This window comes from Vibrio sp. STUT-A16 (assembly GCF_026000495.1).
GTDB lineage: Bacteria > Pseudomonadota > Gammaproteobacteria > Enterobacterales > Vibrionaceae > Vibrio > Vibrio diabolicus.
Genome location: NZ_AP026765.1, coordinates 2,941,097 through 3,402,469, shown reverse-complemented (window position 1 = coordinate 3,402,469; position 461,373 = coordinate 2,941,097). Strand labels below are relative to the sequence as shown.

414 protein-coding genes, 1 tRNA gene, 1 other RNA gene, 4 pseudogenes, 1 riboswitch and 1 other annotated feature (2 of these 422 only partly in view) are annotated in these 461,373 nt (G+C 44.7%); of the genes and pseudogenes, 254 read left to right on the top strand and 166 right to left on the bottom strand.

Annotation, left to right across the window (positions count from 1 at the left end; translation table 11 throughout):
• Positions 1-27: the start of a DUF2383 domain-containing protein gene (locus OO778_RS16055; protein WP_005394423.1), read on the bottom strand. Its footprint begins 411 nt before the window's first position; the window shows 27 of its 438 coding nt (coding positions 1-27); its start codon is at positions 25-27; the stop codon falls past the left edge of the window.
• Positions 28-390: 363 nt separating this feature from the next.
• Between OO778_RS16055 and OO778_RS16050 the strand changes: the two genes are divergently transcribed.
• The 4 genes from OO778_RS16050 to OO778_RS16035 are packed head-to-tail and all read left to right on the top strand — an operon-like array spanning position 391 to position 2,652.
• The gene (locus OO778_RS16050; protein WP_005394426.1) at positions 391-639 is read left to right on the top strand and encodes a hypothetical protein; all 249 of its coding nucleotides are present in this window, start codon (positions 391-393) and stop codon (positions 637-639) included.
• 46 nt (positions 640-685) lie between these two features.
• Complete coding sequence (locus OO778_RS16045; RefSeq protein WP_065646517.1) at positions 686-1,198, top strand: hypothetical protein; 513 nt, start codon at positions 686-688, stop codon at positions 1,196-1,198.
• The gene (locus OO778_RS16040) at positions 1,143-1,538 is read left to right on the top strand and encodes a hypothetical protein (RefSeq protein WP_264910376.1); all 396 of its coding nucleotides are present in this window, start codon (positions 1,143-1,145) and stop codon (positions 1,536-1,538) included. The genes OO778_RS16045 and OO778_RS16040 overlap by 56 nt, the downstream gene beginning before the upstream one ends.
• A 43-nt stretch (positions 1,539-1,581) precedes the next feature.
• The gene (locus OO778_RS16035; RefSeq protein ID WP_005394430.1) at positions 1,582-2,652 is read left to right on the top strand and encodes an AI-2E family transporter; all 1,071 of its coding nucleotides are present in this window, start codon (positions 1,582-1,584) and stop codon (positions 2,650-2,652) included.
• An 18-nt stretch (positions 2,653-2,670) separates the two neighbouring features.
• On the opposite strand, the gene OO778_RS16030 is transcribed toward OO778_RS16035, so the two are convergent.
• Together OO778_RS16030 and OO778_RS16025 are read right to left on the bottom strand one after the other, a co-directional pair.
• Positions 2,671-5,118 (bottom strand): bifunctional diguanylate cyclase/phosphodiesterase, encoded by a 2,448-nt coding sequence (locus OO778_RS16030; protein WP_264910374.1) that lies wholly within the window; start codon positions 5,116-5,118, stop codon positions 2,671-2,673.
• 191 nt (positions 5,119-5,309) lie between these two features.
• A complete protein-coding gene (locus OO778_RS16025) occupies positions 5,310-6,218 on the bottom strand; it encodes a DMT family transporter (RefSeq protein ID WP_258614001.1) in 909 nt (302 codons plus the stop codon).
• A gap of 168 nt (positions 6,219-6,386) precedes the next feature.
• Between OO778_RS16025 and rmuC the strand changes: the two genes are divergently transcribed.
• The 7 genes from rmuC (at position 6,387) to tatC (ending at position 12,576) form a co-directional block, all read left to right on the top strand.
• Positions 6,387-7,919 carry a DNA recombination protein RmuC gene (gene rmuC, locus OO778_RS16020; RefSeq protein WP_005394435.1) on the top strand — a complete coding sequence of 511 codons (1,533 nt, stop codon included), beginning with the start codon at positions 6,387-6,389 and terminating at the stop codon, positions 7,917-7,919.
• Between the two features lie 78 nt (positions 7,920-7,997).
• Complete coding sequence (ubiE, locus tag OO778_RS16015) at positions 7,998-8,777, top strand: bifunctional demethylmenaquinone methyltransferase/2-methoxy-6-polyprenyl-1,4-benzoquinol methylase UbiE (protein WP_005379210.1); 780 nt, start codon at positions 7,998-8,000, stop codon at positions 8,775-8,777.
• A gap of 11 nt (positions 8,778-8,788) precedes the next feature.
• Positions 8,789-9,424, top strand: a complete 636-nt coding sequence (locus OO778_RS16010) for an SCP2 domain-containing protein (RefSeq protein ID WP_264910370.1) — start codon at positions 8,789-8,791, stop codon at positions 9,422-9,424.
• Positions 9,421-11,055 carry a ubiquinone biosynthesis regulatory protein kinase UbiB gene (gene ubiB, locus OO778_RS16005; protein ID WP_006741774.1) on the top strand — a complete coding sequence of 545 codons (1,635 nt, stop codon included), beginning with the start codon at positions 9,421-9,423 and terminating at the stop codon, positions 11,053-11,055. Before OO778_RS16010 ends, ubiB begins: the two co-directional genes overlap by 4 nt.
• Before the next feature lie 52 nt (positions 11,056-11,107).
• Positions 11,108-11,353: a Sec-independent protein translocase subunit TatA gene (gene tatA / locus OO778_RS16000; RefSeq protein ID WP_005382958.1), complete on the top strand. Its 246-nt coding sequence runs from the start codon at positions 11,108-11,110 to the stop codon at positions 11,351-11,353.
• A gap of 3 nt (positions 11,354-11,356) precedes the next feature.
• On the top strand, positions 11,357-11,755 hold the full coding sequence (tatB, locus tag OO778_RS15995) for a Sec-independent protein translocase protein TatB (RefSeq protein ID WP_074191881.1): 399 nt from the start codon (positions 11,357-11,359) through the stop codon (positions 11,753-11,755).
• Positions 11,756-11,823: 68 nt separating this feature from the next.
• A complete protein-coding gene (gene tatC / locus OO778_RS15990; RefSeq protein WP_005394442.1) occupies positions 11,824-12,576 on the top strand; it encodes a twin-arginine translocase subunit TatC in 753 nt (250 codons plus the stop codon).
• Between the two features lie 460 nt (positions 12,577-13,036).
• On the opposite strand, the gene OO778_RS15985 is transcribed toward tatC, so the two are convergent.
• Complete coding sequence (locus OO778_RS15985; protein WP_074191882.1) at positions 13,037-13,798, bottom strand: TatD family hydrolase; 762 nt, start codon at positions 13,796-13,798, stop codon at positions 13,037-13,039.
• A gap of 184 nt (positions 13,799-13,982) precedes the next feature.
• On the opposite strand from OO778_RS15985, the gene hemB reads away from it, so the two are divergent.
• From hemB to polA, 3 genes are all read left to right on the top strand, one after another.
• Entirely contained in the window at positions 13,983-15,044 is a 1,062-nt protein-coding gene (hemB, locus tag OO778_RS15980) for a porphobilinogen synthase (protein ID WP_031777176.1), read from the top strand.
• A gap of 127 nt (positions 15,045-15,171) precedes the next feature.
• Complete coding sequence (locus OO778_RS15975) at positions 15,172-15,606, top strand: GNAT family N-acetyltransferase (RefSeq protein ID WP_012841227.1); 435 nt, start codon at positions 15,172-15,174, stop codon at positions 15,604-15,606.
• A 620-nt stretch (positions 15,607-16,226) separates the two neighbouring features.
• Positions 16,227-19,013, top strand: a complete 2,787-nt coding sequence (gene polA / locus OO778_RS15970) for a DNA polymerase I (RefSeq protein ID WP_074191883.1) — start codon at positions 16,227-16,229, stop codon at positions 19,011-19,013.
• Between the two features lie 748 nt (positions 19,014-19,761).
• Here polA and yihA read toward each other — a convergent pair.
• Complete coding sequence (gene yihA, locus OO778_RS15965; RefSeq protein WP_005394452.1) at positions 19,762-20,421, bottom strand: ribosome biogenesis GTP-binding protein YihA/YsxC; 660 nt, start codon at positions 20,419-20,421, stop codon at positions 19,762-19,764.
• 159 nt (positions 20,422-20,580) lie between these two features.
• Between yihA and OO778_RS15960 the strand changes: the two genes are divergently transcribed.
• The 5 genes from OO778_RS15960 to hemN all read left to right on the top strand — a co-directional run bounded on the left by OO778_RS15960 (position 20,581) and on the right by hemN (position 25,290).
• Complete coding sequence (locus OO778_RS15960) at positions 20,581-21,198, top strand: c-type cytochrome (protein WP_005379248.1); 618 nt, start codon at positions 20,581-20,583, stop codon at positions 21,196-21,198.
• An 839-nt stretch (positions 21,199-22,037) separates the two neighbouring features.
• Positions 22,038-22,676, top strand: coding sequence for a class I SAM-dependent methyltransferase (locus OO778_RS15955; RefSeq protein ID WP_005394454.1), 639 nt, complete (start codon positions 22,038-22,040; stop codon positions 22,674-22,676).
• Complete coding sequence (gene yihI / locus OO778_RS15950; protein ID WP_005379252.1) at positions 22,676-23,218, top strand: Der GTPase-activating protein YihI; 543 nt, start codon at positions 22,676-22,678, stop codon at positions 23,216-23,218. Before OO778_RS15955 ends, yihI begins: the two co-directional genes overlap by 1 nt.
• A 7-nt stretch (positions 23,219-23,225) precedes the next feature.
• Positions 23,226-23,714, top strand: a complete 489-nt coding sequence (locus OO778_RS15945; RefSeq protein WP_005379254.1) for a DUF2489 domain-containing protein — start codon at positions 23,226-23,228, stop codon at positions 23,712-23,714.
• Between the two features lie 184 nt (positions 23,715-23,898).
• Positions 23,899-25,290 carry an oxygen-independent coproporphyrinogen III oxidase gene (gene hemN, locus OO778_RS15940; protein ID WP_074191884.1) on the top strand — a complete coding sequence of 464 codons (1,392 nt, stop codon included), beginning with the start codon at positions 23,899-23,901 and terminating at the stop codon, positions 25,288-25,290.
• 68 nt (positions 25,291-25,358) lie between these two features.
• Here hemN and add read toward each other — a convergent pair whose 3' ends face one another.
• The 6 genes from add to glnA all read right to left on the bottom strand — a co-directional run bounded on the left by add (position 25,359) and on the right by glnA (position 33,988).
• A complete protein-coding gene (gene add, locus OO778_RS15935) occupies positions 25,359-26,363 on the bottom strand; it encodes an adenosine deaminase (protein ID WP_005395038.1) in 1,005 nt (334 codons plus the stop codon).
• 147 nt (positions 26,364-26,510) lie between these two features.
• Entirely contained in the window at positions 26,511-29,057 is a 2,547-nt protein-coding gene (locus OO778_RS15930; protein WP_264910361.1) for an EAL domain-containing protein, read from the bottom strand.
• A gap of 102 nt (positions 29,058-29,159) precedes the next feature.
• A complete protein-coding gene (gene glnG / locus OO778_RS15925; protein ID WP_074191886.1) occupies positions 29,160-30,563 on the bottom strand; it encodes a nitrogen regulation protein NR(I) in 1,404 nt (467 codons plus the stop codon).
• Positions 30,564-30,620: 57 nt separating this feature from the next.
• A complete protein-coding gene (glnL, locus tag OO778_RS15920) occupies positions 30,621-31,631 on the bottom strand; it encodes a nitrogen regulation protein NR(II) (RefSeq protein ID WP_234702571.1) in 1,011 nt (336 codons plus the stop codon).
• 169 nt (positions 31,632-31,800) lie between these two features.
• Positions 31,801-32,382, bottom strand: a complete 582-nt coding sequence (locus tag OO778_RS15915; protein WP_074191887.1) for a DUF4124 domain-containing protein — start codon at positions 32,380-32,382, stop codon at positions 31,801-31,803.
• 196 nt (positions 32,383-32,578) lie between these two features.
• Entirely contained in the window at positions 32,579-33,988 is a 1,410-nt protein-coding gene (gene glnA, locus OO778_RS15910) for a glutamate--ammonia ligase (protein WP_005395023.1), read from the bottom strand.
• A gap of 530 nt (positions 33,989-34,518) precedes the next feature.
• Here glnA and typA point away from each other — a divergent pair.
• Complete coding sequence (gene typA / locus OO778_RS15905) at positions 34,519-36,348, top strand: translational GTPase TypA (RefSeq protein WP_046874152.1); 1,830 nt, start codon at positions 34,519-34,521, stop codon at positions 36,346-36,348.
• A gap of 80 nt (positions 36,349-36,428) precedes the next feature.
• The gene (locus tag OO778_RS15900) at positions 36,429-36,971 is read left to right on the top strand and encodes an AAA family ATPase (RefSeq protein WP_012841224.1); all 543 of its coding nucleotides are present in this window, start codon (positions 36,429-36,431) and stop codon (positions 36,969-36,971) included.
• Positions 36,972-37,002: 31 nt separating this feature from the next.
• Here OO778_RS15900 and OO778_RS15895 read toward each other — a convergent pair whose 3' ends face one another.
• On the bottom strand, positions 37,003-37,644 hold the full coding sequence (locus OO778_RS15895; RefSeq protein WP_031780441.1) for a DUF2959 domain-containing protein: 642 nt from the start codon (positions 37,642-37,644) through the stop codon (positions 37,003-37,005).
• Positions 37,645-37,945: 301 nt separating this feature from the next.
• Between OO778_RS15895 and OO778_RS15890 the strand changes: the two genes are divergently transcribed.
• The 3 genes from OO778_RS15890 to OO778_RS15880 all read left to right on the top strand — a co-directional run bounded on the left by OO778_RS15890 (position 37,946) and on the right by OO778_RS15880 (position 40,320).
• Positions 37,946-38,890, top strand: a complete 945-nt coding sequence (locus tag OO778_RS15890; RefSeq protein ID WP_139060257.1) for a virulence factor BrkB family protein — start codon at positions 37,946-37,948, stop codon at positions 38,888-38,890.
• Entirely contained in the window at positions 38,862-39,296 is a 435-nt protein-coding gene (dtd, locus tag OO778_RS15885) for a D-aminoacyl-tRNA deacylase (RefSeq protein ID WP_012841223.1), read from the top strand. Before OO778_RS15890 ends, dtd begins: the two co-directional genes overlap by 29 nt.
• A 106-nt stretch (positions 39,297-39,402) precedes the next feature.
• The gene (locus OO778_RS15880) at positions 39,403-40,320 is read left to right on the top strand and encodes a bifunctional GNAT family N-acetyltransferase/hotdog fold thioesterase (protein WP_005395003.1); all 918 of its coding nucleotides are present in this window, start codon (positions 39,403-39,405) and stop codon (positions 40,318-40,320) included.
• A 13-nt stretch (positions 40,321-40,333) separates the two neighbouring features.
• Here OO778_RS15880 and OO778_RS15875 read toward each other — a convergent pair whose 3' ends face one another.
• The 4 genes from OO778_RS15875 to hslR form a co-directional block, all read right to left on the bottom strand.
• Entirely contained in the window at positions 40,334-42,427 is a 2,094-nt protein-coding gene (locus OO778_RS15875) for an AsmA family protein (protein WP_074191888.1), read from the bottom strand.
• Between the two features lie 192 nt (positions 42,428-42,619).
• Positions 42,620-44,248 carry a phosphoenolpyruvate carboxykinase (ATP) gene (gene pckA / locus OO778_RS15870; RefSeq protein ID WP_264910355.1) on the bottom strand — a complete coding sequence of 543 codons (1,629 nt, stop codon included), beginning with the start codon at positions 44,246-44,248 and terminating at the stop codon, positions 42,620-42,622.
• A 337-nt stretch (positions 44,249-44,585) separates the two neighbouring features.
• A complete protein-coding gene (hslO, locus tag OO778_RS15865; protein WP_264910353.1) occupies positions 44,586-45,461 on the bottom strand; it encodes an Hsp33 family molecular chaperone HslO in 876 nt (291 codons plus the stop codon).
• 31 nt (positions 45,462-45,492) lie between these two features.
• Positions 45,493-45,879: a ribosome-associated heat shock protein Hsp15 gene (gene hslR, locus OO778_RS15860; protein WP_031780440.1), complete on the bottom strand. Its 387-nt coding sequence runs from the start codon at positions 45,877-45,879 to the stop codon at positions 45,493-45,495.
• A gap of 253 nt (positions 45,880-46,132) precedes the next feature.
• On the opposite strand from hslR, the gene gspC reads away from it, so the two are divergent.
• From gspC to OO778_RS15800, 12 genes are read left to right on the top strand one after another with little or no spacing between them, the layout of a single operon-like run.
• Entirely contained in the window at positions 46,133-47,056 is a 924-nt protein-coding gene (gspC, locus tag OO778_RS15855; protein ID WP_048624610.1) for a type II secretion system protein GspC, read from the top strand.
• Positions 47,057-47,092: 36 nt separating this feature from the next.
• Complete coding sequence (gene gspD, locus OO778_RS15850; protein WP_005394995.1) at positions 47,093-49,111, top strand: type II secretion system secretin GspD; 2,019 nt, start codon at positions 47,093-47,095, stop codon at positions 49,109-49,111.
• Positions 49,111-50,613, top strand: a complete 1,503-nt coding sequence (gene gspE / locus OO778_RS15845; protein ID WP_005394994.1) for a type II secretion system ATPase GspE — start codon at positions 49,111-49,113, stop codon at positions 50,611-50,613. Before gspD ends, gspE begins: the two co-directional genes overlap by 1 nt.
• Positions 50,613-51,830: a type II secretion system inner membrane protein GspF gene (gene gspF, locus OO778_RS15840; protein ID WP_005394987.1), complete on the top strand. Its 1,218-nt coding sequence runs from the start codon at positions 50,613-50,615 to the stop codon at positions 51,828-51,830. The genes gspE and gspF overlap by 1 nt, the downstream gene beginning before the upstream one ends.
• Before the next feature lie 59 nt (positions 51,831-51,889).
• Positions 51,890-52,333 (top strand): type II secretion system major pseudopilin GspG, encoded by a 444-nt coding sequence (gene gspG / locus OO778_RS15835; RefSeq protein WP_005394985.1) that lies wholly within the window; start codon positions 51,890-51,892, stop codon positions 52,331-52,333.
• A 30-nt stretch (positions 52,334-52,363) separates the two neighbouring features.
• Positions 52,364-52,963: a type II secretion system minor pseudopilin GspH gene (gspH, locus tag OO778_RS15830; protein ID WP_139060256.1), complete on the top strand. Its 600-nt coding sequence runs from the start codon at positions 52,364-52,366 to the stop codon at positions 52,961-52,963.
• Positions 52,950-53,339, top strand: coding sequence for a type II secretion system minor pseudopilin GspI (gene gspI / locus OO778_RS15825; RefSeq protein ID WP_162860657.1), 390 nt, complete (start codon positions 52,950-52,952; stop codon positions 53,337-53,339). The genes gspH and gspI overlap by 14 nt, the downstream gene beginning before the upstream one ends.
• Positions 53,326-54,003 carry a type II secretion system minor pseudopilin GspJ gene (gspJ, locus tag OO778_RS15820; protein ID WP_257082801.1) on the top strand — a complete coding sequence of 226 codons (678 nt, stop codon included), beginning with the start codon at positions 53,326-53,328 and terminating at the stop codon, positions 54,001-54,003. Before gspI ends, gspJ begins: the two co-directional genes overlap by 14 nt.
• Positions 53,996-55,006, top strand: a complete 1,011-nt coding sequence (gene gspK, locus OO778_RS15815) for a type II secretion system minor pseudopilin GspK (RefSeq protein ID WP_139060255.1) — start codon at positions 53,996-53,998, stop codon at positions 55,004-55,006. The genes gspJ and gspK overlap by 8 nt, the downstream gene beginning before the upstream one ends.
• Positions 54,975-56,177: a type II secretion system protein GspL gene (gene gspL, locus OO778_RS15810; protein WP_005394975.1), complete on the top strand. Its 1,203-nt coding sequence runs from the start codon at positions 54,975-54,977 to the stop codon at positions 56,175-56,177. The genes gspK and gspL overlap by 32 nt, the downstream gene beginning before the upstream one ends.
• A 7-nt stretch (positions 56,178-56,184) precedes the next feature.
• Positions 56,185-56,676, top strand: a complete 492-nt coding sequence (locus tag OO778_RS15805; protein WP_012841219.1) for a type II secretion system protein M — start codon at positions 56,185-56,187, stop codon at positions 56,674-56,676.
• 1 nt (position 56,677) lies between these two features.
• Positions 56,678-57,439, top strand: a complete 762-nt coding sequence (locus OO778_RS15800) for a type II secretion system protein N (protein ID WP_065646531.1) — start codon at positions 56,678-56,680, stop codon at positions 57,437-57,439.
• Positions 57,440-57,739: 300 nt separating this feature from the next.
• On the opposite strand, the gene cysQ is transcribed toward OO778_RS15800, so the two are convergent.
• The 4 genes from cysQ to OO778_RS15780 form a co-directional block, all read right to left on the bottom strand.
• Positions 57,740-58,567, bottom strand: a complete 828-nt coding sequence (gene cysQ / locus OO778_RS15795) for a 3'(2'),5'-bisphosphate nucleotidase CysQ (protein WP_005394972.1) — start codon at positions 58,565-58,567, stop codon at positions 57,740-57,742.
• A gap of 44 nt (positions 58,568-58,611) precedes the next feature.
• Positions 58,612-59,181 (bottom strand): ADP compounds hydrolase NudE, encoded by a 570-nt coding sequence (gene nudE / locus OO778_RS15790; RefSeq protein WP_005394971.1) that lies wholly within the window; start codon positions 59,179-59,181, stop codon positions 58,612-58,614.
• Between the two features lie 176 nt (positions 59,182-59,357).
• Positions 59,358-59,942 carry a Fe-S biogenesis protein NfuA gene (nfuA, locus tag OO778_RS15785; protein ID WP_005394968.1) on the bottom strand — a complete coding sequence of 195 codons (585 nt, stop codon included), beginning with the start codon at positions 59,940-59,942 and terminating at the stop codon, positions 59,358-59,360.
• Between the two features lie 97 nt (positions 59,943-60,039).
• Complete coding sequence (locus tag OO778_RS15780) at positions 60,040-60,765, bottom strand: ComF family protein (protein ID WP_258623593.1); 726 nt, start codon at positions 60,763-60,765, stop codon at positions 60,040-60,042.
• A gap of 84 nt (positions 60,766-60,849) precedes the next feature.
• Here OO778_RS15780 and bioH point away from each other — a divergent pair, with 84 nt between their 5' ends.
• Together bioH and OO778_RS15770 are read left to right on the top strand one after the other, a co-directional pair.
• Complete coding sequence (bioH, locus tag OO778_RS15775; RefSeq protein WP_006741796.1) at positions 60,850-61,617, top strand: pimeloyl-ACP methyl ester esterase BioH; 768 nt, start codon at positions 60,850-60,852, stop codon at positions 61,615-61,617.
• 124 nt (positions 61,618-61,741) lie between these two features.
• Positions 61,742-62,206: a hypothetical protein gene (locus tag OO778_RS15770; protein WP_005379316.1), complete on the top strand. Its 465-nt coding sequence runs from the start codon at positions 61,742-61,744 to the stop codon at positions 62,204-62,206.
• A gap of 88 nt (positions 62,207-62,294) precedes the next feature.
• On the opposite strand, the gene OO778_RS15765 is transcribed toward OO778_RS15770, so the two are convergent.
• A complete protein-coding gene (locus OO778_RS15765) occupies positions 62,295-64,616 on the bottom strand; it encodes a Tex family protein (protein ID WP_264910343.1) in 2,322 nt (773 codons plus the stop codon).
• Between the two features lie 229 nt (positions 64,617-64,845).
• Between OO778_RS15765 and OO778_RS15760 the strand changes: the two genes are divergently transcribed.
• The 5 genes from OO778_RS15760 to envZ all read left to right on the top strand — a co-directional run bounded on the left by OO778_RS15760 (position 64,846) and on the right by envZ (position 70,080).
• Positions 64,846-66,726: a RimK/LysX family protein gene (locus OO778_RS15760; protein ID WP_264910341.1), complete on the top strand. Its 1,881-nt coding sequence runs from the start codon at positions 64,846-64,848 to the stop codon at positions 66,724-66,726.
• A 117-nt stretch (positions 66,727-66,843) separates the two neighbouring features.
• The gene (gene greB / locus OO778_RS15755; RefSeq protein ID WP_005394962.1) at positions 66,844-67,335 is read left to right on the top strand and encodes a transcription elongation factor GreB; all 492 of its coding nucleotides are present in this window, start codon (positions 66,844-66,846) and stop codon (positions 67,333-67,335) included.
• Between the two features lie 105 nt (positions 67,336-67,440).
• Positions 67,441-67,836 carry a DUF1090 domain-containing protein gene (locus OO778_RS15750; protein ID WP_085343388.1) on the top strand — a complete coding sequence of 132 codons (396 nt, stop codon included), beginning with the start codon at positions 67,441-67,443 and terminating at the stop codon, positions 67,834-67,836.
• Between the two features lie 129 nt (positions 67,837-67,965).
• Positions 67,966-68,685, top strand: coding sequence for a two-component system response regulator OmpR (gene ompR / locus OO778_RS15745; protein ID WP_005394960.1), 720 nt, complete (start codon positions 67,966-67,968; stop codon positions 68,683-68,685).
• A 102-nt stretch (positions 68,686-68,787) separates the two neighbouring features.
• Positions 68,788-70,080 (top strand): two-component system sensor histidine kinase EnvZ, encoded by a 1,293-nt coding sequence (gene envZ, locus OO778_RS15740; protein WP_017635003.1) that lies wholly within the window; start codon positions 68,788-68,790, stop codon positions 70,078-70,080.
• A gap of 71 nt (positions 70,081-70,151) precedes the next feature.
• On the opposite strand, the gene OO778_RS15735 is transcribed toward envZ, so the two are convergent.
• From OO778_RS15735 to OO778_RS15675, 13 genes are all read right to left on the bottom strand, one after another.
• The gene (locus OO778_RS15735) at positions 70,152-71,540 is read right to left on the bottom strand and encodes a uracil-xanthine permease family protein (RefSeq protein ID WP_256899802.1); all 1,389 of its coding nucleotides are present in this window, start codon (positions 71,538-71,540) and stop codon (positions 70,152-70,154) included.
• A gap of 234 nt (positions 71,541-71,774) precedes the next feature.
• Positions 71,775-73,856, bottom strand: coding sequence for an ATP-dependent DNA helicase RecG (gene recG, locus OO778_RS15730; RefSeq protein ID WP_074191902.1), 2,082 nt, complete (start codon positions 73,854-73,856; stop codon positions 71,775-71,777).
• A 252-nt stretch (positions 73,857-74,108) separates the two neighbouring features.
• A complete protein-coding gene (trmH, locus tag OO778_RS15725; RefSeq protein ID WP_074191903.1) occupies positions 74,109-74,792 on the bottom strand; it encodes a tRNA (guanosine(18)-2'-O)-methyltransferase TrmH in 684 nt (227 codons plus the stop codon).
• 52 nt (positions 74,793-74,844) lie between these two features.
• Positions 74,845-76,965 (bottom strand): bifunctional GTP diphosphokinase/guanosine-3',5'-bis pyrophosphate 3'-pyrophosphohydrolase, encoded by a 2,121-nt coding sequence (spoT, locus tag OO778_RS15720; RefSeq protein ID WP_005394948.1) that lies wholly within the window; start codon positions 76,963-76,965, stop codon positions 74,845-74,847.
• Positions 76,966-77,004: 39 nt separating this feature from the next.
• Positions 77,005-77,277: a DNA-directed RNA polymerase subunit omega gene (gene rpoZ, locus OO778_RS15715; RefSeq protein ID WP_005379346.1), complete on the bottom strand. Its 273-nt coding sequence runs from the start codon at positions 77,275-77,277 to the stop codon at positions 77,005-77,007.
• A gap of 181 nt (positions 77,278-77,458) precedes the next feature.
• Entirely contained in the window at positions 77,459-78,082 is a 624-nt protein-coding gene (gene gmk, locus OO778_RS15710) for a guanylate kinase (RefSeq protein ID WP_005394946.1), read from the bottom strand.
• 285 nt (positions 78,083-78,367) lie between these two features.
• Positions 78,368-79,582, bottom strand: coding sequence for a hypothetical protein (locus tag OO778_RS15705; RefSeq protein ID WP_074191904.1), 1,215 nt, complete (start codon positions 79,580-79,582; stop codon positions 78,368-78,370).
• Positions 79,583-79,593: 11 nt separating this feature from the next.
• A complete protein-coding gene (locus OO778_RS15700; protein ID WP_005394943.1) occupies positions 79,594-80,226 on the bottom strand; it encodes an energy transducer TonB in 633 nt (210 codons plus the stop codon).
• Positions 80,227-80,230: 4 nt separating this feature from the next.
• Positions 80,231-80,638, bottom strand: coding sequence for a biopolymer transporter ExbD (locus tag OO778_RS15695; protein WP_005379359.1), 408 nt, complete (start codon positions 80,636-80,638; stop codon positions 80,231-80,233).
• A gap of 25 nt (positions 80,639-80,663) precedes the next feature.
• On the bottom strand, positions 80,664-81,191 hold the full coding sequence (locus OO778_RS15690; RefSeq protein ID WP_005379363.1) for a MotA/TolQ/ExbB proton channel family protein: 528 nt from the start codon (positions 81,189-81,191) through the stop codon (positions 80,664-80,666).
• A gap of 9 nt (positions 81,192-81,200) precedes the next feature.
• Positions 81,201-82,562, bottom strand: coding sequence for a MotA/TolQ/ExbB proton channel family protein (locus OO778_RS15685; protein ID WP_005394940.1), 1,362 nt, complete (start codon positions 82,560-82,562; stop codon positions 81,201-81,203).
• Between the two features lie 3 nt (positions 82,563-82,565).
• Positions 82,566-83,330: a DUF3450 domain-containing protein gene (locus OO778_RS15680; RefSeq protein WP_074191905.1), complete on the bottom strand. Its 765-nt coding sequence runs from the start codon at positions 83,328-83,330 to the stop codon at positions 82,566-82,568.
• 72 nt (positions 83,331-83,402) lie between these two features.
• Positions 83,403-86,006 (bottom strand): TonB-dependent receptor, encoded by a 2,604-nt coding sequence (locus tag OO778_RS15675; protein ID WP_074191906.1) that lies wholly within the window; start codon positions 86,004-86,006, stop codon positions 83,403-83,405.
• A gap of 820 nt (positions 86,007-86,826) precedes the next feature.
• Here OO778_RS15675 and OO778_RS15670 point away from each other — a divergent pair.
• The 7 genes and pseudogenes from OO778_RS15670 to OO778_RS15640 form a co-directional block, all read left to right on the top strand.
• Positions 86,827-87,852, top strand: coding sequence for an ABC transporter permease subunit (locus OO778_RS15670; RefSeq protein WP_264910333.1), 1,026 nt, complete (start codon positions 86,827-86,829; stop codon positions 87,850-87,852).
• A 1-nt stretch (position 87,853) separates the two neighbouring features.
• A complete protein-coding gene (locus tag OO778_RS15665) occupies positions 87,854-88,897 on the top strand; it encodes an ABC transporter permease subunit (protein WP_006741815.1) in 1,044 nt (347 codons plus the stop codon).
• A 38-nt stretch (positions 88,898-88,935) separates the two neighbouring features.
• Positions 88,936-90,762, top strand: coding sequence for an extracellular solute-binding protein (locus tag OO778_RS15660; RefSeq protein ID WP_264910330.1), 1,827 nt, complete (start codon positions 88,936-88,938; stop codon positions 90,760-90,762).
• A 9-nt stretch (positions 90,763-90,771) separates the two neighbouring features.
• Entirely contained in the window at positions 90,772-91,629 is an 858-nt protein-coding gene (locus OO778_RS15655) for an ABC transporter ATP-binding protein (RefSeq protein WP_005394932.1), read from the top strand.
• A 35-nt stretch (positions 91,630-91,664) separates the two neighbouring features.
• A complete protein-coding gene (locus OO778_RS15650; RefSeq protein WP_005394930.1) occupies positions 91,665-92,504 on the top strand; it encodes an ABC transporter ATP-binding protein in 840 nt (279 codons plus the stop codon).
• 166 nt (positions 92,505-92,670) lie between these two features.
• Complete coding sequence (locus tag OO778_RS15645) at positions 92,671-93,096, top strand: phosphate-starvation-inducible PsiE family protein (RefSeq protein ID WP_264910327.1); 426 nt, start codon at positions 92,671-92,673, stop codon at positions 93,094-93,096.
• A 240-nt stretch (positions 93,097-93,336) separates the two neighbouring features.
• Positions 93,337-93,423 (top strand): annotated as a pseudogene (locus OO778_RS15640) (transcription elongation factor GreB); the annotation flags it as partial.
• Between the two features lie 31 nt (positions 93,424-93,454).
• Here OO778_RS15640 and OO778_RS15635 read toward each other — a convergent pair.
• Positions 93,455-94,237, bottom strand: a complete 783-nt coding sequence (locus tag OO778_RS15635) for an AraC family transcriptional regulator (protein WP_074191910.1) — start codon at positions 94,235-94,237, stop codon at positions 93,455-93,457.
• A gap of 168 nt (positions 94,238-94,405) precedes the next feature.
• On the opposite strand from OO778_RS15635, the gene OO778_RS15630 reads away from it, so the two are divergent.
• The 3 genes from OO778_RS15630 (at position 94,406) to OO778_RS15620 (ending at position 98,310) form a co-directional block, all read left to right on the top strand.
• Positions 94,406-95,365, top strand: a complete 960-nt coding sequence (locus OO778_RS15630; protein ID WP_074191911.1) for an ornithine cyclodeaminase family protein — start codon at positions 94,406-94,408, stop codon at positions 95,363-95,365.
• 134 nt (positions 95,366-95,499) lie between these two features.
• A complete protein-coding gene (gene nhaC / locus OO778_RS15625) occupies positions 95,500-96,984 on the top strand; it encodes a Na+/H+ antiporter NhaC (RefSeq protein ID WP_104968961.1) in 1,485 nt (494 codons plus the stop codon).
• 42 nt (positions 96,985-97,026) lie between these two features.
• Complete coding sequence (locus OO778_RS15620; protein ID WP_264910323.1) at positions 97,027-98,310, top strand: FAD-dependent oxidoreductase; 1,284 nt, start codon at positions 97,027-97,029, stop codon at positions 98,308-98,310.
• 468 nt (positions 98,311-98,778) lie between these two features.
• Here the strand turns inward: OO778_RS15620 and OO778_RS15615 are convergent.
• The 3 genes and pseudogenes from OO778_RS15615 to OO778_RS15605 all read right to left on the bottom strand — a co-directional run bounded on the left by OO778_RS15615 (position 98,779) and on the right by OO778_RS15605 (position 102,811).
• Positions 98,779-100,301 (bottom strand): annotated as a pseudogene (locus OO778_RS15615) (ISNCY family transposase).
• A gap of 571 nt (positions 100,302-100,872) precedes the next feature.
• Entirely contained in the window at positions 100,873-101,982 is a 1,110-nt protein-coding gene (locus OO778_RS15610) for an acyltransferase (protein WP_264910322.1), read from the bottom strand.
• 4 nt (positions 101,983-101,986) lie between these two features.
• Complete coding sequence (locus OO778_RS15605) at positions 101,987-102,811, bottom strand: polysaccharide deacetylase family protein (RefSeq protein WP_264910320.1); 825 nt, start codon at positions 102,809-102,811, stop codon at positions 101,987-101,989.
• 203 nt (positions 102,812-103,014) lie between these two features.
• On the opposite strand from OO778_RS15605, the pseudogene OO778_RS15600 reads away from it, so the two are divergent.
• Both OO778_RS15600 and OO778_RS15595 read left to right on the top strand, forming a co-directional pair.
• Positions 103,015-103,829, top strand: a pseudogene (locus OO778_RS15600) (IS5 family transposase).
• Between the two features lie 162 nt (positions 103,830-103,991).
• Positions 103,992-105,038: a hypothetical protein gene (locus tag OO778_RS15595; RefSeq protein WP_264910318.1), complete on the top strand. Its 1,047-nt coding sequence runs from the start codon at positions 103,992-103,994 to the stop codon at positions 105,036-105,038.
• A gap of 834 nt (positions 105,039-105,872) precedes the next feature.
• On the opposite strand, the gene OO778_RS15590 is transcribed toward OO778_RS15595, so the two are convergent.
• The 10 genes from OO778_RS15590 to OO778_RS15545 form a co-directional block, all read right to left on the bottom strand.
• The gene (locus tag OO778_RS15590; RefSeq protein ID WP_264910316.1) at positions 105,873-106,487 is read right to left on the bottom strand and encodes a hypothetical protein; all 615 of its coding nucleotides are present in this window, start codon (positions 106,485-106,487) and stop codon (positions 105,873-105,875) included.
• Positions 106,488-106,595: 108 nt separating this feature from the next.
• Positions 106,596-107,318 (bottom strand): hypothetical protein, encoded by a 723-nt coding sequence (locus OO778_RS15585; RefSeq protein WP_264910315.1) that lies wholly within the window; start codon positions 107,316-107,318, stop codon positions 106,596-106,598.
• 619 nt (positions 107,319-107,937) lie between these two features.
• The gene (gene ltrA, locus OO778_RS15580) at positions 107,938-109,410 is read right to left on the bottom strand and encodes a group II intron reverse transcriptase/maturase (RefSeq protein ID WP_264909311.1); all 1,473 of its coding nucleotides are present in this window, start codon (positions 109,408-109,410) and stop codon (positions 107,938-107,940) included.
• A gap of 1,193 nt (positions 109,411-110,603) precedes the next feature.
• A complete protein-coding gene (locus OO778_RS15575) occupies positions 110,604-111,182 on the bottom strand; it encodes a hypothetical protein (RefSeq protein ID WP_264910313.1) in 579 nt (192 codons plus the stop codon).
• Positions 111,172-114,087 (bottom strand): immunoglobulin-like domain-containing protein, encoded by a 2,916-nt coding sequence (locus tag OO778_RS15570; protein WP_264910311.1) that lies wholly within the window; start codon positions 114,085-114,087, stop codon positions 111,172-111,174. The genes OO778_RS15575 and OO778_RS15570 overlap by 11 nt, the downstream gene beginning before the upstream one ends.
• An 845-nt stretch (positions 114,088-114,932) precedes the next feature.
• Positions 114,933-117,194, bottom strand: a complete 2,262-nt coding sequence (locus tag OO778_RS15565) for a tetratricopeptide repeat protein (RefSeq protein WP_264910309.1) — start codon at positions 117,192-117,194, stop codon at positions 114,933-114,935.
• Between the two features lie 1,117 nt (positions 117,195-118,311).
• Complete coding sequence (locus OO778_RS15560; protein WP_258512551.1) at positions 118,312-118,935, bottom strand: inovirus Gp2 family protein; 624 nt, start codon at positions 118,933-118,935, stop codon at positions 118,312-118,314.
• 376 nt (positions 118,936-119,311) lie between these two features.
• Positions 119,312-119,527 (bottom strand): AlpA family phage regulatory protein, encoded by a 216-nt coding sequence (locus tag OO778_RS15555; protein ID WP_104968970.1) that lies wholly within the window; start codon positions 119,525-119,527, stop codon positions 119,312-119,314.
• A 179-nt stretch (positions 119,528-119,706) separates the two neighbouring features.
• On the bottom strand, positions 119,707-121,020 hold the full coding sequence (locus tag OO778_RS15550) for a site-specific integrase (protein ID WP_264910306.1): 1,314 nt from the start codon (positions 121,018-121,020) through the stop codon (positions 119,707-119,709).
• A 189-nt stretch (positions 121,021-121,209) separates the two neighbouring features.
• Complete coding sequence (locus OO778_RS15545) at positions 121,210-122,076, bottom strand: YicC/YloC family endoribonuclease (RefSeq protein WP_005379378.1); 867 nt, start codon at positions 122,074-122,076, stop codon at positions 121,210-121,212.
• A 184-nt stretch (positions 122,077-122,260) separates the two neighbouring features.
• Here OO778_RS15545 and rph point away from each other — a divergent pair, with 184 nt between their 5' ends.
• Positions 122,261-122,977 carry a ribonuclease PH gene (gene rph, locus OO778_RS15540; RefSeq protein ID WP_046874111.1) on the top strand — a complete coding sequence of 239 codons (717 nt, stop codon included), beginning with the start codon at positions 122,261-122,263 and terminating at the stop codon, positions 122,975-122,977.
• A gap of 100 nt (positions 122,978-123,077) precedes the next feature.
• A complete protein-coding gene (gene pyrE / locus OO778_RS15535) occupies positions 123,078-123,719 on the top strand; it encodes an orotate phosphoribosyltransferase (RefSeq protein ID WP_005395770.1) in 642 nt (213 codons plus the stop codon).
• Positions 123,720-123,804: 85 nt separating this feature from the next.
• Here the strand turns inward: pyrE and OO778_RS15530 are convergent, their stop codons facing one another.
• The 3 genes from OO778_RS15530 to coaBC all read right to left on the bottom strand — a co-directional run bounded on the left by OO778_RS15530 (position 123,805) and on the right by coaBC (position 126,723).
• Complete coding sequence (locus tag OO778_RS15530; protein WP_012841196.1) at positions 123,805-124,755, bottom strand: Kdo(2)-lipid IV(A) acyltransferase; 951 nt, start codon at positions 124,753-124,755, stop codon at positions 123,805-123,807.
• 6 nt (positions 124,756-124,761) lie between these two features.
• Positions 124,762-125,352, bottom strand: a complete 591-nt coding sequence (slmA, locus tag OO778_RS15525; RefSeq protein WP_005395778.1) for a nucleoid occlusion factor SlmA — start codon at positions 125,350-125,352, stop codon at positions 124,762-124,764.
• Between the two features lie 171 nt (positions 125,353-125,523).
• The gene (gene coaBC / locus OO778_RS15520) at positions 125,524-126,723 is read right to left on the bottom strand and encodes a bifunctional phosphopantothenoylcysteine decarboxylase/phosphopantothenate--cysteine ligase CoaBC (RefSeq protein WP_074191914.1); all 1,200 of its coding nucleotides are present in this window, start codon (positions 126,721-126,723) and stop codon (positions 125,524-125,526) included.
• 193 nt (positions 126,724-126,916) lie between these two features.
• Here coaBC and OO778_RS15515 point away from each other — a divergent pair, with 193 nt between their 5' ends.
• The 6 genes from OO778_RS15515 (at position 126,917) to mutM (ending at position 131,766) form a co-directional block, all read left to right on the top strand.
• On the top strand, positions 126,917-128,590 hold the full coding sequence (locus OO778_RS15515) for a methyl-accepting chemotaxis protein (protein WP_074191915.1): 1,674 nt from the start codon (positions 126,917-126,919) through the stop codon (positions 128,588-128,590).
• A 114-nt stretch (positions 128,591-128,704) separates the two neighbouring features.
• Positions 128,705-129,379 carry a DNA repair protein RadC gene (gene radC, locus OO778_RS15510; RefSeq protein ID WP_046874107.1) on the top strand — a complete coding sequence of 225 codons (675 nt, stop codon included), beginning with the start codon at positions 128,705-128,707 and terminating at the stop codon, positions 129,377-129,379.
• A gap of 302 nt (positions 129,380-129,681) precedes the next feature.
• Positions 129,682-129,918, top strand: coding sequence for a 50S ribosomal protein L28 (gene rpmB, locus OO778_RS15505; RefSeq protein WP_005384783.1), 237 nt, complete (start codon positions 129,682-129,684; stop codon positions 129,916-129,918).
• 13 nt (positions 129,919-129,931) lie between these two features.
• Entirely contained in the window at positions 129,932-130,102 is a 171-nt protein-coding gene (gene rpmG, locus OO778_RS15500; RefSeq protein WP_004410866.1) for a 50S ribosomal protein L33, read from the top strand.
• Between the two features lie 275 nt (positions 130,103-130,377).
• Positions 130,378-130,854, top strand: a complete 477-nt coding sequence (locus tag OO778_RS15495; RefSeq protein ID WP_164666573.1) for a hypothetical protein — start codon at positions 130,378-130,380, stop codon at positions 130,852-130,854.
• 102 nt (positions 130,855-130,956) lie between these two features.
• Entirely contained in the window at positions 130,957-131,766 is an 810-nt protein-coding gene (mutM, locus tag OO778_RS15490; protein WP_074191916.1) for a bifunctional DNA-formamidopyrimidine glycosylase/DNA-(apurinic or apyrimidinic site) lyase, read from the top strand.
• Between the two features lie 18 nt (positions 131,767-131,784).
• Here the strand turns inward: mutM and OO778_RS15485 are convergent, their stop codons facing one another.
• Genes OO778_RS15485 through OO778_RS15465 form a run of 5 tightly spaced genes read right to left on the bottom strand, consistent with a single transcriptional unit; the run spans position 131,785 to position 136,087 of the window.
• Positions 131,785-132,708, bottom strand: a complete 924-nt coding sequence (locus tag OO778_RS15485; RefSeq protein WP_074191917.1) for a glycosyl transferase family 90 — start codon at positions 132,706-132,708, stop codon at positions 131,785-131,787.
• Complete coding sequence (coaD, locus tag OO778_RS15480) at positions 132,705-133,184, bottom strand: pantetheine-phosphate adenylyltransferase (RefSeq protein WP_074191918.1); 480 nt, start codon at positions 133,182-133,184, stop codon at positions 132,705-132,707. Before coaD ends, OO778_RS15485 begins: the two co-directional genes overlap by 4 nt.
• Positions 133,181-134,212: a glycosyltransferase family 4 protein gene (locus OO778_RS15475; protein WP_074191919.1), complete on the bottom strand. Its 1,032-nt coding sequence runs from the start codon at positions 134,210-134,212 to the stop codon at positions 133,181-133,183. The genes coaD and OO778_RS15475 overlap by 4 nt, the downstream gene beginning before the upstream one ends.
• A 1-nt stretch (position 134,213) precedes the next feature.
• Complete coding sequence (locus tag OO778_RS15470) at positions 134,214-134,996, bottom strand: glycosyltransferase family 2 protein (RefSeq protein ID WP_104216647.1); 783 nt, start codon at positions 134,994-134,996, stop codon at positions 134,214-134,216.
• A 35-nt stretch (positions 134,997-135,031) separates the two neighbouring features.
• Entirely contained in the window at positions 135,032-136,087 is a 1,056-nt protein-coding gene (locus OO778_RS15465; protein WP_258614024.1) for a glycosyltransferase family 9 protein, read from the bottom strand.
• A gap of 107 nt (positions 136,088-136,194) precedes the next feature.
• Between OO778_RS15465 and OO778_RS15460 the strand changes: the two genes are divergently transcribed.
• The 8 genes from OO778_RS15460 to OO778_RS15425 all read left to right on the top strand — a co-directional run bounded on the left by OO778_RS15460 (position 136,195) and on the right by OO778_RS15425 (position 142,885).
• Positions 136,195-136,602 (top strand): diacylglycerol kinase, encoded by a 408-nt coding sequence (locus tag OO778_RS15460; protein ID WP_258614025.1) that lies wholly within the window; start codon positions 136,195-136,197, stop codon positions 136,600-136,602.
• Between the two features lie 11 nt (positions 136,603-136,613).
• The gene (locus OO778_RS15455; RefSeq protein ID WP_258614026.1) at positions 136,614-137,324 is read left to right on the top strand and encodes a 3-deoxy-D-manno-octulosonic acid kinase; all 711 of its coding nucleotides are present in this window, start codon (positions 136,614-136,616) and stop codon (positions 137,322-137,324) included.
• A 144-nt stretch (positions 137,325-137,468) separates the two neighbouring features.
• Positions 137,469-138,533 carry a dTDP-glucose 4,6-dehydratase gene (rfbB, locus tag OO778_RS15450; protein WP_258614027.1) on the top strand — a complete coding sequence of 355 codons (1,065 nt, stop codon included), beginning with the start codon at positions 137,469-137,471 and terminating at the stop codon, positions 138,531-138,533.
• Positions 138,533-139,417, top strand: a complete 885-nt coding sequence (gene rfbA, locus OO778_RS15445) for a glucose-1-phosphate thymidylyltransferase RfbA (RefSeq protein WP_074191925.1) — start codon at positions 138,533-138,535, stop codon at positions 139,415-139,417. Before rfbB ends, rfbA begins: the two co-directional genes overlap by 1 nt.
• Positions 139,407-140,489, top strand: a complete 1,083-nt coding sequence (locus OO778_RS15440; protein ID WP_074191926.1) for a DegT/DnrJ/EryC1/StrS family aminotransferase — start codon at positions 139,407-139,409, stop codon at positions 140,487-140,489. Before rfbA ends, OO778_RS15440 begins: the two co-directional genes overlap by 11 nt.
• A 21-nt stretch (positions 140,490-140,510) precedes the next feature.
• Positions 140,511-141,200, top strand: a complete 690-nt coding sequence (locus OO778_RS15435) for a WbqC family protein (protein WP_074191927.1) — start codon at positions 140,511-140,513, stop codon at positions 141,198-141,200.
• A complete protein-coding gene (locus tag OO778_RS15430) occupies positions 141,197-141,997 on the top strand; it encodes a sulfotransferase (RefSeq protein ID WP_074191928.1) in 801 nt (266 codons plus the stop codon). The genes OO778_RS15435 and OO778_RS15430 overlap by 4 nt, the downstream gene beginning before the upstream one ends.
• 12 nt (positions 141,998-142,009) lie before the next feature.
• Positions 142,010-142,885 (top strand): glycosyltransferase, encoded by an 876-nt coding sequence (locus tag OO778_RS15425; protein ID WP_074191929.1) that lies wholly within the window; start codon positions 142,010-142,012, stop codon positions 142,883-142,885.
• Positions 142,886-142,922: 37 nt separating this feature from the next.
• On the opposite strand, the gene cysN (OO778_RS15420) is transcribed toward OO778_RS15425, so the two are convergent.
• The 14 genes from cysN (OO778_RS15420) to OO778_RS15355 form a co-directional block, all read right to left on the bottom strand.
• Positions 142,923-144,338 carry a sulfate adenylyltransferase subunit CysN gene (gene cysN, locus OO778_RS15420; protein ID WP_074191930.1) on the bottom strand — a complete coding sequence of 472 codons (1,416 nt, stop codon included), beginning with the start codon at positions 144,336-144,338 and terminating at the stop codon, positions 142,923-142,925.
• A gap of 12 nt (positions 144,339-144,350) precedes the next feature.
• A complete protein-coding gene (cysC, locus tag OO778_RS15415; protein WP_053808652.1) occupies positions 144,351-144,980 on the bottom strand; it encodes an adenylyl-sulfate kinase in 630 nt (209 codons plus the stop codon).
• 2 nt (positions 144,981-144,982) lie between these two features.
• The gene (cysD, locus tag OO778_RS15410; protein ID WP_049534422.1) at positions 144,983-145,897 is read right to left on the bottom strand and encodes a sulfate adenylyltransferase subunit CysD; all 915 of its coding nucleotides are present in this window, start codon (positions 145,895-145,897) and stop codon (positions 144,983-144,985) included.
• A gap of 29 nt (positions 145,898-145,926) precedes the next feature.
• A complete protein-coding gene (locus OO778_RS15405) occupies positions 145,927-147,663 on the bottom strand; it encodes an SLC13 family permease (RefSeq protein WP_264910289.1) in 1,737 nt (578 codons plus the stop codon).
• A complete protein-coding gene (waaA, locus tag OO778_RS15400; RefSeq protein WP_074191932.1) occupies positions 147,663-148,907 on the bottom strand; it encodes a lipid IV(A) 3-deoxy-D-manno-octulosonic acid transferase in 1,245 nt (414 codons plus the stop codon). The genes OO778_RS15405 and waaA overlap by 1 nt, the downstream gene beginning before the upstream one ends.
• On the bottom strand, positions 148,901-149,956 hold the full coding sequence (waaF, locus tag OO778_RS15395) for a lipopolysaccharide heptosyltransferase II (protein ID WP_074191933.1): 1,056 nt from the start codon (positions 149,954-149,956) through the stop codon (positions 148,901-148,903). The genes waaA and waaF overlap by 7 nt, the downstream gene beginning before the upstream one ends.
• Positions 149,953-150,675 carry a glycosyltransferase family 25 protein gene (locus OO778_RS15390; RefSeq protein ID WP_074191934.1) on the bottom strand — a complete coding sequence of 241 codons (723 nt, stop codon included), beginning with the start codon at positions 150,673-150,675 and terminating at the stop codon, positions 149,953-149,955. The genes waaF and OO778_RS15390 overlap by 4 nt, the downstream gene beginning before the upstream one ends.
• Positions 150,672-151,658 (bottom strand): lauroyl-Kdo(2)-lipid IV(A) myristoyltransferase, encoded by a 987-nt coding sequence (lpxM, locus tag OO778_RS15385; RefSeq protein ID WP_074191935.1) that lies wholly within the window; start codon positions 151,656-151,658, stop codon positions 150,672-150,674. Before lpxM ends, OO778_RS15390 begins: the two co-directional genes overlap by 4 nt.
• Before the next feature lie 127 nt (positions 151,659-151,785).
• Complete coding sequence (gene rfaD / locus OO778_RS15380; RefSeq protein ID WP_264910286.1) at positions 151,786-152,727, bottom strand: ADP-glyceromanno-heptose 6-epimerase; 942 nt, start codon at positions 152,725-152,727, stop codon at positions 151,786-151,788.
• A gap of 148 nt (positions 152,728-152,875) precedes the next feature.
• Complete coding sequence (locus OO778_RS15375) at positions 152,876-155,071, bottom strand: YjbH domain-containing protein (protein ID WP_264910284.1); 2,196 nt, start codon at positions 155,069-155,071, stop codon at positions 152,876-152,878.
• Positions 155,068-155,799, bottom strand: coding sequence for a capsule biosynthesis GfcC D2 domain-containing protein (locus OO778_RS15370; protein ID WP_074191938.1), 732 nt, complete (start codon positions 155,797-155,799; stop codon positions 155,068-155,070). The genes OO778_RS15375 and OO778_RS15370 overlap by 4 nt, the downstream gene beginning before the upstream one ends.
• Positions 155,799-156,488, bottom strand: a complete 690-nt coding sequence (locus tag OO778_RS15365) for a YjbF family lipoprotein (protein WP_074191939.1) — start codon at positions 156,486-156,488, stop codon at positions 155,799-155,801. The genes OO778_RS15370 and OO778_RS15365 overlap by 1 nt, the downstream gene beginning before the upstream one ends.
• Positions 156,489-156,570: 82 nt before the next feature.
• Complete coding sequence (locus OO778_RS15360) at positions 156,571-156,804, bottom strand: hypothetical protein (RefSeq protein WP_258459862.1); 234 nt, start codon at positions 156,802-156,804, stop codon at positions 156,571-156,573.
• Positions 156,805-156,965: 161 nt separating this feature from the next.
• On the bottom strand, positions 156,966-158,303 hold the full coding sequence (locus OO778_RS15355) for a hypothetical protein (protein WP_074191941.1): 1,338 nt from the start codon (positions 158,301-158,303) through the stop codon (positions 156,966-156,968).
• A gap of 571 nt (positions 158,304-158,874) precedes the next feature.
• On the opposite strand from OO778_RS15355, the gene gspG (OO778_RS15350) reads away from it, so the two are divergent.
• The 21 genes from gspG (OO778_RS15350) to OO778_RS15250 all read left to right on the top strand — a co-directional run bounded on the left by gspG (OO778_RS15350) (position 158,875) and on the right by OO778_RS15250 (position 180,844).
• On the top strand, positions 158,875-159,288 hold the full coding sequence (gspG, locus tag OO778_RS15350; RefSeq protein ID WP_242657444.1) for a type II secretion system major pseudopilin GspG: 414 nt from the start codon (positions 158,875-158,877) through the stop codon (positions 159,286-159,288).
• Positions 159,285-160,949 (top strand): GspE/PulE family protein, encoded by a 1,665-nt coding sequence (locus OO778_RS15345; RefSeq protein ID WP_083612684.1) that lies wholly within the window; start codon positions 159,285-159,287, stop codon positions 160,947-160,949. The genes gspG (OO778_RS15350) and OO778_RS15345 overlap by 4 nt, the downstream gene beginning before the upstream one ends.
• On the top strand, positions 160,949-162,145 hold the full coding sequence (locus OO778_RS15340; protein ID WP_074191942.1) for a type II secretion system F family protein: 1,197 nt from the start codon (positions 160,949-160,951) through the stop codon (positions 162,143-162,145). Before OO778_RS15345 ends, OO778_RS15340 begins: the two co-directional genes overlap by 1 nt.
• Positions 162,146-162,550 carry a prepilin-type N-terminal cleavage/methylation domain-containing protein gene (locus OO778_RS15335; protein WP_074191943.1) on the top strand — a complete coding sequence of 135 codons (405 nt, stop codon included), beginning with the start codon at positions 162,146-162,148 and terminating at the stop codon, positions 162,548-162,550. It abuts the gene before it with no gap.
• 37 nt (positions 162,551-162,587) lie between these two features.
• Positions 162,588-164,636, top strand: a complete 2,049-nt coding sequence (locus OO778_RS15330) for a secretin N-terminal domain-containing protein (RefSeq protein WP_074191944.1) — start codon at positions 162,588-162,590, stop codon at positions 164,634-164,636.
• A gap of 89 nt (positions 164,637-164,725) precedes the next feature.
• Positions 164,726-165,115: a prepilin-type N-terminal cleavage/methylation domain-containing protein gene (locus tag OO778_RS15325; RefSeq protein WP_074191945.1), complete on the top strand. Its 390-nt coding sequence runs from the start codon at positions 164,726-164,728 to the stop codon at positions 165,113-165,115.
• Positions 165,112-165,783 (top strand): prepilin-type N-terminal cleavage/methylation domain-containing protein, encoded by a 672-nt coding sequence (locus OO778_RS15320; protein WP_074191946.1) that lies wholly within the window; start codon positions 165,112-165,114, stop codon positions 165,781-165,783. The genes OO778_RS15325 and OO778_RS15320 overlap by 4 nt, the downstream gene beginning before the upstream one ends.
• A complete protein-coding gene (locus OO778_RS15315; RefSeq protein ID WP_074191947.1) occupies positions 165,783-166,637 on the top strand; it encodes a hypothetical protein in 855 nt (284 codons plus the stop codon). Before OO778_RS15320 ends, OO778_RS15315 begins: the two co-directional genes overlap by 1 nt.
• Positions 166,637-167,710, top strand: coding sequence for a hypothetical protein (locus OO778_RS15310; RefSeq protein WP_104968995.1), 1,074 nt, complete (start codon positions 166,637-166,639; stop codon positions 167,708-167,710). Before OO778_RS15315 ends, OO778_RS15310 begins: the two co-directional genes overlap by 1 nt.
• Positions 167,707-168,261: a hypothetical protein gene (locus OO778_RS15305; protein ID WP_074191949.1), complete on the top strand. Its 555-nt coding sequence runs from the start codon at positions 167,707-167,709 to the stop codon at positions 168,259-168,261. Before OO778_RS15310 ends, OO778_RS15305 begins: the two co-directional genes overlap by 4 nt.
• Complete coding sequence (locus OO778_RS15300; protein WP_074191950.1) at positions 168,258-168,782, top strand: hypothetical protein; 525 nt, start codon at positions 168,258-168,260, stop codon at positions 168,780-168,782. The genes OO778_RS15305 and OO778_RS15300 overlap by 4 nt, the downstream gene beginning before the upstream one ends.
• 387 nt (positions 168,783-169,169) lie before the next feature.
• On the top strand, positions 169,170-169,682 hold the full coding sequence (locus OO778_RS15295) for a porin family protein (RefSeq protein ID WP_074191951.1): 513 nt from the start codon (positions 169,170-169,172) through the stop codon (positions 169,680-169,682).
• A 97-nt stretch (positions 169,683-169,779) separates the two neighbouring features.
• Entirely contained in the window at positions 169,780-172,512 is a 2,733-nt protein-coding gene (locus tag OO778_RS15290) for an SLBB domain-containing protein (protein WP_074191952.1), read from the top strand.
• 61 nt (positions 172,513-172,573) lie between these two features.
• Positions 172,574-173,476, top strand: coding sequence for a Wzz/FepE/Etk N-terminal domain-containing protein (locus OO778_RS15285; protein ID WP_074191953.1), 903 nt, complete (start codon positions 172,574-172,576; stop codon positions 173,474-173,476).
• On the top strand, positions 173,469-174,776 hold the full coding sequence (locus tag OO778_RS15280; RefSeq protein WP_104969000.1) for a hypothetical protein: 1,308 nt from the start codon (positions 173,469-173,471) through the stop codon (positions 174,774-174,776). The genes OO778_RS15285 and OO778_RS15280 overlap by 8 nt, the downstream gene beginning before the upstream one ends.
• A gap of 11 nt (positions 174,777-174,787) precedes the next feature.
• Positions 174,788-175,624 carry a glycosyltransferase gene (locus tag OO778_RS15275; protein WP_074191955.1) on the top strand — a complete coding sequence of 279 codons (837 nt, stop codon included), beginning with the start codon at positions 174,788-174,790 and terminating at the stop codon, positions 175,622-175,624.
• Between the two features lie 2 nt (positions 175,625-175,626).
• A complete protein-coding gene (locus OO778_RS15270) occupies positions 175,627-176,439 on the top strand; it encodes a glycosyltransferase family 2 protein (RefSeq protein ID WP_074191956.1) in 813 nt (270 codons plus the stop codon).
• Between the two features lie 13 nt (positions 176,440-176,452).
• Positions 176,453-177,763 (top strand): flippase, encoded by a 1,311-nt coding sequence (locus OO778_RS15265; protein ID WP_074191957.1) that lies wholly within the window; start codon positions 176,453-176,455, stop codon positions 177,761-177,763.
• Between the two features lie 266 nt (positions 177,764-178,029).
• Positions 178,030-178,836 (top strand): nitroreductase family protein, encoded by an 807-nt coding sequence (locus OO778_RS15260; protein WP_165616009.1) that lies wholly within the window; start codon positions 178,030-178,032, stop codon positions 178,834-178,836.
• Positions 178,836-179,978 carry a polysaccharide pyruvyl transferase family protein gene (locus tag OO778_RS15255; protein WP_074191959.1) on the top strand — a complete coding sequence of 381 codons (1,143 nt, stop codon included), beginning with the start codon at positions 178,836-178,838 and terminating at the stop codon, positions 179,976-179,978. The genes OO778_RS15260 and OO778_RS15255 overlap by 1 nt, the downstream gene beginning before the upstream one ends.
• A 101-nt stretch (positions 179,979-180,079) precedes the next feature.
• Positions 180,080-180,844 carry a glycosyltransferase family 2 protein gene (locus OO778_RS15250; protein ID WP_074191960.1) on the top strand — a complete coding sequence of 255 codons (765 nt, stop codon included), beginning with the start codon at positions 180,080-180,082 and terminating at the stop codon, positions 180,842-180,844.
• Between the two features lie 115 nt (positions 180,845-180,959).
• Here OO778_RS15250 and OO778_RS25045 read toward each other — a convergent pair whose 3' ends face one another.
• Together OO778_RS25045 and OO778_RS15240 are read right to left on the bottom strand one after the other, a co-directional pair.
• A complete protein-coding gene (locus tag OO778_RS25045; protein WP_074191961.1) occupies positions 180,960-181,967 on the bottom strand; it encodes a sugar transferase in 1,008 nt (335 codons plus the stop codon).
• A gap of 224 nt (positions 181,968-182,191) precedes the next feature.
• Positions 182,192-183,508, bottom strand: coding sequence for an MBL fold metallo-hydrolase (locus tag OO778_RS15240; RefSeq protein WP_264910271.1), 1,317 nt, complete (start codon positions 183,506-183,508; stop codon positions 182,192-182,194).
• 1,166 nt (positions 183,509-184,674) lie between these two features.
• On the opposite strand from OO778_RS15240, the gene wecA reads away from it, so the two are divergent.
• The 13 genes from wecA (at position 184,675) to galU (ending at position 201,872) form a co-directional block, all read left to right on the top strand.
• Positions 184,675-185,799 carry a UDP-N-acetylglucosamine--undecaprenyl-phosphate N-acetylglucosaminephosphotransferase gene (gene wecA, locus OO778_RS15235; RefSeq protein ID WP_264910270.1) on the top strand — a complete coding sequence of 375 codons (1,125 nt, stop codon included), beginning with the start codon at positions 184,675-184,677 and terminating at the stop codon, positions 185,797-185,799.
• A gap of 940 nt (positions 185,800-186,739) precedes the next feature.
• Positions 186,740-188,194: a hypothetical protein gene (locus tag OO778_RS15230; RefSeq protein ID WP_264910268.1), complete on the top strand. Its 1,455-nt coding sequence runs from the start codon at positions 186,740-186,742 to the stop codon at positions 188,192-188,194.
• A 2-nt stretch (positions 188,195-188,196) separates the two neighbouring features.
• Complete coding sequence (locus tag OO778_RS15225; RefSeq protein WP_264910266.1) at positions 188,197-189,243, top strand: polysaccharide pyruvyl transferase family protein; 1,047 nt, start codon at positions 188,197-188,199, stop codon at positions 189,241-189,243.
• A 3-nt stretch (positions 189,244-189,246) separates the two neighbouring features.
• Entirely contained in the window at positions 189,247-190,158 is a 912-nt protein-coding gene (locus OO778_RS15220) for a beta-1,6-N-acetylglucosaminyltransferase (RefSeq protein ID WP_264910264.1), read from the top strand.
• Between the two features lies 1 nt (position 190,159).
• Positions 190,160-191,212 carry an EpsG family protein gene (locus OO778_RS15215; RefSeq protein ID WP_264910262.1) on the top strand — a complete coding sequence of 351 codons (1,053 nt, stop codon included), beginning with the start codon at positions 190,160-190,162 and terminating at the stop codon, positions 191,210-191,212.
• 722 nt (positions 191,213-191,934) lie between these two features.
• Positions 191,935-193,062, top strand: a complete 1,128-nt coding sequence (locus OO778_RS15210) for a glycosyltransferase family 4 protein (protein ID WP_264910260.1) — start codon at positions 191,935-191,937, stop codon at positions 193,060-193,062.
• Positions 193,055-193,849, top strand: coding sequence for a glycosyltransferase (locus tag OO778_RS15205; RefSeq protein ID WP_264910258.1), 795 nt, complete (start codon positions 193,055-193,057; stop codon positions 193,847-193,849). Before OO778_RS15210 ends, OO778_RS15205 begins: the two co-directional genes overlap by 8 nt.
• A 574-nt stretch (positions 193,850-194,423) precedes the next feature.
• A complete protein-coding gene (locus OO778_RS15200; protein WP_264910256.1) occupies positions 194,424-195,299 on the top strand; it encodes an ATP-grasp fold amidoligase family protein in 876 nt (291 codons plus the stop codon).
• A 65-nt stretch (positions 195,300-195,364) separates the two neighbouring features.
• Positions 195,365-196,372, top strand: coding sequence for an NAD-dependent epimerase (locus OO778_RS15195; RefSeq protein WP_169609522.1), 1,008 nt, complete (start codon positions 195,365-195,367; stop codon positions 196,370-196,372).
• Between the two features lie 8 nt (positions 196,373-196,380).
• Positions 196,381-197,532 carry a glycosyltransferase family 4 protein gene (locus OO778_RS15190; RefSeq protein ID WP_264910252.1) on the top strand — a complete coding sequence of 384 codons (1,152 nt, stop codon included), beginning with the start codon at positions 196,381-196,383 and terminating at the stop codon, positions 197,530-197,532.
• Between the two features lie 24 nt (positions 197,533-197,556).
• Entirely contained in the window at positions 197,557-199,662 is a 2,106-nt protein-coding gene (locus tag OO778_RS15185; RefSeq protein WP_264910250.1) for a YjbH domain-containing protein, read from the top strand.
• A 97-nt stretch (positions 199,663-199,759) separates the two neighbouring features.
• On the top strand, positions 199,760-200,926 hold the full coding sequence (locus tag OO778_RS15180) for a nucleotide sugar dehydrogenase (RefSeq protein ID WP_264910248.1): 1,167 nt from the start codon (positions 199,760-199,762) through the stop codon (positions 200,924-200,926).
• 67 nt (positions 200,927-200,993) lie between these two features.
• Positions 200,994-201,872 (top strand): UTP--glucose-1-phosphate uridylyltransferase GalU, encoded by an 879-nt coding sequence (gene galU, locus OO778_RS15175; protein ID WP_264910247.1) that lies wholly within the window; start codon positions 200,994-200,996, stop codon positions 201,870-201,872.
• A gap of 100 nt (positions 201,873-201,972) precedes the next feature.
• On the opposite strand, the gene tpiA is transcribed toward galU, so the two are convergent.
• Positions 201,973-202,743 carry a triose-phosphate isomerase gene (gene tpiA / locus OO778_RS15170; protein ID WP_005384863.1) on the bottom strand — a complete coding sequence of 257 codons (771 nt, stop codon included), beginning with the start codon at positions 202,741-202,743 and terminating at the stop codon, positions 201,973-201,975.
• Between the two features lie 269 nt (positions 202,744-203,012).
• Here tpiA and OO778_RS15165 point away from each other — a divergent pair, with 269 nt between their 5' ends.
• From OO778_RS15165 to OO778_RS15155, 3 genes are all read left to right on the top strand, one after another.
• Positions 203,013-203,360, top strand: a complete 348-nt coding sequence (locus OO778_RS15165) for a 5-carboxymethyl-2-hydroxymuconate Delta-isomerase (protein WP_256964520.1) — start codon at positions 203,013-203,015, stop codon at positions 203,358-203,360.
• A gap of 217 nt (positions 203,361-203,577) precedes the next feature.
• A complete protein-coding gene (locus tag OO778_RS15160) occupies positions 203,578-204,000 on the top strand; it encodes a DUF805 domain-containing protein (RefSeq protein WP_047009013.1) in 423 nt (140 codons plus the stop codon).
• A gap of 720 nt (positions 204,001-204,720) precedes the next feature.
• Positions 204,721-205,011 (top strand): GIY-YIG nuclease family protein, encoded by a 291-nt coding sequence (locus OO778_RS15155; protein WP_086046481.1) that lies wholly within the window; start codon positions 204,721-204,723, stop codon positions 205,009-205,011.
• Here the strand turns inward: OO778_RS15155 and OO778_RS15150 are convergent.
• The 3 genes from OO778_RS15150 to glpX all read right to left on the bottom strand — a co-directional run bounded on the left by OO778_RS15150 (position 205,005) and on the right by glpX (position 207,530).
• Positions 205,005-205,355: a DUF3135 domain-containing protein gene (locus OO778_RS15150; RefSeq protein WP_086046482.1), complete on the bottom strand. Its 351-nt coding sequence runs from the start codon at positions 205,353-205,355 to the stop codon at positions 205,005-205,007. The genes OO778_RS15155 and OO778_RS15150 overlap by 7 nt on opposite strands.
• 160 nt (positions 205,356-205,515) lie before the next feature.
• Positions 205,516-206,136 (bottom strand): metalloregulator ArsR/SmtB family transcription factor, encoded by a 621-nt coding sequence (locus OO778_RS15145; protein WP_182019200.1) that lies wholly within the window; start codon positions 206,134-206,136, stop codon positions 205,516-205,518.
• Positions 206,137-206,522: 386 nt separating this feature from the next.
• On the bottom strand, positions 206,523-207,530 hold the full coding sequence (glpX, locus tag OO778_RS15140) for a class II fructose-bisphosphatase (protein WP_005383180.1): 1,008 nt from the start codon (positions 207,528-207,530) through the stop codon (positions 206,523-206,525).
• A 348-nt stretch (positions 207,531-207,878) separates the two neighbouring features.
• On the opposite strand from glpX, the gene zapB reads away from it, so the two are divergent.
• Positions 207,879-208,121, top strand: coding sequence for a cell division protein ZapB (zapB, locus tag OO778_RS15135; protein ID WP_005379536.1), 243 nt, complete (start codon positions 207,879-207,881; stop codon positions 208,119-208,121).
• A 135-nt stretch (positions 208,122-208,256) separates the two neighbouring features.
• On the opposite strand, the gene rraA is transcribed toward zapB, so the two are convergent.
• The 7 genes from rraA to priA all read right to left on the bottom strand — a co-directional run bounded on the left by rraA (position 208,257) and on the right by priA (position 217,060).
• Positions 208,257-208,763 carry a ribonuclease E activity regulator RraA gene (rraA, locus tag OO778_RS15130; protein WP_005397954.1) on the bottom strand — a complete coding sequence of 169 codons (507 nt, stop codon included), beginning with the start codon at positions 208,761-208,763 and terminating at the stop codon, positions 208,257-208,259.
• A 76-nt stretch (positions 208,764-208,839) separates the two neighbouring features.
• Complete coding sequence (locus OO778_RS15125) at positions 208,840-209,757, bottom strand: 1,4-dihydroxy-2-naphthoate polyprenyltransferase (protein WP_005397953.1); 918 nt, start codon at positions 209,755-209,757, stop codon at positions 208,840-208,842.
• Positions 209,758-210,731: 974 nt separating this feature from the next.
• Complete coding sequence (gene hslU / locus OO778_RS15120) at positions 210,732-212,063, bottom strand: HslU--HslV peptidase ATPase subunit (RefSeq protein WP_006742475.1); 1,332 nt, start codon at positions 212,061-212,063, stop codon at positions 210,732-210,734.
• A 23-nt stretch (positions 212,064-212,086) separates the two neighbouring features.
• Positions 212,087-212,638: an ATP-dependent protease subunit HslV gene (hslV, locus tag OO778_RS15115; protein ID WP_005383176.1), complete on the bottom strand. Its 552-nt coding sequence runs from the start codon at positions 212,636-212,638 to the stop codon at positions 212,087-212,089.
• Between the two features lie 115 nt (positions 212,639-212,753).
• Complete coding sequence (ftsN, locus tag OO778_RS15110; protein ID WP_053809480.1) at positions 212,754-213,302, bottom strand: cell division protein FtsN; 549 nt, start codon at positions 213,300-213,302, stop codon at positions 212,754-212,756.
• A gap of 224 nt (positions 213,303-213,526) precedes the next feature.
• Entirely contained in the window at positions 213,527-214,555 is a 1,029-nt protein-coding gene (gene cytR, locus OO778_RS15105; protein WP_254901949.1) for a DNA-binding transcriptional regulator CytR, read from the bottom strand.
• Between the two features lie 303 nt (positions 214,556-214,858).
• Positions 214,859-217,060, bottom strand: coding sequence for a primosomal protein N' (gene priA, locus OO778_RS15100; protein WP_258615842.1), 2,202 nt, complete (start codon positions 217,058-217,060; stop codon positions 214,859-214,861).
• A gap of 295 nt (positions 217,061-217,355) precedes the next feature.
• Between priA and rpmE the strand changes: the two genes are divergently transcribed.
• The 29 genes from rpmE to rplQ all read left to right on the top strand — a co-directional run bounded on the left by rpmE (position 217,356) and on the right by rplQ (position 231,692).
• The gene (gene rpmE, locus OO778_RS15095; protein WP_005379546.1) at positions 217,356-217,577 is read left to right on the top strand and encodes a 50S ribosomal protein L31; all 222 of its coding nucleotides are present in this window, start codon (positions 217,356-217,358) and stop codon (positions 217,575-217,577) included.
• 455 nt (positions 217,578-218,032) lie between these two features.
• Positions 218,033-218,344: a 30S ribosomal protein S10 gene (gene rpsJ / locus OO778_RS15090; protein WP_004410492.1), complete on the top strand. Its 312-nt coding sequence runs from the start codon at positions 218,033-218,035 to the stop codon at positions 218,342-218,344.
• 14 nt (positions 218,345-218,358) lie between these two features.
• Positions 218,359-218,988, top strand: coding sequence for a 50S ribosomal protein L3 (rplC, locus tag OO778_RS15085; RefSeq protein ID WP_005379555.1), 630 nt, complete (start codon positions 218,359-218,361; stop codon positions 218,986-218,988).
• Positions 218,989-219,005: 17 nt separating this feature from the next.
• Positions 219,006-219,608, top strand: a complete 603-nt coding sequence (gene rplD, locus OO778_RS15080; protein ID WP_005379556.1) for a 50S ribosomal protein L4 — start codon at positions 219,006-219,008, stop codon at positions 219,606-219,608.
• Positions 219,605-219,907: a 50S ribosomal protein L23 gene (gene rplW, locus OO778_RS15075; RefSeq protein WP_004398471.1), complete on the top strand. Its 303-nt coding sequence runs from the start codon at positions 219,605-219,607 to the stop codon at positions 219,905-219,907. Before rplD ends, rplW begins: the two co-directional genes overlap by 4 nt.
• A 15-nt stretch (positions 219,908-219,922) precedes the next feature.
• Positions 219,923-220,747 carry a 50S ribosomal protein L2 gene (gene rplB / locus OO778_RS15070; protein ID WP_005383168.1) on the top strand — a complete coding sequence of 275 codons (825 nt, stop codon included), beginning with the start codon at positions 219,923-219,925 and terminating at the stop codon, positions 220,745-220,747.
• Between the two features lie 21 nt (positions 220,748-220,768).
• Positions 220,769-221,047, top strand: a complete 279-nt coding sequence (gene rpsS / locus OO778_RS15065) for a 30S ribosomal protein S19 (protein ID WP_004394525.1) — start codon at positions 220,769-220,771, stop codon at positions 221,045-221,047.
• Positions 221,048-221,057: 10 nt separating this feature from the next.
• Entirely contained in the window at positions 221,058-221,390 is a 333-nt protein-coding gene (rplV, locus tag OO778_RS15060; RefSeq protein ID WP_005383164.1) for a 50S ribosomal protein L22, read from the top strand.
• Between the two features lie 18 nt (positions 221,391-221,408).
• A complete protein-coding gene (gene rpsC / locus OO778_RS15055; protein WP_005383161.1) occupies positions 221,409-222,107 on the top strand; it encodes a 30S ribosomal protein S3 in 699 nt (232 codons plus the stop codon).
• 11 nt (positions 222,108-222,118) lie between these two features.
• Positions 222,119-222,529, top strand: coding sequence for a 50S ribosomal protein L16 (rplP, locus tag OO778_RS15050; RefSeq protein ID WP_005379577.1), 411 nt, complete (start codon positions 222,119-222,121; stop codon positions 222,527-222,529).
• Entirely contained in the window at positions 222,529-222,720 is a 192-nt protein-coding gene (gene rpmC / locus OO778_RS15045; protein WP_005379576.1) for a 50S ribosomal protein L29, read from the top strand. Before rplP ends, rpmC begins: the two co-directional genes overlap by 1 nt.
• The gene (rpsQ, locus tag OO778_RS15040; RefSeq protein WP_005379575.1) at positions 222,720-222,974 is read left to right on the top strand and encodes a 30S ribosomal protein S17; all 255 of its coding nucleotides are present in this window, start codon (positions 222,720-222,722) and stop codon (positions 222,972-222,974) included. The genes rpmC and rpsQ overlap by 1 nt, the downstream gene beginning before the upstream one ends.
• Positions 222,975-223,136: 162 nt before the next feature.
• Entirely contained in the window at positions 223,137-223,508 is a 372-nt protein-coding gene (gene rplN / locus OO778_RS15035) for a 50S ribosomal protein L14 (protein WP_004410450.1), read from the top strand.
• 13 nt (positions 223,509-223,521) lie between these two features.
• The gene (rplX, locus tag OO778_RS15030) at positions 223,522-223,839 is read left to right on the top strand and encodes a 50S ribosomal protein L24 (RefSeq protein ID WP_005379574.1); all 318 of its coding nucleotides are present in this window, start codon (positions 223,522-223,524) and stop codon (positions 223,837-223,839) included.
• Between the two features lie 23 nt (positions 223,840-223,862).
• Positions 223,863-224,402, top strand: coding sequence for a 50S ribosomal protein L5 (gene rplE, locus OO778_RS15025; protein WP_005379573.1), 540 nt, complete (start codon positions 223,863-223,865; stop codon positions 224,400-224,402).
• 17 nt (positions 224,403-224,419) lie between these two features.
• The gene (gene rpsN / locus OO778_RS15020; protein ID WP_012841173.1) at positions 224,420-224,725 is read left to right on the top strand and encodes a 30S ribosomal protein S14; all 306 of its coding nucleotides are present in this window, start codon (positions 224,420-224,422) and stop codon (positions 224,723-224,725) included.
• 29 nt (positions 224,726-224,754) lie between these two features.
• The gene (gene rpsH, locus OO778_RS15015) at positions 224,755-225,147 is read left to right on the top strand and encodes a 30S ribosomal protein S8 (protein WP_005379572.1); all 393 of its coding nucleotides are present in this window, start codon (positions 224,755-224,757) and stop codon (positions 225,145-225,147) included.
• A gap of 13 nt (positions 225,148-225,160) precedes the next feature.
• Positions 225,161-225,694 carry a 50S ribosomal protein L6 gene (gene rplF / locus OO778_RS15010; RefSeq protein WP_005392377.1) on the top strand — a complete coding sequence of 178 codons (534 nt, stop codon included), beginning with the start codon at positions 225,161-225,163 and terminating at the stop codon, positions 225,692-225,694.
• Positions 225,695-225,703: 9 nt separating this feature from the next.
• On the top strand, positions 225,704-226,057 hold the full coding sequence (gene rplR / locus OO778_RS15005) for a 50S ribosomal protein L18 (protein ID WP_005379568.1): 354 nt from the start codon (positions 225,704-225,706) through the stop codon (positions 226,055-226,057).
• Positions 226,058-226,071: 14 nt separating this feature from the next.
• Positions 226,072-226,575, top strand: a complete 504-nt coding sequence (rpsE, locus tag OO778_RS15000; protein WP_004745894.1) for a 30S ribosomal protein S5 — start codon at positions 226,072-226,074, stop codon at positions 226,573-226,575.
• A gap of 7 nt (positions 226,576-226,582) precedes the next feature.
• Complete coding sequence (gene rpmD / locus OO778_RS14995; protein ID WP_005379565.1) at positions 226,583-226,759, top strand: 50S ribosomal protein L30; 177 nt, start codon at positions 226,583-226,585, stop codon at positions 226,757-226,759.
• A gap of 5 nt (positions 226,760-226,764) precedes the next feature.
• Positions 226,765-227,199 (top strand): 50S ribosomal protein L15, encoded by a 435-nt coding sequence (gene rplO, locus OO778_RS14990; RefSeq protein ID WP_005383155.1) that lies wholly within the window; start codon positions 226,765-226,767, stop codon positions 227,197-227,199.
• Positions 227,200-227,219: 20 nt separating this feature from the next.
• A complete protein-coding gene (secY, locus tag OO778_RS14985) occupies positions 227,220-228,554 on the top strand; it encodes a preprotein translocase subunit SecY (protein ID WP_005379562.1) in 1,335 nt (444 codons plus the stop codon).
• A 38-nt stretch (positions 228,555-228,592) separates the two neighbouring features.
• Entirely contained in the window at positions 228,593-228,706 is a 114-nt protein-coding gene (gene rpmJ / locus OO778_RS14980; protein WP_000868186.1) for a 50S ribosomal protein L36, read from the top strand.
• A gap of 149 nt (positions 228,707-228,855) precedes the next feature.
• Entirely contained in the window at positions 228,856-229,212 is a 357-nt protein-coding gene (gene rpsM, locus OO778_RS14975; protein WP_005383154.1) for a 30S ribosomal protein S13, read from the top strand.
• A gap of 18 nt (positions 229,213-229,230) precedes the next feature.
• Positions 229,231-229,620, top strand: coding sequence for a 30S ribosomal protein S11 (gene rpsK / locus OO778_RS14970; protein ID WP_001118870.1), 390 nt, complete (start codon positions 229,231-229,233; stop codon positions 229,618-229,620).
• A 27-nt stretch (positions 229,621-229,647) separates the two neighbouring features.
• The gene (rpsD, locus tag OO778_RS14965; RefSeq protein ID WP_005383146.1) at positions 229,648-230,268 is read left to right on the top strand and encodes a 30S ribosomal protein S4; all 621 of its coding nucleotides are present in this window, start codon (positions 229,648-229,650) and stop codon (positions 230,266-230,268) included.
• A gap of 24 nt (positions 230,269-230,292) precedes the next feature.
• Positions 230,293-231,285, top strand: coding sequence for a DNA-directed RNA polymerase subunit alpha (rpoA, locus tag OO778_RS14960; protein ID WP_005383143.1), 993 nt, complete (start codon positions 230,293-230,295; stop codon positions 231,283-231,285).
• Positions 231,286-231,311: 26 nt separating this feature from the next.
• Positions 231,312-231,692 (top strand): 50S ribosomal protein L17, encoded by a 381-nt coding sequence (gene rplQ, locus OO778_RS14955; protein WP_005383141.1) that lies wholly within the window; start codon positions 231,312-231,314, stop codon positions 231,690-231,692.
• 135 nt (positions 231,693-231,827) lie between these two features.
• On the opposite strand, the gene OO778_RS14950 is transcribed toward rplQ, so the two are convergent.
• Together OO778_RS14950 and OO778_RS14945 are read right to left on the bottom strand one after the other, a co-directional pair.
• Positions 231,828-232,307 (bottom strand): DUF2780 domain-containing protein, encoded by a 480-nt coding sequence (locus OO778_RS14950; RefSeq protein WP_048626581.1) that lies wholly within the window; start codon positions 232,305-232,307, stop codon positions 231,828-231,830.
• Between the two features lie 154 nt (positions 232,308-232,461).
• Positions 232,462-233,082, bottom strand: coding sequence for an FKBP-type peptidyl-prolyl cis-trans isomerase (locus OO778_RS14945; RefSeq protein ID WP_005392370.1), 621 nt, complete (start codon positions 233,080-233,082; stop codon positions 232,462-232,464).
• 232 nt (positions 233,083-233,314) lie between these two features.
• Between OO778_RS14945 and OO778_RS14940 the strand changes: the two genes are divergently transcribed.
• Positions 233,315-233,911, top strand: coding sequence for a LysM-like peptidoglycan-binding domain-containing protein (locus OO778_RS14940; protein WP_065644939.1), 597 nt, complete (start codon positions 233,315-233,317; stop codon positions 233,909-233,911).
• A gap of 85 nt (positions 233,912-233,996) precedes the next feature.
• On the opposite strand, the gene OO778_RS14935 is transcribed toward OO778_RS14940, so the two are convergent.
• Positions 233,997-234,458: a GNAT family N-acetyltransferase gene (locus OO778_RS14935; RefSeq protein ID WP_264911389.1), complete on the bottom strand. Its 462-nt coding sequence runs from the start codon at positions 234,456-234,458 to the stop codon at positions 233,997-233,999.
• A 142-nt stretch (positions 234,459-234,600) separates the two neighbouring features.
• Between OO778_RS14935 and dbpA the strand changes: the two genes are divergently transcribed.
• Positions 234,601-235,980, top strand: coding sequence for an ATP-dependent RNA helicase DbpA (gene dbpA, locus OO778_RS14930; RefSeq protein ID WP_047009023.1), 1,380 nt, complete (start codon positions 234,601-234,603; stop codon positions 235,978-235,980).
• A gap of 52 nt (positions 235,981-236,032) precedes the next feature.
• Here dbpA and OO778_RS14925 read toward each other — a convergent pair whose 3' ends face one another.
• A complete protein-coding gene (locus tag OO778_RS14925; protein WP_012841168.1) occupies positions 236,033-236,611 on the bottom strand; it encodes a cyclic nucleotide-binding domain-containing protein in 579 nt (192 codons plus the stop codon).
• Positions 236,612-236,708: 97 nt separating this feature from the next.
• The gene (gene cpdB, locus OO778_RS14920; protein ID WP_264910215.1) at positions 236,709-238,670 is read right to left on the bottom strand and encodes a 2',3'-cyclic-nucleotide 2'-phosphodiesterase; all 1,962 of its coding nucleotides are present in this window, start codon (positions 238,668-238,670) and stop codon (positions 236,709-236,711) included.
• A gap of 275 nt (positions 238,671-238,945) precedes the next feature.
• On the opposite strand from cpdB, the gene cobA reads away from it, so the two are divergent.
• The 5 genes from cobA (at position 238,946) to cysC (OO778_RS14895) (ending at position 244,857) form a co-directional block, all read left to right on the top strand.
• Positions 238,946-239,821, top strand: a complete 876-nt coding sequence (gene cobA, locus OO778_RS14915; RefSeq protein ID WP_031780800.1) for a uroporphyrinogen-III C-methyltransferase — start codon at positions 238,946-238,948, stop codon at positions 239,819-239,821.
• A 59-nt stretch (positions 239,822-239,880) separates the two neighbouring features.
• On the top strand, positions 239,881-240,789 hold the full coding sequence (gene cysD, locus OO778_RS14910; protein ID WP_005379592.1) for a sulfate adenylyltransferase subunit CysD: 909 nt from the start codon (positions 239,881-239,883) through the stop codon (positions 240,787-240,789).
• Between the two features lie 18 nt (positions 240,790-240,807).
• Positions 240,808-242,238 carry a sulfate adenylyltransferase subunit CysN gene (gene cysN, locus OO778_RS14905; protein WP_046874053.1) on the top strand — a complete coding sequence of 477 codons (1,431 nt, stop codon included), beginning with the start codon at positions 240,808-240,810 and terminating at the stop codon, positions 242,236-242,238.
• 252 nt (positions 242,239-242,490) lie between these two features.
• A complete protein-coding gene (locus OO778_RS14900; protein WP_005392351.1) occupies positions 242,491-244,215 on the top strand; it encodes an SLC13 family permease in 1,725 nt (574 codons plus the stop codon).
• Between the two features lie 24 nt (positions 244,216-244,239).
• Positions 244,240-244,857, top strand: coding sequence for an adenylyl-sulfate kinase (cysC, locus tag OO778_RS14895; protein WP_256951357.1), 618 nt, complete (start codon positions 244,240-244,242; stop codon positions 244,855-244,857).
• A gap of 89 nt (positions 244,858-244,946) precedes the next feature.
• On the opposite strand, the gene OO778_RS14890 is transcribed toward cysC (OO778_RS14895), so the two are convergent.
• The 7 genes from OO778_RS14890 to OO778_RS14860 form a co-directional block, all read right to left on the bottom strand.
• The gene (locus OO778_RS14890) at positions 244,947-245,852 is read right to left on the bottom strand and encodes a TIGR03899 family protein (protein ID WP_264910210.1); all 906 of its coding nucleotides are present in this window, start codon (positions 245,850-245,852) and stop codon (positions 244,947-244,949) included.
• Between the two features lie 322 nt (positions 245,853-246,174).
• Positions 246,175-246,669 carry a DUF3299 domain-containing protein gene (locus tag OO778_RS14885; protein ID WP_047009028.1) on the bottom strand — a complete coding sequence of 165 codons (495 nt, stop codon included), beginning with the start codon at positions 246,667-246,669 and terminating at the stop codon, positions 246,175-246,177.
• A 4-nt stretch (positions 246,670-246,673) separates the two neighbouring features.
• The gene (locus OO778_RS14880; protein ID WP_264910207.1) at positions 246,674-247,933 is read right to left on the bottom strand and encodes an ABC transporter permease; all 1,260 of its coding nucleotides are present in this window, start codon (positions 247,931-247,933) and stop codon (positions 246,674-246,676) included.
• Entirely contained in the window at positions 247,930-248,658 is a 729-nt protein-coding gene (locus OO778_RS14875) for an ABC transporter ATP-binding protein (RefSeq protein ID WP_006742969.1), read from the bottom strand. The genes OO778_RS14880 and OO778_RS14875 overlap by 4 nt, the downstream gene beginning before the upstream one ends.
• A 52-nt stretch (positions 248,659-248,710) precedes the next feature.
• Positions 248,711-249,376 (bottom strand): DUF2796 domain-containing protein, encoded by a 666-nt coding sequence (locus OO778_RS14870; protein ID WP_264910205.1) that lies wholly within the window; start codon positions 249,374-249,376, stop codon positions 248,711-248,713.
• A 134-nt stretch (positions 249,377-249,510) separates the two neighbouring features.
• Entirely contained in the window at positions 249,511-249,810 is a 300-nt protein-coding gene (locus OO778_RS14865; protein WP_005392338.1) for a DUF2607 family protein, read from the bottom strand.
• Positions 249,811-250,046: 236 nt separating this feature from the next.
• Entirely contained in the window at positions 250,047-250,598 is a 552-nt protein-coding gene (locus tag OO778_RS14860) for a YtfJ family protein (RefSeq protein ID WP_005392336.1), read from the bottom strand.
• Between the two features lie 214 nt (positions 250,599-250,812).
• Between OO778_RS14860 and OO778_RS14855 the strand changes: the two genes are divergently transcribed.
• Positions 250,813-251,013, top strand: a complete 201-nt coding sequence (locus tag OO778_RS14855; RefSeq protein WP_012841164.1) for a DUF1107 domain-containing protein — start codon at positions 250,813-250,815, stop codon at positions 251,011-251,013.
• An 86-nt stretch (positions 251,014-251,099) separates the two neighbouring features.
• On the opposite strand, the gene msrA is transcribed toward OO778_RS14855, so the two are convergent.
• A complete protein-coding gene (gene msrA, locus OO778_RS14850; RefSeq protein WP_109168741.1) occupies positions 251,100-251,738 on the bottom strand; it encodes a peptide-methionine (S)-S-oxide reductase MsrA in 639 nt (212 codons plus the stop codon).
• A gap of 167 nt (positions 251,739-251,905) precedes the next feature.
• On the opposite strand from msrA, the gene OO778_RS14845 reads away from it, so the two are divergent.
• From OO778_RS14845 to OO778_RS14830, 4 genes are read left to right on the top strand one after another with little or no spacing between them, the layout of a single operon-like run.
• Positions 251,906-253,618, top strand: a complete 1,713-nt coding sequence (locus OO778_RS14845; protein WP_264910202.1) for an autotransporter assembly complex family protein — start codon at positions 251,906-251,908, stop codon at positions 253,616-253,618.
• Positions 253,615-257,379: a translocation/assembly module TamB domain-containing protein gene (locus tag OO778_RS14840; RefSeq protein WP_264910201.1), complete on the top strand. Its 3,765-nt coding sequence runs from the start codon at positions 253,615-253,617 to the stop codon at positions 257,377-257,379. Before OO778_RS14845 ends, OO778_RS14840 begins: the two co-directional genes overlap by 4 nt.
• A gap of 45 nt (positions 257,380-257,424) precedes the next feature.
• The gene (locus OO778_RS14835) at positions 257,425-257,772 is read left to right on the top strand and encodes a gamma-glutamylcyclotransferase (protein WP_012841162.1); all 348 of its coding nucleotides are present in this window, start codon (positions 257,425-257,427) and stop codon (positions 257,770-257,772) included.
• A 49-nt stretch (positions 257,773-257,821) separates the two neighbouring features.
• Positions 257,822-258,184: a DUF2799 domain-containing protein gene (locus OO778_RS14830; RefSeq protein WP_074191999.1), complete on the top strand. Its 363-nt coding sequence runs from the start codon at positions 257,822-257,824 to the stop codon at positions 258,182-258,184.
• A gap of 74 nt (positions 258,185-258,258) precedes the next feature.
• Here the strand turns inward: OO778_RS14830 and ppa are convergent, their stop codons facing one another.
• Positions 258,259-258,789: an inorganic diphosphatase gene (gene ppa / locus OO778_RS14825; protein WP_012841160.1), complete on the bottom strand. Its 531-nt coding sequence runs from the start codon at positions 258,787-258,789 to the stop codon at positions 258,259-258,261.
• Between the two features lie 127 nt (positions 258,790-258,916).
• A complete protein-coding gene (gene fbp / locus OO778_RS14820; protein ID WP_005392321.1) occupies positions 258,917-259,933 on the bottom strand; it encodes a class 1 fructose-bisphosphatase in 1,017 nt (338 codons plus the stop codon).
• Between the two features lie 312 nt (positions 259,934-260,245).
• Here fbp and mpl point away from each other — a divergent pair, with 312 nt between their 5' ends.
• The 5 genes from mpl (at position 260,246) to thiQ (ending at position 265,814) form a co-directional block, all read left to right on the top strand.
• The gene (gene mpl, locus OO778_RS14815) at positions 260,246-261,604 is read left to right on the top strand and encodes a UDP-N-acetylmuramate:L-alanyl-gamma-D-glutamyl-meso-diaminopimelate ligase (protein ID WP_074192000.1); all 1,359 of its coding nucleotides are present in this window, start codon (positions 260,246-260,248) and stop codon (positions 261,602-261,604) included.
• Positions 261,605-261,608: 4 nt separating this feature from the next.
• Positions 261,609-262,244, top strand: coding sequence for a flavin prenyltransferase UbiX (locus OO778_RS14810; protein ID WP_006742964.1), 636 nt, complete (start codon positions 261,609-261,611; stop codon positions 262,242-262,244).
• A 37-nt stretch (positions 262,245-262,281) separates the two neighbouring features.
• A riboswitch (TPP riboswitch) is annotated at positions 262,282-262,418 on the top strand.
• Positions 262,419-262,489: 71 nt separating this feature from the next.
• Positions 262,490-263,482, top strand: a complete 993-nt coding sequence (thiB, locus tag OO778_RS14805) for a thiamine ABC transporter substrate binding subunit (RefSeq protein WP_104969028.1) — start codon at positions 262,490-262,492, stop codon at positions 263,480-263,482.
• A 41-nt stretch (positions 263,483-263,523) separates the two neighbouring features.
• A complete protein-coding gene (gene thiP, locus OO778_RS14800) occupies positions 263,524-265,110 on the top strand; it encodes a thiamine/thiamine pyrophosphate ABC transporter permease ThiP (RefSeq protein ID WP_074192002.1) in 1,587 nt (528 codons plus the stop codon).
• Positions 265,110-265,814, top strand: coding sequence for a thiamine ABC transporter ATP-binding protein (thiQ, locus tag OO778_RS14795; RefSeq protein ID WP_047009041.1), 705 nt, complete (start codon positions 265,110-265,112; stop codon positions 265,812-265,814). The genes thiP and thiQ overlap by 1 nt, the downstream gene beginning before the upstream one ends.
• A gap of 18 nt (positions 265,815-265,832) precedes the next feature.
• On the opposite strand, the gene OO778_RS14790 is transcribed toward thiQ, so the two are convergent.
• Positions 265,833-266,780 carry a LysR family transcriptional regulator gene (locus tag OO778_RS14790; RefSeq protein WP_074192003.1) on the bottom strand — a complete coding sequence of 316 codons (948 nt, stop codon included), beginning with the start codon at positions 266,778-266,780 and terminating at the stop codon, positions 265,833-265,835.
• Between the two features lie 92 nt (positions 266,781-266,872).
• Here OO778_RS14790 and OO778_RS14785 point away from each other — a divergent pair, with 92 nt between their 5' ends.
• On the top strand, positions 266,873-267,949 hold the full coding sequence (locus OO778_RS14785) for an alkene reductase (RefSeq protein WP_005392308.1): 1,077 nt from the start codon (positions 266,873-266,875) through the stop codon (positions 267,947-267,949).
• A gap of 63 nt (positions 267,950-268,012) precedes the next feature.
• On the opposite strand, the gene OO778_RS14780 is transcribed toward OO778_RS14785, so the two are convergent.
• The 4 genes from OO778_RS14780 to argR all read right to left on the bottom strand — a co-directional run bounded on the left by OO778_RS14780 (position 268,013) and on the right by argR (position 273,212).
• On the bottom strand, positions 268,013-268,450 hold the full coding sequence (locus tag OO778_RS14780) for a universal stress protein (RefSeq protein ID WP_005392306.1): 438 nt from the start codon (positions 268,448-268,450) through the stop codon (positions 268,013-268,015).
• A gap of 42 nt (positions 268,451-268,492) precedes the next feature.
• On the bottom strand, positions 268,493-271,072 hold the full coding sequence (locus OO778_RS14775; RefSeq protein WP_074192004.1) for a TRAP transporter permease: 2,580 nt from the start codon (positions 271,070-271,072) through the stop codon (positions 268,493-268,495).
• A 295-nt stretch (positions 271,073-271,367) separates the two neighbouring features.
• Entirely contained in the window at positions 271,368-272,336 is a 969-nt protein-coding gene (locus OO778_RS14770; protein ID WP_074192005.1) for a TAXI family TRAP transporter solute-binding subunit, read from the bottom strand.
• A 405-nt stretch (positions 272,337-272,741) separates the two neighbouring features.
• The gene (gene argR / locus OO778_RS14765) at positions 272,742-273,212 is read right to left on the bottom strand and encodes a transcriptional regulator ArgR (protein ID WP_031780246.1); all 471 of its coding nucleotides are present in this window, start codon (positions 273,210-273,212) and stop codon (positions 272,742-272,744) included.
• A 359-nt stretch (positions 273,213-273,571) separates the two neighbouring features.
• On the opposite strand from argR, the gene mdh reads away from it, so the two are divergent.
• Together mdh and OO778_RS14755 are read left to right on the top strand one after the other, a co-directional pair.
• A complete protein-coding gene (mdh, locus tag OO778_RS14760) occupies positions 273,572-274,507 on the top strand; it encodes a malate dehydrogenase (protein WP_046874036.1) in 936 nt (311 codons plus the stop codon).
• Between the two features lie 113 nt (positions 274,508-274,620).
• The gene (locus OO778_RS14755; protein ID WP_005392299.1) at positions 274,621-274,812 is read left to right on the top strand and encodes a hypothetical protein; all 192 of its coding nucleotides are present in this window, start codon (positions 274,621-274,623) and stop codon (positions 274,810-274,812) included.
• Positions 274,813-274,901: 89 nt separating this feature from the next.
• Here OO778_RS14755 and ispB read toward each other — a convergent pair whose 3' ends face one another.
• Positions 274,902-275,873, bottom strand: a complete 972-nt coding sequence (ispB, locus tag OO778_RS14750; RefSeq protein WP_005392297.1) for an octaprenyl diphosphate synthase — start codon at positions 275,871-275,873, stop codon at positions 274,902-274,904.
• Positions 275,874-276,129: 256 nt separating this feature from the next.
• Here ispB and rplU point away from each other — a divergent pair, with 256 nt between their 5' ends.
• From rplU to folA, 6 genes are all read left to right on the top strand, one after another.
• The gene (gene rplU / locus OO778_RS14745; RefSeq protein WP_005383096.1) at positions 276,130-276,441 is read left to right on the top strand and encodes a 50S ribosomal protein L21; all 312 of its coding nucleotides are present in this window, start codon (positions 276,130-276,132) and stop codon (positions 276,439-276,441) included.
• Positions 276,442-276,461: 20 nt separating this feature from the next.
• The gene (rpmA, locus tag OO778_RS14740; RefSeq protein WP_005383095.1) at positions 276,462-276,719 is read left to right on the top strand and encodes a 50S ribosomal protein L27; all 258 of its coding nucleotides are present in this window, start codon (positions 276,462-276,464) and stop codon (positions 276,717-276,719) included.
• Positions 276,720-276,925: 206 nt separating this feature from the next.
• Positions 276,926-278,101: an Obg family GTPase CgtA gene (gene cgtA / locus OO778_RS14735; RefSeq protein WP_074192006.1), complete on the top strand. Its 1,176-nt coding sequence runs from the start codon at positions 276,926-276,928 to the stop codon at positions 278,099-278,101.
• A gap of 195 nt (positions 278,102-278,296) precedes the next feature.
• Positions 278,297-279,097 (top strand): threonine/serine exporter family protein, encoded by an 801-nt coding sequence (locus OO778_RS14730; protein ID WP_005392296.1) that lies wholly within the window; start codon positions 278,297-278,299, stop codon positions 279,095-279,097.
• Positions 279,097-279,570 (top strand): threonine/serine exporter family protein, encoded by a 474-nt coding sequence (locus OO778_RS14725; RefSeq protein ID WP_005392295.1) that lies wholly within the window; start codon positions 279,097-279,099, stop codon positions 279,568-279,570. The genes OO778_RS14730 and OO778_RS14725 overlap by 1 nt, the downstream gene beginning before the upstream one ends.
• 9 nt (positions 279,571-279,579) lie before the next feature.
• Positions 279,580-280,059 (top strand): type 3 dihydrofolate reductase, encoded by a 480-nt coding sequence (folA, locus tag OO778_RS14720; protein WP_074192007.1) that lies wholly within the window; start codon positions 279,580-279,582, stop codon positions 280,057-280,059.
• Positions 280,060-280,327: 268 nt separating this feature from the next.
• On the opposite strand, the gene OO778_RS14715 is transcribed toward folA, so the two are convergent.
• The 6 genes from OO778_RS14715 to lptD form a co-directional block, all read right to left on the bottom strand.
• Positions 280,328-281,134 (bottom strand): symmetrical bis(5'-nucleosyl)-tetraphosphatase, encoded by an 807-nt coding sequence (locus tag OO778_RS14715; protein ID WP_074192008.1) that lies wholly within the window; start codon positions 281,132-281,134, stop codon positions 280,328-280,330.
• A gap of 15 nt (positions 281,135-281,149) precedes the next feature.
• Positions 281,150-281,530 carry a Co2+/Mg2+ efflux protein ApaG gene (apaG, locus tag OO778_RS14710; RefSeq protein WP_005379668.1) on the bottom strand — a complete coding sequence of 127 codons (381 nt, stop codon included), beginning with the start codon at positions 281,528-281,530 and terminating at the stop codon, positions 281,150-281,152.
• A 75-nt stretch (positions 281,531-281,605) separates the two neighbouring features.
• Positions 281,606-282,415 carry a 16S rRNA (adenine(1518)-N(6)/adenine(1519)-N(6))-dimethyltransferase RsmA gene (rsmA, locus tag OO778_RS14705; protein WP_074192009.1) on the bottom strand — a complete coding sequence of 270 codons (810 nt, stop codon included), beginning with the start codon at positions 282,413-282,415 and terminating at the stop codon, positions 281,606-281,608.
• On the bottom strand, positions 282,412-283,410 hold the full coding sequence (gene pdxA, locus OO778_RS14700) for a 4-hydroxythreonine-4-phosphate dehydrogenase PdxA (protein ID WP_005392286.1): 999 nt from the start codon (positions 283,408-283,410) through the stop codon (positions 282,412-282,414). The genes rsmA and pdxA overlap by 4 nt, the downstream gene beginning before the upstream one ends.
• Positions 283,400-284,683 carry a peptidylprolyl isomerase SurA gene (gene surA / locus OO778_RS14695; RefSeq protein WP_005392284.1) on the bottom strand — a complete coding sequence of 428 codons (1,284 nt, stop codon included), beginning with the start codon at positions 284,681-284,683 and terminating at the stop codon, positions 283,400-283,402. The genes pdxA and surA overlap by 11 nt, the downstream gene beginning before the upstream one ends.
• A 60-nt stretch (positions 284,684-284,743) precedes the next feature.
• On the bottom strand, positions 284,744-287,089 hold the full coding sequence (lptD, locus tag OO778_RS14690; protein ID WP_005392282.1) for an LPS assembly protein LptD: 2,346 nt from the start codon (positions 287,087-287,089) through the stop codon (positions 284,744-284,746).
• 266 nt (positions 287,090-287,355) lie between these two features.
• Between lptD and djlA the strand changes: the two genes are divergently transcribed.
• The gene (gene djlA / locus OO778_RS14685; RefSeq protein ID WP_005383076.1) at positions 287,356-288,210 is read left to right on the top strand and encodes a co-chaperone DjlA; all 855 of its coding nucleotides are present in this window, start codon (positions 287,356-287,358) and stop codon (positions 288,208-288,210) included.
• Between the two features lie 99 nt (positions 288,211-288,309).
• Here the strand turns inward: djlA and OO778_RS14680 are convergent, their stop codons facing one another.
• From OO778_RS14680 to leuA, 5 genes are all read right to left on the bottom strand, one after another.
• Positions 288,310-289,092, bottom strand: coding sequence for a DUF547 domain-containing protein (locus tag OO778_RS14680; protein ID WP_264910186.1), 783 nt, complete (start codon positions 289,090-289,092; stop codon positions 288,310-288,312).
• 134 nt (positions 289,093-289,226) lie between these two features.
• A complete protein-coding gene (leuD, locus tag OO778_RS14675; protein WP_005392273.1) occupies positions 289,227-289,829 on the bottom strand; it encodes a 3-isopropylmalate dehydratase small subunit in 603 nt (200 codons plus the stop codon).
• An 11-nt stretch (positions 289,830-289,840) separates the two neighbouring features.
• Positions 289,841-291,241 carry a 3-isopropylmalate dehydratase large subunit gene (leuC, locus tag OO778_RS14670; protein ID WP_005392271.1) on the bottom strand — a complete coding sequence of 467 codons (1,401 nt, stop codon included), beginning with the start codon at positions 291,239-291,241 and terminating at the stop codon, positions 289,841-289,843.
• Between the two features lie 81 nt (positions 291,242-291,322).
• Positions 291,323-292,414 (bottom strand): 3-isopropylmalate dehydrogenase, encoded by a 1,092-nt coding sequence (gene leuB, locus OO778_RS14665; protein WP_164666519.1) that lies wholly within the window; start codon positions 292,412-292,414, stop codon positions 291,323-291,325.
• An 82-nt stretch (positions 292,415-292,496) separates the two neighbouring features.
• Positions 292,497-294,044 carry a 2-isopropylmalate synthase gene (gene leuA / locus OO778_RS14660; RefSeq protein ID WP_006742733.1) on the bottom strand — a complete coding sequence of 516 codons (1,548 nt, stop codon included), beginning with the start codon at positions 294,042-294,044 and terminating at the stop codon, positions 292,497-292,499.
• Positions 294,045-294,558: 514 nt separating this feature from the next.
• Here leuA and OO778_RS14655 point away from each other — a divergent pair.
• The 8 genes from OO778_RS14655 to OO778_RS14620 all read left to right on the top strand — a co-directional run bounded on the left by OO778_RS14655 (position 294,559) and on the right by OO778_RS14620 (position 305,386).
• Positions 294,559-295,356 carry an SH3 domain-containing protein gene (locus tag OO778_RS14655; RefSeq protein WP_264910182.1) on the top strand — a complete coding sequence of 266 codons (798 nt, stop codon included), beginning with the start codon at positions 294,559-294,561 and terminating at the stop codon, positions 295,354-295,356.
• Between the two features lie 152 nt (positions 295,357-295,508).
• Entirely contained in the window at positions 295,509-296,057 is a 549-nt protein-coding gene (locus OO778_RS14650) for a phosphatase PAP2 family protein (RefSeq protein WP_005392260.1), read from the top strand.
• 3 nt (positions 296,058-296,060) lie between these two features.
• Complete coding sequence (locus OO778_RS14645; RefSeq protein ID WP_005392259.1) at positions 296,061-297,107, top strand: MJ1255/VC2487 family glycosyltransferase; 1,047 nt, start codon at positions 296,061-296,063, stop codon at positions 297,105-297,107.
• A gap of 556 nt (positions 297,108-297,663) precedes the next feature.
• A complete protein-coding gene (gene calR / locus OO778_RS14640) occupies positions 297,664-298,623 on the top strand; it encodes a LysR family transcriptional regulator CalR (RefSeq protein ID WP_005379693.1) in 960 nt (319 codons plus the stop codon).
• A gap of 294 nt (positions 298,624-298,917) precedes the next feature.
• Positions 298,918-300,726 carry a long-chain fatty acid--CoA ligase gene (locus OO778_RS14635; protein ID WP_258615883.1) on the top strand — a complete coding sequence of 603 codons (1,809 nt, stop codon included), beginning with the start codon at positions 298,918-298,920 and terminating at the stop codon, positions 300,724-300,726.
• Between the two features lie 449 nt (positions 300,727-301,175).
• Entirely contained in the window at positions 301,176-302,900 is a 1,725-nt protein-coding gene (locus OO778_RS14630; protein ID WP_053809447.1) for an acetolactate synthase 3 large subunit, read from the top strand.
• Between the two features lies 1 nt (position 302,901).
• On the top strand, positions 302,902-303,396 hold the full coding sequence (gene ilvN / locus OO778_RS14625; protein WP_005392253.1) for an acetolactate synthase small subunit: 495 nt from the start codon (positions 302,902-302,904) through the stop codon (positions 303,394-303,396).
• A gap of 109 nt (positions 303,397-303,505) precedes the next feature.
• Entirely contained in the window at positions 303,506-305,386 is a 1,881-nt protein-coding gene (locus tag OO778_RS14620) for a diguanylate cyclase (RefSeq protein WP_005392251.1), read from the top strand.
• 64 nt (positions 305,387-305,450) lie between these two features.
• On the opposite strand, the gene OO778_RS14615 is transcribed toward OO778_RS14620, so the two are convergent.
• Both OO778_RS14615 and pykF read right to left on the bottom strand, forming a co-directional pair.
• Complete coding sequence (locus tag OO778_RS14615; RefSeq protein ID WP_005392249.1) at positions 305,451-306,095, bottom strand: GntR family transcriptional regulator; 645 nt, start codon at positions 306,093-306,095, stop codon at positions 305,451-305,453.
• Between the two features lie 199 nt (positions 306,096-306,294).
• Positions 306,295-307,707 (bottom strand): pyruvate kinase PykF, encoded by a 1,413-nt coding sequence (gene pykF / locus OO778_RS14610; RefSeq protein WP_264910176.1) that lies wholly within the window; start codon positions 307,705-307,707, stop codon positions 306,295-306,297.
• A gap of 433 nt (positions 307,708-308,140) precedes the next feature.
• Between pykF and OO778_RS14605 the strand changes: the two genes are divergently transcribed.
• The 5 genes from OO778_RS14605 (at position 308,141) to OO778_RS14585 (ending at position 313,603) form a co-directional block, all read left to right on the top strand.
• A complete protein-coding gene (locus OO778_RS14605) occupies positions 308,141-308,902 on the top strand; it encodes a DeoR family transcriptional regulator (RefSeq protein ID WP_258615887.1) in 762 nt (253 codons plus the stop codon).
• Between the two features lie 114 nt (positions 308,903-309,016).
• Positions 309,017-310,849: a glutamine--fructose-6-phosphate transaminase (isomerizing) gene (gene glmS, locus OO778_RS14600; protein WP_005392238.1), complete on the top strand. Its 1,833-nt coding sequence runs from the start codon at positions 309,017-309,019 to the stop codon at positions 310,847-310,849.
• A gap of 203 nt (positions 310,850-311,052) precedes the next feature.
• Entirely contained in the window at positions 311,053-311,430 is a 378-nt protein-coding gene (locus OO778_RS14595) for a DUF3316 domain-containing protein (protein ID WP_031815906.1), read from the top strand.
• A 102-nt stretch (positions 311,431-311,532) separates the two neighbouring features.
• Complete coding sequence (locus tag OO778_RS14590) at positions 311,533-312,225, top strand: heavy metal response regulator transcription factor (protein WP_258615889.1); 693 nt, start codon at positions 311,533-311,535, stop codon at positions 312,223-312,225.
• Positions 312,218-313,603 (top strand): heavy metal sensor histidine kinase, encoded by a 1,386-nt coding sequence (locus OO778_RS14585; protein WP_258507028.1) that lies wholly within the window; start codon positions 312,218-312,220, stop codon positions 313,601-313,603. Before OO778_RS14590 ends, OO778_RS14585 begins: the two co-directional genes overlap by 8 nt.
• Before the next feature lie 54 nt (positions 313,604-313,657).
• On the opposite strand, the gene OO778_RS14580 is transcribed toward OO778_RS14585, so the two are convergent.
• Positions 313,658-314,740, bottom strand: coding sequence for a glycerol dehydrogenase (locus OO778_RS14580; RefSeq protein ID WP_005487429.1), 1,083 nt, complete (start codon positions 314,738-314,740; stop codon positions 313,658-313,660).
• A gap of 353 nt (positions 314,741-315,093) precedes the next feature.
• On the opposite strand from OO778_RS14580, the gene dhaK reads away from it, so the two are divergent.
• The 3 genes from dhaK to ptsP are packed head-to-tail and all read left to right on the top strand — an operon-like array spanning position 315,094 to position 319,204.
• Complete coding sequence (gene dhaK, locus OO778_RS14575) at positions 315,094-316,152, top strand: dihydroxyacetone kinase subunit DhaK (protein WP_074192016.1); 1,059 nt, start codon at positions 315,094-315,096, stop codon at positions 316,150-316,152.
• Positions 316,153-316,167: 15 nt separating this feature from the next.
• Positions 316,168-316,803, top strand: a complete 636-nt coding sequence (dhaL, locus tag OO778_RS14570) for a dihydroxyacetone kinase subunit DhaL (RefSeq protein WP_005379705.1) — start codon at positions 316,168-316,170, stop codon at positions 316,801-316,803.
• Between the two features lies 1 nt (position 316,804).
• Positions 316,805-319,204, top strand: coding sequence for a phosphoenolpyruvate--protein phosphotransferase (gene ptsP, locus OO778_RS14565; protein WP_264910167.1), 2,400 nt, complete (start codon positions 316,805-316,807; stop codon positions 319,202-319,204).
• Between the two features lie 80 nt (positions 319,205-319,284).
• On the opposite strand, the gene dhaR is transcribed toward ptsP, so the two are convergent.
• The 6 genes from dhaR to OO778_RS14535 form a co-directional block, all read right to left on the bottom strand.
• On the bottom strand, positions 319,285-321,210 hold the full coding sequence (dhaR, locus tag OO778_RS14560; protein WP_264910166.1) for a dihydroxyacetone kinase operon transcriptional regulator DhaR: 1,926 nt from the start codon (positions 321,208-321,210) through the stop codon (positions 319,285-319,287).
• A 148-nt stretch (positions 321,211-321,358) separates the two neighbouring features.
• A complete protein-coding gene (locus OO778_RS14555; protein WP_012841150.1) occupies positions 321,359-321,889 on the bottom strand; it encodes an MltR family transcriptional regulator in 531 nt (176 codons plus the stop codon).
• A 57-nt stretch (positions 321,890-321,946) separates the two neighbouring features.
• Entirely contained in the window at positions 321,947-323,095 is a 1,149-nt protein-coding gene (locus OO778_RS14550; protein ID WP_264910163.1) for a mannitol-1-phosphate 5-dehydrogenase, read from the bottom strand.
• Between the two features lie 112 nt (positions 323,096-323,207).
• Positions 323,208-325,160, bottom strand: a complete 1,953-nt coding sequence (locus OO778_RS14545) for a PTS mannitol transporter subunit IICBA (RefSeq protein WP_264910162.1) — start codon at positions 325,158-325,160, stop codon at positions 323,208-323,210.
• A 603-nt stretch (positions 325,161-325,763) separates the two neighbouring features.
• On the bottom strand, positions 325,764-327,512 hold the full coding sequence (locus tag OO778_RS14540) for a lysophospholipid acyltransferase family protein (protein WP_264910160.1): 1,749 nt from the start codon (positions 327,510-327,512) through the stop codon (positions 325,764-325,766).
• Between the two features lie 137 nt (positions 327,513-327,649).
• Entirely contained in the window at positions 327,650-327,916 is a 267-nt protein-coding gene (locus OO778_RS14535; RefSeq protein WP_264910159.1) for a hypothetical protein, read from the bottom strand.
• A 163-nt stretch (positions 327,917-328,079) separates the two neighbouring features.
• On the opposite strand from OO778_RS14535, the gene OO778_RS14530 reads away from it, so the two are divergent.
• On the top strand, positions 328,080-328,799 hold the full coding sequence (locus tag OO778_RS14530; protein ID WP_006742751.1) for an SIMPL domain-containing protein: 720 nt from the start codon (positions 328,080-328,082) through the stop codon (positions 328,797-328,799).
• 53 nt (positions 328,800-328,852) lie between these two features.
• Here OO778_RS14530 and OO778_RS14525 read toward each other — a convergent pair whose 3' ends face one another.
• Positions 328,853-329,902, bottom strand: coding sequence for a DUF4382 domain-containing protein (locus tag OO778_RS14525; protein WP_065644976.1), 1,050 nt, complete (start codon positions 329,900-329,902; stop codon positions 328,853-328,855).
• 229 nt (positions 329,903-330,131) lie between these two features.
• On the opposite strand from OO778_RS14525, the gene OO778_RS14520 reads away from it, so the two are divergent.
• Positions 330,132-330,407, top strand: a complete 276-nt coding sequence (locus OO778_RS14520; RefSeq protein WP_005383040.1) for a hypothetical protein — start codon at positions 330,132-330,134, stop codon at positions 330,405-330,407.
• A 94-nt stretch (positions 330,408-330,501) separates the two neighbouring features.
• Here OO778_RS14520 and OO778_RS14515 read toward each other — a convergent pair whose 3' ends face one another.
• The 6 genes from OO778_RS14515 to rpsU all read right to left on the bottom strand — a co-directional run bounded on the left by OO778_RS14515 (position 330,502) and on the right by rpsU (position 336,384).
• A complete protein-coding gene (locus tag OO778_RS14515) occupies positions 330,502-331,305 on the bottom strand; it encodes a MetQ/NlpA family ABC transporter substrate-binding protein (RefSeq protein WP_074192022.1) in 804 nt (267 codons plus the stop codon).
• Positions 331,306-331,588: 283 nt separating this feature from the next.
• A tRNA-Ile gene (locus OO778_RS14510) sits at positions 331,589-331,664 on the bottom strand.
• Positions 331,665-331,819: 155 nt separating this feature from the next.
• The gene (gene rpoD / locus OO778_RS14505) at positions 331,820-333,682 is read right to left on the bottom strand and encodes an RNA polymerase sigma factor RpoD (RefSeq protein WP_005395986.1); all 1,863 of its coding nucleotides are present in this window, start codon (positions 333,680-333,682) and stop codon (positions 331,820-331,822) included.
• Positions 333,683-333,781: 99 nt separating this feature from the next.
• On the bottom strand, positions 333,782-335,548 hold the full coding sequence (gene dnaG / locus OO778_RS14500) for a DNA primase (protein ID WP_005379719.1): 1,767 nt from the start codon (positions 335,546-335,548) through the stop codon (positions 333,782-333,784).
• A gap of 149 nt (positions 335,549-335,697) precedes the next feature.
• A complete protein-coding gene (locus tag OO778_RS14495) occupies positions 335,698-336,141 on the bottom strand; it encodes a GatB/YqeY domain-containing protein (protein WP_005395984.1) in 444 nt (147 codons plus the stop codon).
• 27 nt (positions 336,142-336,168) lie between these two features.
• Positions 336,169-336,384: a 30S ribosomal protein S21 gene (rpsU, locus tag OO778_RS14490; RefSeq protein WP_001145625.1), complete on the bottom strand. Its 216-nt coding sequence runs from the start codon at positions 336,382-336,384 to the stop codon at positions 336,169-336,171.
• 230 nt (positions 336,385-336,614) lie between these two features.
• On the opposite strand from rpsU, the gene tsaD reads away from it, so the two are divergent.
• Positions 336,615-337,631 carry a tRNA (adenosine(37)-N6)-threonylcarbamoyltransferase complex transferase subunit TsaD gene (gene tsaD / locus OO778_RS14485; RefSeq protein WP_046874179.1) on the top strand — a complete coding sequence of 339 codons (1,017 nt, stop codon included), beginning with the start codon at positions 336,615-336,617 and terminating at the stop codon, positions 337,629-337,631.
• A 175-nt stretch (positions 337,632-337,806) separates the two neighbouring features.
• Positions 337,807-338,622: an alpha/beta hydrolase gene (locus OO778_RS14480; RefSeq protein ID WP_264910153.1), complete on the top strand. Its 816-nt coding sequence runs from the start codon at positions 337,807-337,809 to the stop codon at positions 338,620-338,622.
• Positions 338,623-338,659: 37 nt separating this feature from the next.
• On the opposite strand, the gene plsY is transcribed toward OO778_RS14480, so the two are convergent.
• On the bottom strand, positions 338,660-339,271 hold the full coding sequence (gene plsY / locus OO778_RS14475) for a glycerol-3-phosphate 1-O-acyltransferase PlsY (protein WP_005379857.1): 612 nt from the start codon (positions 339,269-339,271) through the stop codon (positions 338,660-338,662).
• A gap of 250 nt (positions 339,272-339,521) precedes the next feature.
• Between plsY and folB the strand changes: the two genes are divergently transcribed.
• Genes folB through OO778_RS14460 form a run of 3 tightly spaced genes read left to right on the top strand, consistent with a single transcriptional unit; the run spans position 339,522 to position 341,179 of the window.
• The gene (folB, locus tag OO778_RS14470) at positions 339,522-339,881 is read left to right on the top strand and encodes a bifunctional dihydroneopterin aldolase/7,8-dihydroneopterin epimerase (RefSeq protein WP_005436044.1); all 360 of its coding nucleotides are present in this window, start codon (positions 339,522-339,524) and stop codon (positions 339,879-339,881) included.
• Positions 339,878-340,366: a 2-amino-4-hydroxy-6-hydroxymethyldihydropteridine diphosphokinase gene (folK, locus tag OO778_RS14465; RefSeq protein ID WP_012841141.1), complete on the top strand. Its 489-nt coding sequence runs from the start codon at positions 339,878-339,880 to the stop codon at positions 340,364-340,366. Before folB ends, folK begins: the two co-directional genes overlap by 4 nt.
• Positions 340,367-340,375: 9 nt before the next feature.
• On the top strand, positions 340,376-341,179 hold the full coding sequence (locus tag OO778_RS14460; RefSeq protein ID WP_074192025.1) for an undecaprenyl-diphosphate phosphatase: 804 nt from the start codon (positions 340,376-340,378) through the stop codon (positions 341,177-341,179).
• A 228-nt stretch (positions 341,180-341,407) separates the two neighbouring features.
• On the opposite strand, the gene OO778_RS14455 is transcribed toward OO778_RS14460, so the two are convergent.
• A complete protein-coding gene (locus OO778_RS14455) occupies positions 341,408-342,628 on the bottom strand; it encodes a multifunctional CCA addition/repair protein (protein ID WP_074192026.1) in 1,221 nt (406 codons plus the stop codon).
• A 138-nt stretch (positions 342,629-342,766) separates the two neighbouring features.
• Between OO778_RS14455 and OO778_RS14450 the strand changes: the two genes are divergently transcribed.
• From OO778_RS14450 to ggt, 3 genes are all read left to right on the top strand, one after another.
• Positions 342,767-344,383, top strand: coding sequence for an ExeA family protein (locus OO778_RS14450; protein WP_124008973.1), 1,617 nt, complete (start codon positions 342,767-342,769; stop codon positions 344,381-344,383).
• Positions 344,383-345,066: a general secretion pathway protein GspB gene (locus OO778_RS14445; RefSeq protein ID WP_005395951.1), complete on the top strand. Its 684-nt coding sequence runs from the start codon at positions 344,383-344,385 to the stop codon at positions 345,064-345,066. The genes OO778_RS14450 and OO778_RS14445 overlap by 1 nt, the downstream gene beginning before the upstream one ends.
• Positions 345,067-345,340: 274 nt before the next feature.
• Entirely contained in the window at positions 345,341-347,071 is a 1,731-nt protein-coding gene (ggt, locus tag OO778_RS14440; RefSeq protein WP_074192028.1) for a gamma-glutamyltransferase, read from the top strand.
• Between the two features lie 92 nt (positions 347,072-347,163).
• Here the strand turns inward: ggt and OO778_RS14435 are convergent, their stop codons facing one another.
• The 3 genes from OO778_RS14435 to OO778_RS14425 all read right to left on the bottom strand — a co-directional run bounded on the left by OO778_RS14435 (position 347,164) and on the right by OO778_RS14425 (position 350,025).
• Positions 347,164-347,775, bottom strand: coding sequence for a TIGR04211 family SH3 domain-containing protein (locus OO778_RS14435; RefSeq protein WP_031780509.1), 612 nt, complete (start codon positions 347,773-347,775; stop codon positions 347,164-347,166).
• 178 nt (positions 347,776-347,953) lie between these two features.
• Positions 347,954-349,213, bottom strand: a complete 1,260-nt coding sequence (locus OO778_RS14430) for an inorganic phosphate transporter (protein WP_005395948.1) — start codon at positions 349,211-349,213, stop codon at positions 347,954-347,956.
• A gap of 131 nt (positions 349,214-349,344) precedes the next feature.
• A complete protein-coding gene (locus tag OO778_RS14425; protein ID WP_031780508.1) occupies positions 349,345-350,025 on the bottom strand; it encodes a TIGR00153 family protein in 681 nt (226 codons plus the stop codon).
• 212 nt (positions 350,026-350,237) lie between these two features.
• Between OO778_RS14425 and OO778_RS14420 the strand changes: the two genes are divergently transcribed.
• Entirely contained in the window at positions 350,238-351,770 is a 1,533-nt protein-coding gene (locus OO778_RS14420) for an inorganic triphosphatase (RefSeq protein ID WP_264910146.1), read from the top strand.
• A 40-nt stretch (positions 351,771-351,810) separates the two neighbouring features.
• Here OO778_RS14420 and OO778_RS14415 read toward each other — a convergent pair whose 3' ends face one another.
• Positions 351,811-352,584 (bottom strand): potassium channel family protein, encoded by a 774-nt coding sequence (locus OO778_RS14415; protein WP_114323134.1) that lies wholly within the window; start codon positions 352,582-352,584, stop codon positions 351,811-351,813.
• Between the two features lie 105 nt (positions 352,585-352,689).
• On the opposite strand from OO778_RS14415, the gene OO778_RS14410 reads away from it, so the two are divergent.
• From OO778_RS14410 to hldE, 3 genes are all read left to right on the top strand, one after another.
• Complete coding sequence (locus tag OO778_RS14410; protein WP_005395942.1) at positions 352,690-353,946, top strand: methyl-accepting chemotaxis protein; 1,257 nt, start codon at positions 352,690-352,692, stop codon at positions 353,944-353,946.
• A gap of 113 nt (positions 353,947-354,059) precedes the next feature.
• On the top strand, positions 354,060-356,903 hold the full coding sequence (glnE, locus tag OO778_RS14405) for a bifunctional [glutamate--ammonia ligase]-adenylyl-L-tyrosine phosphorylase/[glutamate--ammonia-ligase] adenylyltransferase (RefSeq protein ID WP_264910143.1): 2,844 nt from the start codon (positions 354,060-354,062) through the stop codon (positions 356,901-356,903).
• Between the two features lie 67 nt (positions 356,904-356,970).
• Positions 356,971-358,401 carry a bifunctional D-glycero-beta-D-manno-heptose-7-phosphate kinase/D-glycero-beta-D-manno-heptose 1-phosphate adenylyltransferase HldE gene (gene hldE, locus OO778_RS14400; protein WP_264910141.1) on the top strand — a complete coding sequence of 477 codons (1,431 nt, stop codon included), beginning with the start codon at positions 356,971-356,973 and terminating at the stop codon, positions 358,399-358,401.
• 178 nt (positions 358,402-358,579) lie between these two features.
• Here hldE and tolC read toward each other — a convergent pair whose 3' ends face one another.
• Positions 358,580-359,908 (bottom strand): outer membrane channel protein TolC, encoded by a 1,329-nt coding sequence (gene tolC / locus OO778_RS14395; protein WP_012842165.1) that lies wholly within the window; start codon positions 359,906-359,908, stop codon positions 358,580-358,582.
• A gap of 229 nt (positions 359,909-360,137) precedes the next feature.
• On the opposite strand from tolC, the gene nudF reads away from it, so the two are divergent.
• The 6 genes from nudF to parC all read left to right on the top strand — a co-directional run bounded on the left by nudF (position 360,138) and on the right by parC (position 367,150).
• Positions 360,138-360,788 carry an ADP-ribose diphosphatase gene (gene nudF / locus OO778_RS14390; RefSeq protein ID WP_264910139.1) on the top strand — a complete coding sequence of 217 codons (651 nt, stop codon included), beginning with the start codon at positions 360,138-360,140 and terminating at the stop codon, positions 360,786-360,788.
• Positions 360,788-361,231, top strand: coding sequence for a DUF1249 family protein (locus OO778_RS14385; protein ID WP_005395930.1), 444 nt, complete (start codon positions 360,788-360,790; stop codon positions 361,229-361,231). The genes nudF and OO778_RS14385 overlap by 1 nt, the downstream gene beginning before the upstream one ends.
• Positions 361,232-361,292: 61 nt before the next feature.
• The gene (gene cpdA, locus OO778_RS14380; protein ID WP_005395929.1) at positions 361,293-362,099 is read left to right on the top strand and encodes a 3',5'-cyclic-AMP phosphodiesterase; all 807 of its coding nucleotides are present in this window, start codon (positions 361,293-361,295) and stop codon (positions 362,097-362,099) included.
• A gap of 47 nt (positions 362,100-362,146) precedes the next feature.
• Positions 362,147-362,731, top strand: a complete 585-nt coding sequence (gene yqiA / locus OO778_RS14375; RefSeq protein WP_031780506.1) for an esterase YqiA — start codon at positions 362,147-362,149, stop codon at positions 362,729-362,731.
• Positions 362,732-362,980: 249 nt separating this feature from the next.
• Positions 362,981-364,861 carry a DNA topoisomerase IV subunit B gene (parE, locus tag OO778_RS14370; RefSeq protein WP_005395924.1) on the top strand — a complete coding sequence of 627 codons (1,881 nt, stop codon included), beginning with the start codon at positions 362,981-362,983 and terminating at the stop codon, positions 364,859-364,861.
• A 3-nt stretch (positions 364,862-364,864) separates the two neighbouring features.
• Positions 364,865-367,150, top strand: coding sequence for a DNA topoisomerase IV subunit A (gene parC, locus OO778_RS14365; RefSeq protein ID WP_005395922.1), 2,286 nt, complete (start codon positions 364,865-364,867; stop codon positions 367,148-367,150).
• Positions 367,151-367,187: 37 nt separating this feature from the next.
• Here parC and degS read toward each other — a convergent pair whose 3' ends face one another.
• The 3 genes from degS to zapG form a co-directional block, all read right to left on the bottom strand.
• The gene (gene degS / locus OO778_RS14360) at positions 367,188-368,252 is read right to left on the bottom strand and encodes an outer membrane-stress sensor serine endopeptidase DegS (protein WP_005395921.1); all 1,065 of its coding nucleotides are present in this window, start codon (positions 368,250-368,252) and stop codon (positions 367,188-367,190) included.
• A gap of 190 nt (positions 368,253-368,442) precedes the next feature.
• Positions 368,443-369,810, bottom strand: a complete 1,368-nt coding sequence (locus OO778_RS14355) for a Do family serine endopeptidase (RefSeq protein ID WP_005395920.1) — start codon at positions 369,808-369,810, stop codon at positions 368,443-368,445.
• A gap of 203 nt (positions 369,811-370,013) precedes the next feature.
• Complete coding sequence (gene zapG, locus OO778_RS14350) at positions 370,014-370,457, bottom strand: Z-ring associated protein ZapG (RefSeq protein ID WP_005395919.1); 444 nt, start codon at positions 370,455-370,457, stop codon at positions 370,014-370,016.
• A 195-nt stretch (positions 370,458-370,652) separates the two neighbouring features.
• Between zapG and zapE the strand changes: the two genes are divergently transcribed.
• The 8 genes from zapE to sspB all read left to right on the top strand — a co-directional run bounded on the left by zapE (position 370,653) and on the right by sspB (position 377,284).
• A complete protein-coding gene (zapE, locus tag OO778_RS14345; RefSeq protein ID WP_264910133.1) occupies positions 370,653-371,756 on the top strand; it encodes a cell division protein ZapE in 1,104 nt (367 codons plus the stop codon).
• Positions 371,757-372,006: 250 nt separating this feature from the next.
• Positions 372,007-372,435 carry a 50S ribosomal protein L13 gene (gene rplM, locus OO778_RS14340; protein WP_012842158.1) on the top strand — a complete coding sequence of 143 codons (429 nt, stop codon included), beginning with the start codon at positions 372,007-372,009 and terminating at the stop codon, positions 372,433-372,435.
• A gap of 15 nt (positions 372,436-372,450) precedes the next feature.
• Entirely contained in the window at positions 372,451-372,843 is a 393-nt protein-coding gene (rpsI, locus tag OO778_RS14335) for a 30S ribosomal protein S9 (protein WP_005372876.1), read from the top strand.
• A 616-nt stretch (positions 372,844-373,459) separates the two neighbouring features.
• Positions 373,460-374,050 (top strand): ubiquinol-cytochrome c reductase iron-sulfur subunit, encoded by a 591-nt coding sequence (gene petA / locus OO778_RS14330; RefSeq protein ID WP_005396462.1) that lies wholly within the window; start codon positions 373,460-373,462, stop codon positions 374,048-374,050.
• Positions 374,050-375,315, top strand: a complete 1,266-nt coding sequence (locus tag OO778_RS14325; RefSeq protein WP_005372880.1) for a cytochrome bc complex cytochrome b subunit — start codon at positions 374,050-374,052, stop codon at positions 375,313-375,315. The genes petA and OO778_RS14325 overlap by 1 nt, the downstream gene beginning before the upstream one ends.
• A complete protein-coding gene (locus OO778_RS14320) occupies positions 375,312-376,049 on the top strand; it encodes a cytochrome c1 (protein WP_005372881.1) in 738 nt (245 codons plus the stop codon). The genes OO778_RS14325 and OO778_RS14320 overlap by 4 nt, the downstream gene beginning before the upstream one ends.
• Positions 376,050-376,145: 96 nt before the next feature.
• Positions 376,146-376,781 (top strand): stringent starvation protein SspA, encoded by a 636-nt coding sequence (gene sspA, locus OO778_RS14315; protein WP_005372897.1) that lies wholly within the window; start codon positions 376,146-376,148, stop codon positions 376,779-376,781.
• A 17-nt stretch (positions 376,782-376,798) separates the two neighbouring features.
• Complete coding sequence (sspB, locus tag OO778_RS14310) at positions 376,799-377,284, top strand: ClpXP protease specificity-enhancing factor (RefSeq protein WP_264910129.1); 486 nt, start codon at positions 376,799-376,801, stop codon at positions 377,282-377,284.
• Between the two features lie 70 nt (positions 377,285-377,354).
• On the opposite strand, the gene OO778_RS14305 is transcribed toward sspB, so the two are convergent.
• The 4 genes from OO778_RS14305 to OO778_RS14290 are packed head-to-tail and all read right to left on the bottom strand — an operon-like array spanning position 377,355 to position 380,802.
• Entirely contained in the window at positions 377,355-378,020 is a 666-nt protein-coding gene (locus OO778_RS14305) for a BON domain-containing protein (RefSeq protein WP_005396458.1), read from the bottom strand.
• Positions 378,021-378,041: 21 nt separating this feature from the next.
• Positions 378,042-378,632, bottom strand: a complete 591-nt coding sequence (locus OO778_RS14300) for a phosphoheptose isomerase (RefSeq protein WP_005372901.1) — start codon at positions 378,630-378,632, stop codon at positions 378,042-378,044.
• Positions 378,633-378,635: 3 nt separating this feature from the next.
• Entirely contained in the window at positions 378,636-379,004 is a 369-nt protein-coding gene (locus OO778_RS14295) for a YraN family protein (protein ID WP_046873997.1), read from the bottom strand.
• Complete coding sequence (locus OO778_RS14290; RefSeq protein ID WP_047009071.1) at positions 378,991-380,802, bottom strand: penicillin-binding protein activator; 1,812 nt, start codon at positions 380,800-380,802, stop codon at positions 378,991-378,993. The genes OO778_RS14295 and OO778_RS14290 overlap by 14 nt, the downstream gene beginning before the upstream one ends.
• 68 nt (positions 380,803-380,870) lie before the next feature.
• On the opposite strand from OO778_RS14290, the gene rsmI reads away from it, so the two are divergent.
• From rsmI to lpxC, 16 genes are all read left to right on the top strand, one after another.
• Positions 380,871-381,734, top strand: coding sequence for a 16S rRNA (cytidine(1402)-2'-O)-methyltransferase (gene rsmI / locus OO778_RS14285; protein ID WP_047009072.1), 864 nt, complete (start codon positions 380,871-380,873; stop codon positions 381,732-381,734).
• A 167-nt stretch (positions 381,735-381,901) separates the two neighbouring features.
• An RNA gene (gene rnpB / locus OO778_RS14280) (RNase P RNA component class A) lies at positions 381,902-382,329 on the top strand.
• A gap of 229 nt (positions 382,330-382,558) precedes the next feature.
• Positions 382,559-383,509, top strand: a complete 951-nt coding sequence (gene rsmH / locus OO778_RS14275) for a 16S rRNA (cytosine(1402)-N(4))-methyltransferase RsmH (protein WP_006743238.1) — start codon at positions 382,559-382,561, stop codon at positions 383,507-383,509.
• A 5-nt stretch (positions 383,510-383,514) separates the two neighbouring features.
• On the top strand, positions 383,515-383,832 hold the full coding sequence (gene ftsL / locus OO778_RS14270; RefSeq protein ID WP_226421556.1) for a cell division protein FtsL: 318 nt from the start codon (positions 383,515-383,517) through the stop codon (positions 383,830-383,832).
• A 95-nt stretch (positions 383,833-383,927) separates the two neighbouring features.
• Complete coding sequence (locus tag OO778_RS14265; RefSeq protein WP_031780549.1) at positions 383,928-385,622, top strand: penicillin-binding transpeptidase domain-containing protein; 1,695 nt, start codon at positions 383,928-383,930, stop codon at positions 385,620-385,622.
• 62 nt (positions 385,623-385,684) lie between these two features.
• Positions 385,685-387,166 carry a UDP-N-acetylmuramoyl-L-alanyl-D-glutamate--2,6-diaminopimelate ligase gene (gene murE / locus OO778_RS14260; protein WP_005396448.1) on the top strand — a complete coding sequence of 494 codons (1,482 nt, stop codon included), beginning with the start codon at positions 385,685-385,687 and terminating at the stop codon, positions 387,164-387,166.
• Positions 387,163-388,527, top strand: a complete 1,365-nt coding sequence (murF, locus tag OO778_RS14255) for a UDP-N-acetylmuramoyl-tripeptide--D-alanyl-D-alanine ligase (RefSeq protein WP_005396447.1) — start codon at positions 387,163-387,165, stop codon at positions 388,525-388,527. Before murE ends, murF begins: the two co-directional genes overlap by 4 nt.
• Positions 388,527-389,609 carry a phospho-N-acetylmuramoyl-pentapeptide-transferase gene (mraY, locus tag OO778_RS14250; RefSeq protein ID WP_005372931.1) on the top strand — a complete coding sequence of 361 codons (1,083 nt, stop codon included), beginning with the start codon at positions 388,527-388,529 and terminating at the stop codon, positions 389,607-389,609. Before murF ends, mraY begins: the two co-directional genes overlap by 1 nt.
• A gap of 39 nt (positions 389,610-389,648) precedes the next feature.
• Positions 389,649-390,962: a UDP-N-acetylmuramoyl-L-alanine--D-glutamate ligase gene (gene murD / locus OO778_RS14245; RefSeq protein WP_005396445.1), complete on the top strand. Its 1,314-nt coding sequence runs from the start codon at positions 389,649-389,651 to the stop codon at positions 390,960-390,962.
• An 18-nt stretch (positions 390,963-390,980) separates the two neighbouring features.
• The gene (gene ftsW / locus OO778_RS14240; RefSeq protein ID WP_005396444.1) at positions 390,981-392,177 is read left to right on the top strand and encodes a cell division protein FtsW; all 1,197 of its coding nucleotides are present in this window, start codon (positions 390,981-390,983) and stop codon (positions 392,175-392,177) included.
• Positions 392,164-393,231 carry an undecaprenyldiphospho-muramoylpentapeptide beta-N-acetylglucosaminyltransferase gene (gene murG, locus OO778_RS14235; RefSeq protein ID WP_005396443.1) on the top strand — a complete coding sequence of 356 codons (1,068 nt, stop codon included), beginning with the start codon at positions 392,164-392,166 and terminating at the stop codon, positions 393,229-393,231. The genes ftsW and murG overlap by 14 nt, the downstream gene beginning before the upstream one ends.
• A gap of 22 nt (positions 393,232-393,253) precedes the next feature.
• Entirely contained in the window at positions 393,254-394,711 is a 1,458-nt protein-coding gene (gene murC, locus OO778_RS14230; RefSeq protein WP_005396442.1) for a UDP-N-acetylmuramate--L-alanine ligase, read from the top strand.
• Between the two features lie 192 nt (positions 394,712-394,903).
• Positions 394,904-395,686 (top strand): cell division protein FtsQ/DivIB, encoded by a 783-nt coding sequence (locus tag OO778_RS14225; protein ID WP_005396441.1) that lies wholly within the window; start codon positions 394,904-394,906, stop codon positions 395,684-395,686.
• A complete protein-coding gene (gene ftsA, locus OO778_RS14220) occupies positions 395,679-396,941 on the top strand; it encodes a cell division protein FtsA (protein WP_005396440.1) in 1,263 nt (420 codons plus the stop codon). Before OO778_RS14225 ends, ftsA begins: the two co-directional genes overlap by 8 nt.
• A gap of 30 nt (positions 396,942-396,971) precedes the next feature.
• Positions 396,972-398,210, top strand: a complete 1,239-nt coding sequence (gene ftsZ, locus OO778_RS14215) for a cell division protein FtsZ (protein WP_005396438.1) — start codon at positions 396,972-396,974, stop codon at positions 398,208-398,210.
• A gap of 101 nt (positions 398,211-398,311) precedes the next feature.
• A complete protein-coding gene (gene lpxC / locus OO778_RS14210; protein WP_005396437.1) occupies positions 398,312-399,229 on the top strand; it encodes a UDP-3-O-acyl-N-acetylglucosamine deacetylase in 918 nt (305 codons plus the stop codon).
• A gap of 114 nt (positions 399,230-399,343) precedes the next feature.
• Here the strand turns inward: lpxC and OO778_RS14205 are convergent, their stop codons facing one another.
• Positions 399,344-399,802 (bottom strand): DciA family protein, encoded by a 459-nt coding sequence (locus tag OO778_RS14205; protein ID WP_005396436.1) that lies wholly within the window; start codon positions 399,800-399,802, stop codon positions 399,344-399,346.
• A gap of 408 nt (positions 399,803-400,210) precedes the next feature.
• On the opposite strand from OO778_RS14205, the gene secA reads away from it, so the two are divergent.
• From secA to dapB, 3 genes are all read left to right on the top strand, one after another.
• On the top strand, positions 400,211-402,940 hold the full coding sequence (secA, locus tag OO778_RS14200) for a preprotein translocase subunit SecA (protein ID WP_005396435.1): 2,730 nt from the start codon (positions 400,211-400,213) through the stop codon (positions 402,938-402,940).
• Positions 402,941-403,106: 166 nt separating this feature from the next.
• Positions 403,107-403,505, top strand: a complete 399-nt coding sequence (mutT, locus tag OO778_RS14195) for an 8-oxo-dGTP diphosphatase MutT (protein ID WP_005396433.1) — start codon at positions 403,107-403,109, stop codon at positions 403,503-403,505.
• A gap of 110 nt (positions 403,506-403,615) precedes the next feature.
• The gene (gene dapB / locus OO778_RS14190; RefSeq protein WP_005396431.1) at positions 403,616-404,425 is read left to right on the top strand and encodes a 4-hydroxy-tetrahydrodipicolinate reductase; all 810 of its coding nucleotides are present in this window, start codon (positions 403,616-403,618) and stop codon (positions 404,423-404,425) included.
• Positions 404,426-404,433: 8 nt separating this feature from the next.
• Here the strand turns inward: dapB and OO778_RS14185 are convergent, their stop codons facing one another.
• On the bottom strand, positions 404,434-404,661 hold the full coding sequence (locus tag OO778_RS14185; RefSeq protein WP_031780548.1) for a hypothetical protein: 228 nt from the start codon (positions 404,659-404,661) through the stop codon (positions 404,434-404,436).
• Positions 404,662-404,906: 245 nt separating this feature from the next.
• Here OO778_RS14185 and carA point away from each other — a divergent pair, with 245 nt between their 5' ends.
• Both carA and carB read left to right on the top strand, forming a co-directional pair.
• Entirely contained in the window at positions 404,907-406,046 is a 1,140-nt protein-coding gene (gene carA / locus OO778_RS14180; protein ID WP_005396428.1) for a glutamine-hydrolyzing carbamoyl-phosphate synthase small subunit, read from the top strand.
• A gap of 16 nt (positions 406,047-406,062) precedes the next feature.
• Complete coding sequence (gene carB, locus OO778_RS14175) at positions 406,063-409,296, top strand: carbamoyl-phosphate synthase large subunit (protein WP_005396427.1); 3,234 nt, start codon at positions 406,063-406,065, stop codon at positions 409,294-409,296.
• A gap of 529 nt (positions 409,297-409,825) precedes the next feature.
• Here the strand turns inward: carB and OO778_RS14170 are convergent.
• Together OO778_RS14170 and OO778_RS14165 are read right to left on the bottom strand one after the other, a co-directional pair.
• A complete protein-coding gene (locus OO778_RS14170) occupies positions 409,826-410,248 on the bottom strand; it encodes a hypothetical protein (RefSeq protein ID WP_074192040.1) in 423 nt (140 codons plus the stop codon).
• Positions 410,245-411,036, bottom strand: a complete 792-nt coding sequence (locus tag OO778_RS14165; RefSeq protein WP_074192041.1) for a hypothetical protein — start codon at positions 411,034-411,036, stop codon at positions 410,245-410,247. The genes OO778_RS14170 and OO778_RS14165 overlap by 4 nt, the downstream gene beginning before the upstream one ends.
• A gap of 237 nt (positions 411,037-411,273) precedes the next feature.
• Between OO778_RS14165 and OO778_RS14160 the strand changes: the two genes are divergently transcribed.
• The 3 genes from OO778_RS14160 (at position 411,274) to OO778_RS14150 (ending at position 413,423) form a co-directional block, all read left to right on the top strand.
• The gene (locus tag OO778_RS14160) at positions 411,274-412,053 is read left to right on the top strand and encodes a TSUP family transporter (RefSeq protein ID WP_005396424.1); all 780 of its coding nucleotides are present in this window, start codon (positions 411,274-411,276) and stop codon (positions 412,051-412,053) included.
• A 136-nt stretch (positions 412,054-412,189) separates the two neighbouring features.
• Positions 412,190-412,945, top strand: a complete 756-nt coding sequence (locus OO778_RS14155; RefSeq protein WP_264910110.1) for a hypothetical protein — start codon at positions 412,190-412,192, stop codon at positions 412,943-412,945.
• 58 nt (positions 412,946-413,003) lie between these two features.
• Positions 413,004-413,423, top strand: coding sequence for a hypothetical protein (locus tag OO778_RS14150; RefSeq protein ID WP_131815256.1), 420 nt, complete (start codon positions 413,004-413,006; stop codon positions 413,421-413,423).
• 32 nt (positions 413,424-413,455) lie between these two features.
• On the opposite strand, the gene OO778_RS14145 is transcribed toward OO778_RS14150, so the two are convergent.
• The 10 genes from OO778_RS14145 to gltB (OO778_RS14100) form a co-directional block, all read right to left on the bottom strand.
• The gene (locus OO778_RS14145; protein WP_074192043.1) at positions 413,456-414,340 is read right to left on the bottom strand and encodes a LysR family transcriptional regulator; all 885 of its coding nucleotides are present in this window, start codon (positions 414,338-414,340) and stop codon (positions 413,456-413,458) included.
• 129 nt (positions 414,341-414,469) lie between these two features.
• Complete coding sequence (locus tag OO778_RS14140; RefSeq protein WP_054867265.1) at positions 414,470-415,090, bottom strand: TRIC cation channel family protein; 621 nt, start codon at positions 415,088-415,090, stop codon at positions 414,470-414,472.
• 69 nt (positions 415,091-415,159) lie between these two features.
• Positions 415,160-415,984 carry a vitamin B12 ABC transporter substrate-binding protein BtuF gene (gene btuF / locus OO778_RS14135; RefSeq protein WP_054867296.1) on the bottom strand — a complete coding sequence of 275 codons (825 nt, stop codon included), beginning with the start codon at positions 415,982-415,984 and terminating at the stop codon, positions 415,160-415,162.
• Positions 415,984-416,937: a cobalamin biosynthesis family protein gene (locus OO778_RS14130; protein ID WP_074192044.1), complete on the bottom strand. Its 954-nt coding sequence runs from the start codon at positions 416,935-416,937 to the stop codon at positions 415,984-415,986. Before OO778_RS14130 ends, btuF begins: the two co-directional genes overlap by 1 nt.
• Before the next feature lie 11 nt (positions 416,938-416,948).
• Positions 416,949-417,644 carry a 5'-methylthioadenosine/S-adenosylhomocysteine nucleosidase gene (gene mtnN, locus OO778_RS14125; protein WP_005396324.1) on the bottom strand — a complete coding sequence of 232 codons (696 nt, stop codon included), beginning with the start codon at positions 417,642-417,644 and terminating at the stop codon, positions 416,949-416,951.
• Between the two features lie 63 nt (positions 417,645-417,707).
• A complete protein-coding gene (locus OO778_RS14120) occupies positions 417,708-418,136 on the bottom strand; it encodes a DUF1499 domain-containing protein (RefSeq protein ID WP_074192045.1) in 429 nt (142 codons plus the stop codon).
• A 91-nt stretch (positions 418,137-418,227) separates the two neighbouring features.
• Positions 418,228-419,640: an FAD-dependent oxidoreductase gene (locus tag OO778_RS14115; protein ID WP_074192046.1), complete on the bottom strand. Its 1,413-nt coding sequence runs from the start codon at positions 419,638-419,640 to the stop codon at positions 418,228-418,230.
• 20 nt (positions 419,641-419,660) lie between these two features.
• Positions 419,661-424,124 (bottom strand): glutamate synthase large subunit, encoded by a 4,464-nt coding sequence (gene gltB, locus OO778_RS14110; protein ID WP_074192047.1) that lies wholly within the window; start codon positions 424,122-424,124, stop codon positions 419,661-419,663.
• 451 nt (positions 424,125-424,575) lie between these two features.
• Positions 424,576-426,045, bottom strand: coding sequence for a glutamate synthase subunit beta (locus tag OO778_RS14105; RefSeq protein WP_006742690.1), 1,470 nt, complete (start codon positions 426,043-426,045; stop codon positions 424,576-424,578).
• Positions 426,045-430,595: a glutamate synthase large subunit gene (gene gltB / locus OO778_RS14100; RefSeq protein ID WP_264910106.1), complete on the bottom strand. Its 4,551-nt coding sequence runs from the start codon at positions 430,593-430,595 to the stop codon at positions 426,045-426,047. The genes OO778_RS14105 and gltB (OO778_RS14100) overlap by 1 nt, the downstream gene beginning before the upstream one ends.
• 552 nt (positions 430,596-431,147) lie before the next feature.
• Here gltB (OO778_RS14100) and OO778_RS14095 point away from each other — a divergent pair.
• The 4 genes from OO778_RS14095 to OO778_RS14080 all read left to right on the top strand — a co-directional run bounded on the left by OO778_RS14095 (position 431,148) and on the right by OO778_RS14080 (position 436,938).
• A complete protein-coding gene (locus OO778_RS14095) occupies positions 431,148-432,107 on the top strand; it encodes a TIGR01212 family radical SAM protein (protein ID WP_047009093.1) in 960 nt (319 codons plus the stop codon).
• A gap of 35 nt (positions 432,108-432,142) precedes the next feature.
• Positions 432,143-433,891 (top strand): sensor domain-containing diguanylate cyclase, encoded by a 1,749-nt coding sequence (locus tag OO778_RS14090; RefSeq protein ID WP_074192049.1) that lies wholly within the window; start codon positions 432,143-432,145, stop codon positions 433,889-433,891.
• Positions 433,892-434,132: 241 nt separating this feature from the next.
• Positions 434,133-436,487: an aerobic respiration two-component sensor histidine kinase ArcB gene (gene arcB / locus OO778_RS14085; RefSeq protein WP_005396314.1), complete on the top strand. Its 2,355-nt coding sequence runs from the start codon at positions 434,133-434,135 to the stop codon at positions 436,485-436,487.
• Between the two features lies 1 nt (position 436,488).
• The gene (locus OO778_RS14080) at positions 436,489-436,938 is read left to right on the top strand and encodes a hypothetical protein (protein WP_005396313.1); all 450 of its coding nucleotides are present in this window, start codon (positions 436,489-436,491) and stop codon (positions 436,936-436,938) included.
• 83 nt (positions 436,939-437,021) lie between these two features.
• Here the strand turns inward: OO778_RS14080 and arcA are convergent, their stop codons facing one another.
• A complete protein-coding gene (arcA, locus tag OO778_RS14075) occupies positions 437,022-437,738 on the bottom strand; it encodes a two-component system response regulator ArcA (protein ID WP_005381824.1) in 717 nt (238 codons plus the stop codon).
• A gap of 361 nt (positions 437,739-438,099) precedes the next feature.
• Between arcA and OO778_RS14070 the strand changes: the two are divergent.
• Positions 438,100-438,508, top strand: a pseudogene (locus tag OO778_RS14070) (DUF3293 domain-containing protein).
• A gap of 55 nt (positions 438,509-438,563) precedes the next feature.
• Positions 438,564-439,046, top strand: coding sequence for a putative 4-hydroxy-4-methyl-2-oxoglutarate aldolase (locus OO778_RS14065; RefSeq protein ID WP_065645162.1), 483 nt, complete (start codon positions 438,564-438,566; stop codon positions 439,044-439,046).
• On the opposite strand, the gene OO778_RS14060 is transcribed toward OO778_RS14065, so the two are convergent.
• On the bottom strand, positions 439,043-439,513 hold the full coding sequence (locus tag OO778_RS14060) for a hypothetical protein (RefSeq protein ID WP_047009097.1): 471 nt from the start codon (positions 439,511-439,513) through the stop codon (positions 439,043-439,045). The two genes, OO778_RS14065 and OO778_RS14060, sit on opposite strands and share 4 nt — an antisense overlap.
• A 424-nt stretch (positions 439,514-439,937) precedes the next feature.
• Between OO778_RS14060 and thrL the strand changes: the two genes are divergently transcribed.
• The 5 genes from thrL (at position 439,938) to OO778_RS14035 (ending at position 445,612) form a co-directional block, all read left to right on the top strand.
• Entirely contained in the window at positions 439,938-440,015 is a 78-nt protein-coding gene (gene thrL, locus OO778_RS14055; protein WP_074192076.1) for a thr operon leader peptide, read from the top strand.
• Positions 439,951-440,070: a sequence feature (Thr leader region), on the top strand. Its footprint overlaps the gene before it by 65 nt.
• Positions 440,071-440,123: 53 nt before the next feature.
• Complete coding sequence (gene thrA / locus OO778_RS14050) at positions 440,124-442,583, top strand: bifunctional aspartate kinase/homoserine dehydrogenase I (protein WP_074192050.1); 2,460 nt, start codon at positions 440,124-440,126, stop codon at positions 442,581-442,583.
• 20 nt (positions 442,584-442,603) lie between these two features.
• Positions 442,604-443,560: a homoserine kinase gene (gene thrB, locus OO778_RS14045; protein ID WP_047009099.1), complete on the top strand. Its 957-nt coding sequence runs from the start codon at positions 442,604-442,606 to the stop codon at positions 443,558-443,560.
• Positions 443,557-444,837, top strand: coding sequence for a threonine synthase (gene thrC / locus OO778_RS14040; RefSeq protein ID WP_074192051.1), 1,281 nt, complete (start codon positions 443,557-443,559; stop codon positions 444,835-444,837). The genes thrB and thrC overlap by 4 nt, the downstream gene beginning before the upstream one ends.
• 115 nt (positions 444,838-444,952) lie before the next feature.
• Positions 444,953-445,612, top strand: coding sequence for an NAD(P)H-dependent oxidoreductase (locus OO778_RS14035; RefSeq protein ID WP_005396301.1), 660 nt, complete (start codon positions 444,953-444,955; stop codon positions 445,610-445,612).
• A 92-nt stretch (positions 445,613-445,704) separates the two neighbouring features.
• Here the strand turns inward: OO778_RS14035 and grcA are convergent, their stop codons facing one another.
• Positions 445,705-446,082 carry an autonomous glycyl radical cofactor GrcA gene (gene grcA, locus OO778_RS14030; RefSeq protein WP_005381814.1) on the bottom strand — a complete coding sequence of 126 codons (378 nt, stop codon included), beginning with the start codon at positions 446,080-446,082 and terminating at the stop codon, positions 445,705-445,707.
• 326 nt (positions 446,083-446,408) lie between these two features.
• Between grcA and nfo the strand changes: the two genes are divergently transcribed.
• The 3 genes from nfo (at position 446,409) to OO778_RS14015 (ending at position 448,924) form a co-directional block, all read left to right on the top strand.
• The gene (gene nfo, locus OO778_RS14025; RefSeq protein WP_264910097.1) at positions 446,409-447,296 is read left to right on the top strand and encodes a deoxyribonuclease IV; all 888 of its coding nucleotides are present in this window, start codon (positions 446,409-446,411) and stop codon (positions 447,294-447,296) included.
• A gap of 283 nt (positions 447,297-447,579) precedes the next feature.
• Entirely contained in the window at positions 447,580-448,260 is a 681-nt protein-coding gene (gene ung, locus OO778_RS14020; protein WP_005396298.1) for a uracil-DNA glycosylase, read from the top strand.
• A gap of 112 nt (positions 448,261-448,372) precedes the next feature.
• Positions 448,373-448,924, top strand: a complete 552-nt coding sequence (locus OO778_RS14015) for a hemerythrin domain-containing protein (protein ID WP_005396296.1) — start codon at positions 448,373-448,375, stop codon at positions 448,922-448,924.
• 234 nt (positions 448,925-449,158) lie between these two features.
• On the opposite strand, the gene OO778_RS14010 is transcribed toward OO778_RS14015, so the two are convergent.
• A complete protein-coding gene (locus tag OO778_RS14010; RefSeq protein ID WP_005396294.1) occupies positions 449,159-449,344 on the bottom strand; it encodes a DUF3545 family protein in 186 nt (61 codons plus the stop codon).
• Positions 449,345-450,065: 721 nt separating this feature from the next.
• Between OO778_RS14010 and OO778_RS14005 the strand changes: the two genes are divergently transcribed.
• On the top strand, positions 450,066-451,499 hold the full coding sequence (locus OO778_RS14005; RefSeq protein WP_264910094.1) for a sodium:alanine symporter family protein: 1,434 nt from the start codon (positions 450,066-450,068) through the stop codon (positions 451,497-451,499).
• A gap of 111 nt (positions 451,500-451,610) precedes the next feature.
• On the top strand, positions 451,611-452,387 hold the full coding sequence (gene yaaA, locus OO778_RS14000) for a peroxide stress protein YaaA (RefSeq protein ID WP_005396292.1): 777 nt from the start codon (positions 451,611-451,613) through the stop codon (positions 452,385-452,387).
• A 109-nt stretch (positions 452,388-452,496) separates the two neighbouring features.
• Here yaaA and srmB read toward each other — a convergent pair whose 3' ends face one another.
• The gene (gene srmB / locus OO778_RS13995; RefSeq protein WP_005396291.1) at positions 452,497-453,720 is read right to left on the bottom strand and encodes an ATP-dependent RNA helicase SrmB; all 1,224 of its coding nucleotides are present in this window, start codon (positions 453,718-453,720) and stop codon (positions 452,497-452,499) included.
• A gap of 107 nt (positions 453,721-453,827) precedes the next feature.
• Positions 453,828-454,547 carry a tRNA1(Val) (adenine(37)-N6)-methyltransferase gene (locus OO778_RS13990; protein WP_005396289.1) on the bottom strand — a complete coding sequence of 240 codons (720 nt, stop codon included), beginning with the start codon at positions 454,545-454,547 and terminating at the stop codon, positions 453,828-453,830.
• A 330-nt stretch (positions 454,548-454,877) separates the two neighbouring features.
• On the opposite strand from OO778_RS13990, the gene brnQ reads away from it, so the two are divergent.
• Positions 454,878-456,188: a branched-chain amino acid transport system II carrier protein gene (gene brnQ / locus OO778_RS13985; protein WP_006742676.1), complete on the top strand. Its 1,311-nt coding sequence runs from the start codon at positions 454,878-454,880 to the stop codon at positions 456,186-456,188.
• Between the two features lie 85 nt (positions 456,189-456,273).
• Here the strand turns inward: brnQ and fldB are convergent, their stop codons facing one another.
• Positions 456,274-456,792 carry a flavodoxin FldB gene (gene fldB / locus OO778_RS13980; protein WP_005397338.1) on the bottom strand — a complete coding sequence of 173 codons (519 nt, stop codon included), beginning with the start codon at positions 456,790-456,792 and terminating at the stop codon, positions 456,274-456,276.
• A 158-nt stretch (positions 456,793-456,950) separates the two neighbouring features.
• On the opposite strand from fldB, the gene xerD reads away from it, so the two are divergent.
• From xerD to prfB, 4 genes are all read left to right on the top strand, one after another.
• Positions 456,951-457,868, top strand: a complete 918-nt coding sequence (xerD, locus tag OO778_RS13975; RefSeq protein ID WP_005397336.1) for a site-specific tyrosine recombinase XerD — start codon at positions 456,951-456,953, stop codon at positions 457,866-457,868.
• A 59-nt stretch (positions 457,869-457,927) separates the two neighbouring features.
• A complete protein-coding gene (dsbC, locus tag OO778_RS13970) occupies positions 457,928-458,716 on the top strand; it encodes a bifunctional protein-disulfide isomerase/oxidoreductase DsbC (RefSeq protein WP_074192054.1) in 789 nt (262 codons plus the stop codon).
• A gap of 44 nt (positions 458,717-458,760) precedes the next feature.
• Entirely contained in the window at positions 458,761-460,500 is a 1,740-nt protein-coding gene (recJ, locus tag OO778_RS13965) for a single-stranded-DNA-specific exonuclease RecJ (RefSeq protein WP_005397332.1), read from the top strand.
• A 173-nt stretch (positions 460,501-460,673) separates the two neighbouring features.
• Positions 460,674-461,373 (top strand): peptide chain release factor 2 gene (prfB, locus tag OO778_RS13960; RefSeq protein WP_100068604.1). Its coding sequence is split into 2 segments (ribosomal slippage): positions 460,674-460,748 and positions 460,750-461,373, totalling 1,098 coding nucleotides (it continues 399 nt past the right edge of the window); the frame shifts between segments, so codons are not numbered across the junction.

Below are 461,373 nucleotides of genomic sequence, written 5' to 3'. Positions count from 1 at the left end.
GATTGAGGCGATATTTTCATTTTTCATATCTCACTCCTGATTTGGTTGGTGATGGGAGTGTTTGTACGTATGGGGAACAAACACAGATGTTTCATCTTTAGTTGCAGGTTGTATGCCAATGAATGTTATTTTTCTATTAATCAATTGGTTATGAGTTTATTGCGCAAGAATTGGAGGGTTGCAGACGAGGCGCTAAGAAAAAATTACAAGAATGTTGGGGAAGTCTGGAAAGAATTACACGTACAGATAAGGATTTGTCGTGAAACAAAATAAAAACCAAATAAAAACAATTGCTTATATTTTTGGCACGGATATGGCTTTGTAGTGAGTAAGTGAGTTCAAAAGTTGTTTCACTTGATTTACTACTCAACTCATCAACGGAGGCTAGTTATGGCTACAACAAAAGAAAGCACAGTAAAACCTCAAGAGCAGTTAGAAGAAGCATATCACTTAGCGGAGCAAGCCACGACGGAAGCCGTCGGCGCAATGAAAGACCAAGCTAAAGAGAAATTTGATGTGGGCGCGGAACACGTTCAGCAGGCGACCAAGTCGGCAGAGAACGTTATCAAGGAGCGTCCATTGCTGAGCATTGGTTGTGCCTTCCTTGCGGGTTGGGCGGTTTCGAAGCTGATCAAATAATCACGGTCCAACGGATTAAGCCACATAACAGAAGGCGAGGGTTCCAATGAATAACTCCGGACAAGTCACCAACCAGCAACCAGGCTCGGCCGCAGCAGACAGCGGTCGAGCCCCAAGTGGGGCAGAAGAGCAGGATATCCAACAAACCATCAATGGTTTGAGCAGTATTCTTTCACAACTGGACCAATTGACTCAATCGCTGAAAGCGTGGTCGGGTTCAACGTTGGATTTGTTCCTCTTGGAGGTGAAAGTTAATGCGTCCGCAGCGCGACAGATTTTGCTGTGCACCATTGTTTTTACCTTATTGTCGGTATTGTTCGTGTTCAGTTTGTGCCTTGCTTCTGGTGTGGTGGCTTATCAGCTGACCGCTAACGTGTATGTTGCAGTGGGCGTATTTATTGCGTCCTTAGGTTTGGCATTATTGTCTTTAGCTTGGTGGCAGAAGCGTTTAGTTGGTTTCCTTGGATTCAAAAATACGACAGAACAGTTGCAGGAGGGGTGGGATGCGCTCGCTACAAAAGCTCAATCGAGCCATGCGAATCAAGCGGATGGAAGGTAAGGCATCTTTAGATCAATGCTGCTTGTCGATGGAAATGTTCACGTTTACCACTAAGAAGTTTGTGAAAGAAAATCCTTGGACGACGCTAGGTATTAGTGCTGTCGTTGCCGTTACCGCTGCCAAAGCGGGTCGATTGTCTCGACTGACTTCCTCTATCTCTTCCATGGGGCTATTGGCGAGTAGTGTCTCCGAACTAACGGATTCGCTTGCCAAGCCAGTTATGGCAGCGTCTTCTAACCAGTCGGGCGTAGAACAAGGTCAAAATGCTGAACCACAAGCAAGCAATACTGCTTCGACAGAAGAGACCGCGACAGAAACAGAAGCCGAGCAATCCCAATAACGGCTTTCGCCGATAATTATTCCTACCGACCTTGAGCCTTTTTATGACAGCGAAATTGAACATTCCTGCCAACACCGCGATTGGTGCAACCCTTCTTGTCTTATTGCTCGTTCCTGGGCTGTATTTTGCTAAGCCAATCTTGTTACCTATTGTGCTTAGTACCTTTATTTCGCTGTTATGCAGTCCTTTCATTAACTATCTTGAAGACAAAGGTTTACCGCGCGCGATTACCGTCGTGGTGACTCTGTCATTCTTGGTTGGTGCTTCAATTATTGGCCTTGCTGCCATGTCGGAGCCTGCCAAGCAGTGGTGGTCTGAACTACCCAGTATCGTGAAAAATGTGTCGCAAGAAGTGAGCGAAGTGACTCAAGCCTCGGCGGATCACCTTAATACGCCGCTGAATATTGCCAGCGATATGGGTATGGATGAAGTCGGGAACAATACCGTATTTTCTTTGGTGAAGACACTCGCGACCACGACGCCGACCATTTTGACACAAGCGATGATCGTGCTGTTTATGGTTTATTTTATGCTCAATCACGGACGCAGCTTATTTCGAAAGTCAGTGTCGTACTTGCATGGGTTTGCCAAGCAGCGCCAAGCGATTGAACTGGTCAAAGCACTACAGAAAGACCTATCTCGATACATTGGTACTATCACGTTGGTGAATGCGGGACTTGGGTTGAGTGTTGGGGCGGTGTTTTTTGTTTTAGGCCTTGAGGACCCGTTCTTGTGGGGCGCGTTTGCTGGCGTGATGAATTTTGCGCCGTATCTTGGCCCAGTCATCTCCATGGTGAGTTTCGGTTTTGTGGCTTATCTGCAGTTGGAGTCGGTCAGTTTTATGCTCACTGTGGTGTCTATCTATTTGTTGATCAACTTGATTGAAAGTCAGTTTGTCACGCCAACGTTATTAGGGAAAAGATTCAATTTAAATCCGTTAGTGATCTTCGTTTGGCTCGTGTTCTGGGGTTGGCTTTGGGGCGGTATGGGGCTCTTAATCGGTGTACCGCTATTGGTCTGCATTAATATTTTGGTTGAGCGTCTGGAGCTGTGTCAATCAACTCAAAGTCAACCAAGCCAAACCATCCCCGAGGATGTGGCTCCACGAGAATGACTTGGGCGACAAGCTGGCTCAACGAAAAAGTTTTTCCGAACTTACTGGTCGGCTAAAAAGATACCCTTGACCGTAAACACAGCCTTTTTCGAACAAGTAATCGGCTTGCTCCTGAGTTTCTATTCCTTCCGCTACGACTTTCAACGACAGTGTTTTGCCCATGGCGATAATCGCATTTACAATCGCATTGCTATCGCTGTTGCTGGGTACATCACTGACAAACGAACGATCAATTTTCAGCTTATTGATGGGTAAACCTTTCAAATAAGACAAAGACGAATAGCCTGTGCCGAAATCATCCAGAGAAATCTCGATGCCTAACCCTCTTAGTTGATTTAACGACGCAATGGCTTGTTGAGGGTCGATCAGTAAAAAGCTCTCGGTGATCTCCAAATCCAGCCGTTGAGCAGGAAAACCGGTTTGATTGAGGATATCGCTCAATCTCTGAATGAAATTCGATTGCTGAAGCTGTAATGCCGACACATTAACCGCAATTCTGCCAAACTCAACGCCTTGTTCCAGCCAAGCATTTCCTTGCTGACAAGCGTGTAGCAAGACCCACTCGCCAATGCTTTGGATAAGCCCCGTTTTTTCTGCAATTGGAATAAAGTCGGCTGGTGGTACAAGGCCAAATTCGGGGTGCTGCCAGCGTAATAAGGTTTCAACGCCAACAATCGCATGTTGCTCCAAGTTATATTGTGGCTGGAACTCTAATCGAAGTTGCTGCTTTTCTATCGCTTGATGTAAAGCAGATTGAATGCGCACATGGGATACCGATTTATCGGTTAAATCTGGTGAGTAAAATGCGTAGCCGTTGCGCCCATTTTTCTTCGCTAAGTACATCGCCGTATCTGCGTTTTTGAGTAAGGTTTCGCTGTCTTGGCCGTCTCTTGGGTATAAGGCTATGCCAATACTGGTCGAGACGCGCAGTGAGTCGTGATTTGCCAAGTCGAATGGTTGTTGGAAAACGCTGAGAATATCGCCGACGGTTTCCAGCAAAGCCACATCACTGTGGACGTCCGGCAAAATGATCACGAACTCATCGCCGCCAATGCGAGCCACATGCGCATTTAAGTGAAGAATATCTTGCAGACGGATAGCCAACTTAGACAGCAACTGATCACCACAAAAGTGACCCATGCTATCGTTGATGTGTTTGAAATGGTCGATATCTAGAAATAGGGTGGCAAACGTCTGTTGGTTCTTGTGCCCGGTTTCAATGTGTTGCTCAAGCAAGCTAAGTAAATGGGTGCGATTAGGCAGATTCGTTAACGGATCATAAAAGGCCATGCGCTGCAGTTTTTCTTCGTGCGCTTTACGCACGGAAATATCTTCAAATACACAGATGTAGTTAATGAGATGATTTTTATCGTCCATTACGGCACTAATGGTCGCTAACTGCGGGTAAATGCTGCCATCTTTCTTTCGGTTGATGAACTCGCCTTTCCATTGACCTTTGGTTTCGAGTTGATGCCACAACTGTTTATAGAAGCCTTGGTCATGATGACCTGAGCGCAGAATTCTGGGGTTCTTTCCAATCACCTCTTCAGAGCGATAGCCGGTGATTTGAGTAAAGGCTGTGTTTACATCAATGATGTTGGCATTGCGATCAGTAATGACCATGCCTTCTTGTGAATTATTAAAAATTTTGGACGCCAATGAGAGTTGCGTTTCGACCATTTTCCGGCGTGTGATGTTGCGCGTCATGCCCAGAATACCAATTAAGTTTCCGTCATTATCACGAACAGGAGACTTAATGGTTTCTAGCCAAGTTGGGTTATTGTTTTCATCAATTTGGCGGCATTCTTCGACGATGTTCAGCGTGCCTGTCGCCACGACCAAGTTATCGGCCTCAATGAACTTCTCTGCTCGCTCGTGGCTAAATAGTGCGAAATCATCTTTGCCGATGATCTCACTGTTGGTCTTTTGCCACGCATTTTCTACGCTTCGGTTGGTCATCGAATAAAGACCATCCATGCCTTTTATCCAAATATGGTCTTCAAGACAGTCGATAAACTCTTGCAGCGTCGGTAATGGTGTGGTCGCTGCAGTTTGATGGCGTGTTCGTTCTTGCTGGTAGTGTGAGCTGACATCAAAGCTCATTCGCCCCACTAATGCACTCAGCCAAGCAGACACTACCGTGATTTGATCGTCAGGGTGAGTTAGCGCTAATACGGCAAACAGATCGCCATTTGGTAGCCAGATTGGACCTATGCTCAAGGTTTGCTGTCCAAAGGATGTGTGGCTTATCGTCAAGTCTGTCGGTTTAAATTGATCGGCAACTTGCACTACCACTTCGACGATAGCGCAATGATTTTGAACCGAGGTGGACACCTCAGTTGATAGCCACTGCTGGGTATCGCTCAGAGTATAAAGTTGTCCCTGAGCTTGAGTAGCATCACAGCATTGTTGCAGAGCCTGTTGCCAGTCTGCCATCAAAGGCGAAGGAATAGCGAAGCGAAACATAATTAATAACGTGTCCTGAAGCGCCCAAAGATAGTGGTATTAGAATCTAGCTTAAGCTATTGGGCCGTGTTGGTATCGTATCCAACGCTTAGGTAATTCCCAGCAGCGTAAGGCGCTTTCTATCATTAAACTGTTAGCTATATCTCTTTTTTATCCAACTCATTGCATCGTTTATTGAGGTTTTTTGTTCATCATTGAGAAGTGCTCATGGCTTTGGTTTTTTTACCCCACGATACTTGTTGGACCACTAATCCACTGATGATTAGTATTAAACCAATCAAGGTTGATGGATGAATTTCTTCACCAATGATGGTTGCCAATAGCATCAGTGAGATGAATGGCGAAGCAAAGATCAGATTACTGATGCGGGCTGTGTTTTGCGTCGATTTGAGGGCGCTTAGCCATAGGACGAAAGTAATCCCCATTTCAAATAGCCCGACATACGTCACCGCTGCCCAGCCTTTAATTGAGATTGCCTGCCAGCTCGCACCTTCATAAATACTTAAACCAATGGTAAATGGAATAGCGACCAAAAAACCAAGTAATACACCAACCACAGGGTCGGCCTTATTTTTGGTGTTTAAAATCCAGTAACCAGCCCACAACAGTGTCGATAGCAGCGCCAGTCCCACGCCCAACGGGCTCTCGAATTGCATGCCGAGAACATTGCCCTGCGTGGCAATCACAATCACGCCTACATAGCTAAAACCGCAAGCGAGCCAATCTTTAGCACGGATCTTCTGCCCTAAGAAAACAGCAGCCATTAGCGTCAAGGTAATGGCCCAGCTGTAGTTGATCGCTTGGGCTTGGGATGCAGGCAGCAAGTCATACGCTTTAAAGAGAATGACGTAATACGCCAAGGGGTTAATCAACCCAAGCAGTAGGTAATACCAAGGATTTGAGAGGAAGGTGGCACTTAACTGGCCCAACTTGCCTTGCACACCACAGATTATCGTCAGCGCAATCGCAGAGACGATACTGGCAATGCACAGCATTTGGATTGGCGTAAATTCTGCCAACGTGAGTTTAAATGCGGTTGCAACGGTAGACCAAAGTAATACTGCTGAGAGCCCAAATCCTAGGGCGCGACGCTCGTTCATGATGCCTCTGCGTGATGATGTGCCGCTCGGTCTGGTTCATTTGAGCGGAAGAAAGAATATTATAGGAAGGCCTAGTGTATGCGAGGATTTTTCATCCAACAAACTGGACATTTATCCAGTGTCTAAATACCATTGTTATAGATACAAAACACAGGCTAACTCGCTATTATGCAATGGATTCTTGAGTACCAATCTCTCATTCTCTCTTCTCTTTGCGCTGCCACGCTTAGTGGTGTCGCCGTCGGTTGGTGGGTGAAACAGCGTTTTATCACCCAAACTCAGCTTCTCGAACAACAACTTGTTTCAGAAAAGCAGCTTCACCAACAGCAGCTTGAACAGGTTAAACAAAGCCTTGCTGATGCCCAGCAAGAGTTGGATGAATTAGATGATGAGCGCGATAAAGCTGCGTTTGAAGTACGCCAAACACACGGAAAGCTGATGGCCGCAATGGAAAAACTGCGTTACTTCGAGGCTGTAAAGCAAGAGCGCCAGCAATACTTTGATGAGCTTGGCCAGATGCGTGAGCACAAATCACGTTTAGAAACGCAACTACGTGAGCAGCAAGCACGTCATGAGCAAATCAACCAAGCCAATGCCGAAAAACTGCAAATTCTAGAGCAAGCGGAAGCGCGCCTGAAACAGCAATTTGAGCACTTGGCCAACCAACTGTTTGAAGAAAAAACCGCGAAGGTCGACTTGCAAAACCGTCAGAGTTTGGAAGGTTTGTTGTCACCGCTCCGAGAGCAGCTAGAAGGATTCAAAAAGCACGTTAATGACAGCTTTAGCCAAGAAGCTAAAGAGCGCCATACCTTAGTGCATGAGCTCAAAAACCTGCAACGTTTGAATGAGCAAATGACGCGAGAAGCGGTTAATTTGACCCAAGCGTTGAAAGGGGACAACAAGCAGCAAGGTAATTGGGGGGAAGTGGTGCTCGCGAGGGTGCTTGCCGAGTCGGGACTGCGTGAAGGGCACGAATATCAGACTCAGGTGAATTTGCAAAATGAAGCAGGCAAGCGCTACCAACCTGATGTGATTGTTCATCTCCCACAAAACAAACAAGTGGTTGTGGATTCCAAAATGGCGCTGGTCGCCTATGAGCGCTATTTCAACGCCGAAACTGATGCCGAGCGAGACCAAGCTTTGAGTGCGCACTTAGCCGCACTGCGTGCGCACATTAAGGGTTTAAGCATGAAGGACTACCACAAACTCAAAGGTATTCAGAGTTTGGACTATGTGCTGATGTTTATTCCGGTTGAGCCTGCGTTCCAAGTTGCGATTCAAGCCGATCCAAGTTTGATCAAAGACGCGATGGAGCAAAACATCATTTTGGTGAGCCCAACAACGTTGCTGGTGGCACTGCGCACCATTGATAATCTATGGCGCAATGAACGGCAGAATGAAAACGCCAAAATGATTGCGCAGCGCGCGACAAAACTCTACGACAAATTACGATTGTTTGTGGACGACATGGAAGGGCTCGGCGGTGCGCTGGATAAGGCGAATCAAAGCTATCAAGGCGCAATGAACAAGCTTGCCACAGGGCGTGGGAATGTGATTCGTCAAGCCGAAAGCTTTAAGCACCTTGGGGTTGAAATCAAACGACCAATTTCTTCTGACCTCGCACAGTTAGCGCAGAGTGATTCATTTTCAGAAAATGACCCGTTAGTAGAAAGACATCCGGCTGAGGATAAAGTAAACTAATCGCCCGCAGTGCAGTGGGCGATTTTATTTGTCAGCAAACGCCCCGCAGAGAAAAAGCGCTGCCTAAGAGGAATTAGAATGACGGACACAAGTTTGCAATCCAATACAGCGTTAGAGAATGAAACCACCCACTTTGGTTTCTCTACAGTGGCAAAAGACGAAAAAGTGACTAAGGTTGCCGAAGTATTCCACTCCGTGGCAACAAAATACGACATCATGAATGACCTGATGTCTGGTGGTATTCACCGCCTTTGGAAGCGCTTCACTATCGATTGTAGTGGTGCTCGCCCTGGCCAACGTATTCTTGACCTAGGTGGTGGTACGGGTGATTTAACGGCGAAATTCTCGCGCATTGTTGGCGATGAAGGCCATGTCATCCTCGCTGATATCAATAATTCAATGCTTAACGTTGGCCGCGATAAACTGCGCGATAACGGAATTGTGGGTAACGTGCATTACGTTCAAGCCAACGCAGAAGAACTGCCGTTCCCAGATGATTATTTTGATGTCATCACCATCAGTTTTTGTTTGCGTAATGTGACTGACAAAGACAAAGCGCTTCGTTCAATGTTCCGCGTACTGAAGCCAGGCGGCCGTCTATTGGTGTTGGAATTTTCAAAACCAGTGCTAGAGCCGTTATCGAAAGTATACGACGCATATTCATTCCACTTATTGCCGAGAATCGGTGAGCTAGTTGCGAATGACTCAGAGAGTTACCGCTACCTAGCGGAGTCAATCCGTATGCATCCAGACCAAGAAACGCTGGAAGGCATGATGCAAGACGCAGGTTTTGAAAACACCAAATACTACAACTTAACTGGTGGTATTGTGGCTTTGCATCGCGGTTATAAATTCTAAGGGTTAACGGCATGCCATTTGAACCACTTATCACCGCTGTGATTGAAACGTCACTGAATACTCTGATCAAAGACGACCCTGCATTGGGCCGTCGTTTAGCGCGTCTAAAAGGTCAAGTTATTCAAGTTCACCTGAAAGAGATCAATAAAACACTGACGTTCGTTTTTAGTCAGCAAATTGATGTGCTCGGTCATTATGAAGGACAGCCAAACTGCTACTTATCGCTCAACTTGAGCGTGTTGCCAGAGCTGCGTGACCAGGCCAACATCACTCGCCTTATTAAACAAGATAAACTCGAGCTTGAAGGCGATATTCAATTGGCGCAGAAATTCTCTCAGTTGATGGTGGATTGCAAGCCAGATGTTGAAGAGTGGTTGTCTCGCGTAACTGGCGATGTCGCCGCACATACCTTTGTGCAAGGTTCAAAAAACATAGGCAACTTCCTCGTATCTCAAGCAGAGAAACACCAGCGTCATCTTGCTCAAGTAGTGACTGAAGAGTGGAAGTTGGCACCTGCTCCTCTAGAAGTGGTGTATTTTTGCGACCAGGTTGATGAGGTTCGCAGCCAGGCTTCTCGCGTTGAAGCTCGCTTGACTGCTTTGCTGAATAAGCTGGATGCAGATAAGCCGGCATTGGAGAAACCATGACGCCAGCAGAACTAAAGCGTTTATACCACATCGCCAAAGTACAACTGGAATACGGCTTAGATGAGCTGCTTCCCGATCACCAACTGACTAAAGCTCCGTTATTACTGCGCAAAAGCCTGTTCTGGATTAAGAACAAGCATCCAGAAAAACCACTCGGTGAGCGCCTGCGTTTAGCGTTGCAAGAGCTGGGACCAGTTTGGATTAAGTTCGGTCAGATGATGTCAACGCGCCGTGACTTATTTCCTCCGCACATTGCTGATCCCCTGGCTTTGCTTCAAGACCAAGTGGCGCCATTTGATGGTGAGCTAGCAAAAAAGCAGATGGAGCAGGCATTAGGTGGCCCGTTAGAAAACTGGTTTACCGAGTTTGATATCAAACCACTGGCGTCTGCGTCGATTGCTCAGGTGCATACTGCGCGTTTAAAAGACTCTAACCAAGAAGTGGTATTAAAGGTTATCCGCCCAGATATTCGCCCGGTCATTGATTCAGATCTAAAACTGATGCACCGAATGGCGCGTATAGTCGCCGGAGCGATGCCTGAAGCACGTCGTTTGAAACCGGTTGAAGTTGTACGTGAGTACGAGAAAACATTGCTTGATGAACTCGACTTACGACGTGAAGCGGCGAATGCCATTCAGTTGCGCCGCAACTTTGAAGGCAGCGAAGAATTGTATGTTCCTGAAGTTTTTCCTGACTTCAGTAATGAAACTGTCATGGTTTCTGAGCGAATATACGGCATTCAAGTCTCTGATATTGATGGCTTGAAAGCAAATGGCACCAATATGAAATTGCTCGCGGAGCGCGGCGTGAGTGTGTTCTTCACTCAGGTGTTCCGAGACAGCTTCTTCCATGCCGATATGCATCCGGGGAACGTGTTCGTCAAACCCGAACATCCAGAGAACCCAATGTGGATCGGGCTAGATTGCGGAATCGTTGGTACACTTAATAGTGAAGACAAGCGTTATCTGGCGGAAAACTTCCTGGCGTTTTTCAATCGAGACTACCGCCGAGTGGCGGAGTTACATGTGGACTCAGGATGGGTGCCTGCCGATACCAATGTCGATGAGTTTGAGTTCGCGATTCGCATTGTGTGTGAGCCTATTTTTGCTAAGCCACTGTGCGAAATCTCCTTTGGTCATGTGCTGTTGAATTTGTTCAACACGGCACGTCGATTCAATATGGAGGTTCAGCCACAGCTTGTATTGCTGCAAAAAACGCTGCTGTACGTGGAAGGTCTTGGTAGGCAGCTGTACCCTCAGCTTGATTTGTGGGAGACCGCAAAACCATTCCTTGAAGAATGGATGATGAATCAAGTTGGGCCGCAAGCTTTGGTGAATGCGATTAAAGATCGCGCACCATTTTGGGCGGAGAAGTTACCGGAACTGCCAGAGCTGCTTTACGATAGCCTGAAACAAGGTAAAGCGATGAACCAACGCATGGATCAGCTTTACCAAGGGTATCGTCAGAGCAAGCGCCAGCAGGCGACAGGAAAGTTTTTATTTGGCGTTGGCGCCACTTTAGTCGTATGCTCGGCAATATTGGTGAACAATGCTTTTGAGCAGCTTTCGTTGGCCAGCGGTATCGCAGGTGTCACATTTTGGCTGCTTAGTTGGCGAGCTTATCGTCAATAGACGTTAAACTCTTGAAATATTTTTGTTTATTTAAAGACCCGAGGTAAAGAGAATGGGTGGTATCAGTGTTTGGCAACTTCTAATCATTGCTGTAATTGTTGTATTGCTATTCGGAACTAAGAAACTACGCGGTATCGGTGGCGATCTGGGTGGTGCCGTTAAGGGCTTCAAAAAAGCGATGAGCGAAGATGAACCTGCGAAAAATGACAAAGACGCAGACTTCGAACCAAAAAGTTTAGAAGAGCAGCAGAAAAAAGAAGCTGCTCCTGAAACGAAAAAAGATAAAGAGCAGGCATAAAACGTGTTTGATATCGGTTTTTGGGAACTGGTATTAATATCTGTTGTTGGTCTGGTCGTTCTTGGGCCGGAGCGTTTGCCTCATGCTATTCGCAGCGTGTCTCGCTTTATCGGTGCCGCTAAGAGTATGGCAAATAGCGTCAAAGACGAATTGTCACACGAGCTGAAAGTCCAAGAGCTGCAAGAAAACTTGCGCAAAGCAGAGCAAATGGGGATGGATGATTTGTCCCCTGAGTTGAAATCTTCAGTCGAAGAATTGAAGAAAGCAGCGCAATCTGTAAATCGTCCTTACGCAAAGAACACCGATTCAGAGGCTGAGCCTGTAAAAACAGAGCCAGCAGCAGAAAAGGTAGAGAAAGCGGAAGAGAGGAAGGTTACAGCGGCAGATAAGAAAGCCGAATAGTCTCATTAGGAGGAGCTACTAGTGATTGGTAGCTCCTTTTTGATCTGGTTTTTAATAAGAGGTTTGCCATGTCTACCGTCGAGCAGACACAACCTTTAATTAGTCATTTGTTGGAGCTTCGCAACCGACTACTGCGCTCAATTTTGGCAGTGTTGGTCGTGTTTGTCGGACTAATTTATTTCTCTAACCATATTTACGAGTTTGTTTCCGCACCTTTAGTAGAGCGTCTACCTGAAGGCGCGACCATGATTGCTACGGATGTGGCTTCACCCTTTTTCACGCCACTGAAGTTGACGTTAATCGCTTCGGTATTTATTGCGGTGCCGTTTATTTTGTATCAAGTTTGGGCCTTTGTTGCTCCTGGCTTATACAAACATGAGCGTCGTTTGATTATGCCGTTGCTGTTTTCCAGCTCACTGCTGTTTTATTGCGGTGTGGCATTTGCGTATTTTGTGGTGTTTCCACTAGTGTTTGGCTTCTTTACTGCTATCTCATTGGGTGGTGTAGAGTTTGCGACCGACATTTCTAGCTATCTCGATTTTGTCCTAGCACTATTTATGGCGTTTGGTATCGCGTTTGAGGTGCCTGTTGCGATCATTTTGTTGTGTTGGACTGGTGCCACCACTCCAGAAGATCTAAGACAGAAACGGCCTTATATCATTGTGGCGGCGTTTGTCGTAGGCATGGTGTTAACGCCACCAGACATGATCTCGCAAACCTTACTCGCTATTCCGATGTGTTTACTGTTTGAAGTCGGTTTGTTCTTTGCGCGTTTTTATACGCGTCGAGGCGAAGAGGCAGAAGCGGAAACCGAAGAATAAGTTTACTGTAGATGTAAAAAGCGGCTCAATTGAGCCGCTTTTTTTGCGGTTGGTTTGTTTCTTGGGCTAACTACTTAACTTTCATGACGTAACCACACTTTGTGCATACGTATACTTCCTTGATGCCCAGCAGCTTTTGAAAAAAACTGCGCGGTACGCGTTGTAAGTAAGCACCATGTGTACACACTTCAACTTCCATATTCATGCTGTTTTACATTTGTGCTAATTAATGGGCATAAAGCAGTATAGAAAAAGAATATGTCTAATTGTCGACAGTTTTGCAAAACAGACGAAGTAAAGTGGCGATATGAGAGGTAAGTAGAGTTGCTAGTTAATTATTATGTTTATCAATAACTTTGTGTGGGTTGTTCTATTATTTCAATAGGTTGAATCATTCATTCAATAGTTTAGGTAATAAAAAAGCGACGTTGATTTCGTCGCTTTTTTCAATTTTCGTGAATTAAATATTAAACAGATTTTTGGCATTTTCAGTCGTTATTGCATCGATAGTTGCGACATCGACATCACGCAAGTCGGCAACACGTTGTGCAACGAGAGAAGTGTAGGCTGGTTCATTACGCTTACCACGGTGCGGTACAGGCGCTAAGTATGGACAATCGGTTTCTAAAATGACCCACTGCATATCCAAATGTGGAATGACTTGATCCATCCCGCCATTCTTAAAGGTCGATACGCCACCCAAGCCTAAGTGGAAGCCTAGCTCATTGATTGCTTGCGCTTCTTCTAAACTGCCTCCAAAACAGTGGAATACACCACGCAGACGACCATCTTGCTCTTGTCTTAGCAAAGTGAGTGTTTCTTCAATCGAATCACGAGTGTGGATCACGACCGGTAAATCCATCTCTTTTGCCCAGTTAAGTTGAGCTACGAACGCCATCTCTTGCTCGGCGCGATAGGTTTTGTCCCAATACAGGTCGATACCAATTTCGCCCACCGCAATAAACTTGTGTTTCTCAAACCAGCCGCGGATGACTTCCAACGTTTGCTCAACGTTGTTATCCACATAGCAAGGATGGAGTCCCATCATTGAGTGGCACACGTCAGGATACGCCGCTTCGGTTTGTAGCATGGGCTCAATAGAGTCCAGATCGATGTTTGGCAACAGGATCTTATTAATGCCTTGCGCTAAGGCGCGTTGTACTACTTCATCGCGGTCATTATCAAATTCGCTGGCATAGATGTGCGCGTGGGTATCGATCATCGTTACTCTCTGTGCTTCATGGTTGGTTTCGTATTCGAAGTATACTTGAGTGTGAGTGCTGGGTCATTTTCAGTTTTTTTCATTACCTTTTTCCAGATTGTCACTCGCAACATGCATCAAGAGTGATATGATTTTGTTCACCAGATGATTTGATCATCATAACCGTCCAGACAAGGAGAAAATGGTGTCTGTATCAATTCAAGGTCCATTCCCTGCACGCCGTATGCGTCGTTTACGTAAGCACGATTTTAGTCGTCGTTTGATGGCTGAGAACCAACTTTCTGTTAATGATCTGATTTACCCAATGTTCATCCTAATGGGTAAAGATCGTCGTGAGAGCGTGGAGTCCATGCCGGGTGTAGAGCGTTTGTCGATTGATTTAATGCTAGAAGAAGCGCAATACCTTGCAAATCTAGGTGTTCCAGCAATCGCGCTTTTCCCTGTCGTAAACCAAGACGCTAAAAGCTTATGTGCTACTGAAGCCTACAACCCAGAAGGTTTGGTTCAGCGAGCAGTACGTGCGCTTAAAGAACATATTCCTCAAATCGGTGTGATCACAGATGTGGCACTTGACCCATTCACGACGCACGGCCAAGACGGCATCATCGATGAAGATGGTTACGTAATGAATGATGAAACCACGGAAGTACTGGTTAAGCAGGCTTTGTCTCACGCTGAAGCGGGTGCTGACGTCGTCGCGCCTTCAGACATGATGGATGGCCGTATTGGTAAGATCCGCGAAGCATTAGAAAATGCGGGCTACATTCATACACAAATCATGGCTTACTCGGCTAAGTACGCGTCGAACTACTACGGACCATTCCGTGATGCGGTTGGCTCTTCTTCAAATCTAAAAGGCGGCAACAAGAAAAACTACCAAATGGACCCAGCAAACATTGACGAAGCGATCCATGAAGTGGCGCTAGACATCAATGAAGGTGCGGACATGGTGATGGTTAAACCTGGTATGCCATACTTAGATGTAGTTCGCCGAGTAAAAACCGAACTTCAGGTACCGACGTTTGCTTATCAAGTATCTGGCGAGTACGCGATGCATAAAGCGGCGATCATGAATGGCTGGCTCAAAGAGCGCGAAATTGTGATGGAATCACTACTGTGCTTCAAACGTGCAGGTGCTGACGGCATCTTAACGTACTTTGCGAAAGATGTGGCTGAGTGGTTGGCAGAAGAGAATGCACAAACTGCTCAACACCTAAATCGTACTCCGGAAGCGACTGAAGAGTAATTATCGCTCAGTGAGAAACACCAGACCAACAAGAGTTGTTCGTCTGTATATACCCAAGTAACCTCAGGCGGATTACAACAGTAACAATCCAAGGTGCTTGGGTATTTTTATTTTGGAGAAGAGAACAATGACAATGCTGATTCGTGAAGGCACATTGGAAGAAGCACTTCAAGTTGTGGCACGTGTTACCGAATTTTCGAAAGGAGAAACGGTAGACTCCATGACTCAACGTTTAGAAGAGAAAAACAGTTTAATCCTCGTTGCAGAAAAAAATGGCACGATTGTCGGCTTCAAAATAGGTTACGAATTAGAGGATGGTGTTTTCTATAGCTGGTTGGGTGGTGTCGTTCCTGAGGCTCGAAATGAAGGCGTGGCACAATTACTTTTGGAAGCACAAGAAGATTGGGCGGCTGAGCAAGGCTATAACACGTTAAAAGTGAAATCTCGAAATCAGTTTCCTGCTATGCTTCGATTGTTATTGAGGAATGGCTATATCATTGAAAAATTTGAAGAAAAAATTAATCTTCGTGAATCTCGAGTTCATTTCATTAAAGCGATGTGAAAATAAATGAGATTTTTTCTCATTTAACTGTTGACTACGAAATGAGAATCATTATTATTAAACCTGTCTTAGGGAATGAGGAAGAGTTCATAAGGACGTTGAATGACTTATTAACAGAAGTTGATTAACTGAAAGTTGAGAAGTGATGAAACATTTTTCCGAGAACTTGCACGAATTCTTTTTGACACGACATTGCTCACATTGCTTCCAGTGTAATTTATAGCTTCTTGGTTAAGCTGCTCTATTTACAGAATTTGCTTTACCACTTCTGCTAGGCGACCCCATTCGGGTCGCTTTTTTCTTTTCTACGATTTCTATTTGACGTCACTATTCGTATTTTTTCCACACACGATGATCATTTAAGGATCGTTGATCTTCTCGCCGTTTTATGAAATAAACATTTAAAAACAATAACTTAACGCGCGTGTTTTTTGTGTTTTCTATCATTGGATAACCAGTGGATAATTTCTATAAACAGAGTTATCCACAGGGTGAGGTTATCTTCGTGAATAAAATCGAAAAATTTACGCGACCTAGATCGAGCGAACAAGATAGATTCGGATCAGCAGTCATGGCATCCTAGACAGATCTCTCAAGTACTGAATTGGATACAGACAATTATGGCAAGTATTCCTGAAAATCCGTTGATCCTTATCGACGGCTCTTCTTACCTATATCGCGCTTTTCACGCCTACCCGGGCACCATGAGTAATGGTGAAATTCCAACTAATGCCGTTTACGGTGTCGTGAACATGTTACGCAGCATGATGCGTCAGTTTGCGTCTGAGCGCATCGCGGTGGTTTTCGATGCGAAAGGAAAAACCTTCCGTGATGATATGTATGCAGAATACAAAGCTAATCGTCCGCCAATGCCGGATGATCTGCGTTGCCAAATTGAACCATTGCACAATGTTATTCGCGCGATGGGTTTACCACTGATCTGTGTTCCTGGTGTCGAAGCGGATGACGTCATTGGTACGTTGGCGCATCAAGCATCACAAAAGGGCATGCCTGTATTGATCAGTACTGGTGATAAAGACATGGCGCAGTTGGTGGATGATAATATTACCCTGATCAACACCATGACGAACGTCGTGATGGATCGTGAAGGTGTGGTTGAAAAGTTTGGCATTCCACCTGAGTTAATCATCGACTACCTAGCGCTGATGGGCGATAAAGTAGATAACATCCCTGGTGTACCAGGCGTGGGTGACAAAACAGCGACCGCACTACTGCAAGGTATTGGCGGTCTGACTAAGCTGTATGAAAATCTCGATGACATTGCTGCGCTTGGCTTCCGTGGTTCTAAAACCATGGCGAAGAAGCTCATCGATAACAAAGAAAATGCCATGCTGTCGTACGAGCTCGCGACCATTAAATTGGATGTTGAACTTGAAGAAACGCCAGAATCACTGCTGAAAGCGGAACCAAATAAAGACGAACTAGTGAAGTTGTATGGTCAACTGACGTTTAAATCTTGGTTGAACGAGCTACTTGAAGGTGGTTCTGGGTCGGTAGAAGCTGTTGAGCTTGCTGGCTCTGCTCAAATGTCTTCTTCTCATGCTGAGATGGAAACTTCCGCAGTGACAATCGACCGTAGCCAATATGAAACGATTCTGGATGAAGAAACCTTCAATGCGTGGCTAGACAAACTTCAAACGGCCGAGTTGTTTGCGTTTGATACGGAAACCGACAACCTAGATTACATGCTAGCGAACCTGGTTGGTTTGTCATTCGCTGTCGATGAAGGCATTGCCGCTTATGTGCCTGTTGCACATGACTACCTAGATGCACCTGAACAGCTTGATCGTGATTGGGTTCTAGGACAGCTGAAGCCAATTCTTGAAGATGCAGCGAAAGCAAAAGTTGGTCAAAACTTAAAGTATGATGCGTCTGTATTGGCTCGTTATGATATTGAGCTAAAAGGTATCAAGCACGACACGATGTTGGAATCGTACATTTACAACAGTGTCGGCGGTAAACACGATATGGACAGCTTGGCGCTTCGCTTCCTACAACACAGCTGCATTTCTTTTGAGCAAATTGCAGGTAAAGGCAAAAATCAGCTGACGTTTAACCAAATCGAGTTGGAACAAGCATCGCCATACGCGGCAGAAGATGCGGATGTGACCCTTCGTCTGCACAATCGCTTGTTTGCGAATATCGAGCAGGATGAAAGCCTGAAGACAGTGTACGAAGAGATTGAAATGCCGTTGGTGCCAGTTCTTTCGCGCATTGAACGCACCGGGGTCTTTATTGACGAAATGAAGCTGAGTGCGCAGTCGGTAGAGATTACCGCTCGCCTTGATGAGCTTGAAAAGAAAGCGTATGAAATTGCAGAGCAAGAGTTCAACATGAACTCGCCAAAGCAATTACAAGCCATCCTATTTGAAAAAATGGGTTTACCGGTGGTGAAGAAAACGCCATCAGGTACACCATCGACGAATGAAGAAGTGCTACAAGAGCTTGCCTTAGATTACCCACTGCCAAAATTGATTTTGGAATATCGCGGTTTGGCGAAGCTTAAATCGACGTACACGGACAAGCTGCCGAAGATGATCAACCCAACAACAGGGCGTGTGCATACTTCTTACCATCAAGCAGTAACCGCAACAGGTCGTCTATCTTCTACCGATCCGAACTTACAAAACATTCCAATTCGTAACGAAGCCGGCCGTCGTATTCGCCAAGCGTTTGTCGCACCATCTGGGCATAAGATCTTAGCGGTCGACTACTCGCAAATCGAACTGCGCATCATGGCTCACCTTTCTGGCGACCAAGCGTTATTAGATGCCTTCCGTGATGGTAAAGACATTCACGCGGCAACTGCGGCAGAAATTATGGGTCTGGATATTGAACAAGTATCGAGCGAGCAGCGTCGTCGTGCTAAAGCCGTTAACTTCGGGCTTATCTATGGCATGAGTGCATTTGGTTTGGCGAAGCAGCTTGGTATCCCTCGCGGCGAAGCACAAGCCTACATGGATAAATACTTTGAGCGTTACCCTGGCGTTATGCAGTACATGGAAGACACGCGCAGCACGGCTGCAGATAAGGGCTATGTTGAAACGATTTTTGGTCGACGTTTGCATTTACCAGAAATCAAATCGCGCAACGGGATGCGTCGTAAAGCTGCTGAACGTGCGGCAATCAACGCACCGATGCAAGGTACAGCTGCGGACATCATTAAGAAAGCGATGCTGTTGGTTGATCAGTGGATTCAGGAAGAAGGCAATGGCCGTGTGAAGTTGTTAATGCAAGTACACGATGAATTGGTCTTTGAAGTTGAAGAGTCATCATTGTCCGAAATTGAAAGTAAAGTACAGAAATTGATGGAATCTGCAGCAGAGCTAAAAGTACCATTGGTTGCAGAGGCAGGGCACGGTGACAACTGGGATCAAGCTCATTAGTCACTTTTAGACCAAAATAACCAATTAATTATGAGCCAGCGCACAAACGCTGGCTTTTTTTTGCGATTAAAAAAGCTAGCGTAAAGTTAACTTTGATGTTGCTTAATAAAAATTTCATGAAAAAAAACTACAAAAATTCTTTGCAATTCTGACCAATTGTTGTACATTAATACTCGTAGGGTACAGAGGTAAGATGTTCTATCTTTCAGACCTTTTGTTTCACGTTATTGGATTAGGCTGATTCAGCCGCCCCAGTCAGCTTTTGACTGGGGCGTTTTTTATTGGGCGAAAGAAAATTTTTCTTTTTGCTCAATGTGTTGGGTTGGTAACGACTTATCTTTATATTTCTCCCACCTTTAACCTATTGTCTAAACTCCAATTTTCTTCAAAAACTCACAAACTATTCAGTCTGTAAATTTATGCCAATCACACTATGATTTTTTCTCGAAGGAAACTAAGTTGACGTGGAAGTGGGTAGATTTCTGTCTAACTTGTTGAATTGTATTTTCTTTATTGGTTATGGTTGTGAGTTGATTAAGCGAAAGCTAAAGTTAGGCGGCTTTTTAAGCTATTGAAATCATCCGATAGTTCAGCAATGCTTCGTCACATAACAATAATTACCAATTTTTCTCTCCCGTTATCCCTGCCAGGAAGGTGGGGATTTTTATTGCCTGTTATTTAGCTCAGATAAACAAAAGCCCCACCAAATGGTAGGGCCGTGTCGAAAAAATTTAACAAATATTGTTAATTATTCTTCGTCGCTTGCTGGGGTATCCAGTTCGCCTTCTTCTATCAGGTGTGCGAGCGCCGGTGCAAACCAGGTATCCAGTTTTGCGCGCAGCTGATCAACGCCTAACCCTTTAAGGGAAGAGAACACATCAACGGAAACGTCGCCACCGAAAGTTTCCACTTGTTTGCGAACTTTCAGCAGGGTTTGTTTGCGTGCGCCACTTTTTAGTTTATCTGCTTTGGTTAGCAAAACTTGCACAGGAATGTGGCTGTCGATGGCCCAGAAAATCATTTGCTGGTCGAGATCTTTCATTGGATGACGAATATCCATCAGAACCACTAAGCCTTTTAGGCACTCGCGTTTCTGTAAGTATTCACCCAAAGATTTCTGCCATTTGTTTTTCATCTCTACCGGTACTTGAGCAAAACCGTATCCAGGTAGATCGACAATGTGACAACCTTCTTCTACTTTGAAAAGGTTGATTAATTGCGTACGACCAGGTGTCTTTGATGTCTTGGCTAAGCTTTTTTGATTAGTTAGACGGTTAAGTGCACTCGATTTACCAGCGTTTGAGCGTCCTGCAAACGCAATTTCGACACCTTCGTCTTCCGGTAGGTGACGAATATCGGGTGCGCTGGTGATGAAATGCGTATTTTGGTAATGAATTTTTACGCTCACTGTTAACTCCATCTCGACTTTGTGTAGTCGATTGATTACTTTTTTGTGAAAATGTGTAAAATAACCGTGCTCGGCATAAGGTCGCCTATTGTACCATGAGTGTACGCGGTATGTTCACATTCCGTGGTACTGGAAGCTTGATAATTATAATGGAATGTCATGAAGAAATTAGCGCTAATTTTGAGTCTTTTAGCCAGTTGCTCAGTATGGGCCCAAGGTAATATTGAGGCTGGTAAAGCAAAATCACAAACCTGTGTCGCCTGTCACGGAGCAGATGGCAACAGTGCAATAACAACGTACCCGAAACTCGCAGGCCAACACGCTAAGTATCTTGAGAAGCAGTTAAAAGAACTTAAGCTAGGCATGACAAGTGGTGGTAAACAAGGTCGTTACGATCCTGTAATGAGTGGTATGGCAATGCCACTGAGCGATGAAGATATCGCAGACCTATCTGCTTACTACGCTTCGCTACCAGTTTCAGAAAACTCAACACCTGAAGATGTGGTAGCAAAAGGCAAAACGCTTTATACCGCTGGTGATGCCGAGCGTGGCCTAACCGCATGTATTGCATGTCATGGTCCTCGTGGCAATGGTACTGAGCTTTCAGGTTTCCCGAAAATTTCTGGTCAGCATGCTGACTACATCAAAGCTCAGCTAGAAAAATTCCGTGATGGCGACCGTGGTAATGATATGAATGCCATGATGCGCGACATCGCGAAGAAAATGACAGACGAAGATATCGAAGTGCTGTCTAAATACGTTGGCGGTCTGCACTAATATACCTAAATCGCTCAAGATCCTGCATCTTGAGTTTATTGGGTAGATGTCCCTACATCGTTCGAGCAACTTGTACAAAAATGCCCTAGTGAATCCACTAGGGCATTTTTGTTCGTGACAGATATCACAGTCGAGTTTGGATGCGAAAGCGATAGTTAGCTCGGTAGTTTGTGAGACATTTGCCATACTTGATGTTGGCTTTTTCTTGTTGATGTTTTTAAGTTTTTGATTAAATGATAATTTTGATGTTTTAGAAAAATAGGTGGATTATTTTTTCAACTCATTACTTGTGAGCATCGCGGGATGGCGTAAAGTAGAAGTTGTTCACAGGGGGTGAATGTAAGGATTTAAGACCACGGTTTAGGTCTCCAAGGATGTAGCTCGGATGCTTGGTGATTTAGAAAGGGATTTAGATAGGTAGGGAGCCTATCAGATAAGGATGGTCATCTCGTCTGACGGTTAAGACAGTGAAACGGATCAGGCACAGGAAGTTGCTCAGTAGACAGGAAGTAAACGGATAGCCAAAACTCATCAGGAAGATGAAAAACAACTCTTTTTGGCAGGGAAAGCTCGAAAAACAAAGGGATCATTGGTGCACCAAATGTGTGCAACACAGTTTCGCCAATTGATGGCACTTAGAAAGCGACAGTCTGACTGTCGCTTTTTTTATATTCTTTTCCCTTGGTAAGTCGCAATCTGAATTACGATTACTGCACTTATTTACTTCGATGGGTTGTAAACAAAGTTTTTTAACAAAAATTGCTGAAAAAATGCTCAGTAACACTCCAATCTGAGTTCACTTTCTGGTATGTTTCGCATCCCTGTTTGAGGAAGTCAGCATGCATACCTGTCCTTTATGCCAAAATCAGCGTACTCACCACTATTTTGAAGATAAGCGACGTGAATATCTTCAATGTGAGCAGTGCAGTTTGGTGTTTGTGAATCCAGACCAACGTTTGGATGCGGAAACCGAAAAAGCTCACTATGATTTGCATGAGAACAACCCTGAAGATTTAGGTTACCGACGCTTTTTGTCGCGTATTGCTGACCCGATCACAGAGCGAATTTCTCCACAATCAAATGGTATCGACTTTGGTTGTGGTCCTGGCCCAACGCTCTCCTTGATGCTGGAAGAGGCGGGGCACAACATGGCGTTGTACGATCTCTACTACCACCCTGATACGTCGGTTTTAGAAAAAACGTACGACTTCATGACAGCAACAGAGGTGATAGAGCACCTCTACCACCCAGATTTGGTGTGGAAGCAATGGTTGAATTTAGTTAAGCCAGGGGGCTGGATAGGCCTGATGACGAAAATGGTCATCGACGTGGAGGCTTTCAAATCATGGCATTATAAGAACGATCTCACTCACGTAGTGTTCTTTAGTCGTGACACGTTCCAGTTCCTAGCAGAGCGGGATAAGCTCGAACTCGAATTTATTGGTAATGATGTAATTTTACTGAGGAAACCCCAGTAATGAGCCGTAGTAAAAAATCTAGAAAACCGGGTGCCGCTGGTGCACCTGAGTTTGTTGTAACTCGTAACCGTACAGAATCTGATGTGGAAGGCCGCTTACGCAAGCGTGCTAAAAAGCGTAAAGGTCTGAAAACGGGTAACCGTAACTCAGAAGTTAACGAGCAGAAAAAGCAAGCTGCTGCACAAAATCGCGACCCGCGCTTAGGCAGCAAAAAGAAAATACCTCTGATTGTTGAACCTGCGAAGAAAATGACGAAGCAAGAGCGTCGTTTGTCGGCAGAGCAAGAACTAGAGATGCTAGAAAATGACGCGCAATTGAACGTGTTGCTAGACCGTATTGAAGCGGGTGAAAACCTGGGCACAGGTCTACAGAAATTCGTCGATGAGAAACTCGATCGCATTGAGAAGCTAATGGACCAACTAGGTTTGTTGGAACCTGAAGAAGAGGAAGACTTCACTGCACCTGCTGAGAAAAGCACGCGCAACGATGATGACTTGCTGGCAGATTTCGACGACATTAATTTCGACGACTATAAAGGATAATTAAGCTATGAATGTAACCTTATTAGCTATTGCTGGTGTTGTGATTATCATCGCACTCGCTTCTTATGCAGGTTACCTTCTGCTTCAATTGAAAAAGCAAAAGGAATTGCAGCTGAAGCATCAAAAATTGGCGATAGACAAACGTAACGCCAACATTTTTGAGAATGTGCATACCTTGTGTCAGGCGGGCATTCAAGGCCAGTGCGATTTATCTGAAATCAGTATCCGTGTGTATAACATCATGGATTATGTACAAGGTGAAGACCGCGTTGATTTCGATAAAACGTACCCTGCGATTTCTGAGCTTTACCACATCGTGAAAGATATGGCGCGTGGCGAAGAACGCCAACAACTTGCCAAGAAAGAGCGTATGCAACAGAACTTGACGCGTCATAAAGCGGAAAGCCGCCTCACTGATGCGATTATTGAGGAGCTCAAAGTGTTGCAGAAAAACGTCCAGCCACTGAATAATCAAATCAATATTCAGATGATTTAAGCGCGCCCCCCAATAGTCTCCTTATGGCTAATGGGGGCATCGTGATCACGCTAGCACTTCTTTAGTTTTATACTTAAAAAGCCAGTCGGCGTTGCCACGCTTGTCATCGTCGTATGGCAAAATAGCGGCTCTGAATATCGGGTGACGGCTTTCGTTGCCCTAGCATTTAACGGAAAGTACCACCATGTCGAATCAACACACTGAATCGAAACAGCAAATCGTCTGGGATCAAGCGGTATTGGATAAGTACAACTATTCCGGGCCTCGTTATACGTCGTACCCAACGGCGCTGGAGTTTCATGAAGCGTTCACCATTTCTGATTATGATATGGCATGCACTCAATACCCAGAACGCCCATTATCGCTGTACGTGCACATTCCGTTCTGTCACAAGCTTTGTTACTACTGTGGTTGTAATAAAGTCATCACGCGCCACTCGCACAAAGCGGACGAATACCTCGATGTGCTTGAGCATGAGATTCGTCAACGTGCAGCCTTATTGGTGGGCAGAACGGTAACGCAATTGCACTTTGGTGGTGGTACGCCAACGTTCCTTTCTGAAAAGCAAATTACACGCGTAATGAGCCTGTTGCGCCAAGAGTTTACCTTTAGCAGTGATGCTGAAATCAGTATCGAAGTTGACCCGCGTGAAATTCAGATCACCATGCTGGATCACCTGCGTAGTGAAGGCTTTAACCGCTTGAGCATCGGTGTTCAGGACTTCAACAAAGAAGTGCAAAAACTGGTGAACCGTGAGCAAGATGAAGAGTTCATCTTTGCGATGGTTGCGCGCGCAAAAGAGCTGGGTTTCCGTTCGACAAACCTAGATTTGATCTACGGCTTGCCAAAGCAAACCAAAGCCTCTTTTGCCAAGACGTTAGAACAAGTACTGGAAATGCAGCCGGGCCGTCTGTCCGTGTTTAACTACGCGCACATGCCACAGCTATTTGCAGCGCAGCGTAAGATTAAAGACGAAGATCTGCCTAAAGCAGAAGAGAAGATGGCGATTCTGCAAGATACCATCGCGACACTGACTGGCGCTGGCTACCAGTTCATCGGTATGGACCACTTTGCATTACCTGATGACGAACTTGCCGTTGCTCAGCGCGAAGGTATTTTGCATCGCAACTTCCAAGGCTACACCACACAAGGTGAATGTGATTTGGTTGGCTTTGGTGTCTCTGCAATCTCGATGATCGGCGATGCGTACGCGCAAAACCAGAAAGAGCTGAAGAAATACTACGCTCAAGTCAACGAACTTCGTCACGCTCTGTGGAAAGGGGTCTCTCTAGACTCTGATGATTTGCTACGTCGCGAAGTGATCAAGCAGCTGATCTGTAATTTTAAACTAGACAAGAAAGCGATTGAGTCTGAGTTTAAAGTGAAGTTTGATCAGTACTTTAAAGAAGACTTGCAGCTACTTCAGACCTTCATCAACGATGAGCTGGTGGAAGTGGATGACAATGAAATTCGTGTGACGCTGCGAGGTCGTTTGCTGATCCGTAATATTTGTATGAGCTTCGATAAGTACCTGCGAGCGAAGGCGCGTCAGCAACAATTCTCTCGTGTTATCTAATCATAGACGCCGATTCAAGATATAAAAAATGCCAGCAGATGCTGGCATTTTTTATGTTTTCGCTGGATTTAAGCGCGATCTTTTACTTTTGCTTTCAGTTCGGCTTTTTCTGCTTCTGAAAGGAACGCAATCTCAAGGCCATTGATTTGCGCTTGGCGAATCTGGTCTTGGCTCAGACCAGCTGCTGGTGCCGCTACTTCGTATTCGTATGGCAGTTCGATGCCTTCTACCGCTGGGTCATCAGTGTTCAGACACGCAAGAACGCCATGCTCTAGGAACTGTTTGAGAGGGTGGTTTTCTAACGTTTCTACCGTGCTTGTTTGGTAGTTTGATGTTAGGCAAGACTCAATACCAATGCGGTTTTCTGCTAGGTAATCCATCAGTTTTGGATCGTGGATCGCTTTTACGCCGTGACCGATACGAGTTGCGCCCAGCTCATTGATTGCTTGCCACATGCTCTCTGCACCTGCTGCTTCACCAGCATGAACCGTTACCCCAAGGCCAGCGTCGCGTACTTGTTTGAAGTGAGACACAAAGCGATCGCCCGGTTGGCCCAGTTCGTCACCCGCCAAGTCGACAGCAACGATGTGATCTTTTTGGCTCAGAATGCCGTCCAGTTCTTGTTGGCACGCGTCGGTGCCAAATGTGCGGCTCATGATGCCGATCAGGTTGGCTTTCACGCCAAAATCGCGCATACCCGCTTGCACACCGTCCACGACTGCTTCAACAACACCCGCTACTGGTAACTTGTGTTTCATTGCCATGTAGTATGGTGAGAAACGCAGTTCAGCGTAATCGATTTGAGCGTTTAGTGCGTCTTCCACGTTTTCGTACGCCACACGACGACATGCATCTAGGTCGCCCAGTACCGCAACACCCCAGTCGAGCTTAGAAAGGAAAGCAACAAGAGAGGGTTCCGCTTCGACAATTTGAACGTGAGGAGTTAGAGACTCAATATCGTACGCTGGCAGAGCAATACCAAATTTTTGGCCAAGCTCAAGAATCGTTTTAGTACGAATGTTACCGTCTAGGTGGCGGTGCAAATCAGTAAGAGGAAGGTTCTTCGTTATCATTATGTCGATCCGGATAGTTATGAACTGGAACAGGGCCCAAACATCATCTGTGACAATACATGGGTAAGATTTGCAGTTAAGTATAAATAACAGTTAGGTAGATTGTCAGTAGAGGATGACTAGGAAATCAACGATTCTCGCTCTTTTCTACTTCATGTTAACCAAATGTGTTGGCCACTCTTCTAGTGGCATTGGACGGCTGTAATAGAAGCCTTGCACTTGGTTGCAGCCTAAAGAGCGCAGTAATTGTGCTTGATTGCTATCCTCTACGCCTTCTGCGACGACATTGGTTTTGAGGCCCGCGGTGATATTGATGACCGCAGCAACGACCGAACTGTCTAAGTTTTCTTGCGTGAGTTGATTGATGAAGGTGCGATCAATCTTCAAACAAGTAAATGGCAGTGAGTGAAGATAACCCAGTGATGAGTAACCGGTACCGAAATCATCGATCGCGACCCCAATCCCCATATCACGCAGTTTGGTCATATTTTCCAGTGTGGTTGGTGCGCTATCAATAATGCGCGACTCGGTGATCTCCAGTGTTAGGTTACTGGCGGGTAATTTTGTGATATCCAATACGTTGGTCACTGTATCGACAAAATCAGGGCAGGACAGTTGATTAACGGAGATGTTCACATGCAGTTGGAAGTCTGATGGCCACTGATTACTTTGAATGGCTTGGTATGTATCGCGGCAAGCTTGTAACAGAATTTGTTGGCCAATGGCTTTGATCATGCCGCTTTCTTCTGCGATTGGAATAAAATCTAATGGTGACACCATTCCTGAGTCACTGTGCCAGCGCGCCAGCGCTTCTGCGCCACACACATTACCACTAGCGAGATCCACAATAGGTTGATAATGAGGGACAAACTCTTGGTTTTCGATGCCAGTTTGAATCTTAGTCAGCATTTGGGTGCGGAACTTTGAAGCGCTTGCCAGTTCAGGGCTGTAATGACAGACACCGGTCAGTGAGTCTTGCTTGGCGTAGCTTAATGCGATGCTGGCGTTGCGAAGCCACAGCGGCATGGTTTCATTTGGTTGGGTTTGCACAATGCCAAGTGAAATCTTCATCACTACATTCTCACCTTCCACCATAAATGGGGTGGAAAAGAGTTGCTGTAATCGACGCTCGGTTTGTTTAACTTTGGCTTCAGTATCGGCGTTTGAGAGAAACACTGCGAACTCATCACCACCAATCCGAGCCAGTAACGCGTTATCACTAAACTCTTGTTTTAGCCTTTCTGCGATGCTGACCAACAGTTGATCACCGTTATGATGACCCACACTGTCGTTGATATCTCTAAATTTGTTGATACCAAGTAAAAACAAACTGCCGTGGCACAGGTGAGATTGGTTCTCACAGATTTCGACCAAGCCTTGACGACTGTATAAGCGTGTCAGAGAGTCATAAACCAACTGCTCACGCAACGCTTTAAATGAGGCTCTGAGGTTACTCGTCATCTCATTAAAGGCATGCACAAGTACCGTTGTCTCATACACATAACCAGGTTTTGGCATACTGCTGTCCCAATCGCCATTCGCAAGGTGTTGGGCGGCGTCAGCCGTCGCGTTAATCGGCCTGGTGACTCGGTTGAAAATGATCCAACTGATGGCGATACCAAATAAGCTGACGATAAACCCGACTAGCCAACTCTTTTGTTGGCTTTTCGGCAATGTACCCAGCAACTCGGATTCAGATATAGAGGTGCCAATAAACCATGTTAAACCGTTTTGATCTCGGTATGGGGTTAGTCGGCTGAAAATACGTTGGCCGTCATGCTCAAATGAAAAGGTGTAAGGTTGCTTAGTATTGTTGAGATCAAACGACCGAACGCGGCTCGCACTGATTTTGATGATCGGATCTGCGTTTTCAGCCGCAAACAAACGCTGCCCTTTATCAGAAAACTTTGTACCCCATGAGATGACGCTTCCCGGGCCTGAGTGAGCGATTAAACGATGCTCTGGGTCCATGATGTAGACCGAAGCTTTGGTGTTGTATTTTAACTCACGTAGAAATTCGTTAAATGTGTTGATGCGAATGTCTGTCACCAAGACGCCAGCAAATTGGTTGTGTTTATACACCGGTGTCATGGCTGACAGCGTAATATCCTGGCGTTCATCGGCATTCGTATAAATCTCAGACCACATTGAGGTTTGAGTCTCTGCGACGGGCGTATACCATGGGCGAGTGCGAGGATCGTATGGAGAGATAACCGTTCGAATGCTATTACTCACATGGTTGGTGCCATAAATAATCAGATCACCATCGGTATATCGATCTTGAACCATTAAGGTGTAATCGTCGGAAAGCTCGCGGCGGAACCCGGCAAAGTCACCGCTTTCTGAACCAAATGCGATGACATCCAACTGCGGTATCGATTGGTAAAGGTTTTTGAATGCACTCAGCAGGTAGCTTTGAATATCTGAGGTGTCGTGAGGGTGATAAAGGTTGTGATAGCTGACGTTATGTGCGAGAGCCATAACTGCAGTAAACGGCTTGCGCAGATAGCTATTAAGGTGGTCGTGGACACTTTCGGTTAACACGGAAAGTTGTTTGTCGCTGATATCTGTGACCACTTCTTCGTAGCTTTGTTTTTGGACGTAGACAATGACACCGATCGCCAGTAAGAAGATCATGACAAATGGAATGAGAACAGCGGTACGCAGTGTAATTTGAGTCGTAGCAGTAGACATTGCCTAATCACATAGATGGTGGTGCGCCACAATTGTACTGATATTTTTGTTAATATCGAGTGACAAACGACTCTCGTTGTTAACGCACCACGTAAGTGATTGTCAGTACAATTCTTTTAATTTTCTGGTAAGCGTGTTTCGCCCCCAGCCTAATACTTTAGCGGCATCTTGCTTGTGACCTTTAGTGTGCTCCAAAGCGGCCTCTAATAAAATGCGCTCAAATTCTGGTAAAGCATAAGAAAGCAGTTCTTTATCTCCTGCCGCGAGTGATTGACGTGCCCAATCCGCCAATTGTTCTTGCCAGCTGCCATGCTCAGAGTCCGAAATGGATTTTTTCTCTTCGAGCAGTTCGCTTGGTAAGTCGTTTGGCAATACCTCGCTACCACTGGCCATGACGGTTAACCAACGGCAAATATTCTCTAATTGACGCACGTTGCCCGGCCAATCAAGGCGGTTAAGAATTTCAACGGTCGACGGATGCAGAGTTTTGGTTTCGACCCCCAGCTCATCAGCCGCTCGGATAAGAAAATGCTGCGTAAGTTTTTCGATGTCCTGCTTACGTTCACGCAATGCCGGAATCTGCACTCGAATCACGTTCAAGCGATGGAATAAGTCTTCACGGAAATCGCCTTCATACACCAGCTTTTCTAAATTCTGGTGTGTTGCCGCGACAATCCTTACGTCGACGCTGATTGGGGAGTGACCGCCCACTCGATAAAACTGTCCGTCGGCCAGAACACGCAGCAAACGGGTTTGAATATCTAACGGCATGTCACCGATTTCGTCTAAAAATAGGGTGCCGCCATTGGCTTGTTCGAATCGACCCTGACGAACATTGTTCGCCCCGGTAAATGCCCCTTTTTCATGACCAAACAACTCTGACTCAATCAGATCTTTGGGAATCGCCGCCATATTGAGTGCAATAAAAGGTTTGTTGGCGCGAGGACTATGGCGGTGCAACGCATGAGCAACGAGCTCTTTACCCGTGCCCGATTCACCGTTAATCAATACTGAAATTGAGGAGCGAGAAAGACGACCAATGGCGCGAAATACTTCTTGCATGGCTGGCGCTTCACCGATGATTTCTGGCGTTTCCGCAGGAATGTCTTCTGGAGAGAGTTGCTCACGTTTATTTTCGTGACTGTGCGCAATCGCTCGTTCAACCAGAGTTAAGGTTTCATCGATATCAAAAGGTTTTGGTAAGTATTCAAAGGCGCCTTTTTGGTACGCATTCACTGCCGCATCCAAATCTGAGTGGGCGGTCATGATAATCACGGGAAGGTCTGGGTAATCGCGCTGTACTTGTTTTAGCAGCTCTAATCCATCAATGCCCGGCATGCGAATGTCTGATACCAGCACATCTGGTACTTCGCGTTCGAGCGCCATCAAAACGCTTTCCCCATCGGCATAGGTTTCGCATTTTATGTTGGCAGAGGAGAGCGTTTTCTCCATCACCCAGCGAATGGAACTGTCGTCATCAACGACCCAAACATATCCTTTACTCATGTAGTAATCCTTGCAGCAAACCGAAAAACTGATGCGACTTGAAGTCCATTAGCGCAATCAGATCGGCAAATAAATAGTAAATGTTGTGTGACCAGGCCAGCTTTCTACGTCTATTTTTCCATTGTGCTGGTCGATCAAATTTTGTGAAATAGACAGCCCTAAGCCAGTTCCTCCCTCGCGGCCACTGACCATGGGATAGAACAGCGTGTCTTGTAATTCCGGTGGAATGCCTGGGCCGTTGTCTGTGATTTCGACACGCGCAGCGAGTTTACAGCGTTTGCCGTGAATATTAGCTTGATGCACCGTTCTGGTGCGAATGGTGATTTTACCGTGTTCTTGATGGCTAAGAATTTGCGCTGCATTACTGACGATATTAAGCATCGCCTGTTCGATTTGGTCCGCATCCATCAAAATTTCTGGCAAGCTCGGGTCGTAATCGCGTTCAATCACGATTGAACGTTGCGATTCTAATTCAACCAACTGGCGAACCTTTTCCAGAATTTGATGCAAGTTTTCTTGTGTCTTCTTACCTGGCTTTTGTGGTCCGAGTAATCGATCAACGAGCGCTCTTAAACGGTCGGCTTGCTCAATAATGATGTGCGTATACTCGGTGAGAGAAGGCTCTGGCAGCATTTTTTCTAGCAATTGCGCTGCACCACGTAATCCACCTAGCGGGTTTTTGATCTCATGTGCAAGCCCTCGGACTAACAGTTTCGCCGCTTGTTGTTGGGCGTGCTGGTTCAGTTCTTGAGAGAGTCGGCGCTGCTGATCAATTTTGCGCATCTCAACCAGAAGCATCAACTGCTTTTGCCAAGTGATTGGGCTAACTGTCACCTCTAGCATTAAGGGGCGGCCATCAACAACGAAAGTGACGTCACTGTCGGTGATGCTTTGGCCACTTTGCAATGGTTGAGTGAGCAGCGCGAGATCCAGCGACGCATGTTGAATCAATTGAGAAAGCGATTGTTCAACAATACGTTTCGCGCTTTGAGAAAACAGCAACTCGGCAGCCGGATTGGCATAACGGATAGCCAATCCATCATCAAGAATCAGCGTTGCTGTCACCATGTTGTTGAGAATGGCACTAGGAAGACTGGTATCCACATTACGTCCTTGTTTTGCTTTAAGATTGTGCGTTGCACAATAATGGTGCAATTGAACGTTAAGTATGGCGAATAAATCTCAGAAGAAAAAGTGAAAAGCACCGCAGTGATGCTATTTTTTTTCACCAGATATTCTATTTTGCCCCTTTTACGGTCGGCTTAACACTTGCTCTATGTAAATGCACCGTTATAGGGCTAGTAGATGCAATAAGCTTGCCGCTTCTTTTCGCGTGCACGGCCAGTGTGTGGGTACCTCGGTCAATATTGTTTAACTGCCACGTCATATGGCTTTGTGGCGCACCATAAGGTTTTCCGTCGAGCAGCAGTTGCAACTGTTCACCGATACCAAGCTTGCGATTGGTTTCCAGTTGAATATTGATGATGCCTCGGTTGCTGCGGATGGTTTCGTTATGTTGAGGAGTCAGCATCGAGAGCTTTAATGGGAGAGGTTTATCGGTTTTCTTTTCCGGCTTGTCTTGTGGCTCTTTCGATAGCTTGGTCTGAGGGGCGAGTGATTCCGTGCTTTCTACCTTAGGAGCGGGTGCGCTGGCTTCAAGGTTTGGCAGCGCGATGGCTTTTGCACCTTGGTTTGGCGTATCACTAAAATGAACCACGCCATTTTTATCTACCCATGTATAAGCAACCTGCGCTGATGCGATGGAGGCGATTAACAATCCGCTGAGAGCACATAGCGATGGAATAAGCTGAACTTTCATTGCTCACCTTCTTTTGATCGATGATTTCACGTTTCAATGGCTTAGCTCTTTGACCTACAAGGTAAAAAGTCCAAGCGTATTTTTATTATCCCCTCATGTTAAACGTCGAATCTTGACTGACGAATACAAAAAAGGCCCGCCTGCGAGGCGAGCCTAATATTTTGTTGCTGTGTTTACATTTTACACAGTGTCGACCTTATACAGAGTAGTAAAGTTCGAACTCAACTGGGTGAGTTGTCATGTTCACGCGCTCTACGTCCTGAGATTTCAGCTCGATGTAAGAGTCGATGAAGTCGTCAGAGAATACACCACCCGCTGTTAGGAATTCACGGTCAGCATCTAGCTCTGCTAGTGCGTCTTTCAGTGAGTATGCAACCGTTGGGATTTCTGCTGCTTCTTCTGCTGGTAGATCGTAAAGGTCTTTATCCATTGCTTCGCCTGGGTGGATCTTGTTCTTAATACCGTCAAGACCAGCCATTAGCATTGATGCAAAGCATAGGTATGGGTTAGCCGCTGGGTCACCAAAGCGAACTTCGATACGACGTGCTTTCGGGCTTGGTACCACAGGGATACGGATTGAAGCAGAGCGGTTACGTGCAGAGTAAGCAAGCATAACTGGCGCTTCGAAGCCTGGTACAAGACGTTTGTACGAGTTTGTTGATGGGTTAGCAAATGCGTTGATTGCACGAGCGTGTTTGATGATACCGCCAATGTAGTAAAGCGCCATTTCAGATAGACCGCCGTACTTGTCACCAGCAAATAGGTTTACACCATCTTTCGCTAGAGATTGGTGAACGTGCATACCGCTACCGTTGTCACCAACAAGTGGTTTAGGCATGAACGTCGCTGTTTTACCAAACGCGTGAGCAACGTTGTGTACAACGTACTTGTAGATTTGGATTTCGTCAGCTTTGGTTGTTAGCGTGTTGAAACGAGTTGCGATTTCGTTTTGACCCGCTGTTGCCACTTCGTGGTGGTGTGCTTCAACAACAAGACCCATCTCTTCCATTACTAGACACATAGCAGAACGGATATCTTGAGATGAATCCACTGGAGCTACAGGGAAGTAACCACCTTTAACGCCTGGACGGTGACCTTTGTTACCTTCTTCGTAATCAGAACCTGTGTTCCATGCTGCTTCTACGTCATCGATCTTGAAGAAAGAGCCTGACATGTCAGTCGCGAATTTCACGTCGTCAAATAGGAAGAATTCTGGCTCAGGACCGATAAGTACAGTATCTGCAACGCCAGTAGAGCGCATGAAGTCTTCAGCGCGTTTTGCGATAGAACGTGGGTCACGGTCGTAGCCTTGCATTGTTGCTGGCTCTAAGATGTCACAACGGATGTTTAGTGTTGCGTCTTCCGTGAATGGGTCAAGCACAGCAGAAGATGCGTCAGGCATCATTACCATGTCTGATTCGTTGATACCTTTCCAGCCAGCAACTGATGAACCATCGAACATTTTACCTTCTTCGAAGAAGTCTGCGTCGATTTGGTGAGCAGGGATCGAAATGTGCTGCTCTTTACCTTTTGTATCAGTGAAGCGTAGGTCAACAAACTTAACTTCGTTTTCTTGGATCAGCGATAGAACGTTTTCTACTGACATCTTGGATAACCTCCAGTGTTAATAAGCGGTAAAAGCTCGATTTATGAATTATTCATGAAACCTGGCATTGATTAATCAATTTGACTTTTCATTAATCGATGCTGTTTTAACTAAAGCCAAAACCGTGCCAAAAAAAATATTCCATTAATTTCAAGCAATTGTGTTTTTTGGCGCTAGCTTGGTGCAGATGATTGCACCAAAATGATCTTTGCTTGCACCGTTGTGGTGCGTGAAATCATTATTGCACCATAATGTGACAGGCGCATTGCTTATTCAGCCCAGTTTTTGAGCAAGAGTCAATTTGAATTATGCATCGATTGGAATAAAGTTGCGTTTAATCAATTCGTTCTGGGGAAGAAAATGGGCATTAAGCGTAAAAATCGCAGAAATGCTCGGGAGTAGATCACATATTTCTAGGCTTTTTGCTAAAATCTGGTACATTATGGCCGTTTTTTTAATCAGCAAATGTCGCCAGAGAGCACCCGTTCTCAGCGTGGGGGCATTTCATCTATCTAAGTGAATCAATATCCATGGCTACTCCACAGATTGATAAATTAAGAAATATCGCGATCATCGCGCACGTTGACCACGGTAAAACCACGTTGGTTGACAAGCTGCTACAACAATCAGGCACGCTTGAGTCTCGCGGTGAAGCTGAAGAGCGAGTCATGGACTCGAACGACATCGAGAAAGAGCGCGGTATTACCATTCTTGCTAAAAACACAGCAATCGACTGGAACGATTACCGTATCAACATCGTAGATACTCCGGGACACGCGGACTTCGGTGGCGAAGTTGAACGTATCATGTCGATGGTAGACTCTGTACTACTTATCGTTGACGCGGTTGATGGTCCAATGCCTCAAACGCGTTTCGTAACACAAAAAGCGTTTGCTCATGGTCTAAAACCAATCGTTGTTATCAACAAGATTGACCGCCCTGGCGCACGTCCTGATTGGGTTATGGACCAAGTGTTCGACCTATTCGACAACCTAGGTGCTTCTGACGAACAGTTAGACTTTAAAGTGGTTTACGCTTCTGCTCTTAACGGTTGGGCTTCTCTAGAAGAAGGCGAAACTGGCGAGAACATGGAACCGCTATTCGAAACTATCGTTGGCGAAGTAGCTGCACCAGAAGTTGACCTAGATGGTCCACTACAGATGCAAATCTCTCAGTTGGATTACAGCTCTTACGTTGGCGTTATCGGCGTTGGCCGTGTAACTCGTGGTAGCGTTAAGCCAAACCAGCAAGTAACGGTTGTTGGTGCAGACGGCAAAACTCGCAACGGTAAAGTGGGCACAGTAATGGGCTACCTAGGCCTAGAGCGTCACGAAGTTGAGCAAGCTAACGCGGGTGATATCATTGCAATCACTGGTCTTGGCGAGCTTAAAATCTCTGACACTATCTGTGCACAAAACGCAGTAGAAGCACTACCAGCACTGTCTGTTGATGAACCAACAGTAACCATGACGTTCCAAGTAAACACGTCTCCATTCGCTGGTAAAGAAGGTAAGTTCGTCACTTCACGTAACATCCTTGAGCGTCTAGAGAAGGAACTGGTACACAACGTTGCACTGCGCGTTGAGCAAACAGACGATCCAGACAAATTCCGCGTATCAGGCCGTGGTGAGCTTCACCTGTCTATCCTGATCGAAAACATGCGTCGTGAAGGCTTCGAGCTTGCCGTATCTCGTCCAGAAGTAATCATCAAAGAAGAAGATGGTCAGCTAATGGAACCGTTTGAAACGGTAACTATCGACGTAATGGAAGAGCACCAAGGCGGTATCATGGAGAATATCGGCCTACGTAAAGGTGAGCTGAAAGATATGGCTCCAGACGGTAAAGGCCGTGTACGTATGGACTTCATCATGCCATCTCGTGGTCTGATCGGCTTCCAAACGGAATTCATGACACTGACTTCTGGTTCTGGTCTTCTATACCATACGTTTGACCACTACGGCCCACACAAAGGCGGTAACATCGGTCAGCGTATCAACGGTGTTCTGATTGCTAACGCTGCGGGTAAAGCGCTAACTAACGCACTGTTCAACCTTCAAGAACGTGGTCGTCTATTTATCGGTCACGGTGTGGAAGTTTACGAAGGCATGGTTATCGGTATTCACAGCCGCGACAACGACCTAACAGTAAACGCACTGAAAGGTAAGCAGCTAACCAACGTTCGTGCATCTGGTACAGATGACGCACAGGTTCTAACTCCGCCAATCATCATGACGCTAGAGCAAGCGCTTGAGTTCATCGATGACGACGAGCTAGTAGAAGTAACACCTGAAAGCATCCGTATCCGTAAGAAATTCCTAACGGAAAGCGATCGTAAACGTGCTTCTCGTGGCGCGAAATAACTTTCGTTAAGCGATTCAATTAAGAAGAAGCCCTGAGTTATGCTCAGGGTTTTTTGTATCTAGAGAATGAAAATATCAGCATGAAGCCAATCGTGATTACTGGTGGCCCTGGAGCGGGGAAAACCACCCTACTGAATGCATTAGAGCGGCAAGGGTATGCGACGTTTGCAGAGAGCTCTCGTACGCTGATTGAACAGCAAAGCCAGTTAGACGACGGTATCTTGCCGTGGACGAACCTGCCTGAGTTTGCTCAATTGTGTCTCGACTTGATGAGCAAGCAAAAGAGTGATGCGCGTTGTCATGACGTTGCGTTTGTTGATCGCGCCATCCCTGACATCATTGCATACCTACAAGTGGGCGGTTGTAAGGTTGACCAAGCTTTCTTAACCGAAAGTGCTGGGTACCATAGTCAGGTGTTTACTTGTCGACCTGAAGCATCCATTTACGTGCAAGATGAAGTGCGTCCACACAGCTTTGAAGAAGCATTGGAGATTCATCAATCCTTAGTGGATATCTATGCTGAGTTGGGTTACGAAGTGGTAGAAGTGCCATGGGGCAGTGTGCTAGAACGAGTAGGCTTTGTTCGAAGAGTCATCGGTTTAGTTGGTGAGGTCACAGACTAAAACCTCCTCGCTAGGAGGAGGTTTGAATCATTTACTTTTGATTGAGCTTTTGTAGGAATTTATCAGACTCTGCAATCGCTTCGTTCATCTGTTTGATGGCAAACTGAATGTCTTTCTCTAGACTAGAAAATTCACCTTGTAGAGAGCCAATCGCACTCGCGTTAAGGTTGTGTTTCAAGTACAACGTGTTGTCGCGCAGTGTATTTAGTACAGGCGTCATCTTTTTCTCTGCACGCTTCATTGCGCTAAGCATGGTTTTGTACGAAGCTTTGGTTTCACGTAGCTTTTGTTCGCTTGAACGGCGCAATTTCGCGCTCGAGTACAGCTCTAGTTCGTCTTGCCATTCATCAAACAGTGCGCCGGAAACGTCTTCAATCGCAGCAATGCGGTCACGAACGTCTTGCGCCGCTTTTTCGCTGTCTTCGTACTTGTCATTGATTTTGTTGTAGACACTTTCTAGCTCACCACCATCAAAATTAGTGATCGCAGATAAGGCTTCGAGCGCACTGGTGAATTCTTCTTGTGCATCTTGTTGAGATTCTTTCGCATCTTCAACGCGGTCGACCATAATATCTCGTTTATGGTACCCAACTTGCTCCATCGCTGAGTAATAAGCAGATTGACACCCTGTTAAAGTGAAAATTGATAGTACAATTGCTAATAAATAAGGCATTCTTATGTCCTCGACAATAGGGTCTGTCGACCTTTTGTGGTTGTTTTTTGTTCGATATAAAAGCGTTTTAATCGCGGCGAGAGGGTTGTAGCATAGTCATTCTAAGCAAAACGCCTCTCAACAAAGAGTAAAACGCTTCTAGACGAACCCTTCGGGCAGCGCTTGTGGTTTCTTTCTACTGCGTTATCGGCTTCTCTGGTAGGTTAACTACAATTCAAAGCCTCTGCCTTGTATAAAGAACCCACAAACTGCTGCAAAAATCAGCTCAAAAGGTCAACAGACCCTTATTATGGGATGAACTATGAACCAGTTATCAGAGAGTTACAAGGCAAGATTAATCAATATACTGCCAAGTTGCGTCGCGTTTTTTAAGTATCTTCTTAAGCGATTAACGCATGATCGCGTCAATGTGAACGCGGGCTATCTTGCCTACATTACCTTGTTATCCATCGTGCCAATGCTGACGGTATTGTTATCAATATTGTCGAAATTTCCCGTTTTTGCGAACGTCGGTGAGGTGTTGCAAGGCTACATTATTGAGAATTTTGTTCCGGCATCTGGGGAAGCTGTACATACGGCATTGCAGGAATTTGTGGCGAATACGGGCAAAATGAGCGCGGTTGGCGGTGGGTTTTTATTCATTGCTGCAGTCATGCTGATTTCGAACATTGATAAGAACTTAAACTACATTTGGCGAGTTAAAGACAAGCGCCGTTTAGTCTTTTCATTCTCTATGTATTGGATGGTACTCACGTTAGGGCCGATCATGGTCGGTGCGAGTATCGCGGCGACATCGTACGTGACCTCACTGCAAATTTTAGAGAACGAGACATTATCTGGTGCGTTCAATCTGTTTTTACGTTGGTTACCGCTGTTGTTGTCTTTTTTCGCTTTCCTTGGCTTGTATATTCTGGTGCCGAATAAAAAAGTGCACCTGGCTCATGGTGCGATGGGGGCAGCTGTCGCCGCGATACTGTTCGAATTAAGTAAAAAGGGCTTTGCACTCTACATCACGCAGTTTCCGTCTTATCAGCTCATTTACGGCGCGTTAGCCGCGATTCCTATCTTGTTTGTTTGGGTGTATTTATGCTGGATGATCGTGTTATTGGGTGCGGAAGTCACAGCAGCGCTTGGTGAGCGAGAGCACTGGAGTGAAGATTTAGACATGATACACTCGACCGCTGAATCTCAGTTAACAGATGAAGGAAGCGAGAGTAGTGATAGCGCTAATTCAACGAGTCAGTGAAGCTGCCGTCCGTGTGGATGGTGAAGTCGTAGGGGAAATTGATCGTGGTCTGCTGGTCTTATTAGGAGTAGAGAAAGACGACGATGAGGCCAAAGCAAAACGCTTGATGGAGCGTGTTACGACCTACCGCGTGTTCGAAGATGATGAAGGTAAGATGAACCTGAACGTCAAACAGGTAGAAGGCAAAGTGCTGGTGGTTTCTCAATTTACGTTACCTGCGGATACAAAAAAAGGCACTCGTGCTGGCTTTTCTCGCGGTGCGCATCCTGCTGATGCTGAGCGCTTGTATGATTACTTTTCTGATTTGTGTGAACAAGTTTTACCCACACAGCGTGGCCGCTTCGCTGCCGATATGAAAGTGTCCTTAGTGAATGACGGTCCGGTGACGTTTTGGTTGCAGGTCTAGTCTGGTAACACCGGTGCCACAGTCTAAGCTTTAACTCCAAGCTCATGGAATTGGCTTGGAGTGATTTTTCCGACATTTATTAGTGTTTTGCTTTCAAAGGATTGATATGTTCAAACTCATTACTCCCAAAACCGATAATCAGATAAACAAGTATTATCAGTTTCGCTGGCAACTGCTTCGTGAGCCATGGCGTATGCCAATTGGCTCTGAACGCGATGAATACGATGAAATGAGCCATCACCGTATGATTGTTGATGGCCGAGGTCGTCCTATGGCGATCGGTCGTTTATACATTACGCCGGATAATGATGGCCAAATCCGCTATATGGCGGTTAAAAATAATCGCCGCAGTAAGGGGATGGGTTCGCTGGTTTTGGTTGCGCTAGAGTCGTTAGCACGCCAAGAAGGGGCGAAGCGCTTGGTGTGTAATGCCCGTGAAGATGCCATCGCCTTTTACGAGAAAAATGGCTTTGAGCGTCGTGGTGAACTGACCGACGAGCGCGGTCCTGTGCGTCACCAACAAATGGTGAAACCATTGGATCCGATGGCGAATGTGTTACGTCGCCCAGAATGGTGCACTGAACTTCAGCAGCGCTGGGAACAACAGATCCCAATTAGCGACAAAATGGGGATCAAAATTAACCAGTACACGGGTTATCAGTTTGAATGCTGTGCGCAACTTAATCCGAACCTTAATCCGCATAACACCATGTTTGCGGGTTCGGCTTTTACTTTAGCCACCTTGACGGGGTGGGGTATGACGTGGCTGCTGCTTAAAGAGCGCGGTCTGCATGGTGATATTGTGTTGGCCGACAGTTCGATTCGTTATCGTCAACCAGTCGAGCAAAACCCTGTGGCGAGCACTTCGTTGGATGGGATCAGTGGTGACCTAGATCGACTGGAGTCAGGGCGCAAAGCACGCATCGTCATTCACGTGGTGATTTATAGTGGCGACACGCCAGCCGTAGATTTTGTTGGTACCTATATGCTGATACCGAACTATTCGCAATTACTCAGTTGTTAATTGAGAGGGCGCCTTACTGATCTGTAGGGCGCTTATTCTTTTCGCTTTCTTGCTCTGTCGGTGGGAGGATGTGTTCCTCTGTGGTGGGATCAGTGACAGATGCTTCGTCTTCTTCGACAATTTCTTCGGAAAGCTCTTCCTCTTGAATCTCCACATTGATGTTATCGATCGCAGTTGGCTGCTCAATGGATGATTCATGTGTTTGTGGAGTACTTTCAACATCAGCCGGTTCTTTTGGAGCTGGTGCTTTTAAACACTCATTATGATGGATTTCGGCACTGAGTAGATCGCCTTCAACGCTCCCGCACGACTCTTTCCATTGATAAATAATGCCACTTAGCGGGTTGTTGGCCATATCAAACTCGCCCCAAACCCTACCACTCATAGCTTTCCCTGAAATGGTGACTGGTTCTATGGCGACTTCCCCTCGTTGTGCGGTTAAACGCAGCGGACTTAAGGTAATGGCTTTGAGAGAATGATTCGCTTGGGACTTTAAACGGGTATCTCGTAGGTTGGCTTCCACTTCACCCGATAAGCTGTAGGCCAGCATGTTGCGATCACCTGATAACCCTTGTAGATCGAGGCTGAGATCGGAAAGACCATCAATAGCCAGTGTGTCGGGTAAATAATCGTGGAAGAGTGATAAGGGAATACCATCGGCATTGAGGTTGAGTGCCCAAGGCTGACTCGGAGTACTTAGGTCTATCTGTCCGACGCCTTCAACGTAGCCTTGCTCGAGTGGTGCAAAAAGGCGTGTCAGTTGCCAAAAGCCATTCTCACTTTGCATGGCAAGTGCAGCATGAGACGTGAGCACTTGGTTATAACTGGCGTTGACAACGCTGACTTCCAGATCGCCATGCCAAAGGCCCCAACGTTGACCTAACTGCTTAAGATCAAGCTGCTGCCCTTCGATGTTTAAACCGGAGAACTGCCAATAAGGTTTGTGAGATAGCTGAATGATTTGGCTGCGCTCGATGTCGAGTCGTTGGACTGTGACATGATCTAACTTACTGATGGCGGCGTGCCACCAGTTTTGGTTATCTTCAGGTTGTATTGCCCACTTGAGGCCTTGAATGGAGGCTTCTTCGAGTTGCCATTGCGTTGGAGTGAACACCCCAGAAACCTGCACACGACCTTGCTGCCAATCTAAGCTGAGCTCGTTGAGCTGGATTTTTCCAGGCTCTATAACAGCACTTAAACGCGGCTCTATTGCGGTTTGCTGTTGGAATTGGACGCTATCCGCCTGCAATGAAACTTGAGCCGTTGTCTCCCAGGGAGACAGTGGCAGTGTGGCGTTTTCTACGGAGAGCTCTAAGTTTTGCCAGTGCCAATCGCCCCATTTAATATCGGCGTTCAGTAAGTCTAAGCTATTAATGTGATTAATCTGGAATGGCATTGCTTGCCAAGGCTTAGCAAGCAGTGATTGGAGCTGGATATGATTGAGTTGCAACTTATTGATGGTCACATTCACTAAAGACCAGCCTTGTGGATACTGCTCGCCTTGCCCTGAAATTTGACTGTTACGCCAGTTAAATGAAGTGCCATAGAGCGTACTGTCTTGCGGTTTGTAGTCCATGTCGACCAAGACCTGATTAAAGGCTTCGCCATTCCAATAGATCTGGTCGGCTGCAAGTTGAACCTCGCCATATGGTATTAACTGGCCATTCCACTGTGGTGATTGAATTTGAAGGTCAATGCCATTACCAGAAAACTGCTCGTCGGCGTAATCAATATTTTTGAGCGCGATTTGATGGAACAAAACGTTATCTAAAGGCTTGAGCTTTGGCGCGCCATACTGCAAATTAAGTCCATCAATCAATAAGCTATCAACGATCCATTTACCATCGCGATAAACATCGGGATTCATCCATAAATCGACTTGCTCGATATAAGAAGCGTCGTCTACGTTTGTGTTCACACCCTGTAAAGTTAGGTGGTAGGGAAAATCGTAACGCACGCTTTCTGCTTGAAAGGGCAAGGAAATGCTGTTTGATAGCAGACGCCAAGTTGCATCGGCGTAAGATGTTGTTAACAGCGCAATCATAGTGGCCGGAATGGCAACTAAGATAACCAGTAACAGAATTAGAACTCGACGCGCTGTTTTCATCCTTGCTAGAACCTACGTTTGCAATTAAATAAAACTAGATAGGCTTTAGCTTGTATCAATATTCTGCGGTATTCAATAAAAAGCCCCTCAAAAGAGGGGCTTGAAGCGGTTTTTTGTAACTTGGTCTACGTAAAAGTGATAAGTGGCTGCCCACTTATCACTGTGGTTTACGCGACGTCGTTGTTACTCGACTTAATCAATCTGAGGGCCAGCGGCAACCAGAGATTTACCTTCCGCATTGTCCGTGTATTTATCAAAGTTATTGATAAAGCGTTCAGCCAAGTCTTTCGCTTTGCTTTCCCACTGAAGTGGATCAACGTACGTGTCACGAGGGTCTAGAATGCTTGGATCCACACCTGGTAGTGAAGTCGGTACTTCAAGATTGAAGATAGGAATGTGCTTAGTTGGTGCATCTTCAATCGAACCATCAAGAATTGCATCAATAATTCCGCGCGTATCTTGAATCGAGATACGTTTGCCAGTGCCGTTCCAACCTGTGTTCACTAGGTAAGCCTCAGCGCCTGCTGCTTCCATACGTTTAACCAGTACTTCTGCGTATTTAGTTGGGTGAAGCGTTAGAAACGCTGCGCCAAAACATGCAGAGAAGGTTGGTGTAGGCTCAGTAATACCACGCTCTGTTCCTGCCAGTTTTGCAGTAAAGCCAGATAGGAAGTGGTACTTAGTTTGCTCAGGTGTCAGTTTAGACACTGGAGGTAGCACACCAAATGCGTCCGCCGATAGGAAGATCACTTTATTCGCGTGACCGCCTTTTGATACTGGCTTAACGATGTTGTCGATATGGTAGATAGGGTAAGAAACACGTGTGTTTTCTGTTTTCGAACCATCATCAAAGTCGATAGAACCATCGCTACGTACCGTTACGTTTTCTAGCAGTGCATCACGGCGAATTGCGTTGTAGATGTCTGGCTCCGCTTCTTTCGATAGCTTGATGGTTTTCGCGTAACAACCACCTTCGAAGTTGAAGACGCCGTCATCATCCCAACCGTGCTCATCATCACCAATTAGCGCACGTTTAGGGTCAGTTGATAGTGTGGTTTTACCGGTACCAGAGAGACCAAAGAATACCGCTACGTCGCCGTCTTTACCCATGTTAGCGCTACAGTGCATTGATGCGATGTCTTTTAATGGAAGGAAGTAGTTCATCATTGCGAACATGCCTTTCTTCATCTCACCGCCGTACCAAGTACCACCGATAAGTTGCATGCGCTCGGTTAGGTTAAATACGGTGAAGTTTTCTGAGTTCAGACCTTGCTCTTCCCATTTTGGGTTAGTGCATTTTGCGCCATTCATTACCACGAAGTCTGGTTCAAATGCTGCCAATTCTTCTTCCGTTGGGCGGATAAACATGTTTTTAACGAAGTGCGCTTGCCATGCGACTTCCGTGATAACACGAATGCTCAAACGCGTATCTGGGTTTGCACCACAGTAACCGTCAACAACAAACAAACGTTTGTTAGAAAGCTGGTTTGTGACCAGTTCTTTCAGCTCGTCCCACACTTCTGGAGTGATTGGTTTGTTGTCATTTTTTACTTGATCAGACGTCCACCACATATGCTCTTCTGTCGTAGCGTCTTTGACGATGTATTTATCTTTTGGTGAGCGACCAGTAAAGATGCCAGTGTCAACGGCAACCGCACCTAGTTCAGTAACCACGCCACGCTCATAACCAGTTAGGTCTTCACGCGTTTCTTCCTCAAACAACATTTCGTAGCTAGGGTTGCGAATAACCTCTTTAACGTTATGCAGTCCGTGCTTGGTTAGATCAAGTGTTGCAGCCTTAGTATGTTCCATAACGGTCATAGGTGCTCCTTATAAGGATTTTTGTAGGGATTTTGTAAGAATGTTTTAATTTTAATCTGCTCACCATGCTAGCAACGGGGCGGGGAGAAAACAGGGAGATAGCTCAAAATTTATCCATGATTTCAATAAGGTTTTAGGTAACCCGTCACATATTGGTGGGAATAGTTTATCGTGCACGCAATCCTTTGCGCTAGGGCAAAATCATTATTAATTGTTTAAAATTAAGCAGTTGTTTTATTACGCTTGAAGCGAGGTATTACGAGGGATTGATCACAAAAATGCCAGCATTAAGCTGGCATTTTGTAGGGTAAATTACGTGCTTGATAAGCTATGTAAATTAATGCAGGGTTTTCTTGTCCGCAGAAGCTTGTGCATACAGCTCGGTGACTTCTGTTTCGTCGAACGTATAGGTCGTGCCACAGTAATCACAATGTAAAGAAACGGATCCTACTTCAGCCAAAATGTCATAAATTTCAGCTTTCTCAACGGTGATGATAGCGGCACCACTACGATCACGAGAACAGCCACAATGGAATTCGACAGGTTGCGGTTCGTAAAGGCGCACTTTGTCTTGGTTATATAGGCGGTAGAGTAGTTCGTTAGCTTCTAGACCAAATAGCTCTTCTTCTTTTACCGTGTCAGTCAGTTGCTCTAGATGCTCGAAATCATCTGGTGAACCAGTGCCATCAGGGATTACTTGAATCAACATACCTGCTGCGTGGGCTTTACCTTCATGCTCGCCCGTGCGGATCCATAGGCGCGTTTTTAGCTGCTCTGAGTTTGCGAAGTAGCCTTCTAGTACGTCGGCTAGAGTATCACCTTCTAATCCAACAACACCTTGGTAACGCTCACCGTTTTTCGGTTCGATAGTGATAACGAGGTAACCTTTACCCATGAGATCGTGGAGGCTTGCATCATCGACAATATCGCCTTCCCAGCGAGCCACGCCACGAACGCGTTGCTTGTGGTCACCGTTGATAACGGCAAGAGATACAGGGCCGTCGCCTTGTAGCTGAATGGTGATTGAGCCTTCGAACTTAAGAGTGGCAGTTAAAAGAGTGGTTGAAACGAGTAGCTCACCCAGCAGTTTCTCTATTGCTGCCGGATATTCCTTGCTGGAGATAACACGTTGGTACGCTTCATCCAATTGTACCAACTCGCCACGTACTGAAAGATCTTCGAATAGGTAGCGGTTTAAAACATTATTTGCCATGGAGTGCTTTCCTCGTTGGTAATTCCGGCTTTTATTGGTGTTTGAACTTAATGATGTCTCTGCGCTGCTTTTTATCTGGGCGGCGTTCTGGACTTGGGTTGTGGGCATTAAGCTTACGTTGAGTCGCGTGTTCCTCACGTTTCGCTATACTTTCATTAGTTTCGCGATACAAGGTCTGTGCGATGGGAGCGCCTCGGCGTTGATCAGAAATTTTTTCGATGATCACCGTTTTTTCTTCGTTGCCTTGACGAAGTCTTACTTCGGCGCCCACTTCAACGATTTTACTCGGTTTGCTTCGTTGGCCATTATAGTGGACTTTACCACCATCGACCATGTTACGAGCGATAGAGCGGGTTTTATAAAATCTTGCGGCCCATAGCCATTTATCTAGCCTAACGGCTTCATTTAGGGAACTCATAGAACACTACGCTATCTAATCACTGCCCGAATATGGCAATGAGTGATGGATTATTCACCTACAGATGGAGTCAAGGCGTATTTTTTTCAAGGGAGTTGGCAAAAACTGCATAAGAAAAAGGTATGAAAGACAACTTGTGATATAGTTCACTGCTCTTTGTTGAGTAATAATTTTATTGCAAATTTAGCAATTTAAAGTCGATAGCTATTGTTATAGCTTAAATGACGAACGTTAGAATAAAGGAATCCATTCAGTGAAACGTTTAGAGCTAAGTGCAGGATTATCAAGCAGACCGCTACTGGCTCAGATCAAGTCCAATAATTATACAATTCAAGCCAAACTTAGCTTGTTGCTCACCTGTCTGTTTATTGCGATAACCGGATGGATACTTGGCAAAATTGTATGGTTAGCCATACCTCAATCGTCGGAAGTGCCGCAATGGCGTCCATCGACGAGCAGCGTTGTTGCGAGCAATAAAGGCGACGCGATAGATTTTAATGCCCTTCAGAATGCCAACCTATTCGGTAAATTCACTGAACAAAAGCCTGCAGTTGTAGAACAACCTGTTGTTAAAGACGCTCCTAAGACGCGCCTTAACCTTACACTGGTTGGCGCGGTTGCAAGCAGTGATGCGAATACCAGCCTTGCTGTCATTGCCAACCGTGGCAAGCAAGCAACGTATGGTTTAGGTGAAGAAATTGAAGGTACGCGTGCGACACTAAAAGCCGTATTAGTGGATCGCGTCATCATTGATAACCAAGGTCGAGACGAGACCTTAATGATGCAGGGTATAGAATATAAGAAGCTATCTGAATCGCCGCAGATAGCCAGAGCCCAATCTCAACGAGCAGAATCAACGTCTGACGTTGGAGAAAAATTAGAGCAAATCCGAGAGGAAATTGCGAAAGATCCACAAAGCGTTTTCAAATACATCACCATTTCACCCGTCAAAAGAGACGGAGGCATTGTTGGTTACCGAGTGTCACCGGGTCGTGATGCCGCGCTGTTTAATGATGTGGGTCTAGAACCTGGTGATATTGCGGTGCAGCTTAATGGGATCGATTTAAGTGACCCATCTTCTTCAGTACAACTGATGCAAGTGATGAGCGATCCGCAAGAATTAAATTTAACTGTTGAGCGCGACGGCCAACAGTACGATATCTATATCCAATTGTAAGACTTAGGCAACCGGCGTAAGTTCAGGGAGACATACGTGAAACATTGGTTCAGCAAAAGTGCTTGGCTACTAGCAGGAAGTTTACTCTGCGTCCCAGGTGCAATAGCAAACGAATTTAGTGCCAGCTTTAAAGGCACTGATATTCAAGAATTCATCAACATAGTGGGTCGTAATCTCGAAAAGACCATCATTGTTGACCCTTCAGTGCGCGGTAAAATCGATGTCCGCAGCTATGACGTGCTTAACGAAGAGCAATACTACAGCTTTTTCCTTAACGTACTCGAAGTATACGGCTACGCCGTCGTAGAAATGGACAACGGTGTACTTAAGGTTATCAAAGCGAAAGACTCAAAAACGTCAGCAATCCCTGTATTAGGTGATGGCAGCGCGCAAGGCGACAGCGTTATCACTCGAGTTGTTGCGGTGCGTAATGTGTCGGTTCGTGAGTTGTCTCCTCTACTTCGTCAACTGATTGATAATGCTGGTGCTGGTAACGTAGTTCACTACGATCCTGCGAACATCATCTTGATCACAGGTCGTGCGGCGGTCGTGAATCGCTTAGCGGAAATCATTAAGCGTGTTGACCAAGCGGGTGATAAAGAAATTGAGCTGGTGGAACTGCGCAATGCTTCTGCTGCCGAAATGGTGCGTATTGTTGAAGCACTGAATAAAAGCACCAATCAGAAGAGCACGCCTGAGTTCCTTGAGCCTAAAATTGTTGCCGATGAACGCACCAACGCGATTTTGATTTCTGGCGATCCTAAAGTACGTGCGCGTCTGAAGCGATTGATTCGTCAACTTGACGTTGAAATGGCGACCAAAGGTAACAACCGCGTGGTTTATCTGAAGAACGCGAAAGCTGAAGATTTGGTGGATGTACTAAAAGGTGTTTCCGATAACCTACAAGCTGAAAAGCAAGTCGGCCAGAAAGCGTCAGGTGCCCAGCGTGGTGAAGTGGTGATTGCTGCGCACGCAGCGACCAACGCCTTAGTATTAACGGCTCCACCAGATATCATGAATGCGCTACAAGATGTTATTGCTCAGCTTGATATTCGTCGTGCTCAAGTCTTGATTGAGGCGCTGATCGTTGAAATGTCAGAAGGTGACGGCATTAACTTAGGTGTTCAGTGGGGCTCACTGGAAACCGGTGCGGTGATTCAGTACGGTAACTCTGGTGCACCGATTGGTCAGGTAATGGTTGGTCTAGAAGAAGCAAAAGATCAAACTCGAACTGAATACTACACAAATGCGAATGGTGAACGAACGCCATATGATGTTACTGAATCTGGTGATTATTCTACTCTTGCATCGGCACTGAGCGGTGTTAACGGTGCTGCGATGAGCATCGTGATGGGTGACTGGACTGCCTTAGTCAGTGCGGTAGCGACCGACTCCAACTCAAACATTCTATCTTCTCCAAGTATCACGGTAATGGATAATGGTGAAGCATCATTTATTGTTGGTGAAGAAGTGCCTGTTATCACAGGCTCTACGGCTGGCTCAAACAACGACAATCCATTCCAAACGGTTGATCGTAAAGAAGTGGGCATCAAGCTTAAGGTTGTGCCACAAATTAACGAAGGTGACTCTGTTCAGTTAAATATCGAGCAAGAAGTGTCCAATGTATTAGGTGCAAACGGTGCGGTTGACGTTCGCTTTGCTAAGCGTCAGTTAAATACCTCAGTCATGATCCAAGATGGTCAGATGCTGGTTCTTGGTGGTTTGGTTGATGAACGTGCACTCGAAAGTGAGTCAAAAGTACCGCTACTGGGTGACATCCCAGTGCTTGGTCATTTGTTCAAATCAACCAGCACGCAAACAGAAAAGCGTAACTTGATGGTGTTCATCAAGCCGACGATTATTCGTGATGGTATGACTGCAGACGGCATTACACAGCGCAAATACAACTTTATTCGCGCAGAACAGCTCTACAAAGCGGATCAAGGATTGAAGTTGATGGCTGACGAGAAGATCCCAGTCATGCCAGCCTTTGGCCAGGAGCGTCAGCACCCAACTGAGATACAAGCGTTTATTGATCAAATGGAAAATAACTAATGGTTGATATGTTAGACACAGCGCCAAGTATGCGTCGTCTGCCATTCAGTTTTGCCAATCGCTTTAAACTGGTGCTGGAGACAGAGCATCCTGAGCGTCCGCCCATTCTTTACTATGTCGAGCCGCTCAACCCAGCGGCTCTGGTTGAAGTCCGTCGTGTGCTGAAGAAAAGCTTCGTACCGCAGCCTATCGATAAAGAAGCCTTTGATAAAAAGCTGACCGAAGCATATCAACGTGACTCGTCTGAAGCGCGTCAATTGATGGAAGACATCGGTGCCGATAGCGACGACTTTTTCTCATTGGCTGAAGAGCTACCGCATGATGAAGACTTGCTAGAGTCAGAAGACGATGCACCAATCATTAAGTTGATCAATGCGATGTTGGGTGAAGCGATCAAAGAAGGGGCGTCAGATATTCACATCGAAACTTTCGAGAAAACCCTTTCGATTCGTTTCCGTGTCGATGGCGTATTGCGTGAAGTGCTCACTCCAAGTCGTAAGCTTGCACCACTGTTAGTGTCGCGAGTGAAGGTCATGGCGAAGCTGGATATTGCAGAAAAGCGTGTACCTCAAGATGGTCGTATCTCGCTGCGTATTGGTGGTCGTGCGGTTGATGTGCGTGTTTCTACAATGCCGTCGTCACATGGTGAGCGAGTAGTTATGCGTCTGTTGGATAAAAACGCGACGCGTCTCGATTTGCATAGCTTAGGTATGACGCCTTCCGTGCACGACAATTTCCGTCATCTTATTCAGCGTCCTCACGGTATTATCTTGGTCACCGGCCCGACGGGTTCTGGTAAGTCGACGACTTTGTACGCTGGCTTGCAAGAGATCAACAGTAACGAACGCAATATCTTAACGGTTGAAGACCCGATCGAATTTGATATTGATGGCATCGGTCAGACTCAGGTGAACCCGAAGGTCGACATGACTTTTGCGCGTGGCTTGCGTGCTATTCTGCGTCAGGACCCTGACGTGGTGATGGTCGGTGAGATCCGTGACTTAGAAACCGCACAAATTGCAGTGCAAGCGTCCTTAACGGGTCACTTAGTAATGTCGACCCTTCACACCAACACCGCTGTTGGTGCGATCACGCGTCTACGCGATATGGGCATTGAGCCATTCCTTATTTCTTCATCGTTATTAGGTGTGTTAGCACAGCGCTTGGTTCGTACGCTTTGCCCGAGTTGCAAAGAACCGTATGAAGCCGATGCTGAACAGAAGAAACTGTTTGGTATGGAAGCACATGAACCACTAGAGCTACACCGTGCTAAGGGCTGCGAAGCGTGTAACCAAAAAGGCTACCGAGGTCGAACAGGTATCCACGAGCTCATTATGGTCGATGAGCAAGTGCAAGAATTGATTCACCGAGAGTCTGGTGAGCAAGAAATTGAGAGAGCCGTTCGCGCCCATACGCCAAGTATTCGCAGTGATGGTCTAAGCAAAGTACGTCGTGGTATTACGTCACTTGAAGAAGTGATGCGAGTGACGAAGGAAACCTAATGGCGGCATTTGAGTACAAAGCGCTAGATGCAAAAGGCAAGCATAAAAAAGGCACGATAGAAGGGGACAACGCCCGACAAGTGCGCCAGCGACTCAAAGAGCAAGGGATGATCCCGATTGAAGTGGTTGAGACGAAAGCTAAATCGGCTAAGTCTTCAGGCTCAGTCAGCTTTAAGCGCGGCATCTCAACATCTGAGCTGGCACTAATCACACGTCAATTGTCCACGTTAGTCCAATCAGGTATGCCTCTGGAAGAATGTTTGCGCGCGGTCTCTGAGCAGGCTGAAAAGCCGAGAATTCGTTCTATGCTGGCTGCGGTTCGCTCGAAAGTAACCGAGGGTTATCCGCTCGCCGACAGCTTTGCTGATTACCCACACGTGTTTGATGAGCTCTATCGCTCCATGGTTGCGGCGGGTGAAAAGTCAGGCCATCTTGATACGGTATTAGAGCGTTTGGCGGACTACGTCGAAAACCGTCAGAAGATGCGTTCCAAACTGCTTCAAGCCATGATCTACCCGGTGGTTTTAGTGGTGTTTGCGGTTGTTATTGTTTCTTTCTTATTAGCGACAGTGGTACCCAAAATCATTGAGCCAATCATTCAGATGGGACAAGAGTTACCTCAGTCAACACAGTTCTTACTGGCAGCCAGTGAGTTTGTGCAAGATTGGGGGCTTATCATCTTCGTCGTGCTGGTGGTGTTTTTCTATGGGCTCAAACTGGCGTTGCAAAAACCAGACTTTCGCTTAGCTTGGGATAGAAAAATCTTGAGCCTACCGCTATTAGGCAAAATCTCTCGAGGTTTGAATACCGCACGATTCGCACGAACACTTTCGATTTGTACTTCCAGTGCGATCCCAATTCTAGAAGGCATGCGCGTTGCGGTGGATGTTATGTCTAATCGCTATGTGAAGCAGCAAGTATTGCTAGCGGCGGATAACGTTCGAGAAGGTGCCAGCCTGCGTAAGGCGTTGGATCAAACTCGTCTGTTTCCACCAATGATGCTACACATGATCGCCAGTGGTGAGCAAAGTGGTGAATTGGAGAGCATGTTGACGCGTGCTGCCGATAACCAAGATCAAAACTTTGAATCTACAGTCAATATTGCGTTAGGCGTATTCACTCCGGCATTAATTGCCTTAATGGCTGGATTAGTGTTGTTCATTGTGATGGCGACCTTGATGCCAATGCTAGAAATGAATAACTTGATGAGCGGATAAATTCGAATTAAGACGTGTCTACTTACGGCATGGCTTGAATCTAACTTTCGGAGAAAAAAATGAAATTTAAACGTAGTAAACAACACGGTTTCACACTTTTAGAAGTGATGGTTGTTGTCGTTATCCTTGGTATTTTGGCAAGTTTCGTTGTTCCAAACCTATTGGGTAACAAAGAGAAGGCTGACCAACAAAAAGCGATTACGGACATCGTAGCGCTGGAAAATGCCCTAGATATGTACAAGTTGGATAACAGCGTTTACCCAACGACAGACCAAGGCCTGGAAGCATTAGTGAGCAAGCCTTCTAACCCAGAGCCTCGCAACTACCGTGATGGCGGTTACATCAAACGTCTTCCTAATGACCCTTGGGGTAACCAGTACCAGTACCTAAGCCCAGGTGATAACGGTACGATTGACATCTTCACTCTAGGCGCAGATGGCCAAGAGGGTGGAGAAGGTCCAGCTGCAGATATTGGCAACTGGAACATGCAAGATTTCCAATAAATAGAGCTTAAGCCAGCACTAATGAAGCAAATGCGAAAACACAACGGTTTTACATTGATAGAAATTCTATTGGTGCTGGTTTTGCTATCCCTCACGGCAGTGGCCGTGATCACGACATTACCGACCAGCCAAAAAGATCTTTCCAAACAGTATGCTCAAAGCTTTTTTCAGCGTTTACAGCTGCTTAACGAAGAGGCCGTACTAAGCGGTAAAGACTTTGGCGTTCGAGTAGATGACGCTAAATCAACGTACGCTCTACTGAGTTTGACCGCGGAAGGTTGGCAGCCTCTGGAGTTAAAGCAGATTCCGAGCAAAACCAAGTTGGAAGATGACATTACGCTACTGCTCGAGCTAGGTGGCGGTGCTTGGGATAATGATGAGCGCCTATTCAAACCGGGCTCTCTTTTTGATGAAGACATGTTCGCTGAAGAAGACGACGAAAAGAAAAGTAAGCCACCGCAAGTGTTTATCTTTTCCAGTGCAGAAGTTACGCCATTTACTCTGTCTTTTTTTCCGCAAAATGGTGAAGCCTTTAATGACGGGTGGCGAGTCATCGGCAAAGAAAGTGGACAAATCTTGTTACTAGCGCCGGGCGAAGAAGTGAAAGAGGATGAGAATGCGCAATTCTAAGCAAGCTCGCCCACATTGGAGTCATCGCCGGACGAGAGGCATGACACTACTGGAAGTATTGGTCGCACTGGCTATTTTCGCCACCGCTGCCATCAGCGTCATTCGCTCGGTGAGCCAGCATATTAATACGATCAGTTATTTAGAAGAAAAAATGTTTGCAGCCATGGTTGTGGATAATCAGATGGCCAACGTGATGTTGAGTACCAGTGAACTTAAAGTAAAGAACGGCACAGAAGAGCTGGCTGGGCGCACTTGGTACTGGAAAATCACGCCTGTTGCCACCACGCAGCCATTGCTGAAAGCATTTGATGTGAGTGTCGCGCTCGAGAAAAACGCGAGCCCAGTCGTGACGGTACGAAGTTATGTGGCGCAATAAGAATCCACGCGCAAGTAAGCGCCAACTGGCAAAAGGTTTTACACTTATTGAAGTGCTGGTCTCGATTGCCATTTTTGCCAGTTTAAGTGTCGCCGCGTATCAAGTGGTATCGCAAGTGCAGCGCAGCAATGCACTATCACAAGAGCGAACTCAGCGCTTAAATGAAATTCAGCGCGCCATGGTGATGATGGATAATGACTTTCGTCAAATGGCGATGCGCCAAACGCGGACAAATGGTGAAGAGCCCGCGAGCCAACTGATTTTTTGGTCAGATTACTTGCTCGACTCCGATACTAAAGGGCTAATGTTTGCTCGCTTAGGATGGCACAACCCTCAACAGCAGTTTCCCCGAGGGGAGGTCACTAAGGTTGGCTATCGTTTAAAAGAAGAAACATTACAACGAGTATGGTGGCGCTACCCTGACACGCCAGTGGGTCAACAAGGCATCGTTACCCCATTACTAACGCAGGTCGAATCGTTTGATATGCGTTTTTACGATGGTAAACAATGGAAAAAAGAGTGGGATGATGAAAAGTCGCTACCGAAAGCGGTTTCTGTGATCCTTACTCTCAAAGATTATGGAGAGATTGCCCGCGCTTATCTGACTCCTGATGGCACATTGAGTCAGAAAGAAGGAAGTTCAGGAGGCAGCAATAATGGTTAATCGTCAGCGCGGTGTCGCTTTGATTATTGTGCTTATGTTACTGGCGATTATGGCGACAGTTGCCGCCAGTATGTCGGAGCGTTTGTTTTTGCAGTTTCAGCGGGGCGCCAATCAAGTTAACTACCAGCAAGCGTATTGGTATAGCCTTGGGGTAGAGGCGTTGGCAAAAGTCGGTATCGAGCAAAGCTACAAAGACACCGATACGATCAATATGAGTCAGCCGTGGGCAATAAAAGAACAAGTCTATCCGCTAGATTATGGTCAAGCGGCGGGACGAATTAGAGACAAACAAGCGTGCTTTAACCTCAATGTATTGAGCCGTGTGCAACCGACAGGACAGCAAATCGCAAGACCGTATTTAGTCAATGTATTGCAGCGTTTATTGGAAGAATCGGATGTGGAGTCGTATCAGGCAGAAATCATTGCAGACTCTACCTGGGAATACATTGATGCTGATGACACCGTTCGCTCCACAACCGGGGTCGAAGACAGCACATATGAAGCGATGAAACCCGCGTATTTAGCGTCAAATGGCTGGATGGCAGATGCTTCCGAGTTACGGGCTGTCTATCAGGTGAGTGGTGAAATTTTCCAAAAATTGGAACCGCTGGTCTGTGCATTACCAAGTGATGACTGGCGTTTAAACGTAAATACGATTGAAGTCGAGCAAGCTCCGATTTTGGTGGCAATGTTCTCACCAAACTTAAGCAGTAGTGATGCGATTCAGCTAATTGAAAAACGCCCATTTGATGGGTGGGATAGCATTGATGAATTTTTAGCAGAGTCAGAAATGGCTGGCTTAAGTGAAGATGTAAAGAAAAACGCCAAAGGCTATTTGGGTGTGGATAGCGCCTTTTTTGAATTGGATGCACAAGTGTTGGTGGATGAATCACGTGTACGTATCCGAAGCCTTTTGCAAAGTACAAATAGAGAGACGGTGACCGTAGTTCGCCGTCGTTTTGGAGGGATCAGTGAGCGAGTTTCTGACCGTTCGGCTGAGTAGCGAACAACAAAGTACCATTCCTTGGGTGGTGTGGTCGACAGATCAACAGGAAGTGATTGCCAGCGGTGAAATCGCCGGATGGGAACACTTAGATGAGTTGATCTCTTATGCAGGTCAGCGCCAAGTTGTGGCGCTATTGGCGAGTAATGATGTGGTCTTGACGCAAGTGGATATACCGCCAGGCGCAACACGTCAGTTCGACGCGATGTTACCGTACCTCGTGGAAGATGAAGTCGCGCAGGACGTTGATGGCCTTCACTTTACCGTGTTAGGTAAACAAGCGGATAAAGCGCAAGTGTGCGCTGTTGAACGCGCTTGGATTCAGACCGTATTGCAGCGTTTTTCAAGCCAAGGCATCACCATCAAACGCATCTTGCCAGATGTGCTTGCGTTACCTGTTCAGGGAGAGCATAGCAGTGCCGCGATGCTTGGTGATCAATGGTTGATTCGTCACTCAGCGACAGAGGGTGCGGTTGTCGATGCTTCTTGGTTAGACCTTTACCTCTCTTCTTATCTACAAAATCATGAAGGTTGGAAGCTCGATTGCTATAGCTCAGTCCCTGAATCTGCGTTACCTGAAGTATGGGAGCCGCAGCCAGAAGAAATGACCATGGGGTTACTGGCGAAGGGGGTTACAGAAAGCAAAGTCAATTTGCTGACCGGGATCTTCAAGCCTAAATCTTCTTGGGGTAAATACTGGAAGCTCTGGCAAAAAGCCACCATTGCTGCGGGCGTGCTTATCGTCGTCATGGTTGCGCAGCAGTTGCTCGTGGTCCACAAGTACGAAGCACAAGCTCAAGCGTATCGTGAGGAGAGTGAGCGTATTTTCCGCCAGGTGTTCCCGAATAAACGACGAATTCCTACCGTTAGTTATCTCAAACGACAAATGGATGATGAAGAGCGCCGCTTATCTGGTGGTGGCGGTCAGCAGGCGATGTTGTCTTGGTTGGCGGCACTGCCCGCGACACTTGGTCAGGTCAGCGATTTGGAAATCACCAGCTTTAAATATGATGGTCAACGTGGCGAAGTGCGAATTCAAGCTCGCAGTTCAGACTTCCAACCTTTTGAGCAGGCTCGTGTGAAATTGGCAGAGAAGTTTAATGTTGAGCAAGGACAGCTGAACCGTAGCGATAACGTTGTGGTTGGCAGCTTTGTTTTGAAGCGTTTGTGAGGTGATGATGAAAAACTTAATTTCTCAAGCTCAGGCTTGGTGGAGCAGCATCTCTCAGCGTGAGCAGCGTTTGGTCATGGGATGTGGCGCTATTGCCGTTATCGGCATTATTTATTGGGGGTTGCTACAGCCAATGAGCCAACGTGCGGAGCTAGCTCAATCACGCATTCAAAGTGAAAAACAGTTGCTGGCTTGGGTACAAGATAAAGCGGATGGCATTACTGCACTGCGCAAAAGCAGCGGTGTGAGCTACTCTAGCCAACCGTTGAATCAACTGGTTTCTTCTTCAGCCCGTCGTTATAAAGTTGAGTTGATTCGAGTGCAGCCTCGCAATGAGAGTGTTCAGGTGTGGATCAAACCACTCGCGTTTAATCAGCTGGTGGATTGGTTACGTTACTTGAAAGAGCAGCAGGGTATTGAAGTCGAATTTTTAGATATCGACCGAACGGATCAAGCGGGCATGATTGATGTGAACCGCCTTCAGTTTAAGCGAGGTTAAGGTGAAGCGAGCAGTACTTTACGTTGTTATCTTTATCGTCTTTTTTTCAGTCAGTCTTTTAATGGGATTACCCGTTTCTTGGGTGTTACAGCAAGCACCAACCGTGAGAGGACTAGACATTCAGGGTGCCAATGGCTCTGTATGGCAAGGTCAAGCTTCTAGTGTTCGTTGGCAGCGCCAGAACATTGGAGAAGTTAATTGGGATTTCCAATGGTCGAGTCTACTAACTGGTAAAGCTGAGTTTGCCGTACGCTTTGGTCGTGGTAGTGAAATGGACGTTCGTGGTCGCGGCTTTGTTGGTTATAGCTTGAGTGGTGGTCCTTATGCCAAAAACCTAGTTGCCTCGATTCCGGCAGTAAAAGTTGTTGAGCAAGCACGTCTCCCTGTGCCCGTCGGCGTTGATGGGCAACTTGAGTTAAATATTCGTCATGCGACTTATGCCGCGCCTTGGTGTAAGAATGGTGAAGGCACTTTGGTATGGAATGCCAGTGGTATTCAAAGCCCTGTTGGTAGCCTTGAACTCGGCCCTGTGATTGCCGATCTAAACTGTCAGGACAGTGTGTTGACAGCGACTGGTGAGCAAAGCAGTAAACAAGTCTCAGCGGCGTTCTCAGCAGAGCTTATGCCTAATCAGCGATACTCAACCAAAGCCTGGTTTAAACCAGGAGCTGAGTTCCCATCCAGCATGAGTGAGCAACTGAAATGGTTGGGCAAGCCGAATCCCCAAGGTCAATACGAGTTTAATTACCAAGGTCGCTTCTAACCTATCGTGACAAAAACCAAAATTCTCAAAGAGCTGCGATTGTGCAGCTCTTTTTGCTTTTGGATCATAGTAGGCGAAACCCTCTATTCGCTGTACAAAGATCGTGGTGATAATAGGATGTAATTATAAGGTTATGATTCTAAGGGGTTTATTTTCTTGTGTTCAGCACTTTAAGCGATTGGAACATAGTAGGCCAAATGCTCCTAACGCTGTACAAACAGGTCAAAAAGAAAAGGCCACGAACATATTCGTGGCCTTTCAATTGCTAGTATTTAGGCGCTAACTTTACGGATAGAGCGCTTAATCTTTGCGTTGTAAAATCTCATTCCAAGGTAAATCCGCGTCACCAAGCACAATAAAGTTTGGGTTCTCTAGCGTTTCCCGCTCGTTATATGACAGCGGCTCCAATTGCGTGCTGAGAATGCGACCGCCCGCTTCTTCAACAATGCACTGTGTCGCGGCGGTGTCCCACTCACCTGTTGGGCCTAGTCTGAGATAGCAATCCACAGCGCCTTCTGCAACAAGACACGCTTTTAATGCCGCAGAGCCGAGCGGAATTAAATCGTAATTCCAAGCACTGCTCATGCGGCTAGTGATGCGATTGATATCTTGACGGCGGCTAATAGCAATCGCGATGCTTTGCCCTGGCTGCTCGTGTTTGTGCGTATGGATTTTTACGCTGTCCGACATGTCGGGAATTTTCCAAGCACCTTTGCCACTATAAGCGTAATAAGTCACGCCAGAGACAGGGCCATAAACGACCCCCATGGTTGGTTTGTTGTTGTCGACCAGTGCAATAATAGTCGCAAAGTCGCCGCTGCGAGCGATGAATTCTTGAGTACCATCGAGAGGGTCGACTAACCAATACCGTTCCCACTGAGCTCGTTGCTCGAGGCTGATGTCTGCGTCTTCTTCTGACAATACGGGAATGTCGGGTGTGAGTTCACTCAAGCGTTCAGTGATGAGCTTGTGAGCCGCGATATCTGCGCTTGTTACCGGAGTCTCGTCACTTTTTGTGTAGGCCTCGTACTGTTTTTTTTCATATATTTCGAGGATCATTTGCCCGGCACTACGGGCAATTTCGATGACTTGAGGAAGCAGGTGAGATAGATCTTTTGTCATTGGCATAAGTGATAGTCCTTACTCACAGTATTATTCGGTTCTCATGACCGTTATTGGTTATGTTTGTGAGTGGTGTTTGGTAAGTGTTTCAGTGCCAACATTAGCGCGGTGATGCTTCGTGCTTCACAGAAATCCATGTGAGTTAATAACTCTTCGGCTTGCGCAAGTGGCCAACGCACAATTTCCAGAGGCTCAGGCTCATCGCCTTCTTGCTTCTCTGGATAAAGCGCCTGTCCTAAAAATAGAGTCATTTTGCTCGAAAAGTAAGACGGCGCGAGGATAACTTGTTTCAACGGAGTCAGCTGATTGCAGCCAAAGCCGATTTCTTCTTTTAACTCTCGATCCGCAGCTTGGTGTGGGGTTTCACCTGGATCAATCAACCCCTTCGGGAAGCCCAACTCGTAGCGTTCAGTCCCAGCGGCGTATTCACGTACCAGTAATAAATCGCCTTGCTCAGTCACAGGAACCACCATCACCGCATCGCGTCCACTTGGCTTCATGCGTTCATAAGTACGGTGTTCACCATTGGAAAAACGAAGGTCGAGCGCTTCCACGGCAAACAGTTTGGATTTTGCGACCGTTTGGCATGAGAGTATCTCTGGTGGGGTCCGTTTCGACATGGCGCTGGCTCCTTGGTGTCGTTGGCGTTTACGAGATGCGTAAGATTCTTAATATATGAGAACTCCGCCTGAGTTTCTAGCGGATTTTGCGGGCAGCACTAAGCATCTCAAGGTTACCTCAGTATCGATACAAAAATGGGAGACCGAAGCCTCCCATTTTCTGACCGTATTTACTCTTAGTAGTAAGAGTGATCACCACGGTCATGTTCTGTTGCATCACGAACAGCGGTGAGTTCACCAACGAATTGGTTTAGCAGCTCTTTCTCGATGCCTTCTTTTAGTGTTACGTCAACCATAGAACAGCCATTACAGCCGCCACCAAATGCAACAATAGCAATGCCGTCTTCAGTGATCTCAACCAAGTTTACGTGACCACCGTGGCCAGCAAGCTGTGGGTTGACTTGAGTTTGGATAACGTATTCAACGCGCTCAACCAGTGGCGCGTCGTCCGCAACTTTACGCATTTTAGCGTTCGGAGCTTTTAGCGTTAGCTGAGAGCCCATTTTATCGGTAACAAAATCGATTTCAGCGTCTTCAAGGAATGGCAGGCTTAGCTCATCCACGTAAGCTGAAAAACCGCTGTAAGGGATTTCAGTGTCGGTCGCTTCTACTGCTTCTGGTGGGCAGTAAGACACGCCACACTCAGCGTTTTGTGTACCTGGGTTCACAACGAAAATACGAATGTTAGTCCCTTCAGGCTGTTGACCTAAAAGGTTAGCGAAATGCGTTTGCGCAGTTTCTGTAATAGTAATATTTGACACGACGAATACCCGAGTAAATTTGTAGGTTACTGCTGCTATTCTACTCTTGTTGACGTATGGGTCTAGTCTTTTTGATGCTAAGGCATGGCGAAGCGATCTAGAGAGAACGAGGAGCAGGTGTTCTGCAGATGCAGTAAATATCGATGCTTTCTACGCCAACTTCAAGTAGTAAATGACATAATTGTCGGACGGTACTGCCTGTGGTGACTACATCATCGACGATGGCAACGTGGGAAGATGGCGGTCGCTTATTGAGAACAAACGCGCCTTTTAAGTTTTGTTCACGGCTTGCTTTGGTATTACCACGCTGTGATTGGGCGAGTCTGACCCGGCGAAAGACCTTCGCATCAAAATTGGTCTGCAATTGCTGGGCTAAATGTCGGGCTAAAACATCACTTTGATTAAACCCCCGGCGTAGGTAGCGCTGCCAGTGCAGTGGCACACTGGTAATGATTGGGGCTGGTGTTGTAATGCGCTGCGCCAGTTGCTGGGTTAGTGCTTTTACATGCCAAGACTCTCCATGATCTTTAAAGCGTTGTACTTCCCGTGAAAGGGGAAAGTCGTAATCGCCTAACGTATATAGTCTTTGCCATGGCGGTGGTTCTGAAAGGCATTCACCACAAATACTCTCCGTACTCATCTCCTCTTTCTGTAACGTTAAACCGCAACGTTGGCATCGCTTGATTGGAGTTAGGTGCTGTAAACAGTGCTCACACCAACGCAGAGCATGCGTGTGGTTTGGTGTTTGAATCGTGAATCGACACAGACCGCATTGACTGCTCAACACGCGATGCATGATGTTTTGCCAGTGATGAGATAACATAGCGCTTATTCATGGTGATATTTTACTCAGCCTAACGCTTGGCTGATGGCGTAGGGAATAAAATTAGTGGGAGAGATTGAGAGCATGAGCACGAAATTACATTGGCAGTCGTTTGGTGAAGGACCTGATCTGGTGTTGTTACATGGTTGGGGTATGAATGGCGCGGTTTGGCAGCAAACCGTCGAATCACTTCAAACCGATTTCCGTGTTCATGTTGTTGACCTTCCGGGCTATGGACACAGTGCCGAACATCATGGTGAAGATTTAGACCATATTGCTAACTTGGTCGCGCAAAGTGCGCCAAAGAAAGCGATTTGGCTTGGCTGGTCCCTCGGAGGCTTAGTGGCGACGCATGTCGCATTAAACATGCCCGAGCGTGTGACTAAGTTGATCACCGTCGCCAGTTCACCAAAATTTGCCGCAGAGAAGCCTTGGCGCGGTATTCAACCGAATGTACTGAGCGCGTTCACCTCTCAGTTGTTAGAAGATTTTTCACTGACCATTGAGCGCTTTATGGCGTTGCAAGCGATGGGCAGTCCATCTGCACGCAAAGATGTGAAACAACTCAAGCAAGCGGTACTGTCGCGCCCTCAGCCAAACCCTGAGTCGCTGTTGGTTGGGCTAAACATCCTTGCTGATGTGGATCTGCGCGATGCATTGACGTCTCTTTCTGTACCAATGCTGCGTCTTTATGGTCGTTTGGATGGATTGGTGCCGATTAAAGTGGCGAATGATTTAAGTGAACAGTTACCTCATACTCAGCAGTTTGTTTTCAATCAGTCCTCTCATGCGCCCTTTATGACCGAACATGACGAGTTTTGTGCCCAAATTCGAGAGTTTGCTCACGATTAATCAAATACAAGCGGAAAAAGCTCAAGCTGTTTAAAAAGTGGTCGATATAAAGGTTGGTGAGGTTTTATTAGCCAATAAAGCTAAGCCATATTGACGAGTTGGGCGACTCTGAGGAGGGTTCGCAATGATTGTGTCACCGACCAACGTAAGTGTGCCACTGATCGCCCCATCCGTGAATGTGCAGACGGAACAAGCAGCTCGCGACAATAAAGTCCGAGAGCCTGTGACGCCAACGGTCGCATTGGCCAAAACCAATGCAGAGCGAAAAGTAAAAGGCGATGACAAGCGCCGACGTCAGTCTTCTTGGGATCCTTCAGAGCATCCTGATTATGACATGGAAACAGAAGTCGACACGCGTTATCAAGAAGAGCCGGAAGATACACTAGAACGGCTTTTTAGTTTGCTTGCGCTCAAGTCGTACAGTGAAGACCAAGGTAAGGGCTACGCAATTCGTTTTCGCTTACCAAAGCGCATTTTGGATGCTGCGATCAATGAAGGATTAATGGAAAAGCGCAGGAAGGTGATCAAGTTTCATTATGGTCATGCAGTCGCTCCCCATACCCCGTCAGAAGTGATAGCAGTATTATGACGACTCAATATCCTACTCAAACAAAAACGCTCCAAGCAGATTGAACTGATTGGAGCGTTTTCTTTTTAGCAGTGAAACCTAGGTAAGGTTACTTTTTCGCTTTAGCAAACGCCGCCGCAAAAGCACCGCCCATTGCACTGTTCGATGAAGACTCATCGCGGCGAGGCTGACGACGTTGTGCTTGGTCATTACGACGTGGTGCGGCTGAAGAGCGTTGGCTACGGTTATCTTGACCCGGCTCGTCGTTCAAACGCATAGATAGACCAATACGCTTACGCTGTACGTCCACTTCCATCACTTTTACTTTGACGATGTCACCTGCTTTCACGACTTCACGTGGATCAGAAACATAGCGGTCAGTCAGCGCAGAAATGTGGACCAGACCATCTTGGTGAACACCGATATCGACGAAGGCACCAAAGTTGGCTACGTTCGAGACCACGCCTTCGAGGATCATGCCCGGTTCTAGATCAGAAACTGAATTGACGCCTTCTGCAAACGTAGCGGTCTTGAATTCAGGACGTGGGTCACGACCCGGTTTATCCAGTTCTTTGATGATATCGGTAACCGTTGGGACACCAAAGTGTTCATCGGTATAATCCACAGCGTGTAAGCCTTTAAGGAATGCTGAGTCACCAATCAGTGCCTTGATGTCTTTGCTGTTTTTCTCAGCGATTGCTTTGACTACTGGGTACGCTTCCGGGTGGACCGCTGAAGCATCAAGTGGGTTCTTGCCGTCCATAATACGTAGGAAGCCAGCACACTGTTCGAACGCTTTAGGACCCAAGCGAGGTACTTTCTTCAACGTCGTACGTGCTTCGAAGCGGCCATTTTCGTCGCGGAAGTCGATAATGTTCTGCGCGATGGTGCTTGATAAGCCTGCTACGCGCGTTAATAGTGCGGCAGAAGCCGTGTTCACATCAACGCCAACCGCGTTTACACAGTCTTCCACAATCGCATCTAGGCGTTTTGCCAACATAGATTGGCTTACATCGTGCTGGTATTGACCCACACCGATCGATTTCGGATCGATTTTCACGAGCTCAGCCAATGGATCTTGCAAACGACGCGCAATCGACACTGCACCACGCAGTGATACGTCCATATTCGGGAACTCTTTCGCTGCGAGTTCAGAGGCCGAGTACACTGATGCGCCTGCTTCGCTGACGATGATTTTCTGAACTTTTAGGTTGCCGCGTTTGATTACGTCTGCGACAAAGCTATCGGTTTCACGAGAAGCCGTGCCGTTACCAATCGCAATTAAATCCACGTTGTACTTACGCACTAACTGGTCAACGATTTGCGCTGATTTGTCGTATTGTTTTTGCGGAGGGTGAGGGTAGATTGTTTCCGTAGCCAGAACTTTACCCGTTGAATCGACAACCGCGATTTTTGAACCGGTACGCAGACCAGGATCGAGACCAAGTGTTGCACGAGGACCTGCTGGCGCCGCCATTAACAAATCTTTTAGGTTAGTCGCAAATACTTCAATCGCTTCAATTTCAGCACGCTCTTTCATTGCGCCCATTAGCTCGGTTTCCATGTGCATCGATACTTTGATGCGCCATGCCCAGCTGATCACTTGTTTGCGCCATGCATCTGCTGGTGCGCTACTTAACGTCACGCCATAATGGTCGGCAATGATGGTTTCACAGTAAGATTGGCGAGCACCTTCTTCCTGCTCTGGATCAGCGTTCATGGCTAAAGTTAGGAAGCCTTCATTGCGGCCGCGCAACATCGCAAGTGCACGGTGAGAAGGGACTTTGCTCAGCGGTTCGTTGTGATTGAAGTAATCTTTGAACTTCTCACCTTCTTGCTCTTTTCCTTCAACGACTCGTGAGACAAGTTCCGCATTACGATTTAAGTGGTTACGGATTTTTTCCAGTAAGTTTGCGTCTTCAGCAATGCGTTCCATGATGATCGCACGGGCACCGTCTAGGGCGGCTTTGGTATCTATGATGCCTTTGTCGGCATCAAGATATTTACTTGCTTCGCTTTCTGGCTCGGTTTGCGGATGATTCCACAGCATGTCAGCTAGCGGTTCTAGGCCGGCTTCAATGGCGATTTGGCCTTTAGTGCGGCGTTTAGGTTTGTAAGGTAAGTAAAGGTCTTCAAGACGAGTCTTGCTATCGGCTTGAATAATTTCTTGCTCAAGCTCAGGCGTCAGTTTGCCTTGCTCTTGGATCGATTTGAGAATGGTTTGACGGCGGTCATCCATTTCACGAAGGTAAGACAGACGGCTGTCCAGAGTACGCAGTTGGGTATCATCAAGGCCACCCGTCACCTCTTTGCGGTAACGTGCAATAAAAGGGACGGTGTTACCGTCATCAATTAGGGTGACAGCGGCGTTGACTTGCTCAGGGCGAACATTCAGTTCTTGAGCAATCATACGACAGATAGCTTGGCTCATCCGTGTTTTCTCTTTCAATTCGGTTTGGGTTGTATAGAACATTGGGGTCGTTCGAAGAATTTGCAATGTTTTAAATTAACGAGACAAAAATTTACCGGGCGCTGGTGGACATCAGTCAGATTTGTGTCAAAACTGTAATTAAATTGAGAACTTATATCCGCAACTATCGACTAACCTATATCCACGGTTATTGATATAACTAAATGTACCTCGGCTTATACGGATAATCATGATGAAAAAAATGTCTTTGGCGTTAGCGCTTACGAGTGCCTTACTTGTCGCCCCGCTTAGTTGGGCACAATCCATATCAGCAACCACACAAGACCCTGTATATCAGCTTGATGACAAGTTGGTGCTTGGACGAGTGGAGAGCGTTTACTACAGTGATATTCCAGAGCTAAAAGCGGTACCATTTATTGGCAAGATTGATACTGGTGCTGACACCACGTCTATGCATGCAGAGAACATCCATGTCAGTAGCTCTCATCCCGACTACCAGAACTTGAAAGACAACGAGTTGTTGTGGGCGATTGTCGATGATTTAGGTGGGACGAAGGCGAAGTGGGATGCCGATACTTTTAAACCATATCAAGTGAAGGTGAGCTTTACGGTTCCTCATCCTTACACAGGAAAAGAAATACAGATTACCGATGATCTGGAGCGAGTGAGCGCCATTCGTAGTCGAACAAGCAAAAAGCCTATTTTACGCCCGACGATAAAAATGCCGATGACGATTGCAGGCCATACCGTTGATACAGAAGTGAATCTGACCAAGCGCACGCAATTCTCTTCTCCTATCTTGATTGGTAAAACCTATCTCGATAACAATGCGTGGGTATTCGCTGGCTACGACTATCTTCAAGAGCAACCAAGCGCAAAAATGATCGGCAAAAAAGAGACGGTTGAGGTCGAGGGTGTGCCATACAAGATCAGCATCTCAACCACCAGCCGCTACACCAACGTTCACGCACTGGATATCAAGGTTGATAAAAAGAACAATGAAGTTTCTTTCACGCTAGAAGGTGAAAACGGCAAGCGCCACCCAATGACGTTACCTTTGGTACGCATGCTGAAAACCACCAAGAGCGAGCGTCCGTTGGTCTACTTACCAGTGAAAATCGACGAAAACGAAACTCAACGTTGGTTAGTCTATTTGCGTGACCGCAGTAAGTTCAGTTCACAAATTCGCTTGGGTCAGGATGTCGCGAGCCAACACTTTGTGATTGATACCGACAGAGAAAACCTATTGGGCGGTGTTGAAAAAACGTTCAAGAGCGCACTCAAGTCAAAGCCCCTCGTGATTTCACCGGAAGAACAAGTCACCATTGATGGTTATACCGTTCCTGCTTACCCCACGTTTACGGTGAAAACGCCATTACTGCGTGTAAATGGCTTTGAAGTAACAGAAAAAGGTAAGGATGAATCCGTCACGTTTTATTTAATGAACGATGAGGGCAAAGAAGAAAAAATTACTAAGCCTGTGGTGAAAAAACTCAAAGTGGGTAGCACTGTGCGTCCCGTTGTTGATGGCGATTTCCTTTTCGGTAGCAAAGAGACATCAATGGAATTTGCACTCGATGTGCTAGATGAAGACGAGACGCAACCATTTTTCGTTTTTGGTCATGACATCGCCAAAGGCGGTGTGCTGCTGAATACTCGCGCCGACCATTTACTAGATGCAAGACCGCTTTTCAAAGCCGGTCATATCGAAGTGGCTGAAGTGGAAGGGATGTCTTTCCCTGTTAAATTGGACACTGGTGCTGACGTGAGCTCGATTAATGCCAAGGACATCAAGCGCTTTCAAAAAGACGGTAAAGATATGGTGAGCTTTACTTATGAAAACGATCTAGGCATGACCAAGGCGTTTACCCGTGAGGTGGTGGATGTCATGCGTATAACGGCCAAAAAAGGAGAAAAGGCCAACGAACGGCCGGTAGTAGAAATGCACGTTGAACTTGGCGAGTTAGAGAAGAAGATCCGAGTCAATCTGCAAGACCGAGGTCGCTTCCATTACAGCATGATTTTAGGTAAAAACTTCCTAAAACATGGCGCGGTTGTTTCGAGTGATACGAATTACATCGTGACGCAAAAACCAGATTACGAAAAGTAGCACTCTGGCCGCCTTATTATCTTGATACCCAAAGCCCGAACGAAGCCAGTGCTTTGGGTATATCATCTCCTTAATGCTGCTCAAGAGCGGCATTTTTTAGTTGAGATAGGAGTTAACTTGAAAACTAAGCTGATTACCCGTGAAGGTTATAACAAACTCAAACAAGAGCATGATTACCTTTGGAATGAAAAGCGTCCTGAAATCACCAAAATCGTCACTTGGGCGGCGAGCCTGGGCGATCGCTCAGAAAATGCGGATTACACCTTCAATAAACGTCTGCTTCGTCAGATCGACCGTCGTGTTCGATTTCTTCGCAAGTTTCTGCCTGAAGTCACGATCGTTGACTATTCTCCACAGCAAGAAGGCAAAGTCTTTTTTGGTGCTTGGGTTGAAATAGAAAATGAGGCAGGAGAGGTGAAGAAGTTCCGCATAGTTGGGCCTGAAGAGATTTATGGAGATGCGAAAGACTACATCTCTATCGATTCACCTATGGCGCGAGCGATGTTGAAAAAACAAGTGGATGAAGAATTCACGGTGCGAACCCCAGAAGGTGAAAAAGAGTGGTTCATTAACTCGATTGAATACAACAAACCAGCCTTGGAAGACTGAGGCTTTATCACCGATTCAAGTCTCTTGAAGTTCACTAGAAGTGACTTGAGTCTCAACGTCAGCTTATTGGATACAAAGGCATGGTGCCTTTATCGGAGAAGTAAAATGAACAAAGCAGTCATGTGTGGTGCTGCACTAACAATAGGATTCTCACTCTCAGTTTTTGCTCAAGATGAAGTGAAAGGCTGTGACGCCAAAGAGTTAGCGGTAGAACAGCAGCTTGAGTATGCGAAAGCACAAGGTAATGAACATCGAATTAAAGGCTTAGAACAGGCACTTACCGCTATCCAGAATGAATGTTCGGAAGGTGAACTGCGTCAAGAACTGCAAGCGGAAGTGGATGAAAAGGCGCGAGACGTTGAGGAGCGTGAGCAAGAATTAGCGGAAGCGCAGCGCTCAGGAAAAGCAGACAAAATCGAGAAAAAACGTCACAAATTGGCAGAAGCACAACAAGAGTTACTTGAGGCCAAACGTGAACTGGAATGGAATTATGGCCAATAGTAGGTGCTGAAAATACCTACTAGAGAGAAAATAAAGCGCTTAAGATAAAAAGAGTAACAATTTGCTTGAGCACGCTAGGAAAAACAGTGATACATTTTCGACAATAGATGCTTCTGAAAGGATGTTTCAATGCAAGAAAATCATAAAATTTTAGTGGTTGATGACGATGCTCGTTTACGTGCTCTATTGGAGCGTTACCTTTCTGAGCAAGGTTTTCAGGTCCGAAGTGTCGCCAATGGCGAACAGATGGATCGCCTACTAACGCGCGAAAACTTTCACTTAATGGTGCTGGATCTAATGTTGCCAGGTGAAGACGGTTTGTCGATTTGTCGTCGTCTACGCCACGCAAACAACATGCTGCCAATCTTAATGCTCACCGCGAAAGGTGATGAAGTGGACCGCATTGTGGGTCTGGAAGTGGGGGCGGATGATTATTTGCCAAAACCATTTAACCCACGTGAATTACTCGCTCGTATTAAAGCCGTACTACGCCGTCAAACAGTAGAGTTGCCGGGCGCGCCAAGCACCGAAGAAAAAGTAGTGGAGTTTGGTGAGTTCCGACTCAATCTAGGCACTCGCGAGATGTTCCGCGGTGACGAGGCAATGCCACTGACCTCAGGAGAGTTTGCTGTCCTGAAAGCGCTCGTGACGAATGCGCGAGAGCCGATGTCACGAGACAAATTGATGAACATGGCACGTGGCCGTGAATATTCTGCGATGGAACGTTCTATTGACGTGCAAATCTCACGTTTGCGTCGCATGTTAGAAGATGATCCAAGCAAGCCACGCTACATTCAAACCGTGTGGGGCTTAGGTTACGTTTTCGTCCCAGACGGCAAAGAGGTGTAATCTCCTCACTCCATAGCCAGCACTTGGCTATAGCAACTTCAGCCTTCAAGTCCTTCCCTTCGAAGGCTGAAATTTCGCGATTAGGACCACCAGGAACGTTCCATGCGCATCCGAAGTTCACTGACACAATCTATTCTGCTGTTCATCTCTTTGCTCCTCGCTAGCCAAGTTTTCTCTTACTACGCCGTTTTTAACTACGCGTTGATGCCGAGTTTGCAGCAGTTCAATAAAATTCTCGCCCATGAGCTCAATTTGGTGCTTGATGATGAAGGGCCATTAAAATCTGATGCACCGCTGAGACGTCAATTATTAGAAAGGCTGGGGGTGACGGTTCACAGCCTCGACAGCGATAAAGCGGTTGAATTTCATCACGCGATGTCGATTGATTTGATGTCTGAAGAAATGAGCCAAGAGTTAGGTTCGCCCACCGAAGTGCGCTTATTGCTTGGCGATGAAAGTTACATCTTGTGGATGCACATCGAAAAGTTGCCGAACTCCATCATTCGTATTCCTTTATCTGAGCTGCAAGAAGAAGATTTTGCACCGCTGTTTCGTAACAGCTTGATTATGGCGCTGCTGATCATTGCTGGTGGTTGGTTGTTTATTCGTTTACAAAACCGCCCACTTTTGGCTTTAGAGAGAGCCGCGAAAGACGTCGGTCGAGGTGAGATCCCGCCCCCCTTAGCAGAGAAAGGCGCATCGGAGATTCGCTCTGTAACTCGAGCCTTTAATCAAATGTCCAAAGGCATTCAAGAGCTAGAAGAGGACCGAGCCTTATTAATGGCGGGGATTAGCCATGACTTACGAACACCTCTGACGCGTATTCGCCTAGCGACAGAAATGATGTCTCCTGAGGACAGCTATCTTGCGGAGGGGATCATTAGCGATACGGAAGAATGCAATGAGATCATCAGTCAGTTTATGGATTATCTCAAACCGGTGAACCAAGAATCGTTTGAAGCGGTTGATATCAGTACGATTGCCAGTGACGTCGCCAGTTCTGAAGGTGGTTATGAGGTTGAAATTGAAACAGATCTTAATCTTAACTTGCCGCCAGCCAAAGGAAGCGCCATTGCGATTAAGCGGGCGATCAGTAACTTAGTTGTGAATGCGCTACGTTATGGCAATGGCTGGGTCAAAATCAGCACTGGTGTGACAGCAGATAAGCAGCTAGTGTGGATTTCAGTAGAGGACAACGGACCGGGTATCGAGCATTCTCAAATCGCGAGGTTATTTGAACCCTTTACGCGTGGTGACACCGCTCGCGGTAGTGAAGGCACTGGGCTAGGGTTGGCGATTGTGAAGCGTATAATCAGCCAACATTCAGGCTCTGTGGTGATGCGTAATCGCAGTGAAGGCGGTTTAATCGCTCAAATCAGCTTTCCTACCAAGTAAGTCGATGGCCTGCACCCTTTAAACAAAAAGCCCAACCTAAATAGGTTGGGCTTTTCTTATTCTCAATAATCTTAAGACTCTTTCACTTCCTGAGGAAGTTCATCTTCGTCTTCCAGTTTCTCTGGCAGAAGTAGGTTTAAAATGATCGCTGTGATACCACCTGCAGCAACGCCAGTGGAGAAAATACTCTTAATAAATTCTGGCATGAATTGCAGAATCTCTGGTTTTTGCGCGATACCAAGCCCCATTGAGAAGGATAAGGCCATGATCAGAATTGCGCGGCGATCGAGCTCAACACGAGAGATAATACGCACACCAGCGGCAGCAATCGTACCAAACATGACAATCGTTGCGCCGCCAAGTACTGGCTCAGGAATCAGCTGAACAAAGCTAGCAACACCAGGAAACAAGCCAAGAATCACTAACATGCCAGAAATAAAGTAACCCACGTAACGGCTCGCGACCCCTGTTAGCATGATGATGCCGTTATTCTGGCTAAAGGTGGAGTTCGGGAAACTGTTAAACACGGCTGCGATTGCAGAGTTTAAGCCGTCTGCTAACACACCACCCTTAATGCGTTTCATGTACACATGGCCTTTGACTGGCTCGCCAGACACTTCGGATGTGGCGGTAATATCGCCGATGGCTTCTAGTGCGGTAATAAAGAAAATCAGCACCAGCGGAATGAACAGAGACCAGTCAAACGATAAGCCATATTGCATTGGTACCGGTAGTGCTACAAGCTCGGTTGTGCCTAGCTGAGAAGTATCTACCATCCCCATAAAATAAGCCATGATGTAGCCTACTAGCATCGCAATCACAATCGAAGCCACACGGATATATGGGTTTTTCGAGCGGTTTAATATCACAATCAAGCCAAGTACCGTTCCAGCGAGCGCTAGTTTGTCTAAGCTGCCGAATGTGCCTTCATTTAATGCTGCGTAGCCACCGCCCATTGATACCAAGCCGACTTGAATCAGTGTGAGACCGATAAGAGTGACGACAATGCCTGAAACGAGCGGAGTGATAATGCGACGGGCATGCTCTAATACGCGAGATAGGAAAATCTCCGCAAATGATGCCACTAAAATCGTACCAAAAATGGCTGCCATCATGGTGCTGATGTCTGCTCCACCTGCTTTCAGCGATAGGCCTGCACCAATAATAGGACCTAAAAAGTTAAAGCTGGTGCCTTGAACAGAGAGTAAACCAGAGCCAATTGGGCCAAAGGTGCGAATTTGAATAAACGAAGACACGCCTGACGCAAATAAAGACATGCTGATGATGGTATTCGTTTGGTCTGCTGGTACACCCAAAGACTGACAGATGATCAGTGACGGAGTGATAACCGCGACGAACATCGCCAATAAGTGCTGAAGTGCGGCAAAAATGGTTTGAGGCAAAGGTGGTCGATCATTGAGTTGATAGACCAGTTCCGAAGATCGGTTTGAAGTTGTCATTGTTTGTCTCGCTAGTCGCAATATATTCCCAGATCTCGCTGAATGGGAGAGCAGGGTGGAGTTGACGTCGTTACCTGTGATTGCTGTTAATCAGAGTCAACTCAGGTTGGTGGAGTGTGATGCAACACACTTAAAAAATTTGTGCGCGATTATAGAGAGATTTATCTAAAAAGCAAACGATTGCTTTGGTTTTTAGCGTATTAAAAAACGAGCCATTTGGCTCGCTTTCAATCATTACGCTTTGGAGTAAATATCCCGCTCACCCAACCAGCGATCGATAATCGCTGTTGCGTTAGTCGGGTAATTGTCATGAATATGACGCGCAATACGCTGAACTTCGGGAATCAGGCGTTGATCTCGAACTAAGTCTGCAATTTTGAAATCAGCAAGACCAGTCTGCTTTGTACCCAAGAGTTCGCCCGGGCCACGAATCTCTAAGTCTTTCTGTGCGATGACGAAGCCATCGTTACTTTCACGTAGTACTCCCAGACGTTTTTGCGCGGTTTTCGACAGTGGAGAGTGGTACAGCAGCACACAATGGCTAGCAACGGAACCTCGGCCCACGCGACCTCTTAGCTGGTGTAATTGTGCCAAACCAAGACGTTCGGGGTTTTCGATGATCATCAAGCTAGAGTTTGGCACGTCTACGCCCACCTCTATCACGGTTGTCGCTACAAGTAGGTGAAGCTTGTTGTCTTTGAAGTCTTGCATCACCGCTTGTTTCTCTGCCGGCTTCATTCGGCCGTGTACTAGACCAATTTTTACGTCCGGTAGCTTACGTTGAAGCTCTTCAGCGGTATCTGCCGCGGCTTGCGCTTCTAATACTTCCGACTCATCAATCAGGGTACACACCCAATATGCCTGCTTGCCTTCGTTTAAGCAGGCATTTCGGACACGCTCGACGATGTCGTCACGTTTTGTATCTGGAATGGCAACGGTTTGAATCGGCGTTCGACCCGGTGGCAGTTCGTCAATCACGGAAGTTTCCAGGTCGGCGTAAGCGGTCATCGCTAAGGTGCGAGGAATAGGCGTTGCCGTCATGATCAACTGATGAGGATAAGCACCTTGCTTTGCACCTTTTTCACGTAATTCTAATCGCTGATGAACACCGAAGCGGTGCTGTTCATCAATGATGACCAAAGCAAGGTGATGAAATTCGACGTGCTCTTGGAATAGCGCGTGAGTACCCACTACCATTTGCGCTTCACCACTGGCAATGCGAGCCAGCTCGGCTTCCTTTGCTTTACCTTTGAGTTTGCCCGCTAACCAACCGACTTGAATGCCCATTGTTTCAAACCAGTTGGCGAAGTTGATCGCGTGTTGCTCAGCCAATAGTTCGGTTGGTGCCATGAGTGCCACCTGATAGCCGTGCTCAATGGCACGAACGGCGGCCAAAGCGGCAACCAACGTTTTCCCCGATCCCACATCGCCTTGCACTAATCGCATCATTGGGTGCGGTTTTTCTAGATCGGTTTCAATCTCTTGTACTACTCGGGTTTGAGCGTTTGTAGGAGAGAAAGGCAGTTGGGCTAAAAGCTGCGTTTTTAGTTTATTACAAGGACCGAGAGGTAGTGCTGAATCCTTCTGACCTTTGCTACGCACCGCCAGCATCGATAAGTTTTGTGCGACCAACTCTTCCATGATCAAGCGGATTTGAGCAGGATGTTTACCTTCGTCAAACTCATCTAAATTAATGGTTGGTGGTGGGCGATGAATGGTGTGCAGTGCTTGCGACATCGTGATTTGATGGTCATACAACCCAGCTGGAAGTAATTCCTGCACTGCGGTTTTATCAAGCAGGGCTAAAGCTTGTTCGGTAAGGTTGCGCAATGTGATTTGGCGTAAACCATCTGTAGTGGGATAAACAGGGGTTAAGTTCTGTTCTACATCGGGCTTTTGCTCGCTGACGTAAAACTTGTAGTCAGGATGAACAATTTCCAAGCCCATGCCACCGCGCTTAATTTCACCGTAAGCATGTACTAACTTACCTTGCGTGAAATTGTTCTTCATGGCTGCGGTAAAGTTGAAAAAGCGCAGCGTTATAGTGCCATTACCGTCGCTGATTTTTACCGTTAGCATTTTGCGCTTACCGAAGATGGTGTCAACTGCCATGACCTTGCCTTGCACGGCCGCCCAAAGGCCGGCATGAAGTTTAGCAATAGGATAAATACGGGTACGATCTTCGTAGCGTAACGGAAGGTGAAACAGCAAATCTTGAACGCTATGTAAGCCAACTTTGGCGAGTTTTTCTGCGACTTTCGCGCCAACCCCAGAAAGGGAGGTTAATGGGACGGCAGATAACATTTGGGCGGACATAGAGGGCTCAAGAAAATGGTTAACATAGCAGTATGTTAACCATGGAGCTGTGTTTTTGTACAGGAAAAAATAGTCATGCTTTAGTTCGTGTCATGATCTGACTGATAACCTGTCATTCCGAGGAGCCTAGCGACATCAGGAATCTATTTCCAACAAGTATGTCGTTGAAGTTAACACTATCAGCATCAGCACACTCGGGAATTAGATCCTGAATCACGCTCCTTCGTCGCTGTTCAGGATGACGAAAGTCTGTTACTTGCTTTGCATCTCTTGCCACCATGCATCATCGGCGATGATTTGGCCTTCGTCATTGAGTGGCGGGTAAGCGAGCCTTTTGCGTTTCGCGACTTTTGCCAGCACTGGGTGACCACGTTCAAAGAGAATACGGTTGATTGTCTCTTTAGGTAGAGCGCTTTCTTCTCGTTCGTACATGCCTGCGGCTTCACGTTGACGTTGCGCTTCATACAAAATTACGGCACTGGCAACCGATACGTTTAGTGACTGCACCATGCCTACCATCGGGATAATAATGTCTTGATCGGCAAGCTGTTTGGCTTGCTCCGAAGCGCCAACCTTTTCGCTGCCTAAAATAATGGCCGTTGGCTTGGTGTAGTCGATCTCGCGAAAATCGACGGCGGTGTCCGAAAGATTGGTCACCAAAACCTGCATACCTTGCGCTTTGAGTTCGGTAATCGCAGTTTCAATCGAATCGTGAGTATCCACTTCAACCCAGTTACGCGCGCCTGCTGAGGTATGGCTCAGCGTACGCATTTTGTCAGGCCAAATGGCATGAACTTTGTGTAAGCCTGTCGCGTCAGCGGTGCGGATCACGGCAGAGACGTTGTTTGGCTTATGTACTTCTTCGAGACAAAGTGTCAGATCAGTTTGGCGAGTTTTTAGGACTTGGTGAATGCGGTTGTAACGTTCTAGGTTCATATTTATTGAGGTATAAAAAATCGCCACCTAACAGAGTAGGTGGCGATAGAGGTTAGTTCTTTCTGCGTCTGACTCGGGTTGCTTGAGGCATTGCCTTAATCTTACGCATGATGCCAGCAAGGTGGACGCGATCTTTCGTCGTCAACAGCACAGTCACAGTGTACAAACGACCATCACGTTCTTCCGTTGAAAGACCATGAATGTTTGACCCTGTTTTCGAGATCACGTTGGTCAGTTCTGCAAGAGCACCTTGGTTGTTCAGCATGTCGACTTTAAGTTCAGCAATAAACTCTTTGTCGTAGTCGTCAGACCAAGCGACAGCCATATAACGGTCTGGTTCTTTCTGATAACCACGAACGTTCGGACATGTTTCTCGGTGAACAACCAAACCACGACCAGGCGATACGTGAGCAATAATGTGATCATCTGGGATAGGATGACAACAATTTGCAAACGTCAGCAATAAGCCTTCTGCGCCACGAATCGGAAGCTTCTTCTTCGAGTCCGTTGGGATTGAGCTTGTTGTCGTGAGCTCTTCGGTATCACCAAGGAGACGACGTGCAATCACAATGCTCATCAACTCACCCAATCCAATAGCTGCCAATAAATCATCGATGCTTTCTAGGCGAAGATCATTCAAGACTTCTTGGATATTTTCTGGATAAATTGAATCAATCGAGTGGCGGCCAAGTGCGTGATTAAGTAGGCGACGACCTAAAGTAATCGACTCTTCACGACGCATCGTTTTCAGTACTTGTCGAATCTTAGTGCGGGCACGAGAAGTCACGACATAGTTTAGCCATGCCGCATTCGGACGCGCACCAGGGGCACTGATAATTTCCACCGTCTGACCGTTTTTCAATGCCTTACTCAATGGGTAAGGGTTACGATCAACACGAGCACCAACACAAGAGTTGCCTACATCGGTATGTACGGCATAGGCAAAGTCGACAGCCGTTGCGCCTAAAGGCAATTCAACGATACGACCTTTTGGTGTGAAGACGTAAATCTCATCTGGGAAAAGATCGGATTTTACGTTTTCAATGAATTCGAATGAGTTACCCGCGCTTTGTTGTAGCTCTAACAGGCTTTGCATCCAACGCTGAGCTTTCACTTGCGCAGTGGTGCCAGACTTGTCGCCTTTGTCTTTGTAAGACCAGTGTGCCGCGACACCTTTGTCCGCCATTTGATCCATATCTTCAGTACGGATCTGAACTTCAACAGGTACGCCATGTGGGCCAACCATGGAAGTGTGTAGCGATTGGTAGCCGTTCGCCTTTGGTACCGCGATGTAATCTTTCATGCGACCAGGACGTGGCTTATACAAGCTGTGTACTTGGCCTAAAACGCGATAACAAGTATCAGCGGTATCAACAACGACTCGGAACGCATAGATATCCATGATGGTGTGAAAGCGCTGTTCTTTGGTTTTCATCTTGTTATAGATAGAGAACAGGTTTTTCTCACGACCAACCACACGAGCATTCAAGCCGAAATCTTGCAGACGGCCTTCTATTTCGCTGTGAATACGTTGGATCATCTCTTTACGATTGCCGCGTGCCGCTTTTACCACTTCTTTTAGTACGCGGTAGCGGTTGGGATATAGCGCTTCAAAGCCCAGCTCTTCGAGTTCGGTTTTGATATTGTGAATACCAAGACGATGAGCGAGTGGCGCGTAAATCTCTAACGTTTCACGAGCAATACGACGTTTTTTATCTGGTCGAAGCGCGCCAAGCGTACGCATGTTGTGCGTGCGGTCAGCCAGTTTGATCAGAATGACGCGGATATCTTGCACCATGGCCAGAACCATCTTACGAAAGTTCTCGGCCTGAGCCTCTTTCCTATCGCGGAATTTGAGTTTGTCCAGTTTAGATACACCATCAACCAATTCTGCGACAGTGTTGCCGAATTTCTCTTCGAGATCTTCTTTAGTTACATCACAGTCTTCAATGACGTCATGCAGCAAAGCAGCTTGGAGGGTTTCGATATCAAGGCGCATTTCGGCCAAGATACGAGCCACAGCGACAGGGTGGATGATGTATGGTTCACCGCTAGAGCGGGTTTGCCCTTCATGGGCATCTCTCGCTACCACATAAGATTGACGCAGAGCCTCAATCTGAGGCTCTGTTAGGTATTCTTGGGCAACGTCTTTGAGGCTATCGAATAGATACAAATTATAGGCCCGGGAGGTTGTTGAATTCTAAAGTCAGAATTAACGGTTGTGAGCGATGCTGCTTACTGCCGCTAGCTCTGCCGCTTCTTGCTCTTGCTGTTCTTGACGTTCACGAGCGTCTAGAACTTCTTTAGTAATTAAACCTTCTTCGATTTCGCGTAGAGCGATAACCGTTGGCTTATCGTTCTCTTCTGGCACTAGTGCATCTTTACCGCCAGTTTGCATTTGACGAGCGCGGCGAGCCGCAATCAGTACTAGGTCGAAACGGTTGCCAACTTTTTCAACAGCGTCTTGAACAGTTACGCGTGCCATGAGGACTCCAAATAGTTAACTAAAATTTTAGAATGACGAGAAAGTATACAACCTAACTACTTTATTTACTAGCAATTAGACAAGCCACCGTTTGTGGACTTTCTCAGGTAGTTTATTGTGTTTTTCGCACTGAGCAAAAAACGAGAAATTCTTTATGTTTTACAGCGTGACTTTTTTGAAGTTACTCTGCTAACAACGCGTCAAGCATACCTTTATATTTAGCAGCTTGCTTTTCTTCCTTCAATCTCTCTGCACGCAAGATGGCTTTAAAGTCCATCAAAGCGGTATCAAAATCGTCGTTTACGATCACGTAGTCGTATTCGCTGTAATGAGAGATTTCTGACTTGGCTTCAGCCATACGTTTTGCGATCACTTCATCGCTATCTTGACCACGAGTGTTCAAGCGACGCTCTAGCTCACCGTTTGATGGTGGCAGGATGAAGATGCTTTTGGCTTCAGGCATTTGCTCACGGATTTGACGTGCGCCTTGCCAGTCGATATCTAGAAAAACGTCGATACCTTTATTTAGCGTTTCTTCAATCCACACACGAGAGGTGCCGTAATAATTACCAAACACTTCAGCGTATTCTAGGAAATCACCTTTAGCGATCAGGGCTTCAAACTCATCTTTCGCTACAAAATGGTAGTGGACACCATTTTCTTCACCAGGTCGCATGTTACGCGTGGTATGAGACACAGACACTTTCATTGCGTAGGTTGGATTGCGTTCCAACATCGCTGAGATCAAGCTAGATTTACCTGCGCCGCTAGGTGCAGATACGATATAGAGAGTACCTTTGCCCATTGTACTGTTCCACTTTTGATTGGATTGATTGAGTGCCGAAGGAAAGTCCGACATTCTTATAACGATAGCACTGGCAATGATAAATCAACCACCAAAGGGATGGATATTGGTGATAATCCCGCCAGAAAAATGGAGGCGAAGAGTATCATGATCTCTATTTTGTTACCAGTTGATCTTTTCGTCTTACTTAAATGTTGAAAAGAGCTCGCGTGCGCACAAACAAACGAAAAAAGGGGAAGCTTTCACTTCCCCAGGCGTGCGACTGACTCACACTTAATCTTCAAATTATCCTTGGGATTCTAGGAAATTTATCCAAGGTCTTGCGACCGCCTTCATATCAGGAGATTGAGTAGCACTCTTCATTGCCTTAAGAGCGTTGGTTGGCTGATTTAATTCAAAATATGCCATTCCACGAATGTAAGACAGCTCCGCCTTTTGATCGTGCTTTGCGTCTGGAGCACTGTTTTGAGCAAACTTCGTCGCTTCTGTATATTGCTTATCTAAAATCATTAAACGAGCAATTTTTATTTGAGTTTTTGCTGCAGGAGCAAGATTATAAGCCTGCTGGTAAACATCAATAGCGTGACCTAACTCCTGTGCTTGCTGCCAAAACGAACCTAACTTTTCCAGATTTGTAGCATTTCGTTCTACATGCCCTTCATCGATTAAGTTTTGAAGCGTTTTCGCTGCTCTAAAAGGCACCCCTTGATAAGCTTGGAAATTAACTAGGCGTAAGTATTCTTTTTCACCATCAAGAAGTCCCATTTTATAGGCCATCTCTAAAGTTGAAAGGGCATTGCGCTCTTGCTTTAATTCCATGTAGATGCCAGACAACTGGGTCCAGTAACGCTTATTTTGCGGATACTTAGTCGTTAAAATTTTTAGCACGCTCGCGACACTTTTGAATTGTTTCAACTCGTAGTGTGCCGACATCAACAGTTGATACCAAGATTCACTAGGATTCTTCGTCATTGCAATTGCCTTTTTGGTTGGCGGAATTGCGTTGCGGTAATCTTCTAGTTGAATGTAAGCACTTGCTAATGTGATGTAAGCATGTGCTTGAGGTTTTTCCTCTGTTGTTTCAGCAATCTTGAACCACTCGTTCATTGTATTAACGGATTGCTTAAATTTGCCTTCTGCTAGATAAAGCTGTGCAAGGCTGTAACGAACCTGTTGAGCTACGGGTACTGGTAAAGCATCTAACTTGAGTGCTTCAGCAAAGTATTTCGCTGCTTTTGGGTAGTCGTCCTTTAAAGAATACAGAAAGCCCATCTGTTGCAGTAACACAGCGCGGTCGTATTTCTTTTTCTTGGTACTTCCCAAGGCAGAGTTCAGCTTAGAGATAGCATCCGAGTATTTTTCAGTTGCAATCAGTTCCTGAACTTTGTTCACGGTTCGGAATGTTCTGTCAGACAACTCAGGAGTATTGGCAAAAGCAGGCGCGCCATACGCGCCTGAGATAAACACCAGAGAAGCCAATAACTTAGTATATGCTTTCATATTGCGACTCCTTAGTTCGTAGAGAACTCGATTTCCTGAGAAAGACGAGAGCTAACCGCTTGGCCATCAACCATTTTTGGTTTGAAAGTCCACTTTGATACAGTTTTCTTCGCCGCTTTACCCAAGCCCAACTTACGTGGAGATTCTTTTAAGACTTTGACGTCTTGTACGCCACCACGTTCGTTAACCGTAAACTCTACGAGTACGATACCTTTTTCTAATCCCGATCTCGCTGCTTTACGAGGCATTTGAGGCTGGAATGTCGCAAGAGGAACTGGGCCTCCGCTACCTGCCAACTTAGCACCACCACCTTGGGTGTAGTGTCCAAGCACTGAACCACCGGTTACGTTAACTGGAAGATCAAGTTTTGGCATGTCCATTGGGATTTGATCCATCACCGGTTTTACCGTTGCCGTTACCTTCATTTCTGGCGGTGGTGGCGGACGCTTCGGTGGTGGCGGTTTCGGAAGTTCGCGTTTTTTCTCCTGTATTTTTTCGTCCGGTTTAATGCGAATAAACTCGACCATACGTAGGTCATCATTCGACACTAACTCGTGGCGCTCTTTGTTTACTAGCTTGTCCATCCCCCAGAACAACCCGAGGGAGACAATGAGCGCCAGTGCAATTGAGGCCAGATACCGCATAAGCTTAATCCTTATTGGTTGCGGCAATGGAGATGCTTTCTACACCTGCCATTTTGATCTGGTCCATAACCTTCACGACTACGCCAGCATTTGCTTCAGTGTCGGCTTGGATAACAACTGCGCCATCAGGACTTTCTGCACGAAGACGTTCAATATTCGCGCGAACCGCGTCCACTTCGATGCGGCGTTTATCAACCCAAACATCACCCGCCGCACCAACTGCGACCATGATGTTACCTTTCTTAACGGTTTGCGCTGAGCTTGCCGTCGGACGGTTTACTTCCAGACCTGCTTCTTTTACGAACGATGTTGTTACGATAAAGAAGATCAACATGATAAATACGATGTCGAGCATCGGTGTCATATCGATAGCGGTTTCATCACTGCTATCACTGCTATAGCGTCTTTTCATGACCTATACCTCTAATTCCATTTACTCAGGCAATATGCTTTAGCTTATCTTCCAGCTTTTGCGTTGTGACTTTGGCTAAATGATCAAGACGTGAACTAAAGAACAGTCCTGATAGAGAAGCCACCATCCCGGCTAAAGTTGGGATTGTTGCCTTTGAGATCCCCGAGGCCATTGCTCGAGGGCTTCCTGTTCCTGTTACCGCTAAGATGTCGAATACTTGGATCATGCCGACAACGGTGCCGAGTAGACCCAGTAGGGGACAAAGTGCAATCAATACTTTCACGATTGGTAGTCCCTTTTTATTCTCAATATCCTGACGAGAAACGATTTCTTGTCGGATCATCTTAGCGTTCCAACTTTGATGCTCTGAGCGCCCTTGCCATGAGCCAACGGCTTTTTTCATGGCTTTTGGAGCGACGGCAGCAAAATAGAACCAACGTTCTAACAATACTGCCCACAGCATAAAGCTGAGGATGAAGATAGCGACGAGTACATCGCCACCCATTCCCAAGAAGCGCCTAATTGATTCAAGTTCTCCAACTAACCACCACATAACGCCTCCTTAGCTTTCGGCTTTATGCAGTTTTTCCTGATAGCGAGCGATGAAGCCTGCACTCTGTTCTTCAAGAGTTTGAACCAAACGACGACCTTTGCTGTGTACGATGGTGTAAAGGAACAGCAATGGAATTGCGACAACCAGACCTAGCATAGTGGTAACAAGAGCTTCAGAAATACCGCCAGCCATCAGTTTAGGGTCGCCGGTACCGAACAGAGTAATGGCTTGGAATGTGCCGATCATACCCATTACCGTACCCAGTAGACCAAGTAGAGGAGCTACAGAAGCAAAAAGCTTGATTGAGCTGATGAAGCGCTCAATGCTTGGAGCATTACGTAGAATGATTTCGTCCAGCTTCGCTTCCAGATCTTCAAGGTTGTCACCTTTGTGCTCTTGGTAAGCTTGGATAACTTCACCCAATGGGTTGCCAGGAATCACGGTTTCTGATTTCGCTTGCTTACGCATTTTGCCGCCAATCACTTGAAGGCGTAGGAAGCAAATTAGAGCAATGATAGCGCCAACTGCACCCATACCAAGGATGACGTAACCTACAATGCCACCTTGATCAATTCGTTCTTGAACGGTTGGGCTTTGTACAAGTAGAGACAAAATGACACCACGGGATGGGTCAATAAACAGTGGCTCATAGCTGTTTGACGCTGACTCAAAGCCTGCAACATGACGTGTAATATTGGTGCGAGGCTGTCGAGAGAGTTCTTCGAACTTACCTGTTTGAGGTACATAAGTGACGTACTTACCATCGGCAATCGCGTTAAACTCACCGACGAGAGTGACATCGCGAACCGCTTCTTTACCTTCGCCATAAACAACCGTTGCTTGGGTTGTTGCAGTTTCGCCAGAAGCAACCACTTGTTGAAGAATGGTATGCCAGAAAGCTTCTAGCTCTTGTGTTGACGGCAGTTCTTTACTTTCAGCCAGTTTCGTTAGTAGAGCATCACGCTCTGGGAACTGAACAGCGTTTTGAGAGGCTGCAAATAAGCCCTTAAACTCTCCCGCATACTGGCGGACCACACCAAACATTTCGCCCAAAGTACCAGAGCGAACACGTAGGGTTTCTGTTAGTTCAGTTAGCTGCTTATCGTTTTCATCAAATGTTGCTTTAAGTTGATCGCCCAGAGCTTGCTGCGCAGCTAACTCTTCGCGAGCTTGTTGCAATAATGCCGCTTGCTTATCGCGATTGTTCTTGAACTCAGCTTCACGGGCTTTGTTCTCTTTCGACTCAACGATGCTTTCTGATTTTACGTTTTTAAGTAGTTCAGATAAGTTTTTAGGCGCTTCTGCTTGTACGCCAGAAACCATAAATAAGCTCGCTAGTAGGCCAGCGGCTAGAGTTTTGAATCCTTTCATCTTTTATTCCTCCCCAGCAAATACAGGCAGTTTGATTAGCGCTGGTGGCGCTTGCTTCTTCGCGATACGAAGGCCTTGCTGTACCGCGATGCGGTAGCTTTCTGGTAATGTTTCCCATTGACGTGTTTGTTGGTTCCACATACCTGTCTCACCACCGTCTGGAGATTGGAATAGAAGTGCTGTGCGACCAATACGTAGGAAATCGTAAGTCACGATTTCACCATTTCGGTCTAGGCTAGCTTTGTAAGATTCGATTGAGCGAGAGAAGCCTTCTTCAATTTGGTACGCTTCCATCACTTTACGGAATTTTTCTGAAGTTGTTACGTCGGCGCGATCCATGAGACGACGCAGTTCTTGGACACGTTTATTACGCTCTTTTTTCTGGAAAGGCAGATCGAGAGTCACAAATTCATCGAGTGCATCGATCATTTTTAATGTAAGTGGCACCACTTCTGTTGCCGTTTGATCGATTTGAGCAATTTGGTTATTTAATGAGTCCAACTCGCCTTGCTGCGATTGAACCATACGGTTAATTTGCTCGTTGTAGACTTTCATACTGTCGATTTGACGAAGTAAGCCTTTGTATTCTGCCAACATGCCTTCTGTGCTTTCGGCATAGTTGTCGATTTTTTGTTGCGAAGCCTGTGAAGACTTCGTTGCTTTTGCTTGGTTGGCGACGACGGTTCCAGAGTCAGCAGCCGCCGCTGCTCCACTTACCGTGAGAATCGCGGCAGTTACTGCACTTACGCCAAATTCCTTTAACGTCATAGTAGCATCCTTGTTAGTGTATAAAGTCAGTCGAATAGGGCGCAGGAAAGATACCTGCGCCAAAGGTTTTAATTAAAAGTTTTGAGAGTATTTCAAGAAGTAAACGCGGCCTTGAATGCTGTATAACTCTTCATCGTAAGTCACACCATCAGCTTCAAAAGCAGGGTCTTCGTCTGTTAGGTTACGCACACCTGCAGTAAACTTAGCATCCCATGGGGCTAAGTAGTTATATGCAATGTTCCATGTGGTTTGTGAAGAAATATGGCCGATTTTTTTGTAGTCATCGTCAACATCTTGTGCCTGATCTGCAATGTGGTCTGCAGATAGATAGATGTCATGATCTTCTAGGAAGCTCAAGCCAACACCTGTATTGAAGCGGTACTCAGGCATGCCGTTACGACCTACTTGGTTGTTAACAGGACCACCTACATATTCAGGCTGGCTAAAGTCTAAAACGTAGCTTCCCATGAAATCGTATCTAACAGTTGCATAATTAAAGTCATAGCGATATCCCAATTTCAAGTCTATGCCCGATGTATCAAGCGTTCCAAGGTTCTGAAGGCCTGCTGTCGCTTCGATAATCCGATCATTAGCATCACGAACAATATTTGGGTTTTTATTGCCAGAGCTACGCTCTTCGTCGATCATGCTTTGTAGTGTGTTCAGAGTAATTACATCATCAATACTAATGTTGTAATAATCCATTGTTACATCTAGATCTTCTATTGGTGAGAAACTTACACCGAAGTTAAATGATACAGATTTTTCTGCATCAAGATCTTCATTTGATGTTCGAGTCACATCGTATTGTGTTTCTGGACAATCTGCATATGAAATGCCATTTTGCGCACAGTAGGTGTAATCTTTCGCAAAGTCTGAAGAGTAGCTGTCTGCAGCATAAAGATCTGATAGTGTCGGAGCTCGGAAGCCAAGGCCAGCGCCTGCGCGGAACATCAAGTTATCGAGTGGTTGGTAACGGAAAGATACTTTTGGTGATACTTCGTGCCCGAAGTCGCTGTAGTGGTCGTAACGAGCCGCTAGGTTCATTTCCAGCTCGTCAGTAAACGCGATCAAAGATTCAGCATAAAGAGCGTATGTTTCACGATCTCCACCAGCAGAGTTACCCGCACTACCAATAATATTACCTGCCTCACTTTGAGGGTCATATTTATCGAAGTAATCGTAGGTAGTAAATTCTGCACCGACATAGAGAGGAATTAGCACATCACCAACTTCGGCTACATCAAATTGAAGACCACCAAAGAATTGGTGCATTTCCATTTGAGTTTCGCGGCTTGTACCAGCAGAAAGTTGACTTGTCGCGTCTGAACTAAACTCACCGTTTGCAAACTGACCAGACTCAACCAGTTGTGATGCTGCAGAACCAAATACATAGCCAGTACCTGACTCTGTACTGTTAGAAAAGTTTAGGTGATACCCCGTCTCCCAAATCACATCACCTAAAGAATCAGTGTAAAGTGTGCCATCTAGGCCTGCTTTGAAATCTGCTTGGAAGTCTTTAACGTTGTTGTCACGCGTTCCTACATTGTTGAAACGGTAGTATACAGATGCTGGGCCTGCCGTTGGATCTAAGCCATTCTCCGCAAAGAAATCTGCGCCGCCATCTGTATTCGGATCTACAGAGAAGATGCCTGCTGCTGGAGCGAAACGACTGAAACTTTCGTTACGGTTTAAAAGCATTTGAGCATTGAAGGTAGTATCTTCAGTTACGAAAATATTACCGTTTACGAATACAGTATTTCGTTCTAGAGAAGCTGTTTGAGCAGCTTCTGACGTGTAGTCATAACCGCAGATATCCCCAAGACCAGGGTAGTTTGTGAGACCAACAAACCCTTTAGATGGGTCACATGATGCGTCAGTATTATAGCCGTTTAGTGCTTTTAACTGACCATCATGGTAGACGTTACGACCGTAGATACTAACGCCAGACATATCGAAGTAGTTTGCTGATTCGGTGTTTTTTGAGCTGAGGTAATCACGATCTCGTTGGTAAATCTCATCTTTACTGTCATGCTCAAATGAGAACATGATGTTTCCTTTCTCTCCGCTAGTGCCCATTACGAGAGCAACGTTTTGCTCATCACCACCCTCTTGGCTTGGGATACCAGAACCAACGGTTACATTAATACCGTCAAATTCTTCTTTTAGAATGATGTTTACAACACCTGCAACTGCATCAGAACCGTATACTGCAGAGCCACCGTCTGCCATGACTTCTACACGTTCTACAATTGCTGACGGGATTGCGTTAATGTTTGCAGCACCACCACCCATTGTTGCAGAGCCGGGTAGGCGCTTGCCATTGACCAGAACTAATGTCCGTGATGCGCCTAAACCGCGGAGAGATACGGTTGCTTGGCTTTGCCATGAGCTTCCAGAGCTCTCACTGTATGAACCGAATGAGTTGAAAGAGGACTTGCGTAATACATCTGCAATAGACACATCACCAGCACGTTCAATCTCGGCTCTGCCAATTACAGCTACTGGTGTGCTTCCTTCCATAGATGCGCGCGTTAGGCGCGAACCAGTAACTTTCATCTTTTGAAGTTTTTCAACTTGTTGCTCTTCTGCCAGTGCTGTTGCTGGGGCTACGACTGCTGCTGTCCCCAACGCAAGGCTTATCGCAACAGATAAAGCGGTTGTGTTTTTATACATCCTTGTTGCTCCGATTATTATTATTTCCTATGTCTGGCCGCATAGCGGCCAATTGTGACGTTAATATTTCGTTAACGTTCGGCCAATGTATAACCGAGATGAAAAAAGGAAGTCAAACCAGTGGTAAACGGGGATGCTTAAATGTAAAAAAGATGTAAATAACCAGGGTTGGTTTAAAACGCGGAATAAAAAACTAAATAGCCTTACCAAGGCGACATCAAATTTCAATAAAACACCGTATTTTGTGTTTCTTATAAACTTTAATGACTTATCTTGCCTATGGTTTTTTAGTGGGTAATTGAATCTGAAAAAAGATATTTTTCCAGTGAATTATTCTGAGGTGAGTTTTATATCGAATCCATACTTTGGTGACTCGAACTTATAGGGTGGTATCAAAATATGATACCCATTGCTGTAAAAGGGCTCACTCGTATTTTTAGGTCAAATATACATGTGGTGGATATGTCTATTTATTCCATGTATTTGCATTTTTATGTAGGGTTTTGGCTCTAAACAGCCTAGATTGATATTCTGTGTGAATTATTTTTGTGGTTTTTTATAATTTTTTACAAAAACATTTCTGTTTTTCGACTTCGGAGGAAGTTTGTCATGTTTTGGTTTCAAACACTTGAAGCTGATGTGGATTCAAGATAAATATGACGCTGAAATTATTGCAGTAGTAGAAAAGTCTGGTTCTTGAAACGCAGGGAGTGTGTTTCAACAGTTTTAGTTACTACGAGATAAATATGCACCACTTTGGGCGGGGAGCTTCCTCTTTCACTCTGCCTGAACTGGACAGTAGACAAGGAGCAAGTTGTATATGCTGTCGTACTTTTTACGCCGTTTGGCGTTGGTGATACCAACGTTTCTCGGGATAACTATTCTTATCTTTGCTATCACTCGTTTCGTGCCGGGCGGACCTGTTGAACGCATGTTGTCACAAATGCAGTCTCAAGGGGATGGTGCCGCATCAATGACGTCTGCTGGTGGCAATACCGCCCTTTCTGATGATCAAATCGCTGAGCTAAATGCGTTTTACGGTCTGGATAAGCCAGTGACAGAAGCGTATGTGGAGTGGCTAAGTCGCTTGGTCGCGCTAGACCTTGGTGAGTCAACACGTTACTACGAGCCTGTCTCTGACATGATTGCAGAGCGTTTACCTGTGTCGTTATTTTATGGCGGCATGACCTTTTTTATCAGTTATTTTATCTCGATCCCTCTTGGTTATTACAAGGCGCTCAAGCACGGCTCTGTGTTTGATTCCGCTTCTTCAATACTCATCTTTGTGGGCTATGCCTTGCCTGGCTATGTGGTGGGTGTATTGCTAATCACGCTATTTAGTTATCACTTGGAATGGTTTCCGATGGGAGGCTTTGTCGGCGATGACTTCGACGATTACGAAACTTTCTTTGAACGCGCCAAGGACATCATATGGCACGCGGTGTTGCCTTTAATCTGTTACCTCATTGGCGACTTTGCAACACTGACAATGACGATGAAAAACAACCTGATGGAAAACCTTTCTTCAGACTATATCCGTACAGCTATCGCGAAGGGCTTACCTTTCAAAAAGGCGGTTCGTAAGCACGCGTTGCGTAACAGCTTAATCCCAATCGCGAGTCACTTTGGTAACTCTTTGTTGTTCTTCATGACTGGTGCCTTCCTGATTGAAGTTATCTTCAATATTGATGGCATTGGCTTATTGGGTTACGAATCAATCATGGAGCGTGACTACCCTGTTGTTATGGGTATTGTCGCCATTAATGCGCTGTTGCTGCTCATTGGTAACATTATTTCAGATATTTGTGTTGCTTTAGTCGACCCACGTGTGAAGTTTGGAGCGTAACATGATTAAAGTTAGTCCATTAACTCAAAAGAAAATTCGCCACTTTAAAGAGATCAAACGAGGCTATTGGTCGTTTGTCATTCTCTCAATCATGTTGATCTTGTCGCTCTTTGCTGAACTTCTGATTAATAGTAAAGCGCTAGTTGTCAAGTACGATGGTAGCTACTATTTTCCTGTTGTCAGTGATGTCCGTTTAGGCAGTGAATTCGGCCAAGAGTCATCCAGCGAAGCGGATTATCGCGTACTGCAAAAAGCGTTTGAGGCCGAAGGGGGCGACAACTTTGTTATTTTGCCGCTTGTGCCATGGAACCCATATGAACAAGATTTTAGTGGTGATTTCCCGCCAACAGCGCCTAGTGCCGAAAACAAGCATTATTTAGGTACAGATGTGATAGGTCGCGATATTTTGGCGCGACTTGTCTACGGATTCAGAACGGCAATGGGATTTGCGTTGCTCACCATGGCAATTTCCTACGCGATCGGCACCGCAGTTGGTTGTGCTATGGGTTTTTGGGGCGGTAAATTTGACTTGTTTGTACAGCGACTTATCGAAATCTGGTCAATGGTGCCGTTTTTGTACGTCATTATGATTCTCGTCTCAATCGTTCAACCGACGTTCGCTCTCTTTGTCGCTATTAACGTGCTTTTCACCTGGATGGGTATGACATGGTACATGCGGACCATGACTTATAAAGAAGCGGCACGAGAATACGTAATGGCGGCACGTGCTTTAGGGGCATCGACGGGACGTATTTTGTTTAATCACATCCTACCGAATACGATGGTGATGATCGTGACATTGGCGCCGTTCACTATTGCAGCAAACATCACTGCGCTGACCGCTTTGGATTATCTAGGTTTAGGTCTGATGCCACCAACGCCAAGTTGGGGGGAACTGCTACAACAAGGTAAATCTAACCTAGACTCGCCATGGATTGTTGCCTCAGTGGTGACGTCAATTGTACTCGTGTTGGTAATGGTGACCTTTATTGGTGAAGCCATTCGAGCGGCCTTCGACCCGAAAAAATTCACACGCTATGTTTAAGCGAGCATTGTGAGCAAAACATAAAAAAGGGAAGTTTTATGAAGAAATTATTTTTAGCGTCCACGCTGAGCGCCCTGAGTTTTGGTGCAATGTCAGCAACGCTTCCGACTGACTTAAACTGGCAAACAAACTGGGATGAGCCTCAATATGGTTCGCCTGAAGCGAAACGTGGAGGGACCTATCGCACCTTCATGTCAAGTTTTCCACAGACGTTACGTAGTGTTGGCCCTGACGCCAATGCTGGGTTGCGTTCCTTTATCTTGGATGAAACCCCTGGATTGGTGGTTCGCCACCCAGACACTTTAGAGTTCATCCCTGAACTTGCTAATGAGTGGGCATTAGCTGGCGACAATAAAACCGTCTATTTCAAACTCAATCCAGAAGCCAAATGGTCGGACGGCAAGCCTGTGACTGCCGACGATTTTGTATTCATGCTTAAGTTTTATCGTTCTAAGGATATCCTAGAACCTTGGTACAACGATTATTACAACAAAACCATTGCGGACGTTATTAAGTACGACGCTCATACGTTTGCTGTTAAGGCCGCGAAAGAGTTCAATCCGGAAGAATTATTGCTAAGAATGGGGGCTTTACGCCCTCGTCCCGCACACTTTTATGCCAATCCTTCAAAGGACGAAAATGGTGATGGTATTCACGATAATTTTGTCCGTTACTACAACTTTAAAAGTGAACCAACGACCAGTGCGTACTACCTAGATGATATCAAAAAAGGTAGAAGTGTGACTTTCAAACATGTTGGTGAAGATTGGTGGGGTTACAGCAATAAGTACTACCAAAATCGCTACAATGTCGACAAGATTCGCATCACAGTGATCCGCGATAGCGATATTGCGATGAAGCATTTTGAAAAGGGTAAGTTGGATGCATTTGGTCTGGTTCTGCCAAGTCTATGGCACGATAAATCGAACACAGAACCGTACCAAAAAGGCTATATTCAAAAGTTCTGGGGTTACAACCAATTTCCAGTCGGTGCGGGCGGCGTATGGATGAACACCGCGATGCCTTTACTGGATGATTTAAACGTTCGCAAGGGCATTACTTACGCAATTGATTTTGATGGCATGATTGAGAATATCATGCGTGGTGACTACTCCCGTAAGCCAAACCCGACGGGTTATGGCCATGGTAAATACACCCTACCAGACGCGAAAGCACCGAAATTTGACCCCGCAAAAGCGGCCGAGGCATTCGAAGCCGCAGGCTTTAACAAAATTGGTTCCGATGGTATTCGTGTCAATGATAAAGGTGAGCGTTTAAGCTTCGAGCTGACCTACGGAACACCTGTTCATACTCCTCGTATTGCTTTTTTGCGTGAGCAAGCCAAGCTAGCAGGGTTGGATATTGAGCTCAAGTTGGTTGATGGCTCATCCATGTTCAAATACGTCCGTGAGAAAAAGCACGATTTGGCTTTCTTAGATATGGGTACGTCCGAGATCCCAACGTATTGGGAGTACTTCCATTCAGTCAATGCGAACAAGCCGCAAACTAACTCTTTCACAAACTACAGCACGCCAGAGCTGGATGAAAAGATCATCGAGTATCGTTTTAGCATGGATATGGATAAAAAGATCCAGCTAGGTCATGAGATTCAGCGTGACATCATTGATGCGCACGTTATCGTAACAGGCTACATGATTCCTTATGTCCGCTACGGTCACTGGCGCTGGCTAAAGTTTCCTGATAAGCCAATGAATCGCATGACAGAGGCGTTGTTCAGTGGTGGCATCATAGGGGATGGCACTTACTGGATTGATAGCGATATCAAGAAAGAAACCAAACAAGCGATGAAATCAGGCAAAGCTTTTGAACCTGTCGTCGTCGTAGATGACATTTATAAGCTGTAAGGATTGGTTATGGAAAACGATGTAATCCTAAGTGTTAAAGATCTCGAAGTTGAATTCACCACCGATGATGGACCAGTGAAGGTGCTGCATGGTGTGAACTTTGATGTGAGAGCTGGACGTACACTCGGTCTGGTGGGAGAGTCAGGCAGTGGGAAGAGCGTAACCTCAATGTCGATCATGGGGCTACTGCCTAAGCCATATGGCAACATCATCAAAGGTGAAGTGAATTATCGCGGCACCAACCTAGTTGATTTGCCTGCGGAAGAGATGTACGCCATGCGTGGCGATCGCATTTCGATCATCTTCCAAGATCCGATGACGGCGCTCAATCCAGTACACACTATTGGTCGTCAAATATGTGAAGTGCTTGAACTCCATCGACCAGAGCTCGACAAAAAGGAGCGGGAGGCTTTCTCGATTGAGATGCTGGCAAAAGTCAAAATCCCAATGCCAGAGAAGCGATTGAATGAGTATCCCCATAACCTATCTGGCGGTATGCGCCAGCGTGTCATGATCGCGATGGCGTTGGCCTGTAAGCCGGACATTCTGATTTGTGATGAACCGACTACGGCGTTGGATGTTACGGTTCAGGCGTCTATCCTTGAACTGATGAATGAGCTTCAGGAAGAAACAGGCATGGCGATGATCTTCATTACTCACGACCTCGGGGTTGTGGCAGAAGTGTGTGATGATGTTGCCGTGATGTATGGTGGGCGTATTGTCGAAAAAGCAGAAATTTTTGAGTTGTTTGATAACCCACAGCACCCATACACAGAGCGTTTGATGGGGTTGATGCCGAGCTTAGATAATGAGCCGAAGCAGATGATCGATATCAAGCCTATTGATGCCAGTATGTTTGCCAGTTAACTGGGCAAAGTGAACGAGTCATAAAAGAGGATGTTATGGCAAAAGAAGTATTAAGAATTGAAAATCTTAAGCAGCACTTTGTTTCTGGTAAAGGGCTGTTCAAGAAAGGCTACACCATCAAAGCGGTAGACGGGGTTTCACTGTCTGTTTCTGAAGGTGAAACACTGGGGCTAGTTGGTGAGTCAGGTTGTGGTAAAAGCACCCTTGGTCGCACGATCTTAAAGTTATACGAGCCAACGGAAGGTAAGATTTTCTTTGAAGGTAAAGACATCACTAAACTGTCTGTCAAAGAGATGCGATCGCTGCGTAAAGACATGCAAATCGTCTTTCAAGACCCAATGGAATCACTCAATCAGCGTCATACCATCGGTATGATTCTAGAAGAGCCGTTTGTTATTCATAAAATCGGTACGCCAGCCGAGCGCAAACAGTGGGTAAAAGAGCTTTTAATCAAAGTGGGCTTGCCAGAAACGGCAGTCAACCGCTATCCACATGAGTTTTCAGGCGGCCAACGTCAGCGTATCGGTATTGCTCGTGCGATTGCATTGAAGCCTAAATTACTGATTTGTGACGAATCGGTATCTGCGCTAGATGTATCGGTACAGGCACAAATCTTGAACCTATTACTACAACTGCAACAAGAGATGAACTTGGCGATCATCTTTATCTCTCACGATCTCTCTGTGGTGAAACACGTTTCAGACAAAGTTGCCGTGATGTATTTTGGTAAAGTGGTAGAAGCAGGCAGCGCGAAAGAAATTTATGCAAACCCGCAAAATGAGTACACTAAGAAACTCCTATCTGCGATTCCGATCACCCACCCTAAATATCGGAAGAAAAAGCGCCTGGCTGAAAAAAAGCAGCAAGTGGCGTAAGTGATGCCACAGGTCCTATAACACAAAAACGCTCCGCCAAATAAGCGGAGCGTTTTTATAGGCCTATGTTAGGTCTTGGTGTTGATTGGCGCTTGAGTATTATGATTGATTGAAGATCGTTGCATGCTAAACTCAAGGCCTATCTTCTTTGTCTGGATAATGGACCATGCCGTCGAATTTACCGAAATCCTTTAGTCGACCGTTCCTGAAAATCTTCCATATTTTGGAGGCGGTATTACTAGTCTCTATTACCTTGGCGACGTTGTACGCCATGATGCAAGAGTTTGTACACGTATTTGTCGAGAAGCGTGTCTTACTCACGGATATTCTTTTGATGTTTATCTATCTGGAAGTGCTCGCCATGGTGCAGCAGTTCGTGATGAACGGAAAAATTCCGGTACGCTATCCTATCTATATCGCGATGATGGCGATCGCCCGCTATATCACACTCGGAATGAAAGAACTGGATGAGGTTTTGGTTGTGTGGTTATCTCTGGCAGCGTTTATCTTAGCTGCGGCAACGTTGCTCATCAGAGTCGGGCATCATTATTGGCCCTACGTTGATAACAGAACCTTGGAAAAAGATGAATAAAAAAAAGCCCCGCACTAGCGGGGCTTTTTTGTTTCAATACTCGATGACTTTTAGATCATTCAATGTTTTGGAACTGTCTTTCTGAGCGTGTGTTTTTATTAAAAAAAAAAAAAACATTAAGCTTTTTATTCATATTTGAAGACTTTTTGAATCAGTTTGGACACTAGAAAACTGCTTGTTAATGCTGGTGGCCTGTTCATGGATAGATACACAGGGGCAATGCCCATGAGGGGTCTAAGACTAAAAATAGAAGTCGACGATGAGTTTAGCGTCAAAACCCCAGAAGGTTACAAAGAGTGGTTTGTGAACGCCATTCGCTACTCATAAATGAGGTTGCTCAGCCTATGGCGTACTGCGTTTAGCGCGACTTTCGGCGTACGTCACTAGGCGAATGCTGAAAGCTGCGTTTGTAGGCACGAGAAAAACTCGACAGCTGCGCAAACCCGACTTCGGCGGCGAGCTCTGTCATAGGCATATGGCTGTTACGCAGCAAAAATTGTGCTTTTTGCATGCGTCGCTGCATCACGTATTTTTGTGGTGTCACTCCAAACTGCCTTTGGCATAAGCAGTAAAAATGGCTTTCACTGAGGTGCATGGCCTGAGCTAGCTGAGCATTGGTTAACGCCGTTGAGATGTTTTGATCGATATACGTATTCAAATGGCTGGCTTCTAAGCGACGATGCGGGGCTGGTGAGGTGACACTGGATGACATTTGCCCAAGCTGCGTTAAAAATAATGACACGAGCTGGCAGTTTATCTGTGGTGACATTTGCCCCTGACTGACTTTCTGCGCAGCAAAATCCAGCAATATCTGACTTTCTGTACCTAAGTCTAGGAAGTAAGGCTGCTGAAATACCGATTCCTTTAATGACAAGTTACACGCTTGTTCCAGCGCTTGGATGTAAGGGTCAGCCGGTGCTAAGTCGATGACTAATAACTCACTATCTTCACTTAAGCCATTATAAAAATGGGGGGCATTATCGGGCACTATCGCCACTGTGCCATGGCCTATATTTCCACTTTCGCGTTCAAACTCGCACGCCATTGTGCCTCGCCAGCCTAACAATACCTGAGCGTAGCTGTGCAGGTGTTGGCCCTGGCGTCTGGCAATAACATTTCTTCTTATCTGAGTTTGATTCACAGTGAGTTTCCTACTTGTATCCGCGCGCTTAGTTTGCCCAATGTAGCTTTTCCTTTCCCAAAGTTTTTCAGTTCCGGAGTCTGGGTTAAATACCGCAGAGTCTCGGGCAAATGAATGGCGCTATTAATAGATAAAATAACAATATATTAACAAGGAAGGAAGAATGACATGCAACTTAACCAGCAACAGGTTCGCGATGCACTAGCTTGGCTACCATTGGTCGACGCTTTAAAAGATATTTTTACCCGTGATGTAACGGCGCCTATTCGTCACCATCACACGATGAATGTGCCGCAAGACCCTAGCGCGACCTTGTTATTAATGCCGGCATGGATTGAAGGCGAGTACTTGGGCGTAAAACAGGTGAATGTCTTTCCGGGGAATTCTGCGCGTAATCAACCTGGACTCAGCAGTCACTATTTACTGAGTTGTGGTCAGACAGGGCAAATGCTGGCTCAGATCGATGGCAATGAGCTCACCGCGCGCAGAACTGCGGCGGCCTCGGCACTGGCTTCTCGTTACCTCTCGCGTGAAACGGCCAGCAAAATGTTGATGGTTGGTGCAGGACGCGTTGCACGACGCCTAGTACCAGCTCATATGAGTGTACGTCCAATTGAAACTGTTCATGTGTGGGATATTAATCCGGCTGCGGCAGAGCAATTGGCTACAGAATTGCGTGATGAGGGCGTTGATGCCATTGCATGCTCCGATGAGCAACTAGAAACGGTCGCGCGCGAAGCCGATCTCATTAGCTGTGCCACGCTTTCAACCGAGCCCCTCATTAAAGGTGAGTGGCTGAAGCCGGGCGCGCACTTAGATTTGGTGGGGAGCTTTACGCCGACAATGCGCGAGACCAACAACGAAGCGTTACAGAGAGCGAATGTATTCGTGGATGTGAAGGCGGCGGCACTGGTTGAAACGGGCGAGTTGATTATGCCTATCCGTGACGGAGCGATTACCGAAGAGAAGATTTTAGCGGACTTTTCGGTGTTGTGTAGTGGCCAACATGCAGGACGTGCAGAGCTCGACGAACCAGAAACGGCGATCACGTTGTTTAAATCGGTTGGCGACTCTCGTGAAGATCTGGCGGGCGCGATTCTGGCTTATCAGTCAGTGCGGGGTGCGTAAATCGTAATCAGGCCGACGCATATCTTGGCTTTTCTTTTGCCCTGCTTGCGGCTTTGTTATCCGCTATCAGGCTTTCCATGCGCTCCGCACCTTTTCAGGTGCGGTCCCTCGCGACGTGATTTGGAAAAAGACCTATGACTAAAAAGAACTCAGATTATACGGCGCCACCACCACTAGGCCTGGCGGTCGTACCGATTATCCTCACCATTGGCTTGTTAGCGACACAGATTTTTTATTATGACGACTTTACTCCACATATCGCGTTAGCGATTGGTTTTGCTATTACCGCGTTAGTTGGCTGGTACCAAGGGCTGCGTTGGCAGGACATCGAATCCGGTGCATTCCGTGTCTTACACGTGGCGATGCCCTCCATTGCAACCCTTATTGTGGTAGGGATGCTGGTAAGTACGTGGATAGCCAGTGGCACAGTACCGACTCTTATCTATTACGGTTTAGTCTTGATTGAACCAGAGTGGTTTTTGGCAGCCACCATGCTGTTGTGCTCTTTGGTATCTCTTTCGATTGGTTCGAGTTGGACAACCGTGGGCACGGTCGGGCTGGCGTTGGTTGGAATCGGTTTTGCGTTTGGTATTCCAGCATATTGGACGGCGGGTGCCGTTGTCTCAGGCGCTTTTTTCGGCGACAAGATCTCACCGTTATCGGATACCACTAACCTTGCTGCCGCCGTAACCGAAACCAATGTATTCGCTCATATTCGTAATATGATGCCGACAACCATTCCAGCTATGCTGATCGCTTTGACGCTGTACTCGATTCTTGGTGGTGTGGTGATGGGGGATGCGACCTCTGACGCTCAACAACAGCTACAACAAATCATCGCGATTCAATCGGGCATGGAGAGTCATTTCTTACTCGGTTTGTTGCCTTTACTGCCGCTCTTGGTGGTGATGCTATTGGCGTTTTACAAAATAGCACCGATCCCAGCCCTGTTTATTGGCTTTGTTCTCGGCGCTGGTGTCGCGGTTCATAATTACGATTACAATCTGAATGACATTCTCACGTTTGCCCACAGTGGGTACAAGATAGAGACCGGATCGGCCGCGTTGGATAACTTACTAAATCGCGGTGGCGTTACCTCAATGACTTGGGTGATCACTTTGATGATGTTTGCGTTGGCATTTGGTGGTGCACTGGAGCGGACTGGGTGTTTAGAGTCGGTCGTGAATGCCGTGATGAAGTCGACACGAGGCTTCAAAGGGTTACAAACGAATGCCATTCTTACTTCCGTTGCGACCAACGCCGTATCGGGTGATGTGTACCTCTCGATTGCTTTACCTGGGCGTATGTTTGGGCCGCAATATGACAAGTTGGGCTATAGCCGACTCAATCTTTCCAGGGCGATTGAAGAAGGGGGCACCTTAGTCTCGCCATTGATCCCTTGGAATGCAGGTGGTGCATTTGTGATGGGAACTTTGGGGCTGATTGTCGCACCAGGCGATTACAGTGCTTTGTTGTATGCACCGTTGGCGTTTGCTTGTTGGTTATCACCTGCGATTGGCATTTTATACGCCCAGACAGGGTGGTTCTCAAAGCGTGTGGAGCAAGAGGCGCCGGCAAGCACAGAGCCTGTCTCACCAGCGAGTAGCAGTACCCATTAAACCGTAGCCAATACATTCTTTAGCTAAGCCAGTAGGTAGAACATGACACAATCCGCGAAACATACCCCTTTTAACGACGAGCCCACCGTTGCGGTAGTAGGGGCTGGAGTGGTGGGGCTTTGTACCGCCCTAGAAGCACAGCGTCATGGCTTTCAAGTCACTTTGTTTGACAAGAGTTTGCCGGGTGAAGGCGCTTCGTTTGGTAATGCTGGCTATTTAGCTACAGAACTGATTGATCCTCTGGCAACGAAAAAGACACTGGCTGCCGCGCCAAGGATGTGGATGGATCCCAAGGGGCCGTTGGCCCTTCCTTGGAAGTATTTACCTCAAGCCCTGCCTTGGTTGGCGCGTTTTGTTCGCTCGGCTTCTTCTGCACGAGTGGAGGCAAGCCGACAAGCGCTCTACCAGCTCAATCAAGCGGCCGTTCCTGCTTGGCAACGCTGCTTGGCTGATATAGGGGCCGAAGAATATCTTGTTCCGTCAGGTTACCTGTTGGTATGGGAGTCAGAAAATAAGTTAGACGAGGCCAAAACGCATGCTGCTTACCTTGCTCAATGGGACATAGAAAGTGTCCTACTGCAGGGCGCACAACTGAGGGAAAAAGAGCCAGAGCTGGCTGAGACTGTCAGTCACGCTCTGTTTTTCCCTAATGCGTGTCGAGTGAAAGATCCTTATTTACTATCGAAGCAACTGTTTGCGGTTTTTCAAGCGCGCGGTGGGTGTTTTGAACAAACAGAAGTGAGTGAAATTCTTCTGCAAGAGAACGCCGTTGGGGTGGTCACAGCGACGAGTCAAAATAAGTTCGAGCACGTGGTGCTTTGCACCGGCGCTTGGGGTAAGCCTCTGTTAGAACAAACAGGGATATCTGTCCCACTTGAAGCGGAGCGTGGATACCACCTGACGATAGAGACTGCCGACATGGAGACGCCGCCACTCCAACATCCGATTGGCTCTGCGGAGCGTAAATTTGTGATGAGCCCTTTGGCGTCTGGTTTAAGGGTGGTTGGGATCACGGAAATAGGTGGTTTGCGTTTACCGGAATTTACTCGCAGGTTTAATGTGCTGCGCCATCACAGTAGGCAACTATTGCCACGATTAAACAACCCTGCTCTTAAAGTGAGTGAATGGATGGGACATAGACCGACTCTGGCGGATTCGTTGCCGGTGATAGACCAGCACCCGCGTCATCCACGGTTATTGTTTGCTTTTGGAAATCAGCACTTGGGGCTGACTCAAGCCGCCATTAGTGCTGAGTTGGTTATTAGCCTATTGCGCCAAGTGGAGCCTGAGTTTGACGTGAAGCCGTATCGAGTAGACCGATTTTAAGACCCAAAGACAGCAGATAGTAGCGTGATAAAAACGCACGTCGAATGGAGTGGGTATCTCACATGTCGATTCACACTGGCACATCATTGATATATTGCCACTTGCCTGCGCCTGATTACTCCCCGCAGATTCGTGGTTGATGATGAACTCCATGGATGTGTATAGAAGAGCGAAATAAGAAAGCCCTTTTAATTAAGGGCTTTATACATGGGCATGGAACTGGTTGGAGTCTATTCTATATTTTGGATCTGCTTGTTGAATTGGCTTTATTATTTGTTTTAAAACAATTGCTTATGTTTTTATTGTTCGTTGTTATTCTATTTGTGTCATCACTTGTGTCATCAAGTATCGCTGGGCAGCCTACTCATTTCAGTCGATAAAGTGTCATTACTGAGGGACCTTGACGGGATAAATACCAATCGACTCTGTCGTCCCCTTACATTCTAGTCCTCACTGGTGCTGATTGCCTCACACCTCGATATCCATCGATTGAGCTTGTTTGACCCGAAGTTCCCTGGTGTTGAGTTGCTCTCGCTTCCAGATCTTTTGGATAGTGGTGATACTGACGGTGATGTTTTCCTGCTTGAGCAGCTTTATCAGTTGTATCGCCGTGCATGCGGGTTCAGCAAGGTCAGTTCGATTATCCTGTCTTCCGTGCTTTCTGGGATACGGTTTTTGCTGCGTTTCAGCGGCTTATTGTACCGTTTGAGGCCGACAGGGCCTTCTTCCTCCATGATTTTCTAGTAGGTATAAATCGTTTGGCGGGAGCAACCAAGGATACGGGCCGCTTTCGATACGCTACCCAGTAGCTCAACCAGCTCCAGCGCTTCGATTTTTCTCTGCACTTCCTTGCCATGTTCATGGGTCTTGCGAGGCTCAATCAGTTCGGTGATGTCTAATCGGCGGTGGCCAAAATAGGCCGAGAAGGTGCCGTCAAACTGGCATCGGATCTCGACTTTCTGATTTTCAATCGAATAACGGATGGGCGATTCAATGACATACATTTTGCTGTCAAAGCTGAAGGTATGATCTCGTCGTATCGTCCGATACTCTTTCTGCACACAGATGGTGTTGAGATCTAAGTCTGGCGGTAAGCATCGAAACGCCGAGCGATGACTTTGCGGCTTAACCATGACATGTTTCACCCAATAATTAGGGATGAACTCTTCGTGTAAATAACGGTTCGCGTTCTCCATATCCGTGATGTTGTGTAAGCGTAATTCAGGCACAAGTCGGTCTTGGAAGGTGTCGAACGAACGCCCGATGCGGCCTTTTCCTTGCGGGGAGTTGGCGAAGATGATATCAATACCGAGTTCCTCACAAGCCCGCTGCATCTGCGAGAAGTTGCTCCGTTTCGGCCCGCCGAAGATCCCCGCCCTATCGACGTAGAGCGTCTTAAACACGCCACGTTTCTCGATGTAGGCTCTCATCACCTTCATGCAGCCTTCTGTGGTTTCAGACGGGAAAAACTGGGCGTGGATATCACTGGTCGCGTCATCGACGATAGCAATCAAACAGGAGCGCTCTTCACCGAACCAGCGATGCGGGCTGCCATCCATTTGCAACATCAACCCAGGAGCTTCCATCCGCTCACGATACTTTCTAACGCGGCTACGACGACGCTTAGCCCGCTTCACATGGTGAATATCATGGGCCCAAGAGCACAACGTCTCACGTTTAATCGACAGGCCTTCATTCGTCTTCAAAAGCTCTGAGAGGTGTTGTAGGTTTAAGTCGAAGTAATTGGTTTGAATGAGGTTTTGCACTTTTTTCTTGAGTGACTCAGGGATTTTACTGATAGGAGCACGGCCCGTATTGCCATGAATGACGAACCGAATGCCTTCTTTACGATAACGACACTAAGGTATCGCTTCAATCGTTCGCCGAGACTTACTTAGCAACGTGGCGGCACTATTGATACTAATCCTGCCATCGAGCACCTTGCCAATGATATCGACTGTGAACTGAGATTTGGAATCCATATAGAACATCCTTAGCACCTTCTAAAGCTCCACTGATTACTTTAAAAAGTACGCTAAATGAGTCCCGTCAATTTCCCTCGGTAGTTAACGTAATGACAAAATCGCTTGGTAATTAAGGTACGACAGAATCGCTCGGTGATCACACATTTAAGTCGATAAAGTTTTACCGAATATGGTGTATATCGTAATTATGCAATCATGCGTTTATGTGTGGAGTGATGTTCGATAAGTTAAATTATCGAACATATAGGATAATTTTATAGCTGAAGAGCCTATTTTAGCTATTAACAAGCATCAAATAGCAACTCACGGTGAGGTAGTTTGTGAGTGGATTGTTGGATATTCTGACAATGATTCAATGTGGGTTACTCACGAGAAGCGCTGAAGGAATACTTATCAACTCCTTATGGAGCAATAGAAATTGATAATCGAAACCATAGAGTTATTTCTTATATTCTAACCTTAGATTGTGAATCGCTTCTTCCCGATCTGTCTAGTGATGGTATTATTTACTAGAGGAATTCCTCCCTTTTGACTCGGTATACTGACTTTCGTATATAGTAATTATTTAGGTGCGTCATTAAACGCACTTACTTGCGGTTGCTACAGTTTTTATTTTACTTTCTCTGTTTGAAACTATCACTCTGGCTAACTTTATAGCGTTACACTCTACAACCTTAAAAGAAAAGTATGATAATGGAATTGTGATCATTAAGGTCATAACTAACAATGAAAGCATATTCAGGTGTGAACCTAACAAATCCGCAGATACTCTTATGGCAATAAAGTGTACTATATATGCTGAAAAACTAACTCTCCCAATAAATATAATTAATCCATTAACTAGAATCTTCGTTGGCCTAATGCTAACTAAAACCCCAAAAAGTAAAAAAGAAAAGGCGACGACATAATGAGATGCTCCTCTTGCTAAGCCGGAAAAACCAATAACTAGTAGGATGGAGGAGACAATAAACAATAATAAACAAAATGAATTTTCTGTTATGAAGTTATTTTTCCAATTTAAACGTACTAAGTAAAACATCATTATACCTAGAGAAAAAATACCTATTTGAGAAATAATGCTTCGATAGAAGTATATGTATAAAGCTTTTTCGCCATATTCATCAGAAAAAGTAGGAGTAATATAGAATTTGCATAACAACAAAAACATCACACCAAAAATAATCGTGACAATACAAAGAACAAATGCTCTTTTTAGGCTAGTAATGTATTTAAATAAGAGTGGACAAAGCATATAAAAAAGGACTTCACAGCTTATCGACCACCCACCTGGCACTACCGAACTTGTTGTTTCCGGATGAAGAGAATTCAAGAATAACAGGTGTAATGGATAATGCCACAGCTCTGGGCCCACATGCCAACCTCTTGACTCTAAACCATAAAGCAAAGTATAAACAACGATTCCTAACCAATAAACGGGAGCTATTCTCAAAAGCCTTTTTGTATAAAAGTTAATTATGGGCCTTTTTTCCATTTTTGTAGAGTGGTCTAGCGACAGAAATATTGTAAAAGCACTAATTATAAAAAATAGTTGTACGCCGTAACCGCTTTTAAGTAACGTGTAACTAAGGTAGCCATCATAATCGACATAAGAGGCTGTATGAGCGAAAATTACGCCTAGAATAGCAATCCCTCTAAATGCATCTATATAGTTAAGTCTGTTTTTCATGCGATTAAATATCTTCTTCTAATTCAGAACAACCAAAATCTGAATACTCTAATTTTTTATTTCCAACAATATCTTTAAAATTAGTAAATTTGACACCTTTCTGTAAGGCGTAATCAACTAAGTCTAATAGTTGTTCTGTTTTAATATAAAGATGGTTATCACTATAATTAGAAATGTCATGTGCTGCTAAAATAACAATGCTGTCAGTGTTAATCACACGATCTACAAGTAGTTTTATATTATTCAGGCTTGTTTTCTGCTCATCTATCGGCGTGCTCATGAATATTTTTTGATTTTTACCGTTAATGCCTGTGGATATATCACTTCCTTTCGGAGGATAAAGACGAATAGAGTCAAAGTGATTAAATAATAAAGCATCAGACTTATCTGTATTGGAGTTAGAGTGCGGATAAGCGTAGGAAAATAAGTTAAAACCATCTTCTAGCATGTAACAAGTAGAACGAGATACTTCATTTTTAAACCACTTATCAATACCATGCTTTTCTATATAATCTTTTGAGTTTTCATGGTTGTAACTATGTTGGGCTATCTCAAAACCTTTCTGTTCCAGATCTTTTAGCAAACTCTGTTTAGGTTCTAATCTAGTGTTATATACCTTGTTTGGATTTCCATAATCTGAAACAAAAAAGGTAGCAGTGACTCCGCGATTTAAAAGTTCACTGGAGGCTGAATGCCAGTTTTCGACAAAAACGTCATCAAACGTTAATACGATGGTTGGTTGCTTAGTATCACTATTATTATTGCTCGCTGAGTTGCCGTTGCAACCAACTAGAACAATAGCAACCAGAAAGAAGGGGATGAATCTCAACTAAAACTCCAATAATGATGTTAGAGTGTATGGCCTAGAGGGAATAGTAACACAATTCATATGCATGGGGGGCTTTGTTGCGTAATTCGATGGGACTAAATCAGGAAGTTACGATCTGATCGGCTACATCAGTTAGTCATCGTCGCTTTATGCCGAAACCTCGTTACAAGACAACTAACTGGAAATAGTACAACAAATCCCTAATCAATCATTGTTTACTCACTTTCTAGATAGATGAAGAAGCTATAAGCGAATGGATGCAAAGCAAACAGAACAAGCGCGGCAGGCCTTGTCAATTCAGCGTTCTAGCCATTCCTACCGCACTGATAAAACGCGTCCCCTCTATGCCATTGAGAGCGTTGCAAGGTTTCTAGACTCCGTATTCAAGCTGGCTAACATACAGTTTGTTTATCCGCATCACACCTGTATAAGCAGTCGAGCTAAGGAAGTTGAGGTTTCATTTAAAACTAAAACCAGAGGTGTGATACAGCATCTGTCCTTCGATGCCACTGGTTTCAAGGTTTATGCCGAAGGTGAATGGAAGGTCAAAAAGCATGGTTCTGATGGGAAGCGCAGAGTCTGGCGTAAGCGACAATTAGCAGTAGATACCAACACTCGCGAAATAATCGCAGCAGAACTGAGTTTATCCAACGTTACCGATGCCGAAGTGCTTCCCAACCTATGCACAGCAGACACGTCGTAAGATCATAGAGATATTAGGTGATGGTGCTTATGACACAAGATATTGCCATTAGGTTGCCAGAAGCTGTACGGCTCCAACAAGAAGTGAAAAAAGCTATATGGTTATCATAAGCGCTCGCCCTCAGAGACAGCAAGGTATCGGGTAAAACAGTTGCTAGGTGGGAAGCTAAGCTTAAGAAATTACAACGCTAAGGTTGGCGAGACTTACGCTATGATCAAAGCGTTGAACAAGCTTACAGGGTTTGGTATGCCTGAAACTCAGTTATTGTTTAAGTATCAATCAGTATGGGGAAGCCATGTCTTCTCACTTAATTAAGCAACAAAGCCATACCTCTCTTTTTCATGCATCCAGCATAAAATTCGTTAGATAGGTAGAATCTGTTTAGTACCATTGTGTTTTTTGTGAAAGCATTGTGTTCACCTGTTGAGTTTGTGATAATTCCAAGTACATTAATCAATCCAAGCTACTGATAAGTATATGAATAAAAAAATTATCATACCTTTATTCTTTTCAATGCTGTCGACGACAGTCACTGCACAAACCTGCGAAAATTATTTAAATGCATTAGATGTTATTAACGATAATCTATCCTCACAGACTCAGGTAAAAAAAGCACAAAGAACTCGTTCCAAGGCTTTAATGGAAGCAGATGAAGCTTTTGAAGACAACGCTTCCCAAGAGCAGCTAATGGTGATGAAAATAGTCAATGGAACAAAGTTTAAATTAAAAAGGTATTTAAACCTTATTAATTATTGTGAACGTGAGCCAGGTGAAGATATCGAAGATGTATCGTACAAAGCAGATATTAATCTAGTATCTCAAATTATGAATCATAGAGGTTATTACACTTGTAGAGATGTTGGATCTAAACCTATTGACAACCTAATGGATGTAAATACATTAGGTTATCAAATATTAGGAAAAGCTCCAGTTTATACCAGAAATGGTCAGATTTTCGCTTCAAAGTATGATTATGAACCTTTATCGCTATCTTCTAACGATATAAAAGATATGATGAGTAGCGCCTGTTCCAGCGTGGATCCTCTAACTCCATTATTTGTTACACTTGAGTTGGGATTCAAAGATTATCGCAAAGAGTTGATTCATAAAAAAGAGCTTCTTCAACAAGCAATTAGAAAAGAATACTCTGAGCAAAAATACGATCTCATTAACGATAAATCTGACAAGTTAGTTAGGGATATTACGAATATTATAGGAAAAGAAAAAAGCTATGGCTTTACTGCTGAAGTGCGAAAATTGAGAAAAGCCTTTAGTAAAGATATTGAGTCCATAGCCAAAAGTAAATTCGAAGGAGAGAAGGATATTAACCCTGACCTGCTTACGGAAAATGGTTACTTAAAGTCGCAAATAGCTTTTGCTCGTTTTATTATTGAAAAGCAAAAAATAACCAATGAACTCAAGGGTTTACGTGATGAAACTTTAAGAAGTTGGAGAGATCCAGATTTTGATGAAACCAGCGAAGACAGATATGAAGAATTCCTAAAACAACACTTTTACTATTAGTCATGTTGTATATTTCGGAGTATTGAGTCTCCTAACTCTAATGCTCTTAAATAAGAAACTGCAGATAACTCTGCTGTTTCTTATTTGGTATACTTTTTAATACACACACCGTTCGAGCCTCCAATATAACTAAATCCTACTCTATAATTAAGGATGTACAATTCATACCCGTACACAAAATGGAGCATATGTAATTTAAACAACTAAGAAGGATTTCTTCCAAGTTGCCAGCAAGGAATGGGGCAGAGATGAGTTTGGCAAGCAGGCTTAAGGCTTTCACCAATTGACGCCATTAATGCTGGTGGCTGTGATTCCACCAGCATTAATGCACATAGTATAAGGTCACTACGATTGAGTGATTTTAAAAATGGTAGAGGGTAACCCGCCACGTACCATCATATCAAACGCCAAATTACACCAAGAATATTACCGATCCTCTATAACTTTACGGGTTACGGCAATCAATACCTTCACTTGTTCCAAAGCACTATCAAGGCAATATTGAGTTGAAAAAACATGGTTATCTGTCAACGACTCTATCTGTTTGGAAAGTCCTAAGAGTTTACGAAGAACTTTATCGAGGGTTAATGCATTGGTTCGTCAATCACTCTGGATACGGCTATTAGCTATTAATAAATCTATCCTTAAAAGATAAATTTGAAGCTCTAAGAGAATGTTCTGTTCTCCAACCTTTTTTCGATATTAGCTTCGCATCTTCTAGGCATTTGTGAAGGTTACTGGTATTGATCACGGTAGGTATTTGAGGGGTTAACAACACAAACCTCCTTGGGGGATGAATGGCTACTATCGAGTAACCACACACCTGCGCCAGTCTTATTTAGATTTGAAAACTAGTCCATTTCTAGCCAGTTCGAAGTCTAGATACTCCCAAAAAGTGAAGTTCGTTAAGCAGATTTCATCATTCTGTCCGATACCTAGAAGAGATTTGTCACCTGTTTCTTCATACTCTTCTTCAACTTCATCTGTTGCTTCCCTTAAAGCCTCTTCCACAAGCTGTTCTTGAATATCTTCGTCCGACCAACCTAAGAACTTTGCAGTTAGGTTTGATCTAAGTGGATAGTAATCGTAAATCTCCCCCAGTTGCGGCTCATATCCCTGCTGTATTGCTTTGATGCTTTGCTCCAGCCCATACAGGTAACTAGCCTCATCCCATTTAAATAGTTGATCTTCATCCACTGCAAATACAAGCCAATAATCAGGGTTAATGGCTACCTGCCAGCCTAGATAATTAAACTCTCTGATAATGGAAAAATGGTCATCATGTGATAAAGGTATGCCCGTTATCTTCTGGATGAGACCTTCACGAACTTTGAACCTATTTTGACCTGCTTCAGCATCTGAACTGTGTGTTTGAGAACACAAAAGAATCAGCTTCGCCACATGCTCATAATTGATATGATTATTGTTAACTCTTCTGTTAATAGGCATAGTTAGTTTCATCCTGTTGTTTAACTAATAAAGTAGTATGTGCTAACAACTAGCTAAACTCGCTTATACTTAAAACTAAAAAAGAAATCTCACGATTTTTCCCGATACTCAAGTCATCAAGCCAGTAAGTAACTCTTTTGTGACATCTACAGGATGACTGCTCCCTTGTGGTCTTACCCAAAAACGTATTGATTCACCAAGAGTTTGGGGACTTCCATCGTCACCATTGGCAAAAGGGAGATTCAAATCAAATGGGAAAAGAGCATTATGGAAGCAAGTGATAATGTCTTGTTTAGAGTTCAACTTACCCTCGTTAATATACCCTTCAGCGAACTCTTTGATTATTGCAGTTTCTAGTAGTACTGACTGAAACCAATCGACAGAGTGCTTATATGAGATGACCCAATTAGGACCATTTACAATATCAAAATTAGTGTCATCTATTCCCCAAGACGTTGATTCAGAGAGAGTATCTTTGCTAGCAGCCAAACAAGAGCTAACAATCAACCCCTTTATATTGCGTCCTTTACTCTTAACCATTTTTGATATTTTTAAAATTGAAGCATCAGCTACACGCTTACCATCACCATGCCCACCGATGTAAAGTATTTGTATGTTCTCTTCCGTGTCAGTTAGGTGATTTAACGCATACCCCAAGGAGTTATTATCGTAATAGTCACATGAATAAATATTAAGCTGTGATTTCTTAGCATTTTTATTCACATACTGCTTTATCCCTGTAAAAAAAGGGAGTCCACTCGCTTGATCTCTGTTGTTTTTGAAAGAAAACCAAGGCGCTTCGGCTACTAGTAGCGCGATATCTCTTTTCAATTTAAATACCTCTTAATAAAATTACTGGTCCCAAGAGCTAACTCTAAAGAGCAGGCAAGATTTCGAAACTTAGTGATAGGTAATATTATTGGAGAATGAGCGTCATCTCTGGAGTAAATGCCTATAACATGAAGAACAAGGATAAAGTCATTGATTCTCTGAACGTTCGTCAGTTGGGACTGATGGGTCATATTCTATTAGCTTGTTATTCATATCTATTTTGCCTTGCACTTTTACGTTTACTCTTTTGATTGCGAGCTATTACTTAAACTATCGATTGCTCTCAATCCAAGCATGACTCGAACTAGATTTATGAATTAGCATCGGAGTCTTCAAGTGTCACTACTGTATGAATAATTAGACTCACACACTGACGAGTTGGAGTCAGTTTTATCAGCATCTTACATTAGGAAACGCAGGTCAATCTGAGCACGTTCGTTTATTGAAGAGTATCTACTCTAAGTAGCTTTGGGGCAATTTCGTGTTACATGCCCCGTCAGCACAGCTTTGTCGGATAGGCGACACCTGTTACCAGATGCCGCCCTCCTAAGAACCGTACGTGCAACTTTCACTGCATACGGCTCAAGCCTCCACTAAGGCGTTATTGTTACCCAGCAACTCACAAAGCAGTGGCGACAGGATCAAACCATGAGTTACGACCTGTATTTTTCACCTTACGTTCATTGAGAAAACCTTCCCAAAAAGGATCGAACAGGGTCGCTTGACTCATGATTTTTACATGTCGCTTGATTGGCACTTGACCAATTTGAAACAGTCGGATCACGCCATACAGTCCATCCTTTTTAAACCAGCCATGGAAAATCCATTGCCCTTGATAGTTTAGAAAGTACTTGTGTGCGATCCATTTACGTCCCTTGTTTGGGTGACGCCTGACTGACCATCGCCATAACGCTAGAAACATCTGATGACCAACATAGCCGAAGGTTTGTTTAGCAACACAGTGGCGATAGTAATTCGCCCATCCTCGTAGCTTTGGATTCATCATCTTAATGAGATCGGCTACTGGGATTGTTGCGTGTTTTCTAATGAGGTCACGCATGTTTCGTAAGAATGATAATACGTTGGATTTGCTCGGTTTAATGAGCAGTTTCCCTTTGTACTTTCTGGCGTTGAAACCAAGAAAGTCAAAACCATCATTGATATGAGTAACGTGCGTTTTCTCTTCAGAAAGCGCTAAACCTCTTTCTTGTAAGAAAGCCATCAGTTGCGGCTTAATGTCATTCACTAGGACTTCCTTTGAAGACCCCGTGATAACAAAGTCGTCAGCATAACCTATAAAGTTTACTCTGCTGCCTGTCTTGCGAGCGATAGACTTAATTAACTTTTCTAGTCCGACAAGAGTGAGCAACATCAGGGTGGGTGAAATTATCCCTCCTTGTGGTGTTCCCTCTGCCGTTTTGTAGAATAGCCCTTTGTCTATATAACCACATTCCAGCCATTGCTTGAGCATCCTTTTGTCTGTCGGTACATTATCAAGTAGCCACTGGTGACCTATCTTGTCGAAACAAGCTTTGATATCCCCCTCAAGAACCCATTGTGCTGCTCCCTTTTTGCACAGGCATTTGAAGCACTGCTGTATTGCATCGGCTGCGCTTCGGTTAGGTCTAAAGCCATAGCTGTTAGGGTCGGCAATTGTTTCCGATATAGGTTCTAGTGCTAGAAGATGTAACGCTTGTTGCGCTCGGTCTATCATACACGGGATACCTAATGGTCTAAGTTTGCCGTTTTTCTTCGGGATATAGATTCTTCTGAGCGGTTTAGCTCGATAGCCTTTTCTGATCAGTAAGCTGACTGCCGCCATTCGACGTGCATCGGTGTTCCAGATGTCGCCGTCAATTCCTGGCGTTTTACTGCCTTTGTTTTGTGATACTCGACGAACAGCGAGAAGTTTTGCTGCTTTCGAGTGAGTCAGTATCCACTGTAGTGCTTTCGCCTTACCGTGTTTACCTTCTCGGATTGCTTTTGCAATGCGCATCTGGAGCCTTAACACATGGCGCTCAACCGCTTTCCAGTCGATGGATTGCCATTGGGCGCTGCCAGAAGGGGCACTCACTTCATGAGAAGAGATCATCTGCGTTCCTTCTTAAATAAAGTTTTCCAAATCATCTTGCAATGGGAGACCAGTTGGAAGTGGGCACACTTTCGTGTCAAACATCCGTTTGTATCTGCATCATTACAATGCAGCATTCGCTTTTTCCAACCTCCTTTACCAGCACCGCTATCGGCTCTCTTCACAGACAGCTTTCCCGAAGGAACGATACTGGCTTACCGTGTTCCGCATGTCGCGCAATATCAGGGTAGATGCCCACTATAGTGCGAGGAGCCTATCGATCACGAAAGAGTATTGTCCAACCTCTTTCCTACTCCCATCGCCGTTTGGCCACAGCGTATTAACCACTTCCGCTGCTTCACGTATAACGCACCTTACATGGATTCACTTTCGTTCATCATACTGATTCCCTAGCACTCACCCAATTCGTGGTTATCAGGAGGAGCATTCCCTCACGGTTCTGCTCCCGTTTGGCACAGTGCCAAACTTCGTTACATTGTCAGGCTCGCTGCTTTATTCAGAGCCTTAGGGTCGTCTGGTGATACAAACGGTTCACTCTTATCGCGGTGAACAGCGCTTCATGCGACTTCACGTCGCACGGACAAAAGCTTGTCAGCGACTTTGCTAAATTAGCAAGCCATCAATAAATACAGGTATGGCAAATTTACTTTTGAAGAGCTAGTGCGATGAGTAACATCGCACCAGAAAAATTACTGGCGTGCACACTAAAGATTTTATACCAACTTACGTTGCAAGCTTTTGCGTGTGGCTTTATCGTATGGTTTTTCGGTGTTTACGCGCGTGCTTTCTGGTATTGCTTCCGCGATTTTATTGGTTCTTCCACTTTACGCCTTGGCATGAGAAGCCTGAGTCACATTCTACAGTTGGTTGGGGGCCTTTGTGTTCGCTATAGAATTCGCTTTGTTCAGCGCTTTGGGTTCTCAGGACATCATTTCTGGGCTTATTTTAGGTGTATCCTCTTTCTTTTTTGTCGTCATCAATTGGTACTTGATTAGAGCTATGGTGCTTCAGGGAAGAAAGGAAGCGTAGTTCAGCAGTTTTAATTTGATTGTTGAGGCGTCGCTTCAAGAGTAAAATGTCGGTTGAGTTCGTGCATCGTCCAGGATGTGGGTCGCCCCCCCCCAAAAAAAAGACCTCCGCTGAGAGGTCTTTTTAATGAGCATTAAAACACTTTGCCTGCCTAGTACAGCAGCCTACTCGTCGTAGACCTTCTCGCTGATTTCGACTTTCAGGTTATAGTGATTGCCTATCCTGTTGGCGCTGTTTACTGCTGAGTCCAATTTACCGAAGTTGAGGACTGTTATCTGTTTACCCTCATCGCTCACCAGATTGACCTCGAAAGAGCTATACCTTTTTATTTCGGTCGTATGGATCACTCTTTTTCGGATTACTTGCACCCGAATTGGTGTGAAGTGATTCAGTGGACGAACTGACTTACGAAAGTAGAACCGTCTTTCTATGTCAAAGAGTTTCAAGTCGGCCTTTCTGAGCAGGTAGTCATGCTCCTCAAAGATAAAGGCGAGTCCTGTAAACAAAACGATGGCGAATAGTATTGCATATTCCAGATTCACTCCCCCGAAAGGGGAGAGTGAATGGAGAAAGCCAACAAAGCCAACCGCGATAAGTGCAAAATACACAAGGTAGGGTTGCCAGAGTTTAGCAAAGAGAAAATCGTCGCCCTTCTGCTTGATCGCGTGGGTATCACGATTGGATGTAAATTTTGATACCGGTTTCGAAGGTGTGTTCGACTTAATCTCTCTTTTACTTACCATTGTACAAGTTATCCAATCCGTTGGTTACTTTGACAGTAGGGCTTCGCTGGGCTTTTACCGGGTTGCCATTGTTGTAGAAACGTACGGCAGCAAGGCATCCACTCCATCCGGCTGTTTCTAGCGTCATGTTCGTGGTGCCGCTGTCTCCAGTGGAGATGTCAACGAAAAATGAATCCTGACGAACCCTTGTTCCGAATGCTGATGAGACATTCCCATCTATGGTGTTTGAGGCTTGATCATACAGTCCCGTAATTGAGAACACAAATGGCGTTCCGTCGTAGTCATTCGTGTTTCCTACGAAGGATACGTTGCTTGTTTGTGAGATATTCAATTCAACCGGTACGTCGACGAGGGGTTGTCTATTTTGACATCCGAATTGCATATTCCACACAGCAAATTCCGGAGCTAGGGTGGAGATGCATGCTTGAGATGATTTTTCAGATTGGTTGCCATCACGGTCAACTGCAGCGACTTCAAAACAGTAATTCGTGTCTGATAGTAATCCTAAGACGTCGGTCGATGTTCCACTAACAATCTGAATTGGATTGGTGAGACCGGATTGATAGACGACGTATTTTGGAGCAATACCGCTGTCGTCGATGGATGCGTTCCAACTTAGATTGATGGACTTGCTTGAAGAAGCTTCGGCTATCAATCCTGTTGGCATGTCAGGTGCGACTGTATCAACGTCTAACGTTTTGCCACAGGCAGCTCCGCTCGCTTCCGAACGCTCGCCTTTCGAGTTCACTGCAACAACTGTGTAGCAGTACTCCGTGCCTCTTTCTAGGCCTGTATCAGTGTAGGTGAGGCCTTTGATATTTTGTGCAACTGGTTCGAAATCTCTGTAAACATCGAAGGAGACAAGTGTTTCATCATTGGGGTAGGTCCATCCGAGTGTTAGTAAGTGTCCATCTTTATCTGTTATTGAAAGGTCTTGAGGTGTCAGTGGGGGTTGGACTTGGCACTCTACTTCTTTAGAGTTAATGAGCTTTTTGAAATCAAAAAGTTTTGCTGTATACGCGTATTGTTTGGTGAACAGTTCTAGGTTGCCAGTAAACTTCGCCACGCCGCCCAAATAGGTGTTGTGATCGAAGAGGCATGCCCCTGTGCTGTCAGTCGTTACAGGGAATATCTCCTTGCCGCCAATGAGCTTTAGATCTAATCCAGGGCCAGCGACACCGAAGAGGTAGAGCTTGGTGCTTAGTCTTGGACCAACTTCAACTGCGGCCTTTGCTTCTATATTGGGAGTGGAAAGATTTGCATTGATGCTTGAGGCTGAAATCGGCTTCCACCCTGTGGTTTTGAGGTAGTGAGCGCCACCAGTTACTGACGCGCCTAGGGTGCCTGTCGCGGTTACCTTGACCTCAGAATTAGCCGTAATGTCAAAGAAGAGGTTGAATCGAGGGATAATTACGATTGGGCCAGCAAATATGGGTTTCATCGAAATTGTCTTGCCGATCTGTTTTTTGAACTCGACAGGCTCAATTTCGCCTTTTATGACCACGCTTAAAGAGCCTGTGCTGCTGGTTTGAATGATGGTCCGCAGTTCATTTAAGCCATCTGTTCGATTGAAATCCAGGTTCACGTCTGGGTTGATGGTGAATGACATTTTGCCGACAACAGCAACGTCTCGGTTAAGTTCAACCTCGACTTCAAGAGGGATAGTGATGCTTTTTGCACTAATGTCTCCGGTTGTTCCTTGTTCATTCTTTCTGACTTCCTTCCAGTCTATTGAGAAGCCGTCGGGTAGTGTTTGCGCGACGACATCGTAGGGTGTTAGGTATTTACTAATGGAGATGGTGCCGTCAACAATGATTTCATCAAGCGCAACTTCCGAGGTCTGGACGAATCGTGGGGTGCCTGACGCACCAGTGGTTTCCGTGACACGTCTAGCAAAGTAAATTTCAATGTTGTCTGGGTCATCCGTATCAATGAATATCCCTTTGGAGATGATGATGTCGCCAATATTAACGTTGGAAAGATCCGCGTTCGCGTTGAAGATGACGAGTCCACTATTAGCGTCGTAGCTTGTAATGTTTCGGATGGTGTCTTCGTCTAGCTCAATAACGTTGTTTGCGAGTTCAAGTGGACGCTCTGAGATGAAGGAAGCGTCGATTACTCGCTCTTCTGTCACAGTGATGCTACATGTGTCGTTAGAAACGTCGTCACAGTAATTCCAGCGTTCAAGTGTGTATCCGTTTTCAGGCACAGCATTAACGTCAAGTTTAGTGCCTGAATCCACGAAGGTTTGACAGAGGCGTTCTTCACAGTCTAGTTGGGCGCTTGAGTTGAGCAATTCAAACGAGCCAGAGCCGAAAGAGCTAATCTGAAGGAGGATTTGTTTTGGCGTGACGGTTACCGTTCGGTTCGTCGTCGTTGTATTGTTGGCTTTATCTGTTGCGGTATAAGTTACTGCATAAGTGCCAGGGGTGTCAGTGTCGATATTGGAGTCAACAGTGACGGATAATTCGCCATCTATTTCATCGCTAGCAGTGAAGCCTGGCTCTAAATATTGGTAACCAGTTTCGATTGTCATGTCGGCATGGGTTAGCGATATAGATGGTTTAACGTTATCAACGACTTCGACGGTTCGGGTTATACTGGCGGTTTCACCTTGTGAATCTACGGTCTCGTAGGACAGGGTATATGTGCCAATTTCTTGTGGGACTGTACCTTTTGTCGTGATGTCTAAATTACCATCTTCTTTGTCTAGTGCCGTAGCGCCAGGATCGACAAAAGTGTCTTTGTACCCAATTGTGATGTTCGATTCACCGACTAACTCAATAGTAGGTGCGGTGTTTTGTGCGGTGTCAGTAGTTGGTGGGGTGTCATTTGAATCACCGCCACCACATGCTGATAAGAGCAATGATGTAGCGGCGACGGATATCGCCAAAGGTCGTTTCATAATGATTCCTGTAGTCCATTTGTTTTGTATTTTTTAGAAGTTTTTTATGTATCCTTAATGAATAAGTCCCGGTTGACTTATCTACTGTCGAAATATCGCATCAAATATACTTGATTAAATTATATGCGATAGTATTCATTTATTGATAAGGAGAAGTTGGTCAAAAAGACTATGCAACAGATGTAGAGTAAAGAGCCTAATTATGAAATCGGTCACGGCCAGTGAAGGGGAGTAATAGGCACGATGTGGATTAGCCTATTAGTTTTCTGTAAAAAAGAACCCCATTCACTTAGTGAGTGGGGTTCTTTTCAATCAGATCTCCGTAAGGGTATAGATTGAGTTTATCTCTTTTACAAAAACCTTATATTTATACTTCAAACCATAATCTGAGCACTTAATATTTCACACCTACTTCGGCTTTTTGCGTAACTCGATGGAACTAAATCCACAGCTTACGATCTGATCGCTACATTCATTCAAGTCTGTAGTCTCATGCTCAAACCACGTTACACTACAAACAATTGGAAGTAATACAAGCGCGGGAGACCTCGTATTTTCAGTGATTTATTATCTTCAACCAGAGGAACGGGGTTAACCAATTAAATAGGTAACCTGACAGGTCAAATAATAATGAAGGCCAAATCGTGTTGAGTTGTATTATATCGGATAACTTTTTGTAGGGTAAAATGAACGACACAGATCTTGTAGAGTATTTGATCTAGCTGATTTTGGGGCAGAGGTGTGTTTGCCATAGCCAGTTAAATAACCCCTGACAAACGCTCTGATAGAGGAAACGTTGCAAACTGTATTATCTTCTGACTCTATAAACCTAATTTATGGGCATTCTAATCAGAGCTGGGGGTTAGCTCTGATGCAACTAATGAATCTACCCAATGGCTTCGAGCTTGCTCGTACATATCACAGATCACCTGCTCGGTAACGAGGAGAGATACCTCCTCGGCCTTTGCGAGTGTTTTCTCGATGTGCTTCATATCGCTACGTTGCTGCGCATGGGCATTTAAGATATGGCAATACATTACCAATTGGCCGCGGTAGAACCCACTGCGCTGCCACAATGCTAACCCCTCCTCCGCTCGCTCAATGGCTTGTTGATACTCACACTTAAGCAAGTGCTTACGGGCAAGGCCATTTAGACAATCGGTGTAGGAGTGGTGCAGATCATTTTGCGCTGCGATTGCCTTGGTTTGGCGTAGCAATTCAATCGACTCATCGATCTGGCCTAGGTACTCCATCGCTGTACTCATTGATAGATTGATGTAGATGGTTTCAGCGGTATTATCCAACGCTTTGGCGATTACCAGTGCTTCTTGATAATCTTGATAGCTCTTTTGGAAATACTCGCTGTCTTGAGTTTCTAACCCTAACGAAAGGTAGCAAAGCCCACGTTGCGTCATGGCGCGGCAGCGGATCATTTCAAGGTGAGAACGGTGCGCCTCTTCAATGAGGGGATCGATGATGGTAAGGGCTTTTGACGTCTGGCCATGTTGCCTTAGCGTCATAGCAATCTGCACCTTCGCCTCCCCAATTGTCTCTGGAGAGCTGCCGATAGCGGCAAGGTCTTCAAACACGGATAGCGCCTCATCCATACGACACTGCTGTTGGTACAGCTTACCGCTCAGGTGCAGGAAGTCCTCTCGGTCTTTCTCCGAGATCTGCGCACTTTCAAGGTAGTGCTGGGCTTCGATGAAGTTTTTGTAGCCTAGCTGAGCCTCACCATTGATGTCGTTGATCTGGTCGGCATAATAGTAAAATAGGCACGTCAGTGCGGTGTTTTTTGATTCATCAGACTGATGGTCGAGCAAGGCCCGCTTCATCAATGGATTGATCGAAAATGCCTGTCCGGGCAAGGTCTGGATAAACGAGTGCTGAGTCAACCTATCCAGTTCGGTAGCTGGGTATCCGGTATTGTATTGCCGGATCATATATTGAAAAAGTTGGCTATCGAAGTGCCGACAGTTTGCCAGTACTTTCAGGGTTGCACTCTCCGCTCGGTCTAGGTAGCGGATAAATCTATCTAAGATCTCTCTCTGAGTCTTGCCCTGAAAATCATCCGGCGTTGGGGTTCGTAATAGAGTGAACTTAATTTTTTGATAGGTATCAACAGAGACATCAAGGTAAAAGGGAACCCCCTTGCTGTTCTCGACGATAACATCAACGATTTCAGAATCTTGGATATCACAGCTTTCCAAAAAATAGCGCGCATCGTTTTCAGAGAGTGACTCGAGGATGTGCGAATCCAACACCTCTGCCCAATCGGACTGGTACTCTGACCATCTCAGCTTGTCTCGACCAGCAATCACAAACAGCACGTTGGGATGATGGGTAATCCACTCACGCACCCACTCATCGACTGAAAAAAAGTGCCCCTCACGATAAGCGTTGTCCCACATTGCCTCGTATGAGTCGATAAAGACACACAGCTTTTGTGCATCATCCTTATCTAACGCAGCATTCAAGTCTTCAGCCAGCATCATAGGCAGGCGCTCTGCGATTTGCTGTGGAGTTAGACTTGGTAGCTCTGTGAAGATACGGCTGCCCGCCGAACTCCACCAGCGCTCTAGGACGTTCACGCCTTTTTTGCCCAATACGGCTAGCTTAGTCACTACGCTAGCAACTGGTAGCGCCTCTAGCGTCTCGACCATGGCTTGAGCGATGTCCGTCATCAGATCAGAGGTTTGCAGATATTCTAGGCTAGGGTCGTTGATGGTGATATCGGGGTTTACCTTTTGCAGATAGATCAGGTAGGCAAAATCAAAGGAGCGAAAGCTCGGCTTGGGCTTAAACTGTTGGGCTAAGGTTTGGCGCAATGAGCGGAGGCAAAAAGCGCAATCTTGATAAGCGGGGTCTTCCATGTCGATACGTACATGGCACCAGTCACTGGTTAGAGATTCACTTTTCGAGAGCTCTTTAAGCAATCGAGATTTGCCAATACCGCCAAAACCATAAAAATTAATGACGCTATGCTCAGTGGAGTCAAAGTTATGGATTGCCTTTCTGAATGTCTCCCTCGGAAGCTCTCGGTCGGTGAAGATGCGTTGAGCCTTAATTGGGGCACTATTGAATGTGTGTTTAGGTTTAAGAGCCATCGAATTCCTTTCTCGACTATGCCGGTACGTTTAGGGAGGATATCGCCTTGGACAAATGTGTGCCCTAGACCCTGCCCCAATCATAAATGATTCTTGCGGGAAGTCATGGTTGGCTAGAATATATCAACTAAACATTTGATCTGAATCGATTTGGGCGGCAGCTATGTATTATTACCCCACGTTGTCTAGAATGATGTTTACTGCGGGGTATCGCTCGACTTTATAAGTGAAAAACTACCATCCTTATTTTCGGTCCATATGATTTCGTCACCTTGCTACCAATTGAGATCCTTTAGATAATCGTCAGAGATCTCGAAGTAGTGCTCGCCTTGCTCGGTTACTTTTATCGGTACTCTCATAGGTTGACCTTTTCTTAAACAAGTATTCGACAATCAGCACTATAGAATCATAATGAAAACTAAGTCAAATGATGCATATTAGGCTTGACGTAAACAATAGGTTTCAGCACGGAATGGGGCAAAAACGAGTCAGACATAACAACTGTAAACATCAAAAATGATCAAACTATATTAGCTTTTGACAAACTTTATTCACTTAGATCAAACACTATTATCCGGTTACACTATTCATTCGTTTCCACTGTCGCTGGTGGCACGGGGTATCAGATTGGTGCGAATAACAATGCTATTGAATGCCACTTAAACAGGCTTGTTTTATGGTGCAAGTAAAATAAAAATGGTCACAAAGTTGTTTAATTTTTGCTCAAGAATGGAAGGGCAACCCCCTTGTTTTTCCAAGGTTGCCGCAATTTGATTAATCATGGCGATATTATTAGCTTATCGCTCTGGGGCTGGCATTGTCATATCGCTAGTACGCAGCCACCAGCCGAAATCAAAGATGTTCATATCTATCACTTCGTTATAAAAACTGAAATCCTGATTGAAAAGTGACACAAAGTGGAGAAGGGAGCGCGGTTTTGTGATTTGGTTTTGGCACTTCTCAATTGGTTGATGTCGTGATGTGCGCATTACACTGTTTATGCAAATATCCGAATCTATAAGGGAATGACATCAGTGTCTAAGCCTGAAGTTGATTTATTGACCAATATTTTCCGTCATAAAGATCACAAAAAGATCGCATTGTGTGCTGCTTGTGCTTACAAATGAGAGAGTGATGATTTTGGCTTTATCGAGCTGCAACCGAATCGACGCACTCCAACAGGAACCTTCTCCTTAGAGGCGTATTTGTATGCATAGCTTGCTCTCATACGGGCGGCTCTGAGTATACGGCCACTCCCTGTCCGTTTAACTTTAAACAGATTTCGCTTAGGGGCATATATGTAATAAAAAGGGCTAATATCCTTGCATGCCTGTTTAGCTAGCTGGGTTATTTGGTAAGATTTTTGGCATACGTGTCCATCAATCATAATGGCAATATGATAGTGCTGATTTGTACCGTCTTTCCCTTCTTCCCGCGCCCATGCGTAGCCAAATCGATCACCTCTAATTTTATAGTGCTTGATACAGAGCGTCTTGAGTCTCGCTATAAACTTCGATAGATGTTTGTTGTGGGGGAGTTGAGTCGTTTGGTGGAATTGGATTAAAACGATGGTTATCCGAGAGTGATAAGTAAAGAGATTATCCAATTGGTTGTAGGCTTGATGAAGAGCTTTAATATCAATCCCTTCAGGATAATAGAATACAGGCTGTTGCATGCCTTTGTAGTTGTAGTAGGCGACATGCTTATAGTACGGATGTATAACTAGATCTTTATCAGACATGAACACTATATAATTATATTAATAACCCACCTTCGTCATACTAAAATGTTAGGCGTGAATTGGGCTTGTTAGCGGTTTTTTGAAAAGAACTAGTACCAAATAGTGTCAATTTAGGACATATGAGGACACGTTCAATAAAAGAAAAAGGGCTCGAAAGCCCTTTATGTAAGTTGACGATGTCTAGGAAAATAGCATGCTTATGTCTTGCTCGAACCATCCACGGATATACCCTTTTGGGGTTCTTAGTGGTGGTTTTATCTCCTGACGCTCTACCATTCGATGAATTGTACGTTCACTGACTGCTAATCTTTCGGCTAGCTCTCGTTTAGATACAATTCTGATTGAATTAGCTGAAACCGTTGCAGCAAAATCATAATTACTCATGATCTGCACCTCTGCTTTCAATCCAATTCATAATCTCTGATAGTCGCCAACCTACAGAGTGTGAACCGCAAAGCTTTACTCGCTTTGGAAAAAGTCCACGTTTTTCTAAACGCCACGCTTGTGTCCGCGAGATTGAGGTCAGAGCTTTTCTTTCCTCTTCTCTAATAATGCGGTCAAACCCTGCGGTTAGGTTGCTACTTGTAATCATGGGGGGTTACCTCGTGCTTACAGTAGCGTTTCAGTTTGGTGGGGAAACTGATTTGTTGGATGTTACAGAAAGTTTCCGTATGTTCCAATGGGGGCATCCTAACGCTTCCCCTTGTAAATTGCTCAACGTTGAGCTTTTAATTTGTGATCTTGATCACCAATAAAATTTGTGTGTTTAGCCTATGCAATCTGTTCAATTGTCGGCTTTTGCGAACTATCTAAAAAGTCGTCACCAACGTTTTTTATCACGCCATTGGTTGTAGCTGGTGGCGTGGGTTTTAAAAATGGCTCAAGAAAGTTGGCAAGTTTATTTAAAGCTTCTCTACGCTCATCTAAATAATGGTATCGGTCATAAATCCCTACAACGCCTTGTATCTTGTGGTTTAGACAGCGTTCAGCCACTTGCTCACTGACTCCAAGCTGAGAAAGTAAGCTTCTGCATGTTCTGCGTAAGTCATGAACAGTAAAGGGCTCTATATCAGGCATCAGGTTCGAATAAGCTGTTTTCTTACTACTAGGGTCTATTCCCATCAGCGTTTGAAGGGCATGGTTAAGAGTGTCATCAGAGATATATCCTCGCTTGCTCTTCTTTCGTGCAGGAAACACGTACTCGGAACCGCCGGCTCGGTATTTAAGTTCTTCAAGCCATGACACAGCAACATCTGGGATAGGGATAGATACTTTTTGCACCTGAGCATTCCTCCGTTGTTTATTTGGAATGCAATGCCAGATTCTCCCTAATAAATCGATGTCTTCCCATTTGGCGCTAATTAATTCCCCTTTGCGACAACCAAAACAGAGTAACAGGCAACAAGCAAGATAGTTGTCCCTTGTAAATGAAGGGCTCTGGCTGCGCATAACCCTAAAGGCATAGTTGATTTCATCGACTCTTAGGCAGCGATTTCTGCTTACTTCTGTGCCACCAGCATCTTTAGGAGAAAAGGCTTGTGCTGGATTAAAGGTTGTAAGGTTCAGTTTAATAGCATGATTAAACAACTGTTTTAAAAACAGTAATACTTTGTTCGCAATGCTATTTCTGCCTGACTCGACAATACGCTCAATGATTAATCGGATGTGTTGTGGCGTTACATCGCTGATAGTCATAACCCCGATATGCTGCTTGACCTCTTTTCTATAGTATCGTTCAGGGATATGCGGGTGCTTTAGTTGCTTAACAGCGAAAGCTTGATACCAGTCCTCATAGAGAGCATCTACATTGTGAATCGCTTTAAACTCACCTTTCTTCCTTTCGGATTTAGGATCGATACCGAGTTTTGTTTTTTGACGAATATCTAGGGCTTGTCGTTTTGCTTCGCTGATAGACAGAGAAGGGTAGATTTGAGGTAAGGCGATCTGAGCCCTTTTGCCAGCGATTATATATTTTACAACCCAAGACGGCTTTTTCCTTGCGATACGGAAATAGAGCCCATCACCAAGGCCAAGCATGGTGTCTTCGCCTGTTCTTATTAGGGCATCAAGTTGTTTATTGTTCATGTTCTAATTTCTTTGCTGTCTTTATCATTGGGAAATGATGACACAGGTGTTTTTGTCATCATATGTGTCATCAGTTCGCATGATACTAGAGAAAACACAGTGAAACAAATAGGAACAATGGATATTAAAAAACCACCATAATCAGTGGCTTATATTGATGTTTGGGACGTTATGAAACAGGTAGAAATACTATTCTATATTCTGGATCTGCTCACGCATCTGTTCAATCAGAACTTTCAGTTCAACGCCCGATGCGGTGATGTCCGTGCTGATAGATTTCGACGCTAGCGTGTTCGATTCACGGTTGAACTCTTGCATCATGAAGTCCAGACGACGACCCACTGCGCCACCTTTTTTCAGAATGTTTGTGGTTTCTTTTACGTGAGAGTCCAAGCGATCGAGCTCTTCAGCAACATCCGATTTTTGCGCTAGCAAAATCAACTCTTGCTCGATACGAGACGGATCCAGTTCCACTTTAGCGTCTTCGAACTTCGAGAATAGTCGCTCACGTTGCCATTCTAAAATTTCTGGCATGCGTGCGCGCACTTTCACAACTTCTGATGTGATCGCTTCTAGGCGTTGCTCAATCAGCGCCTTCATGTTCTCGCCTTCACGAGCGCGCGCTTCAATAAATTCATCCATTGCGCCATCAAACGCTTCTAGTAGCACTTTATTTACCGCATCCATGTCTTGCTCTGGCGTTTCCATTACCCCCGGCCATTGCATGACTTGAAATGGATTGATTCGGCTCAGTTCACCAGTCATGTGCATGACTTGTTCAGCGGCTTTAATTACCTGGCTAGCAAGCGCTTCATTGATGCTAAGCTCACCTTTTGCGGCAGGGTTTGCTTCAAAACGCAGATTACATTCCACTTTGCCTCGCGCTAAGCGCTTGCGAAAACGCTCGCGTAAAACGGGCTCTAATCCGCGAAATTGTTCTGGCATGCGGAAGTATGTTTCTAAATAACGCTGGTTCACGCTGCGGATTTCCCATACCGCAGAACCCCAGTCGCCTTTTACTTCTTTGCGTGCATACGCTGTCATACTGTAAATCATCGAATTTTCCTGTCTTCATTTTTTGAAAATTACTTCAAGAGTGTATCACGCTGCGTCGATAGGTGCGCGGGATGTATGGATTGTTTATGTTGTGCCAGCGGCGTAACCTATGAATCCGGAATCGATTCCGTTATAATCTTCGCCCAACCAAATCGTCTTCTCCTCATATTTAAGGTAGATGCCCATGCGTCCAAACGATCGCAAGGCGGATCAAGTTCGCCCTATCAAAATTACTCGTAACTACACAGCTTACGCTGAAGGGTCAGTGCTAGTTGAGTTCGGTAACACCAAAGTGTTGTGTAATGCGACCGTCGAAGAATCTGTGCCACGTTGGCTAAAAGGTCAAGGTAAAGGCTGGGTTACAGCTGAATACGGCATGCTACCTCGAGCAACACATTCTCGTACTCGTCGTGAAGCAGCAAGTGGCAAACAAGGCGGCCGTACGATGGAAATTCAGCGTCTTATTGCACGAAGCCTACGTGCTGTTGTCGATCTAAAAGCCATGGGTGAGTTCATGATCACCGTTGACTGTGACGTTATCCAAGCTGACGGTGGTACGCGTACTGCATCTATCAGCGGCGCAAGTGTCGCAATGGCCGATGCGTTCCAACACCTAGTGGATAGCGGTAAGCTAAAAGCGAATCCAATGAAAGGCCACGTAGCGGCAGTTTCAGTTGGTTTGCTAGGCGATGATGTTCTGTGTGACCTTGAGTACGTTGAAGATTCAGCGGCAGACACAGACATGAACGTTGTAATGACAGAAGAAGGTAAGATGATTGAAATTCAGGGCACCGCAGAAGGTGAACCGTTCAGTCACGAACAGCTGATGGCATTGCTCGAGTCGGCGAAAATCGGCATTACGGAAATTGTCGCAGCGCAGAAGGCAGCGTTAGAAAATTAATGATTTATTTAAATAGCTTCCCCGAAAGGAAGCTATTTTTTTGCATATTACTAGGTCCTAGGACCTGATCCCCACACGAAAAGAAAATTGAGAGAAATCCATGAAAGCATACCAGCGTGAGTTTATTGAGTTTGCACTTGAGAAAGAAGTTCTTAAGTTTGGTGAGTTTACTTTGAAATCTGGCCGTAAAAGCCCGTACTTCTTTAACGCTGGTCTTTTCAATACTGGTCGTGATCTCGCACGTCTAGGCCGTTTTTACGCAGCAGCGCTTGCAGATTCAGGCATTGAGTTTGATGTGCTGTTTGGCCCGGCGTACAAAGGTATCCCAATTGCGACGACAACAGCAGTCGCGCTGGCGGATCACCACGATATCGACACGCCTTACTGCTTCAACCGTAAAGAAGCGAAAGATCACGGCGAAGGCGGTAACCTTGTAGGCTCTGCGCTTGAAGGTCGAATCATGCTAGTGGATGACGTAATCACAGCAGGTACTGCGATTCGTGAATCGATGGAAATCATTCAAGCAAATGGCGCAGACCTTGCTGGTGTACTGGTTGCTATCGACCGCCAAGAGAAGGGCAAGGGCGAGCTTTCTGCGATTCAAGAAGTTGAGCGTGACTTTGGTTGTGCCGTGATTTCAATTGTAAGTTTGGGTGATCTTGTGACTTACTTAGAAGAGAAAGGTGACGCTGCTGAGCACTTGGAAGCAGTTAAAGCCTATCGCTCGGAATACGGCATTTAATTTGTTATTTTTTCTGAAAAAGTAAAAAGGGCAGATGGATATCCATCTGCCCTTTTTTTGTTTTTGGATTTATCGCCTTGACGACTTACTTATAGCGAATGCCTTTCTCGACATGCTCATCTTGCATGGTTTTGTAGCGTTTATGGAGCCACATCCATTGCTCTGGAGCGCGCAGAATGACCTCTTCCACATACTTGTTCATATAAGCGGCAGCGGCGACTTCGTCTTTTTGTGGATAGTCGGCTTCAATGCACTTATCGGCGATGATGTCGTATTTCCCTTCACCATTGCGAAACCCTGAGCCTGGGATGATCGCACATTTTGAGGTATACGCCAGAATGCTTGTACCAGTTGTCGTACACGCATCGTCTACGGCAAAGAAGGGCACAAATACAGATTTTTTGCGACCGTAATCGTGATCCGGCAGATAGAACAGACGCTCACCACTGCGTAATACACGAATCATCTTTTTCACATCTTTACGATCAATCAGTTTATTACCGTTATGTGTCCGTCCCCAATACTGGATAAAGTTATAAGCAGGATTATTATGCGGACGAAACGCGCCGTACCCGGCCACGCCTAACACGGCGAAAGCACGCGCAGTGATCTCTAGATTAAGAGCGTGGACACAACAAAGTAGGACGCCTTTACCTTCTTTGGCTTTTTCACGCAGTGCGCCGAGATCTTTCTCGACGATAAGTTTTTTAAAGCGCCAAGTCGGCCAGAACCAAGTGATTCCGGTTTCTATGAGTGCCATACCGGTATTTTTGAAGTTCTCTTCAACAATATGTTGAATCTCTTCAGGTGTTTTGTCTGGAAAGGCCAATTCTAAGTTACGTTGAGCAACGTGGACACGCTTTTTACCGTAGCGCATGCCAAGTTTACCGAGTGAACGACCTAATGAAAGCAGCAGCCGATAAGGAAGAATATTGACGAGGATGGCCAACAGACCAAACCCAAGCCATACGCCCCAGTTACGAGGGTGAAGAAGTGAAAGAGAAAACTCGGGCTGCGTGTATTTGTCTTTACTCATAGTCTTTTACTTTATTTGTGCACTCAAAAGCGCCCAGTACTCGTCAAAGTTTGCAGTCGGCTGGTATTTAAAGTCGCTACGCACAAAGCGGTTTAGGCTACCCTCAACTTGTCCCAGAATTTGCGCGGCTAGGATGCGCTCTTCGACAGGGAAAGACTTCCCTTCACGAATCTTACGTTCACGCAGGATCTGGCGCAATTGTGTTTCTATGCGCTCAAAGAGTTGATTGATGCGTTCACGTAGGCGTTCATTTTCAAACATTAGAGCATGGCCCGACAAAATGCGTGTCAGACCAGGGTTACGTTCAGAGAACGCCAAAATAAGGTGCATCACCATACGAATACGCTCTAGTGTATCTTTTTCGTCGTCTAGAATACGGTTGATACGTGTCATCAAGGCTTCTTCAATGAACTCAATCAACCCTTCGAACATGCGCGCTTTACTTGGGAAATGACGATACAGCGCGGCTTCTGAAACGCCGACTTGCTTGGCCAGTTTTGCCGTAGTAATGCGTGAAGCGCCTTCTGTTGATTCAAGCATTTCTGCTAATGCTTGTAAGATCTCTTCACGACGGTTGGATTTTTTACTGCCGGCCATTAGTTACTTCCTTTCAAAATACAAAGTTGAGCGGAGGGGATTATAAGACGCTATTTCGCCTCAAACTAGACCACTAAGGGTGGAATGGGAGATTTAACACCCTTAGTTGTCATGTTTGTACCAAATTTATGCCAGCTTTTGTGAAAAGTTGGCAGGGTTTTCAAACGTTAGTTACATCAATTGATGCATTTTTTCGAGAATTTTAAAGCTCAATGCTTCTTTTGATTCTAAATCGAGCGCAAGTTCACCCTCAGGCCAGTACAGGGTAATCGCGTTATCGTTGCTGTTAAATCCTTGCCCTGCAACCGAAACGTCGTTTGCACAGATCATATCGAGGTTTTTCTTTGTTAACTTGCCTCGAGCATAGGTCTCTACATCATTGGTTTCAGCCGCAAAACCGACGGTAAACGGACGCTTCTCCGTCATTGCTGCTACAGAAGCAACAATATCAGGATTTTTGACCATATTAATGACCATTTCGTCGTTGTCTTCTGTCTTTTTCAACTTTTGAGACGCGATCGTTTGTGGGCGGTAGTCGGCAACAGCAGCGCAGCTAATAAACGCATCATGCTTGTTTGCGTGTGTCATAACGGCTTCGTGCATCTCTTGTGCACTGGAAACATTAATGCGCTCAACACCTACGGGCGTATTTAAACTGACAGGACCGCTCACGAGGGTGACTTTTGCTCCCATCTGCGCTGCGGCACTCGCCAATGCATAGCCCATTTTCCCGGAGCTATGATTCGTAATGTAACGCACTGGGTCAATCGCTTCGCGAGTTGGGCCAGCGGTGATGAGTATCGACTTACCTTCTAGCAATTTTGGTTGAAAGAACTGTTCACATAGATGCACTAGCTGCATTGGTTCCAGCATTCGACCTGGTCCCACATCACCACAGGCTTGCTCTCCTGCCGCAGGACCCCAGATGTGCATACCGCGACGCACTAATGTTGCGATGTTCTCTTGGGTTGCGATATTGCGATACATCTGTTGATTCATCGCAGGAGAAACAGCAACAGGGGAATCCGTCGCGAGCACGAGCGTGGTAAGCAAATCGTTCCCCATACCTGCAGACATGCGCGCGATTAAGTCCGCGGTCGCTGGCGCTAGTAGTACTAAATCTGCCCATTTGGCCAATTCAATATGGCCCATAGATGCTTCCGCTGCTGGGTCTAATAAACTGTCTGAGACAGGACGGCCCGAAACGGCTTGCATGGTTAAAGGGGTAATGAACTCTTTTGCTGCTCTCGTCATTACAACTTGAACTTGCGCTCCTCTCTCTATGAGGCGACGGCTTAGCTCCGCACATTTATACGCGGCAATACCGCCACTGATGCCGAGTAGAATTTTCTTTCCTGCTAGTGTTTGCATGTGAGATCTCCAATTTGATGACCGGATTTTAACACAATTCAAAGTCTGACCGCCCGAGCATATATAACGAGAAGATAATTCACATCAAACTCCAGAGTATTAATCTGACCGAGGAAGGGAAAATTCGCGCCTACCTCACAGACAAGTTGCGCGGAGTTTGCAAGTCTGAAAAGAAAAAGAGGTAGTGGAAACCATGGTGTTGAAAAGTCGAAACAAATTGCTGCTGATAACCCTAATTCCGTTGTTGTTGATCACCACGTTGATCTCAGTGGTGTATTACATCAACAGCAGTAAAAGTTTGGAAGCGGAGCTAGCAAGAGACAGGCAAGAGCTCATCGAAACGAAAAAGAAAGAGTTACAAGCCTACATGATGATGGGCGTGACGGCGATAAAACCGCTATACGACACGGATGTAAATGGAAGTAATAAAGAGGCAGCAAAAGAAATTCTGAAAGCCATGCGCTTTGAAAGCGATGGTTACTTTTTTGCCTACGACTCTCAAGGTGTGAATACGTTACATGCCATCAAACCTTCTTTAGAGGGTAAAAACCTTTACGACTTAAAAGATGAAAATGGGGTCGCAGTTATCGCGGGCTTGATTGATGCTTCTCAAAAAGGGGATGGGTTCCTCTATTTCTCGTGGCACAAACCGACCATTGACGCACAAGCGCCTAAGCTAGGCTATGCAGAATATTTATCGAAATGGGACTGGGTTTTAGGCACTGGTGTTTATATTGATGACATCGACCAGCAAGTTGCGATGCACAGAGAGTTAAAGACTCAAGAACTAAAAGAGCATACGTTATCTGCCGTGTTGATTTCCGTTGTTGGGTTGATCATTACCAGTGTTCTCACCAGTATCGTGGTGTCGAAAGGCATTCAGCCATTACAACATGTCGCGGCGTCATTGAAAGATGTAGCCGCAGGCGGCGGTGACTTAACGGCTCGTTTAAAAGTCGAAAGTCAGGATGAAGTCGGTGAAGTGGCGGCCGCGTTTAATGAGTTTATGGATAAGCTGCACCCACTGATGCAGGATATCCACCGCTCTGCGACGACAGTACAGACCGTTTCTCAAAGCCTGAACACTCAGACCAGCCAAGCGAGCGGTCAAATGCAGGATCACTGTTTAGAGACGGACAAAGTCGTGACGGCAGTGACGCAAATGAGCATGACAGCCAAAGAAGTAGCCAGCAATACCAATGCGACAGCACAGGCGATTGAGGATGCCAACAGTCAAGTTACCGAAGCTCAGCGTGAAGTGGAACAAGCAATTGAAGGCATTACCGAGCTAGTGAGGGAGATAGACAGTACGTCAGATGCAATTTCTGAGTTGAGTTTACAAACCGAAAAAATAACCAAAGTGCTGGATGTGATTGGCGAGATAGCCGAGCAAACGAATTTGTTGGCCCTAAATGCGGCGATTGAAGCGGCTAGAGCCGGTGAGCAAGGCCGAGGGTTTGCCGTCGTTGCGGATGAAGTTCGCTCGCTAGCCAGTCGTACGCAAAATAGTACTCATGAAATTGGTGACATGCTTAAGCAGCTACAAAATGGTGTATCAAGAGCGGTCAGTACGATGTCGGTGAGCCAAAAACGAGGTGTAAAAACGGCGGAAGAATCGGCGCTCATTCAGCAATCTCTTTCTAGTGTTCATCATGCTATCGGAACAATTCGAGATATGGGTATTCAAACCGCGTCTGCTGCCGAAGAGCAAAGTGCGGTTGCAGAAGACATCAACCAAAACTTAGTGGCTATTCAACAGATCGTGAACAACATTAATGAGACGTTGCAGCATGCCGAGTCAATCAGCACGCAGCTATCACAATCTGGAACAGAAATTCACGGCTTGGTTGGCAACTTTAAACTCTGATGAACTGTTAAGTTGCATGGAAAGCACTGATGGTACGAAGAAAGCGAAAGTCATACTCGACTTTCGCTTTTTGTTTTGTGGAATAGGGGCACTTTCCATATAAAGAGACATCAGATGATACTGAAAGCTATGCCAACTGAGTCCATGCCCAGAGAGAAGCTTCTGCAACGAGGATCGCAAGCATTAACCGATGCTGAGCTACTGGCTATTTTCTTGCGCACGGGCACCCACGGAATGAACGTAATTGAACTTGCAGACTTCCTTATTCAAGACTTTGGTTCGCTAAGACAACTATTTTCAGCATCAGAGCAAGAGTTTTGTCGTCATAAAGGGTTGGGACAAGCCAAGTATGTTCAGTTGCAAGCGGTACTAGAAATGACGCAGCGCTATTTAGCGGAAACGCTAAAGCGTGGTGACGCCTTAACCAGCCCCGACCAAACTAAGTTATATCTTTCTTCTATTTTAAGGGATCGGCAAAGAGAGGCTTTTTATATTCTTTTTCTCGATAACCAGCACCGAGTGATAAAAGATGAAATTTTATTTGAAGGAACGTTGGATGCCGCGTCGGTTTATCCGAGAGAAGTCGTCAAGCGTGCTCTGCATCATAATGCGGCGGCTTTGATTTTAGCGCACAATCATCCTTCAGGCGTTGCTGAGCCAAGCCAAGCTGACAGAAGGATTACAAGGCGTCTCACCGACGCATTAGCATTGGTGGATATTCGTATTTTGGACCATTTCGTCATCGGAGATGGGGAAAGTGTCTCTTTTGCTGAAAGAGGTTGGATATAACTGTGCGTTTTTTAGGTTGTTAGTTGCTAAAAATCTGCTATCATCCACGCCACTAAATTTTTAACTGAATTCAGCTTGGACTGCTAAAAAAATCTGCTGTCTAAAAAAAGATCACGAAAACCTGTAAAAAGGATCTGTTCGGGTCTTGAGCAATGCATATCAAGTTAGTATAATGCGCGACCTTTGATAGCCTTGTATGGATTTTCCATAGCGGTTCTTAACCTCTAACTTCTTTTCGAGAGATAGAGAGGTTCGGCCACCAAGGTTGATATCGAGCTGAAACGATTTTGGAGAAGACATTCATGTCACGAGTATGCCAAGTAACTGGTAAGCGTCCAGTAACGGGTAACAACCGTTCACACGCACGAAATGCTACTAAGCGTCGTTTTCTGCCGAACCTACAAACTCATCGTTTCTGGGTAGAGAGCGAAAAACGTTTTGTTAAACTACGTCTATCTGCTAAAGGTATGCGCATCATCGACAAGAAAGGTATTGATACTGTTCTTGCAGACATGCGTGCACGTGGCGAAAACGTTTAAGAGGAAATAAGCAATGGCAAAGAAAGGCGTTCGTGAGAAAATCCGTCTAGTATCTTCTGCAGGTACAGGCCACTTCTACACAACTGATAAGAACAAGCGTAACATGCCAGGCAAATTTGAGATCAAAAAGTTTGATCCAGTAGTTCGCCAGCACGTTATGTACAAAGAAGCAAAAATCAAATAATTGGTTTCAGTCTCTTTGATGAATTGAAAAACCCAACTTTCGAGTTGGGTTTTTTATTACCTAAAGAAAAGTGCTGAAGAAAAGTGTTCAGTACGTCATCGGATTATAAAGCACTGCTGAAGTCATTTTACTGGTCCGACTCTATACTTGAATTTTTGATTGTTCGCTCTCTGTCGCCTAGTCACCACTTCTCTACACACTTGCACACCGTTGTTCTAGTCAAGATCAATAGTCTTTGGTAGTTTACTCATAACTATAAGAGAGTAGAGATGGTTATGCGTGTGAGTCCGGCTCGTCGCCGCCGATGGAACAATATTCTTATTCTGGGCATTATCGCGTTTATAGTGATCTTAAATGCGCCGATGTGGATCAAAACTTACCTATTAACAGACCAAGCAGACCCTTACCCAAATGTACTTCGCTCCGACTATACGGTTGAGTCTTTGTACTATAGTGGCTGGGAGTTCGAACTGCATGATGGACGATGGCAATCTAACGTCAAAGTCGATGCACCGATCAGTGAACTTGTATCACGCTGGCAATCATTGGAAGGGACCGAGCTTACCTCGGAACAGTTCGATCATTTAAAACCTAACCTGACGATACCTGAAACGGTAGAAGTTTGGTATCAGGATCTCGAAGAGCCGCAGCGGGTAACTTTCTTTCGTTTACCTGATTTTTGGCTATTTAAAACCTGGCAAGACAAATGGGTCGCTATCTCCGTCGATGAAAACTACCTTATGCCAGAGTAAAGCCTTTTTGCGTCTATACCCCTAATAAGCTTCCCTATTTATCGTTTTTCTTTTCGATTATGCTAGCAGCGAGAACTATTAGCCGGTGAATTGGAGAATCTAATGCCTGAGTTGCCAGAAGTTGAAGTCAGTCGTATGGGAATTAGCCCCCACATGGTTGGACAAACGATCCAGTCGTTTACTTTTCGAACGCCTAAATTGCGCTGGGATATTCCTATAGAGCTTAAAAAATTGGAAGGGCAGGTGATCCGTACGATTAGCCGTCGTGCGAAATACTTACTGATCGAGACAAACACAGGTACAGCCATTGTTCACTTAGGCATGTCTGGGTCTTTACGTGTCCTAGATGCCGACTTTCCGCCAGCAAAGCACGATCATGTGGATCTCAAACTAAGTAGTGGAAAAATACTACGTTATAACGATCCGCGTCGTTTTGGGGCATGGTTGTGGTGTGCTCCTGGCGAGTCACATGCTGTACTAGCAAACATGGGGCCTGAGCCTTTAACTGAAGAGTTCAACGCGGAATATGTAGCGGAGAAAGCTAAAAATAAGCGTGTTGCCGTCAAGCAGTTCATCATGGACAACAAAGTCGTGGTTGGTGTCGGGAACATCTACGCGAATGAATCGTTGTTTAAATCTCGAATTCACCCTTCAAGGCCCGCAGGTAAACTGACTTCTCAAGAGTGGGGATTACTTGTTGAAAATATCAAAATGACACTTGAGATTGCCATTACGCAAGGTGGGACTACGCTGAAAGACTTTGCGCAAGCTGATGGAAAGCCGGGTTACTTTGCACAAGAGTTATTAGTTTACGGAAAAGCCGGAGAGCCATGCCCAGAATGCGGCGAACGACTTCAAGAGCTAAAAATAGGGCAGCGTAATACCTTCTTTTGTGGTGAGTGTCAGAAGTGAAATATGGATTAGGGCAAATTACATTTGCCCTGATTTTTCAAAGTACTTCTTTGCCACTAATAGAGAGATTAATTTTTCTCGCTGAGGGTTTTTAAACTGTTCTACCCATTCGTGCGCATTATGGATGATGGCTTCTGCCTCTTCAGGATGAGCGATGTAGTATTCCATTTTCTCTATCAAATCAGAGTAATCGGCTTTCACCTCTACATAGTGAACACCTGCTTGCAAGCGGCCTTCCATAAACCAAGTCTCATACCTAGGCTTGGACATTATTACCAGTGAGTTTGAAGACATCGCCCACTTGAGGTTAGTCGCAACATCATTGCCTTCGATGGCGAGCAAAAACTTGTAATTAAGCTGTTCTTCAATCGACATAAATCCTTTTTCCCAAGGATCGCCGTTGACTGGCTGTGTCTGACCAATGTTACATTGAGGGTGGTTATAGAACTGCTCAATCACTTTTTTACGGTGTGGCTGGTATCCAACACCACGCCAAGCCGCCATGTTTTTCTTGCTTCTAAATGACTGTTTATCAGTAACAAACTGGAAGTGACGAATCTCATTTAACTTTAGTAAGACGGAGTTTTGATTGTCTTCCCCAATCGGTCGACTTTTAAGAAAGCATGGGTATTCTGGTACATAACGAATATCACCGTTCAAAAACTGGAAAAAGTATTGAGCTGGGAAGGACTTAACTACTTTGTGTAGGTCGAAGTAGTATGTTGTACCGCCTGTCTTTTTGTAGCCGCCAACACGTGTCGACTCGTTTTCAGGAAGTTCAAATGACTCGTTAACCTTGTTGTAGTAGTCTACTCGCTCTTGGATATAGGAATCCATCGGGTATTTATCGATAAGACGACGAGCTGATTTACTTCTAATGGAGTTAGGTACTAAGACTTGCAGACTATTTGAAGCGTAATACTTAAATTTTCTGAAACTCATTGTGCTACCTTTGTATTGATAGCGATATAAACACATTCAGGTACAAATTGCTTCACATCTCCACCATGAATGGCAACTTCACGAACAATAGTGGAAGAAAGGAAGGCGTATTCGTCGGCTGGAGTAAGGAACACGCTTTCCATTCCTGGCAACAGTTTGCGATACATGCTGGTAAGGCCGAACTCGTATTCAAAGTCTACCGTTGTTCTCAGGCCGCGTACCAATACGTTTGCTTCTTGCTCTCTGGCAAAATCAACAAGTAGACCACTAAAACCGGCTGTCGATACATTACTTAAATGTGCTGTTGATTCTTCAACCAGTTTTACGCGTTCTTCTAGGCTAAAAAGCGTATTTTTAGAAGGGCTTGCCGCGACACCAATAACAATTTGATCAAACATGTCTGCGGCACGAGTGATGATATCAAGGTGACCATTTGTGATTGGATCGAAAGTACCTGGGTATATGACTTTTTTCATCGTAAAACTGTCTCGTAAATGTCTACGTATTGATTAGCAGTGTAGTTGATATCAAACAATTTCAATTTCTCTTGCCCTTGAGCAATGAAGTGTTGCTTCAATTCATCATCTTGGGAAACCTTTACTATTGCATCTGCCAGTTCTTGTGAATTACCTGGCTCAACCAGTAATCCATTTGAGTTGTGGTCGATGATGTCAGGAATGCCTCCTGCGTTGGTACCAATAATAGGTAAACCAGAGCCCATACCTTCCAAAATGACAGAACCAAGCCCTTCGGTATACGATGGGTGTACTTGTAAGTCTGCCGCTGCAAACCAATCACCCATGTTGTTCTGTTTACCTTCAAAGCTAATGTTAGTTAGACCTTCTGCTTGTGCTTCAAGCGTTTGTCGCTCTGGACCATCGCCCAATAAACAGATGTGAACAGAGGGCGCAATGTCTTTTAGTAGCCTTGCCGCTTCGATAGTGACATTGAAGCCTTTATGTTTGAGCATGTTTGCGGCATGAATCACCAAAAACTTACCCGCAAAGCGCTCTCTTAGGGCTTTAACTGCTTGTTTATCTACAGAGTATACCACTGGGGAGCTTGGTATTTTGTAAGTGGTAGACGTTGGGTAAGCGTCTTTGACTCTCTGAACAATGGCTGTGCTTAAGCCAACTACAGCACTCGCTTTCGTGTAGGCTAAATTTGCCAGCCACTTTTTCTTTAGAGGGTTATCTATACGGCGCGTGACGATATAAGGCTTACCATAAAGCATGTGCTGAATGAGAGCCCAATAAATTGCGCGTCCTTCATGAACATGAATGATTGAACACTTTTGAGTTACAGCTTTAGAGTGTGCCTTGGTAAAGTGAGTCGCCAGCACTAGCTTAACGTTCAGTTTACGGATGGCATCGGCAAAAGGGCTTTTAGGGTTAGCGACTACCGTAAGGTTATAACCCAATTTGACTTGTTGCTGGATGAGTTGAAGGGTTTGGTTTTCTCCTCCATGGTAGCCAGAAGCCAAATTAACATGGCAAATATTCATATTATTGCTCTTTATTGTGTTTTTTCACGTAGTCACGCAGCCACAGATCGGCATAACGGGTAAAAGTGGTGTTTGCGCTTAACACGGCTAGCAAAAATCCGTGTCGTCCATCTAAGAAGCCACGCTTGATGATATACATTTTAAAGAATCGAAAAAAACCGTGCGTAAATGCACTAAGTAGAGAAGCGTTTTTTTTTCCTTCTCTTTGGTCAGCCCAAGACTGCATATACAATTGAGTCTTGCGGGTATATTCACCTAGCCTTTCGTAGGTAAAGTGCTTGAGACGCCCGTTCAATGACACGATGTTAAATCCATTTGGAATGACCACGCTTTCGTGCACCAATGCATCGTTGTATTGAGTTTGTGAAGTTTTATACAAACGGACTACCCAGTCAGGAGACCAGCCAGAGTGACGAATTTCTTTGGCAAAGGCAGTGGTTAGACGATTAACTTGGTAGACGTTTTTGTCTTTGTGCTGACTGATAGCATTCAGTATGTCTTGACGCAGTTCGTCAGTTACGCGCTCATCAGCATCTAGCCATAGAACGAAATCGGACTCGATATAAGTTTGAGCAAGTTGGCGCTGTTTACCGAATCCTGGCCAATCTAGGTTGGTGTAAAACTTATCTGTGTATTGTCGGGCGATTTCTTCGGTGCGATCGGTGCTGCCCGAGTCTAGAAGGACAATCTCATCGACCCAATCTTTTACTGTGTCTAGACAAGCTTGTAAGTGCTTCTCTTCATTTTTTACAATTAAGGCAACGGCTAAGGTTGGTTTGGACAAGGTCATTTCCTTCTTAACAAATCAAGACAGTAAGTTTACTGGTATTGAGGATACAAATCTTCTAAGACTTGATCGAACATGCTCATTACTTGAGTGCTGGTAATGCGGTTCATTGCCGTTTCATCTTTAGCGCGAGTTCGCCAGCTTAACTCGTGACTGTTTTTACCTGTTTCCGCAAAGATCGTTTCTTCATACACTGAGACAACGTATTTTAGATAACGGTAAGGTCCCACTCGCAGCGGATTATGGTGTGCATAGAGCCCGATGATTGGCGTTTTCATGGCATTCGCCATGTGTGCTGGTCCGGTATCGGGGGCGATGACCATTTCAACCTTATCTATTAACGCAAGCATTTGCAGAATTGAACTTTGTCCAACTAAATTTAGACACGGTTCTTCCAAGCGAGATTGAATGGCTTCAGCCAGATCCAGTTCTACCTGAGCTGGGCTACCTGCCAGAATCACGTTCCAGCCTTTAGCTCTGGCGTGATGAATCACATCCACATAACCTTCCGCGTTCCAGTTTTTATAAGCTTTGCTCGCACCAGGCACAATCAGCAGGTTAGGTTTATTACGAGATATATGAGACTCTGCCCAAGTTTGGTCGTGATCTGAATAAGAAAGTACCCAGTCCAGTTCTGCCTTTGGTACCCCAATTTGATGGGCAAAGGCCATTAAGCCATCTGCGACATGCAGAGATTGCGGGGAAGGCACTTTGACATTGGTAAATAACGTCTGAAAATCTTGGCTTCTATCAGAAGAGAAACCAAGTTTGTATTTTGCTTTAATGCCCAACGTCGCGACACTCGCTCGAATCGCGTACTGCATATGCAATAGCGCATCAAACTCTCTGCCTTTCAGCTGTCGCCAAAGCGATTTGTAGCCATCGAGCCCCGCTTTTTTATCAAAAACAATCACTTCTACGCCATCAATGGCGGTTAATAACTGGGCTTCAAGTTTACCCGTTATCCAAGTAATCTGGGTCGAAGGCCAGTGTTTCTGAATAGCTTGAACGGTGGCGATGGTATTGCAAACGTCTCCAATAGCGGACAAACGCAAGATGCATAATGACGATGGGGCAGAAGTGAACATAATTATTGTCTGATTCGATGAATAGAGGCAGGTAAATTATGCAGACATCCCTAATAAATGTAAAATACACGGCTCGAATATAGCTAAGTACTGATAAGTGTTCTGCAATGTCAAAGATAACACCGCATCAATCGCAAGAATCTGGCAAACCGGGTAATACCGGGCTAAAGCGCATCGTTAAAGCAACGGGTTATTCGATCCAAGGATTAAAAGCGGCTTTTAAGCATGAAGCTGCCATTCGACAAGAGTTGGCTCTGTTGAGTATCGCTGTGATTTTGGCTTGGCTAGTGGATGTCGGCATGGTTGAGCGTATCTTAATGATCGGGGTCGTGGTGTTAGTCTTGATTGTAGAGCTTGTAAATTCAGCTATTGAGGCTGTGGTTGATCGTATCGGTATTGAGCGGCATGAACTCAGTGGTCGAGCTAAAGACATAGGCTCTGCTGCCGTTATGGTTGCATTGGTGTTCGCCGGATTTACTTGGTTGTATATATTAGCCTGCCGATATTTAGGCTAGGGGGTAAGCGCGTGACTCAACAGTATCAAAACAACAACCAAATGATCTGGTTTGATGACGAGATCCTTACAGACCCTAGCCAACCGATATTTGATGCGGAATATTGGCAGTCCTTAGACAAGGTGGTTGGCAGTGCGACGGGGCGAGGCACGACATGGTTTATCCAACTAGAGAACATGCAAGCAGCACTGCGTCATTACCGTCGTGGCGGTTTGTTTGGGAAGTTGGTTAACGACCATTATTGGTTCTCTGGCTGGGATAACACCCGTTGTGCGCAAGAGTTTCAGCTTTTATTGGCGCTAATCGAGGCTGGGGTGCACGTTCCTCGTCCAATTGCAGCAAGAGCCGTAAAGTCAGGGTTCTTCTATCAAGCTGATTTATTAAGTGAGCGAATCCCAAACGCCAGAGATCTGGTTAGTATCTTGCAAGAACAGTCTTTATCGGCAGACATGTATCAAAAAATAGGGCAAGAAATTGCCAAGATGCATCAGGTTGGCGTTAACCATACCGATTTGAATATCCATAATATCTTGATCGACGACAAAGATAAGGTATGGATTATCGATTTTGATAAGTGTCGTTTTGAAACTTCTGGTGATTGGAAAGATCAAAATCTAAGTAGACTCCTGCGTTCATTTAATAAAGAGCGTTTAAAGCGACAGATTATTTGGCAAGAATCCGATTTTGAGCATTTGCAGGACGGTTATGCTTCTCAATCTTAATTGAGTTTTTTATTATTTTGCATTAATTGCTCTAAGTAAGCCCTCTTGAGTCTAACGATGCTCGAGTGAGTCTATAAACTACAATAATCATAAAGTATTCATGTGTATCTGATGGCACACAAATTAACGTAGGTAACATTTGTAATGAAAATATTAGTAACCGGTGGAGCAGGCTTCATTGGGTCAGCTGTTGTCCGACATATCATTCGTGACACCCAAGATACCGTTATCAATTTAGATAAACTGACCTACGCAGGGAATCTAGAGTCACTGGTTGATGTCTCAGATAGTGAACGTTACTACTTCGAGCAAGTGGATATCTGTGACCGAGCTGAACTAGACCGCGTTTTTTCAGAGCATCAACCCGATAGGGTGATGCATTTGGCCGCCGAATCTCATGTCGATCGTTCTATTGATGGTCCTGCTGCTTTTATTGAGACCAACGTGATGGGCACTTACCATCTGCTCGAAGCGGCCCGTCAATATTGGTCGAGCCTAGATGAAGCGCGCCAATCGGCATTCCGTTTTCATCATATTTCTACGGACGAAGTGTACGGCGATTTAGAGGGGACGGATGATTTGTTCACCGAAACCACTTCATACGCGCCGAGCAGCCCATATTCAGCGTCAAAAGCCTCGAGCGATCACCTTGTACGCGCTTGGCAACGTACTTATGGTTTACCGACACTTGTCACCAATTGCTCCAACAACTATGGCCCGTACCACTTCCCAGAGAAGTTGATCCCTCTGATGATTTTAAATGCCCTCGACGGCAAGCCGTTGCCTGTGTATGGCGATGGTATGCAAATCCGAGATTGGCTGTTTGTGGAAGATCATGCACGCGCGCTGTACAAAGTGGTCAACGAAGGTGAAGTCGGTGAAACCTACAACATTGGTGGCCATAACGAAAAAGCAAACATCGAAGTGGTGAAAACCATTTGTGCTTTGCTTGAAGAGTTGCGACCAGACAAGCCGGCCGGGGTCGAGTCTTATGAATCTTTGATCACTTATGTCAAAGATCGACCTGGTCATGATGTGCGTTACGCAATTGATGCCACCAAGATCGCTCAAGAGCTTGGCTGGACGCCAGAAGAAACGTTTGAAAGCGGTATTCGCAAAACCGTGGAATGGTACCTCAATAATCCGCAATGGTGGCAGCGTGTGCTTGATGGCTCATACAGTCTTGAGCGACTAGGAGCGGGCGAATAATGAAAGGTATTATTTTAGCAGGCGGCTCGGGCACTCGCCTTTACCCTATTACACGCGGTGTCTCTAAGCAGTTACTGCCGGTTTATGACAAACCAATGATTTACTACCCGTTGTCGGTACTCATGCTTGCTGGCATTCGTGAAATCTTGATCATCACCACGCCAGAAGACTTGGAGGGCTTTCAGCGCCTATTAGGTGATGGCTCAGAGTTTGGCATTGAGTTGCAATACGCGATTCAACCAAGTCCAGACGGCTTAGCTCAAGCCTTCATCATTGGTGAAGAATTCATTGGCGATGACTCAGTATGTTTGGTGCTGGGTGACAACATTTTTTATGGACAGGGCTTCTCTCCAAAGTTAAAGAAAGCGGTTGAGACGGCAGAGAGTGGCAATGGGGCTACGGTATTTGGCTACCAAGTGAAAGACCCTGAGCGCTTTGGTGTGGTTGAGTTTGATGCTGACAGAAAAGCTATCTCTATTGAAGAAAAACCAGCTAAGCCAAAGAGCCACTATGCTGTGACGGGGCTGTACTTCTTTGACAACCAAGTCGTGAGTAGAGCTAAGCAAGTCGAGCCATCAGAGCGAGGTGAGCTGGAAATTACCACATTAAATCAAATGTACCTAACAGCAAACGAGCTCAATGTTGAAATGTTAGGGCGTGGTTTTGCCTGGTTAGACACAGGTACTTACGAAAGCTTGCTCGAAGCTGCTCAATTTGTTTCGACGATAGAGAAACGACAAGGTTATAAGATTGCATGTTTGGAAGAAATTGCCTTTAACAATGGTTGGATTAGCAAACAGAAGTTAATGGCGGCAGCTGATGCCCTTAAGAAGAACAATTATGGTATCTACCTATCAAGCATTGTGAGCGAAGATGACAATTAAACTTAACAGTCCATTATCCCCAGACTTAACTAAGCTTTCTAACTATTTATCTCAAGTAAATGAGAGTGGTTGGTATACTAACTTTGGGCCATTGCATGAAAAGCTTACTACACGACTTGAAACGTTTTTGGGTGTTAAAAACTTATTGTTAGTTTCTAATGGTACGCTGGCACTTCAGGTGGCATGTAAAGTTTTAGGAATTGAATCCGCGCTCTCTACACCCTTTAGCTTTGTTGCAACTTCATCAGCGTTGATGTGGCAAGGTATTGATGTGAGCTATTGCGATATCGATTCAAAATCTTATAACTTATCTCCAGATGCTTTGAAAGCAGCTCTTGAAGCAAACTCTCAAGTAGATGGTGTTGTTGCAACACATGTATATGGAAATCCTTGTGAAGTTGAGAGTTTCAAAGAAATTGCAGAACGATATAAGGTCAAAGTTCTATACGATGCTGCTCATGCATTTGGAGTTAAGGTTGGTCAGGAGTCTCTCTTAAACTTTGGCGATGCTAGTACATTGAGTTTTCATGCCACTAAGATATTCCATACAGTCGAAGGTGGTGCAATTGTATTCAAGCGGCATGAAGATTATTTACGTGCGAAAGAGTTCATTAACTTTGGTCTTCAAGCGAATGGACAATTAGGCGAGCCAGGTATTAATGCAAAGTTGAATGAGTACCAATGCGCAGTAGGATTAACACTACTTGATCAGATTGAAGAGGTAATTGAGCATCGATCCAACCTGTTTAGTTTGTACCGGACGCGTTTAGAACCTTATGTTGAATTACCTCTTTGGTTACCCGAAGCGTCTTATAATGGTGCTTACATGCCAATTTTCATTGGAGATAAAGACAAGCAGGAAAGATTACTTGATGCTTTGTCTGCGCATGATATTGAACATCGACGATATTTTACACCATCTTTAGATGTTGCTTACCCTGACAATCTGAGCTTTGGATGCCCTATAAGTCAGCAGATATCAAAAGGAATTATTTGTCTACCGCTACATGCCAGTATGTCTTCAAATGATGTTGAAGCTGTATGTAAAGTTATAGAATTGATATTAAATTAACCATGTGAGAGTTCTTATAGTATGAAAATTGCTATTATGCAGCCTTATTTTTTACCATATATTGGCTACTGGCAGCTCTTGGCTTCTGTAGATAAATTTGTTGTTTATGATGATATTCAGTACACCAAGAAAGGGTGGATAAATCGTAATCGTTACTTAAGTGCTTCAGGGAAAGTAGAGACTTTTACCATTCCTATTAAGAAAGACTCTGATTACCTTGATGTTAGAGAGCGTTTTATATCTCCAACATTCTTGAAAGAAAGAACTAAACTATTAAATAAGATTAGAGAGTCTTATCGAAAGTCACCAAATTTTGATGAAGGATATCAGCTTTTTAGTGATATTTTGTTGGATGAAGAAGATAATCTATTTCTTTTCATTCTAAACTCTATAGAAAAAATAAAATCTTATTTAGATATTGATACTGAAATTATAATTTCATCGAGTCTGAATAATAAAAACCTTAAAGGACAAGATAGAGTTATAGATACTTGTGTTAAATTGGCTGGTGACACTTATATCAATCCTCCTGGAGGGCGGGATTTATACAGTGAATCGAACTTTCGATCTCAAGGCTTAACTCTAGAATTCCTAAATGTATCATTAAAACCATATACGCATACTCAGACAAGTGATTTTGAGCCAGGACTTTCAATACTTGATATGATTTTTAATGTACCTAAGACCCAGTTGATGGATTATTTAATATGAAAAGATTTGCAATTCATTCTGTGCCAAGATCCGGTTCATCTTGGTTAGGTGAGATTATTAATAGCTCTCCTGATGTTAACTATCTATATCAGCCGCTTTTTTCCTACGAGTTTAAATCATTTCTAGATGAAAATTCTAAAAAAGATGATATCGATGCATTTTTTAATAACATTGCACAAACCAACTCTTCTTTTATTCGTCAAGATGCTGAACGAAAGGAAGGTCGTAAGCCTATATTCGAAAAGAACAATCATTTGGGTACTATCGTATATAAGGAAGTTAGATACCATCATATTATAGAGAATATGATCAAAAAGTGCCCTGATGTAAAGATTTTAGGCTTGGTTAGAGACCCGAGAGCTGTAATTAGCAGTTGGTATAATGCAAAGCGAGAATTTAGAACCGATTTAGGTTGGCTTTTGGAAGAAGAGTTGATCTATGCAGGCAAGAAAAACTTAGAGAAAAAAGAAGAATATTTTGGTCTGTCTAAGTGGGTGGAGACTACAAAGTTATTTGAAAAACTTTCTAAGCTGTATCCAGATAACTTTAAACTTGTGCACTATAGTGCGCTACTAGAAGACCCTCTAGAACAAGTTGAAGATATATTCGATTTTCTAGGGCTAGAGCTTACCTCACAAACTAAGTCATTTCTTATGTCAAAAAAGAAGGTTGATACTACCTACTCTGTATTCAAAAACAAGGATAAAGACATAAGTTGGCAAAATAGCCTTGATGCAGACATTGTAAGTCGTATAGAGGATTTTGTTAAAGAGAGTAAGTTGGAACACTACTTGTAGGTCGGTAATAATATGTCTGTTAAAGTTTCAATTCTTTGTGTTTGTTATAATCACTCTAAATATATTGAGAAAACAATTAATAGCTTTCTCAACCAGTCCTGTGATTTCGAATTTGAAGTTATTGTTTATGATGATCTCTCTACGGACAATAGTAGAGAAATTATTGATGAGATATGTGAAAAGCATTCGAACATAGTTCGAATGTATACTGATGAAAATCTTTACTCTAAAGGCATCCGAACCCTAGCATTGTCACACTTATCACCAAAGGCTAAAGGGGAGTATTTAGCTTTTTGCGAAGGTGATGACTATTGGATAGATAATACAAAGCTACAGAAACAATTTGATGCTTTAGAGGGGAGCCCAAATATAGACCTTTGCTTTCACCCAGCATACTCAGAGGACCCAGAAGGCAATAGAGAGCTAGTCTCAAATCATTTTGAGGGAACCCATTACGTTTCTACTGATGAAGTTATACTAGGAGATGGTGATTACTGCCCAACAGCATCTTTATTTATCCGTAAGTCTGCTTTATCCCTAGCTTCATCATGCACTATTAAATTAATGCCATGTGGAGACTATTTTATGCAGATTATGTCTTCTGTAAAAGGAGGCGGAGTCTACTTACCTGAACCAATGTCTGTATATAGAATTAATCAAAAAGATTCTTTTTCAACAAGGATGTCCTCGTCCTCTCACGAAAATCAGAGAGACTTTTTGTTAGCAATGGCCAATAGTTTGGAGTCACTAAAACAAGACTTGGATGGAGTGAACTTAAAGTCATTTAACAATCGAATAAGAAAATATAAAAAAAGAGCGCGAAAATCTCAGAGGAAAGCGATAAAGGAGAGGATCAGAAATCTAATATTCTCTAACCCTTCCCAATAAAATAGGTGAGCGATATATTTATGGCTCACCTATTTATTTAGTTTATTTTTACACAGCCCCACTCTGGGAAGTGCTTACATATATAAGCATTGAGCTCTTTCTCTGCTTCTGAGTAAACACGAGCTGGTTCTTCAGTATGGTTTAATTGTATCGATGACACCATACCCGCGCCGACAGTCACGTTACTAATGCGGTCAATAATGATAAAAGCGCCAGTTTGAGGTAGCTGCTGATAAACATCCATTGCAACTTTATCGGTAAGCTTTATTGAGGCGAGTGAAATCTCGTTTAACTCAAGGCGCGTATTTTTATGATCATGCTGCTTAAGTGTATTGACATCAACCTTATGCTCAATTTGAGAAACCTTACCTGTACAGGTTTTAGTCGCAAATTTGAATAGGTATTCTTTATGCGTTTGCATCGGAGATTCATCCATCCAAACGATATGAGCTTGGTAAGCGTCTACAACCTCTGGAATGTTGTTGGAATGGACAAGCATATCGCCGCGTGACACATCGATCTCATCTTCAAGCGTTAGGGTGATCGCTTGACCCGGCATTGCTTCTTTTAGCTCACCATCGAAGGTAAAGATAGATTTGATGCGAGAGACTTTGTTCGATGGAAGAGCAGTAACTTCATCACCAACCTGTACAATGCCTGAAGCAAGGGTGCCACAAAAACCACGGAAGTTTAGGTTTGGGCGATTGACATATTGCACTGGGAAGCGCATGACTTCAGTGTTGATGTCTTGGTTAATCTTAACCGTTTCAAGCAGCTTCATTAATGTAGCGCCAGGGTACCAATCCATGTTCTCACTTGGAGTGACAACATTGTCGCCTTTTAGAGCGGAGATTGGCACAAAGCGGATATCCTTGATGTTGAAGTTCTTTGCCATATCTCGGTAATCGGCTTTGATTTTCTGATACACCTCTTGGCTGTAGTCCATCAGATCCATTTTGTTAACGGCAACGATAACATGCTGAATTCCAAGTAGACTACAGATATAGCTATGACGACGTGTTTGCGTCTGGATACCGTGGCGAGCATCAACCATTACAATCGCAAGATCACAGGTAGAAGCACCCGTAACCATATTACGAGTGTACTGTTCATGTCCTGGAGTGTCGGCGATGATGAATTTACGCTTGTCGGTTGAGAAGTAGCGGTAGGCAACATCAATCGTGATGCCTTGTTCACGCTCGGACTGTAGACCGTCGACTAGTAGCGCTAAGTCGAACGCTTCATCTGTCGTATTGAACTTTTGAGAATCTTTTTCGATCGCGGCCATTTGATCTTCATAAATCAGCTTGCTGTCGTATAGCAGGCGACCAATCAGTGTAGATTTGCCGTCATCAACGTTACCACAAGTTAAGAAACGAAGTAGGTCTTTGTTTTCATGTACGTTTAGGTACGCTTCAATGTCTTTAGCGATAAGCTCAGAGCTATGAGACATAATGACTTCCTTTTAAATGTATTCTTTTTCAGTGAGCGCTCGAATCACTTGGTCGGCACACGCTTCGACAGACAGCTCTGCTGTCTTGATGTGAATTTCTGGAGATATAGGCGCTTGGTACTCAGAGTCGATGCCTGTGAAGTGTTTAATCTCACCTGCGCGTGCCTTTTTATACAGGTCTTTAGGATCTCTTTGCTCGCAGATTTCGAGTGGAGTATCAACAAACACCTCTAAAAACTCGCCTTGCTGCATTAATTGGCGCACTTGCTCTCTATCTGAGATAAATGGCGAAATAAACGCGGTCAGAACAATGTTCCCGGCATCGACAAATAGTTTAGCCACCTCGCCAATGCGGCGAATGTTCTCAATACGGTCTAGATCACTAAAGCCAAGATCTTTGTTTAGACCGTGGCGCACATTGTCACCATCAAGAAGGTAACTATGTTTACCTAACGCTAATAGCTTGCTTTCTACCGCGTTGGCGACGGTCGATTTTCCTGAGCCACTAAGTCCGGTAAACCAAAGTACAACAGGCTTTTGCTGCTTAAGCGCAACACGATCTTCATGAGTTACGCTGGTGTTATGCCACACCACATCGTCACTCACAGACTCATTGCGCTTCTTTTGATACGGCGAGGTCATAGTTAGAAGTAACCCTCACGTTTCTTTTTCTCCATTGAGCCAGAGCTATCGTGGTCAATGGCACGGCCTTGGCGCTCAGAAGTGGTTGTAAGCAGCATCTCTTGAATGATCTCTGGTAGCGTTGTTGCTTGAGATTCAACCGCTCCCGTTAATGGGTAGCAGCCCAGTGTACGAAAGCGAACCATGCGTTGTTCTACCGTCTCCCCTTCACGAAGCTCCATGCGATCATCATCTTTCATGATCAACATACCATCACGCTCAACGACAGGACGCTCTTTTGCAAAGTACAGGCTTGGAATCTCGATGCTCTCTAGGTAGATATATTGCCAAATATCCAGCTCAGTCCAGTTAGAAAGAGGGAATACACGAATGCTTTCGCCTTGGTTTACTTTGCCGTTGTAGATATTCCAAAGCTCAGGGCGTTGATTTTTAGGATCCCAGCGGTGATGTTCATCACGGAAAGAGTAAACACGCTCTTTCGCGCGAGACTTTTCTTCGTCACGACGAGCACCACCAAAAGCAGCATCAAAGCCATGATTATCTAAGGCTTGTTTTAGGCCTTGTGTCTTCATGATATCAGTATGCTTTGAGCTGCCATGCACAAATGGGCTGATGTTCATCGCAAGCCCTTCTGGGTTTTGGTGCACAATCAGCTTCATACCAAGCTTTTTCGCCATGTAGTCACGAAACTCAATCATTTCTTTGAATTTCCATGTGGTATCAACATGCATAAGTGGAAACGGGGGAATGCCAGGCGCAAAGGCTTTCTGTGCAAGGTGTAGCATCACTGAAGAGTCTTTACCAACAGAGTAAAGCATCACTGGGTTATCAAACTCGGCAGCTACCTCACGCATAATATGGATAGATTCTGCCTCAAGCTGCTTAAGGTGAGTCATTCGTTGTGGAGAAAGTTTCATTCCGGTCTCTCTTTGATTCGATGAGGGAGTTAAACGCCATAGATAGTTGTGATAGCCGTTAATACTAAACCGCTATACGTAATACTCATCGGCACCCCAATCTTTATATAATCCTTGATACAGTACTGACCTGCATTGTAAACCATTAAGTTGGTTTGGTATCCATATGGGCTAATAAAGCTTGCACTTGCGCCGAACGCGACAGCTAAAATATAGCTGTAAAGATTTGCATCTAGACTCGTCGCGAGGGCATAAGCAACGGGAAAGATTAAGGCCGCTGCCGCATTGTTGGTGACCAACTCCGTTAGCAATAAAGTGACCAAGTAAACCATGATAAGCCCTGACAATGGGCTCATAAATTCAGCTTGTTCTGTCATTGCGCTCCGCAGGAGGTCGACTGCTGTACTATTATCTAATGCCTGAGACAGCAAAAGTGCAGATGAAATTACTAGCCATATCTGGACTGGTAGCCTTCGTATAATTTCATTCGTTTTCAGTGCTCCAGTTAATAGTAGAACACCAAGCAACAAGATCAGGTTGTGCAGCAGTGGAGTTATCTTCATAGCTGCAAGAGCGATAGCACTAAAAAAGCCAAGAACAGCGATAATTTCTTGCGGTCCTTTGAGTAGCCTATCGGCTTTTAGCGCTTGGAGCTGTATAAAGTTTTTAGCGATGTTATTTCGCTGGTGATAGTCATCACCTACAGCGAGTACCAGATAGTCGCCAGCTCTTAAGGTAACTTCACCGAGCTTTCCGGAAACCTTGTGACCATCGCGTCGGATCGCGACCACTGCAGCGTTGAACATAGCGCGAAAGCCAATTTGTTTTAGGGTCTTATTTACTAAAGCACTTTCAGGGCGTAATACGACCTCTTTGAGATCATGACTTAGCCTTTCGCCTTTATGAGCAAAGAGTGATAAGCCCGTGAATTGATTCAATTGAGTTACTTTTCTAATCTCTCCACAGAATAATAGGCGATCATTTTCCTCTATTAACTCATGTGGTGATACTGGTGAAATAGTTCTTCCTTGGCGATGAATCTCGACTAAAAACAGAGAGTTTAGATTTCTCAGCCCGTTGCGCTGAATAGTTTTACCGATAAGTGGGGAGTTTGGTTCTACCTCAGCATCAATGAAGTATTGAGCTTGAGTATCTGCTCGTTCAATGTTGCTAGGTAGCCAATGGCTAAGTAAAAACAGGGTGAGCCCGCACCCAAGTACAGCAATGCCGCCAACAAGTGAAAAATCAAAAAAGGAGAGACTAGGTAGCCCAGCATCGAGCACCATACTATTGACGATTAAATTCGTCGAAGTGCCGATCAGCGTTAGTGTTCCGCCAAGGATGGCAGCAAAAGATAAGGGAAGTAGCAGTTTGCTGGCTGGGTGAAGGGCATTGGCACGTATTGGGGCGATCATGGTGGAGACCACCGCTGTGTTGTTTAGAAATGCTGAAGACAATGTGGTTATCGAGAACAGTCGAACCCAGGTAGATTTATAGCTAGGTTCGATGACTAATTGCGAGATTCTACGAAGTAGTGAGGTCTTTTCTAAAGCTAGCGAGCAGATGATAAGTAGTACCAGCGTAAGTACGCCAGGATTGGCAATACTGCTAATGAGTTGCTCTGTCGATACGGATCTGCTGCTATATAAAACAAGCAAAACTACTCCAAAAACCTTTTCAGGTTTGTTTTGATACCTTGTGACAAGGGCAATTATTGCAATCACAAAAACGGTAATGACAAAGTAGGCTGAATGGGTCTGTGACATTATTTAATTGCTTCAATTGTTTTTTGAGTCGAGTTTAAATAGCCTTGAATAAAATCACTCATTTGCTGAGAGTTACTATGTTGAAAGCGCTCTAGTACTTTACTCGCTAGCTGAGTTTTATCGGTAATGTCTATAATATTCAGAGCAATCATGTCTTCTACAATCGCTTTGAAGTTGAAGTAACTAGGGCCTGATATCACTGGAACGTTGAGTGCGACTGGTTCAAGCACATTATGTCCACCCACTTTATCCCCAAGCAAACTCCCAGCCATAAAGCAAACATCACTGGCACCAAGGAGAATCAGCATTTCACCCATAGTATCAGCAAGGTATACCTGTGTATCGGCGTTAACTATTGCAGCATTGGTTCTTCTGGTGCTATTGAAGCCGGAATTTTGGCAAAGCGCAAACACATCATCAAATCGTTCCGGATGGCGAGGAACCAAAATAAGTAATGCATTTGGATGAGATTTTAAAACTTGTCTATGTGCATCTAATACCTGTTCGTCCTCGCCTTTGTGGGTGCTAGCTGCAATCCAAATTGGACGATCCTTTCCAAGCTGGGCTCGAAGCTGCTGTCCTTGCTGTTTCACTTGCTCTGATATTTGAATATCGAACTTAATCGAGCCAGTAACGGATAGTTTCTTTTTCTCAACGCCTAAGCGTTCGAAGCGCTCTGCATCTGAATCCGTTTGGCAAAGTACTTGAGTTAGGCATGGATGAAGCTGGTTAAAAAGCCGCTGTATTTTGGCGTAGTTCTGACACGATTTTTCAGATAGGCGAGCATTCACGACTGTTATAGGGATACCCGCTTTGTAAACATGGTGAAGCGTGTTTGGCCACAGCTCAGTCTCAATGATCAACATTTGTTTTGGTTGTACTGCTTTAAGAAAACCTTTGATAGCAAAACCAAAGTCAATTGGCATATAGCGGTGTTCAATTAAATCACCCAACTTAGCAATCTGTTCAGCTCCGGTACTTGTTGTTGTAGTAACTAGAATAGATTGTTCGGGGTTTTGTTCCTTAAGGGCTTTAATTAAAGGTGTTGCTGCTATGCTTTCACCAACAGATACGGCATGTATCCAAATAGGTTTGTCGTTGCTTTTTAGCTTGGGAGTGATACCAAAGTGCTCTTTCCAGCGAGAGCCGAACTTAGGCTTATTTGGTTTGCTCTTGTACAAACCAAATAAAAGCAGCGGTGACGCTAGAGCGAGTAGTAAGGTATAAACAATACGAACTAACATGAGCTTATCGTAATGGCGTCAAGTTTTTGGATGCTATCTAGCACTTGCTTAGGCGAAAGTTCTGTCAAGCACTTAAGGTGTTTGTATTGACATTCACGCTGGAAACAAGGGCGACAATCAATATCGGTATGAACAATCTCCACTTTTTCTGCGAGTGGGGGGGTGTACTTCGGTGAAGTTGAGCCATACACGGCAACAACATTACAACCAACCGCAGCCGCCACATGCATTAAGCCGGAGTCATTCGCGACAACAGTCTTACATGCAGCAAGTAGGTCGACCGCTTCAATTAAGCTGGTTTGGCCTGCTAGAACGTGAATGTCCTCATGGAATTGCGTTGGAACAAGTGCGCGGATATTGTTACAAGTCTCTAAGTCTTTTTGAGAACCAAACAACCAGATTTGATGCCCAGATCGAGCCATTTGCGTCGCAACTTCAGCGTAGTGTGTTTCGGGCCATTTTTTTGCAGGACCAAACTCTGCTCCTGGGCACAGTCCAATGATTGGTTGGTCTTGCGTTAAGTTGAACTTTTGGATCGTGGCTTGTTGCTCTGCTTCGTTGATTGCAAGGCGTGGGCGAGGTAAGGTTTCAAGCCCGCCAAGAGAGTTAGAATCCACCATTTCTGCTTTTGGATAAGCTAACGCTACATAGCGCTCTACCATGTACTGAAAAGACTTCATGTTAGGGCGTAAGTCATTCAATAAACCATAGCGCATTTCTCCCTTCCAGCCAGTACGAAGAGGAATGTTTGCAAACCATGGGATCAGTGCTGATTTTGCTGATTTAGGCAAGATATAGGCGTGGTCATATTGCTTTTCACGTAATGATTTACCAATTTCCCTGCGGCCTAATAAGTTAAATTCACCATGACCTATAGGCATTTCAATCGCTTGGTGGATTTCTGGCATACGCTCAAGAATCGGTTTACACCATCCTGGAGCGATAACGTCAATTTGGCTATCTGGATGACGTTGCTTTAATACGATATATAACGATTGCGACATTACCATATCGCCGACCCACGCAGGGCCAATGACTAAAATCTTCATGCTTTGTTTTTCCAGTATAGGAATTTCAAAATTGACTCATAAGTTCTAAAAAGTTCAGCGTATATTTTATTCGCAAGAGTCATTTTGGATTTATCTTTTCTTTTCCCACCAATCGTCGAAGCAATCTCAGCTCTAGTAAAAAGATCTGGAGACACGCTGTAAACTTGAACACCATGTCTCCATGGTTTTTCCATATAGTCATCGACTGGTTCAATAAACTCTTGAGCATGCGTAACAAACTTTGAGGCTGCTTTAGGTGTGACGATATAAGCTGTGGTACCACAAGTGCCAGCAGAGTAGCCCCCTAGCATATGAGTATCATCAATAGGTACAATTGGGATGAATGCACACTTCTGAGTGGCAGACAACTTGATATAGTCATAATTAGACGTCAATGGAAGGGTATGTTCGAGTACTTGCTTTAGCCCCTCTACGGGGTCGACGTTGTCTTCTAAGATGACGATCGGTTCATCAAGCTCAATACAGCGAACCCACAACTCGTAATGGCTTGCAAAACAGGCGACTTCACTGGTTTTTAATTGATACCCTTTGCGGCGTAGAGTAATGGTTGGACGACTTTTTTCTGAATGAAGAAAACGGCCAACAGAGCCATCTACGGCATCAAAAAACTCAAACCTAATGCCTTGTTGTTTTAACTTTTCTTCAATACGTTCTCGGCGATCTAGCGATCGAGCCAAGCTTACGACAAATACTTTCACTGCACTTTCCAGTCGCTGTTATATCTTGGTTTAAACAAATTGTAATAGTTATTGCCGTCTTCTTGAGAGTGCAGCAACTGCAGTACCCACATATATTGTTCGGGTTTATCACCGACAAAATATTCAATGGCTTCATTACAGGTACGAGCGTCTTGCTCTTCGCCTTTATCCAGCTCAAACGCCGGTAAAATCTCAATATCAAACGTACCATCTTCAGTGTTCATAGACGCAAATAGAGGCAGTACTTTTGAGCGTGATAGTTTCGCAATTTTGCCTAAACCAGGTAGCGTTGCTTTACGTGTAGCAAAGAAATCTACGAACACACTATGCTCTGGGCCGTGATCTTGATCGGGTAGATAATACCCTACATAGCCATCTCGAATGGATTTCAGAAAAGGCTTAATGCCACCTGAGCGTTCATAAACACGACCACCGTATTGAACTCTTTGCTTGTGCATCAGCCAGTCAGCAACATCATTCTTTTGTTTCTTCGCCATTGCAGAAACTGGCATTCCCATTGAAGCGAGCAAGATAGCAGGCACATCAATTGCCCAAGAATGGGGAACCATTAAAATCACATTTTCGTTGTTATTAATGTGCTGTCGTAAAATGTCTAGGCCGCGAATTTGGCAACGGTTCTGAAGCCATTTTGGTGAGCGTAAACTTAGTAACCCGAAGCGAAAAAAGAACATGGCCGCTGTATAGAGTGTTTTTTCTATCAAAGCTTCACGTTCTTGGAACGATTTTTCCGGAAAACACAGCTCAAAGTTAACCCTCGCTCGGTGAGCTGGCCCTTTGTGGGATTTCGACAGTTTTTTGGCAATGGTTTTCGCCAACCACTTTTGTAAACTTAGTGGCATTAATGATAAAGGTAAAAATAAGAGAACACCTAACCACGTGCCCCAGTACTTAGGCGACAGGAAGTGGCGCTTAAACTCAGGGTTATATGCTTTAGGGTCGAAGTCATCACGTTTTATGGTCATGGCGTGTCTAGTTACCTATTCGTGTACTGGCGAAGTGGTTTAAATGAGAAAAAAGATATTAAGGAATGATACAGGCTATTGCACTTGAGTAAAGGTGGCAGGTTATGGTTCTGCCACCTTGTGGTGCTTAACGGTTTTGGATAGTTAAGTATTCGGCAACGCCTTCTGCAACCGTCTTGAACTCAACATCACAGCCTGCGGTGCGCAGTTTGGTCAGATCGGCTTGTGTGAATTCTTGGTAAGCGCCTTTTAGATGCTCAGGGAATGGGATGGTTTCAATTTGGCCTTTGCCATGATGCTTGATAACCGCTTTTGCTACCTCTTCAAAAGATTCAGCACGGCCTGTACCGCAGTTAAAAATGCCTGATACGCCGTTTTCTAAGAACCATAGGTTCACTTTGCATACATCACCAACGTAAACGAAGTCGCGTTTAAATGATTCGCTGCCCGCGAACAACTTAGGATTTTCACCTGTGTTAAGTTGGTTGTTGAGGTGGAACGCAACTGATGCCATGCTACCTTTGTGGTCTTCACGTGGGCCATATACGTTGAAGTAGCGGAAGCCGGTGATTTGAGAAAGGGTCTCACCATGTTCTTCAGCGTCTTGCCATAGACGACGAACGTAGTTATCAAACTGCTGTTTCGAGTAACCGTATACATTCAGTGCGCCTTCGTATTCGCGTTCTTCAACGAAAGTATCTGTATCGCCGTAAGTGGCTGCTGAAGAGGCGTAAAGGAATGGAATTTCACGATCTAGACAGTAATGAAGCAACTCTTTTGAGTACTCATAGTTGTTTAGCATCATGTACTTGCCGTCCCACTCAGTCGTTGCAGAACAAGCACCTTCATGGAAAATTGCCTCAATCGGACCAAAATCATCGCCCGCCATAATTTGGGTCAGAAAGTCGTCACGATCCATGTAATCTGTGATGTCCAGATCAACTAAGTTCTTAAATTTTTTTCCATTTTTTAGGTTGTCGACAACCAGGATATCGTTAATACCAGCTTCGTTTAGTGCTTTAACAATGTTGCTGCCGATCATGCCAGCGCCACCAGTTACGATGATCATAGAACTTCCACCATAGATTAAAATTTTCTCAGGAATTCTAGCAAGAAACGAAAAGTAGCGCTATTGGAAGCAGGAAGATAGGTTTGAGTCTTCTATTGCTCAGTATCTAGATATGAAAAAGGGAGCCTCAGCTCCCTTGATTACTTTATTATTCCACATCCGAACGGTTAGGTCTTTGGTACCAAGAATTTCGTTCGTCGGTTAACTCAATTAAGCTGTATTTGCGGCCGAGCTTCTGCCCTCCGTCACGAGTAAGAGGCTGCCAACTAAAGTTCGCACGATTGTTACTTGGCTTAACGGTCATGATGTCAAACGGAATCGACAAGTAGAAACCTTTAGTAAAACTACCTTCACCAAATTCATCCGCAGACAAGTCTGTAAATGAGGCAAAGGCGCCAGCAATTACGCCACTCTTGAACTGCTTAGAAACATTGATTTGTGTACCAACATCGCCAGCTAGGAACTGACCAACATCGACTTGGATCATCAAATCTTGCAGGAATTCCCATTGAGGGTAGTAGTAACCAGATACAAAACCAGTGAATCCTTTATCAATAACTTGGAACGGACGTCCATATTCTGGCACGTTTTGCCATTTCTCATCGTAAACACCGAAGTAACTTTGTGGATCACGTTGAGAAATTAAGTTGACGTCAGCGCCAATCGCCCAGTTAGCTCCTTGTGGTCGGTAAAGAAACTCGGTACCGACTCCAGCAAACATGCTCTCCAGATAACCCGCGTAGAATTGTTGATCCATGGTATCGGAATACTCTTGGAACCAAGTCAATTGTAAGTTTGACATGGTTATAGCATGTTCATTTTGGTAAGCGCGGAACATGGTACGAACGCGAGGAACAGTCGTTGCATCAGGAGGCGTAACGTAAACAAACTTGTCGTAGTTGTTGTACCAATCCCAGTATAGCGAGCCACCAATTTCTAGGTTATCTGTCAGCCAGTAAGAGGCGCTACCGCTCAGCCCTACGCTAAATAAGTAAAAGTCTTCCGCACTTCCCAAAGTTTGAGTCAGTTTCGGGGCAAAACCCCAATCAAAGCGTTCAAATCCATCATATGCTAGATCACCTTGCGGCTTCATTCCTGACGTTGAAGTTGCATCTGAAATTACTGGATCTACATAGTTCACCTCAGCGAAATCACGGTATTTATCTTTAGAGATAACCGTTTGTTCACCAATCAACCCACGACTGCGCTCATTTATAGTAAAAGTATTAATGTTTTCTGGCATCTCGTTGTATAGAACCGCTGATGCTTTTTCATGAGCTTCGGTGCGATCACGATACTTCTTTTGTTCTCCGACTACTGAGACCGTATTTTCACTAACATAGAGTTGGGCATTTTGGTAACCAGCAACGTTATCTAACTCTTTAGTGACTCGTTCCCAATCTACATCAGACAGTTGCTCCGGTTGCTCGTCATTCATTTCAGGAGTTGGCGTGTCTCGCCAGAAAGACGGCATTTCATTGAAGTTAGTGTAAAGGCTAACACCAGCAACGAGTGTATCACCACGCTCATAACTCAGGCGCAAATCAGCCATATGCCCTAAACGATATAGAACACCAAAGTTCCAAGGTGTATGGGGCGTCATATCGACTTCTGATCTGACGACAGCATAATCTTCACTGTAGTCATTGCTATCATATTCGATTTTGAACCGCAGTGGCTCGTGCAGAGTCTGGAACTCTACACCACCAAACAGAGCTGCAGGGCCTTTAAATGCTCTTTCAAAATTAGTTGTGCCGCCTGAGTCAAGAAACTCGTCAGAACGCTCGCAGAACTTATCTCCTAACTTACAGAATGGGTTTGTTACATTATCTCGGGTACCTAAGTATCCCCAGCCCATACCAAGTGTAAAATCAAAAGTACCTAAGTTAGGGTTGGAGTAACGTTTTGTTGCCGCGATAAATTCAGCATCGAAAAGGCCTGTACCTGCGAAGTCTCGAACACCAACAGACAGTTCAGGTAGATACTGAGATTCTTGCATCAAGCGAATCTTAAAATCGATTCCTTTATCAGTGTAGTCGTTGTCTACTCCAGGAAAAGATGATGAGTATGGTAGATCCCTCACCTTGGTGTAGCGTATGGTGCTTTCTAACCAAGGTAGTACTTGTAGGGTGACGTTATAAAACAAATACTCATTACTACCGGTAACTGAAAAATTAAATTCGCCTTCATCAGACATCCTTGCGGTGGGCATCTGCATTAAACCAACACCACCGAAATCCATCTGAGAAGGGGTTAAATCTGGTGCTTCAAAAGGCACTGATTGAGCCAACACTGCTACAGGGCTCATTAGTACAATGGGTAGAAAATTTGGAATGAGCTTCATAAGACTGTATTCATGTTTATCAAAAGTTCAACGATAGCTTTATCTAAAGGTGACTTCTCAAATTTGTAAAATGGAATGTAGATAATAGTGCCAGGTGGAAGAGAGTAACTTTTTGTCTTCCAGTTTCCAATGTGCGATTGTGTTAGTTTGCCGTCAGGGTAAATAAGTACAGGAGCGTGTTCTAGATTTTTAAATAATGCTGTTTCATCATTGAATAAACTACTCAGGCTCATGTTTTCTTCAGTCGAGATAGTTTCAATTTTAGGGGTATTACCCAATACAAGTAAAGGTCTTCCTCGTTCACCAACTGAGAGAATATACTTTCCTTTTAGAAGAGGATTGTTTTTTTTATTTAAACGAATAGTATCTAAATCAATATTTGAAATGACTCTTTTAGAAGTACCAGAACATTGAATTAAATTAAAAAGTTCCGTCTTGTTGAGCTTATATTCTTTCATCAAATCAAGGGCACGCTCTTTGCTGAGTCGAACTTGTTCTACATCAGAAGGGTTCAGAGAGAAAAGCGTAGTTGATAAGGGGTAAGTTATATAGACATTATGCTGTTCGAGAGCCGTTAAAGCTTGGTGTAGTCGTGTTGATGATGAAAACTTGAACTCTTGGTTTGAGTTGGAAAGTTTAAGAGTAAGATAATCGTCTTTTACTTGTTCTGAAGCATATAATGGGAAGTTCACAAGTATAAAGAAAAATGTAATAGTAATCCTAAACATTATTTTTTCTCCGTATACCTTTTAAGGAAAGTAATTTCAATTGGTTCCATATTAGGACCAAGGTATTGTCTTGTTTTTAGAACATTTCCCGAAGTATCAACCCAGTATCTATTCGTGATTTTAGAGTCTAAAGCTTTAAAATAAATGCTTTCTTCAAATATCTGAGCTGGAGAGTTATAGAGTGCGGTTTCTACCGTTGAAGTAATACTTTTAGATAACTGTGCTGTAGCAGAATAGTTGTAGCGATACTTAGGCATCCAATCATAAGTTAATGAATAGCTATGAATAGTATTTACTTCATTAAATTTTGGATAAGTGCCGGATATAGCAACTAGGTTGTTTTTCTGTAAGCCTATTGTTTTTATGATACGTCCATTCTCTGTCACAATCATTGACTTATCAGCGCTGACCCATTTTAATTGTTTGGTTCCTGTGACTTTGTTTTCTTCAGCAAAAGCTAGCACAACGAAGACTTGCTTTTGAGAGCCTATTCTCAGGTATGCACTAGCATAAGGTACTTGTTTTATCTCATCGGATGTTAACTCTACATCTATATAGTTTGAGTATGCTTCTTCTACCGTTGCGGAAACATCATTAAACTTTTGCGTACAGCCCGCCATCAATAAAATTGATGTAATGATCAAGAGCTTTGATTGAGTGTTACCCTCATTACTTCTCATTTTACCCATGCCGTCCTCACCTTGGGTTGGATGCAAATAAAATCGCCCTGAAAAGATCAGGGCGATTAACTTCTTTATCAGACAGTTAAGATTAGTTAGAAACTGAAGCTGAAGTAGAAGTAGAAGTAGAAGTAGAAGAGCTGTCTGAGTCAGACGCTGCTACTGCAACTACAGTTACAGCTGCTGCTGCGCCGACAGCTACAGCCGTTGTACCAGTTGCAGATGCAGATGCTACGCTAGCACTGCCTGCTTCTGTACCTGTTTCAGCGAAAGCAGAAGTAGAAGCACCTAGTGCCACTAACATTGCCAATGCGATATTTTTCATAATTATTCCTTGCAAGGTTCAATAACATCGATGTGAGGGGAAACCTCAGACTGCATTTTAGGGTATATATGCATATGTTGTAAACAGTTGCTTTAAGCCAGAGTAAACAAAAAAAGCAGGCCGAAGCCTGCTTTTGAACGAGTTATACTAAAAGTATTTAATTACTTTTTGTATTGGTCGTTGATTGATTGAACGCGAGAATCGCCTTGACGGTAGTAAGGTACGATGCTTACGTTTTCTTCATCAGCGTCAGAGATGAACGTGATGTTTAGTTTAGTTGCTTCAGTGATACCTAGAGCAGCCATAATATCAGCTTCAGAGTACTTAGTTACAGTCTTAGGAGCAGCGTTAGCTAGTGTACCAGTGTATTCATTGCCGTTGTTGTCGAAAGCAGAAATGCTTACTTCAGCAGCAGCTGAACCATGGTTAGAGTACTCAACGTTTGAAGAAAGATTCTCGTAACCTACTGGTAGGTAAGGTACATTAACTACAGATGCATCCAATTCCCACTGACCTAGATCAGCTGCTTGTGCAAGAGTTTTTGAACCTGTAGTAGTTGGACTTGTAGCTAGGTTGCCATACTCAACGTCTGCGTCGATGGCAAAGCTAGTAAGGGCGATTTTCTCACCAGAACCGTTAGTGAATGTAATAACAGTTGATTTATTAGCATCTAGAGCTGTAAGAGTAGAAGTGAAACCAGCAAGTTTAGAATCAACAATTACTGCAGCTGGGTTAGTAGCTGTTGTACCTGTGATAGCAAATGCTGTCTGATCAGCTTCACCTAGGTGTAGATCTGCAGAAACTTTGATATCTGAGTCGACAGTGAATGCTGCTACATCAAATTCGCTAGCTTTATCCAAGATGTTAACACGAGCGACGTCTTTTAGGTCTGACTCGTCAGCCGCAAACGTTGCAAATGTCTCTTGGTTTACGCGCTCAACGCGGTTGTTGTACTCAGTTTGAACTGCGAATGAGTACTGAGATGCTTCTGTTGCAATCACAGCAGAACCTGTTTCGATCTCTGCACCACCTAGGTTAGATGAGTAATCTAGGTTTGAAGAACCTGCAATTGACATGTCTGCAATTGAAGTACGGAACGCAGAGTTAGCGATCATCGGGTTACCTAGGTTAACATTAAAGCTAATTGTTTTAGCTGTGTTATCAACTGTAACCGCATCAAATGTAAATGAACCAGTACCAACATCGAATGTTAGGTCGTTACACGTGAAAGTACCAGAGTTCAAACCTGAACACGCACCGCCATCAACACCTGATAAATCAACGTTTTCGCTGAAAGAAAGAACAATTTCAGCACCGGCAGAGTGATCTTTTTTAACAATAGTGTCAAAAGTTAGGACACCATTATACTTTAGACCTACTTCTTTCGCTTCAGTAGAGATTTTTACTGAATCACCGTTTACTGAGATATCAGCTGCGTTTGCGCTGAAAGTACCAGCCACTGCTAGCGCAACAAGAGATGCGTTAAATAGCTTTTTCATTTGAAAATTTCTCCAATTTCATGAAATCGGTGTCATGAAAGTCTAACCAAAAGTTATTGTTTTCCATAACTGCCAACTAAAAGAGATTTTGCCATTACCGACGAGGCAGCATTGCCACCCGGGTTGGAACTAATGATGCCCGTGACACCGATCAGGACAAAATCTAATTATTGTGTAGCTACCCCCTCCAAAGGTTTAACTACAAGCAGAAATATAAAGGAATTAAATACCAACATCAACTACTGAAACTGGGTTATTGTCAAAAAAAATTGTTCTAACTCACACTTATGTCAGTAAAATGTTCGAAGATATAGTTTAATTTATAAAAGTGTCATTTATCTGTTCAAATAATGTTCAGGTGTGACGTTTTTATAACGTATTCTGTTGGTTTTATAATTAGTGGCGCTATTATTGGTATTGTTAATAATATTTTATTGACAAAGTTGCGCATTGTCTTATTAACGGTTTTGTAATGTTGTTTTGAGCAACTGATTCTATATAGAGAAGTGGTATGGATTTAAAAATGGCTATGATAATATCGCCTTCCAATTGTCTATCTGGGAGCAAACTTGTGGTTGTTAATTCTTTAGGTTCTCGCAAACGTGGTTTCACTCTAATGGAACTACTGATTGTTATTGTAATTATGGGTTTGTTGATGTCGTTAGTCGCTCCAACGATGTTTTCGAAGGTTGGTGCTTCTAAAACTAAGACAGCTGAAGCACAAATGCAGATGATGGCAACAGCCTTAGATGTCTATCGCCTAGACGTTGGTAACTATCCTTCTACTTTAGATCAACTTCGACAAGATGATAAAGCTGGATGGGATGGCCCTTACCTTCCAAAAGCTATTCCTCTAGACCCTTGGAATCGAGTATACATTTACAAAGTGTCTGGTGAAAACGGTGCACCATATAGCCTTAGAAGCCTAGGTGCTGATGGAGTTGAAGGTGGGGAAGGTGAAGCGGCGGATGTGGTTTATCAATGAGTCAAATTGAGGCCATCTTCAGGTCGCACTTCGATGTCTCTAGTGAAGATTTAGTGAAAGCTCGTCATTTCCAATCGCGGAATGGCGGGCAACTAGAACAGATTTTAGTCAACATAGGCGCGTTGACAGAAGAGAATCTTCCTGAATTTTACGCGACTTACTTAAAGCTACCGCTTATCACTGATTTCAAATTGCCACAAGATTTGCTGTTTGAAAACGGTGAAAAGTATTCTGCTTTGCAGAACATGGGTTGGTTGGTTGCCAAAAGAGATGAGGATGAACTCGTTGTTTTTGCACAAAACCCCCTTCACCCAGAAGCTATTGAGCTTTTATCAAGCTTGGTTCCAACCGAACATGTCCAGTTTGTTGTTGTAAGTGAGTCTCAGTTTGATGAGCTAATACAATCTCATGTTTCCGATGGCGAGAACTCTGATGAAAATGACTTCAACAACCTCAGTTCATTAGAAGAGGACAAGCTGAGAGAGCTTGCTTCTGAAGCTCCAGTAGTAAACCTTCTTAACGGCCTGATCACGAAAGGTTTAAAACTTGGTGCATCTGATATGCACTTAGAACCGAGTGAAAATACGTATCGAGTGCGAATGCGTGTTGACGGCGTACTCCATGAAGTGGAAAAAGTTCCCGCTCGCTTGAGTGTGCCGATAATCTCACGATTGAAAATTCTCTCTGGTATGGATATCGCGGAGAAACGACGACCTCAAGATGGCAAGATCGCAATTAAGATTGCGAATGAAAAACTAGACATTCGTGTATCAGCCCTGCCTCTTGCAGATGGCGAAAGCATGGTTTTGCGTTTCTTGCGACAACAGTCGATTCGTTACGATATTGGTAGTTTGGGTTTATCCAGTGATATTCAAAGCGCTATTCTAGGCGATATAAAAAAAACAGCAGGCGTGGTATTGCTTACTGGCCCTACAGGCTCAGGTAAAACGACCAGCTTATATACCTTTCTGAGTTTATTGAACGACGAATCTCGTAAAATCATTACTTTGGAAGACCCTGTAGAATATCGTCTAGACGGTATTAACCAAGTACAAGTTCAATCGGATATTGGATTTGGCTTTGCTGAGGGCTTGCGTTCTATTGTTCGACAGGACCCTGATGTCATTATGCTGGGTGAGATTCGTGATGCAGAAACGGCGCGTATTGCAATGCAATCTGCATTAACCGGACACTTGGTGTTTAGTACAGTACATACCAATGATGCTCCTTCAGCGTTTACTCGTTTACTCGACCTTGGGGCTGAGGAGTATTTGTTGAATGCGGCGTTGGTATCTATCGTAGCTCAGCGACTGGTTAGGAAGTTATGCATTCATTGTGCGGAGCCGATCGACCCTTCAGAAACATTGAAAAGGCACCCAACACTGGCAATCTTAGCCGAAAGAAGTGGACATACGCTCAACCTAAAGCAGGCAAAGGGATGCGAACACTGCGGGAATACTGGTTATAAAGGTCGTATGGCGATAATTGAATACATGTCTATTGACGATGAGATTCGAGCCCTCAAGAAAGACCAACACTTTCTGCAAAAAGCCATCGCTTATCATAGAAGTATTGGTGGTCGCGGTTTGACTGATGATGGGTTATTAAAAGTATCTCAAGGACTTACAACCATCGAAGAAGTTATGAGGGTGGCTAACTAATGAAGTTTGACTATCAGGCGTATGATCGTCATGGAGCCAAACATAATGGTGCAATTGATGCGTCTTCACTAGAGGACGCAAAAAAACAGCTCAAGCAACAAAATTTAACGGTCGTAAAGCTACAAGAGACACTGGCAAATAACCGTAGCAAGGCGAGCGGGCCAATTAAACCATTAACGTTGAAAGAGCTAGAAATCATGACATCTGAGCTTGCTCTTTTACTTGAGAGTGGTGTTCGGATTGATAGAGGTTTAGACATATTGGCAAAAGGCAGTGAGAGCAACTTAGGCCGCGTCATGTCTCAACTTGCCAGTGCTGTTCGAAAGGGGGACTCTTTATCTTCTGCAATGTCAAATCTTAAAGGTTTTGACCATGTCTATGTCAGCTTGGTTAAAATGGCGGAAGAGAGCGGTAACCTACCTCTAGTATTTGGTCAGCTAGCCAAAGAACTTAAGTTTAAATGTGAGTTGAAAGCAAAAATCATTCAGTCACTTACCTATCCGGCAGTGATTTTGTTTGTTTGTGTAGCCTGTATTTTATTTGTCTTTAACTTCATAGTTCCGAGAATGAGTGGGTTATTTGAGCAAGCAGCGGAGTTACCTGTTTATACAGAAATGCTCCTAGGGTTAAGTGCTTGGATGCAAAGTTACCAAATCTACTTGCTGATTGGAGTCATCGGGTGTGTGTGTTTTACTCTTCACTTAGCTAATACGGGACAGCTTAAGTCTTGGGTTTCGAGGGTTTTTAGTCAAACGCCAGGCCTTAAGAGCTCAATATTGCTTGTTAATCGAATTCAAGTCAGTAGTTCAATGGCAATGCTATTAACTAGTGGAGTGAAGTTAGATCAAGCTTTGAAGCTAGCTTGTGATGGAATCACTTGGATTGAATTACAAAATTCACTCAATGCGGCCCGTAGCAAAGTGAGTGGTGGCGAGAGCTTAACGTTAGCTCTGTCAAATACAGAGTTATATTCAGATCTTTCTCTCTCTTTAATTGAAGTTGGTGAAGAAAGTGGTGAGCTAGCCAGGGTTTTTGACGAGGTTGCACATCGAAGCCGAGCTGATTTTGAATCTTGGACGTCGAAATTAACTTCTATTCTTGAGCCATTGATGATCCTTGTTATGGGCGGGATTGTTGGTGGTGTTGTTGTGGTTATGCTTTTGAGCATAACTTCATTGAATGATGTGGCGATTTAAATGCACCCACGTGGCTTTACTCTAATAGAGCTATTAATTGTTTTGGCTCTAATGGGACTTGCAGCCTCATTAGTTGGGCCAGCTACAATTGCCCAAGTTGAAAAAGCTGAAGCCAGAGCTGAACTACAAAAGCTAAAAAGTCTAGTTCGCAAGACAAGTAATCTTGCGTTTAACCGTGGTGGTGATATCGGGCTATATGTTCGAAATAATGAGCTAACGTTGTTGGATACTTCTCAACAGCCCACAAGTGAAAAGCATATTACTTTTAAATTTCTAGGTTTTCCGGAAGAGCAAATGGTGGCCTTTAATCGCAATGGATATCCAGATCCTGAATATCTCGTAGTTGTGTTTAGAGGCGCTCGTCAGGAAATCAATTTATTCCGCCTCGTCGAAGCGACAGATTGATATAACGACTGAGGTAAACTCGTTTCATGGAATCAAAATGAATAAACAGTTCAAGTTAACAACGTCTGCACTGTTATGCAGTTCATTGTTGTCAGGGTGTGTGTTAACAGACGCTTCTGAGCGTCAATATCCGGTCAGCGGTTCATTTTTAGAGTCTGAGGCAACAAACAGCGTACCATCAAAAGATGAGGTCACTGAAAAGAAAGCTAGTTCAGACTTAGAGCCAAAAGTAGCAAAACCAGGGGCTGTGTATAAAACAGTACCTACTCTAAAGGTTAGTAATGACCGTTTTGAGGCGGGTCAGGCACTCTCAACGAACTTCAGTGATGAAGCTAGCTTAAAGCTGGCTGCTGACGCTATGCCTTTGAATGATTTCTTGCATTATGTTTTTGGTCAGATACTGCAAGTTGACTACATTCTTGGGGATAACTTGCAAGGAGTTACAACTCCGGTCACTCTGAATGTTCAAAATGATATTAGCCCAAGACGTCTGTTTGATTTGACACAGGAGCTTTTGGTTCAGCGTGGTATTAGTGTGCAGGCTCGTGATGGTTTATATGTCATTATGAACTTGAAACAAGATGGTAAATCTAGTGCCGTTTTGGGTTATGGCTCCACGCCTGAATCCGTGCCAGATGGTGCTATCGATGTAGTTCAAGTTGTTCCTCTGAAGTTTACTTTCAGCAACTCGACTATGGGCGTAATTAGAGAACTTACGTCCGTTAGAGTTTCTCCTGATTTGAGGCAGGGTGTACTCATTCTGAGCGGAAAGCGCTCGGAAGTTGTTAGAGCCATTGAACTGCTAAAAATCCTTGATGCGCCTTCGAATACGAGTAAGCATATAGGTTTAGTCAAGTTGAGGTATATCACAACCGAAGACTTTATTGCTACTGTTACTGAGTTGTTGCAGAACGAGGGGATCGTTTCAGATGGAGGTGCGAATGATAAACGCCTATCAATGGTACAAATTCCTCAGTTAGGCGCTTTAGCGGTATTTGCTTCTGAGGATTCTTTTATTAAACGAGTTCGATATTGGGCTGCGCAAATGGATCGACCAAGTCAAGGTGCTGACTTGCGTTATTTTATATATCAACCTAAGTATGCTAGAGCAGCTGATATAGGTGACAGCTTAAGTAAGTTAATAGGTGGACGTTCACTTTCGGTGCAAAAAAGTGCAGATAAAGATTCCTCTAAAATAGAAGTAAATAGTCAAAGTAGCAATTCAGTATCCAATGATAAACTGAGTTTAGTTGTTGATGAGAGAGCAAATACATTGATATTCAGATCCAGTTCTACCGAATATCAAGCTTTGCTACCGCTTATTGCTCAGCTAGATGTAATGCCTAAGCAAGTTATTTTGGAAATGACAATTGCGGAGGTAACGATGACTGATGAATTTAAGTTTGGGGTCGAGTGGGCCTTTTCTAATGGTAATTTTTCAGCTAGCACAAAAGATGCTTTTGGTTTGGATAAAGTCGGAGGTGGCTTGATCAAATGGATGAGCGGTGATGACTTCATTAACTTACAGGCATTCGAGAGTAATAATAACGTTAATATCATGTCAAAACCTAGCTTGTTAGTAAGAGATGGTGTTGAAGCAAATATTAATGTCGGTACAGATATTCCTGTAGTTGGACAAACAACTACAGACAGCAATAATGGTGTAACACGTTCAGTGGAATACCGAAAAACTGGTGTAAAAGTTGCCGTTACTCCAACAGTCAACGCTCAAGGTATTGTTTCAATGGTTATTTCGCAGGAAAACAGTAACCAAGTTGATGGTGGTACCTCTGTAGAAGGCAACCCTTCAATTTTTGATCGTAGCATTACAACAGAAGTAGTTGCTGAATCTGGTCAAACAGTAATTCTGGGTGGCTTGATCAGTGAAAATGTTACAAACAATGGTTCAGCAGTACCATTCTTAGGTTCTCTACCCGTTGTTGGTGGTTTGTTCGGAACTAAAACTGATAACAAGACCAAAACTGAGCTTGTGATTATGGTGACGCCAAGAATCGTTGAAAGCAGTAGCCAATGGGATGATCTGAAAGCACGTTTTGCTCAGGGGCTTGAGCACGTCAAAATTTAAGATATATAGTGCATAGGCTCATTAATTTGGGCCTATCGACATCTTTTTAGTTATACGTTAATTTTTGCCTACTATAAGCGAATGGGAATATGTATAAGCACAAAGGCTTTACGCTTATTGAAGCTCTGGTAGCAAGCATGATCCTTTTTGCTGTCATCACATCTATGTCGATGCTTTATCAAAGCACAATAAAAGCAGAGCTCAAAGCCAAGCAATCTATCGAATACTCAAGTGCAATCCCTTTTATTCTTGACCAGATCCGTTATCAGATCCGCTATGAGAGGATTGATAATGGAGAGGGGTACGCCCAAGGAGCTTATTATCATTGGAATGCATCAGAAATAGATAGAAAAGCAGGATACGTGCCTGAGGGGTTGGAAGATGAGTATGGTGCCCAGCAACGTCGTTTTGTTTTATGGTCCGTTACGCTGACGGTCGAAAACCGGGCTCCTATTGTCTATAAGGAGTTTAGCTGGTGAAAGGGCAACAAGGTTTTACCCTAGTTGAAATGCTAGTGGCTAGTGTCATCATGATGGCTGTTTTGTTGATAGCTAGTACTAGCTATAGCTTCTTTCATGATAGATGGTTTAAAGACAAGGGGCAGTTTTATCAGTTGGTCGTTGAGAAAAAAAGCCAATTAATGATGCTCGATGTTCTAAACGGCACATTACCATATCTAGTCAGGGGGAAGGGTAAAGCTTCTTACTTTTTCGAAGGTGATGGGCGGCAGTTTGAGGCCGTGACCGAACTACCTATTTTTGGTACTGATCCAGCACTAGTTCAGATATCTGTACAGGCTGTCGGAGATGGTACATTCCAAGTCATATACAAAGAGGCACCAATACTCAATTCATCTTTTGCACTTGATTCTTCCAAGCCTGACTTTAAGTATGAAAAGGTTCTATTTGAAGGGCTGGAAATAGCAGGTTTTCGATATTTGGGGTGGGAAAGCTTAGAGGATAAAAACCTATTCCTAGATGAATTTGAAGGGAAGCCTCAATGGAACGATGACTATAGCGCACAGGCTGTAAAGACGATGCCCGTCGCTATCGCTCTTACAATAGGTGACGAAGTATTGCGATTTCTGCTTCCAGAAGATAACAGTTACATGCTCAATTTCTCAACTGACACATGGGATGAAGCGTAGTGAACTTTTTCTACACTAAGCAGTCCGGCGTTGCCTTACTGCAAGTTTTATTAATGAGTGCTGTGATTAGCGTACTCGCTTTGCAAATGAGTTATTCGGCAAAAGATAAAGTATCTATCGCTCAGGTCATACAGGATAAAGTTATGGCTGAGGTTGCGGTAAGAACCATGGAGTCTGAATTACTTTTTGCCTTGTCAACGGCTCGCTGGGCCAAAGACGAACAACACGAAAACAAATTGGCTCAGATATGGAATTTTTATGGTTCTCCTTTTGAGTATGAAGATATTGGAACAATCACAATCCAAGATAATTCAGGGCTGATTTCAGTGTTTAACGGAGGGGATCGCTCAACTGTGGAGAGAGCATTTGAGCGTTTACTAGGCAGTAAGCATCAGGCTAGAGTTGCACGTAATGCTCTGATTGATACGCAAGGCTTCCAGAGTTCGACGAATGGGGCTGGCATTAGTGGTCAGTTTTTTCAAAGCCGACAAGAAATGTTACGAGCTTTGAAAGAGTTAGGAATACCTTCGTCAAAGGCGGAAGTGTTTACACGTATTCCTTATAGTGCCTATTTACCATTACAGGCCCCAGACGAATCTTTAAAATTATGGTTGCCTGAACGCCAGGCAAAGGCCGTGATCGAATCGAGACAAAATGGCGAACTTACACCTCAACTATTTACCCAGCTGACGGGGTTGCGGAAAAGTGATTATATGCTGTTTTACCCTAGTGGCCGTTTTATTATTACGTTGAAGAAACAAATTGGAGATGCTCGAGTGCAGAGGAAAATGTTCATCAATGTGTCTCCCACAAATAAATCCCAACCCATTTGGAGTTTTGGAGTCGAAGGGTAGTGAAAAAAGAAAAGTTTCAGTTGGATACTCTATTGGGTGTGTTGTTTAAATACGTCACGCCGGAGTCAGTCGGTGAACATCAAGAGCGTTCGGGGGCGAAAAGGCCTGTTTATGTACTTAATCGAGAGTTATACCGAGAGCAAACACTGACGTTGCCAGTGATGGAGCGCAAAGCCCTCAAGCAGGCTATTGAATTTGAGCTTCAAGGAAAAGAAGAGCATGGTTTATACGTTGTAAATCAGAATTCTAACAACTCGATTACTGTGGATATATATTGGATCGCCCCGTCCCTAAATGAGCTTACCGGTGTATTAATTCCCGAGAGCCTCATTATTGGCCGCTCGATAAAAGAAGGGGAGTTTGTTCGGTATCAAAATGGCAGTAATTTGGTTTACTTGGCAAAGAATAGTAAAGGGATATTTTCAAAGCTTTCGGCGGGTATGTTTGCTAATGCGGAGTATTTTTGTGCTGCGCATGGTATTGCTGCCTTAGAATTTCGACACATAGAGGTCGTTGAGTTTAGAAAAATCCTAAACGAAAACTGGTTCCGCTTACCTTGGCATAAATGTATGGGCTTGTGGCATCAAGCTCCGGGAAGTGATGAGTCTCTTTTTGATAGATTGAGTAAAGCTGTCTTTCCATTTTCTCTTCTATTTACCGTTTACTTGTTACTTAGCTCTGCCTTTGTGAGTATGCAAATGAATTCTGCTTCTGATGAGCTTAGCGATTTAAAGGCTAACGTTGGTAGTGCCTTAAAGGTTCGAAATGAAGTCAGAAATTTGGATGAACACTTGCATAAGCTCTCTGTTGTACAAAATGCAGTGCAAACAAGATGGGAGCTATGGCCAGTCTTAGTCCCTCTATACGAAATGGGGAGCCAAATTGAGCGAATTACGGTGGTGGATGATTTAGTCAATATTCGTGTTAGAGCTGACTCATCGAGTGCAGTTCTACAAAACTTAATTAATAACGTGAACGTTTCATCTGCAAAGTTCAGCGGTCCTGCGAGAAAGGTGCGTGATAAAGAAGTTGTTAACGTTGAGGTTAAGCTGGCTCAGAAGGTAGAGAGATGAATACAGAACAGTATAAGAAATACTTGCCTTGGCTCAGCTTACTTGTGATCGCCAAATTTCTGTGGGTACCTGTACTTGAAAGCCGAAATGAGCATCGAGAAGGGTTAAGTGCATTTCAAAGTCAGATTATCAAGACGCAAGAAGTCATCAACAACAAAGATGCATTCGAACTACAGAAAACGTCTTTGGAGCGAGCCATCGAGAAAGTTGAGCATAGGTTTTACCATTCAGATGATGAATCTGCTTTTCGACTTGAGTTTCAAAAACGGCTTGAAGTCGAGGCTCAGGCGCTTAATGTCAAAGTTCAGTCTATTACCTGGTTGGAGCCAATTAGAGATGAAGTTGTGAGCTGGTATAACTTGGAGGTTGTACTTTCCGGTTCAGTTGATGACATCGCGGCATTCCATCGTTATTTAGCACAAAGCAAAGAACAAGTCGCAATATCGAGTTTTAGCTGGAGAACTCCAAATACAAGAGGTCGTAATTGGCAATGGTCCATACAGAGTAACTACAAACTCGCGGTACCAGTATTAGAAGGAAAGGAAGTATGAAAGCGATTTTGACGACGCAATCTCTATCTTGGGCTATTCCTCTAGTTTTACTGGCCGTTATTATTGATATTACCATTTCTCCTAAGGTGGCAGTTCAAAGCGATGGGGCTCGTTCGCTAACGCATAGAGACGTTTCGTATGTAGAGAAGTCGACGCCAAAGAGTGAAGAGGTCAGTTCTTTGCTCGCTCACTTTGCATCGATTAACCCCTTAAAAGCTAAAGAAGCAGAAGAAGTTATTGATGGTAAAGCTGAGGTTGAAAGTTCAGAGAAGGCTCTTGAAGCTGGTGAGAAAAAAATCATGTCTTCAGCTATTCGACTCTCCGCTGTTTTTGAGCAAGAGAACTCAATGTTTGCTGTAATTCAACTTCGCAATTTAGAAACGGGAGAGGTGTCGAGAGAGGTACTAAAGGACAACTCTGTTTTGTCAAACTACAAAGTGAGTCATATAGGTAGAGATAGGATTGTTCTTGATAGCTACGGGGCTGATGTACTCGAATTGGTATTGTTTAAGCAAAACTGAGAAATAAGAACGATATTAAAGTTGTGGAACTTATCCGCAACTTTTTCTTTCGTAAGTTAGTAAATGTTTGTGATGTCTAGTCGAGCATTTACTACTAGCTTAATGTTTCTGCTTGTTCTTTGACAGTTGTAACCTTGCCGTTTTTAATCATTACGTGCATAATTTGCCAGCTTTTGTGCTTATATCGAGTTGAATCGCAATTTTCTCTCTAGTGGGTACATATGTGATTAATTCAATGTGTCTAACCTATAGGTGAGTTTAATGTTACTGCGAAACGGTGGTTATTCGCTTGCCTCAGGGCGGTAGCGTAGGCAAAGAATGTGGCTGTAAGTAAGCTGCGTGTACAAAGGTAGTGCTTTATAAGTTACTGATTTAAAGGAAGTGTTCGTGATAAGTAAACGAGTTTTGTTGAATGTGATTAGTACTCTAGGTTTAAGCTTGTATTCTATCTCGGCTTCGGCGGATTATTATGCAGGAGTGTTAGCAAGTTACTCTAACGCAGAATATAAGCAACCAGCTTCTACTCTAGAAGCAAACCCTTATGTTCTGCAAGGGCAGCTGGGCTATTTTTTCAATGATTATCTGGCCTTAGAGGCTCGTTATGGTACTTCAATACAACGAGATAACAACCTCAATATTGATAGCATTACCAGTGCGTTTACTAAGTTCAATATTCCGGTTTCAAATCGCATTGCAGTTTATGGCTTAGCTGGCTATTCATTTTTGCAAATGGATCAACAAAACGTCGGATCTAATTCAGAAGAAAGTTTCAGTTTTGGTCTAGGTATGCACTACGCCTTAGATACAAACAATGCCGTTACATTCGAGTTTGTAGATGTATCTTCAGATAACACTGCTCGTCTCAATACTATTAGTATTGGATTTCAACACCGATTCTAATTTTAAGTAGACAAAAAGCTTCATGGCGACGAATGTTGCTAGATCGCAAACGCCCTTGCTCTTATTTTTTCATCCCATATAACTAAAGCGACCCATCATGCTTAAAGGATATATCTCTCTTGCTATAGCTCTACTAGTAGGCCTATTTGCATCAGTCAGTTATGCAGCCACTCCAACACCTGAACAGATCCAAATGTTCCAAAGTTTACCAGCAGATCAACAGCAAGCTTTGGCTACGAAATACGGGTTTGCCATCCCTTCGGGTTCTTCTCAACCTAGTTCATTTCAACAACCTGATGTAATTAAACCTAGAGCGGAAGAAAGTTCAGCATTTTCTACAGCAATGGAAAAAGAATTTGGTAAAAATCCAGACGATGAAGAGCTAAAACGTTTCGGGTTAGAGTTATTCGCAGGTTCGCCAACTACATTTGCACCTATTAGTGATGTTCCAGTACCCGCAGATTATACTATTGGGGCAGGTGATGAGATTATTGTTCAATTATTCGGTAAAGATAATGTTACTCATCGTTTGAGAGTTAACCGAGCTGGCATAATTAATTTTCCGTCTTTAGGGCCTGTGAGCGTTGCAGGTATGAGTTTCTCAGAGATGCGCGCGTCACTAAGCAAAAGAGTCGAAGAGCAAATCATCGGGGTACGTAGTGATATTTCCTTAGGGGAAATGAGGACTATGCAAGTATTTGTGATGGGCGATGCATACAAACCCGGGGCTTACACGGTTAGCGCTTTGACTACGATATCACAAGCTATTTACTACAGTGGTGGCTTTGGTGAAAGCGGTGCTTTGCGAAATATTAAGTTGAAGCGAGATGGTCGAGTTATCAGTCAGTTAGATATGTATGACTTACTCTTGAAAGGTGACTCAAGTCGAGATGTACGTTTAATGTCTGGCGATGTCGTATTTATCGGCTCTGTTGGCAACACGGTCAGTATTGATGGTGAAGTTAATCGCCCAGCAATTTATGAGATCAAACCAGGTGAATCTTACGAACAAGCTATTAAATATGCAGGCGGCTTTACTGCAAATGCATATTCTGAGCAAGTTGAAGTAAGAAGGTATGAGTCAAAAGGTAATAGAGAGGTTCTCTCTCTTGACTTTTCAATTCCCTCTCAACGCAAAATTCAAGCAAAAGATGGTGATGAAGTTAATGTGCATAAAAAAAGCGAGGAACTAACTCGCTATGTACAAATAGAAGGTGATGTTAAACACCCTGGCTTTGTAGAGTGGAAGTCTGGCCTAAAGGTTGCAGATTTGTTCCGTTCGGTTGATACGGCTTTTAACTCTACAGCAGATATCAACTACGCAGTTGTCGTTAGAGAAATTAACCCACAGCGCGATATTAAAGTACTCCAGCTAAACCTTGCAAACGCTATTTTATCACCAAATAGTTCCGACAATATTACATTAAATTCTCGAGATCGAGTTTTAGTCTTCAACAGATTCAACAACGAAGATCTTGATGCTGTTGTTGAGAATGAAGTAGTAAATAAAGCCAAGACACTAGAGCAAGCTCAAGAGAAAGCAGAGCTTGAGCAACAAAAAGAGCAAGAACAGGTGAGCTCGTCAGTTACGATTGGCTCTAACCAAAACAACATTCTTAATAAAGACAACACAAACAACGCTAATCCCAACGGTAAGAATAATCTTCAATCAAGAGAACCGTTACCTAAGATCATCTTTAGAGGTAAAGAAATTACTCAAGAAGATTTTGAAAAGATCAAAATGAATACTCGCAGAACGTTGTTAGCACCTATTTTGTTGCAATTGCAGCAACAATCACGGTTAGGGTTAGCACCGCAAATAGCTGAAGTTTTTGGTGAAGTAAAGCATCCAGGCCGATACCCAATCACTCAAACAATGAAAGTATCTGACTTAATTGCAGCAGCAGGTGGTTTGACATATAACGCATTTACTATCAATGCAGAGCTAGCAAGAAGTATTGTAAACGATCTAGATGAAAGTGCTTCTATATCAGTAGAAAGAATTGATCTTCGAAGCGCTATCCAAGGTGACGTTTCTAGTGATGTAAAAGTTGTAGGTAGAGATAGACTTAATATTCTAGAAAAGCCTAATGTTAATTTGCAAAGTACAGTTGTACTGCAAGGTGAAGTTCGTTTTCCTGGGACCTATACCGTTAGCCAAGGTGAAACTTTGGGTAGTCTGTTAGCTAGAGCTGGTGGTCTTACTCAATATGCACATCCTCAAGGAGCTATTTTTACTCGAGAGGCATTGCGTTTACAAGAGCAGAAGTTATTAGATCAATATGCAGCAGATATAAGAGCTGAAACTGCTAAGAAAACTTTCCGTGCAGATAGCAATATTGGTTCAGTTATCTCTGACCCAGATAAAACACTGAAGTTTGTTGAAGAGGCGAGCAAAAATAAGGCTCTCGGAAGAATGGTTGTACAGCTTGACAGAATCATAGCTAAGGATAAATCTGCTGATTTTGTGCTCGAGGATGGCGACTTTCTATTTATACCAACATTCCGCAATACGGTCTCTATTATGGGAGAAGTTCAAGTCAGCATAACATACTTACTTGATAATCGTTTAGATGTAGATGATTACATAAACAAAGCTGGTGGCGTTAAGAAACAAGCTGATGAAGATCGTATTTTCGTAGTACGTGCAGATGGCTCAGTGTATAAGCCAAGTTCTGGCTACTGGTTTGGTAATGACAAGCAGGAATTGAAGCCTGGTGATACGATCGTTGTTCCAATTGACACCGATTACAGAGATGCACTAAGTACTTGGACTGCTGCGACACAGATCCTATATCAAACAGGTGTAGCGATTAACGCACTTAAGTAATAAATAATTAGATCAAAGAATAAAATTGAGAGACGGGGGGAGTAATCTCCCCTTTGGTATAATGGAAAAAAATCAATTTGAAGTGGATATTAGTGAACTAGTTCGATTGCTCTGGAAACAAAAGTGGTTGATTATTTCAATTACATTTACTTTTGCAGTTGCATCGGTGTTGTTTGCTATTTCAAAACCAAACATCTATAAATCTGAAGCAGTGTTGTTCCCTGTTACTGATAACTCTACAAGTTCCGCAATGGGGCAGTTAGGTGGTTTAGCTGCATTAGCGGGTTTTGGTGGGCAGGAAAGCTCAAAACAAGCGATCGCATTGGAAGCATTGCGTTCGAGAGCTTTTTTAGGATCTTTTATCGAACGACGTGACATCTTAATTCCATTAATGGCAATTGATAGCTGGGATGCATCTGCAAAACGAATCGTTATTGATCCAGAAATATACGATGAATCAACAGGCGTTTGGACTCGTTCAGTCAGTGAAGGAAAGTTGCCAAAGCCAACTAAGCTTGAAGCAATTAAGTTCTTTAACGAATTGTTATCAATTGACTCCAATAAAGTAAGTGGCGCTACGATTATTTCATTAACAAATCAGTCTCCAGATCTAGCAGAGCAATGGTTGACGTGGTTGATCTCTGATCTAAATGAATGGATGAAGAATAAAGATATTAACCAAGCTAAGAAGAATATTGAATATTTGGATAAGCAGCTGAAGTTGACTAACCTCTCTGAAATGCAAAATGTTTTTTATCAGCTTATTGAAGAACAGACTAAAAAATTAATGCTAGCTGAAGCTCAAGATCAATATATATTTGAAGTGATTGATCCTCCAGTAGTACCAGAAGAAAAGGATAGTCCTAGCCGGGCAATAATTTGCGTCTTAGGTACATTGATTGGTGGTATTCTTTCTATATTCATTGCATTAATTAGAATTGCAGTAAAAAGAAAACATGCATAGCATAGATCTAGCACCGAAAAAGCTATTAGAGGCACATATGTGCCTCTTTGCTCTCTTTGCACCTTTGTCAGTGACACAATGGAATAAAATTTTTTTAGTTATCTTATTCCTTTCCTCATTATTAGCATTTTCATACTACTTAATTAATTCAAGAACAGTTAGTTTTGAAAAATACCCTGTATTCGTTTGCCTTTCATTTTCTTCCGTTTTTATTATCTCACTTTTTAGTATATTAATTAGTCGAGATTACTTGGTAGCGGAGTATTTGAGAACAGTAATCATAGGCAGGATGTTTACATTTTTTGCTCTTATGCTGAATGTTATTATCTTTCTTCTTTGGATCTCGAATGCAACAGAGTCTTCCTTAAAGAAATTTATGAAATTAGCCTTGTTAAGTGTACTGGCTTTTATCGCTCTTGGTTACTGGCAAGTAATTGGTAAGTTCTTGGGTATCCCATTCTTTATTGAAACACGAGACTGGATGCATGGCGTCCCTGCAGCTTTGAGGGCGGTGTTTCCTTCTCGCGTAACTTCGATCGCTGAAGAGCCAAACTATTTATCGCCTATCCTAATGGAGTCATTGATTCTTATAACTTTTTTGGTAAGACATAGCTTCTCAAGATTAGTATTGTTGTTGCTGTCATTTGGCATTGTAATACTCTCTTTCTCTGGTGGTGCATATGTAAACTTTGTCCTATTACTAGGCTTTGTATTCGTATTTACTTTTCTAAAAACAGTTCTAACTGGTAAAACAAGGATAAGTCACTTTTTCATACTTGTTATTGTAATGGTATTGGTGTTGCTTCTAATATATGTAGGTACTATTTTAATTGAATTTATCTATTATAAGATGTCGACAGAAGCTTCTGGTGGGTCTTCTCGTAGCCAATTTATGATATCTTTTGTTCAATTAATAACAGAGTCAAACTATACTCAACTTATCTTTGGGCACGGACTTGGTACAATGTCTGTTCTTGATGAGTTTGGAATGAAAAGTGAAGACTATTTATTTAGGATCACCAATAACTATATTTTAGACATGTTTTGGGAAAGTGGAGCAATCGGCGTTCTTATGATCTTTACTTTCTTTATGTCATTATTCTATCCTTGCTTTAAATATGGTTTTACCTCTGTAAAGTACTTTCTTGGTGGCCTATTAACGTTTCATCTTTTAATTGCTTCTACTTATCGCTCTGAGTATCTTAGCACTCACTTTGCTTGGATCGTATTTCTAATACTATGTATTTATAAGTTGGCAGAGCTCGAAAGAGCAGAAAAACTAATTAGTAAAAATAAATAATAGAGTTGAATATGAAATTAGTGACTATTTATATTGTTACTCATAATCGGAGTCAACTGCTCAAACGAGCAATTGAATCTGCTTATAACCAAACTTACGAAAACATCGAAGTTATCGTAGTAGATGATGCGTCAACAGACGACACCCAAGATGTTATTAAACAGATGCAAACAATTTATCCATTAAAATACTTCAGAAACGATGAAGGGAAAGGAGCTTGCTACTCTCGAAATGTTGCATTGAACGCTGCATCGGGTGAGTTGATTACAGGTATGGATGATGATGATTACTTTGGAGCATCCCGTGTAGACGATTTAGTCGGTGTGTATGAGGACAAGTATTCTCTAGTGTGTGCAAACATTATTGAAGTTACCATCGACAGAGAAATTCATCGAAAATTTGGATTTGAGCAGGGTGAGTTTGATCTGAATAACCTAATGTATCAAAATTTGGTTGGAAACCAGATGCTAACCAGCGTTTCTAAGCTCAAGGCTATTGGCGGCTTTGATGAAGCGATGCCAGCATTTCAAGATTACGACACTTGGGTAAGACTTGTAGATCGATTTGGTAAAGGTTACAAAACTGATAAATACAACTATTACCTAAATACGGAACATGCGGGAGAGAGAATCTCAAGTTCGAGTAATCGTAAAACGAGAGGTTTTGAACTGTTTTTCGAAAAGCATCAAAACAAAATGAATGCCGATCATAAAAAATCAATGGAAATCATGAGATACAAGGTGACAGGAGAAACTCTCCCTCTTTTGACTATGGCTCGATTGATTTCTCGTGATAACTACAAGTCTGCACTTTCACTTTTCTTGAAGCAGCGAAATTTGAGAAAATAAAAATGGAAAAGGTTACATTTTTAGTTGCTGCTTATGGTGATCGGTTGCTCAACGTTCCTGACATCTTTTTGAAGCAGAGGGAAGAAGTGTCTTACATTGTCGTTTCCCAGTGCACCTCAAAGTCTACTCAAGATGAATTTCTCAAGAAAATCTCACAGCGTAGCGATGTGTTTTCTGTATTTTCAGATGAAACGGGTGTTACAAAAAGCAGAAATCTAGCGATAAAGCACATCCCAAACGACGCAAGTTATGTGTTCTTCCTTGACGATGATGTCGAGTTAGAGGAATTCGCTTACGAGAGGGTTGTTCAGGCTTTTGCGAAAAATGATTACGAAGTGTTGACTTTCTCAGTGTCAGACCTAACAGGAAGCAGGCTGATCAAAAACTATGCAGATAAAGAATTTAAGCATAATAATATTTCCATCTTGAAAGTCGGAACGATTGAGATTGCAGTTAAAGCTTCTGTTTTATTAGAAAAGCCCCATATTACTTTTCCTGAAAACCTTGGGGCTGGTGCTAAATACCCTCTTTGTGATGAACCAGTATTTTTGAACCGATTGAGTAAATCTGGATGTAAGCTAGGCTATGTTCCGGAGGTGATAACTCGACATCCATTAGAGTCATCAGGTAAGGAAATAAAAAGCAGCAATGAGATGATAGCTAGAGGCATTGCCTTTCGAGAGATATTTGGTAGTTTGAGCCTGGTTCTCAACGTTGCATTTTTTATAAAGTCATTTAAAAAGATACGATATAATAAGGCTTTAGCCTTACGAGATATTTATAAAGGCTATTTTTACAATGATCAAGTCTATTAAGTGATTTAGAATAATGAACTCAACAAAAAAAGCATTGAGAAATACAGCTTGGTTATTTAGTGAGAGAATAATAACTTTAGCCATTACCTTTTTAATAAATATTTTTCTAGCGAGATATTTAGCCCCGGAACAATTTGGGCAATACAACTTTATAGTTTCTTTTTTAGCCCTTTTAGCTCCTTTTACTTCTCTTGGCCTCAACGCACTTGTTACTCGTGAAATTGTAAACGGTCGAAGCCAATACGAAGTATTGTGCTCATCCTTCTTATTGCGGTTAATCGGAGGATTAGTTGGGGCAACGATCGCTGTGGTTGGTATTTTGATTTGGCAGAGTTCGATTGAACTCGTCGATCCTAAATGGTTGATTGTAGCCGCAGTTATAAATATTTCATCCGCCTTATATGTTATTGAATTTTATTTTCAAGCTGAGGTGGCATCCAAATATATTGTCTTTATTCGAGTCACCACACTAATAATTTCAAGTGCAGCTAAGTTAGTTGGGATTTTGTTGAAGGCTGATCTTAGCTTCTTTATTTGGGTGTTTTTTGTTGAGCTAATTATACGTGGTGTATTGTATGTATCTGGTTATATTTACTACAATAAACACTTTTCTGAAGTTATCACACTTAAACATTTTTCTTGGAATAAGACGTATGCATTTTCTTTACTAGACCAATCGAAATGGCTAGTTTTATCTGGGTTTATGTCCGTTGTTTATCTTAAAATAGATCAGCTAATGATCGGCCAAATGGTAGGAGCAACAGAGTTAGGTGTTTACTCTGTTGCCGCTCGTTTGTCTGAAGTTTGGTATTTTTTCCCACTAGCTCTAACAACTTCTTTCTTCCCTAAACTGCTTAAAGCTCGAGGAAACAGGGAAAGCTATAATTTCCAGCTTGAACAGCTATGTGGCGTGTTACTTTGGATGGCCATAATAATTGCTATTGCCGTATCACTGTTGGGCGGGTGGCTTGTTCCGTTTGCTTTTGGAGAACCTTATGCTCCAGCTGCGCCAATTCTGACTATTCATATTTGGGCTGGTTGTTTTATCTTTATGCGCGCTTTATTGAGCAAATGGCTCATTGCTGAAGGGTTACTAAAATTTTCTTTGTTTACTCATGGTATCGCAGCAATTGTTAACATTGTACTCAACTACTTCCTTATTCCTAAATTTGGAGGGGAAGGTGCTGCTATTGCTACGCTCATTTCATATGCTAGCGCGAGTTATTTCGTTCTTTGGCTACATCCAAAGACACAAATTATGGCATTAATTATGACTAAATCTGTATTTATGCCTGCAACATACTGTATTAGGAAATTTAAATGAAAAGCCTGTTATTGAAGCTTCTGAGTAAAAATACCAAAAATCGTATTAAGACGTTCATTGAAAATACAAGAGCAGGTTTGATCCGTACAATGTCAAAAACCAGATTTACCTCTTCTCTATATTACACGTTCTTCAGTACTAGGTTTTACAGAGAGCACCAATCCGTTTTGAAAGGTAGTTTGAAATACTATGATGACAACGCCAAAGCCAAGGACAGTCGAGTTCTTTTAAGACGAAATGTACACCGTCTTGAAAAGGGCTTGATTATGCGTCCGAGAAGGGATGTATTTGCTACTCGTTACATTCAAGAAACCGTTGACGCTTTTGTTGTCGCTTGCAACAACCAACAACTTAAGAAAGAAGAGTTGGATTGGTGTGTGAGCGTACTTAGCCATTTCTTCGAAATTGCGGGTAAAGACAATGATATTGAGAAAGCAAAAGTTGATTACTTCGCGTGCTTAGAGAACGTTCAATCTCTAGATGAGCTAACTATGCGTTCAGTTCCGTATGCGAAAAACGCGAGTGAAGTTTCAGAAATTACGACAGAGCAGCTAGAAAAATTGTTTAGACAACGCCGCTCGACCCGCTGGTACCTTGAGCAGGCGGTTGAAATAGAAAAGATTGAGCGAGCAATGACAATTGCAAAGCAAGCGCCTTCTGCTTGTAACCGCCAACCATTTAAGTTTCATGTTGTAACCGACAAAGACATGGTGAATAAAGTTGCCGATAGCGCTATGGGAACTGTTGGTTTTGGGCATAACTTCCCAATGATTATTGCTATCGTTGGAGATCTTTCAGCATACCCAGCAGAGCGAGACCGCCATGTTATTTATATTGATGGCTCATTGGTAGCAATGCAATTTGCGTTGGCACTGGAAACTATGGAGCTAAGCTCTTGTATGATCAACTGGCCAGATGTAGAGGACCGTGAAAAGAGACTTGAAAAACTGCTAGGTTTGGAGTCTCACGAACGTACGGTTATGCTGATGTCAGTAGGTTATGCAGATCCTGAAGGTTTTATCCCGTTCTCTCACAAAAAAGACAACTCAGATTTAATAAAGGTAGTGAAATAATGATCGTTGAAATTAAAGGTGTTCAATTTGTTAACAAAGGCGCGGAGCTTATGTTGCACGCTGTTATTCAAAAATTGAATGAGTTTGATCCTAGTGCAGAGATTGTTTTGGCACCTAATGGTAACTCGCCATATAAAGCGCGTGCTGAGGTCAACGCTTATCAGAAGCTGTCTTTGAAAAAGCGTTTTTTGGACCTAAACGAGTTGTCTTACCACCTACCGACAAAAATTAGAAAGTGGCTAAAAACCAATTGGGGTATTGTGACGGAAGCGGATGTGGATGTAGTGCTGGATGCATCTGGTTTTGCTTATGGTGATCAATGGCCGACTAAGCATTTAGAGGCAGTAGCTAAAGAAGTTAAGCGACTAGCAAAACACAACAAAACATTCATTTTCATGCCTCAAGCACTAGGCCCGTTTGCTGATCCAGAGAAACAAGCGGCAGTAAAAGATGGCTTTAGCAAGGCTGCATTGATTTTTGCTCGTGAGCAGAGCAGTTTTGATGGCATTCGACCTTACCTTGAGGATACATCAAAGTTAAAAATTGCTCCTGACTTCACTAACCTAGTGAAAGGTGAACTCGAAGAAGATTACGCGAAGTATAACAATACCGTGTTTATCATCCCTAACTACAATATGGTAAACGAGCGCAATAACAATACTACTTGGAAATCACGTTACCTAGACTTCTTAGTAGAATCTGCTGAAAACATTCTTGAGCTAGGCTACGTGCCAGTACTGTTGAACCATGAGGGCAAGCACGATGGTGAGCTGTGTGAAAAAGTGAAAGCGGCAACACCTCATTCGATTGAAATTATTCAAGAGACCAACCCTTTAAAAGTGAAAGGTTTGATTGGCTCAAGCCGAGGCATTATTTGTTCTCGATTTCATGGCTGTGTTAGTGCGTTAACCCAGGGCATCCCTTGTGTAGGTACTAGCTGGAGCCATAAATACGAGAGCCTTTTTGACGAGTACAATCGTGCCGACTTCTTAGCGAAGCCAGAGTGGTCGAAAGAAGAACTGAAGGAAGCATTAAGATTATCTATCTCAACAGTAGAAGAAGAAACCTACAATACCAAAATTGCAGAGTACAAAGCTCAGACAGAGCAAATGTGGGCAGAAATCTTCAATCGAATTAAATAACTTATAGCCCCCTCCAAGCTAATAATCGCGTTGTTTGGGGGGACTTAAATCTCGTCAATCAACTTAAAGCAAGTCGAATAGGTCCTTAATTAGTCTGTATTATGCCAAATACTCAACCTCTTGTTTCTGTCATCATGCCGTCCTATAACTCAGAAGGTACGATTGCAGAGAGCATCAAAAGCGTTATATCCCAAACTTATACAAATTGGGAAATTATAGTTGTTGATGACAAGTCTACAGATGGTACATGGACAATACTCAAACGTTTTTCTGAGCAATATCCTAACATTCATATCTTCCAAAATGACATGAACCGAGGCGCTGGCGCAAGCCGAAATTTAGCCATAGAAAAGGCTCAAGGCCGATTTATTGCATTTTTGGATTCTGATGATTTATGGACAGAAGATAAATTGTCAGAGCAAATCGCGTTCATGTTAAATAATAATTACGCTCTAACATATACGCACTACAGTCGCTTTAATAGCGAAGAAGAAATTAGCGTTGTGACTGCACCTGATTCCACTACGTATAAAAAGTTATTATACAGTAATGTTATTGGATGCCTGACAGCAGTTTATGATGCTCAGACTTTAGGTAAACGTTATATGCCACTGATTCGTAAGCGGCAAGATATGGGCTTATGGTTGGAGATATTAAAAGATACTCCTAAAGCTTATTGTTTGCCCAAAACATTAGCCAAGTATCGAATGGATACTGGTATGACAGCGAATAAGCTTAGTGTTTTGTCATATCAATGGAAGTTCTATAGAGATGTAGTGGGTTTGAGTTTCCCTAAAAGCTTACTAACATTTTCTGTGTATGCTGTAAAAGGAACAATCAAGCATAGAGCGAAGCGCAAGTTTTAGTCTCGTTCCTTTTAACTCTTCACTACAGTGCTATAAACGTAAAAAGAGCAGATCCCGTAAAGGGGCTGCTCTTTTTATCTACAGTTACTTAAAAACGTATTGTGATACTTCTTGTTTAACGTCCCATACCGAACAAGACCGTTTTTACTGTTAGGAATAGAATTTTCACTTCCATAATCCAGTTTTGGTGTTTGATGTAGTAGATATCGTATTTATGCTTCCAAATAGCGTCTTCTACCGATGCGCCATAAGGGTATTTAACTTGAGCTAGACCAGTTACCCCAGGTTTCACTGCATGACGAAAGCGGTAATAAGGAATTGCTTTTTCCAATTCAGAGATGAACACTTCGCGTTCTGGGCGAGGGCCAACCATCGACATCTCTCCCTTTAGAACATTGATCAACTGAGGGAGTTCATCTATACGAGTTTTACGAATAAAACAGCCGACTCTCGTCACACGGGTGTCGCCTTTGGTCGCCCATTGGGCACCGTTCTTTTCCGCATCGTTTCGCATAGAGCGAAACTTGATCACTTCAAACTCTTCATTATATTGGCCAGTACGACGCTGCTTAAAGAATACCGGGCCTGGTGACTCAAGCTTAATGAGCAGTGCCGTAATAAGCCCTACTGGGATAGCAACCCACGATAGCATAAAAACAAACAAGAGATCGATGAAGCGCTTTTGCCAGCTGTTCTTACGATTAGAGAGGATAGAAAAAGCTTTTTGGTGTAAGAAGTAGCCACTATGCAAGAGCTCAGTTTCTGTGTAGCCTAAAGAGCGGTCAAAGTAGCTGACTAGAGGTTCGACCCAAGCTCCAAGCTCTGTAGCTGCAACCAAAAAAGCCTGCTGTTCTACACTCAAATTTGAGCTTTTGAAGTGACAAAGAGTTTTACTCTTAAACTCCCTGAGCGCATAGTTGTTTACCTGAGCGTTGATCTCAGGATGTCTCTTAAGCACTTGAGCAATCTTTGCCTCATCTTCTTTTGGGCAGTAGATGTAAAGGCAAGCTTCTGTTTCACTTGCTGATAATTCGTCCAATGCTGATATGGTGTTGATAGAATTATTTTTATTTAATTCAGAAACTTCGCGTTCTTGAAGCGTGTCGCTCATACTGTCTGTCATAGGAATGGAATAAGTTGTTTTCGACTAGCCAATGCTTATAGGTCGGCGATTATAGTTTATTTCGTATAGAAATTATATCCCTTAATCCTGAACATGCTTACAACTTTGTTAGCTTTCTTGAACTTGAGCCCTCTATATTTAGTTACTCAAGTGGGCGAATTTTATAAACCTCACCCGAATAATTATGCTATTTCCCGATGAAAATTTGATTTTATATACTTTACTTACAGTATGCTTGTATATCCGAGATTGATGAGTTGCGTATGTAAATGCCTTTTCGAATCTTCCTCACCATGTATAAGGTGAACTTCTTTAGGAGAAGTAGGAATTGAAGTCACAAATTGTATTAAGTCGTTCATATCGGCATGCGCAGAGTATCCTGACATCGTATGAACTTGAGCTTTCACTTTCACGCGCTTACCTTCAATCAATACACTTTCTTCTCCATCCTGGATACGCCGACCTAAAGTTCCTTTCGCTTGATAGCCGGCAAATAGAACATCATTTCTTTCATCAGGCAGTAAAGCTTCCAAATAATTGACGACACGGCCACCTTCACACATTCCGGAGGCCGCAACTACGATAGCGGCTTCTGATGTACTTGCTAGTCGGTTAATGAGCTGTAAATGGTCGGCGTGGCGTTCGATCGTGATGCATTGGTCAAACGCGAGAGGGTGTCGATGATGATCGAGTCGCTCTTTCGCTTCAGATCCCCAAAGTTTTTTAAATTGGCGATAGGTATAGGTCACCTTTTTAGCCAAAGGAGAGTCGAGAATAATAGGCAGTGAATCTTGCAAAGCGTGCTCATGCATAAGCTGCTCTATATCAAAGAGTAACTCTTGGGTTCTCCCGACACTAAAAGCTGGTATCACAATTACGCCACCATCCCTAAGTGCGTGCTCAATAATAGAAAGTAATCGCCTGCTGCGAGACTCTACATCCTCGTGAGTTTTATTGCCGTAAGTCGACTCGATAAACAGGTAGTCAGCTTTTTCCGGTGATAAGGGATCCGGTAGGAGAGGTGTGTTGCGAGGTCCCAAATCCCCGGAGAAAACAACAACCTCTTGGTTTGATAAATGAAATTCAACATATGCTGAGCCTAAAATGTGCCCAGCAGGTTGAAAGCGAAGAGAAGTACTCTCTTCTATTTCTACCCACACTGAGTAAGGACAAGGACGAATAAGCGCTCGAATAAAATCGAGCACTTTCTCTCTTTGATGACGCCGCATACCCAATTGGAGCTTTAAACCATCTTCTAACATAAGCGGCACGAGCTCAGCGGTGGCTTCCGTACAGTAGATAGGGCCCTTATAGCCAGCTGCTAATAGCCAAGGCAGCCTACCAATATGATCGATATGAGAATGGGTCAGCACTACCGCTTTGAGATGAGCGATAGAAAAATCGAGATCCCAACTCTGCTGCTGAGCATGGTCTTGGCCTTGTAGCAAACCACAGTCGATCAGCACACTTCTATTTTGTAACACGAGCTCGTGACAAGAGCCAGTAACCGTATTTTTCCCACCGTGGTGCAGTACTTTCATAACAAAACGACGCTTTTACCTTTGCTAGCTTACGCTTGAGAGTATCTATTTTACACATAGCCAAACCTCACTATTTGGCAGTGATTCGGTAAATCGCTCAGTAGGTAGGGTAAGCAGGCAGATAGTGAATAAGTGAGCGTATTGTAGGCAAGCAAAATAGGAGAAAGAAAATGGCAAAACTGAAAGTTTAGAGAGACTTAGATATTCGTCATAAAATTGACTACGTTTCATTGCAACCGCTTGTGATGCAATTCATATTATTGCAACTATTTTCATTTAAGCTTTTGGAATCAGCGTCACTGGCTGTTTAGTGCTCGTTGGGTAAGCTGTTTAGTGCTCGTTGGGTAAATGGGTGTCTGATAATTATAATTTTATAAAACACGCCACATTTATGACGGCATAAGTGTCAGAAAAAAGACATTTTTTTGTAAGCTTTTTACACGTTCTACTTTTAGTTGCAACGTGTTTACTATACAATTCGTCTCCTGTTTGGAAATGCAACCGTTCACATTACGTGCAAAAACTTGCTTCTAGGAGCCAGACCTAGGGGCGGTAGCGTGCCCAAATCACCGTTGAAGCCTCCTTCCTAATAAAAGAAAGAGGTCAAACTAAAGAATTTTCAATAATAATAAGCACCTAAGTGCATTTCTGGCAAGATTGATTTATAAAAAACGAGAACTATTACAAATTTATGTAATTCCCTTTTGTCAGAGGGACGCTCAAAGCTAACAAAGTGGTGAGCAAATGTTGGTTAGGCATAGGTTACAATTTAAATCTCCATTTCTCATACCTATCAAAACCAAGCACTAAGCGTGTAGAAGTAGTTAACTGTCGGCTCAAACCGTTAGCATATACAAGCTTTGTATTTGGCCTGCCTATAAAAAAGCTGTGAACCCGTGACCGTCATGAGCGAGTATCGGCGTGATTCAGTTACTTACATATTCAATATTAAAAATTAGCGTTTGCTGTGCGTTACAACCCATGTTGTCTAATGTGGTTTTGTCACGCCAAAAAATCACCTGCTTGTTCTTAGGTTCGGCTTATTCAGATATGAGCGAAAAAGAATAAGCAGTATCGGACCTGTGATGCAATGGAATCCGTAAAGGGAATCAGTCGGATGCGTTATAGATTTACCTCAAACTTATTTAATAACACAGTTGGCTATCATGAATAATGCATATTTATTTGTATTTATTTTGTCGTTCGTTCTACTTTTTGTTATGCGCAAGGTCGCTAAGCGCGTAGGTCTAGTAGATAAACCCAATGCAAGAAAGCTTCACCAAGGTGTGGTACCACTTGTAGGAGGGATCTCTATTTTCTCTACCATACTGGTGGGGTTCCTTCTGTTCCTACCAATGAATGACAACCTATCACTCTACTTATCTTGTTCAGCTGTACTCATCGTGCTCGGCGCATTAGATGACTATTACGATGTAAGTTTCAAAATTCGCCTTATTATCCAAGCAGGAATATCCCTTGCGATGATTTACATCGGAGGTCACAGCTTACACGATTTAGGTTATCTAATGGGAAGCGAAACCATTGCCCTGAATGAAGTTGCTGGCGCGGTGATCACCGTGATCGCGGTAATAGGCGCCATTAACGCATTTAATATGGTTGATGGTATAGACGGCTTGCTGGGCGGGTTAGCCTCGGTCACCTTTACAGCATTAGGTATTGTGTTTGCCTACAATGGAAACGAATATTTAGCCACGATCTGTTTAATGATCGTGACTGCGATGCTTCCTTACATCTTCCTGAACTTAGGTTTCCCACTTGGTCGTCGCTTTAAGATCTTTATGGGTGATGCAGGCAGTATGTTCATCGGCTTTACTGTGGTCTGGATGCTGATTCGCGGCACACAAGAGCCAGGAGCTGTAGCTTTTAAGCCCGTTACAGCGCTGTGGTTGATAGCTTTACCCTTGATGGACATGGCAACCATTATGATTCGTCGCGTTCGTAAAGGTCAGTCACCATTCCAACCAGACAGAGAACATCTACACCATATTTGCCAACGTATTGGGCTTTCACCAGGTGCTACGTTAATTTTCATCTGTTCGATGGCATCAATTTGTGCCGCTATCGGTTTGTGGGCAGATTTTGTTGGCATTAGTGAATCAATAATGTTTGTTGCTTTCTTGATTTTGTTTGCATGCTATTTTTCGGTAATTAGCCATATTTGGCGCATTTCTTCTTGGTTCAATAAGATACTTGATACTTTAGCACTGCAGTTTACGTCCAAGTCGAAGTTAATAGAAAAGGCCTATTGGGGCAGGGGGGGGCCAAAATAGGCCAAATCAAGCAATTCCAAAGAGTTAGTGAAAACTGACTGTCTCAAAATGAATCAATACAGTCTCAGTAGTAAGCGAATACTGAGATGAAGTGATGTCTTTCTGCACTTTAGGTTCAATAATTCTGCCTCATTTTGGAAGCATTTCCGATGTCCAAGGTACAAAGGGTATATGGAAAATGGCTATTTAGCAGCCTAGTTATGAGCGAGTTAATCAGTCCCTTTCGCTTCTTTTTATATCGGCCAATGCTACCTTAGTGAGTTTTTTGCTTTGTCGGCGTAACCACGATTGTTCTTTATTGTCCTTTGACTTACTGACTTCCGTTTGGCAATCGATTCCAAATCTTTAGGGTGATGCTGGCAGCATGTTTATATCCTTTCTCACGCATATGGATGCTCATCCGTGATAGTCAACAGCCGAGAGTTCTTTGAATTTAACCTCCGAAATGGAACATTGGTCATTGTATTACCGCTTATGGACATCGCAACCATCATGTTCCGTTGAATTAGTGAGAGTAATCGCTTTTCCAAGTAAATAGAGAGCATCTAAATCATATTTTTCAGAGAGCCGGACTATCATTTATCTGTTCTTCTATTGGGGGATAGACTTATTTTCGGGAATTAAGTAACTAACAATGTTGATTGCATTTTTAGCACTGTTTGCTTGTTGTCTTTTGTTATTAGTAATATTTGGTGTATCTCTTAATGGTTCAATAAGTTATCTCTAGGTGCAGTAGGGCTGGTCCAGTGTGCTAAGTGAAGATAAACAAAAATGATCATTAGGCAGTGAAAAGTCACATAGTGCTGACAAGCCCTTGTATAACGGAGATTTAATGCAATTGTCGTAGGGGATTTATACATTTGTAAATTAAGTAAGTCTAAGATTTAACATCGATATGAATGCATAATTTTTGAATACGATATAAGGTTATATATAAAATATGTTTTTAAAAAACGCGAAATATAAATTCGCTGTTTATGTTATTAATATTGTAGTAGTAATAATAACCACACCATATATTATAAATGGTTTTGGAGTGGAAACATATGGTTTAATAACATCGATAAATGTTTCTCTCGATTATATAGCTATATTTGTAACAGCATTATCAATAATATTAGGAAGAAGCTTAATATATTCAAAGTCAACATCGGAAGTTAATGAAAAAATATCAGAAGTATATATAACATATTCTTTAATTGTTACTATAAGTATGTTTATTTTCTCTATTTTCTTATACAATACAAACTATGATAAAGAAATCATAATATTTCTAGTAATAACAATAATTTCTTTTTTTATTAGAATGTTTATGTCTGTATATAGAGCAATATTTTTTTCTAAAAACATGCTTTATATGTCTAGTGTCAGTGATTTTATATATAAATCTGTTTTCTATAGTATCATCGCTATAAGTATCCACTTTTATAATATTGGTTTGATCTATTATAGTCTAATGTTGCTTTGTCTAACTGGAGTAGTCTTATTTATATTTAATAGAGTTGTCAGTGAAATTGGATTTAAGTGGACTATCGTAAAACCAAGATTAAAAAATATCTACGAGATGCTTAAGTCCTCCTCTTGGATGGTATTAAATCAATTAGGAGCGATGTTATACTTTTCACTTGGTATAATATTACTCAATAAATACCAAACTCTCAAGGTAGTAGGTTTATACTCCATATCATTATTAATTATCACCCAAATTAAGAATATTTCCTCTTTAGTTAATAATTTATTTGAGCCAAAAATATTAGAATATTTTAAAGAAGGAAAACTAGAAGACGCTTATAACTGCTACTTAGGAAGCATGCTAATTAGTGGGGTTGTGTTAAGTATTATAAGTGGTACGTTGTTTTCAAATTTGAGTGATTTTTATACTTTATGGATAGGAGAGTTTGATCAGGATTTAGTGATTTTGACTCAACTGATGCTAGTACATTTACCACTATCAGCTACTTCTGCTGGTATATGGGTACTAGCGTTAGGTCTGAAAAAAGATAAGTATTCAGGGTTAAGTACATTAATTTTTGGATTTATTAATATCATATTGATTTTGGCCATAGAAACTTTTAACATCCAGTATGAAATTCAATATTCCTATATAATAATTTGTACGATAACAATGTTTATGAAAAATAATATTTTTATGCCATATATGTTAAAAGGAAACAAATTTTCAATACTTACATTTTACACTTATCTTTTTATGACAATTGTCATTGCCACAGTAACAATATATACAAATAAAATAATATCGGATTTAATTATTGTTAATACCGTAACTGATTTTATTTTTAGATTAACAGCTGCAACAACATTGAACCTACTTTTAGTTGTAGTGATTATACTCCCATTTGCTAAGTATCAAGATTTTAAAAAACTAATAGGCTAAAAATGAAAAAATACATTCCCAATGTAATTAAAAGACACATTAAATCTTTTATTGAACGTGATAACATTAATTATCTTGGTGAACAAAGAAAAAAGAAGATATATATCACTTTAGCAGCAGACTATGGGAATCTTGGTGATGTTGCAATTAGTTATGCTCAATATCAGTACTTAAAAAATAATATTAAAGATTACCAAGTTGTTGATGTTCCTATTAGCAAAAACTTAACAAATATAAAAAAGATTAAGACAGAGATAACGCCTGAAGATATTATTACAATTGTTGGTGGTGGAAACATGACTGATCAATATCAAGATATTGAGAATTGCCGACTTGAATGGTTAAAGAGTTTTCCAAATAATAAAATTATTTCTTTTCCTCAAACAATTGACTTTACTAAAACAAAAGATGGATTAAAAAGTTTTAAAAGATCAAAAAAAATTTATGAGCGCCATCGTAACTTCCATCTTATTGGAAGAGAAAAGAAATCCTATGAGTTTATGAAGAAAAATATTTCAAATAATATTTATCTTTGTCCTGACATTGTACTTAGTCTGAAAGATGTAAAGGGTAATGATCAGAATAATAATAGAAATGGTATTATCTGTTGTATTAGAAATGACAGTGAGTCAATCTTCTCAGAAGAGAAAAGAACTCTACTGATTAAGCAATTATCTTCAATTAGTGATGTTACTTTTACGGATACTCATATTGGCATAAATAATTTAAATTGGGATTCTAGAATTAGTGCTCTTGACGAGATTTGGACTAAGTTTGCTAATTCGAAGCTAGTGGTTACTGATAGGTTACATGGAATGATATTTGCGTTTATAACAAACACTCCATGCCTCGTGATAAGAAATAGTAATCATAAAATTGAAGAGACATATAAAAACTGGATTTCTAACTTCAACTATGTAAAGTTGATAAATGATCGAGAAATAAACATTTCTGAAGAAATTGAATTATTTTTAAAGACAGAATTTAATTTTAAGAGTAATAGAAATTATGACCATTCCATTATTAGAGAAATTATTAACCAAGGATAATGCATGAAAATCGCTTTTTTATGTTTATGTCATGATAATTTTGAATATGTGAAAAGTCTAGCAACGTTTTGCAAACAAAATAGGCATGAAATATTTATTCATGTTGATAGAGCTAGTATAAATAATGATGAAGAGCTTTATCTTAAAGAGTTACCTGGTTCCTTAATTCTTGGAGAGGAAAGAATTATAAACAGGTGGGGTACAATATCTTTAGTTAAATCTACTTTAAACTTACTTAAAGAATCAAAGAAATATAATTTTGATAAATACTTACTCATTAGTGGATCTGACTGTCCAATTGTATCTATGAAGGAGATAGAAGATAAATTAAATCTTAAGAAAGATTTTATTTCGGTATGGAATGAAATAAGACGTGAGGACAAAAATAATCATCTCCACAATAGTATATTTAAATATCATAATTATAACTCAAACTTGACAAATGTTGGTGAGGTGCAATATAAAGCACATTATAGGATCCATTTGGCGAGACTGATTAATAAAATTCTATCATTAAAACCGATAAAAAAGAGCTTTAGTTTCCATAACTACTATAAAGGATCTCAGTGGTGGTGCTTAAGTCATGATACAGTAGAAAAAATCCTTTCACTTGATCATGACTTCTTTATGAAAGAGTTTAGTACTATGCATGCTCCTGATGAATTGTATTTTCAAACGTTATACTTCAATCTTATAAAGAAATCTAAGCCTAAAATAGTAGATAAATGTAATACTAACTTACATGCAGTACACTATATTGATTGGAATAGCAGTTCGAAAAAGAAAGGAATGCAGTTTGTAGATGTTGAAAGTATAGAAAAAATGCGATTGGAAGGAGCTATTTTTGCGAGAAAGATAGATGCCTCTAAGGTTGAAAGTTATATGAAGTTAATAAAAGAATTGATGAGAAATTAAAGTGCTAAATTTAAGTAGCTCACTGAACGAATTATTTTATTTTTTATATATTTTCAGTGTGTGTTTTTTTTTGATAATACAATGCACCAGTATAAGAGATAAGCCAACTTATATTATACCATTTGTTTTTTTTTCTAGTTTGTCATTAGGTTATGTAATAATATTTAGAGAGTTTAGTGGAGATGCACTAACATACTTATATACATTTAATCATCCTGATTATTTAGATGGAATTAATGTGTGGGGAGTTGGCTTTATATACTACACAAAATTTCTTAATATATTTGAAAATGAAACAATATATTTACTTTCCTATCCAGTAAGTTTATTTATTTCAGGTTTTTATTTATCAAAGAAAGTAAATCATCATAGTTCTTTTACTACATTCTTTTTTTTATTTACACTTTCGACATTTTTTGCATTATATTCTGTTACTGGATTTAGACAGAGTATTGCAATAGTTGTCTGTTATCTATTTGTTTCTATGATAATGAATAGATTTTGGATAATATCAGTGTTACTTATACTGCTTGCTTTTAATTTTCACTCCACTGCTATTATTTTTTCTCTTGCTATATTTAGCTATGTATTTTCTTTAAGGACATTGGTTTTAATATATTTAATATCTTTGATTATAGGTATAGTTGATATATCTTCAGCTATTGATATATCGAGTCTTGAAGGTATTATATCAAACAGATACGAAGCTTACCTTAATACTGATTACCAAGGTGATTATGTTACAGGTATTAAGCCTCAATTTGTCGCATTTTCTCTTTATCCATTCATGTATATTCTCTATGAGAAAAAATATAAGTTTTTTGATATTTCAATTAGTGAGTTATTTATAATAAAAATCTTTTTTATTATAAATGCTATAGCGAATATCATGTCATTTATACCATACTCTGATAGAGTATATGCTTACAGTTGGGCTTTGCTTCCTATACTTTTAACCAGTATATTTAGCCGGCTATCGATGGGTTCAAGGTTTTGTTATATATCTTCTATGCTTTTAGTTTTCATTTTTTATAATTCTTCGATTTATTTATAATTTATAAACCTGAGTTCAGATCAATATTACACAAAGTCTTTGTGAAACAAAACCTTCCTGACAGATCAAGTAAACTTTCTCAATTCATATCCCGATGCCAAGTAAATAGGATTAATTTTCGGATCGGATTGAGTTCAATTATATCTGTAGTCATATACTGATTCTTACAGTAGTGATGTTAGCACTATGAGCCGATTAATCTACTTGAACCATATTTAGGATTCCAATGCCCATTAGAAATCATGAAAAGTAGAATATAAGCTTACCGATATCGTCTTATTTATGACAGCAGCACTCTGATCGCATGTATCGATTAGCTAAGGCAATATGGCGATTTTGAAAAGGGATTCCTGTTTACGACACAATAGAGAGTCATCAATCTGATCACTCTTAATCGTCTACAATCGTGCTTTTCTGAATGGGTAAATACTTTAGGAGGTAACTCAAGGTGATGTTGTGGCGATTGAAAATAAGTTTAAGCTATAGTTTGAAGGCGATAATTTAGCAGTGATCGGCTACATAAATATAATGAAAAATCGTTAAGGTGGGATTAGATAAGCACAATCGGAATTCTAACTATCTTTCGTCATTTCTTGTAGGGTAAGGGTTTTATTAACCTCACCTTAGGCCTGTGAACATATTCAATGTATGAGTTTTTATTATGCGGTTAATTGAGCATAATATATTATTTAAATTAATTGAAATCAACAATGAAATATTCAATGAGAAATAAATTAAAAATATGTTTTGTTTGTAATGAATATCCACCTTATGTTAATGGTGGTATAGGTACCTTTACAAAGGAGATCAGTGAAGAATTAGTAAAACTAGGACATGCTGTTTATGTTATTGGTTATTATGACAACCTTTTAGAGAATGAAGTAACAAATGTCAACGGAGTTGCAGTTTATAGACTAAAGAAAATAATGAGTAGTGAGCTTTTATCAAGAATCAAATTGTTTAAAAGTGTTAAAGAATTAGTTGATACAATGTCTATAGATATAGTTGAGTGTCAAGAAAACATTGGTCTAACAGCTTTTTGGCCAAAGCTAAACGCAAAAAAAGTCATTAGACTGCATGGTTCTGTTGTTTATTTTTCGCATGAGTTTAATCGACCAAAAAATATAAAATACTTCCTTAGAAAAGTTTTAGAGAAAAATGTTCTTAATACCGCTGATAAAGTTATTTCAGTTAGTAACTATACGGCTTTAAAAACTAAAAAGTATTTTGGTCTAAATATTGATATTGAAACCATTTATAATGGTGTAAAGCCAACTGAGCTTAGAAAAACCAATTTTGATTTAGATTCTACATTCAATGTTGTGTATGCAGGAACGTTGTCTCAGCTGAAAGGAGTTCTTGTATTATACGAGGCGTGGAATATTTTTGTTAAAAAGTACCCTAATTCAAAGTTACACCTTGTTGGTCGTGATTTGAATATATTAGAGCATATTATTATTTCAGATGATATTATAGTTCACGGAATGAAGAAAAAATCCGAATTACTTGAATTCTATAAAATATATGATGTTGCAATTTTTCCAAGCTTTGCTGAGTGCTTCTCTCTTGCCCCTTTAGAAGCTATGAGTGTTGGAATTCCTGTAATTAACACCATGCTCACAAGTGGATGCGAACTTGTAATTGATAATAAAAATGGCATTTTGGTGGACCCTAATAAAGTAGAGTCTTTAGTATGTGCACTAGAAAAGATCTATAAAATGTCAAGTTTAGAAAGAATGACAATTTCAGATAATGCGACCTGTATTCTAGAAAACAAGTTTAATTTCTCCTCTTTGGTAAACTCAAATCTTTCAATGTATAAAGAATTGCTAGGACCTGAAAATGGATGATTTAGCTGTATTAATTCCAGCATATAATGATAGTTTATCATTAGTAAAAACATTAAACTCTATAGATGAAGAGAATAATAATTTTACGGTCTTTGTTGTTGATGATGGAAGTGAAAACCCTATAACTATTAACGAACAAAGATACCCGTTTCAAGTAGTGGTAATTCGCTATGAAGTTAACAAAGGAATTGTTGGTGCTCTTAATCAAGGCTTATCTGAAATTAAATCTCTGGGAAAATTTAAATTTATCGCACGTTTAGACTGTGCAGATCTAAATATAGTAAATAGATTTAAAATCCAATATGAATATCTTCAGGAAAATAAAAATACTTTCTTGGTAGGATCAAATGTTGAATTTTTTAACCCAGATAGTGATTACTCGTTTAAAACAAATGTTCCACTAACTCATGATGAATTAAAAAGATCAAGGTGGGCAAAAACATGTTTCGTTCATCCAACTGTTTTCTTTAGAGTTGAGTTGATCGATTCAATTGGATTTTATCCAACGACGTATTCACATACAGAAGATTTAGTATACTTTCATAAAGCAATGCTGAATGAAAAGTGTGAAAATTTATCAGATGTACTTGTAAAGTGTGAAATTAGAAGTGGTGGTATAAGTGGTAAAAATAGACATAGTCAACTAAGGAGTGGCCTAAGGTATAAGCTAGATAACCCCTGTTTTACTGATATTTACTGGTATATCTCAATATTTAGAACAATTTCATATCTTATTTTAAAGAGAGAGTTAGTAGATAAAATAAAAATGATTTTTAATCACTCTTGATTTAAAAAGTCAATCTAAGCACCGAAAGTATTTAGACGCTAATTCAGTTTTAACGTAATCCGTTAAATGTAATGTTGAGAAATATTTAATATTCTTAGTGTGTGCTTTGGAAATAAAAATACTTTCTAATTTTTGATTGTGTTAAGTTAGCCAGGAAATATTAATAATATTTTTATTTGTTATGGTTTATGTAAATATTAATGTCATGATGGTCGTTTTGATAAACCTCGTGTTAAGAAAAGTGAGCAAAAATTTCCGTTGTTCTTCAATATAGATTATTAGTGATAAGTTAGTTCATATTGAGTATATGCTAATTTATATGTAATAAGATAGAATATACTTAATACTGTCAAAGCGTTAAAGAACTTTAAAAGTAATCCATTAAACTTTAGACTACTATTTATCAATGCGAAAGAGTAAATGAAAAATTATTGATATTAGAAGTAAAAATATGGTTTTTAATAGTTTCGTTAAATTAAAAAATTCCACCCTGAAACGGGTTATTGTTTTGTGTAAAGCAATAATTGAATAATAAACAATCAAAATTTACAATGATTACTCGTAGGTGCCACCAATGTATTTTAAAAATAAAGTGAAGTACTTTTCACGTGATTTTATCCGTTTTTTTTTACCAAAGAAATTTTATATTATTCTTAGGTTTTTTATTACACATGGATACTATCCAAATTTAATTTCTCCAAAGACATTGAATGAAAAAATTCAGAGTCGAAAGCTCTACGATGACCCGAGTAATTATTCAAAATTTGCAGATAAATTACAAGTGAGACATTATGTTCGAAACACAATTGGTGATGATTTCTTAGTTCCTCTTTTACTTAGTACTGAGAAATTAGAATTATCGCAATTTAATGATATTCCAGATAAGTTTGTTATTAAATCTAGTAATGGGGGAGGGGGCGTTAATGTCAAAGTTATCCTAGATAGAGATAATGTAGATTTAAATGCACTATGTGATGAGTTTAATGGATATTTGAATTTGATGCCTGGAAAAGGAATTGATGAGCTATTTTATGATATAGAAACCCCTACGATTCTTATAGAAAAACTTCTAGAGAATAAAGATAATTCTGCTTTGCTAGATTATAAGTTTCATGTTTTTAATAATGGAGAATTAATTTTACTACAAATAAATTCTGAATATAATACTCCAAACTGCACTAAAACATTATATGATTTAAATGGGAATAAATATCATATTCAATTCTCTGAATACAATCATGGACCTTCTAGTATTCATTTACCACAAGATTTTTCAAGTATGGTTGATATGGCCGTTTTATTATCAGAACCATTTAATTATGTACGTGTAGATATGTTTAATGTTGATGGTAAAATATATTTTGGAGAAATGACCTTTTGTCCAGCTAGTGGTTGGGATAAATTTGGTTCATACGAAGACGATTTATATCTTGGTGGTTTTTGGAAGTAGGAGTACTACTAAAAATATTTATCTTGTCTAATTATTTTGGCTTAGCATTTAAATTGGAAATTATAATGAAATATTTAGTAACTGGCGCAGCGGGTTTTATTGGCGCTAAAACCATTGAAGTACTTTTGAGTAAAGGTGCGAGTGTTGTTGGTGTAGATAATATTAATGACTACTATGATGTTAATCTTAAAGAAGCTCGACTACTGGCGATCAATAATAGTGAGCGATTCGAGTTTGTAAAGATGGATCTCTCGGATAGACAAGCTGTAGCTGATTTCTTCGCTAACAACCAGTTTGATTGTGTTATCCACTTAGCAGCTCAAGCTGGTGTGAGATACTCTATAGAAAACCCGATGGCCTATGCCGATTCTAACTTAGTTGGTCACCTAAACATCCTAGAGGGGTGCCGACATTCAAAAGTTAAGCATTTAGTTTACGCATCGTCATCTTCTGTTTATGGCTTGAATCAAAAAACACCTTTTGAAACAAGTGATACGGTTGACCATCCAGTTTCTTTGTATGCAGCGACGAAGAAATCAAATGAGTTAATGGCACATTCATATTCTCACTTGTATGACTTACCTACGACTGGATTGCGGTTCTTTACCGTTTACGGTCCATGGGGCCGTCCTGATATGGCACCTTTTATTTTCACTAAGAAGATATTAGAGGGCGATACAATTGATATAAACAATAATGGCGATATGTGGCGAGACTTCACTTACATTGACGACATTGTTGAAGGTATTGTACGTATTTCTGAGGTTATCCCTCAAAGAAATGACGACTGGACCGTTGAATCCGGTACGCCTGCTTCTAGTTCTGCTCCATATTCTGTTTACAATATAGGTCACGGTAGTCCAGTTAACCTTATGGACTTCATCACGGAAATCGAATCTGCGCTTGGTATTGAAGCGAAAAAGAACTTCCGCGAGATGCAGCCTGGTGATGTGTATAAGACTTATGCTGATACCTCTGATTTATTCGAAGCGACTGGCTACAAACCCCAAGTTGGTCTTAAACAGGGCGTTCAAGCCTTAGTTGATTGGTATCGCGAGTTTTATAAGGTTTAGGTAGTTAGATGAAAACGGTTGCGATTTCAGCAAATACAAGTTGGTATTTATATAATTTCAGAAGAAACACCATTACGGCGTTGTTGGACGCTGGTTATCAGGTTGTAGCTATAGCCCCTAAAGATGATTACTCACCGAAGCTTGAATCACTTGGAGCAAGCTTTTGTCATATCAACATTGACCAAGGGGGTACAAACCCTGTTAAAGATATTGGTACGTTTTTCTCATTTATCAAAATCTTTAAGAGCGTCAAACCCGATGTGGTACTGAACTTTACTCCAAAGAATAATATCTACGGTACGTTAGCTGGGCATTTTGTTGGCCCTAAGTCGGTCAATAATATTGCCGGCTTAGGTATGGTCTTTATTAATGAAGGCCTTACGTCTAAGATTGCCAGATTGCTGTATAAAATGAGCCAATCTAAAGCAAGTAAGATCTTCTTTCAAAATGAAGACGATAAAGCGTTGTTTTTGGAGAACCGGTTAGCGCCATCGTATCTTGTTGATCGTCTACCTGGTTCGGGAGCTGATCTCAACCGTTTTCAAGTTAGCCCTGCAAATGATGACGGTGTAATTCGCTTTTTATTGATTGCCAGAATGTTGTACGACAAAGGCATTGGTCACTACGTTGAAGCGGCCCGTGCATTGAAGTCTAAGCATGGTGATAAGGTTGAATTTCGATTACTAGGTTTTCTTGATGTTAATAACCCTTCAGCTGTCTCTAGTAGCGATATGCAAAAGTGGGTTGATGAAGGCATTGTAAGTTATCTTGGCACTTCTGATTGTGTAGAAGAGGAGATTGCGAAGGTAGATTGCATGGTGCTTCCTTCATTCTATCGAGAGGGAGTTCCTAAATCGTTACTTGAAGCGGCAGCAATGGGGAAACCCATAGTAACAACCGACAATGTTGGTTGTCGTGAAACGGTTGACGATGGAGTCAATGGTTATTTATGTGCTCCTCGCTCGACAGAGAGTTTGATTGAAAAACTGGATTTGGTGATCAACCTCACTCATCAAGAAAGGTTAACAATGGGACAATTCAGTCGTCAAAAAGTTGAACGAGAGTTTGATGAGCAGTTAGTCATACAAAAATACTTGGACGCAGTGGAAGATTGCTTTCAAAAAGAAAAAACTCAAGCAGAAGGTCTCCGTGCCAGCTAGCAAAACTAAATAAAATAAAGAGTTATGTTCAAAAAGATTTCAGTGGATGAAGTAACGATAATTACCCTATCGTTGGCTTTTAGTTGTGGCGTCGCGGCAAACGAATTGCAGACGCTAAATTCTAACCAAAGCTTTAGTGGACTGGTTTTTAACCCTAATGCTCAAGTGAAAGAGTATGGCGACTTTGGTGTATCTTTTGCCCAAGGGCGCCCTTGGCTTGACGAGGTGCAAGGTTTAGATTCTATAAAAGTATCTTTCGGCCTCATTGAAGGGTTAGATGCTCATGGTAGTATCGTTACTTATGATTATAACTCGAACTGTTTTAAAACAGGCTGTGGCGGTATTCGAGATTTATCATTATCACTGAAGTATCAGGTTCCCAATTTTTGGGGGAATGAGAACTTAGATTTTGCTTTGGGTATGCAAGATGTCGGTGGGGCTGCAAATAAGCTCATGACTAATTTTGCCGTCGCTGATTATACGTTTAATGCACTTCCCTTAAGGGTTTCTGCTGGTTTCGGTCAGTCAGAAGAGCGTTTGATGGGTGTTCTAGATGGCCCTTTTGGTGGCTTTGAATACCAACCTTTTGACTTTGTTCAACTAGTAGGAGAGTACGATTCAGTAGAATTTAACTCTTCTATAAAAGTGTTTACTCCCGATAATTTACTGCCTAATGATATAACCGCCTCATTAAGTTACCAGATTTATTCTGGTCATGAATCGGATGGTTCAAGCGTTTGGAGTGCTGCACTCTCGATGCCATTGATAACGGAATACTCTCGCTCTCGCGACTACGCGAAGAATAATATGACGTTAATGGATCGTTTAGTCGTTGAGCAAAACAAAGCGCAACAAGCGTCAATTTCCTCTTTGGTTAGTGCGTTAAAAAATGAAGGCTTCGTTAATGTTGAAGTGGGCGTATCAAATGACAAAGTTGTGGTGGCTTTAGAAAACCGCCGCTACAACCATAACCAAGTTGACGGACTAGGTGTCGCTCTGGGTATAGTGTCGAGTCATTTAGGTCAAAATGCGGCGCAAGATATAGGCGCTGCATCGGATCAATTTGAACTTGTGATGCTTGCCAACCAAAAACCAGTGGTCAGCGTTTTGTCTGACGCTAACTGTTACCAAAGTTTTGTCAATGGCAGCGCAGTTTGTGATGACATTCAGTTTATCACGCGCGACTTGTCGGAAAGATTAGACATGGTTGATTGGAAAACGGAACGAGTCAATTCAGGCACTTTAGGTTCGCAGATCGTATTTTCTCCTATGGTAAGGCATGGTTTTGCAACCGAGTACGGTGTGTATGATTACTCTTTTGCTATGTCTAGCAACTTATACACCTACCTATGGCCTGGCGCGGCAATAGATGTTCGTCATATTTTACCTTTAGCAGAAAGTGATGATTTTGAAGAGGGTGGGTATTTCGAAGACAGCGTATACGAGAACGAGATTGAGCGTGCAATGGTACATCAGTTCTTCCGTTTACCATATGTCGATATAGCTAACCAAGTTTCCCTAGGCTTGGTTAAGTCGGATTATATCGGTGCGCGTAGTGAATCAGCTTGGTTCTCTCAATCGGGCAACCATTGGTTGGGATTAGAGATGAGCTATTTCCAACATCAAGACGAAAAAGACAAAAATGGTTATGCGAACCCAGATCGCCAAACCTTTTTAACTCGTTATACATACTCTATGCCTGAGTGGGATTGGCAGTTTAATGCGACTGCTGGAGAGTTTTGGAAGGGGGATGTCGGCGCAAAATTCACGACCTCACATTGGTTTGAGGACATAGCAGTATCGGCAAGTTATCAGGTGACAAAGTTTAATGATACAGACGAAGAGCAGTTTGTCACTGTTTCAGTAAAGCTGCCATTAACGCCATGGCGTGATATGTCACCGGGAGTGATACAAGTTCGTGGTAACGAGGCTTATGATTTCAACGTTACGACACGAGTTGGCAACGATACAAACTATTTGGTAGCAGGCCAGGGTGATGAACTCGTGATGGATAATAGTATGCTTCGCCGCTACTTTAACCGAGGCCGTTATGGTCAAGAGTACTTTGAGCAGAACAAGCTGCGCATTCGCAATGCTTATTTGCGTTACTTGGGTACTCAATTAAATTAAGTTGTGTTGCTAGTTAGGCTTTTAGTTAATCACCGCACTCTACCGAGAGTGTCGGTGTTTTGATATGCTAGCGTCAGTTAAATAATAGGAAATAAAAATGAAAATTGCTGTAGCAGGCACGGGCTACGTCGGTTTGTCCAATGCCATGTTATTGTCACAAAACCATGAGGTTGTGGCGGTTGATATTATCCAAGAAAAAGTGGACTTGTTGAATGACAAGAAATCTCCAATTGTTGATGCGGAAATCGAACATTTCCTTGCAAACAAAGAACTCAACTTTATCGCGACGCTAGATAAAAAGCTGGCTTACAAAGACGCAGAGTTTGTTGTCATTGCCACACCAACGGATTATGACCCTCAAACGAACTACTTTAACACATCTTCAGTTGAAGCTGTGATTAAAGATGTGATGGCAATTAATCCAGATGCGGTTATGGTCATTAAGTCGACAGTTCCAGTAGGTTACACTGTGCGTATTAAAGAAGAACGCGGTTGTCAAAATATTATGTTCTCTCCTGAGTTTCTTCGTGAAGGTAAAGCACTTTACGATAACCTCCACCCTTCTCGTATCATCGTTGGTGAGCGCAGCGAACGTGCTGAGAAGTTCGCTAACCTTCTGGTCGAAGGTGCGGTAAAAGAAGACATTTCGGTTCTGTTTACTGACTCTACAGAAGCAGAAGCGGTTAAATTGTTTTCAAACACGTACCTAGCGATGCGCGTAGCTTACTTCAATGAATTAGATTCTTATGCTGAAGCACATAACCTTGATGCTCGCCAAATTATTGAAGGTGTAGGCTTAGATCCTCGTATTGGCAATCACTACAACAACCCGTCATTCGGTTACGGTGGGTACTGCTTACCGAAAGATACAAAGCAGCTGTTAGCAAACTACCAGGATGTTCCAAATAACATTATCGGAGCGATTGTTGATGCAAACCGCACTCGTAAAGATTTTGTCGCAGAATCTATTCTCAAGCGAGAACCAAAAGTTGTGGGCATTTACCGCTTAATTATGAAGTCTGGCTCAGACAATTTCCGCGCTTCGTCTATTCAAGGCATTATGAAGCGTATTAAGGCAAAGGGCATCGAAGTAGTGGTATATGAGCCAGTACTTCAGGAAGATGAGTTTTTTAACTCACGTGTAATCAAAGATATGAATGAGTTTAAACAAAGTGCAGATGTGATTGTCTCTAACCGTATGGTTGAAGAGCTTGCTGATGTAGCTGATAAAGTTTACACCCGTGACCTGTTTGGTAGCGATTAATTCGTCTTTATATTCAAATAATATAATAGGCTCCCTCAGAGGAGCCTTTTTTTAGTTGGTAATGGTTATGATTAAAAAATGTTTATTCCCTGCAGCGGGTTACGGTACACGTTTCCTTCCTGCGACTAAGTCGATGCCGAAAGAAATGATGCCAGTGGTGAACAAGCCATTGATTGAATATGGTGTTGAAGAAGCGATTGAAGCCGGTATGGACGGTATGTGCATCGTCACAGGTCGTGGCAAACACTCCCTGATGGATCACTTTGATAAAAACTACGAGCTAGAGCATCAAATTAGCGGTACAAGTAAAGAAGCGCTGCTTGATGATATTCGTTCTTTGATTGATTCTGCGAGTTACACTTACATCCGTCAGCGTGAAATGAAAGGCTTAGGTCACGCTATTCTTACGGGACGTGAATTGGTCGGTGATGAACCGTTTGCTGTTGTACTCGCGGATGACCTTTGTGTGAGTGAGGACAAAGGCGTTCTAGCGCAAATGGTTGAGCTGTACAAACAGTTCCGCTGTTCAATCATTGCGGTACAAGAAGTGCCGGAATCAGAAACGCATAAATACGGTGTGATTGCTGGCGAGATGATCAAAGATGATATCTTCCGCATTGATAACATGGTTGAAAAGCCAGAACCAGGCACTGCACCTAGCAATCTAGCGATTATAGGTCGCTACATTCTGACACCTGATATCTTTGAGCTGATTGAAAATACAGAACCGGGCAAAGGTGGCGAGATTCAAATCACCGATGCGTTGATGCAACAAGCTCAATCTGGTTGTGTTTTGGCATACAAATTTAAAGGTCAACGCTTTGATTGCGGTAGTGTAGAAGGTTACATTGAAGCCACAAATTACTGCTACGAGAACCTTTATAAGAAGGATTCCAGTGCGGATCTCGCGAAAAAACCAACCGTGAAAATTGCTGAGCCAGCATAATTCAGAACTTCCTATCGGTGTACTCCGAGTGGATAACACGCAAACAAAAAGGGATGCATGATGCATCCCTTTGTTATTTCGACTCTGAGTAAAAACGAGATTAAGCTTTTGCTTTAGCCGCTGCTTTAGCGATTGCTGCGAAGCTTTTCGCGTCTAGAGAAGCGCCGCCAACTAGAGCACCGTCGATGTCTGGTTGCGAGAAGTAAGCTTCAGCGTTTTCTGGCTTAACAGAACCACCGTATTGGATGATTACTTGTGCTGCAACTGCTTCGTCTTTCGCAGCGATAAGTGCGCGGATAGAAGCGTGGATGCGTTGTGCATCTTCAGCTGTTGCTGCTTTACCAGTACCGATAGCCCAGATTGGTTCGTAAGCGATGATTGCGCCGTTTAGAGCTTCAACACCGTAAGTGTCGATAACTGCGTTGATTTGACGTGCACATACAGCTTCAGTTTCGCCAGCTTCGTTTTGCGCTTCAGATTCACCGATACAGAAAACAGGTGTTAGGCCGTTTTCTTTTAGGAAGTTGAATTTCTTAGCGATAAACTCGTCAGATTCGTTGTGGTATTCACGACGCTCTGAGTGACCGATGATGATGTGAGTAGCACCGAAATCTTTCAGCATTTCTGGAGACATATCGCCAGTGAACGCACCGCTGTTGTTTAGGTCAGTGTTTTGAGCACCTAGGATGATCTTGTTACCGCCTTCAGCGATTACGCGCTCTGCTAGGTCGATGTAAAGTGCTGGTGGAGCGACTGCTACGTCAACACCTTCAACGCCTTCAAGCTCAGCGTTAAGACCAGTTAGCAGCTCAGTTACCATTGCTTTGCTGCCGTTTAGTTTCCAGTTACCCATCACTACAGGACGACGCATAGGAATATCTCCCTTATCTTTAATGTAAATAGTCAATTAATGTAAAAAATCTACGTAGGAATATAACAGAATAATGTGAACAGATCATGATTGGCGTCATGTCTTGTCCGGCTTTCTTTACTGATTCGACCAAGCATCGATCCTGTTATTTTTGTCAAAAGCAATCGATTGGTGATCACGTAGACAGAATGATAGTTCATTCCTCGGAAATTGCTGCTGAGATTGGTATTACTACGCGCTGGAATTAATTGTTGTAGAAAGGAATCAAAATGCCAAATCTCGTTTTAGAGTATTCAAACTCGGTTGAAGAACGTGTCAATGTTCAGGGGTTGCTGGAGGACTTACATAAAACGGCGTTAGAGAGTGGCCTTTTTGAACTCGCGTCAGTGAAATCTAGAACGCTCCGGTGCCACAATTGGTTAATTGGGGAAGAGGGCGATAGCCTCGACTTTATCCATATCAACTTTGATTTGCTATCTGGCCGTTCCCAAGAGCAGAAGCGAGAACTGTCACGAGCCTTGATGGAGACACTTCAAGAGCAAGCCAGTCACGTGCATAGCTTAACGGTCAATATCCGAGACATGGATATAGAAAGCTTCCAGAAGGTAGTGAATTAGGTTGAACAGAGTTTCTTGAGAGTAGCGGGCAGGGTTAAGCACCGTGAGATGCAAGGGAGCTGAAAGCTAATAGGCCTTATCTAGCGTTTATCGTTGCTTCAGCTTAGTCTCGCTCTGCTTGTTATAACGGCACTATTGGCGCTTACACTGCAGGTGTACTTTCCAAACCATATCGACTCGGCTAATCTATAACCTTTCTATTTTGGGGTAAAATTTGATGTCGACTAAAGAGTTACTGTTTTCTTTTCAAGGACGTATAAACCGTAAAACCTACTGGATTTGGAACGTCATTTACTATGTCTCTATTCTAGGTTTTGGGGCTGGAATCAGTAAGCTATTTCCTACTTTCTCCTATTTACTTCTCCCTATTTTCTTGGTGATTTTGTTAATCCCTGATTTGGCGATCACCACCAAGCGTTGGCATGACCGCAACAAATCAATCTATTGGCTAGCACTGAATATTCCGCTGATTATCGGACGAATCGCTACGCCAATGACTAGCCCTGTTGCACAAGAGCCGTCGACACCGCAAATGTTCGTTGCATCCATTTCTCTGATTTGTGGTTTATGGATTCTAATTGAATGTGGCTTATTAAAAGGAACATCAGGACCAAACCAATATGGCCCTGAGCCGGAGTAATCGCTTTAAGTAACGTGCTCGCTGAAAGTAGACTCTTAGTCTCGCTGAGGCTCGCTAGAATGACGAACTCCTTTGGTCTAGGGCTTGCTATTATAACCGTCATTCTGAACAACGAGGTACGAGCGTGATTCAGAATATATTGTCTGGTTGCGAAGTGGTTAAGGTGAGTGGGTAAGAATAGGAGTTTGCTGTTACTTGATTCTTAGTCTCGCTGGAGCTCGCTAGAATGACGAGCTCTTTTGATCTAGAGCTTGCTATTGTACCCGTCATTCTGAACAACGAGGTACGAGCGTGATTCAGAATCTATCGTCCGCTTGAGCAGTAGCTAAGGTGAGTGGGAAAGAATAGGAGTTTGCTGTTACTTGATTCTTAGTCTCGCTGGATCTCGCTAGAATGACGAGCTTTTTTGATCTAGAGCTTGCTATTTTAACCGTCATTCTGAACAGTGAGGGACGAGCATGATTCAGAATCTATCGTCCGGTTGAGCAGTGGCTAAGGTGAGCGGGAAAGAATAAGAGCTTGTTGTTACCAGATTCTTAGTCTCGCTTGAGCTCGTTAGAATGACGAGCTCCTTTGTTTTAGAGGCTGTTAAAGTCATCGTCATTCTGAACAGCGAGGGACGAGTGTGATTCAGAATCTACGCACAGAGCGCTCCGAGTTTGAACTGAGCGATTGAATTACAATGGAAAAGTAACAGCGAATCATGAAGGAGAATGAATCATCGATAGGACACCTTGCGTTTATATCCTAACGTCAAACAACAACGCCGTTCTTTACATTGGTGTTACCAGTCAGCTGCCTCAAAGAATATGGCAGCATAAAAACGGAGTAGTTGAGGGATTTACCAAGAAATACAACGTTCATAAGCTCGTTTACTTTGAGTTATTCGAAGATATGGCAACTGCCATAAACCGAGAAAAGCAGCTCAAGCAGTGGAAGCGTGAGTGGAAGTTAGCCTTGGTAAGAGAAACGAACCCTAACTTTCTCGATCTATCTACTGAGTATCAGTAAAAATCATCCCTACCTTTAAATGCCTCTAAACTAACCACATCCGCTTTTTGAGTCGGTGCCGTTTCCCCTTGTAGCGCCGCTCTGAACTTCACGACCTGTTTTTGTAATTCGTTCATCAATACCACATTGGTGTGGTGAGGGTTTTTACACGTGCTGATGACCCTATCGATGTGGCTTTGCTGAGCCCACAGTCTTTCTTGCATGTTTTTTGATGCGCTTTCGATCATCTCTTTCGCCATTTCATGACGAAATTGCTCAAAAGCTTCTGGATCTCGCTCTGCCATTCGAACCATTTCATCGAATGGCGGAAGCGTTTGAGAAGAGTAGTGACGTAGAGTAGACATCAATGTTCTCCAAATCCTTATGGAAATTGCCTTTAGTTACTAAGAGCCTATACCATTAGAAAGAGGAGAGAGGATGAATTCTTCAGCCGTCTCACTTATAAGAGAAGCTTTTAAGCTTGAGATTGAATAAGTGCGGCATGTCGATGTTTGGTTGTGGTGGTTACTGCAGTTGTTGGATGCGGTAAACGCAGCGTCGTTGGCCGCTAATGATGTGTTCGGTACGCTCTACTTTGGTGTCACGTCCAAGTAAAGACTGAAAGACATTTAATTCTGATTGGCACAAGCTTGGGCAGCGAGTTGCGGCTTTACAAATCGGGCAGTGATTTTCGATCAAGATAAATCCGTTCTCATCTTGCTCAAGCTCGGCCATATAGCCTTCTTGTTCTCTGAGTGTCACAAGAGTCTCTAGTTTGCTTTGCAGAGAGTTGCATTGCTCAAGGTGCTGACGATAACTTTGTAACGTGAGTTTTTCTCTTTCCGATGTGACTTTGTCCAGTCCATCTTTGCCAAAAATGTGTTCGACAGCTTCTATAAACTGAATGGTCAACTCTCCGTGACGGTCAGCAAATTGCTCATGACCTTTTTGAGTGAGAGACCAATGACGAGCTGGGCGACCTACTTTGACTTTGACGTCATGAATAGACAGGATGCCATCGTCTTCTAAACTCTGCAGGTGCTGACGTGCCCCCATAGTTGTCATACCCAGCTCAGAAGAGAGTTGTTTTGCAGTGACGGAACCATCACGCTTAACGATTTGCAATATCCTATCTACGGTCTTCATATACCCACCATTTATACGTCAGTACATATTATGCGCGATAGGGTTAGTAAAGAAAAGTGTTGACTTAGTTTGAGTGGGGATCTGTTGGGTCTATGTTCATGCGAACCAATATATATCGCCACTCTGAACAGCGAGAAACGAGTGTGCTTCAGAATCTATCGTTCGGTTGTGCAATGGTTATGGTGAGAGGGAGAGAATAGGAGTTTGCTGTTATTAGATTCTTAGTCTCACTGGAGCTCGCTAGAATGACGAGTTCTTTTGATTTAGAGCTTGCTGTGGTGACCGTCATTCTGAACAACGAGGAACGAGTGTGATTCAGAATCTATTGCTTGGTTGTGCGGAAAGAAAGGCTCACACTCAGATTGAGCGAGAGCCTCGAGAAATGCTTAAAGAATAATATCACGCACTTCTGGATCTTTACGATCTAGGTAGTGAGTCGACTTAATGCGACGAATAGTACGGCATCGACCACGCACGAGCAGCGTTTCTGTAGTTGCGATATTGCCTTGGCGAGAGATGCCTTCTAGCAAGTCACCTTTAGTAATGCCTGTTGCTGAGAATACCACGTTGTCGCTGCGTGCCATGTCTTCCATTTTGAGGACAACATTCGCTTTTACGCCCATTTCATCGCAGCGTTTTAGTTCGTCTGCGCCGTAAATGCGGTTTTCTTCAGTATCGCCTTTTACTTCATGACGAGGAAGTAGACGACCGTGCATGTCACCGTCTAGCGCTCTAATCACCGCGGCTGATACGACCCCTTCTGGCGCGCCGCCAATACAGTACATCATGTCCACTTCACTGTCTGGCATACAAGTCAGAATAGAGGCAGCCACGTCACCATCAGGCACCGCAAAGACACGTACGCCCATCGCTTGCATTTCTGCAATAACGTCATCGTGGCGAGGTTTCGCAAGGGTAATAACTACTAAGGTATCAAGTGGTTTGTTCAGGGCTTTTGCTACGTTCTCTAGGTTCTCTTTTAACGGCTTTTCTAAGTCAATCACGCCTTTTGCACCAGGGCCAACAACCAGTTTTTCCATGTACATATCTGGCGCTTTAAGAAAGCTGCCTTTCTCACCTGCGGCAAGTACGGCTAGTGCGTTAGATTGCCCCATTGCCGTCATGCGAGTCCCTTCAATCGGGTCGACAGCGATATCCACTTCATCACCACCAATACCAACTTGCTCACCAATGTATAGCATTGGCGCATCATCGATTTCACCCTCACCAATGACAATTTCACCACTGATATCTGTTTTGTTCAGTAGGGTGCGCATAACTTCAACAGCTGCGCCATCGGCTGCATTTTTATCGCCACGGCCAAGCCATTTGTAACCAGCCAAAGCTGCACCTTCAGTCACACGGGAAAATGCCATAGCTAAATCGCGTTTCATGATGTCTCCAAGTAAGCAAGAGGGAAGAAGAATTTGCGCGGCGATTCTATCACAACGTAGGGTAAACGTTTGCCTTTTTGCGGAGCTTTTACTTTATCTAACTTGAATTTGATCAATACTTAGGGCGATTTTCAGCGTGGCGGGAGGCAAAATCCTTGCTCAAAAATGCTTCGGCGATAAGAAAAGTCAGCGTTTAGTGAGATTGCGCCGATTTTTTGACCGAATGATGCGAAATATCGAATATAGTGAGTGTTTCTCATCGCGACGCTGAGTAGAATGAACCTTATATAGGTTAGGTGTGCATCAATCTCGCACATCGTCCCAACGGAATAACATAGGTAGGCCAAGATGTCTTTTGAAGTACTAGAACAACTAGAATCTAAAATTCAAACTGCAGTTGACACAATCACTCTTCTTCAGATGGAAGTCGAAGAGCTGAAAGAAGATAAAGCAAAACTTGCGGAAGAAGCGAACGAGCTTCGCTCTCAACGTGAAGAGCTAGAGCAAAAAGCACAGCAAGCACAACAAGAGCACGCGCAATGGCAAGAGCGCATTCGTGCACTACTTGGCAAAATGGACGAAGTGGAATAATTCGGCTTCTTCATTCCAAATTAAAAACACCCGCGTTAAGCGGGTGTTTGTGTTTTGGGCAAGTTGAAAATCGTTAGGACAAGCTCGATTCTGATAGCCAAGAGAAGGTCCTATAACTTAGGTACCTAAGACTCGTTATTCTTCTTCATCCAACTCTAAATCAATATTCAATGGCTCAGGCGACAGGATGATCCCAGTGCTATCAGCATAAATATAATCTTCAGGTAAGAAGCTGACGCCGCCAAAGTTGACTGGTACATCTAATTCGCCGATACCCTGGCTGGTCGCTCCAACAGGAATAGAAGCGAGGGCTTGAATGCCTAAGTTCATATCTTCAAGTTCATCTACTTCACGAACACAGCCGTAAACGACAATGCCTTCCCACTCGTTTTCTTCCGCAATAGTTGCGATTTCTGCATCGATAAGGGCTTTACGTAGGGAACCGCCACCGTCAATTAACAAAACGCGACCAAGTCCATCTTGCTCTAATGTCTCGCGGATCAACGAATTATCTTCAAAACACTTGATGGTGGTGATTTGCCCGGCAAATGAAGCGCGACCGCCAAAATTACTGAACATTGGTTCAACCACATCTACCTGATCGAGGTAGATATCACAGAGTGCTGAGGTATTGTATTCCATAGCGTACCTTTCTAAACAGAAATTGGTTGTCTTTGAGTATATCTAGGCATTAAGTCAATGCAATGACAATCCTTTTTTAACTTACTAGAGTTTGAGCTACCACAATTGTTGCAAACAAAACGTTGGTGACTAAAGAGCATTTCACGATGACTGGCATCATTGGTGCTATCTGAGCGGGCTTTTGTGTATGCCAAACCGCTTTGCCATGATCGGCCACGAAATAAATACTAAGTAAAAATGGCAAGCTAATCCAAACGGGTTTGTCTTGAATTAACAAGTAAGCCGCAAAGGCAAGAATAGCACCGCCAAGTAAAACAAAGTGGTACTGCTTGGCTTTGCGTTGACCCAATCGCACTGCGACTGTGCGTTTACCACACTCTCGGTCGTTCTCGATATCACGCATATTGTTGATGTTGAGTACTGCAACAGCGAGTAAACCGCAGCCTAAAGCAGGTAAGAATAGCGTGGTGTCTACGTGACCGGTATGCAAGAAGTAGGTACCGGATACGCCGAGTAAACCAAAAAACAAGAAAACTGAAATATCGCCAAGCCCCACGTAACCGTATGGCTTGCTACCCATGGTGTAAGCAATCGCCGCTAGGATGGCTAAAATTCCCAGTCCGATAAACGTCACAATGCTTTCCAGTGAGCTTAGTGAATAAAAAACTAACACTAAGCCAGAAATGGCGGTCAGAACGATGTTAAAGATAATCGCCTGTTTCATCTGTTTCGCACTTACCGCGCCAGACTGCATCGCTCGTAATGGGCCAAGGCGTTTGTCGTTATCTGTACCTTGAACGGCATCGCCATAGTCGTTTGCCAGGTTGGACAGAATTTGCAGTAACGTCGCGGTTACGAAAGCCATGATGGCAATTGTCAGTGAAAAATGACCCGCCGAGTAGGCGAGTACACTACCCGTTAAGATAGAGACTAATGCCAGAGGTAGTGTTTTTGGGCGAGCGGCTTCAAGCCAGATCTGTAAAGATTGTTTCATGGAAATTTCGTGCTAGTAACCAATGTGCCCAGTATAAGCACAAAGAGGCAGATACGCTATTGACCTAAAACAACTCAACTAGAAGTCAAAGGGTGAAGTAGAAGGAAAGCAGTTTCGATATTTGAGGCAATAAAATAGCCCTCTTTTTGGAAAGTGAAGGGTACGGAGAACACTGCTATTAGATTCTTAGTCTCGCTTGAGCTCGCTAGAATGACGAGATCTTTTGATTTAGATGTTGTCAAAGTCACCGCCATTCTGAACAACGAGGAACGAGTGTGATTCAGAATCTATCGTCTGGTTGTGCTGTGATTAAGGCGAACAGGAAAGAATAAGAGTCTGCTGTTACCAGATTCTTAGTCTCGCTGGAGCTCGCTAGAATGACGAGATCTTTTGATTTAGCTGTTGTCAAAGTCACCGCCATTCTGAACAACGAGGAACGAGTGTGATTCAGAATCAATCGTCCGATTGTGCGGTGGTTAAGGTGAGCTGGAAAGAATAGGGTGTGCTGCTACTAGATTCTTAGTCTCGCTTGAGCTCGCTAGCATGACCAGATCTTTTGATTTAGATGTTGTCAAAGCCACCGTCATTCTGAACAACGAGGAACGAGTGTGATTCAGAATCTATCGTCCGATTGTGTAGTGGTGAAGGCGAGTTCGGAAGAATAGGCGTTTGCTGTTACTAGATTCTTAGTCTCGATGAGAACCCTTAGAATGACGAGATCTTTTGATTTAGATGTTGTCAAAGTAACCGTCATTCTGAAAAACGAGGAACGAGTGTGATTCAGAATCTATCGTCCGATTGTGCGGTGGTTAAGGTGAGCTGGAAAGAACAGGGTGCGCTGTTACTAGATTCTTAGTCTCGCTTGAGCTCGCTAGAATGACCAGATCTTTTGATTTAGGTGTTGTCACAGTAATCGTCATTCTAAACAAAAAGCCCAGAAACAAGTTTCTGGGCTTTGGTGGGATAGATTGCGGTTAAAGAATAAAGCGGCTTAGATCTTCATCTTCAATCGTGTCGCCTAGGCGCTCTTTCACATAAGCGGCATCGATAACAAATTTCGCGCCAGATTGCTCCGCCGCGTCGTAAGAGATTTCATCCATTAAGCGTTCCATAACGGTGTGTAAGCGACGAGCACCGATGTTTTCTGTGCTTTCGTTGACCGTCCATGCCGCTTCCGCGATTTGCGTGATGCCATCTTCTGTGAACTCGATATCCACATCTTCCGTTTTCATCAACGCAACGTACTGCTCTGTTAGAGAGGCTTTGGGCTCTGTCAGAATACGTTTGAAGTCGTTGCTGCTTAGTGCCTCTAGCTCAACACGAATTGGTAGACGACCTTGCAATTCTGGGATCAAGTCAGATGGTTTTGCCACTTGGAATGCACCAGATGCAACAAACAGAATGTGGTCTGTTTTTACCATGCCGTGCTTGGTTGATACCGTGCTGCCTTCAATCAATGGAAGTAGATCGCGCTGAACACCTTCGCGTGAAACGTCTGGGCCTGAGCTCTCACCGCGTTTACAGATCTTGTCGATCTCATCGATAAATACGATGCCGTTGTTTTCAACGTTGAAAATCGCAGCTTCTTTTAGCTCTTCTTGGTTTACCAGTTTCGCCGCTTCTTCTTCCGCTAACGCTTTCATTGCGTCTTTGATTTTCAGCTTACGCTTTTTCTTAGTGTCGCCTGCCAGGTTTTGGAACATGCCTTGCAGCTGGTTAGTCATCTCTTCCATACCTGGGGGCGCCATGATCTCTACGCCCATTTGTGGTGCGGCTACGTCGATTTCAATTTCTTTATCGTCTAGTTGGCCTTCACGCAGTTTCTTACGGAAGATCTGGCGAGTGTGAGAAGACTCTTCCGTTTGCTCTGCTTGACCCCAGCTATCACGTGCTGGTGGCAGTAGCGCATCAAGAATGCGTTCTTCCGCTTGCTCTTCAGCGCGGAATTTTACTTTTTCCATCGCTTGTTGATGCGTCATTTTTACCGCTACATCAGTCAGGTCACGGATGATGGTTTCAACTTCTTTACCAACGTAACCCACTTCTGTGAATTTTGTTGCTTCAACTTTGATGAATGGTGCATTTGCCAGTTTTGCTAGGCGGCGTGCGATTTCAGTCTTACCAACACCAGTAGGACCAATCATCAAAATGTTTTTTGGCGTCACTTCGGCACGCAAGCTTTCTTCAAGCTGCATACGGCGCCAGCGGTTACGAAGTGCAATCGCAACCGAACGCTTGGCTTTTTCTTGACCGATAATGTGGCGGTTCAATTCATGAACGATTTCGCGAGGCGTCATTTCAGACATATTCTTTCCTTACTTCGTTACGATTACGCGGTTGGTTTTTCAGGCTCTACTGTTGAGTCTAGCTCTTCTACTGTGTGGTGATGGTTAGTGAAGACACAAATATCACCCGCGATGTTGAGGGCTTTTTCCGCGATCTCACGAGCATCTAGATCTGTGTTTTCTAGTAGGGCGGTTGCTGCAGCTTGTGCGTAAGCACCACCAGAGCCAATCGCAATCAGGTCGTGTTCTGGCTGTACGACATCACCATTACCGGTAATGATTAACGATGCGGTTTCGTCGGCAACGGCAAGCAAGGCTTCGAGCTTGCGCAGAGCACGATCGCTACGCCAGTCTTTGGCTAGCTCAACCGCAGCCTTAGTTAGGTGGCCTTGGTGCATTTGCAGCTTGCTTTCGAAGCGCTCAAAAAGGGTGAAGGCATCCGCAGTGCCGCCAGCAAAGCCCGCTAGTACTTGGTTGTTATATAAGCGGCGAACTTTGCGCGCATTACCTTTCATTACGGTATTGCCTAGAGATACTTGGCCATCACCCGCGATGACGACTTTATTATTTCGACGTACAGATACAATGGTAGTCACAGTCGACCTCTTGATTATTTCTCTTTGGATTTAATTCAGTATATGGGGGAGGGGAAATAGGGATTCAAGGGGGCAAAAAGAAAGGCCCTAGGATCTTAGCTCCTAGGGCCTGAGTTTAAAGATTTTCTTTCCAAATCGCACATGGCTCGATTTTCGCGCGTTGCAGTTTATGACGGTCACGTTCTGCATCACGTTTGAACTTATACGGACCTAGCACCACGCGATACCATGAACTGCCTTCTTTCTTACGAATCTTGCTCGACATCCCTTGGAACGCGATTGCAAGCTTACGCTCTTCTGCTTGCGCCTGGGTTTTGTAAGCACCACATTGCATGATGTAAGGAATTTTAGAAACTTCAATTTCTTTGGCCACAACTTCAACTTCACGTTTCGGTAGTGACTCGACATATTCCCACTTTTCTTCTGGTGGTGGCGGCAAATCTTTTTTCGGCTTTGGTTTGCTTACAGTGGTTGTTGGCTGCTTCACGACAGGTGGTTTGGGCTCTGGGTCGCTACTCAAAAGGTAAAGACCATAGCCAAAACCACCCACAAGCAAGATAGCGAGCAGGCCACTACGCCAAGGTTTTTTTCTTCTCGGCGGTTGTTTTTTTGTCGACTTTTTTGGGGCACCTCGCCCCCGTCTTACATAATCTCTATTTGCCACGGTTATTTCTGGTCATCAAGGATTCTTGCAAATATGTTAATCCAGAACGAGTTGAGAAAACACCCTATTGATAGAATCTTGATAGCTAAAGCGCGACAACGCCCGAGTGTAGGAGTGTGTTTCCGTTCTTGCTTATATTTATTCGGGGATACACAAAAAGCAGGAGGGGCAAATAAAAAGCGGCGCCTTAGCACCGCTTTGGGTATGAATACCTAATTTTTAGGTTAAGGGCGCTGTGGTGGCGCTGCACTTCCGCGAATGACGAGGTTAGTTTCAAGTAGGCGCGAGCCTGAATGCACGTCGTGTCCTTTTAACATCTCAAGCATCATTAGCATCGCTTGTCGACCAATCTCATAGCGAGGCTGAGAGATAGTGGTCAACGGTGGATCGCAGTACTGAGCGAAGTTAATGTCATCAAAGCCCACAACAGAGAGATCTTGCGGTACTCGTAAGCCAAGCTTTTTCGCTTCTTGAATTGCGCCGATGGCCATTGTGTCACAGTGGCAGAAAATAGCCGTTGGTGGCTCTGGCAATTCGAGCAGTTTACGAACGGCTTTTGCTCCGCCATCAAAAGAGAACTCAGTAATGACACTATATTGAGGGTCTTTATTGATGCCTGCACGGCGCAAGGCTTGTTGATAACCTTGCTGGCGGAACTGACACAATATTGCCGTATCTGGACCCGAGATTTGCGCGATGCGTTTATGACCTAGCTGGGTTAGGTAATTCACCGCTTCAAATGCTGAGGTCAGGTTATCAATGTGTACTGTTGGAAGTTCTAACTCTGGCGCAAATTCACACGCCATTACCATCGGAGGTAAGTTCTTTTGCTCTGGCTTACTGACATCGAACGGTAGATCTGTGCCAAGCAGTAGCATTCCATCTGCCTGCTTAGTAAATACGAGGTTAACGAAAGAACTTTCACGTTTCTTCTGTTGTCCGCTATCGCCCAGCAGGACTAGATAGCCATGTTCCATGGCAGCATCTTCAATGCCGCGAATAATTTCAGAAAAATAAGGATCACAGATGTCGGGAACGATAGTGACAATGGTTTTTGATTCGTTTCTACGTAAGTTACGCGCTAATGAGTTTGGAGAATAACCCGCTTCAAGTACGGCATCTTCTACTCTTTTTCTCGTTGAAGAAGAGACCTTCTCTGGGTTCATTAATGCTCGAGATACCGTAGCCGTAGACACTCCCGCAAGCTGGGCAACATCCTTCATTGTCGCCATAGTTTTTAACCTCTCGTTTATTTTTTGCCAAGATGACGTTATTCCGGTTTGAAATCATAGTAATCACGCCGAGTTAGAGCAGCATTTGCTCTTCGCTCAGTTCGTGTTAACAAGTGGAAAAATGGATTCTTCACTGCGACATCAATTTGTGGGAATAGTCATTGTTTTAATCTAAGCCTGTGCGAACAAGTCACTTTAGACTTTTCTAATTTGGATAGTCTATTCATTTCTAAAGTGAAAGTTACGGTCTGTTTAACAAAAATTGCAATCCCGTCGTGATGCTCGTCACATTAAATGGTAATTCATTACATAGTTAAACGTTTGCTAGCTGAGATCTTGTGGCTCTATGTCTAAATTCCAGCGAACTTTCTTGGCATTTGGCAACAACTCAATAGCAGGTTTGGCACTGGTTAATAACTTTTGCATCAATGAACGATGCTGGGTTTGAAGTAACAGCTGCCAGCGGTATTTACCAGCCCGCTTGGCCAAAGGTGAAGGAGTGGGGCCTAACACCATGCAGGAATCATCGAACAGAGGGTGTGACTCTAACGTAAAGCGAACCTGACGCAGGAAGTCTTCAACTACCTCACTTTGGTTTGCTTCTGCTTTAAACAGAGTCAAGAAACTATAAGGCGGAAGCTGAGCCAGTTTGCGTTCTTCCAGAGCTGTCATAGCAAAGTGACGATAGTCTTTTTGAAGTAGGGCTTGCAGCAAGCTGTGCTCAGGATGGTGAGTTTGCAGGATCACTTCGCCAGGTTTACTTGCTCGGCCAGCACGACCTGCGACCTGAATAAACAGCTGAGCTAATCGCTCCGAAGCGCGAAAATCACTACTATACAAAGAGCCATCAACATCCAAAAGAGCTACGAGCGTTACATTTGGAAAGTGGTGCCCCTTAGCCAGCATTTGAGTGCCTATCAGTATTTGGTATTCACCTTTACGAATCGACTCAAGGGCATCTTCCAAGCTACCTTTGCGACGTGTGCTATCTCTGTCGATGCGAATGGCTTTGTATTCTGGAAACAACTGAGCCAATTGTTGTTCGAGCTGTTCCGTTCCTACGCCGACGGTAACCAGTTGAGTTGAACCACATCCCTGACACTGATGAATGACAGGTTGTTGTGAGCCGCAGTGATGGCAGCGTATTTCGTTGCTGTAATGGTGGAACGTATAGTACGCATCACAGCGTTTACATTCTGCAATCCAACCACATTCATGGCACATCAAAGCGGGCGAGAAACCTCGGCGGTTAAGAAACAACATAACCTGATTGCCTACTTTTAAGTGTTTGCGCATTTCGGCAATCAGTTGGGCGGATAAGCCACTTTCTAAATACTGACCTTTTACATCTAACACTTTATTGGTGGTTGGCACGGCAGAGCCAGCTCGTTGGGTGAGTGTTAAATGGTGATATTTACCAGACAGTGCATTATGTAGGGTTTCTAACGCTGGCGTCGCTGAGCCAAGGACAATCGGTACTTGCTCTTTATGGGCACGCATGACTGCGACATCACGAGCGTGGTAACGCAAGCTGTCTTGTTGCTTATACGAGGCGTCATGCTCTTCATCAACGATAATAATCCCCAAGTCAGCAAAAGGTGTCAGTAGGGCTGAGCGCGTACCAATGATGATCCCCGCGGCTTTATCGCGAGCCGATAACCAGGCGTTCAAACGCTCTGTTTCATTCAAACCGGAATGAATCACATCTACCGGGACATTAAATCGATGTTTAAAGCGGTTGATGGTTTGGGGCGTTAGACCGATCTCAGGTACTAAAACTAATGCTTGTTTCCCTTGCTCTAGAACGGGCTTGATAAGGTTTAAGTAAACTTCGGTTTTACCAGAGCCAGTTACCCCTTCTAATAAATAGCAAGCAAAGCCCGTTTGGCTATTTACGCTGGCAATCGCGAGTGCTTGTTCATGGTTAAGCTTTGGTTTCTCAACCGCACACTCTACATTTTGACTCCATTTCGTAATGGTCGGCTTTTTCTCGATGCGCTCGACCCAACCTTTTTCTTCGAGGTTTTTTAAGATGGTTGAGTTTACTTCTTGATCCAAGAGTTCTTGATGCGAGATTGGGCCGTTGACCATCATTTGGAGTGCACGCTGTTGTTTTACTGCACGTCCAAGCCCTTGCATGAGCTTATTTCTTCCTGCTTCTGTCAGTTGCCATTCTTGTAGCGTTGCAAAGTCAGCCGGCTTGCCTTTCCTCAGCGCAGCAGGCATTGCATTGTGTAGAGTGTCACCAAGAGGGTACTGATAGAACTGGCTGCACCAATTTAGCAGAGAATAAAGCGTCTCTGGCCATATCGGTTGGGAGTCTAATACCGCTTTGATTGGCTTGAGCTGATCTTTAGGAAAGTCGGAGTGGTTCACCATGGCGGTGACGATGCCGACTAAGGTTTGGCGTCCAAAAGGTACGGAAACGCGTCCACCAATGATCGGAAACAGGTGCCCCGGAATGGCGTAATCAAATTGTTTGTCGAGCGGAACGGGTAATGCCACTCTAGCAATGGTTGGACGCATAAATTCTTAGCTATTAAAAAAAGGGAAAGGAAATGAGAGTCTATTAAAATCGGTATGGAAATTCGAGTAAAGCTATGTGATTCAGCGTGAATCGCGCCTCTATGATTAGTCTGGCTAAAAAAGTGGCGAAAAAGTTGCCAAATGTGTTGATCCGAGCAATGTGATTCTTTACTATATCGCGCCTTGAGATATGGCTTCGGCAATTAGTTGATGCGGTATCCCATTTTATTATTAATTGCGTGTGGTGTGCGGCTTAGATTCGTATAGCGACACGGCCTACTATTGAGGTTATCCCATGAAAGCTGGTATCCACCCAGAATACAAAGCAGTAAAAGCGACTTGTTCTTGCGGCAACTCTTTTGAGTTCAACTCTACTCTAGGTAAAGAGTCTATCCACCTAGACGTATGTGACAAGTGTCACCCATTCTACACTGGTAAGCAACGTATCGTTGATACAGGCGGCCGTGTTGATCGCTTCAACAAGCGTTTCGGTGCACTATCAAGCGGTAAGAAATAATAGCAGCCGCTATTACGATTACAGTTTAGAAAAGGACGCTTCGGCGTCCTTTTTGTTTAATGGCTACCAAGCGAAGAGGGATGTATAGGGTTTGGAATATTCCCGATTATTTTTCACTCAGCGCTTGCAACCTAAAGTGTGATCTGTATAATGCAGCGCACTGGTTAAGCCAGTTGTGAACCAATGAGCAGTGAGGAGCGAGCAAATCTAAGGATTTGTGAGGTAATGTATACTCAGCTTATGTTCGCGGTTAATACAATTAGCTATCTTTTCTTCGGAAAAACTATCCTCAAAGGTGACTTTGGCATATAGGGATAGTTAATCGAAAATTAACTGACAATGCGTCCTAATCTTGGATGCTACGGTTTCACATAAATCAATCGGCATTCTCTCGTCTTGACGAGTTTGAGTGGCGATATTGTTTGTGTAATTTATTAAATTTGGAGCTCTGTCTCATGCAGAACCAACGTATCCGTATCCGCCTAAAAGCTTTCGATTACAAACTAATCGATGCTTCTACAGCGGAAATCGTTGAAACAGCTAAGCGCACTGGCGCACAGGTTCGTGGTCCAATCCCACTGCCAACTCGTAAAGAGCGTTTCACAGTTCTTATCTCTCCACACGTTAACAAGAAAGCACGTGACCAGTACGAAATCCGTACTCACAAGCGTCTAATCGACATCGTTGAGCCAACAGACAAGACTGTTGATGCTCTAATGCGTCTAGACCTTGCTGCGGGCGTTGACGTTCAAATTAGCCTAGGTTAAGGGAGATTAGAAGTATGATTGGTCTAATCGGTCGTAAAGTGGGCATGACCCGCGTATTTACTGAAGAAGGCGTTTCTATCCCAGTAACTGTTGTTGAGGTTGAAGCTAACCGTGTTTCTCAAGTAAAAACTCTTGAAACTGACGGCTACGCAGCAATCCAGGTTACAGCTGGTTCTAAGAAAGCTAACCGCGTAAACAAAGCTGAAGCAGGTCACTTTGCTAAAGCTGGCGTTGAAGCTGGTCGCGGTCTTTGGGAATTCCGTTTAGAAAACGGCGAAGAGTTCGAAGTTGGTTCAGAACTAACTGTTGAACTATTCAACGAAACTAAGAAAGTAGACGTTACTGGTACATCTAAGGGTAAAGGTTTCCAAGGCGCTGTTAAGCGTTGGAACTTCCGTACTCAAGATATGACTCACGGTAACTCATTGTCTCACCGTGCTCCTGGTTCTATCGGTCAATGTCAGACTCCAGGTCGCGTATTTAAAGGCAAGAAAATGGCAGGTCACATGGGTGCTGAGCGTGTAACGACTCAAAACCTAGAGATCGTACGTGTTGACGCTGAGCGCAACCTGCTTCTTATTAAAGGTGCAGTCCCAGGCGCAACTGGCGGCAACGTGATCGTTAAACCAGCTGTTAAAGCATAACGTCTCAGGAGTAAGTAATGGAACTAATGGTTAAAGGTGCCGATGCACTAACTGTTTCCGAAACTACTTTCGGACGTGAGTTTAACGAAGCTCTTGTACACCAAGTAGTTGTTGCGTACGCAGCAGGTGCTCGTCAAGGTACTCGTGCTCAAAAAACACGTTCAGAAGTTTCTGGCGGTGGCGCTAAGCCATGGCGTCAAAAAGGTACTGGCCGTGCGCGTGCTGGTACAATCCGTAGCCCAATCTGGCGTACAGGTGGTGTTACTTTTGCTGCGAAACCACAAGATCACAGCCAAAAAGTAAACAAAAAAATGTACCGTGGTGCTATGAAGAGCATTCTTTCTGAGCTTGTTCGTCAAGAGCGTCTAATCGTTGTTGATAACTTCTCAGTTGAAGCACCAAAGACTAAAGAGCTAGTTGCTAAGCTTAAAGAGCTTGAGCTAACTGACGCTCTAATCGTGACTAGCGAAGTAGATGAGAATCTATTCCTAGCTGCTCGTAACCTATACAAAGTTGACGCACGTGATGTTGCTGGTATCGATCCAGTATCTCTAATCGCGTTTGACAAAGTTGTAATGACTGCAGAAGCAGTTAAGCAAGTAGAGGAAATGCTAGCATGATCACTGAAGAGCGTATCCTAAAAGTTCTACGTGCACCGCACATCTCTGAAAAAGCAACTATGGCAGCTGAGAAAGCGAACACTATCGTTTTCAAAGTAGCTAAAGATGCGACTAAAAAAGAGATCAAAGCAGCTGTAGAAAAGCTATTTGAAGTTGAAGTTAAGTCTGTAAATACTCTTATCACTAAGGGTAAGACCAAACGTCAAGGTCTACGCCAAGGTCGCCGCAGCGACGTTAAGAAAGCGTACGTTACTTTGAAAGAAGGTCAAGATCTTGACTTCGTTGGCGGCGCGGAATAACAGGAGTAGTTAAAAATGGCTATTGTTAAATGTAAGCCGACTTCCCCTGGTCGTCGTCACGTTGTTAAAGTTGTTAACGCTGACCTACACAAGGGCAAGCCATACGCACCTCTTCTAGAGAAAAACTCTAAGAACGGTGGTCGTAACAACAAGGGTCGTATCACAGTACGTCACATCGGCGGTGGTCACAAGCACCACTACCGTGTAGTTGACTTCAAACGTACTAAAGATGGTATTCCAGCGACAGTTGAGCGTCTTGAATACGATCCAAACCGTAGCGCAAACATTGCTCTAGTTCTTTACAAAGACGGTGAGCGTCGCTACATCCTAGCACCTAAAGGTGTTGTAGCTGGTGATGTTATTCAGTCTGGTGTTGATGCACCAATCAAAGCTGGTAACACTCTACCAATGCGTAATATCCCAGTAGGTTCAACAGTACATAACGTTGAACTTAAGCCTGGTAAAGGTGGTCAGCTAGCTCGTTCGGCTGGTGCTTACGCTCAAATCGTTGCTCGCGACGGTGCGTACGTAACTATCCGTCTACGTTCTGGCGAGATGCGCAAAGTTCTTTCTGAAGGCCGTGCAACAATCGGTGAAGTTGGTAACTCTGAGCACATGCTACGTGAACTTGGTAAAGCAGGTGCATCACGTCATCGCGGTATCCGTCCAACGGTTCGTGGTGTTGTAATGAACCCGATTGACCACCCACACGGTGGTGGTGAAGGCCGTACTTCTGGTGGTCGTCACCCAGTATCTCCTTGGGGTATGCCTACTAAAGGCTTCAAGACTCGTAAGAACAAACGCACTGACAAGTACATCGTACGTCGTCGTAACAAGTAATCTATATAAAGAGGAATCGCCATGCCACGTTCTCTCAAGAAAGGTCCTTTTATTGACCTACACTTGCTGAAGAAGGTAGAGAAAGCGGTGGAAAGCGGAGACAAAAAGCCTATTAAGACTTGGTCCCGTCGTTCAATGATCATCCCTACGATGATCGGTTTGACCATCGCTGTCCATAATGGTCGTCAGCACGTACCAGTATTTGTAACTGATGAAATGATCGGTCACAAACTGGGTGAATTCGCACCAACACGTACTTACCGCGGTCACGCTGCGGATAAGAAAGCTAAGAAGCGCTAAGGAGTAAATAATGGAAGCAATTGCTAAACATAACTTTGCTCGCATTTCGCCTCAGAAAGCTCGCTTAGTTGCGGATCTAATCCGTGGTAAATCTGTTGACCAAGCTCTAGAAATCCTAACGTTCAGCAACAAAAAAGCTGCTGCACTAGTTAAGAAAGTTCTAGAGTCTGCTATCGCTAACGCGGAGCACAACGAAGGTGCAGATATTGACGATCTGAATGTCGCAAAAATCTTTGTAGATGAAGGCCCAACCATGAAGCGTATTATGCCTCGTGCTAAAGGTCGTGCGGATCGTATCTTGAAGCGTTCAAGCCACATCACTGTTGTTGTAGCAGATCGCTAGAGACTAGGAGAGTAAGCAATGGGTCAAAAAGTACATCCAAATGGTATTCGTCTAGGCATCGTTAAGCCTTGGAATGCTACATGGTTTGCTAACACCAAAGATTTCGCTGACAACCTAGACGGCGACTTCAAGGTACGTCAGTTCCTTACAAGTGAACTGAAAAAAGCGTCTCTATCACGTATCGTTATCGAGCGTCCTGCTAAGAGCATCCGTGTGACTATTCACACTGCTCGTCCAGGCGTTGTTATCGGTAAGAAAGGTGAAGACGTTGAGAAGCTACGCGCAGCTGTAGCTAAAATTGCAGGTGTACCAGCGCAAATTAACATCGCTGAAGTACGTAAGCCTGAACTAGATGCGCAACTTGTTGGTGACAGCATCGCGTCTCAGCTAGAGCGTCGTGTTATGTTCCGTCGTGCTATGAAGCGCGCAGTACAAAACGCAATGCGCCTAGGCGCTAAAGGTATCAAAGTGGAAGTAAGCGGTCGTCTAGGCGGCGCTGAAATCGCACGTTCAGAGTGGTACCGTGAAGGCCGTGTGCCTCTACACACTCTACGTGCTGACATTGATTACGCAACTTCTTCGGCTCACACTCAATACGGTGTGATCGGCATTAAAACTTGGATCTTCAAAGGTGAAATCCTAGGTGGTATGCCAGCAGCTAACGCTGTAGAGCCTAAAGGCGACAAGCCTAAGAAGCAGCGTAAAGGCCGTAAGTAAGGAGTCGACAGATGCTACAACCTAAACGTACTAAGTTCCGTAAGGTTCAGACTGGTCGTAACCGTGGTCTAGCTAAAGGTACTGATGTAAGCTTCGGCGAATTCGGTCTTAAAGCTGTTGGCCGTGGTCGTCTAACTGCTCGTCAAATCGAAGCGGCACGTCGTGCAATGACACGTCACGTTAAGCGTCAAGGTAAAATCTGGATCCGTGTGTTCCCAGACAAACCAATCACAGAAAAACCACTTGAAGTTCGTCAAGGTAAGGGTAAAGGTAACGTTGAGTACTGGGTAGCCCAAATCCAACCTGGTAAGGTTATGTACGAAATGGGTGGTGTACCTGAAGAATTGGCACGTGAAGCGTTCCGTCTTGCGGCACGTAAACTGCCTTTCAAAACTACATTTGTAACTAAGCAGGTGATGTGATGAAAGCACAAGATCTACGCGAGAAAAGCGTTGAAGAGCTTAACGCTGAGCTAATGAATTTGCTACGTGAACAGTTCAACTTGCGCATGCAAGCTGCGACTGGTCAACTACAGCAAACTCATACTCTGAAAGCTGTACGCCGTGATATCGCACGTGTGAAAACTGTTTTGACTGAGAAGGCAGGCGCATAATGAGCGAAGTAAAACGTACTCAACAAGGTCGTGTTGTTAGCGATAAGATGGACAAGTCTATCACTGTTGCTATCGAGCGTTTCGTAAAACACCCAATCTACGGTAAATACGTAAAACGTACGACTAAAGTACACGCACATGACGAGAACAACGAGTGTGGCCTAGGCGACACAGTTGAAATCGCAGAGTGTCGTCCACTGTCTAAGACTAAGTCTTGGACTTTGGTAAAAGTTCTAGAAAAGGCGAAGATTTAATCTCGTTAATTCTATGAAACTAAAGCGGCTCCAAAATATTTTTGGAGCCGTTTATTTTTTGACTACCCAATCACAAAAAAGGGTGGTACAATTCGCGTCCCTTTTAAAGAGGCAGCCCGACCCGTGATGGGTCTAGTTATTAATATTTAGCGGAGCACTAACATGATCCAAATGCAAAGTATGCTGGACGCAGCTGATAACTCAGGCGCACGCAGCGTAATGTGTATTAAGGTTCTGGGTGGCTCTCACCGCCGTTATGCACATATCGGTGACGTCATCAAAGTTACTGTGAAGGAAGCAATCCCTCGCGGTAAAGTTAAAAAAGGTGATGTTCTGAAGGCGGTGGTAGTGCGCACCCGTAAAGGCGTACGTCGTCCTGACGGTTCTGTCATTCGCTTCGACCGAAATGCTTGCGTATTGCTAAACGACAATACTGAGCAACCAATCGGTACACGTATCTTTGGTCCTGTGACACGCGAACTTCGTGGCGATAAGTTCATGAAGATCGTTTCACTGGCTCCAGAAGTTCTGTAAGGAGCACGTAGAAATGGCAGCTAAAATCCGTCGTAATGACGAAGTAATCGTTCTTGCTGGTAAAGACAAAGGCAAGAAAGGTAAAGTAACTAAGGTTCTAGCAACTGGTAAAGTTATCGTTGAAGGTATCAACCTAGTTAAGAAGCATCAGAAACCTGTTCCAGCTATGGGTATCCAAGGCGGTATCGTAGAGCAAGAAGCAGCAATCGACGTTTCTAACGTGGCGATTTTCAACGCAGCTACTGGTAAAGCTGACCGTATCGGTTTCCGTTTTGAAGACGGCAAAAAAGTTCGTTTCTTCAAGTCTAACGGCGAAACCGTTTCTAACTAATAGAAGTAATTTGGAGTTCTACTATGGCGAAACTGCATGATTACTACAAGTCGTCTGTAGTCGCTGAACTGACCAAACAGTTCGGTTACACAAGCGTCATGCAAGTCCCTAGAATCGAGAAAATCACCCTAAACATGGGTGTTGGTGAAGCAATCAACGATAAGAAACTGCTAGAAAATGCAGCGTCTGATATGGCAACGATCTCTGGTCAAAAGCCACTTATCACAAAAGCGCGCAAATCTGTTGCAGGTTTCAAAATCCGTGAAGGCTACCCTATCGGTTGTAAAGTAACCTTGCGTGGCGAACGTATGTGGGATTTTCTTGAGCGTTTAATTAACATCGCTCTTCCACGTGTACGTGACTTCCGTGGTGTTAGCGCTAAGTCTTTTGACGGTCGCGGTAACTACAGCATGGGCGTTCGCGAGCAAATCATCTTCCCGGAAATCGACTTTGATAAAGTTGATCGTGTACGCGGTTTAGACATCACTATTACGACGTCTGCTGGTACTGATGAGGAAGGCCGTGCTCTGCTGGCTGCCTTTAACTTCCCATTCCGTAAGTAAGGTGAAGGGTTACTGTTATGGCTAAACAATCAATGAAAGCACGTGAAGCTAAACGTGCACAGCTAGTAGCTAAGTTCGCTGAAAAGCGTGCAGCGCTAAAAGCTATCATCAGCGATGTAAACGCATCTGAAGAAGATCGTTGGAACGCGGTTCTTACACTGCAATCTCTTCCACGTGATTCAAGTGCATCACGTCAGCGCAACCGTTGCAACCAAACTGGTCGTCCACACGGTTACCTACGTAAGTTCGGTCTAAGCCGTATTAAGGTTCGTGAAGCTTGCATGAAAGGCGAGATTCCGGGTCTTCGTAAGGCTAGCTGGTAATTGCCACTTAATCATTTGGAGTAAATCATATGAGCATGCAAGATCCGATTTCGGATATGCTGACCCGCGTTCGTAACGGTCAGGCAGCAAACAAAGTTGCTGTAAAAATGCCTTCTTCAAAGCTTAAAGTTGCAATTGCTGCACTACTAAAAGCTGAAGGTTACATCGTTGACTTCGCTGTTGAAGGCGAAGCAAAACCTGAGCTAGAAGTTACACTTAAGTACTTCCAAGCTAAACCAGTAATCGAGCAACTTAAACGTGTTTCTCGTCCAGGTCTACGTGTTTACAAGAAGAAAGATGAACTTCCTTCTGTAATGGGTGGTCTTGGTATTGCTATCGTTTCAACTTCCAAGGGTCTTATGTCAGACCGCGCTGCACGTAAAGCAGGTCTTGGTGGTGAAATCATCGCTTACGTAGCTTAATAAGGAGTAGACTATGTCTCGTGTTGCAAAAGCACCTGTCGCTATTCCAGCTGGCGTAGAGGTGAAACTAAACGGCCAAGAAATCACTGTAAAAGGTGCGAAAGGCGAACTAACTCGCGTTCTTAACGATGCAGTTGTAATCGCTCAGGAAGAAAATAACCTGACTTTCGGTCCTAAAGAAGGTGTTGCTAACGCATGGGCTCAAGCAGGTACTGCTCGCGCTCTAGTTAACAACATGGTTGTTGGTGTTACTGAAGGCTTTACTAAGAAGCTAACTCTTAAAGGTGTAGGTTACCGTGCTGCTATCAAAGGCAACGCTGTAGGTCTAACACTAGGCTTCTCACACCCAGTTGAGCACGAGTTGCCAGCGGGTATTAAAGCTGAATGTCCAAGCCAAACTGAAATCGTGATCACTGGTGCTGACAAGCAACTAGTTGGTCAAGTTGCGGCTGACATTCGTTCTTACCGTGAGCCTGAGCCATACAAAGGCAAAGGTGTTCGTTACGCAGATGAAAATGTGCGTACTAAAGAAGCTAAGAAGAAGTAAGGTAACACTATGGATAAGAAAGCATCTCGCATCCGTCGTGCTACACGTGCACGTCGTAAGATTGCAGAACTGGGTGCGACTCGCCTAGTTGTACACCGTACTCCTCGTCACGTGTACGCACAGGTTATCGCGGCTAACGGCTCTGAGGTTATCGCAGCAGCTTCTACTGTAGAAAAAGCGATCCGTGAGCAAGTGAAATACACTGGTAACGTTGATGCAGCTAAAGCAGTGGGTAAAGCTATTGCTGAGCGCGCTCTTGAGAAGGGCGTAACTGCAGTTGCATTTGATCGTTCTGGTTTCCAATACCACGGTCGAGTAGCGGCGCTAGCAGAATCTGCTCGCGAAGCTGGTCTGAAATTCTAAGGTAGGGTTGGAAGATGGCTAAAGAACAACAAGTTCAAGCGAATGATTTGCAAGAAAAGCTAATCGCAGTTAACCGCGTATCTAAGACGGTTAAAGGCGGTCGAATCATGAGCTTCACTGCACTAACAGTAGTTGGTGACGGTAATGGTCGTGTAGGTTTCGGTTACGGCAAAGCTCGTGAAGTACCTGCAGCGATTCAAAAAGCAATGGAAAAAGCGCGTCGTAACATGACTACGATCGCTCTAAACGAAGGCACTCTTCACCACCCAGTGAAAGGTCGCCATTCGGGCTCTAAAGTTTACATGCAGCCTGCTGCAGAAGGTACTGGTGTTATCGCAGGTGGTGCGATGCGTGCAGTACTAGAAGTTGCTGGTGTACACAACGTACTATCTAAAGCGTACGGTTCTACGAACCCTATCAACATCGTTCGTGCAACGATCGATGCACTAGGTAGCATGAAGTCACCAGAAATGGTTGCTGCTAAACGTGGTCTAACTGTTGAATCTATTTCGGAGTAAGAACACCATGGCAACTATTAAAGTAACTCAAACTAAAAGCTCAATTGGTCGTCTGCCAAAGCACAAAGCTACTTTGCGCGGTCTAGGTCTTCGTAAAATCAACCACACAGTAGAACTTGAAGATACTCCGTGTATTCGCGGTATGATCAACAAGGTTTACTACATGGTTAAAGTTGAGGAGTAATCAGAATGCGTTTGAATACTCTAGCACCGGCTGCTGGCGCGAAAACTTCTGCGAAGCGAGTAGGTCGTGGTATCGGTTCAGGCCTAGGTAAAACTGGTGGCCGTGGTCACAAAGGTCAAAAATCACGTTCTGGCGGCAGTGTTCGTCCAGGTTTCGAAGGCGGTCAGATGCCTCTGAAACAACGTCTACCAAAATTCGGTTTCACTTCTCGTAAGAGCCTAGTGTCTGCTGAAGTTCGTCTAGCTGAGCTAGCGAAAGTTTCTGGTGACGTAGTTGATCTAAACAGTCTTAAAGCTGCTAACATCATCACTAAGAACATCGAATTTGTAAAAGTTGTTCTTTCTGGTGAAATCAACAAAGCAGTGACTGTGAAAGGTCTACGTGTGACTAAAGGCGCTAAAGCTGCAATCGAAGCTGCAGGCGGTAAAATCGAGGAATAATCTCGAGGAACGAGGTACAGATGGCTAAGAAACCAGGACAAGATTTTCGTAGTGCTCAGAGCGGCTTAAGTGAACTAAAGTCGCGCTTGTTATTCGTAATTGGTGCACTTTTAGTATTCCGAGCCGGCTCCTTTGTGCCGATTCCTGGTATTGACGCTGCTGTACTTGCCGATTTGTTCGAACAGCAAAAAGGTACCATCGTTGAAATGTTTAACATGTTCTCCGGTGGTGCTCTTGAGCGTGCATCTATATTAGCATTGGGCATCATGCCGTATATTTCGGCATCTATTGTTGTCCAATTGCTAACTGTAGTTCATCCAGCGTTAGCTGAACTCAAAAAAGAGGGTGAAGCAGGCCGTCGTAAGATCAGCCAATACACACGCTACGGCACGCTTGTACTTGCAACCTTCCAAGCTATAGGTATTGCAACTGGCCTACCAAACATGGTCGACAATCTGGTTGTTATCAACCAAACCATGTTTACGCTAATTGCTACCGTAAGTTTAGTAACCGGTACCATGTTCTTAATGTGGTTAGGTGAACAAATTACAGAGCGAGGAATTGGTAACGGTATTTCGATACTGATTTTTGCAGGTATTGTTGCTGGATTGCCTTCTGCAATCGGTCAAACAATCGAGCAAGCGCGTCAAGGTGAATTGCATGTACTTCTTCTGTTGCTAATCGCGGTATTAGCTTTTGCAGTCATTTACTTCGTTGTTTTCATGGAACGTGGTCAACGCCGAATCGTCGTTAACTACGCGAAGCGTCAACAAGGTCGTAAAGTATTTGCTGCGCAAAGCTCGCATCTGCCTCTTAAAATTAACATGGCAGGTGTAATTCCAGCGATTTTTGCATCAAGCATTATCTTGTTCCCAGGAACATTGGCTCAGTGGTTTGGTCAAAACGGCGAGAGCAGCGCGTTCGGTTGGTTAACTGACGTGTCTTTGGCTCTTAGCCCAGGTCAACCGTTGTATGTAATGCTTTATGCAGCAGCAATTATCTTCTTCTGTTTCTTCTACACGGCGTTGGTTTTCAACCCGCGTGAAACAGCAGATAACTTGAAGAAGTCTGGTGCATTCGTACCCGGTATCCGCCCAGGTGAGCAGACAGCGAAGTACATTGATAAAGTAATGACACGTTTAACCCTTGCTGGTGCACTGTACATTACCTTTATCTGTCTGATTCCCGAGTTCATGATGGTCGCGTGGAACGTACGTTTCTACTTCGGCGGTACATCGCTACTAATCGTAGTTGTTGTAATTATGGACTTTATGGCACAGGTACAGACTCATCTGATGTCTCAACAGTATGATTCTGTGTTGAAGAAAGCGAATCTGAAAGGCTACGGCCGTTAATCCGGCGGTAGACTCAGTTTCATTTACGGAGTTTAGCAATGAAAGTTCGTGCTTCCGTTAAAAAAATCTGCCGTAACTGTAAAGTAATCAAGCGTAACGGTGTCGTTCGCGTGATTTGCAGTGAGCCAAAGCACAAACAGCGCCAAGGCTAATTAGCAGAAATTTTTACTTGAAAATGAAGGTTGGGTCGAGTATATTCCTCGGCCTACCTTTTGCGTGCAAAAGAAGTAGTATTCCGCAGCGTATCCATAACGGGCTTTGCTGCGGCTAATTCTTTTATAGAAACACTTAGGAGTGAATAATGGCCCGTATAGCAGGCATTAACATTCCTGATCAGAAACATGCAGTAATCGCTCTAACAGCGATCTACGGCATCGGTAAAACTCGCTCTCAAGCTATCCTAGCTGAAGTGGGTATTGCTGAAAATGTTAAGATCAGTGAACTAACTGAAGAGCAGATCGATCAACTGCGTGATGGTGTAGCTAAGTACACTGTAGAAGGTGATCTACGTCGTGAAGTATCTATGAACATCAAGCGTCTTATGGACCTTGGCTGTTACCGTGGTCTTCGTCATCGTCGCAGTCTACCACTACGTGGACAGCGTACTAAAACCAACGCTCGCACCCGTAAGGGTCCGCGTAAGCCGATCAAGAAATAATCGGGAAGGTAGAGTACAATGGCTAAACAACCAACTCGCGCTCGTAAGCGCGTACGCAAGCAAGTTGCAGATGGCGTTGCGCACATCCATGCTTCTTTCAATAACACAATCGTAACCATTACTGACCGTCAAGGTAACGCTCTTGCATGGGCTACTGCAGGTGGTTCTGGTTTCCGTGGTTCTCGTAAGTCTACTCCGTTCGCTGCACAGGTTGCTGCTGAGCGTTGTGCTGAAATGGCTAAAGAATACGGCCTAAAGAACTTGGAAGTTATGGTTAAGGGTCCTGGTCCAGGTCGCGAATCTACTGTTCGTGCACTAAACGCCGCTGGTTTCCGCATCACAAACATCGTTGATGCTACACCAATCCCTCATAACGGTTGTCGTCCACCTAAGAAACGTCGCGTATAACGTTTCTAGGACAATTGGAGAAGAATCATGGCAAGATATTTGGGTCCTAAGCTGAAGCTTAGCCGTCGTGAAGGCACTGACTTATTCCTTAAGTCTGGTGTTCGCGCGATCGATACCAAGTGTAAAATTGATAACGCACCAGGTGTACACGGCGCTCGTCGCGGTCGTCTATCTGAGTATGGCGTTCAGCTTCGTGAGAAGCAAAAAGTACGTCGTATGTACGGCGTTCTAGAAAAACAATTCCGTAACTACTACAAAGAAGCTGCTCGCCTAAAAGGCAACACTGGTGAAAACCTACTTCAGCTTCTTGAAGGTCGTCTTGATAACGTAGTTTACCGCATGGGCTTTGGTGCAACTCGCGCAGAAGCACGTCAGCTAGTTAGCCACAAAGCTATCCTAGTAAACGGTAAAGTTGTAAACGTTCCTTCTTTCAAAGTAGCGGCTAATGACGTTGTTTCTATTCGCGAGAAAGCTAAACAGCAAGCTCGTATTAAAGCGGCTCTAGAAGTTGCTGAACAACGTGAAAAACCAACTTGGATTGAAGTAGATGGTGGCAAGATGGAAGGTACATTCAAGCGTATGCCTGAGCGTTCTGATCTATCAGCTGACATCAACGAACAATTGATCGTCGAGCTTTACTCTAAGTAAGGTTTAAACTAAAGAGAGGACACAATGCAGGGTTCTGTAACAGAATTTCTTAAGCCACGTCTAGTTGACATCGAACAAATCAGCTCGACTCACGCAAAAGTAACTCTTGAGCCATTAGAGCGTGGCTTTGGTCATACTCTGGGTAATGCACTTCGCCGCATTCTTCTATCTTCTATGCCTGGTTGTGCAGTGACAGAAGTAGAAATCGAAGGCGTACTTCACGAGTACAGCACTAAAGAAGGTGTACAAGAAGATATTCTTGAAATCCTTCTAAACCTTAAAGGTTTGGCAGTGCGTGTTGCTGAAGGCAAAGATGAAGTGTTCATTACTTTGAACAAATCAGGCTCGGGCCCTGTGGTTGCAGGTGACATCACCCATGATGGTGATGTAGAGATCGCTAACCCTGAACACGTTATTTGTCACCTAACGGATGACAACGCTGAAATCGCAATGCGTATTAAAGTAGAACGTGGTCGTGGTTATGTTCCAGCTTCTGCGCGTATCCATAACGAAGAAGACGAGCGTCCAATCGGTCGCCTACTAGTAGATGCTACTTACAGCCCAGTAGACAAAATTGCCTACGCTGTAGAAGCAGCTCGTGTAGAACAGCGCACTGATCTAGACAAGCTTGTTATCGATATGGAAACAAACGGTACTCTAGAACCTGAGGAAGCAATCCGTCGTGCAGCTACAATCCTAGCTGAACAATTGGATGCATTCGTAGATCTTCGTGATGTACGAGTTCCTGAGGAGAAAGAAGAGAAGCCAGAATTCGATCCGATCCTACTGCGTCCTGTAGACGATCTTGAACTAACAGTTCGCTCTGCTAACTGTCTGAAAGCAGAAGCGATTCACTACATCGGTGATCTAGTACAACGTACTGAGGTTGAGCTACTTAAAACGCCTAACCTTGGTAAAAAATCTCTTACTGAGATTAAAGACGTACTTGCGTCACGTGGTCTGTCTCTGGGCATGCGCCTAGAAAACTGGCCACCTGCATCAATCGCTGAAGATTAATCGATACTAGTTAGAAGGATTAGGTCATGCGCCATCGTAAGAGTGGTCGTCAACTCAACCGCAACAGCTCACATCGCAAAGCGATGTTCAGCAACATGGCTAGCTCTCTAGTACGTCATGAAGTTATCAAGACTACTTTGCCAAAAGCAAAAGAGCTACGTCGCGTAGTTGAGCCTTTGATTACACTAGCTAAGACTGACAGTGTTGCTAACCGTCGTCTAGCATTTGCACGTACTCGTGACAACGAAGTAGTTGCAAAACTATTTAACGAACTAGGTCCACGTTTTGCTGCTCGTCAGGGCGGTTACACTCGTATCCTAAAAGCTGGCTTCCGTGCTGGTGATAAAGCTCCAATGGCTTACATTGAGCTTGTAGATCGCCCAGCTGCTGAAGAAGCTGCTGAGTAATCAGTTCGTAAGAACGAGAAAGCCGAGCGTTAGCTCGGCTTTTTTGTATCTGCGATTCAGTAAATCTTTATATCCAGCCTGCATTTATTTTACTCCATGCAGACTGGCAATTTAAAAAGTGATTATCACTTGCGCTTATTTACTACTATTCCACAACCCGCCCAACGAACTTAGAAGTCCCTCGCTGGCGCCTTGTTTGTTCAAGTAATCCAAGATTACTGGAGCAAACTGACTGATCATAGAGGGGTCTAAACCCAACGTATCGAATGCACTTTTTACTGCACTGATATTCTCAATATTCCCCAGTAAGCTTTGTGCTCCTTGCAAGTTTGAAAGCCCAGGAATCAAAGACTGTAATTCACTGCTATTTTCTTGTGAAAGCTGGCTTTGAGCCAAAGCGAGTAGTGCGCCACTACCTCCAGCCGCTTGTTCTGTAGATACAGGTAATTGGCTAGTTAGCATGTCTGTCAATGGAGACGACTCAGTGTTCAGGCTACTACCTACCATATCCATTAGGCCACTTTCTTTACTTTTTTGCGTGACGGAATCTAAGAATGCGTGTGCACTACCAATGTTCATTGATAATAGTGCCAGAGTCAGGAGTGTTTTACGCATAGTACCTCCGAAGGTTGAGCGTTTTTAACGTGATTTTATTGTTTTAAAGGCTATCAGAATGAAAGGTTTAGAGGTGAGAAAGTCTATTCAGTTTAGACAAAAAAAACGGCGCTAATGCGCCGTTTTATTAAATCATAATTGAAAATGGTTTCAATTAAAGAATATCTAGTAGTTCTACTTCGAAAACTAGTGCTGCGAATGGAGGGATAGCTGCACCAGCGCCACGCTCACCGTACGCAAGGTCTTGTGGTACGTATAGTTTCCACTTAGAACCAACAGGCATTAGTTGTAGTGCTTCTACCCAGCCTTTGATTACGCCTGTAACAGGGAATTCAGCTGGCTGACCGCGAGATACAGAGCTATCGAATACAGTACCGTCAGTTAGCTCACCGTGGTAGTGAACGCGAACTGAGCTTTCTGCTGTTGGAACTGCACCAGTACCTTCAGAAATGATTTCGTACTGAAGGCCAGAGTCTAGAACGTTAACTTCAGGGCGTAGTGCGTTGTCTTTTAGGAACGCTTCGCCTTCTGCTGCTGCAATTTTCGCTGCTTCTTGGCGAGCGGTTTCTGCACGAGTGTGAAGTTCTTGTAGTGCTTTGTTGATTTCATCAATTTCGATTGATGGCATGTCACCAGTTAGTGCTGTTGCAATACCCGCTGCGATAGCATCAACGCTAAGACCTTCAAGACCAGAACCTGCAAGTTGCTGACCCATTTGCAGACCAATGCCGTAGCTTGCTTTTTGTTCTGCAGTTTCAAATTTAATTTCAGACATGAATGTCGCTCTTGTTAGGAGTGATAAAGGCAACAGGATATCAGTTTCGAGCTTAGGTTTAAATGATTGCGACTGAATGCTTAATTGAGGCGGCCAGGGTGTGACTTATCTCTTACTCCAAGTGAAATTTCTGCTAATTTAATCCAAATTCCATTTTAGTTTAGTGAAAAACATATACTCTCCGCGTCGGTATTTTTATACTGGCAGTAGAAGTATTAAGGGACTCATTAAAATGAATCGTCGCAGAAAGAAAAAGCAGCAAGTCGACTATGTCGAATTGGTTAAACAAAAATTCGCTGCTATCGACTGGAAGCAGCCGTTCAACAAAGAGCAGTGGTTGGAGCGTATACAGCCTGTTAAGCAGTTTTGGCTGCGCCTACCGAAATTCCATCAGCGAGCTTTGATGGTTTTAGTACCATTGATTCTGGTACTCCTTGTTATTCCTTTGCCGAATAAAACAGAACAATCAGTTGAGCAAGCTGAGGTCGATCATCAGCGCGTAACGATTCAGCTGAACGCACAGAGTTTAAGCCAGCAAAGAACCTCTCAGAATTCTGGGCCGAAATCCGAAGACTGGAAAGAGTACACGGTTAAAAATGGCGACACGTTAGCGCAGGTTTTCAGAAGTAATAAGCTCTCGATGGCGGATCTTAGCGCTCTAGTAAAAATCGAAGGCAGTGATAAGCCGCTGAGCCAAATTAAACAAGGACAATTGATTCGCTTTAAGCTTAGCGATGAAGGCGAGTTGGATATGCTACAACTAGAAAAAAGCGGCCGGTCCGTCATGTTTTTCCGCTTATCGGATGGGACCTTTGGGCGCAATAAGTAGATGCTTCAAATGAGCTAAAGACGCGAAGGTATCGCGTCTTTTTAGTTTATCTATCTTTGAATTAGTTGACCTAGCAATGAAGGCGTTATATCGCTACGGCTTCTTTTCGCATATCCACATGAGGAATACCATCCTCTAGGTAGCTATCAGAAATAACTTTGAATCCATGACTCGCATAAAACTGGATGAGATGCTCTTGAGCTCCTATATCAATCGCCTGTCCGGGCCACAATATTTCACACTGTGTTAGTGCCTCTTCCAGCAATTTATGACCCAGACCATCACCACGCGCAGTTTGTTTGGTGACGACTCGACCAATGCTCACATTGTCATACGTCGTGCCAGCGGGTAGCAATCGTGCGCAAGCAACCAGTTCATCACCGTGGTAACCTATTAGATGATAAACACCTTCCAGTGTGTCTTTGCCATCCAGTTCAGGATAAGGGCAGGTTTGTTCAACGACGAATACATCCACACGTAATTTCATCATTGTATACAATTGTGTGGTTGTCAGTTGAGCAAAGGGCAAAGTAATCCAAGTGAGCATGTTGTCATCCGTCATGAGAGTAGAGTGACTGACTTTACTTTGTTTTGTACTCATACTCATTAACAAAGGTTAATTATCACTGGTTTTCCCACCAAATCTGGTGATAATGTGCCCTCTTTTCATCTCACCTGAGGATATTCCCGTGAGCAAACAAACTTTTGATCAAGTCGGGCTAAACCCAGCGTTACTCGCCACACTTGATTCCCTGAACTACACCCACATGACGCCAATTCAAGCTTTGAGTTTGCCTGCAATCCTAAAACATCGTGATGTCATCGGGCAGGGTAAAACGGGCTCAGGTAAAACCGCTGCATTTGGTTTGGGTGTTTTATCGAACCTTAACGTCAAACGCTTTCGTGTCCAGTCATTAGTATTGTGTCCAACTCGTGAGCTTGCGGATCAAGTCGCGAAGGAAATTCGTACTTTAGGTCGTGGCATTCATAATATTAAAGTGCTTACTCTCTGCGGTGGGATGCCAATGGGGCCACAAATTGGTTCGCTGGAGCATGGAGCGCATATCCTAGTCGGCACACCTGGCCGTATTTTGGATCACCTTGAGAAAGGCCGCATTAACCTTAGCGAGCTGAATACCTTGGTGTTGGATGAAGCTGATCGCATGTTGGACATGGGTTTCCAAGACGCATTAGATGCGATTATTGATGCAGCGCCAAAGCAGCGTCAAACTCTACTTTTCAGTGCTACTTTCCCGGAGAAAATTGAGCAAATTGCGCAGCGTATTATGCAGACGCCTGAAGTCATTAAGGTAGAATCGACGCACGATACCTCAAGCATTGCTCAGCATTTCTACAAAGTTGAAGGTTCGGAAGCGCGTGATGAAGCGTTGGCGAACTTGCTACTGACTCACCAACCAGAGTCCGCTGTGGTTTTTTGCAATACCAAAAAAGAAGTGCAAAGTGTCGCAGATGAGTTGCATCGCAAAGGGTTCAGCGTTATCGATATCCATGGGGACTTAGAACAGCGTGAACGCGATCAAGCATTGGTGCAGTTTGCTAACAAGAGTGTTTCTATCCTTGTCGCAACAGACGTCGCGGCGCGTGGTTTGGACGTAGATAACCTTGATGCAGTCTTTAACTTTGAGCTATCGCGCGATCCTGAGGTTCATGTACACCGTATCGGTCGTACAGGCCGTGCGGGTAGTAAAGGTTTGGCGTTCAGCTTCTTTGGAGAGAAAGACGGTTTGCGTGTAGCTCGTATTGAAGAATACCTGGATATGGACGTGGTACCAGCAACATTGCCTGCCAAATCAAATCAGCAGCCATACCAAGCGAAGATGGTGACGATTAACATTGATGGCGGTAAGAAACAGAAAGTACGACCGGGTGATATCTTAGGGTGTCTGACGGGAAAAAATGGTATCCCAGGCTCTCAAGTTGGCAAGATTCACCTTTTCCCGATGCGCGCCTACGTTGCGGTCGAGAAGTCAGCTGCCAAAAAGGCTCTACAAACCATTAGTAATGGCAAGATGAAAGGGCGTCAGTTCCGGGCGCGGCTTCTTAAATAGCTTAAATAGCATAGAAAGGCTCTTCGTTTGAAGAGCCTTTTCTTTTTCGAGTTTACTTGGATGTGTGATCTTTAGTTAAGCGCGCTTTAATTCGGCTCAAACTGATAGGTGTGATCCCAAGATAAGCAGCTATTTGGCTATCGGTAATACGTAGCTTTAAGTCTGGGTAATGGGCGCAAAATAGTTGATATCGTTCCTCTGGGGAGTAGAGCAGCATAAAGCGTTCTTTGTTCTCTTTATTAACCAGTTGGTTTTCGAGTAGCTTTAAGTAAATGGCGTGTTTTTCTGCTCGCCATTGATGCAGCGTTTCAATTGGTAAGCAAAATAGCTGACAAGCGCTCAGCGTTTCCAATAAGTAAGGCGAAGGTTGGTTCTTAATTATGCTCTCAAAGCCGATAACCCAGTCTTTTTCCCAATAAAATTCTTTACTGAACTCTTTGCCCTGCTCAGTGAGATAGCTTGCATGGCATAACCCTTCAATAATGAAGTAAAGGTGCGAGCTAAACTCTCCTTGGTGGTTAAGAATGTGGCGCGTAGGCAGTTCGAGTAACTCACCATTTTCGATAAGTTGGTTTGCTTCTGTGTCTAAGAAGCCATGATTGACTAAGTCTGAAAAAAGATCGCTGTGCATGTGATAACTCAGAAACGGTTTTCTTTATTCTAACGGGTTTTATTTATAACAAAAAAGCGGCTCATGAGAGCCGCTTAGCGTTGTTGTCAAATCAGCCTTACTTATTCAGATCGATTTGGTAAATCGCGAAACCAATGTCGTCAGTCGCGACACGTTTCATTGGGTATTGACCTTTATCTTTAATGAATTGCGCCGCTTTATCGCTAGGAGACGTTTCGAAGCGAATATCTAGCTTTTTATCGGATTTAATCGGTGCGAAAGACCAGTTGTTGTCAGCGCTTGGTGTCACTTCACCTTTTTCTTCACTCACGCGAGAAATATAAGCGGCGACGACAGAGCGGTTTTCATCTGGTGCGTCAAACGCAATAAAGTCTGGGCCCGTACCAGGGAAGGTATTGCTATAAGCACGGTAGTTATTAGTTGCGATGATGAAGTCTTGTTTTGGATCAACTGGCTTACCATTGAATGTCAGATTCACAATACGCTGAGAATCTGGATTAATCACTTTGCAGCTCGCATCGTATTTGGGCGGTTGGGTGATATCGATCTGGTAGTTCACCCCATCAATGACATCGAAGTTGTACGTACGGAAATTATCCCAATCAATCAAAGATTGCGGTTCAGGATTGTTGATGTTGATGTGGTTGAATTGACCCGAGCTGCACTCTAGCCATTCGCGAACCTCTTTACCTTTCACTTTCATTGCGACTAAGGTGTTTGGATATAAGTAAAGATCGGCAGCATTACGGAAGGTGAGCTGACCGGATTCGACTTCTGTAAAGTTATTCGGATCGTTCTTACGCCCCCCGACTTTAAATGGTGCTGCGGCACTCAATACTGGAATGTCAGCGAGATCTGGGTCGCCTTGAATAAAGCGTTCCACGTAATCTTTCTGAGCAAGGTTAACGATCTGAATGGTTGGGTCGTCCTGCACTAATGCCAAGAAGCTGTACATGACATCATTTGCTTTGCCGATTGGTTGGTTTACAAATTCACGAGTACCTTTGTGATCCTCTTCTAACGCTTTCACAATACCTTCATCGGCTTTAGCTAATGACTTCTTATTTACTTTATCGAAGATAGGGCGTGCTTCTGCTTGGCCTTCAACAACTTGCCATCTGCCGTCTTCCTCTTTCAGCATCAAATCCATCACACCTACATGACTTCCCCAGCGACCAGGCATCACGGACGTTACACCATTGATGGTCCCTTTATCTATATCAACACCAGGTAGGTTTGCGAAGTCTTTCCCTGGGAAGACCGCGTGAGAGTGGCCAAAAGCAATCGCATCAATACCTTCAACTTCTGTGAGGTAGTAAACTGAGTTTTCAGCGCCAAGCTTGTATGGGTCAGTAGAAATGCCCGAGTGTGGAATCGCCACAATCACGTCTGCGCCTTCTTTCTTCATTTGAGGAATCAGTTTCTCTGCTGTTTCCTTAATGTCTTTAGCAAAGACTTTGCCTTCTAAGTTCTTCTTGTCCCACACCATTATTTGTGGTGGTACAAAGCCGATATAACCCACTTTTATTTGATGCGCTTCGCCGTTTGTGTCTTTAAAGGTGTGGGTTTTGATCAGGTAAGGCTTGAAGTAATGCTCACCGGTTTTTTTATCAAATACGTTTGCGTTGATGTAAGGGAAGTTAGCGCCCGCCAACGTCTTTTGTAGAAAATCTAAGCCATAGTTGAACTCATGATTGCCAATGTTGCCCACATCGTAGTCTAGTTGGTTCATCGCCTTGTAGACTGGGTGGACATCGCCAGCGTTAATCCCTTTCGCCGCCATGTAATCGCCCATTGGGCTGCCCTGAATTAAATCGCCGTTATCTACTAATACCGTGTTTTCTGCCTCGGACTTAGCCTGTTTCACTATGGTCGCAGCGCGACTTAAACCAATTTGCTGTGATGGTTGGTCTTTGTAGTAATCGTAATCCATCACGTTGGTGTGAATGTCGGTGGTTTCGATGATACGAAGCTTGATGGTATCGGCCATCGCAGGGCCCGCAAGCGTTAGCATGCCACTTAACACTGCGAGGGAAATAGGGTGAACTGCCACTTTCATTTGGTGCTCCAATTCAATGGGAAGGGGGAATCGTACCGCGTAATGTATCAAACGCTGGTGCAACTTAATGATAAAGATACAGAAAACTGTGAACATAAATCAGTTTACTGAACCTTATTCATATTAACCGCCGACTTTTTCACGCTTTTGAATGAGACCAAACAAAAACTTCTTAGCAGATTTTTGAATAAAAAATGAAATTTTAGAATTTCAGGTAATATAAACGCCCCGCCATAATGCTTGCATAACGATATCAATGGACGATGAGCAAGCACATGGCAACGAACGATTCAGTCACTTCTTTTCCTAAACCAAAGCCCCGGTTAGTTTCTGACAACCCAGTAGCTGGTGTTACTCGTTTTGCAAAGCAATCGCTACAGCCTGGTGAAGTCGCCTTAGTGGGAGCGGGGCCGGGTGATCCTGAACTTTTGACAGTGAAAGCACTGAACTGTTTGCAGCAAGCCGATGTGGTTTTGTACGACTACTTGGTGTCTGAAGAAATCATGGCCTTGATCCCTAGCGATACGATTTTAGTGTGCGTTGGGAAGCGAGCTGGGCATCACAGTGTGCCGCAGGAGAAGACGAATCAGCTTTTGGTGGATTTTGCCAAGCAGGGCTACAAAGTAGTGCGCATTAAAGGTGGTGATCCGTTTGTATTCGGTCGTGGTGGTGAAGAGTTAGAAGTGCTTGCTGATGCTGGCGTTCGTTTTCAAGTTGTCCCTGGCATTACCGCAGCAGCTGGCGCAACCGCTTATGCTGGTATTCCACTGACTCATCGTGATTATGCGCAATCGGCCATCTTTGTGACTGGCCACTTGAAAGAAGAAAGTGATGAGATGGATTGGTCCACGTTGGCGCGTGGGAATCAGACTTTAGTGATCTACATGGGGCTGATGAAATCACACTATATTCAGAATCAACTCATTAAGCATGGTCGTTCAGCGTCGACTCCGATTGCCATTATTGAGCGTGGCACGCAGATTCAACAAAAAGTATTTACGGGAGAACTCTCCCAACTCTCTGATTTATCGAAGGAAGCACAATCGCCATCTTTGATTGTTGTCGGAGAGGTAGTGCGACTGTCTCAAAAGTTAGACTGGTTTTTGTCTAGTACTGAATTCAACAAAAGTGCTATTGCCAACTCCATATAATTTCAGACCAAAGATTAGAGACGTAATGCGCCTTCAAGCTTAAAAAGGAAATACAAAACATGGACCAACAACGTTTAACTCACCTTAAACAACTCGAAGCGGAGAGTATCCACATCATCCGTGAAGTTGCGGCTGAGTTTGATAACCCAGTCATGATGTATTCGATTGGTAAAGACTCATCAGTGATGCTGCACCTAGCGCGTAAAGCGTTTTACCCGGGCAAAATTCCATTCCCACTTTTGCATGTCGATACCGACTGGAAATTCCGCGAGATGATTGAGTTTCGCGATCGCACCGCTGCCAAATACGGCTTTGAGCTTTTGGTACATAAGAACCCAGAAGGTCTAGCAATGGGCTGCAGTCCGTTTGTTCATGGCTCGTCAAAGCATACGGACATCATGAAAACGCAAGGTCTTAAGCAGGCGCTAAACAAATATGGCTTCGATGCTGCTTTTGGTGGCGCTCGTCGTGATGAAGAAAAATCACGCGCAAAAGAGCGAGTGTATTCGTTCCGTGACAAGAACCATACCTGGGACCCTAAAAACCAACGTCCAGAGCTGTGGAAGACGTACAACGGTCAGGTCAATAAAGGGGAGAGCATTCGTGTATTCCCACTTTCGAACTGGACGGAGCTTGATATCTGGCAATACATCTATTTAGAAAACATCGAGATCGTACCGCTTTATCTCGCTGACAAACGTCCAGTTGTTGAACGTGACGGCATGCTAATCATGGTTGATGATGATCGTATGGAGCTTCAACCGGGTGAAGTGATCGAAGAGAAGAGTGTGCGTTTCCGTACTCTTGGTTGTTATCCATTAACTGGGGCTATCGAGTCTGAAGCGAACACTTTGACCGGCATTATCGAAGAGATGCTGGTGGCAACGTCGAGTGAGCGACAAGGTCGAGCGATCGACCACGATCAGTCAGGATCGATGGAGCTTAAGAAACGTCAAGGTTACTTCTAAAGGATCTAAGGAAAGATAATGAACAGTGCAGTTGAAGCTCAATTAGCCGAGCTTGGTATCGAAGGCTATTTAACACAACACCAGTACAAGTCGTTACTTAGATTCTTGACTTGTGGCTCGGTAGATGACGGTAAAAGTACACTAATCGGTCGCTTACTCCATGACTCAAAACAAATTTATGAAGATCAGCTAGCGGCAGTGCACTCAGACAGCCAACGTGTGGGCACCACGGGTGAAAAGCCTGACCTTGCGTTGTTGGTCGATGGCTTACAAGCTGAGCGCGAGCAGGGGATCACGATTGATGTGGCTTACCGCTATTTCTCGACGCAGAAACGTAAGTTCATCATCGCCGATACTCCTGGGCACGAGCAGTACACGCGTAATATGGCAACAGGCGCATCGACGTGTGACTTAGCGGTGATCTTAGTCGACGCACGTAAAGGCATTCTTGATCAAACTCGTCGTCACTCTTTTATTTCCAACCTACTGGGTTTGAAACACTTTGTTGTGGCGATCAACAAGATGGATTTAGTGGATTACTCGCAAGAGCGCTTTGAAGAAATCCGCGATGAGTATCTTAAGTTTTCTGAGAACCTGACCGGGGATATTGATATTCAAATCATCCCTATTTCGGCGCTTGAAGGTGACAATGTGGTGGATAAAGGGCAAAACCTAAGCTGGTTTAAAGGCCCGTCATTGCTTGAACTTCTTGAAACGGTCGATGTGGATCAAGAAAAAGGTGCGGGTGAGTTCCGCTTCCCTGTGCAATACGTTAACCGTCCTAACCTCGATTTCCGTGGTTTTGCGGGGACGATTTCTTCAGGTTCGATCAAAGTCGGTGATGCCATCAAAGCATTGCCATCGGGGAAAACGTCAACCGTGGCACGCATTGTTACGTTTGATGGTGATATTGAGGAAGCTCGTGCTGGGTTGGCGGTCACTCTGACGCTAAGCGATGAGATCGATATTAGCCGTGGCGATTTGATTGTCCTAGACAATGCTCAAGTGGAAACCACAAACCACTTGCTTGCCGATGTGGTATGGATGACAGAGCAACCTCTGCAACCGGGCCGTGACTACGACATCAAAATCGCGGGTAAGAAAACTGTGGGCCATGTTGAAGCGATTCGTCACCAATATGATATCAACAACCTATCAACTCATAGTGCGGCAGAGCTGCCATTGAATGGTATTGGCTTGTGTGAATGGTCTCTCAATGAGTCAGTTGCGCTGGACAATTACCAAGATTGTGCTGATACCGGCGGCTTCATCATTATCGATCGTCTGACGAACGTGACGGTCGGTGCAGGCATGGTCAAAGAAAGCCTCGCGGTGGTTGAGCGCGATTTGACGGACATCTCTGCGTTTGAAGTTGAGCTGAATGCACTTGTGCGTAAACACTTCCCACACTGGGAAGCAAAAGACGTCAGCCAATTGCTGAAAAAGTAATTGGCGCGCCCGAGCACAATAAGCTCTGATTCTGTCTGTTGTTGTGCTTGGGGCGTCGCTGCCTAACTGAGTTGCGAAATGCAGTTAGGTTATTCTCCTAATACCAGAATGCTTCGGTAAAGCCCAAGAAAACCGAGCATTCTGATGTTCTTTTCGCTTGCGCTGATTTTGGTCTGTTTACTCGTTTGTCTGGTGTCTCACGGATAAATGAGCCGTTGTTGTGCCCTTTGGGCGATTTGGTAAGGAAAGGCTATGTGGGAACAAGGGTTTGTATTAGCGATTTTGCTTGGCATTATCACTTGTTTGCTTGTCACAAAAATTAAGCCTAGTTATGTCTTTGCGGGTGCCGCTTTTATTGCATTTATGGCGGGAATGATGGATTCAGCCACGATCGCATCCAACTTTACCAACTCTTCGTTATTGACTCTGGTTCTGTTGATTCTTGCATCGTGTGCTTTAGAAAAAACGTTACTGATCAGTTGGGTGAGCCGTAGTATTTCTGAAGGCCAGTTAGGTAGTGTGATCGCTAAGCTCGGTGTATCAACGGCCTTGCTCTCTTCATTCACGAATAATACTGCCGTGGTTGTTTCATTGATTGGGGCGATTAAGCGTAATCAGCAGCATGCGCCTTCGAAATTACTCATCCCGCTGTCTTACGCGGCCATTTTTGGTGGCACGTTAACTTTGATAGGTACGTCGACTAACTTAATCATCAACAGCTTTGTTGAAGATGCCGGTTTGCCGAGCCTGAGCTTTTTTACACCCACGATGATTGGCTTGGCGGTGTTGGTGGGAGGAATGCTGATTCTTATCCCGCTCAGTTACTTACTGCCGAACTACGATGATCAAAGTCAAGAAGATTTACCGTACTTTCTTGAGTCTCGCGTAGAGCCTGGTTCACCGTTAGTTGGGCGCACGGTCAGCGAGAATAATTTACGTGCGCTGCGCAAACTGTTTCTTGCGGAGGTTGTACGAGATGGCGTGACGGTTTCCTCTGTAGGACCGGATTTCGTACTCAATGCGAAAGACCGTTTGTTGTTTTGCGGTGATGTTGAGAGCGTCGCGACCCTGCAAGAAATTCCGGGCCTCAAGCTTTTTGGTCAGCAGCACTTGAATGGGCAAAATTTTATTGAAGTTGTGGTGAGCTCATCCGCGACGTTTTGCTATAAAACACTTAAAGAGAGCCGATTCCGTGACCGCTTTGATGCCGTTGTTGTCGCTATTCGTCGTGGCCATGAGCGCCTAGAGGGCGGTTTGGGTAGCATTACCTTAGCGCCAGGTGACACGTTAGTTCTGGTTCCGGGCAAGCGTTTTGAGTCTGAACGCCGAGCTCATCGTAAAGAGTTTGTTTTAGTGCATGATTTGGACTCTAGCGCTCGGCTTGATACGAATAAATCCTCCATCGTGCTACTGGGTTTTGCTGCCGTAATTGGGTGTGCGCTATTAGAGCTAGTACCGATTATTAAAGGCCTTGCCGCGTATCTTATCGCACTTATCGCGTTTGGCATTGTACAGATTTCAGAACTGCGCCGCCGTTTCCCAATTGATATCGTTGTGATTGTCGGCTCTGCTTTGTCCATCGCTCAATTGATGATCTCTTCCGGCTTGTCAGAGAGAATGGGAGCGATGTTTATTGAAGCGTTCAATGGCTGGGGCGTGTTTGGAGCCTTGGTCGCAACTTACATCATGACATTAGTTCTTACTGAACTGGTGACGAATAATGCCGCGGCTGCGCTTTCTTTTCCTATTGGCTATAGCATGGCGGTCGGTTATGGCGTTGATCCGATGCCATTCATTATGGCGGTCTTGTTTGGCGCCAGTGCGAGCTTTATTTCTCCCTACGGTTATCAAACCAACTTGCTGGTGTACAGCGTAGGAAATTATAAATTGACCGACTATGTGAGAATTGGTGTGCCGATTTCGATTGTGTACTCTGTATTAGTACTTACTTTGATTCCGGTCTTCTTCCCGTTTTAATTCCGATATTTACAAGGATACGTTATGACTGCCGAAACGACGGTAAAAGATGAAAACATTGTTTGGCACCAGCATTCGGTTGATAAACAGCTTCGTGCTGAATTAAAGAAGCAAAAACCTGCCGTATTGTGGTTCACTGGTTTATCTGGAGCGGGTAAATCAACCGTAGCAGGGGCGTTGGAAAATCGCCTTGCAGCATTGGGTTACCACACTTATTTATTGGATGGTGACAATGTGCGACATGGCCTGTGTAGTGATTTGGGCTTTTCTGAACAGGATCGTCGCGAGAACATTCGTCGTATTGGTGAACTGGCTAAACTGATGGCGGATGCAGGCTTAATTGTGTTGTCGGCGTTCATTTCACCGCATCGCGCAGAGCGACAGCTAGTGCGCGACTTATTGCCAGAAGGTGAGTTTATCGAAGTGTTCGTCAATGCATCTCTAGAAGTCTGCGAAGGTCGCGATCCTAAAGGTTTGTACCGCAAAGCACGTGCGGGAGAAATTCCTAACTTCACTGGTATTGATTCTGAATATCAAGCACCGAAGAATCCGGAAGTCGATTTACCAGCGGGCGAAAAAAGCGTCGATGAGCTAGTGGACTTGTGCTTGGAAGCGCTTAAGTCGCGTGCAGTGATCCGATAAATAAGCATTTGGATCATTGGTGACCTTAAGCTCATTGAGCGGCTTAAGAAGCATTTGGATCATGGGTGGTCAAATGCTTCTCAAACTGCCTACACGGTATGATGAACCGTACTTTTAGCGTCACTATGGACACTAAACCTATGATTTAAAAGCGCAAGCATTTGGTCGTAGTAGTCGGCATGTGGTTTGTTACCGAGCAAGGCACAGAGCTCATTGCCTGTTGGTGTGAAGCGGTAATATAAAAGACGGACGCCTTTGCTGTTCACGTTCAGCGACAAGTTTTTACCTTGGTAGGTGAGGATCAATGGCGTCTCGATACCAATTTCGCCAGATTCAAGCTCGGTACTATGCAGTAACCCTAGTTCAATCAACAGCAACAAACTTGAATAGGGCAGCTGAAAACTTCCCATGTTTAAGCTGTTGGCGATGTCTCGTTTGCCGAAGCTAAATATTCCTCCTTGCGCTTTATAACCAATTAACAGCTTTCGACTGTGATCCCCTCCAAAACTGCACGCCAGAGAGGCGGCTCTTTGCAGAGTTTGCGCTTCTTTTGGTGACATATCTTTGAGGACTTTGAGCGCTTTCATAGACGTCGAGCCTGGGTTTGTCACTTCACGCTTCATCACTTGAGCCCATAACTTTTGCATCGCGCTGTTATGGATGTCTTGAGCCATTTCAAAAAAACGATACAACCAGTCTTGGTCAGGCTCTCCGGCAGTTTCATCTCGGCATGAACTGTGTGCTAGCTTTAAAATCTGCTCTAGGTTTTTTTGTCGCTGTTCTTGGCGTCTCTGTTCACGCAGTTGGGCTCTTTCAAGCGCGGATTTGGCTGGTGGATCGGTTTGTAGTAAGGCATCAAGACCGTGTATTTGGGCAATGGTTTTTACCTTGCTGGCACTGTCTTTGATGTAGCCCTGCTTCTTTTCTTGTTGCGTATTTTTTTGTGCGTTTGACTGATGTTCGATGACAACAGGTTGCTTTGTCGGTTCTGCCATTAATTTTCCTACCAAGAACTGCGCTGTTCGCTTGTTTAAATTTACACCTTATCTAACCAGGCGACCAGATAGGAGTTCTCAGTTTTTGAACGAATAGGGCTATCCAAAATGATAATGAGTTGTTAAAATTGTTATCGTTATTTTGGAGGGACAATGAAGTTCTCAGAAGCAGGTAAACTCAAAAAGCACCTGTCGATAGCGTTTCTTTTGGTTATTTATGTTGGCGTATTAGCGTATTTGTCTCGTTATATCGTGTAACACAGAACTAAAAAAGGCGCCGATGTGACGCCTTAGGTGTACCGATGCATGTCAACGACTTAAACTACATATCGTCGTAGGCTTCTATTTTCGATCCCTCAATAACGTAAGCCGTTTCAGCCAGCTCGTGGCTTATCGTCTCGGTTTTCAACTCCCCAACCACATATATGACATCCCACAGTTCTTGAACGGGTGCGCCTTTGGGAAACTTCACGTAAATGATTTGGTTTGGTGGCGGTGGTGGAACGTGGATACAAGCTCCAAAGTATGGCACCAACAAAAACTCGGTGACGGTATTCGCGTCACCTTCAAGCGGGATGACAAAGCCTGGGATTTTAACTTGGCTTCCATTTAGCTCTGGTCGAACGTTACCAATTTTAGACTGTTGCGCTGCGCCGCCACTGTGATCAGAAGCTGGCATGCCCATACTGTCGAACAGTTTGCGTTCTTTCTCAGGTACTAGATCAATCCAGTCGAGCGTTAATGGCTCCTCGCTTGCGAGTACTGGTGCTATAAATGAGACGATCAGCAAGCAACTTGCGAGTATTTTTCTCCACATTTTATTAAATCCTTATTGTCATTCCGTCACTTAGTGACTGTCGGTAGGCGCGAAAAGCCGGGATGAAACCAATTACAATTCCAGCGCATTGTACGAAACCTAATAACATCCATTCATAGGGCGATAAGAGGCTTAAAGTCAGATGTATTCCATAATGCTGTTGAATGATGGGTTGCACGATGGCGAGAATGGCATACAGCCCTGCCACTCCGGTCACGATTCCGGCAGCAGTAAGTAGACTGGCTTCGCTGATCAACAATGAGAAAACATGACGAGGTCTTGCTCCCATAGCGCGCAAAATCGCCATTTCACGGCGGCGCTCCTGCAAGCTGGTTAATAAGCTGCTTAGCATGCCGAGTAATCCTGCAATCACCACAAAGCCAGACACTGCCATTAAGGCTTGCTCGGCAACAGACATCATTCCCCACAGTTCATGCAACGCAACCCCGGGCATAATCGCGCTAAGCGGTTCTTTGGGATAAGTGTTGATTTGCCTTTGTAGGGCGAAAGTCTGAATACGAGATTTCAAACCGACCAGCATCGCGGTAATTTGCTTGGGCTGAAAGTCTCTGTTTTTGAGGTCTTGTGCTTTGGGTGTTGGGCCTAAACGTGCACCGCTTTCCCATCCGACGTGGATGGCTTCGATGGCTTCTAGCGATACATGAACGGTTTTGTCGACTGGCGTGCCAGTGGGCGCAAGAATCCCGACAACTTTGAATGGCAGGTTGTCATGTCGGCTAAAGCCTACATCACTAATGCCGTGGGCAATGATGATTTCACTACCGACGTGATACCCCAGCTGTTTTGCGACATCAGAACCGAGCACGGTTTCAAATAAACCATTGAATTTTCGGCCTTCTGAAAAGGTTAGTGATTGCTTACTTCCGAATTTATAGTGTTCAAAATAGCTGTGGTTGGTTCCCATGACTCGGAACCCTTTGTGCGAGTCGCCAAGTGAGATTGGAATCGCCCAACCTACTGCTCGATGATTGGCAAACTCTTGGTAGCTCTTCCAGTCAATGTTGTTGGTGGCATTGCCAATGCGAAACACAGAGTAGAGCAGCAAGTTCACTTGTCCAGAACGGCCACCAATGATGAGGTCGGTGCCTGAAATTGTATTGGCGAAGCTATCTTTTGCCTGAGTACGAATGCGTTCTACTCCTAAAAGGAGTATTACAGAAATCGCGACTGTCATGATGGTTAATATTGCCGTCGCCTTACGATTGATTAAGCTCTTCCACGCGAGCTTTGCAACAGCGCTCATGATGCGGCTCCTAGGTTAGATGCTTGGTTAATATCTGGTAGGTTAAGTGTGCGGTCAAATAAGGGCTCAAGCGTTGGATCGTGACTGACGAAGATCAGCGTAGCGTTGGCTTGATTCGTTTGCTCCATCAGGAGTTCAATAAACGCTTTACGGTTATCGTGGTCTAGAGCGGAGGTTGGCTCGTCAGCAATCACTAACCCCGGATACCCAATGAGTGCTCGTGCAGCCGCAACACGTTGTTGTTGGCCAATGCTCAGTTCCGATACCGGACGAGCATGAAGCTCGCTGGGTAGGTGGAGCCTTTCAAGCAGAGCTTGAGCTTGCTCTTCTAACGTTTGAGATGACGTTCTTGAAAGCGCGCGGCCACGTCGTGTTTGACTGAATTGGCAAGGCAGTAGTACGTTTTCAAGTACGTTTAAATAAGGCAATAAATTGAACTGCTGAAAGATATAGCCAATGTGATCGGCGCGAAATTTGTCTCTTTGACTTGCACTTAAACTAACAAGGTCAGTATTCAGTACGGATAGAGAGCCTGATGTTAACGTGTTGATGCCAGTTAGTAGGGCAAGCAGCGTAGATTTACCGCAGCCACTGGGACCTTTGATAAATACGTGCTCACCTTGGGCAATATGTAACTGTGGAATATGAATGGTTGCGTGTGTTGAACCGGGCCAGACAAACTGGGCATTATTTAGCTCAACAACGTTTGACATGATTTCAGTCATACTAAATCACCAAAGCATTGGCGTGTAAGTGTGTACTTACACGCCACTCGTGTTATTTGATTACGATTTGGGAGTTATCTTTGCCCAGTTTGATGGCTGATTGCATGGTGTCAGTGAATATATTGACGTTGATTGACTCAGTCGTTGGAAATTGATTAAACCAGTCGGTTTGAATGTGACTGAGTTGGTTAACTTGGTCACAGCTGAAGCGATATTGCACCGAAAACTCACCATGTCCGCCATTTTCATGCTCCTCATGGTGAGTATCGTGACCGTCATGGTGCTCATGTTCATCATGATGTTCATTGTGGTGATCATGGTGTTCGTGCCCTTCATGATTGTGATTTGCATGGTCATCATGGCCGTGCTCGCTATGATCATGGTCTTCATGAGGGTTGCTGAGGTTATGGTTTACGTAAGCTTCTTCAATATCACAATTGGCTTGCGCGTTAATCGCAAACAGTGTGTTGCTGTCTTCTAGGGTGGCAATGGCTTGTTGAAGTGCTTGCTCTTGTTGAGTATTTTCTGGAGCATGCTCGAAACCGACCACATCGGCACCGGGAGCAGTAATCTCCACTAACAGATCCTTTCCATCTTGGGCGATATTAAATTCGACGTGACCATGCACATGAGCACCGTGCTGGCGGTATTCGTCCGCATTTGCTGCTGTCGATAAAGAGAGACCAATGACAAGCGCTAAAACATGTTTCGATGACATTTTGTGTTTCCTAATTTTGCTGGCACTAACCCGAGCAATACCGGATCAGATTTGTATTTACTAAGGTGCGACTCGCTGACACGTTAGGTGCAGGAATACGCACAAATTATGTTGAGTGTGGAATAGTTTGGAAATTAAGCAAAATAAGGCGGGGCACGAGCTGCACCACGAATGTCTTCACTATTAACAAGGCGCTGAAAGACATCATGGTATTGGATGCGCGTAAATGTTGGCGTCGATAGGGTCGGTTGAGCTTTGGCTATGCCGTGCTGAACCCCAGAAAATAGCTGGCAATGATGGTGTGTGTGGTGTTCGGGAGTCAGATCAACTTGATGAAGGATTACCGCAAAGTTCCAAGCGATCAGCAACGCGACACTGAAAAATAAAACAGTGCGATGCCAATGCTTCCGTATCTTTTGCTGGTGATGGTACATCTGAGCTCCTCTTACCGACTGTTATAATATAACACCCATAATGAGTAAAAGTTCACTCTTTTGTTGGCTAGTGGGAAAATTTACGTCAACACATGCGATGTCGCCGAATCTGAGACCGTCTCCTTGGTGGAATCACTGAGCGTTAAACTAGGGGCAACAGAAATCTCAAGCTTTAAGTTTGGTCGCATGGCTCCTTATACTGCGTACTACGGATATTAAGGAGCCAAGCAACGAGACTAGATGTTCTGTTTAATTAGCTCGATCACCTTTGCAATTTCATCTTGCTCAAGTGCGCCTTCTTTTACAAACAGCACTTTGCCTGTTTTGTCTTGAACAATAATGGCAGAGCTTTCTTCTTTAAGATCCCAAGTGTTGGCGACTACGCCATTTTCATCCAGAACCATAGATGACCAAGGAAACTCTTTTTTGCTGTCTTGGGCTGAAGATTTCACGAACGAACCTGTCCCCCAGATCGCATCATCTTGGTTAATGATCGTAGTTGTTTGGTAGCTTTCTTGCGGGAATTGCGCGGCGGTTATTGCTGACATCAAAGGGGCGTTCATTTCTTTTGAACTGCTACGACCTGCGATTGCTTGAATAACACGAACCTTACCCTGCATATGCTGGGTTGCCCATGGTTGGTATGCCACGCCCTCACCCTGCAAAACAATCTCGCCATAAGCCGCGACCTTGGCAGAAGGAACGGTCTCACCGACAGATAGGTTGTGTGCAAACGCAAAGCTTGGCGTTATAGCCAATAGTAGAGGTAGGAGAGTCTTAGTTTTCATATTGTTATATTCCGTACGAGTTGGAAGTTTTCCAGTATATATCCAGATCTAGGAAATTTGTAGAACTGTTGATAACATTTATTTAACGTATGGGGTGGTGTAATATTGCGTTATATTTAGAATTTGCTAAAATGAACCTCGTCGCAGATTGCGCATCAAGATTGCAGAGGATAAATAAGCAATCCGTGTTTTCTCAAAGGAATTGAGGTGAGTTATGCTACGTGAGTTTGCTGTATACCGACCATTACAAGTGGCACGTTTCGTTAAAACGTTGTTCAAAGGTCAATTCTTTATTGCTGGGGTTGGATGTTTTCAGTTCGACAATGGCAAAGTTTTGCTCCCTGACGTCAACGATCAGAAAAGACTCACCATCTTTAAAGAAGTCAACCAAGTGATTGCTTCGTTGTCTGTTTAAGAGCCCGTTGGCTTGAATTTAGTTTTCGATTTCAAAAAAGAGCGACCTATTCGGTCGCTCTTTTTGGTTTCAGTTAGTCCTAGGAACTAACTTTGTAAGCTGGGTGGAAAGCAAACACCTGTGCCACCGATACCGCAGTAACCGTCAGGGTTTTTAGCCAGATATTGCTGGTGGTAAGTTTCGGCAAAATAATACGGGCCCGCTGGCTGTATCTCAGTGGTGATGTTCGCGCGTAGTTCCTCTTGCAGTGCTTGTTGATACAAGAGCTTCGATTTTTCTGCGCTCTCTTGCTGCTTCGCGGAATAAGTGTAAATAGCCGAACGGTATTGTGTGCCCAAATCGTTACCTTGACGCATCCCCTGGGTTGGGTCATGTTTCTCCCAAAAAACGGCCAGTAGTTTTTCTAAGGAAATCACGCGTTCATCGAAGACGACTCGTACTACCTCTGTATGGCCTGTTTTACCCGTACACACCTCTTCATAAGTAGGATTGGGTGTATATCCACCGGCGTAGCCAACCGAAGTGGAGATAACCCCATCCAGTTGCCAAAATACGCGCTCAGCGCCCCAAAAGCAGCCCATTCCCAGCAGAATTTGTTGTTGATGCGGCTCCAATGGTGCCTTTAAGTTAGATTTATTTACAAAATGATGATCTTCAACCTGGATCGGTTGCTCTCTACCTGGCAAGGCATCTTCTATACTGATCAATGTTTGTTTGTTGAGCATGGTATTTGTCCTTCAATACGTGTCTTAAATTTGCGAACTTTTTCATTTCGTCTGTATCTGATGCTGTGATGACATAGACCGCGTTAAACCTATTAATATTACAGACTTAGACTTTAATTGGCGTTATCATTATTTACGTTTACTTAACCTCATTCAGCCAAAAAAGCATGATAAAAAAAGCTCTCCTCACCATTGTTGGCCTGTTTGCCTTTTCTCATGGTGCCTATGCCGATGTTTCTTTGACTTTAAAAGGCATCGATGGCGCTTTAGAAGAGAATGTCAGTGCGTACCTGTCGTCCATTCCAGCGAAGGACTACTCCACTTCTCTGCGCTTTCAAGCGAGATTAGATCAAAGTATCACTGAAGCTCTTAATGCGCTTGGGTATTATCATGCAAAAATTTCATACTCTATTCCGGAAGGGAATGATGAGTTGATCGTCAGCATCAAGCCGGGTTTACCTGTGAAAGTGAAAGTCATGGATGTGGTGATCACAGGTGAAGCAAAAGACGATGAAGAGTTCGCCAAACTTATTGAACGTTCACCGCTTAAAGTCGGCAAAGTATTGAATCAAGGCGAATACGATAGCCTGAAATCGAGTATTCGTAACTTGGCGTTGCAGCGTGGTTATTTCAATGGTGATTACAAGCTCAGCAAACTTGAAGTGATTCCTGACTTCAATGAAGCGAATGTGCGTTTGCATTATGACAGTGGTATTCGTTATCACTTTGGTCCGATTAACATTACTGGCAGTCAGATTTGGGAAAACCGTGTTGAATCAATGCGACCTTTTGAAATTGGTGAACCTTACTTGGTTTCGCAAGTGGGGGAGTACAACCAAAATCTGTCTAATACCGATTGGTTTTCATCGGTTTTTGTGGAGCCTGATTTAAGTAAATTGGATGAGGGACGCGAATTGCCAATTAAGGTCTCGCTCGCGCCAGCGTCAAAAAACCAAATAGAAACCGGTCTTGGTTACTCGACCGATACTGGTGTGCGTGGCACGTTAAAATGGAAAAAACCATGGGTTAGTTCACGTGGCCACAGCTTTAATACGGCGTTATCACTATCAAAGCCTGAACAGACGATCACGGCAGGCTACAAAATCCCGCTTGATGATGTATTGCGTGAATACTACCAATTGCAATTTGGTTTAAAGCACCTTGATAACCGAGATACGGAGAGTTTGGAATCCAACCTGGCAGTTGAGCGACATTGGCTAACCGATGGCGGCTGGCATAAAACCATTTATGTTCGTCACTTGTACGAAAACTTCTCTCAAGGTCTGCAAGATGATGGGGTGCAATTTGTTTTACCCGGAGCCACTTTTTCACGAACTCGTGTCCGTGGTGGCAACATGCCAATGTGGGGGGATAAGCAAAGTGTAACGATCGAATATGGTGATCCTGCTTTGCTGTCAGAAACGCGAGTATTGCGCCTATTAGGGCGATCATCTTGGATCCGCGGGATCGGTGATAATCATCGTGGTTTGTTCCGTTTAGAAGGTGGTGCGAACATCACCGACGAATTTGAAAAGCTTTCGCCTTCTCTGCGTTTCTTCGCTGGTGGTGATAACAACATTCGTGGTTATGGATATGAGTCTATTTCACCTGTGGATGAAAGTGGCGCCTTGACGGGTGGTAAATACATTGTCAGCAGCACATTAGAGTATCAATATCGCGTGTATGGAAACTGGTGGGCAGCCACCTTCTACGATATTGGTGATGCATTTAACGAAACACCTGAATGGAAATCGGGTGCTGGTGTGGGTATCCGTTGGGCGTCTCCGGTTGGACCGGTTAGCTTTGATTTTGCGTGGGGACTGGATGAAAAACCAGAAAGAGAGTTCCGCATCCACTTCTCATTGGGGCCTGAGTTATGATCAAAATGATGTTTAAGTGGACCAAATGGCTGTCGCTAAGTTTGATTGGTCTATTGCTGTTGCTCATCATTTTTGTTGCGACAGTGCTATTTACTCACCCTGGTCTTAAGCTCGCGTTGTGGGGAGCAGAAAAGGCTTTACCGCAACTACAGATAGAGAAAGTTCAGGGCTCATTATTTCCTCGTTTTGAGCTACAGAACGTCAGTTTTGTCGACGAATCTTTGAACATCGACGCCAAAGTCGATCGTTTAGCGTTAGCGGTTAACTTCCGTTGTTTCTTTGACCCTAAAGTCTGTGTCGATGAGCTAACCCTGCAAGGTGTTAACTTTCAGATGCCAGAGCTCCCTCCGGCAGGCGAAGAGCCAGAGGAGACACCGCCATTACGTACAGTCAGTACACCAGTCCCTATTTTTGTTAATAAGGTCAGTTTTGATGACATTAACTTAAACATTTTAGGCAACCAAATTGACTGGCAAGATTTCTCTACCGGGCTTTCTATGCAAGGCGACCGTTTAGTGATTGCGCCGACGGCATTAAAAGACATCAATGTTGCATTGGCTCCAAGTGAAGCTGAACCTGAAGCGGCCACAGACGAGCCGAAAGACGCTGGCGCTCCGCCGCAAGATATTGTGTTACCCGAGGTGTGGATTCCACTCACTGTGGAAGCACGACGCCTCGATATTCATAACTTCAAGCTTGCAGGTGAGAAGCCGGTGATCGTTCACCACCTTGGTGTTGTAGCGAAAGCGGGGGGCGACCGTGTTGATGTGAAAACATTAGAGCTCGATATGCCTGAAGTGGAAGGTAAGTTAAGCACGCAAGTAACGCTTTCTGCTGACTATCCTCTCAAAGCACAGCTCGATGCGCTGGTGAAGCAAGCGGATGCGAAAGGGCAAAAGCTGTCGCTGTCAGCTGCTGGTTCGGTGGGAGACCTTTCTCTCACTGCGACCTTATCTGAACTAGTCGAAGCGGAGATCAAAGGTGAACTTCAGCCCCTGAAAGCGCAGTTACCCTTTGATGTTGCAATCAAAAATGTGCAAGCGCAATGGCCGTTAATCGGTCAAAGTGATTATCAAGTATCGGTACCAAGTTTATCTGCAAAAGGTTCCCTGGACGGATACATCGTGGCACTAGAAACACAAGCTTCGGGTAAAGATATTCCTGCTGTAGATGTTGCACTAAACGGCAATGGCACATTAGAGCAAATCGATCTTGAAAGCCTGGTAGTAAAAACATTGGGCGGTGAGCTATCCGGTCAGGTGATGGCGAATTGGGCTGCGCCAATCAACTGGCAAGCTGACCTTAATTTGCAACATATTCAACCGGGGCTTCAATGGGAAGAAGCGGAAGGCGATATCAGTGGTAGCCTCTCGACTTCAGGTTCTTTAACAGAACAAGGCGGTTGGCAAGTCAGTTTACCTAAGTTAGATATCGATGGCATTTTGCGCGGTTATCCGCTGAATGTGGAAGGTCAACTTGAAGCGTCTGATAAGAATGGCAAAGGTGAAGACATTCAGCTTACCACGCAAGGTTTAGCGCTTTCTCATGGCCCTAACCAATTGAGTGCCAAGGGTAAGATTGATAAACAGATATTAATGGATGTTGAGGTTAACTTCCCCGATTTTGCGAAAAGTGTTCCGGATCTTGCAGGTAAGATGCAGGGTAATGTGGCGCTGCGTGGTAGCTTGAAAGAGCCTGACATCAAATTAGACCTAGCGCTAAATCAAATGAACTGGCAGCAGCAAGCGAACGTTGAAAACATAACCTTGAAGGGAGATGTGACGCCTCTGCCAGCACCGAAAGCGAACTTAAGCCTCATTGCTAACAACATTACCTACGACGACATTAAAGTTGATAGTGCAGACCTTGAAGTCTCTGGGGATGAAAAACTGCACCAACTGACGCTAGATGTGGTGTCTGACATTGTATCAACCAGCTTAGAAATTGAAGGCTCATTCATACAGAAGCCGCAAATGATCTGGGATGGTGCATTGCGTCGTCTTACTTTGAGCACGCCGCAGGGACCGTGGGCGTTGCAGAAATCGACGGCGGTTAAAGTCAACATCGATAAACAACTCGCTGATGTTCAAGCACATTGTTGGCTACAAGCCAATTCGAGTGTTTGTTTGACCGAAGATATTAGTGTTGGTCAAAGTGGCGAAGCCAAGTTAGCCGTGAACGACTTTGACTTTGAACAAATCAAGCAGTTCCTGCCGCCAGAGACGAAATTACAAGGGTCGGTCAACGCGCAAGCGACAGCAAAATGGGCACCAGAGATGAAACCGGAAGTCACGGTGAACGTTGATATGCCTAAAGGTCAAGTAGAGCAAGCACTAGAGCAGCCGATAACACTTGGTTGGGAAAGCTTTAGCTTTAAAGCGGCGCTGGCAAAAGACAAGTTAGATGCTGAGTGGTTATTTGATGTGAGAGACAACGGTGACTTATCTGGTCAGGTTTCTTTGGTCGATGTAACGTCTGAGCAGCCTGAGATTGACGGTAAGGTCTCGCTATCGACATTCCATCTGGATTTCTTAGCGCCGTTGATAGGTGAGTACAGCCTATTCAAAGCGAACATGAATACTGATTTGGCGATATCTGGTGATGTTATGCACCCTAAAGTCAACGGTCAGTTCTTGATTGATCAAATGAAGCTACAAGGTGAAGTCACGCCGATAGACATTAACTCCGGTCAGGTCGCGATCAACTTTAAAGGTCACCAAGCGGATCTTGATGCGGGTATCATGACGCCAGATGGTGAGTTGGAAGTGACCGGTGAGGCAGATTGGCAGGATCTACAAAATTGGCATACCAAAGCGCGCGTATTTGCGAAAGAGCTTCAGGTGGATCTTCCACCAATGGTAAAAATCAAAGTTGAGCCGGACATGACTATTGATGTCACACCGCAGCTTGCTAAGGTCGAAGGTAATATTAATCTGCCTTGGGGACGAGTTGTGGTTGAAGAGCTGCCACCAAGTGCGGTTGGTGTTTCAAGCGACACCGTGATTTTGGACCAGAACTTACAGCCTGTGAGTGATATCGAGCCAATGCCATTTGATGTTGAAACGGATATCAACATTAAAATCGGTGATGACTTCCAACTGGCCGCCTTTGGCTTGAAAGGTGGTCTGAAAGGTAACCTCAATGTGACACAGAAAGATAAAGGTCCGTTCATCGTTGGGGAGGTTAATATCGTCGACGGTTCTTACCGTTCTTTTGGTCAGGATTTGGTGATTGAAGAAGGTAAGATCTTAATGAATGGTCCGGCAGATCAGCCGTACGTTTCTATTAAGGCGATTCGAAACCCAGATAATACCCAAGATGACGTGATTGCTGGTGTGCGTGTAACAGGACCAGCATCGGATCCAAATGTGGAGATATTCTCTGAGCCAGCGATGCCTCAAGCGAATGCGCTCTCTTACCTACTTCGCGGTCAAGACATTGATGGCGAAGCGGGAGGCAATGCTATGACGACCACGTTGATCGGCCTAAGTTTGGCAAAGAGTGGACGCGTGGTTGGTGAAATCGGCGAAGCCTTTGGGGTTCAAGATTTACAATTGGATACGGCGGGGTCGGGCGATGATTCTCAAGTGACCGTCAGTGGTTACATTCTGCCGGGATTACAGGTGAAATACGGCGTCGGCATCTTTAACTCACTAGGCGAGTTCACCGTGCGTTATCGATTGATGCAAGATCTGTATTTAGAGGCGGTTTCTGGTGTAGATAGTGCGGTTGACCTACTCTATCAATTTGAGTTCGATTAGAGCTTGTTCGTCTGCGTACATAAAGTTCATGACTAAGGAGTGGTTATGCAGCATTTAGTTTTTGTATATGGGACCTTGCGTAAAGGAGAGTGTAATCATCACTTTCTGAGCTCGGCCCAGTTTCTTGGTCAGCATGAAACGGATGCTCAGTTCGCACTGTATGACTTAGGTCCTTATCCCGCGTTGTCTGTTGGGCAGCGTTCGATACAAGGTGAAGTGTATCTGATTGATGATGAAACCTTATCCGAGCTAGATAAGTTGGAAGATGTGCCAGTAGAGTATCGTCGAGAGAGCATCGTCACGCCATTTGGCCAAGCTTGGATCTACTTGTATCAAGATACTGAACAACTGACCGAAGAAATCGCTTCCGGAGATTGGTGTCAAAAGGTGTGAGCTATACTGACATTATCAACAGCGACGAGCTGGTCACTAAGGAGTCATGATGAAGGTATTCGTAATTGGATCAATGGCGTTGATTCTTGCCGCATGCGCGCAAACAACCCTGCCGACCTCGAGTAATGTTACCGACTGGCAAGCGTTTGGTAAGCAGTCTGCCTTAGATGGATTAAGAGTTTTATCTGAAGATCGTATCGCTGCACTGGATGGTACTCATCATGCTACGCCTGAACTGATCATGGCCTATCAAACGGGTTATCAGCAAGGGAAGCAAGAGTATTGTGAACAAAGCGCGTATATGCTTGGTGTTATCGGGCGTCCGTATTTTGGTATTTGTGATGACCTAGACCCTTTCTTTCAGCATGACTATGACGCCGGCCGAATGTCATCTGCAGGCGCGCCTATCTAGTTGACTTACACAAGATGAAAAGCAAAAGAGCTGCCCTAAAGCAGCTCTTTTTAATTTTGTATCAGCCGTGATGCTTATTTTTTCTGAGCGCGCTCGTAAGATTCTAGGATCTCAGCTTTAGCGGCAGCAACATCTGCCCAACCATCCACTTTCACCCATTTGCCCGCTTCAAGCTCTTTGTAACGCTCAAAGAACTGCGTGATCTGTGCTTTCAGTAGTTCTGGGATATCGTCTACATCTTGGATGTGATCGTACTCTTTCGAGATTTTGGTGTGGGGAACCGCAAACACTTTTGCGTCTTCACCTGACTCATCCGTCATCTTCAAAACGCCAACAGGACGGCAGCGAATCACTGAACCTGGCATAAGTGGGTATGGTGTTGGTACCAGTACGTCGACTGGGTCGCCATCAAGAGACAGCGTATTGTTCACGTAACCATAGTTACATGGGTAGAACATCGGTGCAGACATGAAACGGTCAACAAATACCGCACCAGAGTCTTTATCTACTTCGTACTTGATTGGATCTGCATTTGCAGGAATTTCGATCACGACATAGATATCTTCAGGCAGTGACTTGCCTGCTGGCACATGGTTTAAGCTCATTAGAATATTCCTTTTCATTAACGATGAGTCACACTGAAGCGGCTTCATCTGATGATAAATTCGCGTTTCACTTTAGCGACAAAAACGCGGCAGGTAAACACCTGCCGCGTTGGACAAAGGTCTGAAATTATTCTTCGTCGCGGTGCAGTTCAAGGAACTCTTCAACTTTGCGAACCATGTTCTTAGAACCCACAAAGAAAGGCACACGTTGGTGTAATTCGGTTGGTTTGATATCCATGATGCGATTGACGCCGTCTGATGCAATACCGCCCGCTTGCTCAATTAAGAACGCCATTGGGTTACATTCATAAAGTAGACGCAGTTTGCCCTGAGGATGGCTTTGCGTACTAGGGTAAAGGTAGATACCACCTTTCAGTAAGTTGCGGTGGAAATCAGCAACCAATGAGCCAATGTAGCGCGAAGTGTATGGACGACCGTCTTCTGGCACATTCTCTTGGCAGTACTTGATGTACTTCTTCACCCCTTGAGGGAAGCGAATGTAGTTACCTTCGTTGATCGAATAAATCTTGCCTTCTTCTGGGATCATCATGTTTTCATGAGAAAGGCAGAAGCTGCCGATAGATGGGTCGTAAGTAAAGCCGTTTACGCCGTTACCCGTGGTGTAAACCAACATGGTTGATGAACCGTAAATCACGTAACCAGCGGCAACTTGCTTATGACCAGGCTGAAGGAAATCTTCTTCTGTCGCTGGTGTGCCAATAGGTGAAACACGGCGATAAATAGAGAAGATAGTACCGACAGAGACGTTCACATCGATGTTAGAAGAACCATCAAGTGGGTCCATCAGTACCACATATTTGGCGTTTTGGTTGAGCTCTTTGTTGAAAGCAACCGCTTCGTCTTCTTCCTCACTGGCAACGCCACACACTTGGTCACGAGCTTCAAGCGCGGCTTTGAACTTATCGTTCGCGTAAACATCGAGCTTTTGCTGGTCTTCACCTTGGACATTTTCCGTGCCTACAGCACCAGTGATATCACCGAGACCCGCTGCGTTGATTTCGCGGTTAACGATTTTCGCAGCTAAACGAATGGAGGCTAAAAGGGATGATAGATCACCGCTAGCGTGGGGGAAATCCGCTTGTTTTTCGACAATGAACTCGCCTAGGGTGCGCAGTCCTGACATGGTTAATCCTTACATTTTCATTTCATTGGGGGTAGTGCGCAAGTGAGCATCTCTTTATGGATGTTAAACGATTGCGCTGGATGTAAGTTTAAGTCGCAGATCTTTTTAATGGTAATGAAGTAACTGTTTGAGATCTCAATTTATTTGTAGACTTGTTTTAGGGATTCATCAGTAAGCAAGAGGTTGTACAGTCTGTGTTCAACCTTGTCATATTTGTGAAAGGGACTGCAAGAAGAAGGCTAAAGTCTCTCGCTTTTCTGGTTGTGATCGCGATAATGAAAGCATTAAAGAACGCATTACAAGGTTTAGTTTATGCACATTCATATCTTGGGTATCTGTGGCACATTTATGGGCGGCGCTGCGATTTTAGCGCGCCAATTAGGGCATAAAGTCACTGGTTCTGATGCCAACGTTTACCCACCGATGAGCACGTTGCTTGAGTCTCAAGGTATTGAAATTATTGAAGGCTTCGACCCGTCTCAACTCGACCCTCAACCAGACCTTGTGGTGATTGGTAATGCCATGAGCCGTGGTAACCCATGTGTTGAATATGTGCTCAATACCAACATGCGCTACACCTCTGGTCCGCAGTGGCTCAACGAGTTTTTGCTGCACGATCGCTGGGTATTGGCGGTATCGGGTACACACGGTAAAACGACTACGTCGAGCATGCTGGCTTGGATACTCGAAGACTGCGGTTATCAACCTGGTTTCCTAGTTGGTGGAGTACTTGGTAACTTTGGAGTCTCTGCTCGTTTGGGTGAAAGCATGTTTTTTGTCGTTGAAGCGGACGAATATGACAGTGCTTTTTTCGATAAGCGTTCTAAGTTTGTGCACTACCATCCTCGAACCTTAATCATGAACAACCTTGAGTTTGATCATGCTGACATCTTCGATGATCTAGAGGCGATCAAGCGCCAATTCCATCATTTAGTGCGAACGGTTCCCGGCAATGGCTTAATCTTAGCTCCGAAGCAAGACCAAGCTTTGGCGGATGTATTAGAGCGTGGTTGCTGGACAGAAAAGCAGTTTTCAGGTGTTGATGGCGACTGGCAAGCGCACAAATTAGTGGTCGATGGCTCAAAATTTGAAGTTGCTCTACAAGGCGAGAAGGTCGGTACCGTCGAATGGGATTTGGTGGGTGATCATAACGTTGATAATGCGTTAATGGCGATTGCCGCGGCGCGACACGTTGGCGTAACGCCGGATCTTGCGTGTCAGGCTCTGGGCCGTTTCATTAACACCAAGCGCCGTCTCGAGTTAAAAGGTGAAGAGCAAGGTGTGACGGTTTACGATGATTTTGCGCATCACCCAACGGCAATTGAACTCACCGTCGGTGGTTTGCGTAACAAGGTAGGCGAAAAACGCATTCTTGCCGTGTTGGAACCTCGTTCTGCCACTATGAAGCGCGGCGTGCACAAAAACACACTCGCGGATTCGCTACACAGCGCAGATGAAGTGTTCTTATTCCAACCAGACAACATCGAATGGTCGGTGCAAGATATCGCGGAACAATGTCAGCAACCTGCTTTTGTTGACGCTGACATCGATAACTTTGTAGCGAAAATCGTTGAACGTGCGCAGCCAGGTGACCAAATCCTCGTGATGAGTAATGGTGGCTTTGGCGGTATTCACGGCAAGATCCTCGAGCAACTTAAACAAAAAGCCTGATTTTATGCAAAACAAACAGCAGCAAGCAGAAAAAGCCATCACTTTAGCGTTAACTGGAGCATCTGGTGCGCCTTATGGTCTGCGCCTTTTAGAATGTTTAGTCGCGGCGGATTATCATGTCTACGTTCTGATCTCTTCGGCGGCTCGTGTCGTGATGGCAACCGAACACAACCTTAAGCTGCCAAGTGGGCCAGAAGCCGCAAAGCAAGCGTTGGTGGAACACCTCAACTGTGACCCAAATAACATCACCGTTTGTGGTAAAGATGACTGGTTCTCACCGGTAGCGTCTGGCTCTGCGGCACCCAAGCAAATGGTGGTTTGCCCATGTTCTGCGGGAAGTGTTGCGGCGATCGCGCATGGTATGTCGGATAACTTGATTGAGCGCGCCGCTGACGTGGTGATGAAAGAGCGTGGGCAGTTGTTGCTCGTCGTTCGCGAAACACCATTTTCAACGCTGCATCTGGAGAACATGCACAAGCTATCGCAAATGGGCGTCACCATCATGCCAGCGGCTCCGGGCTTCTATCATCAGCCGAAGAGCATTGAAGACTTAGTGGATTTTATGGTGGCGAGAATTCTCGACCACTTAGGTATTGAGCAAGGTTTGGTGCCTCGTTGGGGTTATGACCAGCGTTCGTGAGCTGATTGTGTAACCACTCAAATACCTTTACAATCCATCCCACTCATCGGGGAGCAAACCCATTTAGCATTGAGTCAATCAATGCATTTGGGCGCTGAGACCTAAGTGCTTTACTAGGGACCCGTATTACCTGAACCAGATAATGCTGGCGTAGGAATTGAGTCTGGATATTGGAAGTCCTTAATAGCCGCCTCAACCCTGTGCCGCTCAACTTATTTCTCTGAAATACTCATGGAGAGCGAGCAGTGAAACCCACTCTAAATCTGATTGCCCTAGCTGCAATCACCTCTACTTCAGCGTTTGCCGCTGAAAACACATTAACCATCTATACCTACGACTCTTTTGCCGCAGATTGGGGACCAGGTCCTAAAATCGAGCAAGCTTTTGAAGCAAAATGTGGCTGTGACGTTAACTTCGTGGCGTTGGACGATGGTGTGTCGATCCTGAATCGTCTTCGTCTTGAAGGCGGTAATAGCAAAGCCGACATCGTGTTAGGTTTGGATAACAACCTGATGGCCGAAGCGAAGAAAACCGGTCTGCTTACCGAGCACAATGTGGATACGGCCAACACAGTGTTACCAAATGGTTGGAGCGACACGACGTTTGTACCGTACGATTACGGCTACTTCGCGTTTGTGTACAACACAGAGAAACTGGCTAATCCGCCGAAAAGCATGAAAGAGCTGGTGGAAACGCGCGACGATTTAAAAGTGATTTATCAAGATCCGCGTACGTCAACGCCTGGCCAAGGCTTGATGCTGTGGATGAAATCCATCTATGGCGACGATGTGACGCAAGCGTGGCAGAAGCTAGCGAGCAAAACCGTAACGGTCACGAAAGGTTGGTCAGAAGCGTATTCCATGTTCCTTAACGGCGAGTCGGACTTAGTGCTTTCTTACACTACGTCACCTGCGTACCACTTAATTGCGGAAAACGATTCAAAGTTTGCGACGGCGAATTTTGCTGAAGGTCACTACATGCAAGTTGAAGTCGCCGCTAAAGTGAAAGGGGCAAAAAATTCAGAACTTGCTGATCAATTTATGAATTTCATTTTAAGTGATGAGTTCCAGTCAGCGATGCCAACGGGTAACTGGATGTACCCTGTTACTGACGTTGAGTTACCTAAAGGTTTTGAAACCTTGAGCGTTCCAAACAAGTCGTTGAGCTTTAGTGCTGATGAAGTGGCAAAAATGCGTAAGTCTTGGATTCGCGAATGGCAAAGCGCACTGACGTTTTAGCTGACGTTCCACCCCTCATCTGAATGAGATAGGTTTTACCTTTGAATTCTGTTCCAAAAATAGGTTTAGGGGTCGCGATGATCATCGCGACCTTTGTTGTTTCTGCCCTAGGTGCTTTGATTGTTCAAGCCCCTTCACTTGATGTGTCTGTGGTATGGGATGACCCGTATTATCAACATGTCACCAAGTTCAGCTTCTACCAAGCTTTTCTTTCCACATTGCTCAGTGTTGGCTTTGCCATTCCAGTAGCGCACGCACTTTCGCGTCGCCAATTTATTGGTAAATCATTACTGCTTAAGCTGTTTGCATCGACACTGGTTTTGCCGGTTTTAGTTGGTGTTTTTGGGCTGTTAGCGATTTATGGCAACAGTGGTTTGTTGGCGCAGTGGTTGCAAAGTTTCGATACTAAACTGCCATTCTCTATTTACGGTTTGAACGGCATATTACTCGCCCATGTGTTCTTTAATTTACCTTACGCGGCGCGATTGCTTCTGCAAGCATTAGAATCTATTCCTGCCGAGCAACATAAGCTGTGTGCGCATTTAGGTATGAACCATTGGAATAAGTTTCGTTGGGTGGAATGGCCGCGTTTAAGACAGCAACTTCCCCACGTTTGTGGTTTGGTATTTATGCTGTGCTTCACCAGTTTCGCCACTGTAATGGCATTGGGGGGCGGGCCAAAATCCACCACCATTGAATTGGCAATTTACCAAGCGATTAAGTTTGATTTTGATTTACAAGCTGGGGCGTTATTGGCGCTGTGGCAGATGCTGTTATGTGGACTGCTTGCCATTGGAGTGCAGAAGTTAACAAAGCCTGTTTCTATCAGTGCTGGCAGCACATCGGTACAGCAATATTTAACGAAGGATCATGGGTGGTCAAAAGCTTGGGATAGCTTTTGGATCATAGGTGCCTTTTTACTGGTGATACCACCGTTATTGATGGTGTTACTGAGTGGCATCAACCAACAAGTTTGGACGGTGTTAACCGATGAACGTTTTTGGTCTGCGTTATTTAACTCACTCAAAGTGGCAGGGTTAGCCAGTGCGCTTGCGGTTGCTGCGGGCGTGTCTATATTGTTGACCAGTCGCCGTTGGCGGTTGCAGTACAAAAACACGCGAGCCGATCAGATTGAGCTAATCGGCACCATTATTTTGGTGACGCCAGGTTTGGTGATTAGCACCGGATTATTCTTGCTGTTGCGATCATTTACCGATGTTTTTAGCTTGGCGTTTTTTGTTGTGATTTTGGTAAATGGTTTGATGGCTTTGCCTTACGTGATCAAAACGCTGGCACAGCCAATGCTGCACATCGAGCAGCAATACCAGTATGTGTGTGCCAGCTTAGGCATGCGTGGCTGGCAACGCTTTAAAGTGGTGGAGTGGCAGGCGCTGCGCAAGCCATTCGCACATGCGTTTGCGATCAGCTTTATGTTTGCGATTGGCGATTTAAGTGCTATTGCGTTGTTTGGTGGACAAGAGTTCCGAACTTTACCTCTGTATTTGTTCCAGTTACTTGGCAGCTATCAGATGGACGCGGCTGCGGTGGTATCGGTGACCTTGTTGTTGTTGAGTGTGGGCTGTTTTGCCTTGATTGAGAAAGTATTGAAAACGAAGGAGAGAGCGTAATGTTAGTGTTGGATGATGTGCAGTACACCTACCAACGTGAGCTGTTTCGTTTTGATTTAACGATTGAGCAAGGTCAGATAGTGTCGCTGATGGGACCAAGTGGGGCTGGAAAATCGACGTTGCTAGCGTTGGTGGCTGGGTTTATCCATCCTGACCAAGGTGACATTCGGGTTGATGGTGAGTCGATTGTGCACAAAGAGCCTTATCAGCGTCCTTTCTCCATGCTGTTCCAAGAGCATAACTTGTTTTCTCACTTGTCGGTGCGTGACAACATTGGCTTAGGTTTACACCCAGGGCTAAAGCTTACGGTAGACCAAAAACGTCAGGTTGAACAAGCGGCGCAGCAAGTTGGCGTTGCAGAGTACCTCGACCGTTTGCCTGAGCACCTTTCTGGAGGGCAGCGTCAACGTGTTGCCTTGGCGCGTTGTTTTGTTCAGCCTCATCCCATGTGGCTGTTGGATGAGCCTTTCTCGGCGCTTGATCCGGTTTTACGTGAAGAGATGCTGAGCTTGGTAAAAAAACTGGCGGCAGAGCGGGGAATAACCGTATTGATGGTCACGCACCATTTAAGCGATGCCAAAGCCATTGCCAGCCACTTTGTGTTTGTGGCTGATGGCAAAGTGGAAGCGGCGGATAGTATGTCTGCATTGAGTGAGCAGCATGCTAGTGAGAAGCTTGCGGCATTTATCCGAGCCGCACGCTAATTCTCAATGGTGGCTGGGTTATGCTTCTCCGCAACACAAACCATGTCGAGGACCAAATTCAAACTGAGATCTTAGGCTCATGATATGGTCAATCATCGCTTGTACTCGTCGCGTTCGGTTTGCGCCAGGACGATAGACTAAATAAATGGGCATTGGTACCGTGTGCCATTGAGGTAAAACTCTGACTAAGGAGCCATTTTCCAGCTCTTGCGTCATGTTTTGCATAGGTAAGTTAGCGATTCCCAATCCTTTGAGCGCGCCTTTTAATACCGCTTCTACGGTGGTGCTAGAGAAGTTACTGCTTACTGAGACGTTGACGGTGCTGTCCTGCGAAATCAACGTCCAAGGGCCTATCTCTGAAACATACTGATATCTCAAACAGTTGTGTGTTGTCAGATCTTCTGGCGTTTTAGGTACGCCACACTCAGCTAAATACTCAGGACTGGCGGCCAATACTCGGGTGGTGTAACCCAATTTTTTAGCAATCAGTCGATCATCGACGATCTGGCCGACTCGAATTGCCATATCAAAACCGTGTGAAAACAGATCAACAAAATCGTTCGATGCTTCTAACGCAATTTGTACTTTTGGCCATTGTTTTAAAAATGGTAAAAAGATGTGCTCAGCCATATACGCATCCAAGGCTGGCGGCGCAGCAATGCGAAGCCGACCTTGGATCTGCTGTTCCATTTCCTGAACGTCTTGACCAATCGAGTGAAACTCCTCAACTAAGCTTGCAGCACGCTCTAAAACCATTTGACCAGCTTCGGTAATCACCAACTTTCGGGTCGTGCGCTCTAGGAGCTTGGCTTCAAAGTGTTGTTCGAGTTTGGTTATGGCTTTACTAACAGTAGATTTTGGTAGGTTTAACTCCGCCGCGCACTTGGTTAAGCTCAGTAGTCGACAGCTTGTGACAAAGATAGAGAGCGTCCTAAAGTCAATTGTTTCTAAATTTCGAACAATCACTTTCAATTATCCATATTGTTTCAATATTGATCTGATTATAGTCTGGCTCTTCATCCTTAGCCATCAAGTTATTGTCATTTGAGGTAAACAACATGTCCAACTCTGTAGACTTATTTTCTCCTATCGAACTCGGTCAATTAGCATTAGATAACCGTGCCATTATGGCCCCTTTAACGCGCGCTCGTGCCAGCGCAGATCATATCCCGAATGACCTTATGGTTGAGTACTATGCTCAACGCGCGAGTGCTGGACTTATCATTGCTGAATGCACCATGGTGATGGAAGGAACGTCTGCTTTTATGGCAGAACCGGGCATTTATAACGAAGAACAAATTGCAGCTTGGAAAAAGGTAACGGATGCGGTTCATGAGAGAGGCGGTAAGATCGTATTGCAAATTTGGCATGCGGGACGCGCTTGTCATCCTGAACTGAATGATGGGAAAACGCCTGTTGCAGCGAGCGCACTAGCCATTCGTGATGAGTTAGTCCATACCCCTTCCGGTAAGCAAGCATATACGGTACCACGAGCACTCGAAGTGGATGAGATAGCTTCTATTGTGGCGGCGTTTAAGCAAGGTGCGGAAAACGCCAAGAAAGCAGGCTTTGATGGTGTGGAGATACATGGCGCCAATGGTTATCTTATCGATAACTTTCTTCGTGATGGTTCGAATTTACGTACTGATGAATACGGTGGCTCAGTCGAAAATCGTGCCCGTTTTTTACTTGAGATAGTTAAAGAAGTGGTCGAGGTATGGGGACCTGGAAGAGTAGGGCTGCGCACATCACCATTAAATGGATTTAATGACATGAAAGACAGCGATCCGGTTGGCTTGGTTCGTTACTTAGCTAAGCAACTTAATGCTTTCGATCTTGCTTATTGGCACGTGATGCGTGCGGATCTAAAGGGCGTACAAAAAGCAGATGTTCTCAAGCCAGCACGCGAAAACTATCAAGGTTACCTAATGGCCAACGTGGGCTACAGTGCACAAGAAGCGACAACGGCAATTGCAGAAAATCAAGTTGATGTGGTCGCATTTGGCGTTCCATTTATCGCCAACCCTGATTTAGTTGAGCGATTTAAGAAAAATGCACCTCTTAATGAGGCAAAACCTGAGCACTTTTATTTAGGTGGAGCAGAAGGTTATACCGATTACCCAGTAATGGCATAATCCTTACTTGTTCAATATAAAAAGGACGCTAATGTTAGCGTCCTTTTTCGTTTCTTTAGTTGTTTAACCTTGCGGTTTCACGACCATCACATTGATTGGAGAATATTCCACGACCTTACTTGCGACAGAGCCAAGCATTACTTTATTGATTTTAGAACGCTTGTGACTTGGCATAATGATGAGATCAGCGCCCAAGCGCTCTGCATAATCAAGAATCGTCGCGTAGGCTTTGCCCTCAGCAACATGCACTTGGTACACAACATCTTCAGCAATATGCTTATTGGCGAAAGCTTTTAATTGCTGCTTCACGTCTTGCTTCATTTTGGCTGCTGCATCTTTTGGGAAGTATGTAGCAACCATCGACATGTGAATTCCAGGTAATACTGTTAGAAGGTGGATTTGCGCATTCGCTTGCTTTGCCTGCCAAACCGCTAGTTCAACCGCTCGGTCTGAAAAGCCTTGGTCATTTAGATCAACCGGAACAAGAATTTGTTTGTACATTCAATGTCTCTCACTAAGGCCCCTTCCTCGGGGCCAAATCGGTTATGCGCTCAATTGTTCCTTACGAGCACGACGTTTTTGGTTCATGGCAAGCACCAGCAAAATCATTAAGCATGGCACAAATACCCATTCTTTCATCGGACGTTCTGCATCTTGGATAACCCACTTGATCTCCCAATCAAAGTCGATACCTGCAGACTCTGCCGGGCTACCAAACTCGACCATATCGACAATCATTTTGTTGTCGCTTTCGGTCAGCATCAGACCCATAGACGAAATACGTGCTTCCGCTGTTGTCGCACTGTCTTCGAATGGAAGACGAACCGTTTTCTCGATGTAGTCGCCCTCAAGGTTTTCGCCGGCAACACGTAGCTCCAATGATTCTCCTACATTTAGCGTTTTCGTGATTTGAGCTACCTCAACGCCAGGAGAAAGAACTTTCGCTGGGTACAGCATGTCCCACCAAAAACCAGGACGGAAAAACGAAAATGTCAGTACTAATAATAGAACGGTTTCCCACCACTTGTTACGCGTGAACCACCATCCTTGTGTTGCGGCGGAGAAGATCAGCATCGCAATGATCGATGAGATGACAGTGAGTGCTAAATGCCACCAAGAGTCTATCCCCATCAACAGTAGCTGAGTATTGAACACAAACATGAATGGCAAAATGGCGGTTCGAATATCGTAAGTAAAGCCTTGGATACCTGTACGAATCGGGTCTGATTTAGCAATCGCAGCCGCCGCAAATGCCGCAAGACCTACGGGTGGGGTGTCGTCGGCCAAAATACCAAAGTAGAAAACGAACAAGTGCACCGCAATGAGTGGGATGATCAAGCCATGTGCTGCACCTAGTGTGACAATAACCGGTGCCATCAACGTAGAGACGACGATGTAGTTCGCCGTTGTCGGTAGACCCATCCCAAGAACCAAGCTGATTATTGCGGTAAACAGCAGCATAAGAATGATGCTACCGCCAGAGATAAACTCAACGAAGTCCGTCATGACCAGGCCGATACCCGTTAGGGTGACGACCCCAACTACGGTACCTGCCGCTGCCGTTGCAACGCCGATACCAATCATGTTGCGAGCGCCAGCAACCAAGCTCTCAGCCAGATCGACGAAGCCATCTTTGGTTTGCTGCATCATGTCACCTTGCCTTGATAACAGAGCAATCAATGGACGCTGAGTCAGCAAAATGAAAATCATGAACACCGTTGCCCAGAATGCTGAAAGACCTGGCGAGAAGCGCTCTACAGTCAGACACCAAACCAAGACAACGATAGGCAGTAGATAGTGCAAACCAGATTTAACCGTTGGGCCAGGATCTGGTACTTCTGTTAACTCTGCATCAATCTCAATTGCGCCATCTTGCACGTGATTTGCTGAGATCTTCACCAAGCCAACGTACGCAATTAACAGGGCAACCGTAACTATTGGCGTCGCGGCATCACCAAAGACATCTTTCGTCCAACCCACTCCGTAGTAAACCAATGCGCTGATCACACACAGTCCTAAGATTGTGCCAGTAAAGGAAAGCAAACTTTGCACTAACGTTGGGTTGTGGCGACGAGGAAGACCTGTCATACCCGCTTTACACGCCTCAAGGTGAACGATGTAAATCAAAGCGATGTAAGAGATAAGTGCCGGAAGTAGGGCAGCCTTAATCACCTCAACGTAGGAGATACCGACATATTCCACCATCAAGAATGCCGCCGCGCCCATGATTGGTGGTGTTAACTGACCATTGGTTGAGGCAGCAACTTCAACGGCTCCCGCTTTGGTGCCCGGAAAACCGACACGTTTCATCAATGGAATGGTAAAGGTACCAGTGGTTACCACGTTTGCGATTGAAGAGCCAGAAACAAGCCCAGATAAACCAGATGCAACAACGGCCGCTTTTGCAGGACCACCTTTCATATGACCCAGTAAAGAAAAGGCGACTTTAATGAAGTAAGCACCTGCGCCAGCGCGTTCCAGCATGGCGCCAAACAATACAAACAAGAAGACAAAAGAGGTTGAAACGCCTAATGCGACACCGAATACACCTTCCGTTGTTAGCCATAAGTGAGACATGGCCTTGTTTAAGCTCGCTCCTTTATGCGCGATGACATCGGGCATGTAAGGGCCGGCAAAGGTGTAAGTAAGGAAGACAGCAGCGACCACCATCAGTGGTGGACCGAGCGCTCGGCGTGTTGCCTCTAAAAGGAGAACCATACCGATGACAGCAACGACGATATCTGCCGTTGTTGGTGCACCGGAACGTCCAGCTAGCTCGGTATAAAAAAGGTAAATATATGCCGCAGAAAAACTACCTGCTAGCGCCAATATCCAATCGACAAGAGGGATATGATCGCGAGGGGAATTTTTCATCGCTGGATAAGCAGTGAAAGCCAAGAAGATCGCGAAAGTGAGGTGGATTGATCGCGCTTCCGTGTCGTTCAGTACGCCGAAATTAAAAATAAATGGTAGCGGAGATGCGTACCATAATTGAAATAGTGACCAACACAGAGGAACAAACCAAAGGATTTGTCCTTGCATTCCCGAGGGGCTACGTGCACCTGTGTCTGCCTGAGCCACCATTTCTTGCACATCTTGTGACGGAGCTTGATTCGTCGCCATGTACTTTTTCCTTATTATTGATGGTCCTGTCGGATTTTTATCGAGAACCACACTTCGCCTTTATCAGTGTAGCGAATGGAGCGAAGTTTGCTTTCGAGTATTTTGCTGCCTGAACTCAAAGTGTTGAATTTTGGAGACTCTGCTAGGCGGCGTTTAAGTTTTTCTTGGGTATGAACTCGCAATTTTCGGAAGAAAACTGGCGAATGAAGCATGCAGTTAGCACGTGCTACAACCTGCATGCTCAAACAGGCAGAAAACCATCTTTCCCTGCCTGTGAGTTTGAAGTCTGAGGAAGTTACTTAAGTAGACCCACTTCTTTGTAGTATTTTTCTGCACCTGGGTGAAGAGGGATAGATAGACCCGCTTTCACCATGTCTTCTTTTTTCAGGTTTGCAAACGCAGGGTGTAGACGTTTGAACGTATCGAAGTTTTCAAACACGGCTTTTGCAACATTGTAAGCGACATCGTCTGAAACGTCTGCTGTTGTAACCATCGTTGCCGCAACACCAAAGCTGTTTACGTCTTTGTCTGTGCCACGATACATGCCAGCCGGCACTGAGCTAAAGGCGTAGTATGGGTTATCAGCAACAATCTTATCGATTTTCGGGCCTGTTGCAGAAACTAGCTTAGCATCACATGATGTTGTTGCTTCTTTGATTGAACCGTTCGGGTGACCCACCATGTAAATGAATGCGTCAATTTTGTTGTCACAAAGTGCTTGAGAACGCTCAGAGCCCTTTAGCTCAGAAGCCAATTTGAAGCTGTCGTTTGTCCAGCCCATCGCTTCCATAACAACGCCCATGGTTGCACGGTCACCAGAGCCAGGGTTACCGATGTTTACGCGCTTACCTTTTAGATCTTCAACGTTTTCGATACCTGAATCTGCACGAGCAATGATGTTGAAAGGTTCTGTATGAAGAGAGAACATTGCACGTAGCTTTTTGTACGGGCCTTGTTCCGCAAACTTACTCGTACCATTGTAGCCGTGGTACTGCCAATCCGATTGCACGATACCAAAATCTAACTCGCCAGCACGGATAGTGTTAACGTTGTAAATAGAGCCGCCAGTCGATTCTACTGAACAACGAATGTTGTGTTCTTTACGACCTTTATTGACCAATTTACAGATAGCACCACCAGTAGGGTAGTAAACACCTGTAACAGAGCCAGTACCGATAGTAATAAACTCTTGAGCGTTGACTGCGCCTGCACCCATTATTGCTGCAGCGATAGCGCCTACTTTGAGAAGTTTGTTAAATGCCATGAATTTCCCTTCCTTATATTCATTATTTACCCGGAAATAACCATAAATCACTTCTGGAGTTTCCTATTTGGAAACGGCATCTTTTCCAATCCAATCGTTTGAAAAAGCGAGCGAATCATAACAAAAAATTGGCAGAAAATTATCCAATTGTTAAATGTTATAGTTGATAAGTCTGAATCTTGTGCAGGAGGATAGTGTTAGATTTGTGATTTAATTCTTTTTATAACAAACACTTAATAAGTATTAAGTGAACGAAGTGAAAAAGATCAATTGCGTGATGTTAATCACAAAATAGGTGGGTAAATAATGGTCTGGATAAGCAAAAAATTTACATAAATCATGGGCTACAAAATGAGATTTCTTTTATAGCCCACAAAGAGTTAGCTGATCTAAATGTGAAAGAACTTAGCCAGTGTATTCGAACAGTTCACACACTGATTTGAACAACTGTTCAGTCGTAATCGCCATCGTTGGAGTGATAAAGATAGTGTCATCACCTGCAACAACACCAAGAATACCTTCGGATTTACCCAGTGAGTCAAGCAAGCGAGCAATCAACTGCGCAGCACCAGGGCCAGTATGGATAACAACTAATGCCGCGTTATGGTCAATGTCTAGCACCAGTTCACGCAAAGAGCTGCTTACAGTCGGTACGCCTAGCTCAGCAGGAAGGCAGTAAACCATTTCCATTTTTGCATTGCGTGTGCGGACGGCGCCAAATTTAGTCAGCATGCGTGATACTTTCGATTGGTTAATGCTTTCAAATCCTTGTTGTTTGAGTGCATCAACAATCTCACCCTGTGAGCCAAAGCTCTCTTCTTTTAATAGGGCTTTAAAGGCGCGGACTAAGTTGTCTTGTTTTTCTGAATTGCGCATAGTCATTACGAGTCTCTTATTACGGGTCAGCAATTTTGCATATTCTCGCATATATATTCATGCGGTGCCAAAGAGTCCCAGTATTATGTTAGTTACGTCACTGTAAACTATATACCACATGGAATTCTTTAACTATATGAAGTAGGGCTGTTTTTGTTTTCTTGAATTCCTTGTCATTTCAACAGAATAAAAGAATAATCCAAGCCCCATTTGTAGCACGGTAACAGCGAGTTGCGCGAGGTCGCAAAGCTAGCGTTAATTGATTGTAATCAAGTTGTGATTCCGATAGCTTTATTTAAGTTGGTTACAAACTACCCTACGAATACGTTTATAAGAGAAATACTCTCAAGGAGAACTACATGAAAGTAGCCGTTATTGGTGCCGCTGGTGGCATCGGTCAAGCCCTGGCCCTTCTACTTAAGAACCGTCTTCCTGCTGGTTCTGATTTAGCCCTATACGATATTGCTCCAGTAACTCCTGGTGTGGCTGCTGACCTTAGCCACATCCCGACGCCAGTTTCTATCAAAGGTTACGCGGGTGAAGATCCTACTCCAGCACTAGAAGGTGCGGATGTTGTGCTGATTTCTGCAGGTGTTGCTCGTAAGCCTGGTATGGATCGCGCGGATCTATTCAATGTAAATGCTGGTATTGTTAAGTCGCTAGCGGAGAAGATTGCGGTTGTTTGTCCGAAAGCTTGTGTTGGTATCATCACAAACCCGGTAAATACAACAGTGCCAATTGCCGCTGAAGTACTTAAGAAAGCGGGTGTTTACGATAAGCGTCGCTTGTTCGGTGTAACAACACTTGACGTTATCCGTTCAGAAACATTCGTTGCAGAGCTAAAAGACAAAGATCCAGGTGACATTCGCGTACCTGTTATCGGTGGTCACTCTGGCGTAACGATCTTACCTCTACTGTCTCAAGTGGAAGGCGTTGACTTTACAGCTGAAGAAGTAGAAGCATTAACGAAACGTATTCAAAACGCAGGTACCGAAGTTGTAGAAGCGAAAGCGGGTGGTGGTAGTGCAACACTATCAATGGGCCAAGCTGCATGTCGCTTTGGTCTGTCTCTAGTTCGTGCTCTTCAAGGTGAAGAAGGCGTAGTTGAATGTGCATACGTTGAAGGCGACGGTGAGCACGCGACTTACTTCGCACAGCCTGTGAAACTAGGTAAAGAAGGCGTAGAAGAAGTACTAAGCTACGGCAAACTCAGCGACTACGAAAAGTCTGCACTAGACGGTATGCTAGAAACACTAAATGGCGACATCAATATTGGTGTTGAATTCGCAAAGTAATCTAGAAAGCTCGAATAAGAAGAAAGCCGATCAAAATGATCGGCTTTTTTGATCTTTGGCTTCTCTGCTTCGTAAAATTACTTGATCAAAACAACGTGGTGAAGGAGAAGATGATGGAAGCAAGTCGAATCCGTAAAGGCATGGTTGTTGAATGCCAGCAGGGCGTAGGTACGATATTGGTGGTCGACCGTGAAGCAGAGACGGTACTGTTGTCGAAACAAGGTTCTGATCAGCAGATTGCGGTTAGCTTTGATGAAATAGAAGATGACCCACAACTGCATGGCGGTAGTGACAGATATTACTAGCGCTTATCACGGCATTAGGTATCAGATACAAAAAAGGAAGAGCTTGCTCTTCCTTTTTGTTTTAAGTCTTGCGTTATGGGTTGCTATGATTACTTCGTGCGTTGTACCGCGACATGAGCCAGAGTAATAAGCGCTTGCTTGTATTCAGATTCCGGCAATACTGATAGTTCTTCGATCGCTTTGTCTGCTTCTTCTAGTGCTTTTTGCGTCGTGTATTCCAGAGATCCGGCCTCTTTCATCACCGCGAGAATTTCTTCTAAGCGATCCATGCCATTGGCCTTCTCAATTGCTTCGCGAATCATGAGGGCATTGTCTGGCGTGGTATTACGCATAGCGTGAAGTAGAGGCAAAGTTGGCTTGCCTTCAGCCAAATCATCCCCCACATTTTTACCCATGTCTTCGCCATCAGAGGTGTAATCCATGACGTCATCAATAAGCTGAAACGCAGTACCCAAATACTTACCGTAATTTTGCATTGCGATTTCAACATGCTCAGGAGCATCGTTTAAGATTGCGCCAATTTGAGTTGCAGACTCAAATAAGCGTGCCGTCTTAGAGTAGATGACTTGCATGTAGCTTTCTTCTGTCGTGTCAGGATCGTTACAGTTCATCAACTGCTGAACTTCACCTTCGGCGATCACGTTTACGGCGTTGCTCATTAGCTTAAGGATCTTCATGGATCCTAGCTCCGTCATCATTTGGAATGAGCGAGTATAGATAAAGTCCCCAACTAACACGCTAGCAGCATTGCCAAATGCAGCATTCGCAGTTGCTTTACCGCGGCGCATGTCTGATTCGTCGACCACGTCATCATGCAGCAAAGTCGCTGTATGGATGAACTCAATAAACGCAGCTGCCATTGTATGACCGTTGCCTTGGTAACCAAGTGCGCGGGCTGACAGTATCGCTAAAAGCGGTCTCAGACGTTTGCCTCCACCACTCACGATATAAAAACCGAGCTGGTTGATTAAAGAGACATCAGAATTAAGTTGGGCTTGAATTGTTTCATTCACTTTTGCCATGTCATCGGCAGTAAGCGCTTGGATAGTTTTAAAATCCATCGTATATCCGGCTGAAGTTAGACCCTGCAAGGCTTATTCGATTTATATAATTGTCGAATAATACACTAAAAAACGTTGATTAATACATTACTAAAGGGCATGATTGCCGCACTTTTCTTTGGCGATTAGCTTTTCGCCAATTTTTTCAAAATATGGCTTGTCATAGGAGCATCTATTCTGTAGAATCTGCGCCCTATTGATGATTAGTTTAGCGCACACCCTCAAGAAAGGCTGTGCGGAAAAAGCGGAGTAAAATATGTACGCTGTTTTCCAATCTGGTGGTAAACAACACCGTGTAAGCGAAGGTCAAACTCTTCGTTTAGAGAAATTAGACGTTGAAACTGGTGCAACTGTAGAATTTGATAAAGTTCTTCTTGTTGCTAACGGCGAAGACATCAAAGTTGGTGCTCCTCTTGTAGAGGGCGGCAAAATTGTTGCTGAAGTTGTACAACACGGTCGTGGCGATAAAGTTAAAATCGTTAAGTTCCGTCGTCGTAAGCACTCTCGTAAGCAACAGGGTCACCGTCAGTGGTTCACTGAAGTGAAGATCACTGGTATCAACGCTTAATCTATTAGGAGAGTTTAACAATGGCACACAAAAAAGCTGGTGGTTCTACTCGTAACGGCCGCGATTCAGAAAGCAAACGTCTAGGTGTTAAGCGTTTCGGTGGTGAATCTGTACTAGCAGGTAACATCATCGTTCGTCAACGTGGTACTAAGTTCCACGCTGGTAACAACGTAGGTATCGGTAAAGACCACACTCTATTCGCTCTTACTGAAGGTAAAGTGAAGTTCGAAGTGAAAGGTCCTAAGAACCGTAAGTTTGTAAGCATCGAAGCTGAGTAATTAGGTTTTTACCAAGTTACTTAATAGCTTTAAGCTGAATTCAAAAGCCCTGCCGAATCGGCGGGGTTTTTTATTTATGGCAGTCGACATATCGAAGTTTCTCGTTTCCACCTTATTTATGGGCTGGGAGCTTAGATCTGTCATCTGCTAAAATTGTCAGATGACAAAGTAGATTTAATCCACGCACGAAGTAGTCGGAGTAAAAGATGAAGTTCGTAGATGAAGCGGTAGTAAAAGTTCAGGCTGGCGACGGCGGTAGTGGCGTTGTGAGTTTCTGGCGTGAAAAATTCATCACTAAAGGTGGTCCTGATGGCGGTGATGGTGGCGACGGTGGTGATGTTTATATCCAAGCCGATGAAAACCTTAACACTCTGATTGATTATCGTTTCCAGCGCTTCTACGAAGCGGAGCGTGGTGAGAATGGCCGCGGCGGTAACTGTACTGGTAAACGTGGTAAAGACATCGTTCTTCGTGTACCTGTAGGTACGCGCGCAGTGGATATCCATACAAATGAAATCGTGGCTGAAGTTGCTGAACACGGTAAGAAAGTGATGATCGCAAAAGGCGGTTGGCACGGTCTAGGTAACACGCGTTTCAAATCTTCAGTAAACCGCGCGCCTCGTCAAAGAACATTAGGCACAAAAGGTGAAGTACGTGAAATTCGCCTTGAGCTATTGCTTCTTGCTGACGTTGGTATGCTTGGTCTACCTAATGCAGGTAAATCAACCTTTATCCGCGCAGTCTCAGCTGCAAAACCAAAAGTCGCTGATTACCCATTCACGACGTTGATCCCAAGCTTGGGCGTAGTAAGTGTCGTACCAGAGAAAAGCTTTGTTGTTGCAGACATTCCAGGTCTTATCGAAGGTGCAGCAGATGGCGCTGGTCTTGGTATTCGATTCTTGAAGCACTTAGAGCGTTGCCGAGTGTTGCTGCACATGATCGATATCATGCCAATTGATCAGTCTGATCCGGTGCAAAATGCACTAACGATCATTGATGAGCTAGAGCAATACAGTGAAAAACTGGCAAGCAAGCCACGCTGGTTAGTATTCAACAAAGTTGATTTAATGCCTGAAGAAGAAGCGAATGAGAAGATCCAAGAAATCTTAGACGCACTAGGCTGGGAAGACGAGTACTTTAAGATCTCGGCGATCAATCGTAACGGTACTAAAGAGCTTTGTTACAAATTGGCTGACTTTATGGATAACCTACCTCGCGAAGAGGAAGAAGTGGCTGAAGAAGATAAAGTTAACTTCATGTGGGATGACTACCATAAAGATGCGATGGCGGGTAAAGACGTTATCACTGAAGATGAAGACGACGATTGGGATGACTGGGACGATGAAGAAGATGACGGTCACGTTGTCTACGTTCGTGACTAATCAGAACCGTCAAATAATGCCTGTTTGTCTATAATTCATTAAGCCGCAATTATTTATTGCGGCTTTTTTTGTATCTAAATCATATTTAGATGGTGTGATTTACGGCACAATAGCCGATACGTCGTGATTTTTGAGGGCTAGTTTGGACCTCTCGCGTATGAATGAGCAACACCCTAAAAGGAATTAGACTTATTTATGACTCTAGAAACCATACCGTCTGGAGAGTTGGCGGTATCCACTCAACGATCTATTTCTCGTCTTGTTGCCCAAGCCGGGCAAATGCTACTCGCTCATGGTGCTGAAAGTACTCTGGTGAGCGATATTATGCGCCGTATTGGCCTTGCTTGTGGGGTTAATGAAGTTGCGGTTGCGCTATCAGCCAATGCACTGGTTGTAACGACGGTAATGGATGGACACTGCATCACCACCACCCGAAGTTGTGCCGATCGTGGCATTAATATGCGCGTTATTACGCAAATTCAACGTATCTGCATCATGATGGAGCGTGGGCTGCTCGATGCAACCATGGCGCAGAAAAAGCTGAACGCCATCAGTCCAGAGCGTTATAACCGCTGGCTGGTGGTGTTTATGATTGGCTTGTCATGTGCGGCATTCAGTCATCTGGCTGGTGGCGATTGGGGGGTATTTGTTATGACCTTTTTAGCATCAGCTGGTGGCATGATCGTTCGCCAAGAAATTGGTCATCGTCACTTTAACCCTTTACTGAACTTTGCAGCGACCGCCTTTGTCACGACCCTAATTTCTGCGCAAGCGGAAATCTACCAAATCGGCAATCTGCCCACCGTTGCAATGGCATCGTCGGTATTAATGCTCGTACCGGGTTTCCCGTTGATTAACTCAGTGGCAGACATGCTGAAAGGGCACATTAACATGGGTATTGCCCGGTTTGTGATGGCCAGCTTACTGACGTTGGCGACGTGTTTGGGCATCGTTGCTGCGATGAGCGTTACTGGAATTTGGGGGTGGGCAATCTAATGAGTTTATTTGATTTGATGCTTGGCCTGCTGAATGACATGTTTTTCGCTGCGATTCCCGCAGTTGGATTTGCACTGGTTTTTAACGTGCCACAAAGAGCTTTAGTGTATTGCGCTGTTGGCGGCGCGATTGGACACGGCAGCCGTTATTTGATGATGCAGTTTGGTATTCCCATTGAATGGGCTACCTTTTTTGCCGCGACGCTAGTTGGGATGATTGGTGTGTACTGGTCTCGCCGCTTTCTCGCGCACCCAAAAGTGTTCACAGTGGCAGCTTTGATCCCGATGGTACCTGGCGTGTTTGCTTACAAAGCAATGATAGCCATGGTTGAGATCAACCATATTGGTTATTCACCTGAGCTCGTTGCAACTTGTATGGAGAACTTTCTTAAGGCCATGTTTATTATTGCAGGTTTAGCTGTTGGTCTTGCTGTTCCAGGGCTGTTATTCTATCGCCGCAGACCAATTGTATAAGGACCTAACATGATCATTAGTATGATTGCCGCGATGGCCGACAATCGCATCATTGGCAAAGACAATCAAATGCCTTGGCATCTTCCCGCCGATTTCGCTTGGTTTAAGCGTTGTACCATGGGAAAACCGGTTGTGATGGGACGCAAAACCTATGAGTCTATTGGTCGCCCTTTACCTGGTCGCTTGAATATTGTTATCAGCCGTGATGAGACACTAAAGATCGAAGGCGTCACTACCGCAACATCGATTGAGCAAGCTTTGGACGTGGCTGGTGACGTGGAAGAAGTGATGATCATTGGTGGTGGGGCGATTTACGCAGCTTGTCTGCCGATGGCCAATAAACTGTATGTAACACACATTGAAGCCGCGATTGATGGTGATACTCAGTTCCCAGACTGGGGAGATCAATTTAAGGAAACCTACTCAGAAACGTATCAAGCGGATGAGAAGAACGCCTACAACATGCGCTTTACTGTGTTAGAAAAGTAATTCGAGATTAAAACAGCGTAGTTAATACGGTAATGCCGTTCGTATAACAGCGAGCGGCCATCCCGGCCTGCCATCATCCTGAAAGCGACGGAGGAGCGTGATTCAGGATCTTCTATACGAGTACTTTGTTGTCAAAGGTATCTCTATCTACCCGCAGCGTGCGGATATTAGATTCCTAGTCTCGCGAAGGCTCGCTGGAATGACCCTACAGGAGATGTTAGGTGACAGGCATTCTCCCTACGATGGATTATCGACTATTATTCCGTGTTTAACTTAACGCATCCTGAGTAAAGATTTTCTTATCGTCCCAACGGATCATGGTTAGGCTTCCGCCCCAAACACAGCCAGTATCCAGACCGATGATCTCTTCGTCTACATGGCCTTGTAGTGCAGCCCAGTGACCAAATAACACCGTTTTATTGAGGTGAACGCGCTGAGGTACATCAAACCATGGAATAAGTTCGTTACCGGAAACTTGTTGTGGTGGTAGTTTACAATCCATATCCAAACGACCATCGGGGAAGCAAAAGCGCATCCGCGTAAAAGCATTGATAATATAACGGTATCGGTCCAAACCCTGTAGAGAGTCATGCCAGGAATCAGGTTGATTACTGTACATGTTTTTTAAGAGCCAAGGCAGCTCTTCACTTTGGATGATGCGTTCAACTTCGCGGGCACATTTTCTTGCGGTTTTTAGATTCCACTGCGGTGATATCCCAGCGTGACACATCACGAACTCGTCATGCTCGGCCATAAGAGGTTGCTGAGCTATCCATGCCAATAGATCTTCTTTATCGGGTGCAGTGAAAATAGGCGCGGTTTTATCTTTGTCTTTGACCTTTTTTATCCCGTGAGCAACGGCGAGCAGGTGAAGGTCGTGATTACCAAGCACAACGGTTGCGCTTTTGCCAAGCGACTTCACAAAGCGTAAAGTTTCTAGTGATTTAGGCCCTCTGGCGACCAAATCACCAGCGAGCCAAAGTTGGTCTTTTTTCGCAGAGAAAGAGACTTGTTCTAGTAGTCGCTGCAATTCATCAAAACAGCCTTGAATATCACCAACAATATAGGTAGCCACTGAATCTCCAATTTACTAATTTAAAACATTTGGAACAGCAAGACGAAAGGGTTCAATTTCGGTGATGAACTCCTGTCCTTTTTCATCCAGCATTTTGTAGTGCCCTTGCATAACGCCGACAGGGGTTTCTAACGCGGTTCCGCTACTGTACGTGTATTCATCATTGCTTGGAATAAAAGGTTGTTGACCCACCACACCGTCACCCTCAACCGTCATTTGCTTGCCATTCGAGTCTGTGATTAACCAGCGACGGCTCACTAACTGCACGGTTTGTTGGCTAAGGTTTTTGATGGTGATGATATAGGCGAAAACGTAGCGTTGTAGCTCAGGATTGGACTGTTCTTCGATGTATTTGGTGTGAACTTGAATTTTGATGCAAGGTTGAATGACGTCCATGTGCACTCCTCAGAAACGTAATATCCCAATAATAATAAGCCAAACCGGCAAGGGTTTGGCTCATTGTTTGAGTTCTTAGTGCTGCGGGTTATCCGCAAGCCAGTTCGCCATCGCGACGAATTGTTCTAGCGTCAGGTTCTCTGGACGCATGCTTGGATTAACACCTAGCTCTTCTAGTACTTCTGTGCTTAACAACGATTTGTAGCAGTTACGAACTGTTTTACGACGTTGGTTAAAGCCTTCACGACAAATGCGATCCAGCAAACGCAGATCTTTCGCAGGGCATGGTAGCTCTTCATATGGCACTAAACGAACAACGGCAGAGTCCACTTTCGGTGGTGGAACGAATGCCGTTGGCGGTACTTCCAGTACTGGTACCACTTTACAGTAGTACTGAGCCATTACCGTTAAACGGCCGTAAGCTTTGCTGCCAGGGCCGGCGGCTAAGCGGTTTACCACTTCTTTTTGCAGCATAAAGTGCATGTCTTGAATGTCTTTATGGAATTCAAAAAGGTGGAACATCAATGGTGTAGAGATGTTGTACGGCAAGTTACCGAAAATGCGTAGCTTGTTGTTTGGCTTCACTAATTGAGTGAAGTCAAAACGCATAGCGTCACCCTCATGGATGGTCAACTTATCCGCCAGTTCAGGGTGAGTACGTAGGCGTTCTGCCAGATCGCGGTCCAGTTCGATGACCGTGAATTTATCCACTTCACGACCTACCGGCTCAGTGATTGCACCAAGACCAGGACCGATTTCAACCAGGTTTTGACCTGGTTTTGGGTTAATAGCTGATACGATTCCATCAATAATGTATGGATCGTTCAGGAAGTTTTGACCAAAACGTTTACGCGCTTTGTGTCCTAAATGGACATCATTTCTCATTGTTTCTTCTCTACCAAATCTATCGCATGCGTGAGCGCTGTTCGGAAACTCCCTGTATCCGCTTGACCTGTCCCTGCCAGATCTAATGCAGTACCGTGATCCACCGATGTTCTAATAAAAGGTAGACCAAGAGTAATGTTTACTGAACGACCAAAGCCTTTGTATTTTAATACTGGCAACACTTGGTCGTGGTACATGCCTAAAACAGCATCAGCATCATTTAAATATTTTTCATTGAAAATGGTATCTGCCGGCAAAGGGCCGATCAGGTTGATACCTTTTTCTTGTCGAATCTTTTCCAGTGTCGGAGTGATGGTTTCGATCTCTTCACGACCTAAGCAGCCATCTTCGCCAGCATGAGGGTTAAGCCCGCAAACGTAGATGTTTGGTTGTGCGATAGCAAACTTTTCTACAAGGTCTTTATGAAGAATATCGATGATTTTTTCTAATCGCTCTTCGGTGACCGCTTTGGACACATACGCTAAAGGAATATGTGTTGTGACCAGCGCCACTCGTAGTCCTTTCGTTGCTAGCATCATGACGACTAGCGGCGTTTTTGACTTCTCGGCGAAAAACTCAGTATGACCACTGAATGCAACACCTGCGCGATTAATCACCCCCTTATGAACAGGGCCGGTGACAATAGCATCAAATTCATCATTCATACAGCCTAAAGCGGCTCTTTCTAGCGTTTTTAGTACATAGTGACCATTCGCTTCGTTGAGCTCGCCTGCGACCGCAGGTTCCGATATTTGGATATGATCAACGATAAGCGTGCCTGCTTTTTGTGCTTTAGGCGCTTCTTCTGGATTGTAATCAGACAGTTGGACTTCAATGCCAAGCTGCTTGGCTCTGTCCATCAGCATATTTTTATCGGCGCAGACGACAATTTGGTGCGCCCAATCTTCCTTCGATAAGGCAAGCACTAAGTCTGGGCCGATACCCGCAGGTTCCCCTGCGGTTACGACAATTCTACGAATTGTATTAGTTGTCATTGTTGTCATCCACGATTTCAACAAACGCACTTGCGCGTAGTTCTTGCATCCATGCGCCCGCTTCTTCATTAAATTTACGGTTAAATAGAATACGGTAAGCCTTATTCTTCATCGCTGAGTCAGTGCGGTCAACTTGGCGACGATCCAACACTTCAACGATATGCCAGCCGTGAACGGTTTTGAACGGTTCGCTGATTGAGCCAACAGGCAGAGTTTCTACTTGGTGTTTAAATTCAGGCACGTAAAGATCTGGCGTTTGATAACCTAGCTCACCGTCTTGCGCTGCCGAGCCAGGATCTTGACTGTATTGTGTTGCCAGTTGAGCGAAAGTGGCTTCGCCAGCTTTGATGCGGCGTACAAATTCACTCAGTTGCTTCTTCGCCCCTTCGTCACTCAGAATCACGGTTGGTTTGATCAGGATATGACGCGCATTTACTTCCGTTACTGCAACCGTTTCTAAGCCTTTTACATCCTCAATTTTTAGGATGTGGAAACCGACGCCACTGCGAAATGGACCAATGATGCTGCCTTTGTTTTGCATTTTGATCTGATCGGCAAAGATGGTTGGCATCTCTTCTTTACGCATCCAACCCCAGTCGCCACCTTGTAAAGCTTTAGGACCTTTTGAGTAGGTGTAGGCCATCTCCGTAAAGTCTGCACCTTCGTTCAGCTTTTTCGCCAGCGCTTTTGCTTCTGCTTCTACAGCAGACTTTTCTTTGTCATCAGAGAAGCGCAGTTGAATGTGTCCAATTTTGTATTGAACGGTCGCATTGGTTTCTTGTGATAGTTGCTCAGCAAGGCTGTCGACTTCTGCTGGAAGGATATTAATACGGCGACGAACCAGTGCATTACGGGCTTCTGAAGCGGCGATTTCCTTACGAATTTGTTCGCGGAATTCTGGGTAACTCAAGCCTTCACTTTCTACAGAAGCGGCGAGTTGTTCTACAGATTGTTCATTATTATGTGCGATCTCCGCAATCGCTTGGTTTAAGCGGTTATCGTCAATACGCACACCGATACGGTCTGCTTCTTGGCCTTGCAACGTGTCAATAATCAGCTTTTCAACAACTTGTTCTTTTAACACGCTAGCAGAAGGTAAGCTCTTTCCGCTTTGACGTGCGTTGGCTTGCAGCGTTTTCATCGCTGTTTCGATGTCGCTTTGTAGAATTACACCGTCGTTCACGATGACCGCAACCTTATCGATCTCTACTGGTGCTGCAACCGCTCCGCAAGAGAGTAGGGTCGTGAATAAGATTGATTTCCAAATTTTCATTTAAAATTCCGTCAGTATTTTTTGAATAGGCGTCTTATTCATTTAAGACGCCTATTTCGATTAATTGTTCAGATAGAATGGGCGGCCGTACTTAATCGCGTTGTCAGAACCATCCAGTTCTTTGACTGCAGTGTCTTCACGCTGATTGGTCGCAAAGCCTTGAATACCGAAGTTAACGCTAAAGTTATTTTCGTATTCAGGTGATGCGCCAGTGCTGCCGATAGTTTGGTTTTCCCAACCAAGCAATTGGTTGGCGTAAGTCACACCAATGTACCAACAGTCAGACTGGTAACGCAGGCTTGCTAGCCATTCTAGAGAGTTGTTTTCGTTCAAGTCGTAATAGTATTGCCCACTTGCAGACCAGTTCGGGTTGAACTCATAGCCCGTTACAATACCTGCTTGGGAAATTCCATCTCGAGTAATTAAGTCTACATTTGTGAGAGTTATAGTATCTTCGATGTATTCACGCGTGACGTAACGATAGTTACCCTGAATAAAGCCACCGTTAAATTGGTACTCTAAGGTGCTGTTCGCCAACTGCATGGAGCTCAAATCGATATCGTATTGAATTCCACCGTGATAGAACAAGTAATCGTTGTAGTTGAAATCAGCTTCAATCGCCCATGATGAGTAGTTGGTGGTCTCATCCGGAAGATTTGGGCTGTTGCTCAATTTGGTCTTTTTATCGAAGTAGTAAATCTGACCAAATGAAACGTTAAGACGCTCTTTATAGTCATCATCAAAGAAGCGAGTACTCGCACCGTAGCTTAACTGGTTCGCAGAGGCGATTTTATCAATGCCACTGTACTTACGACTGCGGAATAGCCCGTAGTAGTCGGTTTGTAGCAAGGTGGTATCGTAGTTGTAGATATTGGTTTGATCTTCTTCAGGTACGTACAAGTACTGAAGCTGAGGCTCCAGTGTTTGTGTGTAGCCCTTGATCCAGCTTGTGTCTCGCTCTAAGTAAAGTTGCGCATGCGTGCGGAGCTCGGGGATAACACGAGAAACTTCGTCATCTAACTGGTTTTGTAAGTTTACATCTGTCAGACCCGTTAAGTCTTGAGAGTAGTACGTGGAAAGCACGCGAGCTTCCGTTGTCCACGTTGCCCATGAATTTGAAAGCGGCAATGTAAGCCCTGGTTCAATATGAACACGGGTCGCATTTGGTCGCGCAGCATCGCTCGTATCGAAGCGGCTGACTTGGCTCTTCACGTCAAAGTTTAGGTAATCTCCCCACAATGGCGTGTAGTAGTTCAAGTCTAACTGAGGAAGCAGGCGATAAGGGCGGTTCTCTTCTTTCAATAAGATTTGGAAGTCACGAACGGTTAACGAGGCATCCCAGAAGTCAGAACGATATTGTACTTGTCCTTCTTGAACCAGTTGACCATCTTCACGGTTACCAATATCGGAGTCGAGATCGAGGAAGTAATCAATATCACTCACTTTTGAGTAATCGACTTTGACTATCCACTGTTTATTGATAATACCGTCGTGTTTAACTTGGTAGCCCCAACGAGACTCGTCTTGATATTTGCGATCGCTATTGAGGTATTCGCCTTTGATTTCACCATTCCCCCAACCATCCGTTAGGTAGCGGAAGTCAGTATCGAGTTTTGTTCCACGCTGCTGCATATAGAGCGTGGTGAGCGTCATGTCATATTGAGGCGCGATGTTCCAATAGAATGGCACCTCGACTTCCATACCATCGCTAGAACCATACGATAAAGAAGGGAAGAGGAAACCCGTTTTACGCGTATCTCCAATTGGCATGGTTAGATACGGCACATAGAAAACAGGAACGTCTAACACTTCAAATCGAGGATGGTGCAGCGTCGCCGTCTCTTCATCTTGGTCAACGTCAATACCTGATGCCACTAAACGCCATGAATTGTCGCCTTGAGGACATGATGTAATAGAACCATCTTCGAGTTCATAAACCGACTGACCTGTACGCGCGATGTATGCTGCTGTGCCTCGACCTTGTTGGCAAAGGAACTGATAATCGGTGTTCTCCAGTGAAAACGTGTCTTGGTTGATGTCATTAGTAACACGATCTGATCGAGCTTTGACTTGGCCGTCATTGAAAGTCACGTTGCCTTCGGCAACCACGACGTTGTCTTGTTGGTGCAGCGTTACGCTATCTGCGGTGATTTTCTTCTGGCCTTGGGTGACTTGTACATTACCTGAGTACTGAGCTTTGTCACCATTGATGGCTTGCAGGGTGTCAGCTTCTACCACTACTGGGGTATTAAGAGCGTCCTCCTCGCCACTGGTATCGACCAAACATTGATCTGTGGCGGGCATTTCCTGCACACTATCATGGATATTCGCTTCAGCTTGAGTGGTGGGTACAAACAAGGCGGTGCTGATAGAGGCCGCTAAACATGTGCGGGAGAAATGTTGCATTGAATTGAACTTTCCTGTGTCACTACTACTCGATGGCTATAGGGCTTGTTGTACCCTAGCGTAATAGCCAAATGAATCAACTATAGTCGCATTTATCCCAGCGTATTGATTCACTGTGGCATAATGACGACAAAATAGCTGCAAAGATAAGCAGGCGAAATGGCCTAGCCGAAATAAAACTAATTCCATTATCATAAAGGAAATCGTTGCATCCGGCACTATAAGACCGCCGTCGTCGATAAAAATTCATTGATAGAGAACACATAATGCATATTTTTGGCAAAATTCTGGGTGCCTTTTTTGGCTTGTTACTTGGCGGGCCGCTAGGTTTACTCTTTGGCTTATTTATTGGCCATCAATTCGATAAAGCACGTCGCTTGAGTCAAGCCGGGTTCTCTACTGGCGGCTTTGGAAAAGGGCCGAGCCAAGCTCAGCGCCAAGAAGAATTTTTTAAAGCGGCGTTTGCGGTAATGGGACATGTAGCAAAAGCGAAAGGCCAAGTTACCAAAGAGGAAATCCAACTTGCTTCTGCAATGATGGACCGCATGAATTTGCATGGCGAACAGCGCCGCGCTGCGCAAGATGCGTTTCGTGAAGGTAAAGACAGTGACTTTCCGTTAGAAGACGTTCTTGTTCGTGTGAAAATTTCGACAGCAGGCCGCTTTGACTTGTTGCAATTTTTCCTTGAACTACAAATCTCGGCGGCCTTTGCTGACGGCTCGATTCATCCTAGTGAACGAAATGTGTTACACAAAATAGCACGTGGTTTGGGTTTCTCTTCTGAGCAGCTAGAGCGTCGCTTGCAAATGCAAGAAGCCGCATTCCGTTTCCAAAGCCAAGGTGGTTTTCATGGTCAGCATCAAGGCCAATCTTCTGGTGGTAGCTGGCAACAAGCTTCACAAGCGGATCAACTGGCTGACGCGTACAAAATTCTGGATGTGTCTTCAGATGCCGACAGTAAAACCGTCAAGCGTGCTTATCGTAAACTGATGAACGAGCATCACCCAGACAAATTGATGGCTAAAGGCCTACCACCAGAGATGATGAACGTAGCGAAAGAAAAATCTCAAGAGATTCAAAACGCTTACGATCTGATTAAAAAGGTCAAAGGCTTTAAGTGATTTTGTCAAAATCTAGAAAATAAAAAGGGCACTTGGTGCCCTTTTAGCTTTTGGGTTACGGGTGACCAAAAGCGTTGCAAGCTGAACGGTGACGATAAATTAGTCAGCTTGATTCAAACTCCAATCGTATTCGTACTTCACTTTCCCAGAGAAGTCTTTGTACTGTGGCGCGTACTTCGCGATGTGGTTGAAGACTTGTTTTTCTCCACCAAAGTCCGCTGCAAACCAATCATAAATGGAAGACAGCTGTGCCGTGTTTCCTTGGATAGATACGCCTTTGTTGCTGTTGACAAACGCTTTGGCAGCACTTTCAAGTAAGGCTTCGGTGTTTTCGGCAGAGAATGCTTGAGCTTGTAGGTTAGGGCATCCCAAACTTGCACAATTTACGGCGTAGTGCGTTCTTGGGTCATTCCAAATTGGACGCAAAATTCGATGTTCAATATCGTTTAAAGTCAGATCCTTCCCGTTGACCACGACCACATCGTCTCCCCAAGGCCCAAAGCTAAATAAACCACCTAGCTTGGTGATGGATTCGACGGGATAGTTATCCAAAATAAGATCTACCGTGATGGCGTTGTAAAGGTTTACCCAATAGGCATATTGCTCTGCTTGGTTGTATTGTAGAGGGTCTAGTTTTGCCAAACGCTGGATGTATTGTTTCAGCTTAGTTTTATCGACAGAGGTCACTTGGCTATAACGAAACAAAGTATTCTCACCTTGTTCAACCAAGTAATTGTCTAACAGTTGTTGCCATTCCTGATGAGAAATTTGGGTTTGGTTGGCCTGATTCGATTGTTGCCAATACGGCCATAAATCAGATTTAGGTGCAGCGAACGCCGAGAAAGAAACTAGAGAACACAATAGCAATAACAGACGCTTCATAGAGATACCTTTGAATGAGATATTGTTGATAGTGTAGACCTGCATAAGGCGAAGTTTCTTTCTTGAGGCAATGAAAATAAAAGAAAAAAGGCTGACATAAGCCAACCTTTTGTTTGTTTAAATTGCGATTTTAATTAGCTTAAGAAGCTTGGGATATTCGCTTCGTACTCAGCAATCTTATCTTCGTGCTGAAGGGTTAGGCCAATGTTGTCCAAACCGTTTAGCAAGCAGTGACGACGGAACGAATCAATTTCAAAACCATATTCTTTGCCGTTGGCGCGAACCACATTCGCTTCTAGGTCCACTTCCACTTCTGCGCGTTCGTTGGCCTCAACGAACTGGAAGATTTCATCCACTTCTTGCTCAGTCAAACGAACTGGCACCATTTGGTTGTTGATCGAGTTGCCGTAAAAAATATCGGCAAAGCTAGGTGCGATCATCGCTTTTATGCCGTAATCCGCTAGCGCCCACGGTGCGTGTTCGCGAGATGAGCCACAACCGAAGTTTTCACGTGCCAGCAAGATGGAAGCGCCCTGGTAGCGTGGGGCGTTCATCACGAACTCTGGATTTGGCTGTTCGCCAGCATCATCTAGAAAGCGCCAGTCATGGAACAAGTGTTTACCAAAGCCTAGGCGAGACACCTTTTGTAGGAACTGTTTTGGAATGATGGCATCAGTATCAACGTTCGCTGCATCTAGAGGAACAACTAAGCCTGTGTGTTGTTTAAAGCCTGACATTTGTTTGCTCCTTAGTCTAGTTCACGAATATCTACAAAGTGACCAGCAATTGCTGCTGCCGCTGCCATCGCAGGGCTCACTAGGTGTGTACGGCCATCACGACCTTGGCGGCCTTCAAAGTTACGGTTTGAAGTAGACGCACAACGTTCATGTGGACCCAAACGGTCGTTGTTCATTGCTAGACACATCGAGCAACCTGGTAGGCGCCACTCAAAGCCCGCCTCTTTAAAGATGACATCTAGGCCTTCTGCTTCCGCCTGCGCCTTTACTTGCTCAGAGCCAGGAACGATTAGCGCTTGAACGTGAGACGCGACTTTGCGACCTTTCGCGACTTCCGCCGCGGCGCGCATGTCTTCGATACGTGAGTTAGTACAAGAACCAACGAAGACTTTATCGACGTTGTAATCCGACAATGACTTGCCCGCTTCCAGACCCATGTAAGCCAGTGCTTTTTCTGCCGATGCTTTTTCTACTGGGTCGGCAAAACTTTCTGGGGCTGGGATTGGTTGGTCTACCGCGATAACCTGGCCTGGATTAGTACCCCAAGTGACTTGTGGTTTGATATCCGCTGCGTTTAGGGTTACGACAGCATCAAACAGGGCATCATCGTCCGTTTTTAATGTCTTCCAATATTCTACAGCGGCATCAAAATCCGCACCTTGAGGTGAGAACTTACGGCCTTTGATGTATTCGAATGTAGTTTCATCTGGCGCAATCAAACCGGCTTTTGCACCTAACTCAATCGCCATATTACATACGGTCATGCGACCTTCCATTGAAAGGTCAGTGATCGCTTCACCACAGAATTCAACTACGTAGCCTGTACCGCCTGCTGCTGTCGTTTCACCGATGATTGCTAGCACAATGTCTTTCGCAGTAATGCCCGGAGCTACTTTGCCTTTCACTTCGATCTTCATCGTTTTAGCGCGCGCTTGTTTTAGCGTTTGAGTTGCTAATACGTGCTCAACTTCTGATGTACCAATACCAAAAGCTAGCGAGCCGAATGCACCGTGTGTAGCAGTGTGCGAGTCACCACAAACAATGGTCATGCCCGGTAGGGTAATACCAAGCTCTGGGCCCATAACGTGCACAATACCTTGGTATTTATGGTTGATGTCGTAAAGCGTAACGCCAAACTCTTCACAGTTTTTTGATAGCGTTTCCATCTGGATACGCGCCATCTCACCGGATGCGTTGATATCTTTAGTGGTTGTCGAAACGTTGTGGTCCATGGTGGCAAAAGTTTTGCTGACCTGACGCACTTTGCGACCTTTTTCACGCAAGCCGTCAAATGCTTGCGGAGACGTCACTTCATGTACCAAGTGACGGTCGATGTACAAGATAGGGTTTTCCCCTTCTGCTGCGACGGCAACGTGTGCGTCGTAGACTTTTTCGTATAGTGTTTTGCCCATTGCTTCCTTTCCTCGTCGTCCTTGTTATCACAACCATGTTGTAGACTGCGAACGACAGTTATATTTATAAATTCAGTCTATTTATGCGTTCAAAATGTACTCAGCGATCTTATCGCCCATCTCTGATGTTGTAAGTGCCGGGTTGTTGCCTGCAAGGTCGCCTGTTAGCTCGCCAGCTGAAAGTGCTTTCGACACCGCTGCTTCAATATCTTGTGCTGCGGCTTCTTCGCCAAGGCTATAACGTAGCATCAGTGCTGCCGATAGGATTTGCGCTACTGGGTTGGCGATGTTCTTACCTGCGATATCCGGTGCACTGCCGCCTGCTGGCTCGTACAGACCGAACTTACTTTCGTTAAGGCTTGCTGAAGGCAGCATACCCATTGAGCCCGTGATCATTGCGCACTCATCGGAAATGATGTCGCCGAAGATGTTTGAACACAGCATGACGTCGAACTGTGCTGGGTCTTTGATAAGCTGCATGGTTGCGTTGTCGATGTACATGTGTGATAGCTCGACATCTGGGTAATCTTTCGCGATTTCTTCGACTACTTCACGCCATAGGATGGAACTTTGTAGAACGTTCGCTTTGTCGATTGAGCAAACTTTCTTGCGACGTAGACGAGCAGACTCAAAGGCGATTTTTGCAATACGTTCGATCTCAAAGCGGTGGTACACCTCAGTATCAAACGCTTTTTCTGTCGCGCCTTCGCCTTCACGGCCTTTTGGTTGACCGAAGTAGATGCCGCCTGTCAGTTCACGGACCACCACGATGTCAAAACCACGGCCTGAGATGTCTGCACGTAGTGGTGAGAAGGCTTCCAGGCCTGCGTGGATTTGCGCTGGGCGTAGGTTACAAAACAGTTGGAAGTGTTTACGTAGCGGAAGTAGGGCGCCACGTTCTGGTTGGTCGTTGGGTGGCAAGTGTTCCCACTTCGGACCGCCAACTGAACCGAATAGGACTGCATCAGACTCTTCACACGCTTTTACTGTGCTTTCTGGAAGTGGAGAGCCGTGATTATCGATCGCGATACCACCTACATCATGCTCGTCACGCTCAAACGCAATACCATGCTTCTTTTCGATAGCATCCAATACTTTGTGTGCTTGCGCCATTACTTCCGGGCCGATGCCGTCACCGGGTAGGACGGCAATTTTGTATGATTTGTCTGTCATGTTAATCCTTTAAGTTTTCTAATTTTGAGCTTAATTATTTCAACGAGCGTGTTCTTTCCTGAGCCATGTAGCTCGGTTGTTATTACACAGTCGCAATCTTTTTCTGCTTCATTTCTTCGATTTTGTCTGCACGGTGGATGCTATTAATAACGTGCAATAGTGCTTGGCCGGAAGCTTCAACGATATCGGTGGAAACGCCCGTACCGTGGTATTTACGACCTTTGTAGTTGGCAATGATGTCAGCTTGACCCAAACCATCTTCACCTTCGCCTTTCGCGGTTAGGTCGAATTTATCCAGTACGATGTCGTAGCCTGTCACGCGGTAGATACATTGGTATAGCGCATCAACTGGGCCATTACCGACTGCCGCTTCACACATTTCTTCATCGCCACATTGCATTTTGATGCTGGTGGTGGCCATTACGCTGCCCGATTGCACGCTTAGGTAGTTCAGTTTGTAGAAGTCATCTTCTTCACGCAGGTTCGAGAAGTGCATTAGGGCCTCTAGATCGTAATCGAACACTTGGCCTTTGCGGTCGGCAAGTTTCAAGAAGTCCGCGTATAGAGCGTCTAGGTTGTACTCGTCCTCGTTGTATCCCATGGTGTCCATGTGGCTCTTCACGGCTGCACGACCACTACGGCTGGTTAGGTTTAGTGCTTGGTTTTTAAGGCCAATCGACTCAGGGGTCATGATTTCGTAGGTATTCTTATTCTTTAACATGCCATCCTGGTGGATACCTGAAGAGTGACTAAAGGCATTCGCGCCCACAATCGCTTTGTTGCTCTGAATTGGCATGTTGCATAACTGGCTCACCAATTTACTGGTGCGGTGAATTTCATCATGTTTAATGCCAGTGTGAACGCCCAAGAACTCTTGACGCGTCTTGATGATCATTGCGATCTCTTCAAGAGAACAGTTACCTGCTCGCTCACCAATGCCATTGATGGTGCCTTCTATCTGACGCGCGCCGGCTTGAACGGCGGCAATAGAGTTGGCAACTGACATCCCCAAGTCGTCGTGACAGTGAACGGAGATGATCGCTTTATCAATGTTTGGAACGCGGTTGAAAAGGGTTTGAATAATGCCACCAAACTCGCTTGGTACTGTGTAGCCAACGGTATCTGGAATGTTGATTGTGCTCGCACCTGCATTGATGGCAGCTTCTACCATGCGACATAGGTTGTCGATAGGAGTACGCCCTGCATCTTCACAAGAAAACTCGACATCATCGGTGTAGTTACGCGCATGTTTAACGGCGTTGACCGCCATTTCAAGTACATCGTCGTAGCTGCGGCGTAGTTTGTCTTCTACGTGAATGGTGGAAGTGGCTAAAAAAGTGTGAATACGGAATTGGTCGGCCACTTTTAATGCTTCAGCGGCGGCATCAATATCTTTCGCAACGGCACGCGAAAGGGCACAAACTCGACTGTTTTTGATGTTTTTTGCAATGGTTTGTACCGACTCGAAATCACCAGGTGAAGAGATTGGGAAGCCAGCTTCGATAACATCAACGCCGAGTCTTTCCAGCGCATAGGCAATTTGCAGTTTTTCTTTAACCGTCAAGCTTGCTGACAACGCTTGCTCGCCATCACGCAATGTGGTGTCGAATATAATGACCTGATCGTTCATGTTTGCTTCCTTCCTGATTTCTGCACTTTACGTGCAAGTTAATCGTTTACTTCCAGTATTTAGATATAAAAAAACCCGCATTCTCATGCGGGTTCTTAGAAATTGGTGTGGTTATTTTTCTTCCACAGCCTACCCGCGCGAACTGGTCACGATCAGGAGGAGGCTAAGCAGAATAGAAAAATGAGCTGACATAGTTGTTAAGCTTTCCACATAATTAAGTTAACAAATTAGTACCGCACTCCATGGAGCGCGTCAACCCTAAAGTCGATTTTTTATTCATATCGGATGAGTCTTTTCATTTACTCGAGAAAAATGATGCGCTAAGTGAAACTGCATGGTGCGATAGAAACGTGCTAGAAGAGGCAGGTTCTCATCAAGTTTGCGACGTTTCATTACCAAAACAAACATTGGGATTGCGACTTGTCACACAAAGGCCCGAATTGTTTGGCAAAAGTTTTGAATGACCATTTATAGTAGTGCAGTTGCACTAGGTAAAAAGAAGGGTTAAGGAATAATGAGGTTAGCAAAACAATTTGGACGTTCAGCCGCAGTATTTACTCTGGTCAGCTTATCGGGTTGTCAGCTGTTTCAATCTCAAACCTATATGGCAGAGATTTCCCCTGTTGCTATTAATGATCACTCTCAGAGTGTCATGGTGATTAATGATCAAATGGATCGATTCTTGAGCTACGAGGGACGTGAATCGTTTTTGAATCAAATGCTCGTTGCTCTTGAGTCGGACAGTCGAGATAAATTTAAAGGCAAAGATCCGGAAACCTATTCGTGGTGGAAGATCCGAGTGCAACCTAGTGAGAAACAACAAGCGGAAGTCTTCCGACCAACAGCTGACGGTGTGGATACCTCAAACCCCGTTGAGTTTATGGATGTCTCCTATCGCTCTAAGACCACATTAAACCTGCGATCCAAGCCGAGCCTAGAAGGAGAAAAGCTTGGCGTGTTATCGAAAGGGGAAGTTTTTAATGTGTTGGCAAAAGTGGTGGACCAACCTTGGTTTCTCGTTGAACAGAAAGGCGTGATAAAAGGTTACGTCCATAAGGATTATGCGCGCAGCAATGTGGTAAATCGTGACATTCTTTCTACACAGCCTAATCCTCTTTTAGAGTCTGCTTCGAGCACAACTGAGCAAACGGGCATCGAGCATGAACTGTCAGGAAATTACACTTGCCGCTTCCTTAGCTACGAGCTGACAAAAGATGGCGACATGACGATGGGCTCTTTGCGCGCCTGTCGTAAGAAGAGAAAAGTCTGGTACATCGATACGCCTCAACCGCAGCAAGCAAACCCTTCTTAATAGCCCTCTCCTATGATTGTGCTCAATAGATAGATTATTGGGCACACTCTAATTTGGCATTTGTCATTAATTGTCCAAACTCCCGTCATGCAGTTGTCACCTAAACCTCCTACTTTTCACACAACGGCGTTGTCAAAGTAAGGAAAGGCCACATGCGAACCATAGAGACAATTACACAGCCAATTGCAACCATTGCTAAGTTTGATTTAGCGCTCTCTAGTGTTTGTCTTAAGCACCGTTTTAATCAGCAAGTTGCCAACATCAGCAAAGGAGTCTCCCACAGTGGTGACGGACATCTGTACTTGGTGCTAGGTTTATTAGCTTGGTATTTAGATAAAGAGCAGGGAGTTTGGTTTTTACTGGCGGGTTTACTTGCTTTTGCCATCGAGTTGCCAATTTATTGGACGCTGAAAAACAGTTTTAAGCGTCGTCGCCCTGAAGAACTCAGTGCACTCCTTCCTGCTTTTATTACCCCATCAGATCGCTATAGCCTTCCTTCAGGGCATACCGCCGCAGCGTTCGTGATGGCGACGCTGATTGAGCACTTCTATCCGAGTTTAGGTATTGCAGCATTCTTTTGGGCAAGTTTAATCGGAACTGCGCGAATCTTATTGGGGGTGCACTTTTTTACCGATGTCATCATTGGTGCACTGCTAGGTAGCCTTTGTGGTGGATTAGCGATTGCGATGCTGGGAGGCTAATTGATGAAAATCTTATACGGTGTTCAAGGTACAGGAAACGGACATATTGCGCGTGCGAGGGCGATGAGTCATGCGTTTAAAGAGCACGATGTTGAGGTCGATTTTTTGTTTTCTGGACGAGCGCCTGAAAAGTACTTTTCAATGGAAGCGTTTGGCGATTATCAGACTCGCCGAGGCTTCACCTTTATCACTGAAAAAGGCTCAGTGAACTATGCGAAAACAGCATTGAGTAACAATTTAGTGCAATTTTGCAAAGAAGTTAAACAGCTTGATTTGTCGTCCTATGATCTCGTGCTCAATGATTTCGAGCCTGTTACGGCATGGGCGGCAAAACAACAAAATAAGCCGTCGATTGGTATCAGTCACCAAAATGCTTTCCGTTATCCAGTGCCGTTAAAGGGAGCGAGTTGGTTAGACAAATCCGTCATTGAATACTTTGCGCCTTCTCAACACCACCTCGGTTTGCATTGGCATCATTTTGACCAGCCTTTGTTGCCGCCAATTGTACATACCGTCGATAGCCAAGCAGAAAATGACGATTTTGTTTTGGTTTACCTACCGTTCGAATCCATTGAAGACATCTCGGATTTACTGTTCCATTTTAACCAGCAAGCGTTCATCTGTTATCACCCCGATGTGATCGAATGTGAGCAGGTGGAAAACATAGAATTACGCCCTTTATGCCACAGCAACTTTCAGCATCATTTGCATCGGTGTAGTGGTGTCATTGCCAATGGTGGATTCGAGCTCCCTTCGGAAGCTCTGTCTCTAGGGAAAAAATTATTGCTTAAGCCACTCGCAGGTCAGTTTGAGCAACAAAGCAATGTCGCGACCTTAGAAGACTTAGGACTTGCGATGTCGATGGAGAGCTTAGACATTTCCGCAGTACGCCAGTGGCTAAAGGAGCAGCAAGCCGAAAGTGTGAAATATCCAGACGTTGCTCAGGCCATTGTTCATTGGGTATTACAAGGCGCGTGGGATTCACAAGCGGAGTTATCCAAACAGTTGTGGGAGCAAGTTGATTTCCCAAGTTACGTGTCGAACATTTAAGTACGTTGTTCTAAGTACATTGTTCCTTCCTATTTTTGACACGATTTTGTTGCAGCCTTTCAATCTAGAAGGCTGCATTTTTATTCTTTCTCTTTCATTTCTATTCAATGTGTATTTGCTGATAATTTGACTGATAAGTGCAAATTTCACTCAGAGATATAGTCGTCATCTGTTGGTTTGCTCTCGACTAATAACTAGGATAAATGCATGCGTGTGGTGACCATCCGTCTCATCAATTTGCTAAATACTTCCTCAAAGAATGCGCTTTTACGTGTTTTATAGTTTTTTATGTTTTTATCAAGTTATTGTTATTTAAAGGGTAAATACCTAATCGGCTAAAATTTACTGATTAAATATCAATCTAGTTGCGAAACCGCAATCGATTAGTTGATAGTACAGTTCGAGCCGGAAGTATCCGGACAGCAAATATAATAAAAAGTTAGGTTATCTATTCGTAAAATGATTCGAATCCAGCCGCCGTCTTTTGTGCGAGATGGGATTCTATTCGTTATGAATTTAATGAACAAAGTTGACGATTACAAAAGAGGCGCACTCAATGTTAGAGAAGAAAGATGCGATGAGCGCAATTGCTAGCTACCGTATGGAAAGCACTTTGCGTGGTGTAGATTTAAACCTACTGACTGTATTTGATGCTGTGATGCAAGAGCAAAATATTACTCGTGCAGCACATAACTTAGGCATGTCTCAGCCGGCAGTAAGTAATGCCGTGGCACGCCTAAAAGTGATGTTTAACGACGAGCTGTTTATGCGTCAGGGCCGTGGTATTCAGCCAACGCAACGTGCTCGTCAATTGTTTGGTCCAATTCGCCAAGCATTACAGCTGATTCGTAATGAACTTCCTAGCTCCGTATTCCAACCAGAATCTTCGACTCGCTTATTTAAGCTAGCGATTTGCAGTCCTTGTGACATGCGTTTTGCTCCGAAGATCATGGCAAAAGTGAATCAACAAGCACCAAACGTTCAGCTTCACCTAGATGCAGAATTTGACCGTCTGTTGTCTGAGCGTATGCGCTATCAAGAAATTGATTTCGTGATCGATTATGCTCGCTTTGATGAGCAAGGTTTCTCAAGTACTGAAATCTTCAAAGATGAATTAGTGGTTATCGCGTCAAAAACACACCCACGCATTCAAGGTGGTGTAACGGCCGAGCAACTGCTTAACGAAAAACATGCGAAGTTATCGAAAGTGCACGGTCAACGCAGCTTCTCAGAACAAGCATATCGTGAACTGGATTGCCAAGCCGCGTACGAAGGCTCTAGTCTAAGCAACCTACTATATGTGGTAGGTCAATCTGAGCTTGTGACTATCGCGCCACGTTGGATGGCAGAAAATGCGGTAAACAGCGATCAGCTGCAAATTCTAGACTTCCCATTTGCAAACAAGGAAATCAGCGGCTTCTTAAGCTGGCATGAATCAAGTGAAAAAGATAAAGGCCACATTTGGCTGCGCGATCAACTGATGATCACTTGTGGTGAAGTGGTTGCCGCAAAATAAGATGACGTTTGGTCTTATCGGTTAAGACCATATTGGTAATCATCAATTTTTACAATTCATTGGTCCCCGAGAGATTTTTGTCTCTCGGGGCTTTTTGTTTTAGCAATCAACAATCGAAACAGTAAGTTAAATAGAGTAATCATTCAGCAGTTTTGGGTATGTTCGCGACGTATAAGTGATAGTTGTCTCTTATTAGTGATAAGTTTGATACTGGTCAGTTGCGTTTTAGCAAGCCGTGAGTACACTTGTTCGCTCAATTAGCTTACGCCTGTAAGCCAAAAGGTAAGTAAAAGAATGGCCAAGTTAGATTTTCATATCGTTAAACGTATTCGTGAACAAATTGCGAACGGTGGTACACGCGTTGCGCTCAAGCATAAAGTGGGTGAGGAATGGCAAGGTATTACGTGGACGCAATTTGGTCAGCAAGTTGATGCTTTATCACTTGCACTTTTGGCTCAGGGATTAGGAGTCCAAGATAAAATCGGCATTTTCTCGAACAACATGCCGCAATGGACGATTGCTGATATTGCAGCGCTACAACTACGCGGCGTAACAGTACCTATTTACCCAACCAATACCGCCGCTCAGTCGGCGTACATCATTGACAACGCAGACGTCAAAGTGCTGTTTGTTGGTGAGCAGCCACAATTTGACGCAGCAGTGAGCATTTTCGACCAGTGCGAGCAGTTAGAGCTCATTGTTGCCATGTCTGATGATATCGAACTTGGCGAGCATGATTTCGTTATCTCTTGGCAAGCATTTGTCGCCAAAGGCGATACAACATACCAAGTTGAATTAGACGCACGTTTAGAGCAAGCAAAGGAAGATGATCTACTTACGCTGATCTACACCTCGGGCACAACAGGCCAACCAAAGGGTGTCATGTTGGACTACGCAAACATTGCGGCGCAATTGGAAGGGCACGATCAACGTTTGAGCCTTTCTCAAAGTGATGTGTCATTGTGTTTCCTTCCGCTGTCACACGTATTTGAACGCGCTTGGACCTTTTATGTGTTGTACAAAGGGGCGACCAACTGCTATTTGCAAGACACCATGCAGGTACGTGATGCACTGAGCCAAGTGCAACCTACCGTGATGTGTGCCGTGCCGCGTTTCTATGAGAAGATCTTCTCTGCGATTCACGAGAAAGTGTCTCGCGCGCCAATTCATCGCAAGATCATGTTTACTTGGGCTGTGAACATGGGCGCAAAAATGGCCGCTTGTCATCAAGAAAAACGTCAGCCATCGCTCATGCTGCGCAAGTCATATGCCCTGGCGGATAAATTGGTTCTGAGCAAGCTGCGAGCGTTACTTGGTGGACAAATCAACTTTATGCCGTGTGGCGGTGCAAAGCTAGATGAAACCATAGGCCGATTCTTCCACGCGATTGGTATCAATGTGAAGTTAGGTTACGGCATGACTGAAACCACGGCGACAGTATCGTGTTGGGATGATAAGTGCTTTAACCCAGACTCTATTGGTATGTCTATGCCTGGCGCGCAAGTGAAGATCGGTGAGAACAACGAGATTCTGGTGCGTGGTCCAATGGTGATGCGTGGCTATTACAAAATGCCAGAAGAGACCGAAAAGACCTTTGATGAGCACGGTTTCCTAAAAACTGGCGATGCGGGTTACATTGATGAAAATGGCAACCTGTTCATCACTGATCGTATCAAAGAGTTGATGAAAACCTCTGGCGGTAAATACATCGCTCCACAAATGATTGAAGGGGCGATTGGTAAAGACCACTTCATCGAGCAAATCGCGGTTATCGCGGACACGCGTAAGTTTGTCTCGGCGCTGATTGTGCCGTGTTTTGATTCTCTTGAAGAGTATGCGAAAGAGTTGAATATCAAGTATCACGATCGCGTTGAATTGATTAAGCATCACCAAGTGGTCGAAATGCTTGAGAAGCGTATTAACGATCTCCAAAAAGAGTTGGCAAAGTTTGAACAGGTGAAGAAGTTTAAACTGTTACCAAGAGCTTTCTCTATGGATGATGGTGAGTTAACGCCAACTCAAAAACTGCGTCGTAAAGTCATCAATGACAAATACCAAGATGAAATTGAAGAAATGTATAAGGAAAAGTCAGAGAAAAAGTAACTTAAGCTGACTTAGATTTTATATTGATGAAAAAATCCCCAGTGATGTTATTGCGCATTGCTGGGGATTTTTGTTTGTGTTGATTCTTTCTATTTTGCTCACCAAATACAGCTATTTAGCACCCTATACTTAAAAGTTTCTGAAATAATGTTCTTTTTTTGAACGTTAAATTTTTAGGTTGTACTGTGAAATAAGGTATGTGTGGCTGCTATTCCTACTAACATTCTAATTACTAGCATCTTGTTCAAAAAGTAGACCAATCTCTCATTAGACCCGTTGATAATAAAACGTTACATTTGTTGGGTAACCTTGCGGGATGTTATGACGAACGCAAGACATAGCCGAAAACGTGGAAGTATTTCGATTAGGCTACGAATAAGACCTAGACTATGTAAAACCAGACCAATCCGTTGACCTTACGGTGAGGAAACTGGCTAAGGAGAGCAATTATGACAGCAATGTTGTCAGGCGCAGAGATGGTGGTTCAATCTCTGATAGAAGAGCACGTAGAGCAGATCTTTGGCTACCCAGGTGGCTCCGTTTTGGATATCTACGATGCACTGCATGCCAAAACCGATCAAATCAAACACGTACTTGTAAGGCATGAGCAAGCCGCCACTCATATGGCAGATGGTTACGCTCGCGCTACCGGTAAACCGGGTGTCGTACTGGTATGTTCAGGTCCGGGCGCGACCAATACCATTACTGGTATTGCCACGGCTTATATGGACTCCATCCCAATGATCGTTATCTCGGGTAACGTACCTAATAGCCTAATTGGTAATGATGCTTTCCAAGAATGTGACATCGTTGGTGTCTCTCGCCCAGTGGTCAAACACAGCTTTTTAGTGAAAAAAGCGGAAGATATTCCTGAAACGATCAAGAAAGCGTTTTATATCGCGACCACAGGTCGACCTGGTCCAGTAGTGATTGACTTGCCGAAAGATGTAATGAATCCGCAAATCAAACTGCCTTACCAATACCCAGAAACGCTTTCAATGCGTTCTTACAAGCCGACGACGTCGGGTCATAAAGGCCAGATTAAAAAAGCGCTTAAATCGCTATTAGAAGCGAAAAAACCAGTGCTTTATATCGGTGGTGGCGCTGTGATTTCTGGCGCTCATGAACATATTTTAGAGCTCTCCGACAAGCTGAACCTTCCAGTAGTCAGTACGTTGATGGGACTAGGCGCATTCCCTGGAACGCACAAAAACTCACTGGGCATGCTGGGTATGCACGGTACTTACGAAGCCAATATGGCGATGCATGAAGCGGATCTCATTTTTGGTATCGGTGTGCGTTTTGATGACCGCACGACGAACAACCTTGAAAAATACTGCCCAAACGCAAAAGTCATGCATATTGATATCGATCCATCATCGATATCGAAAAACGTGAAAGTAGATTTACCTATCGTAGGCTCTGCGGAAAAAGTGCTCACAACCATGCTTGGCCTGCTGGCAGAGCAAGAAGGTGGGAATGATCAAGATGCCATCACCGCATGGTGGGATGACATTCAGGTGTGGCGTGACCGAAATTGTTTGGCTTATGAGAAGTCACCAGAGCGAATTAAACCACAGCAAGTGATTGAAACCTTGCACAAGCTGACCAATGGTGATGCGTATGTTGCTTCTGATGTGGGTCAGCACCAGATGTTTGCAGCACTTTACTACCCATTTAACAAACCACGCCGTTGGATCAACTCGGGTGGATTGGGCACTATGGGATTTGGCCTTCCGGCTGGTATGGGTGTTAAGTTTGCCATGCCACAAGAAGAAGTCGTGGTTGTTACGGGCGATGGCAGTATTCAAATGAATATCCAAGAGCTTTCGACAGCCATGCAATACGACATTCCAGTGAAGATCATCAACCTGAACAACCGATTCCTAGGCATGGTAAAACAGTGGCAAGACATTATTTATCAAGGTCGTCACTCTAATTCTTACATGAGTTCTGTTCCTGATTTTGCAGCGATTGCAGAAGCTTATGGTCACGTCGGTATTCGTATCGAAACGCCTGATCAGCTCGAAGAAGGGCTACAAAAAGCGTTGGATATGAAAGATCGTCTGGTGTTTGTGGACATCAACGTAGACGAAACCGAACACGTATACCCGATGCAAATCAAAGGTGAGGGTATGGATAAAATGTGGCTAAGCAAAACGGAGAGAACTTAATATGAGACACATTATTTCACTGCTATTGGAAAACCAACCGGGTGCGTTGTCTCGTGTTGTTGGTTTGTTCTCTCAACGTGGTTACAACATTGAATCTTTGACGGTATCACCGACAGATGATGAAACGCTGTCGCGAATGAACATTACCACGACGTCTGATGAGATGCAGTTGGAGCAAATTCAGAAGCAGTTACACAAATTGATCGATGTGCTGAAAGTACAAGAAGTCACCGAGTACGAGCACATCGAACGTGAACTGATGATGGTGAAAGTGAAAGCCAGCGGTTTTGCGCGAGCAGAAGTTAAACGGACGGCAGACATCTTCCGTGGCCAGATCGTGGATGTCACTGCTGCTCAATACACGGTACAACTCGCGGGCACGAGTGAAAAGTTGGATGCTTTCATTCAAGCGATATCTGAAGTAACTGAAGTCGTCGAAGTTGCTCGTAGTGGGGTAGTGGGCATTGCCCGAGGTGAGCGCGCACTCAAACCGTAATTGTCTAATTGCATATAGAAAAGCCACTTAATCTAAGTGGCTTTTTGTTTAGAAAATAACAATTAATGATATAATTGTCGTTTTAGTAAGCATTATAGGCAGTAGACGCGTGAAAATACCTAAGCGAGTCGGCACATTGTTGGCGACAGCACTATTTTTTAGTGCGCTCACTGCAGTTTACTATTATCAGAAATATCTGACGTTATTAGAGAGTAACGTTGAGAATACCGCTCAAGAAGCATTACACCAACTGGCTTATACTGGTCGCGAATACAACAATATTCAGGATCAAATTGAGACGATCAGCGATCTTCTCGGTCACAGCCAAAGTCTTTACGACTATCTACGTCAGCCGAACCGAGTCAACCTTTCTATCTTAGAAGATATGTGGATCTCGGTTGCGATCAACCAAAAGCTATATAAACAAATTCGTTTTCTTGATATTACCGGTCAGGAAAAAGCACGGATTAATTACGATTTCAAAACGGGTATCGCTGCACCCGCCCTCAAATTACATGACAAGTCAGAGCGGGATTATTTTCATTACGCGCAAGGTTTAGGTAATGATGAAATTGCGTCGTGGGGGATTGAGCTGGAGCGGGAAAATGGTGAGCTTGTTTACCCTTATAGCCCTTCACTGCGTATTCTGATGCCGATTTCTCTCAATGGGAAACGCGAAGGGTATCTTGTTCTTAATGTTGATATTGAGTATTTATCTTCTCGACTCAACTACTCACCGGTGCGGGATTTTCATATTGAGTTAATTAAAAGTGATGGCTTTTATATCGCGAGTCCTAAGTCATCACGCTTGTACGGCAACATTATTCCAGCTCGTTCTCAATTTAATTTTGGCCGGATGTACCCCAACATTTGGCGCACGATGATCTCAGAAGTTTCGGGCTATGAGTACAACGGCTCGAATTTGATAGCGTATAGCACGATCCAATTTGTTTCTAGTGAACCACTTCATCTGGTGATTGATCTCACGAATGAGCAATTACTATCTCGATCTCAGCGAGATATTGATGACTTAATCCAAGAAGCGTTTTTTGTATTAAGTTTGGTGTTTGGTTTTACTTTACCAACGACCGCGCTAGCCCTGCACTATCGACGTCATAGTATGGAATCGAAGTTAGCTCGGGCTGCACTTGATGGCATGACTGCGGTGATGATCTCAGATGCCTCGCATCGAATCATTATGGTGAACCAAGAATTTGAAAACATGATGGGCTATTCCACCAAGCATACTCAAGGCTGGAATGCGCATAATCTAATTTTCTTACCGGAAGATCTCGAGTCGACCCTCAATATTTGGAATAAGCTTGCGAACGAGCACGTTTGGGAAGGTGAGGTTCGTTGTCGAACCAAGTTTAATCACGTATTTACCGCCATTATGCGCATTCAGGCAAACTTAACCAAGTCAGGTAAAGTAAGCTATTACATCACGTCGCTGGTGGATATTTCCGAGCAAAAAGAGCTGGAAGAAAAGCTACGCAACCTCAGTGAAAAAGATGGTTTGACGGGCTTGTGGAACCGTCGAAAATTTGAAGAGCAATTAGCGCAATATGCTGGGATTATTGAGCGTTATCCTGACAGTCCCCCTGCATGTTTGGCGTTGTTTGATATTGACCACTTTAAGCGCATTAACGATGAACTTGGGCACGATGAAGGGGACAAAGTGATTTGCAGTGTCGCTGAGACTCTTCTTAAAGAGGTGCGCAGTACTGACTTTGTGTCTCGCGTCGGTGGTGAGGAGTTTGCGGTGATCATGCCGCATACCACACTCGAAGAAGCAGAAGTTGTATTGAACCGGTTACGTGTGGCGGTTCAACTGCGCAGTGATAGAGCTATTACCGTTAGCGCCGGGTATAGTGATTTAACTTCTGATCGCACGCGCACTTATAAATGTGCTGATATTGCCTTGTATGAATCCAAGAGTGCAGGGCGTAACTGCGTATCGCTATGCCATAGTTTCGATGATATTGCTTAGCTCTTTTTCAAAAACAAAAAATCGGGGATAGACCCCGATTTTTATGCTTATTTTAGCCTCAGCGTTATTCGCTAGCCAGTATGCGATATTGGTTGTCGATGGCCGCTTCGATACACTGCATTGACTGTCTCAAATAGCGCTCTAGATAACCTAAAGCATCCTGGCTCTTTTTATCTAACGATGTCTTCATCAGCATTTCTTGCTCATCGATATTACAGTGCCCTGGGTTTCCAGTACCTAACATTTGCATAGCAAAATATTGGTAACGCTTAATTTGCGTGAGTAGATCACGGAAAAAACCAAACATATTGGCAGAGCCAGCGCCTTCAAACAGCGCAGTAAGAAACTGATTATGGCGTTCTTCCCATTCCTTCCAGCAAAAGCTTTCGCCAGATTTAGAGCGGGATAACTTGTGATAAGCGGTTAGGACGTCCAGTTCCCAATTTTCATCGCCAATCACAATTGCTTTATTTAGTAGGCATGCAGAGACCATTTGTAGGCTCTCGTACAAGTCATTCAACTCATCTTTACATACAGGTGCAACCCAGCAGCCTTTTTGCGGCTCGAGTTTGACGTATTTGCTCCACGATAACTGCACCAAAGCTTCGCGAATGGGTGACGCTCCTACGTTGTACTTCTCTTTGAGTTCCGCAACCACGAGTTTTTGACCCGGTTTAAGCACGCCATCGAGAATATCCTGACGGATCATTTTTGATACTTTGTCGGTAAGAGTGGGACTGGACACATACACCTCATAGAAATTTTAATCGTGACGACAAAATTAAACAGTACGCAATTCTGCATATGGTGAATGATACAGTTAGGCTATTATTAGAGCAAGAAAGCCATATAAAAAAAGAGGGCATAAGCCCCCTTTATCAATCAACTGAAGTATGAAAAGTTCAGTCTTATAGTACGTGTACAGAAGCTGTGTTCGTAGTACCTGAAGCGACTAGAGCACCAGAAACCATCACTACGATGTCGCCTTTGTTACCTAGACCAGACTCTAGAGCAAGCTCTTTACCTGCTACGTAGAATGCGTCAGTGCTTTCGATAGAATCAACAACAACTGGCGTCACACCTTTAGTTAGAACAAGTTGTGCTGCTGTTTTCTTGTTTGTTGTTAGTGCTAGGATGTTTGCAGTTGGGAAGTATTTACGTACTGAACGTGCAGATTTACCACCTTCAGTTGCAACAACGATAAGTGGAGCAGCTAGTTTCTCAGCTGTGTCTACTGCGCCTTTACATACTGCTTCAGTGATACGTAGACGTGGGCTGTCTAGACGAGAACCTAGCTCAGCTTTTAGAGCTGAATCAGTACGGTTCGCGATTTGAGCCATGATAGTTACCGCTTCAACTGGGTACTTACCTTTAGCAGTTTCACCAGAAAGCATTACTGCGTCAGTACCGTCCATTACCGCGTTAGCAACGTCGCCTGCTTCCGCACGAGTAGGACGTGGGTTGTTGATCATAGAATCAAGCATTTGAGTTGCAGTGATAACCATCTTACGTGCACGGTTACACTTCTCGATCATCATTTTCTGAGCGAAGATTACTTCTTCAGCTGGGATTTCAACACCTAGGTCACCACGAGCAACCATGATGCCGTCAGAAAGCTCTAGGATCTCGTCGAAGTTATCAACACCTTCTTGGTTTTCGATCTTAGAGATGATGTGGATGTTCTCGCCGCCGTTTGCCGCTAGAACTTCACGGATTTCTTGAACGTCAGAAGCTTTACGGATGAAAGAAGCAGCTACGAAGTCAACGCCTTGCTCACAACCGAATTTAAGGTCGTTCTTATCTTTTTCAGATAGAGCAGGTAGGTTTACAGAAACGCCAGGAAGGTTCACACCTTTGTTCTCGCCTAGTGCACCATTGTTAAGTACTTTACATTTAACTTCTGTTTCAGTCTTAGAGATAACTTCCATCTCGATTAGACCGTCGTCGACTAGGATAGTGTTACCTACGCTTAGGTCTGCTGCGAAACCTGCGTAAGTTACTGCAACTTTATCTTTGTTACCTACAACTGAAGTGTCAGTTGTGAAAGTGAATTCTTGACCAGCTACTAGATCAACGTCGTTACCGCCTTCTAGCTTAATAGTGCGGATTTCTGGACCTTTAGTATCTAGAAGAATTGCTAGTGGTTTGCCAGTAGCTTCCATTACTTTACGGAAGTTCGCGATACGAGTGCCGTGTTCTTCGTAGTCACCGTGAGAGAAGTTAAGACGCATTACGTTCATGCCTGCGTTCACTAGCTCAGTTAGCTTCTCTACAGATTCAGTTTTAGGGCCAATCGTACATACGATTTTGGTCTTTTTCATGGAAGATACTCTCCGGTAAGTATAGTTACAATTTGAAAGTCGGTTGTTTACTCTGAAGTTAGGGCGTTATTGATGACATTTAGTGCCTGTCACCCACCGATTTTTCGCCTCATTATCAGTACTTCAGATTCTGAAAGTCTTTCACCAAGTTTAGTCATTTTATGACTAAAAGATCGGCGATTTTGGTTACCTTTTTGTGACTAATCCCACTTTATATGCAGAAAGTTGCAAAAAAATAGCCTTCAATTCTGTAATTTTTTTTCTTTTCGGTGGCGAATTCTACCACTGAATGAATCCAATATCACTGTTTAAGAATTGTCTTAGGACAAGGTTTTATCGAGAAATATTAATTTTTTGGATCGAAATAAATGGACTTAAAAGTTTCGGTTTGACTATAATAAGTTTCACATCGAAACTTAAATTCAAAACGTAAATGTCGAAACGAAACACTCAACTAAGAAGACACGCCATTTCTAACTTGGTTTCTGAGCTAGGAGAAGTCAGCGTTGACGAACTCGCTCAGAAATTCGAAACCTCAGAGGTCACGATTAGAAAGGATTTAGCTTCTTTAGAGAAAAATGGCCAACTTCTACGCCGCTACGGCGGTGCGATTGCTATCCCAACAGAAGTCATTCACGAAGAATTGAGCGCTAATGTTTCGACTCGAAAGCTAAACTTGGCAAAAGCCGCGGCATCACTGATTCGAGACCATAATCGCATCGTGATCGACAGTGGCAGTACTACGGCTGCGTTGATTCAACAGTTGAATGACAAACGTGGCTTAGTTGTCATGACCAACTCGTTGCATGTTGCTAACGCCCTTAATGAATTAGAGAGCGAACCAACACTGCTGATGACTGGTGGGACTTGGGATACGCACTCAGAATCTTTTCAAGGCAAAGTAGCCGAATCTGTATTGCGAGCTTACGATTTTGACCAGCTATTTATCGGTGCGGATGGCATCGATCTCGAACGCGGCACCACAACATTTAATGAATTGGTTGGTTTGAGTAAGGTGATGGCGGAAGTGTCGCGCGAAGTGATCGTCATGATCGAATCGGAAAAAATCGGCCGTAAGATCCCGAATTTAGAGCTCGCTTGGCATCAAGTTGATGTGCTAGTGACGGATGCTGATATTCAGCAAGAACACAAAATACAGATTGAACAACATGGCGTGAAAGTCATTTGTGCCTAATCTAATTATGTAACCAGTTTCATATTTCACTTCCCTCTGAATACAGGCCTTCGCTTGCTGCCTCTATTAAAATCATGGCTAGGGAAGAACAAAACTACAAACGGAGATAAACACATGTGTGGAATCGTAGGTGCAGTAGCACAACGAGATGTTGCAGAAATTTTGGTTGAAGGTCTACGCCGCTTAGAGTACCGCGGTTACGACTCAGCTGGCGTTGCTGTTGTTGATGGCGAGTCAAACCTAACGCGCGTTCGTCGCTTGGGTAAAGTGCAAGAATTGGCTGATGCAGTAGAAGAAGCAAAAGTGATCGGCGGAACGGGTATTGCACACACTCGCTGGGCGACGCACGGTGAACCATCTGAAGTTAATGCACACCCACATATGTCTGGCGATATTGCTGTTGTACATAACGGTATTATCGAAAACCACGAAGAGCTTCGTGAATTGCTTCAATCTCGTGGTTACGTGTTTGAATCTCAAACGGATACAGAAGTTATCGCACACATGGTTGAGTGGGAACTTCGCACTTCAGAAACGCTACTAGAAGCAGTACAAAAAACAGCAAAACAACTGGAAGGTGCCTACGGTACGGTAGCACTTGATCGTAAAGATCCTTCGCGCATCGTAGTTGCACGTTCAGGCAGCCCGATCGTAATTGGTTTTGGTGTGGGTGAGAACTTCCTGGCTTCTGACCAACTTGCGCTACTGAATGTAACGCGCCGTTTCATGTACCTAGAAGAAGGTGATGTGGCAGAAATCACTCGCCGTGAAGTTACTGTCTTTGACGCAACGGGCGAGCTGGTTGAGCGTGAAATCGTAGAATCTAACGCAGAACATGATGCTGGCGATAAAGGCCAATACCGCCACTTCATGCAAAAAGAAATCTATGAGCAACCTAAAGCGTTGATCAACACAATGGAAGGCCGTATCACGGCAGACTCCGTTGTAACTGATGCGATCGGTGTGCATGCGGCTGACATTCTAAGCAAAGTAGAACACGTACAAATCGTTGCGTGTGGTACGTCTTACAACGCGGGCATGACAGCACGTTACTGGTTTGAAGACATTGCTGGCGTGAGCTGTGATGTAGAAATTGCGTCTGAATTCCGTTACCGCAAGTTTGTGACGCGTCCAAACAGCCTTCTTATTACGTTGTCTCAGTCTGGTGAAACCGCCGATACGCTAGCAGCACTTCGTCTTGCGAAAGAAAAAGGTTACATGGCGGCGATGACCATCTGTAACGTAGCAGGTTCTTCTTTGGTTCGTGAATCAGATTTTGCGTTCATGACTCGTGCTGGTGTTGAAATCGGTGTCGCTTCAACCAAAGCGTTCACGACTCAGCTTTCTGCACTATTGATGCTGGTTACGGCGTTAGGTAAAGAGCAAGGTCGCGTTAGCAAAGAGAAAGAAAAAGAGATTGTTGAAGCGCTACACGCACTTCCTAAGCAAATCAACGCGGCACTTTCTTTCGAGAAAGACATTGAAGCACTAGCGACAGATTTCGCAGACAAGCACCACACACTGTTCCTAGGTCGTGGTGAATTCTATCCAATCGCGATGGAAGCGTCTCTAAAATTGAAAGAGATCTCTTACATCCACGCAGAAGCTTACGCGGCGGGTGAACTGAAACATGGTCCTCTAGCGCTGATTGATGCTGACATGCCTGTTGTTGTGGTTGCACCAAGTAACGACCTACTTGAAAAGCTAAAATCAAACGTTGAAGAAGTACGTGCACGTGGCGGCCTTCTATACGTATTCGCAGATGCAGACGCAGGCTTCGAAGGAGATGAGACAATGAAGATCATCACGATGCCTCACGTTAGTGAAATCACGGCGGCGATCTACTACACCATCCCAATGCAGTTGCTGTCTTACTACGTAGCACTGATCAAAGGTACGGACGTAGACCAACCACGTAACCTAGCGAAAGCGGTAACGGTTGAGTAATAACGCTTAACAGCAAAAATTCCAAGCGGCACATGCGAGAGTATGTGCCGTTTTTTTGTCTTGTGCTAAGCGTGATGGAGCGATCAAGAGCTTTCGCCAGTAGGTTGCTTTCATGACAAAAATGTCATTTTGTTGAAAGGGTGGTGTCAGAGGCGGTGTTCAATAATGACCTCATTGAAAACAAGCACTCAAAGGTTAACAACATGAACGCAATCAAAACTGCTCTTTTTGTAACGGTAATGGCAATCACTAGCGCATCTGCATTCGCTCAACCACTTTTCACTGGTGGTAACTACGTGAGCCGCGAAGAGATGAAAACCATCTCAGTTACGCCGACAGCAACGTCAGATGAGGCTTATCAACAGGCACTGTCTGAACTCAATTCACTTAAAACCATGACGGCTCGTGAACTGAATAAAGAGCTCAATATCCTGACGTTTAATGTGAAGTCTCGCAGTACGCATTTAAAAGATGGTGGCTTCGTGACCGTGCAAGAACGCATGAATGAAGATGGTCAGTTGGAATATTTGGGCAAAGTGAATGTCAAAGTGCATTATGCCGAACGCGATAACAATCGATAATGGTTTGCCAATGGGGAAGAGTATGGTGTGGTTCACATCATGCTCTTTTTCGAGCTTTATACTGGGTTCTCATCCTCCCGCTAACACACTAGGTAAGTAAAGTTGAAAATATTGATCGTCGAAGATGAGCACAAAGCCGGAGAATATCTGCAAAAAGGTTTAATTGAATCTGGGTATGTGGTGGATTTAGTGCATGATGGGGTCGATGGGCTTTATCACGCTACCAGTGAAGAATATGACTTAATCCTCCTCGACATTATGTTGCCTAAACTCGATGGTTGGCAGGTGCTTAATACATTGCGCAGTAGTGGGATTCACACCCCAGTGATCATGCTGACAGCGAAGGAGCAAGTGGAAGATCGCGTGCGCGGTTTTGAGCTGGGTGCCAATGACTATGTCGTAAAACCTTACGCGTTTGCGGAGCTACTGGCGCGTGTTCAAAACGTATTTCGTCATCATATTGCCGCGCAAGTGGTCGCATCGCCGCAAACATTACGTGTGGCAGATTTAGAACTTGATATGATCAAACGCGTTGCCACGCGCGCGGAGCAGTCGATATCGCTTACCGCCAAAGAATATGCCCTGCTTGAGTTGTTGATGCGCAAAACTGGCCAAGTGCTTTCACGTACCACCATTGCGTCGTTAGTGTGGGATATGAATTTTGACAGCGATACCAATGTGATTGATGTGGCGGTCAAACGTCTGCGTAGCAAAGTGGACAAACCGTTCGATAAACCACTGATTCACACTGTCAGAGGGATGGGCTACAAACTCGAAGAGAGTCGTGATGTCTAAGTTTTCGCTGCCTTTTTCCATGAAAAACAAGCTCGTGCTGATGTTTGTTAGCATGACGTTTGTTACCTATTTTTCTTTGGCTTTCATCCTACAGTACGCCATTGAGCGCCACTTTTATTCGCAAGATTTCAGCTATATTTCCAGTAAGTTCAATGCCATTGAGAACGAGTTAAAACGCTCGCCAGAGGATGTGTTCAAGCAAGCGAATAACAGTACGCTCTATATGTGGGTGTTTGAAGGCAAGCAGAACGTGTATCAGAATTCGAGCCTGACGATTCCTCAGAACCGAGCCTACAGCATTAGCTCACCTCAGGTCTTAAATCACGAGCGCGCCATCGAATGGAGTGAGGACTCGCTGAATATTCGCGCGTTTGCGTTTCAAGCTGGGGAGTATCAGGTGGTGCTCGGCATGAGTATCAATCACCATATTTTGTTTTTGGATAAGCTCGACTGGATTTTGTTTTGGGCGCTCGGTTTGGCGTTTGTGATTTCTTCCGCGTTGAGCGGTTGGATGGTAAAACGTGGGTTGAAGCCGATTGTGGGATTGAATCAGCACATTCAACAGATATCACCAGAGCAAATGGGCATTCGTCTCGACCCCGATTCGTTGCCAATAGAACTGCGCGAGTTAGCCAACAAACACAACGCGATGCTCGATAGGTTGCAAACTGGTTTTCGCCGCTTGAGCGAGTTTTCTTCTGATATAGCACATGAGTTAAAAACGCCACTCACCAACATTACCACGCAAAATCAGGTCATTTTAGGTGCGTGTCGAACGCCTGAAGAGTATCAGGATGCGATTGCCTCAACGTTGGAAGAACTCAACCGCATCACGAAAACCATCAACGATTTGCTCTACATTGCCAAGGCCGAAAACAAGCTCATTCATCGCCATGACGAAGTGTTTGCGGTGCAGGAGGAAATCGACCGTTTGGTCGCGTATTTTGAAATATTGGCCGAAGATGCCGATGTGCAAATCGTGAGCTCAGGCGACGGTCAGCTCTATATGGACAAAAACATGTTTGAGCGTGCAGTGGGCAATTTGCTCTCCAACGCGATTCGTCATGCGTATGCTGATTCAACCATTGTGATTGACGTTCAAGAGGTTGATGAACAGGTTACGATATCGGTCAGCAACCAAGGTGACACCATTGCCGAGCAAAACTTACCGTACCTTTTCGACCGGTTTTATCGCGCAGATAAATCTCGCCAACATGTAGGTAGCGTCGGTGCAGGGCTAGGTTTGTCGATTACCCAATCTATCGTGCAAGCGTATGAAGGACAGATAAAAGTAACATCAGATAAAGACAAGACGCGGTTTGTTATGATGTTGCCATCGGCAGGTGTCAATGGAAGTGATAAGTCAGTTGAAGCATAAAAGGCAAACCTTGGCTTGCCTTTTGAGACTCAAACTCGTTTGAAGTTATTTGGGTTATTGGCCCAGTTGATGAGCGGTTAGAATAGCAGAGTAGACATTTTCTGCCGTCACTGGGAATGGCATATTGTGGATGGTTTCTCCCTCGGCCGTTGAGGCTTCGGCGACCTCGCGCAACTTAGCGTGGTTTAGCTCTTTAACGCCCATATCAAATAAGTTGGTTGGTAGACCTACAGATCGGCAGAAGGCGAGAACCGTATTAATCTCTTCCATCGCTGCGTTTTCTAACACCAATTGAACAAGCGTGCCGAACGCGACTTTCTCACCATGATAGAGATGGTGACACTCTTCGAGCTTGGTTAGGCCGTTATGAATAGCGTGAGCGCCTGCTAGGCCACTGCTTTCAAAACCGATACCGCTTAGGTATGTATTGGCTTCAATAATATTTTCTACCGCTTTGGTGCTCACACCATTTTCTACCGCAGCTTTTGCTTTTAAACCATCTTCAAGCAAGGTTTCATAGCAAAGTTTCGCAAGCGCTTGTGCTGAACGCGTCGCTAACCCACCGGCCATTGTTGCCTTACCAGAGGTCATGTTGGCACGAGCTTCAAAGTAGGTGGAAAGCGCGTCGCCCATCCCCGATACAAGTAAGCGAACAGGGGCTTTGGCGATGACTGATGTATCCATTATGACCATGTCTGGGTTTTTAGGGATCATCAAGTATTCCGCAAATTCACCTTCTGGTGTGTATATCACCGCAAGAGCAGAGGTTGGCGCATCAGTCGAGGCAATCGTAGGAACCACCACGACAGGAATTTTGGTGTAAAACGCAACAGCCTTTGCTGTATCTAAGGTTTTACCACCACCAATACCGACAATGACATCGTGTTTTTGAGTGGCACAAATGTCCGTGATGCGTTCAATCTCAACGCGCGAACATTCGCCACCAAAAATGTTCATAGTGAGTGGAAGCTTTTCGTCAGCAAAGCTTTGTTTGACGTCATCACCAACCAGATTAGTCACGAACTCATCGGCAATGACTAACGGACGTTCACCTAATGTTTTCACATAGTGAGCGATAGATGTAAGTACTTGTTCACCTTGGACGTATTTGCTTGGGCTGATAATAATTTTGTCCATAATTCAAACCTTTAACCTTTTTTATGTGTGTTTTGGACTGCAATGAAAATCCATTGTAGCGATAAGGTTTATATTAGGTTTGGTGAGGTAAGTGGTGAAGGATATCTCTGGTTTTGTTCCATGCTTTTATGACCTCTGTGTCAAACCGACTGTCAGAAGTAATAAGCATCAGCATGCTTTATGGCGCCGATCACTATTCAAGCGAATTAATCGTTTTTCGTTTCATATTGAAACAAAAATACCGAAGTCGTTGTTTCAATATGAAACGGATTGATTTTTGTTGAGCACGTTTTTTCTCTGTTTAAGATGAATTCATACCCTACATAAAAATATAAATGGAATGAGATAGAACGATGAAAAAGTTAATTAACCAAGTCGATGATGTTGTATTGCAGCAAATGGAGGGCCTGGCATTGTCCCGCCCTGAGCTAAAAGCCAACTACGAGCCTCGTTACATGTGGCACGAGGAAACGCCGGGGCAAGTGGCATTGGTTTCTGGTGGTGGCTGTGGTCATGAACCTTTGCACGCAGGTTTTATTGGTAAAGGCATGCTGACAGGTGCCTGCCCTGGTGAGGTATTTACTTCACCTACGCCTGATCAAATGTACGAATGTGGTAACCAAGTGAATACTGGTGAGGGCGTGCTGTTTATCATTAAAAACTACACCGGCGACGTGTTGAACTTTGAAACGGCCGTGGAGCTCCTTCATACCGATGGCATTAAAGTTGGGTCGGTGTTGGTGGATGACGATGTTGCAGTCAAAGACAGCCTGTATACCGCTGGTCGCCGTGGCGTCGCTGGAACGGTATTGGTTGAGAAGTTAGTTGGGGCTGCCGCGAACAAAGGTTATTCGTTGGAGCAATGTGAAGCTCTGGCTCGTCGCGTTAATAATCACTGTCGCTCATTTGGCGTGGCGCTTAATGCTTGTGTTGTGCCAGCGGCGGGTAAACCATCTTTTGTTCTGGAAGATGATGAAGTGGAGTTTGGTGTTGGTATCCATGGTGAACCAGGTATCAAGCGAGTGAAGTACGCCGACGTCGATACGTTAGTGGATGAAATGTTTGCTGAAGTTGCTGAAAACACACCTTATCAGCGCACTTTGCGTATTTGGAATCGTGACGAAGGTGAATGGGATGAAGTGGAATCCAGCATTGAGCCTTTCGCCTCTGAACACGACTACATTGTGATGGTGAATGGTATGGGTGGTACGCCAACTTCAGAGCTTTACGGGGTGTACCGCCGTCTTGCTCATAACTGCGAGCAAGCGGGGTTCCGTATCGTGCGTAATATGGTTGGTAACTTCTGTACGTCACTCGATATGGAAGGCGTTTCAATTACGTTGCTGAAAGCAGATAAAGAGATGTTGGAGCTGTTTGATGCTCCTGTCGATACAGCCGCGATCAAGTGGTAACAGGGGGGAGCAAACATGCAAATTGAAAAACAACATATCGTTCACTGGTTAGAGTTATGTGCAAAAACGTATCAAGAGAATCAAGATTTTCTGACCGACCTTGATCGTGATATTGGTGACGCAGACCATGGTCTCAATATGAACCGAGGCTTTAAAAAAGTTGCTGAAAAACTGCCGCAATTTGCGGACCAAAATATCGGCAGCATTCTCAAGAATACGGGCATGACTTTGCTTTCTAGTGTCGGTGGGGCAAGTGGCCCGCTGTATGGCACGCTGTTTATTCGCACGGCTGCCGCTGTCGGAACTCGAGAGCAATTAACGTTTGAAGAGTTAGTGGATGCACTAAAAAGCGGTGTGGATGGCGTGGTGTCTCGTGGTAAAGCAGAACTGGGTGATAAAACCATGTGTGATGTTTGGTTACCCGTTTTAGTTAGCGTGAAGGCGTCGTTAGAAAATGGCATGAGCGCCGATCATTTATTGAATGAAATGGTTGAGCTAGCAGAAACAAATGCGGTTGCCACGATTGAAATGTTGGCGAAAAAAGGGCGAGCAAGCTATTTAGGTGAACGTAGTATTGGTCACCAAGACCCCGGCGCAACCTCTTCTTTGTTAATGATTAAAGCACTACAGCAGGCAATAGCAGGTAATTAAGATGGTGGGAATTGTAGTTGTATCTCATAGTCGTCGCCTTGCTGAAGGGGTGGCCGAACTTGCCACCCAAATGACGCAAGGCAAAGCCAAGCTTGCGATTGCGGCTGGGATTGATGATCCAGAGAATCCGATCGGAACTGATGCCATTGCCGTGATGGAAGCGATTGAGCAGGTACATGATCAACAAGGGGTTGTTGTATTGATGGATCTTGGCAGCGCATTGCTTAGCACGGAAATGGCTCTGGATCTGATTGAGGATCATGTGAGGGAAAATGTCACCCTTATCTCGGCCCCTATTGTTGAAGGAACCATGGCGGCGTCGGTGGCTGCTGCCGCCGGACTACCTTTATCGGCGGTAGTCGAAGAGGCACAGAATGCGTTAAGCGTAAAACAAGAGCATCTTGGTGATCAGCCACTAACATCCGCTGAGATAGCGCCAGTATCAAAAAGTGTTGAGCAAGAACGGACATTTGATTGGGTAGTGCAAAATCCGCATGGATTACATGCTCGTCCCGCTGCGGCCATTGTTGGTGCACTCGCGCCTTTTGACTGCCAATTATGGTTGAAAAAAGGCGAGCGCCGTGTGAACGCGAAAAGCTTAAACAGCATTGCGAAACTTGGCGTTCGTAGTCAAGAGACGATCACCTTATGCGCACACGGACCTCAATCTAGTGAAGCAATTAAGGCATTTGAAGCCTTAGCTCATGAGCACTTCGGAGAAAAAGAGACGGTTGAGCAAGGCATTGTCGAACCTGAAGAAAGCTCGGATACTTTGCTCGATGATATGGCCTCAAGTCAGATTGAAGGTGCTGTTGTTGGTATTCGAGTCAATGACGGTATCGCAACTGCTCCAGCTGTCCTTTTTACTCATGAAATGCCAGCTGTGCCTGAACGTGATTTCCAAAGTGAACAAGATGAAATTGAACGGGTTAAGCGTGCGATAGGCGTGGTTGTTCAACATTTGCAGGAGCAAGCGAAGCAGCCGAAAGGGGAAATATTTTCTGCTCATAGCATGATGCTCAGTGACCCAGAATTATGGGCATCGGTCGAGTCGCGAATTCAAACGGGCATGATAGCCGAGCAAGCTTGGATAGAATCACTGCAAACGTTAGCCGAAGAGTTTCGCCAGGCAGAAAGTCAGTACATGCGGGAACGCGAAGCAGATGTGCATGATATAGCACGCCAAGTTATGGTCGAAATGACAGGAGTAACGCCTAATGCCATCGACATTCAGGAACCGAGTATTTTGTTGGCCCGCGACCTGATGCCTTCTGATGTGGCCGGGCTTGATAAATCGAAAGTGCTTGGTATCTGTTTGAGCGAGGGAGGGAAAACCTCTCACAGTGCGATTCTTGCTCGTGCGATGGGTATTCCTGCCATCGTTAAAGCTCAGGGCTGCCTTGATGCTGTGCGCGCTAGTCAAGTGGTGACTATTGATGGCTTCCGAGGGCATTTATGGTTCTCTCCTTCAGATTCCGTACAGCAGGAATTAGAAGCGCAACAAATTGAGTGGCAAAGCATCCGACAAAGTGCACTAGCGAGTGCTCAGCAAGCCGCAGTCACCTGTGATGGTGTCCATATTCCAGTATTCGCCAATATTGGTGGACCGAAAGATATTGATGATGCGCTAACATCGGGGGCTGAGGGCGTTGGTCTATTTCGGACTGAGTTTCTATTTCAAAACAGTGATGAGTTGCCGACTGAGGAAGTGCAATACCAAGTGTATCGTGATATTGCCGCCGCACTTGGTGATAAGCCACTTACGATTCGTAGTCTAGATGTTGGCGGTGATAAGCCTTTAGCCGCTTATCCTATGCCATCGGAAGATAATCCATTTTTAGGTTTGAGAGGGGTGCGGTTGTGCCTTCAACATGAGTCATTGTTTACCGCCCAACTTCGAGCCATTCTGAGAGCCTTTCACGAGCAACCGAATATTCAATTGATGATACCGATGGTGGCTCAGGTTGAAGAAGTGAGAAAAGTAAAAGCGTTGTTGGCGCATCAAGCGAACCGACTCGGCTTGGATGCGACTCATTTGCCCGTTGGTATTATGATTGAGGTACCAGCCGCGGTGTTGAATGCTGATGCGTTAGCACAAGAAGTCGACTTTTTCTCTATTGGCACCAATGATTTGACTCAATATGTTATGGCTGCCGATCGAGGCAACGCCGCCGTTGCTGAGTTAGTGAACTACTTTGAACCATCGGTACTAAAAGCCATTGAACTCACTTGTGCAGCAGGCGAACGTGCGGGTATACCGGTCAGTATGTGCGGTGAGATGGCTGGCGATCCAAATGCTACAGAAACATTGCTTCGCGTGGGGTTACGAAAATTCAGCGCCAGTTTTAGTCTGCTACCGGGACTAAAAGCGCAGATTCGTCAGTTGTCTGTTGATGTTTAATCGATACCTTATCGTTAGTACATGTGTACCGGCGTGCTTACGCCGGTTTTACTTTTGTTATAGGAACGCCACTTCTCGGCTTAATACAGCTTCATTTGCTCCTGCAGCCCAAACTTATTAATTTTTCTCCATAAGGTCGTGCGGCCAATTTGCAATGCTTTCGCCATATCATGCATTTTGCCATCACACTGATTCCAAGCCTGAACGATAGCTCTTCTCTCGGCTTCTTCTAACGTGATTACTGGCGTATTTTCTGCGGTATGGCGAGAATTCAGTTTAATGTCTTCAGGAATATCGTTCAGCTTGATTAAGTTGGAACTGCGGTTCAGCAAAATTCGCTCAGTTCGGTTTCTTAATTCAGAGTTGTTGCCTGACCAACGAAAATTCATCAACGCTTCCAGTGCGACTGGCTCTATCGAGATCGTCACATTATGGCGGCGTTCATAATGGCTGATAAGCTGCTGGACGAGAAATTCAATGTCTTCTTTACGCTTTCGTAGTGGCGGAATATGCAGCTCGTTCGAGGAGATTTCATAATAAAGTTGCCGACCAAATGAGCGCTGAGTGACATACTCGCTGATCTCTGAAGCGGTGCTCGTAATAAGTTGAAAGTCTACGGGGATCAATCGCAAACTGTCGCTGCGGCTGACGAGCCCAGTTTTTAACAACTTAAGTAACACGGCTTGTAAATCGGGCGACAGATATTCCACCTTCTCTAAAAAGAGCGTACCGCCATGGGCGAGTTCAAACTTAGAAGGCATGCCTTGTCCTTCGTCGTAGCCTAGGGTTTCTTTGACCAGTTGCTCTGTATTGATGGAGCGACAGTTGAGCGTAATGAATGGCCCTTCTTTGTAGGTGCTTTCGTTATGAATCGCCATGGCGAGAGTGGCTTTTCCTACACCTTCTTCACCTGTAATTAGAATCGGTGATTTGGACTTTATGGCCCGTTTTGCCACGGTAATGACATGCTTCATTTTTCGTGAAATAACAGGCAAAGTACTGAACGTATAGCGCGCACTGCCACCTATTTGTTGTTGAGCAAGTTCGCGAATTTTATCGATAGGGTGCAAAAACAATAAGTGTGTGCCGTCGTTGAGTGGACGCAAGGTAATGATTGCCTCAACAAACTCTCCACGAACCTCTACCGTTGTGAGTTTTCGGTTGATGCTTGCACCCGACTCAATACTATTGAGGACATTTGGCGGGAAGCGTAAAACAGAAAAGACTTCTTTATCCAAGACCTGACTGGCTTCAATGTTTAACAAGCGCTCTGATTGATGATTTACCATCGTGATACGGCTTTCTTCATCCCAGGCCAGAAGGCCATCATCCATGCATTCTAACGTTGCGTTGTGCGCACAAGTGAGGCGGTTAATGTTTTCTTGTTCCGACTGAATATGGATTTGCAAACTGACTTCTTTCGCGCTCGACGCGATGATGACCAAGTTTTCTTTCTTGTAGCTCTCTGCTTTTTTGAGAAGGCATGTTGTGCCGCGTAACTTGCCAAATTGGTCGAAAACAGGTGCTGCTACAGAGGCATAAGAATGTAAGTGGCGATTGAAATGTTCTGCTGCGAATACTTCACACGGGATATGAGTACTAATACAAAGATTGACCGCATTTGTGCCAATTTTTCCTTCAGATAGAAAACAGCCTTGTTTAATGCCGAGTACCTGCATCTCTTGTTGCATTGAGTCATGTCCCACAACAGATAGAACGCAGCCGTTGCCGTCAGTCACCATCAATAGCAGGTCTTCGTCCCCTAGCATGTCGTAAGTGTCTTCAAGTACGGTAGTGGCGCATTCGAGGAGGTGCTCGTTGCGTTTCATCAGAGATGAGAAGGTAAAGCCAGAGGCAATATGTGGTTTTGACCAGGTATAAGGGCTGCATTGCTTTATGCAACGCTCCCACGACTCAAGTACGGGAGTGCGGGAAAATTCTGGAGATACCCAGTGGTGTTTCTGGAAAAACTCCCATTTGGTTTTAGTGTCTTCGATTGAAAGCATGCCATACCGTTTCAATACCAGCGATAGATTGGTCTGATATTACAGAGACATACGAATATGGACTGTGATGGCTTTCACGCACGTCATACAGAAAGGATACGCAAAGAAAAGAGGCTAGTAGAGAAGGCGTTCCTTGCCGGAGGTTGGGTTAAAAAGGGCTGTCTTTGCCCAGTTCGTTACAGATCTCGACAATAGCGAGCGAGAGACCTGATTTTATTATTTGTTGCTGGCGTTGAAGTTGGAGTTGATAAAACTCAAGGTCGATGTCGTCATCAGGTTCGTTGACTTCTAATTGCACCATGCCCATTTTCTTTACCAGGTGCAGCTTTTTGATTGGCTCTAGAATATTTGGATCAGTGAACTCGTAGTCGGATGCATCGCTATTGAGTCGGTTTTTAAGCTTAATGATGTCTTCAATATCATGATAAATATCGTCTGGGAGGACGCCTAAGCCAAATAGGAGTTTCAAACGAACAGAGAGATCGCCCAGCGGTCCGGAGTCTTGCAGTAGGGGACCAACAACCGATTGCACGGCGAAGTTATCTTTACGAAAGATCCTTTGTATTAGCCCGTCGATGGAATCGTTGAACACATCGACTGCTGCAATAAAAAAGCCTCGTACCGATGGCGCGCTGTTTAATCGTTCAATGATCTCGGTTTCGTTGATGTTATCTGCCATATACTGAGTAACTGTTTAAAATTATATTTATGGGGAGCAGAGCTCCCCTTGATTCGATTAAAGCTGGTGGTAAATCGCTTCTATTTGAGCCACTTCAACACTGTCTTCAGCCAGACCGGTGTATTTTGCTAGCGTTTTTGTCACGCCAACCTCTTTTAATGAGGTCTGTAGCTCAACCGCTTGCGGATCGGTGTCGTTGGTGTATTTCAACGCCGCCGCGATCCCTTTCAAAAGTGTTTGATTTTCAGTGCCATACTCGATTGTACCGAGTAATGGCTTCACTAATCTATCATTTGCACCCAATTTACGAATTGGTTGTCGTCCAACGCGATCCACTTCATCCACTAAATATGGGTTGGCGAAGCGACCTAAAATCTTTTCGATGTAGGCATTGTGTATGTCACGGTCGAAGCCGTAACGACGAATCAACACTTCGCCACTTTCCTGCATTGCTTGTTTTACTTCAGCATGAATGCTTGGGTCTTCAATTGCTTCACGAATGGTACGGTGCCCTTTCAAACAACCTAAATAAGCGGTAATGCAGTGACCTGTGTTTAGGGTGAACAGCTTACGTTCGACAAAGGCCATTAGGTTGTTGGTCTTTTCCATGCCTGAGATGTCAGGGATTTCGCCCTTGAATTGCTGTTCATCCACAATCCATTCACTAAAGCTTTCTACAGTGACTTCTAGTGGGTCATCGTTGGCGGCTTCTGCTGGTGGCACGATGCGATCGACTGCTGAATCAACAAAGCCAACCAACTCGTCTGCCTTTGTGTGCAGCGATTCATCCAGATGTTTGTATACTTCGCCTTTTAGGTGTGTTGTGCCACGCACCATATTTTCACAGGCGATGATGTTAAGTGGCGCGTCATTACCAGCTTCAAAACGTTTGGCGATACCTTTCGCGATGGTTTTCGCGATGATATCTAATACGTTTGGACCGACCGCTGTGGTAACCAAATCGGTTTTGACGATGCGATCAATCACGTCATCACTGGCTGAGTTTACCGCTGTGACGTGGGTAACAGTGTCGATTTGGCACTCGGTGCCCACGACTTTCACTTTGTATTCTTGTTTGTGGCTGAGCTGGTCTACCAACGGCGCATCAACGTCAGCGAAAGTGACCTCGACTTCTGCGTCTGCTAAGAGTTTACCGATGAAACCACGACCGATGTTACCTGCACCAAAATGAACTGCGTTTTTCATAATTCTTACCTACCAATATCTAAAAATGTTGACTTACGAAACTAGGGTGAGGCCAACCGCATAGGGGGTGACAGCTGACCTCGTTTGCCTCAGGAGCAAATTAAAGGAGTAATTAAGCCGCTTGTTGACCGCCAAGGATGTTAAGAATTTCTTCTACATCGTTGGTGCTGGTTAGCTTCTCAATTGCTTCCGGCTCATCGAGCGCGTTCGTAATGGTGGTGATCACCTGGATGTGCTCATCGTTCTTAGCGGCAATGCCGATAACCAGTTTCGCGACATCCTCGTCATCTTCAGTAAATTGGATACCCGATGGGTATTGGCAGATTACAATACCTGTTTTCTTCACGCGGTCTTTCGCTTCTACGGTGCCATGAGGAACCGCGATAGACTCGCCAAGGTAAGTTGGAACCAGCGCTTCACGCTCAAACATCGCGTCTACGTATTCTGGTTCTGCGTAGCCAAGTTCAACCAATTTGTTGCCTGCAAAGCGAATGGCTTCTTCTTTGTTGGCTGCTTTCAAACCTAGGTGAATGTTCTCACGCTGGATTTGGAATACCGATGGTTGTTGTGGCTCAAAGCTGTCGTCGTTTGCCGCCATGACTGACACTTTTACCATCTGGTCGTCATTGGCTGCGGATTGGTTTTGTGCTGCTAGTAGTTTGGTGACTAGCTGGTTGTACATTTCGCTGTCTAGGAAGTTAGTCAATGAAATGTGGTGTGCATTTGGAGCATGCTTACGTGCACGATCTGTTAAGTCTTTATGAGTAATCACGATATCTGCACTCTCTGGTAAGCTGTTAATAGCAAGGTTGGTTACGTGGATGTTCAGACCTGCGTCTTGAACCTTTTTGCGTAGCATACTCGCGCCCATTGCACTCGAGCCCATGCCCGCATCACAAGCGACAATGATGCTTTGTACTGTCGCTAGGTCTACGTCACCTTTGCTTTGGCTGTTTACCACCGCATCGTTTTTAGATGCAGATTTCATGTCTTTCATTTGTGATGTTGCTTTTTCTAGTGCTGCTTCATCACCGTCTTCTTCTGTTGACGTTTGTGTCTTCATTAGCAGTGCTGCTACGGCGAATGACACACCTGTTGCTGCTGCGATAGACGCTAGTACACCAACGATTGAACCTTTCTGAGTCATCAACAAGATTGCGAAGATTGAGCCTGGTGATGCTGGAGAAACGATACCTGCGTTAAACATAGTTAGAACGAATACGCCCGTCATACCACCTGCGATAGCCGCAAGGATTAGGCGAGGGTTCATTAGGATGTAAGGGAAGTAAATCTCGTGGATACCGCCGAAGAAGTGGATGATTGATGCACCACCTGCCGTTTGACGAGCCGTACCTTTACCAAACACCATGTAAGCCAGCAGAATACCTAGACCAGGACCTGGGTTCGCTTCGATCAAGAAGAAGATCGATTGACCAGTCTCTGACGCTTGCTGAATACCCAGTGGAGAGAAGATGCCGTGGTTGATCGCGTTGTTTAGGAATAGGATCTTCGCTGGCTCAACAAAAATAGAAGTCAGTGGCAGAAGGTGCGCTGAAACAAGGAAGTTTACGCCTGCTGCCAATGCGCCTGAAAGCACTTTGACAAATGGACCGATAAGGAAGAAAGCCAAAATGGCGCACAGCATACCAATGATGCCCGCAGAGAAGTTGTTCACCAACATCTCGAAGCCGCTTTTTACTTTACCGTCGATGTAGTTATCGAATTTTTTGATTGCCCAGCCGCCCATTGGGCCGACCATCATTGCACCCATAAACATTGGGATGTCGGTACCGACAATCACACCCATGGTAGTGATTGCACCAACGACCGCGCCGCGATCGCCGCCCACTAATTTACCACCGGTGTAACCGATCAGTAGTGGCAGCAAGTAAGTGATCATAGGACCAACCATGGAAGCTAACGTCTCATTTGGTAGCCATCCGGTTGGGATAAATAGAGCAGTGATAAAGCCCCACGCGATAAACGCGCCGATGTTAGGCATTACCATGTTTGACAGAAAACGACCAAAATTTTGTATCTTGATCTTGGCATCTGGTGATATCATAACAATTCCCCGTTCGATGTTCTGATGAATATGTTGTCGTAAACGGTTCGCCAAAACCGCTTGTTTGATTGCTTAGTACCCAATCAATTTACCACACATTTTCCAATTGGAACTGACGACGGGTTTTTCGTGATCAACCCCCGCATTTCTTCGGATGAAAAGCATTTTTTAAGTGATGATGATCAATTAATTGATATGTAACTTAATAACAAAAAATGACTTTCAAATCTGTCAATAAAAATATTAGTGATCAATTCGATCTTCTGACAAATATAAAATCAAAATTCATTGTGATTAAGATCACCTTTAATTTCTTTTTCAATTCAAATTAAATACTCGAGGTGATCAATGTCACATTTTGTTTGACGTCAGGTTTGATTGAAAATGTGATCTATGACCATTTTGAGGTTTTGTGAAAGTTTATAACGTGAACGTTTGTGCGATGTTGGCGTTTTGTGGATTAAAGCTTGAGATGACAGGCCTTTTTGCGATGAGTTTAACTAAACAATTTGTTTTTAATGTCTTATGGGTAAATAACGCATCACGCTGCTCGCGTTGTGTTGTTTAGAGCGATTTTGAGCAGCGCGATACCTCCGACGACGGTTAATGGTTTAGAGCTAAATACTCGCGCGCGTTTCCACTGCCCATGTAACGTGCAAGCGTTTTCTCAGGCACATCGCGTAAATCCACCATAATCAATCCATCCAGTGCGTTGTTAAACGCCGGATCGACGTTAAAACACACCAACTTACCATTCAAACTCAAATATTGGCGCAGCAATACCGGAACGCCTTTGCCTTCGTCAATCCGAGCGATCACGCGAGATAGCAACTGTAAATCTCCCAATGCGGTTAGCATGCTGGTATTCCAGTTTAAGTTGGTTTCTGGCAGTGGATTTGACGGAGTGACGTATTCGGCGCAGTCGTTGTCGTAGTGGTGTAGGGTCATCGATTGTGCCAGCAACTGACGCGCGGTATGGCTGTAATCGTTGCTGATGCTCACTGGGCCAAATAAGTGCGTGTATTCGGGATGTTGATGGACAAAAGTCGCTATGCCTTTCCAGAGTAAGAGTAGGGCACTCATGCTTTTTTGATATTGCTCGGCAATCACAGAACGACCCATTTCAATCGACTTACCCATTTGATCGAGAAAGCCTTGGTCATAGTTGAACAATGTGCGCGAATACAATCCTTCTACGCCATATTTCGCCAATAATTGATCAACTAATCCAAGACGGTAAGCACCTACCATGCATTGGTTCTCACGATCCCACACAAATAGGTGCAGGTAATCATGATCGAAATGATCGATGTCTATCGCTTGCCCGGTCCCTTCGCCAACTTGACGGAAATTATGTTCTCGCAAGCGGCCAATTTCATGTAGGAGAGATGGGATCTGCTGCGCGCTGGCGCAATATACGTCGAACTCGCCATTTTGAAGCAATTGAGTTTCTGCCGGTAAGCTGTGCAGCTCTTCAAGCAATTGGCCTATGGGTAACCCTGCTGCAATAGGTAAGAGATCATTGTCTGAGACCGTTTGCTGAGTGGCACTTACATCGCGGTTAAGCAGGTAGGTGTTAAGCCTCAGATAATTGACGATCTGATCATCGTTGAGGTTATTGAGTTCTTTAAACTTGATTGCTTGCCCAAAGGACAACTCAATGGTTTTTGCGCTCTTGTTGAGCAGCTCTCTTCCCAACATCAAGGTGCGTAAAAGAGGGTGGATTTTACCTGCCATGTAGAAGCGTTTTGAGTTCTGCCCACGAATGAAGACGGGAACAGTGGCGGCTTTGTTCTTACGAATTAACGCACTGACACAGCGGCTCCATTCTTTGTCTTCTAAACGCTGTTGTTTGGCATCCACTAACTGCGACACTTCACCCGCAGGGAAAACCAATAACAAGCCGCCATTCGCAAGGTGTTTGTTGGCTGCTCTGAGGGCCTTCATATTCGATTTGACGGCGTCTTTGCCTTCGAATACGTCGACACCAATAAAAAGTTGGTCGAGCTCTGGTACGGTTTTTAGGTACTGATTCGCTAAAATTTGGATATCGTCTCGTATCATCAATAGTAGCTCGGCGAGAATCACGCCTTCAACACAACCGAGAGGGTGATTCGCCACAATGACGGTTGCGCCTTGCTTTGGCACTGCGTCGAGCGAACCATGGGTAATGCGATAGTCGATCCCCAAAATATCCAGCGTAAATCGCAAGAAAGTTTTGGTATCCGCATTCACGGGGCGTTGGGCGTAGAATTTATCGAGCTGACTTAAACCCGTAGCCCATTCTGCAACGTTTTCACCAATGCCAAACGGCGTTTTACGAGGGAGACGAAAAGGGGTCGAACTATCCATATTTACCTCAGCGTACAAGTGGCTGATCGGATAGTAGAAATTACAGATGACAGTTCAGAGGCAAATCCATGAGCCTTTGGTGACAAACTGGTGAAGCTTTGTTGACCAAAGGCGAAGAGGATAGGACAGCTTTAGCGTTACGTTTTGTCGCCAGCAAACATCAGGATACTCAGAGAGTTGAGCGTTTCACCGAGACTTTCTAGTGAGCTCAAAACCTGTTTGGTCGGCTCATTGTCTAGCAGAATGCGATCATCAAAGCGTTTCCCTTCGCATTGATCTTCATCGCACATACCCGCTTGGGGTTCTTGTGTTGAGTTGTCATCCATTACTAAGTCGTCAGTACTCAAACAAGCCGTTGAGACAAATAATCCGCTCAGAACTACCAGCCATTTTATTTTCAACATAATCTTAAATATCACAATAAAACACTGTTTAATTGTAATTTATTCTATTTACCATTTCGAACGATATGACAAAAACTTGGCTTTAGGTCGCCATTTTCTGGCCGTAGTTGAGCTATGTTATCGATACGACGAATTGTTACTTTTGGCGAAATTAGGAGGATGAATGGAGAAGATTTCCAATAGAGCGTCAATATGGCTCGGGCTGTGTCTGATAATTGGTTTAGGAGTATTGGGCTTTTTTATTCAGCAAACAGCAGTCAAATACAAAGCCTATGAGCGAGTGGTAACGGTGAAGGGATTGTCTGAACGAGAGTACTCTGCCGATACAGTGATCTGGCCAATTCAGTTCACCTTAGCGAGTAATGATATGGGGGCTATGTTTGATGACATCGATCAGCAAACGCGTTTGATTCTGGATTTCTTAAGTGCCAAAGGGCTCCCTGAAACGAGCGTTTCCCTTTCTTCTCCTGCTGTCATTGACCGAAAAGCACAGCAATACGGGAGTGAGCAAGATATCGAGTTTCGTTATTTAGCCTCGCGGACCGTTACGGTTTATAGTCAAAGTGTCGATGTGGTTCGAGCGGCAATTAATGAGATTGGTGAGCTAGGAAAACAAGGCGTACTGCTGAATCAGGACCCGTACGCGAACCGCATTGAGTACAGCTTTACTAAGCTGAATGATGTAAAGCCAGACATGATCGAAGAGGCGACGAAAAACGCCCGCGAAGTGGCGCAAAAGTTTGCGAAAGACTCACAGAGTTCACTGGGTAAGATCAAACGTGCCACGCAAGGGCAGTTCTCGATTTATGACCGAGATAGCAACACGCCTTACATTAAGAAAGTACGAGTGGTCTCAACCGTTCAGTATTACTTATCGGATTAAAATAATAGTCAAAAAGCCGCTCATCGTGTGAGCGGCTTTCGATAAGATGAGAGCTATAGGATAGGATTAATATCTTGCTCTGTATGCTCACCTTCGACCACATCAACAGGTGTGTAATGTTGATAAATCAGGAAGCCATCTTCTGATGTTTCATGGTTATCTGGTGTATCAACATACGCGGTACAGGTGTACCCAATACTGTAGGTGCCTGGGCCGATGTAACCAAACTCGTAGCTGTAGGTTGTATTACCTTCTTCGTCTTGCGATTCATTCACGTTAGCTACTGCAACTGGCGCTTGGAGTGGTTCCATCGCGCCCATATCGCCCATGGTTGAGCGATCCATCGAACCTGCGTAAAGATAGACTGAGTGAACGGCAGGAACGTCATTTATTGCATTTGATGCTGCACTGTCTGCTTCACACGCTTGATACTGAATTTCGCTGACTTCACCACCGATATGACCTGATTCTGATGCGTTTACTAAGCTTACCGCATTAGAGTTCATGTTCATGTAATCTTTGCCCGTTGGATCTGCCAGACCTTTACGCAAATCAAACTCGACAACATAGCTATTATGACCAGTATGAACTTTTACATACTGACCTTTTTGCGAAAACTTCAAGCGACCTTGATCGCTCGTATCTGGTTTAAAACCAAAACAGCTGCCTCGGCTAGGCACAACTAAGCCTTTGATGTTGCCGTCTGTCTTCTCTACGTATGACAGCGTTGTATCGTTTAATTGTTTGCCGTCTTTAGCGTACACACACATAGCATAATCACCAGGAGCGATGTCTTGCTCGCTAATGATCGTTTTAGCGTTACTTCCCTGATATTCCATTAGATCAACTTGGTGTAGTGCTCCATTGTCACTAACATCTAACAGAATATGTTCTCCAGTTTGTTCTCCAGTTTCTGGGTCAAATGGTACAAGGACAACATCTTTAAACGCTAAGACGACTTTGTTGGCATCGTCGACAGGCGCATCGGAAACGCTGAGAGAAAAAGTGGCTGCTTCTGTATCGGATGAAGAGTCGTCGCTACCACAGCCCGTCAATAAAAGACCACCTGAGATAGCAAGTAAAGGATAAGTATATTTTTTCATTATGACCTCTTGTTTACACTGCTGATAAATGTAAAAGGCTAGTCTCAAAGTCGAGAAATGATGTCATTGTATTGTGATAGAGAGGTCAATCTTCAATGGTGTTATATACAAGTCCTTTTTTATAAAACTAAGTGCTTAACTGTGATGAGGGGAGTTTGATAATAGTCAAGCTGGCTTCTTTCTTATGAGCGTAAGTTAGTATGACTTATTGCTAGAAGGAATTAGTATCATGGCATACAAGCACTTTATTAGAGAACTACTGGGTTTAGCGATTGTTGTCTCTGTCGTCTTTGGCGTATTAGGCGTGATGTTAGAGCTCTTTGCACTGACGGCACTTTGGGAGCATCAGCAAACGATAGCCGATGTTTTCTTCCATGAATCTCTCTACTTCATCGTATTTTTAATTCCACCATATTTCCTCTGGAAGTTGATTAACCGTCCTGAATTGGTTTCTGCTGACCAAGCTTATTTGGCAATGAAGTTAGAGGCTGAAAGTCGACAATGAGTCGATTTAGTGAGTAATGAAAAGAAGAGGCTATGAGAAAACATTAGCCTCTTTTCTATCTGATTCGTGGGCAAAGTATTCGTTGCTTTATTGATTAAAAAGCTGCTTCTATTGTGCCTTTGAACGTACGATCGAGATAATCACGAATTGCTTGAGATTGGTAAATAGAAACGAATTTTTTATACGCTTCATTATTTTTGTCTGCGTCACGAGTAGCGATGACCATGACGGCCAGCGGTGCGTCTTTTGCTTCAAGATAGATACTTTGTTTCTTCGGGTCTAAACCAGAAGACATTACGTAGTTCATTGTGATCGCAGCCGCGTCTACATCATCCAATGTTCGTGGTAACTGGGCGGCATCTACCTCGACAAATTCAAACGACTTTGCATTTTTTGTAATATCAGTTAGGGCGGCTTTGTGGCCAAAACCTTGTTTAAGCTCAATTAAACCTGCATCGGCGAGTAGCAATAGACCACGACCACCATTAGTTGGATCGTTTGGAATTGCTATGCGTGCATTGTTTGGAAGCTCTTGTAATGAGCGATACTTGTTAGAATAAAGCCCCATGCGCATCAGAATGGATTGACCAATCGACACTAATTGGGCGTCATGACTATTGTTGAAGTTGTCTAAAAATGGTTGGTGCTGATAGCTGTTAATGTCGATGCTACCATCACTAAGCGCGGCATTGGGTGTCACGTAATCAGAAAACTCGATGACTTCTACATTCAAGCCTTGCTTCGCTGCTTCCTTCGCTACTGCTTCAACTACTTGAGCATGAGGCCCTACGGTTGCTCCCACTTTTATGATAGAGCCATCTTTTTCTCCACAAGCACTTAAGCCAACTACTGCCGTGAGAACCAAAGCTAGTTTCTTTAGGTGACGAATACTTTTCATTGTAACTCCATTTTTGTTTTAGACGTCCATACGTTTACATGTCCATCCTATCAGAAGTCGAAAAAGGGTCAATGGTTTAAATAGCGAGCAGACATTTTGTTTCTACGACTATATAGAAAGATTGGTAATAAGCGAAAAGAAAGAGAGGGTAGAATCGAGGAAGATGATAAGTTTGAAGTTGTTGATGAGATGAGCAACGAATTACTACACCCACAACTGTACCCAAAGTCAGCAGACACAAAAAAGGCGTAGCAGGTACTAACCTGCTACGCCTTTCGACATTTGGTGGCCCCTCGCAGACTTGAACTGCGGACCAATCGATTATGAGTCGACTGCTCTAACCACTGAGCTAAGGGGCCTTAATAGGACAACGATTATAGGGGAAGCGTTGCAAGGTGTCTAGATACCAACTAGGGCAATTGCGCTTAGTTTTTATCCACTTAGCACAGTAGATAATAAAAAAGGTGACCTAAAGTCACCTTTTTTGATTTCTAAAAGCTTGTATGCGCTGCGATTATTCGTCTAGGAAGCTGCGCAGAGTCTCTGAGCGGCTTGGGTGACGAAGTTTACGTAGTGCTTTTGCTTCGATCTGACGGATACGTTCACGAGTAACGTCGAACTGCTTACCAACTTCTTCTAGAGTATGGTCAGTGTTCATGTCGATACCAAAGCGCATGCGAAGTACTTTCGCTTCACGTGGCGTTAGACCTGCAAGCACGTCTTTTGTCGCCACTTTAAGGCTAGTTGCAGTTGCAGAATCTAGCGGCAGTTCTAGCGTTGTATCTTCGATAAAATCACCTAGATGCGAATCTTCGTCGTCACCGATTGGTGTCTCCATTGAGATAGGCTCTTTAGCGATTTTCAGAACTTTGCGAATCTTGTCTTCTGGCATCTGCATGCGCTCAGCCAGTTCTTCCGGTAGTGGCTCACGACCCATCTCTTGCAGCATTTGACGAGAGATACGGTTGAGCTTGTTGATCGTTTCGATCATGTGTACCGGGATACGAATCGTACGTGCTTGGTCCGCGATTGAACGAGTGATTGCCTGACGGATCCACCACGTTGCGTAAGTCGAGAACTTGTAACCACGACGGTATTCGAACTTATCTACCGCTTTCATCAGACCGATGTTACCTTCCTGGATAAGATCCAAGAACTGTAGGCCACGGTTGGTGTATTTCTTCGCGATAGAAATTACAAGACGCAAGTTCGCTTCAACCATCTCTTTCTTCGCACGGCGAGCTTTTGCTTCACCGATAGACATACGACGGCTGATGTCTTTAATGTTTTGAACGTTCAGAGAAGTCTCTTCTTCAATCATTTTTAGCTTAGCGATTGAGCGACGGATTTCTTCTTCGTTACGTTTGATCTTTTCAGCGTATGGCTTGTCTGAAGCAAGAACTTCATCCAACCAAGCTTCACTTGATTCATTACCAGTGAACAGCGCGATGAATGATTTCTTCGGCATTTTGCCGTATTCAACCACAGACTTCATGATCAGGCGTTCTTGAGTACGAACGCGATCCATAGCGGTACGCAGCTCATTCACTAGGTGATCAAACTGTTTAGGCGTTAGACGAAACTCGCGGAATACGTCTAGCATCATTTCATTAGCAACGGTCGCTTTCGGGCTGTTATAGCCGTACTCGTTGATTGCTAATTGAAGATTTTGATAGGTGCTGCGTAGTTGGTTGAATTTCTCTAGCGCTAACTCTGGATCGATACCTACATCTTCTTCAGAATCATCTGAATCGTCATCGCTATCTTCGTCGTCATCAACGTCTTCATCGTCTTCTTCTTCTAACTGAGATTCAGTCAGTTCAGAACCGATGTGTGTTGCCGTTGGTGCAGCGGTGTCGTCAGCATCTGGGTCTACAAAACCTGAAATAAGGTCAGTAAGACGTAGTTCTTCAGCTTGAACTTTGTCAAATTGCTCAAGAATGTACGGAATCGTACCTGGGTATTCAGCAACAGACGATTGAACTTGGTTAATACCTTCTTCAATACGTTTTGCGATGTCGATTTCGCCTTCGCGAGTTAGAAGTTCGACAGTACCCATCTCACGCATGTACATACGTACTGGGTCTGTTGTACGACCAATCTCACTCTCTACGCTAGACAGTGCAGCGGCTGCAGCTTCGGCTGCATCTTCATCGGTAATATTTGTGTCATCGTTCAGTGCTAAATCATCAGCATCAGGAGCAGTTTCTACTACCTTAATGCCCATGTCGTTGATCATCTGAATGATGTCTTCTACCTGTTCTGAATCTACGATTTCAGCAGGTAGGTGGTCATTTACTTCGGCGTAGGTCAGATAGCCTTGTTCCTTGCCTTTAATAACAAGTGACTTTAGCTGTGACTGCGGATTGTGATCCATAGACGGTATCCAACTTCGTAATCTGGTGAAGGAATCAGTATGCGAAATGCAAACCACTTACTATAACAAATTAAATCGTTGCTGACTAATTAAACAGGGTTACGCTTTTAAATCTAGCATAAGTGCTAGCAGCTCCCTTTTCTCTTCGGCTGATAAACCGACACTTCTTGCTTTGGCCTGCAGGTTTTCAATTTGTTTTTCTACGCACTGGGCAATAATTTTATCCAGTGAGTCTAAAAATATTTCTTCTTGGTTGTCCTCATCGAGTGGAATGTCCCAACTCGCGAGACGAGACAGAAGGGTCTCATTTTGGCTGTTTCGCCAATGCTCTAATAATTGGCCTGTGTTGATATGGGGATGCGCTTGGCATTTATCAAGTACATCAACAAATAAACTTAGACCAGGAATGGGTAAATCTCTAACGCTAGTTAGATCTGGCACCATACTTACGTATTGTGGGTTTTGAATCAGTAACGCGATCACTTCTCGCATCGGCGTTCGCTTGATTTCTTTATGAGGTTGAGGCCTTTTATCCTCTTTACCTTGTTTTGAAATTAGCTGCTGTAGTTGGCGTTCATCAACCAAACCCAAACGGCGGCCAAGCAGTTCTCTCAAGTATAGTCTTAAAGTGCCGCCAGGGACTTTGTCGATGAGAGGAACAGCAAGGGTACTCAGTTTTGCCATGCCTTCTTTCGTGCTCATATCGACTTGCTGAGTCAATGAGCTGAACATGAATTCAGACAAGGGCATCGCATTAGACACTTGTTGTTCAAATGCTTGTTTTCCGTTTTGTCGGATATAAGAGTCGGGATCTTCTCCATCCGGCAAAAACATGAATTTTAACTGGCGACCATCAGTTAGGTAAGGCAATGCATTTTCCATGGCACGCCACGCGGCTTCACGACCTGCGCGGTCACCGTCGTAACAACATACGACAGTGCTTGTTTGCCTGAATAATACTTGCAAGTGATCGCCCGTTGTAGAGGTACCCAATGAGGCAACGGAATAATCTACGCCATATTGAGCAAGCGCGACAACATCCATATAGCCTTCAACCACTAAAATTTGTGGTGGCTCACGGTACGCTTGTAGTACTTCATAAAGGCCATACAATTCTTTACCTTTATGAAATATCGGGGTTTCGGGTGAGTTGAGATATTTCGGTGTCCCATCACCTAATACTCGACCACCAAAGCCTATTACTCGGCCGCGTCTGTCTCGAATAGGAAACATCACTCGACCACGGAATCGGTCGTAGCGGTTGCCTTTGTCGTTTTCGATCAACATGCCGCCTGTGACGAGCATGTCTTGGTTTTCTTTATTCTGGCCAAAGTTCTTACGAACTAAGTCCCATTCATCAGCCACATAGCCGATGCCAAACTTCTGGACTATTTCACCAGACAGGCCGCGATCTTTTAGATACTCAATCGCCACTTTACTTGCTGGCTGCTTGAGTTGGTTACGATAAAATTGAGCAATGCTGCCCATTAAGTCGTATAGATTACGTTTTTCACTACTGCTTGCTTGTGGGCCTGACTGGAACGAACCATTACCGCCGCTACGTTGTTCGCGAGGAACATCTAAGCCCAAGTATGAAGCGAGTTCTTCAATGGCTTCGACGAATTCTAGCCGGTCGAATTCCATCAAGAAGTCGATGGCATTTCCGTGCGCACCACAACCAAAACAATGGTAGAACTGCTTTTCTTGACTGACGCTGAATGACGGCGTCTTTTCGTTGTGGAACGGGCAGCATGCGCCGTAGTTTTTGCCTTTTTTCTTAAGTTTCACACGTGCGTCGATGATATCGACAATATCAAGTCGAGCTAGAAGGTCATCGATAAAACTGCGAGGGATGTGTCCAGCCATAAAACCTAACAAAAAAAGAAGATGATGAGTGGAGTGAATGCCTTAAAAGAATGAGCGTATTGCCCATTGATTTCATTCCATCCATCCAGATACAAACAAGCCGTGCGCTCCAAAGGATAGCACGGCTTGCTGCAATTGGGTGGGGTATCTTAAGCCAGTTTAGCGCGAACTAAACCGCTTACTTTACCCATATCTGCGCGCCCTTGAATTTGCGGTTTCAGAACGCCCATTACTTTGCCCATGTCTTGCATGCCAGCTGCGCCAGATTCAGCAATCGCGTTCTCGATAAGAGCCGCTACTTCTTCGTCTGTCAGTGGTTGAGGCATAAAGTCCTCAAGAACGGTAATTTCTGCTTGTTCCGCATCAGCAAGATCTTGACGACCCGCTGCTTCATACTGCGCTACAGAGTCGCGACGTTGTTTAACCATTTTGGTCAATACTGCAAGAATGTCGTCATCGTTCAGAGTGATCTGCTCGTCAACTTCACGTTGCTTGATTGCTGATAGGGCTAAACGAATAGTACCAAGGCGCAATTTGTCCTTGGCTTTCATCGCTAATTTTTGCTCTTCTTTGAGTTGATCAATCAGAGCCATAACTAAATTCCTTTTGGAGCTCAGTTATTAGTACAGGCGAACGCGACGAGCGTTTTCGCGAGCTAGCTTCTTAGCGTGACGCTTTTGAGCTGCTGCTTTAGCGCGTTTGCGAACTGTAGTTGGTTTTTCGTAGTGCTCACGACGACGCACTTCAGAAAGGATACCTGCTTTTTCGCAAGAGCGCTTGAAACGACGTAGAGCAACGTCGAACGGTTCGTTTTCACGTACTTTAACTACTGGCATATGCCTTTCACCTCAGGGGTTATTCGTTAACGCTGGCATTCAACAGACCAAATCACAATTGTTTGGTCTCTTACCAGCTTGATCAAAAATGGTGCGGAATTTTAATCCGATCACAACTACTTTGTAAAGCCTTTTGTCGATTATTGTCTGTACAAAATTTGTTTGCAGCACCAAGGCGAGGTAATATGACGCCCAAATTTCCTCTATACAGAAAGCATACTGAGAAAACCATGCGCATTATCGGTATTGAAACCTCTTGTGACGAGACTGGCATCGCGATTTATGACGATGAAAAAGGTCTGCTGTCACACAAGCTTTACAGCCAAGTAAAACTGCACGCAGATTACGGTGGTGTGGTGCCTGAGTTGGCTTCACGTGACCATGTAAAGAAAACCATTCCTCTTATTAAAGAGGCACTAAAAGAAGCGAATTTAACTTCGAAAGACATTGATGGTGTCGCGTACACCGCGGGGCCGGGTCTCGTTGGTGCACTATTAGTGGGCGCTACTATTGGTCGCAGTATTGCTTATGCTTGGGGAGTGCCAGCGGTACCTGTTCATCATATGGAAGGTCACCTGTTGGCTCCAATGCTGGAAGATAACCCACCGCCATTCCCGTTTGTGGCAGTGTTGGTGTCGGGTGGTCACTCGATGATGGTCGAAGTGAGAGGCATCGGTGAGTACAAAATTTTGGGTGAGTCGATTGATGATGCGGCGGGCGAAGCGTTTGATAAAACAGCGAAGCTAATGGGGTTGGATTACCCAGGCGGCCCGCTGTTGTCTAAACTGGCAGAAAAAGGCACGCCGGGTCGCTTTAAGTTCCCGCGCCCAATGACTGATCGCCCTGGCTTGGATATGAGTTTCTCTGGCCTGAAAACCTTTACAGCAAATACGATTGCTGCGAATGGCGATGACGAGCAAACTCGCGCAGACATCGCTCTGGCATTTGAAGAAGCCGTGTGTGCAACATTAGCGATTAAATGTAAACGCGCGCTTGAGCAAACAGGCATGAAACGTATTGTTATTGCTGGTGGTGTAAGTGCTAACCGTCGTTTACGTGCAGAGTTAGAGAAGCTAGCGAAGAAAGTTGGCGGTGAGGTTTACTACCCACGAACTGAGTTCTGTACGGATAATGGTGCGATGATCGCTTACGCTGGTATGCAGCGTTTGAAGAATGGCGAAGTGGCCGATATGTCGGTAGAGGCTCGCCCACGTTGGCCGATTGACCAACTGACGCCAGTCGCTTAATCAAACTTATGCGGTAGGTTTGAAATAGATTCACTACGATAAAGGTCTCTGTTCATCAGAGGCCTTTATTTTTAGCTATTCAATGAAAAGCTTCGTTTACATTCTGACTGATGCGAGCAGTTCGGTATCGTTTCAGTGATAGGATGATGCGGAAGAATAAGAAATGGATATAACAATGAATAAGTTTGAAATTGAAGGTCAGCAACTTGCTTACCTTGATAAAGGTGATGGTCCAGTATTACTGTTTGGTCACAGTTATTTGTGGGATAGCCAAATGTGGGCGCCACAAATTGAAGTTTTAAGCCAGTCATATCGTTGTATTGTGCCAGATTTGTGGGCACATGGTGAGTCAGAAGCGGCCCCTGCATCGACACAGTCATTAGTTGATTATGCACAACATATGTTGGCGTTGATGGATCATTTGGATATTGAAGAGTTTTCGGTGGTGGGCTTATCTGTTGGCGGCATGTGGGGAGCGGAACTGACGGTTCAAGCACCGCAACGTGTGAAATCACTGGTATTGATGGATACCTTCATTGGCTGGGAGCCAGAAGTTACGTATAAAAAGTACTTTGCAATGCTTGATACCATCAGCCAAGTCCAAGCGGTACCTGCGCCAATTATTGAAGCTGTCGTGCCATTGTTTTTTGCTAATAACGCTGAGCAGGTGAATCCTGAGTTGGTCGCTGCATTCAAACGCAGTTTAGAAAGCCTGAGTGGTGAGCGTGCGGTTGAAGTGGCTCGCATTGGTCGCATGGTGTTTGGTCGCCGTGATGTGATTGAAGATTCGGAAAAATTCGCTCTGCCGACGTTAATTGCGGTGGGCTGTGAAGATAAGCCTCGCCCGGTTTTCGAATCGTATTTAATGAAAGACTGTATCACGGGCAGTGAGTTGGTGGAGATTCCTCAAGCTGGACACATCAGTTGTTTAGAGCAACCTGAGTTCGTCAACCAAATGTTGTTGAACTTCCTGAATCGAGTTCATGCATAACCAATGAATGCATCGTTCTCTAAACAAAAACTCGGCATTAAGCCGAGTTTTTTTGTGTCAGTTTCTTTTCGCCGATTTTTGGCTCGTCGCCAGACAAAAGCCGACGAATATTTTGATGATGCTTAAATACGATTAAGCAACACAGCATAGCAACAGGTAACGTGTATTGCGGTTTAAACATCCAGGTATAAAACGGAGTGACCAAAACCGTGACGAGAGCCGCTAACGATGAATAGCGGAATAGCGCGGCTACTGACAGCCAAGTTAACATCACCAATCCTGTTAAGTCCAAACCAATCGGAGCGATAGCGCCAAGCGCGGTTGCGACACCTTTCCCGCCTTTAAAGTGGAAAAAGATGGGGTACATGTGGCCAAGACAGGCAGCAATGGCGATGACGCCAAGAATGATAGGGTCGATACCAAGAAAGTATCCGCCCCACACGGGGATGGTGCCTTTGAGCATATCGCACAACAAGACTGAAACAGCGGCTCCTCGTCCGCCAATACGCAATACGTTCGTTGCTCCAGGGTTGTTGGAGCCTACACTGCGTGGATCTGGCAGTTTTAAGAGTCGACAGATCAAAACCGCACTGGAAACCGAACCCAGTAAATAGGCGGCCATTGTCATTATCAGTGCCAGTGCGTCCATAGAAGTCCTTGATGGATTGGAATTTAATGCTCGGTTCCCGCGTAGTTGCTATCATACCTCGAATTCACATAATGCAGAAATCCTCACTGTGATAGAGCTTGCATTATGTGATTTCTTGTATATAAAGATGCTTTCGCAGTTTATACCTAAGTAACATTGTGATGACCCAAGTAAATGTTACTTAGGTATAGAATACTACGATCAAATTACCCCTCACGGGTATCCGACCTCTGTAATAGAAGGACATAAGATGGCTCTGGATAAAGTTTTTATTGAACAATTAGAAGTAATCACCACGATTGGCGTGTACGACTGGGAACAACAAATTAAACAAAAGTTGGTTCTGGACATCGAAATGGCGCACGACAACAAGCCTGCGGGTAAAAGTGATGATGTGCAAGATGCGTTGGATTACTCGCAAGTGAGTGAGGCGGTACTGAACCATATTGAAAATGGTCGTTTTCTGTTGGTTGAACGTGTAGCCGAAGAAGTGGCAGAGCTTATCATGCAGCGTTTCTCTGTGCCTTGGGTGAAAATCCGTTTAGCAAAACCTGGTGCCGTGCCACAAGCTCGCGCTGTTGGTGTCGTGATTGAGCGAGGTCAAGCATGATCACCACCTATATCGGTGTTGGTACGAATGTAGAAAGAGAGCAACATGCGCTCGCTGCGTATCAGGAGCTGCTACAGCTTGGAGAAAGTCTCCTCGTATCGCCGGTATATGAATGTGAACCTATTGGCTTTAGCAGCCAGAACTTCTACAACTTTGTCGTTGCAATGCGTACCGAGTTGTCATTAGAAGAGTTAAGTCATCAGCTACGTGAGATTGAATTTAAGTGGGGACGCGAAGAAAATGCGCAAAAGTATCAGGATCGAACACTGGATCTCGATATAGTGTTGTTCGGTGAATGCGTCTCCAAGAAAAAACCTGAGCTACCTCGCAGTGATATCTACAAATATCCTTTTGTCACAAAGCCTCTGTATGATCTCGAACCTCAATTAGTGATCCCAGGCGATGGACGCACAGTCGCAGATATTTGGCATGCAATGCAGCCAGTCGATTCACTCAAACCTGTTTCTTTTTCATTTTTAATTTGAGTTGTTTACATGAGTTATTTTGAAGCCTTTATTCTGGCTCTGATTCAGGGTCTGACAGAGTTTTTGCCTATTTCGAGCTCTGCCCATTTGATCCTGCCCTCCGCCATTTTGGGATGGGAAGACCAAGGTCTAGCCTTTGATGTTGCTGTTCACGTCGGTACATTAATGGCGGTAGTGATCTATTTTCGCCATGAAGTGATCACTCTGTTCCAGGCATTATTTGCTTCGATCTTTAAAGGAGATCGGAGTAAAGAAGCAAAACTTGCTTGGATGATCGTGATCGCCACGATTCCAGCTTGTGTGTTTGGCTTGTTGATGAAAGACATCATTGAAGTGTATCTACGTAGCGCTTATGTCATCGCGACCACAACGATCGTATTTGGTTTGTTGCTTTGGTGGGTAGACAAAAACGCTAAGTTGGTTGCGGATGAATACCAAACGGGTTGGAAGAAAGCCGTGTTTATCGGTATTGCCCAAGCCTTAGCGATGATTCCTGGAACGTCGCGTTCAGGGGCGACCATTACGGCTGCACTTTACCTTGGCTTTACTCGAGAAGCGGCTGCGCGCTTTTCATTTTTAATGTCGATCCCGATCATTACATTAGCAGGTAGCTACTTAGGCATGAAGCTAGTGACCAGTGGTGAACCTGTCCATATTGGTTTCTTGCTGACTGGTATCATCACATCGTTTATCAGTGCGTACATCTGTATCCACTTCTTCTTAAAGATGATTTCACGCATGGGCATGACACCGTTTGTGATTTACCGTCTGATTCTAGGTTTCGGCTTGTTTGCGTTCTTGCTTAGCGGATGATAACGCGACGGATTGGCAGCTTGCTTAACCGCAAGCTGCATACCTAAACCACAACGTCATTCTGAACAGCGACGAAGGAGCGAGATTCAGAATCTTCTCTCCGAGTTTCTTGTGGCGTTGGTCACTTCTAAAACTTCCCTGCGTGCTGATATTAGATTCCTAGTCTCGCTAAGGCCCGCTGGAATGACCTGGCATGAATACAATTCGGTTAATTAATCTGAGCTCAGATCACTTATTCAAAGCGACTCTTACCGCTTCAATCCGTCTCTTTTCTTGTTCATCACGTATTGCCGGGCCTTTAAATCCATCCTTAATGATGCTCTGAACATCTACGGCGGCTGCGGCTTGATAAGCGCGGGTAAAAATCTCAGCTTGAGGATAAGGCTTCTCTTCTAACCCTTTTCGACCTGCATGGTCAGCCTGACAGCATATTAAAATATCTTCTAAGCGCTCAGCTTTGCGCCACACATCGAATTTGTTGAGTATTTTTATGATGGTTTGCGGCTTTAACTCGGCTGCGCGATGGATATTGGAGTGCTGTTCGCACACCATCAAGGCTAAATCACGAAACTCATTCGGCACCCGGACACGCTCGCACAGCTTTTTGATCAGTTTTAATCCTGTATGACAATGCATTTTGTGGCTTGGCCATTCGCTCTCTGGTGTCACCCCTTTGCCCAAATCATGCACTTGGGCGGCAAATCTGACGGGGAGTGAGTCACTCAATCTTGCGGCTTGCTCTGCCACCATCAAAGTATGGATGCCCGTATCGATTTCTGGATGCCATTTTTCTGGTTGAGGTACGCCAAATAGTGCATCAATTTCAGGTAAAACAACGGCCAATGCACCACAATCTCTTAGAACCGATAAGAAAATATCAGGGCGAGGGGTGGAGAGGGACTTATGCCATTCTTGCCAAACACGCTCGGGAGTCAGTGTGCTCAGCTCTCCAGATTCTGCCATGTGGCGCATTAACTGCATGGTTTCGTCGGCAACCGTAAAGTTTAGATCAGCAAGCTTTGCAGCGAAGCGAGCGACACGTAAAACGCGTAGAGGATCTTCGACAAAGGCGTCTGAGACATGGCGTAGCAGTTTATCGTTGAGATCTTTCTGGCCGCCGTAAGGATCATGGAGCTTACCTGCATCATCCATTGCCATTGCATTAATGGTTAAATCACGACGAATTAAATCTTCTTCTAAGGTGACACTTTGATCAAAGAAACACTCAAAGCCAGTGTAACCAGAGCCTGATTTTCTTTCTGTTCGCGCAAGTGCATGTTCTTCTTTGCTTTTTGGGTGCAAAAATACAGGAAAGTCTTTACCAACGGCGGTGTACCCTTGGGACAGCATCGTCTCGGGAGTCGCACCTACGACCACCCAGTCGTTGTCATAACTATCAATTCCGAGCAATTTATCTCGAACTGCGCCACCTACTAAATAAACTTGCACGAATTACCTCTTAATTTATTGATATGCCGTTGGACATTGTAGCAAGCAATGGTACTTTTCTTTACTCCCGAGAGTAGATGCAGCTATGTTTATATTATATCTGACTATTCCCTGGTGGTTTTTTAGCTGGAGAGCCTAATGTATAAGGACTTTTTTGGGTTTGTAGAACAACCATTTTCGATTGTTCCAAACTCGCGTTATTTGTATTTAAGCCAACGTCACAAAGAGGCAATCACACATCTCCAAGCCGGGTTAGGCGATGGCGGTGGTTTTGCTATGCTTACTGGCGAAGTGGGTACAGGCAAAACGACCGTCGCAAAAGCGATGCTGGCGAATTTAGGTGATAACACCAAAGCGGGTCTGATCCTAAATCCCACGTTTTCGAGTCGAGACTTGCTCGAAGCTATTTGCGATGAATTCAAAATTACTTACCCGCCAGATGCAAACCTCAAACAGCTAAACCAAGTGATTCACAGATACTTGCTGCGTAATTATCGTTCAGGCTGGCAGACATTGCTGGTCATTGATGAGGCTCAACACCTTGCTGCCGACGTTTTAGAGCAGCTACGTTTGTTGACCAACTTGGAAACCGATACCAGAAAACTGCTCAAAGTGTTGTTGGTCGGACAGCCTGAATTACAGCGGTTATTGCAAACGACGCAACTACGCCAGCTCGCTCAGCGCATTACTGGGCGTTATCACTTGTTGCCGTTGGATGAAAAAGAGACAGAAGATTACATCGCGTTTCGATTACATACGGCAGGTGGTGACCAGCAACTGTTTAATCGTGCTTCTTGTAAACTCATTGCCAAATACAGTCACGGCATCCCGCGCTTGATTAATCTTATCTGTGATAAATCTCTCAACATCAGTTATCACCAAGGTAATGTGGTTGTGGATAAGCAAACCGTTCAGCAGGCCTGTGAAGAGGTGATGCAGTTTCAGGCAGATATTTATCAGCAAGATAAAAAAGAGCGCCGTACTTTCCGTTGGCCTGCTTGGGGCTCAGTCACGGTGGGTCTTATTGCGGCATTAGGTACGGGGTGGGCGGTCGTGAATTATATGCCAGCTCAAGCAACGTCAGTGTTGGCGCAAGTGACCGCACCAAGAGAGGAGCCAACGCCAATAGTCGTCAACCAACAATTGACAGATGATCAGCGTGACTTATTGTTAGCACAAAAACAGTCGAATCTCGCCGTGAATGATTTGTATCGTTTGTGGGGTTATCAAGCATCGGTTCGCGACAATCTTTGTTTGTCAGAGCCCCAATCGACCATGCGTTGTGAGCGTAAAATGGCGACCTGGCCGCTGCTGATGCAACAAAATCGCCCTGTAATTTTGGAGTTGAATTATCAAGGTGATGTTGGGTATGTCATTTTGTACGCCGTCGGTAATGACAAAGTCGAAGTACTCAATGGCAAGCAGCGTCTGCGTCTGCCTATTTCGTGGCTAAAGCCGATGTGGCAAGGCAATATCATTGAACTGTGGCAAGCGCCGTTGAAAGAGACATTACGTTTAGACATGGAAGGCCCTGCGATCGAAGTATTAGACCGATTATTAGCAGAAGCGGTAAGTGAGCCACTGCTTGAAACGTCTATTTTTGATGGTGCGATGAAAGAGCGAGTCGAGTTATTCCAACGTTGGCAAGGTATCGGGGTCGACGGCATTGCAGGTAAGCGGACGCTAGATCGTCTTCAACAAAACGTGCAGCCAGATGCGCCTCAACTGGCACGAATCGAGAAGGAGGACGCATAATGTCAGCCATGAAACATATTGGTTTGTTCTTGTTGCCGATCACCGTTGCTGCAATCGGAGTTGCTTGGTATTTAGATCTCCTTACGCCTCATGCTGAAGCTAGTACTTCCGCCCCTAAGGCTAAGATGGAAGCGGAACAACCGTTCAAAGCATTGGACTATCCTGAAACTACTCAGTTGGCGCAATTGCCAAGAGAGTGGCCAAGTGCAGAGCTGTCTCGTGATTTTGGTACGTTTGCAACATCTGATGAATACGTGAGTAATACAGCAAACAAAGACGAGATAGAAACATCTGTATCAACTCAAGGCACTTCAGTAGTTGAAGAGGACCTAGGTTTGTCTCTGGATGATCTTGACTTGTCCTCATTATCTCCTGATTTGGCGCGAAAGGTCGAAAATGCGTTATCCCGAGATGATGCGCCTTCACCACAAACGGTGCGCGTGAACGATTTAGAGCGCAACGCTCACCAATGGCAAGGGCGTTTACCTGCGCTCAATTTGCAAACTCACATGTATGCCAGTGATGAAAATCGCCGCTGGGTGAAAATTAACAATGTTGAATATCATCAAGGAGACGTTGTTGATGGGCAGGTCACATTAAGAGAAATACAACCGCAAGCGGTGATTGTCGAGTTCCAAGGTGAGCAAATTCGTATACCAGCGTTGTATGAGTGGAAAGGGTAACTGTTATAGCAACACATCAAGCCAGCGAAATCATATCGCTGGCTTTTTTATTTTTCAGAACACCTTTTGCATCTATTCTGGTGATGATTTTTAGATACTCAAACAAGCAAAATATAGCTTTTCTAAGTCGTTTAAATAGCACCAATATCGTTCAACTATTGATAGCGCGATTCCAGTCAGCGTTGTGTAAAAAAGCGCCATATTCACGAACTTCGTCATCACGACCTGGTCCACGTTAGACCCCATGAAATAACAGGAGTCTACACAGAGACACATGCGTATTCTGATTTTTTCTTTAAGTGTTGTTGCGTCGTTAAGTTACGCAGCAAAGCCAACCCCTTTCCCTATAACACCAGATAATAACGGACAAGATTTTATGGTCAGCGCGACTAACCCTTACGTGAGCAGCACTGGTTATTCAATATTGAAAGAGGGCGGGAACGCCGTTGATGCCATGGTCGCGATGCAGATGGTGATGTCTGTAGTTGAGCCAGATATGACGGGAATTGGCGGCGGTACTTTCGCGCTGTTTTATCAACATGACAAGCAGAAGTTTTTAGCCCTTGATGGGCGAGATGAAGCGCCGTCTAGCGCTCACCCTGAGATGTTTATTGAAAATGGGAAAGCACTCAGCCGCGATGAAATTTTGGGGCCTCGCTCCGTTGCGGTACCGGGCACCTTACGTCTGCTTTGTTCCACTCATGAGCAATACGGCAAATTACCATGGTCTGAGTTGGTTCAACCTGCGATTAAGCTCGCGCGTGATGGGTACGCGATGAACAGCTATACCTATGATATCGTCGTGCGAGAGCAAACGCGTTTGGCTCGCGACCCAGAAATTAAAGCCTTGTATTGGCAAGATGATGAAGTGAAGCCATCAGGGACGTTAATGAAGAACCCTAAAATGGCTGAGACGCTAGAGAAAATAGCTCAGCAAGGCGATCGATATTTGTATGGTGGTGCACTTGGTCAACATATTGTTGATACGGTGAATCGTCGTATTAACGATCAGCATGAGAAATTGTCGTTAGAGGACTTTAAAAACTATCAGGTTAAATCTCGCGATATTATTGAAAGCGATTATCGAGGCAGCAAAATTGTTTCGTTTGGTTACCCGGCCTCTGGCGGTGTGATGGTTGCTCAAAGTCTGAAATTGCTGGAGCCGTACGATATATCTCAGATGGCATTAACTGATGTAGAGCCTTGGCGTTTAATGACTGAGGCGATGCGCTTAGCAAAAGCCGATCGTATTGCGTATGCCGGAGATCCGGATTATGTGGAAGCACCAGTTGAACAACTGTTATCTAAAACCTATTTGGACCAGAGACGTGATTTAATCCCTGATAATGGCACCTCGAAAGAAAATCCAAAAGCCGGACAGATAACGCAAACTCAGTATGCGCAATATCAAGGCTTCGAGAGCAAAGATACAGGGCACATTTCTATCGTTGATAGGGAAGGTAATGCGATTGCTATGACCAGCACCGTTGGCACGGGAATGGGATCTGGTGTCATGGTTGATGGCGTTATCTTGAATGCACAAATGGCAAACTTTTCACCTCAACCAACGCTTAACGGTAAGCCTACTCAAAACTCGATTGAAGCGGGTAAGCGTCCACGCTCAGCCATTACGCCATTGATAGTGATGGACGGCGATGGCAATCTGCGCTTAGTGGTCGGCTCGCCGGGCAGTTCGCAAATTCCGGGGTATGTACTCAAAACCGTGGTTGGGGTACTGGATTGGAAGTTATCAGCGCAAGACGCCATTGACCTACCAAATATCCAGTACGGCACCAAGATAGACCGCACTAAGCCGTATGACCCAACAGGGTTGCTAGTGGAGAAGAAAACCTTCGCAGAAATGTTGGTGCCGGAGTTTATGGCGCTTGGCTACCCAGTACACGTTATTCCAGTGGTAAGTGGTTTGAATGCAATTGAGCTAAAAGATGGCAAGCTTTATGGCGCAACGGATCGTCGTCGAGCGTCTAGTTCAATGGGTGAGTAGTGCTGATTTCCGTAAAACTAAGCAAACAAAAAAGCCAGTCGAATATCGACTGGCTTTTGCATTCTTTTTTTATAGATAAAAGGGCGAAGGATTTATGCCCAACCCGCAGGTGAACGTTTTCTACGAGGCATGACATGCGGAAGAATCAAACCAAATAGCAAACCTAAACCTGCAACACCGCCGCCATAAGTGAAGTACTTAAGCAGCATGTCGTCTTTTTGTGTATCCAGTTTAGCGCGCAGCTCGCGGTTTTCTGTTTCAACAGAAGTAAGCTGGTCGCTGATCTCAGAGTATTTATTCTCAAGATCGGAAATTTGTTGGTTGCGCGTTTCTAGAGAGGTAACAAGGCCAGCTTTCTCTGCATCAGATGTTTTACGAGCGTTAGCAAGCTGCTCTTTCACTTCTGCTAGCTCTTTCTCAATGCGAGGAAGGCGAATCGCCATGCTTTCTTGGTTTGTCACAAACTTGCTTTGTACCCAACCAGTACGACCGCGGTCATCACGAACTTGCGTATAGCCAGTATCTCGGTTGGTTTTAATCAGTTGTACTTTAGAACCGGCATTAACACTACCAATAATACGGTAGGTGTTATTTGGACCTGAGTGCATAAAAGTGAAGAGGTCATCAGAAATATAACGGTCTGCTGCTAGGGCCGCTGGCGCTGCTAGCAAAGTAAACAAAACCGTGATGATTAGTTTTTTCACAGTAAATCCCTTAACGATTTTTCTTGGAGACAGCGTTGGCACCGAATGATTGGAGCCGGAAATAGACGAATAGTATGCAGTTTCAAACTTCGGTGCAACAAAGAAGGGAGGCAAAGCCTCCCTTTCTGTGCGTTTGAGTCAATAATGACAAAGCGCTTACATTCTATTGACGAGTGTCTTAAGCGAACATCGCTTGAAGTCCGTAGAAGAATACAACGGCCAATAGTGCACCTGCTGGTAGTGTAACGATCCATGATGCCACGATGTTACGAACCACGCCCAGGTTTAGTGCCGCGATACCACGAGCAAAGCCAACACCGAGAACCGCACCAACCAATGTTTGAGTGGTTGAGATTGGCAGACCAGTACCAGAAGCTAGAACAACAGTACAAGCGGTTGCTAGCTGAGCTGCAAAACCACGGCTAGGAGTTAGTTCAGTGATACCTGTACCAACGGTTGCCATTACTTTGTGACCCAGTGTAGCAAGACCGACCACGATACCAATACCACCAAGAGGTAGAATCCACCAAGCGATGGTGCTTTTCGTGCTGATTTCGCCCATGTGTTCAACAGTCGATACGACAGCAGACAATGGACCAATGGCGTTTGCAACGTCGTTTGAACCGTGTGCAAATGCCATCGCACAAGCGGTGATAACCATCAGAACGCTGAAGATACCTTCCACGCCAGAAAAGCTGCGGTCTTCTTCGCGATTAGCGAATTTTTTCTGGATGTATACGTAGCCGCCAACCATCACGAGTGCTGAAACTGCTGCTGCCCACATCCAAGCTTCGCCATTGGTTAGGTGAAGACCAACGTGTTTTAGACCTTTTTTGATAGTTACAAGTGCAATCACCATTGTTGTGATGAACATGTAAACAGGAACAAAACGTTTGGCGTTGAATAACGGGTTCTCAGTATCAAAAATCAGACGTTGTGCGCTGACAAAGATAACGTAAGCAAAGAAACCTGAAATCACAGGTGTAATAATCCAGCTACCAACAATGCCTTGAACGCTGCCCCAGTCAACCGCTTCAGTACCTACTGATACGCATGCAAAACCAATGATTGCACCGATGATTGAGTGAGTCGTAGATACTGGCCAGCCCATGTAAGAGGCAAGAAGTAACCATGTACCCGCAGCCAAAAGAGCAGACATCATACCGTAGACAAGAACGTCAGGTTGACTAGCAAATAAAGAAGTTTCGATTACACCTTTACGGATAGTGTCGGTTACTTCACCGCCTGCAAGGTAAGCACCTGCAAATTCGAAGATCATCGCAATGATGATAGCTTGTTTTACGGTTAGCGCTTTTGAACCTACTGATGTACCCATCGCATTAGCAACGTCGTTCGCGCCAATACCAATCGCCATCATGAAACCAAAAATCGCTGCAACAATAATCAGGACAGTGCCGTAGTTCGCAAGGATATCCATCGTAATACCTAGTTGTTTTATAACAAGCGGAACAAAATTTTACGCGCGCCAAACCATAAGACGATGAAAATAGTCATCGTCCCTATGACACGTGTTCATTATGCTCTTCGTTATGTCGTTAACTTTATGTTTTAAGATCGAGATAGCATGACTTCCAAACGAGCACCTACGCGCTGCGCTTGGTCGGCAATACCACCTACCCATTCAAGAATCTTGTACAAGAACATGACATCGATAGGGTTCATGTCAGACTCAATCGCCATCAACTGTTGACGAAGTTCAATCTGCATAGCATCGGTATCATCTTCGATGACATCTAATTGATGAATCATTTCAGCGACGAGCGTCACTTCACGACCTTTGAAGCCGGTTTCTAGCAATTCATCAAGTTCATTGATTACCTTTTGCGCCTGATCGGCCGCATCAAGACAACGTTGAACGTAAGCGAGGAAGTTTGGTTGGAGAGCCTCAGGAATGACAAGTTGACGACCATATACACGGCCAGCAATGTCTTTTGCCAGGTTTGCAAGTTTGTCCTGCTGAGTCAGAAGCTCAAGCATGTCAGTACGGTCTACTGGCATGAACAAACCGCGAGGCAGTTTTAGACGGATTTCACGTTTCAGCACGTCCGCTTCTTTCTCTAGGTGAGAAATTTGTGCACGGATTTCAGATGCTTTTTCCCAGTCACCCTTTGAAGATACTTCAAAGAATTTCACCAAGTGTGAACAACATTCGTTGACACACACAACGTGGCGTTGCAAAGGCTTAATTGGGGACTTTGCAAATAACCCCATAATTGTATTTACTGGCATGGTCATTCAACCTAATAACTATAACCTTAAAAAAACATACACCATTTCTGAGTGCTTGGCGAAATGTTGAACGATGGCTATAAAGGCGCGCATGGTAACGCATTAAATCGCTCATTAAAACTGTTTTAGATCATCATTCCGGCGATATTTCTCTCTTGCCGTGCGAGAAATTACGCAATATCCTGTTTCTATCTGCTTTGAAAGGTATAGCTATGGAAACCGAAATAGAACTGAAGTTTTTTGTTTCTCCTGAATTTTCAGAAACTTTAAAAGAAAAAATTTCTGAGACAAAAGTACTTCAGCATAGTTGTCGTGACTTGGGTAACACCTACTTTGATACCGCCGATAAATGGCTGAGAAAGCACGACATTGGTTTAAGAATTCGCCGTTTTGATGATGTATTCGTCCAAACCGTAAAGACAGCAGGACGCGTCGTCGCAGGCTTACATCAAAGACCAGAATACAATGCTGAGCACACTAGCGACGAGCCTAACCTGTCGCTTCATCCTGTAGACATTTGGCCGCCAGGTAAAGACGTAGCAACGCTGCAATCTGAGCTTATGCCGTTATTCTCGACCAACTTCACACGCGAACAGTGGCTGATTGGCATGCCAGATGGTAGCCAAATAGAAGTGGCGTTTGACCAAGGTATGGTCGTAGCCAAAGGTGAAGATGGGGAAGAGAAACAAGAACCGATTTGCGAAGTTGAACTGGAACTCAAATCGGGCCAAACCGATGCCCTATTTACACTAGCACGTAGCTTTTGCGAGCAAGGTGGCATGCGTTTGGGTAACTTGAGTAAGGCGGCGAAAGGCTATCGACTTGCAAGTGGCTATGCAGGTGATGAAGTAAAATCGTTGGCACTTGTGGACAGTAGCCCGACGGATACCGTTGAATACTGCTTGATCAACTCTTTAGAACACGCCCTATCTCACTGGCATTATCACGAGCAAATTTATGCTGAGCGTGACAATGTGGAAGCGCTACGTGAAATCAGCAATGCCATTCGTTTTATTCGTCAAACATTGACCATTTTTGGTGGTGTTGTCCCTCGTCGCGCGAGTGCGATTCTGCGCCAAGAGCTTAAATGGTTGGAAGAAGAACTGAGTTGGTTGGATGAACATGCACACCTTAAAGAGCTCTTAGATGACAAAGGCAATGTGCTGCGTAAGTTGGATGCGCGTAAGTTCTTAGTATCTGAGTTGACTCAGCAGTTACAAGAGTTGCCAAGCCGTGAAGAAGTGCTAGGGTTGCTCAATTCCGCGCGTTACACAGGGTTACTGCTGGATCTAAGCCGCTGGATCTTAGCACGCGGTTGGCAGCCATTTCTTGATGAAAAAGCACGTGAAAAAATGGCAAGTAACATCATGCCGTTTTCAGTCACTCAGCTCGATCGCACTTGGGCAGAACTAATGGAAGCTTTCCCTGCAGAGCGCGACCTGACGGCGCAAGAGTACGTTGATCAGCGCTATCGCTTGCTGCGTAATCTCTATACTGGTATTGGTTTCGCGAGTCTATATAACTCGGATGAGCGTAACAGCTTCCGTTTGCCATGGGCGGATCTGGTGCATGGTATCGATGATCTGCTAATGCTGAACCACTTGCTTCCGTTGGTAGATATGTTGGAAGACGCAGAAAAAGAGCAATTAGAACGCTGGTTGCACCGTCAAGAGCGTTCAATTTTGCATGCAATGGATCAAACCCGAGCGATCAGTGTGGAAGTTCAGCCTTATTGGCGTGAATGATCACCTTGACTACCTGTACAAAAAATAGGACCGCATGGTCCTATTTTTTTGTCTTTGTTTTGCTTTGTTGCAGTTCTTTTTCTATGAAGTCGAGTCGTTCTAGTATTTGGGCTTGTTGATTCAGGAGCTGCTCGAGCATCCGTTCTTTATTGATTAAGCTGTGCGTCTGTTGTTTCGTCGGAGCGGTAAGAATAGAGGTGATAAGACCCGAAATCATACCAAAGATCCCCACACCACAAACAATGATGATAACGGCTAAAAACTTTCCTACTGAGGTCACCGGATAATGATCGCCGTAACCAACGGTTGAGATCGTTACGAATACCCACCACAAAGCATCGGCGCCAGTGCGAATATTCGCTTCTGGGTTTTTCGCTTCGATAAACAGCATTGCACTAGAACCGAGCGTAATGAGGATCACCATCAACAGTAATATTGAGGCGACCGTGGTTTCGCGGCGGTTTTCTTTGAGCTGATGCAAAATGAACTTCGACGAGCGCAGTACTAATACCACTCGAAGAATATGAAAGATACGAGCAAAGCGCAGTGGCTCTATTAATGGGATGCTCGCCACGAAATCTATCCAATGACGTTTAAGAAATAACCACCGATCTGTGGACCGGATCAAATCAATGGTGAGCTGTAATAGAAAAATACTACAGATTATGAAATCCAGACCGATAAGAACTTGACGGGTTTCGTGATCGATCGGGAAAAACAACAAGCCAGAGATCACAAATAGTGCCATAAAAGACAATATTAGTGACAACAGGCCCATCGGTCGTGTGCTGTCTTTGATATCATTGTTTTTCATACGAAGCTCGAAATAAATCGCGTAACCACGCTAAACGCGAACATAACTATAAGTAATATAAAGATTATAGATAAAGACTATATAAGACTCGGTGGAGAACTGACAATGGAAAAGCTGGCATTTAAGCCATGGGAAAGGGTCATATCCGACATTCGACTGGTTCCTAAAATGGTCATGTTGATGGTCTTCAGTACTGTCCTGATAGTGGCAAAACAACTGTGGGACGCGAACACCTTTTACGATTCACTTTTAGCGGCGACACAAAACGCGCAAGTTGCCCAACAGCATTACGAAGCATACTTAACGCAAGTTGCTTGGCAAACTGCCTTATTGATAGTGGTTTTTGTCGTGCTCTTATTAGCGGCGGCTAGAGTGATGTTGCGTCAAACACAGTATCTGAGCGACGCGATCAAACTGATGGCGAGCAAGAACCTCTCCGTGCCATTTGGTATGGATTGTAAAGATGAATACGGAGACGTGGCACGCGAGTTAGAAAAAACACGTCGCCAACTGCACGATGTGATTCAAATGCAAATCAACGCTTCTGATGAGTTATCCACACTCACGGAAGTGATGACGCTGAGCATGTCGGAAACGAAGGAATCGGCGCAAGAAGAGTTTAACGAAATTGATCAACTTGCGACGGCGATGAGTGAAATGTCGTCGACGGTGCAAACCGTCGCAGAACATGCCCAGACGGCGTCTTCTCTTACAGAGCAAGCTTCCGCACAAGCGATTTCTGGTCAACAGTTCTTGCAAAGTACGATGGCGAAAATGAGTGAACTCTCGTCGGACATCGCTTCATCGGCGCAGGCGGTTAACCAGGTCGAGGAACGTGTTGAATCCATTGGTAGTGTTGTGGGTACGATTCAAGGTATCTCTGAACAAACTAACCTGCTTGCACTGAATGCGGCGATTGAAGCGGCGCGAGCTGGCGAGGCGGGTCGTGGTTTTGCGGTGGTTGCAGATGAAGTTCGTAACCTTGCACAACGTACACAACAAGCGACGGTAGAAATTCAAGAGATGATTGCTCAGCTGCAAACCAGTGCAGAATCTGCTGTAGAACTCATGGAGAAAAGCGTAGTGGAAGCGGCCGATGGAAACGAGCTGGTTTCTAATGCTGGATCTGAGCTCGATGGTATTGTTGGGCAAGTGACGCAAATCAATGACATGAACTTCCAAATCGCGACGGCGTCTGGTCAGCAAAGCAGTGTTGCAGAAGAGATGAGTCAAAACCTCACCAATGTACGTGAGCTGGTGGAAGCCTCGGTTGTGGTTGTGACAGAGCTGCTAGAAACTTCTGAAATGATGCAAAATAATGCTGGCGAGTTAGACAAGAAGATCAAATCTTTCCAAGTTTAATATTCGAGCCCGAACTTTTGATAAAACGCCCACAAACCTTTTGTGGGCGTTTTTATTTGCTTTAAGTCTGGTATAAAGAATGAGTTACCGTGCTTTTCAAACAAGGAAGAAAAATGCAGCTGCCTTCGCCACTGATTTCTATCGCAGAATCTGCCGTACAAAATGCTCAAGAGGCAGGTTATTTTCCCCTTTGGCCAGATGAGATTGCGCAGCAATTTCGCTATGTGGCGGGCTTAAGCCAGTTTATTACCGAAGCGATTCATCGCGATGAAGTTTTAGCGCGTGAGCTACCGAACATGTTAGCGCAACCAAGCCGTCAAGAATCTTACCGCTCACGTCTTGCGGCACTGCTGGGACAATGCCCGGATGAGATGTCTGGTCATCGCGTGTTGCGTCAGTTTCGTAACCGAGAAATGGTGTACATTGCGTGGAAGGATTTCACGCATGCATGGTCGCTAGAAACGTCTTTAAGCCACTTATCAGAGTTGGCAGAAGCGATGATTTTTGAAACCTATCAATGGCAATATCAAGCGTGTTGTCAGGAGTGGGGAACGCCGACGAGTGAGGAAGGTGAAGTTCAGCCGATGTTGATTATCGGCATGGGGAAACTGGGTGGCGGCGAGTTAAACTTTTCTTCCGATATCGATCTGATTTTCACGTATCCAGAAAACGGTGAGACACAAGGCGCGCGCCGCAGTATTGCCAATGCCCAGTTCTTTACTCGTCTTGGTCAACGCATCATCAAAGCGCTCGATCAACAAACTTTCGATGGCTTCTGTTACCGCGTAGATATGCGTTTGCGTCCGTTTGGTGAGAGTGGTCCATTAGTCATGAGCTATGCGGCACTAGAGGATTACTATCAAGAACAGGGACGCGACTGGGAACGTTACGCGATGATCAAAGCTCGAGTGATGGGGTGCGAAATGTACCCGCAATACCAAGAGCTACGCCAAATGCTGCGTCCTTTTGTTTTTCGTCGCTATATTGATTTCAGTGCGATTCAGTCTTTGCGTCGGATGAAATCGATGATCAGTAGTGAGGTTCGCCGCCGAGGTTTGAACAACAACATTAAGTTAGGTGCAGGTGGCATCCGAGAAATTGAATTTATCGCCCAAGTTTTTCAATTAATTCGAGGGGGGCGCGAGCCTTCTCTTCGTAATCGAGGGTTGTTGGAAACGCTGCAAGGCATTGAAGAGTTGGCGTTACTCACTTCGCAAGAAGTCAGCAGTCTAGAAGCCGCATACAAGTATTTGCGTCAATTAGAAAACTTGTTGCAAGCGATGGCGGACAAGCAAACCCAGACGCTGCCTGATTGCGAAACCGAACGCTTAAAGCTCGCTACCGCGATGCAAATGACCTCTTGGGACCAACTGATTGAGCAAACTCAGCAGCACATGGCGAATGTCCATCAAGTATTTGAGTCGTTAATTGGTGATGATGAAGAAGACGAGGGTACTACGGTTGCTCGTCATTTTCATGAGTTATGGGATATGGCGAACAAACAAGATGTGCTTGAACATATCTTGCAGCAGGATATTCAGGTTGAAGACTTTGCTTCATGCGCGAAAACCATCATCAACTTTAAAACCGATCTGGCTAAAAAAACGTTAGGACCGCGTGGACGCGAAGTGTTAAACCGTTTGATGCCGAAGGTATTTGATGCGGTGTTTGCCCACCCTGATGCACAGTTTGGTTTACCGCGAGTGCTGCATTTACTGCACAATATCTGCACACGTACAACTTATCTGGAGTTATTGGATGAGCACCCAGCGGCTCTAGTACAGCTCGTGCGTTTGTGTACCGCAAGCCCAATGATTTCAGAGCAGCTATCTCGGTATCCGATCTTACTCGATGAGTTGATCGACCCTGCACAGTTGTACAATCCAATCCCATTAGACAGTTACCGCACAGAGCTGCGTGATTATCTGGCCCGTATTCCAGAAGATGATATGGAGCAGCAAATGGAAGCGTTGCGTCAGTTTAAGCAAATCTGCATTTTACGTATTGCGGCGGCGGATATTGCTGGTGCATTGCCGGTGATGAAAGTGAGTGATCACTTAACCTATTTGGCGGAAGCTATCGTTGATGCTGTGGTCAGTCAGGCTTGGTTGCAAGTGTCCGAAAAATACGGCGAGCCAACGCATGTGAAAGATCGTGAAGGGAAGGGTTTTGCCGTCATTGGTTATGGCAAAGTCGGTGGCTGGGAACTCGGCTATAACTCCGACTTGGATATCGTCTTCATGCATGACTGCCCAGTCAATGTCTATACAGATGGCAAAAAGGAAATCGACGGCCGTCAGTTCTACCTTCGCCTAGCGCAGCGCATCATCCATATTTTCTCGACTCGCACCGCTTCCGGCATTTTGTACGAAGTCGATACCCGCTTGCGCCCATCTGGCGCGTCAGGTTTGTTGGTTAGCCCAACCGATGCGTTTGACGATTATCAGCATCAAGAAGCTTGGACATGGGAGCATCAAGCACTTGTGCGCGCGCGCTTGATTTACGGCGATGAACCCCTTGCCATTGCATTTCACAATACGCGACATAATGTGTTGTGCAAAGCGCGCGATCGGACGGAACTGAAAAAAGCCGTTGTCGAAATGAGAGAGAAAATGCGCGGCCATCTTGGGGGGAAAAAGCCCGGCCGTTTTATGCTCAAGCAAGATGTGGGAGGGATTACCGATATCGAATTTCTCGCTCAGTACTTAGTGCTCAACTATAGTCACGATAAGCCGAAATTAACGCGTTGGTGTGATAATGTGCGCATCTTTGAAACGCTCATTGCACAAAATGTCATGGACGAAGACCAGGCAATGCAGTTGATACGTGCCTACACGACAATGCGAAACGAAATACACCGAAGAAATCTACTCAATTTAGATGCTGATGTGGTGGAAGATAAGTTTGTTGCCGAAAGGGAGTGGGTAAAACAGGCTTGGAATCAGTGGTTCAGTTAAGACCATATATTTAGCCTCGATAAGGGCTGTGATAAACTCACTTCGATTTAATTTTTGGAGACCAATAATGAAACCAATTCTACCTGATTACAACAGCGCTGGTGTGCTCATCATCGGTGATGTCATGCTAGATCGTTACTGGTATGGCCCAACCGGACGCATTTCTCCTGAAGCGCCGGTTCCTGTTGTAAAAGTAGAAAACAATGAAGAGCGTCCTGGTGGTGCTGCGAACGTTGCGATGAACATCGCATCACTAGGTGGCCATGCTCACATTGTTGGTCTAACAGGGGAAGATGAGCCTGCAAAAGTGCTGACGGAGACGCTGAGCTCACTCAATGTGAAGTGCGATTTCGTTGCACTGCCTAATTACCCAACGATCACGAAGCTTCGCGTAATGAGCCGTGGACAACAGCTTATTCGTCTCGACTTCGAAGATAAGTTTGAAAACACGGATTCTGCACCTGTGCTATCGCGTATGGATACCGCTCTGCCAAACGTTAAAGCCGTGATTATGTCTGACTACGCAAAAGGCTCGTTAGAGCATGTTCAGGCATACATCCAAAAAGCGCGCGCAGCAAACATTCCAGTTTTCATTGACCCTAAAGGTGCGGATTTTGAACGCTACCGCGGCGCGACACTCTTAACACCAAACATGAAAGAGTTTGAAGATGTCGTTGGCAAAGTAAAATCAGACCAAGAGCTGGTTGAAAAAGCACTTCAGCTTGTTGAAGAGTTTGATTTTGAAGCGCTACTGGTTACGCGTAGTGAAAACGGCATGACGTTGATCCGCCGTGGTCAAGAGCCATTCCACCTTCCGACTCAAGCGAAAGAAGTGTACGACGTGACAGGTGCGGGCGACACGGTTATCTCTGTATTGGCAGCGTCTGTTGCCGCAGGCAAATCCTTCGAAGAAGCGTGTGCACTAGCGAATGCGGCGGCTGGCGTTGTTGTTGGTAAGCTTGGTACCTCGACCTTGTCTGAAATTGAACTGGCAGAAGCGGTACATGGCAGCCAAGACACGGATTACGGTGTAATTTCAGAAAAAGCGCTGATTGAAGCAGTGAAAAAAGCCCGTGCACGTGGCGAGAAAGTCGTTATGACAAACGGCTGCTTTGATATTCTTCACGCTGGGCATGTGTCTTACTTAAACCATGCTGCTGAACTTGGTGATCGCCTGATTGTTGCGGTGAATACCGATGAATCAGTGAAGCGTCTTAAAGGGCCTGGTCGTCCTGTGAACCCAACCGATCGCCGCATGGCGGTATTGGCAGGTTTGGGCGCTGTGGATTGGGTAGTACCATTTAGTGAAGATACGCCGCAACGTTTGATCTCGGAAGTTCTGCCAAGCTTGCTAGTAAAAGGTGGTGACTACAAACCAGAAGAAATTGCTGGTGGTAAAGAAGTCATTGCTGCAGGTGGCGAAGTTCGTGTATTGAACTTTGAGGATGGGTGCTCAACCAGTGAAATCATCAATGCAATCAAAGGCGGTAAGGGCTAAGCCTACGATTTGTTGGCATTGAAACGCTATTTGTTTGTAAAAGGTCGCCAAGTGCGGCCTTTTTGATACTTGATGTTCTGAGATACTTTTCGTCTCTTAACTGCAAGCAATAAAAAACGCCAGCTGATAAATCAACTGGCGTTTTTATTTATTGAGAACTGAAGCATTCAGTCAGCAATTATTTTGCTGCTTTCAAACCTGCATCAACGTCTAAGATGTCTTGTTCGCTTAGCGTACCAACTGCTTGGCGTAGCTGAAGAACACTTAATATGTAGTCGTAACGAGCGTTCGATAGGTTTTTATTCGCATCGTATAGACGACGAGTTGCGTCTAGCACGTCAACGATAGTACGAGTACCCACATCAAAACCTGCTTCTGTTGCTTCTAGTGCAGAGCGCGCAGAAATAACGGCTTGCTCATAAGCACGTAGTGCGCCGATAGAGGCGTTAATGTTGTTGTTTTGTGCGCGAACATCTTTTACTACGCTACGGTATTGTGCTTCAAGATCTTCACTTGCAGCCACGTACGCGTATTCAGCCTGTTTGGTTTGAGAGGTGACGTTACCACCCGTGTATAGCGGCACCGCAAGGTTCACACCGATATTGAAGTTGTCTGTGGTGTTGTCACGAGAGCTATGAGACGTATCACCGTAGTTGTAACCACCGTCTAGAGACAGCGTTGGTAGATGACCAGAACTTGCTAGTGAAATATTGTCACGTGCGATATCTTGAAGAATACGTGAAGACAGCAAGGTCAGGTTTTTGGTTTTTGCTTCGTCAATTAGCGACTCAGCAGGCACGGTCGATGGACTAGCAGTGAAGCGGCGAGTGTCCAAGATGTTGAGATCTTTGTGCTCTTGACCGGTGATTTCACGTAATGACTCGTAGCTGTTAGTCAGTGCGTTTTCTGCTAACACTTCATCCGCCAGTACTTGGTCGTACTGAGCTTGCGCGTCGTGTACGTCAGTGATCGCAGATAAACCTACTTCAAAACGCTGTTTTGTTTGCTCTAGTTGACGACCCACTGCGGCTTTTTCTGCACGGACGAAAACAAGGTTGTCTTGTGCGCGTAGAACTTCAAAATACGCTTGTGAAACACGAAGAATTAGTGCTTGTTGAGTCGCAGCGTAAGTTGCGTCTGCTTGGCGAGCACTTTTCTCAGCGGTATCTAGCGAGATCCAAGATGCGCGGTTGTAAAGTGCTTGTGAAAAGCTAACACCAGCGGTTAGAGCGTTGGCATCGTTTGATACGTCATTGACTAGATTTGAGTCGTATTCAGTATCGCCACGAGTTAAGTTGTAACCTGCTGTTAGGTTAATTTGTGGTAATAGAGCACTACGGCTTGAGGTGATTGCTTCGAAAGCTTGGTCACGTTGTGCTGCTACACTGAGCAATTGTGGATCATTTTGTTTTGCTAAGTCGTAGATTTCAGCCAAAGAGTCTGCGAACGCAGACGTACTCATGCTACCTAGCGCTGCACTGATAAATAGTGGAAGCAATTTTTTCATTTTCTATTCCCGCGGTCAATAGATTGGTTAATTCTCAGTAGTTTAACTCAATTTGCACGATATTTACTCTAAAGTTTGCACTTTTTTACACGTAATTATCCACTTGTGCAATAAATTTTCACCAAAGACTTAAATTAATTTGTAACTATTGTACAAAAAGTTGAGCCAAGTCCTTTGAGCAAGCGAATAACAATGAGTAAACTACAAGATTCACTCAGAGAGGTGTCGAATGCAACAGTATGACAAACAACAAAAGGATTTTACTTCGCAAGATGTAAAAGTCATCTCGAAAGAAACCTTATTTGAAGGCTTTTTCAAAATGGTGAAATATCGCTTTCAGCATAAGCTATTTGCTGGAGGTTGGAGCGAGGTTGTCGAACGAGAAATGTTCGAGCGTGGTCATGCTGCAGCGATGCTTCCTTATGATCCAAATACGGATCAAGTGGTTATCATTGAACAGATTCGAGTAGGAGCCTTAGAGCATCAATACCCATGGCAGCTAGAGATTGTCGCGGGTATGATTGACCGTGATGAATCAGCTGAAGCCGTCATTCGCCGAGAAGCTGTCGAAGAGGCGGGGATACAAGTGGGGCGTGTTGCGCCAGTCACTTCTTATTATCCTTCTGCTGGCGGTTGCTCGGAAAAGTTGGACGTATTTGTTGGTGAAGTGGACGCATCTAAAGCGTACGGCATTCATGGTTTAGACTATGAGAATGAAGATATTCGCGTACATGTTTTGAGTCGTGAGCAAGCATATCAATGGGTGAAAGACGGAAAATTTGAAAATGGTGCGTCGATTATTGCGTTGCAATGGTTGCAATTAAACCATCAAGAGTTGAAGTCACAGTGGGGGCAACCCCAAATGGTGGAGAGTAAGTAATGGCACAAGTGGCTGAAAAACAGAGGTATCATGTTGATTTAGCGGGTCTAATGAGAACCTATGAGACCAACTACGCTAAATTGAACGCCTTATTGCCTGCTTCTGCCGAAGTTGGGGATGTACGCTGCTATCAAGCGGCGAACATGGTTTACCAACTGACCGTGAATGAAATCACAAAATACACCACAGTTGTTGAGATATGTCAGAGTGATGAAACGCCAGTGTTTCCTTTACCGACGATGTCTGTCAGGCTTTATCACGATGCGAGAGTAGCCGAAGTATGCTCAAGCGGAGAGTTCTCTCGCATAAAAGCTAAGTATGATTATCCCAACGACCAACTGATGCAGAAAGATGAAAAGCATCAACTAAACACATTCCTCGGTGAATGGCTGACGTTTTGTTTACGAAGTGGTATCAGTAGAACACCACTTGCCTTCAATTGATCGTCACGTCACGAAAGGAAAATAACAAATAACGATATAGTGGACGAATCAGGTTTTCATTTTGCAATCATCTAGTGACAGCATCAAACTTTTACAAATTACGGATACTCATCTGTTTGCTGCCGATGAGGGAAGTTTGCTGAGCGTAAAAACGGCCGATAGCTTTAACGCTGTTGTTGCTGATGTTTTACGCCGCAACGTGACGTTTGATTACATCTTGGCGACAGGGGATATTTCCCAAGACCATAGTGCAGAATCTTACCAGCGCTTTGCTGAAGGCATTGAACCGCTAGAGAAAGACTGCTTTTGGCTGCCTGGTAATCATGACTACAAGCCCAATATGGGCAGTGTATTACCTTCGCAACAAATCAAAGCGGCAGAGCATGTATTGCTTGGCGCGCATTGGCAGTTGGTTCTTTTAGACTCGCAAGTTGTTGGCGTTCCCCACGGACGCTTGAGTGATCAGCAGTTAGCGTTACTCGAAGAAAAGTTAGCAGAACACCCAGAAAGGCACACACTTGTGTTGCTGCATCACCATCCATTATTGGTGGGAAGCGCGTGGCTTGATCAACATACCTTAAAAGATGCCGAAGCGTTCTGGCAGGTTGTCGATCGTTTTGATAACGTGAAAGGCATTCTCTGTGGTCATGTTCATCAAGACATGAATGTGCTTCATAATGGTATTCGAGTGATGGCAACACCCTCGACGTGTGTTCAGTTTAAGCCCAACTCGGATGATTTTGCCCTCGATACGACTTCGCCTGGTTGGCGTGAACTGCAGTTGCACGCTTGTGGTGAGATTACGACCCAAGTGGGCCGACTTCCTGACGGCCAGTTCCAACCAGACTTCTCTTCTAACGGATACTAACGCGCCCGAGCTCTATGTTCGGGCTCGCTTTTTTGTGCGAGATATCTATGAGTAAACCTTCACTTCTTCTGTATATCCATGGTTTTAACAGCTCCCCACTTTCAATGAAAGCCAATGTGATGAGAGCATACTGCGAGCAGCATCGTCCTGATATCAAAGTGATTGTTCCCCAGTTACCTTGTTATCCTCAACAAGCGGCGAAAATGTTGTTGGATATCATCGAGCAATATAAAGACGACTATAACATTGGTCTGGTGGGCAGCTCATTAGGCGGCTTTATGTCAATGTGGCTAAATGACAAGTTTGGATTGAAAGCGGTAGTGGTCAACCCCGCGGTTAAGCCCTATGAGCTGTTAGTAGATTATTTGGGTGAGCAAACTAACCCTTATACGCACGAAACCTATACACTTGAAGCTTGTCATATTGACGAGTTAAAAGCTCTTGATGTACAAAGCATCGCGTCGCCACATTCTTTCTGGTTGTTACAGCAGACAGAAGATGAGGTTTTAGACTATCGACAAGCGGTAGATAAGTTTGCAGACGCTAAGCAAACAGTAGAACAAGGCGGTGATCACAGTTTTGTAGGCTTTGAGCGTTATCCTGCACAGATTATCGAATTTCTAGAACTGTAATTCGAAAGCGATTGGAAAAGGCTCATAGTTTTTATTGATATATCCAACCGTTTCTTGACATGGGCGGTATGCTTTCCGACTATGTTTTGCCAAAAGATCTTAAGGGTCGAGGACCCTGGCTACTTTGTTATGCATCATGTTTACAAGCACTTAGTGATGTGAACAGGGTGGCTTTTTCGTTTCCTGAGTATGGGTTCACCCATTGGTGATATTCAGGCAACAAGTAAACTTTGAGAATAATTCCGTATTATGACTGAACAATATAATGCTGGTGCCATTGAAGTACTGAATGGCTTAGAGCCAGTACGTCGCCGACCAGGGATGTATACGGATACAGCGCGCCCAAACCATTTGGGCCAAGAAGTTATCGACAACAGTGTCGACGAAGCGCTAGCCGGACATGCCTCAAAAGTACAAGTCATCCTACATGCCGACCAATCACTAGAAGTGATCGATGATGGTCGAGGCATGCCTGTTGATATCCACCCAGAAGAGAAAGTGTCAGGCGTAGAGTTAATCCTATGCAAGCTGCACGCAGGTGGTAAGTTCTCTAACAAAAACTACCAATTCTCTGGTGGTTTGCACGGGGTAGGTATTTCGGTAGTAAACGCGTTGTCAAAACGCGTTGAAGTAACCGTTCGTCGTGATGGTCAAGTGTATGAAATTGCATTTGAGCACGGTGATAAAGTCTCTGACCTGACCGTAACCGGCACATGTGGTCGTCGCAATCGCGGTACCAGCGTGCATTTCTGGCCTGATGCGAAGTACTTCGATTCGGCTAACTTCTCTGTTACGCGCCTAGTCAACAACCTGCGCGCAAAAGCGGTTTTGTGCCCGGGCCTAGAGATTACATTAACCGACAAAGTTAATGGTAAAGACTATAAGTGGTACTACGAAGACGGTCTTAAAGACTATCTTGCGGAAGGCGTAAAAGGCTACCCAGTTATTCCTGAAGAACCATTTACTGGTGAGTTCTTGGCGGATACCGAAGCGGCAAACTGGGCGGTAATTTGGCAGCCAGAAGGTGGTGAGATGATCACCGAAAGCTACGTTAACCTGATCCCAACCGCTCAAGGTGGTACGCACGTTAATGGTCTACGCCAAGGCTTGTTAGAAGCGATGCGCGAATTCTGTGAGTTCCGTAATCTATTACCTCGTGGCGTGAAGCTAACGGGTGATGACGTTTTCGACCGCTGTTCTTACGTGTTGTCGGTTAAAATTCAAGATCCGCAATTTGCAGGCCAGACCAAAGAACGTCTGTCTTCTCGTCAAACCGCGGCATTTGTCTCTGGCGTAGTCAAAGATGCGTTCAGTCTTTGGTTGAACGAAAAGCCTCAGCTAGCAGAGCAATTGGCAGAAGTCTGTATCGCTAACGCGCACCGTCGTATGCGTGCAGCGAAAAAAGTCGTACGTAAGAAAGTGGCGTCCGGCCCGGCACTGCCAGGTAAGTTGACCGACTGTTCAGCACAGGACTTAAGTCGCACTGAAATCTTCTTTGTGGAGGGTGACTCTGCGGGTGGCTCGGCAAAACAGGCACGTGACCGTGAGTTCCAAGCCGTGATGCCACTGCGTGGTAAGATCTTGAACACGTGGGAAGTCTCTGCCGATCAAGTTCTTGCGTCTCAAGAAGTACACGATATCTCAGTGGCTTTGGGGATTGATCCTGACAGCGATAATCTTGATGGTCTTCGTTACGGTAAGATCTGTATCCTTGCCGATGCGGACTCGGATGGTCTTCACATCGCAACGCTGCTTTGTGCACTGTTCACTCGTCACTTCCGTGCACTGGTTGAAGCGGGTCATATCTACGTGGCGATGCCGCCTCTGTATCGAATCGATTGCGGGAAAGAAGTGTTCTACGCCCTCGATGACGATGAAAAAGATGGCATCTTAGAGCGCTTGTCGAAGAAGAAAGCCAAAATCAACGTGCAACGATTCAAAGGTTTGGGTGAGATGAACCCACTTCAGTTGCGTGAAACCACCATGGATCCGAACACGCGTCGCTTAGTGCAGTTAACCATTGACGACTCTACGGCGACCATGGAAATGATGGACATGCTGCTGGGCAAAAAGCGTGCAGATGACCGTCGTTCTTGGCTACAAAACAACGGCGACTTGGCAGAGGTGTAACGGATGTCTACAGAAATTACCTACGATGGCGTCGAACAGTTGCCAATGCGCAAATTCACTGAAGACGCTTATCTGAACTACTCGATGTACGTAATCATGGACCGCGCCTTGCCATACATTGGTGATGGCTTAAAGCCGGTTCAACGACGCATCATTTATGCGATGTCGGAGCTTGGTCTCTCTGCATCAGCAAAATACAAAAAATCTGCACGTACCGTTGGTGACGTGTTAGGTAAATACCATCCGCACGGTGATTCAGCTTGTTACGAAGCGATGGTATTGATGGCTCAGCCATTCTCTTACCGCTATCCATTAGTGGATGGTCAAGGTAACTGGGGTGCGCCAGATGACCCGAAATCATTCGCGGCAATGCGTTATACCGAAGCAAAACTGTCTAAGTTTGCTGAAGTATTGCTAGGCGAACTGGGTCAGGGTACGGTTGAATGGCAACCTAACTTTGATGGCACAATGAAAGAGCCACAAATGTTGCCAGCACGTCTGCCTCATATCCTGCTTAACGGTGTAACCGGTATTGCAGTTGGTATGGCAACAGATATCCCACCGCATAACGTTCGTGAAATCGCAGATGCGACTATTCATTTGATCGACAACCCGAAAGCAGAACTGCCGGACGTGATGCAATATGTTAAAGGTCCGGATTACCCAACAGAAGCAGAAATCATCTCGCCGCAAGCGGATATTGAGAAGATTTACCGCAATGGTCGCGGTAGCATCAAGATGCGCGCGGTATGGCACAAAGAAGGTTCTGATATCGTTATCACCTCTCTGCCACACCAAGTATCGGGTGCAAAACTGCTTGAGCAAATCGCTAACCAGATGCGAGCGAAGAAGCTGCCAATGGTTGACGATCTTCGTGACGAGTCGGATCACGAGAACCCAACGCGTATCGTTGTGGTTCCTAAGTCAAACCGCGTCGATTGTGATTTGTTGATGAACCACTTGTTCGCATCAACGGATCTTGAGCGCAGCTACCGCGTTAACTTGAACATGATTGGTTTGGATAATCGTCCTCAAGTTAAAGGTCTGGTGCAAATTCTGTCAGAGTGGATTGAGTTCCGTCGCACGACCGTACGTCGCCGTCTACAACACCGCCTAGACAAAGTCATGGCTCGCTTACACATTTTGGAAGGTTTGCTGGTTGCTTACCTAAACCTAGATGAAGTGATTGAGATCATCCGTACTGAAGATGATCCTAAAGCGGTATTGATGGCACGTTTTGGTATTACCGATATCCAAGCGGATGCGATTCTAGACACCAAACTTCGTCACCTAGCCAAACTAGAAGAGATGAAGATCCGTGGTGAGCAAGACGAGCTAGAGAAAGAGCGTGAGAAGCTAGAACAGCTGCTCGGTTCTGAGCGTCGTCTAAACACACTACTGAAAAAAGAAATCAAAGCGGATGCTGAGAAATACGGTGATGACCGTCGATCTCCATTGGTTGAGCGTGCAGAAGCAAAAGCGCTTACTGAACGTGATCTTGTTCCAAGCGAACCAATCACGGTTGTGCTTTCTGAGAAAGGTTGGATTCGTCACGCGAAAGGCCATGACGTGGATGCAGAAGGCTTGAACTATAAGTCGGGTGATAAATACTTAGCGCATGCGCGAGGTAAGAGTAATCAGCCTGCAGTATTCCTAGGTAGTGATGGTCGAAGTTACTCTCTGGAATCGCACTCGCTGCCTTCTGCTCGTAGTCAAGGTGAGCCGATTACCGGTCGTTTGAATATTACGGCTGGTAGCAGTATTCGCCAAGTGATCATGAGTGAAGAAGATCAGCTGTGGCTGGTGGGCTCTGATGCAGGTTACGGCTTTGTATGTAAAGGCGCTGACTTGCTGTCTAAAAACCGCAGTGGTAAAGCGCTGGTCACTTTACCGGCTAACTCTGAGGTCATGACGCCAAAAGCGATTGAAGATTTAGATTCTGATGAAATCTTAGCAATCACTAACCAAGGTCGCATGCTGCTGTTCCCAATCAAAGACCTGCCACAACTGGCGAAAGGTAAAGGGAATAAGATCATCAACATTCCTGCTGCTAAAGCAAAAGAGCGAGAAGAAGTACTATCTCACTTAATGTCTTTACCAAAAGGTGCATCGTTAACGCTGTACGCGGGTAAGCGAAAGTTGGGTCTTAAACCGTCTGACCTTGATAACTTCCGTGGCGAACGTGGTCGCCGAGGTGGGTTATTACCAAGAGGTTTGCAGCGAGTCACTCGCATTGAAGTTGAACTGGATGATTCCGATACGACGGAAACACCGAGCGATAGCGAGTAACGCACAAATAAAAATCCCAGCCAATGGCTGGGATTTTTTATGCTTCTTGCTTGTCTTCGGCAATGGTGACTTTCAAGCTCATCTCTTTTCCTTTGCGAATGATGCCGACGTCCACGGTGGTGCCAGGACGTAAATCGGTGACGATATCCATGACGCTCTGACGCCCTTGCACTTTATTGCCATCAATACTGATAATGATGTCCTGTTTTTGGAAGCCTGCTGCATTGGCTGGACCATTTGGATCAATACCAAGCACGACAATACCACCTATGTGTTCATTTCCAAGTAGGCGAGCAGTGACTGCATTAATGTCTTGGCCGTCGATACCAATATAGCCACGAATCACGCGACCATCAGCGATGATTTTCTGCATGATCTTGCTGGCTAGTGGCGCAGGGATCGCAAAGGAAATACCGTAAGTTTCTAAATCAGTCGCTTGTTGGAAAGAGGCGGTATTGATGCCGACGAGCTCACCTTGTGTGTTCACTAGAGCACCGCCAGAGTTGCCCTCATTGATGGCGGCATCGGTTTGAATGAATGCTTGGCGACCGTCGCTAATCGATGAGCGTCCTGTTGCTGAAATAATGCCGAACGTTGTGGTTTGTCCAAGGTTGTATGGGTTACCGATGGCTAGGACCACATCACCCACTTGTGGCTTGTAATTAGAGTTCAGAGGAATAACAGGTAAATTTGAACCTTCGACACGCAGTACGGCAATGTCTGTGCGTTTATCCGTGCCAACTAGCTGAGCCGCTGCGGCTCTACCGTCTTGTAATGCGACAACAATTTGGTCTGCTTGAGCAACCACATGGTAGTTGGTAATGATGTAGCCTTTCTCACTGACAATAACACCTGAACCCAGACCTTGAGTCGAGAGTTTACTGCGATCATTTTCAACATATTTACGGCTGTAGATGTTTACTACGGCAGGTGCTGCTCTTCGCACCGCCTGATTAAATGTCAACTCAACGGACGCGATATTAACAGGTTGCGGATCTAGCGCGGCAGGAATTACGTTGTTGCGCAAAGATGGTACCGCCAGTAATACCACTGCGGCAGTAGCCAAGCCTAAAAAGACAGAACGTAATAAAAAGCTGAGCATATCCTCTCCATGCATGAGCGCCAAAATGGCATAGAAGATGAAGAATAGCACTACATTGAAAAATAACAAAAGGGCAGCACGGAATCGTGCTGCCCTTTTCATTAGCTATTGAGCGATAAGGAAAAGTATTCGAGGCTTATTACTCGATGCTATGCATCGAAAACCTTATTTCCTATTACTTTGAAAGTGACTAACGAATAACAAGATAAATAGTACGTTCGCCACGCTGAATATTCAGAGCCAATACGCCTTTGTGCTTATCCACGATTGCACGAAGCTCAGCAAGGTTTTTCACGCGCTGACGGTTTACACCGATAATGATGTCCCCTTGTTGTAATTGATATTGAGCAGCCGGAGAGTTATCTGCAACGCTCGATACTTTAACGCCTTGAATTGCATCACTTGGTGTCGTATTGCTTAATTCCGCACCCTTGAGCCCTTCGTGTAATGTTTCGGCTTTGGCTTTCATATTTGTAGATTCGCCAAGCGTTACATCAAAGGTTTTATTCTTACCATCTCGAACCACACCTAACGTGATTTCTTTTCCTGCGCCCAGCGTTGCCACTTTTGCGCGGAGCTCTGAGAAAGTATTAATCGCTTTGCCGTTTACCGATACAATTACATCACCGGCTTTCAATCCAGCTTTATCGGCTGCGCTGTCTGGTACGACTTGGCCAATAAAGGCCCCTTTACTTGACTCGTAACCTAATGCATCAGCCAGCTCAGAGGTTACTTCACCGCCCTGTACACCCAACATGCCGCGTTTGACTTCACCAAACTCTAGAATTTGCTCGGTGAGGTTTTTCATCATGTTGGACGGAATCGCAAAGCCAATCCCCACGTTACCGCCGTTAGGGCCTAAAATCGCAGTATTAATACCGATCAGCTCACCATTAAGGTTGACCAATGCACCACCAGAGTTACCGCTGTTAATTGCGGCATCGGTTTGGATGAAGTTTTCGAAGTTTTCAACGTTTAAGCCACTACGGCCTAACGCTGAGACGATGCCCGACGTCACGGTTTGACCAAGTCCGAATGGGTTACCAATCGCAACCGTAAAGTCACCTACGCGAAGTTTATCGGAATCTGCGACTTTAATTTGCGTTAAGTTTTTCGCTTTTTCTAATTTAAGCAACGCAACATCGGCCATCTCATCTCCGCCAACGAGCGTAGCGTCATACTCGCGACCATCATAGAGGCGAACTCGAATCTCATCCGCGCCCTTGATTACGTGGTAGTTAGTGACGATATGCCCTTTTTTCGCATCAATAATGACACCAGAACCTAAACCTCTGAACGGGCGCTCGCGCCTTTGCTCCATCGGAAAGTCCGGTCCAAAGAAGAATTGAAATTGTTCGGGAATACGGCTGGTTTGTACTTGTTTGCCTTCTACAGCAATACTCACAACAGCAGGGGTTACTTTCTCAAGCATGGGCGCCAAGCTAGGTAACTGTTGGCCATCCACATTTAAAGGTAATGCGGCGGTGGCTTGAACTGGCGCAATAATAGAGCCCAAACTCAGAGATAGAACGGTGAGCGCAAGCAGTGGTTTTTTCATCCAATAACTCCTCTTGAAACATGTCTGCCAAAAAGAAATATCCGAACGGTTAGTTCACTTTGTTAATAACTAATATAGGGCCTAGTTCGGATAATCAAAGGGGGAGGCAGTTCACATCCAAGTTAGAGCAAAGGTAAGGAGAAAAAGTTCAAAAAAGGGCCGATACAAATGTATCGGCCCTAATAGGTAGAGGTAAGAGAAGATTATGATGCTTTTGCGGTTACCGCTTCGGGAGCATTAATGATTTCTTTCTCTTGATCCTTTAAAAGACCCGTTGCGCCATTGGCGTAGTCTTTTGGCTGTTCATTAAACTCTGGTTGATCTTCTGCAATAGCTTCAGAAGACATTGCCGTTTTCTTATCAAACGGGTTGTCTTGCTCTGGCAAGTTTGGCAAAAGCTCAGAAGAGGTCTTAGCCATATGTTGGTACAGCTTGGTGTAATCTTTACCTAGTGTATCCAACATTTCTGCGGTTTGTGCAAAATGATCGACGAGCTCTTGACGTTGTTGCTCTAGTTCAAACTTGGCCGCTTCAAGTTCTTTCTGCACAGACTTTTGTTTCTTGTATTCAGGGGTGGTTAGTCTACTAATGACTACGCCTACGATTGTACCGACCAGCAAACCCACAATGGCATAAATCCAAGGCATAACTGCTCCTTATAGTTGTTTTAACAAGTCTTTTACTACTTAGTTACACGCGGTGCTAGTCCATGTTACTATGGCTTGAACAGCCGATAAAGAAAAATAGCAGTATGTCTTCGGGGACTGATAACTACTTCTCTCTATTCTCAAAGTTGACCCCGAGGTAACCCTTTTCCCAGTACCTCTATACGACTTAATACGATGACACCACTACAACAATATCAAAAAGACATAGCAGAACACGGGTTTCAGCGTGATGAAGCTCAGTATCAAGCGGTCGTTGCATTAGATAAGCTTTACCATGCTATCGTTGAATTTCAGTCAACTCCTGTGCCCCAGCTTTCCAAATGGCAAAAGCTCATGGGGAAAAAAATCGACATGCCTGAGCCCCCAAAAGGTCTTTACTTTTGGGGAGGAGTCGGACGCGGTAAAACGTACCTCATGGATGCGTTTTTTGATGCTTTACCAACCCAAAGAAAAATGCGCGTACACTTTCACCGCTTCATGTATCGAGTACATGATGAGTTGAAGCTGTTAGGTGATGTCGAAAATCCGCTAGCAAAAGTAGCGGATAAATTCAAAGAAGAAGCGGATGTGGTTTGCTTTGATGAATTTTTTGTCTCTGACATTACGGATGCGATGATCCTTGCAACGTTACTCCAAGAGATGTTTAAGCGGCAGATGATCCTAGTCGCGACTTCAAACATCGAACCGCAGAACTTATATCGTAATGGCTTACAAAGAGCGCGCTTTTTGCCTGCAATTGATATGATTTTGGCACGCTGTGACGTGTTGAATGTTGATAGTGGCGTTGATTATCGCTTAAGAACGCTTGAACAGGCCGAAATATACCATTATCCACTTGATGAACAGGCCAACATTAATCTCAACAAGTATTATCAGCAGCTGACGGGCGAACGTCAGATCGTCGCTCATCAAATCGAAGTTAATCACCGTCAGCTTGAGGTAATTGAAGCGAGTGATGGGGTTCTGCATGCGTCGTTTGCTCAGTTATGCCAAACCGCTCGCAGTCAAAATGACTATATTGAGCTGTCCCGAATTTATCACACGGTATTATTGGCGGACGTTCAACAGATGAACCGAAAAATAGATGACGCTGCGAGGCGTTTTATCGCACTGGTCGATGAGTTTTACGAGCGCAATGTGAAGTTGATTATTTCTGCTGAAGTGCCAATGGAAGACTTATATACTGAGGGGCAGCTCGAGTTTGAATTTAAGCGCTGTTTGTCTCGGCTCACTGAGATGCAAAGTCATGAGTACCTCGCGCGTGAGCATTTGGCCTAAATCTAGTGTGTTCTTAAAAAGTGAAGAAAAAATTAGTGATTTGGCGCAAAAAAAGGTGATTTTTTCTTCGCTCTTCTCTATAATCCTGCGACCCACCGTTACTGCAGACCGGATTATCGAAGTTATTTCGAAATTGAAGGTCGAGAGTACCAACGACTCGAAGGGGTGATGACTGGGCTCTTAGACAGTGTGGGAGCACCAGAACGGTGTTCCTTAAAGTTTAAATTTTAATTAACGGGTTATTATTAGCATGAAAACTTTCGTTGCTAAACCAGAAACTGTAAAACGCGACTGGTACGTTGTAGACGCTGAAGGTAAAACTCTTGGTCGTCTAGCAAGTGAAATTGCATCTCGCCTACGTGGCAAACATAAAGCTGAATACACTCCTCACGTTGACGCTGGTGACTACATCATCGTTATCAACGCTGAGAAAGTTGCTGTAACTGGTAACAAAGCTAAGAACAAAGTGTACTACCGTCACTCTGAGTTCCCAGGTGGTCTAAAATCTATCACTTTTGAAAAGTTGATCGATCGTAAACCTGAGATGGTTCTTGAGCTTGCAGTTAAAGGCATGCTTCCACGTGGTCCTCTAGGCCGTGCTATGTACCGTAAGCTTAAAGTTTACGCAGGCGCTGAGCACAACCATGTTGCTCAACAACCACAAGTACTAGACATCTAATTGGGGATTTCGAAAATGGCAGAGAATCAATACTACGGCACTGGCCGTCGCAAAAGCTCAGCTGCACGTGTTTTTATTAAACCAGGCAGCGGCAACATTGTAGTAAACAAGCGTAACCTTGACGAATACTTCGGTCGTCCAACAGCTCGCATGGTTGTACAACAACCTCTAGAACTTGTTGAACTAACTGAAAAGCTAGACCTTTACGTAACAGTTAAAGGCGGCGGTATTTCTGGTCAAGCTGGTGCTATCCGTCACGGTATCACTCGCGCGCTTATGGAATACGATGAGTCTCTACGTCCTGCTCTACGCGCAGCTGGCTACGTTACTCGTGACGCTCGTTGCGTTGAACGTAAGAAAGTTGGTCTACGTAAAGCACGTCGTCGTCCACAGTTCTCTAAGCGTTAATTTCCTCTTATTGGAAATTCTGCTTTTCAGAGTTATTCTGGAAACTGTGTACCAAAAGCTCGGCTCTATGCCGGGCTTTTTTGTTTTTAAAGAAATAATACCTGCCTATCAATCCATTTGTATTCACTTATAACTAGGCTCAGAGTAAGGCTTCTTCCTTACCATATGTCATAAGCTTATTTATCTGCTGTGGGTGCCTTTGCGTCTTAATATCCCTGCAACATGTTTTAAAATGCCTACTCGTCTTTTTTGCGTATGCGGCGTGCTACAAAAGTGAAAATACAAATAACGTAAGTTGAATGTGCACTAAGAAATATTTTGCTGTGTAATTAACTGAAAACTACCAAGATAAAAGGTTTGAATAGCTTTCAGCAGAACTTCCATGTTGTGCTTTCTTGTTACAAATCACATCAATTTTTTATAATTCTGCCGCTTTTGTGACGACGCGAGCGATTTGCCTCACAAATGTTACAAAAAGGTAGCTTTATCTTGTCAAAAAGTAGGGTTTTCTTTATCATTTCCCTCCAATAAATAGAACTAAATTCATTATTTGTTAGCCATGCTCTTATAAGCGGAATAATAACGATCCAAAGGGAGCAAATGGGAGAATGTTTGGATGAGCAACGCGCCTTTAAATAACGGTCGCAGGCGTTTTCTAACCGCTACAACGGCAGTTGTTGGTGGGTTAGGGGCAGTCGCCGTCGCCGTGCCTTTTATCAAATCATGGAATCCGAGTGCTAAAGCCAAAGCGGCAGGTGCACCGGTGGAAGTGGATATAAGTAAAATTGAACCAGGTCAACTGGTTCGTGTCGAGTGGCAGGGGAAACCTGTATGGATTGTTCGCCGCACTCAAAGCGTTCTAGATAACTTAAAAACGATCGGCGATAAGCTTCGTGATCCGCAATCTGAAATGGAACAGCAGCCTGAGTACGCTCAGAATGAGTTTCGTTCGATTAAGGAAGAGTTTTTTGTCGCTGTTGGTTTCTGTACTCACCTAGGTTGTTCACCAACCTATCTACCAGACTCTTTCTCAGAGCAGGTCCAGGGCGTAAGATCTGGCTTCTTCTGTCCTTGTCATGGTTCTAAGTTCGATATGGCTGGTCGAGTGTTCCAAGGGGTACCTGCTCCATTGAACCTTGTCGTTCCTAAGCACATGTATTTGAGCGACACCAAGCTCATTGTGGGTGTTGATGAGGGGGATGCATAATGCAAGCAATGTTAGACTGGGTTGAAAAGCGTATTCCTGCAATGAATGCTTATAAAAAGCATTTGTCTGAATACCCAATGCCTAAGAACTTCAACTTTTGGTACCTTTTCGGTTCTCTGGCGATGCTGGTTCTGGTTAACCAAATCCTAACGGGTATCTGGCTAACGATGAACTACGTTCCTTCTGGTGACGGTGCGTTTGCTTCTATCGAGTACATCATGCGTGATGTAGAGTACGGTTGGCTTCTACGTTACATGCACTCAACTGGCGCATCTGCGTTTTTCGTTGTTGTGTACTTGCACATGTTCCGTGGCCTGATCTACGGCTCATACCAAAAACCTCGTGAACTACTGTGGATCTTCGGTATGTTGATCTTCCTCGTTCTAATGGCTGAAGCATTCATGGGTTACCTACTGCCATGGGGTCAGATGTCATACTGGGGTGCGCAGGTAATCATTTCTTTGTTTGGTGCGATTCCTGTTATCGGTGATGACCTAACGCTTTGGATCCGTGGTGACTACATCATCTCTGGTGCAACGTTAAACCGTTTCTTCGCACTACACGTTATTGCACTGCCTATCGTTCTACTTCTTCTTGTGGTTCTGCACGTATTGGCGCTGCACGAAGTCGGCTCAAACAACCCTGATGGTATCGAAACTAAGCTACCAAAAGGTTCAATGGGCGATGATTACAAGACACAGTTCAAGTTCCACGATTACTACACGAAGAAATACGACATTATCGACTCTATTCCTTTCCACCCATACGGTACGGTTAAGGACTTAGTTGGTGTGGCTGGTTTCTTGTTCTTCTTCTGTTACGTGCTGTTCTTTAACCCAGAAATGGGAGGATACTTCCTTGAACCGCCTAACTTTGAAGCGGCCAACCCACTGAAGACACCAGAGCACATTGCTCCTGTATGGTACTTCACGCCGTTTTACGCAATCTTACGTGCGGTTCCAGACAAACTATTAGGTGTTATCCTAATGGGTGCGTCAATTGCAGTGCTGTTTGTTCTACCTTGGTTGGATCGTTGTAAAGTTCGTTCATACCGTTACCGTAGCAAACTTCATCTGTTGAATATTGTACAGTTCACAATCGCCTTTATCGCTCTGGGTATTTTAGGTGCGTTACCTGCAACACCAACGTACACACTACTATCTCAGATCTTTAGCTTGTGTTACTTCATGTTCTTTGTGTTGCTGTTCTTCTACAGCAAAAATGAAGCAACCAAACCATTACCAGAGAGGGTGACATTCAAATGAAGAAGTGGATTGTAATTCTATTTGCTATGTTGCCATCACTAGCGATGGCAGCGGGGGCTAACGTTCCGCTTGATAAAGCGAATGTTGACCTAACGGATAAAGCTTCGCTACAAAACGGTGCGAAGTTGTTCATGAACTACTGTTTTGCTTGTCACTCAACGCAGTATCAGCGTTATGAGCGTGTAGCAACAGACTTGGAAATTCCAACAGACTTAATGAAAGAAAACCTGATTTTCAATCCTGAAGCGAAAATCGGTGATCTAATGGTTAATGCAATGCCACCGAAGCAAGCGGCAAACTGGTTTGGTGCTCCACCACCAGATCTTACGTTGGTTGCACGAGTTCGTGGTGCTGATTGGTTATACACTTACTTACGCTCTTTCTATGTTGATCCATCTCGTCCATTCGGCGTGAACAACATTGTCTTCCCGAGTGTTGGTATGCCACATGTGCTCGAAGAGCTACAAGGTATCCCGACGCCGATTTACGATACGAAAATCGTAGATGGCGAAGAAGTACAAGTTGTTGTTGGTACTGAAACAGACGGTACGGGTGAGCTGAGCGAAGGCGAATACGACAAAGCGGTTGGTGACCTAGTGAACTTCTTGGTTTATTCAGGTGACCCAGTGCAGCTTGAGCGTCATGCTTTAGGTTGGTGGGTAATGGGCTTCTTAGTGCTTCTAACCATAGTTGTCGTGATGCTCAAGAAAGAGTATTGGCGCGATGTGCATTAATTGTGCTAAAATACCGTGCTAATTCCCAATTTTAATTGATGTACAATGGAGGCTTAGCCTCCATTGTTTTTATTTGTAAGTGTACTGGAGGGCTCCATGGCTGTAGCTGCCAATAAACGTTCTGTGATGACTCTTTTCTCAAGTGCATCAGATTTGTATAGCCATCAGGTTCGCATTGTACTAGCTGAAAAAGGCGTAAGTGTTGAAGTTGAGCTTGTTGACGAAGCAAACCTTCCTGCTGAGCTTGTTGAGCTAAACCCATATAAATCAGTGCCAACTCTTGTTGACCGTGAGCTAGCTCTTTACGATTCAAAAATCATCATGGAGTACTTGGACGAGCGTTTCCCTCATCCTCCTCTAATGCCGGTTTACCCTGTTGCTCGCGGCAACAGCCGCTTGATGATGTACCGTATCGAACGCAACTGGTATTCACTCGCTGAAAAAGTGATGAAAGGTAATGCGGAAGAATCAGAAAAAGCACGCACAAAGCTGCGTAATGATCTTCTGACGTTAGCGCCAATTTTTGCTGAATATGAGTACTTCATGAGCGAAGAATTCAGCTTGATCGACTGTTACCTAGCTCCATTATTGTGGCGTTTGCCTCAACTTGGTATCGATCTGGTTGGCCCTGGTTCAAAAGAAATCAAGGTGTACATGAACCGCGTATTTGAACGTGATTCGTTCCTTGCTTCTTTAACTGAAGCTGAACGTGAAATGCGCCTAGTTCGCTAAGCGATTTTAAACACGTTATGGATATTGCAAAAATGACTGCTCGCCGCCCGTATATGCTTCGCGCATTTTACGATTGGCTAGTAGACAATGACTTGACTCCTCACTTGGTGGTGGATGCAACGATGCCGGGCGTACGTGTACCGGTTGAGTTTATTCAAGATGGTCAAATTATTTTGAATATTGCACCACGTGCGGTGGGTAATCTTGAGTTAGGTAATGATGCGATTACCTTCCATGCTCGCTTTAGCGGCCGTCCACACTCAGTAATTGTGCCTGTGTATGCTGTCCAAGCTATTTATGCGCGTGAGAATGGTGCTGGTACTATGTTTGAACCAGAAGAAGCGTACACTAACATCGAAGAAGAAGCGATGACCGAGGAAGAATCATCCCCATCGTTTACAACGGTTAGCGATGAGCCTTCTGAGTTAGCCTCTGATTCGGATGCCGAAGAGGACGATGCTCCTCGACCAAAAGGCAAACCAAGCTTAAGAGTGATTAAATAATAAAAAAGCAGCGTAACGCTGCTTTTTTTCTTTTTAGTGTCTTGACGTGTTTTCAAGTGATGTTTCGCAATTACTCAATCGTAAATGCTTCGACGTTGGCTTCATTTTCCGCGTTTGTCTCACTTTCTATTGTTTGTACACCGTCACTCGGTAAGTCCACTTCAACAGGTTCCATTTCGCCATATTGGAACCCTTTAATGACTTGTTTTACGCCAGAGATATTACGCGCGATTTCTGTCGCTCGCTCGCCTTGCTCTGGTGTGACATAACCAAACAGAAAAACGTCGCCGTCTTCGGTGATCACTTTAACCTTAACGCCATTGAGTTCAGAGTCGGTCAGCAAGGCTGATTTTACTTTGGTTGTGATCCAACTGTCGTTGCTAATTTGAGTGACAGTGAGTGGCTCTTTTTGTTTGATTTGATTGTGTATGACTTTCACACCACTAACTTCTCGAGCTCTTCGCTCTAAAGCATGGATAAGGTCTTGCGTTGGAGCCTGACCCATAAGAACAACCGTACCGTTATAGGAGCTGGCAACCACACGAACTTCACCTTTAAACGGCGCCTTATTCCCGATCGCTGCAACTTCGAATTCGATGTTGTTGTCCTGCCAAATTTGTTTTGTACTGCGTGTGTCCGTGACAATATTTGCTGTGGTAGCAGCACCAGCGATAAACAAGCCAGCGCAACCACTTAAACTCAATGCTGTTAATAAGATAACGAGGCTACGTATCATAATTCTGACCCTCAGTCTTGGTTACTCTTCATGAGCAGGGAAAAGCACCTGGTCAATAAGATCACAAAGACAATGGAGTGTCACCATATGTACTTCGTGAATACGTGCAGTGCGGTGTGATGGAATGCGAATTTCGACGTCGTTCTCACCAAGCAGTCCTGCCATCTCACCGCCATCTTTTCCTGTTAGCGCGATAATCGTCATGTCTCGAGTTACGGCCGCTTCCATCGCTTTGATAATATTTTTGCTGTTACCGCTAGTCGACATGGCAAGCAGAATGTCGCCTGGCTGGCCAAACGCTCGCACCTGTTTTGAGAAAATTTCCTGGTAGTGGTAGTCGTTTGCAACAGCGGTCAGGGTTGTATTATCGGCTGTTAAGGCCATTGCAGGTAGGCTAGGGCGCTCAGTTTCAAAACGGTTTAAAAGACAAGAAACAAATTGTTGAGCGTTTGAAGCACTGCCGCCATTACCACAACATAAAATTTTGTTGCCATTGAGCAAGCTTGAGACCATCGCTTGGGCCGCGTGAGTAATGGCATCGGGCAGCGCCTCTGCTGCTGCGATTTGAATTTGAATACTTTCTGTAAAGCTGTCTTTAATGCTGTCTAGCATCGCTTATCCTTCAGAGATTGCGTTTTCTATCCAGTTGATATCTCGCCCATTGTCATGAATAGCGATGACATCAAACCGATAATCGATATTGTGTTTTAAGCGCTTTTGTTGGCTAAGCCAAACTTGTGCAGTTTTGATTAGCTTGCGCCTTTTTGCGTGCGTTACCATTTCTGCTGCTGAGCCAAAGTGATCATTCTTACGATATTTGACTTCAACAAACACGATAGTTTCACCTTGTTGGAAGATTAAATCAATCTCACCGACCTTGGTCAGGAAATTTTGTTCAATAAAGCGCAAGCCCTGGCGTTGCAAATAGTGCTTCGCCAGAGCTTCATATTGATTTCCGATTTGGCGCTTACTAAAAAGCCCCACGCTCAGCCCAGCTCAATTCACGCTGTACAACACAGTTGTTGTCGATACTTAAAATACCGGTTTGGCCACCGACTGAGTAACCAGGAACGACCTTCATTTGTGGAAGTTCACCGATCAATTTATATGCATCCATACCGAGTGCTTTCAAACGTTTTTCCATGTTAGATTGCTCTGACCAAAGCTCGTTCATTTCAGCGGTCACGCTAGGATCTGGGTCAATCAGCAATGGAATGTCGCTGTAGATGATGCCTGTTAGATCTTCGTATGTCGCGCCGCCACTGTTGCTACGCGAACTAGAGAAGATTTGTGGTGCTTTCGCATCAGGGTTAATCGCTACTTCGATAAACGGCTTGATCAAAGTCAGCTCAGTGCTTCTAGCTACGATATAAACCGCATCAACATCACGACGGCTACGTGGCTGTGTTTCAAGCTTAATTCGCATTAATGATTGCATCTGGGCGATACGCTGCTTGCTCTCTTGCAGGCCAAATACTTCATTGATGTCTTTTTGAAGTTGGCGCTTGTCACCAAAGTAACTTGCTGCGACTTTGTTAGAGCTGTACTTTCGCCATTCTTTGTTGAAAGCCTCAGTTACACGCTCTCCAAAGCTGCCTTTTGGTGCAAGAATAAGAGGGAAGTTGTAGCCTTCGCTGAACAAGTGTTTTGCAGCTTGTGCGGCTTCTTGTTCCGGTGATAATGCCAAGTAGCAAATATTGCTATCTGGTTGCACATCCTCGGGGATATTTAGCGCAAGGGCTGGAATGGTAGGGCCATTTGCTGAGCCATCCATGGTTGTGTGCAACAACTCCACGTTCTCTTTTTCTAGAGGGCCAACAACAAAATCGATGTTTTCATTGATCAAGCGTTGTTTAATTTGGTCAGCGTTATACGCATTGGTGTCAATCACCGTAAGTGTTGCACTAGGATCTCGATTACGATCATTCATCATCGCAAACACAAAACCATCACGAATTAATTGCGCTTGTGGCGAGAACTTACCCGTCAGCGGCAGCAATAAAGCAGTATTGTTTGGCTTCACGATATCAAGAGAGAGAATGTTTTGAATCTCTTCTGGTGTATAGATAGCAGCTGGGTGCGAAGGGTTTTCGCTTAACCAGCGCTCTAGCGTATTTTTAAGTTGGGACAGGTTGCCCGACAGCGTTTTTGCATAAACAGCCAGCTGAAGCCAGCCGTCTAGAACATCCTCATTCGGCTCTGTTTCTAATGAGGTGAGTTCATATTCTGAGTAGCTGCCAAAGTTCATCCAAATACGGCTAGAGATTTCCCTCTGCTCTGCTGACGAGGCGTATTGACCAAATGCAACCAGCTGGCGGTTTGCTTCAAACGCTTGGTTGAGGCCTTGATAAGCGTCGGCACGCATCAAGTAATAGTCTTTCCATTGCTCGTTTGGCAATTTCCACCAAGGTTTAAAGTTTAACAATTGCAGCAACTGCGAGTAATTACCTTGCTTTTGCTGTATGGTCGCACGCGCCAGTTGCCACTCCGCTTGCTGAATTTCGGTCAACTGTTGTCGAGCCAGACGTTTGATCAACAGTTCTGCTTGATCAAACTGGTTCGCTTGAATAGCGGCTTTGGTTGCCATGATCAACCAGTCATTTTGTAAACTGCCTTCCGTGCTATCAGCTTGGATCATATAGTTCTGAACAGACTGAGTAGGCTCAAGTGTTACATCAACGCCATCAGGCTGTCTTGGACCTGAAGAACAGGCGGCGAGCGTAATTGCTAGTGCAACAGGAGTAAGTATGCGTGGTACACTGAGTCTCTTATGGTTAATCATTGCCGTGAGTTCTCTATAATTTTGTACAAAATTGTCTCTATATTAATCGTTGAAGTGATGGTAAACAAATGACAGATAAAAATAAGTTGCCGAATGAGGGGCCAACTCTCTATATCGTACCGACTCCAATCGGAAATTTAGCGGATATCACCCAACGTGCTATCGAAATTCTGTCGACGGTGGACATCATTGCTGCTGAGGATACTCGACATACGGGTAAATTACTGTCTCACTTCAATATTCAAACCAAAACTTTTGCTCTGCATGATCACAATGAACAGCAAAAAGCACAGGTTTTGGTAGAAAAGCTGCTTTCCGGTCAGTCTATCGCGTTAGTTTCTGACGCTGGTACGCCACTTATCAGCGACCCAGGATACCATTTGGTGACAAAATGTCGTCAAGCGGGCGTTAGAGTTGTGCCGCTTCCTGGTGCTTGCGCGGTCATTACGGCGTTAAGTGCATCAGGCTTGCCATCCGATCGCTTTAGCTTCGAAGGCTTTTTACCACCGAAAAGCAAAGGCCGTAAGGATAAATTCCTAGAGATTGCTTCGGTAGAGCGTACGTGTATTTTTTACGAGTCACCGCACCGTATTTTGGACTCTCTACAAGACATGTTAGACGTTCTTGGCCCAGATAGAGAAGTCGTGTTGGCGAGAGAACTAACGAAAACTTTTGAAACCATTCAAGGTATGCCATTAGGTGAGTTAATTGAGTGGGTGAAAAGTGACGATAACCAACAGCGTGGTGAAATGGTGTTGCTGGTGCATGGCCATCGCGAAACCGTGGACGATTCATTGCCAGATGATGCTTTGCGTACATTAGGGATTTTAACCAAAGAGCTGCCTTTGAAAAAAGCAGCGGCTTTGGTAGCAGAAATTCATAACTTGAAGAAGAATGCGTTGTATAAGTGGGGCTTAGAAAACTTAGACTAAGCACTGCTAACGAGACACATGGTAAAGCGGGTCGATGTGAAAATATCGGCCTTTTTTAGGCTCAATGTTTGATGGTTAGGTTAAAAAAGCACCACTCAATGCATTCATTTCATCATATCTGTGATCTCACTAGACTCTGAGTAGATAACTCTATACAATCCGCCCTCGGAGTTGACTGGGTAGTCGCTGCTTTACTGATGTCCTTCGGGAGACTGACGTTGAAGTCCTTTGGGAGACTGACGTTGACGTCCTTCGGGAGACTGGTAAAGGGGAGGAAAGTCCGGGCTCCATAGAGCAGGGTGCCAGGTAACGCCTGGGGGGCGCAAGCCTACGACAAGTGCAGCAGAGAGAAGACCGCCGATGGCCCTAGGGCACAGGTAAGGGTGAAAGGGTGCGGTAAGAGCGCACCGGACGACTAGCAATAGTTCGTTGCAGGGTAAACTCCACCCGGAGCAAGACCAAATAGGCCTCCACATTGCGTTGCTCGCGTAAGGAGGCGGGTAGGTTGCTTGAGCCAGTGAGCGATTGCTGGCCTAGACGAATGGCTACCGCCGCGCAAGCGGAACAGAACCCGGCTTATGTGTCGACTCCAACTATTCGAGACCCATCACTACTTTTTGTAGTGATGGGTTTTTTGCATTTTATTGACGCAAACCCTGTCATTACCAATAAACTTGGCGTTAAATCACGTCTGACTTTAGACTTGAGGTGGCGATGATGTGGGAAATCAGTACACTATGGTAGGTTGATCTTTTGCTATAAATATTCAGCATGAGAGAGCAACATATCTTAAAATCGCTTCAAGATCATTCAACGAGAAAGCTATGACCGAAACCTTCCAACATATTTCCGTGTTATTAAATGAATCCATTGATGGCTTAGCTATCAAACCAGACGGTATCTATATCGATGGAACATTTGGCCGTGGCGGTCACAGCCGGACCATTCTATCTAAACTCGGAGAAAACGGCCGACTGTACAGTATCGATCGTGACCCTCAAGCGATAGCTGAAGCAGGCAAAATCAATGATCCTCGCTTCACCATCATTCATGGTCCATTTTCTGGTATTGCTGAGTATGCTGAAGAGTATGACTTGGTTGGCAAAGTTGATGGCGTTCTACTGGATTTAGGTGTTTCTTCGCCGCAGTTAGACGACGCAGAGCGTGGCTTTAGCTTTATGAAAGACGGCCCGCTAGATATGCGTATGGACCCAACATCAGGTATTCCCGTATCTCAATGGCTAATGGAAGCTGACTTAGATGATATTACTTGGGTGATTCGTGAGTTTGGTGAAGACAAACACGCGCGCCGTATTGCCAAAGCGATTGTTGCCTACCGTGAAGACGAAGAAAATGAACCGCTGGTACGTACTGGCCAGCTCGCGAAGCTGATCTCAGATGCTGCACCCAAAAGCTTTAAAGAGAAAAAACACCCTGCGACTCGTGCGTTCCAGGCATTTCGTATTTACATCAACAGTGAGTTAGAAGAAATTGATACGGCACTAAAAGGCGCGGCAAGTATTCTGGCTCCTGAAGGTCGTTTATCTGTCATTAGTTTCCACTCTCTGGAAGACCGTATGGTCAAACGTTTTATCCGTAAAGAGAGCAAAGGACCTGAAGTGCCACATGGCATTCCAATGACTGAAGAGCAAATTCGTGCTCTTGGTAGTGCGAATATGAAAGCGGTGAGCAAAGCGATTAAGCCAAGCAAACAAGAAATTGAAATGAACCCTCGTTCGCGCAGCTCTGTGCTAAGAATTGCAGAAAAGCTTTAATTATTATGACGAAACCCACTCCTAACCTTGCTAAGTTGATTGCAACGGATCTTATCACCGTTGGTCGCTGGCCATTACTGTTGTTGCTATTGATCATGGCATCGGCAATGGGAGTGGTATTTGCTACCCACCATGCGCGTCAAGCGATCACCGAAAAAGATCACACTTTGGTTGAACGAGAGCGTTTAGATAGCGAATGGCGCAACCTGATGTTGGAAGAAACGGCCCTCGCGGAACACAGTCGTGTTCAAGACCTTGCCAAAAAAGAACTTGAAATGAAACGACCTGATGGCGATAAAGAAGTGGTTGTCACGCTCAAATGATTAGAAAGAAAACCAACACGAAACCAAGCAACAAGCGTAAACCTGTCGCGAAAGAAAAAAACGCTTCGGGGGATACGAAAACCGAGAAAAAAGTAGTGAAAGTGGCGGTTGAAGAATCCTTTCTGATTCGTTGGCGCTTCCATCTATTACTGTTTTTTGTCTTTTGTGCATTTGCACTTTTGGTGGCGCGCGTAGCCTATATTCAAATCATTGAACCGGATAACCTGATTAAACAAGGTGACCTACGCTCGGTTCGTGTGAAATCCATTCCTTCTGCACGCGGTATTATTTCGGACCGAAATGGTGAGCCGCTCGCTGTCAGTGTGCCTGTTGAGGCCGTTTGGGCGGATCCCGCGACGATATTTAAAGAAAATGCCTTAAGCCAGACCAAGAGTTGGTATGCATTAGCGGATGTTCTTGGTGTTGACCGACAAGGGTTGATAGACAAGATCAAGCACAATGAAAAGCGCCGCTTTATTTACTTGCAGCGCCAAGTGAGTCCAGCCATGGCGAACTATATTCGTGAGCTAAAGCTGCCTGGTGTGGGTCTTAAGTCAGAATCTCGTCGTTACTATCCTGCCGGTGAGGTTAGTGCTCACTTAGTTGGGGTGACGGGGATTGATGGGCATGGTCTAGAGGGTGTTGAGCGTAGCTACGATGAGTGGCTTACTGGCGCCGCAGGTAAGAAAACCATTCGTAAAGACCGTTATGGTCGCGTCGTAGAAAACATTGCGTGGCAAGACAAGCAAGAAGGTAAGTCACTCCAGTTGACAATCGACCAGCGCCTACAGGCGATTGCTTATCGTGCGATTAAACAAGCCGTTGCGGACCATCGCGCCACGTCAGGCTCCGTTGTTATGTTGGACGTGAAAACCGGCGCCGTATTGGCCATGGTGAATGCGCCTTCCTACAACCCTAACAATCGTAGCGACTGGCAAAGCTATAAAATGCGTAACCGAGTGATCACGGACTCGATGGAGCCAGGCTCCACCATTAAGCCTTTCGTTATTTTAGCCGCCTTAGAAAATGGGGTAGCCGATAAAGATACCATCGTAGATACCGGTAATGGTGTACTTCGTTTAGGTGGTAGCCGAGTAAGAGATGTATCCCGCGTGGGTAAAGCGAGCTTGACCACGATCCTCAAAAAATCGAGTAACATCGGTGTGACGAAGCTGGCAATGCAAATGCCAGTAGAGGCGCTGCTCGGTCTGTACAGCTCTGTGGGCTTTGGTGAGCTTTCTGGTCTGAACCTCGTTGGGGAAGTGACTGGTATCTTCCCGACACGAACACGATGGTCTCCTATTGAACGTGCCACGATTGCGTTTGGTTATGGTCTATCGATAACGCCAATCCAGTTAGCGCATGCCTATGCGACGCTTGGAAATCTCGGCAAATACGAGCCAATCCATATTATCGAAAGCAATGATCATGACATGTCGCGCCAAGTAGTGAGTGCAAAGTACGCACGCCAGGTCTTGGACATGCTGGAAACCGTAACCCAAAAAGGAGGCTCAGCTCGTCGAGCGGCAGTTCCTGGTTATCGAGTGGGAGCCAAAACAGGTACCTCACGTAAAGCGTCTGCAGGTGGATACAGCGATGAGTACATCACTTATACGGCAGGGCTTGCTCCGGTTAGTGATCCGCGAATTGCATTGGTTGTGATCGTAAACGAGCCTCAAGGTGATGATTACTATGGTGGTTCGGTAGCGTCTCCTGTCTTCTCTGAAATCATGAAAGGCGCGCTACAAATACTCAATGTTGCACCAGACGAAAACAAATTCCAGCAGTAAGCCGAGTGGCTTACTGAGCAAACAAAATTAAGAAAACCTGAGCCAAAGCTCGGAGAACAAATATGACTAAAGCCATCAGTATGGACGTGCTGCTTTCCCCTTGGGTGGATTGCCCCAGCTTATCGTCCGTTCTTGTTTCTGAATTGGAGCTCGACAGCCGAAGAGTTCAGCCTGGAACCACGTTTGTTGCGGTGATTGGCCATATTGTGGATGGGCGTAACTTCATTGCTTCTGCCATTGAGCAAGGGGCCAATGCGGTTCTAGCGCAAGCCTGTGATGTAAAAGCACACGGCACGGTGGAAATCATCGATGACGTTCCCGTTATTTACCTCGATACGTTGGATCAACGTTTATCTGCAATCGCTGGAAAGCTTTATGCTTACCCAGATATGGATTTGATTGGTGTCACCGGTACTAACGGTAAAACCACCATTACCCAGCTAATTGCACAATGGCTAGAGCTACTTGGCCACAAAGCGGCAGTGATGGGCACGACGGGAAATGGTTTTCTCGACAATTTACAGCAAGCCGCGAATACAACAGGGAATGCTGTAGAAATTCAGAAAACGCTGTCCTCTCTCGCAAATCAACAAGCCACATACACCGCGCTAGAAGTCTCTTCTCATGGCTTAACGCAAGGCCGTGTCAAGGCGTTGTCGTTTGCGGCGGGTGTGTTTACTAATCTAAGTCGTGATCACCTAGATTATCATGGCACGATGGAAGAGTACGCCAATGCAAAGCTGGAGTTGTTTACGCAACATCAATGTGAACGTGCCATTATTAATGTCGATGATGAGGTCGGTCATGCATGGGCGACGCAGTTGAGCAATGCGATTGCAGTATCACTCAAACCGAACACTGAGTTTGAAAGCGCAATTTGGGCGACAGATGTCCGTTACGCGGAGTCGGGGATTACTATCCAATTCGATGGTAAATTTGGCTCAGGTCAATTGCACGCGCCACTGATTGGTGAGTTTAACGCAACCAACTTAATGCTCGCTTTTGCGACCTTATTAAGCTTGGGTAAGGATAAACAAGCGTTACTCGAAACCGCAGGTCAGTTACAACCTGTACTCGGCCGAATGGAGTTATTCCAGACAGAGGACCGTGCCAAAGTCGTGGTCGATTATGCCCATACTCCTGATGCACTAGAAAAAGCACTGCAAGCTTTACGAGTTCACTGTGAGGGGCAGCTGTGGGCTATTTTTGGTTGCGGAGGCGATCGCGATGCAGGTAAGCGCCCAATGATGGCGGAAATTGCAGAGCGTCTAGGTGACAGAGTGGTGTTGACTGACGATAACCCACGCAGTGAAGATCCGGTTCAGATTGTAAAAGACATGCTATCCGGGCTGTCAAAACCTGCCGAAGCGATTGTGCAGCATGACCGTTTCAAAGCTCTGTCTTATGCGGTTGAGAATGCTTCGCCAAAAGACATCATCTTGTTAGCGGGTAAGGGCCACGAAGATTATCAAATTCGGAATGGCGAAACGATTCATTACTCCGACCGTGAGTCTGCTATGCAGCTTTTAGGATTGTCCTTATGATCAAAGTAACGTTATCTCAAATTGCCAACATCACTCGCGGTGAGCTATTCGGCGATGATCTACTTATCGACGCGGTTTCTACTGATACACGAGCGATTGACAACGGTGCTTTATTTGTTGCGCTGGTGGGTGAGCGCTTTGATGCGCACAACTTTTGCCAGCAAGCGGTGGATGCAGGCGCTGGTGCTTTACTCGTACAAAAACGTTTAGATGTGAATGTGCCACAAGTCGTGGTGTCGGACACCAAAATGGCACTGGGTGAGTTAGCCTCTTGGGTGCATCAAACTTGCCAAACACCTACCGTTGCCATCACAGGCAGTTGTGGTAAAACGACCGTCAAAGAAATGGTCGCGAGCATTCTGCAATTGAAAGGCAAAGTGCTGTTTACTGCAGGTAACTTCAATAATGATATTGGTGTTCCGTTGACGTTATTGCGCTCACAGCAGGATGACGATTATGCCGTGATTGAGCTTGGTGCTAATCATATCGGTGAAATTGCTTACACAACGCAGTTAGTAAAACCAGATATCGCGTTAGTGAATAATGTAGCCGCCGCGCACCTTGAAGGCTTTGGTTCTATTGATGGCGTGAAACAAGCCAAAGGTGAAATTTACCAAGGTCTTGCTGCAGGTAGTATTGCGATTGTCAATTTAGACAGCAATGGCGAAACAAAGTGGGATAGCGTGCTGGCGGATAAGGAAGTTATCACCTTCTCACAAAGTAATTCTGCGGCTGATTACTATGCATCAAATATCGTGATGAATGCCGCGGGAGAGGCCAGCTTTAACCTACATATCGCAGCAAGCTCACAAGAAATTGAACTGTCTCTGGGTATTATAGGTCAACACAACGTGGCGAATGCAATCGCAGCTTCTATTATTGCGTTACAAATGGGCGCCACATTAGAAGAGGTTCGCGCTGGCCTTAAGCATTTAAACAAAGTGAAAGGTCGCGTCGAGGTTGAAGCGCTGAGCGAAAAAATCAAATTGATTGATGACAGCTACAACGCAAGCGTGCCAGCCATGAAAGCGGCGGTTGACTTATTGGCTGCTTTCCCAGGTCAGCGCTGGCTGATTTTAGGTAATATGGCGGAATTGGGCGAGGAAAGTCTTGCACTTCATCGTCAAGTCGGGGAACATGCTGCCCCACAAAAATTTGAACATGTTCTCACATATGGTGCAGACGCCAAGGTGATCAGTGAGCTTTGCCAAGGCATTCATTTTGAGACGCACCAAGAGATGATTGAATACATCAAGCAGCATCTAGACCAAGCCGTTCCTGAAAACCATACGATTTTGGTGAAAGGAGCGAACGGTGCACGTATGTTTGAAGTCGCTGCTGCTTTGAAGGAGTATTATTAATGATTATTTGGCTTGCCGAGCTGCTACAGCCATACCTGTCTTTTTTCCGATTGTTTGAATACTTGTCTTTTCGAGCAATTCTAAGCGTATTAACCGCTCTGGGTCTGTCATTATGGATGGGACCAATCATGATCAAGCGTTTGCAAATGCTGCAAATTGGTCAGGTGGTACGTAACGAAGGTCCTGAATCTCACTTTAGTAAGCGTGGTACTCCAACGATGGGCGGTATCATGATCTTAGCGGCCATCTCAATCACAATCTTGCTTTGGACTGACTTATCCAACCCATATGTATGGGCGGTATTGACGGTCTTGCTTGGCTACGGTGCAGTCGGATTTGTTGATGATTATCGTAAAGTGGTGCGCAAAAATACCGATGGTTTGATCGCGCGTTGGAAGTACTTCTGGCAGTCGTTGATCGCGTTTGTCGTGGCTTTTGCATTGTACGCTTACGGTAAAGACACTGCAGCCACTCAGCTCGTGGTGCCATTCTTTAAAGACATCATGCCGCAACTTGGTTTGATGTACATTATCCTGACTTACTTTGTGATTGTCGGTACGAGTAACGCGGTTAACCTGACCGATGGTCTAGACGGTTTGGCAATCATGCCAACGGTTCTTGTTGCTGCAGGCTTCGCGGTTATTGCATGGGCGACGGGTAACGTTAACTTCTCGGAATACCTTCATATTCCATACCTACCACATGCTTCTGAGTTGGTTGTCGTATGTACAGCAATCGTCGGTGCAGGCCTTGGTTTCTTGTGGTTTAACACGTATCCAGCACAAGTGTTCATGGGTGATGTGGGCTCACTAGCGCTTGGTGGTGCATTAGGCACCATTGCTGTTCTCGTTCGCCAAGAGTTGGTGTTGGTGATCATGGGCGGTGTATTTGTGATGGAAACGCTGTCGGTAATTCTACAGGTGGGTTCATACAAACTGCGTGGTCAGCGGATCTTCCGTATGGCACCGATTCACCACCACTACGAATTGAAAGGTTGGCCAGAACCGCGCGTAATCGTGCGCTTCTGGATTATTTCTATGGTTCTTGTTCTGATTGGTCTTGCGACATTGAAAGTGCGTTAATCGCATTTTCCAAGAACAAGATTTACAGTGTGATCAAATATGGAACGTTGGCAAAACATACATAGTGTTGTCGTCGTAGGGCTCGGTATTACCGGGCTCTCTGTCGTTAAACACCTAAGAAAAAATCAGCCACAGCTTGTGGTCAAAGTCATTGATACTCGCGTAAACCCTCCGGGGGCAGAGCGCTTGCCGGAAGATGTTCAACTGCATAGTGGTGGTTGGAATACAGACTGGCTTTCTGACGCTGATCTTATCGTGACCAACCCTGGTATTGCGCTAGCGACACCAGAGATCCAAGCCGTATTGGAAAAAGGCACGACAGTAGTTGGTGATATTGAGTTATTCGCCTGGGCGGTGCAGAAGCCTGTGATTGCGATTACGGGCTCAAACGGTAAGAGCACTGTCACCGATCTCACAGGCGTGATGGCCAAGGCCGCGGGTTTGGATGTTGGCGTTGGCGGCAATATCGGCGTTCCTGCCTTGGATTTACTAGAACATGACGCAGACCTATATGTGCTTGAACTCTCAAGCTTCCAGTTGGAAACAACGTCAAGCTTAAAGCTCAAAGCCGCTGCGTTTCTGAATCTTTCTGAAGATCATATGGACCGTTATCAAGGCATGTCTGACTATCGACAAGCCAAGTTGCGTATTTTTGATCATGCTGATCTCGCGGTAGTGAACCGTGATGATCAAGAAACCTTCCCTGATGCAGAGATGCCATTGGTGACATTTGGCAGCGACAATCAGGACTTTGGTCTCGAGGTGGATGGCAATCGCACTTGGCTGCTCGATCACGGTCAACGAGTCGTCGCAAGTGATGAGCTTAAGTTGGTTGGTAAACACAACTTATCCAATGCATTGGTCGTTTTAGCGCTCTTAAAGGCTGCGGGCGTTGATTATCACAACGCATTGAATGCACTTAAAAATTACACGGGACTGACACACCGATGCCAGGTGGTTGCGGATAATCAAGGCGTAAAATGGGTGAATGACTCTAAAGCAACTAATATTGCGAGCACTATGGCTGCGCTATCTGGTTTGGAGTCGACAGGTAAGCTCTACTTGCTCGTTGGTGGTGTTGGCAAAGGTGCTGACTTCTCGCCATTAAAACCGATCTTCGCAACGCTTAACTTGCAGCTGTGTTGCTTTGGCGTTGATGGCGATGAATTTATGCCACTACATGAATCTGCAATACGTTTCGACACCATGGAAGATGTGATTCAACAAGTATCTTCGCAGTTAAAACCAGGTGATATGGTGATGCTGTCTCCTGCATGTGCTAGCTTTGATCAATTCGACAACTTTATGGCAAGAGGTGATGCTTTCGCTGCTCTTGCTCAGAAATATGCATAATTAAAGGTTACACACTTCGTGGGTTTAGGTAACGTTAAACGCAGTATTGGCAATTGGCTCAAGCATCCAGCCCCAGAGGCGATGTTTGATCGTCAGTTAGTGTGGATTGCACTGGGTTTGATGTTGACGGGGTTGGTGATGGTAACCTCTGCATCATTTCCAATCAGCTCTCGATTAACCGAACAGCCGTTCCACTTTATGTTTCGTCATGCGACGTTTCTCGTGCTGGCGTTAGGGACCTCCGCTGTTATTTTGCAAGTGCCTTTGCAAGAGTGGTTTAAGAAGAGCCATTACTTACTTTGGGCTTCTTTCGCACTGTTAATCATCGTGCTCTTGGCGGGTAAGTCGGTTAATGGTGCGTCTCGTTGGATTCCCCTTGGGCTGTTTAACCTTCAGCCAGCGGAAGTCGCGAAGCTATCGCTGTTTATCTTCATGTCTGGTTACTTAGTTCGAAAGCAAGACGAAGTACGACAAACCTTCTTTGGTGGCTTTATGAAGCCAATCATGGTGTTTGCTTTCTTCGCAGTATTACTGCTTGGTCAGCCAGACTTGGGTACGGTCGTCGTGATGCTAGTAACATTGTTTGGCATGCTGTTTATCGCAGGCGCAAAACTGACTCAGTTTCTCGCGTTGATGGTGGCAGGTATCGGCGCTGTGGTAGGTTTGATTTTAGTCGAACCATACCGTATGCGACGAGTTACCTCCTTCCTTGACCCGTGGGAAGACCCATTTGGCAGTGGCTATCAGTTGACTCAGTCTTTGATGGCGTTTGGTCGTGGTGAATGGTTCGGTCAAGGTCTCGGTAATTCAATTCAAAAACTGGAATATCTACCGGAAGCGCATACCGACTTTGTGTTTGCCGTACTTGCTGAAGAGCTCGGTTTTGTTGGCGTTGTGTTGGTCTTAATGTTGATTTTTAGCTTAGTGCTAAAAGCGGTTTACATAGGCAAGCGTGCGTTTGAAGAAGGCGAAATGTTCGGCGGTTATCTGGCTTTCGGTATCGGTATTTGGTTTGCGTTCCAGACCTTGGTGAACGTTGGTGCTGCAGCTGGTATCGTACCAACCAAAGGTTTAACACTTCCGCTAATCAGTTATGGTGGTTCCAGTCTGATTATTATGTCCGTCGCAGTGTCCATATTGCTGCGTATCGATTACGAATGCCGCTTGAAACGCGAGCAACAACAATCAGAACAACAAACTAATGAAACAAAATAAACGTTTGATGGTGATGGCTGGTGGTACTGGCGGTCACGTATTCCCAGGGTTAGCTGTAGCAAAACAGCTGCAAGAGCAAGGTTGGGAGATCCGTTGGTTAGGTACGGCGGATCGAATGGAAGCGGATTTGGTGCCAAAACATGGCATTGAAATCGACTTTATCAAAGTGAAAGGGTTACGAGGTCAAGGCGTTAAACGTCTTCTTGCAGCACCATTTCAAATTATCAATGCCATTATGCAGGCTCGTGCTCACATGAAACGCTGGCAGCCAGACGCAGTACTTGGTATGGGCGGTTATGTTAGCGGCCCGGGCGGTATTGCCGCTTGGATGAGTGGCATTCCTGTTGTTCTGCATGAACAAAATGCAGTAGCAGGTTTAACGAACCAATGGTTATCGAAAATCGCTAAGAAGGTTTTTCAGGCTTTCCCAGGCGCTTTTCCAAATGCCGAAGTGGTTGGGAACCCAGTTCGTGAAGACGTGACTCAATTAGCAGCGCCAACTGAGCGCATGCAAGAGCGCCAAGGTCCAATTCGCATTTTGGTGATGGGTGGCAGCCAAGGCGCACGTATTCTTAACCAAACTCTGCCAGAAGTGATGGCTAAGTTGGGCGGTGATTACTGTATTCGTCATCAAGCGGGCAAAGGTTCCGCCGAAGAAGTGAACGCCGCATACCAAGCTAATGGTGTGGTAAATGCAGAAGTCACAGAGTTCATTGACGACGTAGCAGAGGCTTATGCATGGGCTGACCTTTTAGTTTGTCGTTCAGGGGCGTTAACCGTTTCTGAAGTATCAGCGGCAGGCGTAGGGGCTATCTTTGTTCCTTTTATGCATAAAGATCGCCAACAAGCACTGAATGCCGATCATCTAGTAGAATGCGGCGCAGCGAAAATGATTGAACAACCAGACTTAACCGTTGAGTCTTTGACTCAGCAGATCCAACAATTGGATCGCCAAGCTTTACTTACGATGGCTGAGCAAGCGCGTGGCGCTGCTAAATTGAATGCCGACCGAGTTGTCGCACAAGCCATTGTCGCTTTGACCGAAAAGCGTTAACGAATTATTGAGAATAGAATTGATGACAATCCAACATACACAAGACTTAGCTCAGATTCGCGCCATGGTGCCAGAGATGCGCCGCGTGAAATCCATCCACTTCATCGGTATTGGTGGTGCGGGCATGAGCGGCATTGCAGAAGTGCTGTTGAATGAAGGCTATCAAATCACGGGTTCTGACTTATCAGAAAACCCTGTGACAGAGCGTTTAGTATCAAAAGGTGCGACGGTATTTATCGGGCACCAAGCTAGCAATGTTGAAAAAGCCAGTGTGGTTGTGGTTTCAACCGCTATCAACGAAGAAAACCCAGAAGTGATGGCTGCGCGGGAGTTACGTATACCTATTGTACGTCGTGCTGAGATGCTCGCTGAGTTGATGCGCTTCCGTCATGGTATTGCCGTTGCGGGCACGCACGGTAAAACGACGACGACGGCACTCGTGACACAAATCTATTCTGAAGCAGGCCTTGATCCAACGTTTGTAAACGGTGGCTTGGTGAAAAGCGCAGGTACAAATGCTCGTTTAGGCTCGAGTCGTATTCTAATTGCTGAGGCGGATGAGAGCGACGCGTCATTCCTGCACCTGCAACCAATGGTAAGTATCGTCACTAATATTGAAGCCGATCATATGGATACTTATGGGGGTGACTTTGAAACGTTAAAGCAAACCTTCATTGATTTTCTACACAATCTACCGTTCTACGGCCAAGCTATTGTTTGTATTGATGATCCTGTGGTTCGAGAGTTAATCCCACGTATTAGTCGTCAAGTGATTACTTACGGCTTCTCCGCAGATGCTGACGTACGCATTGAAAACTATCGTCAAGAAGGTCAGCAAGGCAAATTTACGGTAGTACGTAAAGGGCGTGCCAACCTAGATATCACTCTGAACATTCCAGGTCGTCACAATGCACTTAATGCGTCGGCTGCGATTGCAGTGGCTACCGAAGATGACATTGAAGACGATGCAATTCTAAAAGCAATGGCCGGAACGCAAGGCACGGGACGACGTTTTGATCACCTTGGCGAGTTTGATACCGGTAATGGTCATGCCATGTTAGTGGATGATTACGGACACCACCCAACAGAAGTTGATGTGACCATTAATGCTGCGCGAAGCGGTTGGCAAGATAAACGTCTCGTTATGATTTTCCAACCACACCGTTATAGCCGTACTCGTGATCTATACGATGACTTTGCGAATGTTCTAGAGCAAGTTGATGTATTAATCATGTTGGATGTTTATGCCGCAGGTGAAAAGCCAATTGCAGGAGCTGATGGACGTTCATTGTGTCGCACAATTCGCAGCCGAGGTAAGGTAGATCCGATTTTTGTTCCAGAAATCGAGCAATTACCTTCAGTTTTAGCTAACGTTATACAAGACGGCGACCTAATCTTAACGCAAGGTGCGGGTGATGTTGGTAAAGTGGCGAAACAACTGGCAGGTCTTGAATTAAATATAAACAAGATGCTTGGTTAACACAGATTGTTGGCGCGAAGGACAGATAAAGACTCAGATCTCGATTTTGCGTCAATATCATTGTGATTTATTGCTATCAGTGTTTGATAGTTTACAAGAGCTCAGTATAATCCCAAGGTTAAAGTCAAGACTTTTACCTCTGCGTAATTATGTGGGTAAAAAGTACACGACAAAAGTCAGGAAACGAAGACGTTGTTGAATATTGCACTGAATGACGAGCGACCAAACACGGATAATAACCGTGGTCGCCAAGAGAAAATCTTGGGTGCGTTATTTTTCGTTGTGGTTGTGACCTTAATTAGTTCTGTTTTGTACTCGGCGATCAGTTGGATGTGGGATGACCAAAGGTTACCTCTCTCCAAAATAGTACTTCAGGGAAAACTGGAGTATGTCCAAGCTGACGATGTGCAGGCTGCATTTAGTCGAATAGATCACATCGGTACATTTATGTCTCAGGATATTGATGTATTACAGCAAAGTGTCGAAGCTCTGCCATGGGTGGCGCATGCCGCAATCCGAAAGCAGTGGCCGGATACAGTAAAAGTTTTTTTGACAGAGCATCAACCTGAAGCCATTTGGAATGGCAACGAACTGTTAGATAAAAACGGGTTTGTTTTTGATGGCGATGTGGCTCTGTTACAAGAAGAAAAAGTGAAACTGTACGGACCCAAAGACAGCGGACCAGAAGTCTTACAGGCTTACCGTGATTTGAGTCCTAAGTTTCAGCAATTGGGTTTAGCGATATCGTCTCTGGTATTAAACGAGCGACGAGCTTGGCAAATCATCCTTGATAACGGTATTCGATTAGAGCTCGGTAAAGAGTCTCTTCTTGAGCGTATAGAGCGATTTTTTAAGCTCTATAACAAGCTTGGCAGTGATACGCAAAGAATCAGTTATATCGATCTTAGGTACGATACAGGAGCCGCAGTTGGTTGGTTTCCTGAACAAGAGTTAGAAGAGAGTACAGATGACTAAGGCCGCTGATGACAACATTATTGTTGGTCTTGATATAGGCACTGCAACCGTATCGGCTCTAGTAGGTGAGGTTCTACCAGACGGTCAAATTAATATTATTGGCGCAGGTAGTAGCCCTTCACGTGGCATGGATAAAGGTGGCGTGAATGACTTGGAGTCGGTTGTAAAATCAGTACAACGTGCAATTGATCAAGCTGAATTGATGGCCGAGTGCCAGATCAGCCGAGTCTTCATTTCGTTGTCTGGTAAGCATATCGCAAGCCGAATTGAAAAAGGTATGGGCACGATTTCAGATGAAGAAGTGTCTCAAGAAGACATGGATCGCGCTATCCATACAGCAAAATCGATTAAAATCGGTGATGAACAGCGAATCCTTCATGTGATTCCGCAAGAGTTCACCATTGATTACCAAGAGGGAATCAAAAATCCGCTTGGCTTATCTGGGGTAAGAATGGAAGTAAGTGTCCACCTTATCTCATGCCATAGTGACATGGCACGCAATATTATTAAGGCGGTAGAACGATGCGGCCTTAAAGTAGAGCAACTCGTATTTTCTGGGCTTGCTGCAAGTAATGCAGTAATCACCGAGGATGAAAGAGAGCTTGGAGTTTGTGTGGTGGATATTGGCGCCGGCACGATGGATGTGGCCATCTGGACTGGCGGTGCGTTACGTCACACAGAAGTATTTTCGTACGCAGGAAATGCTGTAACCAGCGATATTGCTTTTGCTTTTGGTACGCCAGTGAGCGATGCTGAAGAAATAAAAGTCAAATATGGCTGTGCTTTGAGTGAACTGGTCAGTAAGGATGACACGGTTAATGTACCAAGCGTAGGTGGGCGACCATCACGTAGTCTGCAACGTCAAACGTTGTCAGAAGTGATTGAGCCACGCTACTCTGAGCTTATGGGACTGGTTAACCAAACTATTGACTCTGTACAAGCGAAATTGCGCGAAGAGGGTATAAAGCACCATCTAGCTGCGGGAGTTGTACTCACCGGCGGTGCTGCGCAAATGGACGGAGTGATAGAATGTGCGGAACGCGTATTCCGCAATCAAGTAAGGGTCGGCAAACCGCTCGAAGTCAGCGGATTAACTGACTATGTAAAAGAGCCGTACCATTCTACGGCAGTTGGATTACTTCATTACGCAAGAGACATGCAGTCTAGCGACGATAGCGATTATAATGAACCTAAACGCTCATCTGTTACTGGCTTTTTCGATAAATTGCGTAACTGGATACAAAAAGAGTTTTAACCTGAGTTGCAGGATAAACGGAGACAACACATGTTTGAACCGATGATGGAAATGTCTGACGATGCAGTAATCAAGGTCGTTGGGGTTGGTGGCGGCGGTGGTAACGCCGTTGAACACATGGTGCGTGAATCCATCGAAGGTGTGGAATTCATCAGCGTCAACACTGATGCGCAAGCACTTCGTAAGACAAGCGTTGGCAATGTTATTCAGATCGGTGGCGATATCACCAAAGGTCTGGGTGCAGGTGCTAATCCACAGGTTGGCCGTGACGCAGCTCTCGAAGACAGAGATAGAATTAAAGATTCCCTAACTGGCGCCGATATGGTGTTTATCGCAGCTGGTATGGGTGGCGGTACAGGTACTGGCGCAGCACCTGTTATTGCTGAAGTAGCTAAAGAGCTTGGCATTCTAACTGTCGCGGTAGTGACAAAACCGTTCAGCTTTGAAGGCAAAAAGCGTTTGGCGTTCGCTGAGCAAGGTATCGATGAGCTGTCTAAGCACGTTGACTCTTTGATTACGATTCCAAACGAAAAGCTGCTTAAAGTACTTGGCCGTGGTGTCACGCTACTAGAAGCTTTTGCAAGTGCGAACGACGTTCTTAAGAACGCAGTTCAAGGCATTGCAGAGCTAATTACTCGCCCTGGCATGATCAACGTCGACTTTGCGGACGTAAGGACAGTAATGTCTGAAATGGGTCACGCGATGATGGGCAGCGGTATTGCTAAAGGCGAAGATCGTGCTGAAGAAGCGGCTGAAATGGCAATTTCTAGCCCACTTCTGGAAGACATCGATCTAGCGGGCGCTCGTGGTGTTCTTGTCAATATTACTGCAGGTCTGGATATGCGTCTTGACGAGTTTGAGACGGTTGGTAATACAGTGAAAGCATTTGCTTCTGACAATGCAACTGTTGTTATCGGTACTTCTCTAGACCCAGATATGACGGACGAAATCCGCGTAACAGTTGTAGCGACAGGTATTGGCAATGAGAAAAGACCAGATATCACACTAGTTGCGGGTGGTAAAGCGAAAGTGGCTCCGACGCCGCAGGCTCAACCACAACAGCAAGCGGCGGCAACGCAAGCTGAAGAGAAACCGGCACAAACCTTGCAAAATAATCAAGTGCAAGAGAAGCCACAGGTAACTCCTCAGCCTACAAATACAGTTTCTTCTTCTCCAGCATCGTCGAGCCAAAGCTCTGCGGCTCCGAAGCAAGAGAAGGAAAGTGGTTATTTAGATATCCCGGCATTTTTGCGTCGTCAGGCTGATTAATCTTTAATCCATAAATTTGACATGGCTCAAAATTATGGTAGCATTCACGGTCGACGTTACAGACGGCCGTGTTTTGTAGCAAATTTTTGAGAGGCAAGCAGATGATCAGACAACGTACTCTGAAAGAAATAGTGAAAACAACTGGTGTGGGCCTCCACTCTGGTCGTAAAGTCACGCTTACTCTGCGCCCGGCTGCTGCAAATACAGGTATCATTTACCGTCGTACAGATGTAAACCCACCTGTAGATTTTCCAGCTGATCCAGCTTCTGTTCGTGACACCATGCTATGTACTGCTTTGGTAAACGACGAAGGTGTGCGTATTTCAACTGTAGAGCACTTGAATGCGGCACTTGCTGGTATGGGCATCGACAACATTATTGTCGAAGTAGACGCACCTGAAATTCCAATTATGGATGGTAGTGCTAGCCCATTTGTATACTTGCTACAACAAGCAGGTATCGAAACGCAAAATGCGCCAAAACGTTTCATCCGTATTAAAAAGCCAGTTCGTTTTGAAGATGGCGATAAATGGGCAGAGTTTGTACCATTTAACGGCTTCCGCATGGACTTCGAAATTGAATTTAATCACCCTGCAATTGAGTCAGACGAGCAGCGCTTGCTGTTTGATTTCTCCTCAAAAGGCTTCGTTCGTAAAATTTCTCGTGCACGTACGTTTGGCTTTATGCGTGATATCGAATATCTACAGTCTCAAAACCTAGTTTTGGGTGGTAGTTTCGACAATGCTATCGTATTGGATGATTACCGTATTCTTAACGAAGAAGGTCTACGCTTTGAAAATGAGTTTGTGACTCACAAAGTGTTGGATGCGATTGGTGATCTTTACATGTGTGGTCACCCAATCATCGGTGAATTTCGCGCCTTTAAATCGGGTCACGGTTTGAACAACCAACTTCTGCGAGCTGTTCTTGCTGATCAGGAAGCGTGGGAGTGGACTACATTCGAAGAAGAAGTGGGCTCACCAGTAGCATTCGCTGAACCAAATATGGTGCTTACGTAAATACTCGGCATTAAAATTAATAAAAAACCAGGCTTATGCCTGGTTTTTTGCTATTTGGCTTTAATCTTGGGCTTATTAATAGCATTCGAGCTTTTCAGCATATTGAAATAACGGTTACTTACGGTCTTTCTTTTCTGCCATATCGGCTAATCGCTTTAAACGCTCTTGAATTTTAGGCGGTGCCATGTCGGCAATCGTCATCAATGACTTTGCTGCAGATTCTGTTAATGGTGGACGTTTAGGTCTGTCGTCTTGTTCGAAACGATTTCGGTATAATGATGGATTGATCCTCACTTCAACGCTCATCAGTTTGGCAAAGCCTTGAGTACGAAGTTTATTTAGGATCATGAGGCGATCGTAATCGATCTTCATTTTGATCGCGGCACTAGAAACATCGATCAATAGGTGGCCGTTACGAACATTCGCCACCCGGCAATGATCGGCCGTCCCTTTGGGTAAGATCTCTTGCAAAGCTTGGTTAAGCTGTAAGATTTCTCCAGCATGTTCTTGAATCTGCTTGAACTGTGATTCAGCAATAACATCTTCAGTCGAGGTTGGACGGTGATCACGCATAGGTAAAATCTAATTTTGTTGAGATATCAGCTATTCTAGAGCAGCTTTCTATCAAGGTATAGTTTACATTAACGTCTTTCGCTTCAGTTTTACAATGTAGCAAGGTAAAAAGCAAAGTCTGCTCTGAATAAATTACACATATTGTGGTATGCAATATCGTCTAATCAGTCACCACTTTAAGTAAAAACTTCAGAGTGCTTCAAACAAATACGTCTATTTATGGTTGTATCGATGAAAAATCCTTACACTAAGCCACATTGTTTCGAAACTTAGCCTTGAAATATGGATGTTTGAACTCAATATCTTTGATAAATGATTTATCTCAGTATTCTTAGTTCCAAACTGGCAGAGACTGAAGGCATTATGAGTAGATCGGGAACGGTCTGATTAAAGAGAGATTCACGAAAAATGATAACTAAGCTACTGACAAAAGTGATTGGCAGTCGCAACGACCGAACACTGCGCCGCCTTAGAAAAATTGTAAAAGAAATTAATAACTACGAGCCAACATTCGAAGCTCTAAGTGATGAAGAGTTAAAAGCAAAGACGGTTGAGTTCCGTGAGCGCCTAGAGAAAGGTGAAACTCTTGATAAACTACTTCCTGAAGCTTTTGCTACGGTTCGTGAAGCATCTAAGCGTGTCTACGGCATGCGTCACTTCGACGTTCAGCTTATCGGTGGTATGGTTCTAAATGCGGGTCAAATTGCGGAGATGCGTACAGGTGAAGGTAAAACGCTGACTGCAACGCTTCCAGCTTACTTAAATGCTCTTGCTGGTAAAGGCGTTCACATCGTAACAGTGAACGATTATCTAGCTAAACGTGATGCTGAGACGAACCGCCCTCTATTTGAATTTTTAGGTATGACCGTTGGCGTAAACGTGCCAAACATGCCTCCTCAAGAGAAAAAAGAAGCGTACCAAGCTGACATTCTATACGGAACCAACAATGAATTTGGTTTTGACTACCTTCGTGACAATATGGCTTTCCGTAGCGAAGACCGTGTACAGCGTGATCGCTTCTTTGCTGTTGTCGATGAGGTGGACTCAATCCTAATTGATGAAGCTCGTACTCCTTTGATCATTTCTGGTCCTGCTGAAGATAGCTCTGAGCTATACACTCGAATCAACCTTTTGATCCCGCATCTGAAAAAGCAAGATAAAGAAGACTCTGAAGAATACCGTGGTGATGGTCACTACACTGTTGATGAAAAATCAAAGCAAGTATACCTAACAGAAACGGGTCAAGAATACGTTGAAGAACTGTTGGTGAAAAACGGTCTGATGGAGGAAGGTGATACACTTTACTCTCCGGCTAACATCAGCATGTTGCATCACGTGAATGCTGCTTTGCGTGCTCATGTGTTATTCGAGCGTAACGTTGATTACATTGTTACTGATGAAGGTGAAGTGGTCATCGTTGATGAACACACTGGTCGTACAATGCCAGGTCGTCGTTGGTCTGAAGGTCTTCACCAAGCAGTAGAAGCGAAAGAAGGCGTTAAGATCCAAAACGAAAACCAAACTTTGGCTTCTATTACCTTCCAGAACTACTTCCGTTTATACGAAAAACTGTCAGGTATGACAGGTACAGCGGATACTGAAGCGTTCGAATTCCAGTCTATCTATGGTTTGGAAACGGTGGTTATCCCAACCAACAAGCCGATGATTCGTAACGATATGCCAGATGTGGTTTACCGTACTGAAGCAGAGAAGTTTGCGGCAATCATTGAAGATATTAAAGAGCGTGTTGCCAAAGGGCAGCCAACGCTTGTTGGTACTGTGTCGATTGAAAAGTCAGAACTTCTTTCTAACGCATTGAAGAAGGCTAAGATCAAACACAACGTATTGAACGCGAAATTCCATGAGAAAGAAGCGGAAATTGTTGCTGAAGCGGGCATGCCTGGTGCGGTAACTATCGCGACCAACATGGCCGGTCGTGGTACGGACATTGTGCTTGGCGGTAGCTGGCAATCAAAAGTTGAAGCTTTAGAGAACCCAACTCAAGAGCAAATCGATGCGATTAAAGCAGAGTGGAAAGTGGTGCATGACCAAGTGCTAGAAGCTGGTGGTCTACATATCATCGGTACTGAGCGCCACGAATCTCGCCGTATTGATAACCAGCTACGTGGTCGTTCCGGTCGTCAAGGTGATGCGGGTTCATCGCGCTTCTACCTATCTATGGAAGACTCTTTGCTACGTATTTTCACTTCTGATCGTATGGCGAGCCTTATTCAAAGTGGTATGGAAGAAGGTGAAGCTATTGAATCGAAAATGCTTTCTCGCTCAATTGAAAAAGCACAGCGCAAAGTGGAAGGTCGGAACTTTGATATCCGTAAGCAGCTGCTTGAATACGATGATGTAGCGAACGATCAACGTAAGGTTGTCTACGAACTGCGTGACGAGTTAATGAACGTTGAAGACATCAGCGGCATGATCGAGCAAAACCGTGAAGATGTGCTAACAGCGGTTATTGATGAGTACATTCCACCACAGTCACTAGAAGATATGTGGGATGTTGAAGGTCTACAAGAGCGCTTGAAAGCGGACTTCGATCTTGATGCGCCAGTGAAGCAATGGCTTGAAGAAGACGACAAGCTTTACGAAGAAGCATTACGTGAAAAGATCATCAACCTAGCCGTTGAAGTGTACAAAGAGAAAGAGGAAGTGGTGGGTGCACAAGTGCTTCGCAACTTCGAAAAATCGGTCATGCTTCAGACTCTGGATACGCTTTGGAAAGAGCATTTGGCTGCGATGGATCACTTGCGTCAAGGTATCCATTTACGCGGTTACGCACAGAAGAACCCAAAACAAGAATACAAACGTGAGTCGTTTGAACTGTTTGAGGGTCTACTAGAAGCGCTGAAAACAGACGTTATTACTGTTCTATCTCGTGTTCGCGTTCAGCAACAAGAAGAAGTTGAACGTATGGAAGAACAGCGTCGTGCGCAAGCTGAAGAAGCCGCTCGTCGTGCGCAAGCGCAACACGCTGCAGCACAAAATCCGCTTTCTGAAGGCGAAGAATCTGAAGAAGGTTCAAATCAACCAATGGTACGTGATGAACGTAAAGTAGGTCGTAATGAACCTTGCCCTTGTGGCAGTGGCAAGAAGTACAAACAGTGCCACGGCAAAATCGACTAATCTGTTAGTCGGATTATTTATCAAAGAGTCGCTTAGGCGACTCTTTTTTTAAATAAATTCTTTGGCTATCAAATTCCATAAGTTTGATAGGTCAGAAAGTTTTTGAGATGTAGAAGCTCGTTGTCACAATAGTAAAGTACAACGGTCTTGAGAGTTAGGAATCCCCATGAAAAGAATTCACATAGTCGCGGCAATTATTTTTAACCAAGACAAATCAAAGATCTTTATTACAAAGCGTCCTGATGATAAGCACAAAGGCGGGTTTTGGGAGTTTCCGGGTGGCAAAGTCGAGCCGGGAGAAAGCATTGAGCTTGCTATTACAAGAGAACTCGAAGAAGAAGTAGGAATTGAAGTTATTGAGCAAGCCCCTTTTGAACATTTGGAATACGACTATCCAGACAAATCACTCAAGTTTGATTTTATTACAGTATCTCAATTCAGTAATGAGCCTTACGGTCGAGAAGGTCAAGAAGGATGCTGGGTTGAAATCAGCGAATTGGGCGACTACACCTTTCCTGAAGCGAACGTACCTATCTTGGAGCGTGTTGTAAAAGAGTTTGCTTAAGCTCGATGAACTTGCTTGTGGTAACCACGGTATGTTGTTAGTTTAAACAGATTAAGCGAAACGAGAGAACGAGAGCAAACCTCGTTATCCAGAGAAGGAGAGAAAGCGCAATGGTTCGTATTGCAATCGCAGGAGCAGCTGGCCGAATGGGCCGCAATTTGGTTAAAGCTTCACACCTTAATCCTGAAGCGACAGTGAGCGCGGGATCAGAACGACCTGAGTCTTCACTTGTCGGCGTCGATATCGGTGAGCTTTGTGGTGAAGGTAAATTCGATGTGCTCTTAACGGATGATCTTGCTAAAGACGTCGATAATTTTGATGTAATCATCGATTTCACCGCTCCAGTAAGCACATTAGCGAATCTCGAGTTGTGTAAGAAATACGGTAAGAGCATTGTGATTGGGACGACTGGCTTCAGCGATGCAGAGCGTGATCTTATCGATGAAGCAGCCAAGCAAGTGCCTGTTGTGATGGCGCCAAATTATTCTGTAGGCGTAAACCTTGTCTTTAAGCTTCTTGAGAAAGCGGCCAAAGTGATGGGGGATTACTGTGATATCGAGATTGTTGAAGCACACCATCGCTATAAAGTTGATGCCCCCTCTGGTACCGCTATCGGAATGGGAGAAGCTATTGCTGGTGCGATGGGTAATAAGCTGAATGATGTAGCTGTCTATGCCCGAGAAGGCATTACTGGTGAAAGAACAAAAGATGAGATCGGCTTTGCTACGATTCGCGCTGGCGATATCGTCGGTGAGCATACAGCTATGTTTGCTGATATCGGGGAACGAGTGGAAATAACGCACAAAGCGACTGATCGCATGACGTTTGCTAATGGGGCCGTAAAGGCTGCCGTTTGGTTGAGTGCTAAACCTGCGGGCTTTTATACCATGACAGATGTTTTGGGATTGAATGAACTCTAAATACATAATTATTCGCCGGCGCTAGCCGGCTTTTTTATATCTATAGAATTATTTGTAAATAAAATGATTCTGATAGAGAAGATTTTAGCACTTACTTTTGTTGTGTTTTTGTCTGTTTTGGCTTTGTTTTTGTGTGTAACCGTTAAAAGTGTTCCTGTTTTTGTCTTGGTGAACGTTTGCGTTAAAAACTCATAATTTTTTGTGATCCCTAAAAAGTTCAAATTTGTAAAATTCATTAAACCTCTATCCCTCCCTATGTAATAGCATTCAAAAGTTGTCTTTTTGAGCCTTACTGATTCGAAATGACCTTACTCGCTAGAAACTGATAATTTATTTTTGATTGTAGGTTGACAGGTTTCCAGTCCAACTTTAGAATACCGCCAATTTGTCTGAAATACCTATTTATGTAGATTTTATAGGTAAAGGAAGGCATGTTTGCAGTTTGATTTATTTTTTTTGCATTTTTATTCTGGAGGTTGTCTTGGGTAAATTAGCACTGTTAGTCCTAGAAGATGGGACAGTGTTCCACGGAGTGTCCATAGGGGCAGATGGTATTTCCGTTGGTGAAGTCGTTTTTAATACCTCGATGACGGGGTATCAAGAAATCCTCACTGATCCTTCCTATTCTCAGCAAATCGTCACCCTTACTTATCCTCACATTGGCAATACCGGAACCACTTCCGAAGATGAAGAATCCTCTTCCATTCATGCACAAGGCCTTGTGATTCGCGACCTTCCTCTTATCGCTTCTAACTTCCGTAATGAACAATCCCTCTCTGATTACCTTAAGTCTCAAAATATCGTTGGCATCGCTGATATTGATACGCGAAAGCTCACTCGTATCTTGCGTGAAAAAGGTGCTCAAAACGGTTGTATTGTTGCGGGTAATAACCTAGATGAAGCTTTGGCTCTAGCGAAAGCAAAAGAATTCCCAGGCTTAAAAGGAATGGACCTTGCGAAAGAAGTTACAACGAAAGAAGCGTATCAATGGAAACAAGGTTCGTGGACGCTTGAAGGTGGACTTCCAGAGGCGAAAGATGACAGCGAGCTGCCATACCACGTCGTTGCTTACGACTTCGGCGCAAAACGCAACATCCTGCGAATGTTGGTTGACCGCGGTTGCCGCTTAACGGTTGTTCCTGCTGAAACGTCAGCGGAAGAAGTGCTTGCGATGAACCCGGACGGTGTTTTCCTATCAAATGGCCCTGGTGATCCAGAACCATGTACTTACGCGATTGAAGCGACAAAAGTGTTCCTAGAAAAAGGCTTACCTATCTTCGGTATCTGTTTAGGTCACCAAATCCTTGCGTTAGCGTCAGGTGCACAAACCGTGAAAATGAAGTTTGGTCACCATGGTGCAAACCACCCAGTAAAAGATTTAGACCGTAACGTTGTTATGATCACTTCGCAAAACCACGGCTTTGCGGCAGATGAAGCAACGTTACCGGAAAACTTACGTGCTACTCACGTATCGTTATTTGATGGCTCTTTGCAAGGTATTCACCGCACAGACAAGCCAGCATTTAGCTTCCAAGGTCACCCAGAAGCGAGCCCAGGTCCACATGACGCGGCACCGCTATTTGACCACTTTATCGAACTAATCAAAAAACACAGCGCTTAATTCGGAGTAGTAGATAATGCCAAAACGTACTGACATTCAAAGTATTCTAATTCTTGGTGCTGGTCCGATTGTTATCGGTCAGGCATGTGAGTTTGACTACTCTGGCGCACAAGCCTGTAAAGCACTTCGTGAAGAAGGCTACCGAGTTATTCTGGTTAACTCGAACCCAGCAACGATCATGACAGACCCAGAGATGGCTGATGCGACTTACATCGAGCCAATCCAATGGGAAGTGGTACGCAAGATCATTGAAAAAGAGCGTCCAGATGCAGTTTTGCCAACCATGGGTGGCCAGACTGCACTTAACTGTGCGTTAGACTTAGAGAAACACGGCGTACTAGAAGAATTCGGCGTAGAGATGATCGGCGCAACTGCAGATGCAATCGACAAAGCGGAAGACCGTTCTCGTTTTGATAAAGCGATGAAGTCTATCGGCCTTGAGTGTCCTCGCGCAGATACAGCGAAGAGCATGGAAGAAGCTTACAAAGTTTTAGATATGGTTGGCTTCCCTTGTATCATCCGTCCATCGTTCACCATGGGTGGCACTGGTGGTGGTATCGCGTACAACAAAGAAGAGTTCGAAGAAATCTGTCGTCGCGGTCTGGACTTATCTCCGACCAACGAACTTCTTATCGATGAGTCACTAATCGGTTGGAAAGAGTACGAAATGGAAGTCGTTCGTGACAAAGCGGACAACTGTATCATCGTATGTTCAATCGAAAACTTTGATCCAATGGGTATCCACACGGGTGACTCAATCACAGTAGCACCAGCACAGACACTGACTGACAAAGAATACCAGCTAATGCGTAATGCATCGCTAGCCGTTCTACGTGAAATTGGTGTTGAAACAGGTGGTTCAAACGTACAGTTTGGTATCAACCCGAAAGATGGCCGTATGGTTATCATCGAGATGAACCCACGTGTATCTCGCTCTTCTGCGTTAGCGTCAAAAGCAACAGGTTTCCCAATCGCTAAGATTGCCGCGAAGCTTGCTGTTGGCTTTACTCTGGACGAACTACAAAACGACATCACGGGCGGTGCAACACCAGCATCATTCGAGCCAACTATCGACTACGTCGTAACTAAGATTCCTCGCTTTAACTTCGAGAAATTTGCTGGCGCAAACGACCGTCTGACTACTCAGATGAAATCGGTTGGTGAGGTAATGGCAATTGGTCGTAACCAACAAGAATCTCTTCACAAAGCACTTCGTGGCCTAGAAGTTGGCGCAACTGGTTTTGACGAGATGGTCGATTTAGAAGCACCAGATGCACTGACTAAGATTCGTCACGAACTTAAAGAAGCAGGCGCTGAGCGTATCTGGTACATCGCCGATGCATTCCGAGCTGGCATGTCAGTTGACGGCGTGTTCAACTTGACTCAAATTGACCGTTGGTTCCTGGTTCAAATCGAAGAAATCGTAAAACTCGAAGAGCAAGTCAAGGCGGGCGGCTACGCAGGTTTAACCAAAGAAGTGCTTCGCCAGATGAAACGTAAAGGCTTCTCTGATGCGCGCTTGTCTAAACTGCTTGGTGTCGCTGAAAGTGAAATTCGCCGTGCTCGTGAGCAGTTTGATATTCACCCGGTTTACAAACGTGTGGATACGTGTGCCGCAGAGTTTTCTTCTGACACGGCTTACATGTACTCATCTTACGATGAAGAGTGTGAAGCCAACCCAACAGACAAAGACAAGATCATGGTTCTTGGTGGTGGTCCAAACCGTATCGGCCAAGGCATTGAATTCGACTACTGTTGTGTACACGCATCACTTGCGCTGCGTGAAGACGGTTACGAAACCATTATGGTTAACTGTAACCCAGAAACGGTATCTACTGACTACGATACGTCTGATCGTCTGTACTTCGAACCAGTAACTCTGGAAGATGTACTGTCTATCGCTCGCGTTGAAAAACCAAAAGGTGTAATTGTTCAGTACGGTGGTCAAACGCCACTTAAACTGGCTCGTGCTCTAGAAGCGGCTGGTGTTCCAATCATTGGTACGAGCCCAGATGCTATAGACCGTGCGGAAGACCGTGAACGCTTCCAAGCCGCTGTTGACCGTTTAGGTCTACTTCAGCCAGAAAACGCGACAGTAACAACGATGGAGCAAGCGGTTGAGAAGTCGAAAGAAATTGGCTTCCCATTAGTTGTTCGTCCATCTTATGTACTCGGTGGTCGTGCGATGGAAATCGTATACGACGAGCAAGACCTGCGTCGCTACTTCAATGAAGCAGTAAGCGTATCGAACGAGTCTCCAGTTCTACTAGACCGTTTCTTGGATGATGCAACCGAAGTTGATATTGATGCTATCTGTGACGGTGAACGCGTCGTTATCGGCGGTATCATGGAACACATCGAACAAGCCGGTGTTCACTCTGGTGACTCTGCATGTTCACTGCCTGCATACACGCTAAGTCAGGAAATTCAAGACAAGATGCGTGAGCAAGTTGAGAAGCTGGCGTTCGAACTCGGTGTACGCGGTTTGATGAACACGCAGTTTGCTGTGAAAGACAACGACGTTTACCTAATCGAAGTGAACCCTCGTGCTGCTCGTACGGTACCATTCGTATCGAAAGCGACAGGTGCACCTCTAGCGAAAATCGCTGCACGTGTAATGGCGGGTCAATCTCTAGAGTCACAAGGCTTTACTAAAGAGATTATCCCTCCTTACTACTCAGTGAAAGAAGTGGTTCTGCCGTTCAACAAGTTCCCTGGCGTTGATCCGCTATTGGGCCCAGAAATGCGCTCAACAGGTGAAGTAATGGGCGTTGGCGCAACATTCGCAGAAGCTTACGCGAAAGCAGAGCTAGGTTGTGGTGCAGTTTACCCTGAAGGTGGTCGTGCGCTACTGTCTGTACGTGAAGGCGATAAAGAGCGTGTTGTTGACCTAGCTTCTAAGCTAGTGAAACTGGGTTACCAGTTGGATGCGACACACGGTACTGCTGTAATTCTGGGCGAAGCGGGTATTAACCCACGTTTGGTAAACAAAGTACACGAAGGTCGTCCACACATTCTTGACCGCATCAAGAACAACGAATACACCTACATTGTAAACACGGCTGCTGGTCGTCAAGCGATTGAAGATTCGAAAGTTCTACGCCGCGGTGCACTGGCAGAAAAAGTGAACTACACAACGACACTGAACGCAGCGTTCGCTACATGTATGTCTCACACTGCAGATGCAAAAGCGTCAGTAACTTCGGTTCAAGAGCTACACGCAAAGGTGAAAGCTAGCCTAGAAGCGTAATAGATAAAAATCAGTAAGCCCGAAAAATAGGGCTTATATGACAACCTCATTGCCCGCTCATTTGAGCGGGCTTTTTTATATCTAGGTTTTTCTAAAATGAAGAGTATTAAAATGTGCTAGGAACGATTGGTATGCTTCGCTTTTGAAGATCATCAAGCTAATTATGGCAAGCAATGTTCCTAAAGATGAAGAAATAGTACTACCACTTGCTACAACAAAGTTGATACTGCAGGTAAGAATGATAAAAGAGATAGTGATTAAGTTTATTTTTGCAGCAATACTTAATCCTTTGCTTATTGTCAGGATGTTTGGAATGCATACAACAACAACCGTAATAGCTCCCAATGTAAGAAGGTACGTATCTAGATCAATGTGTTGAGTGAAAGAAAACCAGTCATTCCAAATGCTTAAGCTAATAGTCAGACCAATAGTCAATGCCAAGTATAAACATACACTTATTGAGATGTTCGCTATGCTAATTGAATTTTTTCTCAAATTTTAATTTCTTTTATGTAACATAAATTGAAGTTTATTTTTTGAAAATATAAACCTTATCTTGTAGCCAGGAGTCTTCTTTATCAATTGAAACAGAGTAACCCTGATTTGTTAAGTGTTTTTTAGTGAGAAACACAAATGCACTTGGTGCTATAATTGTTATAATTGAAAAAGAAATTATAACTTTAATGAACATGCCTTCTTTCTTATATGATAATTTTCTTTTTTTTAAAAACACAGTAATTAAAAGAATAAATATAGATATAAATACCCAGCTTCCAAATAACCCATAAAATGATCCCTGAGAAATTTCTATAATACGTTCTTCGTTATATATGTCTTTTATGTTATTTATGGTATCGTTGTAAAAAAAATAAATGCATAACAATCCTAGAGAAAGGAATAACAGTGATGTTAAAAATGTTGATGTTAGATCTAGGTTGTCTTCTTTTTTCATAAAAACATTCCATTTTTTATATATGTAGAACCAATTAAATTTTTTATTCTTGCTTCTTCTTGATTTATTTCATTTTTTATTGATTCATCTAGTTTTTTCTCTAATGTTAATTTGAATTTTTTTGTTATATTATGCTTTTTATCTATATGATTTAATATGCTCCCAATAACCAAGCTTATACCTATAGCTAAAAATAATGGGCCAGAAGTTAGAGCGAAAATAGTAGTAGCTCCAGAAATTCCTTTTACAGCAATTGCAGCAATTGCGGATGAAATTCCTAACTTTAGGATGTCACTAGTTATTGTGCCAAACAAACTCAGTAATGTTGATTTATTCTTTTCCGAAAAGAAGTGTTCCATTGCTCTAAAAGAGCTTACTAGTACGATTGTAATAATTGTTCCACTTTTAATAGACTGGATAGCACTTTTTGGACCTACAGCAAAGTTAGTAATTGTTGGAGTCGGTGCATGAGAACCCAAAGCACTTAACTTTATTCTCAGGGCCGGTGTCCCCGTAAAGACAAAATGTGGTTGGCCAGAATAGTAATTTATATGGACAGGGTTTGTTGCTCCGCTTAGATTATTCGCTAGTTTTGTTAAAAATATAAGATCATCGGCTGTTGTGTAATAGTTTGCAGTATTTTCTAGTTTATTTTTGATAACTTTCCATTTTTCAGTAACACCTTTCCTTTTGATGTTTTTGTTAATTAAGTCATCAAATACGCTTACTGATACTATATGTACTTCTTTGGTATTGCTACTTGAGTCTTGTTGTATTGCAGGGTACATCGTTTTCTCCTTGAAACCATAATTTTATTATGACCTTGCCTACACGGCTGACACAATGAAAATACTATTTCATTCGTATCCTTGAGGCATGTATCTTTTTTTTGTGAAACTAAAATGAAAATTTCACAAAGATGAAAATTAGGAATAGATTGGTGTCTTGACTTTCCATTGGTGGTTTTGTGAATAAGTGCTACCGTTTTTCCTCTTTGATGCCTCTTTAAATAAAAAGGATGTGTAGTGGAAATCACGGTTGAGATTTTGTTGGCTCTATTTTTTGTTGCGACTGCCGCAGGCTTTATTGATGCGATGGCTGGTGGGGGAGGGCTCATTACGCTCCCTGCGCTTTTGGCAGCGGGGTTGAGTCCGACTCAAGCTCTAGCAACCAACAAGTTACAAAGTTCGTTTGGCAGTTTCTCTGCTAGCTGGTATTTCGTGCGTAACGGTATTGTCAGCCTAAAGGAAATGCGTTTCGCGATACTCTGTACTTTTATCGGTGCAGCGATCGGTGCCGAGGCTGTGCAGTTTATTGATGCTAGCGTACTCACCAGTTTGATCCCTGTTCTTTTGATAGCCATTTCCCTCTATTTTTTACTCGCGCCAAGTACGCGAAAAATCGATGGAGAACCAAAGTTATCTGAAGCGATGTTTGCGCTATGCATTGGTGGGGGGATCGGTTTCTATGATGGCTTTTTTGGCCCTGGGACTGGATCTATTTTTACTGTTTGTTTTGTTGCACTGGGTCACTTTTCTTTGGTCGAAGCCACTGCTAGAACAAAAATCCTCAATTTCACGTCAAACATAGCGGCACTACTCTTTTTTATCTTAGCCGGGTTGCCAGTGTGGAAGCTTGGCTTAACCATGGCTGTTGGCGGTTTTCTTGGTGCTCAGTTAGGGGCGAAGGTCGTGGTAAGTAAAGGGCAAAAATGGATTCGTCCTCTAGTTATTGTGATGTCGATGCTCATGGCAACGAAACTTCTTTGGCAACAACATCAGCAATGGATTTTGTCAGTATTATAACTCGTTCTCTACGTTCAACTACGCCTACTCATGAATTATATGTAAAGAAATACTGATATATCTATGATTTCATTATAGTGTGATATCGTACTTAAAATGAAAAAGTAATAAACAATTTTTATTTAATAAAGTTAGAATGCTAAGTTTAGAATATTTAATTGTTGGTTATATGTATCCTATTATATCTCGAGATAATACCCAGTCAAAAAGAGAATGCTATGCATTTTCTATCAATGAATTTGATAAATATGTTATTAAATTTATCCCTAAGCATGAACAGCTTCGATGGAATAGTTTAAAGGGTAAGTTAGAATTTATTGCAAACTACTATGTAACTGTAGATGATTTGGCGTATTTAGGTAGAGTTGCTGTAGCCTTGTTAGGTAGCGCAGCTCCTATTGCAGTTGAGAAGTATGGTGGTTTTAATCATATTGTAATTAAAGGAACACCTAGTTTACAAAGAAAAGTTATGGCTTTGTCTGGTAAGATTTCGCCACCGATGGCCGTAAGTTTTGCTATAGGAAAAGAAAAGGTATTACAGACGGTTAAGCAAGGTGCAGTTATTACTGTTATTTTTGTCACATCTTATATAATAGCTGAGTATTTATTTAAAGAGTCAAATAAAAGAGTATTGTCTAAATTATTTGGAGTTATAGCAAGTGACATTATTAAAGTGGGTTTGGCTGCTTTAGTTGCTAGTATAACATTAAAAACGATGGTTTCTGTAGGTTTTGTCGCTGCTGGTGGTTCAGAGGCTCTGTTTGTGGTTGTTTTTGTCGGTGTTGTTGCCAGCTTTACAACTAGTAAAATAAATGAAGAATTTAACCTTACAAAGAGGTTCCAAAAGGAAATTATGCTATTTTGGTCTCAAAAAGAAGAGGTGGAAAAATGAAAGATAAAACAAACCAATACCGAGCGATGCAAAGCTTTAAAAATAGTGGTTTTTCATTATGAAAAATGAAGAAATAGATTATAGAACATTTATTATAGGTTCAATTCTATTTCCTATATGTACATATTTTATGATTTATCTTCCGGTATCTGATTTGTTGGATTTTTTTGGATCAATTTCATCCGATCAGGAAAGTTTATCTTTAGGTGGTCAGAATATTCAGTTATTTTCATCCGGTTTTTTATTTGCTTTGCTTTCTTATGTTTCTATTTATACTGTTTCTACTAAGAGAAAGCCAAATAAAGAAAAACTTAAAAATCTTTTTAAATTATGTTTTGTTTTATTAGTTTCTAGCTTTTTGTTTTCTTATATATTTAATGAGTGGCTGCTGTCTTATGCTGAAAGTCATGGATACCATTATTCTGAGGAACTTAGTTCTCGATGGTTTTTAAGTGAGTACTATGTTTTTGTAAAATGACTATAAAATACACTTTTACATTATACTCTACTTCAATTGTCTAGTTGTTGTGATGTCGATGCTAATGGCAACGAAACTTCTTTGGCAACAACATCAGCAATGGATTCTGTCAGTGCTTTAACTCGTTCGCTGCGATATGTGCTGTGGCGCAAGCAGATATGTATTGGTCGAATTAACTGTCCTAGTTCTTCAAAGTCATAGCAGAATTTGGGTGTGATATTAAGTGTCTTCAGGATAGATTTAGGAATTAAAGCGGGAGCCATTCCGCCCAAAGCCAGTTGTGCTGCCGCAGTGTATGAATCCATTTCCATCAAAGGCTCAATTCCGTATTTTGACAAAATAGCTTGTTGGTAAGTGTTGGCATGATTGGTTAAGTCATTGGTCAAAATGGCTTTGGGTAGTTGCGAAAGTGGGTATCTACTGACGATTGAAAAAGGTTCATCAGCGAGGTGAAGGCTCATTAATCCATGATGAGGCGGTAAATAACCAGCACAGAATCCCAGTGTCGCTTTACCTGATTTGACGTTCTCAATAATGCGTGGTGTATGATTGGTCGATATTCGTATGTACTGGTCATGGGCAAAGCGTTCTGCCATGATCACACTAAGGTATCCAGCGACTAAGGTTTCAGAGCAGTCTATCTTGATCAAAGAAGTATCTTCTATTTCTTGCTGATCATAGATCTGACCTCTTAACTCATTGAACGTTGGCTCGATCGTGTTGATGAGCGCAAGGCCATCGGAGGTCAGCTTTATGTGCCGACCACTTGGCTCAATCAATTTTTTTCCTAACTTCTTCTCTAGATTCGAAATGCGCTTACTCACCGCAGATTGACTAATATAGAGTTGGCTGCCCGTACGGCTCATGGTTTTTTCTTTACTGAGGACAAGTAACGTCTCAATACCTTCAAGCAACATAATAATTAATGAAAGTTAGGAATGGTTGAAATAATTTAGCGAATTGTACAAGAATTGGCGAATCAAATGAGTATAAATGAGAGGAGCCGACACTCAGTCGACTCCATGACCGAATCATGTAATTTGTGTTTAACGATTAATTGCGAAAGTTGGCAGGGATAGATGCCAACGAATAGCACCGAGACGTATAATGAGCGTTGAGATTACACCAGCGAGTAAAGCCGTTGAGTGGTCATAACCCATGTTTACCGCCATCGTATGGAAGATGCCGCCAATAATACATGCCGTAGCGTAGACTTCGCTTCTTAATACCATAGGAACTTCGCGAGCCAGCACATCACGTATAATACCACCACCACAACCAGTAATGACTCCCATGATCACGGCGACCATCCCAGACGCGTTGTAAGCGAGGGCTTTCTCTACACCTATTCCTACAAATACTGCAAGGCCGATCGCATCACAGACGGGTAATACCCACCATGACAGCCGTTTTGGTCTGCGTACAACGAGCATGGTTAGTAGACACGTAACAAATATCACCCATAAGTACGTAGTATCTGTTATCCAAAATACAGGAGTGGCACCTAGCGCCATGTCTCGGATTGTTCCGCCACCAATAGCAGTCACACTGCCGAGAACGATAACGCCGAATGGATCCATTTTTAAACGGCCCGCCAGTAACACGCCAGAGATAGCGAAAACAGCGGTACCGAACAAATCGATCATATAAAGCAGCATGGAGTCCATGTTACTTAGTACCTTTATATAGTGTGAGAAAAAATGGGCGGAAATTGTACGGTATTTGCCACGAAATCGTTAGCGTTTTTGACGAACGCTTTTAAAGTGCTCACACACTTCTGTGATCGCATTTAGTGTGCGTGGGGTTGGGCGGTTAATCCAATCTGAGTTTAGAGACCAGATGTGTTTATTTCCAAGCGCGGGAAGCTCATTGCTCCACTCTGCCCACATACCATCATTACTCATTGCGTGACGAGAAGTAAAAATAACCTCTGGTTGGCGAGTGATGACCTGCTCGATGCTGACCTGAGGATAAGGCGCGCTGGATGCTGCGAAAATGTTTTCACCACCGCAAAAAGTAAAGACTTCACTTGGCCAGTTCTTCCCGGCGACAGTGATGATAGGCTTTTCACTCAACTGATAAAAGTAACGAACTTTCTCATGCGTGTTGTACTTCTCTTTTAGTGTATTCAGTTGCGTTCTAAAATCTTCAGCGGCCTTTTGTCCTATTTGCGGGGTTTCGCTGTATTGGCTTAGCTGCTCGATATTATTGGCGATATCTTCCAGTGAGCCTGTAGTGGAATAATAGATAGGAATGCCGAACTGTTTAATTTTCTCCAGCTCTTTTGCCGGGTTTCCTGCCGGCCAAGCAATGACTAAATCCGGTTGAAGAGCAATAATGCGCTCTAATTTAATTCCTTGGTAATTAGAGACTCTTTCCAGCTGCTTTGCCTGCTCTGGATAATCACTCATTTCGCTGACAGCAACAAGCTTGTCTCCTAGCCCTGCCGCAAAGGCAATTTCAGTGGCATGCGGAGCTAAACTTACAATGCGTTGCGCTGGTGTTTGGGCGAAGGTCGCTGTCGAAACAAACAGCGTTAATGCGAAGCATAGTTTATTCATCATAATCCTTGATAAATCATTCCTAAAAGCAGACTTTGGATAGCTATCCAAACGAAGACTCGCCAAACGAGCAGCGTATGTATTTGTGAAAGGTGAATAGCCGATGGGGCAATGCGTCCACCGATTTTAGCGCGTTCCGCACGTATACCTTGATAGATAGCAGGGCCGCATAAAGAGAGTTGTAGTTTGTGTCCGATGGTACACAACACCCAGGCAGGTCCAGGTAGTGGCCAAGACTTCGCTTGTTGCTGTACACCAGAAAGCACATTGCTTACGTTCTTTCCTACAGCTAAAAGTATGGCAAAGAGACGAAGTGGAATAATATCCAGAGCGGCAACCAGCTGAACGGCAGGTTTACCAAAGGGCAAATATTGGCGTCGGCTAGGGGACCAAACTCGAGCTAACTCTGTGGTTAGTCGATACATTAACGCACCAATACCACCTGCGAGTGCGTACCAAAATAACACACCGATTACGTTGCGGCTGTATCCCATAATCACAGCTTCTGAGCTTGCTTTACCTATGCCGATGATCGAGAGGCTGTCAGTATCGCGATTAAGATATGGTCTCAGTAATTGTCGGCACTGGGCTTTGTCTTCTCTCGACATACTTGTGACGAGTTGTTTTGTTAAGGCTTCGCTGTTGCGCCAGTCCAAAGCAATGATCAATAGCACTAGTTCGTATAAAGGCACTTGCCAAACGAATGGCTCCACGGCAATCAGCAAGATCAAGCAAGGCAATAGCATCAAGCCCAATGCAAGACTGCCGGAGGTCAGGCTCTGTGAGTAACTATGATTATTGTTTACTTTGTTGGCGAGGTTCTCAGCTAACTTTCGCCATAAAGTGATGGGATGCGATGAACGGGGGATTGGTAAAATAAGGTGAAAGAGCAGTGCGCCCCACATAATAAGGAGCGCACCGTTGGCATAAAATGACTGAAAAACTTCTTCCATGAATGAGTCGTTTACTTAATGAGTTCCAGCATTTTGAATACCATTTCAGAAGAGCTTTTTGCTGCTAGCGGTAGGAACTCATCAAAGCTCATTGGTGACTCTTTATCAGCGACATCAGAGATTGCGCGCACAACAACAAACGGCGTGTTGAATTGGTGACAAGTTTGAGCGATAGCAGATGCTTCCATTTCTACCGCGATAACGGATGGGAAGTGCTTACGAATAAACTCTTGGCGTTCAGCGGTGCAAACAAATGCATCACCAGTACAGATCAGGCCGCGAACTGCATGAGTGTTTTCCATTTGCGCTAGTGCCTTTTCTGCTAAATCCATTAGCTTTTCATCCGCTTTGAATGCAGCAGGCTGGCCAGCCATTTGGCCAATTTCATAACCAAAAGCGGTCACGTCTGCATCGTGATGACGAACTTCTGTTGAGATAACAACATCACCTAGATTTAGGCTTGAATCGAAGCCACCAGCAGAGCCTGTGTTAATCACAACATCTGGCTGGTATTCATCAAGAAGAATGGTAGTGCCTACTGCAGCTGCAACTTTACCGATACCTGATTGTAGTACGACTACTTCTACATCATTAATTTGACCAGAGAAAAACGTACAACCTGCTTTATTTACGGTTTTGCAGTTTGTGATTGCTTCTTTCAGGATGGTCACTTCTTGTTCCATCGCACCGATGATACCAACTTTCATAACACTCTCTTTCGGTAAATATTTTAGTTGGCCGAGAGTATAGCACTCCCCGTGAGCAGTTTTCTATTTCATGAGCTTAGCTTGAGTGAGCTTTTCTCGTAATTGTTCGGCGCGCTTTCTGTTTACGCCAAAGTCAGAATAGCCCACACGTGACTCTGAGCGAACAATCAGTTTGTCTCCTGCTACTTTTAATTCGAGGTCATCCACGAAGCGCATGATTTTAGATGTGCATTCTATCCGAAGGTAATCACCCTCTTTTACCGCGGTTTTGGCGCCAGGAAGTTGAAGCGCGGCTTGCTCAATGGCATCTAACGTTGCGGACTCAGTGAGCAAAAAAGGTGCTAATTGAAACTTGTCTCTTGAGTCCTGAGTTGAAACGCAATTTGGTTTGTCACCACAAGGTGATTGAGAACGATCTGGCATACTGGTGACTCCTTGGCTGCAGGCTGTAAGGCTGAGTAAAGCGATGGAAAGGAGAGCGGCTTTTTTCATTGTATTTACTCTTATAATTTTGCTTCTAATTATATGGATACAAAAGAAAAAGGATCCAATAATAGGATCCTTTTTGTGATGTTAGCTGTGATTAGACTTCTAGGTAATCAAGAATGCCTTCTGCCGCTTTTCGCCCTTCATCAATGGCGGTTACGACGAGGTCTGAGCCACGGACCGCATCACCGCCAGCGAAGATTTTCGCATTGCTGGTTTGGTACATGAACGCTTGCTCAACAGGTGCCTTGATACGTCCCCATTGGTCTAAATCGACACCATACGGTTCCAACCAGTCCATTTTGTGTGGCTGGAAACCAAATGCCATGATCACGGCATCCGCAGGCAATACATGTTCACTGCCTTCCACTGGTTCTGGTCTGCGACGACCTGCATCATCGGGCTCACCTAAAGCGGTTTTTACCACTTTAACGCCCGATACGTTACCTGAGGCGTCGACCTCCACACCGAGTGGTTGCAGGTTAAACATGAACTTCACGCCTTCTTCCTTCGCGTTTTTTACCTCGCGACGAGAGCCAGGCATGTTGGCTTCGTCACGACGATAAGCACAAATCACATTGGAGGCTCCTTGGCGAATAGAGGTTCGTACACAGTCCATTGCGGTATCGCCACCACCAAGCACGACCACTTTCTTTCCTGCCATGTCGATAAAAGGTTGGTTGTTCTCAAGCTCCATGACTTTGTAGGTATTCGAAATTAAAAATGGCAGCGCGTCATATACACCCGGCGCATCCTCATTTCCTAGTCCTGCACGCATGTATTTATAGGTGCCAACGCCTAAGAAAATGGCATCGTACTCATCGATTAGATCTTGCATTTGTACATCTTTACCGACTTCCACGTTCATGCGGAACTCGACGCCCATTTCAGTGAACACACGGCGACGATTTTCCATTACCCCTTTTTCAAGCTTGAACGAAGGGATACCGAAAGTCAGTAGTCCGCCGATTTCTGGGTAGCGGTCAAACACGACTGGCTTAACGCCATTGCGCACTAGGATATCAGCGGCTGCCAAGCCTGCTGGGCCAGCTCCAATGATTGCGACCTTTTTATCGGTCCACTCCACCTTGGACATATCTGGCTTCCAGCCCATTTCAAAGGCTTTGTCGGTAATGTACTTTTCTATATTACCGATGGTGACGGCACCAAAGTCATCATTAAGCGTGCATGAACCTTCACATAGACGGTCTTGAGGACAAACGCGCCCACATACCTCCGGTAGGCTATTGGTTTGATGCGATAGTTCAACCGCTTCAAGAATACGTCCCTCATTTGCCAGTTTTAGCCATTGAGGGATGTAGTTGTGTACTGGGCACTTCCATTCACAGTATGGGTTACCGCAATCTAAGCAGCGATCCGCCTGCGCAGTCGCTTGTTGTTTGGTAAACGGTTCATAGATTTCAACGAACTCGATCTTACGAACTTTGATAGGCTTCTTCGCAGGATCTACGCGTTGAACATCGATAAATTGATAAACGTTCTGACTCATGATTCAAACATCCTCCATGATTACTGGGCTTGAACGCGCAGCTCAGCGGCACTGCGGCTCTGGTGACCAAGTAGCGTGCGAAGATCTGCCGCTTGTGGTTTCACCAAATAGAACTTTGGAATCCATTCATCAAAGTTCGCCAAAATATTTTCTGCGTGGCTCGACCCTGTTTCTTCAAGGTGTTCCGCAATCAGGCCGCGCAAATGCTCTTGGTGGATGTATAGATCGGACAATGAAATGGCTTCGACAGATTCAGTATTGACTCGACCTTCAAAGCTTTGGTTTTCATCCAGAACATAGGCAAAGCCTCCGGTCATACCTGCACCAAAGTTCACGCCTGTTGCACCTAGAATGGCAACAATACCGCCTGTCATGTACTCACAAGCGTTATCTCCCGCACCTTCAATGACGGCAATCGTACCTGAGTTACGTACCCCAAAACGCTCACCCGCTTTACCTGCCGCGAACAGTTTACCGCCCGTTGCGCCGTACAAACACGTGTTACCAATAATGGTGGCTTCATGACACTTGAACGCTGTACCTAAGTGAGGTTTAATGGCGATCTTGCCGCCTGCCATGCCTTTCCCTACGTAGTCATTCGCATCACCTGTGAGGTAAAGCTCTACGCCACCCGTATTCCAAACGCCAAACGACTGGCCGGCAGTGCCGTCAAGATAGATTTTGATAGGGGAAGCCGCCAATCCTTGGTTGCCATAGCGCTTCGCTATTTCGCCAGATAAGCGAGCACCCACAGAACGATCAGTGTTGATGACATTGTAGAAGAAACTTGCTGATTGGCTGTTTTCTACCGCATGCATGGCATCATCAATGATCTTTTGATTGAGCTCAGCTTTATCAAACGGTTTGTTTGGCTCTGTCCAAAACAGCGGATGACCTTCAGGCGAGACGGGAGCTTCTAGAATGTTGGATAGATCCAATTTGGTTTGCTTCGCGGTAAAGCCTTCTACTGCTTCAAGTAAATCGGTACGACCAATCAAGTCCGTCAGTTTTTCAACTCCTAGCTCAGAAAGCAGCTCGCGCACTTCTTCTGCCAGTCCGGTGAAGTAGTTCATCACCATTTCAGGTAAGCCTTTGAAGTACTCTTTACGCAGCGTTTCGTCTTGAGTCGCAACCCCTGTTGCACAGTTATTGAGGTGACAAATTCGCAGGAACTTACAACCCATAGCAACCATTGGCGCGGTACCAAATCCGAAGCTTTCCGCACCAAGAATCGCGGCTTTAACTACGTCTAAACCAGTCTTTAGACCACCGTCTACCTGTAGGCGGATCTTATGACGCAGACCATTAGCAACCAGTGCTTGTTGTGTCTCTGCCAACCCCAACTCCCAAGGGCTACCAGCGTATTTTACCGAAGTTAATGGGCTTGCTGCGGTACCACCGTCGTAACCCGAGATGGTAATAAGATCAGCGTAAGCCTTTGCTACGCCCGTTGCGATGGTGCCGACACCTGGCTCGGAGACGAGTTTTACCGAAACCAGCGCATTCGGGTTGACTTGTTTAAGGTCGAAGATCAGCTGGGCCAAATCTTCAATAGAATAAATATCGTGGTGTGGAGGAGGAGAGATTAACGTCACTCCTTGCACGGAGTAACGTAGCTTGGCGATTTCTGCGGTGACTTTGTGTCCCGGTAGCTGACCACCTTCACCCGGTTTAGCTCCTTGCGCTACCTTGATTTGTAGTACATCCGCATTAGTAAGGTAATGAGGCGTGACACCAAATCGGCCTGAAGCAATTTGCTTGATGCGCGAGTTACGTTCAGTGCCGAAACGGCGAGGATCTTCACCACCTTCACCGGAGTTTGAATAGCCACCAAGACGGTTCATCGCAGTCGCGAGTGCTTCATGCGCTTCAGGGCTAAGTGCGCCAATGGACATGGCCGCAGAGTCGAAGCGTTTGAACAGTTCAGTGCGTGGTTCTATTTGCTCTAGTGGCAGCGGTGAGTCTGATTTTTTCAGCGACATCAAGTCACGCAGCATGGCAACAGGGCGTTGGTTTACCTGCTTAGCAAAGCTCTGATAGTCGTTACTTTCGCCAGATTTAACGGCCTGTTGCAGCGTGCCAACCACATCCGGGTTGTAAGCATGATACTCACCTCCATGGACATACTTTAACAAGCCGCCATGATCAATCGATTTACGTTTCGCCCATGCTTTGCGAGATAAGTTTGTAAGATCTTGCTGGAAGTCGTCAAAATTCGCGCCTTCAATTCGAGTTGTGACGCCTTTAAAACACTGGTCGACCACATCTTGGTTCAAGCCAACTGCTTCAAACAGTTGTGAGCAGCGGTAAGAGGCGATGGTTGAGATCCCCATCTTTGACATGATTTTATACAGGCCTTTGTTGATGCCGTATTGGTAGTTCTGCATCACATCGCGGTAGTCTTTCTCTAGTGCCTTATCATCAATCAGTTTACCTAACGCTTCATAAGCAAGGTATGGGTAAACTGCAGTCGCACCAAAGCCAAGCAAGACAGCAAATTGGTGTGGGTCCCGTGCAGTTGCGGTTTCGACTACAATGTTGGCATCGCAACGTAGGTTCGCATCAATCAAACGAGTTTGAACGGCGCCGACAGCCATTGCGGCTGGAATTGGTAACTTGCCTTTGACCAAAGCGCGATCTGAAAGTACCACTAAAACCGTGCCTTCACGTACGACTTGCTCTGCTTGCTCACAGAGATCATTAATGGCTTGTTTAAGATCTTTCTCTTGTGGGTCGTAGTTGATATCTAGAATGGTATTACGGTAGTGATCGTCACCAAGCTCGAGCAGTTGCTGCATGTCTGAATAAAGCAGTACAGGCGAATCAAATGTTACGCGATGCGCGTGGCCATCGGTTTCACAGAAGACATTCATTTCCTTACCGATACTGGTCGCCAGTGACATCACGTGTTTTTCACGCAGTGGATCGATCGGTGGATTGGTTACCTGAGCGAACTTCTGGCGGAAGTAGTCAGTTACCAAACGCTCTTTTGAGGAGAGCACTGCCATTGGAGTATCATCACCCATAGAACCAACGGCTTCTTGGCCCATTTCTCCGAGTACACGCAGAACTTGGTCGACTTCTTCGTTCGTCATCGCGAATTGCTTTTGATAAGTCTTAAGTAAGTCTTCATCAAAGCTGCGCTCGCCTACTTGATCCTCAGGTAGCTGAGAAAATGGTGTTAGTTTGCGAACGTTGTTTTCCATCCATTCGCGATAAGGGTGACGAGATTTCAGATCATTATCGATCTCGCTAGACTGCCAAAGCTTACCTTTACGAGTGTCGATGACGAGCAATTCACCCGGCCCTACACGCCCTTTTTCGGCAACTTCATCTGGGGCGTAATTCCAAATCCCTACCTCAGATGCCAGAGTGATCAACTTGTCTTTGGTAATTACATAACGTGCAGGACGCAGACCGTTTCGGTCTAGGTTACAAGCAGCATAACGACCATCGGACAGTACGATACCTGCTGGGCCATCCCATGGTTCCATGTGCTTGGAGTTGAAATCGTAAAACGCCCGCAGATCCGGATCCATATCTGGGTGGTTTTGCCATGCTGGTGGCACAAGCATGCGCATGGCACGGAAGATATCCATGCCGCCAGCTAAGAAGAGATCCAGCATATTATCTAAGCTAGAGGAGTCTGAACCTGTCTCGTTCACAAATGGTGCTGCAGTTTGAAGATCGGGCAGCAGTGGTGACGAGAACTTGTAAGCACGCGCTCGGGCCCATTGGCGGTTACCTTCAATGGTGTTGATCTCACCGTTATGAGCAAGATAGCGGAACGGCTGAGCCAACGGCCAACGCGGTTGAGTATTGGTAGAAAAACGCTGGTGGAACAGACAGATAGCGGATTCCATGCGTAGATCAGCAAGATCAAGATAAAAGCGTGGTAAGTCCGCTGGCATGCACAGGCCTTTGTACACTAAAACTTGAGTCGACAAGCTACAGATGTAGAAATCAGGATCTTCGGTGATTTGTTTCTCGATGCGACGGCGTGCGATGTAGAGACGACGTTCAATGTCACGCTCTCGCCAACCAGCTGGTGCAGAGATAAAGACTTGCTGAATATTTGGAAGCGAGTTAGCCGCAATTGGACCGAGTACTTCTGAATTAGTTGGAACTTCACGCCAACCGGCCACTGTTAGCGTCTCTTGCGCAAGTTCTCTGTTGACGATGTCTTTAGCGAGTTGAGCTTTGACCGGATCTTGGTTGAAGAAAATCATCCCTACGGCGTATTGCTTGCCAAGGTTGAAACCATTTTCTTCGGCAATAAGACGTAAATAGGAATCGGGCTTTTGTAATAGAAGACCACAACCATCACCGGTTTTACCATCGGCGGCAATACCACCACGGTGGGTCATTCGGTCAAGTGCAGAAATTGCTGTACGAACCAGCTTGTGGCTTTGTTCGCCTTCCATATGCGCGATCAAGCCAAATCCACAGTTGTCTTTCTCAAGACTTGGATCATAAAGAGCCATTGCAATTCTCCCTTTGCTTATCCGTCATCCCGACAGATATATCAACACTGCTTACGTTGATAGTGATGACTGAATATGCGTCATCTTTTATGGTTTTATGTATATTTATTCAATAAAAGCTGTGAAATATTTAACATTTTTTGAGTGTTTTATTTTCATCAACTTCACAAGCTATAGCTTATTGTAAAAAAGGTCAAGTTATTAGTGGATAATCACGTGAATATGCGATTTACCATTTAATAAGCTAAAATAGTTTAATGATTTCAAATAGATAGAAAATTGATTGTTACAAAAAAGTAACATTTGATTCTGTGGGAAATAAAAAAGACCAGCATAAAATGCTGGTCAAAATAGAAAGATTGGAAGGAATTGTTTTCTTTCTTTGCTAATAGCCATCGATATCGCTGATGGCTATTTATGGCATTGAAAGAGGGAAGCGTGAATACTTCCGTTAAGCAGAAAGCATCAGTGAATCTGCTTTTGCTTCTAGGTTTGTGCCATCCATTAGGTAGTCATCGATAGCACGAGCACATTCGCGACCTTCGTTGATACAACGAACCACCAAAGATTGGCCTGTTCGCATATCACCAGCAGCAAATACGCCTTCTTGGTTAGTAGCAAAACCTTGAGTTGCTACGTTACCGCGATCATCTAGCGCGATATCCAGTTGAGCAAGCACGCCTGTAGGTTCTGGGTGTAAGAAGCCCATTGCTAGGAATGCCATATCACATGGGATCACTCGCTCGCTGCCTTCTACTTCTTTGAAACTTGGGCGCTCGCCTGGTTTTGCATCTTGCCAAACGATATCAGCAAGACGAAGGCCTGTGACTTCACCTTTGTCATTTCCGATGAACTCTTTGGTCAGGATGTTCCAGTGACGATCGACACCTTCTTCATGAGAAGTCGAAGTACGTAGGATCATTGGGTATTGAGGCCAAGGCATATTGGCTGGGCGCTTCTCTGGTGGAATCGGCATGATTTCCACTTGAGTTACGCTTGCTGCGCCGTGACGGTTTGACGTACCTACACAGTCTGAACCGGTATCACCACCACCAATGACAACCACATGTTTACCTTTTGCGTGAATCTCTTCCGTTTTCAGGTCCATGTTATTTGCACGTCGGTTGTTTTGACCTAGGAATTCCATTGCGAAGTGAACGCCTTTGAGCTCACGACCCGGAACTGGCAAATCACGTGGAACCGTTGAGCCACCCGTCAGTAGAACCACATCGAACTCTTGACGCAGTTGCTGAGCATTTACATCAACACCGACGTGTTGGTTTACTTTAAACTCAACGCCAGCTTCTGCCATTAGATTGATCTTACGATCAATGACTTCCATGCTCAGTTTAAAATCTGGAATACCGAAACGCAGCAGACCACCAACCTTCTCGTCTCGCTCGAATACTGTCACAGTATGACCAGCGCTGTTTAGCTGCTCAGCAGCCGCAAGACCCGCTGGTCCAGATCCAATGATCGCTATCGTTTTACCAGTGCGAGAACGTGGCGTTTTTGGCTTGGCGTACCCTTCACGATACGCCGTTTCTACGATGGTTTTCTCGATGTTACAGATGGTGATTGGGTCTTGGTTGATGCCAAGTACACAAGCACTTTCACATGGAGCAGGGCAAACACGACCAGTAAACTCTGGGAAGTTATTGGTTGAGCTTAGAATGTTCCATGCTTCTTCCCAGCTATCACGATAAACCGCATCGTTAAACTCTGGGATGATGTTACCGATAGGGCAGCCGTTATGACAAAACGGCACACCACAATCCATACAACGAGACGCTTGAGTATTGATCTTGTCACCAAACTCCTCGTTCAGAACGAACTCTTTGTTGTTCTTGATGCGTTCAGCTGGGTCGATCTTCTGTGGTAGTTCACGACCATGCTCTAAAAATCCAGTAGGCTTACCCATTATACGGCCTCCACTTGAGTTTCGTTTCCTTGAGACTGTGCTTCAGCTTTACGCTTTTGAAGCACCGCTTTATAGTCACGCGGCATTACCTTAACCATAGAGGCTAGGCTTGCTTCAAAGTTGTCTAGGAAAGACTGAGCGACTTCACTTCCTGTGAATTGAACATGCTTAGTTAGCATGTCGAGTAATAGATCTCTGTCTTCTTTCTCGATTGGATCTAGGTCTACTAACTCTGGGTTCAGTTTCGACTCAAAGTCGCCTGATTTATCCCATACGTAAGCCACACCACCACTCATACCTGCGGCAAAGTTACGACCTGTTGAACCAAGGATAATTGCTGCACCGCCCGTCATGTATTCACAACCGTGGTCACCGACGCCTTCTACTACTACTTTCGCGCCTGAGTTACGAACACAGAAACGTTCACCAGCCATACCGCGAATGAAAGACTCACCCGAAGTTGCACCGTAGAAACACACGTTACCAACCACGATGTTGTCTTCTGCGACAATGCTTGATTTCGCATCTGGGTAAAGTACTAACGTACCGCCAGATAAGCCTTTACCCCAGTAGTCGTTCGCGTCGCCTTCTACTTCGAACTTCACGCCCTTAGCTAGGAATGCGCCGAATGACTGACCCGCAGAACCTTTGAACTTCACGTTCATTGGTTGAGGTAGACCTTGGTCTTTGTACACTTTCGAGATTTCGTTCGACAGCATGGTACCTGCAGAGCGGTCCGTGTTGACGATAGGGAACTCGGCATTCACCGCTTCGCCTTTCTCGAGTGCAGGAATCGCTGCTCGAATCAGCTTACGGTCTAGTACCGATTCAAGATTGTGGTTCTGTTGCGTTTGGTTATGGATACCGTCTGACTCACGTGGCTGTTCAACGTGTAGAACAGGAGACAGATCTAGGTTCTTGTATTTCCAGTGAGAAACGTCTTGGCGAACACGCAGTTTCTGGCCTTGACCGACCATCTCATCGATAGTGCGGAAGCCAAGTTCAGCCATGATTTCACGTAGACCTTGTGCCATGTATTGGAAGAAGGTTACGACGTCTTCTACGCGACCATCAAAGCGCTCGCGAAGCGTCTTGTTCTGAGTTGCGATACCAACAGGGCAGGTGTTCTTATGACACTTACGCATCATGATACAACCTTCAACCACCAAGGCTGCGGTTGCCACGCCCCATTCTTCTGCACCTAGTAGTGTTGCCACTGCAAGATCACGAGGTGTCTTCATCTGACCGTCCGCTTGAACCACGATACGGTTACGTAGACCGTTCTTTAGTAGCGTTTGGTGTGTTTCTGCCAAACCAAGTTCCCAAGGAAGACCAGTATGACGGATTGAAGACATTGGGGATGCACCAGTACCACCGTCGAAACCTGCGATTAGTACAACGTCTGCTTTCGCTTTCGCTACACCTGATGCGATGGTACCAACACCTGCTTCAGACACGAGTTTCACGTTTACACGACCCGCACGATTCGCGTTCTTCAAGTCGTAGATCAGCTGAGCCAAATCTTCGATTGAGTATATATCGTGGTGTGGCGGTGGAGAAATCAAACCTACGCCTGGAGTTGAGTGACGTGTAGCACCGATCCAGTCATCTACTTTATCGCCTGGTAGCTGACCACCTTCACCTGGTTTCGCACCTTGAGCCATCTTGATTTGTAGCTCATCAGCGTTGGTTAGGTAGTAAGAGGTTACGCCGAAACGACCCGAAGCTACCTGCTTGATTGCAGAGCGTTCCCAATCGCCGTTCTCTTTGCGCTCGAAACGCATTGGGTCTTCACCACCTTCACCAGAGTTCGATTTCGCGCCAAGACGGTTCATCGCAACAGCTAGTGTGGAGTGTGCTTCGTAAGAAATAGAACCGAATGACATAGCACCCGTCGCGAAGCGTTTCACGATGCTTTCAATTGGCTCGACTTCGTCGATAGAGATAGAGCCGGCTGGGTTCTTAATAAACTCAAGCTGGCTACGCAGAGTTACCGCGTTGTCACCTTGTTTATCGACTGCTGTCGCGTACTGCTTGAACTGATCGTAGTTCTTGTTGCGCGTAGACTCTTGTAGTAGAGAAATGGTTTCTGGGTTGAAGAGGTGCTTCTCGCCACGCTGTTTCCATTGGTAAACACCACCCACATCCAGCATTTGAATTGGGATTTCGCGTTGTGGATAACCGATGCGGTGACGAACGAGCACTTCTTTAGCAATATCGTCAAGGGTGAGACCTTGGATACGAGAAACTGTACCTGTGAAGTACTTGTCTACCACTGACTTATGAATACCTAAGGCTTCGAAGATTTGCGCACCGTGGTACGACTGCAGGGTTGAGATACCCATCTTCGAGAAGATCTTCAGAAGACCGCCATTGATCGCTTTACGGTAGTTGTTGAACAGATCGCGAGGGTTCGCTTCTGGGTCCAGCTTCTTCGTACGCTGAAGCTCAATGATGGTTTCAATCACTAGGTATGGGTTAACGGCGTTGGCACCGTAACCAATTAGCGTTGCAAAGTGGTGCGTTTCACGCGCGTCACCGGTTTCAACCACAATGTCACACTTCGCACGTAGACCTTTGCGGATCAAGTGGTGATGCACTGCACCAACTGCCAGCATGGCTGGGATAGCGGCGTGGTTTGAGTTCACTGCGCGGTCAGTTAGCAGGATGATTGAGTAACCATCAATAACCGCGTCTTCTGCGTATTGGCAGATACGTTTTAGTGCGCGCTCAAGCTTGCCTTGGTCTTCACTGGCTTGGAATACGATATCTAGCGTTTTCGCCTGAAGATGCTCGTTATCGATCGCACGCAGTTTCTCAAGCTCAGAGTTCGCCAGAACAGGCGATTCCAATTCGACTTTCTGACAGTGAAGTGGTGTTTCAGTCAGAAGGTTTTGGTCTTTACCCAAGTAAGTGTTCAGCGACATCACCATACGCTCACGGATCGGGTCAATCGGTGGGTTAGTTACCTGTGCGAACAGCTGCTTGAAGTAGTTTGAAAGATGTTGAGACTGATGAGATAGAACCGCAAGAGGCCAGTCTGCACCCATGGCTGATAATGGCTCTTTACCTTCATTTGCCATTGGAACGATGATTTCGTTCACTTCTTCAGTACTTACGCCAAACGCTTGTTGGCGGTGTAGAAGATGTTCTGGCTTAGGTTGGCTGAATTGGTTGCTCGCATCTGGCAGCTTCTTCAAGCTTAGTAGGTTTTCTTCTACCCACTTTTCGTAAGGCTGTGCCGTTGCGATGGTGTCTTTCACTTCTTCATCAGAGATGATGCGACCTTGCTCTAAGTCTGCAACGAAGATGCGACCTGGTTGTAGACGACCGCGGAACTCAACGTTCTCTGGCTCAATATCCACAACACCAGATTCTGATGCCATTACTAGGAAGTTATCTTTGGTCACTGTGTAGCGAGAAGGGCGCAGACCGTTACGGTCGAGTGTCGCACCAACTTGAACACCATCAGTAAAACATACTGAAGCCGGACCATCCCATGGTTCCATGATGTTAGCGTGGTACTGATAGAACGCGCGACGCTTAGGATCCATGTTTTTGTTTTCTTGCCATGCTTCCGGGATCATCATCATCAATGCGTGCGGCAGGCTACGACCAGAAAGAACTAGGAGCTCAAGTGCCATGTCAAAGTTAGATGAATCCGAACTGCCTTCCTGACAAATAGGAAGCAGCATGTCGATTTCAGCTTGGGTAAATAGATCGGATTCAATGATCGCCTCACGGGCTTTCATCCAGTTCAAGTTACCTCGAACTGTATTGATTTCACCGTTGTGGGCAATGTAACGGAAAGGTTGTGCAAGACGCCATTTCGGGAAGGTGTTGGTAGAGAAGCGAGAGTGTACCAGTGCCAGTGCGGTCACCATGGTCGGGTTTTGCAGATCAAGGAAGTACTGAGGGACTTGCTCGGTCGTTAACTGACCTTTGTACACCAATGTCTTGTAAGACATTGAGTTAATGTAGAAGTCATCACCAATGTTCGAAACGCTTTCTAGACAAACACGTACAGTGTAGTTACGAAGTACGTACAGTTTGCGCTCTAGCTCTTCAGGTGTGATACCTGGACCACCAGAGATAAACACATGCTCAAACTGAGGTTCTGTGCTTAGCGGGTCGGCACCGATCATCGAGTTATCGGTTGGCAAAACGCGGTAGCCAATAACTTCAAGGTCTAGACGCTGAGCGTTGCGTTCTAGAATGTCACGGCATTGCTCGCGTTTGTATTCGTCTTTCGGGAAAAGTACGACACCCACACCATACTTTTCAAATGAAGGCAGTTTAATGCCGAGCTTAACGGCCTCTTCTAATAGGAATTCATGAGGTTTTTGTAGCAAGATACCCGCACCATCACCGCTGCATGGATCACAACCTTGACCACCACGGTGCTCCATGCGAGCTAGCATATCCAATGCTTGAGTCACTACTTCATGAGATTTACGGTTTTTAAGGTGAGCAACAAAACCGATACCACACGCGTCATGCTCCAATTCAGGAGTATATAGACCCTGTGGATTTTGCTCTCTATCTACCATAGATACATCCTTCCAGTTCAATGTCGACGCAAAAGCACCAGGCAGGCAAATGCCACCTAGACCATTGATTACGTCTTGTCCTTTATATTTATTATCGCCACCGATCTAGGTTGACCGATCTTGATTCCTTTCCGTATCTCGCAGGAAAAGTTTTGCGAGAAAAACAATCCTTGGTGGTATCCCTTTATTTATTGCCACTATTTAGTGATTTATATAGGTAGGAGTGGGATAACACCGACAAATCCCGCAGTGTACTTTGTAATAAAAGTCACAAAAATAACGGGGTTGTGTAAGTATCCTACAATTTTGTCACTTCAGAATGCAATGAAAAAGTCGACGTTGTGACCCAATTTTTTCGTTTAATTATGCATTTTTAGTTTAACATTTACGCAACATGAACGTTTTTTATCTGTATTTATGCAGGTTTATTGATTTTGAGCCGTATGATGTTTGTTTGAATTGACTAGTATTGTGTGTTTTTTCTTGCAGGGATGTAATTTATTTACACAGATCGTAGTGAGATTGATTACGGTTCATTGTTGGTGAGAATTTATGCAGTTACATGAGTTGGTCAATACAATCGGCCAAGATCTTCAGCGTCGATACGGTGAAAAAGTCCATAAACTAACGTTGCACGGTGGATTTAGTTGCCCTAACCGAGATGGCACGATTGGTCGGGGAGGATGTACTTTTTGTAATGTGGCTTCGTTTGCGGATGAAGAAGTACAGATAAAGAGTATTCACGATCAGTTGAAAGATCGTGCGGGTGAAATTCATCGAGCGAAGAAGTATCTTGCTTATTTTCAGGCTTACACCAGTACTTATGCGGAAGTGCAAGTGCTGAAAAATATGTATGAAGAAGCACTAAAAGCGGCTGATATTGTGGGATTGTGTGTCGGGACTCGTCCAGATTGCGTGCCTGATGCCGTATTAGATTTGTTGTCTGACTATGTACAGCAAGGTTATGAAATTTGGCTAGAGTTAGGGCTTCAAACCGCTAATAACGACACCCTTAAGCGCATCAATCGCGGTCATGATTTCGAATGTTATGCCGAGATCACCAAGCGTGCGCGTGCGCTAGGTATTAAAGTCTGTACTCATTTAATTGTTGGATTACCGAAAGAAAGCCGCGACGATAATATTGAGACGCTGCAAAAAGTGTTAGCCGTGGGCACGGATGGCATTAAGTTACATGGCTTGCATATTGTGGAAGGCAGCACCATGGCGAAAGCGTGGCGTGCAGGACGATTAGAGGCGCCAGAGCTAGAAGAATATGTCGCAATTGCCAGTGAGATGATTCGTATGACGCCACCGGACGTGATTTACCATCGCGTTTCATCAGCTGCTCGTAGACCTACCTTATTATCGCCACTGTGGTGTGAAAATCGCTGGCTGGCGATGACTGAAATTGGTCGAGCCCTCAGTGAACATGGTGCTCAAGGAAGCCTAACGGGAAACGCTTTTATCTATACTAAACCGGAATTAATAGCAGATCGCTCAATAAATAACTGATATATTTTAACCAGTTTTCTTTAAAGGTTTAAACGATGGATCAGTTACTCAATTGGCTTTGGGATGGTCAAGGCGGTTATGGCTATGTCGTCTTGTTATTAATTGCTAGCGTGTGCGCGTTAGCACTGATCTATTTGCACTTTCAAACATCACTTAAGCAACTCGTAACGGATTCACCCTATCCAGTCATAGTGCTGGATACTGGCCATGCTCAGATCTTGTTATCTAACCAAGCTGCGATGCAGTTATTAGGTATTCGCTCTCTAGGTACGGGATATTTGTATCCCGCTTTATTCGATATTCGTGAGCTTGAGTCGTTTCTCGACAGTGTCTCTAGTCGTCATTTTAGCCAGCAGGTATTTGATTGGCGCTTATCTGAAAGCGAATCTATCAAGGTGGAGTTGTCAGGAAGAAAGAGTTTGCTGCGCAATCACCGTGTTTGGATCATCTACGCGCAGCCATATCAAGCCACTCATCAAGAGCAGCAACAAGAGCTTGCGCAATTAACGATTGCCCGTTCGGCACTAGACTCACTCTCTGAGTTAATTTGTACCCAAGATCGCCAAGGGAATTTATTAACGACGAACCGAGCATTTGATCAATTTTGGGAAGGGCGAAGGGAAGAAGCCTGCGCATCAAAGGTTTCCATGGGTGAGGCTAGCAGAAAGAGTGAGCGCAAGTGGACGACGGATCCACAAGGTCGCAGTTGCTTATTGGAAGTGAATCAAAATTCCCTTGTGTCACCGAGTGGTGAGCTGATCGGTACATTATCCATTAGTCATGATGTGACCGAGTGGCACAAAATGCAGCAGAACCTGAGAGATGAAATGGAGCGCCGTAAAGATACAGAAGTTGCGTTGGCGCAAAGGGATACCATCTTACAGACTATTCTTGACGCTAGCCCTGACTCTATCGGTATCTTCAATGAGAATATGGTCTATCAAGCGTGTAATAAACCGTTCGTTAATGCATTAGGTATTTCAGACGTGTCTGATTTGATCGGTAAGCGCCTTCAAGATGTCATTCCTGAAGAGATGTACGCTCGCTTAGCTGCTAGTGATTTAGATGCATTGCGTCAGTCAGAACCTGTCCGATACATAGATAAAGTCGTTAGCAGTGATGGCAAAAGTACGTGGTTTGATGTGGTGAAATCGCCCTTTAAAGATAAAGCTTCAGGAACGAATGGTGTGCTGATCATGGCGCGTGATATTTCTGAACGTTACCTTGCCGAACAAAAGTTGGAGAGAGCTAATTTAGAGTTAGAAAAGTTGAGCTTTATGGATAGCTTAACTCAGGTATCGAACCGACGCCGCTTCGATGAACAACTGCAGGTACTATGGTACCACCATGCCCGCGAAAAGCTGCCGCTCACTATCATGTTGTGTGACATCGACTTTTTCAAAGATTACAACGACTGTTACGGCCATCAGCAAGGTGATGAAGCATTGGTCAGTGTTGCTACCGTATTCACAAAAGTCATCAATCGCTCTTCTGATTGTGTTGCGCGTTATGGTGGTGAGGAGTTTGGTTTTATCCTGCCGAATACCACAACGGAAGGCGCGAGCAATGTAGCGCAGCGTATTCATGAACAAATTCGACAACTCGATATGGAGCACGACAGCTCAGAAGCTTCGGAACGTCTCACGGTCAGTATCGGTCTTGTCTCTTACATTCCTCAACATGGTGATGAACCGGAAATGGGTATTGCCATGGCTGACAGTGCGCTATACCAAGCCAAAGCTGATGGACGTAATCGCACCTGTATTCACCCCAGTTCTTGCTAACGCTTTGTGACCGCTTGCTCTAAGTTGATAGCTGATTGTTTAAATCGCCGTATTAAACACGTTAAACTTACCGAAGCCTGTGCGTTCGTTGGTTAACTTATCTTTTTATCTTGTTTAGCAAGCGCAGTTCGCACTACGTATTTTTCACTAATCACACAGACCTAAATTGCGTTAGGCCGAATATGTCTGCTCGTTTTTTATCATTGAAGGGCAACATCTAGCCAGCACCATGGAGTAGTTAATGAAACCCATGAAAAATCTCGCCCAGTATTATGTCGACTTGCTAGTCAAACTGGGGATTGTTCGTTTCTCGATTTTGCTGGCCCTTGCGCTGGTGGCATTAGCCGTTGTGGTGCAGGTGGGGATTACTTTAGCTCTCAAGGGGCGAGTCGACGATATCGACATTGTCCGTTCGGTGTTTTTTGGTCTCTTGATTACACCTTGGGCGGTTTATTTTCTTTCTGTTGTTGTTGATCAGCTAGAAGAGTCTCGCCAGCGTTTAACCAAGTTGGTGTCCAAACTGAAAGACATGCGCTCGCGAGACCAAGAACTGAATTATCAATTGCAACAAAACATCGAAAAGCTCAACCAAGAAATTGAAGAGCGCATTAAAGCAGAAGAAGCTCGTGAAGAAGCAATGCAAGATCTCGAAAACGAGGTGTTCCAACGAGAGCGTACTCAGTTAGAGCTGGCGGAACGCACTGCACTACTGCGTTCATTTATTGATGCTTCGCCAGACTTAATTTACTACCGCAATGCCGATGGTGTGTTCTCCGGTTGTAACCGGGCAATGGAAGAGCTAACGGGCAAGAAAGAGCACCAGTTAGTCGGATTAAGCCCTTGGGATGTGTATAGCAAAGAAATCGCTGAGCACATCGTTGATACTGACCAAAAGGTCTTTGCCGATAATCAAGCCATCACTTACGAGCAGTGGCTTGAGTATCCTGATGGACGCAAACACTACTTTGAACTGCGTAAAGTGCCGTTTTACAGCAAAGATGGTCGTCACCTTGGCTTGGTGGGCTTTGGCCGTGATATCACTGAACGTAAACGTCATGAAGAGTCGTTAGAGAAAGCAAGCCGTGATAAAACCACTTTTATCTCAACCATCAGTCATGAACTGCGAACGCCACTAAATGGCATTGTGGGTTTAAGTCGCATGCTTCTCGATAGTCCGTTGACAGAAGAGCAGCGCAAACACATGCAGACCATCAATGTGAGTGCGATTACGCTAGGGAACATCTTCAACGATATTATCGATATGGATAAGTTTGATCGCCGCAAGCTAGAACTATTACCTGCGCCACTTAACTTCGAAGACTTCGTCGCTGAGATTGAAAGCATCTCTGCTTTGATGGCGGAGCAAAAAGGGCTGCGCTTTGACTTAGAACGTTTGAGTGATTTACCAAAAGCAATTGAAGTGGATGCGACCCGTTTGCGTCAGGTAATTTGGAACTTGGTCAGCAACGCAATGAAGTTTACCAAAGAAGGTGGCGTTGTGATGACAGTGAGCGCGGATGTCGAAGACGATTTTGCCACCATTATTATGGAAGTGGAAGACACAGGTATTGGCATACCAGAAGACGAGCTCGATAAAATCTTTGCCATGTATTACCAAGTGAAATCAGGTAAAGACAACCTACATGCTGTCGGGACTGGTATAGGCCTGGCGGTATCAAAACAGCTGATCAATATGATGGATGGTGACATTACTGTCGCCAGTGAGGAAGGTTTTGGTAGTACTTTTACCGTATCGATTCACGTTCCTATTGTGGAACTCGAAGAGCCAGTCATTGATGCAAAACGCGATAATGTGCATCTCAACATCTTTATGGTCGAAGACATTGAGCTTAACGTCACTGTTGCCAAATCGTTGCTTGAGAGCTTAGGGCACTCCGTTACCGTGGCGATGACGGGACAAGAAGCGCTCGTGAACTTTGTGCCAGAAAAATATGACTTGGCGTTGTTGGATATTCAGCTACCTGATATGACGGGGTTTGATGTCGCAAATTATTATCGCGAGCATTATAACAATCTGCCTCCATTGGTCGCCCTAACAGCTAATGTGATGAAAGATCGTCGTGAATATTTAGATAACGGTATGGATGATGCCATCAGCAAACCGCTTGCTGTGAATGCCATTCAGTCTGTAATTGATAAGTTCTTCGCGCATCAGGTAGAGCCGCAAGAGCAACCTGAGAGCATTCCAGAAACAGTGGAAGAGCCGACTCCTTCTCCTGTGATTGAGACACACTTGCTCGATATGGATATGTTAGAGTCTTACGTCGACATTGTTGGTGCCAAGCCGGTCTACGACAGCATAAAAATGTTTGAAGACATGATGCCAGACTATATTGATGTCTTAGACTCAAACATGACGGCGAAAGATCAAGATGGGATTGTTTCTGAAGCGCATAAAATTAAAGGCGCTGCAGGTTCGATTGGCCTCAAACGTATCCAAAGTGTGGCGCAGAAAGCGCAATCTCCCGATATGCCAGCATGGTGGGAAAACATTTCAGACTGGGTTGAAGAGATCAAAAATGAATACCAAAACGATATTCAAGTCCTCAAAAGTTGGTTGGAACAAAGGAAATAACATGAAAAAAATCGCACCGTTGGCGTTGGTTGTAGCATTGATGGCAGGCTGCAGTTCCGTTCCAAGTGTGAACTGGCAACAAAACAGTCAGATTACGATTAACCAGGTGAATGTCGAGCTCAAAAGTAACTTATGGGTGAACCTGATGCCGACTGTTGGGGAAGTACAAGAGCAAAGCATTCAAGGATCACTTTACCTTGAAGGAGACCAGTTACTCCCAGCCAACCTGACTGCCGAAGCGCTTATCATCAAGCAAGGGGAAAAAGAGTGGTGGGTGGATGAAGACTCTTTAGAAACTCGAACTCATAGTGAGAGCCAATGGGAAGTAGCCTTCACGTCTCAGGTAGACGCGGACACAGAAAAATCGGTTGATATCGCGGTACTTTTAGACGACGCAGGTAAACAGCGCTGGTTAGTGGAAAAATACGTGAAGATTAATAAGGTTTATTAGATTCAGTGATTGTTCGTTAATTGCTAAACCCAAAATAAAAGGGCTTGCTCAATGAGCAAGCCCTTTGCGTATTAGCGATTCAATTAGTCTTCTAGATCGCCACAGAAGCGGTAACCTTCGCCGTGGATAGTCGCGATGATTTCAGGAGTACCTGAAACAGACTCAAAGTGTTTACGAATACGACGAATCGTTACGTCTACAGTACGGTCATGCGGCTTAAGTTCACGGCCAGTCATCTTCTTAAGAAGATCGGCGCGAGTTTGAATCTTACCTGGGTTTTCACAGAAGTGCAGTAGAGCTCGGAACTCAGAGCGAGGGAGCTTGTAGCTATCACCAGCAGGGCTTACTAGAGAGCGGCTGTTGATGTCCAGTACCCAACCATTGAATTCATACTTTTCTACTGAGCGTTTCTCTTCTTGCACCGCGTTAGAGCTCATTGAGCGGCTAAGTAGGTTGCGAGCACGAATAGTCAGTTCACGTGGGTTGAATGGTTTAGTGATGTAGTCATCTGCACCAATCTCAAGACCTAGGATCTTGTCCACTTCATTGTCACGGCCTGTCAGGAACATTAAAGCAATGTTCGCTTGTTCGCGTAGTTCACGCGCTAACAGAAGGCCATTCTTGCCTGGAAGATTAATGTCCATAATAACCAAGTTGACTGAGTTGTCAGACAACACTTGGTGCATCTCTTCACCGTCACTGGCTTCAAAAACAGCGTATCCCTCTGCTTCAAAAATACTCTTAAGAGTGTTACGAGTTACTTGCTCATCTTCAACGATAAGAATCTGCGGGGTTTGCATTGGCGGTACCTAAATTTGTGACAAAATTGTGCTAATAGAATAAATTCTAGGCAAAAATATAACATACAGGTAATGTGATTTTGATAATAAATCAAGTTGATCAAAAAAACACTTCTTTCAGTTATCCGCCCTCCATGGAATTTTGCCAACTCACCAGTATCCAATGGCGACGTTTATTCTAAAGGGCTTGTTTACCTTTCATTTCCTGCTTTCTGTGGGGCCTGAAACGTAAACACCCTAAGATATGGAGCGGATTTTATATTGTTAACAGCATGCTAACAATGCTCAAATGTTAATTCCATTCAGTTTGTTGATTTATATCAATTGATGAAATGTAACTGTTATTAATCGTTTAAGACTTATGATAGAAAAAAGTAATACGAACATAGACGCATCGTTATGGAATGCTTATTCAGAATCTTTTTTTAGATTCGAGGCAGAGTGGTGCGTTTCAAACTACGCTGTGATAACCGCTTGGAACCCATACAGTAATTTGCGGTCCAAAGAAGAGAACTGCATAAGCAATCAAGCATTAGAAACACTGCTACAGCACGTTAATTACGCGCCTATCACAGTAGGTGACAGCTCTTTTACATGGTATGAGGAAAGCTTTGCCGTCGAGTTATCACCAGAGGCGGCGGTCGGCATTGGCGAATGACTTTCAACAAAACGCGATTTACTACGTCATTGATGATCAACTTTACCTTATTGCGTGCTCACAGCCGAAAGTGTTGCATAAGTTAGGCTCCCTTAAGCCTCGACTCGTATAGGAAAGGATACTGCTCACCGAAGCACTGCTTGGGTGAGAAAATTCACGGAGGAAATATGAGAGACATTACACCCGATATTTGTGACCAATTTGAAGCCCAAGTTACCCTGCTTACTTTGCCACTGCAGAACTTTGGTCAACGCACCGCTTTTTACGGAGAAATTGTCACAGTGCGTTGCTATCACGACAACTCAAAAGTACGTGAAGTACTGGGCGAAGATGGAACGGGGAAAGTATTGATTGTTGACGGACATGGTTCGTGTCAGAAAGCATTGCTTGGCGATCAATTAGCAATACTCGGAATAGAAAATGGGTGGGAAGGTATTATTGTCTATGGTGCAATACGCGACGTAGCACAAATATCTCAGATGGACATTGGCGTGCAAGCACTTGGTACCAATCCGTTTAAGACAGAGAAGCGAGGTATGGGAGAGGTCAATGTGACCTTAACGATGCAAAACCAAATCGTGCAGCCGAAGCATTATGTGTACGCTGATTGGAATGGTGTGTTGATTTCAAAGCAAAAATTAGATTTCTAAAAACGAAAGCCTAAACCTACCTCAATACCTTGTTGCCAATCTTGGTAATCAAGAGTCGCGTGAAGATCCAGTTTATCGGTGATTTTTACGCGACTTGAGACTTCAGCTGCGAGGCTGCTGTCTTCTTGTCGAATACCTTCCGCAGTCTCATTCTTGTAAGAGCGAACCGTACTTTTTAGTGTGACACGATCATTGAAGTGATAGCTGATCCCACTCAAAAAACCGCTTTGGTTTTGGGTTGGAGAGTTGTTGACTCGTGCACCGACGTAAACGTCTACTGAGTCAAAGAGTTCGTACGCATAACCCGTGTCGATATTCCAAACATCGAAACTGTCAGATTGATAGCTGTCGCTGGAAATAAATAGTTTATGAGGAGAAGGGGATGCTTTGCCTGGAAGAGGCGGAAGCTCGTTTGCTAGACAAACGCCAGACACAAAAAACAGCAACAGAAAAAGCCCTCTTTTCATGCTCACCACTCCTTGTGTCAACTTTTTTATTAGTATGTGCCCAAAGCTTCTCACTATTAAAGCATAGAATATGAAAGCTAGCTCACCTATTTTCTAAATAATTCGATCCTGTGAACATAGGTCACAGTTAAGTTGTTGTTAAGTGTCAACAACTCCCTTTCATAATTTGATCTTACGCTTTATGACGAAGATCAGACTAGTTATGGAGTAAAAAGTGAGACTGATGACGATGGGATGAGCCCCTACAAAAATAAGCGACAGATTTCCTAACGAGCAATAACATCCAATTAGCTTTAAATATCAATAAGATTGCTTAGCAGAAACCGCTGTAAGACTGAAAAACAAACAATTTTTTGTTGACTATGAATCGGAAACTCGGTAAACGTAGAGTTAAGCAAACACAATTAACGTTGAATATTTATTTATGCCATCTAACAGCCTAGTAGTAATGACCACGACCATTATTATTACCGACACGACACATGTTGGGGCAGGCTGCTGAGCGAAAGAAATTCACAAAAAAGGCCTGTATCCAACAAGATACAGGCCTTTTTTTATGCTTTTTTATCCAGAATTTAGACAAGTTTGAGAAGATATACCGGAGGAAGGGATGCGAGTATTGAAGTTTGGCGGTTCATCACTAGCTGATGCAGATCGCTTTTTAAGAGCGGCAGACATCATTGCCAATAACGCTCAACAAGAAGAAGTGGCGGTTGTTCTTTCAGCCCCAGGTAAAACAACAAATAAGTTGGTTGCAGTCATTGAAGGCGCGTTGCGCAATGGTGAAGCAGAGCTGCAAATCAAAGAGTTGGATGAATCGTTTAAAACGCTATTCACTCAAATCCAAGCAGTACTACCCAATATTGATGGCTCAGCTTTCGATAACCAAGTGAAAACCTCGCTATCTCAATTACGTCAATTTGTTCACGGCATCAATCTATTAGGTATGTGCCCAAACAACGTAAATGCGCGCATTATTAGTAAAGGTGAGCGTGTTTCCATTCAGTTGATGAAAGCTGTCTTGGAGGCGAAGGGACAACAAGCGAGCTTGATCGATCCTGTCGAGTATCTGTATGCCCAAGGTGATCATCTTGAAGCTATGGTTGATGTGGATATTTCAACGCAAAACTTCCGTCAAAACCCCCTTCCTCAGGGCCACGTGAACATTATGCCGGGCTTTACAGCTGGCAACGAAAAAGGAGAGCTTGTCACGCTGGGTCGTAATGGCTCTGACTACTCGGCAGCGGTTCTTGCAGCTTGCTTACGCGCAGACTGCTGTGAAATCTGGACCGACGTTGATGGTGTATACAACTGTGACCCACGTTTAGTCGAAGATGCTCGCCTACTTAAATCACTAAGCTACCAAGAAGCGATGGAGCTTTCTTATTTTGGTGCTTCCGTTCTGCACCCGAAAACCATCGCCCCTATTGCTCAATTCCACATTCCATGTCTGATCAAAAACAGCTTTAACCCTCAAGGTGCAGGTACTCTTATCGGCCAAGATACTGGTGAAGATAATCTTGCGATCAAAGGTATTACAACACTTAACGACCTAACCATGGTTAACGTATCAGGCCCTGGTATGAAAGGCATGGTAGGCATGGCGAGCCGTGTATTCGGTGCGATGTCGTCTGCTGGTGTATCTATTGTTCTGATCACTCAGTCTTCTTCTGAATACAGCATCAGCTTCTGTATTGAGGCTGAAGATAAAGCGAAAGCGCAGCAAGTGCTGGCAGATGCGTTCGAGCTAGAACTGAAAGATGGCTTACTAGAACCGGTCGAGTTTATTGATAATGTTTCAATCATTACGCTTGTTGGTGACGGTATGCGCACATCGCGTGGTGTGGCTTCTCGCTTCTTCTCTTCTCTTGCTGAAGTGAACGTGAATATCGTGGCGATAGCACAAGGCTCATCAGAACGTGCGATTTCTGCCGTTATTCCAGAAGACAAAATTTCTGAGGCGATCAAAGCGTGTCACGAAAACCTATTCAACTCGAAACACTTCCTCGATGTGTTCGTTGTTGGTGTTGGTGGTGTGGGTGGCGAGCTGGTGGATCAGATCGAACGCCAACAAGTCAAACTTGCTGAGAAAGGCATTGTGATTCGAGTTTGTGGTTTAGCAAACAGTAAAGGTCTTTTGCTTGATAGCGAAGGCTTGCCGCTCGAGCACTGGCGTGATCGTATGTCAGCAGCAACAGAAGAGTTCAGCCTAGCGCGTCTGATTTCTTTGGTACAACGCAATCATATTATCAACCCAGTATTGGTTGATTGTACTTCCAGTGAAGACATTGCTAAACAATACGCCGACTTCCTAGCGGCAGGTTTTCATGTTGTAACACCAAACAAAAAAGCAAACACAGCAAGCATGGCGTACTACCATCAGCTTCGCGATGTGGCTCGTAGCTCCCGTCGTAAATTGATGTATGAAACAACCGTAGGTGCAGGCCTACCGGTTATTGAAAACCTGCAAAACCTAATTTCTGCAGGCGATGAACTGGAGCGTTTCAGCGGTATTCTTTCCGGTTCTCTTTCTTATATTTTCGGTAAGTTAGATGAGGGAATGAGCTTAAGTGAAGCGACGAATATCGCAAAAGAAAATGGCTTTACTGAACCAGATCCTCGTGATGATCTGTCTGGTATGGATGTCGCGCGTAAGTTGTTGATCCTAGCTCGTGAAGCGGGCATGTCACTAGAGCTTGAAGACGTTGTTGTTGACCAAGCGCTACCGCCAGGCTTTGATGATTCAGGCAGTGTTGATGAGTTTATGGCGCGTCTCCCAGAAGCGGACGCTTACTTCAAAGAGTTATCGGCTAAAGCAGCAGAAGAAGGCAAAGTACTGCGTTACGTTGGTGAAATTAACGAGGGCAAGTGCACAGTAAGCATCGCTGCGGTGGATGAAAACGATCCGATGTATAAAATCAAAGACGGTGAAAACGCACTGGCATTTTACAGCCGTTACTACCAGCCAATCCCACTTGTGTTGCGTGGCTATGGCGCAGGTACTGAGGTAACGGCTGCGGGTGTATTCTCTGACGTGATGCGTACTTTAGGTTGGAAACTAGGGGTATAACAAGAATGAGTTCAAGTGATATGGATGTAGTGGTTTATGCCCCAGCATCAATTGGTAATGTAAGTGTTGGTTTTGATGTGTTGGGGGCGGCGGTGTCCCCAGTGGATGGGACCTTGCTAGGTGACAGAGTGCAAGTTAAGGCAGGGACTGAGCCGTTCAGTCTGAAAACTGCGGGTAATTTTGTCTCTAAGTTGCCTACAGAGCCAAAAGAGAACATCGTTTACGATTGTTGGTTGGTGTTTGCTCGTGAGCTAGATAAAAAAGGCGTTGAGCTAAAGCCACTTGAAATGACGCTAGAAAAGAACATGCCAATCGGCTCTGGTCTTGGCTCCAGTGCTTGTTCTATCGTTGCTGCATTAGATGCATTAAACCGATTCCATGGTCAGCCGCTTAACGAGACAGAGTTGTTAGCGCTGATGGGAGAAATGGAAGGCAAGATCTCTGGTGGTATTCACTATGATAACGTGGCGCCATGTTACCTTGGCGGTGTGCAATTGATGCTGGAAGAGCTAGGTATCATTAGCCAAGAAGTGCCTTGCTTTGACGATTGGTACTGGGTGATGGCGTATCCGGGTATCAAAGTATCAACAGCAGAAGCGCGTGAGATCCTACCATCTCAATACCGTCGACAAGATATCATTGCTCATGGTCGTCACCTTGCGGGCTTTATTCATGCGTGTCATTCTGGTCAGCCAGAGCTAGCTGCAAAAATGATCAAAGACGTGATCGCAGAACCGTATCGTGAGAAACTGCTTCCGGGCTTTGCGAATGCACGTCAATACGCTGCATCAGCAGGTGCGTTAGCAACCGGTATTTCTGGCAGTGGTCCAACACTGTTCAGTATTTGCAAAGAGAAAGATGTCGCTGAGCGAGTTGCTCGCTGGTTAGAACAGAACTACGTACAAAACGAAGAAGGATTCGTCCACGTTTGTCGTCTAGATAAGCAGGGTTCGAAAGTAACAGGAAGTGAGCTATGAAGCTTTACAATATAAAAGAAAATGATGAACAAGTTTCCTTTGGCCAAGCCGTTCGCCAAGGGTTAGGCCGTAACCAAGGTCTATTTTTCCCATCGGAATTACCAAAGTTTGAAGACGTTGATACGCTACTGGCAGAAGACTTTGTTTCTCGTAGCACTAAGATTTTATCAGCGTTTATCGGTGATGAGCTGGCGGAAGAGCAAGTTAACGCGCTTGTGGACGCAGCGTTCCAATTCCCTGCGCCAATCAATCAAGTCAAAGACGGTGTTTACGCGTTAGAGCTTTTCCATGGTCCAACGCTGGCATTTAAAGATTTTGGCGGTCGCTTTATGGCGCAATCTCTTGCGGCGGTATCGGACGGTGGCAAGATCACCATTCTGACTGCGACTTCTGGCGATACTGGCGCAGCCGTTGCGCACGCTTTCTATGGTATGGAAGACATCAACGTTGTGATTCTTTACCCGAAAGGCAAGATCAGCCCACTGCAAGAGAAGCTATTCTGTACGCTAGGCAAGAACATTCACACTGTCGCGATCGATGGCGACTTCGATGCGTGCCAGGCTCTGGTTAAGCAAGCTTTCGATGATTCCGCACTGCGTGAAGAGATCGGTCTGAATTCTGCAAACTCAATCAACATCAGCCGTTTGATGGCGCAAATCTGTTACTACTTTGAAGCAGCTGCGCAAATGAGTAAACAAGAGCGTGAAAACCTAGTCGTGTCTGTACCAAGTGGTAACTTTGGTAACCTAACTGCTGGTCTACTGGCAAAAGCGCTGGGTCTGCCGATCAAACGCTTTATCGCTGCAACTAACGCTAATGACACGGTTCCGCGCTACCTAGAAACAGGTAAGTGGGAGCCAAAACCAACGGTTGCAACGACATCGAACGCGATGGACGTGAGTCAACCGAACAACTGGCCGCGTATCGAAGAGCTCTGCCGAGTGAAAGAGTGGGGCCTAGAGACTCTAGGTAAAGGCGCGGTTTCAGATGAGCAAAGCGCACAATCTGTGAAAGACCTGTACTCATTGGGCTACCTATGTGAACCGCACGGTGCGATTGCTTACCGCGTTCTTGAAGAGCAACTGCAAGATGGTGAAACCGGTCTGTTCCTATGTACTGCGCACCCAGCGAAGTTCAAAGAAGTGGTGGATGACATTTTGCAATCTGACATCGAGCTTCCTGCACCGCTAGCGAAGCACGCGGCAATGGAACTGCTATCGGAAGAGCTAGACGCAGACTTTGATGCATTGAAACAAGTACTGCGCCGCGTACAGTAATTATTAAAATGATGAACGACGAAAGGTGAATGAGCAATCATTCGCCTTTTTTATTGTCGGTAAGTCTCGACTCTCTTTATGATTGAGAAATGAACTTAAAGATGGAAATAGAAGCATGCATTTTTTGATTTTTCTAGGCTCAGTAAGGGACAGCACACCGCCACGACCAGCCCGCTTGGGCATGCGAGTGAGTAGAGCTTGTGAAACGTTGTTTAAGAATCAGTATTCGCAACATACCGTCGAAATCATTGACCCATTGAACTACGACTTTGACGACGTGTTTAAGCCTGAGTTTGCTTACCATCGCGCTAAAGTGCCAGCCCACTTGAGAGAACTGGCAGACAAAATTCAAAGTGCCGATGGGTACGTGATGGTCAGTCCGGAATATAACCATTCGATGAGTCCTGCCTTGGCTAATATGCTTAACCATTTTGGTAGTTCGCTGTTTTCTTATAAGCCAAGTGCTATCGTGACCTATTCTGCTGGACAATGGGGTGGTGTTCGAGCTGCAGTGTCGATGCGTACCTTCTTATCTGAACTTGGATGTTTACCTGTCTCGGCGATGATTCACATTCCGAAAGCGCAAGAAGTGTTTGACGAACAGGGTGTCGTTGCGGATGAATTGCAGCAGACGCAGTGGGACAGCTATATGAATCGCACAATACATCAACTCATTTGGTGGGCAGAAGGCGCTTCACAACAAAGAGAAAGGCTTGACCCAACCTCACTGGCTGAAGTGTTTAAGAAGGATCCGTCACAGAGAAATGCTCCGTAAAGGAACAGAACGGTTAGATGCATGGAAAAACAAAAAAAGCTTGGCCATTGAGACCAAGCTTTTTAAATGTGAGTAAGTCGATTTTATTGAGATTATAGCGTCTCAGTAAAAGTACGAGCGATGACATCACGTTGTTGCTCTGGAGTTAGCGAGTTGAAACGTACTGCGTAACCAGAAACACGGATTGTTAGCTGTGGGTATTTCTCTGGGTGTGCAACTGCATCTTCTAGTGTTTCGCGTTTAAGCACGTTCACGTTTAGGTGTTGACCGCCTTCGATGCGAGGAGCTGTTTCGATTGCTACTTCACGGCTTTCGTATTCACCTAGATCGCTGATTGCGATAACTTGGTCTGCTTCGTAGCCAGCAGTTGCAGCAACACAACGAGCTTCATTTTTTTCGCTATCTAATAGCCAGATAGAGTTTAGTAGGTCGTCGTTTGCCGCTTTTGTAATTTGGATACCTTGGATCATCACTATCTCCTAGACCACTTACGTGGTGATTATTGGTGTTAATTTTCGAATTTTCGTTGAGCTGAGTATTATATAGCTAATATCCACTATTTTAATATTGATTTAAGTCAAAAAACAACCAAAAACATTATTTTTATTAAGGTGATTTTGTTGATTTAAATCAATAAAACCTTTGAAAACAAACTAATTACAATTTATTTGATAATATAAAAAATATTTAATAACTCATTTTGTTGTAAATTTACTACAAATTGAGCTTAAAGTTTAAACTGATTAACGCAACTATCTGTATTTAGGTAGCAATACTGAAAGTCTAAAGTGATTAAATGACAAACATGAAAAACAAGCTTGGGAATAAACTCATTGGTGCACATGTCTCTGCTGCTGGTGGGGTCGACCAAGCGCCGTTGAGAGCTCGCGAAATTGGCGCGAATGCGTTCGCACTATTTACAAAAAACCAACGCCAGTGGGTGGCGAAGCCTTTAGAAGCAAAAACCATCAGTGCGTTTAAAGCGAACTGTAAAATGCTGGGTTTCGGCGCAGAACATATTCTTCCCCATGACTCTTATCTAATTAACTTAGGTGCACCAGAAGCGGATAAGTTGGATAAGTCACGCGCTGCATTCATCGATGAGATGGAGCGTTGTAATCAATTGGGTTTAACGTTGCTGAACTTTCACCCTGGGAGCCACTTAAAGAAAGTCTCGGAACAGGAGTGCTTAGCGACGATCGCAGAGTCGATCAATCTTGCGCACAAAGCGGTGCCGAATGTGATCGCGGTAATCGAGAATACGGCTGGTCAGGGTACAAACCTAGGTTGGAAGTTTGAGCATCTTGCTGAAATCATCGATCAAGTGGAAGACAAAGAACGTGTTGGTGTATGTCTCGATACTTGCCACACGTTTACCGCCGGTTACGATCTGCGTACTAAAGAGGATTGTGAGCATACCTTTGCTGAATTCGACCGTATTGTTGGGATGCACTATTTAAGAGCAATGCATCTAAATGATTCAAAAGTTGAGCTTGCCAGCAAAGTGGATCGCCACCACTCATTAGGCAAAGGAGAGATCGGGTGGGATTGCTTTGAGTACATCGCGAAAGACCCTCGATTTGATAGTATCCCTCTGATTTTAGAAACAATTGATCCGGACATCTGGCAGCAAGAAATCAACGCACTGCGTCAGTTTCATCTAGCGGCGATAGATAACCAATGATGTGATCACAGAGTTGGCACCTTTCTTTCTTAGCCACTTAAGTCAATTTGAATTAAGAAAGAAGGATGCCACTATGTCTCGACCACTCTCTTTTGCTTCTTACGCATATAGCCGCCGCGTGCTTCGTTTGCCGATGCCTAATCGTCACATTACAGGACAGGGGCATTTTCGAACGCCACAGAAGCATTAGTCTTTTATTACTATTCTCAAGTTCGTGGTAAGTTTTTGTTTGTTTGGGTTTCGCTCGTTAGAATAGAAGCAAAATTTAGGACAGGAACTTTCCATGAATCAGTCACCCACTTGGCACGATGTGATCGGCGAAGAGAAAAAACAGAGCTACTTTGTAGACACTTTGAATTTTGTAGAAGCAGAACGCGCCGCAGGCAAAGCGATTTTCCCGCCAGCGAAAGATGTCTTTAACGCGTTTCGATTTACCGAGTTTAACGATGTTAAAGTAGTGATTCTGGGACAAGACCCATACCATGGTCCAAATCAGGCGCATGGTTTGTGCTTTTCCGTGCTTCCTGGAATCAAAACGCCACCGTCACTCGTTAATATGTATAAAGAGCTGGCTCAAGATATTGAAGGGTTCCAAATCCCTCAGCATGGATTCTTACAAAGCTGGGCAGAGCAAGGTGTATTGTTGCTCAATACGGTATTGACTGTTGAGCAAGGTAAAGCGCATTCACATTCAAAAACGGGGTGGGAAACGTTCACTGACCGAGTGATTGAAGCGATAAACCAGCATCAGGAAGGCGTGGTGTTTTTATTGTGGGGCTCTCACGCTCAGAAGAAAGGGCGCTTTATTGATCGTAATAAACATCATGTGTTAGCCGCACCACATCCATCACCACTCTCAGCACACCGAGGTTTTTTTGGTTGTAAGCATTTCTCTCAAGCAAACCAGTTACTTGCCTCGCAAGGAAAAGCACCAATCAACTGGCATTTGCCATTAACTGTATAAAAGAAGAGACAGCGATAATGCTGCCATTATCGCTGTTTTTTTGAGCACGCTCGAGGTTGATGGCAAATTTCTCATGTACACTTATTAAAAGTAGGTGTTAAGGAGAGACGCTATGATGATCGAAAGAATTCGACGCGAACACGGCTATATGGTTCGTCTGTTGGCGATACTGCGCCATAAACTTAATGAGATAAAAGAAGAACGTGCGATCAACTACGCATTAGTAAGCGAGATAGTTGATTACCTCTCTAATCATTCAGAAAAAGTTCACCATCCGAAAGAAGATATTCTCTATCACCACTTTCTTGAGCACTATGGTAAGCAACAGACCATGGAAAACTTAGAGAAAGAACATCAAGAGTTAGCAAGTAAAACCAAAGAGTTTGCTTCCTTGATAGAGATGATCCTGCAGGATGCAGTTGTGCCTCAAGACATGTTTGTGGCCCACCTAGAGGACTTCATTGAATCACAAAGACGCCACTTGGAGTTAGAGGAGCGAAAAATCCTGCCTCTCATTGAGGAGTTATTCACTACCGAAGATTGGCAGCATGTTGAAAGCTTATGGAGCGTCAGTGAAGATGACCCAGTTTTTGGTGACACTATTGCCGATCGTTATAAACAGTTAGCTGAACGTGTGCGTCAAAGTGATGCTGAGTATGTTTAAGTGTGTGCGATAAAACCTGAGCGAACGAAAGTATCACTCGGGTTTGTTAGCTGCATTTCTTATTTATTGAGAATTGGACGTAAATTTATCGTTTGCGCTTCTCGACCAAAAGACGGGAAAATTCCTATTGAGTAATAACGGTACTCATACTCAAATCCTGGCGCTTAAACTCAAGTCGTTTACCGTTACTGTAAACAAAAACAAAAGGCACCCTTAAGGTGCCTTTTGTTTGAATTAGAGTTTAATGTCTTCCAAGTTGTAGTCGGTACAGGCATCAAGTTCGCGTAGCTCTTTAAGCAAATTGCGCCTGTCGTTCATCTCTTCTATTTCACGCCACTTTCGCTTTACTGGTTTGGCACGAGATTTGGTTGTTGAGGTAGTATCCAGATTAAAAATGTCATCTAGTTGAAAGCCTTCCATAAGCCACCTTTACCTTTCTTAAGCTAAACTGTTGTAACCAGTCCTTGTGGAGTTTTTTAAGTACCACAATAGCCGTGAGAATAACCATGATATATTTCGCATTTGTGTCGGTAGCATGACATTTTCGTGCAAAAATATTCTCAAAATCACACTTTTCATTGCAATGTGATGGCTAAAAAATGCACAAACGATCTCAAGAAAACGATTAAATAGAGAGATTTTCAATGTTAATTCGATTTGGCGAGTGGGGGGACAGTGCAAAGGTCAAAGTTGCATAAAACCAGTTTGATGAAATAGTGTTCAATTAGATGGTAAGGCACTAGAGCAAATTTATGTAACACCTTGTGAATACTAGCTTGGCCTTAATTATATGGGGCTCCGTTCTGTTTGGTGGGCGATAATTATTTATGTTGGCATTTGGTAATTGAAATGTTGCAGTTTATGGGTGTTAAGTCTTCCATTTATGTTATTTTTTGGTGACTTTATAGTGAAAAATAACAATGTTATTATCATAATTGCATATTGATTTTTGCGCTCCTAGGTTGCATTATCCGCCCGTCAAAAAATACGCTGGTACGTAAAATGGATGCATGAAGCGACGTTTACGATTCTAGATTGCCCATAAACATTACTTAAAAAGCTAAGCACACTTTGACACTTAGCAGGCAATTTGGTGGATGGCTTGGACGCATAGACCGGCGCAACTCACTTTGAGGTACACATGACAGACTTAATCAATTTGATGAACGATCTCCTTTGGGGTTCGATTCTGGTTTATCTTCTTGTTGGTGTTGGTATTTACTTCACCGTTCGATTAGGGTTCATTCAGTTCCGCCATTTCGGCCACATGTTCTCTGTTCTTAAGAACAGTCGTAAAGCAGACAAAGCTGGTATTTCTTCTTTCCAAGCGCTTTGTACTAGTCTTGCTGCACGTGTTGGTACAGGTAACATGGCGGGCGTTGCAGTTGCATTGACTGCAGGTGGTCCTGGCGCGATCTTCTGGATGTGGCTGATCGCAATGCTTGGCATGGCAACGTCGTTTGCAGAGAGTACTCTGGCGCAGCTATACAAAACCAAAGATGATGATGGCAACTACCGTGGTGGTCCTGCCTACTACATGGAAAAAGGCCTGGGCATGCGTTGGATGGGCGTATTGTTCTCAGTTTTCCTAATCATCGCTTTTGGTTTGGTATTCAACGCCGTACAAGCTAACTCAATTGCAAATGCAATGAGCACCGCATTTGGTTGGAGTGACCTGTACGTTGGTATCGCGGTTGTAGTACTGTCTGCGATTGTAATTTTCGGTGGTATCAAGCGTATCGCAAAAGTCGCAGAGATGATCGTTCCGATCATGGCGCTGCTTTACTTGGCTCTAGCACTGTTCATCATGTTCTCTAATCTAGAGAAGCTACCTGATGTATTAGTGCTTATCTTTAAGAGTGCATTTGGTCTGCAAGAAGCGGCGGCTGGTGGTCTTGGCTACGCGATTGCACAGGCAATGATTAACGGTATTAAACGCGGTCTATTCTCGAACGAAGCGGGTATGGGTTCTGCGCCAAACGCGGCGGCTTCAGCAACGCCTTACCCACCACACCCTGCATCTCAAGGTTATGTTCAGATGCTAGGTGTATTTATGGATACGATCGTTATCTGTTCAGCGACAGTGGCTATCATCCTGATGTCAGGTGAGTATGTTGGTCAAGCAACAGAAGTGACGGGTATCGAGCTAACTCAGCGTGCATTGAGCTCGCAAGTTGGTGATTGGGGTGGCATCTTTGTTGCCGTGGCAATCTTCTTCTTTGCATTTACATCAATCATCGCGAACTACTCGTACGCAGAAACGAACCTAATCTTCCTAGAGCACAACCACAAGGCGGGCCTAAGCATTTTCCGCGTTGTTGTTCTTGGTATGGTGATGTTTGGTGCACTTGCTTCGCTCCCAGTCGTATGGTCACTTGCTGATGTTTCGATGGGGCTGATGGCGATAGTCAACTTGGTGGCAATCATCTTGCTATCTGGCATCGTGATTAAGCTAGCAAAAGATTACAACCGCCAACTTGGTGAAGGTAAAGTACCAACGTTTGATGCGAATGACTTCCCTGAGCTGAAATCTCAGCTTGAAGAAGGCATTTGGTACAACGATAAAAAAGACTAAGTGAGCTATCACTCATAGTTGAAAGCTATTAGTATGATGTAAAAAGCCATGCAGACAATGCATGGCTTTTTTTGTACCCTATTAAAAAACAAAATTAGAGAAGGGAAAGTCATGCTTATCGTAGTTTCTCCAGCGAAGACTCTTGATTACGAGTCTCCGTTAGCGACAGAAAAATTTACTCAACCTGAGTTGGTCGAATACTCAAAAGAGCTTATCGATGTTTGCCGCAAACTGACTCCTGCTGATGTTGCCTCTTTAATGAAAGTGAGCGACAAGATTGCCGATTTGAATGTTGGGCGATTTCAAGAGTGGAGTGAAACGTTTACCACAGAAAACTCACGACAAGCCATTCTTGCATTTAAAGGTGACGTTTACACAGGGCTAGACGCCGAAAGTTTATCTGAAGCGGACTTCGAATATGCTCAAGATCATCTGCGTATGCTATCGGGTCTTTATGGTTTACTAAAACCACTTGATTTGATGCAGCCATACCGTCTTGAAATGGGTACCAAGCTTGCAAACGACAAAGGTACGAACTTGTACCAGTTTTGGGGCAATGTTATTACGGACAAGCTTAACGAAGCGATTTCTGCTCAAGGTGATAACGTCCTTATCAACCTTGCATCAAATGAATACTTTAAAGCGGTGAAGCCAAAGAATTTAGATGCGCAAGTGATCACGCCAGTATTCAAAGATTGTAAGAATGGCCAATACAAGGTCATCAGCTTCTACGCGAAGAAAGCGCGCGGCATGATGGCGCGTTACATCATCGAAAACCGTATTGAGAGTGTGGCAGACCTGACTAAGTTTGATACGGCGGGTTACTACTTTGTTGAAGATGAATCGACACCAACAGAGTTAGTATTTAAACGCGAAGAGCAAAACTAAAACTGATTGAGACGTAGTCTACGTTAATCTCAATAAACACAAACGAAAAAGGGTTGGCAGTGCCAACCCTTTGTTATGTTTTAGCTTAGGCTATTTCGCCCCAACAAGATTACTTCTTCTTAGCGGTTTTCTTTTTCGCTGGCTTCTTCTTGTCTTCTTTTTTCTTTTTCTTCTTAAACACAGGTTTTTTGTGTTTCGGACGCATCTCTTTTACGAAACGCTCTTTGATGTCTTCTTTCACGTAACGTGCAACGCGATCCATCATTGGTTGGTCGTGTGCTTCTACGATTGAGATAGCATTACCTTTCTTACCCGCACGAGCCGTACGGCCAATACGGTGAAGGTAGACATCAGCCGTGCGTGGCATGTCGTAGTTAATAACGTGTGACACATCCGGAAGGTCGATACCACGCGCAGCAACGTCCGTTGCGAGCAGCACGTTTACAGTACCATCGCGGAAGCGAGAAATCGCATTGTTACGACGATCTTGAGGCATTTCACCTTGAATCCAAGAACATGGAATCTGTGCGCTCTCAAGCTGCGCTCGTAGCTCTGCCAAACGCTCACGGGTCTTCAAGAAGACGATGGTGCGTTCTGCTTGTTGAGTAATAATGTGTTTTAGTAATTCAAGTTTGTGTTCAGCATCATCAGCACGGTGGTACCACTGAGCAATCTTCTTACGCTCACGCAGTGGCGATTTTGCATCGATCTCTGCTGGGTCATTCAACAGATCAGCGGTAAAGCCCTCTACGCCTTTACCTTCTAAAGTTGCTGAGAACAGAAGGGTTTGTTTACGCCAGCGGCACTCGTTAGATAAACGATCGACAGTAGGAGCAAAACCCATGTCTAGCATACGGTCTGCTTCATCAAGAATTAACCATTCGATTGCACGGCAATCAAAACGCTCTGCATCAATGTATTCTTTTAAACGGCCAGGCGTTGCAACCACAATGTCTTGTGTTGTCGCAAGGATATCGGCGTGCTCTTGGTATTGAACACCACCTGTGATGGTGAAAATGTTCAGTTTAGTGTTTTTTGCCAAAGCTCGTGCTTGATCGGCAATTTGCATCGCCAATTCGCGCGTCGGCGTTAGGATCAAAATACGCGCAGGTCCAGGCTTGCGACGAGGGAAGTCTTGCAAGTATTGCAATGCAGGCAGGACGAAGGCTGCCGTTTTACCAGTACCTGTTGGCGCTGACGCTAGAATGTCACGACCATCCAACGCTTGTGGAATCGCTTCTGCCTGAATTTTTGTTGGGCGTTCGTAACCCATCTCTTCAATGGCTTCAAGTAGGTTTTGGTCTAGATCAAGTTCAGCAAAGGTTCTGATCACAATGAGTTCTCCACAAGCAAAGCTTGGTTAATGGTTCGCCACAACAGCATAGAATACAAAAAGGTCGCACATTATAAAGTGATTGGTGATAAGGATCACATGTTATTTCACATCTTAAGATAAAACTCGCGGGTTAATTGGACGAAATCGTCACTGTAACCGTCATGCGAATGAATTATTAAATGTGATTCTTGAGTATCGCAAGGCTGCTTCGCCAGTTCAAATAACAGTCGATGTACCGATTTCTTTTCTGATGGCTGTACACGACAGACTCGCGATAGATGCCAACCTTGGTGTAATGCTAGTTCAATAAACCGTTCGCTTTCGGTGATTGGTAACACAAAATTAGCTTTCCCTTGTTCATCAAGCAACTGATAGCAACGTTGTAGCAATGCGTTGTGGCGTAGCGTATCAGTGTGCCTCGCGGCTGCACGTTGACTGTGTTTCGATTGCTCGCCGCTGTTGAAGTAGGGCGGATTACAAATGATGCGTTGGAATGGATGCGTCGGCGTAAAGTCTAGTATGTCGGAATGATGCACACTCACACGATCTGACCAAGGCGACTGAACTACATTTTTTTGCGCAGCTTCAATAGCTGTTAATTCAATATCGACCGCGGTTATTTGAGCTTCTGTAAAGCGTTGGGCACACATCAGGGCAAGCAACCCGGTGCCAGTGCCAATATCGAGAATTTGAGTGTTGTTCGGGCTTTGAATCCAAGCACCAAGCATGACCCCATCAGTGCTGACGGGCATACCACTCTCGCCGCCCTCAATACAAAATTGCTTAAAATTGAAGCCTTTAGTTTTCAGTTTTTTGCTCTTCATGATTGTTTTATGTTTGCTCAATAATTAAGTGAATTTCTCTATTGTTTCTTAATTGTATAGATTGTTGTTTTGTTGGTTATTAAATTGTATTGTTAATTGATCGAGATAAAGAACTGGTCTGTTGTTTAGAACTGGTTATATCCACTGCTTTTAAGTTTGAAAACTAAATTAATATGGTGTTTTTTTCTTAAAGGTTGCCAAATGATGAGTCTTTCGTCATTATGCGGCGAAAATTTTATAGATTGAACCACGTGTACTTATTGACTTTAGGTATACAAAAAGTGGTCTAAGCATACACAACATTCATTAATTAAAAGACAAGGGTTATCTGTGAAGCAGACGTTAAAACTAACAGATATTATCGCAGTAGGCTTTATGCTATTTGCGTTCTTTTTAGGTGCTGGCAATATCATCTTTCCACCTCTAGCGGGTCAGCTAGCTGGTGAAAACTTAATGCCAGCGATGTTTGGTTTCTTGCTAACAGCGGTAGGTCTACCTCTTATTACTATCGTTGCTATTGCTGTTGCTGGTGGTTCTTGGGATCACTTAACGCAAGACCTTCCGAAAAAAGCAGCGGTTATTATGGCTGCGTTGATCTTCATCATCATCGGTCCTGCGTTTGCTGCGCCTCGTACTGGCCTAGTGGCTTACGAGATGGCGGTGAAACCTTTCTTCCTTGAAGCGTCACAAACGCATCTCACTGCATTTTCAGTGATCTTCTTTATTGCGGCGATGATGTTCTCATGGTTCCAAGGCCGTTTGATTGATCTTATCGGTAAAGTACTAACGCCGGCATTGTTCGTGGGTTTGATCATTCTTGCTGTCGCGGTATTTATTGATCCTCAAGGTGACATGCTGGGCGCGCACGGTGAGTACTTAACGCAACCACTGACCAAAGGCTTCCTAGAAGGCTACAACACAATGGATACGTTCGCGTCATTGATGTTTGGCATGCTGATGGTTGATGCACTGCGCGGTAAAGGCATTACTGAGCGTTCTGCAACCACTAAGTATCTAATCTATGCAGGTTGTATTGCCGCTGCCGGTCTTGCGTTTGTTTACATCTCACTATTCTACTTGGGCGCGACGAGTGCAACTGTTGCTGCTGGTGCAGATAACGGTGGTCTGGTACTTAGCCAATACGTTCAAGCGCTGTTTGGTCCATACGGTCAAATCGTTCTGTCTGTCATTGTATTACTAGCGTGTTTGACAACGGCTATTGGCTTGATTTCTGCGTGTTCTGACTTCTTCAGCTCGAAAACGCCACTGTCATACAAGCAATGGGTACTTATTAACGGTTCTGTTTGTGCGTTGGTTGCGAATGTCGGCCTTGCACAACTGATTTCTCTGTCAGTGCCAGTATTGTTTGCGCTGTACCCTGTGGCGATTGCGTTGGTTGCACTAACATTTGTACGCAGCAAACTGCCAAATCCACGTTTTGCTTACCGCGCGGTACTGCTTGTATCTCTGCTGTTTGCGTTGGTTGACGCGGCAAAAGTATCGGGTGTTGATGTTTCTGCGTTTAACATGCTGCCACTATTCGAAGTGGGCATGGGTTGGGTGCTTCCAACATTTGCGGCTATCGTGTGCATGTTCTTCATCGCGAAACCTCGTCCAGAGCTAGCACAAGAAACAGCGTAATAACTTCGCACTATCAAGATATTAAAAAGCCCGATGAATGACTTCATCGGGCTTTTTATTTTTTATCTTTGAAGCGTTCACACTATTAAAGTGTGTCGTGGAACTCCACAAGAACTTGTTCACACCATTTTTCGATGCGCTCATCACTCAGTTCGTACTGCGAGTCTTCATCTAACGCTAGTCCAACAAACTTGCTGCCATCTTCAATCAGTGCTTTCGATGCTTCAAATTCGTAGCCTTCATTTGGCCAGTAACCGATAAAGGTTGCGCCGGTCGCTTGTAATTCATCGTGAAGTAAGCCCATCGCGTCCAAATACCACTCACCGTAGCCTTCTTGGTCACCCAGACCAAACAGCGCGACAACTTTACCTTTTAATGGTGTTGTTGCGATGTCTTGCCAAATCGCATTCCAATCTTCTTGAATTTCACCAAAGTCCCAAGTTGAGATGCCAAGGAGTAATAAGTCGTAGTCCGCCATTAGTGATAACGGTGTCTCTTTCACATTGTGAATGTCGACAAGGTCTTCACCAATAATGGTACGAATTTTCTCTGCTGCCATTTCGGTGTAGCAGGTCGTTGAGCCGTAAAAGAGTCCGATTTTCATTATATTCATCGTTATTTGTGTTGCTGTTGTGGAAGATTCTAACCATAAATTGAGGAAGATTGCAGCGAATATCCTAAGCGGGATGATTTTTTTATGGTATTGGATCGGCAGGTGCCTTAATCTAAATACTGTAAATATAAACAGATAAGGAAGCGTTCATGACGGCACAACAGCCTGTCAATCAACAAGATTTTTCGCTTGTTGAGCAATTCTTAGATGCGATGTGGATGGAGCGTGGGCTATCAGAGAACACGCTGGCTTCCTATCGAAATGATTTGATGAAGCTGCTCACGTGGATGGAGAAACATCGCTACCGTCTTGATTTCATTAGTTTGTCTGGCTTGCAAGAATACCAAAGCTACCTTGTAGACTTGGATTACAAGCAGACGTCCCGTGCGCGTATGTTGTCGGCAATTCGCCGTTTATTCCAATACCTGCATCGTGAGAAAGTACGTGCTGATGATCCGAGTGCGCTCTTGGTCAGTCCTAAACTGCCACAACGCTTGCCCAAAGATATTAGTGAAGAGCAAGTGGACGCCTTGCTCGAAGCGCCAGACCCGAATGATCCTGTGGAATTGCGGGATAAAGCGATGCTGGAACTGCTGTATGCGACTGGTTTGCGTGTGACGGAATTGGTCAGTTTAACTATGGAAAACATTAGTTTGCGTCAAGGAGTTGTACGTGTCACAGGTAAAGGCGGTAAAGAGCGCTTAGTGCCAATGGGGGAGAACGCGGTAGATTGGATCGAGACGTTTATTCAACAAGGGCGTCCTGCGTTACTTGGTGATACATCATCTGATATTGTTTTTCCTAGCAAACGCGCAAGGCAAATGACTCGTCAGACGTTTTGGCACCGTATTAAGTACTATGCTTTGATAGCAGGGATTGACACTGAACAGCTGTCGCCGCACGTACTGCGTCATGCCTTTGCCACGCATTTATTGAACTATGGCGCAGATCTCAGGGTCGTACAGATGCTATTAGGACATAGTGACTTATCGACCACGCAAATTTATACTCACGTGGCGACTGAACGATTGAAGCAGATCCACAGTCAACACCACCCAAGAGCATAACAATGGTTAGATTCATCCATGTCTTCTTGGAAAAACGATTTTATATTAAGGTGAATTTCATGAGCGTATTACGCCGACTAACTCTGCTGACTTTACCATTTTTTGTTACCGCGTGTGGTGCAGAAGAAAGTCAGGCTAAAACGGACACTCCTGCACAGCAAGTGGCACCAGCTGCGCAAAGCAGTTTTGATGAAGCAGCATTAAAAACTAAGTTCTCAAAGCTTGGTTTATCTATCGTTGATATTCAGCCATCAGAAGTTGCTGGTTTATTGGAAATCCAAACTAATGGCGGGATCTTGTTTGCTTCAAATGATGGTAGCCATTTTATCGCCGGTACGCTTTATGCCATCAATGACGATGGTAGTTACAAAGATGTCATTGCAGAGCGCCAAGCGCCGCTTAATGCGGAGAAAATCGCGCAGTTCTCCGATAGCATGATTGAATACAAAGCCGACGATGAAAAATATGCTGTGACGGTATTTACTGATATCACTTGTGGTTACTGTGTGCGTCTGCACAGCCAAATGCAAGGCTATAACGATCTAGGCATTACAGTGCGTTACATGGCTTACCCTCGCCAAGGTGCTACTGGCCCAGTGGCAGAGCAAATGGCGACGATTTGGTGTGCTGAAGATCCAAAGTCGGCAATGCACAACGCGAAAGTGAATCGTACGTTTGATAACCCTGCGAAAGACTTAAAACAGTGTAAAGAAACCATCCAATCACATTACAATCTAGGTCGCCAATTGGGCATTTCTGGTACGCCAGCGATCTTCTTACCGAATGGCGAAATGGTTGGCGGTTACCTACCACCTGCAGAGCTATTGAAACTTTTAAAGCAACAATAATCCTTTAGGAGCAGAGCCGGCAAAGTCGCCGGCTCTTTTCAAGCATGATAGAAATTCAACGACGTCCTGAACCTGATCTTTCCCTTCTTCCTGATTCCATTCCTCCGATTCTCAAACGTATCTACATCAACCGTGGGATTACGGATCCTGCGCAACTAGAAACGTCAGCTCGTGGTTTGCATTCTTACCAAAAACTCGGGGGGATTGAGCAAGCTGTCGAGCTTTTGTTTCAGGCAATAAAAGAACAAAAACGCATCATCGTTGTCGGTGATTTTGACGCTGATGGCGCGACGAGCTCTGCATTGTCGGTGCTCGCGCTGCGTATGCTTGGTAGTCACAATGTGGACTACCTAGTACCGAATCGTTTTGAAGACGGTTATGGGTTAAGCCCAGAAGTCGTTGACCAGGCATTAGAGCTTGGCGCTGAGATGATCATGACGGTAGATAACGGTGTGTCATCAATCGAAGGCGTGCGTTATGCAAAAGAAAACGGCATTACGGTGCTCGTTACCGATCACCACTTGCCAGGACAAGTGTTGCCTGATGTGGATGCAATGGTGAATCCAAACCTTGAGAGCTGTCATTTTCCGTCTAAAGCCCTCGCTGGTGTCGGGGTCGCGTTTTATCTCATGATGGCACTATGCGTTCATATGCGAAAACACAATTGGTTTGCTGAGCAGGGCATGCAAGAGCCTAAGTTGATGGAACTGATTGACCTTGTTGCACTGGGTACCGTCGCCGACGTCGTTCCATTGGATGAAAACAACCGCATTCTTGTACACCAAGGCTTGCAACGTATTCGTGCGGGCAAAGCGCGCCCTGGCATTCAAGCATTGATTGAGGTCGCGAAGCGTGATGCGCGTCGTTTGGTGGCGTCCGATTTTGGTTTTGCTTTAGGTCCTCGTATCAATGCTGCTGGTCGCCTTGATGACATGTCATTTGGTGTTGAACTGTTGATGTGTAACAACATTCACGCCGCTCGTCGTATGGCAAGTGAACTGGATGGTTTGAACCAAACTCGTAAAGAGATTGAAGAAGGCATGAAGCAAGAAGCGATGGCTTTCTGCGAGCGTCTTCAGTTTGGTGAAGGCAGTGAGCTTCCTTACGGATTAGCCTTGTTCCAACGTGATTGGCACCAAGGTGTGATTGGTATTTTGGCCTCGCGCATCAAAGAGAAGTTTCACCGTCCAGTCATCGCATTTGCTGATGGCGGAGAAGGGACAATTAAGGGCTCGTGTCGTTCTATTCCGGGGTTACACATGCGCGATGCGTTGGATTTCATCGACACGCAAAACCCAGGTTTGATCATCAAATTTGGTGGTCACGCGATGGCGGCAGGCTTAACAATTAAAGAGCAGGATTTCGAACGTTTCAGCCGTTTATTTGATGAAGTGGTAAAAAAGGAACTCGATGAAGCGGCGCTAAAAGGCGTGATCATGTCAGATGGTGAACTTAAGCCTGAAGAATTCTCTATGCATGTCGCTGAACAGCTACGGTCTGGTGGCCCTTTTGGACAGGCCTTCCCTGAACCAATCTTTGATGGTGAGTTTAAAGTGTTGCATCAAAAGCTGGTGGGTGAGAAGCATCTTAAATTGATATTAGAGCCGCTTTACAAAGGTCATCCTACCAATGTGATGATCGATGGCATTGCATTTAATGTCGATTTGCGTCGCTGGCCGGATGCATCAGTTAAAACGGTACGTTTAGCTTACAAATTGGATGTGAATGAATTTCGTGGTAATCAATCACTGCAATTGATGATCGATCATATCGAAGCTAAGTAATATTTAGATTAACCTTTCTTATAGAGTACGGTTGCCCCTAAGAGGGTGTAAAATTTTATGACCGTGCTCTCTCTAACCGCAATCTGATTTCTCATCCGAAATTTTCCTGTATCTCGGTCACATTTTTCAGTAGAATTTCTCGGTTAAATTCTATTCTAAAATGTTGAGTAAACATGTTTGAAATCAATCCAATTAAAAACCGTCTGCAGGACGTGTCTCAGCGCACAAATGTCCTGAGGGGGTATCTTTGACTATGACGCGAAGAAAGAGCGTCTAGAAGAAGTCAACGCAGAGCTTGAACAACCTGATGTATGGAACGAGCCTGAACGTGCACAAGCACTGGGTAAAGAACGTGCATCGCTAGAAGCGGTTGTTGAAACTATTGATCAACTAGAGCAAGGTGTAGAGGACGTAGAAGGTCTTCTTGAGCTGGCTGTAGAAGAAGAAGATCAAGAAACATTTGACGAAATTGAACCAGAACTTGCTGAGTTGGAAGAGAAGCTAGAAAAGCTTGAATTCCGTCGTATGTTCTCGGGTGACCATGATAGTTCAGATTGCTACATCGATTTGCAAGCTGGCTCTGGTGGTACGGAAGCACAAGACTGGACCAACATGCTGCTGCGTATGTACCTACGCTGGGCAGAGGCGAAGGGCTTCAAAGCTGAAGTGATTGAAGTCTCTGAAGGTGAAGTTGCGGGTCTTAAGTCGGCAACAGTTCGCATCTCTGGTGAGTATGCCTACGGTTGGTTGCGCACTGAAACGGGCGTTCATCGTCTTGTTCGTAAATCTCCGTTCGATTCAGGCGGCCGTCGCCATACGTCATTTGCGTCTGCGTTTATCTATCCAGAGATTGATGAAAACATCGACATCGAC

What these genes read in the sequence shown, in the direction of transcription:
- OO778_RS16050 (WP_005394426.1), top strand. Translation starts at nt 391, where the DNA reads ATGGCTACAACAAAAGAAAGCACAGTAAAACCTCAAGAGCAGTTAGAA.
- OO778_RS16045 (WP_065646517.1), top strand. Translation starts at nt 686, where the DNA reads ATGAATAACTCCGGACAAGTCACCAACCAGCAACCAGGCTCGGCCGCA.
- OO778_RS16040 (WP_264910376.1), top strand. Translation starts at nt 1,143, where the DNA reads ATGCGCTCGCTACAAAAGCTCAATCGAGCCATGCGAATCAAGCGGATG.
- OO778_RS16035 (WP_005394430.1), top strand. Translation starts at nt 1,582, where the DNA reads ATGACAGCGAAATTGAACATTCCTGCCAACACCGCGATTGGTGCAACC.
- OO778_RS16030 (WP_264910374.1), bottom strand. Translation starts at nt 5,118, where the DNA reads ATGTTTCGCTTCGCTATTCCTTCGCCTTTGATGGCAGACTGGCAACAG.
- OO778_RS16025 (WP_258614001.1), bottom strand. Translation starts at nt 6,218, where the DNA reads ATGAACGAGCGTCGCGCCCTAGGATTTGGGCTCTCAGCAGTATTACTT.
- rmuC (WP_005394435.1), top strand. Translation starts at nt 6,387, where the DNA reads ATGCAATGGATTCTTGAGTACCAATCTCTCATTCTCTCTTCTCTTTGC.
- ubiE (WP_005379210.1), top strand. Translation starts at nt 7,998, where the DNA reads ATGACGGACACAAGTTTGCAATCCAATACAGCGTTAGAGAATGAAACC.
- OO778_RS16010 (WP_264910370.1), top strand. Translation starts at nt 8,789, where the DNA reads ATGCCATTTGAACCACTTATCACCGCTGTGATTGAAACGTCACTGAAT.
- ubiB (WP_006741774.1), top strand. Translation starts at nt 9,421, where the DNA reads ATGACGCCAGCAGAACTAAAGCGTTTATACCACATCGCCAAAGTACAA.
- tatA (WP_005382958.1), top strand. Translation starts at nt 11,108, where the DNA reads ATGGGTGGTATCAGTGTTTGGCAACTTCTAATCATTGCTGTAATTGTT.
- tatC (WP_005394442.1), top strand. Translation starts at nt 11,824, where the DNA reads ATGTCTACCGTCGAGCAGACACAACCTTTAATTAGTCATTTGTTGGAG.
- OO778_RS15985 (WP_074191882.1), bottom strand. Translation starts at nt 13,798, where the DNA reads ATGATCGATACCCACGCGCACATCTATGCCAGCGAATTTGATAATGAC.
- OO778_RS15975 (WP_012841227.1), top strand. Translation starts at nt 15,172, where the DNA reads ATGACAATGCTGATTCGTGAAGGCACATTGGAAGAAGCACTTCAAGTT.
- polA (WP_074191883.1), top strand. Translation starts at nt 16,227, where the DNA reads ATGGCAAGTATTCCTGAAAATCCGTTGATCCTTATCGACGGCTCTTCT.
- OO778_RS15960 (WP_005379248.1), top strand. Translation starts at nt 20,581, where the DNA reads ATGAAGAAATTAGCGCTAATTTTGAGTCTTTTAGCCAGTTGCTCAGTA.
- OO778_RS15955 (WP_005394454.1), top strand. Translation starts at nt 22,038, where the DNA reads ATGCATACCTGTCCTTTATGCCAAAATCAGCGTACTCACCACTATTTT.
- yihI (WP_005379252.1), top strand. Translation starts at nt 22,676, where the DNA reads ATGAGCCGTAGTAAAAAATCTAGAAAACCGGGTGCCGCTGGTGCACCT.
- OO778_RS15945 (WP_005379254.1), top strand. Translation starts at nt 23,226, where the DNA reads ATGAATGTAACCTTATTAGCTATTGCTGGTGTTGTGATTATCATCGCA.
- hemN (WP_074191884.1), top strand. Translation starts at nt 23,899, where the DNA reads ATGTCGAATCAACACACTGAATCGAAACAGCAAATCGTCTGGGATCAA.
- add (WP_005395038.1), bottom strand. Translation starts at nt 26,363, where the DNA reads ATGATAACGAAGAACCTTCCTCTTACTGATTTGCACCGCCACCTAGAC.
- OO778_RS15930 (WP_264910361.1), bottom strand. Translation starts at nt 29,057, where the DNA reads ATGTCTACTGCTACGACTCAAATTACACTGCGTACCGCTGTTCTCATT.
- glnG (WP_074191886.1), bottom strand. Translation starts at nt 30,563, where the DNA reads ATGAGTAAAGGATATGTTTGGGTCGTTGATGACGACAGTTCCATTCGC.
- glnL (WP_234702571.1), bottom strand. Translation starts at nt 31,631, where the DNA reads ATGGTGACAGCAACGCTGATTCTTGATGATGGATTGGCTATCCGTTAT.
- OO778_RS15915 (WP_074191887.1), bottom strand. Translation starts at nt 32,382, where the DNA reads ATGAAAGTTCAGCTTATTCCATCGCTATGTGCTCTCAGCGGATTGTTA.
- glnA (WP_005395023.1), bottom strand. Translation starts at nt 33,988, where the DNA reads ATGTCAGTAGAAAACGTTCTATCGCTGATCCAAGAAAACGAAGTTAAG.
- typA (WP_046874152.1), top strand. Translation starts at nt 34,519, where the DNA reads ATGGCTACTCCACAGATTGATAAATTAAGAAATATCGCGATCATCGCG.
- OO778_RS15900 (WP_012841224.1), top strand. Translation starts at nt 36,429, where the DNA reads ATGAAGCCAATCGTGATTACTGGTGGCCCTGGAGCGGGGAAAACCACC.
- OO778_RS15895 (WP_031780441.1), bottom strand. Translation starts at nt 37,644, where the DNA reads ATGCCTTATTTATTAGCAATTGTACTATCAATTTTCACTTTAACAGGG.
- OO778_RS15890 (WP_139060257.1), top strand. Translation starts at nt 37,946, where the DNA reads ATGAACCAGTTATCAGAGAGTTACAAGGCAAGATTAATCAATATACTG.
- OO778_RS15880 (WP_005395003.1), top strand. Translation starts at nt 39,403, where the DNA reads ATGTTCAAACTCATTACTCCCAAAACCGATAATCAGATAAACAAGTAT.
- OO778_RS15875 (WP_074191888.1), bottom strand. Translation starts at nt 42,427, where the DNA reads ATGAAAACAGCGCGTCGAGTTCTAATTCTGTTACTGGTTATCTTAGTT.
- pckA (WP_264910355.1), bottom strand. Translation starts at nt 44,248, where the DNA reads ATGACCGTTATGGAACATACTAAGGCTGCAACACTTGATCTAACCAAG.
- hslO (WP_264910353.1), bottom strand. Translation starts at nt 45,461, where the DNA reads ATGGCAAATAATGTTTTAAACCGCTACCTATTCGAAGATCTTTCAGTA.
- hslR (WP_031780440.1), bottom strand. Translation starts at nt 45,879, where the DNA reads ATGAGTTCCCTAAATGAAGCCGTTAGGCTAGATAAATGGCTATGGGCC.
- gspE (WP_005394994.1), top strand. Translation starts at nt 49,111, where the DNA reads ATGGTTGATATGTTAGACACAGCGCCAAGTATGCGTCGTCTGCCATTC.
- gspF (WP_005394987.1), top strand. Translation starts at nt 50,613, where the DNA reads ATGGCGGCATTTGAGTACAAAGCGCTAGATGCAAAAGGCAAGCATAAA.
- gspG (WP_005394985.1), top strand. Translation starts at nt 51,890, where the DNA reads ATGAAATTTAAACGTAGTAAACAACACGGTTTCACACTTTTAGAAGTG.
- gspH (WP_139060256.1), top strand. Translation starts at nt 52,364, where the DNA reads ATGCGAAAACACAACGGTTTTACATTGATAGAAATTCTATTGGTGCTG.
- gspI (WP_162860657.1), top strand. Translation starts at nt 52,950, where the DNA reads ATGCGCAATTCTAAGCAAGCTCGCCCACATTGGAGTCATCGCCGGACG.
- gspJ (WP_257082801.1), top strand. Translation starts at nt 53,326, where the DNA reads ATGTGGCGCAATAAGAATCCACGCGCAAGTAAGCGCCAACTGGCAAAA.
- gspK (WP_139060255.1), top strand. Translation starts at nt 53,996, where the DNA reads ATGGTTAATCGTCAGCGCGGTGTCGCTTTGATTATTGTGCTTATGTTA.
- OO778_RS15805 (WP_012841219.1), top strand. Translation starts at nt 56,185, where the DNA reads ATGAAAAACTTAATTTCTCAAGCTCAGGCTTGGTGGAGCAGCATCTCT.
- cysQ (WP_005394972.1), bottom strand. Translation starts at nt 58,567, where the DNA reads ATGCCAATGACAAAAGATCTATCTCACCTGCTTCCTCAAGTCATCGAA.
- nudE (WP_005394971.1), bottom strand. Translation starts at nt 59,181, where the DNA reads ATGTCGAAACGGACCCCACCAGAGATACTCTCATGCCAAACGGTCGCA.
- OO778_RS15780 (WP_258623593.1), bottom strand. Translation starts at nt 60,765, where the DNA reads ATGTTATCTCATCACTGGCAAAACATCATGCATCGCGTGTTGAGCAGT.
- bioH (WP_006741796.1), top strand. Translation starts at nt 60,850, where the DNA reads ATGAGCACGAAATTACATTGGCAGTCGTTTGGTGAAGGACCTGATCTG.
- OO778_RS15770 (WP_005379316.1), top strand. Translation starts at nt 61,742, where the DNA reads ATGATTGTGTCACCGACCAACGTAAGTGTGCCACTGATCGCCCCATCC.
- OO778_RS15765 (WP_264910343.1), bottom strand. Translation starts at nt 64,616, where the DNA reads ATGAGCCAAGCTATCTGTCGTATGATTGCTCAAGAACTGAATGTTCGC.
- OO778_RS15760 (WP_264910341.1), top strand. Translation starts at nt 64,846, where the DNA reads ATGATGAAAAAAATGTCTTTGGCGTTAGCGCTTACGAGTGCCTTACTT.
- OO778_RS15750 (WP_085343388.1), top strand. Translation starts at nt 67,441, where the DNA reads ATGAACAAAGCAGTCATGTGTGGTGCTGCACTAACAATAGGATTCTCA.
- ompR (WP_005394960.1), top strand. Translation starts at nt 67,966, where the DNA reads ATGCAAGAAAATCATAAAATTTTAGTGGTTGATGACGATGCTCGTTTA.
- envZ (WP_017635003.1), top strand. Translation starts at nt 68,788, where the DNA reads ATGCGCATCCGAAGTTCACTGACACAATCTATTCTGCTGTTCATCTCT.
- OO778_RS15735 (WP_256899802.1), bottom strand. Translation starts at nt 71,540, where the DNA reads ATGACAACTTCAAACCGATCTTCGGAACTGGTCTATCAACTCAATGAT.
- recG (WP_074191902.1), bottom strand. Translation starts at nt 73,856, where the DNA reads ATGTCCGCCCAAATGTTATCTGCCGTCCCATTAACCTCCCTTTCTGGG.
- trmH (WP_074191903.1), bottom strand. Translation starts at nt 74,792, where the DNA reads ATGAACCTAGAACGTTACAACCGCATTCACCAAGTCCTAAAAACTCGC.
- rpoZ (WP_005379346.1), bottom strand. Translation starts at nt 77,277, where the DNA reads ATGGCACGCGTAACTGTTCAAGACGCTGTTGAAAAAGTTGGCAACCGT.
- gmk (WP_005394946.1), bottom strand. Translation starts at nt 78,082, where the DNA reads ATGGGCAAAGGTACTCTCTATATCGTATCTGCACCTAGCGGCGCAGGT.
- OO778_RS15705 (WP_074191904.1), bottom strand. Translation starts at nt 79,582, where the DNA reads ATGAAAGCATATACTAAGTTATTGGCTTCTCTGGTGTTTATCTCAGGC.
- OO778_RS15700 (WP_005394943.1), bottom strand. Translation starts at nt 80,226, where the DNA reads ATGCGGTATCTGGCCTCAATTGCACTGGCGCTCATTGTCTCCCTCGGG.
- OO778_RS15695 (WP_005379359.1), bottom strand. Translation starts at nt 80,638, where the DNA reads ATGAAAAGACGCTATAGCAGTGATAGCAGTGATGAAACCGCTATCGAT.
- OO778_RS15690 (WP_005379363.1), bottom strand. Translation starts at nt 81,191, where the DNA reads ATGTGGTGGTTAGTTGGAGAACTTGAATCAATTAGGCGCTTCTTGGGA.
- OO778_RS15685 (WP_005394940.1), bottom strand. Translation starts at nt 82,562, where the DNA reads ATGAAAGGATTCAAAACTCTAGCCGCTGGCCTACTAGCGAGCTTATTT.
- OO778_RS15680 (WP_074191905.1), bottom strand. Translation starts at nt 83,330, where the DNA reads ATGACGTTAAAGGAATTTGGCGTAAGTGCAGTAACTGCCGCGATTCTC.
- OO778_RS15675 (WP_074191906.1), bottom strand. Translation starts at nt 86,006, where the DNA reads ATGTATAAAAACACAACCGCTTTATCTGTTGCGATAAGCCTTGCGTTG.
- OO778_RS15670 (WP_264910333.1), top strand. Translation starts at nt 86,827, where the DNA reads ATGCTGTCGTACTTTTTACGCCGTTTGGCGTTGGTGATACCAACGTTT.
- OO778_RS15665 (WP_006741815.1), top strand. Translation starts at nt 87,854, where the DNA reads ATGATTAAAGTTAGTCCATTAACTCAAAAGAAAATTCGCCACTTTAAA.
- OO778_RS15660 (WP_264910330.1), top strand. Translation starts at nt 88,936, where the DNA reads ATGAAGAAATTATTTTTAGCGTCCACGCTGAGCGCCCTGAGTTTTGGT.
- OO778_RS15655 (WP_005394932.1), top strand. Translation starts at nt 90,772, where the DNA reads ATGGAAAACGATGTAATCCTAAGTGTTAAAGATCTCGAAGTTGAATTC.
- OO778_RS15650 (WP_005394930.1), top strand. Translation starts at nt 91,665, where the DNA reads ATGGCAAAAGAAGTATTAAGAATTGAAAATCTTAAGCAGCACTTTGTT.
- OO778_RS15645 (WP_264910327.1), top strand. Translation starts at nt 92,671, where the DNA reads ATGCCGTCGAATTTACCGAAATCCTTTAGTCGACCGTTCCTGAAAATC.
- OO778_RS15630 (WP_074191911.1), top strand. Translation starts at nt 94,406, where the DNA reads ATGCAACTTAACCAGCAACAGGTTCGCGATGCACTAGCTTGGCTACCA.
- nhaC (WP_104968961.1), top strand. Translation starts at nt 95,500, where the DNA reads ATGACTAAAAAGAACTCAGATTATACGGCGCCACCACCACTAGGCCTG.
- OO778_RS15620 (WP_264910323.1), top strand. Translation starts at nt 97,027, where the DNA reads ATGACACAATCCGCGAAACATACCCCTTTTAACGACGAGCCCACCGTT.
- OO778_RS15610 (WP_264910322.1), bottom strand. Translation starts at nt 101,982, where the DNA reads ATGAAAAACAGACTTAACTATATAGATGCATTTAGAGGGATTGCTATT.
- OO778_RS15595 (WP_264910318.1), top strand. Translation starts at nt 103,992, where the DNA reads ATGAATAAAAAAATTATCATACCTTTATTCTTTTCAATGCTGTCGACG.
- OO778_RS15590 (WP_264910316.1), bottom strand. Translation starts at nt 106,487, where the DNA reads ATGCCTATTAACAGAAGAGTTAACAATAATCATATCAATTATGAGCAT.
- ltrA (WP_264909311.1), bottom strand. Translation starts at nt 109,410, where the DNA reads ATGATCTCTTCTCATGAAGTGAGTGCCCCTTCTGGCAGCGCCCAATGG.
- OO778_RS15575 (WP_264910313.1), bottom strand. Translation starts at nt 111,182, where the DNA reads ATGGTAAGTAAAAGAGAGATTAAGTCGAACACACCTTCGAAACCGGTA.
- OO778_RS15570 (WP_264910311.1), bottom strand. Translation starts at nt 114,087, where the DNA reads ATGAAACGACCTTTGGCGATATCCGTCGCCGCTACATCATTGCTCTTA.
- OO778_RS15565 (WP_264910309.1), bottom strand. Translation starts at nt 117,194, where the DNA reads ATGGCTCTTAAACCTAAACACACATTCAATAGTGCCCCAATTAAGGCT.
- OO778_RS15560 (WP_258512551.1), bottom strand. Translation starts at nt 118,935, where the DNA reads ATGTCTGATAAAGATCTAGTTATACATCCGTACTATAAGCATGTCGCC.
- OO778_RS15555 (WP_104968970.1), bottom strand. Translation starts at nt 119,527, where the DNA reads ATGATTACAAGTAGCAACCTAACCGCAGGGTTTGACCGCATTATTAGA.
- OO778_RS15550 (WP_264910306.1), bottom strand. Translation starts at nt 121,020, where the DNA reads ATGAACAATAAACAACTTGATGCCCTAATAAGAACAGGCGAAGACACC.
- OO778_RS15545 (WP_005379378.1), bottom strand. Translation starts at nt 122,076, where the DNA reads ATGATTTACAGTATGACAGCGTATGCACGCAAAGAAGTAAAAGGCGAC.
- rph (WP_046874111.1), top strand. Translation starts at nt 122,261, where the DNA reads ATGCGTCCAAACGATCGCAAGGCGGATCAAGTTCGCCCTATCAAAATT.
- pyrE (WP_005395770.1), top strand. Translation starts at nt 123,078, where the DNA reads ATGAAAGCATACCAGCGTGAGTTTATTGAGTTTGCACTTGAGAAAGAA.
- OO778_RS15530 (WP_012841196.1), bottom strand. Translation starts at nt 124,755, where the DNA reads ATGAGTAAAGACAAATACACGCAGCCCGAGTTTTCTCTTTCACTTCTT.
- slmA (WP_005395778.1), bottom strand. Translation starts at nt 125,352, where the DNA reads ATGGCCGGCAGTAAAAAATCCAACCGTCGTGAAGAGATCTTACAAGCA.
- coaBC (WP_074191914.1), bottom strand. Translation starts at nt 126,723, where the DNA reads ATGCAAACACTAGCAGGAAAGAAAATTCTACTCGGCATCAGTGGCGGT.
- OO778_RS15515 (WP_074191915.1), top strand. Translation starts at nt 126,917, where the DNA reads ATGGTGTTGAAAAGTCGAAACAAATTGCTGCTGATAACCCTAATTCCG.
- radC (WP_046874107.1), top strand. Translation starts at nt 128,705, where the DNA reads ATGATACTGAAAGCTATGCCAACTGAGTCCATGCCCAGAGAGAAGCTT.
- rpmB (WP_005384783.1), top strand. Translation starts at nt 129,682, where the DNA reads ATGTCACGAGTATGCCAAGTAACTGGTAAGCGTCCAGTAACGGGTAAC.
- rpmG (WP_004410866.1), top strand. Translation starts at nt 129,932, where the DNA reads ATGGCAAAGAAAGGCGTTCGTGAGAAAATCCGTCTAGTATCTTCTGCA.
- OO778_RS15495 (WP_164666573.1), top strand. Translation starts at nt 130,378, where the DNA reads ATGCGTGTGAGTCCGGCTCGTCGCCGCCGATGGAACAATATTCTTATT.
- mutM (WP_074191916.1), top strand. Translation starts at nt 130,957, where the DNA reads ATGCCTGAGTTGCCAGAAGTTGAAGTCAGTCGTATGGGAATTAGCCCC.
- OO778_RS15485 (WP_074191917.1), bottom strand. Translation starts at nt 132,708, where the DNA reads ATGAGTTTCAGAAAATTTAAGTATTACGCTTCAAATAGTCTGCAAGTC.
- coaD (WP_074191918.1), bottom strand. Translation starts at nt 133,184, where the DNA reads ATGAAAAAAGTCATATACCCAGGTACTTTCGATCCAATCACAAATGGT.
- OO778_RS15475 (WP_074191919.1), bottom strand. Translation starts at nt 134,212, where the DNA reads ATGAATATTTGCCATGTTAATTTGGCTTCTGGCTACCATGGAGGAGAA.
- OO778_RS15465 (WP_258614024.1), bottom strand. Translation starts at nt 136,087, where the DNA reads ATGTTCACTTCTGCCCCATCGTCATTATGCATCTTGCGTTTGTCCGCT.
- OO778_RS15460 (WP_258614025.1), top strand. Translation starts at nt 136,195, where the DNA reads ATGTCAAAGATAACACCGCATCAATCGCAAGAATCTGGCAAACCGGGT.
- rfbB (WP_258614027.1), top strand. Translation starts at nt 137,469, where the DNA reads ATGAAAATATTAGTAACCGGTGGAGCAGGCTTCATTGGGTCAGCTGTT.
- rfbA (WP_074191925.1), top strand. Translation starts at nt 138,533, where the DNA reads ATGAAAGGTATTATTTTAGCAGGCGGCTCGGGCACTCGCCTTTACCCT.
- OO778_RS15440 (WP_074191926.1), top strand. Translation starts at nt 139,407, where the DNA reads ATGACAATTAAACTTAACAGTCCATTATCCCCAGACTTAACTAAGCTT.
- OO778_RS15435 (WP_074191927.1), top strand. Translation starts at nt 140,511, where the DNA reads ATGAAAATTGCTATTATGCAGCCTTATTTTTTACCATATATTGGCTAC.
- OO778_RS15430 (WP_074191928.1), top strand. Translation starts at nt 141,197, where the DNA reads ATGAAAAGATTTGCAATTCATTCTGTGCCAAGATCCGGTTCATCTTGG.
- OO778_RS15425 (WP_074191929.1), top strand. Translation starts at nt 142,010, where the DNA reads ATGTCTGTTAAAGTTTCAATTCTTTGTGTTTGTTATAATCACTCTAAA.
- cysN (WP_074191930.1), bottom strand. Translation starts at nt 144,338, where the DNA reads ATGTCTCATAGCTCTGAGCTTATCGCTAAAGACATTGAAGCGTACCTA.
- cysC (WP_053808652.1), bottom strand. Translation starts at nt 144,980, where the DNA reads ATGACCTCGCCGTATCAAAAGAAGCGCAATGAGTCTGTGAGTGACGAT.
- cysD (WP_049534422.1), bottom strand. Translation starts at nt 145,897, where the DNA reads ATGAAACTTTCTCCACAACGAATGACTCACCTTAAGCAGCTTGAGGCA.
- OO778_RS15405 (WP_264910289.1), bottom strand. Translation starts at nt 147,663, where the DNA reads ATGTCACAGACCCATTCAGCCTACTTTGTCATTACCGTTTTTGTGATT.
- waaA (WP_074191932.1), bottom strand. Translation starts at nt 148,907, where the DNA reads ATGTTAGTTCGTATTGTTTATACCTTACTACTCGCTCTAGCGTCACCG.
- waaF (WP_074191933.1), bottom strand. Translation starts at nt 149,956, where the DNA reads ATGAAGATTTTAGTCATTGGCCCTGCGTGGGTCGGCGATATGGTAATG.
- lpxM (WP_074191935.1), bottom strand. Translation starts at nt 151,658, where the DNA reads ATGACCATAAAACGTGATGACTTCGACCCTAAAGCATATAACCCTGAG.
- rfaD (WP_264910286.1), bottom strand. Translation starts at nt 152,727, where the DNA reads ATGATCATCGTAACTGGTGGCGCTGGCATGATCGGCAGCAACATTGTT.
- OO778_RS15375 (WP_264910284.1), bottom strand. Translation starts at nt 155,071, where the DNA reads ATGAAGCTCATTCCAAATTTTCTACCCATTGTACTAATGAGCCCTGTA.
- OO778_RS15370 (WP_074191938.1), bottom strand. Translation starts at nt 155,799, where the DNA reads ATGTTTAGGATTACTATTACATTTTTCTTTATACTTGTGAACTTCCCA.
- OO778_RS15365 (WP_074191939.1), bottom strand. Translation starts at nt 156,488, where the DNA reads ATGGGTAAAATGAGAAGTAATGAGGGTAACACTCAATCAAAGCTCTTG.
- OO778_RS15360 (WP_258459862.1), bottom strand. Translation starts at nt 156,804, where the DNA reads ATGAAAAATATCGCATTGGCAATGTTAGTGGCACTAGGTGCTTCTACT.
- OO778_RS15355 (WP_074191941.1), bottom strand. Translation starts at nt 158,303, where the DNA reads ATGAAAAAGCTATTTAACGCATCTCTTGTTGCGCTAGCAGTGGCTGGT.
- OO778_RS15345 (WP_083612684.1), top strand. Translation starts at nt 159,285, where the DNA reads ATGAGTCAAATTGAGGCCATCTTCAGGTCGCACTTCGATGTCTCTAGT.
- OO778_RS15340 (WP_074191942.1), top strand. Translation starts at nt 160,949, where the DNA reads ATGAAGTTTGACTATCAGGCGTATGATCGTCATGGAGCCAAACATAAT.
- OO778_RS15335 (WP_074191943.1), top strand. Translation starts at nt 162,146, where the DNA reads ATGCACCCACGTGGCTTTACTCTAATAGAGCTATTAATTGTTTTGGCT.
- OO778_RS15330 (WP_074191944.1), top strand. Translation starts at nt 162,588, where the DNA reads ATGAATAAACAGTTCAAGTTAACAACGTCTGCACTGTTATGCAGTTCA.
- OO778_RS15325 (WP_074191945.1), top strand. Translation starts at nt 164,726, where the DNA reads ATGTATAAGCACAAAGGCTTTACGCTTATTGAAGCTCTGGTAGCAAGC.
- OO778_RS15305 (WP_074191949.1), top strand. Translation starts at nt 167,707, where the DNA reads ATGAATACAGAACAGTATAAGAAATACTTGCCTTGGCTCAGCTTACTT.
- OO778_RS15300 (WP_074191950.1), top strand. Translation starts at nt 168,258, where the DNA reads ATGAAAGCGATTTTGACGACGCAATCTCTATCTTGGGCTATTCCTCTA.
- OO778_RS15290 (WP_074191952.1), top strand. Translation starts at nt 169,780, where the DNA reads ATGCTTAAAGGATATATCTCTCTTGCTATAGCTCTACTAGTAGGCCTA.
- OO778_RS15285 (WP_074191953.1), top strand. Translation starts at nt 172,574, where the DNA reads ATGGAAAAAAATCAATTTGAAGTGGATATTAGTGAACTAGTTCGATTG.
- OO778_RS15280 (WP_104969000.1), top strand. Translation starts at nt 173,469, where the DNA reads ATGCATAGCATAGATCTAGCACCGAAAAAGCTATTAGAGGCACATATG.
- OO778_RS15275 (WP_074191955.1), top strand. Translation starts at nt 174,788, where the DNA reads ATGAAATTAGTGACTATTTATATTGTTACTCATAATCGGAGTCAACTG.
- OO778_RS15270 (WP_074191956.1), top strand. Translation starts at nt 175,627, where the DNA reads ATGGAAAAGGTTACATTTTTAGTTGCTGCTTATGGTGATCGGTTGCTC.
- OO778_RS15265 (WP_074191957.1), top strand. Translation starts at nt 176,453, where the DNA reads ATGAACTCAACAAAAAAAGCATTGAGAAATACAGCTTGGTTATTTAGT.
- OO778_RS15260 (WP_165616009.1), top strand. Translation starts at nt 178,030, where the DNA reads ATGCGTCCGAGAAGGGATGTATTTGCTACTCGTTACATTCAAGAAACC.
- OO778_RS15255 (WP_074191959.1), top strand. Translation starts at nt 178,836, where the DNA reads ATGATCGTTGAAATTAAAGGTGTTCAATTTGTTAACAAAGGCGCGGAG.
- OO778_RS15250 (WP_074191960.1), top strand. Translation starts at nt 180,080, where the DNA reads ATGCCAAATACTCAACCTCTTGTTTCTGTCATCATGCCGTCCTATAAC.
- OO778_RS25045 (WP_074191961.1), bottom strand. Translation starts at nt 181,967, where the DNA reads ATGACAGACAGTATGAGCGACACGCTTCAAGAACGCGAAGTTTCTGAA.
- OO778_RS15240 (WP_264910271.1), bottom strand. Translation starts at nt 183,508, where the DNA reads ATGAAAGTACTGCACCACGGTGGGAAAAATACGGTTACTGGCTCTTGT.
- wecA (WP_264910270.1), top strand. Translation starts at nt 184,675, where the DNA reads ATGAATAATGCATATTTATTTGTATTTATTTTGTCGTTCGTTCTACTT.
- OO778_RS15230 (WP_264910268.1), top strand. Translation starts at nt 186,740, where the DNA reads ATGTTTTTAAAAAACGCGAAATATAAATTCGCTGTTTATGTTATTAAT.
- OO778_RS15225 (WP_264910266.1), top strand. Translation starts at nt 188,197, where the DNA reads ATGAAAAAATACATTCCCAATGTAATTAAAAGACACATTAAATCTTTT.
- OO778_RS15220 (WP_264910264.1), top strand. Translation starts at nt 189,247, where the DNA reads ATGAAAATCGCTTTTTTATGTTTATGTCATGATAATTTTGAATATGTG.
- OO778_RS15210 (WP_264910260.1), top strand. Translation starts at nt 191,935, where the DNA reads ATGAGAAATAAATTAAAAATATGTTTTGTTTGTAATGAATATCCACCT.
- OO778_RS15205 (WP_264910258.1), top strand. Translation starts at nt 193,055, where the DNA reads ATGGATGATTTAGCTGTATTAATTCCAGCATATAATGATAGTTTATCA.
- OO778_RS15200 (WP_264910256.1), top strand. Translation starts at nt 194,424, where the DNA reads ATGTATTTTAAAAATAAAGTGAAGTACTTTTCACGTGATTTTATCCGT.
- OO778_RS15195 (WP_169609522.1), top strand. Translation starts at nt 195,365, where the DNA reads ATGAAATATTTAGTAACTGGCGCAGCGGGTTTTATTGGCGCTAAAACC.
- OO778_RS15190 (WP_264910252.1), top strand. Translation starts at nt 196,381, where the DNA reads ATGAAAACGGTTGCGATTTCAGCAAATACAAGTTGGTATTTATATAAT.
- OO778_RS15185 (WP_264910250.1), top strand. Translation starts at nt 197,557, where the DNA reads ATGTTCAAAAAGATTTCAGTGGATGAAGTAACGATAATTACCCTATCG.
- OO778_RS15180 (WP_264910248.1), top strand. Translation starts at nt 199,760, where the DNA reads ATGAAAATTGCTGTAGCAGGCACGGGCTACGTCGGTTTGTCCAATGCC.
- galU (WP_264910247.1), top strand. Translation starts at nt 200,994, where the DNA reads ATGATTAAAAAATGTTTATTCCCTGCAGCGGGTTACGGTACACGTTTC.
- tpiA (WP_005384863.1), bottom strand. Translation starts at nt 202,743, where the DNA reads ATGCGTCGTCCTGTAGTGATGGGTAACTGGAAACTAAACGGCAGCAAA.
- OO778_RS15165 (WP_256964520.1), top strand. Translation starts at nt 203,013, where the DNA reads ATGCCAAATCTCGTTTTAGAGTATTCAAACTCGGTTGAAGAACGTGTC.
- OO778_RS15160 (WP_047009013.1), top strand. Translation starts at nt 203,578, where the DNA reads ATGTCGACTAAAGAGTTACTGTTTTCTTTTCAAGGACGTATAAACCGT.
- OO778_RS15150 (WP_086046482.1), bottom strand. Translation starts at nt 205,355, where the DNA reads ATGTCTACTCTACGTCACTACTCTTCTCAAACGCTTCCGCCATTCGAT.
- OO778_RS15145 (WP_182019200.1), bottom strand. Translation starts at nt 206,136, where the DNA reads ATGAAGACCGTAGATAGGATATTGCAAATCGTTAAGCGTGATGGTTCC.
- glpX (WP_005383180.1), bottom strand. Translation starts at nt 207,530, where the DNA reads ATGAAACGCGATTTAGCTATGGCATTTTCCCGTGTGACTGAAGGTGCA.
- zapB (WP_005379536.1), top strand. Translation starts at nt 207,879, where the DNA reads ATGTCTTTTGAAGTACTAGAACAACTAGAATCTAAAATTCAAACTGCA.
- rraA (WP_005397954.1), bottom strand. Translation starts at nt 208,763, where the DNA reads ATGGAATACAATACCTCAGCACTCTGTGATATCTACCTCGATCAGGTA.
- OO778_RS15125 (WP_005397953.1), bottom strand. Translation starts at nt 209,757, where the DNA reads ATGAAACAATCTTTACAGATCTGGCTTGAAGCCGCTCGCCCAAAAACA.
- hslU (WP_006742475.1), bottom strand. Translation starts at nt 212,063, where the DNA reads ATGTCTGAAATGACGCCTCGCGAAATCGTTCATGAATTGAACCGCCAC.
- priA (WP_258615842.1), bottom strand. Translation starts at nt 217,060, where the DNA reads ATGCGTCCAACCATTGCTAGAGTGGCATTACCCGTTCCGCTCGACAAA.
- rpmE (WP_005379546.1), top strand. Translation starts at nt 217,356, where the DNA reads ATGAAAGCTGGTATCCACCCAGAATACAAAGCAGTAAAAGCGACTTGT.
- rpsJ (WP_004410492.1), top strand. Translation starts at nt 218,033, where the DNA reads ATGCAGAACCAACGTATCCGTATCCGCCTAAAAGCTTTCGATTACAAA.
- rplC (WP_005379555.1), top strand. Translation starts at nt 218,359, where the DNA reads ATGATTGGTCTAATCGGTCGTAAAGTGGGCATGACCCGCGTATTTACT.
- rplD (WP_005379556.1), top strand. Translation starts at nt 219,006, where the DNA reads ATGGAACTAATGGTTAAAGGTGCCGATGCACTAACTGTTTCCGAAACT.
- rplW (WP_004398471.1), top strand. Translation starts at nt 219,605, where the DNA reads ATGATCACTGAAGAGCGTATCCTAAAAGTTCTACGTGCACCGCACATC.
- rplB (WP_005383168.1), top strand. Translation starts at nt 219,923, where the DNA reads ATGGCTATTGTTAAATGTAAGCCGACTTCCCCTGGTCGTCGTCACGTT.
- rpsS (WP_004394525.1), top strand. Translation starts at nt 220,769, where the DNA reads ATGCCACGTTCTCTCAAGAAAGGTCCTTTTATTGACCTACACTTGCTG.
- rplV (WP_005383164.1), top strand. Translation starts at nt 221,058, where the DNA reads ATGGAAGCAATTGCTAAACATAACTTTGCTCGCATTTCGCCTCAGAAA.
- rpsC (WP_005383161.1), top strand. Translation starts at nt 221,409, where the DNA reads ATGGGTCAAAAAGTACATCCAAATGGTATTCGTCTAGGCATCGTTAAG.
- rplP (WP_005379577.1), top strand. Translation starts at nt 222,119, where the DNA reads ATGCTACAACCTAAACGTACTAAGTTCCGTAAGGTTCAGACTGGTCGT.
- rpmC (WP_005379576.1), top strand. Translation starts at nt 222,529, where the DNA reads ATGAAAGCACAAGATCTACGCGAGAAAAGCGTTGAAGAGCTTAACGCT.
- rpsQ (WP_005379575.1), top strand. Translation starts at nt 222,720, where the DNA reads ATGAGCGAAGTAAAACGTACTCAACAAGGTCGTGTTGTTAGCGATAAG.
- rplN (WP_004410450.1), top strand. Translation starts at nt 223,137, where the DNA reads ATGATCCAAATGCAAAGTATGCTGGACGCAGCTGATAACTCAGGCGCA.
- rplX (WP_005379574.1), top strand. Translation starts at nt 223,522, where the DNA reads ATGGCAGCTAAAATCCGTCGTAATGACGAAGTAATCGTTCTTGCTGGT.
- rplE (WP_005379573.1), top strand. Translation starts at nt 223,863, where the DNA reads ATGGCGAAACTGCATGATTACTACAAGTCGTCTGTAGTCGCTGAACTG.
- rpsN (WP_012841173.1), top strand. Translation starts at nt 224,420, where the DNA reads ATGGCTAAACAATCAATGAAAGCACGTGAAGCTAAACGTGCACAGCTA.
- rpsH (WP_005379572.1), top strand. Translation starts at nt 224,755, where the DNA reads ATGAGCATGCAAGATCCGATTTCGGATATGCTGACCCGCGTTCGTAAC.
- rplF (WP_005392377.1), top strand. Translation starts at nt 225,161, where the DNA reads ATGTCTCGTGTTGCAAAAGCACCTGTCGCTATTCCAGCTGGCGTAGAG.
- rplR (WP_005379568.1), top strand. Translation starts at nt 225,704, where the DNA reads ATGGATAAGAAAGCATCTCGCATCCGTCGTGCTACACGTGCACGTCGT.
- rpsE (WP_004745894.1), top strand. Translation starts at nt 226,072, where the DNA reads ATGGCTAAAGAACAACAAGTTCAAGCGAATGATTTGCAAGAAAAGCTA.
- rpmD (WP_005379565.1), top strand. Translation starts at nt 226,583, where the DNA reads ATGGCAACTATTAAAGTAACTCAAACTAAAAGCTCAATTGGTCGTCTG.
- rplO (WP_005383155.1), top strand. Translation starts at nt 226,765, where the DNA reads ATGCGTTTGAATACTCTAGCACCGGCTGCTGGCGCGAAAACTTCTGCG.
- secY (WP_005379562.1), top strand. Translation starts at nt 227,220, where the DNA reads ATGGCTAAGAAACCAGGACAAGATTTTCGTAGTGCTCAGAGCGGCTTA.
- rpmJ (WP_000868186.1), top strand. Translation starts at nt 228,593, where the DNA reads ATGAAAGTTCGTGCTTCCGTTAAAAAAATCTGCCGTAACTGTAAAGTA.
- rpsM (WP_005383154.1), top strand. Translation starts at nt 228,856, where the DNA reads ATGGCCCGTATAGCAGGCATTAACATTCCTGATCAGAAACATGCAGTA.
- rpsK (WP_001118870.1), top strand. Translation starts at nt 229,231, where the DNA reads ATGGCTAAACAACCAACTCGCGCTCGTAAGCGCGTACGCAAGCAAGTT.
- rpsD (WP_005383146.1), top strand. Translation starts at nt 229,648, where the DNA reads ATGGCAAGATATTTGGGTCCTAAGCTGAAGCTTAGCCGTCGTGAAGGC.
- rpoA (WP_005383143.1), top strand. Translation starts at nt 230,293, where the DNA reads ATGCAGGGTTCTGTAACAGAATTTCTTAAGCCACGTCTAGTTGACATC.
- rplQ (WP_005383141.1), top strand. Translation starts at nt 231,312, where the DNA reads ATGCGCCATCGTAAGAGTGGTCGTCAACTCAACCGCAACAGCTCACAT.
- OO778_RS14950 (WP_048626581.1), bottom strand. Translation starts at nt 232,307, where the DNA reads ATGCGTAAAACACTCCTGACTCTGGCACTATTATCAATGAACATTGGT.
- OO778_RS14945 (WP_005392370.1), bottom strand. Translation starts at nt 233,082, where the DNA reads ATGTCTGAAATTAAATTTGAAACTGCAGAACAAAAAGCAAGCTACGGC.
- OO778_RS14940 (WP_065644939.1), top strand. Translation starts at nt 233,315, where the DNA reads ATGAATCGTCGCAGAAAGAAAAAGCAGCAAGTCGACTATGTCGAATTG.
- OO778_RS14935 (WP_264911389.1), bottom strand. Translation starts at nt 234,458, where the DNA reads ATGCTCACTTGGATTACTTTGCCCTTTGCTCAACTGACAACCACACAA.
- OO778_RS14925 (WP_012841168.1), bottom strand. Translation starts at nt 236,611, where the DNA reads ATGCACAGCGATCTTTTTTCAGACTTAGTCAATCATGGCTTCTTAGAC.
- cpdB (WP_264910215.1), bottom strand. Translation starts at nt 238,670, where the DNA reads ATGAAAGTGGCAGTTCACCCTATTTCCCTCGCAGTGTTAAGTGGCATG.
- cobA (WP_031780800.1), top strand. Translation starts at nt 238,946, where the DNA reads ATGGCAACGAACGATTCAGTCACTTCTTTTCCTAAACCAAAGCCCCGG.
- cysD (WP_005379592.1), top strand. Translation starts at nt 239,881, where the DNA reads ATGGACCAACAACGTTTAACTCACCTTAAACAACTCGAAGCGGAGAGT.
- cysN (WP_046874053.1), top strand. Translation starts at nt 240,808, where the DNA reads ATGAACAGTGCAGTTGAAGCTCAATTAGCCGAGCTTGGTATCGAAGGC.
- OO778_RS14900 (WP_005392351.1), top strand. Translation starts at nt 242,491, where the DNA reads ATGTGGGAACAAGGGTTTGTATTAGCGATTTTGCTTGGCATTATCACT.
- cysC (WP_256951357.1), top strand. Translation starts at nt 244,240, where the DNA reads ATGACTGCCGAAACGACGGTAAAAGATGAAAACATTGTTTGGCACCAG.
- OO778_RS14890 (WP_264910210.1), bottom strand. Translation starts at nt 245,852, where the DNA reads ATGGCAGAACCGACAAAGCAACCTGTTGTCATCGAACATCAGTCAAAC.
- OO778_RS14885 (WP_047009028.1), bottom strand. Translation starts at nt 246,669, where the DNA reads ATGTGGAGAAAAATACTCGCAAGTTGCTTGCTGATCGTCTCATTTATA.
- OO778_RS14880 (WP_264910207.1), bottom strand. Translation starts at nt 247,933, where the DNA reads ATGAGCGCTGTTGCAAAGCTCGCGTGGAAGAGCTTAATCAATCGTAAG.
- OO778_RS14875 (WP_006742969.1), bottom strand. Translation starts at nt 248,658, where the DNA reads ATGACTGAAATCATGTCAAACGTTGTTGAGCTAAATAATGCCCAGTTT.
- OO778_RS14870 (WP_264910205.1), bottom strand. Translation starts at nt 249,376, where the DNA reads ATGTCATCGAAACATGTTTTAGCGCTTGTCATTGGTCTCTCTTTATCG.
- OO778_RS14865 (WP_005392338.1), bottom strand. Translation starts at nt 249,810, where the DNA reads ATGTACCATCACCAGCAAAAGATACGGAAGCATTGGCATCGCACTGTT.
- OO778_RS14860 (WP_005392336.1), bottom strand. Translation starts at nt 250,598, where the DNA reads ATGAAAACTAAGACTCTCCTACCTCTACTATTGGCTATAACGCCAAGC.
- OO778_RS14855 (WP_012841164.1), top strand. Translation starts at nt 250,813, where the DNA reads ATGCTACGTGAGTTTGCTGTATACCGACCATTACAAGTGGCACGTTTC.
- msrA (WP_109168741.1), bottom strand. Translation starts at nt 251,738, where the DNA reads ATGCTCAACAAACAAACATTGATCAGTATAGAAGATGCCTTGCCAGGT.
- OO778_RS14845 (WP_264910202.1), top strand. Translation starts at nt 251,906, where the DNA reads ATGATAAAAAAAGCTCTCCTCACCATTGTTGGCCTGTTTGCCTTTTCT.
- OO778_RS14840 (WP_264910201.1), top strand. Translation starts at nt 253,615, where the DNA reads ATGATCAAAATGATGTTTAAGTGGACCAAATGGCTGTCGCTAAGTTTG.
- OO778_RS14835 (WP_012841162.1), top strand. Translation starts at nt 257,425, where the DNA reads ATGCAGCATTTAGTTTTTGTATATGGGACCTTGCGTAAAGGAGAGTGT.
- OO778_RS14830 (WP_074191999.1), top strand. Translation starts at nt 257,822, where the DNA reads ATGAAGGTATTCGTAATTGGATCAATGGCGTTGATTCTTGCCGCATGC.
- ppa (WP_012841160.1), bottom strand. Translation starts at nt 258,789, where the DNA reads ATGAGCTTAAACCATGTGCCAGCAGGCAAGTCACTGCCTGAAGATATC.
- fbp (WP_005392321.1), bottom strand. Translation starts at nt 259,933, where the DNA reads ATGTCAGGACTGCGCACCCTAGGCGAGTTCATTGTCGAAAAACAAGCG.
- mpl (WP_074192000.1), top strand. Translation starts at nt 260,246, where the DNA reads ATGCACATTCATATCTTGGGTATCTGTGGCACATTTATGGGCGGCGCT.
- OO778_RS14810 (WP_006742964.1), top strand. Translation starts at nt 261,609, where the DNA reads ATGCAAAACAAACAGCAGCAAGCAGAAAAAGCCATCACTTTAGCGTTA.
- thiQ (WP_047009041.1), top strand. Translation starts at nt 265,110, where the DNA reads ATGTTAGTGTTGGATGATGTGCAGTACACCTACCAACGTGAGCTGTTT.
- OO778_RS14785 (WP_005392308.1), top strand. Translation starts at nt 266,873, where the DNA reads ATGTCCAACTCTGTAGACTTATTTTCTCCTATCGAACTCGGTCAATTA.
- OO778_RS14780 (WP_005392306.1), bottom strand. Translation starts at nt 268,450, where the DNA reads ATGTACAAACAAATTCTTGTTCCGGTTGATCTAAATGACCAAGGCTTT.
- OO778_RS14775 (WP_074192004.1), bottom strand. Translation starts at nt 271,072, where the DNA reads ATGGCGACGAATCAAGCTCCGTCACAAGATGTGCAAGAAATGGTGGCT.
- OO778_RS14770 (WP_074192005.1), bottom strand. Translation starts at nt 272,336, where the DNA reads ATGGCATTTAACAAACTTCTCAAAGTAGGCGCTATCGCTGCAGCAATA.
- argR (WP_031780246.1), bottom strand. Translation starts at nt 273,212, where the DNA reads ATGCGCAATTCAGAAAAACAAGACAACTTAGTCCGCGCCTTTAAAGCC.
- mdh (WP_046874036.1), top strand. Translation starts at nt 273,572, where the DNA reads ATGAAAGTAGCCGTTATTGGTGCCGCTGGTGGCATCGGTCAAGCCCTG.
- OO778_RS14755 (WP_005392299.1), top strand. Translation starts at nt 274,621, where the DNA reads ATGGAAGCAAGTCGAATCCGTAAAGGCATGGTTGTTGAATGCCAGCAG.
- ispB (WP_005392297.1), bottom strand. Translation starts at nt 275,873, where the DNA reads ATGGATTTTAAAACTATCCAAGCGCTTACTGCCGATGACATGGCAAAA.
- rplU (WP_005383096.1), top strand. Translation starts at nt 276,130, where the DNA reads ATGTACGCTGTTTTCCAATCTGGTGGTAAACAACACCGTGTAAGCGAA.
- rpmA (WP_005383095.1), top strand. Translation starts at nt 276,462, where the DNA reads ATGGCACACAAAAAAGCTGGTGGTTCTACTCGTAACGGCCGCGATTCA.
- cgtA (WP_074192006.1), top strand. Translation starts at nt 276,926, where the DNA reads ATGAAGTTCGTAGATGAAGCGGTAGTAAAAGTTCAGGCTGGCGACGGC.
- OO778_RS14730 (WP_005392296.1), top strand. Translation starts at nt 278,297, where the DNA reads ATGACTCTAGAAACCATACCGTCTGGAGAGTTGGCGGTATCCACTCAA.
- OO778_RS14725 (WP_005392295.1), top strand. Translation starts at nt 279,097, where the DNA reads ATGAGTTTATTTGATTTGATGCTTGGCCTGCTGAATGACATGTTTTTC.
- folA (WP_074192007.1), top strand. Translation starts at nt 279,580, where the DNA reads ATGATCATTAGTATGATTGCCGCGATGGCCGACAATCGCATCATTGGC.
- apaG (WP_005379668.1), bottom strand. Translation starts at nt 281,530, where the DNA reads ATGGACGTCATTCAACCTTGCATCAAAATTCAAGTTCACACCAAATAC.
- rsmA (WP_074192009.1), bottom strand. Translation starts at nt 282,415, where the DNA reads ATGAGAAATGATGTCCATTTAGGACACAAAGCGCGTAAACGTTTTGGT.
- pdxA (WP_005392286.1), bottom strand. Translation starts at nt 283,410, where the DNA reads ATGACAACTAATACAATTCGTAGAATTGTCGTAACCGCAGGGGAACCT.
- surA (WP_005392284.1), bottom strand. Translation starts at nt 284,683, where the DNA reads ATGAAAATTTGGAAATCAATCTTATTCACGACCCTACTCTCTTGCGGA.
- lptD (WP_005392282.1), bottom strand. Translation starts at nt 287,089, where the DNA reads ATGCAACATTTCTCCCGCACATGTTTAGCGGCCTCTATCAGCACCGCC.
- djlA (WP_005383076.1), top strand. Translation starts at nt 287,356, where the DNA reads ATGCATATTTTTGGCAAAATTCTGGGTGCCTTTTTTGGCTTGTTACTT.
- OO778_RS14680 (WP_264910186.1), bottom strand. Translation starts at nt 289,092, where the DNA reads ATGAAGCGTCTGTTATTGCTATTGTGTTCTCTAGTTTCTTTCTCGGCG.
- leuD (WP_005392273.1), bottom strand. Translation starts at nt 289,829, where the DNA reads ATGTCAGGCTTTAAACAACACACAGGCTTAGTTGTTCCTCTAGATGCA.
- leuC (WP_005392271.1), bottom strand. Translation starts at nt 291,241, where the DNA reads ATGGGCAAAACACTATACGAAAAAGTCTACGACGCACACGTTGCCGTC.
- leuB (WP_164666519.1), bottom strand. Translation starts at nt 292,414, where the DNA reads ATGACAGACAAATCATACAAAATTGCCGTCCTACCCGGTGACGGCATC.
- leuA (WP_006742733.1), bottom strand. Translation starts at nt 294,044, where the DNA reads ATGAACGATCAGGTCATTATATTCGACACCACATTGCGTGATGGCGAG.
- OO778_RS14655 (WP_264910182.1), top strand. Translation starts at nt 294,559, where the DNA reads ATGAGGTTAGCAAAACAATTTGGACGTTCAGCCGCAGTATTTACTCTG.
- OO778_RS14650 (WP_005392260.1), top strand. Translation starts at nt 295,509, where the DNA reads ATGCGAACCATAGAGACAATTACACAGCCAATTGCAACCATTGCTAAG.
- OO778_RS14645 (WP_005392259.1), top strand. Translation starts at nt 296,061, where the DNA reads ATGAAAATCTTATACGGTGTTCAAGGTACAGGAAACGGACATATTGCG.
- calR (WP_005379693.1), top strand. Translation starts at nt 297,664, where the DNA reads ATGTTAGAGAAGAAAGATGCGATGAGCGCAATTGCTAGCTACCGTATG.
- OO778_RS14635 (WP_258615883.1), top strand. Translation starts at nt 298,918, where the DNA reads ATGGCCAAGTTAGATTTTCATATCGTTAAACGTATTCGTGAACAAATT.
- OO778_RS14630 (WP_053809447.1), top strand. Translation starts at nt 301,176, where the DNA reads ATGACAGCAATGTTGTCAGGCGCAGAGATGGTGGTTCAATCTCTGATA.
- ilvN (WP_005392253.1), top strand. Translation starts at nt 302,902, where the DNA reads ATGAGACACATTATTTCACTGCTATTGGAAAACCAACCGGGTGCGTTG.
- OO778_RS14615 (WP_005392249.1), bottom strand. Translation starts at nt 306,095, where the DNA reads ATGATCCGTCAGGATATTCTCGATGGCGTGCTTAAACCGGGTCAAAAA.
- pykF (WP_264910176.1), bottom strand. Translation starts at nt 307,707, where the DNA reads ATGAAAAAGACCAAAATCGTATGTACGATTGGCCCTAAAACTGAATCT.
- OO778_RS14605 (WP_258615887.1), top strand. Translation starts at nt 308,141, where the DNA reads ATGTCGAAACGAAACACTCAACTAAGAAGACACGCCATTTCTAACTTG.
- glmS (WP_005392238.1), top strand. Translation starts at nt 309,017, where the DNA reads ATGTGTGGAATCGTAGGTGCAGTAGCACAACGAGATGTTGCAGAAATT.
- OO778_RS14595 (WP_031815906.1), top strand. Translation starts at nt 311,053, where the DNA reads ATGAACGCAATCAAAACTGCTCTTTTTGTAACGGTAATGGCAATCACT.
- OO778_RS14585 (WP_258507028.1), top strand. Translation starts at nt 312,218, where the DNA reads ATGTCTAAGTTTTCGCTGCCTTTTTCCATGAAAAACAAGCTCGTGCTG.
- OO778_RS14580 (WP_005487429.1), bottom strand. Translation starts at nt 314,740, where the DNA reads ATGGACAAAATTATTATCAGCCCAAGCAAATACGTCCAAGGTGAACAA.
- dhaK (WP_074192016.1), top strand. Translation starts at nt 315,094, where the DNA reads ATGAAAAAGTTAATTAACCAAGTCGATGATGTTGTATTGCAGCAAATG.
- dhaL (WP_005379705.1), top strand. Translation starts at nt 316,168, where the DNA reads ATGCAAATTGAAAAACAACATATCGTTCACTGGTTAGAGTTATGTGCA.
- ptsP (WP_264910167.1), top strand. Translation starts at nt 316,805, where the DNA reads ATGGTGGGAATTGTAGTTGTATCTCATAGTCGTCGCCTTGCTGAAGGG.
- dhaR (WP_264910166.1), bottom strand. Translation starts at nt 321,210, where the DNA reads ATGCTTTCAATCGAAGACACTAAAACCAAATGGGAGTTTTTCCAGAAA.
- OO778_RS14555 (WP_012841150.1), bottom strand. Translation starts at nt 321,889, where the DNA reads ATGGCAGATAACATCAACGAAACCGAGATCATTGAACGATTAAACAGC.
- OO778_RS14550 (WP_264910163.1), bottom strand. Translation starts at nt 323,095, where the DNA reads ATGAAAAACGCAGTTCATTTTGGTGCAGGTAACATCGGTCGTGGTTTC.
- OO778_RS14545 (WP_264910162.1), bottom strand. Translation starts at nt 325,160, where the DNA reads ATGATATCACCAGATGCCAAGATCAAGATACAAAATTTTGGTCGTTTT.
- OO778_RS14540 (WP_264910160.1), bottom strand. Translation starts at nt 327,512, where the DNA reads ATGGATAGTTCGACCCCTTTTCGTCTCCCTCGTAAAACGCCGTTTGGC.
- OO778_RS14535 (WP_264910159.1), bottom strand. Translation starts at nt 327,916, where the DNA reads ATGTTGAAAATAAAATGGCTGGTAGTTCTGAGCGGATTATTTGTCTCA.
- OO778_RS14530 (WP_006742751.1), top strand. Translation starts at nt 328,080, where the DNA reads ATGGAGAAGATTTCCAATAGAGCGTCAATATGGCTCGGGCTGTGTCTG.
- OO778_RS14525 (WP_065644976.1), bottom strand. Translation starts at nt 329,902, where the DNA reads ATGAAAAAATATACTTATCCTTTACTTGCTATCTCAGGTGGTCTTTTA.
- OO778_RS14520 (WP_005383040.1), top strand. Translation starts at nt 330,132, where the DNA reads ATGGCATACAAGCACTTTATTAGAGAACTACTGGGTTTAGCGATTGTT.
- OO778_RS14515 (WP_074192022.1), bottom strand. Translation starts at nt 331,305, where the DNA reads ATGAAAAGTATTCGTCACCTAAAGAAACTAGCTTTGGTTCTCACGGCA.
- rpoD (WP_005395986.1), bottom strand. Translation starts at nt 333,682, where the DNA reads ATGGATCACAATCCGCAGTCACAGCTAAAGTCACTTGTTATTAAAGGC.
- dnaG (WP_005379719.1), bottom strand. Translation starts at nt 335,548, where the DNA reads ATGGCTGGACACATCCCTCGCAGTTTTATCGATGACCTTCTAGCTCGA.
- OO778_RS14495 (WP_005395984.1), bottom strand. Translation starts at nt 336,141, where the DNA reads ATGGCTCTGATTGATCAACTCAAAGAAGAGCAAAAATTAGCGATGAAA.
- rpsU (WP_001145625.1), bottom strand. Translation starts at nt 336,384, where the DNA reads ATGCCAGTAGTTAAAGTACGTGAAAACGAACCGTTCGACGTTGCTCTA.
- tsaD (WP_046874179.1), top strand. Translation starts at nt 336,615, where the DNA reads ATGCGCATTATCGGTATTGAAACCTCTTGTGACGAGACTGGCATCGCG.
- OO778_RS14480 (WP_264910153.1), top strand. Translation starts at nt 337,807, where the DNA reads ATGAATAAGTTTGAAATTGAAGGTCAGCAACTTGCTTACCTTGATAAA.
- plsY (WP_005379857.1), bottom strand. Translation starts at nt 339,271, where the DNA reads ATGGACGCACTGGCACTGATAATGACAATGGCCGCCTATTTACTGGGT.
- folB (WP_005436044.1), top strand. Translation starts at nt 339,522, where the DNA reads ATGGCTCTGGATAAAGTTTTTATTGAACAATTAGAAGTAATCACCACG.
- folK (WP_012841141.1), top strand. Translation starts at nt 339,878, where the DNA reads ATGATCACCACCTATATCGGTGTTGGTACGAATGTAGAAAGAGAGCAA.
- OO778_RS14460 (WP_074192025.1), top strand. Translation starts at nt 340,376, where the DNA reads ATGAGTTATTTTGAAGCCTTTATTCTGGCTCTGATTCAGGGTCTGACA.
- OO778_RS14450 (WP_124008973.1), top strand. Translation starts at nt 342,767, where the DNA reads ATGTATAAGGACTTTTTTGGGTTTGTAGAACAACCATTTTCGATTGTT.
- OO778_RS14445 (WP_005395951.1), top strand. Translation starts at nt 344,383, where the DNA reads ATGTCAGCCATGAAACATATTGGTTTGTTCTTGTTGCCGATCACCGTT.
- ggt (WP_074192028.1), top strand. Translation starts at nt 345,341, where the DNA reads ATGCGTATTCTGATTTTTTCTTTAAGTGTTGTTGCGTCGTTAAGTTAC.
- OO778_RS14430 (WP_005395948.1), bottom strand. Translation starts at nt 349,213, where the DNA reads ATGGATATCCTTGCGAACTACGGCACTGTCCTGATTATTGTTGCAGCG.
- OO778_RS14425 (WP_031780508.1), bottom strand. Translation starts at nt 350,025, where the DNA reads ATGCCAGTAAATACAATTATGGGGTTATTTGCAAAGTCCCCAATTAAG.
- OO778_RS14420 (WP_264910146.1), top strand. Translation starts at nt 350,238, where the DNA reads ATGGAAACCGAAATAGAACTGAAGTTTTTTGTTTCTCCTGAATTTTCA.
- OO778_RS14415 (WP_114323134.1), bottom strand. Translation starts at nt 352,584, where the DNA reads ATGAAAAACAATGATATCAAAGACAGCACACGACCGATGGGCCTGTTG.
- OO778_RS14410 (WP_005395942.1), top strand. Translation starts at nt 352,690, where the DNA reads ATGGAAAAGCTGGCATTTAAGCCATGGGAAAGGGTCATATCCGACATT.
- glnE (WP_264910143.1), top strand. Translation starts at nt 354,060, where the DNA reads ATGCAGCTGCCTTCGCCACTGATTTCTATCGCAGAATCTGCCGTACAA.
- hldE (WP_264910141.1), top strand. Translation starts at nt 356,971, where the DNA reads ATGAAACCAATTCTACCTGATTACAACAGCGCTGGTGTGCTCATCATC.
- tolC (WP_012842165.1), bottom strand. Translation starts at nt 359,908, where the DNA reads ATGAAAAAATTGCTTCCACTATTTATCAGTGCAGCGCTAGGTAGCATG.
- nudF (WP_264910139.1), top strand. Translation starts at nt 360,138, where the DNA reads ATGCAACAGTATGACAAACAACAAAAGGATTTTACTTCGCAAGATGTA.
- OO778_RS14385 (WP_005395930.1), top strand. Translation starts at nt 360,788, where the DNA reads ATGGCACAAGTGGCTGAAAAACAGAGGTATCATGTTGATTTAGCGGGT.
- yqiA (WP_031780506.1), top strand. Translation starts at nt 362,147, where the DNA reads ATGAGTAAACCTTCACTTCTTCTGTATATCCATGGTTTTAACAGCTCC.
- parE (WP_005395924.1), top strand. Translation starts at nt 362,981, where the DNA reads ATGACTGAACAATATAATGCTGGTGCCATTGAAGTACTGAATGGCTTA.
- parC (WP_005395922.1), top strand. Translation starts at nt 364,865, where the DNA reads ATGTCTACAGAAATTACCTACGATGGCGTCGAACAGTTGCCAATGCGC.
- degS (WP_005395921.1), bottom strand. Translation starts at nt 368,252, where the DNA reads ATGCTCAGCTTTTTATTACGTTCTGTCTTTTTAGGCTTGGCTACTGCC.
- OO778_RS14355 (WP_005395920.1), bottom strand. Translation starts at nt 369,810, where the DNA reads ATGAAAAAACCACTGCTTGCGCTCACCGTTCTATCTCTGAGTTTGGGC.
- zapG (WP_005395919.1), bottom strand. Translation starts at nt 370,457, where the DNA reads ATGCCTTGGATTTATGCCATTGTGGGTTTGCTGGTCGGTACAATCGTA.
- zapE (WP_264910133.1), top strand. Translation starts at nt 370,653, where the DNA reads ATGACACCACTACAACAATATCAAAAAGACATAGCAGAACACGGGTTT.
- rplM (WP_012842158.1), top strand. Translation starts at nt 372,007, where the DNA reads ATGAAAACTTTCGTTGCTAAACCAGAAACTGTAAAACGCGACTGGTAC.
- rpsI (WP_005372876.1), top strand. Translation starts at nt 372,451, where the DNA reads ATGGCAGAGAATCAATACTACGGCACTGGCCGTCGCAAAAGCTCAGCT.
- petA (WP_005396462.1), top strand. Translation starts at nt 373,460, where the DNA reads ATGAGCAACGCGCCTTTAAATAACGGTCGCAGGCGTTTTCTAACCGCT.
- OO778_RS14325 (WP_005372880.1), top strand. Translation starts at nt 374,050, where the DNA reads ATGCAAGCAATGTTAGACTGGGTTGAAAAGCGTATTCCTGCAATGAAT.
- OO778_RS14320 (WP_005372881.1), top strand. Translation starts at nt 375,312, where the DNA reads ATGAAGAAGTGGATTGTAATTCTATTTGCTATGTTGCCATCACTAGCG.
- sspA (WP_005372897.1), top strand. Translation starts at nt 376,146, where the DNA reads ATGGCTGTAGCTGCCAATAAACGTTCTGTGATGACTCTTTTCTCAAGT.
- sspB (WP_264910129.1), top strand. Translation starts at nt 376,799, where the DNA reads ATGGATATTGCAAAAATGACTGCTCGCCGCCCGTATATGCTTCGCGCA.
- OO778_RS14305 (WP_005396458.1), bottom strand. Translation starts at nt 378,020, where the DNA reads ATGATACGTAGCCTCGTTATCTTATTAACAGCATTGAGTTTAAGTGGT.
- OO778_RS14300 (WP_005372901.1), bottom strand. Translation starts at nt 378,632, where the DNA reads ATGCTAGACAGCATTAAAGACAGCTTTACAGAAAGTATTCAAATTCAA.
- OO778_RS14290 (WP_047009071.1), bottom strand. Translation starts at nt 380,802, where the DNA reads ATGATTAACCATAAGAGACTCAGTGTACCACGCATACTTACTCCTGTT.
- rsmI (WP_047009072.1), top strand. Translation starts at nt 380,871, where the DNA reads ATGACAGATAAAAATAAGTTGCCGAATGAGGGGCCAACTCTCTATATC.
- rsmH (WP_006743238.1), top strand. Translation starts at nt 382,559, where the DNA reads ATGACCGAAACCTTCCAACATATTTCCGTGTTATTAAATGAATCCATT.
- ftsL (WP_226421556.1), top strand. Translation starts at nt 383,515, where the DNA reads ATGACGAAACCCACTCCTAACCTTGCTAAGTTGATTGCAACGGATCTT.
- murE (WP_005396448.1), top strand. Translation starts at nt 385,685, where the DNA reads ATGACTAAAGCCATCAGTATGGACGTGCTGCTTTCCCCTTGGGTGGAT.
- murF (WP_005396447.1), top strand. Translation starts at nt 387,163, where the DNA reads ATGATCAAAGTAACGTTATCTCAAATTGCCAACATCACTCGCGGTGAG.
- mraY (WP_005372931.1), top strand. Translation starts at nt 388,527, where the DNA reads ATGATTATTTGGCTTGCCGAGCTGCTACAGCCATACCTGTCTTTTTTC.
- murD (WP_005396445.1), top strand. Translation starts at nt 389,649, where the DNA reads ATGGAACGTTGGCAAAACATACATAGTGTTGTCGTCGTAGGGCTCGGT.
- murG (WP_005396443.1), top strand. Translation starts at nt 392,164, where the DNA reads ATGAAACAAAATAAACGTTTGATGGTGATGGCTGGTGGTACTGGCGGT.
- murC (WP_005396442.1), top strand. Translation starts at nt 393,254, where the DNA reads ATGACAATCCAACATACACAAGACTTAGCTCAGATTCGCGCCATGGTG.
- ftsA (WP_005396440.1), top strand. Translation starts at nt 395,679, where the DNA reads ATGACTAAGGCCGCTGATGACAACATTATTGTTGGTCTTGATATAGGC.
- ftsZ (WP_005396438.1), top strand. Translation starts at nt 396,972, where the DNA reads ATGTTTGAACCGATGATGGAAATGTCTGACGATGCAGTAATCAAGGTC.
- lpxC (WP_005396437.1), top strand. Translation starts at nt 398,312, where the DNA reads ATGATCAGACAACGTACTCTGAAAGAAATAGTGAAAACAACTGGTGTG.
- OO778_RS14205 (WP_005396436.1), bottom strand. Translation starts at nt 399,802, where the DNA reads ATGCGTGATCACCGTCCAACCTCGACTGAAGATGTTATTGCTGAATCA.
- secA (WP_005396435.1), top strand. Translation starts at nt 400,211, where the DNA reads ATGATAACTAAGCTACTGACAAAAGTGATTGGCAGTCGCAACGACCGA.
- mutT (WP_005396433.1), top strand. Translation starts at nt 403,107, where the DNA reads ATGAAAAGAATTCACATAGTCGCGGCAATTATTTTTAACCAAGACAAA.
- dapB (WP_005396431.1), top strand. Translation starts at nt 403,616, where the DNA reads ATGGTTCGTATTGCAATCGCAGGAGCAGCTGGCCGAATGGGCCGCAAT.
- OO778_RS14185 (WP_031780548.1), bottom strand. Translation starts at nt 404,661, where the DNA reads ATGAATTTTACAAATTTGAACTTTTTAGGGATCACAAAAAATTATGAG.
- carB (WP_005396427.1), top strand. Translation starts at nt 406,063, where the DNA reads ATGCCAAAACGTACTGACATTCAAAGTATTCTAATTCTTGGTGCTGGT.
- OO778_RS14170 (WP_074192040.1), bottom strand. Translation starts at nt 410,248, where the DNA reads ATGAAAAAAGAAGACAACCTAGATCTAACATCAACATTTTTAACATCA.
- OO778_RS14165 (WP_074192041.1), bottom strand. Translation starts at nt 411,036, where the DNA reads ATGTACCCTGCAATACAACAAGACTCAAGTAGCAATACCAAAGAAGTA.
- OO778_RS14155 (WP_264910110.1), top strand. Translation starts at nt 412,190, where the DNA reads ATGCTAAGTTTAGAATATTTAATTGTTGGTTATATGTATCCTATTATA.
- OO778_RS14150 (WP_131815256.1), top strand. Translation starts at nt 413,004, where the DNA reads ATGAAAAATGAAGAAATAGATTATAGAACATTTATTATAGGTTCAATT.
- OO778_RS14145 (WP_074192043.1), bottom strand. Translation starts at nt 414,340, where the DNA reads ATGTTGCTTGAAGGTATTGAGACGTTACTTGTCCTCAGTAAAGAAAAA.
- OO778_RS14140 (WP_054867265.1), bottom strand. Translation starts at nt 415,090, where the DNA reads ATGGACTCCATGCTGCTTTATATGATCGATTTGTTCGGTACCGCTGTT.
- btuF (WP_054867296.1), bottom strand. Translation starts at nt 415,984, where the DNA reads ATGAATAAACTATGCTTCGCATTAACGCTGTTTGTTTCGACAGCGACC.
- OO778_RS14130 (WP_074192044.1), bottom strand. Translation starts at nt 416,937, where the DNA reads ATGGAAGAAGTTTTTCAGTCATTTTATGCCAACGGTGCGCTCCTTATT.
- mtnN (WP_005396324.1), bottom strand. Translation starts at nt 417,644, where the DNA reads ATGAAAGTTGGTATCATCGGTGCGATGGAACAAGAAGTGACCATCCTG.
- OO778_RS14120 (WP_074192045.1), bottom strand. Translation starts at nt 418,136, where the DNA reads ATGAAAAAAGCCGCTCTCCTTTCCATCGCTTTACTCAGCCTTACAGCC.
- OO778_RS14115 (WP_074192046.1), bottom strand. Translation starts at nt 419,640, where the DNA reads ATGAGTCAGAACGTTTATCAATTTATCGATGTTCAACGCGTAGATCCT.
- gltB (WP_074192047.1), bottom strand. Translation starts at nt 424,124, where the DNA reads ATGGCTCTTTATGATCCAAGTCTTGAGAAAGACAACTGTGGATTTGGC.
- OO778_RS14105 (WP_006742690.1), bottom strand. Translation starts at nt 426,045, where the DNA reads ATGGGTAAGCCTACTGGATTTTTAGAGCATGGTCGTGAACTACCACAG.
- gltB (WP_264910106.1), bottom strand. Translation starts at nt 430,595, where the DNA reads ATGGTAGATAGAGAGCAAAATCCACAGGGTCTATATACTCCTGAATTG.
- OO778_RS14095 (WP_047009093.1), top strand. Translation starts at nt 431,148, where the DNA reads ATGCAGTTACATGAGTTGGTCAATACAATCGGCCAAGATCTTCAGCGT.
- OO778_RS14090 (WP_074192049.1), top strand. Translation starts at nt 432,143, where the DNA reads ATGGATCAGTTACTCAATTGGCTTTGGGATGGTCAAGGCGGTTATGGC.
- arcB (WP_005396314.1), top strand. Translation starts at nt 434,133, where the DNA reads ATGAAACCCATGAAAAATCTCGCCCAGTATTATGTCGACTTGCTAGTC.
- OO778_RS14080 (WP_005396313.1), top strand. Translation starts at nt 436,489, where the DNA reads ATGAAAAAAATCGCACCGTTGGCGTTGGTTGTAGCATTGATGGCAGGC.
- arcA (WP_005381824.1), bottom strand. Translation starts at nt 437,738, where the DNA reads ATGCAAACCCCGCAGATTCTTATCGTTGAAGATGAGCAAGTAACTCGT.
- OO778_RS14065 (WP_065645162.1), top strand. Translation starts at nt 438,564, where the DNA reads ATGAGAGACATTACACCCGATATTTGTGACCAATTTGAAGCCCAAGTT.
- OO778_RS14060 (WP_047009097.1), bottom strand. Translation starts at nt 439,513, where the DNA reads ATGAAAAGAGGGCTTTTTCTGTTGCTGTTTTTTGTGTCTGGCGTTTGT.
- thrL (WP_074192076.1), top strand. Translation starts at nt 439,938, where the DNA reads ATGCCATCTAACAGCCTAGTAGTAATGACCACGACCATTATTATTACC.
- thrA (WP_074192050.1), top strand. Translation starts at nt 440,124, where the DNA reads ATGCGAGTATTGAAGTTTGGCGGTTCATCACTAGCTGATGCAGATCGC.
- thrB (WP_047009099.1), top strand. Translation starts at nt 442,604, where the DNA reads ATGGATGTAGTGGTTTATGCCCCAGCATCAATTGGTAATGTAAGTGTT.
- thrC (WP_074192051.1), top strand. Translation starts at nt 443,557, where the DNA reads ATGAAGCTTTACAATATAAAAGAAAATGATGAACAAGTTTCCTTTGGC.
- OO778_RS14035 (WP_005396301.1), top strand. Translation starts at nt 444,953, where the DNA reads ATGCATTTTTTGATTTTTCTAGGCTCAGTAAGGGACAGCACACCGCCA.
- grcA (WP_005381814.1), bottom strand. Translation starts at nt 446,082, where the DNA reads ATGATCCAAGGTATCCAAATTACAAAAGCGGCAAACGACGACCTACTA.
- nfo (WP_264910097.1), top strand. Translation starts at nt 446,409, where the DNA reads ATGACAAACATGAAAAACAAGCTTGGGAATAAACTCATTGGTGCACAT.
- ung (WP_005396298.1), top strand. Translation starts at nt 447,580, where the DNA reads ATGAATCAGTCACCCACTTGGCACGATGTGATCGGCGAAGAGAAAAAA.
- OO778_RS14015 (WP_005396296.1), top strand. Translation starts at nt 448,373, where the DNA reads ATGATGATCGAAAGAATTCGACGCGAACACGGCTATATGGTTCGTCTG.
- OO778_RS14010 (WP_005396294.1), bottom strand. Translation starts at nt 449,344, where the DNA reads ATGGAAGGCTTTCAACTAGATGACATTTTTAATCTGGATACTACCTCA.
- OO778_RS14005 (WP_264910094.1), top strand. Translation starts at nt 450,066, where the DNA reads ATGACAGACTTAATCAATTTGATGAACGATCTCCTTTGGGGTTCGATT.
- yaaA (WP_005396292.1), top strand. Translation starts at nt 451,611, where the DNA reads ATGCTTATCGTAGTTTCTCCAGCGAAGACTCTTGATTACGAGTCTCCG.
- OO778_RS13990 (WP_005396289.1), bottom strand. Translation starts at nt 454,547, where the DNA reads ATGAAGAGCAAAAAACTGAAAACTAAAGGCTTCAATTTTAAGCAATTT.
- fldB (WP_005397338.1), bottom strand. Translation starts at nt 456,792, where the DNA reads ATGAAAATCGGACTCTTTTACGGCTCAACGACCTGCTACACCGAAATG.
- xerD (WP_005397336.1), top strand. Translation starts at nt 456,951, where the DNA reads ATGACGGCACAACAGCCTGTCAATCAACAAGATTTTTCGCTTGTTGAG.
- dsbC (WP_074192054.1), top strand. Translation starts at nt 457,928, where the DNA reads ATGAGCGTATTACGCCGACTAACTCTGCTGACTTTACCATTTTTTGTT.
- recJ (WP_005397332.1), top strand. Translation starts at nt 458,761, where the DNA reads ATGATAGAAATTCAACGACGTCCTGAACCTGATCTTTCCCTTCTTCCT.